This window comes from Embleya sp. L77 (assembly GCF_055557415.1).
The window spans coordinates 1,317,351-1,778,723 of sequence record NZ_CM145709.1 but is presented as its reverse complement, the minus strand read 5'-3'; the positions used below and the strand labels follow the sequence as shown (position 1 = coordinate 1,778,723).

At 71.3% G+C, this 461,373-nt stretch carries 372 protein-coding genes, 1 other RNA gene and 4 pseudogenes (2 of these 377 running past the window's edge); 219 read left to right on the top strand and 158 right to left on the bottom strand.

Annotated features, from left to right (window positions below; all coding sequences use genetic code 11):
- A protein-coding gene (locus ACZOOI_RS07175; RefSeq protein WP_465279956.1) for an acyl-CoA dehydrogenase crosses the window boundary here: on the top strand, nt 1-199 show its 3' portion. It extends 2,006 nt beyond the left edge of the window; the window shows 199 of its 2,205 coding nt (coding positions 2,007-2,205); its start codon lies beyond the left edge, outside the window; its stop codon occupies nt 197-199.
- A gap of 168 nt (nt 200-367) precedes the next feature.
- Entirely contained in the window at nt 368-1,570 is a 1,203-nt protein-coding gene (locus ACZOOI_RS07170; protein WP_465279955.1) for a lipid-transfer protein, read from the top strand.
- 390 nt (nt 1,571-1,960) lie between these two features.
- Here ACZOOI_RS07170 and ACZOOI_RS07165 read toward each other — a convergent pair whose 3' ends face one another.
- A complete protein-coding gene (locus ACZOOI_RS07165; protein ID WP_465279954.1) occupies nt 1,961-3,256 on the bottom strand; it encodes an NYN domain-containing protein in 1,296 nt (431 codons plus the stop codon).
- Nucleotides 3,257-3,437: 181 nt separating this feature from the next.
- Here ACZOOI_RS07165 and ACZOOI_RS07160 point away from each other — a divergent pair, with 181 nt between their 5' ends.
- On the top strand, nt 3,438-5,114 hold the full coding sequence (locus ACZOOI_RS07160; protein ID WP_465279953.1) for an AMP-binding protein: 1,677 nt from the start codon (nt 3,438-3,440) through the stop codon (nt 5,112-5,114).
- Nucleotides 5,115-5,151: 37 nt separating this feature from the next.
- On the opposite strand, the gene ACZOOI_RS07155 is transcribed toward ACZOOI_RS07160, so the two are convergent.
- The 4 genes from ACZOOI_RS07155 to ACZOOI_RS07140 form a co-directional block, all read right to left on the bottom strand.
- Entirely contained in the window at nt 5,152-5,805 is a 654-nt protein-coding gene (locus ACZOOI_RS07155; RefSeq protein ID WP_465279952.1) for a LysE family translocator, read from the bottom strand.
- A gap of 455 nt (nt 5,806-6,260) precedes the next feature.
- The gene (merB, locus tag ACZOOI_RS07150; RefSeq protein WP_465279951.1) at nt 6,261-6,911 is read right to left on the bottom strand and encodes an organomercurial lyase; all 651 of its coding nucleotides are present in this window, start codon (nt 6,909-6,911) and stop codon (nt 6,261-6,263) included.
- Nucleotides 6,908-7,888: an EamA family transporter RarD gene (gene rarD, locus ACZOOI_RS07145; protein ID WP_465279950.1), complete on the bottom strand. Its 981-nt coding sequence runs from the start codon at nt 7,886-7,888 to the stop codon at nt 6,908-6,910. Before rarD ends, merB begins: the two co-directional genes overlap by 4 nt.
- An 87-nt stretch (nt 7,889-7,975) precedes the next feature.
- On the bottom strand, nt 7,976-8,923 hold the full coding sequence (locus ACZOOI_RS07140) for an SDR family NAD(P)-dependent oxidoreductase (RefSeq protein ID WP_465279949.1): 948 nt from the start codon (nt 8,921-8,923) through the stop codon (nt 7,976-7,978).
- A gap of 547 nt (nt 8,924-9,470) precedes the next feature.
- Between ACZOOI_RS07140 and ACZOOI_RS07135 the strand changes: the two genes are divergently transcribed.
- The 5 genes and pseudogenes from ACZOOI_RS07135 to ACZOOI_RS07115 all read left to right on the top strand — a co-directional run bounded on the left by ACZOOI_RS07135 (nt 9,471) and on the right by ACZOOI_RS07115 (nt 13,707).
- Nucleotides 9,471-10,133: a TetR/AcrR family transcriptional regulator gene (locus ACZOOI_RS07135; RefSeq protein WP_465279948.1), complete on the top strand. Its 663-nt coding sequence runs from the start codon at nt 9,471-9,473 to the stop codon at nt 10,131-10,133.
- A gap of 114 nt (nt 10,134-10,247) precedes the next feature.
- Entirely contained in the window at nt 10,248-10,904 is a 657-nt protein-coding gene (locus ACZOOI_RS07130; RefSeq protein ID WP_465279947.1) for a Scr1 family TA system antitoxin-like transcriptional regulator, read from the top strand.
- Nucleotides 10,834-11,106 (top strand): annotated as a pseudogene (locus tag ACZOOI_RS07125) (Scr1 family TA system antitoxin-like transcriptional regulator); the annotation flags it as partial. The gene ACZOOI_RS07130 and the pseudogene ACZOOI_RS07125, both read left to right, overlap by 71 nt.
- Nucleotides 11,085-11,366: a DUF397 domain-containing protein gene (locus ACZOOI_RS07120; protein ID WP_465281136.1), complete on the top strand. Its 282-nt coding sequence runs from the start codon at nt 11,085-11,087 to the stop codon at nt 11,364-11,366. The pseudogene ACZOOI_RS07125 and the gene ACZOOI_RS07120, both read left to right, overlap by 22 nt.
- A 775-nt stretch (nt 11,367-12,141) precedes the next feature.
- A complete protein-coding gene (locus ACZOOI_RS07115) occupies nt 12,142-13,707 on the top strand; it encodes an ABC transporter substrate-binding protein (protein ID WP_465279946.1) in 1,566 nt (521 codons plus the stop codon).
- Nucleotides 13,708-13,845: 138 nt separating this feature from the next.
- On the opposite strand, the gene ACZOOI_RS07110 is transcribed toward ACZOOI_RS07115, so the two are convergent.
- Complete coding sequence (locus ACZOOI_RS07110; RefSeq protein ID WP_465279945.1) at nt 13,846-14,547, bottom strand: PaaI family thioesterase; 702 nt, start codon at nt 14,545-14,547, stop codon at nt 13,846-13,848.
- A 147-nt stretch (nt 14,548-14,694) separates the two neighbouring features.
- On the opposite strand from ACZOOI_RS07110, the gene ACZOOI_RS07105 reads away from it, so the two are divergent.
- The 4 genes from ACZOOI_RS07105 to ACZOOI_RS07090 all read left to right on the top strand — a co-directional run bounded on the left by ACZOOI_RS07105 (nt 14,695) and on the right by ACZOOI_RS07090 (nt 21,213).
- On the top strand, nt 14,695-15,555 hold the full coding sequence (locus tag ACZOOI_RS07105; RefSeq protein ID WP_465279944.1) for a MaoC/PaaZ C-terminal domain-containing protein: 861 nt from the start codon (nt 14,695-14,697) through the stop codon (nt 15,553-15,555).
- 2,169 nt (nt 15,556-17,724) lie between these two features.
- Nucleotides 17,725-18,801, top strand: coding sequence for a Zn-dependent alcohol dehydrogenase (locus tag ACZOOI_RS07100; RefSeq protein ID WP_396011392.1), 1,077 nt, complete (start codon nt 17,725-17,727; stop codon nt 18,799-18,801).
- Nucleotides 18,802-18,951: 150 nt separating this feature from the next.
- Nucleotides 18,952-19,881, top strand: coding sequence for a 3-oxoacyl-ACP reductase (locus tag ACZOOI_RS07095; protein WP_465279943.1), 930 nt, complete (start codon nt 18,952-18,954; stop codon nt 19,879-19,881).
- Nucleotides 19,882-20,064: 183 nt separating this feature from the next.
- Nucleotides 20,065-21,213, top strand: coding sequence for an Rv3169 family protein (locus ACZOOI_RS07090; protein ID WP_465279942.1), 1,149 nt, complete (start codon nt 20,065-20,067; stop codon nt 21,211-21,213).
- 111 nt (nt 21,214-21,324) lie between these two features.
- On the opposite strand, the gene ACZOOI_RS07085 is transcribed toward ACZOOI_RS07090, so the two are convergent.
- The 9 genes from ACZOOI_RS07085 to ACZOOI_RS07045 all read right to left on the bottom strand — a co-directional run bounded on the left by ACZOOI_RS07085 (nt 21,325) and on the right by ACZOOI_RS07045 (nt 38,892).
- Nucleotides 21,325-23,274 (bottom strand): ATP-binding cassette domain-containing protein, encoded by a 1,950-nt coding sequence (locus ACZOOI_RS07085; protein WP_465279941.1) that lies wholly within the window; start codon nt 23,272-23,274, stop codon nt 21,325-21,327.
- Between the two features lie 3,459 nt (nt 23,275-26,733).
- Nucleotides 26,734-28,503, bottom strand: coding sequence for an ATP-binding cassette domain-containing protein (locus ACZOOI_RS07080; RefSeq protein WP_465279940.1), 1,770 nt, complete (start codon nt 28,501-28,503; stop codon nt 26,734-26,736).
- Nucleotides 28,504-28,963: 460 nt separating this feature from the next.
- Nucleotides 28,964-29,101: a VenA family class IV lanthipeptide gene (locus tag ACZOOI_RS07075; protein ID WP_020549100.1), complete on the bottom strand. Its 138-nt coding sequence runs from the start codon at nt 29,099-29,101 to the stop codon at nt 28,964-28,966.
- A 79-nt stretch (nt 29,102-29,180) separates the two neighbouring features.
- Entirely contained in the window at nt 29,181-30,998 is a 1,818-nt protein-coding gene (locus tag ACZOOI_RS07070; RefSeq protein ID WP_465281135.1) for an alpha/beta hydrolase family protein, read from the bottom strand.
- A gap of 5 nt (nt 30,999-31,003) precedes the next feature.
- Nucleotides 31,004-34,228: a class III lanthionine synthetase LanKC N-terminal domain-containing protein gene (locus ACZOOI_RS07065; protein WP_465279939.1), complete on the bottom strand. Its 3,225-nt coding sequence runs from the start codon at nt 34,226-34,228 to the stop codon at nt 31,004-31,006.
- Between the two features lie 336 nt (nt 34,229-34,564).
- Complete coding sequence (locus ACZOOI_RS07060) at nt 34,565-35,236, bottom strand: response regulator (RefSeq protein WP_465279938.1); 672 nt, start codon at nt 35,234-35,236, stop codon at nt 34,565-34,567.
- A complete protein-coding gene (locus ACZOOI_RS07055) occupies nt 35,233-36,495 on the bottom strand; it encodes a sensor histidine kinase (RefSeq protein WP_465279937.1) in 1,263 nt (420 codons plus the stop codon). Before ACZOOI_RS07055 ends, ACZOOI_RS07060 begins: the two co-directional genes overlap by 4 nt.
- Before the next feature lie 86 nt (nt 36,496-36,581).
- Nucleotides 36,582-37,343, bottom strand: coding sequence for an SDR family NAD(P)-dependent oxidoreductase (locus tag ACZOOI_RS07050; protein WP_465281134.1), 762 nt, complete (start codon nt 37,341-37,343; stop codon nt 36,582-36,584).
- 232 nt (nt 37,344-37,575) lie between these two features.
- Nucleotides 37,576-38,892: a PASTA domain-containing protein gene (locus ACZOOI_RS07045; protein ID WP_465279936.1), complete on the bottom strand. Its 1,317-nt coding sequence runs from the start codon at nt 38,890-38,892 to the stop codon at nt 37,576-37,578.
- Nucleotides 38,893-39,059: 167 nt separating this feature from the next.
- On the opposite strand from ACZOOI_RS07045, the gene ACZOOI_RS07040 reads away from it, so the two are divergent.
- The 3 genes from ACZOOI_RS07040 (at nt 39,060) to ACZOOI_RS07030 (ending at nt 41,913) form a co-directional block, all read left to right on the top strand.
- Complete coding sequence (locus ACZOOI_RS07040) at nt 39,060-39,887, top strand: Nif3-like dinuclear metal center hexameric protein (protein WP_465279935.1); 828 nt, start codon at nt 39,060-39,062, stop codon at nt 39,885-39,887.
- Nucleotides 39,888-40,021: 134 nt separating this feature from the next.
- A complete protein-coding gene (locus tag ACZOOI_RS07035; RefSeq protein WP_465281133.1) occupies nt 40,022-40,765 on the top strand; it encodes a zinc ribbon domain-containing protein in 744 nt (247 codons plus the stop codon).
- Entirely contained in the window at nt 40,762-41,913 is a 1,152-nt protein-coding gene (locus ACZOOI_RS07030) for a bifunctional RNase H/acid phosphatase (protein WP_465279934.1), read from the top strand. Before ACZOOI_RS07035 ends, ACZOOI_RS07030 begins: the two co-directional genes overlap by 4 nt.
- 268 nt (nt 41,914-42,181) lie before the next feature.
- Here ACZOOI_RS07030 and rnpB read toward each other — a convergent pair.
- Both rnpB and ACZOOI_RS07020 read right to left on the bottom strand, forming a co-directional pair.
- Nucleotides 42,182-42,591: RNase P RNA component class A (rnpB, locus tag ACZOOI_RS07025), an RNA gene on the bottom strand.
- An 80-nt stretch (nt 42,592-42,671) separates the two neighbouring features.
- Nucleotides 42,672-43,931: pseudogene (locus tag ACZOOI_RS07020) on the bottom strand (RNB domain-containing ribonuclease); the annotation flags it as partial.
- A 285-nt stretch (nt 43,932-44,216) separates the two neighbouring features.
- Between ACZOOI_RS07020 and yaaA the strand changes: the two are divergent.
- From yaaA to ACZOOI_RS07005, 3 genes are all read left to right on the top strand, one after another.
- Complete coding sequence (gene yaaA, locus ACZOOI_RS07015; RefSeq protein WP_391581590.1) at nt 44,217-45,014, top strand: peroxide stress protein YaaA; 798 nt, start codon at nt 44,217-44,219, stop codon at nt 45,012-45,014.
- A gap of 175 nt (nt 45,015-45,189) precedes the next feature.
- Nucleotides 45,190-45,894 carry a DUF732 domain-containing protein gene (locus ACZOOI_RS07010; RefSeq protein WP_465279933.1) on the top strand — a complete coding sequence of 235 codons (705 nt, stop codon included), beginning with the start codon at nt 45,190-45,192 and terminating at the stop codon, nt 45,892-45,894.
- A gap of 285 nt (nt 45,895-46,179) precedes the next feature.
- Entirely contained in the window at nt 46,180-46,869 is a 690-nt protein-coding gene (locus tag ACZOOI_RS07005) for a bifunctional DNA primase/polymerase (protein WP_391581592.1), read from the top strand.
- A gap of 27 nt (nt 46,870-46,896) precedes the next feature.
- On the opposite strand, the gene ACZOOI_RS07000 is transcribed toward ACZOOI_RS07005, so the two are convergent.
- Nucleotides 46,897-47,856 (bottom strand): SCO2278 family lipoprotein, encoded by a 960-nt coding sequence (locus ACZOOI_RS07000; RefSeq protein WP_465279932.1) that lies wholly within the window; start codon nt 47,854-47,856, stop codon nt 46,897-46,899.
- 117 nt (nt 47,857-47,973) lie between these two features.
- Nucleotides 47,974-48,822, bottom strand: coding sequence for a type I methionyl aminopeptidase (gene map / locus ACZOOI_RS06995; RefSeq protein ID WP_465279931.1), 849 nt, complete (start codon nt 48,820-48,822; stop codon nt 47,974-47,976).
- Nucleotides 48,823-48,903: 81 nt separating this feature from the next.
- Here map and ACZOOI_RS06990 point away from each other — a divergent pair, with 81 nt between their 5' ends.
- Entirely contained in the window at nt 48,904-49,140 is a 237-nt protein-coding gene (locus ACZOOI_RS06990; RefSeq protein WP_465281132.1) for a hypothetical protein, read from the top strand.
- An 80-nt stretch (nt 49,141-49,220) separates the two neighbouring features.
- Here ACZOOI_RS06990 and ACZOOI_RS06985 read toward each other — a convergent pair whose 3' ends face one another.
- Both ACZOOI_RS06985 and ACZOOI_RS06980 read right to left on the bottom strand, forming a co-directional pair.
- Nucleotides 49,221-49,913 carry an MgtC/SapB family protein gene (locus tag ACZOOI_RS06985; RefSeq protein WP_465281131.1) on the bottom strand — a complete coding sequence of 231 codons (693 nt, stop codon included), beginning with the start codon at nt 49,911-49,913 and terminating at the stop codon, nt 49,221-49,223.
- A gap of 216 nt (nt 49,914-50,129) precedes the next feature.
- Nucleotides 50,130-50,717 carry a YegP family protein gene (locus ACZOOI_RS06980; protein WP_465279930.1) on the bottom strand — a complete coding sequence of 196 codons (588 nt, stop codon included), beginning with the start codon at nt 50,715-50,717 and terminating at the stop codon, nt 50,130-50,132.
- Nucleotides 50,718-50,832: 115 nt separating this feature from the next.
- Here ACZOOI_RS06980 and npdG point away from each other — a divergent pair, with 115 nt between their 5' ends.
- Nucleotides 50,833-51,525, top strand: coding sequence for an NADPH-dependent F420 reductase (npdG, locus tag ACZOOI_RS06975; RefSeq protein ID WP_391581597.1), 693 nt, complete (start codon nt 50,833-50,835; stop codon nt 51,523-51,525).
- Between the two features lie 116 nt (nt 51,526-51,641).
- Here the strand turns inward: npdG and ACZOOI_RS06970 are convergent, their stop codons facing one another.
- Nucleotides 51,642-52,250, bottom strand: coding sequence for an NADPH-dependent FMN reductase (locus ACZOOI_RS06970; protein ID WP_465279929.1), 609 nt, complete (start codon nt 52,248-52,250; stop codon nt 51,642-51,644).
- A 233-nt stretch (nt 52,251-52,483) separates the two neighbouring features.
- Here ACZOOI_RS06970 and ACZOOI_RS06965 point away from each other — a divergent pair, with 233 nt between their 5' ends.
- The 5 genes from ACZOOI_RS06965 (at nt 52,484) to ACZOOI_RS06945 (ending at nt 56,861) form a co-directional block, all read left to right on the top strand.
- Entirely contained in the window at nt 52,484-52,675 is a 192-nt protein-coding gene (locus tag ACZOOI_RS06965; RefSeq protein ID WP_465279928.1) for a hypothetical protein, read from the top strand.
- A 206-nt stretch (nt 52,676-52,881) separates the two neighbouring features.
- Entirely contained in the window at nt 52,882-53,916 is a 1,035-nt protein-coding gene (recA, locus tag ACZOOI_RS06960) for a recombinase RecA (protein WP_396011428.1), read from the top strand.
- A gap of 4 nt (nt 53,917-53,920) precedes the next feature.
- Nucleotides 53,921-54,856: a regulatory protein RecX gene (locus ACZOOI_RS06955; protein ID WP_465279927.1), complete on the top strand. Its 936-nt coding sequence runs from the start codon at nt 53,921-53,923 to the stop codon at nt 54,854-54,856.
- Nucleotides 54,857-54,980: 124 nt separating this feature from the next.
- Entirely contained in the window at nt 54,981-56,348 is a 1,368-nt protein-coding gene (locus ACZOOI_RS06950; protein WP_391581602.1) for an L-serine ammonia-lyase, read from the top strand.
- A 135-nt stretch (nt 56,349-56,483) separates the two neighbouring features.
- A complete protein-coding gene (locus tag ACZOOI_RS06945; RefSeq protein WP_391581603.1) occupies nt 56,484-56,861 on the top strand; it encodes an STAS domain-containing protein in 378 nt (125 codons plus the stop codon).
- Between the two features lie 269 nt (nt 56,862-57,130).
- Here ACZOOI_RS06945 and ACZOOI_RS06940 read toward each other — a convergent pair whose 3' ends face one another.
- A complete protein-coding gene (locus tag ACZOOI_RS06940; RefSeq protein ID WP_465279926.1) occupies nt 57,131-58,093 on the bottom strand; it encodes an alpha/beta hydrolase in 963 nt (320 codons plus the stop codon).
- 171 nt (nt 58,094-58,264) lie between these two features.
- Here ACZOOI_RS06940 and ACZOOI_RS06935 point away from each other — a divergent pair, with 171 nt between their 5' ends.
- Complete coding sequence (locus ACZOOI_RS06935; protein WP_465279925.1) at nt 58,265-59,479, top strand: hypothetical protein; 1,215 nt, start codon at nt 58,265-58,267, stop codon at nt 59,477-59,479.
- A gap of 72 nt (nt 59,480-59,551) precedes the next feature.
- Here the strand turns inward: ACZOOI_RS06935 and ACZOOI_RS06930 are convergent, their stop codons facing one another.
- The 5 genes from ACZOOI_RS06930 to ACZOOI_RS06910 form a co-directional block, all read right to left on the bottom strand.
- Nucleotides 59,552-61,261, bottom strand: coding sequence for an FAD-dependent monooxygenase (locus ACZOOI_RS06930; protein ID WP_465279924.1), 1,710 nt, complete (start codon nt 61,259-61,261; stop codon nt 59,552-59,554).
- 150 nt (nt 61,262-61,411) lie between these two features.
- Entirely contained in the window at nt 61,412-62,293 is an 882-nt protein-coding gene (locus ACZOOI_RS06925; protein WP_391581608.1) for an amino acid ABC transporter permease, read from the bottom strand.
- Nucleotides 62,290-62,937, bottom strand: coding sequence for an amino acid ABC transporter permease (locus tag ACZOOI_RS06920; protein ID WP_391581609.1), 648 nt, complete (start codon nt 62,935-62,937; stop codon nt 62,290-62,292). The genes ACZOOI_RS06925 and ACZOOI_RS06920 overlap by 4 nt, the downstream gene beginning before the upstream one ends.
- A gap of 168 nt (nt 62,938-63,105) precedes the next feature.
- On the bottom strand, nt 63,106-64,056 hold the full coding sequence (locus ACZOOI_RS06915) for a glutamate ABC transporter substrate-binding protein (RefSeq protein ID WP_465279923.1): 951 nt from the start codon (nt 64,054-64,056) through the stop codon (nt 63,106-63,108).
- 106 nt (nt 64,057-64,162) lie between these two features.
- A complete protein-coding gene (locus ACZOOI_RS06910) occupies nt 64,163-64,885 on the bottom strand; it encodes an amino acid ABC transporter ATP-binding protein (protein ID WP_465281130.1) in 723 nt (240 codons plus the stop codon).
- A gap of 280 nt (nt 64,886-65,165) precedes the next feature.
- Here ACZOOI_RS06910 and ACZOOI_RS06905 point away from each other — a divergent pair, with 280 nt between their 5' ends.
- Together ACZOOI_RS06905 and ACZOOI_RS06900 are read left to right on the top strand one after the other, a co-directional pair.
- Nucleotides 65,166-65,843, top strand: coding sequence for a response regulator transcription factor (locus ACZOOI_RS06905; RefSeq protein ID WP_391581611.1), 678 nt, complete (start codon nt 65,166-65,168; stop codon nt 65,841-65,843).
- A gap of 36 nt (nt 65,844-65,879) precedes the next feature.
- Entirely contained in the window at nt 65,880-67,295 is a 1,416-nt protein-coding gene (locus ACZOOI_RS06900) for a sensor histidine kinase (RefSeq protein WP_465279922.1), read from the top strand.
- 46 nt (nt 67,296-67,341) lie between these two features.
- On the opposite strand, the gene ACZOOI_RS06895 is transcribed toward ACZOOI_RS06900, so the two are convergent.
- Together ACZOOI_RS06895 and ACZOOI_RS06890 are read right to left on the bottom strand one after the other, a co-directional pair.
- Nucleotides 67,342-69,258, bottom strand: a complete 1,917-nt coding sequence (locus ACZOOI_RS06895) for a bifunctional serine/threonine-protein kinase/glutamate ABC transporter substrate-binding protein (protein ID WP_465279921.1) — start codon at nt 69,256-69,258, stop codon at nt 67,342-67,344.
- A 211-nt stretch (nt 69,259-69,469) separates the two neighbouring features.
- Nucleotides 69,470-70,471 (bottom strand): TAXI family TRAP transporter solute-binding subunit, encoded by a 1,002-nt coding sequence (locus tag ACZOOI_RS06890; RefSeq protein ID WP_465279920.1) that lies wholly within the window; start codon nt 70,469-70,471, stop codon nt 69,470-69,472.
- Nucleotides 70,472-70,539: 68 nt separating this feature from the next.
- Here ACZOOI_RS06890 and miaB point away from each other — a divergent pair, with 68 nt between their 5' ends.
- Nucleotides 70,540-72,015, top strand: a complete 1,476-nt coding sequence (gene miaB / locus ACZOOI_RS06885) for a tRNA (N6-isopentenyl adenosine(37)-C2)-methylthiotransferase MiaB (RefSeq protein ID WP_465279919.1) — start codon at nt 70,540-70,542, stop codon at nt 72,013-72,015.
- 7 nt (nt 72,016-72,022) lie between these two features.
- Here the strand turns inward: miaB and ACZOOI_RS06880 are convergent, their stop codons facing one another.
- Nucleotides 72,023-72,610, bottom strand: a complete 588-nt coding sequence (locus ACZOOI_RS06880) for a histidine phosphatase family protein (protein WP_465279918.1) — start codon at nt 72,608-72,610, stop codon at nt 72,023-72,025.
- Nucleotides 72,611-72,671: 61 nt separating this feature from the next.
- On the opposite strand from ACZOOI_RS06880, the gene ACZOOI_RS06875 reads away from it, so the two are divergent.
- A complete protein-coding gene (locus ACZOOI_RS06875) occupies nt 72,672-73,391 on the top strand; it encodes a class III extradiol ring-cleavage dioxygenase family protein (protein ID WP_465279917.1) in 720 nt (239 codons plus the stop codon).
- A 125-nt stretch (nt 73,392-73,516) separates the two neighbouring features.
- Here ACZOOI_RS06875 and ACZOOI_RS06870 read toward each other — a convergent pair whose 3' ends face one another.
- A complete protein-coding gene (locus tag ACZOOI_RS06870; protein WP_465279916.1) occupies nt 73,517-73,993 on the bottom strand; it encodes an antitoxin in 477 nt (158 codons plus the stop codon).
- 232 nt (nt 73,994-74,225) lie between these two features.
- On the opposite strand from ACZOOI_RS06870, the gene miaA reads away from it, so the two are divergent.
- The 6 genes from miaA (at nt 74,226) to hflX (ending at nt 81,470) form a co-directional block, all read left to right on the top strand.
- On the top strand, nt 74,226-75,134 hold the full coding sequence (gene miaA / locus ACZOOI_RS06865; RefSeq protein ID WP_465279915.1) for a tRNA (adenosine(37)-N6)-dimethylallyltransferase MiaA: 909 nt from the start codon (nt 74,226-74,228) through the stop codon (nt 75,132-75,134).
- Nucleotides 75,135-75,208: 74 nt separating this feature from the next.
- Nucleotides 75,209-77,020 carry a gamma-glutamyltransferase gene (gene ggt / locus ACZOOI_RS06860; RefSeq protein WP_465279914.1) on the top strand — a complete coding sequence of 604 codons (1,812 nt, stop codon included), beginning with the start codon at nt 75,209-75,211 and terminating at the stop codon, nt 77,018-77,020.
- A gap of 125 nt (nt 77,021-77,145) precedes the next feature.
- Nucleotides 77,146-78,000 (top strand): diaminopimelate epimerase, encoded by an 855-nt coding sequence (gene dapF / locus ACZOOI_RS06855; protein ID WP_465279913.1) that lies wholly within the window; start codon nt 77,146-77,148, stop codon nt 77,998-78,000.
- A gap of 115 nt (nt 78,001-78,115) precedes the next feature.
- Nucleotides 78,116-78,859: an SCO6745 family protein gene (locus ACZOOI_RS06850; RefSeq protein WP_465279912.1), complete on the top strand. Its 744-nt coding sequence runs from the start codon at nt 78,116-78,118 to the stop codon at nt 78,857-78,859.
- Nucleotides 78,860-79,083: 224 nt separating this feature from the next.
- Nucleotides 79,084-79,797 carry a DUF4097 family beta strand repeat-containing protein gene (locus tag ACZOOI_RS06845; protein ID WP_465279911.1) on the top strand — a complete coding sequence of 238 codons (714 nt, stop codon included), beginning with the start codon at nt 79,084-79,086 and terminating at the stop codon, nt 79,795-79,797.
- A 167-nt stretch (nt 79,798-79,964) separates the two neighbouring features.
- The gene (gene hflX, locus ACZOOI_RS06840) at nt 79,965-81,470 is read left to right on the top strand and encodes a GTPase HflX (RefSeq protein ID WP_465279910.1); all 1,506 of its coding nucleotides are present in this window, start codon (nt 79,965-79,967) and stop codon (nt 81,468-81,470) included.
- Nucleotides 81,471-81,554: 84 nt separating this feature from the next.
- Here hflX and ACZOOI_RS06835 read toward each other — a convergent pair whose 3' ends face one another.
- Nucleotides 81,555-82,634, bottom strand: a complete 1,080-nt coding sequence (locus tag ACZOOI_RS06835) for a trypsin-like serine peptidase (RefSeq protein ID WP_465279909.1) — start codon at nt 82,632-82,634, stop codon at nt 81,555-81,557.
- Between the two features lie 212 nt (nt 82,635-82,846).
- On the opposite strand from ACZOOI_RS06835, the gene ACZOOI_RS06830 reads away from it, so the two are divergent.
- From ACZOOI_RS06830 to ACZOOI_RS06790, 9 genes are all read left to right on the top strand, one after another.
- Nucleotides 82,847-84,382, top strand: coding sequence for a diaminobutyrate--2-oxoglutarate transaminase (locus ACZOOI_RS06830; RefSeq protein ID WP_465279908.1), 1,536 nt, complete (start codon nt 82,847-82,849; stop codon nt 84,380-84,382).
- A complete protein-coding gene (locus ACZOOI_RS06825; protein WP_465279907.1) occupies nt 84,379-85,938 on the top strand; it encodes a pyridoxal phosphate-dependent decarboxylase family protein in 1,560 nt (519 codons plus the stop codon). Before ACZOOI_RS06830 ends, ACZOOI_RS06825 begins: the two co-directional genes overlap by 4 nt.
- Nucleotides 85,939-86,088: 150 nt before the next feature.
- Nucleotides 86,089-87,858: an IucA/IucC family protein gene (locus tag ACZOOI_RS06820; RefSeq protein WP_465279906.1), complete on the top strand. Its 1,770-nt coding sequence runs from the start codon at nt 86,089-86,091 to the stop codon at nt 87,856-87,858.
- 28 nt (nt 87,859-87,886) lie between these two features.
- Nucleotides 87,887-88,567, top strand: coding sequence for a GNAT family N-acetyltransferase (locus tag ACZOOI_RS06815; protein ID WP_465279905.1), 681 nt, complete (start codon nt 87,887-87,889; stop codon nt 88,565-88,567).
- Nucleotides 88,564-90,036 (top strand): lysine N(6)-hydroxylase/L-ornithine N(5)-oxygenase family protein, encoded by a 1,473-nt coding sequence (locus tag ACZOOI_RS06810; protein WP_465279904.1) that lies wholly within the window; start codon nt 88,564-88,566, stop codon nt 90,034-90,036. Before ACZOOI_RS06815 ends, ACZOOI_RS06810 begins: the two co-directional genes overlap by 4 nt.
- Complete coding sequence (locus tag ACZOOI_RS06805) at nt 89,960-91,825, top strand: IucA/IucC family protein (RefSeq protein ID WP_465279903.1); 1,866 nt, start codon at nt 89,960-89,962, stop codon at nt 91,823-91,825. Before ACZOOI_RS06810 ends, ACZOOI_RS06805 begins: the two co-directional genes overlap by 77 nt.
- Nucleotides 91,826-91,912: 87 nt before the next feature.
- Nucleotides 91,913-92,770 (top strand): carbon-nitrogen hydrolase family protein, encoded by an 858-nt coding sequence (locus ACZOOI_RS06800; RefSeq protein ID WP_391581632.1) that lies wholly within the window; start codon nt 91,913-91,915, stop codon nt 92,768-92,770.
- A 141-nt stretch (nt 92,771-92,911) separates the two neighbouring features.
- Nucleotides 92,912-93,880 carry an SGNH/GDSL hydrolase family protein gene (locus ACZOOI_RS06795; RefSeq protein WP_465279902.1) on the top strand — a complete coding sequence of 323 codons (969 nt, stop codon included), beginning with the start codon at nt 92,912-92,914 and terminating at the stop codon, nt 93,878-93,880.
- A gap of 103 nt (nt 93,881-93,983) precedes the next feature.
- On the top strand, nt 93,984-96,035 hold the full coding sequence (locus ACZOOI_RS06790; protein WP_465279901.1) for an ATP-dependent DNA helicase: 2,052 nt from the start codon (nt 93,984-93,986) through the stop codon (nt 96,033-96,035).
- Between the two features lie 97 nt (nt 96,036-96,132).
- Here ACZOOI_RS06790 and lexA read toward each other — a convergent pair whose 3' ends face one another.
- Complete coding sequence (gene lexA, locus ACZOOI_RS06785; RefSeq protein ID WP_396008544.1) at nt 96,133-96,843, bottom strand: transcriptional repressor LexA; 711 nt, start codon at nt 96,841-96,843, stop codon at nt 96,133-96,135.
- A 628-nt stretch (nt 96,844-97,471) separates the two neighbouring features.
- Here lexA and nrdR point away from each other — a divergent pair.
- Together nrdR and ACZOOI_RS06775 are read left to right on the top strand one after the other, a co-directional pair.
- Nucleotides 97,472-97,975 (top strand): transcriptional regulator NrdR, encoded by a 504-nt coding sequence (gene nrdR / locus ACZOOI_RS06780; RefSeq protein ID WP_391581635.1) that lies wholly within the window; start codon nt 97,472-97,474, stop codon nt 97,973-97,975.
- Nucleotides 97,976-98,095: 120 nt separating this feature from the next.
- Nucleotides 98,096-100,948, top strand: a complete 2,853-nt coding sequence (locus tag ACZOOI_RS06775) for a vitamin B12-dependent ribonucleotide reductase (RefSeq protein WP_465279900.1) — start codon at nt 98,096-98,098, stop codon at nt 100,946-100,948.
- Nucleotides 100,949-101,120: 172 nt separating this feature from the next.
- On the opposite strand, the gene def is transcribed toward ACZOOI_RS06775, so the two are convergent.
- The 3 genes from def to ACZOOI_RS06760 all read right to left on the bottom strand — a co-directional run bounded on the left by def (nt 101,121) and on the right by ACZOOI_RS06760 (nt 104,175).
- Entirely contained in the window at nt 101,121-101,798 is a 678-nt protein-coding gene (gene def, locus ACZOOI_RS06770; protein ID WP_465279899.1) for a peptide deformylase, read from the bottom strand.
- Nucleotides 101,799-101,854: 56 nt separating this feature from the next.
- A complete protein-coding gene (locus tag ACZOOI_RS06765; protein WP_465279898.1) occupies nt 101,855-103,474 on the bottom strand; it encodes a hypothetical protein in 1,620 nt (539 codons plus the stop codon).
- A gap of 155 nt (nt 103,475-103,629) precedes the next feature.
- The gene (locus ACZOOI_RS06760) at nt 103,630-104,175 is read right to left on the bottom strand and encodes a hypothetical protein (protein ID WP_020554763.1); all 546 of its coding nucleotides are present in this window, start codon (nt 104,173-104,175) and stop codon (nt 103,630-103,632) included.
- A 304-nt stretch (nt 104,176-104,479) separates the two neighbouring features.
- Between ACZOOI_RS06760 and ACZOOI_RS06755 the strand changes: the two genes are divergently transcribed.
- On the top strand, nt 104,480-105,073 hold the full coding sequence (locus tag ACZOOI_RS06755; protein WP_465279897.1) for an LOG family protein: 594 nt from the start codon (nt 104,480-104,482) through the stop codon (nt 105,071-105,073).
- 144 nt (nt 105,074-105,217) lie between these two features.
- On the opposite strand, the gene ACZOOI_RS06750 is transcribed toward ACZOOI_RS06755, so the two are convergent.
- Complete coding sequence (locus ACZOOI_RS06750) at nt 105,218-106,822, bottom strand: hypothetical protein (protein ID WP_465279896.1); 1,605 nt, start codon at nt 106,820-106,822, stop codon at nt 105,218-105,220.
- An 81-nt stretch (nt 106,823-106,903) separates the two neighbouring features.
- Nucleotides 106,904-108,280 (bottom strand): MFS transporter, encoded by a 1,377-nt coding sequence (locus ACZOOI_RS06745; RefSeq protein ID WP_465279895.1) that lies wholly within the window; start codon nt 108,278-108,280, stop codon nt 106,904-106,906.
- A 118-nt stretch (nt 108,281-108,398) separates the two neighbouring features.
- Between ACZOOI_RS06745 and ACZOOI_RS06740 the strand changes: the two genes are divergently transcribed.
- The 7 genes from ACZOOI_RS06740 (at nt 108,399) to ACZOOI_RS06710 (ending at nt 116,689) form a co-directional block, all read left to right on the top strand.
- On the top strand, nt 108,399-108,923 hold the full coding sequence (locus tag ACZOOI_RS06740; protein WP_465279894.1) for a winged helix-turn-helix transcriptional regulator: 525 nt from the start codon (nt 108,399-108,401) through the stop codon (nt 108,921-108,923).
- A gap of 280 nt (nt 108,924-109,203) precedes the next feature.
- On the top strand, nt 109,204-110,709 hold the full coding sequence (locus ACZOOI_RS06735) for a M48 family metalloprotease (RefSeq protein WP_465279893.1): 1,506 nt from the start codon (nt 109,204-109,206) through the stop codon (nt 110,707-110,709).
- 279 nt (nt 110,710-110,988) lie between these two features.
- The gene (locus ACZOOI_RS06730; RefSeq protein WP_465281129.1) at nt 110,989-111,675 is read left to right on the top strand and encodes a ribonuclease HII; all 687 of its coding nucleotides are present in this window, start codon (nt 110,989-110,991) and stop codon (nt 111,673-111,675) included.
- 78 nt (nt 111,676-111,753) lie between these two features.
- Nucleotides 111,754-112,662: a DUF2510 domain-containing protein gene (locus ACZOOI_RS06725; RefSeq protein ID WP_465279892.1), complete on the top strand. Its 909-nt coding sequence runs from the start codon at nt 111,754-111,756 to the stop codon at nt 112,660-112,662.
- Nucleotides 112,663-112,825: 163 nt separating this feature from the next.
- A complete protein-coding gene (locus tag ACZOOI_RS06720) occupies nt 112,826-115,405 on the top strand; it encodes a TerD family protein (RefSeq protein WP_465279891.1) in 2,580 nt (859 codons plus the stop codon).
- 231 nt (nt 115,406-115,636) lie between these two features.
- The gene (locus ACZOOI_RS06715; protein ID WP_465279890.1) at nt 115,637-116,224 is read left to right on the top strand and encodes a hypothetical protein; all 588 of its coding nucleotides are present in this window, start codon (nt 115,637-115,639) and stop codon (nt 116,222-116,224) included.
- Between the two features lie 96 nt (nt 116,225-116,320).
- The gene (locus ACZOOI_RS06710; RefSeq protein ID WP_020554773.1) at nt 116,321-116,689 is read left to right on the top strand and encodes a hypothetical protein; all 369 of its coding nucleotides are present in this window, start codon (nt 116,321-116,323) and stop codon (nt 116,687-116,689) included.
- A 13-nt stretch (nt 116,690-116,702) separates the two neighbouring features.
- Here the strand turns inward: ACZOOI_RS06710 and ACZOOI_RS06705 are convergent, their stop codons facing one another.
- Together ACZOOI_RS06705 and ACZOOI_RS06700 are read right to left on the bottom strand one after the other, a co-directional pair.
- A complete protein-coding gene (locus tag ACZOOI_RS06705) occupies nt 116,703-117,365 on the bottom strand; it encodes a hypothetical protein (protein WP_465279889.1) in 663 nt (220 codons plus the stop codon).
- Between the two features lie 198 nt (nt 117,366-117,563).
- Complete coding sequence (locus tag ACZOOI_RS06700) at nt 117,564-119,711, bottom strand: RecQ family ATP-dependent DNA helicase (RefSeq protein WP_465279888.1); 2,148 nt, start codon at nt 119,709-119,711, stop codon at nt 117,564-117,566.
- A 191-nt stretch (nt 119,712-119,902) separates the two neighbouring features.
- Here ACZOOI_RS06700 and ACZOOI_RS06695 point away from each other — a divergent pair, with 191 nt between their 5' ends.
- The 4 genes from ACZOOI_RS06695 to ACZOOI_RS06680 all read left to right on the top strand — a co-directional run bounded on the left by ACZOOI_RS06695 (nt 119,903) and on the right by ACZOOI_RS06680 (nt 125,053).
- A complete protein-coding gene (locus tag ACZOOI_RS06695) occupies nt 119,903-120,883 on the top strand; it encodes an aldo/keto reductase (protein ID WP_465279887.1) in 981 nt (326 codons plus the stop codon).
- 162 nt (nt 120,884-121,045) lie between these two features.
- Complete coding sequence (locus ACZOOI_RS06690; RefSeq protein ID WP_465279886.1) at nt 121,046-122,149, top strand: DUF4192 domain-containing protein; 1,104 nt, start codon at nt 121,046-121,048, stop codon at nt 122,147-122,149.
- Between the two features lie 134 nt (nt 122,150-122,283).
- Complete coding sequence (locus ACZOOI_RS06685; RefSeq protein WP_465279885.1) at nt 122,284-124,227, top strand: amylo-alpha-1,6-glucosidase; 1,944 nt, start codon at nt 122,284-122,286, stop codon at nt 124,225-124,227.
- Nucleotides 124,228-124,345: 118 nt separating this feature from the next.
- The gene (locus ACZOOI_RS06680) at nt 124,346-125,053 is read left to right on the top strand and encodes an NUDIX hydrolase (protein WP_391581654.1); all 708 of its coding nucleotides are present in this window, start codon (nt 124,346-124,348) and stop codon (nt 125,051-125,053) included.
- A 152-nt stretch (nt 125,054-125,205) separates the two neighbouring features.
- Here ACZOOI_RS06680 and ACZOOI_RS06675 read toward each other — a convergent pair whose 3' ends face one another.
- Nucleotides 125,206-125,658, bottom strand: a complete 453-nt coding sequence (locus tag ACZOOI_RS06675; RefSeq protein WP_465279884.1) for a hypothetical protein — start codon at nt 125,656-125,658, stop codon at nt 125,206-125,208.
- Between the two features lie 189 nt (nt 125,659-125,847).
- Between ACZOOI_RS06675 and ACZOOI_RS06670 the strand changes: the two genes are divergently transcribed.
- The 6 genes from ACZOOI_RS06670 (at nt 125,848) to ACZOOI_RS06645 (ending at nt 133,826) form a co-directional block, all read left to right on the top strand.
- Nucleotides 125,848-127,275, top strand: a complete 1,428-nt coding sequence (locus ACZOOI_RS06670; RefSeq protein ID WP_465279883.1) for an ABC transporter ATP-binding protein — start codon at nt 125,848-125,850, stop codon at nt 127,273-127,275.
- On the top strand, nt 127,272-128,030 hold the full coding sequence (locus tag ACZOOI_RS06665) for an ABC transporter permease (RefSeq protein ID WP_465279882.1): 759 nt from the start codon (nt 127,272-127,274) through the stop codon (nt 128,028-128,030). Before ACZOOI_RS06670 ends, ACZOOI_RS06665 begins: the two co-directional genes overlap by 4 nt.
- A 163-nt stretch (nt 128,031-128,193) precedes the next feature.
- Nucleotides 128,194-129,048, top strand: a complete 855-nt coding sequence (locus tag ACZOOI_RS06660; protein ID WP_360312855.1) for a FadR/GntR family transcriptional regulator — start codon at nt 128,194-128,196, stop codon at nt 129,046-129,048.
- Nucleotides 129,049-129,262: 214 nt separating this feature from the next.
- Nucleotides 129,263-130,900, top strand: a complete 1,638-nt coding sequence (locus ACZOOI_RS06655; protein ID WP_465279881.1) for a SpoIIE family protein phosphatase — start codon at nt 129,263-129,265, stop codon at nt 130,898-130,900.
- A gap of 257 nt (nt 130,901-131,157) precedes the next feature.
- Nucleotides 131,158-132,780: an RNA polymerase sigma factor gene (locus ACZOOI_RS06650; protein WP_465279880.1), complete on the top strand. Its 1,623-nt coding sequence runs from the start codon at nt 131,158-131,160 to the stop codon at nt 132,778-132,780.
- A 272-nt stretch (nt 132,781-133,052) separates the two neighbouring features.
- On the top strand, nt 133,053-133,826 hold the full coding sequence (locus ACZOOI_RS06645) for a S1 family peptidase (RefSeq protein ID WP_465279879.1): 774 nt from the start codon (nt 133,053-133,055) through the stop codon (nt 133,824-133,826).
- Between the two features lie 132 nt (nt 133,827-133,958).
- Here the strand turns inward: ACZOOI_RS06645 and ACZOOI_RS06640 are convergent, their stop codons facing one another.
- Nucleotides 133,959-134,189 carry a DUF7455 domain-containing protein gene (locus tag ACZOOI_RS06640; protein ID WP_020555816.1) on the bottom strand — a complete coding sequence of 77 codons (231 nt, stop codon included), beginning with the start codon at nt 134,187-134,189 and terminating at the stop codon, nt 133,959-133,961.
- 385 nt (nt 134,190-134,574) lie between these two features.
- On the opposite strand from ACZOOI_RS06640, the gene ACZOOI_RS06635 reads away from it, so the two are divergent.
- The 3 genes from ACZOOI_RS06635 (at nt 134,575) to ACZOOI_RS06625 (ending at nt 139,066) form a co-directional block, all read left to right on the top strand.
- Complete coding sequence (locus tag ACZOOI_RS06635) at nt 134,575-136,695, top strand: DNA gyrase/topoisomerase IV subunit B (RefSeq protein ID WP_465279878.1); 2,121 nt, start codon at nt 134,575-134,577, stop codon at nt 136,693-136,695.
- Between the two features lie 380 nt (nt 136,696-137,075).
- Nucleotides 137,076-137,456 (top strand): DUF485 domain-containing protein, encoded by a 381-nt coding sequence (locus tag ACZOOI_RS06630; protein ID WP_465279877.1) that lies wholly within the window; start codon nt 137,076-137,078, stop codon nt 137,454-137,456.
- Nucleotides 137,453-139,066, top strand: a complete 1,614-nt coding sequence (locus ACZOOI_RS06625; protein WP_465279876.1) for a solute symporter family protein — start codon at nt 137,453-137,455, stop codon at nt 139,064-139,066. The genes ACZOOI_RS06630 and ACZOOI_RS06625 overlap by 4 nt, the downstream gene beginning before the upstream one ends.
- Here ACZOOI_RS06625 and ACZOOI_RS06620 read toward each other — a convergent pair.
- Entirely contained in the window at nt 139,060-140,052 is a 993-nt protein-coding gene (locus ACZOOI_RS06620; RefSeq protein WP_465279875.1) for a sucrase ferredoxin, read from the bottom strand. The two genes, ACZOOI_RS06625 and ACZOOI_RS06620, sit on opposite strands and share 7 nt — an antisense overlap.
- A gap of 114 nt (nt 140,053-140,166) precedes the next feature.
- Between ACZOOI_RS06620 and ACZOOI_RS06615 the strand changes: the two genes are divergently transcribed.
- Nucleotides 140,167-140,640 carry an HD domain-containing protein gene (locus tag ACZOOI_RS06615; RefSeq protein WP_465279874.1) on the top strand — a complete coding sequence of 158 codons (474 nt, stop codon included), beginning with the start codon at nt 140,167-140,169 and terminating at the stop codon, nt 140,638-140,640.
- An 88-nt stretch (nt 140,641-140,728) separates the two neighbouring features.
- Here ACZOOI_RS06615 and ACZOOI_RS06610 read toward each other — a convergent pair whose 3' ends face one another.
- Nucleotides 140,729-143,197 (bottom strand): DNA gyrase/topoisomerase IV subunit A, encoded by a 2,469-nt coding sequence (locus ACZOOI_RS06610; protein WP_465279873.1) that lies wholly within the window; start codon nt 143,195-143,197, stop codon nt 140,729-140,731.
- 251 nt (nt 143,198-143,448) lie between these two features.
- Between ACZOOI_RS06610 and ACZOOI_RS06605 the strand changes: the two genes are divergently transcribed.
- The 4 genes from ACZOOI_RS06605 to ACZOOI_RS06590 all read left to right on the top strand — a co-directional run bounded on the left by ACZOOI_RS06605 (nt 143,449) and on the right by ACZOOI_RS06590 (nt 149,070).
- Entirely contained in the window at nt 143,449-143,694 is a 246-nt protein-coding gene (locus ACZOOI_RS06605) for a DUF2630 family protein (RefSeq protein ID WP_465279872.1), read from the top strand.
- 130 nt (nt 143,695-143,824) lie between these two features.
- Nucleotides 143,825-145,159 (top strand): M16 family metallopeptidase, encoded by a 1,335-nt coding sequence (locus ACZOOI_RS06600; protein WP_465279871.1) that lies wholly within the window; start codon nt 143,825-143,827, stop codon nt 145,157-145,159.
- Nucleotides 145,156-146,520, top strand: a complete 1,365-nt coding sequence (locus ACZOOI_RS06595; protein WP_465279870.1) for a M16 family metallopeptidase — start codon at nt 145,156-145,158, stop codon at nt 146,518-146,520. The genes ACZOOI_RS06600 and ACZOOI_RS06595 overlap by 4 nt, the downstream gene beginning before the upstream one ends.
- 78 nt (nt 146,521-146,598) lie before the next feature.
- Entirely contained in the window at nt 146,599-149,070 is a 2,472-nt protein-coding gene (locus ACZOOI_RS06590) for an HAD-IC family P-type ATPase (RefSeq protein ID WP_465279869.1), read from the top strand.
- Between the two features lie 169 nt (nt 149,071-149,239).
- Here ACZOOI_RS06590 and ACZOOI_RS06585 read toward each other — a convergent pair whose 3' ends face one another.
- Nucleotides 149,240-149,650, bottom strand: coding sequence for a hypothetical protein (locus tag ACZOOI_RS06585; protein ID WP_465279868.1), 411 nt, complete (start codon nt 149,648-149,650; stop codon nt 149,240-149,242).
- Nucleotides 149,651-149,824: 174 nt separating this feature from the next.
- Between ACZOOI_RS06585 and ACZOOI_RS06580 the strand changes: the two genes are divergently transcribed.
- Nucleotides 149,825-150,505, top strand: a complete 681-nt coding sequence (locus ACZOOI_RS06580; protein WP_465279867.1) for a hypothetical protein — start codon at nt 149,825-149,827, stop codon at nt 150,503-150,505.
- Between the two features lie 81 nt (nt 150,506-150,586).
- On the opposite strand, the gene ACZOOI_RS06575 is transcribed toward ACZOOI_RS06580, so the two are convergent.
- On the bottom strand, nt 150,587-152,320 hold the full coding sequence (locus tag ACZOOI_RS06575) for an AMP-binding protein (RefSeq protein WP_465279866.1): 1,734 nt from the start codon (nt 152,318-152,320) through the stop codon (nt 150,587-150,589).
- A gap of 208 nt (nt 152,321-152,528) precedes the next feature.
- Between ACZOOI_RS06575 and ACZOOI_RS06570 the strand changes: the two genes are divergently transcribed.
- The gene (locus tag ACZOOI_RS06570; RefSeq protein WP_465279865.1) at nt 152,529-153,821 is read left to right on the top strand and encodes a four-carbon acid sugar kinase family protein; all 1,293 of its coding nucleotides are present in this window, start codon (nt 152,529-152,531) and stop codon (nt 153,819-153,821) included.
- Nucleotides 153,822-153,879: 58 nt separating this feature from the next.
- Here ACZOOI_RS06570 and ACZOOI_RS06565 read toward each other — a convergent pair whose 3' ends face one another.
- A complete protein-coding gene (locus ACZOOI_RS06565; protein WP_465279864.1) occupies nt 153,880-154,890 on the bottom strand; it encodes a pseudouridine-5'-phosphate glycosidase in 1,011 nt (336 codons plus the stop codon).
- A 30-nt stretch (nt 154,891-154,920) separates the two neighbouring features.
- Entirely contained in the window at nt 154,921-155,259 is a 339-nt protein-coding gene (locus tag ACZOOI_RS06560) for a VOC family protein (protein WP_465279863.1), read from the bottom strand.
- Between the two features lie 123 nt (nt 155,260-155,382).
- On the opposite strand from ACZOOI_RS06560, the gene ACZOOI_RS06555 reads away from it, so the two are divergent.
- The 3 genes from ACZOOI_RS06555 to ACZOOI_RS06545 all read left to right on the top strand — a co-directional run bounded on the left by ACZOOI_RS06555 (nt 155,383) and on the right by ACZOOI_RS06545 (nt 160,461).
- The gene (locus ACZOOI_RS06555; protein ID WP_465279862.1) at nt 155,383-158,115 is read left to right on the top strand and encodes a bifunctional acetate--CoA ligase family protein/GNAT family N-acetyltransferase; all 2,733 of its coding nucleotides are present in this window, start codon (nt 155,383-155,385) and stop codon (nt 158,113-158,115) included.
- Nucleotides 158,116-158,710: 595 nt separating this feature from the next.
- Complete coding sequence (locus ACZOOI_RS06550; RefSeq protein ID WP_161365428.1) at nt 158,711-159,298, top strand: DUF5998 family protein; 588 nt, start codon at nt 158,711-158,713, stop codon at nt 159,296-159,298.
- On the top strand, nt 159,295-160,461 hold the full coding sequence (locus tag ACZOOI_RS06545) for an alkaline phosphatase family protein (protein ID WP_465279861.1): 1,167 nt from the start codon (nt 159,295-159,297) through the stop codon (nt 160,459-160,461). The genes ACZOOI_RS06550 and ACZOOI_RS06545 overlap by 4 nt, the downstream gene beginning before the upstream one ends.
- Nucleotides 160,462-160,933: 472 nt before the next feature.
- Here the strand turns inward: ACZOOI_RS06545 and ACZOOI_RS06540 are convergent, their stop codons facing one another.
- Nucleotides 160,934-161,713 (bottom strand): VOC family protein, encoded by a 780-nt coding sequence (locus ACZOOI_RS06540; protein WP_465279860.1) that lies wholly within the window; start codon nt 161,711-161,713, stop codon nt 160,934-160,936.
- Between the two features lie 110 nt (nt 161,714-161,823).
- On the opposite strand from ACZOOI_RS06540, the gene ACZOOI_RS06535 reads away from it, so the two are divergent.
- On the top strand, nt 161,824-162,666 hold the full coding sequence (locus ACZOOI_RS06535) for a sulfurtransferase (RefSeq protein ID WP_465279859.1): 843 nt from the start codon (nt 161,824-161,826) through the stop codon (nt 162,664-162,666).
- 86 nt (nt 162,667-162,752) lie between these two features.
- Here the strand turns inward: ACZOOI_RS06535 and sepH are convergent, their stop codons facing one another.
- A complete protein-coding gene (gene sepH / locus ACZOOI_RS06530; protein ID WP_465279858.1) occupies nt 162,753-163,877 on the bottom strand; it encodes a septation protein SepH in 1,125 nt (374 codons plus the stop codon).
- A 421-nt stretch (nt 163,878-164,298) separates the two neighbouring features.
- Here sepH and ACZOOI_RS06525 point away from each other — a divergent pair, with 421 nt between their 5' ends.
- Nucleotides 164,299-165,267, top strand: coding sequence for a hypothetical protein (locus ACZOOI_RS06525; protein WP_465279857.1), 969 nt, complete (start codon nt 164,299-164,301; stop codon nt 165,265-165,267).
- Nucleotides 165,268-165,289: 22 nt separating this feature from the next.
- On the opposite strand, the gene ACZOOI_RS06520 is transcribed toward ACZOOI_RS06525, so the two are convergent.
- Nucleotides 165,290-166,618: a D-arabinono-1,4-lactone oxidase gene (locus ACZOOI_RS06520; RefSeq protein ID WP_465279856.1), complete on the bottom strand. Its 1,329-nt coding sequence runs from the start codon at nt 166,616-166,618 to the stop codon at nt 165,290-165,292.
- Between the two features lie 150 nt (nt 166,619-166,768).
- Here ACZOOI_RS06520 and ACZOOI_RS06515 point away from each other — a divergent pair, with 150 nt between their 5' ends.
- Together ACZOOI_RS06515 and ACZOOI_RS06510 are read left to right on the top strand one after the other, a co-directional pair.
- Nucleotides 166,769-167,902 carry a ferrochelatase gene (locus tag ACZOOI_RS06515; protein WP_465279855.1) on the top strand — a complete coding sequence of 378 codons (1,134 nt, stop codon included), beginning with the start codon at nt 166,769-166,771 and terminating at the stop codon, nt 167,900-167,902.
- A 21-nt stretch (nt 167,903-167,923) separates the two neighbouring features.
- A complete protein-coding gene (locus ACZOOI_RS06510; protein WP_465279854.1) occupies nt 167,924-168,715 on the top strand; it encodes an inositol monophosphatase family protein in 792 nt (263 codons plus the stop codon).
- A 143-nt stretch (nt 168,716-168,858) separates the two neighbouring features.
- On the opposite strand, the gene ACZOOI_RS06505 is transcribed toward ACZOOI_RS06510, so the two are convergent.
- Complete coding sequence (locus tag ACZOOI_RS06505; protein ID WP_020555845.1) at nt 168,859-169,032, bottom strand: hypothetical protein; 174 nt, start codon at nt 169,030-169,032, stop codon at nt 168,859-168,861.
- A 332-nt stretch (nt 169,033-169,364) separates the two neighbouring features.
- Between ACZOOI_RS06505 and ACZOOI_RS06500 the strand changes: the two genes are divergently transcribed.
- From ACZOOI_RS06500 to ACZOOI_RS06490, 3 genes are all read left to right on the top strand, one after another.
- Nucleotides 169,365-170,018: a response regulator transcription factor gene (locus tag ACZOOI_RS06500; protein ID WP_020555846.1), complete on the top strand. Its 654-nt coding sequence runs from the start codon at nt 169,365-169,367 to the stop codon at nt 170,016-170,018.
- 443 nt (nt 170,019-170,461) lie between these two features.
- On the top strand, nt 170,462-171,628 hold the full coding sequence (locus ACZOOI_RS06495) for a sensor histidine kinase (RefSeq protein WP_465279853.1): 1,167 nt from the start codon (nt 170,462-170,464) through the stop codon (nt 171,626-171,628).
- Between the two features lie 217 nt (nt 171,629-171,845).
- Nucleotides 171,846-172,796 (top strand): acyl-ACP desaturase, encoded by a 951-nt coding sequence (locus tag ACZOOI_RS06490; protein ID WP_465279852.1) that lies wholly within the window; start codon nt 171,846-171,848, stop codon nt 172,794-172,796.
- Between the two features lie 76 nt (nt 172,797-172,872).
- Here the strand turns inward: ACZOOI_RS06490 and ACZOOI_RS06485 are convergent, their stop codons facing one another.
- The 3 genes from ACZOOI_RS06485 to ACZOOI_RS06475 form a co-directional block, all read right to left on the bottom strand.
- Nucleotides 172,873-174,069 carry an ABC transporter permease gene (locus tag ACZOOI_RS06485; protein WP_465279851.1) on the bottom strand — a complete coding sequence of 399 codons (1,197 nt, stop codon included), beginning with the start codon at nt 174,067-174,069 and terminating at the stop codon, nt 172,873-172,875.
- On the bottom strand, nt 174,066-175,010 hold the full coding sequence (locus ACZOOI_RS06480; RefSeq protein ID WP_465279850.1) for an ABC transporter ATP-binding protein: 945 nt from the start codon (nt 175,008-175,010) through the stop codon (nt 174,066-174,068). The genes ACZOOI_RS06485 and ACZOOI_RS06480 overlap by 4 nt, the downstream gene beginning before the upstream one ends.
- Before the next feature lie 84 nt (nt 175,011-175,094).
- On the bottom strand, nt 175,095-175,613 hold the full coding sequence (locus ACZOOI_RS06475) for a gamma carbonic anhydrase family protein (protein WP_391581692.1): 519 nt from the start codon (nt 175,611-175,613) through the stop codon (nt 175,095-175,097).
- A 248-nt stretch (nt 175,614-175,861) separates the two neighbouring features.
- Between ACZOOI_RS06475 and ACZOOI_RS06470 the strand changes: the two genes are divergently transcribed.
- Entirely contained in the window at nt 175,862-176,158 is a 297-nt protein-coding gene (locus tag ACZOOI_RS06470) for a DUF4193 domain-containing protein (RefSeq protein WP_020555852.1), read from the top strand.
- Nucleotides 176,159-176,436: 278 nt separating this feature from the next.
- Here the strand turns inward: ACZOOI_RS06470 and ACZOOI_RS06465 are convergent, their stop codons facing one another.
- Both ACZOOI_RS06465 and ACZOOI_RS06460 read right to left on the bottom strand, forming a co-directional pair.
- A complete protein-coding gene (locus tag ACZOOI_RS06465; protein ID WP_465279849.1) occupies nt 176,437-176,886 on the bottom strand; it encodes a DUF3093 domain-containing protein in 450 nt (149 codons plus the stop codon).
- A 33-nt stretch (nt 176,887-176,919) separates the two neighbouring features.
- The gene (locus ACZOOI_RS06460; protein WP_465279848.1) at nt 176,920-177,813 is read right to left on the bottom strand and encodes an SDR family oxidoreductase; all 894 of its coding nucleotides are present in this window, start codon (nt 177,811-177,813) and stop codon (nt 176,920-176,922) included.
- A gap of 98 nt (nt 177,814-177,911) precedes the next feature.
- On the opposite strand from ACZOOI_RS06460, the gene ACZOOI_RS06455 reads away from it, so the two are divergent.
- From ACZOOI_RS06455 to ACZOOI_RS06400, 12 genes are all read left to right on the top strand, one after another.
- Entirely contained in the window at nt 177,912-178,493 is a 582-nt protein-coding gene (locus ACZOOI_RS06455; protein WP_465279847.1) for a PaaI family thioesterase, read from the top strand.
- Nucleotides 178,490-179,017: a dUTP diphosphatase gene (dut, locus tag ACZOOI_RS06450; protein WP_020555856.1), complete on the top strand. Its 528-nt coding sequence runs from the start codon at nt 178,490-178,492 to the stop codon at nt 179,015-179,017. The genes ACZOOI_RS06455 and dut overlap by 4 nt, the downstream gene beginning before the upstream one ends.
- 1 nt (nt 179,018) lies before the next feature.
- The gene (locus tag ACZOOI_RS06445) at nt 179,019-179,837 is read left to right on the top strand and encodes a DUF3710 domain-containing protein (RefSeq protein ID WP_391581697.1); all 819 of its coding nucleotides are present in this window, start codon (nt 179,019-179,021) and stop codon (nt 179,835-179,837) included.
- Nucleotides 179,838-180,218: 381 nt separating this feature from the next.
- Nucleotides 180,219-180,308 carry a K(+)-transporting ATPase subunit F gene (gene kdpF / locus ACZOOI_RS06440; RefSeq protein ID WP_020555859.1) on the top strand — a complete coding sequence of 30 codons (90 nt, stop codon included), beginning with the start codon at nt 180,219-180,221 and terminating at the stop codon, nt 180,306-180,308.
- Nucleotides 180,309-181,973: a potassium-transporting ATPase subunit KdpA gene (kdpA, locus tag ACZOOI_RS06435; protein ID WP_465279846.1), complete on the top strand. Its 1,665-nt coding sequence runs from the start codon at nt 180,309-180,311 to the stop codon at nt 181,971-181,973.
- A complete protein-coding gene (gene kdpB / locus ACZOOI_RS06430) occupies nt 181,970-184,084 on the top strand; it encodes a potassium-transporting ATPase subunit KdpB (RefSeq protein WP_465279845.1) in 2,115 nt (704 codons plus the stop codon). Before kdpA ends, kdpB begins: the two co-directional genes overlap by 4 nt.
- Before the next feature lie 5 nt (nt 184,085-184,089).
- A complete protein-coding gene (locus tag ACZOOI_RS06425; protein WP_465279844.1) occupies nt 184,090-184,824 on the top strand; it encodes a potassium-transporting ATPase subunit C in 735 nt (244 codons plus the stop codon).
- 78 nt (nt 184,825-184,902) lie between these two features.
- Entirely contained in the window at nt 184,903-187,467 is a 2,565-nt protein-coding gene (locus ACZOOI_RS06420) for a DUF4118 domain-containing protein (RefSeq protein ID WP_465279843.1), read from the top strand.
- Nucleotides 187,464-188,138, top strand: coding sequence for a response regulator (locus tag ACZOOI_RS06415; RefSeq protein WP_078974940.1), 675 nt, complete (start codon nt 187,464-187,466; stop codon nt 188,136-188,138). The genes ACZOOI_RS06420 and ACZOOI_RS06415 overlap by 4 nt, the downstream gene beginning before the upstream one ends.
- 90 nt (nt 188,139-188,228) lie before the next feature.
- Nucleotides 188,229-188,630, top strand: coding sequence for an OB-fold nucleic acid binding domain-containing protein (locus tag ACZOOI_RS06410; protein WP_360312941.1), 402 nt, complete (start codon nt 188,229-188,231; stop codon nt 188,628-188,630).
- A gap of 4 nt (nt 188,631-188,634) precedes the next feature.
- Entirely contained in the window at nt 188,635-189,396 is a 762-nt protein-coding gene (locus tag ACZOOI_RS06405; RefSeq protein WP_465279842.1) for a DUF3159 domain-containing protein, read from the top strand.
- A 387-nt stretch (nt 189,397-189,783) separates the two neighbouring features.
- Nucleotides 189,784-191,169 (top strand): hypothetical protein, encoded by a 1,386-nt coding sequence (locus tag ACZOOI_RS06400; protein ID WP_465279841.1) that lies wholly within the window; start codon nt 189,784-189,786, stop codon nt 191,167-191,169.
- Between the two features lie 139 nt (nt 191,170-191,308).
- Here ACZOOI_RS06400 and ACZOOI_RS06395 read toward each other — a convergent pair whose 3' ends face one another.
- Together ACZOOI_RS06395 and ACZOOI_RS06390 are read right to left on the bottom strand one after the other, a co-directional pair.
- Nucleotides 191,309-191,965 carry a potassium channel family protein gene (locus ACZOOI_RS06395; protein ID WP_078974936.1) on the bottom strand — a complete coding sequence of 219 codons (657 nt, stop codon included), beginning with the start codon at nt 191,963-191,965 and terminating at the stop codon, nt 191,309-191,311.
- Nucleotides 191,965-192,627: a potassium channel family protein gene (locus ACZOOI_RS06390; protein WP_465279840.1), complete on the bottom strand. Its 663-nt coding sequence runs from the start codon at nt 192,625-192,627 to the stop codon at nt 191,965-191,967. Before ACZOOI_RS06390 ends, ACZOOI_RS06395 begins: the two co-directional genes overlap by 1 nt.
- A gap of 149 nt (nt 192,628-192,776) precedes the next feature.
- On the opposite strand from ACZOOI_RS06390, the gene ACZOOI_RS06385 reads away from it, so the two are divergent.
- Both ACZOOI_RS06385 and ACZOOI_RS06380 read left to right on the top strand, forming a co-directional pair.
- Nucleotides 192,777-194,858 (top strand): APC family permease, encoded by a 2,082-nt coding sequence (locus ACZOOI_RS06385; protein WP_465279839.1) that lies wholly within the window; start codon nt 192,777-192,779, stop codon nt 194,856-194,858.
- Nucleotides 194,859-195,152: 294 nt separating this feature from the next.
- Nucleotides 195,153-196,496, top strand: coding sequence for a class I SAM-dependent RNA methyltransferase (locus tag ACZOOI_RS06380; protein ID WP_465279838.1), 1,344 nt, complete (start codon nt 195,153-195,155; stop codon nt 196,494-196,496).
- Nucleotides 196,497-197,186: 690 nt separating this feature from the next.
- Here ACZOOI_RS06380 and ACZOOI_RS06375 read toward each other — a convergent pair.
- Together ACZOOI_RS06375 and ACZOOI_RS06370 are read right to left on the bottom strand one after the other, a co-directional pair.
- Entirely contained in the window at nt 197,187-198,488 is a 1,302-nt protein-coding gene (locus ACZOOI_RS06375) for a hypothetical protein (protein WP_465279837.1), read from the bottom strand.
- A complete protein-coding gene (locus tag ACZOOI_RS06370; protein ID WP_465279836.1) occupies nt 198,485-198,841 on the bottom strand; it encodes a hypothetical protein in 357 nt (118 codons plus the stop codon). Before ACZOOI_RS06370 ends, ACZOOI_RS06375 begins: the two co-directional genes overlap by 4 nt.
- A gap of 413 nt (nt 198,842-199,254) precedes the next feature.
- Here ACZOOI_RS06370 and ACZOOI_RS06365 point away from each other — a divergent pair, with 413 nt between their 5' ends.
- Together ACZOOI_RS06365 and ACZOOI_RS06360 are read left to right on the top strand one after the other, a co-directional pair.
- Complete coding sequence (locus tag ACZOOI_RS06365; RefSeq protein WP_465279835.1) at nt 199,255-199,806, top strand: hypothetical protein; 552 nt, start codon at nt 199,255-199,257, stop codon at nt 199,804-199,806.
- A 66-nt stretch (nt 199,807-199,872) separates the two neighbouring features.
- Nucleotides 199,873-200,796 carry an LLM class F420-dependent oxidoreductase gene (locus ACZOOI_RS06360; protein WP_465279834.1) on the top strand — a complete coding sequence of 308 codons (924 nt, stop codon included), beginning with the start codon at nt 199,873-199,875 and terminating at the stop codon, nt 200,794-200,796.
- Between the two features lie 140 nt (nt 200,797-200,936).
- On the opposite strand, the gene ACZOOI_RS06355 is transcribed toward ACZOOI_RS06360, so the two are convergent.
- The 4 genes from ACZOOI_RS06355 to ACZOOI_RS06340 all read right to left on the bottom strand — a co-directional run bounded on the left by ACZOOI_RS06355 (nt 200,937) and on the right by ACZOOI_RS06340 (nt 204,925).
- Nucleotides 200,937-202,598 carry a hypothetical protein gene (locus tag ACZOOI_RS06355; protein WP_465279833.1) on the bottom strand — a complete coding sequence of 554 codons (1,662 nt, stop codon included), beginning with the start codon at nt 202,596-202,598 and terminating at the stop codon, nt 200,937-200,939.
- A 21-nt stretch (nt 202,599-202,619) separates the two neighbouring features.
- A complete protein-coding gene (locus tag ACZOOI_RS06350) occupies nt 202,620-203,393 on the bottom strand; it encodes a hypothetical protein (protein ID WP_465279832.1) in 774 nt (257 codons plus the stop codon).
- Nucleotides 203,394-203,613: 220 nt separating this feature from the next.
- Nucleotides 203,614-203,865 (bottom strand): hypothetical protein, encoded by a 252-nt coding sequence (locus tag ACZOOI_RS06345; protein WP_465279831.1) that lies wholly within the window; start codon nt 203,863-203,865, stop codon nt 203,614-203,616.
- 91 nt (nt 203,866-203,956) lie between these two features.
- Nucleotides 203,957-204,925, bottom strand: coding sequence for a PstS family phosphate ABC transporter substrate-binding protein (locus ACZOOI_RS06340; RefSeq protein ID WP_396008479.1), 969 nt, complete (start codon nt 204,923-204,925; stop codon nt 203,957-203,959).
- A 371-nt stretch (nt 204,926-205,296) separates the two neighbouring features.
- On the opposite strand from ACZOOI_RS06340, the gene pstC reads away from it, so the two are divergent.
- From pstC to ACZOOI_RS06265, 15 genes are all read left to right on the top strand, one after another.
- Entirely contained in the window at nt 205,297-206,313 is a 1,017-nt protein-coding gene (gene pstC / locus ACZOOI_RS06335; RefSeq protein ID WP_465279830.1) for a phosphate ABC transporter permease subunit PstC, read from the top strand.
- 58 nt (nt 206,314-206,371) lie between these two features.
- Nucleotides 206,372-207,553, top strand: coding sequence for a phosphate ABC transporter permease PstA (gene pstA, locus ACZOOI_RS06330; protein ID WP_465279829.1), 1,182 nt, complete (start codon nt 206,372-206,374; stop codon nt 207,551-207,553).
- Nucleotides 207,550-209,166, top strand: coding sequence for a phosphate ABC transporter substrate-binding protein PstS (pstS, locus tag ACZOOI_RS06325; RefSeq protein ID WP_465279828.1), 1,617 nt, complete (start codon nt 207,550-207,552; stop codon nt 209,164-209,166). Before pstA ends, pstS begins: the two co-directional genes overlap by 4 nt.
- Before the next feature lie 160 nt (nt 209,167-209,326).
- Nucleotides 209,327-211,597, top strand: coding sequence for a hypothetical protein (locus tag ACZOOI_RS06320; RefSeq protein ID WP_465279827.1), 2,271 nt, complete (start codon nt 209,327-209,329; stop codon nt 211,595-211,597).
- Nucleotides 211,594-212,556 carry a sortase gene (locus tag ACZOOI_RS06315; protein ID WP_465279826.1) on the top strand — a complete coding sequence of 321 codons (963 nt, stop codon included), beginning with the start codon at nt 211,594-211,596 and terminating at the stop codon, nt 212,554-212,556. Before ACZOOI_RS06320 ends, ACZOOI_RS06315 begins: the two co-directional genes overlap by 4 nt.
- 181 nt (nt 212,557-212,737) lie before the next feature.
- The gene (locus tag ACZOOI_RS06310; RefSeq protein ID WP_465281128.1) at nt 212,738-213,454 is read left to right on the top strand and encodes a phosphate ABC transporter ATP-binding protein; all 717 of its coding nucleotides are present in this window, start codon (nt 212,738-212,740) and stop codon (nt 213,452-213,454) included.
- Nucleotides 213,432-213,818, top strand: coding sequence for a YegP family protein (locus ACZOOI_RS06305; protein ID WP_355529452.1), 387 nt, complete (start codon nt 213,432-213,434; stop codon nt 213,816-213,818). The genes ACZOOI_RS06310 and ACZOOI_RS06305 overlap by 23 nt, the downstream gene beginning before the upstream one ends.
- A 107-nt stretch (nt 213,819-213,925) precedes the next feature.
- Entirely contained in the window at nt 213,926-214,831 is a 906-nt protein-coding gene (locus ACZOOI_RS06300) for a MerR family transcriptional regulator (RefSeq protein WP_465279825.1), read from the top strand.
- 231 nt (nt 214,832-215,062) lie between these two features.
- A complete protein-coding gene (locus ACZOOI_RS06295) occupies nt 215,063-216,952 on the top strand; it encodes a 3' terminal RNA ribose 2'-O-methyltransferase Hen1 (protein ID WP_465279824.1) in 1,890 nt (629 codons plus the stop codon).
- Nucleotides 216,949-219,549 carry a polynucleotide kinase-phosphatase gene (locus tag ACZOOI_RS06290; protein ID WP_465279823.1) on the top strand — a complete coding sequence of 867 codons (2,601 nt, stop codon included), beginning with the start codon at nt 216,949-216,951 and terminating at the stop codon, nt 219,547-219,549. The genes ACZOOI_RS06295 and ACZOOI_RS06290 overlap by 4 nt, the downstream gene beginning before the upstream one ends.
- Before the next feature lie 273 nt (nt 219,550-219,822).
- Complete coding sequence (locus ACZOOI_RS06285; RefSeq protein ID WP_465279822.1) at nt 219,823-221,253, top strand: APC family permease; 1,431 nt, start codon at nt 219,823-219,825, stop codon at nt 221,251-221,253.
- 221 nt (nt 221,254-221,474) lie between these two features.
- Nucleotides 221,475-222,701: an arginine deiminase gene (locus ACZOOI_RS06280; RefSeq protein WP_465279821.1), complete on the top strand. Its 1,227-nt coding sequence runs from the start codon at nt 221,475-221,477 to the stop codon at nt 222,699-222,701.
- 130 nt (nt 222,702-222,831) lie between these two features.
- A complete protein-coding gene (gene argF, locus ACZOOI_RS06275; protein ID WP_465279820.1) occupies nt 222,832-223,833 on the top strand; it encodes an ornithine carbamoyltransferase in 1,002 nt (333 codons plus the stop codon).
- A 154-nt stretch (nt 223,834-223,987) separates the two neighbouring features.
- Entirely contained in the window at nt 223,988-224,923 is a 936-nt protein-coding gene (arcC, locus tag ACZOOI_RS06270; protein ID WP_465279819.1) for a carbamate kinase, read from the top strand.
- A 212-nt stretch (nt 224,924-225,135) separates the two neighbouring features.
- On the top strand, nt 225,136-226,176 hold the full coding sequence (locus ACZOOI_RS06265; protein WP_465279818.1) for a hypothetical protein: 1,041 nt from the start codon (nt 225,136-225,138) through the stop codon (nt 226,174-226,176).
- A gap of 205 nt (nt 226,177-226,381) precedes the next feature.
- Here ACZOOI_RS06265 and ACZOOI_RS06260 read toward each other — a convergent pair whose 3' ends face one another.
- On the bottom strand, nt 226,382-227,674 hold the full coding sequence (locus ACZOOI_RS06260; RefSeq protein ID WP_465279817.1) for a TerD family protein: 1,293 nt from the start codon (nt 227,672-227,674) through the stop codon (nt 226,382-226,384).
- A gap of 300 nt (nt 227,675-227,974) precedes the next feature.
- On the opposite strand from ACZOOI_RS06260, the gene ACZOOI_RS06255 reads away from it, so the two are divergent.
- The 7 genes from ACZOOI_RS06255 (at nt 227,975) to ACZOOI_RS06225 (ending at nt 236,428) form a co-directional block, all read left to right on the top strand.
- Complete coding sequence (locus tag ACZOOI_RS06255) at nt 227,975-228,829, top strand: ABC transporter permease (RefSeq protein ID WP_465279816.1); 855 nt, start codon at nt 227,975-227,977, stop codon at nt 228,827-228,829.
- Nucleotides 228,822-229,631, top strand: coding sequence for an ABC transporter permease (locus ACZOOI_RS06250; protein WP_465279815.1), 810 nt, complete (start codon nt 228,822-228,824; stop codon nt 229,629-229,631). Before ACZOOI_RS06255 ends, ACZOOI_RS06250 begins: the two co-directional genes overlap by 8 nt.
- Entirely contained in the window at nt 229,628-230,623 is a 996-nt protein-coding gene (locus tag ACZOOI_RS06245; protein WP_465279814.1) for an ABC transporter ATP-binding protein, read from the top strand. Before ACZOOI_RS06250 ends, ACZOOI_RS06245 begins: the two co-directional genes overlap by 4 nt.
- Nucleotides 230,624-230,890: 267 nt before the next feature.
- Nucleotides 230,891-232,123, top strand: coding sequence for a hypothetical protein (locus ACZOOI_RS06240; RefSeq protein WP_465279813.1), 1,233 nt, complete (start codon nt 230,891-230,893; stop codon nt 232,121-232,123).
- Nucleotides 232,045-233,976 (top strand): hypothetical protein, encoded by a 1,932-nt coding sequence (locus tag ACZOOI_RS06235; protein WP_465281127.1) that lies wholly within the window; start codon nt 232,045-232,047, stop codon nt 233,974-233,976. Before ACZOOI_RS06240 ends, ACZOOI_RS06235 begins: the two co-directional genes overlap by 79 nt.
- Before the next feature lie 92 nt (nt 233,977-234,068).
- Complete coding sequence (locus ACZOOI_RS06230; protein WP_465279812.1) at nt 234,069-235,706, top strand: BCCT family transporter; 1,638 nt, start codon at nt 234,069-234,071, stop codon at nt 235,704-235,706.
- A 95-nt stretch (nt 235,707-235,801) separates the two neighbouring features.
- Complete coding sequence (locus ACZOOI_RS06225; protein WP_465279811.1) at nt 235,802-236,428, top strand: class II aldolase/adducin family protein; 627 nt, start codon at nt 235,802-235,804, stop codon at nt 236,426-236,428.
- Nucleotides 236,429-236,479: 51 nt separating this feature from the next.
- Here the strand turns inward: ACZOOI_RS06225 and ACZOOI_RS06220 are convergent, their stop codons facing one another.
- Nucleotides 236,480-236,980 (bottom strand): AMIN-like domain-containing (lipo)protein, encoded by a 501-nt coding sequence (locus ACZOOI_RS06220; RefSeq protein WP_465279810.1) that lies wholly within the window; start codon nt 236,978-236,980, stop codon nt 236,480-236,482.
- A 202-nt stretch (nt 236,981-237,182) separates the two neighbouring features.
- Between ACZOOI_RS06220 and ACZOOI_RS06215 the strand changes: the two genes are divergently transcribed.
- Nucleotides 237,183-237,560: a peptidase inhibitor family I36 protein gene (locus ACZOOI_RS06215; RefSeq protein ID WP_465279809.1), complete on the top strand. Its 378-nt coding sequence runs from the start codon at nt 237,183-237,185 to the stop codon at nt 237,558-237,560.
- A gap of 22 nt (nt 237,561-237,582) precedes the next feature.
- Here ACZOOI_RS06215 and ACZOOI_RS06210 read toward each other — a convergent pair whose 3' ends face one another.
- Together ACZOOI_RS06210 and ACZOOI_RS06205 are read right to left on the bottom strand one after the other, a co-directional pair.
- A complete protein-coding gene (locus tag ACZOOI_RS06210) occupies nt 237,583-239,460 on the bottom strand; it encodes a protein kinase domain-containing protein (protein ID WP_465279808.1) in 1,878 nt (625 codons plus the stop codon).
- Nucleotides 239,461-239,511: 51 nt separating this feature from the next.
- The gene (locus ACZOOI_RS06205) at nt 239,512-239,970 is read right to left on the bottom strand and encodes a hypothetical protein (protein ID WP_465279807.1); all 459 of its coding nucleotides are present in this window, start codon (nt 239,968-239,970) and stop codon (nt 239,512-239,514) included.
- A 150-nt stretch (nt 239,971-240,120) separates the two neighbouring features.
- Here ACZOOI_RS06205 and ACZOOI_RS06200 point away from each other — a divergent pair, with 150 nt between their 5' ends.
- Entirely contained in the window at nt 240,121-240,648 is a 528-nt protein-coding gene (locus ACZOOI_RS06200; RefSeq protein WP_465279806.1) for a hypothetical protein, read from the top strand.
- On the opposite strand, the gene ACZOOI_RS06195 is transcribed toward ACZOOI_RS06200, so the two are convergent.
- Both ACZOOI_RS06195 and ACZOOI_RS06190 read right to left on the bottom strand, forming a co-directional pair.
- The gene (locus ACZOOI_RS06195; RefSeq protein WP_465279805.1) at nt 240,610-242,172 is read right to left on the bottom strand and encodes an MDR family MFS transporter; all 1,563 of its coding nucleotides are present in this window, start codon (nt 242,170-242,172) and stop codon (nt 240,610-240,612) included. The genes ACZOOI_RS06200 and ACZOOI_RS06195 overlap by 39 nt on opposite strands.
- Before the next feature lie 83 nt (nt 242,173-242,255).
- Nucleotides 242,256-242,753: a hypothetical protein gene (locus ACZOOI_RS06190; protein WP_465279804.1), complete on the bottom strand. Its 498-nt coding sequence runs from the start codon at nt 242,751-242,753 to the stop codon at nt 242,256-242,258.
- A 242-nt stretch (nt 242,754-242,995) separates the two neighbouring features.
- On the opposite strand from ACZOOI_RS06190, the gene ACZOOI_RS06185 reads away from it, so the two are divergent.
- The 3 genes from ACZOOI_RS06185 to ACZOOI_RS06175 all read left to right on the top strand — a co-directional run bounded on the left by ACZOOI_RS06185 (nt 242,996) and on the right by ACZOOI_RS06175 (nt 247,217).
- Complete coding sequence (locus ACZOOI_RS06185) at nt 242,996-243,418, top strand: ATP-binding protein (RefSeq protein WP_355529513.1); 423 nt, start codon at nt 242,996-242,998, stop codon at nt 243,416-243,418.
- Between the two features lie 921 nt (nt 243,419-244,339).
- Nucleotides 244,340-246,253 carry an IucA/IucC family protein gene (locus tag ACZOOI_RS06180; RefSeq protein ID WP_465279803.1) on the top strand — a complete coding sequence of 638 codons (1,914 nt, stop codon included), beginning with the start codon at nt 244,340-244,342 and terminating at the stop codon, nt 246,251-246,253.
- A 34-nt stretch (nt 246,254-246,287) separates the two neighbouring features.
- Nucleotides 246,288-247,217, top strand: a complete 930-nt coding sequence (locus tag ACZOOI_RS06175) for a hypothetical protein (protein ID WP_465279802.1) — start codon at nt 246,288-246,290, stop codon at nt 247,215-247,217.
- A gap of 62 nt (nt 247,218-247,279) precedes the next feature.
- Here ACZOOI_RS06175 and ACZOOI_RS06170 read toward each other — a convergent pair whose 3' ends face one another.
- Entirely contained in the window at nt 247,280-248,491 is a 1,212-nt protein-coding gene (locus tag ACZOOI_RS06170) for a DUF4073 domain-containing protein (RefSeq protein WP_465279801.1), read from the bottom strand.
- Nucleotides 248,492-248,817: 326 nt separating this feature from the next.
- Here ACZOOI_RS06170 and ACZOOI_RS06165 point away from each other — a divergent pair, with 326 nt between their 5' ends.
- Nucleotides 248,818-249,618, top strand: coding sequence for a hypothetical protein (locus ACZOOI_RS06165; RefSeq protein ID WP_465279800.1), 801 nt, complete (start codon nt 248,818-248,820; stop codon nt 249,616-249,618).
- A gap of 38 nt (nt 249,619-249,656) precedes the next feature.
- Here ACZOOI_RS06165 and ACZOOI_RS06160 read toward each other — a convergent pair whose 3' ends face one another.
- The 5 genes from ACZOOI_RS06160 to ACZOOI_RS06140 form a co-directional block, all read right to left on the bottom strand.
- Nucleotides 249,657-250,211, bottom strand: coding sequence for a methylated-DNA--[protein]-cysteine S-methyltransferase (locus ACZOOI_RS06160; RefSeq protein WP_465279799.1), 555 nt, complete (start codon nt 250,209-250,211; stop codon nt 249,657-249,659).
- Complete coding sequence (locus tag ACZOOI_RS06155; RefSeq protein WP_465281126.1) at nt 250,208-251,668, bottom strand: AlkA N-terminal domain-containing protein; 1,461 nt, start codon at nt 251,666-251,668, stop codon at nt 250,208-250,210. Before ACZOOI_RS06155 ends, ACZOOI_RS06160 begins: the two co-directional genes overlap by 4 nt.
- An 88-nt stretch (nt 251,669-251,756) precedes the next feature.
- Nucleotides 251,757-253,127 (bottom strand): DUF2252 domain-containing protein, encoded by a 1,371-nt coding sequence (locus tag ACZOOI_RS06150; protein WP_465279798.1) that lies wholly within the window; start codon nt 253,125-253,127, stop codon nt 251,757-251,759.
- Between the two features lie 183 nt (nt 253,128-253,310).
- Nucleotides 253,311-254,378: a hypothetical protein gene (locus ACZOOI_RS06145; protein ID WP_465279797.1), complete on the bottom strand. Its 1,068-nt coding sequence runs from the start codon at nt 254,376-254,378 to the stop codon at nt 253,311-253,313.
- Between the two features lie 88 nt (nt 254,379-254,466).
- Complete coding sequence (locus tag ACZOOI_RS06140; protein WP_391581751.1) at nt 254,467-254,976, bottom strand: SigE family RNA polymerase sigma factor; 510 nt, start codon at nt 254,974-254,976, stop codon at nt 254,467-254,469.
- 237 nt (nt 254,977-255,213) lie between these two features.
- Here ACZOOI_RS06140 and cds1 point away from each other — a divergent pair, with 237 nt between their 5' ends.
- Together cds1 and ACZOOI_RS06130 are read left to right on the top strand one after the other, a co-directional pair.
- Nucleotides 255,214-256,314: an L-cysteine desulfhydrase Cds1 gene (gene cds1, locus ACZOOI_RS06135; protein ID WP_396008446.1), complete on the top strand. Its 1,101-nt coding sequence runs from the start codon at nt 255,214-255,216 to the stop codon at nt 256,312-256,314.
- Between the two features lie 19 nt (nt 256,315-256,333).
- Nucleotides 256,334-256,738: a PH domain-containing protein gene (locus ACZOOI_RS06130; protein WP_465279796.1), complete on the top strand. Its 405-nt coding sequence runs from the start codon at nt 256,334-256,336 to the stop codon at nt 256,736-256,738.
- 74 nt (nt 256,739-256,812) lie between these two features.
- On the opposite strand, the gene ACZOOI_RS06125 is transcribed toward ACZOOI_RS06130, so the two are convergent.
- Nucleotides 256,813-257,838 carry a Gfo/Idh/MocA family protein gene (locus ACZOOI_RS06125; RefSeq protein WP_465279795.1) on the bottom strand — a complete coding sequence of 342 codons (1,026 nt, stop codon included), beginning with the start codon at nt 257,836-257,838 and terminating at the stop codon, nt 256,813-256,815.
- A gap of 353 nt (nt 257,839-258,191) precedes the next feature.
- On the opposite strand from ACZOOI_RS06125, the gene acnA reads away from it, so the two are divergent.
- Nucleotides 258,192-260,909, top strand: a complete 2,718-nt coding sequence (gene acnA / locus ACZOOI_RS06120; protein WP_465279794.1) for an aconitate hydratase AcnA — start codon at nt 258,192-258,194, stop codon at nt 260,907-260,909.
- Between the two features lie 258 nt (nt 260,910-261,167).
- Here the strand turns inward: acnA and ACZOOI_RS06115 are convergent, their stop codons facing one another.
- Complete coding sequence (locus tag ACZOOI_RS06115) at nt 261,168-262,166, bottom strand: asparaginase (RefSeq protein WP_465279793.1); 999 nt, start codon at nt 262,164-262,166, stop codon at nt 261,168-261,170.
- A 166-nt stretch (nt 262,167-262,332) separates the two neighbouring features.
- Between ACZOOI_RS06115 and ACZOOI_RS06110 the strand changes: the two genes are divergently transcribed.
- The 4 genes from ACZOOI_RS06110 (at nt 262,333) to ACZOOI_RS06095 (ending at nt 268,258) form a co-directional block, all read left to right on the top strand.
- Nucleotides 262,333-262,800, top strand: a complete 468-nt coding sequence (locus ACZOOI_RS06110) for a hypothetical protein (protein ID WP_465279792.1) — start codon at nt 262,333-262,335, stop codon at nt 262,798-262,800.
- A gap of 262 nt (nt 262,801-263,062) precedes the next feature.
- Nucleotides 263,063-264,301 (top strand): ROK family transcriptional regulator, encoded by a 1,239-nt coding sequence (locus ACZOOI_RS06105; protein WP_465281125.1) that lies wholly within the window; start codon nt 263,063-263,065, stop codon nt 264,299-264,301.
- Nucleotides 264,302-264,437: 136 nt separating this feature from the next.
- Nucleotides 264,438-266,372: a 1-deoxy-D-xylulose-5-phosphate synthase gene (gene dxs, locus ACZOOI_RS06100; RefSeq protein ID WP_391581793.1), complete on the top strand. Its 1,935-nt coding sequence runs from the start codon at nt 264,438-264,440 to the stop codon at nt 266,370-266,372.
- Between the two features lie 416 nt (nt 266,373-266,788).
- Nucleotides 266,789-268,258, top strand: a complete 1,470-nt coding sequence (locus ACZOOI_RS06095) for an amino acid permease (protein WP_465279791.1) — start codon at nt 266,789-266,791, stop codon at nt 268,256-268,258.
- A gap of 109 nt (nt 268,259-268,367) precedes the next feature.
- Here ACZOOI_RS06095 and ACZOOI_RS06090 read toward each other — a convergent pair whose 3' ends face one another.
- The 3 genes from ACZOOI_RS06090 to ACZOOI_RS06080 all read right to left on the bottom strand — a co-directional run bounded on the left by ACZOOI_RS06090 (nt 268,368) and on the right by ACZOOI_RS06080 (nt 271,352).
- On the bottom strand, nt 268,368-269,162 hold the full coding sequence (locus ACZOOI_RS06090) for a hypothetical protein (protein WP_465279790.1): 795 nt from the start codon (nt 269,160-269,162) through the stop codon (nt 268,368-268,370).
- Nucleotides 269,163-269,251: 89 nt separating this feature from the next.
- Nucleotides 269,252-270,370 carry an LLM class flavin-dependent oxidoreductase gene (locus ACZOOI_RS06085; protein WP_391581761.1) on the bottom strand — a complete coding sequence of 373 codons (1,119 nt, stop codon included), beginning with the start codon at nt 270,368-270,370 and terminating at the stop codon, nt 269,252-269,254.
- A 172-nt stretch (nt 270,371-270,542) separates the two neighbouring features.
- Nucleotides 270,543-271,352, bottom strand: a complete 810-nt coding sequence (locus ACZOOI_RS06080; RefSeq protein ID WP_465279789.1) for an SDR family NAD(P)-dependent oxidoreductase — start codon at nt 271,350-271,352, stop codon at nt 270,543-270,545.
- Between the two features lie 1,380 nt (nt 271,353-272,732).
- On the opposite strand from ACZOOI_RS06080, the gene ACZOOI_RS06075 reads away from it, so the two are divergent.
- Nucleotides 272,733-275,387, top strand: a complete 2,655-nt coding sequence (locus ACZOOI_RS06075) for a hypothetical protein (protein ID WP_465279788.1) — start codon at nt 272,733-272,735, stop codon at nt 275,385-275,387.
- Between the two features lie 118 nt (nt 275,388-275,505).
- Here the strand turns inward: ACZOOI_RS06075 and ACZOOI_RS06070 are convergent, their stop codons facing one another.
- From ACZOOI_RS06070 to ACZOOI_RS06055, 4 genes are all read right to left on the bottom strand, one after another.
- Nucleotides 275,506-277,650, bottom strand: a complete 2,145-nt coding sequence (locus ACZOOI_RS06070; protein WP_465281124.1) for a UvrD-helicase domain-containing protein — start codon at nt 277,648-277,650, stop codon at nt 275,506-275,508.
- 222 nt (nt 277,651-277,872) lie between these two features.
- Nucleotides 277,873-278,649, bottom strand: a complete 777-nt coding sequence (locus tag ACZOOI_RS06065) for a hypothetical protein (protein ID WP_465279787.1) — start codon at nt 278,647-278,649, stop codon at nt 277,873-277,875.
- A complete protein-coding gene (locus tag ACZOOI_RS06060) occupies nt 278,603-278,998 on the bottom strand; it encodes a sigma factor-like helix-turn-helix DNA-binding protein (RefSeq protein WP_465279786.1) in 396 nt (131 codons plus the stop codon). The genes ACZOOI_RS06065 and ACZOOI_RS06060 overlap by 47 nt, the downstream gene beginning before the upstream one ends.
- Entirely contained in the window at nt 278,995-279,435 is a 441-nt protein-coding gene (locus tag ACZOOI_RS06055; protein ID WP_465279785.1) for a hypothetical protein, read from the bottom strand. Before ACZOOI_RS06055 ends, ACZOOI_RS06060 begins: the two co-directional genes overlap by 4 nt.
- A 105-nt stretch (nt 279,436-279,540) precedes the next feature.
- Between ACZOOI_RS06055 and ACZOOI_RS06050 the strand changes: the two genes are divergently transcribed.
- Complete coding sequence (locus ACZOOI_RS06050) at nt 279,541-281,706, top strand: GmrSD restriction endonuclease domain-containing protein (RefSeq protein WP_465279784.1); 2,166 nt, start codon at nt 279,541-279,543, stop codon at nt 281,704-281,706.
- A 67-nt stretch (nt 281,707-281,773) separates the two neighbouring features.
- Here ACZOOI_RS06050 and ACZOOI_RS06045 read toward each other — a convergent pair whose 3' ends face one another.
- From ACZOOI_RS06045 to ACZOOI_RS06030, 4 genes are all read right to left on the bottom strand, one after another.
- Nucleotides 281,774-282,826 (bottom strand): LCP family protein, encoded by a 1,053-nt coding sequence (locus tag ACZOOI_RS06045; RefSeq protein WP_465279783.1) that lies wholly within the window; start codon nt 282,824-282,826, stop codon nt 281,774-281,776.
- A 50-nt stretch (nt 282,827-282,876) separates the two neighbouring features.
- Entirely contained in the window at nt 282,877-283,410 is a 534-nt protein-coding gene (locus ACZOOI_RS06040; protein WP_465279782.1) for a GNAT family N-acetyltransferase, read from the bottom strand.
- 354 nt (nt 283,411-283,764) lie between these two features.
- Nucleotides 283,765-285,900: a 3-hydroxyacyl-CoA dehydrogenase NAD-binding domain-containing protein gene (locus tag ACZOOI_RS06035; RefSeq protein ID WP_465279781.1), complete on the bottom strand. Its 2,136-nt coding sequence runs from the start codon at nt 285,898-285,900 to the stop codon at nt 283,765-283,767.
- Nucleotides 285,897-287,141 carry a thiolase family protein gene (locus ACZOOI_RS06030; protein WP_465279780.1) on the bottom strand — a complete coding sequence of 415 codons (1,245 nt, stop codon included), beginning with the start codon at nt 287,139-287,141 and terminating at the stop codon, nt 285,897-285,899. The genes ACZOOI_RS06035 and ACZOOI_RS06030 overlap by 4 nt, the downstream gene beginning before the upstream one ends.
- A 738-nt stretch (nt 287,142-287,879) precedes the next feature.
- On the opposite strand from ACZOOI_RS06030, the gene efeO reads away from it, so the two are divergent.
- The gene (efeO, locus tag ACZOOI_RS06025) at nt 287,880-289,022 is read left to right on the top strand and encodes an iron uptake system protein EfeO (protein WP_465279779.1); all 1,143 of its coding nucleotides are present in this window, start codon (nt 287,880-287,882) and stop codon (nt 289,020-289,022) included.
- Nucleotides 289,023-289,118: 96 nt separating this feature from the next.
- Nucleotides 289,119-290,396 (top strand): iron uptake transporter deferrochelatase/peroxidase subunit, encoded by a 1,278-nt coding sequence (efeB, locus tag ACZOOI_RS06020; RefSeq protein WP_465279778.1) that lies wholly within the window; start codon nt 289,119-289,121, stop codon nt 290,394-290,396.
- Nucleotides 290,397-290,492: 96 nt separating this feature from the next.
- Here the strand turns inward: efeB and efeU are convergent, their stop codons facing one another.
- The 4 genes from efeU to ACZOOI_RS06000 all read right to left on the bottom strand — a co-directional run bounded on the left by efeU (nt 290,493) and on the right by ACZOOI_RS06000 (nt 294,727).
- Nucleotides 290,493-291,341: an iron uptake transporter permease EfeU gene (efeU, locus tag ACZOOI_RS06015; RefSeq protein ID WP_465279777.1), complete on the bottom strand. Its 849-nt coding sequence runs from the start codon at nt 291,339-291,341 to the stop codon at nt 290,493-290,495.
- A gap of 199 nt (nt 291,342-291,540) precedes the next feature.
- Nucleotides 291,541-292,818, bottom strand: coding sequence for an HRDC domain-containing protein (locus ACZOOI_RS06010; RefSeq protein ID WP_465279776.1), 1,278 nt, complete (start codon nt 292,816-292,818; stop codon nt 291,541-291,543).
- A gap of 464 nt (nt 292,819-293,282) precedes the next feature.
- Nucleotides 293,283-293,951, bottom strand: coding sequence for a response regulator transcription factor (locus ACZOOI_RS06005; RefSeq protein ID WP_078974877.1), 669 nt, complete (start codon nt 293,949-293,951; stop codon nt 293,283-293,285).
- A gap of 179 nt (nt 293,952-294,130) precedes the next feature.
- Entirely contained in the window at nt 294,131-294,727 is a 597-nt protein-coding gene (locus tag ACZOOI_RS06000; protein ID WP_465279775.1) for a DUF3000 domain-containing protein, read from the bottom strand.
- 93 nt (nt 294,728-294,820) lie between these two features.
- Between ACZOOI_RS06000 and hemE the strand changes: the two genes are divergently transcribed.
- On the top strand, nt 294,821-295,885 hold the full coding sequence (gene hemE / locus ACZOOI_RS05995) for a uroporphyrinogen decarboxylase (protein WP_465279774.1): 1,065 nt from the start codon (nt 294,821-294,823) through the stop codon (nt 295,883-295,885).
- Between the two features lie 61 nt (nt 295,886-295,946).
- On the opposite strand, the gene ACZOOI_RS05990 is transcribed toward hemE, so the two are convergent.
- The gene (locus tag ACZOOI_RS05990) at nt 295,947-296,993 is read right to left on the bottom strand and encodes a DUF4349 domain-containing protein (RefSeq protein ID WP_465279773.1); all 1,047 of its coding nucleotides are present in this window, start codon (nt 296,991-296,993) and stop codon (nt 295,947-295,949) included.
- Between the two features lie 102 nt (nt 296,994-297,095).
- Here ACZOOI_RS05990 and hemG point away from each other — a divergent pair, with 102 nt between their 5' ends.
- Entirely contained in the window at nt 297,096-298,532 is a 1,437-nt protein-coding gene (hemG, locus tag ACZOOI_RS05985) for a protoporphyrinogen oxidase (RefSeq protein ID WP_465279772.1), read from the top strand.
- Nucleotides 298,533-298,562: 30 nt separating this feature from the next.
- Nucleotides 298,563-299,360 (top strand): hydrogen peroxide-dependent heme synthase, encoded by a 798-nt coding sequence (gene hemQ, locus ACZOOI_RS05980; RefSeq protein ID WP_465279771.1) that lies wholly within the window; start codon nt 298,563-298,565, stop codon nt 299,358-299,360.
- A 543-nt stretch (nt 299,361-299,903) separates the two neighbouring features.
- Here the strand turns inward: hemQ and ACZOOI_RS05975 are convergent.
- The 6 genes and pseudogenes from ACZOOI_RS05975 to ACZOOI_RS05950 all read right to left on the bottom strand — a co-directional run bounded on the left by ACZOOI_RS05975 (nt 299,904) and on the right by ACZOOI_RS05950 (nt 305,524).
- A pseudogene (locus ACZOOI_RS05975) lies at nt 299,904-301,108 on the bottom strand (MbnB/TglH/ChrH family RiPP precursor modification enzyme).
- 94 nt (nt 301,109-301,202) lie between these two features.
- Entirely contained in the window at nt 301,203-302,084 is an 882-nt protein-coding gene (locus ACZOOI_RS05970; protein ID WP_465279770.1) for a TIGR04222 domain-containing membrane protein, read from the bottom strand.
- Between the two features lie 84 nt (nt 302,085-302,168).
- The gene (msrB, locus tag ACZOOI_RS05965) at nt 302,169-302,579 is read right to left on the bottom strand and encodes a peptide-methionine (R)-S-oxide reductase MsrB (protein ID WP_465279769.1); all 411 of its coding nucleotides are present in this window, start codon (nt 302,577-302,579) and stop codon (nt 302,169-302,171) included.
- A gap of 85 nt (nt 302,580-302,664) precedes the next feature.
- The gene (murC, locus tag ACZOOI_RS05960) at nt 302,665-304,089 is read right to left on the bottom strand and encodes a UDP-N-acetylmuramate--L-alanine ligase (RefSeq protein ID WP_391584765.1); all 1,425 of its coding nucleotides are present in this window, start codon (nt 304,087-304,089) and stop codon (nt 302,665-302,667) included.
- Nucleotides 304,090-304,149: 60 nt separating this feature from the next.
- Complete coding sequence (locus ACZOOI_RS05955) at nt 304,150-304,626, bottom strand: beta/alpha barrel domain-containing protein (protein WP_465279768.1); 477 nt, start codon at nt 304,624-304,626, stop codon at nt 304,150-304,152.
- A gap of 157 nt (nt 304,627-304,783) precedes the next feature.
- Nucleotides 304,784-305,524: a pyrimidine reductase family protein gene (locus ACZOOI_RS05950; protein WP_465279767.1), complete on the bottom strand. Its 741-nt coding sequence runs from the start codon at nt 305,522-305,524 to the stop codon at nt 304,784-304,786.
- Between the two features lie 31 nt (nt 305,525-305,555).
- Here ACZOOI_RS05950 and zapE point away from each other — a divergent pair, with 31 nt between their 5' ends.
- On the top strand, nt 305,556-306,602 hold the full coding sequence (gene zapE, locus ACZOOI_RS05945) for a cell division protein ZapE (RefSeq protein WP_465279766.1): 1,047 nt from the start codon (nt 305,556-305,558) through the stop codon (nt 306,600-306,602).
- Nucleotides 306,603-307,507: 905 nt separating this feature from the next.
- Nucleotides 307,508-308,395, top strand: coding sequence for a PPK2 family polyphosphate kinase (locus ACZOOI_RS05940; RefSeq protein ID WP_465281123.1), 888 nt, complete (start codon nt 307,508-307,510; stop codon nt 308,393-308,395).
- Nucleotides 308,396-308,498: 103 nt separating this feature from the next.
- Here the strand turns inward: ACZOOI_RS05940 and treZ are convergent, their stop codons facing one another.
- The 4 genes from treZ to ACZOOI_RS05920 all read right to left on the bottom strand — a co-directional run bounded on the left by treZ (nt 308,499) and on the right by ACZOOI_RS05920 (nt 315,311).
- A complete protein-coding gene (gene treZ / locus ACZOOI_RS05935) occupies nt 308,499-310,259 on the bottom strand; it encodes a malto-oligosyltrehalose trehalohydrolase (RefSeq protein ID WP_465279765.1) in 1,761 nt (586 codons plus the stop codon).
- Between the two features lie 77 nt (nt 310,260-310,336).
- On the bottom strand, nt 310,337-312,628 hold the full coding sequence (gene treY / locus ACZOOI_RS05930) for a malto-oligosyltrehalose synthase (RefSeq protein WP_465279764.1): 2,292 nt from the start codon (nt 312,626-312,628) through the stop codon (nt 310,337-310,339).
- Between the two features lie 203 nt (nt 312,629-312,831).
- Entirely contained in the window at nt 312,832-314,946 is a 2,115-nt protein-coding gene (gene glgX, locus ACZOOI_RS05925) for a glycogen debranching protein GlgX (RefSeq protein WP_465279763.1), read from the bottom strand.
- 161 nt (nt 314,947-315,107) lie between these two features.
- Nucleotides 315,108-315,311 carry a hypothetical protein gene (locus ACZOOI_RS05920; RefSeq protein ID WP_465279762.1) on the bottom strand — a complete coding sequence of 68 codons (204 nt, stop codon included), beginning with the start codon at nt 315,309-315,311 and terminating at the stop codon, nt 315,108-315,110.
- A 553-nt stretch (nt 315,312-315,864) separates the two neighbouring features.
- Between ACZOOI_RS05920 and ACZOOI_RS05915 the strand changes: the two genes are divergently transcribed.
- Entirely contained in the window at nt 315,865-317,055 is a 1,191-nt protein-coding gene (locus ACZOOI_RS05915; protein ID WP_465281122.1) for an SAV2148 family HEPN domain-containing protein, read from the top strand.
- A 138-nt stretch (nt 317,056-317,193) separates the two neighbouring features.
- Here the strand turns inward: ACZOOI_RS05915 and ACZOOI_RS05910 are convergent, their stop codons facing one another.
- From ACZOOI_RS05910 to ACZOOI_RS05860, 11 genes are all read right to left on the bottom strand, one after another.
- Entirely contained in the window at nt 317,194-318,081 is an 888-nt protein-coding gene (locus ACZOOI_RS05910; RefSeq protein WP_465279761.1) for a phosphotransferase enzyme family protein, read from the bottom strand.
- A gap of 24 nt (nt 318,082-318,105) precedes the next feature.
- A complete protein-coding gene (locus tag ACZOOI_RS05905; RefSeq protein WP_465279760.1) occupies nt 318,106-318,843 on the bottom strand; it encodes a sirohydrochlorin chelatase in 738 nt (245 codons plus the stop codon).
- Nucleotides 318,844-318,851: 8 nt separating this feature from the next.
- Nucleotides 318,852-319,775, bottom strand: coding sequence for an ABC transporter permease (locus ACZOOI_RS05900; protein WP_465279759.1), 924 nt, complete (start codon nt 319,773-319,775; stop codon nt 318,852-318,854).
- Nucleotides 319,762-320,559: an ABC transporter ATP-binding protein gene (locus ACZOOI_RS05895; protein WP_465279758.1), complete on the bottom strand. Its 798-nt coding sequence runs from the start codon at nt 320,557-320,559 to the stop codon at nt 319,762-319,764. The genes ACZOOI_RS05900 and ACZOOI_RS05895 overlap by 14 nt, the downstream gene beginning before the upstream one ends.
- Before the next feature lie 83 nt (nt 320,560-320,642).
- Nucleotides 320,643-321,785, bottom strand: coding sequence for an ABC transporter substrate-binding protein (locus ACZOOI_RS05890; RefSeq protein WP_465279757.1), 1,143 nt, complete (start codon nt 321,783-321,785; stop codon nt 320,643-320,645).
- Between the two features lie 129 nt (nt 321,786-321,914).
- A complete protein-coding gene (locus tag ACZOOI_RS05885) occupies nt 321,915-323,261 on the bottom strand; it encodes a sulfate adenylyltransferase subunit 1 (protein WP_465279756.1) in 1,347 nt (448 codons plus the stop codon).
- A gap of 2 nt (nt 323,262-323,263) precedes the next feature.
- Nucleotides 323,264-324,190 carry a sulfate adenylyltransferase subunit CysD gene (cysD, locus tag ACZOOI_RS05880; RefSeq protein ID WP_465279755.1) on the bottom strand — a complete coding sequence of 309 codons (927 nt, stop codon included), beginning with the start codon at nt 324,188-324,190 and terminating at the stop codon, nt 323,264-323,266.
- 55 nt (nt 324,191-324,245) lie between these two features.
- Entirely contained in the window at nt 324,246-324,944 is a 699-nt protein-coding gene (locus ACZOOI_RS05875; RefSeq protein ID WP_465279754.1) for a phosphoadenylyl-sulfate reductase, read from the bottom strand.
- Nucleotides 324,941-325,219: a hypothetical protein gene (locus tag ACZOOI_RS05870; RefSeq protein WP_465279753.1), complete on the bottom strand. Its 279-nt coding sequence runs from the start codon at nt 325,217-325,219 to the stop codon at nt 324,941-324,943. The genes ACZOOI_RS05875 and ACZOOI_RS05870 overlap by 4 nt, the downstream gene beginning before the upstream one ends.
- Nucleotides 325,216-326,913, bottom strand: coding sequence for a nitrite/sulfite reductase (locus ACZOOI_RS05865; RefSeq protein WP_391584781.1), 1,698 nt, complete (start codon nt 326,911-326,913; stop codon nt 325,216-325,218). Before ACZOOI_RS05865 ends, ACZOOI_RS05870 begins: the two co-directional genes overlap by 4 nt.
- A 133-nt stretch (nt 326,914-327,046) precedes the next feature.
- Nucleotides 327,047-327,130, bottom strand: coding sequence for a putative leader peptide (locus ACZOOI_RS05860; RefSeq protein WP_355541009.1), 84 nt, complete (start codon nt 327,128-327,130; stop codon nt 327,047-327,049).
- 225 nt (nt 327,131-327,355) lie between these two features.
- Here ACZOOI_RS05860 and ACZOOI_RS05855 point away from each other — a divergent pair, with 225 nt between their 5' ends.
- The 3 genes from ACZOOI_RS05855 to rsgA all read left to right on the top strand — a co-directional run bounded on the left by ACZOOI_RS05855 (nt 327,356) and on the right by rsgA (nt 330,712).
- Nucleotides 327,356-327,892, top strand: a complete 537-nt coding sequence (locus ACZOOI_RS05855) for a MarR family winged helix-turn-helix transcriptional regulator (RefSeq protein ID WP_465279752.1) — start codon at nt 327,356-327,358, stop codon at nt 327,890-327,892.
- Nucleotides 327,893-328,057: 165 nt separating this feature from the next.
- Nucleotides 328,058-329,371, top strand: a complete 1,314-nt coding sequence (locus ACZOOI_RS05850; protein ID WP_465281121.1) for a YihY/virulence factor BrkB family protein — start codon at nt 328,058-328,060, stop codon at nt 329,369-329,371.
- 309 nt (nt 329,372-329,680) lie between these two features.
- A complete protein-coding gene (gene rsgA / locus ACZOOI_RS05845; protein ID WP_465279751.1) occupies nt 329,681-330,712 on the top strand; it encodes a ribosome small subunit-dependent GTPase A in 1,032 nt (343 codons plus the stop codon).
- 52 nt (nt 330,713-330,764) lie between these two features.
- On the opposite strand, the gene yidD is transcribed toward rsgA, so the two are convergent.
- A complete protein-coding gene (yidD, locus tag ACZOOI_RS05840; protein WP_465279750.1) occupies nt 330,765-331,418 on the bottom strand; it encodes a membrane protein insertion efficiency factor YidD in 654 nt (217 codons plus the stop codon).
- 98 nt (nt 331,419-331,516) lie between these two features.
- Here yidD and ACZOOI_RS05835 point away from each other — a divergent pair, with 98 nt between their 5' ends.
- Entirely contained in the window at nt 331,517-332,698 is a 1,182-nt protein-coding gene (locus ACZOOI_RS05835; protein WP_465279749.1) for an acyl-CoA dehydrogenase family protein, read from the top strand.
- 162 nt (nt 332,699-332,860) lie between these two features.
- Nucleotides 332,861-333,733 (top strand): DUF1206 domain-containing protein, encoded by an 873-nt coding sequence (locus ACZOOI_RS05830; protein ID WP_465279748.1) that lies wholly within the window; start codon nt 332,861-332,863, stop codon nt 333,731-333,733.
- Nucleotides 333,734-333,745: 12 nt separating this feature from the next.
- Here the strand turns inward: ACZOOI_RS05830 and ACZOOI_RS05825 are convergent, their stop codons facing one another.
- Nucleotides 333,746-334,249, bottom strand: coding sequence for an ATP-binding protein (locus tag ACZOOI_RS05825; RefSeq protein WP_465279747.1), 504 nt, complete (start codon nt 334,247-334,249; stop codon nt 333,746-333,748).
- A 251-nt stretch (nt 334,250-334,500) separates the two neighbouring features.
- Nucleotides 334,501-334,923: an alternative ribosome rescue aminoacyl-tRNA hydrolase ArfB gene (gene arfB, locus ACZOOI_RS05820; RefSeq protein ID WP_465279746.1), complete on the bottom strand. Its 423-nt coding sequence runs from the start codon at nt 334,921-334,923 to the stop codon at nt 334,501-334,503.
- Nucleotides 334,924-335,018: 95 nt separating this feature from the next.
- Here arfB and ACZOOI_RS05815 point away from each other — a divergent pair, with 95 nt between their 5' ends.
- The 7 genes and pseudogenes from ACZOOI_RS05815 to ACZOOI_RS05785 all read left to right on the top strand — a co-directional run bounded on the left by ACZOOI_RS05815 (nt 335,019) and on the right by ACZOOI_RS05785 (nt 342,115).
- Complete coding sequence (locus ACZOOI_RS05815; RefSeq protein WP_465279745.1) at nt 335,019-337,028, top strand: S9 family peptidase; 2,010 nt, start codon at nt 335,019-335,021, stop codon at nt 337,026-337,028.
- 292 nt (nt 337,029-337,320) lie between these two features.
- Nucleotides 337,321-337,623 carry an urease subunit gamma gene (locus ACZOOI_RS05810; protein ID WP_020555392.1) on the top strand — a complete coding sequence of 101 codons (303 nt, stop codon included), beginning with the start codon at nt 337,321-337,323 and terminating at the stop codon, nt 337,621-337,623.
- Nucleotides 337,620-337,970 (top strand): urease subunit beta, encoded by a 351-nt coding sequence (locus ACZOOI_RS05805; protein WP_465279744.1) that lies wholly within the window; start codon nt 337,620-337,622, stop codon nt 337,968-337,970. Before ACZOOI_RS05810 ends, ACZOOI_RS05805 begins: the two co-directional genes overlap by 4 nt.
- Nucleotides 337,967-339,688, top strand: a complete 1,722-nt coding sequence (locus ACZOOI_RS05800; protein ID WP_465279743.1) for an urease subunit alpha — start codon at nt 337,967-337,969, stop codon at nt 339,686-339,688. Before ACZOOI_RS05805 ends, ACZOOI_RS05800 begins: the two co-directional genes overlap by 4 nt.
- 126 nt (nt 339,689-339,814) lie before the next feature.
- Nucleotides 339,815-340,504: an urease accessory protein UreF gene (locus tag ACZOOI_RS05795; RefSeq protein ID WP_465279742.1), complete on the top strand. Its 690-nt coding sequence runs from the start codon at nt 339,815-339,817 to the stop codon at nt 340,502-340,504.
- Nucleotides 340,494-341,174, top strand: a pseudogene (gene ureG / locus ACZOOI_RS05790) (urease accessory protein UreG); the annotation flags it as partial. The gene ACZOOI_RS05795 and the pseudogene ureG, both read left to right, overlap by 11 nt.
- 137 nt (nt 341,175-341,311) lie before the next feature.
- Complete coding sequence (locus tag ACZOOI_RS05785; protein ID WP_465279741.1) at nt 341,312-342,115, top strand: urease accessory protein UreD; 804 nt, start codon at nt 341,312-341,314, stop codon at nt 342,113-342,115.
- Here the strand turns inward: ACZOOI_RS05785 and ACZOOI_RS05780 are convergent.
- Complete coding sequence (locus tag ACZOOI_RS05780) at nt 342,031-343,566, bottom strand: outer membrane protein assembly factor BamB family protein (RefSeq protein ID WP_465279740.1); 1,536 nt, start codon at nt 343,564-343,566, stop codon at nt 342,031-342,033. The genes ACZOOI_RS05785 and ACZOOI_RS05780 overlap by 85 nt on opposite strands.
- A 439-nt stretch (nt 343,567-344,005) precedes the next feature.
- On the bottom strand, nt 344,006-345,172 hold the full coding sequence (locus tag ACZOOI_RS05775) for an aromatic ring-hydroxylating oxygenase subunit alpha (protein WP_465279739.1): 1,167 nt from the start codon (nt 345,170-345,172) through the stop codon (nt 344,006-344,008).
- A gap of 148 nt (nt 345,173-345,320) precedes the next feature.
- Between ACZOOI_RS05775 and ACZOOI_RS05770 the strand changes: the two genes are divergently transcribed.
- A complete protein-coding gene (locus ACZOOI_RS05770; protein ID WP_465279738.1) occupies nt 345,321-346,325 on the top strand; it encodes an alpha/beta fold hydrolase in 1,005 nt (334 codons plus the stop codon).
- A 105-nt stretch (nt 346,326-346,430) separates the two neighbouring features.
- Here ACZOOI_RS05770 and ACZOOI_RS05765 read toward each other — a convergent pair whose 3' ends face one another.
- Nucleotides 346,431-346,874 (bottom strand): ATP-binding protein, encoded by a 444-nt coding sequence (locus tag ACZOOI_RS05765; protein WP_465279737.1) that lies wholly within the window; start codon nt 346,872-346,874, stop codon nt 346,431-346,433.
- 259 nt (nt 346,875-347,133) lie between these two features.
- Between ACZOOI_RS05765 and ACZOOI_RS05760 the strand changes: the two genes are divergently transcribed.
- The 3 genes from ACZOOI_RS05760 to ACZOOI_RS05750 all read left to right on the top strand — a co-directional run bounded on the left by ACZOOI_RS05760 (nt 347,134) and on the right by ACZOOI_RS05750 (nt 351,728).
- Nucleotides 347,134-348,003 (top strand): helix-turn-helix domain-containing protein, encoded by an 870-nt coding sequence (locus ACZOOI_RS05760; protein WP_391584800.1) that lies wholly within the window; start codon nt 347,134-347,136, stop codon nt 348,001-348,003.
- Nucleotides 348,000-348,269: a DUF397 domain-containing protein gene (locus tag ACZOOI_RS05755; protein ID WP_465279736.1), complete on the top strand. Its 270-nt coding sequence runs from the start codon at nt 348,000-348,002 to the stop codon at nt 348,267-348,269. The genes ACZOOI_RS05760 and ACZOOI_RS05755 overlap by 4 nt, the downstream gene beginning before the upstream one ends.
- A 273-nt stretch (nt 348,270-348,542) precedes the next feature.
- Nucleotides 348,543-351,728, top strand: coding sequence for an AfsR/SARP family transcriptional regulator (locus tag ACZOOI_RS05750; protein ID WP_465279735.1), 3,186 nt, complete (start codon nt 348,543-348,545; stop codon nt 351,726-351,728).
- Between the two features lie 72 nt (nt 351,729-351,800).
- On the opposite strand, the gene ACZOOI_RS05745 is transcribed toward ACZOOI_RS05750, so the two are convergent.
- The gene (locus ACZOOI_RS05745) at nt 351,801-352,643 is read right to left on the bottom strand and encodes an ABC transporter permease (RefSeq protein ID WP_465279734.1); all 843 of its coding nucleotides are present in this window, start codon (nt 352,641-352,643) and stop codon (nt 351,801-351,803) included.
- Nucleotides 352,644-352,740: 97 nt separating this feature from the next.
- Nucleotides 352,741-353,730, bottom strand: coding sequence for an ATP-binding cassette domain-containing protein (locus ACZOOI_RS05740; RefSeq protein WP_465279733.1), 990 nt, complete (start codon nt 353,728-353,730; stop codon nt 352,741-352,743).
- 433 nt (nt 353,731-354,163) lie between these two features.
- Here ACZOOI_RS05740 and ACZOOI_RS05735 point away from each other — a divergent pair, with 433 nt between their 5' ends.
- From ACZOOI_RS05735 to ACZOOI_RS05705, 7 genes are all read left to right on the top strand, one after another.
- Complete coding sequence (locus ACZOOI_RS05735) at nt 354,164-355,474, top strand: hypothetical protein (protein WP_465279732.1); 1,311 nt, start codon at nt 354,164-354,166, stop codon at nt 355,472-355,474.
- On the top strand, nt 355,471-356,478 hold the full coding sequence (locus ACZOOI_RS05730) for a glutamate ABC transporter substrate-binding protein (protein ID WP_465279731.1): 1,008 nt from the start codon (nt 355,471-355,473) through the stop codon (nt 356,476-356,478). Before ACZOOI_RS05735 ends, ACZOOI_RS05730 begins: the two co-directional genes overlap by 4 nt.
- Nucleotides 356,475-357,749: a hypothetical protein gene (locus ACZOOI_RS05725; RefSeq protein WP_465279730.1), complete on the top strand. Its 1,275-nt coding sequence runs from the start codon at nt 356,475-356,477 to the stop codon at nt 357,747-357,749. The genes ACZOOI_RS05730 and ACZOOI_RS05725 overlap by 4 nt, the downstream gene beginning before the upstream one ends.
- Nucleotides 357,746-360,046: a serine/threonine-protein kinase gene (locus tag ACZOOI_RS05720; RefSeq protein WP_465279729.1), complete on the top strand. Its 2,301-nt coding sequence runs from the start codon at nt 357,746-357,748 to the stop codon at nt 360,044-360,046. The genes ACZOOI_RS05725 and ACZOOI_RS05720 overlap by 4 nt, the downstream gene beginning before the upstream one ends.
- Nucleotides 360,037-361,296 (top strand): protein phosphatase 2C domain-containing protein, encoded by a 1,260-nt coding sequence (locus ACZOOI_RS05715; RefSeq protein WP_465279728.1) that lies wholly within the window; start codon nt 360,037-360,039, stop codon nt 361,294-361,296. The genes ACZOOI_RS05720 and ACZOOI_RS05715 overlap by 10 nt, the downstream gene beginning before the upstream one ends.
- Before the next feature lie 24 nt (nt 361,297-361,320).
- Nucleotides 361,321-362,619: a VWA domain-containing protein gene (locus ACZOOI_RS05710; RefSeq protein WP_465279727.1), complete on the top strand. Its 1,299-nt coding sequence runs from the start codon at nt 361,321-361,323 to the stop codon at nt 362,617-362,619.
- A gap of 76 nt (nt 362,620-362,695) precedes the next feature.
- Complete coding sequence (locus ACZOOI_RS05705) at nt 362,696-363,412, top strand: FHA domain-containing protein (RefSeq protein ID WP_465279726.1); 717 nt, start codon at nt 362,696-362,698, stop codon at nt 363,410-363,412.
- A 94-nt stretch (nt 363,413-363,506) separates the two neighbouring features.
- Here ACZOOI_RS05705 and ACZOOI_RS05700 read toward each other — a convergent pair whose 3' ends face one another.
- The 6 genes from ACZOOI_RS05700 to ACZOOI_RS05675 form a co-directional block, all read right to left on the bottom strand.
- A complete protein-coding gene (locus ACZOOI_RS05700; RefSeq protein ID WP_465279725.1) occupies nt 363,507-364,214 on the bottom strand; it encodes an ABC transporter ATP-binding protein in 708 nt (235 codons plus the stop codon).
- Between the two features lie 3 nt (nt 364,215-364,217).
- Nucleotides 364,218-366,188, bottom strand: a complete 1,971-nt coding sequence (locus ACZOOI_RS05695; RefSeq protein WP_465279724.1) for a branched-chain amino acid ABC transporter ATP-binding protein/permease — start codon at nt 366,186-366,188, stop codon at nt 364,218-364,220.
- The gene (locus ACZOOI_RS05690) at nt 366,185-367,060 is read right to left on the bottom strand and encodes a branched-chain amino acid ABC transporter permease (protein WP_465279723.1); all 876 of its coding nucleotides are present in this window, start codon (nt 367,058-367,060) and stop codon (nt 366,185-366,187) included. Before ACZOOI_RS05690 ends, ACZOOI_RS05695 begins: the two co-directional genes overlap by 4 nt.
- A gap of 30 nt (nt 367,061-367,090) precedes the next feature.
- A complete protein-coding gene (locus ACZOOI_RS05685; RefSeq protein ID WP_465279722.1) occupies nt 367,091-368,305 on the bottom strand; it encodes an ABC transporter substrate-binding protein in 1,215 nt (404 codons plus the stop codon).
- Between the two features lie 79 nt (nt 368,306-368,384).
- Nucleotides 368,385-368,810 (bottom strand): roadblock/LC7 domain-containing protein, encoded by a 426-nt coding sequence (locus ACZOOI_RS05680; RefSeq protein WP_020555367.1) that lies wholly within the window; start codon nt 368,808-368,810, stop codon nt 368,385-368,387.
- Complete coding sequence (locus tag ACZOOI_RS05675) at nt 368,807-371,326, bottom strand: sensor histidine kinase (RefSeq protein WP_465279721.1); 2,520 nt, start codon at nt 371,324-371,326, stop codon at nt 368,807-368,809. Before ACZOOI_RS05675 ends, ACZOOI_RS05680 begins: the two co-directional genes overlap by 4 nt.
- A gap of 501 nt (nt 371,327-371,827) precedes the next feature.
- Between ACZOOI_RS05675 and ACZOOI_RS05670 the strand changes: the two genes are divergently transcribed.
- On the top strand, nt 371,828-373,474 hold the full coding sequence (locus ACZOOI_RS05670; protein WP_465279720.1) for a family 20 glycosylhydrolase: 1,647 nt from the start codon (nt 371,828-371,830) through the stop codon (nt 373,472-373,474).
- A gap of 144 nt (nt 373,475-373,618) precedes the next feature.
- On the opposite strand, the gene ACZOOI_RS05665 is transcribed toward ACZOOI_RS05670, so the two are convergent.
- Together ACZOOI_RS05665 and ACZOOI_RS05660 are read right to left on the bottom strand one after the other, a co-directional pair.
- The gene (locus ACZOOI_RS05665; protein ID WP_465279719.1) at nt 373,619-374,827 is read right to left on the bottom strand and encodes an MFS transporter; all 1,209 of its coding nucleotides are present in this window, start codon (nt 374,825-374,827) and stop codon (nt 373,619-373,621) included.
- 26 nt (nt 374,828-374,853) lie between these two features.
- Entirely contained in the window at nt 374,854-375,567 is a 714-nt protein-coding gene (locus ACZOOI_RS05660) for a DsbA family oxidoreductase (protein ID WP_465279718.1), read from the bottom strand.
- Between the two features lie 275 nt (nt 375,568-375,842).
- Here ACZOOI_RS05660 and ACZOOI_RS05655 point away from each other — a divergent pair, with 275 nt between their 5' ends.
- The 5 genes from ACZOOI_RS05655 (at nt 375,843) to ACZOOI_RS05635 (ending at nt 380,459) form a co-directional block, all read left to right on the top strand.
- A complete protein-coding gene (locus ACZOOI_RS05655; protein ID WP_465279717.1) occupies nt 375,843-376,382 on the top strand; it encodes a TIGR03086 family metal-binding protein in 540 nt (179 codons plus the stop codon).
- Nucleotides 376,383-376,521: 139 nt separating this feature from the next.
- Nucleotides 376,522-377,457, top strand: coding sequence for an MBL fold metallo-hydrolase (locus ACZOOI_RS05650; protein WP_465279716.1), 936 nt, complete (start codon nt 376,522-376,524; stop codon nt 377,455-377,457).
- Nucleotides 377,458-377,899: 442 nt separating this feature from the next.
- On the top strand, nt 377,900-378,682 hold the full coding sequence (locus tag ACZOOI_RS05645; protein ID WP_391584822.1) for a CoA transferase subunit A: 783 nt from the start codon (nt 377,900-377,902) through the stop codon (nt 378,680-378,682).
- Nucleotides 378,682-379,311 (top strand): CoA transferase subunit B, encoded by a 630-nt coding sequence (locus ACZOOI_RS05640; protein WP_465279715.1) that lies wholly within the window; start codon nt 378,682-378,684, stop codon nt 379,309-379,311. Before ACZOOI_RS05645 ends, ACZOOI_RS05640 begins: the two co-directional genes overlap by 1 nt.
- Before the next feature lie 170 nt (nt 379,312-379,481).
- Nucleotides 379,482-380,459: a fumarylacetoacetate hydrolase family protein gene (locus ACZOOI_RS05635; protein WP_465279714.1), complete on the top strand. Its 978-nt coding sequence runs from the start codon at nt 379,482-379,484 to the stop codon at nt 380,457-380,459.
- Between the two features lie 309 nt (nt 380,460-380,768).
- Here the strand turns inward: ACZOOI_RS05635 and ACZOOI_RS05630 are convergent, their stop codons facing one another.
- Nucleotides 380,769-382,001, bottom strand: a complete 1,233-nt coding sequence (locus ACZOOI_RS05630; RefSeq protein ID WP_465281120.1) for an MFS transporter — start codon at nt 381,999-382,001, stop codon at nt 380,769-380,771.
- A gap of 575 nt (nt 382,002-382,576) precedes the next feature.
- Between ACZOOI_RS05630 and ACZOOI_RS05625 the strand changes: the two genes are divergently transcribed.
- A complete protein-coding gene (locus ACZOOI_RS05625; protein ID WP_465279713.1) occupies nt 382,577-383,050 on the top strand; it encodes a winged helix-turn-helix transcriptional regulator in 474 nt (157 codons plus the stop codon).
- Between the two features lie 15 nt (nt 383,051-383,065).
- Here ACZOOI_RS05625 and ACZOOI_RS05620 read toward each other — a convergent pair whose 3' ends face one another.
- The 3 genes from ACZOOI_RS05620 to ACZOOI_RS05610 form a co-directional block, all read right to left on the bottom strand.
- Nucleotides 383,066-383,632 carry a hypothetical protein gene (locus tag ACZOOI_RS05620; protein ID WP_465279712.1) on the bottom strand — a complete coding sequence of 189 codons (567 nt, stop codon included), beginning with the start codon at nt 383,630-383,632 and terminating at the stop codon, nt 383,066-383,068.
- 70 nt (nt 383,633-383,702) lie between these two features.
- A complete protein-coding gene (locus ACZOOI_RS05615) occupies nt 383,703-384,056 on the bottom strand; it encodes an avidin-fold protein (RefSeq protein ID WP_465279711.1) in 354 nt (117 codons plus the stop codon).
- A 247-nt stretch (nt 384,057-384,303) separates the two neighbouring features.
- Nucleotides 384,304-384,897, bottom strand: coding sequence for a hypothetical protein (locus tag ACZOOI_RS05610; RefSeq protein ID WP_465279710.1), 594 nt, complete (start codon nt 384,895-384,897; stop codon nt 384,304-384,306).
- Between the two features lie 91 nt (nt 384,898-384,988).
- On the opposite strand from ACZOOI_RS05610, the gene ACZOOI_RS05605 reads away from it, so the two are divergent.
- Together ACZOOI_RS05605 and ACZOOI_RS05600 are read left to right on the top strand one after the other, a co-directional pair.
- A complete protein-coding gene (locus ACZOOI_RS05605) occupies nt 384,989-385,507 on the top strand; it encodes a GNAT family N-acetyltransferase (protein WP_465279709.1) in 519 nt (172 codons plus the stop codon).
- A gap of 477 nt (nt 385,508-385,984) precedes the next feature.
- Nucleotides 385,985-386,275: a peptidoglycan-binding domain-containing protein gene (locus tag ACZOOI_RS05600; RefSeq protein ID WP_465279708.1), complete on the top strand. Its 291-nt coding sequence runs from the start codon at nt 385,985-385,987 to the stop codon at nt 386,273-386,275.
- Between the two features lie 72 nt (nt 386,276-386,347).
- On the opposite strand, the gene ACZOOI_RS05595 is transcribed toward ACZOOI_RS05600, so the two are convergent.
- Nucleotides 386,348-386,701, bottom strand: a complete 354-nt coding sequence (locus ACZOOI_RS05595) for a LysM peptidoglycan-binding domain-containing protein (protein WP_465279707.1) — start codon at nt 386,699-386,701, stop codon at nt 386,348-386,350.
- A gap of 528 nt (nt 386,702-387,229) precedes the next feature.
- On the opposite strand from ACZOOI_RS05595, the gene ACZOOI_RS05590 reads away from it, so the two are divergent.
- The 4 genes from ACZOOI_RS05590 to ACZOOI_RS05575 all read left to right on the top strand — a co-directional run bounded on the left by ACZOOI_RS05590 (nt 387,230) and on the right by ACZOOI_RS05575 (nt 391,864).
- Entirely contained in the window at nt 387,230-388,336 is a 1,107-nt protein-coding gene (locus ACZOOI_RS05590; RefSeq protein WP_465279706.1) for an alcohol dehydrogenase catalytic domain-containing protein, read from the top strand.
- 104 nt (nt 388,337-388,440) lie between these two features.
- Complete coding sequence (locus tag ACZOOI_RS05585) at nt 388,441-389,478, top strand: cyclase family protein (protein WP_465279705.1); 1,038 nt, start codon at nt 388,441-388,443, stop codon at nt 389,476-389,478.
- A gap of 379 nt (nt 389,479-389,857) precedes the next feature.
- On the top strand, nt 389,858-390,337 hold the full coding sequence (locus ACZOOI_RS05580) for a MarR family winged helix-turn-helix transcriptional regulator (protein WP_020555350.1): 480 nt from the start codon (nt 389,858-389,860) through the stop codon (nt 390,335-390,337).
- Between the two features lie 606 nt (nt 390,338-390,943).
- Entirely contained in the window at nt 390,944-391,864 is a 921-nt protein-coding gene (locus ACZOOI_RS05575) for a class I SAM-dependent methyltransferase (RefSeq protein ID WP_465279704.1), read from the top strand.
- 150 nt (nt 391,865-392,014) lie between these two features.
- Here the strand turns inward: ACZOOI_RS05575 and ACZOOI_RS05570 are convergent, their stop codons facing one another.
- The 5 genes from ACZOOI_RS05570 to ACZOOI_RS05550 form a co-directional block, all read right to left on the bottom strand.
- Nucleotides 392,015-392,221, bottom strand: coding sequence for a hypothetical protein (locus ACZOOI_RS05570; protein WP_465279703.1), 207 nt, complete (start codon nt 392,219-392,221; stop codon nt 392,015-392,017).
- 193 nt (nt 392,222-392,414) lie between these two features.
- Complete coding sequence (locus tag ACZOOI_RS05565; protein ID WP_465279702.1) at nt 392,415-393,725, bottom strand: VanZ family protein; 1,311 nt, start codon at nt 393,723-393,725, stop codon at nt 392,415-392,417.
- Between the two features lie 82 nt (nt 393,726-393,807).
- Nucleotides 393,808-394,254, bottom strand: a complete 447-nt coding sequence (locus ACZOOI_RS05560) for a hypothetical protein (RefSeq protein ID WP_465279701.1) — start codon at nt 394,252-394,254, stop codon at nt 393,808-393,810.
- 782 nt (nt 394,255-395,036) lie between these two features.
- Complete coding sequence (locus ACZOOI_RS05555; protein ID WP_465279700.1) at nt 395,037-395,498, bottom strand: GNAT family N-acetyltransferase; 462 nt, start codon at nt 395,496-395,498, stop codon at nt 395,037-395,039.
- Between the two features lie 373 nt (nt 395,499-395,871).
- Nucleotides 395,872-396,687, bottom strand: coding sequence for a coniferyl-alcohol dehydrogenase (locus ACZOOI_RS05550; protein WP_465279699.1), 816 nt, complete (start codon nt 396,685-396,687; stop codon nt 395,872-395,874).
- Between the two features lie 229 nt (nt 396,688-396,916).
- On the opposite strand from ACZOOI_RS05550, the gene ACZOOI_RS05545 reads away from it, so the two are divergent.
- The 3 genes from ACZOOI_RS05545 to ACZOOI_RS05535 all read left to right on the top strand — a co-directional run bounded on the left by ACZOOI_RS05545 (nt 396,917) and on the right by ACZOOI_RS05535 (nt 404,213).
- Complete coding sequence (locus ACZOOI_RS05545; RefSeq protein WP_465279698.1) at nt 396,917-397,804, top strand: enoyl-CoA hydratase/isomerase family protein; 888 nt, start codon at nt 396,917-396,919, stop codon at nt 397,802-397,804.
- A complete protein-coding gene (locus tag ACZOOI_RS05540; protein ID WP_465279697.1) occupies nt 397,801-398,826 on the top strand; it encodes a TIGR03617 family F420-dependent LLM class oxidoreductase in 1,026 nt (341 codons plus the stop codon). Before ACZOOI_RS05545 ends, ACZOOI_RS05540 begins: the two co-directional genes overlap by 4 nt.
- A gap of 3,716 nt (nt 398,827-402,542) precedes the next feature.
- Nucleotides 402,543-404,213: an MFS transporter gene (locus ACZOOI_RS05535; protein WP_465279696.1), complete on the top strand. Its 1,671-nt coding sequence runs from the start codon at nt 402,543-402,545 to the stop codon at nt 404,211-404,213.
- Between the two features lie 238 nt (nt 404,214-404,451).
- Here ACZOOI_RS05535 and cysC read toward each other — a convergent pair whose 3' ends face one another.
- On the bottom strand, nt 404,452-405,042 hold the full coding sequence (gene cysC / locus ACZOOI_RS05530) for an adenylyl-sulfate kinase (RefSeq protein WP_465279695.1): 591 nt from the start codon (nt 405,040-405,042) through the stop codon (nt 404,452-404,454).
- Nucleotides 405,043-405,394: 352 nt separating this feature from the next.
- On the opposite strand from cysC, the gene ACZOOI_RS05525 reads away from it, so the two are divergent.
- Both ACZOOI_RS05525 and ACZOOI_RS05520 read left to right on the top strand, forming a co-directional pair.
- Entirely contained in the window at nt 405,395-406,738 is a 1,344-nt protein-coding gene (locus ACZOOI_RS05525) for a sulfotransferase family protein (RefSeq protein ID WP_465279694.1), read from the top strand.
- A gap of 1 nt (nt 406,739) precedes the next feature.
- Nucleotides 406,740-408,023: a DUF1214 domain-containing protein gene (locus ACZOOI_RS05520; protein ID WP_465279693.1), complete on the top strand. Its 1,284-nt coding sequence runs from the start codon at nt 406,740-406,742 to the stop codon at nt 408,021-408,023.
- A gap of 328 nt (nt 408,024-408,351) precedes the next feature.
- Here the strand turns inward: ACZOOI_RS05520 and ACZOOI_RS05515 are convergent, their stop codons facing one another.
- The 4 genes from ACZOOI_RS05515 to ACZOOI_RS05500 all read right to left on the bottom strand — a co-directional run bounded on the left by ACZOOI_RS05515 (nt 408,352) and on the right by ACZOOI_RS05500 (nt 411,926).
- The gene (locus tag ACZOOI_RS05515; RefSeq protein WP_465279692.1) at nt 408,352-409,818 is read right to left on the bottom strand and encodes an MDR family MFS transporter; all 1,467 of its coding nucleotides are present in this window, start codon (nt 409,816-409,818) and stop codon (nt 408,352-408,354) included.
- Nucleotides 409,819-410,150: 332 nt separating this feature from the next.
- A complete protein-coding gene (locus ACZOOI_RS05510) occupies nt 410,151-410,474 on the bottom strand; it encodes a DUF2470 domain-containing protein (RefSeq protein WP_465279691.1) in 324 nt (107 codons plus the stop codon).
- A gap of 34 nt (nt 410,475-410,508) precedes the next feature.
- Nucleotides 410,509-411,126 (bottom strand): neocarzinostatin apoprotein domain-containing protein, encoded by a 618-nt coding sequence (locus tag ACZOOI_RS05505; protein ID WP_465279690.1) that lies wholly within the window; start codon nt 411,124-411,126, stop codon nt 410,509-410,511.
- A gap of 80 nt (nt 411,127-411,206) precedes the next feature.
- On the bottom strand, nt 411,207-411,926 hold the full coding sequence (locus tag ACZOOI_RS05500; protein ID WP_465279689.1) for a neocarzinostatin apoprotein domain-containing protein: 720 nt from the start codon (nt 411,924-411,926) through the stop codon (nt 411,207-411,209).
- Between the two features lie 454 nt (nt 411,927-412,380).
- Between ACZOOI_RS05500 and ACZOOI_RS05495 the strand changes: the two genes are divergently transcribed.
- From ACZOOI_RS05495 to ACZOOI_RS05420, 16 genes are all read left to right on the top strand, one after another.
- A complete protein-coding gene (locus ACZOOI_RS05495; RefSeq protein WP_396006401.1) occupies nt 412,381-413,070 on the top strand; it encodes a heme oxygenase (biliverdin-producing) in 690 nt (229 codons plus the stop codon).
- A gap of 123 nt (nt 413,071-413,193) precedes the next feature.
- A complete protein-coding gene (locus tag ACZOOI_RS05490) occupies nt 413,194-414,177 on the top strand; it encodes an ABC transporter permease (RefSeq protein ID WP_465279688.1) in 984 nt (327 codons plus the stop codon).
- Nucleotides 414,174-415,091 (top strand): ABC transporter permease, encoded by a 918-nt coding sequence (locus tag ACZOOI_RS05485; RefSeq protein ID WP_465279687.1) that lies wholly within the window; start codon nt 414,174-414,176, stop codon nt 415,089-415,091. The genes ACZOOI_RS05490 and ACZOOI_RS05485 overlap by 4 nt, the downstream gene beginning before the upstream one ends.
- The gene (locus ACZOOI_RS05480) at nt 415,088-416,671 is read left to right on the top strand and encodes an ABC transporter substrate-binding protein (protein ID WP_465279686.1); all 1,584 of its coding nucleotides are present in this window, start codon (nt 415,088-415,090) and stop codon (nt 416,669-416,671) included. Before ACZOOI_RS05485 ends, ACZOOI_RS05480 begins: the two co-directional genes overlap by 4 nt.
- On the top strand, nt 416,671-417,645 hold the full coding sequence (locus ACZOOI_RS05475) for an ABC transporter ATP-binding protein (RefSeq protein WP_465279685.1): 975 nt from the start codon (nt 416,671-416,673) through the stop codon (nt 417,643-417,645). Before ACZOOI_RS05480 ends, ACZOOI_RS05475 begins: the two co-directional genes overlap by 1 nt.
- Nucleotides 417,642-418,622: an oligopeptide/dipeptide ABC transporter ATP-binding protein gene (locus ACZOOI_RS05470; RefSeq protein WP_465279684.1), complete on the top strand. Its 981-nt coding sequence runs from the start codon at nt 417,642-417,644 to the stop codon at nt 418,620-418,622. The genes ACZOOI_RS05475 and ACZOOI_RS05470 overlap by 4 nt, the downstream gene beginning before the upstream one ends.
- A 680-nt stretch (nt 418,623-419,302) precedes the next feature.
- The gene (gene hpnC, locus ACZOOI_RS05465) at nt 419,303-420,106 is read left to right on the top strand and encodes a squalene synthase HpnC (RefSeq protein ID WP_465281119.1); all 804 of its coding nucleotides are present in this window, start codon (nt 419,303-419,305) and stop codon (nt 420,104-420,106) included.
- Between the two features lie 10 nt (nt 420,107-420,116).
- On the top strand, nt 420,117-420,998 hold the full coding sequence (gene hpnD / locus ACZOOI_RS05460) for a presqualene diphosphate synthase HpnD (protein ID WP_465279683.1): 882 nt from the start codon (nt 420,117-420,119) through the stop codon (nt 420,996-420,998).
- Nucleotides 420,999-421,087: 89 nt separating this feature from the next.
- A complete protein-coding gene (gene hpnE / locus ACZOOI_RS05455; protein ID WP_465279682.1) occupies nt 421,088-422,461 on the top strand; it encodes a hydroxysqualene dehydroxylase HpnE in 1,374 nt (457 codons plus the stop codon).
- Nucleotides 422,458-423,486, top strand: a complete 1,029-nt coding sequence (locus tag ACZOOI_RS05450) for a polyprenyl synthetase family protein (protein ID WP_465279681.1) — start codon at nt 422,458-422,460, stop codon at nt 423,484-423,486. Before hpnE ends, ACZOOI_RS05450 begins: the two co-directional genes overlap by 4 nt.
- 4 nt (nt 423,487-423,490) lie before the next feature.
- Nucleotides 423,491-425,434, top strand: coding sequence for a squalene--hopene cyclase (gene shc / locus ACZOOI_RS05445; RefSeq protein WP_465279680.1), 1,944 nt, complete (start codon nt 423,491-423,493; stop codon nt 425,432-425,434).
- 12 nt (nt 425,435-425,446) lie between these two features.
- Nucleotides 425,447-426,076 carry a phosphorylase family protein gene (locus tag ACZOOI_RS05440; RefSeq protein WP_465279679.1) on the top strand — a complete coding sequence of 210 codons (630 nt, stop codon included), beginning with the start codon at nt 425,447-425,449 and terminating at the stop codon, nt 426,074-426,076.
- On the top strand, nt 426,057-427,436 hold the full coding sequence (locus ACZOOI_RS05435; protein WP_465279678.1) for an aspartate aminotransferase family protein: 1,380 nt from the start codon (nt 426,057-426,059) through the stop codon (nt 427,434-427,436). The genes ACZOOI_RS05440 and ACZOOI_RS05435 overlap by 20 nt, the downstream gene beginning before the upstream one ends.
- 130 nt (nt 427,437-427,566) lie before the next feature.
- Nucleotides 427,567-428,445 (top strand): amidohydrolase family protein, encoded by an 879-nt coding sequence (locus ACZOOI_RS05430; RefSeq protein ID WP_465279677.1) that lies wholly within the window; start codon nt 427,567-427,569, stop codon nt 428,443-428,445.
- Nucleotides 428,446-428,450: 5 nt separating this feature from the next.
- The gene (locus ACZOOI_RS05425; protein WP_465279676.1) at nt 428,451-429,644 is read left to right on the top strand and encodes an amidohydrolase family protein; all 1,194 of its coding nucleotides are present in this window, start codon (nt 428,451-428,453) and stop codon (nt 429,642-429,644) included.
- A 336-nt stretch (nt 429,645-429,980) separates the two neighbouring features.
- Nucleotides 429,981-430,466: a nitroreductase/quinone reductase family protein gene (locus ACZOOI_RS05420; RefSeq protein WP_465279675.1), complete on the top strand. Its 486-nt coding sequence runs from the start codon at nt 429,981-429,983 to the stop codon at nt 430,464-430,466.
- Nucleotides 430,467-430,567: 101 nt separating this feature from the next.
- On the opposite strand, the gene ACZOOI_RS05415 is transcribed toward ACZOOI_RS05420, so the two are convergent.
- Nucleotides 430,568-431,965 carry an acyl-CoA synthetase gene (locus ACZOOI_RS05415; protein WP_465279674.1) on the bottom strand — a complete coding sequence of 466 codons (1,398 nt, stop codon included), beginning with the start codon at nt 431,963-431,965 and terminating at the stop codon, nt 430,568-430,570.
- 325 nt (nt 431,966-432,290) lie between these two features.
- On the opposite strand from ACZOOI_RS05415, the gene ACZOOI_RS05410 reads away from it, so the two are divergent.
- Nucleotides 432,291-433,115 (top strand): hypothetical protein, encoded by an 825-nt coding sequence (locus tag ACZOOI_RS05410; protein ID WP_465279673.1) that lies wholly within the window; start codon nt 432,291-432,293, stop codon nt 433,113-433,115.
- 158 nt (nt 433,116-433,273) lie between these two features.
- Nucleotides 433,274-433,858, top strand: a complete 585-nt coding sequence (locus ACZOOI_RS05405; protein WP_465279672.1) for a TerD family protein — start codon at nt 433,274-433,276, stop codon at nt 433,856-433,858.
- Nucleotides 433,859-433,996: 138 nt separating this feature from the next.
- Here ACZOOI_RS05405 and ACZOOI_RS05400 read toward each other — a convergent pair whose 3' ends face one another.
- Both ACZOOI_RS05400 and ACZOOI_RS05395 read right to left on the bottom strand, forming a co-directional pair.
- Nucleotides 433,997-434,581: a sigma-70 family RNA polymerase sigma factor gene (locus tag ACZOOI_RS05400; protein WP_465279671.1), complete on the bottom strand. Its 585-nt coding sequence runs from the start codon at nt 434,579-434,581 to the stop codon at nt 433,997-433,999.
- A 285-nt stretch (nt 434,582-434,866) separates the two neighbouring features.
- On the bottom strand, nt 434,867-435,427 hold the full coding sequence (locus ACZOOI_RS05395) for a DUF3558 family protein (RefSeq protein WP_465279670.1): 561 nt from the start codon (nt 435,425-435,427) through the stop codon (nt 434,867-434,869).
- Nucleotides 435,428-435,976: 549 nt separating this feature from the next.
- On the opposite strand from ACZOOI_RS05395, the gene ACZOOI_RS05390 reads away from it, so the two are divergent.
- Both ACZOOI_RS05390 and ACZOOI_RS05385 read left to right on the top strand, forming a co-directional pair.
- Entirely contained in the window at nt 435,977-439,351 is a 3,375-nt protein-coding gene (locus ACZOOI_RS05390; RefSeq protein ID WP_465279669.1) for a pyruvate carboxylase, read from the top strand.
- Between the two features lie 365 nt (nt 439,352-439,716).
- The gene (locus ACZOOI_RS05385; RefSeq protein ID WP_355542514.1) at nt 439,717-440,604 is read left to right on the top strand and encodes an RNA polymerase sigma factor SigF; all 888 of its coding nucleotides are present in this window, start codon (nt 439,717-439,719) and stop codon (nt 440,602-440,604) included.
- Nucleotides 440,605-440,763: 159 nt separating this feature from the next.
- Here ACZOOI_RS05385 and ACZOOI_RS05380 read toward each other — a convergent pair whose 3' ends face one another.
- Both ACZOOI_RS05380 and ACZOOI_RS05375 read right to left on the bottom strand, forming a co-directional pair.
- Nucleotides 440,764-441,555 carry a PIG-L deacetylase family protein gene (locus ACZOOI_RS05380; protein WP_465279668.1) on the bottom strand — a complete coding sequence of 264 codons (792 nt, stop codon included), beginning with the start codon at nt 441,553-441,555 and terminating at the stop codon, nt 440,764-440,766.
- A gap of 130 nt (nt 441,556-441,685) precedes the next feature.
- Nucleotides 441,686-443,125: an MFS transporter gene (locus ACZOOI_RS05375; RefSeq protein ID WP_465281118.1), complete on the bottom strand. Its 1,440-nt coding sequence runs from the start codon at nt 443,123-443,125 to the stop codon at nt 441,686-441,688.
- Between the two features lie 231 nt (nt 443,126-443,356).
- On the opposite strand from ACZOOI_RS05375, the gene ACZOOI_RS05370 reads away from it, so the two are divergent.
- Nucleotides 443,357-443,821, top strand: a complete 465-nt coding sequence (locus ACZOOI_RS05370; protein WP_465281117.1) for a MarR family winged helix-turn-helix transcriptional regulator — start codon at nt 443,357-443,359, stop codon at nt 443,819-443,821.
- A gap of 319 nt (nt 443,822-444,140) precedes the next feature.
- On the opposite strand, the gene ACZOOI_RS05365 is transcribed toward ACZOOI_RS05370, so the two are convergent.
- Nucleotides 444,141-445,013, bottom strand: coding sequence for a hypothetical protein (locus tag ACZOOI_RS05365; protein ID WP_465279667.1), 873 nt, complete (start codon nt 445,011-445,013; stop codon nt 444,141-444,143).
- Nucleotides 445,014-445,165: 152 nt separating this feature from the next.
- On the opposite strand from ACZOOI_RS05365, the gene ACZOOI_RS05360 reads away from it, so the two are divergent.
- The 5 genes from ACZOOI_RS05360 to ACZOOI_RS05340 all read left to right on the top strand — a co-directional run bounded on the left by ACZOOI_RS05360 (nt 445,166) and on the right by ACZOOI_RS05340 (nt 449,579).
- Nucleotides 445,166-446,179 carry a WD40 repeat domain-containing protein gene (locus ACZOOI_RS05360; protein ID WP_465279666.1) on the top strand — a complete coding sequence of 338 codons (1,014 nt, stop codon included), beginning with the start codon at nt 445,166-445,168 and terminating at the stop codon, nt 446,177-446,179.
- Nucleotides 446,180-446,294: 115 nt separating this feature from the next.
- Complete coding sequence (locus ACZOOI_RS05355; RefSeq protein ID WP_465279665.1) at nt 446,295-447,161, top strand: ABC transporter ATP-binding protein; 867 nt, start codon at nt 446,295-446,297, stop codon at nt 447,159-447,161.
- 85 nt (nt 447,162-447,246) lie between these two features.
- A complete protein-coding gene (locus ACZOOI_RS05350) occupies nt 447,247-447,804 on the top strand; it encodes a DoxX family protein (RefSeq protein WP_391584879.1) in 558 nt (185 codons plus the stop codon).
- 218 nt (nt 447,805-448,022) lie between these two features.
- On the top strand, nt 448,023-448,700 hold the full coding sequence (locus tag ACZOOI_RS05345) for a uracil-DNA glycosylase (protein ID WP_465279664.1): 678 nt from the start codon (nt 448,023-448,025) through the stop codon (nt 448,698-448,700).
- Nucleotides 448,701-448,925: 225 nt separating this feature from the next.
- Nucleotides 448,926-449,579 carry a hemerythrin domain-containing protein gene (locus ACZOOI_RS05340; protein WP_465279663.1) on the top strand — a complete coding sequence of 218 codons (654 nt, stop codon included), beginning with the start codon at nt 448,926-448,928 and terminating at the stop codon, nt 449,577-449,579.
- 24 nt (nt 449,580-449,603) lie between these two features.
- Here ACZOOI_RS05340 and ACZOOI_RS05335 read toward each other — a convergent pair whose 3' ends face one another.
- From ACZOOI_RS05335 to ACZOOI_RS05325, 3 genes are all read right to left on the bottom strand, one after another.
- Nucleotides 449,604-450,497, bottom strand: a complete 894-nt coding sequence (locus tag ACZOOI_RS05335; RefSeq protein ID WP_465279662.1) for a TIR domain-containing protein — start codon at nt 450,495-450,497, stop codon at nt 449,604-449,606.
- A 70-nt stretch (nt 450,498-450,567) separates the two neighbouring features.
- Nucleotides 450,568-451,533 carry an effector-associated domain 2-containing protein gene (locus tag ACZOOI_RS05330; protein ID WP_391584883.1) on the bottom strand — a complete coding sequence of 322 codons (966 nt, stop codon included), beginning with the start codon at nt 451,531-451,533 and terminating at the stop codon, nt 450,568-450,570.
- 104 nt (nt 451,534-451,637) lie between these two features.
- Entirely contained in the window at nt 451,638-452,693 is a 1,056-nt protein-coding gene (locus ACZOOI_RS05325) for a TIR domain-containing protein (protein ID WP_465279661.1), read from the bottom strand.
- A 317-nt stretch (nt 452,694-453,010) separates the two neighbouring features.
- Here ACZOOI_RS05325 and fxsA point away from each other — a divergent pair, with 317 nt between their 5' ends.
- The 5 genes from fxsA to fxsT all read left to right on the top strand — a co-directional run bounded on the left by fxsA (nt 453,011) and on the right by fxsT (nt 460,539).
- Entirely contained in the window at nt 453,011-453,253 is a 243-nt protein-coding gene (gene fxsA / locus ACZOOI_RS05320; RefSeq protein WP_465279660.1) for an FxSxx-COOH cyclophane-containing RiPP peptide, read from the top strand.
- Nucleotides 453,254-453,267: 14 nt separating this feature from the next.
- Nucleotides 453,268-454,416 carry an FxsB family cyclophane-forming radical SAM/SPASM peptide maturase gene (locus ACZOOI_RS05315; protein ID WP_465279659.1) on the top strand — a complete coding sequence of 383 codons (1,149 nt, stop codon included), beginning with the start codon at nt 453,268-453,270 and terminating at the stop codon, nt 454,414-454,416.
- Nucleotides 454,413-455,786, top strand: a complete 1,374-nt coding sequence (locus ACZOOI_RS05310) for an HEXXH motif domain-containing protein (RefSeq protein WP_465279658.1) — start codon at nt 454,413-454,415, stop codon at nt 455,784-455,786. Before ACZOOI_RS05315 ends, ACZOOI_RS05310 begins: the two co-directional genes overlap by 4 nt.
- A 114-nt stretch (nt 455,787-455,900) precedes the next feature.
- On the top strand, nt 455,901-456,653 hold the full coding sequence (locus ACZOOI_RS05305; RefSeq protein ID WP_465279657.1) for a hypothetical protein: 753 nt from the start codon (nt 455,901-455,903) through the stop codon (nt 456,651-456,653).
- Nucleotides 456,654-456,657: 4 nt separating this feature from the next.
- On the top strand, nt 456,658-460,539 hold the full coding sequence (gene fxsT / locus ACZOOI_RS05300) for an FxSxx-COOH system tetratricopeptide repeat protein (protein ID WP_465279656.1): 3,882 nt from the start codon (nt 456,658-456,660) through the stop codon (nt 460,537-460,539).
- 61 nt (nt 460,540-460,600) lie between these two features.
- Here fxsT and ACZOOI_RS05295 read toward each other — a convergent pair whose 3' ends face one another.
- Nucleotides 460,601-461,373: the 3' portion of a cytochrome P450 gene (locus tag ACZOOI_RS05295; protein WP_465279655.1), read on the bottom strand. Its footprint extends 469 nt past the window's final position; only the last 773 of its 1,242 coding nucleotides appear in the window; the start codon falls outside the window, past its right edge; the stop codon is at nt 460,601-460,603.

The following is a 461,373-nucleotide window of genomic DNA, read 5'->3' as shown; positions in this document are numbered from 1 at the left end:
GCAGCGCGAGTCCGAACTGTCCCTCGAACTGCTCGGCCCGCTGGGCGCGGTGGACGAGGGGGCCGGGCAAAAGGCCGCGTTCGGGTTTCTGATGAGCCGCTGCCTGACCATCGCCGGCGGCACCACGCAGGTCCAGCTCAACGTGGTCGGCGAACGCATCCTCGGGCTGCCGCGGGACCCGCAGCCCACCGAGAAGTAGTCCGTTCCTTCGCTCGGTTCGTCTCCTTCGTTCACTCGGTTCGATTCGCTCGGTTCGATTCGTTCGGTGCGATTCGTTCGCTCGGTTCATTTCGTTCGGTTTCTTCGTTCGTTCGGTTCCTCGGTTCGTTCGGTTCCTTTCCTCATCTGTTCAGTGGGAGTTCGCGACATGGCACAAAAGGCGTTCATCGTCGGCGTGGGCATGACCAAGTTCGAGAAGCCGGAGAGCCGCGACTGGCAGTACTGGGACATGGTCAAGGAGGCCGGCGACAAGGCCCTGGCGGACGCCGGCGTCGGCTACGACCTGGTCGAGCAGGCGCCGGTCGGCTACTGCTTCCAGGCGTCCACCGCCGGCCAGCGCGCGGTGTACGAGCTGGGCCTGACCGGGATCCCGGTCTACAACGTCAACAACAACTGCGCGACCGGCTCGTCCGCGCTGATGATGGCCCGCCAGTTCGTCGCGGGCGGGCTGAACGACTGCGTGCTCGCGATCGGCTTCGAGAAGATGAAGCGCGGTTCGCTGGGCGGGGGCGGCGAGGGCGACTTCTCCACGTCGCCGGTCGCCGCGCACTACAAGATCATGGGCGACGCGCACGGGTTCTCGATGACCGCGCCGCCGACCGCGCAGATCTTCGGCAACGCGGCCCGCGAGCACATGGCCCGCTACGGCACCACCGCCGAGCAGATCGCGCACGTGGGCGTGAAGAACCACCGGCACTCGGTGAACAACCCGTACGCCCAGTTCCAGGTCGAGTACTCGCTCGAAGAGGTGCTCGCCGCCAAGGAGATCCACGCGCCGCTCACCCGGCTCCAGTGTTCGCCCACCTCGGACGGCGCCGCCGCGGCGCTCGTGGTCAGCGAGCGCTTCGTGCGCGAACACGGCCTCCAGGACCAGGCGATCGAGATCGTGGCGCAGTCGATGACCACCGACACCGAGGAGAGCTTCGCCTCGAAGACGTGCATCGACGTGGTCGGCAAGCCGATGTCGGCCGCGGCCGGTCGGCAGGTCTTCGAGCAGTCCGGCCTGGGCATCGAGGACGTCGACGTGATCGAGCTGCACGACTGCTTCTCGATCAACGAGATCCTCACCTACGAGGCACTGGGCATGTGCGGCGAGGGCGAGGGCGGCAAGCTGGTCGCCGAGGGCGCCACCACCTACGGCGGTCGCTGGGTGGTCAACCCCTCCGGCGGCCTGATCTCCAAGGGCCACCCGCTCGGCGCCACCGGCCTGGCCCAGGCCGCGGAGATCAGCTGGCAACTGCGTGGTCTGGCCGAGGCCCGCCAGGTCGCCGACGCCAAGGTCGGCCTGACCCACAACATCGGCCTCGGCGGCGCCGCCGTGATCGGTGTGTACCGCCGCGGCCAGTTCTAGGCCCGGTTCGACGTGCGCCGGGCGGCCCCACCCAGGGCCGCCCGGCGCACGATGAGTACGCGGGCTCATGCGGTGGGCCGGGGGTGTTTTCGAGGTGCCGGCGGCAGGCGCCTCGCATCCGGACGCGTACGAGAGGGCGCGCGGTGGCATGCGCGGGCGCGGTTCGAGATCTCGTTCGACGGGGCGGGCGAGCCGGGGGAGTTCGCGGTCCTGATCGCGAGCGATCCGAAGGGCCGCTACGCACTGCGGCTGTACGCGCGGACCGGTACGAGCGGCCGGCGTCCGATGCGATCGTGATGGAGGTGAGCTCGCCGTGCTTCACCGAGCCGCGGGCGGCGGCGCCGTCCTCGTGACGGGTACGGCGCGTGGGTCGCACCCGTCACGGTCTCGTCATGCGCCGTTGGGGCCCGGGACGACGGTGAGGTCGGAGGGGGTCCGGTTCGGGGCGGGCGTGCTGTGTAGCCATTCGGTGAGGAGGGTGCGTTCGGTGTCGTTGAGGTACAGGCGGGCGTTTGCGCACAGCGTCTCGACGTTGCGGAGGAAGGCGTCGGCGAGGTCGTCGGCGGAGGCGACCGGGTGGGCGGTGGAGGACCAGTAGCCGGAGTAGACCAGCCCGGTGGTCACGAACGCGATGGCCTTGCGGGCGATCGTCTGCATACGTTCGGCGCACCGGTCGCGGACCGCGCCCGAGGTCTGGTTGCCCTGGAAGCCGTTCTCGCTGACCTCGGCGTGCAGTTCCTCGAAGAGCACCTGGTACTCCTCGGGGGAGAGCCGAGGCGCCCCGGTGACCGTGGCCACCCGGTCGATCAGGTCGCGGACCGGTTCGCGCACGTGGTCCATCCGACCCTGGCCGTTGGGTCGGGCCGAGGGCGGCTGATGTCGGGTGCGGTCGTAGATGTAGCCCGGTGGGACCCGGCTGATCAGCAGCTTCTCGTCGGCGCCCTGCTCCAGCATCAGTTCGAGCAGGGACGAGAAGGTGGTCGCGCCGCCCCAGCGGGTGCGGGTGACCTGCTCCCGGCCGACCTGCTGGAGCACCGAGTGGGCCAGCGTCGCGAGCACGATCGGCTCGTCGGATCCGTCGAGTTGCGCGCGTACGTGCGCCATCACCTGCTCGCGCACGCCCTCGTCGGCGGGCGCGACGTCGATCTCGTCGCGCAGCGCCCGTTCGATGAACTCCTGGTCGCTGATCACCACGTCGCCGGCGGCGACGTACGCCTGGGCGGCCGGACCGCTGGCGATCACCATGGTGCGCCGGTCGTGGCTGCGCAGTCGCAGCAGCACGGGCGTGAAATCCGCGTCCGCGCTCATGATGATGACCTCGTCGAACCGGGTCGAGTGCTGGAGCGTGTCCAGTACGTCCATCACCATGTGGATGTCCGCACTGTTCTTGCCCCGGCCCGTCAGCGGCGGGCAGTCGATCACGCGAAAGGCCGACCGCGTGAAGAAGGCCCGGTAACGGTCGTGCATGACCGGGTTGAGGTAACAGTTGCGTACGAGCAGGGATCGGCGCAGGCCACGCTCGATCGCCTCGTTCTCCAACCACTCCAACCACTGGGACGGCTTCCGGGCGAAAATTTCCGCCGAAGCCCGATCCGTCTCGCGCAGCCCGCTGTAAATGTTGTCAAAGTCAAGAAAAAGCGCGCTGCGAATTCTGCCTGGTATGCCCGAATCCATACTCATGTCCATGCCTGCCTCCCCCGATGCGTACGGCTTCAATCTGTCCGACGCGTCACGTGTGGGCAAGCGAGGCCACTCACGGTCCCCTTGTGATCTTGGCCGTCTTCCGATCCGCGCGCACGCGGGTTAGGTTGCGAAGCGAAAGCTTGATCGTGCCATGTAGGTATGTCTGTCCGTCAGGAGTCGTGCCGTGTCGGGACGTTGGAGCACCACCCTGGACGTACTGCTGCGAGAGCGGGCCGCGGATCCCGCACCCGGGCTCCGCCACGAGGACCGGGCCTGGTCCTGGGCCGAGGTGGTCGCCGAGTCGGCGCGGCGGGCGGCCCTGCTGCGTGCCCTGCGGGTCGAGGGCAGGCCGTGGCACGTCGGGGTGATGCTGGAGAACGTCCCGGAGTTTCCGCTGCTCCTGGGCGCCGCGGCGCTGTCCGGTGCGGTGATCGTCGGGCTCAATCCGACCCGGGTCGGCACCGAACTGGCCCGCGACATCGATCACACGGACTGCTCGCTCGTGATCACCGACGCGGCGCACCTGGAGCAGCTGCGCACCGCGGCGCCGGACTTCCCGGCGGACCGGCTGTTGTGCGTGGACGACGCGTCCTGGGCGGCGGCACTGGAGCCGTACGCGGGAACCGAACTGCCGGCCGAGCGGCCGAGCGCCGACGACACCTTCATGCTGATCCTCACCTCCGGGACCACCGGACACCCCAAGGCGGTGATCTGCTCGCAGGGCAAGGTCGCCTCGCAGGGGGCCAGCGTGGTGGCGATGGAACGGCTGACCGGCGCGGACGTCGCCTACTGCGCGATGCCGCTCTTCCACTCCAACGCGATCATCACGTGCTGGGCGCCGGCGGTCACCGCCGGGGCCGAACTGGTGCTGCGCCCGCGGTTCTCCGCGTCCGGCTTCCTGCCCGACGTGCGGCGGTTCGGGGTCACCTACGCGAACTACGTGGGCAAGCCGCTGTCGTACATCCTGGCCACACCCGAGCGTCCCGACGACGCGGACAACCCGCTCACCCGGGTGTTCGGCAACGAGGGCGGGCCGCAGGACGTCGAGCGCTTCGCCCGGCGGTTCGGCTGCACGGTGCGGGACGGATTCGGCTCGACCGAGGGCGGCCTGTCCTTCGTGCCGGTCCCGGACATGCCGCCGGGCGCGCTGGGCCGGCCCAACGGCGATATCCGGATCCTGAACCAGGACACCCGCGAGGAGTGCCCGCCGGCGGCCTTCGACGCCGAGGGCCGGATGACCAACCTTGAGGAGGCGGTCGGCGAGCTGGTCAACATCGGCGGTGCGGGAGCCTTCGAGGGCTACTACAACAACGCGGCGGCGACCGCGCAGCGCATGCGCGAGGGCTGGTACTGGAGCGGCGACCTGGCCTACCGCACCGAGGACGGCCTGGTCTTCTTCGCCGGCCGCAGCGGCGAATGGCTGCGCGTCGCCGGGGAGAACTTCGGCGCGGCGCCGGTCACCCGGATCCTGTCCCGACACCCGGACGTCGCGGTGGCCGCGGTGTACGGCGTGGCCGACGAGGCGGCGGGCGACCAGGCGATGGCGGCCCTCGTCCTGCGCGAGGGTGCGAGCTTCGAACCGGCCGCGTTCGCCGCCTGGTTGGCCGCGCAGTCGGACCTGTCCCGGGCCTGGCACCCGCGCTACATCCGGATTGCCGCGGCGCTCCCGCAGACCAGCACGAACAAGATCCTGACCCGAGTCCTGGTCCGCCAGGCCTGGTACACCGGCACCGACGAACTGTGGTGGCGCGACAGCAAGGACGGCCCGTACCGACCGTTCACCGAGGCCGACCGCAAAACCCTGGAGAAGGCTTTCGCCGACCGCGGCCGGGCACACGTGCTGGCGCTGCTGGATCGGTGAGTCGGGGGCGCGGTCGGGGTTCGATCCGGTGGGGGCCTCAGCCGTCGGTTGCGGCGAGGCCGATGCCGAAGGCGCCGATGACGGTGCCGGTGGTGGCGTCGAGGGTGCGGCGGAAGCGGGGGCGGCGGAGCTTCGTGCGCAGGCTGTTCGCGCCGAGGATGATCGCCGTGAACCACACCATGCCCTCGATGTCGTGGACCAGCGCGAGCAGTATCCCGAAGGCGAGGTGCGGTGCACCGGAGGGCATGAACTGCGGGATCATCGCCATGTAGAAGACGCCCACCTTGGGGTTGGTCAGCGACGTGAGCACGCCGCGCCCCCACGCGGACCACAACCCCGCAGCGGCCTTCGCGCCGGCCACCGGGGCGGCCTCGACGTCGGTGTACCGGTTCACCCACGCGGTACGCAGGAGTCCGTAGGCGAGCCAGAGCAGGTAGCAGGCGCCGACGATCCGCAGGCTCGTATAGGCGACCCGGGACGTGGTCAGCACGGCCGAGACGCCGGCTGCCGCGGCGGCACCCCAGACCAGGGTCCCGGAGCCTATGCCGAAAGCGGTGGCGAACCCGTGCCGAGGCCCGCGCGCGAGCGCCGCCCGCAGCACGATCGCGGTATCCGGGCCGGGCATTATCGTCAGCAGCCCGGCGACCAGGGCGAACGAGGCGAGGTGGGTCAGCACGTCCATACGGGCCATGCTGCCGGCCCCTCGCGAAGACTCGGACGGCGGGCGTTCGGGCGCCCGCGGTGGGGAGCGCGTTTCGGCGTGCGGGCTACCGCGCGCCGGCCGCCGGCCGCGCGGTGACCTGCTGACGCGTCGTCACGACGAGGCTCAGGCCGGGGAGTTGCGCGGAATCGCGGCCGCTCGAGCCTGTCCCGCTCGACCCGAACCCGACTTGCTCGGTTTCGTCCCGCTCGGCCCCGAACCCGTGTCGCTCGGTGTCGTCCTGCTCGGCCCCGAACCCGTGTCGCTCGGTGTCGTCCTGCTCGGCCCCGAACCGTGTCGCTCGGTGTCGTCCTGCTCGGCCCCGAACCCGTGTTGCTTGGTTTCGTCCCGCTCGGCCCCGACCCGGTGCCGATCGGCTCGGGTGGGTGGGGGTGCGGTGGGGGTGTGCGGCGTCGGCGTGGTGGGGGCGTCGGCCGTGCGCGTTCTCACAGGCCCCAGAAGCGGCCTTCGAGGCCCACCGCTGCGAAGTAGCCCGCCGCCGAGGCCGGGTCGCGGCGTTCGTAGCCGCGGTTCAGGCGGCCCTCGTACCAGTGTTCGGCCAGGCGCCACAGCTTTGTGAGGTCCAGGACGCAACCGCGGGTCTGGCCCGTGCGGGCGAGCCAGCCGTCCACGCAGCCCTCGTCGCAGAACAGCCGCTGGTTGCCGCACGCGTGCACCACGTCGTCCCACAGTGTGGTGATCGGGACCAGGAAGTGCGCCACCTCGTCGCCCTTGGGCGGCTGTTCGGTGCCCACGTTCCAGGCGAGGGCCTGCTCGCAGCCCGGGCAGCGGGTCGCGACCAGGACTTCCTGGCCAACCAGGTGCGGTATCGCGAAGGAGTCCCACGCACAGCCGCCCCACCACAGCGTGCGTGGGCCCATCACCGAGAAGCCCAGCGGAACCGCGCTGAACGGGTGTGCCATCACGATCGCGCCGTCGCGCAGCACGATGTGCCGCCGCTCGTGCAGGGCCCACAATCCCGCCCGCACGGTCGCCTCCGAGACCCCCAGGGTCGCGGCCAACTCCGGGTCGGAGGGCGCCCGTCCGGTCTCGGCGAAGCCGCGGTAGACCGCCAGGCGCAACTGTTCGACGCTCACGAGGTCACTTCCCGCTCGGGCACGACCGTGTCGGGAGTCTCGCACTCCGGCTCGGTGACCGCGGTCCCGGGCACCCGCGCGGCCGGGATCGCGGCGACCCGATTGCGCCGGGACTGGCGGATCGCGTCGTAGGTGAGCACCGCGAGCGCCGCCCACACCAGGGCGAAGCCCGCCCACCGCGCGGCCGGCATCGGCTCGTGGTAGACCGCGACGCCGATCCCGAACTGGATGATCGGGGCCAGGTATTGCAGCATGCCGATCGTGCTCAGCGGCACCGTGTTCGCGGCCACCGCGAAGCACAGCATGGGGACCACCGTGATCAGGCCCGCCGTCATCAGCATCAGCGCCTGCGGCGTGCCCTCGTGCCCGAACGTGCCCTCGCCGGACCAGGCCAACCAGGTCAGGTAGCCCAGAGCGGGCAGGAACATCACGGCCGTCTCGATCGTCATCGAGTGGGTGGCGGGCAGGTTCATCCGCTTCTTGATGTAGCCGTACGTCGCGAACGACGAGGCCAGGGTCAGTGCGATCCAGGGGACTCGGCCGTAGGCGACGATCAGCACCACCACCGCCGTGACGCCCATCCCCACGGCAGTCCACTGGACCGGCCGCAACCGCTCCCCGAGCACCACGACACCGATGCCGATGAGCACCAACGGCGTGATGAAGTAGCCCAACGAGGTCTCCACGACCTGGTCGTGGTTCACGCCGTAGATGTAGGCGCCCCAGTTGATCGAGATCATCACCGCGGCCAGCGTGACCGTGGCCAACTTGGCGGGCGTGCGCACGATCTCGCGGATCCAGGACCATTGCCGGAGCGCGGCGAGCAGGACGACCATGCACAGCAGTGACCAGGTCATCCGGTGGGCGAGGATCTCGACGGCGCCGGCCGGCTTGACGTGCGGCCAGTAGAGCGGGAAGAGACCCCACATGACATAGGCCGCCGTACCCAGGAGCAAACCGCGTCGTTCTGAACCCATGCCGCCGACGGTACTGGCGAAGTGGCCTGCCGTCAGGAGCCAATTTCGGACGCGTGGATCCGTTGCGCCACGGAATGTTCCCGGTCCTCAGTCGCCCTCGCGGCTCAATGCCTCCCATCGGGTGTACTCCTCGCGGCGTGCCCGGTCGAGTTCGGCGACCATGTCGAAGGCCAGGCCGCCCAGGATGATCCGGCGGGGTGGGTCGGGCAGATCGACGACCTTGAGCAGCACGGCCGCCGCCTTGGCCGGGTCGGCGTCCTTCGACTCGCCCCACATCTCGGCCAGTTCGGCGCGCAGCGGGGCGTACACCTCGTTCTCGGTGGTCGTGGTCAGGCCGTGGGTGAACAGTGCCGTCTCGTAACCACCGGGCTGGACCAGGGTCACGTGCACCCCGAAGGCCGCCGCTTCCATCGCCAGGGCACCGGTCACGCTGTCGAGGGCGGCCTTGGTCGCGCTGTACAGACCCGTGGACGCGAAGCCGACGGCGGAGCCCATCGAACCGATCTGGAGGATGTGCCCCGAGCCCTGCTCGCGCAGGTAGGGGAGCACGGCCTGGGTCACCCACAGCGCGCCGAAGAAGTTGACGTCGAAGTGCGCTCGGGCCTGTTCCTCGGTCGCCTCCTCGATCATGCCGATCAGACTGACGCCCGCGTTGTTGACGACGATGTCGAGCCGGCCGAAGGCGGTGACGGCACGAGCCACGGAGCGGAACACCGCGTCGCGATCGGTGACGTCGAGGGGCAGGGGGACGAAGCGGCCGCCGTGCTCGGCGGCGAGGGCGGCGAGCGGCCCGACATCCCGCGCGGCGCCGACGACCCGATCACCCGCCGCGAGCGCGGCCTCGGTGAAGGCTCGCCCCAAGCCGCGCGAGGCACCGGTGATGAACCAGACGCGGGGGTCGCGGTTGGTGGGGTGGCGGGCAGTGGTCGTTTCGGTCGCGGCGTCGGCTCCAGGGGTGGCGGTCGCGGTGGTCATGGGCGTGGGCTCCTTCACGGTGTCGGCGGCAGGGGTGGCGGTGGCGGTGGCGGTGGTCATGAGCGTGGGCTCCTTTGTTTCCGCGGGGCCGGAAGGGTCGGCTGATTCGGCAGGTGCGGAGGATTCGGGGCAGGTGTCGGTGGGGCGGTTCGTGGGGTGTTCGGGAGGGGGCTTAGGGAGGGCTTGGGGCGGGGGGCTTACCTCGGCCGATAGCCGGACGAGGTCGCCGTGCGGTGATCGGTCCGCGCGGGGCGAGGGACGGCGATCCGCGCCTCGCGGCGGTGACGTGGCCGGGGTGGCTCGGGGGGCGAAGCGGCGCGCCGGATGGCAGCCGCAGCGTCGGCGGTATCGACGGTGATCCGCAGGCGGGTTTCCCTCGCGGGGCGCGAGTCGAGGACGGAGAACGCCTCGGTGGTGCGGTCGGTGATCGGTGCGGCGGCGGCCGGGGTGCGGAACATGAGCGACAACTCCTCGGAGATCGGGGGACGAGAGACGGCGAGACCTGCGAGACGAGACGGTTCGTCTCGCTTCGAGATCCAGCATGTACCTCTCCCTTGCCGATGTCAATACGAGACGGTTCGTCTCGTGGGTCGGCTAGGATGTGACCATGAGCATCGACAACACGGACGGCGGCGCCGAGTCGCGCCGCTCGGGTCCGGGCGCCGAGGCCGCCTCCGGCCGTGCCGCCACCAAACCGAATCCGTCCCGCCGCAGCGAGCAGTCCCGCCGCGCGATCCTCACCGCCGCCCGCGAATTGGTCGCCGAGTTGGGCTTCGCGAAGCTCACGATCGAGGCGATCGCGGCGCGTGCGGGTGTCGGCAAGCAGACCATCTACCGGTGGTGGGGCTCCAAGGGTGAGGTCGTCTTCGAGGCGTTCCTGGCGCTGAGCGATCCGGGGGAGGGCATCGTGCTCCCCGACACGGGCGACGTCGAGACGGATCTGAGGTTCCTGATGCGCGAGACCGTCGCCGAGTTCGCCGACCCCGCGTTCGAGGGCCCGATCCGCGCACTCAACGCCGAGATCATCAACGACCCCAAGCTCGCCAGGCTCTACCACGAGAAGATGGCCGCGCCCGTCGACGAGGCGAAGAAGGAACGCCTGCGCAGCGCCCAGCGGGCCGGACAGATCGCCGCCGACGTCGACCTCGACCTGGCTCTCGAACTGCTCTACGCCCCGCTGTACCAGCGCTGGCTGCTCCGCTCCGGCCCGCTCACGGAGGAGTACGCCGACAGCCTGGTGGCGCTGACCCTCAAGGCACTTCGCCCCTGATCCATCGGCGATGGGGGATACCGCCACGGTCCGCCACGGGCGAAGACTCGCGAATCGACCAAATGTGTCGATCGAGGTCGTTAGCGTGTGTCCGGTGACCACCTTGGGGGTGTCGTGAAGCGCTCGATCGAGCCGGGAAATCCGGCGTTCGTCTCTGCCCGGCACCAGCGTGGGTGGCGCTCCCAGCAGCGGCTTGCCGACGCGTTCGAGGAGAAGGCAGCCGAATGCGGCTTGCGCATCGGAGTCAGCGTCCGTCAGGTCCGACGCTGGGAAAGCGCGGAACCACCATGGCCGTCGAGTGACTACCAAATGGTGCTCGAGGCGCTGTTCGGACTGCCGTTGACCTTGCTCGGTTTCTCGCCACCGGTTGGCTCGCGTCGCTTCGAGGAGGAGATCGCGAGCGCCCAGGTCGTCGGCATCCTCGAAGATCTGCACGAGGGCGAGCAATCCGGATGGTGGCGTACCGACCCGGACGAAGGATCCGGCGCCCGTGTGGATCGCCTGATTCGGGTGGAGCAACGGGCGGGGGTCACACGCACCTACGCGTCCAGCCTGATTCCCGGACCTCTTCAGGTGTACGAATACGCGGTCGCGGCGATCCGCGCGTTCCTGCCGGCATTGCCCGAGGACGAGGTCATCGAGCGAGCACGTAAGCGGACCGAGCGGCTGGCCCGATTGCAGGCACGCCCCGACGGGTCACGTGCGCTGTTCGTACATCATCGACGAACCCGTCCTGCATCGACCCGTCGGCGGCGATGCGGTCCTGCGTGACCAACTCGCGCACTTGCTCATCACGGTGTCCGCGCTACCTCACGTGCAACTCCGGGTGGTGCCTCTCGCTGCCGGTGGTCATCCCGGCATGGCCGGTCCATTCACGATGTTCGACCTCGGGGACCGGCGAGTCGTCTACACCGAGGCCCTCACCGGGGCTTCGTGGACTTCGCGGCCGGCATGTCTTGCGGCGTACTCGTTCGCCTACGATCGGCTCCAGGCGGCAGCGCTTACTGCAAACGATTCGATGCAACTCGTTGCGCAGAGGCTCGCAGAACTGGAGACGGCATGGATGCTCGCGGGAGATGGACCACCAGCACCCACAGTGGAGGGGAAGACTGTGTCGAGGTCGCGTCCTTGGGCGCCGCCGTCGGAGTGAGGGACAGCAAGATCGCCGATTCCCCGGTGATAGCCGTCAGCCCGGCCTCATGGGCACGCCTCACGGAGGTGGCCGGTCGCTGATCGGCGATACGCGCAAGCGCGCTCCAGCGACCGATCACGGAGACGTCCCGCCGACCTACGGCCGCGCCTTGGACAGCCGTTCGCTCGGTGCGTCGTGGCGGATCGGCGCTTTAGGTAGGCACGGCCCGATCTCGCGCTTGCCGGACCCGTGCTTGTCCCGTATGAGGCACGCGGCTTCCGGGCGCCGGATCGTGCCACTCCACGCGTGACCCGCCCCTGTTGCCCATCCCGGCCCCGACCCCTCGGCCCCGGCCGGCTCCGGCCTCGGCCCACCCGGCGTCGGCGTCGGCTTCGGCTCGGTCCCGACCCGCCCCCATCCGACCCGTCCGACCCGACCCGGTCCGGCTCGGCTCCGCCCCGGCCTCCGTCCCGGCCTCGACCCCACCCCGGCCCGATCCGGCCCCCGCAACGCGACCCGCGTGTCCGCGCGGCGCGTTGGGCTTCGTGATCGGGCCCTGTTCGCGTGATTCGGACTTCGCGTGAATCGGCCCGGTTCTGCGTGATGTGGCTTCGGAAGTGCCCGTCGGAGTCGGTCGAAATCGCGTCATAGGCCACCGGGGTCAGGGAACCTGACGGAGAGTCACATCAGCCGGTGGATATTGGGGATTGGGGCTGCGGTACCGTCACGGACGGTGCCGAATTGTTATTTGACGGACCGTCAGATTTCTCCTTACCGTGGCCGTATATCCACGTCTGGATCAAGGAAACGACGCCACCCCGCTCCCGGGACGGCGTGCCTTGTGCTTTCCGAATGCAGGAGCGTCCCGTGCGAACCGTGAACTCCACACCCTTCAAAACCCGCCTGCTGCGCCGCTCCGGCGTACTGGCGGGCCTCGTCGGCCTGACGCTCGGCGCCACCGCGTGCGGTGGCGACGACGACTCCGGCAGCGGAGCCTCCGGCTCGATGACGGTGCTCATCACGCAGGAGGCCAAGGGCATCGACCCGATCATGACCACGGTGTCCTCCCTGACCGGCGGCAACCAGGCCGCGGCCGTGTTCGACATGCTCTTCTGGATCAACCCGAAGACCGGCAAGGCCGAACCGCAGATCGCCGAGAGCGCGACCGCCGGCGAGGGCAACTCGGTCTGGACGATCAAGCTCAGGCCCAACGTCAAGTTCTCCGACGGCACCGCGCTCGACGCCGAGGCGGTCAAGTTCAACTGGGAGCGGCACGCCGACCCGGCGAACAAGTCGGTGCAGTTCACCGCCGTCAAGGGGATGAAGTTCGACGCGGTCGACGCGCAGACCGTCAAGGTCACGCTGCCCGCGCCGAACGCCCACTTCGACTTGGTGGTCGCGCACAACCTCGCCTTCATCGGATCGCCCACCGCGATCAAGGCCGACCCCAAGCTGTTCGCGCAGAAGCCGGTCGGCGCGGGCCCGTTCAAGCTCAAGACGTGGATGCGCGACTCGCAGCTCACACTCGAGCGCAACGGCTCGTACTGGAGTCAGGGCAAGCCCGCGCTCAAGGAATTGATCTTCAAGCCGGTGATGGACCAGAAGCAGCGGCTGGCGGCGCTGTCCTCGGGTCAGGCCCAGCTGATGACGACGGCGCACTTCCCGTCGACCGAGCAGGCCAGGAAGGACGGCATGACGGTCACGCTCGATCCCAAGAGCGGCGGCTTCATGACCATGTTCGACACCTCCAAGCCGCCGTTCAACGACCCGCGCGCCCGCCGCGCGTTCGCGTTGATCATGAACCCGGACGATCGCAACCAGACGATCCAGGGCTCGCCGGGTCAGACGCTCAAGAGCTGGTTCCAGCCCGCGTCGCCGTTCGCCAACCCGGCAGCGGTGTACGCGACCAACAACCGCCCCGAGGCACAGAAGTTGCTCGACGAACTGGCCGCCGAGGGCAAGCCGCTGAGCTTCACCTACACGACCAACAGCAGTGCGAGCGCGCGGATGACGGCCGAGTACTGGCTCACCCAGATCAACGGCATGAAGAACATCACGATGAAGACCGAGTTCCTGGAGGGCGCGGCCTACATCCAGAAGGTGATGATCAACAACGACTTCCAGGCCTCGGAGTTCGTGATCACCTTCGACGAGCCGGAGCCGGTGCTGTACAACTTCACCCACTCCAAGGGCTCGGAGAACCGCACCAAGTGGAACAACCCCGCCGTGGACAAGGCGCTCGACGACGCCCGTAACACCGACGACCAGGCGGTCCGCAAGGCCGCCTACCAGAGCGTGCAGGCGGAGATCGTCAAGGACGTCCCGTTCTTCTCGTACGAGAAGTCCTTCGCGGCGGCGGTGCAGGGCAAGAACACCAAGATCGAGGGCCTGTCGCTGTTCGAGGACGGCCTGATCCTGTTCGACCGGATCGCGCTCAAGTAGTCACCACGGCACCGGCCACGGCACCCACGCCCGCATTCGCGACCGCATCCGCATTCGCGACCGCGCCGATCGGCCGAGCCGGCCCAGTGAAGTGACACCACGTCAGGGACGCACGCACCGTGCGTCCCTGACGCCGTGTCAGGCCCGCGCCACGCGGATGAACAGCGCCTCGGCGTCCGCGACCAGCACACCGTCGGCATACGACCGGGCGGTCACCCACGCCTTGCGCCCTTCGATGCGCGTGACGCCCGCCTCGTAGTCGATGCGCGTGTACAGCGGCGTGGCCCGGCGCATCCGCACGGTCAACCATCCGGTCATCCCGAGCGTTCCCGAGCCGGACTGTGCGCAGCCCATCACCTCGTCGAAGGCCGCGGCCACATATCCGCCGTGCACGCGCCCGTACGGCCCCTCGTACGCGGCGCCGAACGTGGCATGCGCCCGTACCAGCGGCCCGTCGCCGGTGATCCGCATCGGCGGCGCCAGCGGGTTCGCGGCGCCGATGAGGGGGCCGCGTTCGTGCAGCGCGAGATCGCGTGAGGTGGGTGTGCCGTCGCCCACACGGGCCAGTACGGCGATGCGATCCGCCAAATCTGATACATCGTCAGCTACGCTTTCCAGCGTGCTCGCGGCATCCTTCGGATCGACCGACTTCACCGCCTCGATCAGGCGGCGGGTCGCCTCGGCCAACCGGTGCCGCGCCGCGCGTCCGGCGCTGTCCGGCTCCGGCTGTGGCGTCCAGGTCAGCCGCAATTCGCGCAGCACGTCGGGCGATACCGGCGGATCGAGGGCCTCGATGGGCTCGAGGGCGTCCGTGGGGTCGGGGGCTGCGGCGGCGGTCATGACGGCTCCCGGGTGAGGTGGCCCTGGCTTCGGTCGGGCGAATGGCCGATCATTGCATGTAAAAAGAACGAGTTCTAGTTTTGGCGAGCGGCCGGCACGGCCGGCGCCGTCGTAGTACCGAATCGCAGTCACAGTAGAGGAGACGTCATGCCGATCGATGCCGCGAAGGCCACCGGAGCCGAGCCCCGCACGGGTGAGATCGCCTGGTCGAACAAGGACGTGATCCTCTACCACCTGGGCCTGGGCGCAGGCACCCCCGCCACCGGCGCGGACGAACTGCGCTACACGTACGAGAAGAACCTGCACGTGCTGCCGACGTTCGCGACCGTGGCCGGCACCAAGGTCGGCGGCAGCCTCTCCGCACTGCCCGGCATCGACATCAACCTGCGCGCGGTGCTGCACGGCGGCCAGGAGATCGTCGTACACAACCCGCTCCCGGCCAAGGCCAAGGGCGTCAAGGCCACCAGCCGGGTCGCGGACGTGTACGACAAGGGCAAGGCCGCCGTGATCGTGCTGGAGTCGTCGGCCGAACTCGAGGACGGGACCAAGCTGTACGACTCCCGCGCCGAGATCTTCGTGCGCGGCGAGGGCGGCTTCGGCGGCGAGCGCGGTCCGGTGACCAAGATCGACGTGCCCGAGCGGCCCGCCGACCACACCATCGACGTGCCCACCAGCGCGGACCAGGCGCTGCTGTACCGCCTGTCCGGCGACTGGAACCCGCTGCACGCCGACCCGGACTTCGCCAAGGCGGCCGGCTTCGACACCCCGATCCTGCACGGCCTGTGCTCGTACGGCCTGACCCTGAAGGCCGTCGTGGACAACGTCCTGGGCGGCGACGTCTCGCGCGTCAAGCGCTACCGCACCAAGTTCGCCGGCATTTTCTTCCCGGGCGAGACCATGCGGATCCGCGTCTGGGAAGAGGACGGCAAGCTGCTGATCAACACCTCGGCCGTGGAGCGCGACGACGCGATCGTGCTGTCCGACACGGTGGTGGAGTACACGGGCTGACAGGGGACGGGGTGTGCCGAGCCGCGGGTGCGGCGGGACGGCTCGGCCGGGTGGCGGGGGCGGTAGGGGCAGCTGGTTGAGTCGTAGTTGTAGCCGGCCGACCCCTGCCCGGGTCGCGGGCGAGGTTGGTTGGGGCGGCGGGGGCGCGAACGAGGTTGGTCGGGGTGGTGGGGTCGGTCGGCCGGGTGGCGGGTGCGGTACGGGCAGCTGGCTGAGTCGTAGTTGTAGTCGGCCCACCCGGCCTGGGTCGCGGGCGAGGTTGGTTGGGGCGGCGGGCCGCTCGGCCGGGTGGCGGGGGCGGTAGGGGCAGCTGGTTGAGTCGTAGTTGTAGCCGGCCGACCCCTGCCCGGGTCGCGGGCGAGGTTGGTTGGGGCGGCGGGGGCGCGAACGAGGTTGGTCGGGGTGGTGGGGTCGGTCGGCCGGGTGGCGGGTGCGGTACGGGCAGCTGGCTGAGTCGTAGTTGTAGTCGGCCCACCCGGCCTGGGTCGCGGGCGAGGTTGGTTGGGGCGGCGGGCCGCTCGGCCGGGTGGCGGGTGCGGTACGGGCAGCTGGCTGAGTCGTAGTTGTAGCCGGCCCACCCGGCCAGAGTCGCGGGCGAGGTTGGTTGGGGCGGCAGGGTCGTGGGTGTGGCTGGTCGGAGCGGCGGGGTCGTGAGCGAGGCTGGTCGGGGCGGCCGGAGTCGCAGGCGCGGCGTTGCTGCTTGTTGGGCGCCTTCGGCGCCGGCTCGCGAGGCACCACTTTTTGCTCCCCCGCTTCGCTCCTCCGCAAAAAGCGGCCCCTCGCTCGTGACTTCGTGTCCCTCCGCTTCGCTCCGGGCCACGAAGTCTTGGTTTTGCGGCTCCGCCGCTCTCCGCGCTTCGCGCGTCGATCACTGCGGGCGGCCCGCGTCGGGGGCGCTGACGCGCCTGGGGTGGGCGGGTGCGTAGGGGTGGGTCGGGGCTTCATGGTGCTTGGGCCTGATGTCTATGTGGCCGTCCCTCCGGTACTTCCCGCGAGTTGCTCACCCACGCGACCGAACGCCGTGACACCCCGCTGCGGGATCCACCCACCATCCACCGTCCGCATCGCCCACGCCTGCACCCGCATTCGCTGCTGTGCCGCGTCGCGCGTGCCCGCCCCTACAGCGTCTGCGCCCGCACTTGCCGGCGCGCTCCCGGCGTCCGAGTTCACACTTCCCGCGTCGCCTGCACCCGCACTTGCCTCTGCGTCCACGGCGTCTGCCCCCGCACCTGCCGCTGCGCCCTCGTGGCCCGCACCACACCTGCGCCGCCATCGCACCCGCCCGCGCGCCTGCGCCCTCGTCGCTCGCACCCGCCGCTGCGCCCGCGACGCCCGTGCCTGCACCTGCACTCCCGCCCCGCCCGCGGCGCCGCGCCTCCAGCCCCCGAGGTACCTGGCCGCCCCGGCCCGCCAAACCCCCGGCGCGTCAGCGCCCCCGAGGCCGGCCGCCCACAGTGATCGACGCGCGCAGCGCGGAGAGCGGCGGAGCCGCAAAACCAAGACTTCGTGGCCCGGAGCGAAGCGGAGGGACACGAAGTCACGAGCGAGGGGCCGCTTTTTTCTCGGAGGAGCGAAGCGGGGGAGAGAAAAAAGTGGTGCCTCGCGAGCCGGCGCCGAAGGCGCCCAACAAGAAGCAACGCCGTGCCCGCGACTCGGGCGGGCCTGCTTCGCCGTGCCCGCGACTCGGGCGGGCCTGCTTCGCCGTGCCCGCGACTCGGGCGGGCCTGCTTCGCCGTGCCCGCGACTCGGGCGGGCCTGCTTCGCCGTGCCCGCGACTCCCGCGCCCCCGCTTCGCCGCACCCCGCTTCGCCGCACCCCCGACCCCGGCCGCTCCTCCCCGCTGCCCGCCGCGCCACCGCCCGCACTCCCGACCCCCGCCTCTCGTACCCACACCCCCACCGCTCACCCCGCACCCGCCACCCCGCACCCGCACTGCCACCCCACACCCCACACCCGCACCCCCACCCCCACCCCCACCCCCACCCACCGACACACCGCACGCGCTCGTTGCCCGAGTGTGTGACGTTGCCTCGTCCCGCGTCGGATGCCTTTCGCCTTCCCTCGGGGCCGGATACCTTGACTGTGTCATTGGTCTTGAGTCAAAACGAGAACAAGTTATAGTTCTTGACCGGGCCAAGTATTGGTTCGAGGAACGACGAGGGAGCCCCCATGCGCGCAGCGGTTCTGCACGAGACCGGCCAGGACAAGCTCGACGTCCGCGATGACGTCGAGGCCGTGGGCATGGGCCCGGGACGCGTGCGGGTCAAGCTGCACGCGACCGGGGTGTGCCACTCGGACCTGTCCGCGATGACCGGCGTGCTGCCCCAGCCCGCGCCGTTCGTCCCCGGTCACGAGGGCGCCGGCGAGGTGGTCGAGGTCGGCGACGGCGTGAGCACCGTCGCGGTCGGCGACCGGGTGATCATCTGTTGGGCGCCGCCCTGTGGTGTGTGCAACTACTGCCGCGGCGGCCAGTCCAACCTGTGCCTGGCCGGGTTCATGAACGCCGGCACCCAGAACTTCACCTTCGGCGGCACCCCGTCGTACGGCTTCACCGGCACCGGCACCTTCGCCGAGGAGGTCGTGGTCGCCGCCCCGTGTGCGGTCAAGGTCGCCGACGACGTGCCGTACGAGATCGCGGCGCTGATCGGTTGCGGCGTCACCACCGGTGTCGGTGCGGTGTTCAACAGCGCGCGGATCGAGCCGGGCGCGTCCTGCGCGGTGATCGGCGCGGGCGGCGTGGGCATCGCGGTGATCCAGGGTCTGCGCGCGGCCGGTGCCGCCGAGATCGTGGCCATCGACCCGGCCGAGTCCAAGCACGTGTGGGCCAAGAAGTTCGGCGCCACCCACGCGATCACCCCGGACCAGGCCGCGGACGCAAAGCGCGACCTGACCGCCGGCCAGGGCTTCGACTACGTCTTCGAGGTGGTCGGCAAGTCGTTCACCGCCCGCAGCGCGTACGACCTCACCCGCCGCGGCGGCGACGTGATCATCGTCGGCGCGGGCGCGATGGACGACAACGTCTCGTTCAACATGTTCGAGCTGTTCTTCGACCAGAAGCGCATCATCGGCAGCATCTACGGCGGCGGCGACATCGTCTCCGAGTACGAGCGGATCACCAAGCTGTGGCGCGCCGGCCGGCTCGACCTGGAGGCGATGATCACCCATCGCCTCACCCTCGCCGACATCAACGACGCGTTCGACCTGATGAAGAGCGGCGAGTCGATCCGCACCATCGTCACCCTCTGACCGGGCAGCACCCGAAAGCCGGAAGGCAAGCGGCGCAGTAACCCGCAGTCCGCCCACCCGACGCAACGGGTGGGCGGGTGGGAACACCGACTCCCAAGCCGACCGACACGCGACCGCAGCAAGAACCACCGACCCCACGGGAGTATCCGCATGACCACGTCGCTGGATGGCAAGGTCGCCGTAGTCACCGGCGCCGGCCGTGGCCTCGGCCGCGCCGAAGCCCTCGAACTCGCGAAGCAGGGCGCGGCCGTCGTGATCAACGACTTCGCCCCCGAAGGCAGCCCCAACCCGGCCGACGACGTCGTCGCCGAGATCGTCGCCGCCGGCGGCAAGGCCGCCGCGCACCGCGGCGACGTCTCCGACTTCGACGCGGCCGGCAAGCTGATCCAGCTCGCGATCGACACCTTCGGCTCGATCGACATCGTGGTCAACAACGCGGGCATCCTGCGCGACCGGATGATCTTCTCGATGACGGAGCAGGAGTGGGACTCGGTCCTGGCGGTGCACGCCAAGGGCCACTTCAACACCACCCACCACGCCTCGAAGTACTGGCGGGAGAAGTCCAAGGCGACCGGTGGCGCGGTGTACGCGCGGGTGATCAACACCGCGTCCGAGGCGTGGCTGGCCGGCTCCGCCGGACAGCCCAACTACGCCGCGGCCAAGTCGGCGATCGTGGGCCTGACCATGTCCACCGCGAACGCCCTGGTCAAGTACGGCGTGCGGGCCAACGTGATCTGCCCGCGGGCGCGGACGAGCATGACCACGCACGTGTTCGGCGAGAGCGCGAACAACATCGCCGAGGGCGAGATGGACCCGCTGGCGCCCGAGCACGTCGCGCCGCTGGTCGCCTACCTGGCCAGCCCGGCCGCCGAGCAGATCACCGGTCAGGCGTTCGTGGTGCACGGCGGCTTCGTCGCCGTCATCGAACGCCCCACGCTCCAGGCCAAGTTCGACTCAAAGCAGGCCACCTTCACGCCGGACGAGCTGGACCAGGTGCTCTCGGCGCACTACGCCGACAAGAAGCTGGGCGCCGGCTACACCGCCGACGACCTGCTCTTCCTCAAGCGCGACCCGCGCTGATTCCCGATCCGCGGGGCCGGGGGTGGCGGATCACCTCCGGCCCCGCCTTTCGCCCGCACCGTTGACACGTGTCGTGACGCGGCCCGCGCAGGGACTTCCTGCCGATCGCCGTGATCGGGCCGCGGCCCGCCGGCCGCAGGTATGAGGGGTCGTACCCCGTACCGCACCAAGAAGGGGTTCCCCGTGCTGACCTCCGCCGACGACTTTCCGATCCACCAGACCCCCGAGCCGGTGGCCACGCCCGCCACCTCGGACCGCAACGCGTACGACCGCTACTGGTTCAACGGCTACGACCGCGATGGTGCGTTCTACTTCGCGTTCTCGCACGGCCTGTACCCGAATCGTTTCGTCGCCGACGCGCACTTCACGATCAGTGTGGACGGCGTGCAGCACAGCCTGCACGCCTCCCGCCGGGCACCGCTGGACCGCTTCGACCTCACCGTCGGGCCGGTCGGCATCGAGGTGCGCACGCCGCTGAAGGTGTTGCGGGTGTACGTCGAGCCGAACGAGCACGGGCTGGGCTGCGACCTGACCTTCACCGCGCGCGCCGCCGCGATCGAGGAGGAGCGCACCACCACCCGCAACGGGCACCACGTGATCATGGACTCGACCCGGCTGACCCAACTCGGCGTGTGGTCGGGCACGGTGACGCTGCCCGGCGGCCGGGTCCTGGAGATCGACCCGGCGACCACACTCGGCACCCGGGACCGCTCGTGGGGGGTGCGACCGGTCGGCGAGCGCGAGGGCGGCGCGCCCAAGCCGTTCAACCCGATGTTGTGGCTGTGGACGCCGATCCACTGGGCGGACGAGGTCAGCCTGTGGGCCTCGTTCGAGCGCGCGGACGGGCACATGTACCACGTGGACGGCAAGCGGGTCGCCGCGACGCCGCTGGGCGCGCTGCCCGACCCGGCGGCCGTACCGGTGCCCGAGGACGAGCCCGCGTTCGAGAAGCTGACGCCGCATCACCACGCGCTCACCTGGGTCCCCGGCACCCGTCGGATCCAGGGCGGCGAGTTCCACATGCTCGACGGCGCGGGCGAGCCGTTCGCGTACCGGATCGAGCCGATCGGCACCCGCGGGCTGCTCGCGGGGCTGGGCTACCTGCACTCCGAGTGGGGTCACGCGGTCTGGCAGGGCGAGCTCAAGGTCGGCTACGAGAGCTGGGAGTTGGACAAGGTGGACCCACTCCGGTTCGACCGCCAGCACCAGCAGCAGGTGATCCGGGTGACCGAACTGACCGGCGCCGGACGGGTCGGGGTGGGCGTGGTCGAGCAGCTGTTCTTCGGCCCGCATCGGCCCTACGGCTTCACGGAGATCCTCGACGGAGCGTGAGTCGGACCACGCGAAGGCGCGGGGGTGGGGCGATCGGATCCGGTTGGTGCGTCCCCGCAGTGGATCGGATCGGGCCCTGCGCGTCCGCGGTCGGTGCGCGTCCGCGGTCGGTCAGACCAGGTCCTCCGCGTCCGCGTCGGCCCGGGCGGGCTTGCGCTCGAACCAGCCGACCGGGTCGCTCGGGTGGCGCTCCCATGCGCCCACCAGGTCGCGGTAGAGCGGGGATTCGGCGAGCAGTTCGTGGTGCGTGCCCAGGATCGGCCGATTGCCGTCCATGAGCAGGATGCGGTCCGCGCGCCGCGCCGAGTCGATCCGGTGCGCGATGACCACCAGCGCGCCGCCGCGGGTGGCGAACGCCGCCTCGGCCAGCGCCTCGGTGGGCGGGTCCAGGTGGCAGGTGGCCTCGTCGAGGACCACGAAGCGCGCGGGGGACAGGTACGTGCGGGCCAGCGCGATCAGTTGGCGCTCGCCGGCGGACAGCGCGCCCGGATCGGCGATGCGCGCGTCGTAGCCGCCGAGCCGGGCGACCAGTTCGGCCGCGCCGACCAGGCGCACCGCGCGGTCCAACGCGGCGCGGGTGACGTCCGGGTCGAGGTAGCCGAGGTTCTCGTGCACGGAACCGGCGAAGACGTACGCCTCCTGCGGGACCACCGCGACGGTGCCGCGGGGTGGGGCGGTCCCGAGTCGGCCGGTGGGCGGAGTGTCGGCGAACGGGGTGCCGGTGAGCGAGACCGTGCCCTGGTCCGGGGGCAGCAGCCCGGCCAGGAGCGCGGCGAGGGTGGACTTGCCGATGCCGCTCGGGCCCACCACGGCCAGGTGTGATCCGGAGGTGAGGGTTATCGACAGGTCACGCACGACCGGCTCGGCGAACGGGCCGTAGCCGAAGGTGACGCGGTCCAGGACCAGACAGGGCGGCGCGCCGGAGGTGTTCGGCGTGTCGGACGCCTCCACGGCGGATGAGTAGTCGTCGGGGTCGGACGCGTCGAGTGGCTCGAGTGGGTCGAGCGGGTCGAGCGCTTCGGACGCGGTACGGGCGGCGGGCACCGGTGTGGAGCCGGCCGTGCCCGTCTGGGCCAGGCGGCCGGCGACCACGAGCAGTTCCAGGAACCAGCCGCCCACGGTCGCGGTCGCGGCGCGCACGGCGGGCTCCAGGTGCTGCGCCAGGTACAGCGCGGCACCCGCCACCTCGCCGGTGCTCAGAGTGCCTCGCCGGACCAGCCAGGGCGCCGTGATCAGCACGGCGAGCAGCGGGAGTTGGCCGCCGAGGGCGACCACCAGCAGGCGTACCGAGGAGGCGCGGGCGAGCAGCTTGGCGGCGCGTGCCTGGGCGTCCACGGCGGTGCCGAGCTCGGCGACCACGCGGTCCTGCGCGCCGCACGCGACCACGTCCCGCAGACCGGCCACGGTCCGGCCGGTGCGGGCGGCGATCTCCTCGTCGGCCAGCACCAACGCGCGCCGCCGTCGAGCCAGCGGGGGCAGCAGGCGGACGAACAACCACGCGGCGAGTCCCAACGGGATCAGCACGAGCGGCAGCAGAAGCGGTGCGAGCACGGCGAGGCCGAGCAGCGCGGCCACGATCGTCACGCCGAGTTGGCGCAGCGTGCGCAGCAGCGACGCGGTCAGATTGCGGCAACTCTCGACCTGCTCGGTCAGCCGGGCCACCGCCGCCTCCGCGTGCCGCCCCACGTCCGGGCGCCCGGAGGTCGCGTCGAGCACCGCCTCGGACACCACCCGGCGTACCAGCGTGTCCCGGATCGGCTCCACGACGGCGGCGAGGTGCGGGAACATCGCGTACGTGGCGGCGGCGCGGATCAGCATGGCCAGTGCGAGCACGCCGAGCAGTACGAATCCGACGCCGAGCCGGCCGGCCAGGAACCCGCGATCGAGCGCGGCGGCGAGCAACGCACCCGACAGCAGCGCGGGAATCCCCTCCGCGACCGACCACCCCAACACGTGCACCAACGGCTCCCGCCGCTCGCGCAACAGCCCGACCAACAGGGCCTGTCCGGCCCGCAGGCCACCGCCGTACGGCCCGGCACTGTGCCGCCGCCTCCGCGGCACCGCCGAGGGATCGTCGGCGAGGCGCCCCGGCCCCGCCCCGTCGGTGTCGTCAACGCTCGTTGCCCGTGGCCGCTCACGCCACCCCAGGGCCGCGCCGGCCCCGCGAGCGCCCTTGCCCCCGCCCACAGCCCGTCGCCGATGCCGAGTGGGCGCCCGCCCCGTCCCCCCGGCCCCACCCGTCGCCGCCGAACCGACCGCCTCCACGAACCGAACCGCCGTGGAGGGCGGGCCCGACGACCGGTCGCCGAGGGTCGATGTCGCCGGCACGCCGGACGGGGTCAGGTCGGGCACGGGTGCGCCGGAGGGCGACCGATCCAACGCCCCGTCGGCGGGAGCCGGCGTGGCCGGTACGCCGGGGAGAGTCGGGCCGGCGACGGGCGGGTCGCAGTCCGAGTGGTCCGATGGCTCGTTGGCGGGAGGCGGCGTGGCCGGTGCGCCGGGGAGAGTTGGGCCGGCGACGGGCGCGTCGCAGTCCGAGCGGTCCGATGGCCCGTTGGCGGGAGGCGGCGCCGCCGGAACTCCGAATCGGGCCGGATCAGCCACGAATGCCCCATCCGAAGGGGCAACTTCGTCACTCCCCGAGGCACAGGTGCCCGCGACCGGCACGGCCGAACTCACGCCGAGCCGCGCCGAATCGGTCACAGGCCGGGTCGGTGGGATGCCTCCACCGGCCTCCGGCGCACCGCTCGACGCATCGGCCGATGCACCGCCTGACGCATCGGCCGGCGTCGGCATCGCGACCCGAGCCGGATCACCCGTACGCTCCCGAGCCGGCAGAACACCCCCGGCTCCCCGCCCCGTTGCCCGCCGACGACCACGCCCCCGCCGACGCCTGCCCCCCGATGCGCCCTCATCGCCCAACCCGCCACGCGGCAAGCCCTCGCGCGCCGCCGCCTCACCCCACAACCGAACCACCCGCCACCACGCCCCTCGCCCGGAAGCCTCCGCCGCACCATGCGCGCTCTCGGGGGCGCCCGACGAGTTCTCATCCGCGTCCGGGTCGGCGCCGGCCTTCATCACGCGCCGCGGCCCGCCCCGGACGGGCGCCTCCGCGTCGTCGAAGTCCTCGGCGGCTACGCCGTGTCGTGCCCAGTGCCGCTGCTTGCCCTTGCCGGGGGCTTCGATGGCGTCGCCCGCGTTCTCCCGGACCGGCTGGGGTCCGCCATCGAGGTTCGGATTCGAGCCGGCCCAGACCACTCGCCGCCTACCCGGGTCGCGGGCCACGTCGTCGTCACGCTTCTTTGCATGCGCGGGCAACGACGAGTCTCCCTCCGTCGTCGGGCGTGCGCGGGGCCCGGCCGGCCCCGGCTTGCCACCCCGGCCATCGGCCCCGACTCCGGTGTCCTTGTCGTCCTGCGGGCCGCGAGCAGAGGCCCCGTCCGGCTCCGAACCCGTCCCAGGCCATGCCGCTTGCCGCCGCCCACTCTTGCCGGGCACTTCGACGGCTTCACCGGCATCCTCGGGGCTGTGCGGGGAGCCGCCATCGAGGTTCGGGTCGGTGCCGGCCCACACCAGGCGCCGCCGCCTTCCCCGGCCGGGGGCCTCCATCGTGTCGCCGACGTTCTCGATGGGTGAGGCGTCTCCGCCGGGCCGTGCCGCGCGCCGCCGCCTACCCCTGCCGGGCGGTGCGACGGTGTCGCCTGCGCTCTCTCGGACTGGCAGAGGCCCGCCATCGGGACTCGCTGTCGTGCCGACCCGCAGCACGTGCCGCGGCCCGCCTCGGCCGGGTGCTTCTACCGGGCCATGGGTGTTCTCGGGGTCGCGGGGCGCATCCTCGGTTGCTTCCGGGCGGGTTTCTGCCCACAACACGTGCCGCGGCCCGCCTCGACCGGGTGCTTCTGCCGCGCCATGGGCGTTCTCGGGGTCGCGGGGCGCATCCTCGGTCGCTTCCGGGCGGGTTCCTGCCCACAACACGCGCCGCGGCCCGCCTCGACCGGGTGCTTCTGCCGCGCCATGGGCGTTCTCGGGGTCGCGGGGCGCATCCTCGGTCGCTTCCGGGCGGGTTCCTGCCCACAACACGTGTCGCCGCCCGCCCCGGCCGGGTGCTTCTGCCGCGCCATGGGCGTTCTCGGGGTCGCGGGGCGCATCCTCGGTCGCTTCCGGGCGGGTTCCTGCCCACAACACGCGCCGACGCCTGCCCCGGCCGGGTGTCTCCGCCGCGCGACGGGCGTTCTCGGGGCCGCTCGGCGAATCCTCGTCCGTTTCCGGGACCGTACGGGCCCGCGCCACGTGCCGCCGCAGCCCCGTGTCGGGGCCCTCCGCCGTGTTGTCGGCGTCCCCGGGATCGTGCGGCGGGGTAACACCCGTCTCCGGGGCCATGTCCGCACGGGCAGGGGTATCGATGCCGGAATCGGGTGGGGAGTCGTTGCCGGCGTCCGGACCCTCGCTCGCCCGCGTCACCTGTCGTCGGCCGGAGCGTCCCCACGGGTTCCGGGGGTGCCACCGCCGTGCGTTCCGATCGGGCGTCGCGGCCGGCGCAGGGGCGTCCGCCGCCGCCTGCGCGTGTGCCGTATCCCGCTCGCGGTCCGAGCCGTGCGCACCATCGTCGTGTGCCCGGTCGTCCGCGCGGGACGCGTCCCGTCGTCCGTCGTCGGTCATCCGGCTTCCCCCTTCGATCCCGGTCGGCTCGCCGGGCGGCGTCCCGTCGGTGGCCGTGGTCGGCGACGGCGATGGTCGGCCGGCCCTCGGAAACGGTGCGTGCGTCGCGTGAACCGACACCGCCGAGCACCAAGTCCACTCGCCGCTACGCCCCTCCACCGGAGCACGCCCCGGCCGCTCGGCCGAGGCGCCTCCCGCGACCCCACTCGGCTCCACCGCGGCTTCCACCTGTGCGGCTCCGCCTACCGCCGCCGTGCCACCCGGCGCCTCGCTCGGTACCGCCCATGCACCGTCCTCGGCCGCTGTCGCCTGCATGGTCGGCTGCTCGCCCCGGGCATCCCGTGCCCCGTCGCCACCGCACACAGCGCCCGGGCCTGCCGTCGTGTGCACGGTCGGTTGCCCGGTCGTGGCATCCGGTGTCCCGTCGCCACCGCGCGCAGCGCCCGGGCCTGCTGTCGCCTGCATGGTCGGTTGCCTGGTCGTGGCATCCAGCGCCCCGTCGCCACCGCACGCAACGTCCGGGCCTGCCGTCGTGTGCATGGTCGGCTCCCCGGTCGTGGCATCCAGCGCTCCGTCGCCACCGCACACAGCGCCCGGGCCCGCCGTCGTGTGCATGGTCGGCTGCTCGCCCCAGGCATCCCCTGCCCCGCCGCCTGCGTCCGCGGCGCCCCTGCCCGCCGTCCCGCGCAGGGGCCACGCAGCGGCCCCGTCGGCCGGGCCCGCGGCACCCCCTTCCGCCGCCCCGCGCAGCGGCGACGCAGTCGCGTCGTCCCGTGCCGTGTCGCCGGCCGGGCGCTCGTCGAGCGGTTCGCTCATGCCGCCGTGCCCCCGATGCCGCCGTGCCTCATGCCCTCGTGCCTCTCATCGACCCGCCCCCGGGGCCGGGTCGGTTGTGGTGAACACCGTGCGGTAGGCCGGGGTGCTCCACAGGTCCGCGTGGGGGCCGATTGCCCTGATGCGGCCGGCGTCCAGCCAGACCACGAAGTCCGCGTCGGCCGCCGCGGCGGCGCGGTGGGCGACGACCAATCGGGTGCGGCCCGCGAGGCCGGTGCGGAACGCCTCGTGGATGCGGTGTTCGGTGACCGTGTCCAGCCCGCTGGTCGCGTCGTCCAGCACCAGCACCCGCGCGTCCTGCACCAACGCCCGGGCCAGGCCCAGCCGTTGCACCTCGCCCCCGGACAGCGCGAGGCCCTCGGTCCGGGTCGCGTAGCCGGCCGGCAACCGGCGGACGAAGTCGTCCGCGAACGCCATCTCGGCCGACCGGGTCACCGTCTGCGCACTCGCCCCGGGCCGTCCGTACGCGAGCGCCCCCGCCAGGTCCGCACCCACCAGGACCGGCCGGGGGAACGCGTAGGCGACGCCGCGGCGCAACTCGCCGCGGGCCAATCGGCTCACCGGCAGCCCGTCCAGGAGCACCTCACCCTCGTCCGGCTCGCGCAACCGCCCGGCCAGTGCGGCCAGCGTCGACTTACCCGAACCGGAGGCACCGACCAGTGCCACACACGCACCCGCCGGCACCGTCAGGTCGATCCCGTCCAAGACCACCCGGTGCGTATCCCGACCGGGCTCCGGCACCCGTACGCGCACCTGCCGGAAGGTCAACTCGCCGCGCCCCGGCGGCAGGGTGCGTGCCGTGCCGAACCCGGCGGGATCGACCGCGAGCAACTGTGCCGCCCGGGCCCGCCCGGCTCGCGCGTGGGCGACCCCGACCAGCGCTTCGACCTGCTCCAGGAAGCCCAGCCCGAGCGCCGCATACCCGGCCGCCGCGACCAGTTGACCGGGCGGGATCCGGCCCTCCGCGAGCAGCCATCCCGCGGTCGACAGGACGGTCAACTCGACCATCGGAGCGAGCAGCAACACCTGGGCCACCGCGTTGCGTTGGGCCCGCCACAGGCCGTGTCCCGCCGCCGACAACTCGGGCAGCGGGGCGAGGATCCGGGCGATCTCGCGATCGCGCGTACCGCAGGCCCGGATCGTACGGGCTCCCGCGAGCGCGTCGGTCAACCGCGCGGCCAGCCCGCTCTGCACCACCTGATAGCGAGTGAACAGGTCGGTCGCACGGGTCATGAACAGCCGCACCACCAACAGGCCCGGCAGCAGCCCGCCGAGGAAGCCGACCGCGAGCCACGGATCGATCAGCGCCAACGCGACGATCCCGCCGATCGAGGTGACCAGCGCGCCGAGGGTGCCCAGCAGGGCGGGGACCAGACCGGCCGCGTCCGGCGCCGCGCCGACCAGCCGGGAGGTGACGTCGCCGGCGGCAAAAGGATTCCGCGCCCCGGTGCCCAGATCGGTGACCCGTACCGCCAGCCGCCGGCGCAACCGTGCGGTCAACTCGGCGGCCAGCCCCGGCCCGGCCACCTCGGTCGCCAGACCGGCGAGCAGCCCCAGTACGAGCACGGCCACCAGCCGCAGGGTCGGCCCCGACGCGGAGTCGCCGCGCACCACCGCGTCCACCGAACCGGCCACGGCCGCGGGCAACGACAGCGCGGCGATCGAGCCGGCCGGGACGGCCAGGGCGAGCGTGAGGGTCGGCCCGGGCACGGTCCGCAATGCGGACCGCAAACCCGTGCCGGTGCGATCCTCCCGGGTCGGGGCGGCGGCCTGCGTGCCTATCGGAACATCGGCCACAGCGTGACTCCTCGGATGCGCGGACCGTTGAACGGGGCGGCGCCCGGACGGCGCCGTTGCGACGAAGACGGATCCCCGTTGCGACGAAGAAGGCTCACCGTCGCGACGACGAGGGATCCCGGCCGGGACGAAGCAAGGAAGGAAGAAGGAAGGAAGTACGACGAAGAAGGCAGTACGACGAAGAACGCAGCACGAATGGGGCAGTACGAAGAAGGCGGTACGGGCGGTGGCGGCGCGCCGCCTCCCGGGAACCGTCCGCGGTTGTCATGCTGAGGATCGGCCCGCGACCGGGAGCTCCTGATTCCGGCAGGAACTCCCGGTCCCGGGTTCGTGCTTACCGGGTCGACCACCCGTGCACCGCGGCGAACAACGGCCCACCGTGACGAACAGCGGCCCACCGGGGCGGACACCCGTCCGTCGCGCGCCCACCGGCCGATCGGCCGGACGCGCGGTGCCGGAACTAGCTGATCGTGAAGATCAGGCAGGTGACCAGCAGGCAGGTGAACTGGCACCCGTTGCCGCCGTGCCCGCCCAGCTCGACCGACTCGGTCTCGGGGAGCTGCTGCAGGGCCGCGAGGTCGGTCTCGATGTGCTCCATGGTGGATCTCCTTCGGGACGGTGCTGCCGTCGCGAGCGGTTGCCCGGGACGGGTGTTGCGGGGCGGTTCCCCCCTGTCGTCACACCCGGCCGGTTTGCAGGAAACCGGTCAGGCGTGCGTGGAGATCGGGTGCCCCATCCCCGGTCAGGACCTGGTGGCCCAGACCGGGAAGCTCCAGGTAGCGAAAATCGGTGCCCTCGACCCGGCCGCGCCCGAGGAGGGTGTGGCGCAGGGTCCGGGACTGGCCGACCGGGATGGTGTCGTCCCGGTCGCCGTGCACGAACAGCAGGGGTACGGCGATGCGTTCGCACACCGCGACCACGTCGCGCGGGCCCTGCTCGTCGGCGTACTCGGTGTCGCCACCGAGTCGGGTCATCAGCGCGCGGATCGGCAACGAGGCCTCGGCGATCAGTCTCGGCCCGGACAGGAACGGCGCCACCGCCAGACACCTCGACCACACGTTCGGCCCGAACGAAGCGGCCAGCAGGGCCAGGTAGGCGCCGTAGCTGACCCCGAACAGGGCCGGCGGGGCGAGCCCGAACGCGGCCCGCTCGGTGGCCATGGTGCGCCCGATCGCGGTCACGTCGGCGAGATCCGGGCCGCCCCACGCGCCGTGCAACTCGCGGGCGAAGCGCGCGCCGTAGCCCGTGCTGCCGCGTTGATTGGGCGCCACCACCGCGATGCCCGCCGCCGCGAGCTGTTGCAGGAGCGGGTCGAATTCGAACCGCCAGGCCGCCGCCGGACCCCCGTGCAGGGCGAGCAGGACATGGTGCGCACTGCGCCAGTCGGGGCCGCCGTACACGATCGACTCGATCGGGCCGGCGCCGCCGACCAGCAACTCCAGGTGGGCCGGCTGCCACACCGGGCGGGCCGCGTCGTCGAACCCGATGAACGGGCCCGGCTCGCCGTCCTGGCGCCACGACCCGGGCTGCTCCGGATCGATTCGGGCCAGGCAACTGGGCCGGTCCGGCGCGGAGTACGGGATCCGCAAGCCCTGTTCGGTCCATCGGCCGACCGCGCCCAGACAACCGTCCGGGGTGGCCACCTCCGCCAGCGCGCCGTCCTCGGGGGTCCACACCGCCAACCGGGAGATCGCCCCGCGGTCCAGCTGGAGTGCCACCCGGCGGCCGTCCGGCGCGATCGCGATCGGCCGCACCTGCGCGTCGGCCGGATGTACCAGTTCGGGAAAGCGCACCCGGCCCGGCAACTGCCCACGATCGGCGGGCAGTCGGATCCAACCGAGCCGATCGGTGCCCGGCGCGTCGCTGGCGATCACCAGCAGACCGCCGACCGGATCGGCGAGCAACAACCGGTCGTTGCTCTCCTCGGTCAACTCCAGGAAGGGCCGCACCGTGGCGGTGTCGAAGTCGAGTGCGACGGTCTTGATCCGACCGCCCCGCACCTCGTCCAGGGCGAGCCGCCGCCCGTCCGGGTCCAGCCAGACCCCGCCGCTGTACAGCGCCGACAGCTCCGCCGCGGGATCCAACCGGCCGTCCTCGCGGACCAGCCACACCGTGGTCGAGGGGTTCGTGTCCGCCCCGAGTGCGAGTGCGAGCGCGTCCGTGCCGGGATAGGGCAACAACCGCAGGCCCGGCAACCGGACCGTGGCCAAGTGCCGTTCGCTGCCCGCGTCGTCGGCCTCCAACAGGGCCAGCTCGTGCCGCCCCGGCTGGTGTCGGCAGACCAGCACCCGGCCGTCCGGCAGCGCGAGCAACTGGCTGTGCAGCCGCTCGGGCGCCCCGGTACCCACCGGCAGCGCGCCACCGGCCCGGCCCGGCCGCAACGACCAGGACTCCACCCGCCACGTGCCGTCGCCGGGAGTGGCCAGGCACGCGGCATGCCCGCCGTCGGCCGCGAACGACCAACTGATCCGCCGCAGCGGCCGAGTCGTCACCATCGTGCTCACGCGTCCTCACCGTCCAACCAGAGCCGAGCGCCGCCGTGGCCGAGCCGCAGCAGGAAGCCGAGGACACCCGCCGTGCCGGTGCCGTACGACGCCGAGACGCCGATCGCGCTCTCGTCGGCGGGCACCCGCAGGCCGTCGATCAGCGCGGTCCGGGCGCGCAGTTGCTCGGCGAGGTCCACGGCGTGCGCGCGATGGATCGAGTCGTCCAGCGCCTCGGCCAGATCGAGCAGGAACTCCCCGTTGCCCGCCAGGCCATGACACGCGGTGGTGCCCGAGTGCCAGCGGGCGCGGTGCACCGCCGCGCCCGCGCGCTCGGCCAAGGCGAGGTGCTGCGGATCGCCGTCCGCCTGCCACATCCGGATCAGGAACGTGCCGACGCCGGCCGAACCGCTGCACCAGTGGGCCAGCCGTACGCCCGCCGGATCGCCGGGGCCCTGCGGCCACCACGCCGTGTCGCCGTCGGTGCGCACGGTCCGGGTCAACGTGCGCGCCGCGGCCCGCGCGCCGTCGAGGAAACCTTCGCGACCGGTGGCCAGCGCCGCGTCCAACAGGAACGCGCCGACGCCGGCGACGCCGTGCGCGAAGCCGAGGTGCGCCGCGCCGGCCAGACGCGAATCGAAGTCCTTCGGGACCGGCCACAGGGTCAGATCGCCCGCCTGCCGGGCCGCACCGAGCAGCGCGTCGGCGCAGGCGAGCGTGCGTTGGCGAAACCGCTCGTCACCGGTGGCCCGCCACATTCGCGCCTGGAGCAGACCGGCCCCGGCAGCGCCGTGGCAGACGTCCGGATTGGGCCACACGACCGGTACCCGAAGCGCCGTCTCGATCGCCGAGGCGGCCAGATCCGCGTCCCCGAGCAGCGCCGCCGCGTCGTACAGCGCCCACGCGGTCCCGGACCGGCCGAAGTGCAGGCCGGGCAGGACCACCGCTTCGGCCGCCGCCCGATCGCGCAGCCAGACCGCGCCGTCCTCGACCGCGCGATGCAGCGCGTAGCGCAGCCGCGGTTCGAGCGTCGTGGTGTGCGCGGCCCGGGCCAGCACCCCCAGCACCCCGGCCGCGCCGTACTGCACGCTGCACGGATCCATCGCCGCCGCGCCGGCCGTCATCGGCCACAGCCGATCCACCCGCCCCGGCGTCATCGTCGCGACCAGGTGCGCGAGCCCGTCCAGGAGCAGCGCGTCGTCCTCGGGCGGCAGCGGATGCGGCGGCACCTTGTCGCCCTCGGTGTCCGGGTGCGGCCGCGGCCCGTCCGGCTCGTCCTGCCGCGCGACCACGCCGAGGCGGACATCCGCACCCGAGCCGGCACCCGAGCCCCAGTCCGCGGCTACACCGGAGCTCGAGATCGCACCCGACTCCAGGACCGCCCCCGCACCCGGCCCGAGGCCCCCCGCCGTGTCCCGACCCCCGCCCGCGACCGTGTTGCCCCTGCCACCCCCGCCACAGTCCGCATCACGCCCACCCGCGTCACCCGAGCCCGAGCCCGAGTCCGCCTTCGCAGCGCCACACTCGTCGTCGGCCGCCTCCGCGACGCACGCCCGCACCCGCTCCAGCGACCAACGCTCCGTCGGATCCTCGTGCCACAGGCCGCGGATCGCGGGCGCGAGGCGACGCGCGGTCCCTCCGTGCCGAGCAGCCAGGTCCAGCCACGCGCCCAGGCGTTCCACGGTGCCGCGGCTCGCGCCGACGTCCTCGGGCAGGGCCGGGTCGGCGCCGGTGGCCAGCAGGAAGAGCAGGCCGCCCAGGCTGTACAGGTCGGCGGCGGGGTGCACCCGGTGTCCGCCGTCCGCGCTCGGGCGCTGCTCCGGTGCGCGATATCCGGGCGTGCCCGCCGCGCCGGCCCGGGAGCCGATCTCGGCGGCCAGTTCCAGGTCCACCAGGCGCACCGAGTGGTCCGCCGCGACCAGCACGTTCGTCGGCGACAGGTCGCGAATCACCAGATGCTCGGCGTGCACGGTCTCGACCGCCCGGATCAGTTCCAGGACGACGGGTCGGGCCAGGGACCAGGGCACGTCCGGGTCCTGCGCATGCCGGCCGACCCAGGTGCGCAGCGGCTCGCCCGGCACCCGCTCCTGGGCCAGGAAGATCGTCTCGGCCTCCTCGACCAGCGCGACGTGCCGAGGGGTCAGGCCGGTGTGCGCGAGGCGCCGCATCACCACCGCCTCGTGCCGCAGGGCGGCGCACGCGTCCCGCCCGGAGCGGTCCACCTCGATGTGCGCGCGGGCCTGCTTGACCACCACGGCGGTGTCGTCGGTGGTGTCGCGGCCCAGGAACACGCCGCCCTTGGCCGAGTGCCGCAGCGCCGAGGTGACCGCGAAGCGACCCGCGATCAGCACGCCCGGTGTCGACGCCGCCGCGGGCTTGGCGGTGGGTGCCGAACGGGCCCGCTCCATCAGCGGATCGGGCGCCCACGCCGGCGGGGTGAACCAGGCCTCCCGGGCGTCGTCCACCGCCACCCCGTCGGGGTCGGTGAGCACCGCGCGGTAGCCGCCGTCGTTGCCGAGCACCGCGCGCCGGCCGAAGCCGCCGTAGCGGTAGTGCACGACGCTGCCCGGTCGGCACGGTCGGTCGGAGAGGATGCCCGGTCCGGTGAGCTCGCGCGTCACCTCGTCGAGCGCGTCCACCAACTCCATGAACTGCTCGTCGTCGTCGGGATAGACCGTGATGAACTTGCCCGCCGAGGCCCGGTCCGCCTCACGGGAGTTGAGCATCCGCAGCCGCTCCAGGTCGCCGGCGAACTTGAACGCCACACGGCGCGGCAACAACACGTCGCAGACCCGACCCAGCACGTGCGGGGCATCCCCGGTCCGCGCGCTGACGTGGATCTTCCAACCCTGCGCCCGGGCCGCGTGGCCGGGCGGTCGTACGGTGCACCAGAAGTCGTCCGAGCGCACATCCCACTCGCCCTCCGCACCGCCCGCGCCAGAGGCACCGTCCACACTCGACGTACCGGAGGCGCCGGCCACGCCGGAAGCGACGGACGCAGCGGGCATACCCGCCGCGCCGGCAACGTCGGCCCGCCGCACGACCCGCCCGTCGTGCCCCTGTTCCCGGACACCGACCGCACCGCGGTCCGACGCACCGCGGTCCGACGCACCGCGGTCCAGCGGAGCGCGGTCCACCGCAGCCCGGGCGAGTGCGGCACGGACGCGGTCGACCAGGTTCGTCCCCGGCGCGCCGTGGCCGCCGGTGCGCTCCGCACGGTGTCCACGCGTCGTCGTAGCCATCCCTGGACTTCCCCCTCGAATGTGCCCGCGCGCCCCGGTCGACGGTGCGCGTCGCGCTCGTCGACCGGTGCCCGGAAACGGGTGTCGAGCGACCCGACCCGGTCGCCGACGTGGCCGCCCCGCCTCGGATCGCTCCCCCCGGCGGGACGGCATGACCGTACGCAGCGCTTTCGGGCCACCTCAACGAGTTGCGGCAGCCTTCACCCCTTCGAGTGAAGTGACCTGTATTGAGGGTTGGTTGGTCAGTTGATCTGCATATTTCCGAACCGTCGATATCGGTGCAGGTCAACGAGCGTGCATGGGGACAACCATGCGGCTGGGGATGGGCTGATCGGGCTACTCGCCGATTCCGCGCTGCTGGGCCAGGATCGCGGCCTGGACCCGGCTGCGCAGACCCAGTTTGGTGAGGATCCGGCTCACATGGGTCTTCGCCGTCGCCTCGGCCATGTCCAGGTGCTCGGCGATGCGTTGGTTCGACATGCCCCGGCCCAGGCACGCGAGCACGTCGCCCTCGCGCGGGGTGAGCGACGCGAGCGCCTCCGCGCCCACTTCGGGACCGTCCGCGGGGGCCGACCGGGGCGGGCTCGCGAACGCGTGGATCAACCGGCGGGTGACCTCCGGCGCGACGAAGCCGTCGCCGCGCGCGACCAACCGGACGGCCTCGACCAGGCGTTCGGCGTCCACCGTCTTGAGCAGGAAGCCGGCCGCGCCCGCGCGCAGCGCGCCGAACACGTACTCGTCCAGGTCGAACGTGGTCAGTACCAGGACGTCCAGGCCCTCCGCGGTCAGCTCGCGCGTGGCGCTGATCCCGTCCAGTCGCGGCATCCGCACGTCCATCAGCACCACGTCCGGGCGCAACGACCGGGCCAGCGCCACCGCGGCCTCGCCGTCGGCGGCCTCGCCCACCACCTCGATGCCCGGGGCCGCGTCCAGGATCAGCACCAACCCCGCCCGGACCGCCGCCTGATCCTCGGCAACCAGCACCCGCAACGTGTCGACGTCGCTCACCCGGTCCCACCCTTCGGCCCCGTCGAGGCATTGTTTCCGACACCGCGCACCACATCGTCGCCACACGGGAGTTCGGCTCGTACATGCCACCGGCCCTCGCGTGGGCCCGCCTCGAACACGCCGCCCAGCAGCGATACGCGCTCCGACATGCCCACCAGCCCCGCACGCGCGCCCGGCAGCCGGGTGACGTGCTCGGGGTCGATCCCGTTGACGCCGGTGATCACCACACCATCGGTGCGATAGGCGAACACCATCCGCAACTCCTGTGGTGTGGCGTGCTTGAGCGCGTTGGTCAAGGTCTCCTGGACCACCCGGTAGGCGGCCAGGTCGACGGGTGTGGGCAACTCCCGTACCACGCCGGTGACCTCGATGTCGACGATCAGTCCGGCCCGGCGCACGTGCTCGACGAGGCGATCGGTCTCCGCCAGGCGGGGAACCGACACGGGTTCCTCGGGCGTGTTCTCCGAGCGCAGCAGGCCGATCATCCGGCGCATCTCGGTGAGCCCTTGGAGGCTGCTCTCCCGGATCACCTCCAACGTCTCGCGCAGCCGGGCCTCGTCCAGACTCTTCACCGACAGCGCGGCGGTGGACTGGACCGCCACCGCGCTCAGGTGGTTGGCGATCACGTCGTGCAATTCGCGCGCCATCCGGGCCCGTTCGGCGACCACCGCGGCCTGGTGGTCGAGTTCGGCCAACCGCGCGGTCTGGGTCGCGCGCAACCGTTCCACCTCGGCCTTCTCGCGGTGCTCGCGCACCGAGAAGCCGGTGAGTACGGGGGAGATGCCCACCAGTCCGATGTAGAAGATCGACAGGACGAACAGGCGGAACTCGCCGGTCACCGCCCAGACCGTGCTCGCGCCCAGGACCAACACCAGCACGTTGCCGTACAGCAGGCGGAACGCCAGCCGCGAAGTGCCGTACAGGCACGCCGCGTAGAGCACGTCGGACCACATGATCAGGCCACCGATGGAGGGCCCGAGCGCGATGTCCACGCTTTCGCAAACCAAGCCCAGGAACACCGCGAAGCGCGGCGACGTGCTGCGATGGCACTCGGCGAGGGTCAGCGGCAGGAGCGGCAGCAGGCGCAGCCACCGGTTCGGGTCCCACGCTCCCCAGATCAGGTAGGAGTTGGTGACGAGCAGGACGAGCGCGCCCACGAGGACCACGCCGCCGATCGCACAGTCGCGGCGGATCGGCGGCGCGAGGCCGGGAAGATGGAAGGGCAGGGGGCGCTGCCGCGCGGAGGTCGGATCGCTCACGCCCCCATCCCAACATCATTGGGGCGGGCGCGCCGACCACCGGCGCCGATCGACGTTCCGATCGTCCTGATTCACGACGATTCCCACTACTTCGGCTGAAAGCGAATCCCGCCGTCGAGCCGGATCACCTCGGCGTTGAGGTAACTGTTGGTGAGCAGTTCGTACGCGAGCGAGGCGAACTCGTCCGGCACGCCCATGCGCTTGGGGAAGAGCACCTGCTGTCCGAGGGTGTCCTTGACCGCCTGCGGCGCGGCGGCGAACAGCGCGGTGTCCATCGTGCCGGGTGCGATGGTGTTGACCCGTACGCCGATCGCCGACAGGTCGCGCGCCACGGGCAGCGTCATGCCGGCCACGCCGGCCTTGGACGCACCGTAGGCGGCCTGGCCGATCTGTCCGTCGAAGGCGGCCACCGAGGCGGTGCACACGATCGCGCCGCGCTCGCCGTCCGCCTGCGGCGGGGCCGAGGCCATCGCGGCGGCGGCCAGTCGGATCGCGTTGAAGGTGCCGATCAGGTTGAGTCGCACGATGAACTCGAAGGAGGCGAGCGGGTGCGGCGAGCCGTCCCGGGCCACCGTGCGGGCGCCCATCCCGGTGCCGGCGCAGGAGACCAGCGCGCGCAGCGGCGCGAGCGCGACGGCCGCGTCCACCGCGGCTTGGACCTGCTCCTCGTTCGTGACGTCGGTGGCGACGAAGCCGGCGCCGATCTCGGCGGCGACGGCCTTGCCGCGCTCCTCGTTCTTGTCCGCGATCACCACCGAGGTGCCGCCGGCCGCGAGCCGGCGCGCGGTGGCCTCGCCGAGCCCGGAGGCTCCGCCGGTGACGATCGCGGACGCGCCTGTGAGGTCCAGCATGAGCGTTCTCCCCTCGCCTGTTCTTGACTGAGGCAAGCTATTGCATGGGAAGGGGAGTCGACCAGGGGATCTGACGAAGCATCAGTTTGCACCCGGCGGGCCTTGTGCCGCTCACCGTCACGGAAGCGTCGGCCGCAATCTGTCCTCGCCCTGGCGTGCCCTCACGCCCCACCGGCCGCGCAGGCGTCGTGTCCGTCTCGGCCCGGCCGTCATCGTCGCCGGGCAGGCGTCAGTTGCGCCCCGCCCCGGTCGTCGGCGTCGCCACACTCACCGTCACGGTCGTCCCGACCGGCACCACGTCGCCGGAGTCGGGATCCGAGCCGGAGACCACGTCGTTCCGGGACGCCCCGGAGGGCAGCGCGATGTCCAGCCGGGCGTTCCTCAACGCGGTGCCGGCCTGGGCGACGGTCAGCCCCGACAGCGGGGGAACCGTGGTCGTCGCGGGCGCCGAGGACGACGCCGGGTCGGTGGGAGTCGTCGGGGTCGACGGCCGGGTGATCGGCGGGCTCGTCCTGACCCCCGACATCACCACGACGATCTCCGCCTTGTCCCGGTCGACCTTGCGCCCCGCCGCGGGGTCGGTGGAGGCGATGGTGCCGCCGGTGCCCCTGACGGTGCCGCGGAAGCCCCGCTCCCGCAGCAGCGCGACGCCCTGCGCCTCGGTCATTCCGACCACGTTCGGCACCGTCAACTTCCCCGGCGCGCTCGTACTCGTGCTCGGCGAGGCCGAGTCGGACGGATCCGGCGTGCTGGTCACCGGTGCCTCGGTGGTCGGCACGGCGGCCGACCGGGTTTCGGTCGCGGAGGGGGCGGCCCCGGTCGGATCGGTCTTGGCGGCCGGCTTCGTGTCGTCCGAACCCGCCATCGCCATGCCGACCAGCACCGCCACCACGATCGCGGCCACGGTCGCGAGCACGGCGGCGACGATCCTGCTCCGCCGCCCGCCGCCGCGGCGCTCGCGGTCGTCGTGGTGCGGATTCACCGGCGCACCGCCAGCCCGCCCCCCGGGGGAGTCCTCGTCGCGGTCGGTGGACACCACCCGGACCGAGAAGGGCGCGCAGGCGGCCACCCGCATGTCCCGGGCGGAGACCACCCGCACCGGGACGTCGCTCTCCTCCACCACCCGGGACGCCTCCTCGAAGGCGCTGCCCCCGCTGTCCCGGCCCACCTCGCCGAGCCCGAACAGCCCGCCCGGCGGGACCTGGTCCGCGATGTCCAAAGGCACCGTGTAGACGATCGTCCACACCCGCGTCTCGCCCGGGTACACATCCGGCGGCCCGGGGCGATCCAGGCCGATCCGCCGGCCGACGTCCCGGGGCAGTTCGCAGTCGTAGCGGTCCGGCGCACTGCCCGCGTTGCGCAGGGTCAGCGCCACCATCACCGTCTCGCCGGGAGCCGCGGTGATCCGACGAGGTTCGCACCAGGCCTGCACCGCGCACTCCGGATCGCCCATGCGCTGCCCGTGCAGGTCGGTGCCGCATTGTTCGCCCGGGCAGTACGCGTCGGTCTCCAGATACGGCGTACCGCACAGCAGACAGTGCACCATCGTCGTCGTCCCCCTCGTCGTCGTACGACAGTGCGAGCCTGCCTACCGCACAAACGCTTCGGATGGGATCGACTTCACACAATCCGAGGGCACTCCGGTGCACTGTGTCACCTCCCGTCCGGGATGCCCGAATCCGGGGCGGCGACCCGGAGAGGTAACCTCCCTTCGTGCCCAAGCTCTCCGACGTCGTCAGCGCCCTCGAACGGATCTACCACCCCGGTTGGGCCGAATCCTGGGACGTGGTCGGGCTGGTCTGCGGCGACCCGGACGCCGAGGTGCGCTCGGTGCTGTTCGCCGTGGATCCGACGCAAGCGGTCGCGGACGAGGCGCTCGCCCGCGGCGCCGACCTCCTGGTCACCCACCACCCGCTGTTCCTGCGCGGGGTGCACTCGGTCGCCGCGACCGGCTTCAAGGGGCGCGTCGTGCACAGGCTGATCACCGGCGGGTGCGCCCTGCACGTCGCGCACACCAACGCCGACTCGGCGTCCCCGGGCGTCTCGGACGCGCTCGCCGCCGCCCTCGGGCTGACCGTGACCGCGCCGCTCGACCCGGCTCCGGCCGACCCGAGCGAGTGTCGGGGAATCGGCCGGATCGGCGAGTTGGCCGTCCCCGAGACGCTCGCCGAGTTCGCCGCCCGGGCCGCCCGAGCGCTGCCCCGCACCGCGACCGGCCTGCGGGTGGCCGGCGACCCGGATCGCCCGGTGCGTACCGTGGCGGTGTGCGGCGGCGCGGGCGACAGCCTGTTCGACGCGGTCCGCCGCAGCGGCGCCGACGTCTACGTCACCGCCGACCTGCGCCACCACCCGGCCTCGGAGGCGCTGGAACACGGCGGCCCCGCGCTGCTCGATGCCCCACACTGGGCCACCGAGTGGCCGTGGCTGGCGTACGCGGCCGACGAACTCACCCGTGCGCTCGCCGCAACCGGTACTACGGTGGAAACCCACGTGTCGGAACTAGTCACGGACCCATGGACGTTCCACACTCCGCACCCCTGAGCACCGCGACGGGGGCATGAGGTCCGACCCCCGCCAGTCGCCCGCAGAACCCGAACCCACCCACCACAAACGCACCGGGTGGGCGGGTGGGAGGCAACCTCCCGCCCACCCGAGCCGCATCCAAGGAGCCCCCGCTGAACGCCGCGCCCGCCGACCAGCTCCGCCTGCTCGACCTCCAGGCCCTCGACTCGCGAATCGATCTGCTCGCCCACAAGAAGCGCACGCTGCCGGAGAACGAGGAGATCGACCGCCTCGGCTCCCGGCTCGCCCGGCTGCGCGACCTCGTGGTCGCGGGCGAGACCGAGGAGAGCGACGCGGCCCGCGAGCAGACCAAGGCCGAACAGGACGTCGACCAGGTCCGCAAGCGCGCCGAACGCGACCAGCAGCGCCTGGACTCGGGCCACGTCACCTCGCCCAAGGACCTGGAGAACCTCCAGCGCGAGGTGGCCTCGCTCGCCAAGCGCCAGGGCGACCTGGAAGAGGTCGTCCTGGAGGTGATGGAGCACCGCGAGGACATCCAGGGCCGACTGGCCAAGCTGGTCGCCGAGCGGGACGAGGCGCAGAGCGCGCGCGACGCCGCCGAGTCCCGGCGGGCCGCCGCCGAGGCGGAGATCGACACCGAGGCAGCCGCCATCACCAAGCAGCGCGCGGTGATCGCGGCGGCCATCCCGGCCGATCTGATCAAGCTGTACGAGAAGATCCGCGAGCAGTCGCACGGCGTGGCCGTGGCGCCGCTGTTCCAGCGTCGTTGCGAGGGCTGCCGGCTGGAGCTGGGGATCACCGACCTCGGTGCGATCCGCGCCGCCGCGCCGGACGCGATCGTGCGCTGCGAGAACTGCCGGCGCATCCTCGTCCGCACGGCCGAGTCGGGCCTGTGAGGCTCGTCGTCGAGGCCGACGGCGGCTCCCGGGGCAACCCGGGCCCGGCGGCCTACGGTGCGCTCGTGCGCGACGCCGAGACCGGCGAGGTGCTGCACGAGGTGGCCGAGGCGATCGGCGTGGCCACCAACAACGTGGCCGAGTACCGGGGTCTGATCGCGGGCCTGACCGCGGCGCACGCGATCGACCCGACCGCGACCGTCGAGGTGCGGGCAGACTCCAAGCTCGTGGTCGAGCAGATGTCCGGCCGCTGGAAGATCAAGCACGCCGACATGCGCGACCTGGCGACCAGGGCCCGGGGCATCCATCCGCCCGGGCAGGTCACCTACACCTGGATCCCGCGGGAGCAGAACAAGTACGCCGACCGGCTGGCCAACGAGGCGATGGACGCGGCGGCCAAGGGCCGGGCCTGGACCCCGCAGGAGTCCACCGCGTTCGCGACCCCCAAGGCCGCGGAGCCGGTGCCGGACGAGCCGGTCACCACCAAGGTCCGCCCGACCGCCCCCGGCTGGGGCCCGGATCTGGGCCGCCCGACCACGCTGGTCCTGCTGCGGCACGGCGAGACGGTACTCACCCCGCAGAAGCGCTTCTCCGGCACCGGCGCCGACCCGGACCTGTCCGAGCGCGGCCGATGGCAGGCCGCGCGCGCGGCCGAGGCGCTCGCCGAGCGCGGCACGATCGAGGCGATCGTGTCCTCGCCGCTGGGCCGCTGCCGGCAGACCGCGGAGGCGGTCGCGCAACGGCTGGGGCTCGAGGTGCGCGAGGAACCCGGCTTCCGGGAGACCGACTTCGGCGCCTGGGAGGGGCTGACCTTCGCCGAGGCGCGCGAGCAGACGCCGGACGCCCTGGACGCGTGGCTGACCTCCGCGGACGCGGCACCGCCCGGCGGCGAGAGCTTCACCGAGGTGGCCCGCCGGGTCGAGGTGGCCCGGGACAAGACCATCGCGCGACACCCCGGCAAGACCGTCCTGGTGGTCACCCACGTGACGCCGATCAAGACGCTCGTGCGGATCGCGCTCGGCGCTCCGCCGGAGTCGATGTTCCGGATGGAGCTGTCGGCGGCGGCGATCAGCGCGGTCCAGTGGTGGTCGGACGGCAACGCGTCGCTGCGCGTGTTCAACGAGACCGCGCACCTGCGCGGAACGTGACCGAAACGGCGCGTCGAACAAAGGTTTGACTCCGCCGCCGCGACGTGTCATAGTCGGCAGTGCCTTCAGCGTGCCCGCCAGTAGGATTCCGGGCGGACCACGCGGAGGACCAAACTTCCGAAAGCCCCGAGCCGACCCGGCCGGGGCTTTCGTTTTGCTTCCACCGAGCCCGGACCGAGATCCGCAGCGTCGACGCCCCCGAGATCTCCCCGACAGGCCCACTCGATCCCGGATCGAGTGGGTTTTTGCCGATCAGAGGCACAGGCGACGGACGAGTCGGCCTCTACGCCGGGTTCTGTCTCCCGGGAGCCTTGCGGCGCCCGGGGAGGCGGCCATCCATCTACGACTGCCGTTGCCGACAGCCTCCAGCGGTCTACCCGCGAACTCGGGCGGGCCGCCCTCGAACGTTCGCGCAGAGCACGTGTGACGGTGCTCCTCTTGACCTTGCTCCGGGTGGGGTTTACCTAGCCGCCCGAGTCACCTCGGGCGCTGGTGGTCTCTTACACCACCGTTTCACCCTTACCGGTCGTCCGAGGACGCCGGCGGTCTGTTTTCTGTGGCACTGTCCCGCGGGTCACCCCGGGTCGGTGTTACCGACCACCCTGCCCTGTGGAGCCCGGACGTTCCTCGGCGGAACCCTCCGAGGAGGAATCCCGACGCGGCCGCCCGGCCGACTCGTCCGCCGTACCAGCCATCCTAGCGGGGGCGAACCGCACCCTTCGCCGGGTGTCGTCGGCTTCGGTCAGCCGGACCCGGACCCGCTCGCCCAGACCCAGGCCCGTGCCGTCGAAGCGGGCCCGCACGGCCGGCTCGGCGAGTTGCACGGTCCCGCCGTCGCCGCGGTCGTTCAGGTCCACCACCACCGCGTCGAACTCGTCGCCGACGTGGTCGGCGAGCACGACCGCCTCGACCAGGGCCACCGCCTCGCGTTCGACCTCGTGCGCCCGGCGGTCGCCGGTCTCCATGGCCTTCGGCAATTCGTACAGCCGGGCCCCCACCCACTCGGGCACGTCGGTGCCCGCGACCAGGGACACGCAGATCTCGCCCGCGTACCGGTCGACCAGGCGCCGCAGCGGAGCGGTCACGTGCGCGTACTCGTCGGCGACCGCCGCATGCCCGGCCTGCTCCGGCACCCCCGCGTCGAACGCGGTGTAGCCCGCCCCGCGCAGCAACCCGGTGGCCTCCTGGAGGAACGCCGCATGCCGGGGGTTGTCCGGATCGAGCGAGCGGATCACCGCGCCGTACGTGCCGCCCTCGGGCCAGGCCACGTCCAGCGCCCGGCCGACCCGGCGGACCTGGGCCAGCGCGTCCGGCGGCGGTGGCGGCAGCGTGCGCAGGATGCCGATGCCCGCGTACGTCATCAGGTCGGCGGCGGCGATGCCGGTGAGCAGCGAGATCTGCGCGTTCCAGCCCTCGGCCGGGATCGGCGCCCGGTATTCCAGTCGCCACGAGTCGCCGTGCTCGACGATCTCCTGCTCCGGGATCGGCAGGCTCACCCCGCCGCGATCGCTTTCGAGCATCTCGCGCAGCCGGCCGATCTCGGCGAGCAGCGCCAACGGCTCCTCGGCGGTGCCCGCCTCGATCGCGTGCTGGACCTGCGGATAGTCGAATCGGACCCGGCTGCGCACCAGCGCGCGAAAGACGTCGGTGCCGATCAGGTCGCCGGACGAATCCAGGTCGAGCACCCACACCAGCGCGGGCCGGTCCTGCCCCGGGAGCAGACTGGCGGCCGCCTCGGACAACGTCGGCGGATGCAGCGGGATGCGCTCGTCCGGCAGGTAGAGGGTCTCCACCCGGCGCATGGCCTCCGCGTCCAGCGCACCGCCGGGGGTCACCCAGGCCGCCACGTCCGCGATCGCGTAGTGCACCCGGTAGCCGGTGTCGGTGCGGACCAGGTGCATCGCCTGGTCCAGGTCCAGCGACTCGGCCGGATCGATGGTCAGGAACGGCAGCTCGGTCAGATCCCGGCGGGTCAGCGTGGGCCCGCGCCGGGCGGCTGCGTCCGCCTCGGCCAGCACCTCCCGGGAGAACGGGCCCGGCAGTGCGAGGTCCGCGCGCAGGCGGGTGAAGCCGGCGCGCAGGCGGTCGCCGTCGGCGGACCTGATGTGGAGATGGCGACGAGGCACGGATCGAGCTTAGGAAAGATCCGCCGCGGTGCGAAGGACTTTCACGGCTTTTCGCCCGCGCGCCCGGAGCCGCGGCGTCGTGTTCGGCCCGGCTCGTCCCCATAAACTTGATCGGCCCCCTCGATCGTCCCCTTCGATCGGCCTCGTCCACCCCCCGCGTCGCTTGGAGTCCCGCCCGTGCTCGTGTTGTTGCCGCCCTCCGAGGGCAAGGCCGCTGCGGGGACGGGCCCCGCGCTCGACCTCGCGGGCCTTTCGATGCCGGAACTGAACTCCGTGCGGCGGCAGGTGCTCGATTCGTTGATCACCCTGTGCGAGGGCGACGAGGTCAAGGCTCTGGAAGTGCTCGGTCTCGGCCCGAAACTGCGCGGCGAGGTGCTGCGCAATCTCGACCTGCGCGAGGCGCCCGCGCTGCCGGTGGCCGCGCTGTATACCGGCGTGCTCTACGACGCCCTGGACCTGCCCTCGCTCACCGGCGCGGCGGCGGCGCGCGCGGCCGGGTCGATCCTGGTCTTCTCCGGGCTCTGGGGAGCGTTGCGGCCGACCGACCGGGTGCCGCCGTACCGTTGCTCGATGGGTGTGCGGTTGCCCGGCATCGGCGCGCTCGCCGGCCAGTGGCGCGCGGCGATGGCACCGGTGTTGCCCAGGCTCGCGGGCGAGGAAACGGTCCTGGACCTGCGATCGGCGGCGTACGGCGCGGCCTGGAAGCCGACCGGCGCGGTCGCCGAGCGAACCGCCACCGTGCGGGTGTTGCACGAGCGGATCGTGGACGGGGTGGCCAAGCGCTCGGTGGTGAGCCACTTCAACAAGGCGACCAAGGGCCGGGTGACCCGCGACCTGCTGGTCTCCGGCGCCGAACCGCGCAATCCGGCCGAACTGGCCGACGTGCTGCGCGAACTGGGCTGGACGGTGGAGACGGCCGAGCCCAAGCAGGGCGGCACACCCTGGGCGCTGGACATCGTGGTCGCCGCGATCTGAATGCGGCCGACGTCCGAGCAATTGCGATCGAACGAAGTCCCGCCTTGACAAAACAAGGGGGTTTCATGATCCTGACGCTTCCTCCGCAGGAAAAAAACAAAGCATTTCGTCCTACTTTGGATGATTCGTGCGTCGCGTCCGGCGGAGTCGACGATCCGACATCCATGGGGGATGAGTGAGTTACCCGCCGCCGCCCGGCCAGGACCCGAACCAGCCGTACGGGCAGCAGCCGTACCCCGGTCAGCAGCAGTACCCCGGCCAGGGCCAATACCCGGGGCAGTACCAGCAGCCGCAATACCCGCAGGGCCAGCCGGGCCCGTACGGGCAACCGCAGTACCCGGGCGGTTACCCGCAGGGTGCCGGCTACCCGCCGCCGCCCGGGCGCAATCGCAAGGGCCTGTGGATCGCCGTCGCGGTGGTCGCGGTGCTCGCGATCGTCGGCGTGGTCGGCGCGATCGGCATGTCCGGCGACGACGACAAGAAGGGCTCCGCCGCCTCGACTTCGTCGGCGAGCGCGTCCACCGGCGCGAAGTCCGGGTCGCCCACGCCGTCGACCACGTCGGCCAAGCGCAGCTCCACACCCGAGCCGGACCCCGACGAGGATTCGACCTCGGCGCCCGGGCCGGGCGGTGGCGGTACCGGTCTGGGTGAGGACAACTTCCTCTCCACGGTGCACATGCTCATCCCGGCGACGAAGTCGAAGCCGGACGCCGAACTGGTGTCCCAGGGCAAGCAGGCCTGCTCGGACCTCAAGTCGGGGAAGACCCTGCTGGAGGCCGCGATGAAGGTCACCATGGTGAGCGCGGTGCAGGAGAAGGGCATGGTCGTGGGCGGCGCGATCGCCGCGTTCTGCCCGGACCAGAACGGCAAGGTCAGGTAGGGCCGACCCGCGGACCGCCCGCGACGACGAGCGCCCCGTCCCCGATCATCGGGAACGGGGCGCTCGTCGTTGCGGGCGGCGCACCGAACCGAAGCGATCCGCGATGTACATTTCTCGCGGGTCCACCGTGCCGGACAGGTGTCATTGCGATCACCTGCGAACCCTGTCGGCACATCGACTCGAGCGACCCGCGATGATGGGGATTGCCCGGGCCGGTCTTCCGCGTTGTATACGCAGAGGCGCCGTGTGGGGCGCGTACGAAACGCACGCGGAAGAAGGGGTTCCATGGAGCGAATGGGCAGAATGGCCGGATGGCTGCGCCGTCGACCGCGTGAGGATCCGGACGCCGTGCGCGACCGGCGGGCCGGACTGCTCATGGACCTGGTCGAGCGCGGCTGGCCCGTCTGTCCGGCGGCACACCCGGTGGGTTTCGGCTGTTCCTGTGACCGGGTGGGTTGTCCGTCACCGGGCATGCACCCCGTCTCGTTCGCGTGGCAGACCCAGGCGTCCACCGACCCGGTTCAGGTGGCGCGCTGGCTGGAGTTGTATCCGGAGGCCAACTTCGTCACCGCGACCGGCGCCGGCCACGACGTGTTGGACGTGCCGGCGCAGGCGGGCGAGATCGCCTTGGCGGTCTTCGCCGAGCAGGGCATCGAGATCGGCCCGGTGGCCTCCTGCGGCCCCGAGCGCACATTGTTCTTCACCGCGACCCGCGGCACTCCCGCCGACGAGGACGAGTGGTGGCCCTGCGAGTTGGACTGCCACCCCGAGACGCTGGACGCCCATCCGGGCCTGCGCTGGCACTGCCGGGGCAGCTACGTGCTGGTGCCGTCCTCGCAACACCCCTCGGGGCAGCCGGTGCGCTGGATCCGGGGTCCGGAACTGCCGCTGCCCGACCCGCTGCGGGTGCTGGACGTGCTCACCGACGCGTGCGACACGGTGGGGGCGACGGCCGGCGACGGGCGCTGGATGTAGCGGAGCCGGCCCGGCCGCGTCCAAGGGTCATTCGCCGTCCGCGCCGACCAAGCCGTACATCCACCCGACGAGTTGCACCTTGCCGCCGGCCTTCGGCACCACCGCGACGTACTCGGAGAGCCGGTGCTCGGTCACCGACCTGGTCGGCTTGCCGGCCAGGAAGGTCAGCGTCGAGGGGTCCACGTCGCCGAGCCGGCGCGGCGGCTGCACGGTGAGCTTGACGCTGTGCTGGAGCGCGAAGAGCACCAGCGCGCCACCGTCCTTGGTCCGCACCGCGAGCGGCGGGAACTGGTTCGCCGCGCTGTCCACCGTCTGCCGCACGAAGCCCTCGCCGATCGGCTCGTCCCGCTGCCTGCGCAACTGCGCGGTGTAGGGGTCGGGCCCGAACAACTCCGCGCGCGTTTTGCCGTCCTTGAGGAACTCGGTGAGTATGGGCGCCAGTTCGCCGGGCGCAGCGGCCAGTCCGGGGGCGGTCGGGGCGACCGGTTCGAGGTAGCCGTCCGCGTCCTCGGCCAACTCGGGCAGCGGGCTCTGCAGGGTGGGGCCCCACGCGGCCTGCCACACCGCGTCCGGGTTCGCCTTGACGAAGACCAGCAACTGCGGCTTGGCGTTGTTGAAGTTCGGTGTGTTGTGCACGGCGAACCACTTGGGCCAGCCGATCACCTTGGGGATCAAGAACTCGGGCCGCTCGTGCGCGATCGGGGCCTTGCCCAGATTCCCGCGCGGGTCGGTGAAGCTCAGGATCTTCAGACCGGCCTGGTCCAGCGCGCCGAGCGAGCCGGTCTCGACCCGGGCGTTGAGCGGCAGATCGCGGTTGGCATAGGCCTGGTTGTTCTGCACCTCGTAGTCGTGCAGCACTTTGCCGGCCTCGCGCCGGTCCAGGGCCTCGACGGGCGTCGTGGAGCCGTGGACGGCGACACAGCCGGTCGCGGCGAGCGCCGTCACGAGCAGGGCGGCGGTCGCGGCCACCGCGCGGGATATGCGCATCGGTACTCGGCAACTCTTCCGGGGGAGCGGGCAGGAGGAGATCTCGCGAAACCTTACTGCCCGCACCCCGTGCGGCACCGCGCCCGCCCGATACGGACCGCACGACGCCGATACGGACTACACGACGGTCAGCACCTCGGCCCCGGTGTCGGTGACGACCAGGGTGTGTTCGAACTGCGCGGTGCGCCTGCGGTCCTTGGTGACCACGGTCCAGCCGTCGTCCCACATGTCGTAGTCGTAGGTGCCCAGGGTGAGCATCGGCTCGATGGTGAAGGTCATCCCGGGCTCCATCACGGTGGTCGCCCGCTCGTCGTCGTAGTGCGGGATGATCAGGCCGGAGTGGAACGAGCTGTTGATGCCGTGGCCGGTGAAGTCGCGGACCACGCCGTAGCCGAAGCGCTTCGCGTAGGACTCGATGACCCGGCCGATCACGTTGATCTGCCGACCCGGCTTGACCGCCTTGATGCCCCGGTTCAGCGCCTCGCGGGTGCGCTCGACGAGCAGCCTCGACTCCTCGTCCACGTCGCCGACCAGGTAGGTCGCGTCGGTGTCGCCGTGCACGCCGCCGATGAACACGGTCACGTCGATGTTGACGATGTCGCCGTCGTTCAGGCGCGTGGTGTCCGGGATGCCGTGGCAGATCACCTCGTTGATCGAGGTGCAGATGGTCTTCGGGAAGCCCCGGTAGCCCAGGCAGGACGGGTAGGCGTGGTGGTCGAGCACGTACTCGTGGGCGACCCGGTCCAACTCGTCGGTGGTCACTCCGGGTGCGATGTGCGCGGCGGCGGCCTCCATCGCGCCCGCCGCGATCCGACCGGCGACACGCATCCGCTCGATCGTCTCGGCGTCCTGCACCTCGGGCCCGGTGTACGGGGTCGGCGCGGGCTTCCCGACATACTCCGGCCGCGGGATGTCGGCGGGAACGGAGCGGATGGGGGTCGCCTTACCGGGTACGAGAATCGCCATAACCAGCGAGTGTAGCCGGCGCCGCGACCGGGGCGGCGATCGATACGACGGATGCGACGCGTCGTGCCGGACAGGGATCGAGTGGGTGGAGGACGGGCCGTGAAGTTCAGACTGTGGCGCAAGCCCGAGGGGCGCGCCGGCGAGTGGTACTACTGCATCAGGCACGGCACGGTCGAAGAGGGTCCGGACTGCCCGGCGCGCGACCGGCTCGGTCCGTATGCGACCCGCCGGGAGGCGGCGAACGCGCTGGAGACCGCGAAGACCCGCAACCAGGCTTGGGAGAACGACCCCAACTGGAACGACCCCGGGCGCCGCTGAGCAAACGGCGCTACCGATTCGTGGGCGGTCGCCGCGCTCGGCGAGGTGGCACGCGACGAGCGCGGCATGCGGCGGTCGGGTCACTCGGCGGGTTCGGGGACCCGGCCGCCGCCCACGGTGAGCACGCCGGGCAACTCGGACAGGCCGGAGACCAGATCGGTGGGGTCGGCCGGGCCCTCCACGAGCAGGACCACCGCCGCGGCCCGGGGCTCGCCGGGCGGGGTTTCGCCGGGGTCCTCCGCGCGCTCGTCGCGATTGTGCACGGACACGTCCACCACGGTGAACCCGGCGCCGGTACAGGCGACCAGGACCGCGGAGAGCACGCCGTGTCCGGGCAGATAGGTGATCCGGACCTCGGCCGCTCGGGCCCGGATCCCGCCGATCCTGCGGATGATCGGCGGATAGCCGTACACGACCACGAAGTGCAGCGTGGTGACGCCGATCGCGAGATAGGGCAGGCCCGCGCCGCAGGCCATGCCGATCGCACAGGTCAACCAGACGACGGCGGCGGTGGTCAGGCCGCGCACGGTGTCGCGGCGGACGAAGATCAGGCCGCCGCCGATGAAGCCGATGCCGGAGACCACCTGCGCGGCGATCCGGGACGGGTCCCAGCCGACGTGGCCGGCGGGCAGCACGTCGGCGAAGCCGTACTTGGAGATCTCCATGAACAGCGTGGTGCCGACGCCGACCAGCGCGTGCGTGCGCAGTCCCGCGCTCTTCTGCCGGACCTCGCGCTCGACGCCGATCACGCTGGAGAGCATGAAGGACAACATCAGTTCGGAGAACTGGGTCCACCCCTGACTCTGCGCGATTCCCTGCGACCAGCCCGCCAGGGTCGTGCCGGCATCCACGCGCCCACCTCCTCCGCCCCGGGACCGGGGTCCCGGGGCTGCTCGACCGACTTACCTTTCCGGCACGCTACGACTCCATTCGGAGCAGTGGTTACGCGCGCCGGTTCGGAAACCGATCGAGGGAGGGGCGGGCGAGGGTCAGGCGCGCGAGCCGGCCGGGATTCGCTTTCGCGAACCGGCCGTCCTGGATACGGCCTTTCGGGTGCGCGAGACGGTCGGCTTGGCCGCCGCCCTTCGGGTGCGCGAGACGGCCGGCCGGGATACCGCCATTCGGGTGGCCGAAGGCCTGGAGGCGACCTTTCGCGATTGCGCCTTTCGGGGCGACGCCTTTGCGGTGGTCGACTTCGCGGACGAACTCTTGCGCACCGTGCTGCTCTTGCGGGTCGCGCCGCCGCGCCGTGCGACGGTCCGGGCGGTCGGGGTCCGCCGTTGCGTGGCACCGGACTTCGGGGCCTGGGTCCGCGGCATGGCGGCGTCGACCGTGCGGTCGTCGACCGTCTCGGTGTCGCCGTTGCGCTGGATGTAGCGCAGCGCGGTAAGCGCCTCGCGCTTGGTCTCATAAGGCGACGACTTGATGATCGTCGAACCGTTGGAAGCTGCCAGGACGAAGCCGAACTTGCCGGAGCGTCCCTTGGTCACAATGAATTTGGCCGGCACTTGCGTCTCCTTGGAGAGCGAAGAGAAAGTTTTCTCCTCCACGGAAACACGGTTTGTCCCGGTTGTCATATATAAGTGCTATTTCGGAGTGAATCGACCCGCTCAGCCGAAAACCACTGTGACCTCGACTGCATCCGGGCGCCGACCCCGTGTCCTCTGCGGTTCCGGCCGGCAGGATCACGCCATGACAACCCCCTCGTCCCCCAAGCGCGACCCGCGTGACCTGCCGAACATCGACCACCTGGTCGTGGGCGTCCTCGGCGGCACCGGCGAGCAGGGCCGCGGTCTCGCGTACCGCCTGGCCGTCGCCGGCCAGAAAGTGATCATCGGCTCGCGCAGCGCCGAGCGGGCCGGCTCCGCCGCGGCGGAGCTCGGTGCCGGTGTCCGCGGCGCGGACAACGCCACCTGCGCGGCGGAGAGCGACATCGTGATCGTCGCCGTGCCCTGGGAGGGGCACCGCGACCTGCTCGTCGCCCTCAAGAGCGAGTTGGCGGGCAAGATCGTCGTCGACTGCGTGAACCCGATGGGCTTCGACAAGCAGGGCGCGTTCGTGCTCGACGTCGAGGAGGGCAGTGCCGCGCAGCAGGCCGCCGCCGTGCTCACCGACTCGGCCGTCACCGCCGCCTTCCACCACGTCTCCGCGGTGCTGCTGCTCGACCCGAACGTGGAATCCCTGGACACCGACATCATGGTGCTCGGCGACAAGCGCGATGCCACCGACGCCGTGCAGGCGCTCGCGTCGCGGATCCCCGGGATGCGCGGGGTGTACGCCGGTCGGCTGCGCAACGCGCGTCAGGTCGAGGGGCTCACCGCCAACCTGATCTCGACCAACCGCCGGTACAAGGCGCACGCCGGACTGCGCATCACCGACGTGTGAGCCCGCTCGGGTGCGGGCCACGCCGCACACGAGTACCCGGACGGCACGAGGCCCGGCGCATCCGATGATGCGCCGGGCCTCGTGCCGTCCTGCCGTGTGCGGGGATCGCCCCGGTGTCAGGCCAGCGACGCGGCCCAGGTGCCCAGCGGGCGGGCGACCAGTTCGCCGGCGTTGTTGTCGATCGCGTCCTGCAGGCCGGCCAGTACGTGGGTGACCATGCCGGCGGTGGCCGGGTCGGTGAGCACGTGCTGCACGTCGGCCTCGACGCCGAGCCGGGTGTGCACCTCGGGGACGGAGATCTCCGGGCCGGAGACGACGAAGTTGTTCAGGTCCCGGAGCAGGGTCTTGAGCTGGATCAGCGCGCGGATGCCGCCCTGGACGCCCGGCGAGGCGGAGACCGCGACGATCGACTTGCCGGCCAGCACGCCCTGGGCGTACGGGCGCGAGGCCCAGTCGAGTGCGTTCTTGAGCACGCCCGGCAGGCTGCGGTTGTACTCGGGGGTGGCGATGATCAGGCCGTCCGCCTCGGCGATCGCCTCGCGCAGGCGCACCACGGACGCCGGCGGGTTGGCCTCCAGGTCCTGGTTGAAGTGCGGGAGCTCGTCCAGACCCTTGTAGACCTCGATCTGCATGCCCTCGGGCGCGAACGGCTGGAGGGCGTTCAGGAGCGCGGTGTTGAACGACTCGGCGCGCAGCGAGCCGGAGATGGCGAGGATGCGGGACATGGGGTCCTCCGTGGATGGCAAGACGAGGCGAAGCAGGTTGTTGAACGTTTAACAATGTATCGCGCGCTTGTTGTGGATTCAACTTCCCCCTCGGGATTCGCGGACGGAATCGGCGTCCCGGACCGGCGGCGGCCGGTGCCGGGGGCCGGGTCGGCGGGGGCGACAATGGAGCCGCGCCGCGCCCGCATCGCCTGCGGCCGTCCCCCGTTCGCACTCGTCTGGAGCCCCCCGCCATGCCCCGCATCGTCGTTCTCGCCGTGATCGTGTGCGTCCTGGCGCTCGCCGCCGCCGTGGTGGCCTTCGTCGGCGGAAGCTGGCTCGGTGTCCCGTTCGTGTTGCTCGCCGCGCTGGACGGCAACCTCGCTTTCTACTACCTGCGCCGGCACCGTGTCCGCCGTTCGCGTGAGCTCGCCGCGCGCGCCTGAGTCCGCTTTCACCGCCCGCCGGGCGTCACCCGTATGGGTGGATGCCGCCGATCGGTGGCGTGTCGTCATCGAATTCGAACAAAGGTTCGGGCTACGCTTCCACCCGACGTTGTCCACAGGCGTGCGCCGGTCGTGCCTCCGTGTCGGTGCGACGGGTTAGCGTTCAAGGTGTGAAGCGAACACCACAGACCGGCAAGGCGGCAGGCATGGCAGGACAGGATCGCGAGAAGGCGTTGGAGAACGCCCTCGCCCAAATTGAACGACAGTTCGGGAAGGGTTCGGTGATGCGTCTCGGCGACGAGGCGCGTGCACCGATCGAGGTCATTCCCACCGGCGCGATCGCGCTCGACGTGGCACTGGGCATCGGTGGCCTCCCGCGCGGGCGCGTCGTGGAGGTCTACGGCCCGGAAGGCTCCGGCAAGACGAGCCTCGCGCTGCATGCGATCGCGAGTGTGCAGCGGGCCGGCGGCATCGCGGCGATCGTCGACGCCGAGCACGCGCTCGACCCCGACTACGCGAAGAAGCTCGGCGTCGACACCGACGCCCTGCTGGTCTCGCAGCCGGACACCGGCGAGCAGGCGCTGGAGATCGTCGACATGCTGACCCGCTCCGGCGCGGTCGACATCATCGTCATCGACTCGGTGGCGGCGCTCGTGCCGCGTGCGGAGATCGAGGGCGAGATGGGCGACTCGCACGTCGGCCTCCAGGCCCGACTGATGAGCCAGGCGCTCCGCAAGATCACCGGTGCGCTCAACCAGACGAACACCACCGCGCTGTTCATCAACCAGCTGCGCGAGAAGATCGGCGTGATGTTCGGCTCGCCGGAGACCACGACCGGTGGTCGGGCACTGAAGTTCTACGCCTCCGTGCGCCTGGACATCCGGCGGATCGAGACGCTCAAGGACGGCACCGAGGCGGTCGGCAACCGCACCCGGGTCAAGGTGGTCAAGAACAAGCTGGCCTCGCCGTTCAAGCAGGCCGAGTTCGACATCCTCTACGGCATCGGGATCAGCCGCGAGGGCGGCCTGATCGACATGGGCGTCGAGCACGGCTTCGTGCGCAAGTCCGGCGCCTGGTACACGTACGAGGGCGACCAGCTCGGTCAGGGCAAGGAGAACGCGCGGAAGTTCCTCAAGGACAACCCCGACCTCTCCGACGAGATCGAGAAGAAGATCAAGGAGAAGCTCGGGGTCGGCCCGCGGGTCGACGTGCCGGCGGAAGCGGAACCCGAGGAGGGCTGAGCTCGTGGGTCGCCCTGCCGGCGAGTGGTCGAACACGTGGGGGGACGGATCCGAGGCCGGACCCGTCTCCCCGCCGGTCGACCCCGCCGAACTGCGGGCCGCGCTGGAGGCGGTCGCGGCACGAACCGCGACGGGTGATCGGGCCGAGCGCGGCGGTGCCCGGCGCCGTACCGCAGGCCGATCCGGCCCGCCGCGACGCGACGCGCAGGAGCGCGAAGCGGGCGACCGGGAGGGGAGGGACGACGGCTCGGGGGCCGACGTCCACGAAGCGAGTGAGCGGGCCGCCGGTCGGCGGTCCGAAGGTGGTCGGGCCAAACGGGACCGGCGCGAGCGGGCCGGGACTCGGGGCCGGGCCCGCCGGGACACGGACGACGAGGGCATCGAGGGCGCCGACACGGCTCCCGAACCACTCGCCGATCCGGAGGCCACCGCGCGCGCGATCTGCCTGCGCCTGTTGACCGGGCGTGCGCGCACCCGGGCCCAACTGGCGGACGCGCTGCGTCGCCGGGAGGTGCCCGACGAGGTGGCGGAATACGTGCTGGGCCGATTCACCGACGTGGGACTCATCGACGACACCGCCTTCGCGGGCGCGTGGGTCGACACCAGACATACCGGCAAGGGGCTGGCCCGTCGCGCGCTGGCCCGGGAACTGCGCCAACGCGGCGTGGACGCGGTCGTGGTGGACGAGGCGGTCGCCCGACTCGACCCCGAACAGGAGCTGGAGACGGCTCGGGCCCTGGTGGCCCGCCGGTTGCCGGGCACGCGCGGCCTGGACCGGGACAAGCGCATCCGCAGGTTGGCGGGCATGCTCGCGCGCAAGGGATACGGCGAGGGACTGGCCGTTCGCGTGGTCCGGGACGCACTCGATGACGAGGCCGCGGCCGACGAGACCGGCGACGCGGACGAGACCCCGTGGCGAGCCTGGGACGGACCGGTCTGAGCCGAGCACCCGCCACCGGGCGAGGGTGGCCTAGCCTGGGAGGGTTGTCCGAGCCGTCGGGCCGCCACAAGCGCGTCCCTCGGCGCGTTCACGTCCCAGCCGTCCGCTTGAAGGGCCATCCGCCTTGGCGATCAGTGTGTTCGACATGTTCTCGATCGGGATCGGCCCGTCGAGCTCCCACACGGTGGGTCCCATGCGCGCCGCGCGGATGTTCGCGCAGCGCCTCAAGAGCGAGGGCGTCCTGGACCGGGTCGCCTCGGTCCGGGTCGAGCTGTACGGCTCCCTGGGCGCGACCGGCCACGGACACGGCACGCCGCGCGCGGTGCTGCTCGGCCTGGAGGGCTACTCGCCACGCACCGTCGACCCGGAGGAGGTCGAGCCGGAACTGGCGCGCATCCGCGAGTCGGGGATGTTGCGACTGCTCGGCGTGCAGGACATCGCCTTCGACGGCGACCGGGACCTGGTGCTGCACCGTCGCAAGTCGCTCCCGTACCACGCCAACGGGATGACCGCGTGGGCGCGCGACGAGGACGGCACCGAGCTGCTCACCAAGACCTACTACTCGGTCGGCGGCGGCTTCGTGGTGGACGAGGACGCGGTGGGGGCGGATCGGGTCAAGCCCGACGACACCGTGCTGCGCCACCCGTTCCGCACCGGCGACGAGTTGTTGCGGTTGACTCGGGAGACCGGCCTGTCGGTGTCCGCGCTGATGCTGGAGAACGAGAAGGCGTGGCGCACCGAGCCGGAGATCCGCGCCGAACTGCTGGAGATCTGGCAGGTGATGCGCGCGTGCGTGCAGCGCGGCCTGGCCACCGAGGGCATCCTGCCCGGTGGGCTCAAGGTGCGCCGCCGCGCCTCGCGGACCGCCCGTACGCTGCGCGCCGAGGGAGACCGACCCACGCACGCGATGGAGTGGGTCACCCTGTGGGCGATGGCGGTCAACGAGGAGAATGCCGCCGGCGGTCGGGTGGTCACCGCGCCCACCAACGGCGCCGCCGGGATCATCCCGGCCGTCCTGCACCACTACGTGGCCACCGTCCCGGGCGCGGACGAGGACGGCATCGTGCGCTTCCTGCTCGCCGCGGGCGCGATCGGCATGTTGTTCAAGGAGAACGCGTCGATCTCCGGTGCCGAGGTCGGCTGCCAGGGCGAGGTGGGTTCGGCCTGCGCAATGGCCGCCGGCGGTCTGGCGGAGGTGCTGGGCGGCACCCCGGAACAGGTGGAGAACGCCGCCGAGATCGGGATGGAGCACAACCTCGGGCTCACCTGCGACCCGGTCGGCGGCCTGGTGCAGATCCCGTGCATCGAGCGCAACGGCATGGCCGGCGTCAAGGCGGTCACCGCCGCCCGGATGGCCCTGCGCGGCGACGGTCGGCACCACGTCTCGCTGGACAAGGTCATCAAGACCATGAAGGAGACCGGCGCGGACATGAAGACCAAGTACAAGGAGACCGCCCGCGGCGGCCTCGCGGTCAACATCATCGAGTGCTGAGCGCCGCCCGCCGGGATGGGCGGCGGCGGTGGTCCGCACGTCCCGACATCGGTGACGCACGTGCCGGCGTCGCGTTGATGTGCCCGGCGGGACACGTGAGGTGTGCTCGCGGAATCGAAGGGTAGGCATGCGCCCGTGAACGACGAGAGCGGTCCCCTCCTGGTGCAGGTGTCGGCGGTCGGAGCCGGTCATACATTGGTGACCGTGCACGGCGAGATCGACATGGACAGCGGTCCGATCCTGGACGATGCGCTGAGCCGACAGGTCTCGGCCGGCCTGAACCGGCTGTTGCTGGATCTGTCCTCGGTCGGCTTCATCGACTCCTTCGGCCTGCGGATCCTGGTCCGGGCCGAGCGGCGGGCCCGCGAGGCCGGCGGTTCCCTGCAATTGATCGCGCCGACCCGGGCGGTCGCGCGGGTGTTGCGGCTGACCGGCTTCACCCTGATGGTGGCCGTGCACGACACCGTGCAGGAGGCGCTCGCCGCGCAGGACAGCCCGGCCGGGCTCGACTGACCGACCCTGTCCGGCGGGACAGGACCAGGGGCCCTGGGCCTGAGCAAAAACACCAAGAATCATGATCAAAATCCGGCGCAGGGCTGGCCGGATTCGATCATGCACGCCACACTTGGAATGTTCGCGCGCCGGATGTTTCTGCTGTCGCCCGAAGGCCGTGGACCTGTGGCCGTCCCGCCGAGCGCAAGCCCGACGGGACGGCCGCCGCATGTCCGGCGGCGATGCGGGCGAGGTGACGCGGGGCGGAGCGAGGCGGCCCCGCGCCCCGGTCAGACGAGCGTGCGCTTGAGGAACTGCGCCATGGTCGAGCGATACTCGCGGGCCTCGGGCAGCAGCGCGGTGAGTTCGCCCGCGCCGTGTACGAAGCCGTCCCAGCGCTTGGCCTCGACCGGGACGCCGGCCGCCTCCAACTGCTTCGCGTACGCCTCGCCCTCGTCGCGCAGCGGGTCGTACTCGCCGGTGAGCACCAGTGCGGCGGGCAGCCCGGCGAGGTCTTCGGCGTGCAGCGGCGACGCGAGCGGATCGGTGCGCTCGCTGCGCGGGCTGGTCAGGTACAGCTGGACGGCCTCCTCCAGCGCCTCGCGGGTGAGCAGGTAGCCCTCGCCGTTCTCCGACACGGACGGCCGGGAGAGGGTCAGGTCCAGGATCGGAGCGTCCAGCACCTGGGCCAGCGGGGTCGGCTGGCGGCGGTCGCGCAGCATGATCGAGCAGGCCGCGGCCAGGTTGCCGCCCGCGCCCGTGCCGCCGATGGCCACCTTGTCCGCGTTGATGCCCAGCTGGAAGGCGCGCTCCTGCACCCAGATCCACGCGGCGTAGGCGTCCTCCAGGGGCCACGGGAACTTGAGTTCGGGCGCCAGGCGATACTCGACCGAGATCACCACGGCGCCGCTCTCGGCGGCCACGTGCGCGCAGTGACCGTCGAACCGGTCCACCGCGCCGAGCCACCACGCGCCGTCGTGCAGGTACACGTAGCCTGGGCGACCGCCCTTGGGGGCGGGTCCGGCCGGCGTGTACACGCGGGCGGTGATCTTGCCCGGCTCGGGCTCCTTCACCGTGATGTTCACATCCCGCGTCGTCACATCTTCCGGCGCGGGCTCGGCGAACGCGAGGATGGACGACTCCAGGGCTTTGTTCGACGCGGCACGGCGCTCCGCCAAGGGCAGGTCGGCCAACAGGGGCGGCGCGGCGGCGACAGCGTCGAGGATCGGCTGGATCTGCGGTGCGACGGGCATGCGACTCCTCCGAACGGATTACGAAGCAGCACAGTAGAACTTCGCGCCCGGAGTTGACAGAGCGTCAGACTCCGAGTGCGTGACATAGACCACACAGAAAGCGCGCGAAGGGCGTCAACCGTGCCAGTTGCCCCCGGCGTTGAATAAACGGAACCCACTGAGGAGTACGTGTTGACCGTCATCGACGAGCCCCGGATACCGGGCGCGCCGACGTCCACCCCCGGCCGAGGTGCCCCCGACGAGCACTCGTCGGGGGCCCTGTCGTTCGTGGAGCGCGGCTTCCGGTTGTTGTGGCCGCCGCTGGCGGTGTACGCCGGTACCGCGGTGCTCCAGCTGCTGGTGCTCGCGTGGATGATCCCGCCGGGCGGCCCGAGTCTGCGCGACCGGCTGCTGCAGTGGGACGCGCACTGGTATGTGGACGTCGCCGCGCACGGCTACCCGGACAGCTTCACGTACACCCCCGAGGGCGACCTCACCGGCAATACGCTCGCGTTCTTCCCGCTGTATCCCGGCCTGGTCCGGATCGTGCACTACCTCACCGGCACCGACTACGAGACGGCCGGCCTGATCGCCGGACACCTGGCCACCGCCGCCGCACTGTGTGTGCTGTACGTGTTCATGAAGCGTCTGTACGACCGGCGTGCGGCGCTCGTGATGACCGTGCTCGTGGGCGGCGCGCAGCCGATGGGCGTGGTCTTCTCGATGGCCTACAGCGAGACGCTGTTCCTCGCGCTCGCGGTGGGCACGCTGCTCGCGGCGCACCGACGGGCCTGGCTGACCGCGGGCCTGCTCGCCTGCCTGACCAGCATCACCCGGCCGGCGGGCATCGCGGCGATCGCCGCGTTGGGGGTGGCCGCGCTGTTGGAGATGTGGCAGCACCGACGGCTCGTGTACCGCCCGATCGCGGCGTGTGTGATCGCGTGCCTGGGCATGCCGCTGTACCTGCTGTGGGTGGGCACCCGGCTCGGCGAGATCGACGCCTGGTTCACCATCCAGGACGCCGGCTGGGGCACCAGGTGGGACAACGGCGAGGCGGTCCGGCACTTCCTGACCGACACGCTGCGCAACGGCGACCAGTGGATAGCGGTCAGCACGGCGGTGTTGATCATCGCGGCCGTGATCGGTTCGCTGGTCGCGCTGAACCGACGGATCTGGCCGCCACTGGCGGTGTACGGCCTGTCGATCCTGGTGATGACGCTGTGTCAGAGCAACTACTACCACTCGAAGCTGCGGCTGATGATCCCCACGCTGCTGTTCTTCGTCCCCCTGGCGACGGTGCTGGCGCGGGCGCGCACCCGTACGGCGGTGCTCGTGCTGAGCGGGATGTGCCTGTTCGGCATGTGGTACGGCGCGTACATGCTCACCACCTGGCACTACGGGATCTGACGTCCGCCGTCCTCGATCGGCGGGCGGGCCGAAGATCGGCCCGCCCGGCGGGCGAGGACGAGGCGTTCCGGGTCAGTGCCCCGCCCCGCGGGCGCGGTCGATGGCCTCCTCGAGGATGTCCAGGTGCTCGGGGGGCAGGTGCGCCGCTATGTAGCCGTCCGGGCGGATCAGCAGGATCGTGTGCGCGCCGGCGCCGGGGTACTCGGGGGTGACCACCAACTCGGCCGGCGCGGCGAGCTTGTCCAGCCGGGCTCGCAGCCGGGGCATCAGGCCCGCCTCGCGCCAGCGGTCGCCGTGCCACACCTCTATGCCGGGGGCGATCAACAGCACGACCAACCCACGGTCCAGGCACTCGGTCAGCCACCCGTCGGCGCCGTCCGCGCGGACCACGGGGACGTCCCGGATCCACTCGCCGACCCCGGGGCCGGGGGTGAGCAGCGGCGAGCCGTGGTAGTCGGGGCCGGACGTGCTCGCGGCCGGACCGCGCGGGTCCAGCCGGCGCAGCGTGGTGCCCTTGCCGCGTGCGCCCATCAGGGTCAGCCGGCGGCCCACCTTCTGTACCGGGCTCGCCGGCGCCAGGAAGTGCAGCGCGTCCTCGCCCAGCGCCAATCGGCGCCGGGCCGCCCCCCGGCGCTCGCCGTGGTAGGTCTCCAGGAGCCGGATCGGGGCGTAGCCGCGCAGCGTGAAGGCCAGTTTCCAGGCCAGGTTTCGCACGTCCTGGAGACCGAGTTCGACCGCGTCCGCGGCGGACGGGTGGACCAGGTGCGCGGCGTCCCCGGCGAGCAGCACCCGGCCGACCCGGAAGCGGCGGGCGAGTCGCTGGTGCACCTCGTACTCGCCGCTCCACAGCAGGTCGTGCGCGGGATCCTCGGCCGAGTCCGAGTCGGGGGAGAGCGCGTCCAGGGTGCGCAGCACCGACCGCACCTTGGCGGAGACCCGCTTGGGGTCGGCCAGGTCGCCGGTCACCTGGATCACCCGGGTCTCCTCGGCGGCCTTGGCCACTCCGTGCGCCATCGGGAGCTGCCAGGTCAGTCGCCACACGTCGTCGGGCAGCGGCTGGGCGAGCACGGTGCCGCCCTTGTGGAACGGCGGGTCCACGAACAGCCACGGGGTGGCCGGCCCGCCGGTGTCGGGGGTCGGCGGCTCGTCGGCCAGCGAGGGATCCGGGGGCACCAGCGACGTCGCGGTGATCCGGCGCGGCAGCCGTACCTTGACGTCCGCGCACAACAGTCGGTCCACCCGCGGGCGGCCGGGAAAGCGCACGTTCACCGCGCGCCGGACCACCGAGCGGGACCCGTCGCAGCCGAGCAGCCACTGTGCGCGCCACTTGACCGGGCCGGCCGGGCCGCGGGCGAGCAGGGTGACCGAGGTCTCGTCCTGTTCGACTCCCTCGATCCGGTGCCGCCACGCGGTGGTCACCAGCGGACTGGCGTGCACGGCGTCCAACAGGGCGCGTTCCAGGCGCTGCTGGGAGAGTCCGTAGCGGACCGGGGCCTCGGGCTCGTCGACCGGCTGCGGTACGTCGCGGGTGCGCCGGCGGATCCGCTGCACGCCCCACGGCTCGGCGGCGCCGTCGAGGCGGGTGCCGGTCAGGTCGTAGACGAAGGCCAGCGTCGCGCCGTCCAGCGCACACGCGCGCGAGCCGGCCCGCGGCGTGCCGTTGCCCGAGTCCACCACGACCGAGCGCACCCCGCGCCCGGCCAGGGCCAGGGCGGCGGCCAAACCGGCGGGCCCGGCGCCCGCGATGATCACCGAGTCCGCGCGCGGAACATTGCCCGCCATCGTGGCCCCCCAAGTGTTGCAAGACGTGTCGTACTCGTCGCCCATCATCCGGCACCGGGACCCCGCGACGACAAAGCGACGCCCCGCGGGTGGCGTTCACCGCGGGGCGTCGGTCGTCGGGGCTGCGGGTGGGGCGGTGGTCCGGGCGAGTCAGACCCCGGCGCCGTCCAGGGCCAGGACGGCCGGTTGCGGCTCGACGGCCGGCGGCTTGCCCTTGCGCGAGGTGCGCAGCCTGCGCTCCAGCCACGTGGCGAAGGCCGACAGGATCATGCACATCGCGACGTAGATCGAGCCGACGATGATCGTCACCGGGATGAACGGCATGTGGTAGTCCTGGTAACCACCGATCAGCTTGGCCGCCGCGAGCAGCTCCGGGTAGGTGATCAGGAAGCCGAGCGAGGTGTCCTTGAGGGTCACCACGATCTGGCTGATGATCGTCGGGAGCATGGTGCGGATGCCCTGCGGGACCAGGATCATCGTCATCACCTGGGTCTTGCGCATGCCCAGCGCGTAGGCCGCCTCGCTCTGTCCCTTGGGGACGGCGAGGATGCCCGCGCGGATGTTCTCCGCCTGCACGGTGCCGTTGTAGATGGTCAGGCCGACCACCAGCGGCCACATCGGATCCCACTTCCACCAGCCCTGGCTGCCCGGGACGAGGTAGAGCATGAAGATCAGTACCAGCAGCGGCATCGCGCGGAAGAAGGTCACGAACGTGGTCGAGGCCCAGCGCACGATCTTGTGATCGGAGAGCCGGCCGGCGGCCAGGAAGGCGCCGAGCACGATCGAGAACACCGCGGCCAGCGCGAACGCCTTCAAGGTGGCCTTGAGGCCGTCGAGGATGAACTGCTGGACGCCCGTGTACTGGAACGGGTCCCACTTGGTCGACTCGAACTGGCCGGTGTCCTCGAACCGCATGATCACGAAGACGAAGAAGGCGGCCAGGGCCAGGGTGCCGAGCACGCCGATGATCAGATTGCGCCGGCGTGCCTTCGGGCCCGGGACGTCGAACAGCACGCTCGCTTCGCGGCTCATCGGACCACCGCCAGCTTCTTCTCGAGCGCGGCGAGGAGCGCGCTCATGGTCAGGGTGATGATCAGGTAGCCGATCGCGATCCACACCAGGACCCACAACGACTTGTAGCCGTTCTCGATCATCGTCGCGCTGGTGCCCATGAGCTCGGTGGTGTTGAAGGCGCTGGCGATGGCCGAGTTGCGGACCATCGCGATCAGCAGGCTGCCGATCGGCGGGACCGCCGCCCGACCGGCCTGCGGCAGCACGATCTGGCCCAGCGTCTGGGTGAAGGACATGCCCAGGCTGCGGGCGGCCTCGGCCTGGCCGATCGGGACGGTGTTGATGCCCGAGCGGATCGCCTCGCAGATGAAGGCGGCGGTGTACGTGCTCAGCGCGATGACCGCGAACTGGAAGAAGGAGAAGTTGAACCGCAGCTTGGGGAAACCGAGCGCGACGGCGAAGAAGATCAGCGTCAGGGGGGTGTTGCGGAAGAGATTGACGTACGCGGTGCCGAACCAGCGCAGGGGCGGCACCGGCGAGACCCGACACGCGGCTATCAGCGTGCCGAGCAGAAGCGACGCGATCCCACAGACGACGGTCAGCTTGAGCGTCCCGACGAAGCCGTCCTGCAAGAGATCCCAGTTGTCCTGGATCACTTCGAGCATCGTGATCGAGCCCTCCTCTCCGTGATCGTGGGTTCAGGGGTGGGTCGAGGGTCCGTTCCCCTGCTCACGTGTGGCGGGGACGGGAGGGGCCGAGCGCCGGCCGGTCCCGGGGGAGCCGGGACCGGCCGGCGCACGACGTGCGACGGGTGCGACGCGCGACGAGGCGGGTCAGTAGCGGACGAGCGCCGGGATGGCCGGGGCGGCCGAGCCGGACAGGCCGAGCGTGGCGTCGTACGCCTTCTTCCAGTCGCCGTTCTTCTCGTGCGCCTCCAGGGCGTCGCTGACCGCGTTGCGGAACACCGCGTCGTCCTTGTTCAGGCCGACGCCGTACTTCTCCTCGGTGAACGGCTCGCCGACCACCTTGAGCGCGCCCGGGTCCTTGGCCGCGTAGCCCTTGAGGATCGCGTCGTCGGTGGAGACCGCGTCGACCTGGTTGGAGAGCAGGTTCTCGACACACAGCGAGTAGGTGTCGAACACCCGGGTGGTGGTGTCGGGGAACTTGGTCTGCAGGTTCTGCAGCGGGGTGGAGCCCTTGGCGGAGCACACCGTCTTGCCCTTGATGGTGTCCTTGCCGGTGATCGCGCTCTCGTTCTTGCGCACCAGCAGCGACTGGCCGGCGATGTAGTACGGACCCGCGAAGGACACCTGCTCCTTGCGCTTGTCGGTGATGCTGTAGGTGCCGACGTAGTAGTCGATGTCACCGTTGACCAGCGCGTTCTCCCGGTTGGTCGACGCGATCGCCTTGAACTCGATCTTGTCCGGGCCGAAGCCGAGGTCGGCCGCGATCATCTTGGCGATCTCGATGTCGAAGCCGGAGTACTTGCCGGTGGCCGGGTCCTTGGAGCCGAGGAAGGGCTGGTCCTCCTTGGCGCCGACGATCAACTTGCCGCGCCTCTTGGCGTTGTCGAAGGTCTTCGAACCGGTGAGCGCCGCGTCCGCCTTGGGCGTGTAGCTGGGCAGCTCGGGCTTGGCGGCACCGGGCGCGCCGGGCGCACCCTGCGAACCACCGGTGGTGCCGCCCGGCGTCTTGGCCTCCGGCGAACCGTCCTTGCCACACGCGGTACCGAACAGGGCGAGCACGGCGATGCCGGCGACGGCCACGGATGAGCGCATCTTCATGATCAACGTCCTTGAGTGAAAGAGGAGAGCGGCCTGACTACAGACGAACCGCGTGGTGCGAAGCGTGAGTTGCGCGATCGGGCGCACTGGGGGCGCCCGATCCGGCTCAGTGGTGCAGGATCTTGGAGAGGAAGTCCCGAGCACGGTCGCTGCGCGGGTTGCTGAAGAATTCGTCGGGCGTGTTCTCCTCGACGATGCGGCCGTCGGCCATGAAGATCACCCGGTTTGCGGCGGAGCGCGCGAAGCCCATCTCGTGGGTCACCACGACCATCGTCATGCCCTCGCGGGCCAGGTCGCGCATGACCTCCAGCACCTCGTTGATCATCTCCGGGTCGAGCGCCGAGGTGGGCTCGTCGAAGAGCATCACCTTGGGTTCCATGGCCAGCGCCCGGGCGATCGCCACGCGCTGCTGCTGGCCACCGGAGAGTTGGGCCGGGTACTTGTCCGCCTGGCTGCCCACGCCGACCCGGTCCAGCAGTTCGTGCGCCCGGCGGGTGACCACTTCGGCCTTCTCGCGGCGGACCTTGAGCGGGCCCAGCGTCACGTTCTGGAGCACGGTCTTGTGCGCGAACAGGTTGAACGACTGGAACACCATGCCGACGTCCGAGCGCAGGCGGGCGAGCTCGCGGCCCTCCTGGGGGAGCAGGTTGCCGTCGATGGTGATCCGGCCGCCGTCGATCGCCTCCAGCCGGTTGATCGTGCGGCACAGCGTCGACTTTCCCGATCCGGAGGGACCGATGACGACGACGACCTCGCCCTTGTGGATCGTCAGGTCGATGTCCTGCAACACGTGCAGGGCGCCGAAGTGCTTGTTGACGTTCTCCAACACGACGAGGGGCTCGCCGGGGTGCGCGTCCTTGCCGGCGTCGCGCTTGGTGAGCACCGGCGGCTTCGGTGCGATGTCAGAGGCATCCGTCGTCACGATGGCGGGCTCCGTCCAGAGTCGTCCCGTATCTTTTTGCGCGACCGGGTGGCAGGTGGGTTCGAGAGTCTCCCGGCGAGGCCGGGTGGTGCGTGACACTAAGGCAGGCAGCACCCCCCCAGTCAGTGCACTTGAGCTTGTCTTGAGGTCAAGAGTCGGTAACGAACCGTCAGATGTGAGGAACCACGTGCGCCTCCTGCTCGTCGAGGATGATCTGCGAGTCGCCGCGCCGCTACGCGCGGTTCTGGGTCGGCACGGTTTCACCGTGCGGCACGCCACCACCGGCGAGGAAGCCCTCGCCGCGCTCGACGACGTGCCCGACGTGGTGCTCCTCGACCTGTCGCTGCCCGACCACGACGGCTTCGAGGTGTGCAGTCGGATCCGCCGGTTGTGCGACGTCCCGGTGATCATGGTCACCGCGCGCGCGGACATCCGCTCGCGCATACACGGGCTGAACCTGGGTGCCGACGACTACGTCACCAAGCCCTACGACATCGGCGAACTGCTGGCCCGCATACACGCGGTGAGCAGACGCACGCGCAGCGACGCGCCGGTCGCGGAGAGTGTGCCGGCGGCCAAGGGGCCGAGCGGCATCGAGTTGGACCCGGCCACCCGGCGGGTCACCGTCGGCGGCGCCGACGTGGTGCTCACCCGCAAGGAGTTCGACCTGCTCGCCCTGCTGGCGCAGCGCCCGGGCGTGGTCTTCCGGCGCGAACAGATCATCAGCGAGGTCTGGCACACCAGCTGGGCGGGCAACAACCGCACCCTGGAGGTGCATGTCGCGTCGTTGCGCTCCAAGCTCGGCAATCCGGCGATCGTCGAGACGGTGCGCGGCGTGGGCTACCGTGTCGTTCCCGAGGCCTGATCCCACCGGCTTCCTGACGGATCGTCACCGGCTCCTGTGCGTACCCGCCTGCTCGCCTTGCTCCTCGCCCTGATGACCGCGGTGCTGATCGCGCTCGGCATCCCGTTGGCGATCTCCCGCGCGTCCGCACATCAGCAGGAGCTGATCCGGGACCGCGTGGACGATCTCACCCGCTTCGTTTCGGACACCCAGTTGACCGTGGTCTCGGACACGCTGCGCGCGCAGACCGACGGCGGGCAACCACCCGGTCCGGACGCCGCGGATCTGGACATGCTGCGCTCCGAACTGGAGCGCTACGAGGCCGTCTACGGCATCCGGGTCGGCGCCTTCGACCGGCGCGGGCAGCCGATCGCCGTGTCGCATCCGGGATTTCGGGTCGACCCGCGCTCGCCCGCGTTCACCGAGGCGCTCGCCGGGCGGCGCAGCGACGACCCCGGACAGGTCTGGCCCTGGCAGCGCGATCGCATCGTGGTCGCGGTCCCGGTGATCCACCGCGGCGATGTGGTCGCGGTCGTGCTGACCGACTCGCCGACCGGACGGATGCGTTCGAAGATCCAACGGGTGTGGCTGATTCTGGTCGCCGGCGAGGTGGTCGCGGTGCTGGCCGCGTTGCTGCTGGCGACCCGGCTCACCGGCTGGGTGCTGCGTCCGGTCCGAGTGCTCGACTCGGTGACCCACGAGATCGCCACCGGCCGGCTCGGCGCACGCGTGGCCGGCGCCCAGGGGCCGCCGGAACTGCGGCGGCTGGCAAGGTCGTTCAACGAGATGGCGGATCACGTGGAGACCGTCGTGGACCAGCAGCGGGCGTTCGCCGCGGACGCCTCGCACCAATTGCGCAACCCGCTGTCCGCCCTGCTGCTGCGGATCGAGGAACTGGGCCTGTCGTTGCCGCCGGGCCACGGCGAGACGCTGGACGGCGTGCGCGACGAGGGTCGGCGGCTCACCCACGTCCTGGACGAACTCCTGGAACTGGCGCTGGCGGAGAATGCCCGCCCGTCCGCGCGGGCCGTGGACGTGGCGGCCCTGGTGCACGAACGGGTGGACGCCTGGCAGACGTTGGCCCGCAGCCGCGGTCGCCGGTTCGAGCAGGAGGGCCCGCTCGCGCTGACCGGCAACGTGGACCCGGTCACCCTGGGCAGCGCGCTCGACGCGATCCTGGACAACGCGCTCAAGTTCGCCCCCGAGGACACCACGATCACCGTGGGGTGCTCGGCGGTGGGCAGCCAGGTGGAGATCCGGGTCAGCGACCGCGGCCCGGGGCTCACCTTCGAGGAGATGCGCCGGGTGGGCGACCGGTTCTGGCGCAGCCCGCGGCATCAGAACGTGGACGGCTCGGGCCTGGGCCTGTCGATCGCCCGCACGCTGCTCGCCGCGAGCGGCGGCACGATCGACTTCGCCGCGCGCGAGGGCGGCGGGCTGACCGTCACGTTGACCGTGCCCAGGGCCGACTGAGCCGCGCGCGGACGCGCAAACGACACGGCGGTCGCCGACACCCGCGCTATTCGGCCACCCGGCACTGCGGCGCACGCGGCTGCGGCAGGCCCAGCGGGCGCAATCGCACGTCGTAAGCGCGCTGCCAGTCGCCGTTGGCGATGTGCCGGTTCAGCGCCCCGCACACCGCGTCCGCGAGGGCGACGTCGCCCTTGCTCAGGCCCACGCCGTACGGCTCGTCCGAGAACGGCCGGCCCAGGATCCGCAACGTGCCCGGGTACTGGGCGACGAAGCCGGACAGAATCGCGTCGTCGGTGCTGACCCCGCGCACGTTCTTGGCCAACAACTCGTCCACGCACTCCGAGTACTTGCCGCGCTCCTGGACCTTCATGGTGGGGAACTCGGTGCGGATGCGGTTCGCCGACGTGGACTCGCGCACCACGCACACCGCGCTGTCGGCAAGGTCCTCGGGACCGTTGACGTCCGTCTCGTCCGCGCGGACCAGGAAGTCCTGGCCGGCGATGAAGTACGGCCCGGCGAAGGAGACCTTCTGCGACCGGGCGGCGTTGATCGTGTAGCTGGCCACGACCAGGTCGACCTGACCGCTGGTGATCCGGTACTCGCGGTTCTGCGTCTCCACGTCCATGAACGTGATCCGGTCCTTGAACCCGAGATCGTCCGCGATCATCCGCGCGACGTCGTCGTCGAAGCCCTGATACGCCTGCTCGCCGGTGCGCACGCTCCAGCCGGGCTGGTCCGGTTTGACCCCGATGATGATCCGGCCCCGGGACACCATCTCCCGGTAAGTCGGCGAGTTCTTGCGCAGGTTGGCGAGCGGGTCGGGGGCGTGTGTGCCGCCCTCGGCCCGGTTGTTCTCCACCGCGAGCCAGGACGCGCCCACCGCGACCAACAGGAACGCCAGGGCGGCGGGCAGCGCGATCCGGGTGCGCCGCCACCACCGGGCCCGGCCCGCGGGGCGGCTCGGCGGCTCGGCGGACGGGCCCTCGCCCGCGTAGGTGGCCTCGACGTCCTCGTCCGGCTCGTCCCGCTCGCGCCGGGGCAGCGGGTCGCCGCCCCAGGTCACTGGCACCGAGTCCTGCACCACCCGGGTGAGCAGCGCGTCGGTCTCCTTGGCGTCCAGTCGGCGGAGCGGATCCTTGCGCAACAGGCCCATGATCACCGGCTCCAGCGGGCCCGCGTGCCGAGGCGGCGCGGGCGGCGCGTTCACCACCGCGTCCACGACCTCCACGGGGGAGGACCGACGAAACGGCGCGAGACCCTCGACCATCTCGTACAGCGTCGCGCCCAGCGACCACAGGTCGGAGGCCGGATCCAGCGCGCCCGGCCCGTCGGCGAGGGTGTGCTCGCTCGATCCGTTGTCGGTGAGCACGCCGGCCCGGCCGCGGGAGAACTGTTCCGCCCGCTCGGGGGCGAGATAGCCCGGGGTGCCGAGCAGTTCGCCGAACTGGGTCACCTGCGGCGCATCGGCGAAGGTGGCGATACCGAAGTCGGTGAGCACCACCCGGCCGTCGGTGCCCAGGAGCACGTTCGCCGGCTTCACGTCACGGTGCAGCACACCCTTGGCATGCGCGGCGCGCAGCGCCCGCAGCACGTCCAGGCCGATCCGGGCCGCTTCGGCGTGGTCGAGTCGACCCTCCGCGCGGATCACGTCGGCCAGCGAGCGCGAGATCACCAATTCCATGACGATCCACGGCAAACCGTCCTCTTCGAAGACGTCGTGCACCGTCACCACGTTCTCGTGGCGGATGCGGGCCGCGGCGATCGCCTCGCGCTTGCTGCGCTCCAGCCAGGACCGCTGCGAGCCCGCGTCCAGGGACTTCGGCAGCAGCAACTCCTTGACCGCGACCTCGCGGCCGAGGGCGGTGTCCACGGCCAGCCAGACCTCGCCCATGCCGCCCCGGCCGAGACTGCGGCTGAGGCGGTAACGATTGTTCAGTATTCGGCCGATCTCCCCCTCGGACACCGCGGTCGCACCCTCCTCCCGAGCAAGCGGGCCTCCCTGACCATGTGTGCGGCCTTCCCCCCGGTCGGCTCACAGCGTCGGTTCGGGGACCGCGCACGGTCTGGCCTACAAGCTCAGAGCGTAGATGTCGGTCCCGAACACGATGACACGAACCCAGCATGTGCCATCGGAGCCGCTTCGCGCGACGCCCTTGGCATCACGATCTGTCCGATCAGGGTTTCACCGATCGGTACCACCGCTGGGCGCCCGTGTGCAGCGGCAGCGGATCGGTGAAGATCGCCGTCCTGGGATCGACCAACTGGGCCGCGTGCACCTCGCGTCCGATCGCCTCCCGGTTCTCCATCACCGTCTCGGTCACCCGCCTGATCAGCTCCGGATCCTGCGAGGCGCGGGTGACGAGCAGGTTCGGCACCGCGATGGTGGGCGTCTCGGTGCCGCCGGGATAGGCGTCCGCGGGCACCACCGCCTCGCGGTACACCGGCCCGTAGCGATCGCGCAGCTTTCCTGCCAGGTCGCCGAGTTGGACCAGCCGCAGCGACCAGTGCTCGGCCAGGTCGGAGACCGCCCCGGTGGGCAGCCCGCCGGACCAGAAGAACGCGTCCACCGTGCCGTCGCGCAGCCGCTGGGTGGCCTCCCCGATGCCGATCCGGACCGGGGTGATGGCCCGCTCCATGTCGCCCATGCCCACCTCGCTCAGCAGCCGGCGGGTGATCAGCTCCACGCCCGACCCGGGCAGCCCCACCACCACCCGGCGACCGCGCAGGTCGGTGATCTTCTGCACCGGCGAACCGACCGGCACCACCAGTTGCACGTAGTCGTCGTACAACCGGGCCACCGCCCGCAGTCGGTCGCGATCGCCCGGCCCGACGTCGGCCACCGCGTCGGCGGTGGCGATGCCGAAGGTGTCGACGCCATCGATCACCCGACGCAGGTTCTCCACCGACCCGCCGCTGGAGTTCACCGTGACCTTGACGTCGAGGTCCGTGGACAACCGCGGCCGCAACAATTCGCCGTAGCGGTGGTACACCCCGGTCGGCACCCCGGTGGCCAACGAGACCGGCCCGCGCGGGGTGGTCCGGTCGTCCTGCGAGAACACCAGGTACCCGCCGACCAGGCACGACAGCACGAGCGCGACCAGCGCGGCCCGGACCGTGCGGGGTCGGCGCGCCAGGGCGTCGCGCAGGGAAACGGGGAGGAACGACAAGGAGGGCACGGCGGCGATATTGCCATGGAGGTCGGCCACACACCCGGGGAAGCAAACCCCGTACCCTGTCGGGTGTTATGACTGCGCGAAGCTATGAGGTCCGCACCTACGGGTGCCAGATGAACGTCCACGACTCCGAGCGACTGTCCGGTCTGCTGGAGGACGCGGGGTATGTCCGCGCGCCCAAGGGGGAGTCGGCCGACGTGGTCGTCTTCAACACGTGCGCCGTCCGGGAGAACGCGGACAACAAGCTGTACGGGAACCTGGGCCACCTCGCGCCCGCGAAGGCCGAACGCCCCGGCATGCAGATCGCGGTCGGCGGCTGCCTCGCGCAAAAGGACCGGGACACCATCGTGCGCAAGGCGCCGTGGGTGGACGTGGTCTTCGGCACGCACAACGTGGGCTCGCTGCCGGTGCTCCTGGAGCGGGCCCGGATCGAGCAGGAGGCCCAGGTCGAGATCCTGGAGTCGCTCGACGTCTTCCCCTCCACGCTGCCCACCCGGCGCGAGTCGGCGTATGCGGCGTGGGTGGCCATCTCGGTGGGCTGCAACAACACCTGCACGTTCTGCATCGTGCCCGCGCTGCGCGGCAAGGAGAAGGACCGCCGGCCCGGCGACGTGCTCGCCGAGATCGAGACGCTGGTCGCCGAGGGCGTGATCGAGGTCACCCTGCTCGGCCAGAACGTGAACGCGTACGGCTCGGACATGGGCGATCGCGAAGCGTTCTCCAAGCTGCTCCGCTCGTGCGGCCGGATCCAGGGCCTGGAGCGGGTGCGCTTCACCTCGCCGCACCCGCGCGACTTCACCGACGACGTGATCGCGGCGATGGCCGAGACGCCGAACGTGATGCACCAACTGCACATGCCGCTCCAGTCCGGCTCGGACACGATGCTGCGCGCGATGCGCCGCTCTTACCGGCAGGACAAGTACCTCGGGATCATCGAGCGGGTCCGGGCGGCCATGCCGGACGCGGCGATCTCCACCGACATCATCGTCGGCTTCCCCGGGGAGACCGACGAGGACTTCGAACAGACCCTGCACACGGTGCGCGAGGCCCGGTTCGCCGCCGCCTTCACGTTCCAGTACTCCAAGCGCCCGGGCACGCCGGCGGCCACGATGGAAGGCCAGGTGCCCAAGGAGGTCGTGACCGAGCGCTACCAGCGGCTGCTCGCGCTCCAGGAGGAGATCTCCTGGGCGGAGAACCGCACCCAGGTCGGCCGCACCCTGGAGGTGCTGGTGGCCGAGGGCGAAGGGCGCAAGGACCACGACACCGCGCGGTTGTCCGGGCGGGCCCCGGACAACCGCCTCGTGCACTTCGAGCGCCCCGCCGACGGCGTGCGGCCCGGCGACATGGTCTCGGTCGAGATCACCTACGCCGCGCCGCACCACCTGCTCGCGGAGAAGCCGACCCTGGCGATCCGGCGCACCCCGGCGGGCGACGCGTGGGAGCGGCGCAACGCGGCCCCCGCGGCCAAGCCCGGTGTACTGCTGGGCATGCCGCAGGTCGGCGCGCCCGCGCCGGCGGCGCCGACCGGGGTCGTCTGCTGCGACTGAGCGGCGCTCAGGTCACGTTCCACCCGAGCAGGACCGGCTGTTCGCGCTCGTAGCCGAGGGTGGACAGCCGGGCCGTCTCCAGCCGGAACAGTCGGCCGTCCTCGGGCGGCAGGCCCAACCAGCGGGCGGTCAACACCCGGAGCAGGTGGCCGTGGGCGACGAGCACCGCGTCCTCGCCGCGCTCCAGCACCGGCCGCACCCGATCCAGCACCCGGTCCACCCGGCGACCCACGTCCGCGACCGACTCGCCCGGATGCGCGGCGTCACCGGGGATCACCCCGTCCCGCCACAGGGACCAGCCCGGGGCGGTCCGGCGGATCTCGTCGGTGGTGATGCCCTCGTAGCCGCCGTAATCCCACTCGACCAGATCCGGTTCGAGCCGCCCGCCGGTGATCCCGGCCAGCTCCGCGGTGTGCCGGGCCCTGGTCAGCGGGCTGATCAGGGCGAGCCCGAACCCGTGCCCGGCCAACAGGTTCGCCATCGCCTTGGCCTGGGCCTCGCCCTCCGGCGTCAGCGGGATGTCGGTCAGCCCCGTGTGCCGCCCGGACCTGCTCCATTCGGTCTCGCCATGTCGCACCAACATCAGTTCTCGCATGTGATCCATCCCATCACGCGGGTCGGGAGGCGTCGCGGCGGCCACTTAGTACTCTCCCTGAATGCTCGTAGCCGCCGCGGTAGTCCCGTGCCCCCCGATGATCGTGCCCGAGCTGGCCCGCGGGGCCGCAGCGGAGTTGCACGCGCTGCGCGCGGCGTGCGATCAGGCGCTGGCCGCGCTGGCCGAGACGGCCCCGGACCGGTTGGTCGTCCTGGGTGCGGGCGACGCGGACGCGACCCTGGATGCCGGGGGGACCGGCTCGTTCGCGCCGTACGGGCTCGACCTGGAGGTCATCCTCGGAGCCGGTGCCGCGCAGCCGCTGTCGCCCGCGCTGACCGTCGGCGCCTGGCTGCTCGGCCGCTCGCCGTGGGCCGCCGACCGGATCGCGGCGGGAACCGCGCCGAGCCCGGTGACCGGATCGGTGATCGCCGCGGACGCCGACCCGGCGCGCTGTGCGGCCCGGGGCGCCGAACTGGTCGCGGGCCCAGATCGGGTCGCGCTCCTGGTGGTCGGGGACGGGTCGGCGTGCCGGACCGAGAAGGCCCCCGGCTACCTCGACGCACGCGCCGAACCGTACGACCGCGCACTGGGCGTGGCACTCGCGGACGCCGACGCGGACGCGCTCGCGGCGTTGGACCCGGCCCTCGCGCAGGAGTTGTGGGTGGCCGGCCGACCCGCCCTCCAGGTGCTGGCCGGCGCGGCGGGCCCGGGTCGGCACGGCCGGCTGCTGTACGCCGAGGCGCCCTACGGCGTCGGCTACTTCGTGGCGCTCTGGTCCTGACCGGCGGCGGGCCACGACGGTCGGGCCCGAACCCGACAGCCGGGGCCGGGTGAGCCCCGAACCCGAAGGCCCGGAACACGAAAGCCCTGGGCGCGAGCGCCCCCTCGCATACGCCCGCTTCGGACTCACACGGTGGGATCGGCGGGAGGCCGGGGCGGCGTCGCCTCGGGCGCGTCGCCGCCGGTCTTGCCCAGCGCTTCCTTGGCCCGGTCCGAGGCGCCGTGGATGTGGTCGGTGTGCTTGCCGCCGGTCTTGTGGTCGGCGACCTCGGCGGCCTTGTCGATGCCCTTGTCGGCCTTGTCGCCGTGCTGACCGAGCAGCCCCTCGGCCTTGGCCTTGATGTTCTCGAAGACGCCCATGTCCTGCTCCTCCTCGGATGCGCCCGTCGCGACCTGATCGGCGACCGCGTCCCCGGGAGTCCGGGGAGCGGGCGTCGTGGCCGCCGCCTCGACCGGTTCGGCCTCGGCGTCGGCCGATGTCCGCGGTGCGGGCCGGTCCTCGACCAGCGTGGCGGTGTCCGTGCCCGCCGCGTTCTGCGAGCAGCACGAGCCGCTCTCCTCCGACGTGCTCGGACGCCGCTTGAACCAGTCGAAAACACTCACAATTTCTCCTAGACCGTATGTCTGTGGTCGTTGTCGTGCATTTCGGCGGCGGGGCGGGGAAGATCCGCTGGGCCGTACGGGGTACCGCCACGCCGCCCGGAGTAAAGCCACCCGGAGTACACGGGTCGCGGGAGATCAACGAGAGCGCGCGGGGCCGGTCACGACCTCGCGCACGGCCGTACCGCAACGAGCGACGGCACGACCGGGTGCGCCGATCCGGCAGACTTGGGGGGTGAGTCCCCGTGTCATTGCCGTCGTCGGTCCCACTGCGGCCGGAAAGTCCGATCTGGGGGTCGCCTTGGCCCGTGCGCTGGACGGGGAGGTGATCAACACCGATTCCATGCAGCTCTACAAGGGCATGGACATCGGCACCGCCAAACTGACCGTCGCCGAGCGCGCCGGCGTCCCGCACCACCTGCTCGACGTGTGGGACGTGACCAGCTCCGCCAGCGTGGCCGAGTACCAGCGCGACGCGCGGGCGCTGGTGGACGACCTGCTGGCGCGCGGCCGCACGCCCGTGCTGGTCGGCGGTTCCGGACTGTACGTGCGCGCGGTGCTGGACGACCTGGAGTTCCCCGGCACCGACCCCGACATCCGGGCCCGCCTGGAAGCCGAGGCCGAGCGGGTCGGGCCCGGGCCGCTGCATCGGCGCCTGGCCGAGGCCGATCCGCCCGCCGCGGCGGCGATCCTGCCGAGCAACGCCCGGCGGATCGTGCGCGCGCTGGAGGTCATCGAACTCACCGGGCGCCCGTTCACCGCCACCCTGCCCACCCACCGCTCGCTCTACGACAGCGTGCAGATCGGGGTGGACGTGCCGCGCCCGGTGCTGGACGAGCGGATCACCGCGCGGGTGGACCGGATGTGGGCCGCGGGTCTGGTCGAGGAGGTGCGCGAGCTGGAGAAGGTCGGGCTGCGCGAGGGCCGGACCGCCTCGCGCGCGCTCGGTTACGCGCAGGTGCTGCGGCTGCTCGCGAGCGAGTGCACCGACGAAGCGGCCCGCGAGGACACCGTGCGCACCACCCGTCGGTTCGCCCGCAGGCAGGACACCTGGTTTCGGCGGGACCCGCGGATCCAGTGGTTGACGCACTCCAGGGCCGATCTGCTGGACGCCGCGCTCGAACGGGTGATCCGACCCGCGTAGGGGTGTTGCGGGTGGGGCGGGCGTGGCACGGTGGGAGGTCCGTGACACACCCAAACCTTCTTGGGGGAGGCGGCGTGATCCGCTCTGTTCGTCGCGCCCTGGCGCTGGGCGCGGCGCTGGGACTCGCATTGACCCTTCCGGGGGTGGCGTCCGCGCACCCCGGCGAATCGGCCGTCCCGCCGCCCAAGCAGCCGGTGGCCACGGGCTGGGGCGGTGCGGTCTCCAGCGTCGACCCCGACGCCACCCGGATCGGTCTGGACGTGCTGCGCAGGGGCGGCAACGCGGTGGACGCCGCGGTGGCCACGGCCGCGGCCCTGGGTGTCACCGAGCCGTACTCGTCCGGGATCGGCGGCGGTGGCTACTTCGTCTACTACGACGCGCGCAGCCGCACGGTGCGCACCCTGGACGGCCGTGAGACGGCGCCCGCGAAGATGGGCAAGGACGCGTTCCTCGACCCGGCCACCGGGCTGCCGATCCCGTTCGACCAGGGAGTCAACTCGGGGCTCTCGGTGGGCATCCCCGGCACCCCGCAGACCTGGAACACCGCGCTGCGCAAGTGGGGCACCACCAGCCTGCGCGCCGCGCTGGAGCCCGCCCGGGCGCTGGCCGAGCGCGGGTTCGTGGTCGACCAAACCTTCCACGACCAGACTGCGGCGAACGCGACCCGGTTCGACGACATCACCCCGACCGCACGGCTGTTCCTGCCCGACGGCCGGCCGCCCGTCGTGGGCAGCGTGTTCCGCAACCCGGACCTGGCCCGCACCTACGAGCAGCTGGGCCGCAACGGCGTGGACTGGTTCTACCGGGGCGGGCTCGGCCGCGAGGTGGTGCAGACCGCGCAACAGCCGCCGGTGGCACCGGGCGCGGACCGGGTCTTCCGGCCCGGCCTGATCGACACCGCCGACCTGGCCCGCTACCGGGTCCTGGACCAGCGGCCCACGCACGTCGACTTCCGCGGGCTGGACGTCTACGGCATGGCGCCGTCCTCGTCCGGCGGATCCACGGTCGGCGAGGCGCTCAACATCCTGGAGACGACCGATCCGCGTCGGCAGGACGAGGCGACCGCGACGCACTACTACCTGGAGGCGTCCCGACTCGCGTTCGCCGACCGCAACCGCTACGTCGGCGACCCCGCCGCCGTGGACGTGCCGCTCCGCGGCCTGCTCGCGGACGGCTACGCGAAGGAACGCGCGTGCCTGATCGACCCCGACCACGCCGCGGTGAGCCCGGTCCCGCCGGGTGACCCGACGCCGCCGTACGACCGCGGCTGCCGGCCCACCGGCACGCCGGAGGCGAGCGAGCCGGTCGAGGGGTTGTCCACGACCCACCTGGTCACCGCCGACCGCTGGGGCAACGTGGTGTCGTACACGCTGACCATCGAGCAGACCGGGGGCAGCGCGATCACCGTGCCCGGTCGCGGCTTCCTGCTCAACAACGAGCTGACCGACTTCAACTTCGCGCCGCTCACCCCCGGCGTGTTCGACCCGAACCTGCCCGCGCCGGGCAAGCGCCCGCGCAGCAGCATGTCGCCGACCATCGTGCTCCGCGACGGTCGTCCGTTCATCGCGGTCGGCTCGCCCGGCGGCGCGACCATCATCACCACCGTGCTCCAGGTGCTGACCGGGCGCCTGGACCGGGGGTTGTCGCTGCCGCAGGCGGTCGCCGCGCCGCGCTTGTCCCAGCGCAACGGGGCGGCCACCGAGGTCGAACCCGGGGTGCCCGAGCCGCTGCGCGCGGCCCTGGAGCAACGTGGCCACGTGCTCAAGGCGAATCCGGAGATCGGCGCCGCCGCCGCACTGGAGTTCCTCCCGGGCGGCCGGGTCCAGGCCGTGGCGGAGCCCACCCGCCGGGGCGGCGGCGCGGCGGGCGTGGTCCGACCCGACTGATCACGGGCCTCGCCCGACACGCCCGGCCCGAAGAACCTCGCCCCACGCGTCTCGACGCACCGCACGGGAGCGGCCCCGGTGGAAACCCATCGGGGCCGCTCTCGGTCACGCCCTAGGATTGTCGGGTGAGCACTCTGCACTTCTTCAAGGGCCACGGCACCGAGAACGACTTCGTCATCGTGCCGGACGCGGACGGCGGATTCGCCCCGACCGCGGAGCAGGTCGCCGCGCTGTGCGATCGGCGCGCGGGCATCGGCGGGGACGGTCTGCTGCGGGTGGTGCGCTCGGCCAAGGATCCGGCCGCCGAGCACATGGCCGGCGAGGCCGAGTGGTTCATGGACTACCGCAACTCCGACGGGTCGATCGCGGAGATGTGCGGCAACGGCGTGCGGGTGTTCGCCCGGCACCTGGTCGAGCAGGGGCTGGCCGAGGCGGGCGAGTTGCGGGTGGCCACGCGCGGCGGGGTCAAGACGGTCACCGTGCCGATCGAGGGCCCGGTCACGGTGGACATGGGTGTGCCCCGGCTGCCCGACTCCGCGGGCATCGGGGTGGACGTCGAGGGGCGGGTGCGACCCGCGACCAACGTCGACATGGGCAACCCGCACGCCGTGGTGTTCGTCGAGGATCTGGCCCAGGCGGGAGACCTGTTCACGGCGCCGGCGGTGTCTCCCGCGGGGGCGTATCCCGACGGGGTCAATGTCGAATTCGTGGTGCGCCGGGCGCCGGGGCACGTGGCGATGCGGGTGCACGAGCGCGGCTCCGGGGAGACCCGGTCGTGCGGGACCGGCGCCTGTGCGGTGATGGTCGCCACGGCGCGGGCCGACGGCGCGGAGCCGGCGGTGACCGGCGAACCGGTCGGCTACATCGTGGACGTCCCGGGCGGTCGACTGGTGATCACCGAGCGCGTGGACGGCCACATCGAGATGACCGGCCCGGCCGTGATCGTCGCCGAGGGACGGGTCGACCTCGATCGGTTGTGAGGCCCGGCCCGCCGGTGTCGCCCTGCGGGAGTCCGTCGGCCCTGTGCACGCCCGAGGCTCCGTGATAGGTCTTGCATGACCTGGTCAAGCAATGCCGTCATGGGGAGACACCAGCATGAGCAGCATGGACACGGCACGTGACACCACTCGCGCGGTGAAGAAGACGGTGCAGGCGGCGGGGGCCTTCTTCTTCGCGCCGCACACGGTCGCGCGCGGTGCGGAACTGGGCCTGGACGGGGTGACCCTGTACATCGCCGGTCGCGGCGGGGTCCTGGGGGACGTGGACGACGACACCGTGGTCCGCGCGTTCCACCACTTCACCGCCGACACCCTGCTCCCGCTGTGGGCGGCGGGCCGCAAGGTCGCACCGCCCGCGCAGGTCGGCGAGTTGTACGCGGAGTGCGCCCGGGAGTGGGGCCGGACCCACCTCGCGGACCTGCCGGAGGTGGAGCGGCTCGCCGGGATCACCACCTCGATCGTGCGCGCCAACGACCTGGCCGGCCTGGCCCCGCTGTACTCGGCCTGGCGCGGTGTACCTCTTCCGGATGACGCGCCCGCCCGGCTCGCGCAGAACCTGCAGACGCTGCGGGAGCACCGGGGCGGCCTGCACATCCTGGCGCTGGCCGCACACCGGATCAGCCCGTTGGAGGCGCAGGTGGCCGAGGGGAGCCCATACCTGGAGTTCTATGGGCACCAAAAGCCGTTTCCGCAGGTCACGGCCGATCTGGCGGAGCGGTATCGGGCCGCGGAGGAGCTGACCGACGAACTCGTGGCGGCCGGTTACGCGGTTTTGGACGAGGCCGAGGCGGCGGACTTCACCGCTCTCGCGCCGGCCCTGGGCGCCCGGTTGGCGCACTGACGCGGGCGCACGGTCCCGGTACCGGGGTCCGGGGGAACCCCTAGACGGGTCCTTCCCGGAGGTGGACCGTCTCGGGGTTCCCTCCTGCCAGGGAAGGACCCGCGTTACCCGACGCCGGACCGACGCGGGGCGGGGGTGTGCCTTCCTAGCCTGGAGGCATCAGCAAAGCGGGGGAGTGGTCGTGCGTTCGGGCGGCGGACCCCGCCCCGACCCAAGGAGAAACGATGCCTGCCCGCAACCGTCGATTGGCTCTGCTGGTCCCGCTGGTCGCCCTTCCGCTGGTGCTCACCGCGTGTGAGTTCAACGTGGACACCGACGGACACGAGTCGGAGAAGAAGACCACGTCCTACGACGTCTCGCAGAACGTGCGCTCGGTCAAGGTGGACAGCAACGCGGGCAACGTCAAGGTGACGGAGGCCGACGTCAAGACGGTCGAGGTGACCGAGAAACAGCACTACGACAAGACCGCGCCGACGACCACGCACAACGTGGACGGCAACGGGCAACTGGTCCTGGACTACGACTGCGCGAGCAACAAGGCCTGCTTCGTGGCGTACGAGGTGACCATCCCGCGCGGGGGCGCCGCGCTCGACATCCGTACCGATGCCGGCAACGTGACCCTGCGCGATGTGACCGGGACGCTCAACCTGCGCACCAGCGCGGGCAAGATCGACGGCGAGGGGGTCACCTCGGCGAAGGTGACCGCGCAGACCAGTGCCGGGTCGATAGATCTGACCTTCACCAAGCCGCCCACCGATGTGGACGCCAAGACCAACGCGGGCCGGGCGACGGTGCGGGTGCCGGGCGGGCAGCAGTACGCGGCGGACGTGTCCACCACGATCGGCGACACCGACGTCAAGGTCTCGCGCAACGACCAGTCGCAGCACCGGATCAAGGTGCACGCCGACGCGGGGCAGGCGCGGCTGCTGACCTCGTGAGGTCGACGGTTCGGCGAGGTCGCCGATCGAGGGTCGACCCGATTCGGGGAGGCCGGTGGAACGAACCGGCCGAAAACCCGGATGCCCGCGCGCGGGCGGTCGTGGGACCATCGTGACGGCCGCCCCGGGGAATGGAGCGGCCCGCCGACTACGTTGAACAGGACGATATGACTTCTCGCTCACACCGCGCCGGACACGACGACACGGACTCGACTCCCCCATTCGACGATGCCGACGGCTTCGACGACGGAGCGACCTTCGACGGATTCGGAACGGGCGATGACGTCGGGGTCGGTCCGCTCGACTACGACGGCGACCAGTTCGACCGCGAGGAGCGCAGTGCGCTCCGCCGCATCGCCGGTCTCTCCACGGAGCTGACCGACGTCACCGAGGTCGAATACCGGCAGCTTCGCCTGGAACGGGTCGTGTTGGTCGGGGTCTGGACCGACGGGACCGCAGCCGAGGCCGAATATTCGCTCAAGGAACTCGCCGCGCTCGCGGAAACCGCGGGCTCGGAGGTGCTGGACGGGCTGATCCAGCGCCGCGACAAGCCGGACCCGGCGACCTACATCGGGTCCGGCAAGGCCAAGGAACTGCGCGACGTGGTGATCGCCACGGGCGCGGACACCGTGGTCTGCGACGGTGAGCTGACCCCGGGTCAGCTCATTCAGCTCGAAGACGTGGTCAAGGTCAAGGTCGTGGACCGCACGGCGTTGATCCTGGACATCTTCGCGCAGCACGCGAAGTCCCGAGAGGGCAAGGCGCAGGTCTCGCTGGCGCAGATGCAGTACATGCTGCCGCGCCTGCGTGGCTGGGGCGCCTCGCTGTCGCGCCAGATGGGTGGCGGCGGCGGTGGCGGCATGGCCACGCGTGGCCCCGGTGAGACGAAGATCGAGACCGATCGTCGGCGCATCCGGGAGAAGATGGCCAAGATGCGCCGCGAGATCGCGGACATGAAGAAGGCCCGGGACACCAAGCGGCAGGAGCGGCGGCGCAACGCCATTCCGTCGGTGGCCATCGCGGGTTACACGAACGCGGGCAAGTCCTCGATTCTGAACCGGTTGACCGGTGCGGGCGTGCTGGTGGAGAACGCGCTGTTCGCGACGCTGGATCCGACGGTGCGCCGGGCCGAGACGCCCAGCGGTCGCGGGTACACGCTCGCCGACACGGTCGGGTTCGTGCGCCATCTGCCGCACCAGCTGGTCGAGGCGTTCCGCTCGACCCTGGAAGAGGTCGCCGACGCGGATCTGATCCTGCACGTGGTGGACGGCTCCGACCCCACGCCGGAGGCCCAACTGGCGGCCGTTCGCGAGGTGTTCACCGAGGTCGAGGCGCACAAGGTGCGCGAGATCGTGGTGGTGAACAAGGCCGACGCGGCCGATCCGGAGGTGCTGGCGCGGCTGTTGCGTCGGGAGAAGCACGCGATCGTGGTGTCCGCCCGTACCGGGCAGGGCATGGACGAGTTGCTGGCGTTGATCGACGAGGAACTGCCGCGCCCGGATGTCGAGGTCGAGGTGGTCGTGCCGTACGAGCGCGGCGATCTGGTGGCCAAGGTGCACGGCACCGGTGAGCTGTTGGCCACCGAGCACCGCGAGGCGGGCACGTGGTTGCACGCTCGGGTGGGCCGGCAACTCGCCGCCGAGTTGGAGCGGTTCGTGGTCGCCAAGCGCTGAGCGACGGTCGACCGGGCCCGGGCCGCACACGAACATCGTGTGCGGCCCGGGCCTTTGTCGTGTCCGGGGACGGCCGGGCGCCGCTCAGTTCTTGCGTTTGAGGTTGTCCAGCATGCGGCGGGCGTCCTGGTCCAGGTAGGGGCCGGCGATCCAGGTGTGTCCGGCGCCGCTGAGCGCGCTGTTGCCGATCAGCCGCAGGGTGCCGTCGGGGGCGGTGGCGTACCAGCCGCCGCCGCTGGCGCCGGCGGTCATGGTGCAGCCGATCCGCAACAGGGGCGGGCTGTTCGGGTCGACGGTCAGCCGGCGCGGGTCCTGGGTGCAGGCGAACATGGTCAGCCCGTCGAACGGGGCGTCCTGCGGGTAGCCGTACGCGCCGGCGTCGGTCAGGTCGCGCGGGGCGTCGAACCACACCGGCAGGGCGCGGCCGACGACCTCCTCCAGGCTGCGTGCGCTGCGGTCGGGGTTCTTGACCTCGACCACCGCGTAGTCGTAGGCGGTGGCGGGTGACGTGGAGTTCGTGCCGCCGGCGCGCCATTGGTCGGAGGTGGACACCGAGGTCGCCCACCACTGGCCGAAGGGTGCGACCGGACCGGGGTTGCCGAGGTTGGCCAGGGTGGCCTGGCCGCTGCTGTTGAACGCGGGCACGAATTGCAGGCTGGTGAACCAGGTGCCGCCGCGACCGGCGTGTACGCAGTGGCCGGCGGTCCAGACCAGGTTGCTGCGGCCGGGGCGCTTGGGGTCGGCGATCACGGTCCCGGAGCATACGGAGGGGCCGTCGGGGGCCTCGAAGAAGAGTTTGCCGGCGGCGACGGTGCCGGCCGCGCCGGTGTAGGGGCGGGCCACCGGGCGGGCCTGGACGGGCGGCGGCTTCGCCTCGGCGAGCACGTCCGGCAGGGGGCCGCGGGAGGGTTGCGGGCCGGTCCGGTCGGGCGCCGCGGTCGGGGCGGGTGGCCCGTCCTCGCCCTTGGGGTCGCGGGGCCGGGCCCGGCTCATGCGTTCCGGCGTCCAGTGCGCGGGGTCGCCGGGATCGGCGAGTGTCTCCGGACCCCTGCCGCCGCCGTCGTCGCCGACTCCGGTGAGGGTCAGTGCCATGACGGTGCCCGTCACCAGCAGCGACACCGCCACCGTCAGCGTGACGAACAGCGTGCGAACGCCGCGCGTCAAGCGCCTACCTCCCCGTGTGCGCCCCCGGATATGACCGCCCGACAGTATCGGAGGGCATTGCGGCCGTGATCGGGCGGCGGTTCGGTCGTTGTTTGGACAGGGGCCGTCGATCCGGCGATTGTCACTCGTTGTGGTGACCATTTTGCCCCCAGTCATCATTCCAAGGTAAGCCTTACCTAAATTTCGATCGCCCTTGTGGAGGTGCCGCAGTCATGACCGCCGCCCTGACCAGGCCGGACGACCGCTCCGGCACCGGGAACCCGACGCCGGACGCGCCGCCCGCGGCCAACGCGCCCGCGGCCGCCGCGCCGGCGCCCACCACGCCCGTCGACACCGCTCCCGCGGACACCGGGCGGATCGGCCGCCAGCGCACCGGCCCGTCGGCCGACGGGCCGGGCATCCTGCGCCGGCAGGCCGCCCGCGAGTCCTCGGCGCGCACCTACGCGCGCTCGTTGCCGATCGTGCCGGTGCGGGCCCGGGGGATGACGGTCGAGGGAGCCGACGGCCGGCGCTACCTCGACTGCCTCTCCGGCGCCGGCACGCTCGCGCTCGGCCACAACCACCCCGTGGTGCTCGCGGCGATTCGCGGCGTGTTGGACACCGGCGCGCCGCTGCACGTGCTCGACCTGGCCACGCCGGTCAAGGACCGCTTCGTCGAGGAGCTGTTCGCCACACTGCCGCCGGAGTTGGCGCGGGGCGGCCGGATCCAGTTCTGCGGGCCGGCCGGCACCGACGCGGTGGAGGCGGCGCTGAAGTTGGTGCGGACCGCGACCGGGCGGCGTGGGGTGGTCGCGTTCACCGGCGCGTACCACGGGATGACCCAGGGCGCGCTGGCGGTCAGCGGAGACACCGCGATCCGCAACGCGACCGGCGCGGGTACCGGCGACACCGTGCGGCTGCCGTTCCCGCAGCGCTATCGCTGCCCGTTCGGCACCGGCGGCGCCGAGGGCGAGCGGGTGGCCGCGCACTACGCCCGCACGCTCCTGGAGGACCCGGACGGCGGGGTGCCGGTACCCGCCGGGATGATCCTGGAGCCCGTGCAGGGCGAGGGCGGGGTGCTGCCGGCGCCGGACGGCTGGCTGCGCGAGATGCGCCGGCTGACCGCGGAGCGCGGCATCGCGCTGATCGCCGACGAGGTACAGACCGGCCTGGGTCGGACCGGCACGATGTGGGGCGTGGACCACGCCGGCGTGGTGCCGGACGTGATGGTGATCTCCAAGGCGATCGGCGGCAGCCTGCCGCTCGCGGTCGTGGTCTATCGCGCCGAACTGGACCACTGGTGGCCCGGTGCGCACGCGGGCACCTTCCGCGGCAACCAGCTGGCGATGGCGGCCGGCACCGCGACGATCGCCTTCGTGCGCGAGCACCGCCTGCACGAGCGGGCGGCCCGCCTGGGGGCCCGCCTCGCGGGCGCGCTGCGCGACCTGATGCCCGGTCAGCCGGCGATCGGCGACGTGCGCGGGCGCGGGCTGATGCTCGGCGTGGAGATCGTCGAGCCGGAAGCCGCCGCGGACGCGTGCGGGGCCCGGCCCGTGGCGCCCGCGCTGGCGCTCGCGGTGCGCCGCGAGGCGCTGGGTCGGGGGCTGATCGTCGAATTGGGCGGGCGGCACGACAGCGTGGTGCGGCTGCTGCCGCCGCTGACGATGACCGACGTGCAGGCGGACGCGGTGTTGGAGCGGCTGGCGGACGCGATCGAGGCGGCCCGGGCCGGCCGGCCGACCTCGACCGGCGGATCGGAGTCGGCGTGAGCACCGCGCGGCACGTCGGGCATCCGGTCGGGGCCGCGCTCGCGGGCGGGGTCGCGGGCACCGACGCGCTGCGCGCGCTGGTCGAGGTCGCGCTGGCCGCGCTGGCGGGAGGTGCGGATGCACGGGGTGGGCCGCTGCCGCCGGGCGGCCCGGTCGCGGTCGCGGCCGAGGTGGCCCGAGTGCTGGGTCCGGGCGCGGTGGGCCCGGTGGGCTCCGTGCCGGACCCGCGCGGATCGGCCGCGGTCGGCCCGGGTCCGCTGCCGGTGCTGGGCGTGGGCGAGTTCGCCGCGCTGGGCGAGTTGTCCGCGCTGCTGGCCTGGGGGGCGGCGGATCCGGCCGATCCGTACTGTGCGGGGCATCTGCACTGTCCGCCGCTGGCCGTCGCGGTGGCCGCGGACCTGGTCGCCGCCGCGCTCAACCCCTCGCTCGACTCGTGGGACCAGGCGCCGGCGGCGACCGCGCTGGAGGTCGAGGTGGTCGCCGCGCTCGCGGGCCTGGTCGGCTTCGCGCCGAGGGCGGCGGGCGGCACGATCACCAGCGGCGGCACCGAGTCCAACCTGATGGGCCTGCTGTTGGCGCGGGACGCGGCGGGTCCCGGGGTGGGTCGGCGGCGGATCCTGTGCTCGCAGGCCGCGCACTTCTCCATCCGCCGCTGTGCGGGCCTGCTGGGCCTGGGCGAGGACGCCGTGGTCACCGTGCCGGCGGGCGCCGACCATCGCATGGACCCGGTCGCGCTGGCCGCGGCCGGCCGCCGGGTGAGGGCCGGCAACGACCGGATCGCGGCGATCGTGGCCACCGCGGGCACCACCGACCTGGGGGCGATCGATCCGCTGCCGGCGATCGCCTCGGTGGCCCGGGAGTTGGGCACGTGGCTGCACGTGGACGCGGCCTACGGCGGCGGCGCGCTGTTCTCGGACCGGCTCGCGCCGCTGCTGGCCGGATTGCACCGGGCGCACTCGGTGGGCCTGGATCTGCACAAGCTGGGCTGGCAGCCGGTCGCCGCCGGGGTTTTCCTGGTGCGCGACGCGGCGCTGCTGGCCCCGCTCGCGCAGCGAGCCGCCTACCTGAATCCGGACGACGACGAACAGGCCGGCTACTTCAGCCTGTTGGGCAATTCGCCGCGCACCACCCGGCGGGCGGACGTGTTCAAGATCGCGGTCACCCTGCGTGCGCTGGGCCGGGCCGGACTGGGCGAGTTGGTCGAGCGCTGCCACGACCTGGCCCGGCACGCGGCGCAGTTGATCCGCGCCGATCCGCGCCTGGAGTTGGCCGCGGAGCCGGTGCTCACGTCGGTGGTGTTCCGCTATCTCCCGCAGCGCCAGGACGGGCCGGGTCCGGCGGGCGCGGCCGAGACGGACCGGGTCAACGCCGCGTTGCGCCGCCGGCTGCTGCACGAGGGGAGCGCGGTGGTCGGCCGGACCGAACTGGGCGGGGGCCCGGGCGCGGTGCGGCTCAAGCTCACCCTGCTCAACCCGAACACCACCGCGGCGGACCTGGCGGCCCTGCTGGCGGCCGTGGTCGAGGCGGGGCGCGCGGAAAGCGCGCCGCCTTGCTGACGCTCCGTCAACAAACAATCGGTTCCGCGCGCCTCGCATGTTTGTGACCCGCCTCGCCGAACAATCGACACGGGTCGAAATCTCCCCAATCGGGAGCAACCTCATCCACGGGCATCGACCACGGGTCGATCGACACCACACGGAGCAGCGATGACCATCGCGGGTCCCGACCCGTCCGCCGTGCGGACGGATCCCGAAACGGACCACCTCGACGCGCCGGAGGCCCGGCGCGCCGCCGACGGGGCGACGGTCGAGTGCCTGCTCCGCTGCTGGGTGCGCGAACGTGCGCTGCCCAGGCCGCAGTCGAGCGTGCTGAGCATCGACCTGCCCGCGATCGGGCGGACCGTCACCGTGCCGGTGCGCTACTGGTCGCCGTCCGGGTGGCACCGTTTCGGCGCTCCGCACCTGGACGGCGAGGGGCCGTTGAACGCGGTCACGCTGGCGCTGGTGCTGGGCGACGAGGCGAGTGCGAGCGGGACCTCGGCGGCCGGTGGGGCGTGCGGAGACACCGCGATCCGGGTCGCCGACTCGGTCACCCACGCCGAGCGCTACATCGCCCATCGTCGGGCGCACCCCGAGGACCCGCCCGGGACGGCGCCGTTCCTGGCCGCCGAGCAGTCGCTGGTGCTGGGCCACCCGATGCATCCCACACCCAAGAGCCGCGACCGGCTCGACCCGGCCGAGGACGCCGCGTGGTCGCCCGAGTTGCGCGGGTCCTTCGCACTGCACTGGTTCGCCGCCGACGCCGACCTGGTCGGGCAGGACAGTGCGCTGGGGCGCGAGGCCGCGGACGTGCTGGCCGAGTTCGCCGGCGACTTGCGCGCGCCCGAGGGCACCGTGCTGGTGCCCGCCCACCCGTGGCAGGCCCGGGACCTGCCCGGGCGCCCGCACCTGCGGGGCCTGTTCGACGCGGGCCGGCTGCGCGCGCTCGGCCCGGCGGGCGCCCCGTGGTACCCCACCTCCTCGGTGCGCACCGTGTATCGACCCGACGCCGAGGTGATGCTCAAGCTCTCGCTGGGCCTGCGGATCACCAACTCGCGTCGGGAGAACCTGCCCAAGGAACTGCTGCGCGGGATCGAGGTGCACCGCCTGCTGCGTTCCGGCCTGGAGCACGAACTGCGCTGCGCGCACCCCACCTTCGACATCGTCCGCGATCCGGCCTGGATCTCGGTCGCGGAGCCGGAGCCGTTCCCGCGCCAGGACCGGCCCGCCGCCGGCCTGGAACTGGTGCTGCGGGCCAATCCGTTCGGGCCCGACCAGCGGGTGTCGTGCGTGGCCGCGCTGGTGGCCGAGCGGCCCGGGATCGGCCCCTCGCGGCTGGCCGGATACGTACACGCGCTGGCCGAGCGCAACGGCCGCTCCCTGGCCTCGGTCGCCGAGGAGTGGTTCGAGCGCTACCTGGCGGTGGTGGCCGAGCCGGTGTTGTGGCTGGATCGGCACGCGGGCATCGCGCTGGAGGCGCACCAGCAGAACACGCTGGTCCTGCTGGACGCGGACGGCTGGCCCGCGGGCGGACGTTACCGGGACAACCAGGGCTACTACTTCCGTGCCTCGCGCGCCGCCGACCTGGCCCGGCGACTGCCCGCCGCGGGGGTGGCCAGCGACACCATCGTCGCGGACGAGATCGCCGACGAGCGGCTGGCCTACTACCTGGGCGTGAACAACCTGCTCGGGTTGATCGGCGCGTTCGGCGCGCAGGGCCTGGTCGAGGAGTCGGTGCTGCTGGCGCGGCTGCGCACGCTGTTCGCCGCCCACGCGCCCACCTGTGGCGCGGCGCGCTCGCTGCTCACCGATCCCAGGCCGCGCTGCAAGGCCAACCTGCTGACCCGACTGCACGGCCTCGACGAACTCGTCGGTCCCGTGGCGACCCAGTCGATCTACGTGCACATCCGCAACCCGCTCGCCGACGCCCCCGCGTGAGCCCGGTCCCAGGAGGTTCCGTCCCCGTATGAGCCCGTCATTCCTGTCGTCGCCCGCCGATGCCCGGCCGAGCGACTTCGCCGAGGCCCAGACCGTGCGCCTGAACACCGGGCCGCGGGCGGCGGGGCAGGCCGGCCCGCTCGCCGAGGCGGCACGCTGGGGAACGGTCCCGCTGCCCGCCGGCCGGTTCTCGCTGCACGAGATCCACACCAAGCGCGACCTGCCGCTGCTGCACGCGTGGATGAACGACCCGGACATCGCCCGCTGGTGGGAGCTGGCCGGGGACGAGGAGGTGGTGCGCCGACACCTGGCGGATCAGGCCGTGCGCATGCACAACCACGCCTACCTGGGCTGCCTGGACGACGAACCGGTCAGCTACTGGGAGCTCTACCGCGCAGACCTGGACGACCTGGCCCGGCACTACCCGGCCCGCCCGCACGACGTGGGGATCCATCTGCTGGTCGGCCCGGCCGCGTGGCGCGGGCGCGGGATCGGCTCGCTGCTGCTGCGCGCGGTCACCGAACTGGTGCTGCGCGCCGCCCCCGACACGATGCGGGTGGTGGCCGAGCCCGACGTGCGCAACGAGGCGTCGCTGGCGGCCTTCGCGCGGGCCGGCTTCCACCGCTTCGCCGATGTCGAACTCCCGGGCAGGCGCGCCGCGTTGATGATGCGCGGACGCACCGTGCGGGAATCGGGTGCGCGGCGGTGAGCGAGCGCCTGCCCGCCCCGCGCCGGGCGGCCGACCCCGGCGCGGTGGTGTACGACCTGGTGGGGGTGGGGATCGGGCCGTTCAACCTCGCGCTCGCCGCGCTGGCCGACCGGGTCGAACCGCTGCGCACGCTGTTCCTGGACCGGGCTCCCGCGTTCAGTTGGCATCCGGGACTGCTCCTGGACGGCACCACCCTGCAGGTGCCGTTCCTGGCCGACCTGGTCACCCTGGTCGACCCGACCAATCCGTGGTCGTTCCTGGCCTATCTGCGCGCGCACGACCGGTTGTTCCCGTTCTACTTCGCCGAGCGCCTGCATGTGCCGCGGCGCGAGTACGACCACTACTGCCGGTGGGTCGCCGAGGCGCTGCCGGCCTGCCGGTTCGGCAGCGACGTCGGGTCGGTGTCCTGGGAGGGCGACCTGTACCGGGTCGACTTCCGCGACACCGCGACCGGCGAGTGGCACCACGTGCACGCCCGGCACGTGGTGCTCGGCATCGGCACCGAGCCGGTGGTGCCGGAGCCGTTCGCGGGTCTGCTCGGCGACACCGTGCTGCACGCGGCCCGATACCTGGACCATCGCGCGGATCTCACCGATGCGCAGGACGTCACGGTGCTGGGCTCGGGGCAGTCCGGCGCGGAGGTCTTCCTGGACCTGCTGCGCCGGCGAACCGGCCCCAACCGACGGCTGACCTGGCTGACCCGCTCGCCCGCGTTCGCCCCGATGGAATACTCCAAGCTCGGTCTGGAGCACTTCACGCCCGACTACACGCGCTACTTCCACGCGCTGCCCGAACCGGTCCGCGACCGCCTGGTGCCCGAGCAGTGGCAGCTGTACAAGGCGATCAGCGCGGACACCATCGCGGCCATCCACGACGAGCTCTACGAGCGCGGCATCGCAGGCGGGCGGGTGCGGGCGACGCTGATGCCCGACGTCACCGTGACGTGCGCGCGCACCACCGGCGAGGGCGTGGAACTGGGGTGCCGGCACGGCGAACAGGACCGCGCCTTCACCGTGCGCACCGACCGGGTGGTGCTGGCGACCGGGTACGCGCAGCGGCATCCCGCGCTGCTGGATCCGGTGAAGGACCTGATCGTGCGCGACGCCGCCGGCCGTCCGCTGATCGACCTGGACCACCGAGTCGTGCTCGCCGAACCCGTCACCGGCGGGCTGTACGTGCAAAACGCCGAGTTGCACACGCACGGCGTGGGCACCCCCGACCTGGGCCTGGGTGCGCACCGGGCCGCGACCATTCTCAACTCCGTCTGCGGCGACGCGGTCTACCGGCTGCCGATCCGCACCGCGTTCACCACGTTCGGCCTGGCCGCGGGCGACACCGAGCCCGCGCACCGACCGCAGCGAGGGGACGCGACCGACCCCGCAGAGGTACCCCATGTCGCAGTCGAACCCGGCAGCGGAGCCCATCGAGGCCGAACTGCCGCACCAGGGCGCCCGACCCGCCGAGCCTGAGCCCGCCTCCCGGTTCCCCGGCGCGCGGCACGGCGTGCCCCCCACCGACCCGGAGGTCTGGCGACGGGTCAACCGGGACATGATCGCCAAGTCGCTCGCCGAGTTCGCCTACGAGGAACTGCTGGCCCCGGTCGCCGACGGCCGGACGTACACCGTGGACGTCTCGGGCGATGTGCGCTACCGCTTCCGGGCCCGGCGCGGCGCCTACGACGCGTGGCACGTGGATCCCGAGTCGGTGGTGCGCGAGTGGGAGGGCGGCGCCGACCCGGCCGAGGACATGCTCCAGTTCCTGCTGGACGCGCACACCGTGATCGGGCTGAGCGGCGACACCGCCGGCCACCTGGTGCGCGAGTTGACCGCGACGCTGGCCGCCGACGCGGCGAGTGCGGCGAGCGCGGTGAGCGCGGCCACGTTGGCCGACCTGGGCTACGCGGAGTTGGAGGGCCACCAGACCGGCCACCCGTGGATCGTGCCGAACAAGGGCCGGATCGGCTTCTCGGCGAGCGACGCGCGCCGCTACGCCCCGGAGGCGCGGCGGGCGCTGCGGCTGCCGTGGATCGCGGTGCATCGGGACCTGGCGGTCTACCGGGCGGTGCCGGGACTGAGCGAACAGCGGCTGTACGACGAGGAACTGGACCCGGCGACCCTGGAGGGCTTTCGCCGGGTCCCGGCCGCGCGCGGGCTGGATCCGGACGACTTCCTGTGGTTGCCGGTGCATCCGTGGCAGTGGGACGAGACGATCGCGACGCTGTTCGCGCCCGAGGTCGCCGCCGGTCGCATCATCGCGCTGGGCGAGGCCGAGGACCGGCACCTCGCGCAGCAGTCGGTGCGTACCTTCCTGAACCTGGACCGGCCCGCGCGGCGCACCGTCAAGCTTCCGCTGTCGGTGCTGAACACGCTGGTGTGGCGCGGCCTGCCCAGCGAGCGCACGCTGGCCGCGCCGGCGGTCACCGACTGGGTGCTGGGACTGCGCGACGCGGACCCGTTCCTGCGCGACGAGTGCCGGGTGATCATGCTGGGCGAGACCGCGTCGGTGACCGTGCGCCACCCGGTGCTGGAGGAACTGCCGGGCGTGCCCTACCAGTACCGCGAACTGCTCGGCGCGATCTGGCGCGAACCACTGGCGCCGCGACTGGATCCCGGCGAGCGCGCCCGCACGCTCGCCTGCCTGCTGCACGTGGATCCGACCGGCCGGCCGTTCGTTCTCGAACTGGTCGAACGCTCGGGGCTGGCCCCCCGGGTGTGGCTGCGTCGGCTCTTCCACGCCCTGCTCCCACCGCTGTTGCACTGCCTGTACCGGTACGGCCTGGTGTTCTCCCCGCACGGCGAGAACGCGATCGTGATCTTCGACGAGCACGACGTGCCGGTCCGGCTGGCGATCAAGGACTTCGTCGACGACGTCAACATCAGCGACCAGCCGCTGCCGGAACTCGCCGACCTGCCGGCCGAGGTCGCGTCGGTGCTGCTGCGCGAGCGGCCCGACTACCTGTGCCAGTTCATCCACGCCGCGCTGCTGGTGGGGCACCACCGCTATCTGGCCGATCTCGCGGCGGTGCACCTGGGCATCCCGCAGGCGGGCTTCTGGGCGCTGGTGCGCGAGGAAATCCTGGACCACCAGGGGGCATTCCCCGAACTCGAGGACCGGCACGAGCTGTTCGACCTGCTCACGCCGCGGATCGACCGGCTGTGCCTGAACCGCAATCGGCTGCTCCTGGACGGCTATCGGGACCGTCCCACGCGCCCGCACGTGAGCGCACACGGCAGCGTGCCCAACGCGCTGTGCCCATGACCTCGACATCGGACCACGACAGGGTCGCCGACAACCTGTCCGGTTTGCCGATGGTGTGATCCCCATCACGATGCCAGAATGCGGCGGGTGACCGACGTCGCCGAAAACGCGAGGCAACCACTGAAGGTTGCCGCCGCACAGGCCCAGGCGCGGCCGGGCGACATCCCCGCGAATGTCGCCACGGCCGCGCAACTCGTGCGCTTCGCATCCTCGGCCGGCGCCGACGTGGTGGTGTTGCCGGAACTGTTCCTGTCGGGGTATGACCTCGACCTGTTCCGGCCGGACGTGAAACCGTGCGACATCGTGCCCGGCGACACCCGGCTCGGTGAACTCCAGGCCGCCTGCTACGCCACCCGCACGGTCGCGGTGGTCGGCGCCGCGGTCCGCCGCGCCGGCGCCCGGACCATCTCGCTCGTGGTGGTCGGCCGAGACGGCGACGCGCACGTGGCCTACGACCGCCAGCACCTGTGGCACGAGGAGCGCGAGCTGTTCCGCCCGGGCGACCACGGCTGCACCATCGAGATCGCCGGATGGCGACTGGGCCTGGGCAGCGCCTACGACGTCAGCTTCCCCGAACACGTGCGCGCCGCCGTGCACGACGGCTGCGACGCCTACCTGTGCCCGGGCGTGTACACCCGCGGCGACAGCGAGCACCGCCGCGACCTGTACTTCGCCGCCCGAGCCCTGGAGAACACCTGCTACACGGTGGTCGCCAACCACATCGGCGACACCGTGCTGGGCCCGGCGTGCGGACGCAGCGGGGTGTACGGCCCGGACGGGCGGGTGGTGATCGAGGCCGACGGGGAACGCGTGGACGTGGTCGCCGCGACCTTCCAGGACATCGAGATCGACGCCGCCCGCGAGTGCCTGACCATGCTGGAGGACCTGCCGGGGTCACGGCGCGCGGGGCCGGGCGAGCGTCGCGAGACGATCAAGCTGGACTGAGACCCACCAGATCCGATCCGATCCCACCCGATCCGGGCCCGTCGGTGCTGGAATCCGCGTGCGCAAGCGCCTAGTCTCGCCGGATCACCGCAACCTACCGACGGGTAACGGTGGAAGGGCAACGACGAGAGGGGAGCGCACGTGCGCACAACTCGCAGGGCGATCGCGGGCCTGGCCGCGCTGACGGCGCTCGTCGCGCTGTCCGCGTGCTCGGACGACTCCGACTCCGACACCTCCGCCGACCGCAAGGCCGCCGCTCCGAACGCGCCCGGCGCCCCGGGCGGCGGCAAGGATGCCCCGGCGAACCCCAAGGCACTGCCCGCCGCGGCAAGCGGGGCCACCTTCGTCGCGCTCGGCGACTCGTACGCGGCGGGCGTGAAGATACCCGTGATCGTGCCCGCCGCGCCGCCCGGATGCAGCCGCTCGGAGAGCAACTACGCACACCTGGTGGCCAGGCAGCGGAACATCACCGGCTTCGTCGACGCCACCTGCGGCGGTGCCCGCACCCCGGACATGACGGCCGGCCAGCAGACCCAGGGTTCACCGCCGCCGCAGTTCGACGCGCTGCGCCCGGACACCGCGCTGGTCACCCTGGGCATCGGCGGCAACGACATCGGTTTCTCCGAGATCGTCACGACGTGCGTGATCCAGAGCCGCAGCACCACGTCCACACAGCCGTGCACCGACAAGTACACCGCCGGCGGCAACGACGAGCTGGCCAAGCGCATCGCCGAGACCGGCCCGAAGATCGCCGCCACCATCGCCGGCATCAAGCAGCGCTCGCCCAAGGCCCGGATCCTGGTCGTCGGCTACCCCACGATCCTCCCGGAGACCGGCACCTGCCCCGCCCAGGTGCCGGTCGCCGAGGGCGACCTGCCCTACCTGCGCAAGGTGGTGCCCGCGCTGAACGACATGCTCGCCAAGGAGGCGGCCGGCCAGGGCGCGGAGTACGTGGACACCTACGCCGGCTCGGCCGGCCACGATGTGTGCCGGCCGGCAGGCACCAAGTGGATCGAGGGGATCAAGCCCGAGTCGCCCGCCGCCCCGGTGCACCCCAACGCGCTCGGCCAGGAGGGCCTGGCCAAGGCGGTGCTCGCCAAGCTCGGCTGATCGGGCCCGGCTGCTCCCGCGGCACGAAGCGGCGCGGGAGAAGCCGGGCGAAGCGGGCCGCGTGGTAAGGGATGTCCGGCGGAGCATCTAGGCTTGTCGCCCGATGAGCGACTCCGACCGTCCCGAGCTGACCGAACTCCTGCACGCCGCCGTTGCCGCCGTCGGCGGAGCGGAGCGGCCCGGACAAGTGTCCATGGCCGAGGCCGTCTCCGGCGCGGTCGCCCGCGCCGAACACCTCCTGGTCCAGGCGGGTACCGGCACCGGCAAGTCCCTGGCCTACCTGGTCCCCGCGCTGGCCGCCCGGCGCAAGGTCGTGGTGGCCACCGCGACGCTGGCGCTGCAACGGCAGCTGGTCGAGCGCGACCTGCCGCGCACGGTCGAGGCACTGCGCCCGCTGCTGCGCCGCTCGCCGACGTTCGCCACGCTCAAGGGCCGGGGCAACTACCTGTGCCTGCACCGACTGCACGACGGGCCGCCGGACGAGGGCGAGGTGCTCTTCGACCCGGCGCCCACGAGCAGGCTCGGACAGGACGTGGTCCGGCTGCGGGACTGGGCCGACGAGACCGAGACCGGGGACCGCGACGACCTGAGCCCGGGCGTCAACGACCGCGCCTGGGCCCAGGTGTCGGTGTCCTCGCGCGAATGCCTGGGCGCCTCGCGCTGCCCGTACGGCGACGACTGCTTCGCCGAGGCCGCGCGGGAGCGGGCCAAACAGGCCGACATCGTGATCACCAACCACGCGCTGCTCGCCATCGACGCGTTGGAGGACGCGCCGGTGCTGCCCGAGCACGAGCTGCTGATCGTGGACGAGGCGCACGAGTTCGCGAGCCGGGCCACCGGGGTGGCCACCGCCGAGCTGAGCCTGAGTGCGGTGGACCGGGCCGCGCGCCGCGCGGGCAAGCTGGCCAACGAGAGCGCCGTGGACAACCTGGACGCCGCTTCGGAGGCGTTCAAGAAGACCATGGAGGGGCGCGAACCCGGTCGGCTGCGCGAGCTGGACCCGGATCTGGGCTGGACGGTGTCCGCGCTGCGCGACGCGAGCCGCGGCGTGATCACCTCGCTCGGCGAGGTCCGGGACAAGTCGCTGAGCAACGAGGACGCGGCCCGTCGCCAGGCGTTGGCCGGCGTCGAGCACATCCACGACACGTGCGAGCGCATCCTCAAGGGCTCGCCGCACGACGTGATCTGGCTGGAGCGCAACGAGCGCACCGGTGCGTCGTTGCGGGTGGCCCCGATCGCGGTGGCCGGGCTGTTGCGCGAGGCGCTGTTCGGGGACCGCACGGTGGTGCTCACCTCGGCCACGCTCAAGCTCGGCGGCGACTTCCGGGGCGTGGCCGGCAGCCTGGGGCTGACCGCCGAGGGGCTGCTCACCGACGAGCCCGAGCCGGTGCCCACCGAGGTGGCGGTGCAGCCGGGCGAGGGCGAGGAGTCCGACGACGACGCGGATCCGGACACCGACGCGGACCTGGCGCAGTGGCGTGCGTTGGACGTGGGCTCGCCGTTCGACTACCCGCGACAGGGCATCCTCTACGTCGCCCGGCATCTGCCGCCGCCGGGTCGGGACGGGATGAGCGCGGACACCCTGGACGAACTCGCCGAGCTGATCGAGGCGGCCGGTGGGCGGGCGCTGGGCCTGTTCTCCTCGCGGCGCGGCGCGGAGGCGGCCACCGAGGCGCTGCGCGAGCGGCTGGACCTGCCGATCCTGTGCCAGGGCGACGACTCGCTGGCGGAGCTGTTGCGCCGCTTCGCCGCCGAGCCGCGGACGTGCCTGTTCGGCACGTTGTCGCTGTGGCAGGGCGTGGACGTGCCGGGGCCGTCCTGTCAGTTGGTGATCATGGACCGGATCCCGTTCCCGCGTCCGGACGATCCGTTGATGAGCGCGCGGGCGCAGTCGGTGCAGGAGAACGGCGGCAACGGCTTCATGGCGGTGTCGGCCACGCACGCCGCGCTGTTGATGGCGCAGGGCGCCGGGCGGCTGATCCGGGCGATGGACGACCGGGGGGTGGTGGCGGTGCTCGACCCGCGACTGGCCACCGCCCGCTACGGCGGGTTCTTTCGGGCCTCGATGCCGCCGCTGTGGTACACCGAGGACCGCAATCAGGTGCGCCGTTCGCTGGCCGCGATCGACAAGGACGACCGGGGCGAGCCGGCCTGAAGCGTTACCGCGGGGGCGGGGGCGAGCCGGGTCCCTACCGCGGGCGCCGGCGTGCCGCGCACGTGAGACGGGCGGTATGTCGCCGTCCCCGCTCATCTCACACCCGTCGCATGACGGCCACCACACGGCCCAGGATGGTCGCCTCGTCCCCCGGGATGGGTTCGTAGGCGGGGTTGTGCGGCATCAGCCAGCGGTGCCCGTCCCGGTGGCGCAGGCGCTTGACGGTGGCCTCGCCGTCGATCATCGCCGCGACGATGTCGCCGTTCTCGGCCACCGGCTGCCGGCGCACCGCGACGTAGTCGCCGTCCATGATCGCGGCCTCGATCATCGAGTCGCCGCTCACCTTGAGCAGGAACACGTCACCGTCGCCGACGAGCTGGCGCGGCAGCGGGAACACGTCCTCGATGGACTGCTCGGCCAGGATCGGGCCACCGGCCGCGATCCGGCCGACCACCGGCACGTAGGACGCGGCCTGCGAGCCGCGTTCGGCGTGCGGCCCGGCCGGCGCCAGTGGTCGGCCGCCGTCGGGCGAGCGCACCTCGTAGGCGCGCGGCCGGTGCGGATCACGGCGCAAATAGCCCTTGCGTTCGAGGGCCATCAGTTGGTGCGCGACGGAGGAAGTGCTGGAGAGGCCGACGGCCTCGCCGATCTCCCGCATGCTCGGCGGATATCCGCGGGACTCCACGGAGGTGCGGATCACTTCGAGGACGCGCGTCTGGCGCGGCGTCAGGCCCCCCGTCGGGCGCCGCGTCACACCGCCCTGGACCTGCCCGTTCTCGGTGCCCGGGGCGGGCGTCGGGGGTGGCACGGTGGCGCTGTGCGGGTGTTTCGCAGGGAGAGTTTCGGTGCGGATTCCGGGGTGGATTGCTCCGGTGGCTTCTCCGGTCACGGCTGGCCCTTTCGACGGATTGCTCGCACGTGGAGAACGGTAGTCGGGTTCGAAAGGTTGCGCCAAACACACGTTCGAGTGAATTTAGGCCAATCCGGTGGCGATCATTCGGTTCCCGCTGTAGTAATCGTACATACATTCGAATTCGACGGGGAAAAGCCATCGTTTCCGCCGTCCGATATGTCGCATCCGTCACTCGTATGCCGCGACACGCGGCCGGCCGGGTTAATTTTTCGCCGCCGGCGGGCGGTGACCTGCGGGGATGACGAGAGGTCACCGAAGGCTCTCCGAGTGTCTGCGAGTCGGCTTGCAGCGCTCGGGGTCGCGGTCTACCGTAGCCACTACATCTTGTGGTCGAGGGCGTTGAAGGAACCCACAAGTTGTGGTTGCCGTATATACCATATTCCCGGAGCGCACCGGACGGGCCCCTTCGCGGCGGCCCTCGGGGCGAGGGCGCGGCAACGACCGGGCACGCTTCGCCATACCGCGCGCGGCACGCACGGGCAACACGTACGACCTGCGTCTCAACGAGGGGGAGAGGAACCGCATGCACTGCCCCTTCTGTCGGCGAGCGGACAGCCGCGTCGTGGACAGCCGGACCACCGACGACGGCGCCGCGATCAGGCGCCGACGATCGTGTCCGGACTGCGGACGGCGGTTCACCACGATCGAGACCGCCTCGCTGACGGTGATCAAGCGCAGCGGCGTCACCGAACCCTTCAGCCGGGACAAGGTCATCGCCGGCGTGCGCAAGGCCTGCCAGGGTCGCCCGGTCACCGGTGACGCGCTGGCCCTGCTCGGTCAACGTGTCGAGGAGGCGGTGCGGGCCACCGGATGCGCCGAGTTGACCACCCACGACGTGGGCCTGACGATATTGGGCCCGCTGCGGGAGCTCGACGAGGTCGCCTACCTGCGGTTCGCGTCCGTGTACCGAGCCTTCGAGTCGCTGGAGGACTTCGAGGCCGAAGTCGCCCTGCTGCGCGCCGGCCGCGCGGAGTCGGCGCAGCCCGCGGTGCCCGTGGACGCGGCGGACGGTCCCACCTCGGACTGACCGCGGATCACCAGAAATCAATTTCGGTAGCACACGAACGACGGACCACCCGACCGGTCGGCGGGACATCCCCCGGGATGCTCCGGCCTGCCCACGGCGTTGTTCAAAAGAGGAGACGGCATGACAGAGACGACGAGCGGATCGGCCCGCGGTTCCGGCCGGTCACGACCCGGCAAGGGCCTGCGGATCGAGCGCGTGTACACGACCCCCGGCGTCCACCCTTACGACGAGGTGGTCTGGGAGCGTCGTGACGTCGTCATGACCAACTGGCGCGACGGCTCGATCAACTTCGAGCAGCGTGGCGTCGAGTTCCCCGACTCCTGGTCGGTGAACGCGGTCAACATCGTCACGAGCAAGTACTTCCGCGGTGCGGTGGGCACGCCGCAGCGCGAGTGGAGCCTGAAGCAGCTGATCGACCGGGTCGTCAAGACCTACCGCACGTCCGGCGAGGAGAACGGCTACTTCGCCGGTCCCGCCGACGCGGAGATCTTCGAGCACGAGCTCGCGTACGCCCTCCTGCACCAGATCTTCAGCTTCAACTCGCCGGTCTGGTTCAACGTCGGCACCGCGCAGAAGCAGCAGGTCAGCGCGTGCTTCATCCTGTCGGTCGACGACTCGATGGACTCGATCCTGGACTGGTACAAGGAAGAGGGCCTGATCTTCAAGGGCGGCTCCGGTGCCGGCCTGAACCTGTCCCGGATCCGCTCCAGCAAGGAACTGCTCACCTCCGGCGGCAACGCCTCGGGCCCGGTCTCCTTCATGCGCGGGGCGGACGCCTCGGCCGGGACCATCAAGTCGGGCGGCGCCACCCGCCGTGCGGCCAAGATGGTGGTCCTCGACGTCGACCACCCCGACATCGAGGACTTCATCGACACCAAGGTCAAGGAGGAGGAGAAGATCCGCGCGCTGCGCGACGCGGGCTTCGACATGGACCTCGGTGGCGCCGACATCGCGTCGGTGCAGTACCAGAACGCGAACAACTCGGTCCGCGTCTCGGACGAGTTCATGAACGCGGTCGAGCAGGGCGGCGAGTTCGGCCTGCGCGCCCGACTCACCGGCGACGTGCTGGAGACGGTCGACGCCAAGGCGTTGTTCCGCAAGATGGCCGAGGCCGCGTGGGCCTGCGCCGACCCGGGCATCCAGTACGACGACGAGATCAACAAGTGGCACACGTGCCCCGAGTCGGGCCGGATCACCGCGTCCAACCCGTGCTCGGAGTACATGCACCTGGACAACTCGTCGTGCAACCTCGCGTCGCTGAACCTGATGAAGTTCCTGCGCGAGGACGACACCTTCGACGCGGTCAACTTCGCCAAGGTCGTCGAGCTGGTCATCACCGCGATGGACATCTCGATCTGCTTCGCCGACTTCCCGACCGAGAAGATCGGCGAGACCACCCGCGCGTTCCGCCAGCTGGGCATCGGCTACGCCAACCTGGGCGCGCTGCTGATGGCCACCGGTCACGCCTACGACAGCGACGGCGGCCGGGCACTGGCCGGTGCGATCTCCTCGCTGATGACCGGCACCGCGTACAAGCGCTCCGCGGAGCTTGCCGCCATCGTCGGCCCGTACGAGGGCTACGCCCGCAACGCCGAGCCGCACAAGCGCGTCATGCGCCAGCACGCCGAGGCCAACGACGCGGGCAAGCGCATGGACGACCTGGACGCCCCCGTGTGGGACCTGGCGACCAAGGCGTGGAAGGACGTCGCCAAGCTTGGTGACAAGAACGGCTTCCGCAACGCGCAGGCCTCGGTGCTGGCTCCGACCGGCACGATCGGCCTGATGATGGACTGCGACACCACCGGTGTCGAGCCCGACCTGGCGCTGGTGAAGTTCAAGAAGCTGGTCGGCGGCGGCTCGATGCAGATCGTCAACGGCACGGTCGCCCGGGCGCTGCGCCGGCTGGGTTACCAGCCCGAGCAGGTCGAGGCGATCATCGAGCACATCGCCGAGCACGGCCACGTGGTGGACGCGCCCGGCCTCAAGCTCGAGCACTACGAGGTCTTCGACTGCGCGATGGGCGAGCGCACCATCTCGCCGATGGGCCACGTGCGGATGATGGCGGCGATCCAGCCGTGGATCTCCGGCGCGATCTCCAAGACGGTCAACATGTCCGAGGACGCCACCGTCGAGGAGATCGAGGAGATCTACTTCCAGGGCTGGAAGCTCGGCATCAAGGCGCTGGCGATCTACCGCGACAACTGCAAGGTCGGCCAGCCGCTGTCGGCCGGCAAGGGCGAGAACAAGGGCAAGGCGGACGACGGCAAGTCGACCGCGGCCGCCGTGGTGGAGAAGGTCGTCGAGTACCGCCCGGTGCGCAAGCGCCTGCCCAAGGGGCGGCCCGGCATCACCACGTCCTTCTCGGTGGGTGGCGCCGAGGGCTACATGACCGCCAACTCCTACCCGGACGACGGCCTCGGCGAGGTCTTCCTGAAGATGTCCAAGCAGGGCTCGACCCTCGCGGGCATGATGGACGCCTTCTCGATCGCGGTCTCGGTCGGCCTGCAGTACGGCGTGCCGCTGGAGACCTACGTCTCCAAGTTCACCAACATGCGCTTCGAGCCGGCCGGTCTGACCGACGACCCGGACGTGCGGATGGCGCAGTCGATCGTCGACTACATCTTCCGCCGCCTGGCGCTGGACCACCTGCCGTTCGAGACCCGCTCGGCGCTGGGCATCCACTCCGCCGCGGAGCGCACCCGGCACCTGGAGACCGGCTCCTACGAGCCGGACGAGCCGGCCGCCGCCGAGGACATGCGCACGCTCGCGCAGTCCGCGCCCGTGGACGCCGCACCCAAGGCCCCGGACCTCAAGCCGGTCCCGGCCGCGGTGCATTCCTCCACCGAGCTGCTGGAGGCCCGCCAGGGCCGCAGCGCGGACGCCCCGCTGTGCTTCTCCTGCGGGATCAAGATGCGCCCGGCGGGCAGCTGCTACGTGTGCGAGGGCTGCGGCTCGACCAGCGGTTGCAGCTGACCCGAGCGTCGCTGACGTGAACGCCCGAAAGGGGCGGGGAACCGAACTCGGTTCCCCGCCCCTTTCGGTGCGGCGGGCACGCGACGCGGTGGCCCGGACCCCTACGTGCTCGGCGGTTCGGCTCCGTGCGGTGGATCGCCCCGGCGGGTCGGCGCGCGAGCCCCCCGGCGGGTCAGCCCGCGAGCTGCTTGGCCTTCGCGTCGCGCTTGGCGAAGACCTCGTCGCGCATCGACTCCATCTCCTTGAGCACGTTCTTGCGCTCGCGCTTGGAGAGGCGGTCGATGTACAGGTATCCGTTGAGGTGGTCGGTCTCGTGCTGGAGGCAGCGGGCGAAGTAGCCCTCGCCCTCGATCACCAGCGGGTTGCCGTCCTTGTCCACCCCGCGCGCGATCGCGCGGTCCGGGCGGGCCAGGTCCTCGTGCGGGCCGGGGACGGACAGGCAGCCCTCGCCCGCCTCCTCCAGGTGCCGCTCGGTCGCGGGCAGTTCGTCCAGGACCGGGTTGATCAGGTGGCCGACGTGCCGGTGGCCGTCCTCGTCCACGCAGTCGTACACGAACAGCCGAATGCCGACGTCGACCTGGTTCGCGGCCAGGCCCACGCCGTCGGCGACGTACATGGTCAGGAACATGTCGTCGATCAGCGTGTTCAGTTCCTCGGTGCCGAACTCGGTGATCTCGGCGCAGGGCCGGTGCAGGATGTCCTCGCCGACCACGGTGACGCGCAGGACCTTGCCGCGGGCGGCCTCGGGCGCCATGGCGGGGTACGAGTCCACCGGGCGGCCCATCACAAAGATCCGGCCTTCTTCGTGATCGTGGTGATCGTGGCTGGAGTGGTCGTGGTGCTCGGCCATCGGTTTGCTTTACCTTTCCACCAGGGCATGAACCCGATTCACCCTACCCGCACCCGTCAGGGCAGGACTGCCGACGCCTTGGCCGTGATGGTGACCTCGCCGGGCTCGGTGACGGTGATCTCGGTCCAGCCGTCCTCGGTCTCGCCGATGCTCGTGTTGGGCTTGTTCGCGACGAACCAGCTGGTTCGGTGGATGCGCACGGTGAACGTGCCGGCCTGCTGGGCGAGCAGCGTGAAGCCGCTGGGGGTGATGTCCACGAGCTGGCCGGGGCCGTCCAACAGCGGAACCGGGTCGGCGACCTCCCAGATCACCCAGTGCGGGTCGGACCACACCGGCACCAGCCAGTCGGCGCCGGCGCGCAGGATCTCCGCCTCGCGCTTGGCGGAGGGGTCCAGCGGCACGTCGGGCAGGGCGATGAAGCGCACGCCGGTCTCGCGCACCCAGCCGTGGTACTGCCCCTCGTCCAGCGTGGGGCCGTAGAGCACCGCGTTGTGCGCGCGGTCGAGTTGGCGCTCCCAGCCGCGGGCGAGCGGCATGTGCTCGGCCACGTAGACCGTCTCCCAGTGGCCGCGGGTGAACGGGATCTCGATCCGGCCCACCGGAAGGTTGGCCCGCTCCAGGAAGTCGAGCATGCCGGTGTAGTAGGCGGAGTTCTTGCCGGTGCTGTCCTGGTTGTTGAACGCGACCGCCTTGCCGGCCGAGGAGAACTGCCAGGCCAGCAGCGGGATGGCGAGCAGCACCACCAGCCGCCTGCGGCCCAGCGAGAGCAGCACCACGGCCATCAGCGGGCCGGCGCACAACTCGCCGAGCCGGGCCACGTTCCCGCCCACCGCGCTGGGGATCAGGAACAGCACGGTGGAGGAGAGCGCGTACAGCCACAGGAAGCGGCGCGCGCTGACCTCGGTGCGCGGGAGCAGGGCCAGGCCCACCCCCGCGAAGCCCAGGATCGCGGCGAACCGCCACAGCGGGAAGGAGAAGTCGCCCCCGCCGGGGAAGATCAGCGACATCACCAGGCCGATCACGGCCGGGGCGAGGCTGAACCGGGTCGCCCACACCCGCTCGGCGGGCACCCACGCGAGCGCGATCATCAGCAGGAACGCGGCGGCCAGCGGACTGGCCAGGCCGCAGAACCCGGCGGCGACCGCGGCCCACGCGCGATGCCCGGTGCGGGCCGCCAGGATCGCCATCAGCCCGGCGGCCACGCCGAGCACGAAGGGGGTGCGGCCGATCAGGTATTCGATGCTGACTATCACCGCGAACCAGCAGCTGCCGACCCGGCGAGCCAGGTCGCCGCGGCCCAGGCGCAGGCGGGAGAACGCCCACGCGGCGGCCACGCAGGAGATGGCGGTGAGCAGGCGGGTGCCGATCCCACCGGCCAGGACCGGGGTGATCACGCTGTAGCCGGGCAGCAGGTGGCCGCCGTACCACTGGTTGTTCCACAGCACCGCGCCGTGGTCGCGCACCAGCCAGGCACGGAAGATCTGCGCGGGCCAGTCGGCGCCGTTGATGCCCAGCACGGTCAGCAGACCGACCAGGGCCAGGGTGATCACGTAGGGATGCTCGGCGACCGCGATCAGGATCCCGCGCAGGTGCCGTCGCCAGGTGCGGCGGGTGGCGCCGCCGGCATCCGACTTGGGCTCCCCGAGGGGTATGCGGCCGTCCAGAGCATGTGTCATGACGGCCTAGTTTTTCAGATCGGGGCCGAAGTGGTGCAGGTGGGCACTGAGGTAGGACGCCGGATTGTCCGATGTATGGCGTGCCATGACGCAATGTCCACCGAGGAATCACCGGTGTGGCGGGAAAAAATCCTTCGTTCGGATGAAACGGCGGTTCAGACCACGGGGCCGGATGGGGGGCCGGGCAGGTCATCCTCAGGGGGTGGCTCGGGCGGGTTGGGCAGCCCCGCACGGGCGCGCAGGTCGCGCGGGTCGCGCGGACCCTCGATCCGGCGGATCACCGAGAGCGCGGCGGTGTGGAACGCCTCCAGGAACGCCTGCGCGGTGGACGCCGGCCACTCCGCGCGCTGGACGGCGTGCATGTTGTGATCGGTGTCGCACCAGCACGCCACCTCGACCGTGGCGGTGACGCTGACGAACGGACCGTCCAGCTGCCATACGTCCAGGCCCAGTTCCAGCCAGTCGCCGTCGGCCTCGTAGAGCAGCAGCGCGGTGCCCAGGATGTGCGGGGACGGTTCGGGCTCGGGCTCGGGACTCAGCGGGTCGGGCTCGTTCCAGAACCAGCGCGCGGGATCGTCGAGGGAGCGGCGCAGATCGAGCGCTTGAGCGGCGGCGACCAGGCGTTCGCGGCCATGGTCGTCGAGATCGGGAAACAGCCGCTCGAACGGGATGTCCGAGGCAGGGCGCTCGGTGGCGGGCACGCGGGCATTCTGCCGTGGCGGGGGGTCTTCCCGTCAACGTCGGGTTGTGTGACCGCCACCGACGATGGCCGAATTTGCCCTTCTATGCCGGGACTGTACCGCCGCTCCGGTGCGGGATAGACGATTCATCGACTCGATTCGCCATCGATGCGATACCGATTCGCCGGCCGCGCCGCGCTGCGCCGATCGCCGCACCGCTCGCGGGCCGGGGCAGCCGCCGTGCCCCGGCGGCGGGTTGGCAGACTTCGTGGCGAACCGGTTCGATACGAATCACTTCGGTGGTCGGCAGTGCAGGGAGCCTGGCATGCGGGTAGCGGTGTTCGCGGGATCGGCGTCGGGTGTCTCGCCGCGGTTTCGGGAGGCGGCGATCGAGCTGGGTCGCGCCCTCGCGGAGGCCGACGTCGGGATCGTCTACGGCGGCGGGCACGTGGGCCTGATGGGCGCGGTGGCGGACGCGTGTCTGGCGGCGGGCGGCGAGGTGATCGGGGTGATGCCGCGCTCGCTGGTGGACCGGGAGATCGCCCACCTGGGCCTGACCGAGCTGCAGGTCACCGAGACCATGCACGAGCGCAAGGCGGCGATGGCCGAGCAGGCGGACGCCTTCGTGGCGCTGCCCGGCGGCGCGGGCACCCTGGAGGAGCTGTTCGAGGTGTGGACCTGGCAGCACCTGGCGATCCACGCCAAGCCGGTGGCGGTGCTGGAGGTGGACGGCTTCTGGCGGCCGCTCCTGGACGCGCTGGACACGATGACGGCGAACGGCTTCCTCAAGCCGGAGCTGCGCTCGACCCTGCTGGTGGCCCGGGACGGCGCGGACCTGCTGGCCCGGACGAACGGGTGGCAACCGCCGCTGCCCAAGTGGGCGGGCGGCCTGGACCCGGCGGCGCCGCCGAAGCCGTGAGCGGTCCGGGCCGGCCCGCCCGCGGACCGGCCCGTCGACTCGGTGCGAGGGATCGGCCGGCCGGGCCCGGTCCGGTGGCCGGGCCCCGGGCCCGGTCCGCCGGACCCTGCCGGCGCGGCCCGGACCGAGACCTGCCGGACACGCCTAGTTGTTCTTGCCCTTGAAGAGCTTCGAGTCGCGCGCGGAGACGGTGACCGGTCCCGGCCGATCGACGGTGATCTCGCTCCACTCGTCCGCGGTCGGCTTGATCACGATCCCGGGGCGGTCCGGGGTCACCCAGAAGGTCGGGTGGATCTTGATCACGAACGTTCCGGCCGCGTGCGCGTCGAAGGAGAATCTGCTCGGCGTCAGCTCGGTCAGCTCGCCCGGCCCCATCACGATCGGCGTCGGGTTCTCCACCTCCCAGATCTGCCAGTGCCGGTCCTTGTCGGAGTAGACCGGCTTGAGCCAGGGGATGCCCTTGCGGATCAGCTCGGCCTCGGGGATCGCGGACGGGTCGATCGGGATGTCCGGCAGGGCCACGAAACGCACGCCGGTGTCGTCGATCCAGTCGCGGTACTCCTGGATCGTCAGGTCTTCCTGGTAGAGCACCGCGTTGTAGTTGCGGTCCAACTGGCGCTCCCAGCCGCGGGCCAGCGGCATCTTCTCGGCGACGAACACCGATTCCCAGTGGCCGCGCGTGAACGGGATCTCCACCCGACCCAGTGGGTGGGTGTTGTTCTTCTGCAGGAAGTCGAGCATGCCCGCGTAGTACTGCGGCTTCTCGCCCGGCGAGTCCTTGATGTCGTGGGTGATGGCCAGCGCGGCGGACTGGAACTGCCAGACCAGCAGCGGCAGGGCCAGCAGCGCCACGAGCCGACGCCGGCCGGCCGAGAGCAGCACGACCGCCATCAGCGGGCCGGCGGTGAGCTCGCCCAGGCGGGCCAGGTTGCCGCCGAGCGAGGTCGGCACGAAGAAGAAGATCACCGCGGTCGCCGCGTACAGCCACAGGAAGCGCCGGGCACTCTGCTGCTCCTTGGGCAGTATCAGCAGGCCGACCGCGGCGAAGGCCAGGATCGGCAGGAACCGCCACCACGGGAACGGGAACATGCCCTCGTTGGGAAAGGCGAGCGCGGCGACCAGGCCCAGCGCGGCGGGAGCGAAGCACAGGCGGGTCGGCCAGACGCGTTCCCTGGGCACCCAGGCGAGCGCGACCAGCATCAGGAAGGCGCCGGACAGCGGGCTGGAGAGCCCGCACAGGAGGGCGGCGAAACCGGCCCACAGCGGGTGTCGGCGACGAGCGGCCAGTATGGCGAGCATGCCCGCGGCGACACCGAGCGCGAACGGGGTGCGGCCGATCAGGTAGTCGACGCTGCACATCACCGCGAACCAACAACTGCCGACCTTGCGGGCGAAGTCGTTCCCGCCGACCCGGAGCTTGTCCCAGGCCCACGCGGAGGTCACACACGAGAGCGCGGTCAGCGTGGCGGTGCCGATCTTGGAGGCGATCACCGGCGCGAGGATGCTGTAGCCCGGGAGCAGGTGTCCGCCGTACCACTGGTTGTTCCACAGGTACGTGCCGTGGTCGCGGATCAGCCAGGTCCGGAAGTACTGCGCCGGCCAGTCGGGGCCGTTCACACCGGTGACGATGATCAGGCCGATCAGGCCGGCGGTGATCAGGTACGGCCGCTCGACTATCGCGTCCGCGAGGGCCCGAAAACGACGGCGACCCGCCGGCGCTGCGGGTCGATCCGTCGCTGGGCTTTGCACATCGCTCGTCACATGACCCGAGTTTTCCAGACGCGGGGCCCGGCGTCGCCGGTGGGCGCCGGAAATGGGGGATTTGTGGGTTTATTCGCTTTGGTGCAGACCGAGCGTGACGAGTGCGCCGAGCACGGACAGGCCGGCCGCGACCAGGATCGCCAGGTCGATGCCGCCCGCGTCGACCAGGGCGACCACGAGCGCCGCGCCGATCGAGGCGCCCATGTAGCGCGCGGTGCTGTTGGCGCCGGAGCCCATGCTCGCCCGGTCGACCGGCACGCTCTCCACCGCGAGACGGGCGAGTGCGGTGTTGACCAGGCCCACGCCGAAGCCGCCGACGAGCAGGCCGGGCACGGCGCGCACCCACGAGTCGGCGGGGGTGAGCCCGTACAGGCCCAGGAAGCCGACGGCGGCGACGAGCAGTCCCGAGGCGAAGCGGTGTCGGGCAGCGGGCAGCACGTGCACCCGGCCGACGGCGAAGGACGTGATCGCGGCCGCGGCCGACCACAGGCCGAGCAGGAGGGCGGCGCCCAGGGCGCTCACGCCCAGCGTGCCCTGGAAGACGGTGCCCAGGTAGGCGGCGATGGCGATCACCGCGACGCCCACGATCAGGGCCCCGAAGGTGGCGACGGCGAACGCGGGGCGGGCGAACATGCGCAGGTCGAGCATCGGCGCCCGGCCGCGCAGGGCGGTCGCGCCGTAGCCGGCGAGCAGGAGCACCGCGACGACCATCAGCACGTCGACCACGGGCCGGTGCCACCCCTGTCGGCCCTCGATCAGCGCGGCGGTCAGCGCGATCAGACCCGGGCCCAGGGTCAGCGTGCCCCACACGTCCGGCCGGCGCGGGTGCTCGGCGCGCGATTCGGGCATCCGGCGGGCGACGGCGGCCACCGCGAGGGCGGCCGCGGCGGCGAACCAGTACGGCGCGGAGCGGTGCACGAGCGCCAGTCCGGCACCGAGCAGGGGACCCACGACCATGCCCGCGCCGATCGAGGAGCCGTACGCGGCCATCGCCCGGCCGCGCGCGGCGCCTTGGTGGTTGTGCGCGAGCAGGCCGAGCCCGGCGGACATGATCGCCGCCCCGGCGACGCCCTGGAGCGCGCGGCCGACCACGTACAGCGGCAGTGAAGGGGCCAGGGCGGTCAGCGCCGAGGACACCGCCAGGCCCAGGGCACCCGCCGTGAAGATCCGGCGGCGGCCGAAGTCGTCGGCGAGGCTGCCGGTGATCAGCAGGGCCGCGGACAGGCCCAGGCCGATGGCGCTGAGGATCCAGGCCGGGCCTCCGGGCCCCGCATGCAACTCGCGCACGGTGTCCGGGACGATCGCGATCGGCATCGTGTAGGTGGCCAGGAGCAGCAGCGTGCCCAGGGCCACCACGGGAACGGTCGCACCCGCGGAGCCGCCGCCGCCGGCGGGGCCGGGCGCCTTCGGTGCGGTGCGCGGGGCGATGGACGTGGTGACGGACATGGCTGTGCTCCCCGGAGTGCGATTTCGACGAGTAGGTTCGGTGAATGAACCTTGGTGCTCGAAGAACGTAGCACTCGAAGGTTCGATGAATGAACCGACCCGGGGTTAAAGTGCTCGTATGGCTTTGGGCAAGGACTACGGGCAGCAGGACTGTGCGCTCGCCCGCACCCTCGAACTCGTCGGCGAGCGCTGGACGCTGCTGATCGTGCGGGACGCCTTCTACGGCGTGCGGCGCTACAGCGACTTCCTCGCCCACCTGGACATTCCGCGCGCCGTGCTGTCGGGCCGGCTGCAGACGCTGGTCGACGCGGGCGTGCTCGACAAGCGCCGCTACCAGGAGTCGCCGCCTCGGGAGGAGTACGTGCTCACCGAACGCGGCATCGACCTGTGGCCGATCATCCGCACCATGGCCCGCTGGGGCGAGAAGCACGTGCAGAACGGGGTGCCCTGCCGAATCTTCCGGCACCACGGCTGCGGCGGGACGGTGGACCCGACCGGGATCTGCGCGGTCTGCGCGGAGGTGGTCGCCCCCGGGCAGACCGAGGTGGCCCCGGGGCCCGGCGCCGACGTGCTGCGGCGCGAGGACGCGGTCACCCGCGCGATGCGCCGGCCGCATCGCCTGCTGGAGCCGCTGCTGCCCTGACCGGCGGCCCGTGCTTCGGCGAGCCGGGGCAGGCTGCCCGGGTAGGAACCCGGGCAGCCGACCCGGGAAGACGGCCGCGGCGGACGATCGGCAGGCGCCTCGGCCGACACGGCCCGCGGAAGCGACCTGCGGCGGGCACCCGCGGCAGGCACGGGCGGCCGGTGATCCCCGGGCCGGTGACGTGGCCGGTTCGGTCGGATCGTGCGGGATCCGGCGGTGGTCGAGACACAGGCCCTAGGGTCGTCCTCGAACGGGTGAGTCATCGCTTCGAGGGGGATCCATGGGCGCTGGGACGGGGCTACGCGCACTCGCCGGAGTGCTGCTCCTGGGCGTGCTGTACGTCGTGCTCGCGCTGCCGCTCCTGTTCGTGGCCTTCGTGACCGGAGCGATCGTCGACCAGGGGCGGTTCTTCACCTCGGGTGCCGCGGTGTTGTGGGGGCTGGGCGTCGTCGCGCTGGTCGCGCTGCTGCTGGAGCTGACCGGTCCGCGTCGGCTGCCGGCCGGGCTCGCGGTGGACGCCCGGGCGCAGCCGGTGTTGTGGGAACTGGTCGAGGACGTGGCCGCCGATCTGCGGGTGCCCGTGCCGGACGGCATCGTGCTGACCGGTGGGCCCGGCTGCGAGTTGCGGGTGGTGCGCCGTCCCGGGACCTGGTTGCACCGCCATCTGGTGCTCGGCGCCGTGCTGCCGCATGTGCTGACCGGCCGGCGGCTGCGGCTGGCGATCGCACACGCGCTCGGACACGGCCGCCGTCGCCGCCCGCCGCTCGCGGACCGGATCGCCTGCCACGGGGTGGACGCGGTGGACGGGCTGGCCGAGGCGCTGGCCGGGAACGGCGGTGCGGGCCGGGCCGCGGCCCGGTACGCCGTGCTCTACCGGCGGGTGACCGCCCCGGTGGTGGGCTTCGAGGAGCGTGCCGCCGACCGGGCCGCGGCCCGCGCCTACGGCACCGACGCGGTGGCGGACGCGCTGACCGAACTGGCGAAGGTCCGGGCGGACTGGGACCGGTTCCGGGACGACGTGCTGACCCCGGGGGGCGAGGCGGGCTGCGTGCCGAGCGACCCGATCGCCGGCTTCCTGGCCTTTCGGGACCTGCGGGCCGCACGGGGTGAGGACGAGGCCGGCTCCGAAGGGGTGATGGCGGACCGGGTCGAGCGTCTCCTGACTCGGCCCCTGGACGGGCGGGGCACCCCCGGCGGCGCCGACCTGGCCGGCGGCTCGCTGCTGATCGAGCCGCTCCGGCTGCTCGCGCACGTGCATCCGTACCTGCTGGTCACCGACGACGACGGGCATCTGGGCCGGCACGGGTTCGCGGCTCTGGACGGCCTGGTGACACTGCCCGAGGAGGCGTTCCTGGAGCACCTGGTCGGCTTCGTCCGGGCCCGCCGGGCCGCGGCACTGGGGATCTCCGCGCGACGGGCGGGGGTGGAATACCCGGTGACCCTGGGCGGGGTGCTGGCGCTGCTGGTCGAGGGGCGCGGAGCGGAACTGGCGGCCCGGCACGGCGCGGACACCGCGGGGGCGTTGGCCGCCCTGCTGGGGTGTGCGTGGGTGGAGTCCGGGCGTGGCCGGTCGCGGCCGACCTGGGCCGGCAGCGGCGCCGTCACCGACCACCTCGGCGTCGACCTGGACCTGCTCGGCTGGGCCGAGGCCGCGCTCGCCGGCGCGCCCGGCGCCCGGGCGCTGCGCGAGCGGTTGACCGCGGCGGGCGTCTCGACGTACTTCGAGCCCAGGCCGCCGGTGTCGATCGCCGAGGGGGAGCGGGAGACGGTGGTCGGCCACCGCTGATCGGTGACCTACGGTGGTGGTGTGAAGCAGCCGAGCACCGAACAGGCCGGTGGCCCCGGGATCGAGCCCGAGCGAGCCGCCGCGAAGCCGACCGCCGACCGCACGGTCGCGGCGAACGGGAATGTCGCCGAGAAGGTTTCCACCGAACAGGGTTCGGGCGGGAAGGTGGCGGCAAGGAAGGTCGCCGCCAAGAAGGTTGCCGCGAAGAAGGTCGCCGCCAAGAAGGTGTCCGGCAGGAAAGTCGCCGCCAAGAAGGTCGTCGCGCAGCGCAAGCCCGCCGTGCGGATCGCCCCGCCCAGCTACGACGTCGAGCGCGAACTGATCGCCCGGGGCGCACAGGTGGTCGCCGGGGTCGACGAGGTCGGCCGCGGCGCCTGGGCCGGCCCCGTGCTGGTCGCGGCCGCGATCACCGACCTGTCCGTGCCGCCCGCCGGGCTCACCGACTCCAAGCTGCTCACCGCGCGCCGCCGCGAGGAGGTCGCCGCCGCGGTCGACCCGTGGGTGCGCGCCTACGCGTTCGGGTCGGCCGATCCCGAGGAGATCGACACGCTCGGGATGACCGCCGCACTGCGTCTGGCCGCCGAACGCGCGCTGACCGCACTGCCGGTGCGCCCCGACGCGATCGTGCTGGACGGCAAGCACGACTTCCTCGGTGCCCCCTGGGCCGTGCGCTGCGTGATCAAGGGCGACCAGTCCTGCGTCAGCGTGGCGGCGGCCTCGGTGCTGGCGAAGGTGCACCGCGATGCCCTGATGGCCGACCTCGGCGCCGGGTATCCGGCGTACGGCTTCGCCGGCAACGCCGGATACCCGGCGCCGGTGCATCGGGCGGCGCTGGCCGAGCACGGCCCCACGCCGCACCATCGGATGTCCTGGGCGTACTGGGACGACCTGCCCGCGTGGCGGCACCTCAAGCGACCCCGGGTCGAACCGGTCACCGACGGGCAACTCGGCTTCGACCTGGGCTGATCGGCCTCGGTTTCCGAACGGTCACGTTTGCCCGGAGGCGCTCGTGCGCCGCCCGCGGCCGGTTGTAGCGTCACGCGGGTGACTGCCTCGATTCCTCCCGGCTGGTACGACGACCCCTCGGCCCCGGGCTCCGAGCGCTGGTGGGACGGCGCCCAGTGGACCGCCTCGACCCGCACCCGCGCACAGGGGGAGATCCCGCCACCGCCGATGGGAGCGCCGCCGGCCGCGGGGCCGGTCGGCTACCCCCAGGGCGGGTATCCCGGCGGCTATCAGCCGGTCGGCCCGCCGCCCGCCGCAGCCCGACCCGGCCGCGGCAAGGCGATCGGCCTGAGCGTGCTGGCCCTGGTCGTGGTGGGCGGCATCATCGCCGCGCTGATCGTCGTCCTGGGCAGGGACGACGGCGACGGCGGCACGACGGCGGCCACGGACGGCACGGTCACCGATCCCGCCACCGGGATCACCGTGCCCAGGTTCAAGGGCTGGGTCGTCCCGGACCCGGACGACGATCCCGCGGATCAGGCGGTGGAGCGCCCGTGTCCGAGCAGGTCCGCGACCCGGTCGAGCGGGGCCGCGGCCGAGACCGCCCTGCAGGCGGAGCGCAAGTGCTATCGCGCCGGCCTGACGCTGGACACCCGCAAGGCCGACACCCTGGAGGAGTTGGTCGCCGATCTGAAGAAGGACGTGACCGGCACCAAGGGCAGGATCAAGCTGGAGACCCTGGAACTGGACAAGTCGATCACGGTGGACGGCCATCCGGGCTACGTCCTGCGGGCCAAGGTCAAGGGCAAGCCCGAGGACCTGAACATGGACTCGGACACCGCCTGGGCGCAGGCGGTGGTGATCGCCGAGAAGAACGCGGACGGCGAATTCCCCTGCGTGCTGCTCAAGCTGGAGATCTCCCCCTCGGCGCCGGACAAGTCCACGCTCGACACCGTGCTCAAGGGCATCAAGGTGGGCACGCCGCAGCCCTCGGAGAGCACATCCTGACCCTGCGTCATATCTGACGAGACGTCACCAGCGGTACGGTACGCCCGATCGGTCGCGCCGTACCCCGCACCGGTCGCGAGCGCGTACCGTGGACGCGCGCCGCAGGTCGGGCTTGCCGGGATGCGACTGAAGGAGGCCGCACCGGGCACATCATCATTGGGGGGTGACTGTGCGCATCGGTGATCGCCTCGAATGCCCCGGCTACTCGGTGGTGGCCGTGGAGACGACGGGATTGTCCCCACATCGACATCGCATCATCGAGATCGCGGTAGCCCAATGCGATCTCGACGGACGAGTGACCGAGTTCTTCACGACCCTGCTCGACCCGCAGGGTCCCGCGGGCGACTTCCAGGCACACGGCCTGTTCGACGACGACGTGGTGAACGCCCCGACGTTCGCCGAGGTCGCGCCGTGGCTGGCACACCTGTTCCGGCAACGGGTCGTGGTCGCACACAACGCGCGCTTCGACATCGGCTTCGTCGAGCGCGAGTTCCAGCGCCGCGGTCGGCCCACCGTGCCGCCGCTGACCACGCTGTGCACGATGCGCGAGGCACCGCACCACCTGCCCGAGGCGCCGCGCTTCACCCTGCTCGCGTGTTGCGAGGCGGCCGAGGTGCCGGTGGACGGCGGGCACGGCGCGGCGGCCAAGGCGATGGGCACCGCGCGGCTCCTGGAGCACTACCTGCGGCAGGGCGCGGGCGAGGCCCGGCACTGGCAACAGGCCCGGACGGTGGCGGCCACGCTGAACTGGCCGCGCCGCAACGCCGACGTACCGCGCACGTTCACCCGCGACGACGCGCACGTGGCCCGGCGGGCACGCGAGGAGGCCGAGCAGGTGCGCCGCCGGGACGCGGTGTCGTACCTGGAGAAGGCCCGCGCGTACGGTCCGCCCACCGGCGTGGGTGAGGGCCCGGACAGCTACCTCGCGGTGCTGGACGCGGCCCTGGAGGACCGGGTGATCACCCCGCAGGAGGCCATCGACCTGGCCGAACTCGCGGTGTCCCTGGGCATTTCCGAGGCGCAGCGCAAGGACCTGGACCGGCTGTACGTGACCGCGCTGGCCGCGTCCATGGTCGCGGCCGGACCGGTCGACCGCGAGGAGCGGGCCGACCTGACCCGGGTCGCCGCGCAACTGGGCATCCCGCGCACCGCGCTGGACGAGATCGTCGGCATGGCCCGCTCCACGGTCGAGCAGGGCCACGGGGGGCCGCGCATCCTGGCCCGCGGGCGTCCGCTGGAATCGGGTCTGCACGTGCTCTTCCACGGCTATCTCGCGGTCACCCGGGGCGAGTTGGAGCGCCGGATGGCCCGCGCGGACCTGTCCGTGGCATCCGGTATCCACGATCGGGTGGACGTGCTCGTGGTGGCCGACCCGGACGAATCCGCGGACCGCACCTACTGGGCCCGCCAGCGCGGCATCCGGGTGCTGATCGAGCCGGTGTTCCTGGCGCTGCTCGCCGACCTGGAACGCGGGCGCAGCAGCGCGGCCGACGCGGCCTCCCAGGTGGCCGCCGCCTCGCTCGCGCACGCCGTGCCCGGCGCGCCGCGCACCACGAGCGGCTTCCTGCTGCCCCGGCCGGGCGCCGCGGTGCCGGCCGCCGCCGGATCCTTCGCGCCGAGCCCCTACCGGCCCTACGACACGCCCGTGGACGGTGTCTCGGAGGTGCTGCCGACCGAGGCATTCGCGTCGACCGAGGCCCCGGGATCGGCCGAAGCCTTCGCGCCCACCGAGGCGTTCGAGATCACCGAGGCGCAGACCGCGCCGGCCACGCCGGTGTCCGGGTCGGCGTCCGCGTCGGCCACCACGCCGGCGCCGGTGCCGGTCACGGGCGTCACGCTGCCGAGCATCCCGCCGCCGCCGACCGCCGCCGATCTGCCGGTGGCGTCGGGTTCCTCGGCCGCCGAGGTGCTCCAGGCCACCGTCCCGGACGTGCTCCCGCCGCCGCCCGAGGTGCCGGCGACGCACGCCACCGCGCCGACCACGCCACCGCCGGTGCCGGGCCCGGAGACGCCGCCGCAGCCGATGCCGGCGGTGCCCGCGGCCACGCCCGCCGCCGGCGGGTCCGGGGCCTCGTCGGTGGTCGTCCCGCCGCGACCGACCGATGGCCCACCGACCGCCGTGCCGCCCCGGCCGACGGACAACCCCCCGGCCGCCGTTCCGCCGCGGCCGGCGGATGCGCCGCCGCGAGAGCTCACCCGCGGGCAGGCCGTCACGATCGAGGACCTGGGCCCGTTCGCGGGCACGGTGCGGATCGAGGCGGCGTGGTGGGCGCCGGGCCAGGCGGACGGTGACACGGTGGCCCTGGTCCTGGACGACGACCGCCGAGTGGGCGACGACGGCGACCTGGTGTTCTTCAATCAGCCCGTACACGCCAGCGGCGCCGTGCGGTTGGCCGGCAAGCTGCAGACCGGGACCACCAACGAGGTGGAACCGGGCTCGGATTCGGTCGAGATCGACGTCACCACGCTGCCTCCGGGCCGCAGTCGGGTCCTGGTCGCACTCGCGCTGGACGCGGGCAGTGGCACCACCTTCGCCCAGGTACCCGTCACCGTCGGTATCGTCGACCCTGTGACCTGCCGTCGACTCGCCGAATTCCGGTTGAGCGGAGGCGATGAGACCGTCATGATCCTGGCCGAGGTCTATCGGCGCGGCGACTCCTGGCGCCTGCGATCGGTCGGTCAGGGCTATGCGGAGGGCCTGGCAGCTTTGGTGATCGAGCACGGGGTGGTGGTGGACGATTGATCCGGCCGAGCTGACGGGGCATCGTAGGATGCGCCGTCGTACGCCCGGGCCACACCCCAGGAGCACCCTGGGTGGGCACGCCCCGCGCGGCTTTGATAGGACTGCCACCATGCCGCGCGTGTTCTCCGGGGAACGGGACTCCACCGATCCCTCCCCGCGTCTCCTCACCGCCGGGCATCCCGGTACCGCCACGAACGAACCGAGCCTTCCCCAGACATGACTGTGAATCCGGTGACTGCCGAAAACACCGCGGACGCGACGTCCGCACCCGAAACCCCGTCCGTACCGCGCCCGTCCGGCGCGGTGCCCAAGCCCGGACCCCGTCCGGGCCCGAAGCCGGGCCCGCCCAAGCCCGCCGTGCCGCGTCAGGCGACCGCGGGATCCGCCCCGGCGAAGCCGGGCAAGCCCGGCAAGCCCGCTCCGGCCGCTCCGGTCGCGCCGCGGGTCACGCTGATCCCGGCGACCGAGGAGAACGTCTTCGACGCCGCCGACGACGCGGTGGACGCGCTCCTGGAGGCCGGCACCGAGCCCGGCTCGATCCTGGTGCTGACCACGGGCGGGCCGCACCCGTGGCAGCAGCACGAGGAGACGTTCGGCGCCGCGCAGTACTGGCGTCAATACGACGAGGGCAAGGACGTCTTCTACGCCTCGCTGCCCGCCTCGCGTCCGCTGCGCCGGGCCGCGGTCGTGGTCGTGGTCAACGGATTCGCCGACCAGGACAACGCCGCGCAGCTCCTGACCGCGGCACTGACCGCCGGGGCGTCGGTGACGGTCTGCGGCGACATCGAGCGGGTGCGCGCCCTCACCGGTGTCGCATAGCACGTCGTAGCACGCAGGGGGCCCGTCCGGGTCCGGTCCGACCGAACTCGGGCCCCCTGCCCCGCGAAACCCGAAGGTCGGCTACGGTTCGTTGCCATGTCGGAATCGCCGTCGATCGCGCAGCTCCTTGACCGGTTCCTCAGCGACCAGGAGGACCGGCTGAAAATCCAGCAGTATCGGGCCTGTAGCACCGTCATCGACATGTTGTCGGGCTATCTCAACCGGTATGCCTACACCACCCTGATCGGGGCCGAACGCCAGGAATGGGACCGCGCCTTCTCGGCCGGTGACGACCGGGCGTTCTGCAACGTGTTCGGGGTGCGCAAGTTGATCGCCGGGATCAAGCCGTTCCACGCGCAACATCTGCGTACGCGGTTGCAGAGCCCGGAGCTCGTCCAGGACCACGCGCTGACGGTCACGACCGATCTGGTCGACTGGCTCGCAGAGCGCGGTCTCACCGCCTGATCCGGAGCGTCCGTCAGGACGCGGAAGGTCGTACCAGGGGAGTGGGCCCCGTCTCCGGCAGGTAACGCACCTGCGGCAGTTCAGTCGCGGGGCGGGCCGGGGCGATGCCCGCTGCCCTGATCGGCCTGCTGCCGCCGGGACCGCCGCCGCGGCCCGCGGCGAGCGCCGGGGTACGCCCGGAGCGTCCGTCGGCGATCACCCGCCAGCCGTCCTGTGCGACGATCGCGAACGCCCCACAGCGCAGTCCGTGCAGCACGCACGCGTCGTGCAGCCCCCACATCCAGCGGCCGTCGTCCGCTTCCCACTCGCGGGTGCCCTTGCGGTGTATCGCCAGCACCGTGGTGTGCGTCGGGGTGGTCCGACGCAGGTCGTCCGGGACGATCAGGCGCAGGTTCGCCAGGATCAGATTGCGGCAGCGCCAGCCGTCGGTACGACCCTCGCCGAAGCCGAAGGAGGCACTGGCCACCGGGCGTTCGGACCGATCCAGGACGGCCACCACCGCCGTGCGCGCGACCGGTTGGTGCAGGTCGTACAGGCGTTTGATCAGCGTGCGGGGGTCGCGCAGCAACGGGACCCGGCGCGCCTGCCAGGATTCCGGGTCGAGCGAGCGGGAGGGCCCGCTCGTGGGCGCGTCGTGGCGAGCGGACGCTGTGGAGGCGGTTGCGGCGATGTGCACGGTCCTCCTTCCGTCCCAAACGGACAGCGGCGCACGCTCCGACTGCGGGCGGCTCGCGGCGGAGCGGCGCCGAGGGGCCCGCACGGGAATGTGAAGGGAACGCCTTGTCGATTCTTGCGTGAGGCCCGCGAACACGGCAACACGTACATGTGATCATTCGATACGTTCGCGTGACGGCGCGGGGTCGGCCCGAGCCGATCACCCCTCCATCGTGAGCACCAGGGGCAACACCTCGGGGGCGCCGGCCCGGCGCAGCAGGCGAGCCACCACGGTGAGCGTCCACCCGGTGTCGGTGCGGTCGTCGACGAGCAGGACCGGCGCGTCCAGGGCGGCCACCCGTTCGGCGAGTGCCTGGGGCAGCACGAACGCGTCGGCGATCGAACGCAGGCGCTGCGCGCTGTTGCTGCGCGGCGCCGGACCGCCCGCACCGGGTGCGTATTCGACCCGGCCGAGCCAGGGGAGTCGGCCGACGGTGGCAAGCCGTTCGCCGAGGCTGTCGATCAGTGCGCCGCGCGTGTGCGAGGCGATGGTCACCACGCCGCCGGGTCGGCGCTGCCATCCCCAGGCGGCCAGGACCTGGACGACGGCGTCGAACGCGGCGTCCGGGATCGGCCCGTCGGGAGTGCCGGGAGCCAGGATCGGTCGCAGCCGGTTGCCCCACCCGATGTCCGAGGAGCGACCCAGGGCCCGGCCGGCGGCGGCCTGTTCGCGGTCCGGGATGCGGCCCTTGAGCTCGACGCCGGCCACCGCCATGCCGGTGGGCCACATCCGGCGCGGTTCCACCTCCACGCCCGGCCGGCCCAGCGCCGCGCGCGCCGCGTCCCGGGAGGCGGGATCCACCCGCGCGTCGTGGCGCGGCCCCGCGCACGTGTCGCAGCGCCCGCACGGGGCGGCGTTCGGATCGTCCAGGCAGCGGCGCAGGAACTCCATCCGGCAGGTGCCGTCGGCCTGGTAGTCGCGCATCGACTGCTGCTCGTGCTCGCGGGCCGCGGCCACCCGCGCGTAGCGCTCGGCGTCGTACTCCCAGGGACGGCCGGTCGCGGTCCAGCCGCCGCGCACGCGCCGGACCGCGCCGTCCACGTCGAGCACCTTGAGCATCAGCTCCAGGCGGTTGCGGCGCAGGTCCACGAGGGGTTCCAGGGCCTGCGTGGACAGTGGGCGACCGGCGCCCTCCAGGGCGGCCAGCGTGCGCTCGACCTGCTCGCGGGCGGGGAAGCCCAGCGAGCCGAAGTAGCGCCAGATCGCCTCGTCCTCACGCCCGGGCAGCAGCAGTACGTCGGCCCGCTCCACCGCGCGCCCGGCCCGGCCGATCTGCTGGTAGTAGGCGATCGGCGACTGCGGGGCGCCCAGGTGCACGACGAAGCCCAGGTCGCCCTTGTCGAAGCCCATGCCCAGCGCCGACGTGGCCACGAGCGCCTTGACCCGGTTGGCCAGCAGGTCGGCCTCGGCGACCCGGCGCTCGGCATCCTCGGTGCGGCCCGAGTAGGACGCGACGGCGTGTCCGCGCGAGCGCAGGAACGCGGTGACCTCCTCGGCGGCGGCCACGGTCAGCGTGTAGATGATGCCCGAGCCCGGCAGCTCGGGCAGGTGGGTGTCGAGCCAGGCCAGCCGGTCGGCCGCGTCGGGCAGGCGCAGCACACCGAGCGACAGGCTCTCCCGGTCCAGGGTGCCGCGCAGCACCAGCGCGTCGCCGGCCGGGTCGAGCTGCTCGGCCACGTCGGCGCTCACCCGCGCGTTCGCGGTCGCGGTGGTGGCCAGGACCGGTACGCCGGTCGGCAGCTCCTCCAACAGGGTGCGCAGCCGGCGGTAGTCGGGACGGAAGTCGTGCCCCCAGTCGGACACGCAGTGCGCCTCGTCGACCACGAGCAGGCCGGTCGTGGCGGCCAGCTTGGGCAGCACATTGTCCCGGAAGTCGGGGTTGTTCAGCCGCTCGGGGCCGACCAGGAGCACGTCCACGACGCCCTCGGCCACCTCGGCCTGCACCGCGTCCCAGTCGTCGACGTTGGCCGAGTTGATGGTGCGGGCCCGGATCCCGGCGCGGGCGGCGGCGTCGACCTGGTTGCGCATCAGGGCCAGCAGCGGCGAGACGATCACGGTGGGCCCGGCGCCGCGTTCGCGCAACAGCGCGGTGGCCACGAAGTAGACCGCGGACTTGCCCCAGCCCGTGCGCTGCACCACCAGGACCCGGCGATGGTGGGCGACCAGCGCCTCGACCGCGCGCCACTGGTCCTCGCGCAGCCGCGCGTCGCCGCCCGCCAGGTCCCGCAGCACGGCGTCGGCGCGGGTGCGCAGGTGCGTCGCGGGGTCGGGGCGGGCGTCGGGGGTGGTGGATCGGTCCTCGGTCATGCCTCCCTTTGTAGTCGCCGGCGGCGACATCGCGAAAAGCGGGCCGGGGCGATTTGTGCACAAACGTGTTGTCTGCGCGGCGCGCCCCGGGCCGCCCGGGTCGATCGGGGCATGCGGGACACCCTGGCCGGCGGGCGGTCGGCGCGCGATGGTGGAAGGGACCGAAACCCCTACGGCGACGGAGGCGCGACGTGCGCTACCTCGAAGTGGACGGATTTCCCCCGGTGGGTCGGATCGGACTGGGTACGTGGCAGTTCGGTTCACGGGTGTGGGGCTACGGCGACGCGTACGCGTCGGTGACCGCCCATGCGCTGGTCGGCCGGGCGCTGGAACTGGGGGTGACCCTGTTCGACACGGCCGAGATCTATGGGCTCGGGCGCAGCGAACGCATCCTGGGCGAGGCGCTGGGAGCCGACGCCGACCGGGTCGTGGTGGCCACCAAGTTCGTGCCGGCGCTGCCGACCACCCCCGTGCTGCGCGGTCGGGCGTATCGCAGCATGGCCCGGCTGGGCCTGGACCGGATCCCGCTGTACCAGGCCCATGTCGCCAATCCGCTGGTGCCGATCGACGTGATGATGCACGCGCTCGGCGAACTCCAGGACGAGAAGATCGTCGGGGAGGTCGGGGTGAGCAACCACGACCTCGCCCGGTGGCGCCGGGCCGAGCATGCGCTGGGTCGACGAGTGCTCTCCGACCAGGTCGAGTTCAGCCTCGCGGCGCCCGGACCGCTGCGCGATCTGGTGCCGTGGGCCGAGCGCAATCGGCGCCTGGTGATCGCGCACAGCCCGCTGGCCCGAGGCCTGCTCGGCTCGCGCTATGACGAGTACAACCGGCCGGCCGGGCTCCGTGCGCACACGACGCTGTTCCGGCCGGAGAATCTGCGCCGGGCCGGCCCGCTGCTGGAGCTGTTGCGCGAGGTGGCCGTCGCACACGACGCGACGCCCGCCCAGATCGCGTTGGCGTGGACCCTGCATCGGGGGCCGGTGGTGGCCATTCCCGGGGCGTCCACGATCGAGCAACTGGAACACAACGTGGCGGCGGCGGAGATCGAGCTGGGTGAGGACGAGTACCGGGCGCTGACGGCACAGGCGGAGGTCTTCGCACCGCTTCGGGGCTTGGACGCGCTGCGCTCGCGCGCACGGGACGAGTCGCGGAACGCGCCGGTGCATTGACGCGCACGGGCCGGCCGGTGGCCCGAGGGGTGTGGCCGCCGAGGGTGGAAAATCGGGTGGGGTCGACCTGGTTCGTCAAGGTGTGTATCCACAACTCCCGATTCGTGCACCGGCCGTCGGCCCGCGCCGGGCTCGGGTCGCGGGCGGGCGCAGGCTCGCCGCATGAACGACACCGATGGTTTCGACCGCGCCCCCTTCGTGGCGATGTCCCCGCAGTCCGTGCTGCGGGTGCGCTCGCCCGCGGATCTGGTGGAGGCCGTGCCGTATCTGATCGGGGTGCGGCCCACCGACAGCGTGGTGCTGTTGGGCATCCTGCCCGGCGAGCGCAGCCGGGTCGGCCCGGTGTTGCGGCACGATCTGCCGCCGCCGGCCGATTTCGAGCCCGCCGCCCGGCACTTCGCCCGACTGCTGGTGCGCACCGGCGCGCGCGGCGTGGCCGTCGCGATGTATCCGGACGGCGCCGAGGCGACGGCGCCGGTCACAAAAGGCACGGCGCCCGAGGTCGGGTCGGCGGCCGTCGAGCGGCTGCGGCCGCTGCACGCGGCGATCGCCCACGCGTGTGGCACGCATGCGATCGAGGTGCGCGAGGCGGTGTGCGTGACCGCCGAGCGCTGGTGGTCCTACGGCTGTACGGATACCCGGTGCTGTCCGGCCGAGGGAACCTTGCTGCGCACCGAGCGCAGCTCGACGGTCGCCGCGACGGCGGTCTGGGCGGGACTGCCCGAACCGGTGTCGTTGGCCGATCTGGTGCGCCGCTTCCGGCCGCCGGAGTACGCGATGCGCGAGCTGATGCTGCGGGCGTACGAGAGCGTGCGGGCCGAACCCGAAGGGTTCGCGGCGCGGCGCACGCTGACCGCACTGGCCGGTCACCGCAAGCGGTTCCGGGCCGGCGACACCACGATCGAACCGGCCGAGGCGGCGCGGCTGGTGCTCGGATTGGGCGATTCCCGGGTGCGCGACGAGGTGATGGGCTGGCACGGCGAACAGCCGGGCGACGCCGACGACCTGGCCCTGCTCACGCTGTGGACCGCGCTGGCCCGCCGGGCCTTCGCCCCCGCCTCCGCGCCGCCGCTCACCCTGGCCGCATGGGCCGCGTGGACGATCGGCGACGGGGTGTTGGCCCGGGTCGCGGTGACCCGGGCGTTGCGGGCCGACGCCGGATACACGATGGCGCGGCTGCTGCACTCGGCGATCAACAGCCCGCTGAGCGCGGCCGAGGTGCGCCGAAGGATCTTCCGCGATGCCGTGACCAACCGGGCGCCGTGACCGTTGGGGGGCCGGGGGCCACATGTCGACCGACCGGTCGACGGCGGGGCGGACCGCGGCGGGCTTTGCCGCGGGAGAGCCCGAGCCCCGCCCGCGCGGGGCCCACGAGGAAGCGGGAGACGAGAGCGGTGAGCGTGAGCACGATCCCCCATCCCGTCGCGCACGACGCGCTCGTCTGCGTGGACGCGCCGGGCATGGCGATCAGTGGGCTCGACGGGCAACTGCGCGGGTACGGCGTGCAGGGCATCTACCACGACGGGCGGCGCATCCTCTCGCGGATCGTGCTGACCATCGACGGCACCGAGCCCGAACCGCTGTCCGGACACGTGGTCGCGGCCGACACCGTGCGCTACCTCGCGATGCGCCGATTCACCGCGGACGGCTCGCCCGACCCTGGTCTGGTGATCGAGCGCACCCGCCACGCCGCCGGCCGGGAGCGGCTCGTGCTGCGCAACACCGGGCGCCGGGCGTTGCGCTTCCCGGTCGAACTGGCCCTGGGCACCGACCTGATCCCGCTCGACGCGCTGCGGGCCGGACACCGCCCACCCGAGCTGCCGGCCCGGGTCGCCGCAGCCGGTCTGGGCTGGAGCGCACCGGACGGGACGAGCGTGCGGGCGAGCGCCGAGCCCGCGCCGGACACCGCGCTGGCCGCCACCGCCACGCTGCGCTGGGACGTCGAGCTGGAGCCGGCCCGCTCGTGGGCGGTCGAACTGCGGGTGGTCGCCGAACCGGCTCCCGGCCGACCCGGTGCACGCGCCTTCTCCGGCGGGCCGCCGTGGGCGCAGCCGCGGGTGCGCTGCGACGACGTGCGGGTCGCGGCCTGGCTCGACCAGGGGCTGCGCGACCTGCGGGCGCTGCTCGTGGTCCCCGATCCCGAGCTGCCGACCGCGCCGCTGCCTGCGGCCGGTGCGCCGTGGCAACTGGCCCCCACCGGGCGCGACGCGCTGTGGACCGCCCGGATGTTGCTGCCGCTGGGGACCCGATTCGCCGGCGGTGTGCTGCGGCTGCTGGCCGCACGTCAGGGTGTGCGCGCTCAGCCGCGCGGTGGCGAGGACCCCGGGCGGATCCCGCACACCCTGGGCCGGGCCGGCGCACCGGACCGCTACGACTGCGCGGGCTCGACCGCGCTGTTCGTCACGCTGTTCGGCGAGGCCTGGCGCTGGGGACTGCCCGCCGCCGAGGCGGGCGCGCTGTTGCCCGCGCTCGGCCGTGCGCTGGGACACCTGTCCCGCACGATGGGCGAGCGGCCGGGCGACTTCGTCCGGCTCGGCCCCCAGGGGCCCGCGCCGTGCGAGCTCCAGGCGCAGACCTACCAGGCCGCGTGGCACGGTGCGGCGCTGCTGGACGCGCACGGCCTGCCGGGCGCGGGCGCGCTGCGCGAGCGGGCCGAGCAGCTCGGCGTCGCCTTCCGTCGGGCGTTTCGCGCCGAGGACGCGGCGGGGGAGTACTACGCGGCGGCGCTCGATCCCGCGGGCCGACCGATCACCGTGGCCTCGTCCGCGATGGCGCACCTGCCCGGCAGCGGCATCCTGGACGACACCGGCAATCGGGCGGTGGCCCGCCGGTTGACCGCCCCCGACCTGGACTGCGGTTGGGGGCTGCGCGGCACTTCGGCCCGGATGCCCGGCTACCACCCGCTCGCCGTCCGAGGCGGCGTGGTGCGCGCCCACGACACGTGCGTGGCCGCCGCCGGACTCGCCCAGGCGGGCCATCTCGACGCCGCACAACAGCTGTTCGCCGGTTTGCTGCACGCCGCACCGTGGTTCCAGTACCGATTGCCGGAGATGCACGCGGGAGAACAGCGCGCGGAGGGCCACGCACCGGTGGCCCATCCCCTGGCATGCCGGCCGCTGGCGCGCGCGGCAGGGGCGATCCTGCCGGTGCTGGTGGCCTTCGCCGGGATTCGGCCCGACGTCCCGGCCGGCCGGGTCACCGTGCGCCCGGCCGGCCCGCTGGACATCGGCGAACTCGAACTGCGCGACCTGTGCGTGGCCGGCGAACCGTTCACGGTGCGGGTCAATCGGGCGGGGCAGGCGATCGTGGAGGAGGCGGCGGAAGGGATGCAACTGGCGATCTGAACCCGACCGTCCGGTGACGCGACGCCACCACCCGCATGCGCGGGGTATGCCGAGCGATCGGGAATCCGTTTTATCGTCAGCCAGACAGCTAGTGCCCTCCGGGCACTAGGATCGCCCCATGCCGCGCTCCGAGACCTCGCTCTTTCCGCCCTTCGGAGTCACCGTGGATCTCGTCGTCCTCACGGTGCGCGAGCACGCGCTGAGTGCCTTGACCATCCGCCGCGGCGAGCCGCCGTTCCAGGGCGCGTGGGCGCTGCCCGGCGGCTTCGTGCGCGAGGGCGAGGGCCTGGAGGCCGCCGCGGCACGCGAACTCGCCGAGGAGACCGGCCTGGACCGGCTGCCGGTGCACCTGGAGCAGCTCGCCACCTTCGGCGACCCCGGACGCGATCCCCGGATGCGCGTGGTCAGCGTGGCCTACCTGGTCCTGGCCCCGGATCTGCCCGCCCCGCGCCCCGGCGGCGACGCGGCCGGCGCCCGCTGGTCCTCGGTCGGCGAACTGCTCGGCGACGGCAGCCGGTTGGCCTTCGACCACGGGCGGATCCTGGAGGACGGCGTCGAGCGCGCCCGCTCCAAGATCGAATACTCCTCGCTGGCCGCCGCGTTCTGCCCGGAGGAGTTCACCGTCGGCGAGCTGCGTCGGGTCTACGAGGCGGTGTGGGGCGTGGCCCTGGACCCGCGCAACTTCCACCGCAAGGTCACCGGCACGCCCGACTTCCTGGTGCCCACCGGTGGCACCACCACCCGACAGGGCGGCCGGCCGGCCCAGCTGTTCCGGCGCGGCTCCGCGGAGAAGCTCAACCCGCCGATGTTGCGCCCCGAGGCCTGACCGACCCGGCCGCGGCCACGCTCGCCGGCGCCGCCGGGTGCCCGGAGTCCGCCGCCCGGTGCCCGGTGCCCGCACTGCCGCCGACGCCCGACGCTGCCGCTGCCCGCCGTCCTGGGATCGCCGCTCCGCGTCGGTGCCGGGCGGCCGTTCGGTCAGTCCTGGCCGCCCAGATCGAGGCCGCCCGCGTCGTAGGCGAGCTGGGCGTCCCGGCTGCGATGGCGACCCAGCAGCGTGAGCAGCTCCACCACCTGCGGGCGCAGGGTGGGCCAACCCGCGACGCCCTGCGGTTGGTGGGCGATGCCCGCCAGGAGGTCGTCCAAGAGCAGGCCGAGCCGGGCGTGTTCACCCCGCAGCCGCCACACCGCGGGTTCGAACCTGGGATCCGCGCGGCGCACCTCGTCGTAGAGACCGTCGGGCCCCTCGGTGACCGCGACATGTTCGTACAGGTCGGCCCGCAACTGCCGCAGCCCCGCGCACAGCGCGGCCACCCGGCGCGGGCCCGCCGGGTCGGCGACCAGACCGTCCCGGACGATCAACAACGCGTCGTCGAGGTCGCCCCGCCTGCGGCGGACGGCGTCCAGGACGCCCGGATCGGGAAGAGACATGCCGACCTCCAGAGGCGGTACTCGGCGGTCTCTCGATGGTCCTCCAGGACCGGGCGGCCTGTCCAGGTTCGGCGGACTTTTCCGCAGCTCGCCGATATGGAAGCAAATGCCGGGAAAATTGTGATTTCGCCGGTATGTTGCCAAAGATCCATAGATCTCCCGTATTCGGGGTGCCGAGGAGCGATGGCGATGATCCAGACACGCGCGCTGACCAAGAGATACGGCGGCATCGTGGCCGTCGACGACCTGTCCTTCGACGTGCTCCCCGGCAAGGTCACGGCACTGCTCGGGCCCAACGGCGCGGGCAAGTCGACCACCCTGCGGCTGATGCTCGACCTGGAGCGCGGCGGGGGCGAGACGCTGTACGACGGCCGACGCTACCGCCGGCTGCGCCGACCCGCCGCCCGGGTCGGCGCCTGCGTGGGCCCCGCGGGCGCGCATCCGGGACGCCGGGTGCGGGCACACCTGCGGATGCTCGCGGCGGCCGGCCGGATTCCGGCGCGCCGGGTGGACGAGGTGCTCGACCTGGTCGGGCTGACCCCGGTGGCGGGCGCCCGGGTCCGGGTGCTCTCCGCGGGCGCGCTCGGCCGACTGGGGCTGGCCGGCGCGCTGCTCGGGGATCCGGGCACGTTGGTGCTGGACGAACCGGCGGCCGGTCTGGACCCGCAAGGGGTGCGCTGGCTGCGCGACTTCCTGCGCGCCTACGCGGCCGATGGCCGGACGGTCCTGGTCGCCGGGCATGTCCTGGCCGAGACCGCGCACTGTGCGGACCGGGTCCTGGTGATCAGCCGGGGCCGCCTGGTCGCGGACGAATCGGCGGCCGACTTCCTGCGCCGCGGGGTACGGGCCGGCGTTTCGGTGCGCACCCCGCAGGTGGCCCGACTGTCCGCGCTGTTGCAGGCCGAGGGCGTGCACGCCGCCCGTTCCGGCGGCACCACGCTCACCGTGACCGGCGCCGACCGGGCCAGGGTCGGCGAGATCGCCTTCCGCGGCGGGATCCTGCTGCACGAGTTGACCGAACGCGAGCCCGGCGTCGGCGACGCGTTCACCGATGTGATCACCCGCCGGCGCGAGCGCACGCAGCTCGCCGGGGACGAGGATGCCCGGGTCGAGCGATCGACCGGGATCGACCCGGGCGGGATCGACGCGACGACCCGGCCCACCGAGGAACTCGCCGGGCCCGGATCCGAGTTCGCCCGCGCGGCGGCACCGGGCCCGGCGCTCGCGGGCGCGGCGCCGACGACCGGGCTCGGGACGGGGTTCGATCCCGGCTCCGGCCCCGACCCCGAGCCGCGCCCGGCCCGGCCGCACGCGCAGGCCCTGCCGGCAACCACGCCGGCGACCGGCCGCGACACCGCCTCGATGGCCGTACCCGAGGCCCATCGGGGCATCGAGTCGCACATCGACCCCGGCAGCACCCCCGCCGTCGACCCGAACCCCCGGACGTCGCTCGCGCCGCACACCCGCCCGATCGACGAGATCGCCACCGGCAGCGGCCCAAGCGGCGAGCCGGATCCGAACGAGGCGCCCGCCGCACTGCCGCCGAGGCGCCGATTCGCCCGCACCTGGCGTTCCACCGAGCGCGCCGAGCAGACCGACGAGGTGAGAAGCGCATGAGCGCGATCAGGTACGAACTCGTGCGGGCCCGCAGCCTGCGCACGACATGGTGGGGCCTCCTGGGCCTGCTCGCGCTCGCCGCCGGCGCGACATGGGTGGCGGCCCGCCAGGCCGGCGCCGTCCCGATCGACTCCGCCGAGGCGGCCCGCCTGGTCACCGCGGGGCCGGGCCGCACCCCCGTGTTGATCCCGGTGATCATGCTGGCGACCGCCCTCGCCTGTGCGCGCGAGCAGCGCCGGGACGCGCTGCCCACCCTGTTGCTCGCGCTGCCCCGGCGCGGGCGGGTGTACCTGGCCAAGCTGGTCGGTACCGCGCTCGCGGCCGTCGTGGTCGCCGTCCTGGCGGTGGCCGCGAGCGTCGGCACGGCCCGCGCCGTATTCGGCCCGACCTTCCCCGACACCGCGGCGATCGAGGCCCCGGCACCGCGGATCCTGGCCGGCTTCGTCGCCTACGTGCTGCTCGCCGCCGTGCTCGGCCTGGCGATCGGCACGCTGTCCCGCGGTGCCCCGTTGATCGCGATCGCCGCCGCGGCGCTGCCCGCCGGGGCCGAACGACTGATCGCGGCGGCCGTTTCGGCCGGTGTCCCGCCGGCGCACCGGGACCTCGTGCGCTACCTTCCGTTCCGCGCCGCGGACCGCATGCTCGCCGTCACCGACGGCGGCCTGTCGCCGATGGTCGGCGGCTCGGTCCTGGCCGCGACCACGCTCGTGCTCACCGTCCTCGCGCTGATCACGTTCACCCGCCGACGGGCTTAGGACCGACCCCGGGCCGGGTCCGGCGGACGTCACACTTTCGGACGATCGACCCGCAAGGTAGATCACCCTTTCGTGTGTTTTTCAGCCGAGAGCGGGTTTGCTGCTCAAGCCGGACCCGTTCGAGGCCGAGATGGAGAGCGTGAGTATCGCTGCCCATCAGACAATGACCCACGCCCCGGCGAGCGGCTCGGCCGACGCGTTCCGCGCCGGCGAGCCGGGCGCCGCCGGCACCGACCCGATGTCCCGCCGGCCGTACGTGTGGGACGGACCCGACCTCGAACCGGCCCGCGCCGTGCGCAAACCCGGCGTCGGGCGCGGCCGCGGCCTGCACGGCCAACTCGTCCAGCAGCTCGGCCAGATGATCGTCGCGGGCGAGGTGGGCGCCGAACGCCCGCTGGTGCCCGAGGAGATCGGCCAGCGCTTCGAGGTGTCCCGGACCGTGGTGCGCGAATCGCTGCGGGTCCTGGAGGCCAAGGGCCTGGTCAGCGCCCGGCCCAACGTCGGCACCCGGGTGCGCCCGGTGAGCGACTGGAACCTGCTCGACCCCGACGTGATCGAGTGGCGCGCGTGCGGCCCACAGCGCGACTCGCAGCGCCGTGAACTCTTCGAACTGCGCTGGGGCATCGAGCCGCTCGCCGCGCACATGGCCGCGTGTCGCAACCACCCGGAGATCGTCCGCCGACTCGGCGACGTGGTGGAGATCATGCAGCGGGCCGTCGCCCAGCCCGACCCGCTGACCTTCAGCCGCGCCGACGCGGAGTTCCACGGCCTGCTGCTCCAGGTCGCGGGCAACCGGATGCTCGACCACCTCGCGAGCATCCTGGCCGCCGCACTCCAGGTGTCCGGCGGGCACGTGGCCGGCTGCGAGCACCTCTCCGAGGCGTCGGTGGCGCTGCACGCGCGCCTGGTCGACGCGGTCGCCGCCGGCGACGGCGAGAGCGCCGAGGCCGCCATGCGCTCGCTGCTGGCCGTGCACCCCGAGGTGGACCGCCAGTTCCCCGCCCCGCGCGAGGGCTGATCCGCAGCGGGGACAGCGCCACGCGGGACGCACGCATCGCCCCTTCGCCGACCCGACGCACGGGTCGACGAGGGGGCGCGCGTATGTCCGAGTCCGTCCGCTTATCCGATGTACGGAGAGTTCGGGCCAATCCTCCCGGGGAGGGGGTTCGCGTGCGTACTCTCGATATCTGACTCGCCGGCCCGGAATTGCCAACAGGTGGGGTTGTGAGGCAATGAACGACGACAAGGTCGGATGCGAGCGGCCCGCAGGGATCGACGCGGCGCTGTTGGCAACCTTGACCAGCCAGGGATCGACGGCATTCGCTTTCTACGACCGGCAGTTGCATTGTCGGCGGGTCAGCGGCGCACTCGCCCGGCTGGCCGGCCGCGCGGCCGAGGACCTGCTCGGCCGACGTCCCGACGAGGTCCATCCGCCGGCCCGGGCCCGCCGGATCGAGGCGGCCCTCTCCCGCGTGCTGGCCCGCGGCGAACCGCACGTGGAGACCCACGCGGGCCACGCCCACGACGGCGGCGACCCGGCCGACCGGGTCGGCGCGGCCTGCCCCGACGGACGCGAACGGGAGTACGAGTCCCAGTGGTTGCCGGTGCGCGACCCGGTGGACGAGGCCGGCCCGGTGATCGGCGTCCTGCTGGTGGTGCGCGACGTCACCGAGCAGCGGCGCTGCGAGGACCTCCTGCGGTCCAGCCAGTGGCGTACCGCCAGACTCCAGGCGATGACCGCGCGGATCGCCGGCACGCTCAGCGTGCCCGAGGTGGAGGAGGCGGTCGGCGACCTGGGCACCGGCATCGCCGCCGTGTGCTCGGAGGCGTACCTGTTGGACGAGACCGCGCCGGTGTACCCGTGGCCGAACGTGCCCGCACAGCGCACCGTCGCCCGCCGGCGCGGCCTGCCCGCGCACTGGTCCGCGGAGTTGGTGGCCGCGGTGACCGACGGCATCGCGCAGTACACCTCGAACGACGGCCCGGGCGCATCCCGGGTGATCCTGCCGCTGGTCGGCTCCGGCGCACCGCTGGGCGTGCTGCGCTACACCTTCGACGACGGCCGTGTGTTCGACCCGGACGACCGGATCTTCCTGGAGGCGTTCGCGGGCCAGTGCGCGCTGGCCATCGAGCGCTCGCGCCTGTACGAGCGCGAGCACCGCACTGCCGTCGCACTACAGCGCAGCCTGCTGCCCGAGCGGTTGCCGGCGGTGCGCGGCGTCGAGTTCGGCTTCCGCTACCTGCCCGGCGCACCCGACTTCGAGGTCGGCGGCGACTGGTACGACGTGTTCCAACTGCCGGACGGGCGGGTGGCGATCGTGGTCGGCGACGTGATCGGCAAGGGCCTGACCGCGGCGGCCGGCATGGGCCGGGTCCGCTCGGCCCTGCGCGCGCTCGCCTTCACCGACCCCGAACCGGCCGCCGTACTCACCGGCCTGGACCGGCTGTTCACCGCGACCGAGGACGACGAGTCGCTGACCACGCTGGTGTACGCCGTGGTGGATCCCGCGACCGGCCTGCTCGACCTCGCCGACGCCGGCCACCTGCCCGTGGTGCTCGTCTCGGCCGACGGAAAGGCCAAACTCGTCGAGATCGGCGAGGAGTCGACGCCCCTGGGAGTTGCGGAACGGCGGACGCAACACACCATCCGACTCGATCCGGGGGACATCCTGATCGGCTTCTCGGACGGCCTCGTGGAGACCCGCGGGCGCGGTATCGACGAGGGCCTGGACGACCTCGTGGAAATCGCCCGCGGGACCAACGAGGGCCTGGAGGCGCTGCTCACCGACATCCTGGAAGGGCTGCTCGGGGGCCGGGATCGAGACGACGACGTGACCATCCTGGGGGTGCGGATCACCGGTGATGCGTAAGTCGGATCCCTCACACAGGGTGTGGCGCGCGCCGCAAGGGGGAATCGTGTGAGCTGCACCACCGAACGGGTGCGTAACACTTCTTCGCCTGGCCCGATGAGTACGAAGGTGGCAGCCGTTCGGGAATAGCAAAACAGGCCGCTGCGCTGATCCGAGCGCAACCGGTTTGCCGGAACCACGCTGTCCGCCCGAGTGTCGTTCGCTTGGCGGCGCCTGCCTGTGCACCAGGCCGTGACGCCGTCCAGATCGTCGAGAGGTTGTTTGTGTCGGCCAGCACATCCCGTTCGCTCCCGCCCGAGATCGCCGAATTCGTCAACGTGAAGTCGTTGATCGAGCGGGGTGAGGCCCAGGGGTACATCGCCAGCGACGAGGTGCGTCAGGCGTTCGAGGCCGACCAGATTCCGGCCACCCAGTGGAAGAACGTCCTGCGCAGCCTCAACCAGGTCCTCGACCAGGAGGGTGTGACCATCATGGTCAGTGCCGCGGACTCGGCGGCGCCCAAGCGCACCCGGAAGAGTGTGGCCGCCAAGAGCGCTGCCAAGCGGACCGCGACCAAGACCGTCGTCTCCAACCGCGCCGGCAACCCCGGGAACCCCGGCAACCCCGGCGGTGCCGGCACCGTGACGGCACCGGCCGAACCGGCGGCGCCCGACGCCGGCGCCGTGCAGGCCGGCTCCGTGGCCGAGGCCGCCCCGGCCGCGCCCGCCCCGGCCGCGGCGAGCGCCGCACCGCGCAAGAGCGCCGCGAAGAAGACCGCCGCCGCGGGCACCGCCAAGAAGGCCGCGCCGAAGAAGGTCGCCGCCAAGAAGACCGCCGGCAAGGCCGGCGAACCCGACGCGGACGCCGAGGAGTTGCCCGACGACCCCGAAGCGGTCGTCGAGGACGCGGTGCCCGACGAGCCGGAGAGCAAGGGCTTCATCCTCTCCGACGACGAGGACGACGCCCCCGCACAGCAGGTCGCCGCCGCGGGCGCCACCGCCGACCCGGTCAAGGACTACCTCAAGCAGATCGGCAAGGTTCCGCTGCTCAACGCCGAGCAGGAGGTCAACCTCGCCAAGCGGATCGAGGCCGGCCTGTTCGCCGAGGACAAGCTCGGCTCCGGCGACAAGCTGCAACCCAAGCTCCGGATGGAGCTGGAGATCATCGCCGAGGACGGCCGCCGGGCGAAGAACCACCTCCTGGAGGCCAACCTGCGCCTGGTGGTCTCGCTGGCCAAGCGCTACACCGGTCGCGGCATGCTCTTCCTGGACCTGATCCAGGAGGGCAACCTGGGCCTGATCCGGGCGGTCGAGAAGTTCGACTACACCAAGGGCTACAAGTTCTCCACGTACGCCACCTGGTGGATTCGCCAGGCGATCACCCGGGCCATGGCCGACCAGGCGCGAACCATCCGCATCCCGGTGCACATGGTCGAGGTGATCAACAAGCTGGCCCGCGTGCAGCGCCAGATGCTCCAGGACCTGGGCCGCGAGCCCACCCCGGAGGAGCTGGCCAAGGAACTCGACATGACCCCGGAGAAGGTCATCGAGGTGCAGAAGTACGGCCGCGAGCCGATCTCCCTGCACACCCCGCTCGGCGAGGACGGCGACAGCGAGTTCGGTGACCTGATCGAGGACTCCGAGGCAGTCGTGCCAGCCGACGCGGTCAGCTTCACGCTGCTCCAGGAACAGCTGCACTCGGTGCTCGACACGCTCTCCGAGCGCGAGGCGGGCGTGGTGTCGATGCGCTTCGGGCTCACCGACGGTCAGCCCAAGACGCTCGACGAGATCGGCAAGGTCTACGGCGTCACCCGCGAGCGGATCCGCCAGATCGAGTCGAAGACCATGTCCAAGCTGCGCCACCCGTCCCGCTCCCAGGTGCTGCGCGACTACCTGGACTGAGCGCCGGCGCGGACCCGGCGGGCCGCGGCCGCACCGCACGACGGACGACATCGGGCCCCGGATACACCATCCGGGGCCGTAATGTGTGCGTTTGGCGAGGAAATCACCCGTTCGCGCAGAGCGAGGGTTCCGGACGGCCACGCTGGGGCACCGGCCTCTACCTGACGGTAGCCGGCGAGAGGTTCCCCATGATGGTGCGAGCGCCCGAGCGGAACAGACGCAGCAATTTCCGGCGGTACAGACGAGGATCGACGGTCGCGCTTGCCGCGGTCGTGACGGCGGGAGTCCTGACGGGAGCCACGCCCTCGGGGCCGCCGCGCGTGGTGGTCGGCGGGACCCCCGCGGACACCGCGACCTTTCCGTGGGCGGTGGCCCTGTCCAGTCGGGCCGAGTACGGCTCCGCACGATCGGGACAGTTCTGCGGCGGCACGCTGATCGCACCCACCAAGGTGCTGACCGCCGCGCACTGCATGTACGACGCGAACGGCAGGCGGGACGACCGCCCTGACCTGAAGGTGATCCAGGGCCGGACCGACCTGCGCACCACGCAGGGCCGGGAGGTGACGGTCGGCGAGGTGTACGTGAATCCGACCTTCGATCCGGGCTCGATCTCCGGCGACTGGGCGGTGCTCACCCTGGACGAGCCGCTCGGCACCGGTGTCGCGTCGGTGGTGGAACAGGGTGCGAGCGTCTATGCGAGCGGCATCGTGTCGACCGTGATCGGGTGGGGTGACACCACGGGCAACGGCGACTACTCCTCGACACTGCGGCAGGTCACCGTGCCACTGGTGTCCGACGCGACCTGTAGGACCGCATACCCGGGCGGGCGGCTCGGGACGTACGACGCCGCCACGATGGTGTGCGCCGGTGAGCGGCAGGGCGGCAAGGACGCGTGCAGTGCGGACAGCGGCGGGCCGCTCCTGGTAGCCGGCCGGGTCGCCGGGATCGTCTCGTGGGGCGACGGATGTGCCCTGCCGGGTAAACCGGGCGTCTATACCCGGGTCGCGGCGTTCGCCCGGGACATCCGGGATGCCGCCGGATTGTGAGGGATATCACGCGCCTCTCGGGCGCCGGCCGCCCCGTGGGCGAGCACGACAGACGCCGATGGCGGCCACCTCGCGGTGGCCGCCATCGGCGCGATGTCTGCTCGTCGGGATCTCAGAGGGTCGGCTGTCTGGTCAGTTGTCGTCGTCCGGTGCGGTAACGGGGACCGCCGTGAGGCGGTCGGTCTCGTCCTGTATCTCCACGGCCACCTTCCGAAGTTCAGGCTCGAACTTGCGGGCGTGGTGCGCACAGAACAGCAGTTCGCCGCCGCTGGAAAGGACAACCCGAAGGTATGCCTGGGCGCCGCACCGATCACAACGGTCGGCGGCCGTCAACGGACTGGCGGGTGTCAGAACCGAATTCACGTCGCCTCTTCTCTACTCGACGAAGCCTTCATCGATGTCCAACATCAAATCAGCCTCGAACGTTCCCGGGGTGATCGTGTCATGTTCAACAGCTTCTCGGCACACCCCTTCTGCAACTCATTCCTTGTGCATAGGACGTGCCCTGTGCGCGGACGGTTCATGCCGGCCACCCGATCGGGTGGTCGAAGATGTGTTCGGATGCCGGCTAGGATGCGGCGGCGAGCCGTCGCCGGGCTGTCTTCCGGCCCCGGTAGCCTTGCTCTCCGGCGCGACGAGGGTGATCACCGGGCCCGATTTCGTGGGCTCGGACACCGCCGCTGCGCCGTACGGATCGACGCGTTCGCGGCGATTCGACTACGCGACTACATGCGAGGAGTTGCACCGCGTGACCGCCCAGACGACCGCGCAGTCCACCGCGCTCCTGGCGGGCGAGCCCGACCACTCGAACTACACCGCGCGGCATCTCCTCGTTCTCGAGGGTCTTGACGCGGTCCGCAAGCGGCCCGGCATGTACATCGGCTCCACCGACAGTCGGGGCCTGATGCACTGTCTGTGGGAGATCATCGACAACTCGGTGGACGAGGCCCTCGGGGGCTTCGGCGACCGGATCGAGGTGCTCCTGCACGCTGACGGCTCGGTGGAGGTTCGGGACAACGGTCGCGGTATCCCCGTCGACGTGGAGCCCAAGACCGGCCTGTCCGGTGTCGAGGTCGTCATGACCAAGCTGCACGCAGGCGGCAAGTTCGGCGGCGGATCCTATGCCGCCTCCGGCGGCCTGCACGGCGTCGGCGCCTCCGTGGTCAACGCCCTGTCCGCCCGACTCGACGTCGAGGTGGACCGCGGCGGGCACACCCACGCCATCTCGTTCCGCCGCGGCGTGCCCGGCGAGTTCGCCACGCTCGGTGCGGACGCTCCGTTCAGTGCCGGTAACGGACTGCGCAAGATCAAGAAGATCCCCAAGGCCAAGTCCGGCACCCGGGTCCGCTACTGGGCGGATCGGCAGATCTTCCTCAAGGACGCCGCGCTCGACCTGGAATCGTTGTACTCGCGGGCCCGGCAGACCGCGTTCCTGGTACCCGGACTCACGATCGTTGTTCGCGACGAGCGTAATGGTGCGAATCCGGGCGAAGTGGACGAACAGGTCTTTCACTACTCCGGCGGGATCAGCGAGTTCTGCGAGTACCTCGCCCCCGACCGCGCGCTCTGCGACGTATTGCGCTTCACCGGCTCCGGCACTTTCAAGGAAACCGTGCCCGTGCTCGACGAGCAGGGGCACATGGTGGCCACCGAGGTCCAACGCGAGCTGGGCGTGGACGTGGCGCTGCGTTGGGGCACGGGATACGACTCGACCCTGCGCTCCTTCGTCAACATCATCGCCACCCCCAAGGGCGGCACCCACGTCGCCGGCTTCGACCAGGCGCTCCGGCGCACGGTCAACGACGTGCTGCGCTCGACCAAGCTGCTGCGCGTGGCCGAGGACGACATCACCAAGGACGACGCGACCGAGGGCCTGACCGCCGTGGTCACCGTGCGGCTGGCCGAGCCGCAGTTCGAGGGGCAGACCAAGGAGGTGCTGGGCACCTCGGCCGCCGCACGGATCGTGCAGAACGTGGTGTCCAAGGAACTCAAGGCGTTCCTGACCTCCACCGGGCGCGACCACAAGGCGCAGTCGCGCGCCGTCCTGGAGAAGGTCGTCTCCGCGGCCCGCACCCGGATCGCCGCGCGTCAGCACAAGGAGGCCCAGCGGCGCAAGACGGCCCTGGAGACCTCGGCCCTGCCGGCCAAGCTGGCCGACTGCCGCAGCGACGACGTCGAACGCAGCGAGCTGTTCATCGTCGAGGGCGACTCGGCGCTGGGCACCGCCAAGCTCGCGCGCAACTCGGAGTTCCAGGCACTGCTGCCGATTCGAGGCAAGATCCTGAACGTGCAGAAGGCGTCCGTCTCGGACATGCTCAAGAACGCCGAATGCGCCGCGATCATCCAGGTGATAGGAGCGGGTTCCGGGCGTACGTTCGACATCGACCAGGCCCGCTACGGCAAGATCATCTTCATGGCGGACGCCGACGTCGACGGCTCGCACATCCGCTGCCTGCTGCTCACCCTCTTCCAGCGTTACATGCGTCCGATGGTCGAGTCCGGCCGGGTCTTCGCCGCGGTCCCGCCGCTGCACCGGATCGAGCTGTCCCGGCCCAAGAAGGGCCAGGACAAGTACGTCTACACGTACTCGGACGCCGAGCTGAAGCGCACGCTGCTGGAGTACCAGCGCAAGGGCATCGGCTGGAAGGAGCCGGTCCAGCGGTACAAGGGTCTGGGCGAGATGGACGCCGACCAGCTCGCGGAGACCACGGTCGATCCCCGGCACCGCACGCTGCGCCGGATCAACCTGGGCGACCTGGAGGCGGCCGAGCGCGTGTTCGACCTGCTGATGGGCAACGAGGTGGCGCCGCGCAAGGAGTTCATCACCAATTCCGCGTCGCTGCTCGACCGCTCGCGGATCGACGCCTGAGCACACCGACCTGTCGGTCGTTGGCCGGGCCCGAAGGGATTCGTCCCTTCGGGCCCGGCTTTTTTTGATGATCACCACATCTGGACCAAATGGTCCGTATATCTGGGATAGAAGGACGAATGTCACTCATTGGCGTGTGACCGTCACGCATCCCGTATCGGCAGGGCTCGGATCCTCGTTGGCCAAACGATTCCACGACGCATGGCGGAGCCAGGTGTGCGGCCGTGCCGGCGGTTCATCCGTACAGGTGAATCGTGCAGAACCTGACCGTGCGGCCCGCGCCCGCTGCCCATGCTGAACACCAGTCCCATCGAACGCCTGTCTCGGGGGTTCGGGCCGGACGGAACCGCGCGGTTCGGCAATCGACGAGGAGAGCTACGGTGACGACCAGTTCGTACCGACCCACACCCACCCAGGGTGTGCCGTTCGGCGACCCGGAGCCGGACACGCGCGCGGACATCTACCTACGCGTGCAGGCGAGCCCGGAGTTCCAGGAGATCCGGCGCCGCTATCGCGACTTCGTCTTCCCGATGTCGCTCGCGTTCCTCGCGTGGTACCTGCTCTACGTGTTCGCGTCCACCTTCGCGCGCGGCTTCATGGCACACCGGATCCTGGGCGCGTTCAACGTCGCGCTCGCCTTCGGCCTGCTCCAGTTCGCGAGCACGTTCGCGATCACGTGGTCGTATGCCCGCAATGCGCGCGGCAAGCGCGACCGGGCCGCGCTCAACCTGCGGTGGGAGACCCAGGAGATGTTCCGGTGAACCCTGCCAACCTCGCGGCGGCCGGCGGCCACCGCGGTCTGACCGGTCTGCTGTTCGTGGTCTTCGTGCTGATCACCCTCGGCATCACCGTGTGGGCCAGCCGCAACAACCGCACGACCAACGACTTCTACGCCGGCGGGCGGGAGTTCTCCGCGTCGCAGAACGGACTGGCCATCGCCGGCGACTACATGTCCGCGGCGTCCTTCCTGGGCATCGCCGGACTGATCGCGCTGTTCGGCTACGACGGCTTCCTGTACTCGATCGGCTTCCTGGTCGCCTGGCTGGTCGTGCTCATGCTCGTGGCCGAACTCGTGCGCAACTGCGGACGGTTCACGATGGCCGACGTGGTCGCGTTCCGGATGAGCCGCAAGCCGGTGCGGACGGCGGCGGGAGCCGCGACGATCGTGGTGTCGATCTTCTACCTGATCGCACAGATGGTCGGCGCGGGCACACTGGTCGCCCTGCTCCTCGGCGACACGGGCGGTTCGGCGCAGACCTGGACGATCGTCGGCGTGGGCGCGCTGATGGTGGTCTACGTGACCTTCGGCGGGATGAAGGGCACCACCTGGATCCAGATCGTCAAGGCGGTGCTGCTGCTGGGCGGCGCGATCCTGATGACGATCCTGGTCCTGCTGCGCTTCCACTTCGATCTCGACGAGTTGCTGGACACCGCGGCGCACACCAGCGGGCACGGACAGCAGTTCCTCGAACCGGGGCTGAAGTACGGGAAGAACCTGACCAGTCGGCTGGACTTCATCAGCCTGGCGATCGCCCTGGTGCTCGGCACCGCGGGGCTTCCGCACATCCTGGTGCGGTTCTACACCGTGCCCACCGCGCGGGCCGCGCGGCACTCGGTGATGTGGGCGATCGCCCTGATCGGCACGTTCTACCTGCTCACCATCGTGCTCGGATTCGGCGCTGCGGCGGTGCTCGGGTCGGACAAGATCCGCAAGTCGAACGCGGCCGGCAACACCGCGCTGCCGCTGCTCGCGGAGGAACTCGGCGGCGGTCCGAACACGTTCGGCGGCGTGGTGCTGCTCGCGGTGATCGCGGCGGTGGCGTTCGCGACCATTCTGGCGGTGGTGGCCGGGCTGACCCTGGCCTCCTCGGCGTCCTTCGCGCACGACCTGTACACCAACGTGATCCGCAAGGAGGCGACCGACGAGAAGAGCGAACTGCGGGCCGCCCGGCTCTCGGCGATCGTGATCGGCGGGATCGCGATCGGGCTGAGCCTGTCCGCACAGAAGCTCAACGTCGCGTTCCTGGTCGCGCTCGCCTTCGCGGTCGCCGCCTCGGCCAACCTGCCCACCCTGCTGTACACGCTGTTCTGGCGCCGGTTCAACACCAACGGCACGGTCTGGGCGATCTACGGCGGGCTCGGCTCGGCGCTGGTGCTCGTGCTGTTCTCGCCGGTGGTCTCCGGGGGCAAAACGCCGCTGGTGACCGGGATCGACTTCCACTGGTTCCCGTTGGAGAACCCGGGGATCGTGTCGATCCCGATCGGCTTCCTGTGCGGCTGGATCGGCACGCTGCGCTCGGACGAGGAGGCGGATGCCGCCAAGTACGCCGAGATGGAGGTCCGTTCGCTGACCGGGGCGGGCGCCTACTGACGGTGCGACAACAGGCGGGCGCGCATGCTCGTCGGGAGGCCCTCGTCCTTGCCGCAACTCTCCGGCCGGGCGGGGGCCTCCTTGCGGGCGTCCACCGCGACGGTCCAGGTGCGGCCGTCGCGGTGATCGACCCGCACGGTCCAGCCGCCGTCGTCCTCGGCGCGCTCGTCGTAGACCGACAGCGCGTCGGCCAGGCGCTCGCCGCAGTCCGCGCGCACCGCGAGTTCGGCGGCCTGCCCGGCCCGGGAGTAGGTGGCCCGGCCCCGGCAGCGGTCCGGCAACATCTCGCCGCGCCGGGCGGCGGCGACCACGGCGCGGGCCGAGGTGGGGTCCAGGCGCCCGTACAGGTAGCCCTGGGGCAGCACGAGGGCGGTCGGTGCGAATCGGTGCCCGCCCAGGTGGGTGACCTCCCAGGTGGCCTCGGGGAAGCTCACGGCGAGTGCGCCGGCCAGCGGTCGGCCCGCGACCGCGCAGCACCGGTCGCGCTTGCCGTTCGTGCAGACCAGCAGGAGCGGTTCGGTGGCCGCCTCGCCCACCGAGGGTTCGACCGGTCCGGCCAGCGCGGCCAGGTCGAGCGCGAGCACGTCGGCGGCGGTGCGTACGCGAAACCGGCGCAGCCACGTGCGGCCGGGCTCGGTCCAGGCCAGGAAGACGGTCCGGGGACCGTCGCCGGCGGCGCCCCCGTCGCCGGCGCGGCGTCCCGGGGCGTCAAAGGCGCGCTCGCCCTCGTTGCCCTCGGGGTCCGCCGCCCCGTCGAGTCGGCGGCCGGCCTCGTCCGGCCGGCGGATGAGCGCGGCGCGGAAACCGGCCCGGGCGGCCCGCTCGTCCAACTCTGCGCCCACCCCGTCGCCGAGCCCGCGACTGCCGGTCAGGGCCTTGGCGGCCCACGGCCCGGGGTGCTCGACGAGCAACCAGCCGCGCGTGGTCGGAGCGGTGCCGGCCATCGGCTCGGCGAGTTCGTGCGAGAGAAAGACGCAGGTTTCCACGACTGTGCACCGTATAGCTTTCCCCCGCCGTCCGGCCCGATCGGTCCCGCCCCGAGCGCCCCGACCCGGTGATCCCGGTACGGTTGTTGCACACGGTAACGATGGGAGGCGGCCATGCCCCAGGGACGGACCGACGGGAGCGCGGCGATAGCCGGCTTCACGTTGGACGACGCGGTGGCGCTCGCCAGGGCCGCGCACGACGGTCAGTTGGACAAGGGTGGCCATCCGTACATCACGCACCCGCTGCGGGTGATGCAACAGGTCGAGGGCACCTACACGCAGATGGCGGCGGTGCTGCACGACGTGATCGAAGACACACCGGTGGGTGCGGACGACCTGCGTAAGGCGGGTGTGCCGGAGCGGGTGGTGGTGGCGGTGATCGCGCTGTCCAAGCTGCCCGGCGAACCGCTGGAGGTCAGCATCGCGCGCGCGGCGGCGGACCCGATCGCGCTCGTGGTCAAGCGGGCGGACATCGCGGACAACCGCTCCGAGGCCCGGCTCGGCCAGCTCGACGCACGGACGCAGGTGCGGTTGCGGAGGAAGTACGCGCGCTCGATCGAGCTCCTGGAGGAGTTCGCGGCACGCTGACGAGTCGATCGCCGCCGGTACGCCCGGTGACGGAACGGGAGAGGCCCCCGCAGCGAGGGACGCTGCGGGGGCCTCGTCGACGGGTCGCTCAGACGGTGCCCGGCGGGCCGCCGACCGCGTCGACGTGCTTGGCCAGCGGCGTGCCGGAGCCGTCGCGGCGCGGGTCCAGGGCGGGCAGCTCGACCGGCCGGCCCTTGGCGTCCGAGGCGCGGGCCGGCGCCGGGCCCGCCCAGGCCAGGCGCAGCGTGCTCTCGCCCTTGAGGAAGCGCTGGCAGCGCACGCCGCCGGTGGCCCGGCCCTTGCGCGGGTACTCGGCGAACGGGGTGACCTTGCAGGTGCCGTGCTCCGAGCCGAACAGGGCGTCGCCGCTGTAGGCGGCGACCGTGACCACCACCGCTTCCGCGGCCGGATCCACCGCGGTGAACGAGAGCACGGACTGCCCGGCACCCAGCTTGATCCCGGCCATGCCGCCCGCCGGGCGACCCTGCGGCCGCACCATCGCGGCCTGGAAGCGCAACAGCTGGGCGTCGTCGGTGACGAAGACCAGGTCTTCCTCGCCGGTGCGCAACTCGACCGCACCGACGATGAAGTCGCCATCGCGCAGCGTGATCACCTCCAGGTCGTCCTTGTTCGCCGGATAGTCCGGCACGACCCGCTTGACCACCCCCTGCGCGGTGCCGAGCGCGAGCCCGGGGGAGTCGGCGGCCAGCGTGGTCAGGCACACCAGGCGTTCGTGCGATTCCAACGAGACGAACTCGGACAGCGGTGCGCCGCCGGCCAGGTTCGGCGCGGTCGCGGTCTCCGGCAACGAGGGCAGGTCGACCACGTTGATCCGCAGCAGCCGGCCGGTGCTGGTGACCGCGCCGACCTCGCCGCGCACGGTGGCCGCGACCGAGGACACCACCAGGTCGTGGTTGGCCCGGCCTCCCTCGGGCGGCAGCGGGCCGCCGGTCGAGGTGCGCGCGAGCAGACCGGTCGAGGACAGCAGGACCGTGCACGGCGCGTCGGTGACCTGGAGCGGGACCGCCGCGGCGGGCACGTCGGCCGACTCCAGCAGGACGGTGCGGCGCGGCGTGCCGTACTTCTTGGACACCGCGGCCAGTTCGTCCGAGACCACCTTCCGGAGCAGCTTGTCGTCCTCCAGGATCGTGGTCAGCTCGGCGATCTCGGCGCGCAGCCGCTCCTGCTCGGCCTCCAGTTCGATCCGGTCGAATCGGGTGAGCCGGCGCAGCGGGGTGTCCAGGATGTAGGACGCCTGGATGTCGGAGAGCGAGAACGTCTCCATCAGACGTTCCTTGGCCTGCGCCGAGTTGTCGCTGGAGCGGATCAGCTCGATCACGCGGTCGATGTCGATCAGCGCGACGAGCAGACCGTCGACCAGGTGCAGGCGCTCCTGGCGCTTGCGGCGGCGGAACTCGCTGCGTCGGCGGATCACCTCGAAGCGGTGGTCCACGTAGACCTGGAGCAGTTCCTTCAGGCCCAGCGTGAGCGGCTGGCCGTCGACCAGGGCGACGTTGTTGATGCCGAAGGTCTCCTCCATCGGCGTCAGCTTGTAGAGCTGTTGGAGGATCGCCTCGGGGTTGAAGCCGTTCTTGATCTCGATGACCAGGCGCAGTCCGTGCGAGCGGTCGGTGAGGTCCTTCAGGTCCGCGATGCCCTGGACCTTCTTGGACTGCACCAACTCCTTGATCTTGGCGATCACCCGCTCCGGGCCGACGTTGTAGGGCAGTTCGGTGACCACGATGCCCTTGCGGCGTGCGGTGACCGACTCGACCGTCGCGGTCGCGCGGATCTTGAAGGTGCCGCGGCCCTTCTCGTACGCGTCCCGGACGCCGCCGAGGCCGACGATCCGACCGCCGGTGGGCAGGTCGGGGCCGGGCACGTGGCGCATCAGGTCTTCGAGCGTGGCGGTGGGGTGCCGGATCAGGTGGCGCGCGGCGGCGACCACCTCGACCAGGTTGTGCGGCGGCATGTTGGTCGCCATGCCGACCGCGATCCCGGACGCGCCGTTGACGAGCAGGTTCGGGAACGCGGCGGGCAGGACGCCCGGTTCCTGTTCCTGGCCGTCGTAGTTGGGGCCGAAGTCGACGACGTCCTCGTCGATCGAGTCGACCATCAACATCGCGGCGGAGGACAGTCGGGACTCGGTGTATCGCATCGCGGCGGGCGGGTCGTCGCCGCCGAGCGAGCCGAAGTTCCCGTGGCCGTCGATCAGCGGCAGGCGCATCGAGAACGGCTGCGCCATCCGCACGAGGGTGTCGTAGATGGGGCCGTCACCGTGCGGGTGCAGCTTGCCCATCACCTCGCCCACGACCCGGGCGCACTTGACGTACCCCCGGTCGGGACGCAGGCCCATCTCGGCGGCTTGGTACAGGATGCGGCGATGCACGGGCTTGAGCCCGTCGCGGGCGTCCGGTAGTGCCCGCGAGTAGATGACCGAGTAGGCGTACTCCAGGAAGGAGCCCTGCATCTCGTCGACGACATCGATGTCGAGGATGCGTTCCTCGAAGTCGTCCGGTGGCTGCGGACCGGAAGTTTTCGTACTACGGCGGGCCATGCGCGGCGTTGCTCCTTTGCTTCTTCGGGCCGGCGCCGGGCCGTGTCTCCCGTGTCCGCCCGAGGGCGGCGCGGCCGGGGACGGCCCGCACGGCGTGCCCATTGTGACGCGCCGCTGCGACATGTGAGTGCATCGACCCGGGTGACACCGTGCTTGGGGGCCGTGCGAGGAGGGAAGGACAGCCCTTTGGCCCACGGTTGTGCCGCAGTCTCCGGCCGCCGTCCGAGCAGGAAAAAAGAAGGGTTTTCGCGATGGACGACAAGCAGATTCGCGAACGCATCACCGACATGGTCGAGCAGGAGCGTGCCCTGCGGGACCAACTTGCGCAAGGCACGATCTCCGGTGCGGAGGAGCATCGTCGGCTGTCCGAGGTGGAGGCCGAACTCGACCGGTGTTGGGACCTGCTGAGGCAGCGTCAGGCTTTGCGCGACGCGGGCGGGGACCCGTCGAGCGCGGCCGCGCGCCCGGCGCGCGAGGTCGAGGGCTACCAGCAGTAGGCGCGCTGCGGGCGCGCTTCGCCCACCGCGAACACCCTCGCGAGCGGGAGTCGATCGGGCACCGCGCGTCGTTAGGGTGAGGGTGGCCGCCGTCGCGGCGGTCACCCTCCAGGAGAGGACGGATGGGCTTATGGCAGGACCGGCGACTGCATCGTTGGGGTTCACCGCGACCACGCACACCCTCGGCAACGGGCTCCGCGTGGTGCTCTCGGAGGACCACGTCGACCCCGTGGCCGCCGTCTGCCTCTGGTACGACGTGGGCTCACGGCACGAACGGCCCGGGCGGACCGGGCTCGCGCACCTCTTCGAGCACCTGATGTTCCAGGGCTCGGCCAACGTGCACGGCAACGAGCACTTCGAGTTCGTGCAGTCCGCGGGCGGTTCGCTCAACGGCACCACGAGCTTCGAGCGCACGAACTACTTCGAGACCATGCCCGCGCACCAGCTGGAACTCGCGCTGTGGCTGGAGGCGGACCGGATGGGCGGGCTGCTCCGGGCGCTGACCGAGGAAAGCCTGGAGAACCAGCGCGACGTGGTCAAGAACGAACGCCGCCAGCGCTACGACAACGTGCCCTACGGCACCGCGTGGGAGCGCCTGGTGGCGATGGCCTACCCCGAGGGCCACCCATACCACCACATGCCGATCGGCTCGATGGCCGACCTGGACGCCACCTCGCTCGCGGACTGCCAGGCGTTCTTCCGGACCTACTACGCGCCGAACAACGCGGTGCTGGCGATCGTCGGCGACGTGGACCCCGAGCAGACCCTGGCCTGGGTGGAGAAGTACTTCGGCACGATCCCCGCGCACGACGGCAAGCCGGTGCCCGCGGACGGTGCGCTGCCGCCGGTCCTGGGCGCCGAGCTGCGCGAGGTCGTGCGCGAGAACGTGCCCTCGCCCGCGCTGATGGCCGCCTACCGGATGCCGGCCGACGGCACCCGGGAGGCGGACGCCGCGGAGATCGCGCTGACCGTCCTGGGCGAGGGGGAGAGTTCGCGGCTGAACACCCGCCTGGTGCGGCACGACGAACTCGCGCTCTACGCGGGGGTCGGCCTGATGCGCCAGGCCGGAACCGCGTCGGTGGGCATGCTGGACGTGAAGGCGTCCGGTTCGGGTGCGGTGGAGGCGATCGACGCGGCGTTGACCGAGGAGTTCGCCCGGTTCGCCGTCGAGGGGCCGACCCCGGCCGAACTCGAGCGTGCGCAGGCTCAGTTGGAGCGCGCCTACCTGGACACGATGGCAACGGTGGGCAGCCGGGCCGACGAACTGTGCCGCTACGCGACGCTGTTCGGGGACGCGAACCTGGCGTTCACCGCGCTGGAGCGGCTGCTGGACATCACCGCCGAGGAGGTGCGGGCGGTCGCCGCCGAACGCCTGGTGCCGGAAAACCGCGCGGTGCTGGTGTACGAACCGACGGACGAGCCGACCGACGACGACGCGGACGAGGACGAGGAGCAGGTCGCGTGACCCAGACCGGCGAGATGGTGTTCCACCCGCGCCCCGGCGCGGGCCCGGCCCGTGAGTGGACCTTCCCCGCGCCCGAGCGCTTCGTGCTCGGCAACGGCCTCGCGGTGCTGCGCGTGGACCGGCCCGGCCAGAAGGTGGTGGCCGTCGAGTTGGTGCTCGACTCGCCGCTGGCCGCCGAGCCGGCCGAGTGCGAGGGCGTGGCCACGATCATGGCGCGCGCGTTCACCGAGGGCACCGACAGGATGGGCGCCGAGGAGTTCGCCGCCGAACTGGAGCGCTGCGGCGCGACGATCGACACCGACGCCGATCACCCGGGCGTACGGGTCGCGCTCGACGTGCCGGCCTCGCGTCTGGAACGGGCCCTGGGGCTGCTCGCGGACGCGGTGCGGGCACCGGCCTTCCCCGCGGCCGAGGTGGACCGGCTGGTGCGCCAGCGGCAGGACGAGATCGTGCACGAGTTGGCCAGCCCGCCGCGGCGCGCCGCGCTCGCGCTCAGCGGCACCCTGTTCGACGCCTCGATGCGGCTGTCCCGACCGCGGGCCGGCTCCGCGGAGAGCGTCGCGCGGGTGGACCGCGCGGCCGTGTGGGACTTCTTCACCGCCCACGTGCGCCCGCAGACCGCCACCCTGGTCGTGGTGGGCGACTTCGCCGGCGTGGATGTCACCGACGTGCTGGAGCGCACGATCGGCACCTGGACCGCGGCGCCCGCCGAGCCATCGCAGCCCGCGCCCGTGCTCGCCGACGACCACGCCCGCGTCCTGATCGTGCACCGACCGGGCAGCGTGCAGACGCAGCTGCTGATCGGGCGGATCGGACCGGGCCGCGAGGACGCCTCGTGGCCGGCCCTGACGATCGGCACGTACTGCCTGGGCGGCACGCTCACCTCGCGGCTGGACCGGGTGCTGCGCGAGGAGAAGGGCTACACCTACGGCGTGCGCGCGGCGAACCAATCGCTGCAGCAGGGCTCGCTGTTGGCGATCCAGGGTTCGGTGGAGACCGACGTCACCGGGCCGGCCGTCGCGGACCTGGTCACCGTGCTGCGCACGCTGGCCGCCGAGGGCCTGGTGGACGGCGAGCGGGACGCGGCGGTGCAGAGCATCGTGGGCGTCGCACCGCTCAAGTACGTGACGCCGCGCGCGGTGTGCGACTCGCTGGCCGACATGGCCGCCGAGCGGCAGCCGGACGGCTACCTGCCGCAGCTCTACCTGCGGCTGGCCGAGGTCGCGACCAAGGACGCCGCCGAGGCGGTGTCCGCCGGGTTCGATCCCGAGCACCTCGTGGTGGTCCTGGTGGGCGACGCGGACAAGATCCGCGAACCGCTCGAAGCACTCGAACTCGGACCGGTCACGGTCGTCGAATAGTCGGGATCCGGCGGTGGGCGGACGACAACGGTCGGCCCACCGCCAACCACGATCTCTTGGGGCACTTACGGTAGACCCATGACTCAGCCGTTGCCGGGCGCCGGGCCCGGAGAGACGACAGCCATCCCGCCGGTCGACAGACCCGACGGGACGGCAAACGAACCCGACGTGACCCTTGGCATCGGACTGACCGCCGCGGATGTCGCGGAACGGGTCGCCAGAGGGGACGTCAACGACGTTCCCGTGCGGTCGAGCCGCTCGACGGCCGAGATCGTCAAGGCGAACGTCTTCACCCGGTTCAACGCCGTGATCGGTGTGCTCTGGCTGATCATCCTGTCCGTCGGGTCGGTCAAGGACGGCCTGTTCGGCTTCGTGATCATCGCCAACACCGGGATCGGCATCATCCAGGAGATGCGCGCCAAGCGCACCCTGGACCGGCTTGCGGTGATCGGCGAGTCCAGGCCGGTGGTGCGCCGGGACGGGAAGCCGGTGGCGCTGTCCCCCTCGGACCTCGTGCTCGACGACGTGATCGAGTTGGGCGCGGGCGACAAGGCCGCCGTGGACGGCGTGGTCGTCGAGGCGGACAACCTGGAGATCGACGAGTCGCTGCTGACCGGCGAGGCCGACCCGGTGATCAAGCGCCCGGGCGACCCGGTGATGTCCGGCAGCTTCGTGGTGGCCGGCAACGGCGCCTTCACCGCGACCCGGGTGGGCCGCGAGGCGTACGCCGCGCAGCTGATGGAGGAGGCCAGCAAGTTCACCCTGGTGGCCTCCGAACTGCGCAACGGCATCAGCACGATCCTCAAGTACGTCACCTGGATCCTGTTCCCGGCCTCGATCGCGCTGATCATCAGCCAGTACCGGCTGGAGGACACCACCTGGCGCGAGGCGGTCACCCGGATGATCGCGGGCATCGTGCCGATGGTCCCCGAGGGTCTGGTGCTGCTCACCTCGCTGGCCTTCGCGGTCGGTGTGGTGCGGCTGGGCCGCAAGCACTGCCTGGTCCAGGAACTGCCCGCGATCGAGGGCCTGGCCCGGGTCGACGTGGTCTGCCTGGACAAGACCGGCACGCTCACCGAGGGCGGCATGAACGTCGCCGAGGTGCGCGAACTGGCCGAGGACCTGCCGGTGCGCGCCGCGCTCGGTGCGCTCGGCACCACCGAGCCCCGGCCGAACGCGAGCCTGGCCGCGATCATCGACGAGTGCCCGGCACAGACCGGCTGGACGTCGGTGGAGAGCGTGCCGTTCTCCTCCGCCCGCAAGTACAGCGGCGCGACGTTCGAGGTGTCCGGTGCCCGCGCCACGTGGCTGATCGGCGCCCCCGAGGTGCTGGTGGGCACGCAGGAGCACGGTGAACTGCTCGCCGACGCCGAGCGACTGGGCGCGCAGGGCCTGCGGGTGCTGCTGCTGGTCCGCACCGACGCCTCGCTCGCCGACACCGTCGATGCGCTCGTCGGCGGCCCGGAGGGCGCCGAAGTGACGCCCGCCGCGCTGGTGGTGCTGGAGCAGCGGCTGCGGCACGACGCGGGCGCGACGCTGGACTACTTCGCCGACCAGGGCGTGGCGGCCAAGGTGATCTCCGGCGACAACGCGATCTCGGTCGGCGCGGTGGCCGCCAAGCTCGGCATCAAGGGCGCCGAACACCCGGTGGACGCCCGCACGCTGCCCACCGATCAAAACGAACTCGCGGACGTGTTGGAGGCCAACACGGTCTTCGGCCGGGTCACCCCGCAGCAGAAGCGGGACATGGTCGCCGCCCTCCAGTCGCGCGGGCACAACGTGGCGATGACCGGCGACGGCGTCAACGACGTGCTCGCGCTCAAGGACGCCGACATCGGCGTGTCGATGGGTTCGGGCAGCGAGGCCACCAAGGGCGTCGCGCAGATCGTGCTCCTGGACAACAGCTTCGCCACGCTGCCGTCGGTGGTCGGCGAGGGCCGCCGGGTGATCGGCAACATCGAGCGGGTCTCCAACCTGTTCCTGACCAAGACCGCCTACTCGGTGCTCCTGGCCATCCTGGTCGTGATCGCCAACGTGCCCTACCCGTTCCTGCCCCGGCACCTGACGCTGCTGGCCTGGTTCACCATCGGCACGCCGGCGTTCTTCCTGGCGCTGGCCCCGAACAAGGAGCGGGCGCGCCCCGGCTTCGTCAAGCGGGTGCTGCGCTACTCGGGCCCCTCCGGCGTGATCGCCGGTACGGCGACCTTCACCGCGTATCTGCTGGCCCGCGCGGACTACGGCGCGACGGACGCCACGCGTACGGCCGAGACGTCGATCGCGACGCTCACGCTGTTCCTGGTCGGCCTGTGGGTGCTGGCGATCATCGCCCGCCCGTACACGTGGTGGCGGATAGGCCTGGTGCTGGTGATGGGGGCCGGGTTCGCCACGGTGCTCTCGGTGCCGTGGCTACAGGACTTCTTCGAACTCAAGCTGGTCGGCACGAAGATGCCGTGGACCGCGGTCGGCATTGCGGTCGTCGCGGGGATCCTGCTGGAGGTCGTCGCCTATTGGAACAAGCGGCGACTGGCGAGCGAGGTCGCGGCGGCCTAGCTCGTGGGCCGGATGGCCCCGATGGGTGTCGGGGCATGGTGCTCGCGGCGGTGGCGGGGGGCCGGGTCGGCGGTTGTTGCGCTCACCCGGCCCACCCGTTGCGATGCGGTGCGGAGATCGGCGTCACGTCACGGCGGGGCGCCCCGCTCCGGCCCGGCAGTCTGCGCCGCTAGCTGCCGGCTCGGCGCCGCTCCGCCAGGGCCAGGCCCACGCCGATCAGTGCCGAGCCGCCGGCCAGGCCTGCGATGAAGGCCCGTCGGCCGCGGGGCAGTTGCTCGCGATGCCGGTACGTGATGAGGGTGTCGCCGAGGTCGGCCGCCGAGGCCGCCAGCGCCCAGGTGCGGATCGGCTCGCCGCGGGCGGCCGCGAACATCGTGCCGGCGCCGAGCGCGAGGTCGCGCCCGCCGAGCGCGCGGGCGAACACGAGGGTCCCGGTGCGGTTCGCGTCGTCGCCGATCCACGGTCGGGAGACCCGCGGCGGGTCGAGCAGCGCGACCACGCCCAGCACGGCCCGGGCGCCGGCCCAGCCGAAGATCGCCGTGCGGATGAGGCCCTCGGGATCACGTAGCGTGCTCGTCACATCCGTCACGGTACCGTCCCCGCGGCACTTCAGCGGCCGGCAATTTCGTGCATTAGCCTCGCTCTGCCGCACACACGCACCGGCGACATCGCGGGATCGGCGCCATCGTGACGACCCGTCACGCATCCAGGGGGGTGGCGGCGTCCGGTCGCGCCACGGGGATGGAGAACCACGTTGTACCTGCGCAAGCCTGCCCTTCCGGGACTGTTGATCGCCGCTTCCGTCATCGCGCTCTCCAGCGGATGCGGCCTGGTCGACAAGGTCAAGGGCGACGACGACAAGAAGAAGGACCCGGCCACGACCGCGCCCCAGGCGGGTGGATCGACCGGCGGGGCGACCGGCGCGCCGGCCACGCAGCCCGGCGGGGGCAAGGGCACCGCGCCCGCCACGGCGCCGGCCACGGACAAGCCCGGCGGTACCGGCAACCTCGACCCCAAGGCCTTCTGCAACCTGCTCACGCCCGCCGAACTCAAGGGCGTGCTGGGCAGCGAGGTCACCCGCACCAAGAACGACGACACGCTGCGCACCTGCCGCTACTACGGACCGGGCGACTCGCCGGTGGTGACCCTTCAGTACTTCACCCGCAGCAGCAGGGCCGGCGACACGCCGGAGAGCGTCGTGGCCAAGAACGAAATGTCGAAGTACGGCAAGCCGATCACCGACCTCGGTGCGTTCCCCACGCTGTACGTGCCGGGCACCGGCAGCTATCCGGCGCCCAGTGTCCCCGAGATCTACTTCGCCAAGACGCACGGCGACCTGATCGTCGACATGCACGTGAGCCTGGCACCCGCCGCGAAGGACCTGCCGCGCGGGCAGCACATCGCGATCGCCAAGCTGATCGCCGACAAGATCTGACCCGCCGCCCGGGGCCGAGCCGGTGTCGGCTCGGCCCCGGCCCGGCCTCGACTCCTCGGCCCTCGGCCACCGGGCCCGCGATCAGTTGCCCTTGAGTTCCGGGAAGTCCTCCTCGAACCACTCCAGGGCGCCCCGACCGGCCAGGTCGCCGTCATGCAATTCGCGCTCACGACCCCGCAGTTCGACCCTGCGGATCTTGCCCGAGATGGTCTTGGGCAACTCCGCGAACTCGATCCGGCGGACCCGCTTGTACGGTGAGAGCACGGCGCGGGCGTGCCGCAGGATGGACAGCGCGATCTCCCGGGTCGGCTCGTGCCCGGGCGCGAGCACCACGTACGCCTTCGGCACGGCCAGTCGCACCGGGTCCGGCGAGGGCACCACCGCGGCCTCGGCCACCGCGTCGTGCTCGATCAGCACGCTCTCCAGCTCGAACGGCGAGATGCGGTAGTCGGACGCCTTGAACACGTCGTCGGAGCGGCCCACATAGGTGATGTAGCCGTCCGCGTCCCGGGTGCCGACGTCGCCCGTGTGGTAGAAGCCGTCGCGCATCGACTCGACCGTGCGCTCCGGGTCGTCGAGGTATCCGGTCATCAGGCCCAGCGGGCGGGCGGCGAGGTCGAGGCAGATCTCGCCCTCGGCGTCGGTGCCGGTGACCACCTCGCCGGAGATCGGGTCCACCAGGGCCACGGTGTAGCCGGGCAGCGGCCGGCCCATCGAGCCCGGCCGGACCTCCTGCCCGGGTGCGTTGCCGATCTGCGCGGTGGTCTCGGTCTGCCCGAAGCCGTCCCGGATGGTCAATCCCCAGGCGGCCCGCACCTGTTCGATGACCTCCGGGTTGAGCGGCTCGCCCGCGCCGATCACCTCGCGCAGCGCGGTCCGCCACGCGCCCAGGTCCTCCTGGACCAGCATCCGCCACACGGTGGGCGGCGCGCAGAATGAGGTCGCCCCGCAGCGCACCATCGTGTCCAACAACGGACGTGCGGCGAACCGCTCCTGACGCACGATCAAGATCGTGGCCCCGGCGTTCCAGGGAGCGAAGAAGTTGCTCCAGGCGTGCTTGGCCCAGCCGGGCGAGGAGATGTTCAGGTGCACGTCGCCCGGACGCAGGCCCAGCCAGTACATCGTGGACAGGTGCCCGATCGGATAGCTCGCCTGGGTGTGGCCCACCAGCTTGGGCTGCGCGGTGGTGCCGGAGGTGAAGTACAGCAGCAGCGGGTCGGTCGCGGCGGTCGGGCCGTCCGGTACGAACGCCGCGTGCGCGTCGTCGGGACCGTCGTGCGCGTCGGCGAACGAGAGCCAGCCCGGCGTCGGTTCGCCCACCACGATCCGGGTCCACGCGCCCGGCACCTCGGCGAAGCCCGGGGTCACCGCCGACTCGGCGATCACGTGCGCGACGTCGCCCCGGGTGACCCGGTCGGTCAGGTCGGCCGGCGCGAGCATCGTGGTGGCCGGGATGATCACCGCGCCGAGCTTCATCGCGGCCAGCATCGCCTCCCACAACTCGACCCGATTGCCGAGCACGAGCAGGACCCGGTCGCCGCGGCGCACGCCCTGCGCGCGCAACCACCCGGCGACCCGGTCGGAGCGCCGGGCCAGTTCGTCGAAGGAGAGTTTGGTGTCGGTGCCGTCCTCGGCCACGATCCACAGCGCGGTCGTGTCGTTGCCGCGGGCGATCACATCGAACCAGTCGAGCGCCCAGTTGAATTCGGTGGGTTCGGGGCGCGGGAAGTCCCGGCACGCGGTGGGCTGGTCCTCGCGGTGTTCGAGCAGGAAGTCGCGCGCAGCGCGAAAAGCCTCGGTCGCACCCGTCGTCATCGCCGAATTCCTCCGTCTGTCGTGCGGATCGCCGTACCGCGGCATCGCGTCGTCGGTACAGGAACGCACCCTCGCATCACCCGTTCGAGCGGTCAACGACCGTGCGCGGGCTCCTCGCATTGACCGTCCCCGCGCCGGGCGGCAAGACTCCCGGGGCCACCACAAAAACCACCCAAAGTTGATCTTGATCCGACATTCGGGACCGTAATTGACAGACAGTACGGGGCGATCCGACCCGCGGGTGCTCGTCCTTGCCGACGACCTCACCGGCGCCAACGCCACCGCGGTGCGCTTCGCCCGGCGCGGGATGCGCACGCTGGTCACCGGTGGGCCGCCGCGGGCCTGCGTCAGTGCGCCGGACGTACTCGTGCTGGATCTGGCCACCCGACACCTGCCCGCCGAGCAGGCCGCCCGCCGAGTGGTCGCGGGCGCCTCGGTGTTCCCGGACGCGCCGCTGGTGACCAAGCGGGTGGACAGCACCCTGCGCGGCAACCCGGGCGCGGAGACCGCCGCGCTGCTGCACGTGCTGGACGCCCGCCCGGGGCCGCCGGTGCGCGCACTCGTGGTGCCGGCCCATCCCGAGGCGGGCGGCACCACCGAGGGTGGCATCCAGCACGTGCACGGCGTGCCGATCGCGGCCGGCGAGGTCGGCCGCGACCCGCTGTGCCCGGTGACGTCCTCGTGCGTGATCGAGGCCTTCGACGTGATCGAGCGGCCGATCGTGCACGTCCCCCTGGACGTGGTGCGCGGTGATGCCTCCGGCCTGGCGCGGGCGCTGTGCGACCCGGGTGCCCGGGTGCTGGTCTGCGACGCGGTCACCGAGGCGGACGTGGAGACGCTCGCGCTGGCCGCCGCGGCCGCCGCGCTGGGCGGCGAACTGCGCTGGCTGCCGGTGGATCCCGGGCCGTTCGGCGCGGCGCTGGTCGGCGCGTTGGGCGCGGTGCCCACCGGTTTGCCCGTGCTCGGCGTCGCGGGCAGTCTCAGCGGGCTCAGCCGTGATCAGATCGCCGAGACCCAGCGCCGACTGGGTGCGCGCTGGCTGGACGTGGGCGATGCGCCCGATCCGGCTCGGGTCGCCGCCGACCTGGTGGCGCTGGCCCGCACCGGCGCGGCCCTGACCGGAATCCGCACCCGGATCCCGGATCGGATCGACCCGGTGCGCGCCGCGCGGCTGCCGGTGCTGCTCGGCGAGGTGGTCAAACGCGCGCTGGCGGCCGCGCCGTTCGCGGGGGTGTACGCGACGGGCGGGGACATCGCGGGCGCGGTGTGCACCGCGCTCGGTGCGGACGGGCTCGCGGTGGAGACCGAGGTGCAGCCGCTGGTGGTGGCCGGCCGGCTGGTCGGCGGGCCGCACGACGGGTTGCCGTTCGCGGCGAAGGGCGGGCTGGTCGGGGACGCGCACGCGGCGGTGGCGTGCGTGTTGCACCTGCGGATGAGTGCCACCGTCCCGACGACTGCGCCGGCCGCGGTCGCGACCCGGGAGATCGTGCGGGGTCGGTGATTGACGAGGGTGCGAACACGCTGTGCGCAGTGGAGTGACCGGCTCGGTTCGTCGGCGCTCAGGTGATGGTCAGGGCCTGGGCGATGCGGGCGGCCAGGGCGGCGTTGTCGAGGATGAGGGCGATGTTGGCGCTCAGGCTGCCGCCGGCGGTTTCGCGGTGGAAGAAGTCGAGGAGGAACGGGGTGACCGCCTTGCCGCCGATGCCCTCGTCGGTCAGCGCGGCCAGTGCCTCGTTCAGCACCCGGTCGTGCAACTGCGGGTCCAACTGGTCGGCCCGCGGCACCGGGTTGGCCACCACGAGGGCGTTGCGTCCCAGCCCGAGCGCCTCGTGCGCCCGCACGACGTCGGCCACCTCGTCCGCGGTGTCCACCCGCCACTCCAGCCGATGGCCGGAGTCGACCAGGTAGAACCCCGGGAACGTGTGGGTGCCGAAACCCACCACCGGCACGTTGAGCGATTCCAGGCGTTCCAGCGTCGCGCCGACGTCCAGGATCGACTTGACCCCCGAGCACACCACGACGAGCCCGCACCGGGTCAGCGCGACCAGGTCGGCCGATTCGTCCCAGCTCTCCCGCGCCTGCCGATGCACCCCGCCCAGACCGCCGGTGGCGAACACCCGGATGCCCGCCTGGTGGGCCAGGTGCGCGGTCGCCCCCACGGTGGTCGCGGCGTACCCGCCCCGCGCGGTGACCAGGGCCAGATCCCGCATGCCGGCCTTGAGCACGTCCGGACACGTGGCCACGAATTCGAGCGTCTCGGCGTCCAGCCCGATCGACGGACGGCCGTGCACGACCGCGATCGTCGCCGGGACCGCGCCGGCGGCCCGAACCCGGCCCTCGATCTCGCGCGCGATCCGCAGGTTGTCCGGGCGCGGCAACCCGTGGGCGATGATCGTGCTCTCCAGGGCGACCACCGGTCGGCCCGCGGCGAGCGCGTCCGCGACCTCCGGCAGGATCCGCAAGCCGTTCACCGGTAGGACGCTACCGGGCGCGGGCGGCAGTGGCACGGCATATGCACCGGGACGCGGCGGTTCGGCCTCGCCTCGGCGCTCGGATACTCCGATGATCATGGCAATCCGCCGTCCCGTCGCGACCCGCGGTCAGCGCCGCGGCTGGTACAGCACGGCGGCCCAGCCGTCCGGCCCGGTCACCCGGACCCGCACCTCGTGCGGCCCCTCGACCGGCTCGCCCACACCGAACCCGCCCTCGCGCAGCGGCACCAGGGCCGCGTCGAGGTCGGCGACCTTGACCATCACCGAGGCCGCCTCGCCCTCGCGGTCGGTGCCGGCCAGCGCCAGCCGGCCGCCGTTCACGTCGAACTGGGCCCAGCGCTCACCGTCGACGAAGGTCGGTTCCGCGCCGAGTACCGCGGTCATGAAGCGCACCGCCGCAGCCATGTCGGCGACGGGGAAAGCGGCGGACAGGCCCTGAGCGGACATGGGTTACCTCCTGCGACGAGACCGGGCACGGTATCTGATGGTCTATCAGGTGCGGCGGACACCAACCGAATCGGGGCGGCCGGAAAGCACCGGTGACGCGCCTCAGGGGTTAGCCTCGCAAACGTGGAGCCCACCGACACGGCAGACGTGCCACCCAAGCCCCCCGAACACTGGGAGGCCGACGTCGTGCTGCGCGACGGCGCCACCGCCCACGTCCGCCCCGTCGGCCCGGACGACGCCGGCCGCCTCGTCGAGTTCTACGCGCGCGTCTCGGCCGAGTCGAAGTATCTGCGCTTCTTCACGCCCTACCCCCGACTCTCCGACCGCGACGTGCGCCACTTCACCACGCACGACTGGGTGGACCGGGTCGGCCTGGGCCTGTTCGTCGGCGACGAGATGGTCGCGATCGTGCGCTACGACCGGATCGGCCCGGACGGGCGCGCGGTGCGCACCGGCCCGCAGGGCCGCTCCTCCACCGCCGAGGTGGCCTTCCTGGTCCAGGACGACCAACAGGGCCGCGGCGTCGCGTCGGTCCTGCTCGAACACATCGCCGCGGTCGCCCGCGAGCGCGGCATCCGCCGCTTCGTGGCCGACGTACTGCCCTCGAATCGCCGGATGGTCACGGTGTTCACCGAGGCCGGCTACACCCAGCAGTCCGCATTCGAGGACGGCGTGGTCCGGCTCACCCTGGAACTCGCGCCCACCGAGACCTCGCTCGGCGTCATGCTCGGGCGCGAACACCGGGCCGAGTCGCGCTCGATCGCCCGGCTGCTCACCCCGCGCTCGGTCGCGGTGATCGGCGCGAGCCGGCACGAGGGCACGGTCGGCAACACGCTCCTGGCCAACCTGCGTGCGGGCGAGTTCACCGGCGACCTGTACGCGGTCAACCCGAGGGCCGGCAGCGAGCCGATCGACGGTGTGCCGACCTATGCCTCGGTGCTGGACATCCCCGGGGGAGTGGACCTGGCGCTGGTGGCGGTCCCCGCGGACGCGGTGCGCCAGGTGGTCGAACAGTGCGGGCGCAAGGGCGTACACGGCCTGGTCGTGGTGTCCTCCGGCTTCGCCGAGACCGGACCCGAGGGCCGGGAACGGCAGCGGCGCCTGGTCCGCGCCGCGCGCCGGCGGGGCATGCGGGTGATCGGACCGAACTGCCTGGGTGTGCTCAACACCGACCCGGACCTGCTGGTCAACGCCAGCCTGTCGCCCCGGATGCCGCGCCGCGGCCGGGTGGGCATGTTCGCCCAGTCGGGCGCGCTGGGCATCGCCATCCTGGAGTCCACCGTGAGCCGGGGGATCGGGCTCTCCACGTTCGTGTCCGCGGGCAACCGCGCCGACGTCTCCGGCAACGACCTGCTGCAGTACTGGGAGGACGACCCGGCCACCGACGTGGTGTTGCTGCACCTGGAGTCGATCGGCAACCCGCGCAAGTTCACCCGGCTCGCCCGCCGGGTCTCCCGGGCCAAGCCGGTGGTCGCGGTCAAGTCCGGGCGACACACCCAGGGCGTACCGCTCGGGCACGTCACCCGCACGCTGACCCTGCCCGACTCGGCGGTCGACGCACTGTTCCGGCAGGCGGGCGTGATCCGGGTGCCCACCGTCGCCGAACTGTTCGACGTGGGCCAACTGCTCGCCTACCAACCGCTGCCCGCCGGCGACCGGATCGCGATCATCGGCAACTCCGACTCGCTGGGCCTGCTCACCCAGGACGCGTGCGCCAGTGCGGGCCTGAAGCCGCGGCGCCCGGTCGACCTGACCACGTCCGCGACCGCCGACGACTTCCGCGACGCGCTCGCCGAGGCACTGGCCTGCACCGAGACGGACGCGGTGATCACCGTGTTCATCCCACCGCTGACCACGTCGGGCGACGAGGTGGCGAGCGCGATCGCGGAGATGGCCGGGCACGCGGCACGGATCGGCAAGCCGCTGCTGACCACCTACCTCGCGCACGAGGGGCTGCCCACCCAACTGCGCCGACTGGACGCGGACGGCGTGCCGGCGCTCGGCTCGGTGCCCTCCTACCCGGCCCCGGAGAACGCGGTCCGCGCGCTCGCCGAGGTGGTGCGCTACGCCGCGTGGCGCCGGCGGCCCACCGGCTCGGTGCCCGAACATCCCGAGGTGCGCACCGATCAGGCCCGCGCGCTGGTCCGGGCCCGGCTCGGCGCGGCGGACGCGGTGGGCCTGTCCCCGGCGGACGCCGCCGAGCTGCTGGACTGCTACGGCGTCAGGCTGCTGCCCGCGGTGCGGGTGGACAGCGAGGACGCGGCGGTCCGCGCGGCGACCGAACTGGGCTACCCGGTCGCGCTCAAGACGATCGCCGAACATCTGCGCCACCGGGTGGACGTGGACGGAGTACGGCTGGACATCGGCGCGGAGGCCGGACTGCGCCGGGTGTTCCGGGAGATGACCACCCGGCTGGGCGGCCCGGACCAGGCCCGACTGGTGGTGCAGCCGATGGCGCCGCACGGGATCGCGACCGTGCTCGGGCTGACCTACGACGAATCCTTCGGCGCGGTGCTCTCGTTCGGGCTGGCCGGCCCCGCCACCGAACTCCTGGGCGACGTGGCCCACCGGTTGGTGCCGGCCACCGATCAGGACGTGGCGGACCTGGTCCGCGAGGTCCGGGCGGCGCCGATGTTGTTCGGCTACCGCGGCGCACGGCCCGTGGACGTGCCCGCACTGGAGGACATCCTGCTGCGGCTGTCCCGGCTGGCCGACGACCTGCCGCAGGTGACGTCCATCGCGCTGAATCCGGTGGTGGTGGCGGCCGAGGGCGCGCACGTACTGGGCGCGCAGATCCGCCTGTCCCGCCCGCCGGCCCGCACCGACCTGGGCCCCAGGTCACTGTCCCGACCGTAGCCGGCGATCGCGCCGGACCGCCCGGGTGCGGGCGGATCCGCTTCGGTGCGCGCCGACGCGTGCCCGTACACACATGCGGAACCGCCGCCGTACTCACATGCCACCCCGAGCTGTGGCACCTACGTACGGCGGCGGCTCCAGGCCGGATCCGCTCCGCGGCATGCCCCTCCGCGCCTACCCTCCACATGGCTGCGCATTTCATGCCGTTCGACGCTTTCCGGACCGAGCCGCCCCGCGCCGGTCGTTTCCCCGAGTGTCCCCGGCGGTGAGGCGGTGTCACTCGTTCCCCCGCCCGGGGGGCACGAGTGTCGCGAGAGATCCACCGGTGCCACCGTGTCGACGGCGCGTCCCTGTTGCCCCGGTCGGGCCTCTCGAGGGATCAGTCAACCCCGCCGAGCCGTTCACCGGGAGGGCGCACGGAAGGCGCACGGTGGCGATCCGTAGAGGACGCACCAACAGTGCGCATCCACCTCACCCGTTCGGTCCTGTCATTACGTCGACAAACCGTCACTGTTTGGCAACGGCAGATGCGCAACCCGACCTTCGCAGGGGGTGGATGGCGCACGTGTGCCCTCGGAGGTGCCAGGATGGGGGTATGGCTAAGACCACCACCTCGACCCAGGGGCTGCGCACGGCCATCGAGCGCAGCGGTTACTACCCGAGCCTCGTTGCCGACGCGGTCGAGTCCACGATCGGCACCGAGCCGGTCGACGCTTTCCTGGTGCACCAGGAGACCACGTTCGATTCCAATGAGGTCCGCCGCCACATCACCGTTCTGGTGCTCACACCAGGCCGTTTCCTGGTCAGCCACACCGATGAACACGCACCGGACGACACCTCGCCCACTCCGTATGCGACGACGTCCACCGAGACGGTGCGGATCGACCGCCTGGAGTCGGTCGTGGTCAGTCGCGTCGTGGGCAACCCCGCCGAGTACGTCCCGGGAGCCCCGCCGCGCGAAGCCGTGCTCACCATCGGCTGGGGTGCGGTCGGTCGGATCGACCTCGAACCGGCCGGTTGCGCCGACCCGAACTGTGAGGTCGACCACGGCTACACCGGTTCGTTGACCGCCGACGACCTCTCGCTGCGGGTCAGCGAAGCCGCCGACGGCCCCGAAGCGGTCGAGCGCACCCTGACCTTCGCCCGTGCGCTGTCCGAGGCAGTGGCCGGCATCAACCAGTGAGTGCTTCCGTCTGGTTCGACGAACAACCCCCGGTCCCGCTGCCTCGCTACGGGACCGGGGCGCTGTCCGACCTGTTGCCCTCGATAGCCGCCTCCCTCGGCATGCCGGGGGAGGCGAACACACTCGGCCTCGCGCCCGCGCGCGCCGCGTGCGTGTTCCTGATCGACGGCCTGGGCTGGGACCTGCTGCGGGCACACCCGGTCGAGGCGCCGTATCTGCACTCGCTCCTGGGCACCTCGTTCGCGGGCAGCGGCAGGCCGCTGACGGCCGGCTTCCCGGCGACCACCGCGACCAGCCTCGCGTCGTTCGGTACCGGGCTCACCCCCGGCGTGCACGGACTGGTCGGCTACTCCGTGGCGGTGCCGGGCGAGAACCGCCTGATGAACCAGCTGCGCTGGGCCGACGACATCCGCCCGCGGGACTGGCAGCCGTACCCGAGCCTGCTGGAGCGGGCCGCCGCCGCCGGGATCACCGTCGCGCAGGTCAACGACGTCATCTTCGAGCACACCCCACTGACCAAGGCGGTGCTCCGCGGCGGTCGCTACGTGGGCGCCGAGTTCGGCGAGCCCAGGGTCAAGGGCGTGCACCGGCAACTCGCCCGACCGGGCCCCGTGCTCGTGTACACCTACGCCAGCGAACTCGACCGCTGCGGCCACGGCATGGGCGTCGACTCGCCCGAGTGGCGCGCCGAACTGCGGCGGATCGACGGCGTCGTGCGGGCGATGGCCGAGGGCCTGCCCGCGGATTCGGTCCTGTACGTCACCGCCGACCACGGCATGGTCGACGTGGCTCCCGAGCAGCGCATCGACGTGGACCGCGACCCCGGTCTGTCCGCCGGCGTCGCTCTCCTCGGCGGCGAGTCCCGGGCGCGGCACGTGTATACCCGTCCGGGCGCGACCAAGGACGTGCACGCGATCTGGGACGACATGCTCGGTGACCAGATGTGGGTGCTCACCCGCGACGAGGCGATCGAGGCGGGCTGGTTCGGGCCGGTCGTCGAGGACCGGGTGCGAGCGCGCATCGGCGACATCGTCGCGGCGGCCTTCGGCGACATCGCGGTGGTGGCCTCCCGTCGCGAACCGGGCGAATCGCGACTCACCGGCGTGCACGGGTCGATGACCTCGGCGGAACAGCTGATTCCGCTTCTCGAGGTTCGCGGCTAGGGCGTGCGCCGAGGACCGGTGAGCACCTTCGGTCGTGGCGGGCGGTTTCGTTCGTGCCGAAGGGACGGCGCCGGGTGGTCCCGTTCACGCCGAAGGGACGGTCTCCGCACGGAGACCGTCCCTTCGGCACGAACCGAGGCCGGTTCAGGCCTGGTTGCGCTTCTTGGACGCCACGAGTGTGGCAACGCCCGCGGCGGCGGCGAGCAACAGGACGATCTTGAACAGTTTGCCCATGGAAAAGGACCCCCTCGATGGTCGAACGAAGATGCGTCTCCCGACCGGGAAGGTCGCGGGCGACGCGCCCCGTGTGTACGTAGGCGCACGGGAACCCGCCGATCCCGGACCCCGTTTCCGGACGGGAGCCCGTCAAGCTCGACTCTACGTCACCCGTTTGGCTCAAGGGTGGAGTGGTTTCCGGTCGGAGTGGCGGGCCTCGCGAGGGGGTACCGGCCGCGGATTCGCACCAGGCGGGCTATTGCGGACCATTCGGATTCGACGCCACCGCGATCACGTTGAACACCGCGCCCTGCGCATCCTGCACCGCGGCCACCCGGCCGTACGGCGACTCCTCCGGGCCGCGCAGCACCTTGCCGCCCAGGGCGTCCACCCGGTCCACGGTCTCGTCCGCGTCGCGCACCGCGAAGTACGTCGCCCAGTGCGGCGGCGGGCCGTTCCGCACGCCCGCCACGCCGCCGCGCAGCTCGCCGCCGACATGGAACGTCGCGTAGTCGAAGTCGGCGTCGGACATGTCCTCGTAGGTGAAGTCGAACACCGCCGTGTAGAACTCCTTGGCCCGCGCGCTCTCCGGCGTGTACAGCTCGTTCCACACCACCGCGCCGGGCTCGTTGACCACACCCGCGCCCTTGTGGTCGCCCGCCTGCCACACGCCGAACACGCCGCCGGTCGAGTCGGCGGCCACCGCCATCCGGCCGAACGTCCGCACGTCCGTCGGCGGCACGAGCACCGTGCCGCCGGCCGTGCGGACCCGGTCGATCACCGCATCCGCGTCGTCGGCCGCAAGGTAGGTGGTCCACGCGACGGGCCCCTCCTGTCCGGGCATGCGCCCCATCAGGCCGGCGACCGGGCGACCGCCGAGCGTGCAGGTCGTGTAATGGCCCACGTCGGCCGGCCCGATCTCCCCCTCCCAGCCGAACAGGCCACGATAGAAGGCCAGTCCGGCCTCGACGTCGGGCACGCCCAGGTCCACCCAGCACGGCACGCCGGTGGGATACCGCGAGGTCCACTCGCTCATCACTGCCTCCTCGGGCATATGCCGACAATTCGGGACGATCCGAAACCGATGCTGCCACCAGGGTCGGACATGTGCTCGTCGGTGACCGCCGCACGAGGCAGGATGCGGGTATGAGTTCCCTGATCAAGGCGGCCGACCTGGCCGCCGCCCTGGACAGTTCGTCGCCGCCGCTGGTGCTCGACGTCACCTGGCAGCTCGGCGGTCCGCCCGGAATCGACTCCTACCGGATCGCCCACGTACCCGGCGCCCGCTTCGTCGACCTCGCCACGGAGTTGTCCGGACCGCATACCCCCACCGGCGCCGGGGGCCGGCATCCGATGCCGGAGCCGGCCGCGTTCGGCACGGCGATGCGCCGCCTGGGGGTCTCCCCGGAGACCGACGTGGTCGTCTACGACGCAGGCCAGAGCGTCGCCGCGGCGCGTGCGTGGTGGCTGCTGCGCTACTTCGGCCACGACCGGGTGCGGGTGCTCGACGGCGGCTTCGGGGCCTGGACGGCCGCGAACCTGCCGGTCACCGACGTGGTGCCGGGGCCCGCCGAGCCCGGCACGTTCGTTCCGCGTCCGGGCGGGATGTCGCGGCTGGACGCGGACGAGACCGCGGCGCTGGTGGCCGCCGGCGGCGTGCTGCTGGACGCGCGCGCCGGTGAGCGCTTCCGCGGCGAGACCGAGCCGATCGACGCCAAGGCCGGCCACATCCCCGGCGCGATCAGCGCGCCCGCGACCGAGTACACGTACGCCGACGGCCGGTTCCGCGAACCCGCCGAGCTCAAGGAGTACTTCGCCGCCAAGGGCGCGGTGCACGGTGCGCGGGTCGCCGCGTACTGCGGCTCCGGCGCGACCGCCGCGCACGAGGTGCTCGCGCTGTCACTGGCCGGCGTCCCCGCCGCGCTGTACGCCGGATCCTGGAGCGACTGGATCACGGATCCGGACCGCCCGGTGGCCACCGGCGAGTAGCGGGTCCGCGCCCGTTCGTTGCCGGCAACGAAAGAGCCGAGGGTCCCGTCGGGGCCCTCGGCTCTTCGCGTATCCGTATGCGTCGATCACTCGCGGCGTTTGCGCCTGCTGCCGAACACGATCTCGTCCCAACTGGGCACGGTCGCCCGGCGGCCCGGACGCACGCCGTCCGCCTCGGCCTGCCGGTCGGTGCTGCCGACCAGGCGCTCGCGGTGCGGGCCGACCACGCCGCGCGGTACCAGGACGTTCTCGTACGCGCTGCCCGCGCCCGCCGCCGCAGCGGGGGCCTGGGTCTCCTCTTCCTCGATCGGTTCGGCGCGCTCCGGGCGCTCCGGCCGCTCCACGCGTTCGATCCGCTCGCCACGTTCGACGCGTTCGATCCGCTCCGGGCGTTCGGCGCGCTCGGACCGCTCGATGCTGCCCACCCGCGGGCGCTCGGCCAGTGCGGTCACGTCGATGCGCATCGGACCGGGGGAGACCGACTGGGCCTGCGGTTCGCCGCGCAGCCCCGGGACCGCGTCCAGCAGGCTGGTGATTGCGTCGTCGTCGCTCTCGCGCGGGATGGTGGCCAGGCGCGGCCGAAACGGGAACGGGGTCTCGGACGCCGCCGGGTGTTCGCCGATCAGCGAACGGGCCTCGTCGTCGTTCGTGGTGACCAGCCGCCGGGGCGGATCGAAGCTCCAACTCGCGGAGCGCATCTCGCCGTCGGCGCGGTAGAGCAGCAGGATCTCCCAGCTGCCGTCGTCGCGTCGCCAGGAATCCCACTGCACGGACTCGGAGTCCGCGCCGCGCAGGTGCAGGCGTTCGGTGACGATCTCGCCGAGCAGCGGGCCGGTGGTCTCGCCCTGGCGACGGATGGGCGTCTTGCGGGCGCGCTCGGCCATGAAGGCGCGTTCGGCGAGCACCGGACCCTCGAAACGCCGCACACGGTCGACCGGGATGCCGGCGAGTTGTGCGACCTCCTCCGCGGTGGCACCGGCCCTTATCCGGGCCTGGATGTCACGCGGACGCAGTTGGCTTTCGACTTCGATCTCGATCTGGCCGAGCCTGGCGCGGTCGCCCCTGACGGCGGCACGGAGCCGTTCGTCGATGGGCAACATGTACTCAGTGCCGTCGGCAGCCTTCAGCACCAACCGTGTGCCGTCGTTGCTGACGGCCACGACACGCAGTTCGGGCATGGGGACCTCCCGGGTGGTGCCTGCCGACGTCACCTGCGTCGTTGCTCCCGCTACGAGTGTGACCTGCCCAGCCTCGGCATGGCCACAACCTGACCGAGTTGTCCGGCGTGTCGGATTTATTACCTGACTGGCCGAATTGCCTTGGTTACACCATTTCGGGTAGATACCGGGGCGGCGCCCCACCCTGACCTCTGCGGTCGGTCGCCTCCCCTTTCGCGCACAGGTCTTTCCGGAACCTCGCGTGAACAGTACTCCATTCGGGGGCTCTACCGGGACACACCGCGCCGCATCGGCGCGTCCCGTTCGGACGAGTCGTTTTCGGCCGTCCGGGGTGATGTCGATCACAAGATTGGGCCGATCGGAACGATGTGGATGGGCTGTTCGGTCGTAAGCAGGGTGAAGTCCTGTTTTTCATGATTAACCACCGTCCGAGTGCGGACGGGCAAGGAAAGTGATGCCGGAAAGGACCGAGAATGAACGTCGCCGGATCGATGTCAACGCGGTGCAGGTCGTGGGCAGTGCCCTGGCGGCCATCTCCTCGGCGTTCCTGCTCTCCACGCTCGGCGTCGCCGGGACCGTGATCGGCGCCGCGCTCGCGAGTGTGGTCGCCACGGTCGGGAGCGCGGTCTACGTGCACCTGTTCCGGCGCACCGGCGAGCAACTGCGCGACGTGCGGGCGACGCTGAGCCCGCCGCACGAGGGCGGGCCCAGCCCGGACCCCGCCGCGGTGCCGAATCGGCCCACCGGCGTGGCCGAACGGCGGCAGGCGTTCGACGAGACGGTGCTGCTGCCGGTCGGCGACTACGAGCGCCTCGATCCGGAAGCGGGTGCGCCGAGCGGAGCGTCCCGGGCCGGCGCCGCCCGGATCCAGGCCCCGCCCGGCGACGTCGGCGACCGACGGGTGTGGCTCGGCCGATCGCTGGTGGGAGCCGTGCTCGTGTTCGTCGTGGCGATGGGCGTCGTGACGCTCGCCGAGACCGCGATCGGGCGCTCGTTCGCGAGCCTGTTCGGCCACGGCGACGGCGGCGGCTCGACCATCTCGCGGATCGTCGACGACCGGCCCGCCCGGCACGACCCGCCCAAGCCGCCGACCGGGTCGACCCCGAACCCGACCGGCACCGGTACATCGACGCCCACCCGCGGCCCGGAGACCGGGAACAAGGGCACGTCGGGCGAGCACGGCGGCGACGGCGCGACCTCGGCGCCCTCGACCACCCCGACCACCCGCCCGAGCAACACCCCCACACCCGACCCGACCGGCTCCCGGCCGCCGGCCACGGCCCCGCCCGCGACCACGCCGCCCGGCGGCGCGGCGAACGGCGGAGCGGGCAACGGCGGAGCGGCGGCGGGCAACGACGCCGGCGGCACCGGTCAGGGCGCGGCGAAGTCCGATCCGAAGTCGAACGCGGGCTCCGGGTCGTAACCCGGTCGGCGGCGGCTGCGGCTCAGTCGCCCAGCACCCGACGCAGGTAGTCGTTGCCGAAGCGGCGCTCCGGATCCACCCGGTTCCGGAGCGCCGTGAAGTCGGCGAACCTCGGGTAGAGCTTGGCGAAGTAGTCCGCGTCGCGGGTGTGCATCTTGCCCCAGTGCGGGCGCCCGCCGTGCCCGACCATGATCTTCTCGACCTCGGTGAAGTACCGCTCGTGCGGCGTGCCCTTGTACATGTGCACGGCGATGTAGGCGGTGTCGCGGCCGTACGCCGTGGACATCCACAGATCGTCCGCCGGAGCCACCCGCACCTCGACCGGGAAGCTGATCGGCAGACCGGCGGCCTCGACGAACGCGCGCACCTCGGCCAGCGCCGACGTCGCCGCCTCGCGCGGCAGGGCGTACTCCATCTCGATGAAGCGCACCCGGCGCGGACTGGTGAACACCTTGTGCGAGGTGTCCGAGTAGGTCCGCGCCGACAACGCGCGGCTGGACAGCCGCGCGATCGAGGGCACCGTCCTGGGCACGCGCCTGCCCACCCGGCAGGCGAGCGAGAACACGCCGTTGGACAACAACTCGTCGTCCAGCAGGAAACGTGCCTTCGAAAGCGGCTTCGCCGGTCCCTCGATCCGGTTGTTGCGCTTCACGTTGCAGTTGTCCGTGTGCGGAAACCAATAGAACTCGAAATGCTCGTTGTCGGCGCACATCGCGTCGAAGTCCGCCAGCACCGCGTCGAACTTCATCGGCTCCTCGCGCGCCTCCAACAGGAAGCTCGGCTCCACCGCGAACGTCAGCGCGGTCACGATGCCCAGCGCGCCCAGGCCCACCCGGGCGCCCGCGAACAGTTCCGCATTCTCGGTCGGCGAGCACGTGGTGATCTCGCCGTCCGCCAGCACGATCTCCATGCCCCGGATCTGCGCGGCCAGCGAGCCGGACGCCCGCCCGGTGCCGTGCGTGCCGGTCGAGGTGGCGCCCGCCAAACTCTGCACCGCGATGTCGCCCATGTTGGCGAGCGCCAGGCCGTAGCCGGTGAGCAGTGTGTTGAAGTCGCTCAGCCGCATCCCGGACCCGACCGTGACGGTGCCCGCCGCACGGTCGAGCGCGTGCACCTCGGTCAGCCCCTCCGGCCGGATCTGCACCCCGTCGGTGACCGCGACCGACGTGAAGGAGTGCCCCGCGCCGACGGCCTTGACCGCGAGACCCTGCCCCGCGGCCCGGCGCACGGCGGCCGAGATCTCCTCGGCGGACCTGGGGGTCAGCACCGAGTGCGGCCGGGCGGACTGGTTCCCGGCCCAGTTCCGCCAGGCGGGGGGCGTCTTGGAGACGGCGGGGGTGGTGCTGCTCAACGGGTTCCTCCTGGGGTCGCCGTGGGATCAGCCGGACATTACTCGCCGGTCATCGGACCGGGAAGGGGTCGCGCGCGGTTGCGCCGCAACTCACGCCGTGCGGGCGGGGGTGGCGGGCACCGCGGGGTCGGCGATGCGAGGATCACAGGCATGCACGCGACCCGGCCCCTCGACCCCACTCCGTTCGACGCCCTCCTGGTGCTCTCCTTCGGCGGCCCGGACGCCCCCGACGAGGTGCTCCCGTTCCTGGAGAACGTGACCGCGGGACGCGGGGTGCCCCGCGAACGCCTCCGAGAGGCCGCCGGCCACTACGCGCACTTCGGCGGCGCCAGCCCGATCAACGCGCACAACCGCGCCCTGATCGCCGCGGTCGAGGCCGACTTCGCCGCGCACGACGTGCGGCTGCCGGTCTATTGGGGCAACCGCAACTGGCGCCCGTATCTGGCGGACACCGTGCGGCGGATGGCCGACGACGGGATCCGCCGCGCCGCGGTCCTGGTGACCAGCGCCTACGCGTCCTACTCGGGGTGCGCGCAGTATCACGAGAACCTGCTCGAAGCCCGAGCCGAAGTCGGTGAGCACGCCCCCCGGTTCGACAAGCTGCGGCACTTCTACAACCACCCCGGCTTCGTCGAGCCGCTGGTGGACCACGTGGTGGCCGCGCTGGCCGAACTGCCCGAGCCGGTACGGGACGGCGCCCGACTGGTGATGGTCACCCACTCGATCCCCACGGTCACCGCACGCACCGCGGGCCCGGCCGGCGGCGGCTACGTCGCACAACACCGGGAGACCGCCCGCCTGGTCGCCGAGGGCGTCGCGCGGGTGCTCGGGCGCGAGCACGACTGGGACCTGGTGTACTCCAGCCGCAGCGGCCCGCCGCAGGTGCCGTGGCTGGAGCCGGACGTCAACGACCACCTCGTGGAACTGGGCGGCGACGACGAGGTGCCGGCGGTGGTGCTGGTGCCGATCGGGTTCCTGTCCGACCACATGGAGGTGGTCTACGACCTGGACGTGGAGGCCGCCGCGACCGCCGCGCGGATCGGGCTGCCGGTGAGCCGGGCCGCGACCACCGGCGCCGACCCCAGGTTCGCCGGCGCGGTGCGCGAACTGGTGCTGGAACGCGCCGCCGCGGTGCGCGGCGAGACGCCCGCGCGCTGTGCGCTCGGTGCGCTCGGCGCCGCGCACGACGTGTGCCCGGTCGGTTGTTGCCCCGACCCGCGGGCGCTGCGCGCGGACCCGGAGGCGGCCGCCCGGGCGCCCCGCGGGGCGGCCCTGCTGGGGTAGTTGCGCCGGCAGGATGGACCCATGACGATCGACACCGCGGAACTCCTGGCCATCGCTCGCGATGCGGCCCGGCACACCGGCGGCTTCCTGTTGCACGAGCGTCCCGCCGACCTCGGCGTCGCGGCGACCAAGAGCAGCCCCACCGACGTGGTCACCGAGATGGACACGGCCGCGGAGAAGCTGATCATCGAACGCATCCGCGCCCACCGACCGGACGACGGCTTCCTCGGCGAGGAGGGCGACGCGAGCGCGGGCAGCAGCGGCGTGCGCTGGGTGATCGACCCGATCGACGGCACCGTGAACTACCTGTACGACCTGCCCGGCTGGTGCGTGTCGATCGCCGCCGAGACGGTGGAGGGCACCCTGCTGGGGGTGGTCGAGGTGCCGGTGGTCGGCGAGACCTTCCACGCCGTGCGCGGCGGAGGCGCCTACCGCAACGGCAAGCCGATCCACTGCCGCCCCGCGACCCCCTCGGCCCGGGCGCTGGTGGCGACCGGATTCGGGTACACCGTCGAGCGGCGCACCCGGCAGGCCGCGGTGATCGGCGCGCTGCTGCCGCGCGTGCGGGATGTGCGCCGGGGCGGTTCGGCCGCGATCGACCTGTGCTCGGTGGCCGCAGGCCGGGTGGACGCCTACTACGAGCGCGGCCTGAACCCCTGGGACGTCGCGGCGGGCGCGCTGATCGCCCGCGAGGCCGGCGCCGAGGTGATCGAGGACCTGTGGCCCGAGCCCGACGGGTCGAGCCTGTGCCTGGCCGCGCCCGCCGGGCTGCGCGCCGAGTTCGAGGCCGCCCTGGCCGCTCTGCACGCGTAGGCCGGAGCACGCGCGAGGCCCGGATCCTTCGATCCGGGCCTCGTGACCCTCGCCCCGACAGCCGAACCCCCGGCGTCCGCTCGGGGACCTCGCCGGGGGGAAAGTAACCGGTGCGCCTGTGGTTCGGGTGGTGTCGCGGTGGGTCAGGCGCTTTCGGGAAGCACCCGCACGCCGTGCTCCGATGCCATCCGCAGAAGGTCGTCCAACTCGGACTGTTCGACCTCGACGAGGAAATCGTCGCCGGTGTCGCACGCCTGCTTCAGTGCCTGTTCGGTCTCACGTATGCGTCGCAGTACGCCGGCCGTGAATTCGTCCATAAGGCCGCCCCAATGTCACTCGTCGTCGCCGGTTTCGGTTGTCCTACCCCCCGTACATCGCCGGGGAAACCACCGATCCCGGCCTTTGGCGACGCCCGCTCCAGGGGTCTGACCAGGGGACTTGTCCTGCCCAACGGCGCAGTGTCGGACTTTCCGGGGCGTACCGGAATCCTTCCCTCCCTCGGGGGGTGCCGTAACGTCCGAGACCCGACCGGCTCGGCGGCCCCGTCCCGCCCGCCCGGGCCGCCGGTCGGCTTACCGGGGCTTTACCGGGGTGCGGGGGAAGATGGACAACGGATGCATCCCCTTTCATCGAGCAGGAGGCACAGCCGGTGCGGGTTCTCGTAGTCGAGGACGAGCAGCTCCTGGCGGACGCGGTAGCGACCGGGTTGCGCCGGGAAGCGATGGCCGTCGACGTCGTATACGACGGGGAGGCGGCGCTGGAGCGGATCGCCGTCAACGACTACGACGTGGTGGTGCTCGACCGGGATCTGCCGATCGTGCACGGCGACGACGTGTGCCGGGCGGTGGTGGAGACCGGTATTCCGATGCGGGTGCTGATGCTCACCGCGGCCGGCGACGTCAGCGATCGGGTCGAGGGTCTGGAGCTGGGGGCGGACGACTATCTGCCCAAGCCGTTCGCCTTCAGCGAGCTGATCGCCCGGGTGCGCGCGCTCGGCCGGCGGGCCGTCTCCCCGCTGCCGCCGGTGCTGGAGCGGGCCGGCATCCGGCTCGACCCGAACCGGCGCGAGGTGTTGCGCGAGGGCGTCCCGGTGCACCTTTCGCCCAAGGAGTTCGCGGTGCTGGACGTGCTGATGCGCGCCGACGGGGCCGTGGTCTCGGCCGAGCAACTGCTCGAGAAGGCCTGGGACGAGAACACCGATCCGTTCACCAACGTCGTCCGCGTCACCGTCATGACGCTGCGCCGCAAGCTCGGCGAGCCGCCCGTCATCCTGACGGTGCCCGGCGCCGGATACCGCATTTGAGGACCGCCATGAACGACAGCTCTCGGGCCGTCCCGGCGGAAGCCGGAAGTACCGCAGCCGGCTCCGCGAAGCCGGCCGCGGGCGCCTCGACCGCGCCCGCGAAGCCGGGTCCGGCACCTGCGAAGCCGGCCCCGGCGCCGGCCAGGCCGGGTCCGGCACCCGCGACGCCCGCCCCGGCACCCGCGACGCCCGCCCCGGTGCCGGGGAAGCCTGCCGCGGCACCCGCGAAGCCGGGTCCGGCGCCCAAGCCCGGTCCACCGCCGCGCCCGGGCCGCCCGCCCCAGCCGCCGCGTCCCAGTGGGCCGCCGGGCGCACCGCCCAGGCCCAATCGCGAGCCCGCCCGCGACCTCGGTCGCGACCCGCAGCGCCCGACCGCAGGCGGCCGACGGCTGATCCTGGGCCGGGACGCCGACGACGCGGCGGAGATGTCCCGGCTGTCGCGGATGGCCCCCTCGCAGCTGCCCGCGCTGCTGCGCTCCACCATCAAGATGCGACTGACCGCGCTGTACGGCGGGATGTTCCTGATCGCCGGGGTGCTGCTGCTCGGCACCGTCTATCTGCTCGTGCGGCAGAGCCTGACCGAGGGCCGGCTGAATCTCAGCCTGGCGCCGAACACGTTGATGACCATCAACGGCGTGCCGATGACGCCCGAGCAGTTCGAGCAGTGGCAGACCATCCAGCAGATCCACCAGCGCGACGCCGCGCTGAACTCGCTGCTCCAGCAGTCGCTGCTGGCGCTGCTGCTGCTGTCGGTGATCGCCTTCGGGTTCGGGTACGTGATGGCGGGCCGGGTGTTGCGCCCGCTGGAGCGGATCACCTCGATCGCCCGCGAGGTGGCCGGATCCAACCTGCACCGGCGGATCGACCTGGACGGGCCGGACGACGAGTTCAAGGAGCTCGCGGACACCTTCGACGACATGCTCGACCGGCTGGATCGTTCGCTGGAGTCGCAACGCAAGTTCGTCGCCAACGCGTCGCACGAGTTGCGCACGCCGCTGGCGATCAACCGCACCCTGCTGGAGGTCGCGCTCGGCGATCCGGAGGCGTCCGTCGAGCTCAAGCAGCTCGGCAAGACCCTGCTGGCCACCAACGAGCGCAGCGAGGGCCTGATCGAGGGCCTGCTGTTGCTGGCCCGCAGCGACAACGAGCTGACCGAGCGCAAGCCGGTGGATCTGGCCGAGGTGGCCCGCCGTGCGGTGGACCAGACCGGCGCGGAGGCGGCCGAGCGCAAGGTGACCCTGCACGACGAGCTCGGTCCCGCCGTGCTCCAGGGCAACGGCGTGTTGTTGGAGCGGGTCGCGATGAACCTGATCCAGAACGCGGTGCGCTACAACCGGCCCGACGGCACGGTCGACATCTCCACCGAGTCCACCGCGGGCGTCGCGGTGCTCACCGTGGTCAACACCGGTCCTGTGGTGCCCGGCTACGAGGTGGACAACATGTTCGAGCCGTTCCGGCGGCTGCGCACGGAGCGGATCGCCAGCGACAAGGGCGTGGGGCTCGGGTTGTCCATCGTGCGCTCGATCGTGCGTGCGCACGGCGGCTGGATCGAGGTCGAGCCGCACGAAGAGGGTGGCCTGATGATGCGGATCGGCTTCCCGGCGGGCTGATCGACGACGGCGGCCGGCCCGGTGCGGACGGCCGCCGCGGCCCGATTTCGTCGTACGAACGTACGAGAGTCGTGGATCACATTTCCGTCTTGGGGTGGAACCAACCTACGCTGTCGTAAGTTACGGAATCGTAGGGACGCGTCGTGCGGGCGATGCACAGCGTTGTCCTCCGTGTCTGCCGCTGTACGACGTTGTCTGCCTATGCCCTGGAGAGCCGATGAACCTTCTCGCCCCCGCCCCGACCGGTGAGCACCTGCTTCGCGAGTTGGAGCAGGTCGTCGCCGTCGAGCTGGACCGCCACCTCGCGGTGGCCAAGGAGTGGTTCCCGCACGAGTACGTGCCGTGGAGCGCCGGTCGCGACTTCGACGGCGTGCTCGGCGGCGAGGCGTGGAGCCCGGAGGAGTCCGGGCTCACCGACGTCGGCCGGATAGCGCTGACGCTGAACCTGCTGACCGAGGACAACCTGCCCAGCTACCACTACGAGATCGCGGCGATGTTCGGTCGCGACGGCGCGTGGGGCACCTGGGTGCACCGCTGGACCGCGGAGGAGGGCCGGCACGGCATCGCGATCCGCGACTACCTGATGGCCACCCGCGCGGTGGACCCGGTCGCGCTGGAGCGCTCGCGGATGGAACACATGGAGGCCGGCTATCAGGGCGACCACATGGACAACCCGCTGCACGTGATCGCCTACGTGACCTTCCAGGAGCTGGCCACCCGGGTCTCGCACCGCAACTCGGGCCGCACGTGTGGCGACCCGATCGCCGAGCAGCTGCTCGCGAAGGTGGCCACGGACGAGAACCTGCACATGGTCTTCTACCGCAACCTGCTCAAGGCGGCCTTCGAGATCGCCCCGGACCAGGCGATGCGCGCGGTCACCGAGATGGTCACCGACTTCCGGATGCCCGGGCACGGGATCAGCGGTTTCGAGCGCGCGGCGGCCAAGCTCGCGGTGGGCGGCGTGTACAACCTGCCGATCCACCAGAACGACGTGATCCTGCCGGTGCTGCGCAACCTCAAGATCATGGAGCGCACGGACCTGGGCCCGGAGGGCGAGAAGGCCCGTGAGGAGCTCGCGCTGTTCCTCGGCGGCCTGGACTCCCAGGTGGTGCGCTTCGAGGAGCGCCGGCTCGCCCTGGAGGCCCGCAAGGCGGCCAACCGCCGCTGAGCGGGACCCCCGCCCGGAACACGCCCAGGCCCGCCGCCCCCTCGGGGACGGCGGGCCTGGGCATGTGCGCGCCGGGTCAGCGCTTGCGGGCGGACCCGCCGAGCGACTCCCGGAAGCCGACCTTGCCGCCCATCCGCAACACCGCGCCCTCGTACATCCGGGCCGCGAACCGGACCAGGCCCACCAGCGCGAGCAGCGCGATCGCGAGGGCGGCCAGGTTCTCCGCCACGGAGACCTCGTCGGCCGCGGTCAGGACCGGTTGCAGCATCGCCGAGAACGGCGGCACGTACGCCAGCACCTGGGCGAGCGTGCCGCCCTTCTGGCCGAGGAAGACGGCGGCCAGGAACGAGGCGATCAGCAGCGAGGTCATCGGCGTGATGACGTTCTGCAGGTCCTCCTGGCGCGAGACCCGGGCCGCGGCGGCGGCGAACATGCACGCGTAGATCGCGTAGCCCACCACGAACCACAGCAGCACCAGCGCCACCGGATAGACCATGTCGCCGGTCAGCTCGATCGTGCCCAGCGCGGACGCCGCGACCAGCCCGACCACCGCGGTGACCAGCATCTGGAGCAGGCCCAGCAGGCCGATCCCGAGGATCTTGCCGGTCAGCAGCGCGCGGGCGGGCACGGTCGCGAGCAGGATCTCCACGATCCGACTGGACTTCTCCTCGACCACACCGCTCGCCACCCACATGCAGAACAGCATGAGCATGCCGTAGAGCACGAGGGTGCCGACGAAGGCGATGCCCTTGCGCGCGTCGCGCTGGTCGGCGTCCGGATCCAGGGTGGTCCTGGGCATCGGCGCGATCGCCGAGGCCTGGTTCACCGCGCCCGGGTCGATGCCCGCCGCATTCAGGCGCAGGTCCCGCTCCACGGTGGCCCACGAACTCTGCAGGACGGCCGCCAGCGGGTCGGCCAGCTTGCTGTCCACCAGGATCCGGCCGTCGTCCACGACCGCGTCCAGCTTCCCGTCCGCGAGCGCCTTCTCGGCCGCCGCGCGGTCGGCGACGGAGCCGACCCGCACGTCCACGTCCAGCAGCGTCGCCTGTCGCTGCGCGGTCTGCGCCAGTTGCGTCTGCTGCGGGCCGAGGAAGGCCACGTCGTACTTGTCCGAGCCGCCGCCGAGTGCGGCCGGGATGGCCACCGACGCGAGCAGGATCGCCAACATCACCCCGACCGAGATCTGAAAGCCCCGGTCCCGGATGCGCTCGGTGAACTCGCGGCGCGCGACCAGGCGCACGGCGGACCAAAACGTGCTGCCGCCGGTGCTCACGCGCCGACCTCCGTCCCGTTGACGACCTCGCGGAAGAGTTCGGCGAGGGAGGGGGTCGCGGGCGCGAAGGCCAGCACCCGGCCCGCCGCCCGGGCCGCGTCGAGCAGCACCTGCTCGCTCGTCCCGGCAAGCAGTTCGACCAGCACCGTGTCCTCCTGCGCGGAGAGCACCTTCAGCCCGGTGACCTCCTGCGCCCAGTCCGTCGGCGCCTGGGCCAGCCGCACCCGGTAGCGCACCGCGCGGTCGTCCCCGCGCAGCTCGGCGACGGTGCCGACGGCGTGCATGCGTCCGTTGTTGATGATCCCCACCGCGTCGCACAGCGACTCGACCAGTTCCAGCTGATGGCTGGAGAAGACCACCGAGGCACCCGCGGCGGTGCGCTCGCGCAGCACGCCGGCCATCACGTCCACGCCGACCGGGTCGAGGCCGGAGAACGGCTCGTCCAGGACCAGCAGGTCCGGCTCGTGCACGAGCGCGGCGGCCAGCTGGACCCGCTGCTGGTTGCCCAACGAGAGGGTCTCCAGCCGGTCCGCGGGCCCGCCCGCGACCTGGAGCCGGTCCAACCAGCGCTCGGCCGACTCGTGCGCCCGGACGCGGGTCATCCCGTGCAGCTCGGCCAGGTAGACCAGCTGATCCCGGATGCGCATCTTCGGATACAGGCCACGCTCCTCGGGCATGTAGCCCCAGCGTCGCCGCACGTCGCGGTCCACCGGCACCCCGCGCCAGCGGATCTCGCCCGCGTCCGGCGCCAACACACCCAGCGCGATGCGCATGGTCGTCGTCTTGCCGGCACCGTTGGTGCCGACGAAACCAAACATTTGGCCCGGTTGTACGGTCAGTGAGAGGTCGTCGAGGACGACCTTTTCACCGAACCGTTTGTCCAGGCCGGCCAACTCGAGCACAACACTCCCCGTGTGATTCCCAGCCCCCGTGTCGCACATATATACGGGGCCGAACGGGGCCTTCAAACCGAAGCGGACGTGTGCGATCCGACACACCCCGCCGACCCCGTGAGCACGCGCCGATCAGTCGATCCGCCGCAGATCCCGACGGAAACGGCGACCGTTCTCGACGTAACTGCGCACCGCCTCCGCGAACGCGCCCGGCGGAACGGCGTTCTCGCGAATCTTCGCCGGCACCCCCAGCGCCATCGCGTAGGACGGCACCTCGATCCGATTTCCGACCACCGCACCCGCTCCCACCAGGGCACCTGTGCGCACCACGGCCTGATGCATGACCACCGCGCCGTTGCCGACCAGGCAACGATCCTCGATCACGCAGCCCTCCAAATGCACAATGTGACCGATCACGCACTCGTCGCCCACTACCGTCGGCCACGGCGCCGTCGTGTGCAGTACGCACCCGTCCTGGACCGACGTGCGCTCGCCGATCACGATCCGGCCGTGATCGGCGCGCAGTACGGCCCCCGGCCACACCGTAGAATCCGCGCCGATCTCCACGCTGCCGATCACGACCGCATCCGGGTGCACATAAGCATCGGGGTGCACCTTGGGTATTTGATCACCCAGCGCGTAGACCGTCACGATTCCTCCTGGTTGTGCAGGGCGGTACGGGGTTACAGTGGCCCCCCATCCAACCAAGTCACCTCTTTGGGGGTTCGGTTGGGTGTCGATTGCGTAACGAGCCTTGATGTAAGGCAAAATCTGCGCTTCGGGTCGGGCACAACTCCGGCCCCTCGCGCGTTACGTGCGCTGAAGGCATCGTCCACGAAGGTCCTCGGGCGATGTCGCACGATTGAGCACCGCAGATCCACCCGGAGGGGGAGAGGTACATGGCAACCGACTACGACACCCCGCGTAAGACCGATGACGACATCAACGAAGACAGCATCGAGGAGCTGAAGGCTCGGCGCGTGGACAAGTCGGCCGGTTCGGTCGACGTCGACGAGTTCGAGCAGGCCGAGTCTCTCGAGCTTCCCGGTGCGGACCTCTCCAATGAGGAGCTGTCCGTCCGGGTCGTCCCGAAGCAGGCCGACGAATTCACGTGCTCCAGCTGCTTCCTGGTGCACCACCGCAGCCAGCTGGCCAAGGAGAAGGACGGCCAGGCGATCTGCAGCGACTGCGCCTGATCGTGTGCGGTCGAGGACGACCGGCGATGAACGGCAACCCTGCACACGCCATACGGGTATCGGCAGGAGTTGGACCGTCGACGTTCGCCGAGCGTCCTTGAACGCGGGAACACGATACGAGGGCGTGGGTGTGACGAAGCCGCACGCATGACGTACGAAGTCGAACGTCCGCCGACGCACCGGCGGGCGTTCTTGACTGTCCGGTGGCCGATTCGGCGCCGGACGATCGGCTCACCCCCGGCTCGCCCGAGCCGGGATCGAGCCCGTCCGCACCGCGGTCAGGCGCGGGCGCGCAGCGCGGCCACGACGTCGACCAGACGTTGCGGGTTGCGCGAGGACAGATAGAGATAGGGCGTGGGGTCGGCCGGATCGGTGACCTCGATCCGCGCGGCCCCCGGGATGTACGCGCGCAGCAGCATGAACGCGCGCGGATCCGCGTTCTCCATCCGCAGCGAGCGGGCCTGCTCCGGGTCGAGCGCGACGCCCGCACCGAGCGCGGTCAGCGGAATCGTGGCCCGACCCGCCGACAGCTCGGTCTCGGTCACGGTGATCCGTGCCGCGCCGTAGGCGGCGGTGCCCCACGCCGTCAGGGCGCCCAGGGCCAGCGCGAGCACGAAGGTCGCCGCGATCCCGAAGGCCAGGCCCACCAACCCGCCCGAGACGGCCATCAGGACGGTCAGGGCCCACCACGAGGCCGGCACGCCGAGTCGTTCGCTGTACACCTGCATGGGCACCAGCCTGTCATGCGCGGCCGACGCGGGTCAGCGGGGGCCGTGTCGCCGGGTCAATCGGGCCAGCGTGCGGGTGACCCGCTCCGGAGGCGTACGCAGCCCGGTCGCGACCCCTTTGGCGTAATCCGCGAGAGCGGTGGGCGCCACCAGGTCGAGCAGCGCACCGGCCCGGGCGTCGTTGCCCACCAGATAGCGCGGTCGCGGTCGCGGCACGCTCAGCGCGACACGCACCGCGTGTGCGACCGGCGCCGGTCCGGGCAGCGCCTTGGCCCGGCGCACCAGGTCGTCGGCGAGGTCGTAGGAGTCGTTGTAGGCCGACGTCTTGCGCGGTGGCAGCCGGGACATGCCGCGCTCCCAGATGTCGGTACCGAAGCTGCCGGGCTCGATCAGCACGACCTTGACGCCGAACCCGGCGGTCTCGATCCGCAGCGCGTCGGTGATCGCGGCCAGCCCGTGCTTGCTCGCGCAGTACCAGCCCAGGAACGGGTTCGAGATCCGGCCGGAGACGGACGAGATGTTGACGATCCGCCCGTCCCGGCACCGGCGCATCTGCGGCAGCACCAGGCGGGCGATGCGCGCGGGCGCGATCAGGTTGGTCTCCAACTGGGCGCGGATCTGCTCGTCGTCCACATCCTCGATCGCGCCCGGCTGCGCGATCCCGGCGTTGTTGACCACGGCCCACGGGCCGCCGGCGGTCATCTGGGCGATCTCGGTGAAGGCCCGCACCGTCGACGTGGCGTCGGCGACGTCGAGCAGGACCGTGCGCACGCCCACCTCGGCGCGCTCGGCGGCCTCGCGCAGGCGCTCTGCCCGCTCCCGGGTCCTGGCCGTGCCGATCACGTCGAAGCCGGATCCCGCCAGCTCCAGGGCGACGGCAAGGCCGATCCCACCGGTCGCCCCGGTGACGACCACGCTCTTGGTCATGCGCTTCCTTCCGTCCCGCGCCCCTTTCGGGCCGCGGCGCCGGCGGCTCCCAAGCCGCTGCGCGGGTGTCGGTCGGAACGACGGTAGTGTCCTTCGGCGTGAGTCGACCAACATCCCTGACCCCGCCTCCGGAAGCGGTGGTGCCCCAGCCCCACCCGGACGCACCTTCCCCCGGTACCGAGCTGGGCGAGCACTACAGCGACTGCTTCGGCTGCGGCGAGGCCGCCCCCGGCGGGCTGCGCATTCGCGCGCGCGCCGGCGAGGGCGTGTCCGTGGACGCCGAGTTCACCGTCACCACGCTGCACCAAGGAGCCCCGGGCCTGGCCCACGGCGGGCTGCTGACCTGCGCGTTCGACGAGGCGCTCGGCGCGATCGGGTACATGCTGCACACCACGGCGGTGACCGGGCACCTGGAGACGGACTTCCGCCGCCCGGTCCCGGTGGGATCCACGCTGTACATCCACGCGTGGTGCGAGGCGGTGGCCGGCCGCAAGATCTACTCGCGCGCGGTGGGCCGGCTCGACGCGCCGGACGGTCCGATCGCGGTCGAGGCGGCGGCGCTGTTCGTGAGCGTGGGAATCGAGCACTTCGTCGACAATGGACGTGCGGAAGACGTACAACGCGTCATGGACAATCCCGACCTGATGAAGGCGGCCCGAGCGTTCGAGGTGAACCCGTGAGCACGAGTGTGGACATCCTGGTGCGCCGGCTGGACCCGGGACTTCCGCTGCCCGCATACGAGCACCCGGGCGACGCCGGCGCGGACCTGGTGACCGCGCAGGACGCCGAGATCGCCCCGGGTGAGCGCATGGTGCTGCCCACGGGCATCGCGATCGCGCTCCCGGACGGCTATGCCGCGTTCGTGCATCCGCGCTCCGGACTCGCCGCGCGGTGCGGAGTATCCCTGGTGAACGCCCCAGGCACCGTCGATGCGGGATACCGTGGCGAAATCAAGGTTGTCGTGGTCAACCACGACCTGCGTACGCCGGTCGTTTTTCGTCGCGGCGACCGAATCGCCCAACTCGTGATCCAACGGGTCGAGCGAGCGGGGTTCCACGAGGTCGCCGAGTTGCCCGGTTCCGGGCGCGGCGAAGGCGGCTTCGGATCCACCGGCGGGCACGCCGCGATCGGCGTTTCGAGCGCCGTGGCGGCGGGCAGCGCGGGCATCGTGCAAGACTCGGCTTCCGACAGGGAAGGACTGTGACGTGTTCGGTCGTCGCCGACGCAGCGAAAAGGATGATCTGCCCGTCGAGGAGCACGAAGACCTCGACGGCATCATCGAGGACGAGGGCGATGCCGACGAGGCGTCGAGCGACGGGGCCGCGACGGGCTCCGACGACTCGGACCTCGACGAGCTGAGCCGACCGATCCCGCCCGCGCCCCGGCCGGACGGTCCGTGGGACTTCGACGAGCTCGAGGACCCGCACGAGGACCGCATCGACCTCGGCGGGATGCTCATCCCGAGCGACCCCCGGATGGAGTTGCGGGTCGAGGTCTCCAACGACCTGATCATCGCCGCCACCGTGGTGCTCGAGGACAGCGGTCTGCAACTGCAGGCGTTCGCCGCCCCGCGCAACGAGAGCATCTGGCACGAGGTGCGCGCCGAGATCGCCTCCGGGATCACCCAGCAGGGTGGCATCGTGGACGAGCAGGACGCCGGCCTCGGCTGGGAACTGCGGGCCCAGGTTCCGGTGCAGCTTCCGGACGGCACGCAGGGCCACCAGCTGGTGCGCTTCGTCGGGTGCGACGGGCCGCGCTGGTTCCTGCGCGGAGTGATCTCCGGTCGAGCCGCGGTGGACCCCACCGTGGGCGCCGATCTGGAGACCATGTTCCGCGACACGGTGGTGGTGCGCGGCAACGAGCCGATGGCGCCGCGCGACCCGATCCTGCTGCGCCTGCCGGAGAACGCCCAGGTCGACCCGAACAGCGGGCTCGCGGTGCCGCCGCAGGGCGCCGAGGAGGACCGCTTCGCGGGCGATCTGGACCCGTTCCAGCGTGGCCCGGAGATCACCGAGGTCCGGTAGCAGCGAAGGACCACAAGACACCGAAGCCCGGTTCCGCCGAAAGGCGGGACCGGGCTTCGTGCGTTTCGGGCCGGTTTTCGCGGGGCTGTGGAGTCGGGTGGCGCGTGCCCCGGTGGTGTTCGGTTCGGGTTGTTTCGAATTTTGATGTCAAGGGCGCATCAAGAAGGCATATGGGTGCGTTAGGGCGCCGCCAACGCTTTGGGTTTTGCCCTGTTTATGGGGATTTTTGACGGCTTGGAAGTGCTATCAATGTCCTCGCTACGGGCGATCAAGCGCCTGTCCGTCCCAAGGAGCATCCGCGATGGCTGATCTGGCCTTCGTATTCCTGACGATCGCGTTCTTCGCGCTGGTCGTCTTGATCGCCAAGGGGGTGGCGAAGCTGTGAACGCGGACAGCATCGTCGGCCTGAGCGTTGCCATCGCCCTGCTCGGCTACCTGGTCCTGGCCCTGATCTTCCCCGAGAGGTTCTAGGTGAGCGTCACGCTCGCGGGGATGCTCCAGCTGTCCCTGCTGATAGCCGTCCTGGCCGCGGTCCATCGCCCGTTCGGCGACTACATGGCCCGGGTGTACTCCAGCGACAAGCACATGCGCGGTGAGCGCGTCCTGTACAAGCTGATCGGCGCCGATCCGAACGCCGAGCAGCGCTGGAGCGTCTACCTGCGCAGCGTGCTCGGCTTCTCGATGTTCTCGCTGCTGGGCCTGTACGCCCTACAGCGGTTCCAGGACCACCTCCCGTTCGACCTCGGGATGAAGCCGATCACGCCCGACCAGGCGTTCAACACCGCCGCGTCGTTCACCGCGAACACGAACTGGCAGTCGTACTCCGGTGAGACCGCGATGGGCCACACGGTTCAGATGGTCGGTCTGACCGTGCAGAACTTCGTGTCGGCCGCGGTGGGCATGGCGGTGGCGATCGCCCTGGTGCGCGGGTTCGTTCGGGTCCGCTCGGGCGAGATCGGCAACTTCTGGGTCGACCTGATCCGCGGTTCGATCCGGATCCTGCTGCCGATCGCGATCATCGGCACGATCGTGCTGGTCGCGTCGGGCACGATCCAGAACCTGGCCGACCCGCAGACCGTGCGGACGCTCTCGGGTGGGTCGCAGACCATTCCCGGTGGTCCGGTGGCCTCGCAGGAGGTGATCAAGGAACTCGGCACCAACGGCGGCGGCTTCTTCAACGCCAACTCGGCCCACCCGTTCGAGAACCCCAACGGGTTCAGCAACGTCTTCGAGATCTTCCTGATCCTGGTCATCCCGTTCTCGATGCCCCGCGCCTTCGGTCGCCTCGTCGGCAACCTCAAGCAGGGCTACGCGATCCTCGCCGCGATGTTCGTGATCTGGTTCGTCGCCGTCCTGCTGATGTGGTGGACCGAAGCGCACGGCAACGGCGCGGCCCCGGAACTCGCCGGCGGCGCGATGGAGGGCAAGGAGCAGCGGTTCGGCATCCCCGGCTCGTCCGTCTTCGCGGTGTCCACCACGATGACCTCCACCGGCGCGGTCAACTCGTTCCACTCGTCCTATACCGGACTGGGCGGCGGGATCACCCTGCTGGGCATGATGCTCGGCGAGATCACGCCGGGCGGCGTCGGCTCGGGCCTGTACGGGATCCTGATCATGGCGATCCTGGCGGTCTTCGTGGCCGGTCTGATGGTCGGCCGCACGCCCGAGTACCTGGGCAAGAAGATCGGCGCCGGCGAGATGAAGCTGGTCGCGATGTACATCCTGGTGATACCCGCCACCATCCTGACCTTCACCGGCATCGCCATCGCGCTGCCCGGTGAACAGGCCGCGATCCTCAACTCCGATTCGCCGCACGGCATCTCCGAGGTGCTGTACGCGTTCACCTCGGGCGCCAACAACAACGGCAGCGCGTTCGCCGGGCTCGGTGCGAACACCGAGTTCTACAACACGATGATCGGGTTGGCCATGCTGATCGGCCGGTTCGTGCCGATCTGCCTCGTGCTCGCCCTCGCCGGTCGACTCGCCGAGCAGAAGAGCATCCCGGACACGGCGGGCACCCTGCAGACGCATCGGCCGCTGTTCGTGGGCCAACTCGTCGGCGTGATCCTGATCATCACCGGCCTGACCTTCTTCCCCGCCCTGGCTCTCGGGCCGCTTGCCGAGGGATTGGCATGACAGACACCGCAATACGCCCCACCGAAGAACACGTCGACTCACCCACCGGCCCCGGCCGGGTCTCGGCCGGCCTGTTCGAACCCCGTCAACTGCTCAAGTCGCTGCCCGGAGCCCTGCTCAAGCTCGACCCCCGGGTCATGGTCCGCACGCCGGTCATGTTCGTGGTCGAGATCGGCTCGGTCATCACGACCGTCATGGCGATCAAGGACCCGAGCGTCTTCGCCTGGGTGGTCACCGTCTGGCTCTGGCTGACCGTGGTGTTCGCCAACCTGGCCGAGGCGGTCGCCGAAGGGCGCGGCAAGGCGCAGGCGGACACGTTGCGCAAGGCCAAGACCGACACGGTCGCCCGGCGCATGGTCGGCGGCAGGGAAGAGCGGGTCGCGGCCACCGAGTTGGCCATCGGCGACCTCGTGGTGTGCGAAGCCGGCGACGTCATCCCCGGTGACGGCGACGTCGTGGACGGCGTGGCCAGCGTGGACGAGTCGGCGATCACCGGCGAATCCGCGCCGGTGATCCGCGAGTCGGGCGGCGACCGGTCGGCGGTGACCGGCGGTACGAAGGTGTTGTCGGACCGGATCGTCGTCAAGATCACCACCGAGCCCGGCAAGACCTTCATCGACCGGATGATCGCCCTCGTCGAGGGCGCCGCCCGGCAGAAGACGCCGAACGAGATCGCGCTCAACATCCTGCTCGCGTCGCTGACCATCGTCTTCCTGTTCGCGGTCGTGACCCTGCAGCCGATCGCGATGTACGCACACGCCGAGCAGTCGATGATCATCCTGGTCGCGCTGCTGGTCTGCCTGATCCCCACCACGATCGGCGCGCTGTTGTCGGCGATCGGCATCGCGGGCATGGACCGACTGGTGCAGCGCAACGTGCTGGCCATGTCGGGGCGTGCGGTGGAGGCGGCGGGCGACGTGTCCACGCTGCTGCTGGACAAGACCGGCACGATCACCCTGGGCAACCGGCAGGCGTCCGAGTTCGTCCCGGTGGACGGCGTCACCGAAGCCGAGCTGGCCGACGCCGCGCAGTTGTCCTCGCTCGCGGACGAGACTCCCGAGGGCCGCTCGATCGTGGTGCTCGCCAAGGAGCGGTACGGGCTGCGCGAGCGGCATCAGGGCGAGCTCGCACACGCCGAGTGGATCGCGTTCACCGCGCAGACCCGGATGTCGGGCGTGGACCTGAGCGACGACAAGGGCGTGCGGATGGTGCGCAAGGGCGCCGCCTCCGCGATCAACGCGTGGGTGTCCGAGCGCGGCGGCGCGGTCCCGGCCCGGTCCGGCGAACTGGTCGACGGCATCTCCGCCGCCGGTGGCACGCCGTTGCTGGTCGCGGTCGAGGACGTGGGCGGCGCCCGGATCCTGGGCGTGATCCACCTCAAGGACGTGGTCAAGGAGGGCATGCGGGAGCGCTTCGACGAACTGCGCCGGATGGGCATCCGCACGGTGATGATCACCGGTGACAACCCGCTGACCGCCAAGGCGATCGCGGACGAGGCCGGCGTCGACGACTTCCTGGCCGAGGCCACCCCCGAGGACAAGCTCGCGCTGATCAAGCGCGAGCAGGCGGGCGGCAAGCTGGTCGCGATGACCGGCGACGGCACCAACGACGCGCCCGCACTGGCCCAGGCCGACGTGGGCGTGGCGATGAACACCGGCACCTCGGCGGCCAAAGAGGCCGGGAACATGGTCGACCTCGACTCCAACCCGACCAAGCTGATCGAGATCGTCGAGATCGGCAAGCAGTTGCTGATCACCCGCGGCGCACTCACCACGTTCTCGATCGCCAACGACGTCGCCAAGTACTTCGCGATCATCCCGGCGATGTTCGCGAGCATCAAGGGCGCCGAGGCGCTCGCCCCGCTGGACAAGCTCAACGTCATGCAGTTGGCCGCCCCCGAGTCGGCGATCATCTCGGCGGTCGTCTTCAATGCCCTGATCATCGTCGCGCTGATCCCGCTGGCCCTGCGCGGTGTGCGCTACCGGCCGATGTCGGCCGACAAGCTGCTCGGCCGCAACCTGCGGATCTACGGTCTCGGCGGCCTGGTCGCCCCGTTCGTCGGGATCAAGCTCATCGACCTGCTCGTCTCGCTCATCCCCGGAATCGGCTGATTCAGATGGCAACCAACTTCAGTACCCGCATCCGTGTCCTGGGCGCATCCCTTCGAGCCTTCCTCGTGCTCACCGTGCTCCTGGGCGTGCTCTACCCGCTGTCCATGACCGGCGTCGCGCAGGCACTGTTCAAGGACAACGCCGACGGCTCGATGGTCAGCGTCAACGGCAAGGACGTCGGCTCCAGCCTGATCGGCCAGTCCTTCGACCTGGTCGACGCCCAGGGCAACCCGCGCACGTTCGACGCGGACGGCCGCGAGGTGATCGCCACGGCGGACGGCGCGGGCTACACCTACCTCCAGGGCGGCGGCGCGCTGACCGCCGAGCAGGCCCAAGGGGTCGGCCCGCTGCCGGACCCCAAGTGGTTCCAGCCGCGTCCGTCGGCCGCGAAGTACGACGGCCTCGCCTCGGGGGCGTCCAACTACGGCCCCGAGAACGCGACCTTCGTCAAGCTCATCGCCGCCCGCAAGGCGCAGGTCGCCACGTTCAACGGCGTGAGCGAGGACCGGGTCCCGGTGGACGCGGTCACCGCGAGCGGATCCGGCCTGGACCCGCACATCTCCAAGGCGTACGCACTGCTCCAGGTGGAGCGGGTGGCCAAGGAGCGCGGCGGCCTGAACGTGGCCGAGGTGCGCGCGCTGGTGGACAAGCACGTGGACGGCGCGGACATCGGGTTCATCGGCCAGGAGCGCGTGAACGTGCTGAACCTCAACATCGCGCTCGCCAGGCTCGCCGGCTGATCCCGGCGGTCGTGGTGGGCACTGGGGCGGGGAGTGCCGGTGTCGGTACTCCCCGGCCCGAGGCAGAGAATGGGTGACATGGCACGCGGCAGGCTCCGGATCTATCTCGGTGCGGCGCCCGGCGTCGGCAAGACCTACGCGATGTTGGGCGAGGGACAACGTCGGCGCAGGCGCGGCAGCGACGTCGTGGTCGGTTTCGTGGAATGCCACGGCCGACCCACCACCGAGGAAGCACTCGAAGGTCTGGAGGTCGTCCCCCGGCGGGACATGATCCACCGAGGCGGCTCGTTCACCGAGATGGACGTGGACGCCGTCATCGCGCGGCGACCCAAGATCGCCCTCGTGGACGAACTCGCGCACACCAACGTGCCCGGTTCGCGCAACGAGAAGCGCTGGCAGGACATCGAGGAACTCCTCGACGCCGGGATCGACGTGATCTCGACGGTGAACGTGCAACACCTCGAATCACTCAACGACGTGGTCGAGTCGATCACCGGCGTTCCGCAGCGCGAGACGGTGCCCGACGAGGTGGCCCGCCGGGCCGACCAGATCGAGTTGGTCGACATGGCGCCGGAGGCGCTGCGCCGGCGGATGGCGCACGGCAACGTGTACGCGCCGGAGAAGGTCGACGCGGCACTGTCGAACTACTTTCGGGTCGGCAACCTGACCGCGCTGCGCGAGCTCGCGCTGCTGTGGACCGCGGACCGGGTGGACGAATACCTCCAGCAGTACCGCAGCGAACACCGGATCGACGCCACCTGGCCGGCCCGGGAGCGCATCGTGGTCGGGCTCACCGGCGGCCCGGAAGGGGAAACGCTGCTGCGTCGGGCCGCTCGGATCGCCACCCGCGGCTCCGGCGGTGAACTGCTCGCGGTGTACGTCTCGCGCAGCGATGGTCTCACCGGCGCCTCCCCGGAGGCGCTGGCCAGGCAGCGCGCGCTGGTCGAGTCGCTCGGCGGCACCTTCCACTCGGTGGTCGGCGAGAACGTGCCCACCGCGCTGCTGTCCTTCGCGCGCGGGGTGAACGCGACGCAGATAGTGCTCGGCAGCAGCCGGCGCAAGCCCTGGCAGTACCTGTTCGGCCCGGGCGTGGGCGCCACCGTGGCCGCGCAGTCCGGCGACATAGACACGCACATCGTCACCCACGAGCACGCGGGCGTGGGACGGGTGCTGCGCCCGATGCGCTCCCCGCTGGGGCGCGGCCGGCGGATCGCCTCGTGGGCGGTGGCGGTGATCGGTCCGGCCGCGCTCACCTACACGCTGGACGCGACCCGCGACAGTCACGGCCTGTCCACCGAGATGTTGCTGTTCCTGACGGTCACCGTCATGGTCGCGCTGATCGGCGGACTGTGGGCGTCGATGCTCACCGCCGTGGTGTCCTCGATCCTGCTCAACTACTACTTCACGCCGCCTCTGCACAACCTGACCATCGACGACCCGGAGAACATGCTCGCGCTGGGCATCTTCGTGCTGGTCGCGCTGTCGGTGGCCTCGGTGGTGGACCTGGCGGCCAGACGTACCCATCAGGCCGCGCGAAGTCAGGCCGAGGCGCAGACGCTGAGCTTCCTGGCGGGCAGTGTGCTGCGCGGCGAGCAGGCGCTGCCGGCGCTGCTCGACCGGGTACGCGAGACGTTCGCGATGGAGTCGGTGGCGCTGCTCCAGCGCGAGGAGCACCACAGCCCGTGGATGTGCGTGGGCAGTGTGGGGCCGCATCCGGCGGTCAGGCCCGAGGACGCGGACGTGGAGGTGCCGGTTTCCGACTCGCTGGCGCTGGCCCTGTCGGGGCGGGTGCTGCCCGCCGAGGACCGCCGGGTGCTCGGTGCGTTCGCCGCGCAGGCCGCGGTGGTGCTGGAGCGCCGGCAGTTGCTGGCCGAGGCGGCCCAGGCGCGCCGGCTCAAGGAGGGCAACCGGATCCGGACCGCGCTGCTGGCCGCGGTCTCGCACGACCTGCGCACGCCGCTGGCCACGATCAAGGCCAGCGTGTCCAGCCTGCGGGCGGAGGACGTGAGTTGGTCGGAGGAGGACGAGGCCGAGTTGTTGGCGGCGATCGAGTTCGGCGCGGACCGGCTGGACACGCTGATCGGGAACCTGCTGGACATGAGCCGGTTGCAGACCGGGACGGTGACCCCGCTGATGGGCGACATCGGCCTGGACGAGGTGGTGCCGGGCGCGTTGGCCGGGGTCGCCGAGGACCGGGTGGCGCTGGACATCCCCGAGACGCTGCCCGCGGTGTGCGCGGACGCGGGTCTGCTGGAGCGGGTGCTCGCCAACGTGATCGAGAACGCGGTCAAACACAACCCGCCGGGCCGCCGGGTGCACGTGTCGGCGGGCGCGCTGAGGGATCGGGTCGAGCTGCGGGTGGCCGACCGCGGACCCGGCGTGCCGGACGAGTCCAAGGAGCGGATCTTCGAGCCGTTCCAGCGCTTGGGCGACGCCCCGAAGGGCAATGGGGTGGGACTCGGGCTGGCGGTCGCGCGCGGCTTCGCCGAAGCCATGGACGGCTCGCTGACCGCCGAGGACACCCCCGGCGGAGGACTGACGATGGTGCTGGCGTTGCGGACGGCCGGGCTCGCGGGCGCGGGCGAAGCCGAGGGGCGAACCCCCGCGGGCGAGGAGCGGACCACTTGGGAGGAACAGCGATGACACGGGTCCTGGTCGTCGACGACGAGCCACAGATCGTGCGGGCCCTGGCCATCAACCTCAAGGCCCGAGGTTATGACGTGGACACCGCGGGGGACGGCACCGCCGCGCTGACCGCGGCCGCCGATCGGCATCCGGATGTGGTGCTGCTCGACCTGGGCCTGCCGGACATCGACGGGGTCGAGGTGATCAAGGGACTGCGCGGCTGGACCAGGATCCCGATCATCGTGTTGTCCGCGCGGCACGCGTCGGCGGAGAAGGTCGCGGCGCTGGACGCGGGCGCGGACGACTACGTGACCAAGCCGTTCGGGATGGACGAGTTGCTCGCGCGGCTGCGGGCGGCGGTGCGGCGTGCGGTGCCCGAGGAGGAGGCGCCGGTCGTGGTCACCGACTCGTTCACGGTGGATCTTGCGGCCAAACGGGTCTCCCGGGACGGCGCCGACGTGCGGCTCACCCCGACCGAGTGGCACCTGTTGGAGGTGCTGGTGCGGCACGCCGGTCGGTTGGTCAGCCAGCGCGCGCTGTTGCAGGAGGTGTGGGGGCCGCAGTACGGGACGGAGACGAACTACCTGCGGGTCTACATGGCCCAGTTGCGTCGCAAGCTGGAGCACGACCCCTCGCACCCTCGGCATCTGTTGACCGAGCCGGGGATGGGTTATCGCTTCGAGGGATAGTGCGCGGCCCCGCCCGGTCCGGCGACGGCCCGCCCGACCGGGCGCTTTCGGGCAGCGGAGGGCCGTCGGATAGGCGGTACCCTTGCCGGCATGAGTGGTAGCGCAGCCGGGGTGGAGCGTCGGTCCGGGCGATTGCGGCGGATGCTGGATCGGTGGACGTCCACGCATGAGGAATTGCACGCCGAGGAGCTGCTGCACGACACCCAGCGGCTCGGCTGCACCAAGATCGTGGACGTGGTCGAGCGCGACCTGATCACGGTCGGGGGCACGCTGCGGACGGTGACCTTCCGGCCGCGAGCGGGGGTCCCCGCGCTCGAGGCCGAGCTGTACGACGGCTCGGCCGCACTGTCGGTGGTCTGGCTCGGTCGACGGCGGATAGCCGGGATCGAGCCGGGGCGGCAATTGGTCGCCCACGGGCGGGTGAGCACCACTGCGGGCCGCCCCGTCCTGTTCAACCCCAGGTACGAGCTGCGCCCCGTCGGCCGAGAGTGAACGAGTGACCGCCCACATGGAAAAACCCGCGTCCGATGCGGCCGGCGCGCAGCCGGCCCCCACCGACAGCGCGGCCTCGATGATCGCCGCCTTCGGCGGTGTGCGCGGCATGATCGACATGACCGTGCCGGGGCTGGTCTTCGTGATCGCCTTCACGATCAGCCACTCCACCTGGACCTCGGCGATGACCGCCGGCGGTGTCGCGCTGGCGTTCGCCATCGTGCGGATCGCGCGCCGGGAGACCCTGCAACACGCGCTCGGCGGCTTCCTGGGCGTCGCGCTGGCCGGCTGGATCGCGGTCAAGTCCGGCAAGGCCGAGAACTTCTACGCGTTCGGGATGTTCCTCTCCGGCGGGTACGCGCTCGCCTACCTGATCTCGATCCTGGTGCGCTGGCCGATCATCGGTGTCGTGCTCGGCCCGGCGCTGGGCGAGAACTTCACGTGGCGACGGAACCCCGGCCGGTACGCGGCGTACCGCAAGGCCACCTGGGTCTGGTTCGTCATGTTCGTGCTGCGGATCGTGATCCAGATCCCGATCTACTGGACCGGCAACGTCACCGCCCTGGGCATCGCGAAGGTCGCCCTGGGTGTGCCGCCGTTCCTGGTGGTCTGCTACATCACCTGGCTGATCATGTCCAAGGCGCCGCCGCCGGTGAAGCCGGCCGACGAGGACGACGAGGATGCCGCGGCCGGCTCGGCGGTGGGCGAGGGTGCGCCGGTGGTCGAGCAGCGGGACGAGCGACGGGAAGGCCGCGTCGCGGATTGAGTGCGGCGAGCCGGCCGTGTCGATGCGGCAAGGACGGCTCGGCTAGGCGCGGCCCGACGGCTCCGGCGGGGTCGGGCCGGCAGTGCCGGCGATCGGTGCGGGCGGGCCGGGCGGTGGGTGCCCCGGCTCGCCCCGGCGTGATCCGCCGGGCCGCGGGGTTGGCGTCGTCGTGCGATGGCGGACGATTTTTGCTCTACCGCCCCCGGCTGTTGCGGGGTTTCGAAATGATCAGCCAAGTGACCACCCAAGTGATCATCCGGGTGACTCGCGACAGTCGATTCCGGAGATTTTGGACCATGTACGGTCCAATCGGCCATTTCCGCATGATCCCGTAACCGTGCGATTAGCGTCCCGTTAGACCTCCAGTGGACGAAGGAGGCGGGGACGGTGGCCGGAAACGGTGACCTCATCGCATTGGTAGCGGAAGCCGGTCTCTCCCGGCGTGAACTGGCCCGTTGGGTCAACGCGGTCGCCGAGCGACGCGGGCTGCACCTCGGGTGCAGTCACACCTCGGTGGCCCGTTGGCTGGACGGTGCACAGCCGCGCTGGCCGATTCCGGAGCTGTTGGCCGAGGCTCTCGGCCGACGCCTGGGAAGCGAACTCACGGTCGCGGACCTGGGGCTGCACGACCGGCGGCCACCGAACCCCGACCCCTTCGACGGGCTGAAAGTCGCCCGGACCGCGGCCGAAGTCAGACACGCCGTGGCCGAATTGTCGGAGAGAGACATGAACCGCCGTACCTTCCTGGCCAACACGGCCTTCGGCGTGGGGGCGTTCGCCGCCCCCGCGCTGTTCTGGTCGACCGCGTCCCGGGCCGAAAGTGAGCCCGAGAAGCTCGCCTCGCGCGGCCCCACCACCGTGCGCGACGCGGACGTCCTACGCATCCACCAGACCGTCCTGGCCTTTCGCCGGCTCGACCGGGCACAGGGCGGCGGGGATCTGCGGGACACCGTCGTCAACCACCTCAACGGCGTCGCCCGTACCAAGCTGGCCGGCTCCTACGGGGAGGAGGTGGGTCGCCGGCTGTTCCGCGCGGTCGCCGAACTCACCGAACTGGCGGGCTGGTTGTCCTTCGATTCCGGCCGGCACGCGCTTGCCCAGCGCTACCACATCCAGGCGCTGCGGCTGGCGCAGGCGGCCGACGACCCGGCGTACGGGGCGTACGTGATGGCCAACATGGCCTGCCAGTCGGTGTACCTGGGGCACGGCTGGGAGGCGGTGCAACTGGCCCGGGCCGCCGAACAGGGCGCCGGCGCGAAGCTGGGGCCGCGGGCGCGGGCGATCGTGGCCGCGATGGAGGCGCGCGGCCATGCGGCGCTGGGCGATCGGCGCGGGTGCGAACGGGCGATGGGAATCGCCGAACGGCACCTGGAGGCGGCCGGACCGATCGAGGACGAGCCGTCCTGGTGCAACTACTTCGACGAATCCGAGCTGCAACACGAGTTCGCGCACAGCCATCGCGACCTCGGGCTGCCGGACAAGATCCACGACTTCGCGGGCGAGTCGATCAAACTGCGCCGAGCCGGCGCGTCCCGCCGGTGTGCGCAGGACACCACCTTCATGGCCGCGGCCCACCTGGCCCAGGGCGACTTGGACGCGGCCTGCGGCAAGGCCACCGAGGCGCTGCGGATCGCGGGCAACCTCTCCTCCGCCCAGTGCAACGACTTCCTCGCGGACTTCCGCAGGCGGCTGCGCCCGTACGACAAGGAGCCGATCGCGCGCGCGTTCAACGAGGAGGCGGACCAGGTCATGGGTGACCTGGCCGCCGCCTGAGCGTGCGCTCCACCGTGCCGCCGGTCGACCCGACGCCGGCTCTCGGCTCCGTCGTCGTCTCGTGCGGACCCGTCGCTTCTTCCGGTCCCGTCGCTTCTTCCGGTCCCGTCGTCGGTCGGGCCTTCGGCCTCGTCGTCGGTCAGGCCGACAGCAGCTCTTCCAGTTCCTCTTCGCGATGCGGCGCCGCGACGAACAGCAGTTCGTCGCCGGCCTCGAGCGAGTCGTCCTTGCCGGGAACCAGCACCCGGCCCTCGCGGATGATCGTCACGAGCGCCGTGTCCTCGGGCCACGCCACGTCCCCGACGCGCGTGCCGACGAGGGCGGCGTCGCCCGGGAGGGTCAGCTCGACCAGGTTGGCGTCGCCCTGGCTGAACCGCATCAGGCGGACCAGGTCGCCGACGCTGACCGCCTCCTCCACCAGTGCCGACATCAGCCGCGGCGTGGACACCGCGACGTCCACGCCCCACGCCTCGTTGAACAGCCACTCGTTCTTCGGGTTGTTCACCCGGGCGACCACACGCGGCACCCCGTACTCGGTCTTGGCCAGCAGCGAGACGACCAGGTTGACCTTGTCGTCACCGGTGGCCGCGATCACCACGTTGCAGCGCTGCAGCGCGGCCTCGTCGAGCGAGGAGATCTCACACGCGTCGGCGAGCAGCCACTCGGCCTGCGGCACGCTGTCCACCTTGATGGCGTCCGGTGCCTTGTCGACGAGCAGGACCTCGTGGCCGTTCTCCAACAACTCGGCCGCGATGGAGCGACCCACCGCACCCGCGCCCGCGATTGCGACCCGCATCAGCTCTCCTCCGGCGCTTTTTCGAAGGCCGCCTCGACGGCGGCCACATCCGCCTGGTGCATGACCACATGCACGAGGTCGCCCTCCTGGATCACGGTCTCGGAGGTGGGCAGGATGCCTTCGCCCAAACGGGTGAGGAAGGCGACGCGTGCGCCGGATGCCTGTTCGAGCCGGGTGACCCGGTGGCCCACCCATGCCGAGTTCACGTGCACCTCGGCCAGCTGCACGCTCCCGGACGGGTCGCGCCACAGCGGCTCCGCGCCGCTGGGCAGCAGCCGGCGCAACATCTGGTCCGCGGTCCAGCGCACGGTGGCCACCGTCGGGATGCCCAGGCGTTCGTAGACCTCGGCCCGCCGCGGGTCGTAGATCCGCGCGGCGACGTTCTCCACGCCGAAGGTCTCACGGGCCACCCGCGCCGCGATGATGTTGGAGTTGTCGCCGCTGCTGACCGCCGCGAATGCGCCGGCCTCTTCTATGCCGGCCTCGCGCAGGGTGTCCTGGTCGAAGCCGATGCCCTTGATCCGGCGGCCGGAGAAGTGCGACCCCAACCGGCGGAACGCGGACGGATCGCGGTCGATGACCGCCACCGAATGCCCCAGTTCCTCGAGCGTCTGGGCCAGCGTGGAACCCACGCGCCCGCAGCCCATGATGACGATGTGCACGGCCGTCCTTCCGGATTTGGTCCGTTGTGCCCGGTCTGATGCTCGTTTGTGGTGTTACCAGGGTGGCAGACCTCGCCGAGACGTTACACGTGAGCGCCATACGGCATGCCCCCGACCCGGGGAAAGTCGTTGGGCTTACGATCACCTGCGTGTCAAGACTGACCGATCTGTCCAAACGCATCCTTGTCGGCCGAGCCCTACGCAGCGACAAGCTGTCCGAGACGCTCCTGCCGAAGCGCATCGCGCTGCCCATTTTCGCCTCCGACGCACTGTCCTCCGTCGCATACGCGCCGGACGAGATCCTGCTCACCCTTTCCATGGCGGGAATGGCGACCTACCACTTCTCGTGGAAGGTCGGTCTGGCTGTCGTCGTGGTCATGCTGACCGTCGTAGCCTCCTACCGCCAGAACGTGCACGCCTACCCCAGCGGCGGCGGTGACTACGAGGTCGCGAGCGTCAACCTCGGGCCCAACGCCGGTTTGACGGTCGGTAGCGCGCTGCTGGTCGACTACGTGCTGACCGTGGCGGTGTCGGTCTCCTCGGGGGTGGCCAACATGGCCTCCGCGGTGCCCGCGCTGCAATCGCACAAGGTGCTGTTGGCAGTCGGCCTGGTGCTGTTGTTGATGGCGATGAACCTGCGCGGTGTCCGCGAGTCGGGCAAGCTCTTCGCCGTTCCCACCTACGCGTTCATGGCGGCCATCCTGGGGATGACGCTGTTCGGTCTGATCCGCGGCGCCACCGGCGCGAACATGGAGGCCGAGAGCGCCGGATTCCACATCGAGGCCGAGGACAGCTTCAGCGGTTTCGCGCTCGTGTTCCTGCTGCTGCGCACCTTCTCCTCCGGTTGTGCGGCGCTCACCGGTGTCGAGGCGATCAGCAACGGCGTCCCGGCGTTTCGCAAGCCCAAGAGCAAGAACGCCGCCTCCACGCTGCTGCTGATGGGCACCATCTCGGTGACCATGCTGATGGGCATGTTGGCGCTGGCGAACATGACGAAGGTGCGGTTCGCGGAGAACCCGGCCAGTCAGATCCAGGGAGCGCCCGCCGACTACGAACAAAAGACCGTGGTGGCGCAGGTCGCCGACGCGGTCTTCGGCGGCACGTTCGCGTCGCCGCTGTTCTACCTCGTGCTCGCGGTCACCGGCCTGATCCTGATCCTGGCCGCCAACACCGCGTTCAACGGCTTCCCGGTGCTCGGCTCGATCCTGGCCCAGGACCGCTACCTGCCCCGGCAACTGCACACGCGCGGCGACCGGCTCGCGTTCAGCAACGGCATCATCATGCTGGCCGCGTTCGCGATCGTGCTGATCATCGCGTTCGACGCCGAACCCACCAAGCTGATCCAGCTCTACGTCGTCGGCGTCTTCGTGTCCTTCACGATGAGCCAGGCGGGCATGATCCGGCACTGGACCCGGCACCTGAAGACCGAGACCGACCCGGCCGCCCGCGGCCGGATGATGCGCAGCCGGGTGATCAACGCGTTCGGCCTGTTCATGACCGGCACGGTGCTCGTGATCGTGCTGGTGACCAAGTTCGCCCAGGGCGCCTGGATCGCGATAGCCGCGATGGCCGTGCTGTTCCTGCTGATGAAGCAGATCCGCCGGCACTACGACCGGGTCGCCGCCGAGCTGGCCGCGGTCGAGATCGACGACACCAAGCTGCCCTCGCGCGTGCACGCGATCGTGCTGGTGTCCAAGCTGCACAAGCCGTCCCTGCGGGCACTGGCGTACGCGCGGTACTCGCGGCCCAACGTGGTCGAGGCGGTCACCGTCAACGTCGACCCGGCCGAGACCGAGGCGCTGCGCCGGGAGTGGGACGAGCGCGGGATAGAGGTGCCGCTCAAGGTCCTCGACTCGCCGTATCGCGAGATCACCCGACCGGTGATCGAGTACGTGAAGTCGGTGCGCCGGTCCAGCCCGCGCGACGTGGTGAACGTGTATATCCCCGAGTACGTGGTCGGGCGCTGGTACGAGCAGATCCTGCACAACCAGAGTGCGCTGCGGCTCAAGGGTCGGTTGTTGTTCACGCCGGGTGTCATGGTCACCTCGGTGCCGTGGCAGCTGGAGTCGTCCGAGCGGCTCAAGGAGCCCAAGGCGTGGGTCGCGCCCGGGTCGGTGCGCCGCGGGCCGGCGCGGACGCCGCGGGGCGGGGACGGCAAGCGGGGGGCGGGGGAGCGGCCGGAGACTCGGTCGGAGAGCCGGTCGGAGAATCGATCGGGTGGGGAGTCGTGAGCGTGCGGGTGCGGTGAGCGGCTGGTGCCATCCGGTGGGCGGGCGGTATCGGTTGGGGCGGCGCTGATCGGCGCTGATCGGCGTTGCGCGGCGTTGCGCGGCGGCGGGTGTGTGGACGGCGTGTCACGACGGTGGGCGCGGCTTCTTCGGGTAGGGACTACCCTGGATGCGCGCCCACCTCCGTGAGGCGCTTTCTTTGTGTCGCCGTGTCGTCCCCGGGCGTCGCCGTCGGGCGCCGCCGGCCGAGGGACCACCGAAACCTGTTGATGTTGTACGAGCTGTACGAGGAGTGCCGTGCCTGTCGGATCGACCACCCCCGAATCGGACCAGTCCCTGCGGGGTGAGCGGTACGAGGTCGAGATCGGCCCGGTCGCTCACGGCGGGCACTGCGTGGCCCGCCACGAGGGCCGCGTCATCTTCGTCCGACACGGGCTCCCGGGCGAGCGGGCCGTCGTGCAGATCACCGACGGTGGGCCCACCTCGCGCTTCCTGCGCGGCGACGTGGTCGAGGTGCTGGCCGCTTCCCCGGACCGGATCACCCCCGCGTGCCCGGTGGCCGGCCCCGGCATGTGCGGTGGCTGCGACTGGCAGCACGCCACGCCCGCGGCGCAGCGCCGGCTCAAGGCGGACGTGGTGGCCGAGCAGTTGTTGCGGCTCGGCAAGGTAGACGTGCACGTCGAGGTCGAGGCCGTGGACAGCCCGCCCGGGATGGCCGAGGGCCTCGGCTGGCGCACCCGCGTGCAGTTCACCGTGGACCCGGCCACCGGCCGCGCGGGGCTGCGCAAGCACCGCTCGCACGACGTGCAGCCGATCGACTCCTGCCCGATCGCGGCGCCCGGCGTCGAGGAACTGGGCATCGAGGCGCACGAGTGGCCCGGCGTGGCCTCGGTCGAGGCGGTCTCCGCGACCGGCTCGCTGGACCGCGCGGTCACCGTGGTGCCCGCCGAGGGCGCGGACGGTCGGATGCCGATCGTCGAGCTGAACCGCGCGGTGTCGGTGTTCCGGGCCGACGACAAGGGCCGGGTCCGCAAGGTGCACGGCCGACCGGCGGTGCGCGAGGTGGCCGCGGGACGCACCTGGAAGGTCTCGGCGGGCGGCTTCTGGCAGGTGCACCCGGCCGCGGCCGACGTGCTCGTGCAAGCCGTCGTGGACGGGCTGGAGCCGCGACCGGGCGACCTGGCGCTCGACCTGTACTGCGGAGTCGGGCTGTTCGCGGGCGCGATCTCCGAGCGGCTGGCGGACAGCGACACGATCATCGGGATCGAGAGCTCCAAGCAGGCGGTCGAGGACGCGATCCACAACCTTCGGGACGTGCCGGGTGCGCGCTTCGAGACCGGCACGGTGGAGAAGGTGTTGAGCAGGGCCGGGTTCCTGCGCCGCGCCGACATCGTGGTGCTCGACCCGCCGCGCGCGGGTGCGGGCAAGGCGGTGGTCGAGCGGATCGCGCGACTGACCCCGCGTCGGGTCGCGTACGTGGCGTGCGACCCGGCGGCGCTGGCGCGGGACGTGGCGTACTTCGCGGGCTTCGGGTTCAAGCTGCGGTCGGTGCGGTCGTTCGACCTGTTCCCGAACACGCATCACGTGGAGTCGGTGGCGATCCTGGAGCCGGCGCCTCGGGCGGCGCGACCTCGGCGTTAGCGGTAGCGGTTGCGGTGTCGGCGGTCGCGGTGTCGGGGGCGGGTAGTGCGTTGGGTATGTCGCGCGCGTTGAGCCTGTTGATCCCGTCGAGCCGGTGGAGCCGGTGGAGCCGGTCGAGCCGGTTGAGTCTTTGGAGACTGTCGTGTGTGGTGCGTTGCGTGCGTTGCGCTTGAGGGTTCGCGCGGTGCGTGTGCGCCCTGGTACGTGTGGCGCGTAGTTCGCGCTTGAAGCGGCCGCCCCGATCAAGGTCGGGGCGGCCGTTGCGCGTTGAGAGTGGTTGTGCCCAACATGGCCGGTTCGCCGACCGATCCGGTGTTGGCCGAGCTCGGCACCAGGCATACGGTCGCGATCAGGCGACCGTCTTCGGACGCCTCGATCGGCCGATTGATCGATGGTCTCGGTGGCCCCGGTGGTCTCGGTGGTCTCGGTTTGAACGAAAACGCCGGTATCACTTGAACGAAAACGCCGGTATCACCGGCCCGCCGGTGGACCCATGCGCGTACTGGGTGCGCAACACCTGTGCGCCGGACGGGACTTGGAGCCGCGGCGCGATGTCGGGCGGTGCTTCGGGCCGGGGCCGACTGTCCGGGCCGGGTGCCCGCGTGCCCGTGTGCCCCTGCGGCTCCATGGTGGCGGCCCCGGGGCACGCGCTCGGGGTGTGGGTGTCGAGGAGCGCGGGCGCGGTACCGGTCACGTCGGGTGCGGGGGTGTTTGTGGTTCGGTCCACCAGTCTTCGGCCGGGTGGGTGGCGTAGCGGCTGCCGGGGCGGGGGCGGGGGCGGATCGATGTGGATGGGGTGGTGGGGACACCGCCGGTGGTGGGTGTCGTGGCTGCGGTGGGGGTGGTCACCCACGTGGGTGACATGGGGGTGAGGGGGGTGGCGTCCCGGGCGGTGCCGCCGAGGAGGTCGGGGACGGGCCCGGCGGCGTGCGTGGTGTGCGCGGCGTCGTGGGTGGCCGCCGGGTGATCGCCGATACCGCTGTCGCCGCGTAGGCCGGGGGCGACCCGGATGCCGGTCACCGGGGCGATCGGGGCCGAGGGCGGTGGAGCAGGGCGGCGTGCGCGAGGGCCGATCCCGGCCGGCTGCACCCGGCGCGGTTCCCGGGGCAGCGGGGTGCCCACGACTGCGGGTGCCGGCGGCGCGGACGAGGGCGCGCAAGCGACCGCAGGTGGCGGGAGCAGAGCCGCTGCCGCTGGGGCGGCCGGGGGATCGGGTGGGAGCGGGGCCGGCGGGGTGGCGGCCACGCAGGTGGCCACCGGAGCGGATGGGGGCGGTGGCGCGGGCGCCTCGGGTACGGCGAGCACGTTGGACGCCGGGGATACGTCAGGTACGGCGGGTGCCGGAGGTGCCGGGAGCGCCGGGGTTCCGGGTGGTTCGCAGGACTCCGGCGAGGTGGCGGCCGATGGGGGCGAGGGTCGGTTCGGCGTGTCCGTCGCCGTCGGGACGACTTCGGGGGAGGCGGGATCGACGGGATCGACGGGGCCGGCAGGACCGGCGGGCTCGGTCGTCGAGGCGGTGGCCGCGGTGCACGGGCGGGTCGGGTTCGGGATGCCGGCGGTCGTGGCCGGTTGCGTCGCTCCCGACGCGGCGTCGGCGCGCGGTGGCAGGGGCCGGCCGGACAGCCGCTCGCCGAGGTCGCGATATACGCCCTCCAGGCGCGCGGCGGCGGCCTGGGCGGCCGTGGGGTCGGTGGCGTGCTCCTGGGCCAGGCGCAGGGCGCGGGCCGCCTCGTCGAGGTGCTCGTGCAGCGCGGCGCCCTGGGTGGCGAGCCGATCGGCGGCGTCGGCCAGCGCCTGACAGCGTGCGGTGAAGCGCTCGGCGCCGCCACCGGTCCAGATCTGCGCGCCGCGCCGGCCGGTCTCGGCGAGCGCGTCGCGCAACTCGCCCAGCCGGGCGGCGGCCAGCCGCCAACCGTCGGCCGCCGCGCCGACCTCGCCGGGCCGGGCCGCGTGGATCGCCGCGTACGCATCCACGGCGTCGGGGGCGCTCATCGCGGGGCCGCCGTACGCAGCAGGGTGCCGACCTCGGTCTCGGTGGCGGTGAACCGGTCGGCGGTGCGGCCGAGTTCGGTCCGGGTGGTGGCCAGCTCGGCGCGAATCTGCGCCAGTAGCTCGACCATCCGGGCCGCCGCGCGGCGGTGCCGGTCGGTCAACTCGGCGGCGCCGGGGAGCGCGCCCAGGGCGTCGGTGCCCAGCGCGGTGTCGGCCGCGACCCGGGCGGGCTCGGCGAAGCACCCGCGCGCGAGGTAGTCGGTGCCGATGTTGTGCAAGCGCCGGACGAGTCCGTGCAGTTCGCCGGTATCGACCGCGTAGCCCGTCGTGCCCTCGCCGTCGGTGCGGGACATGCCACCACCCCCTGATATGTGCTTGAGCCGTGTGCTCGTGCTGCCTGCTGCCTGCTCGTGCGTGTGTGTCTGTGTCTGTGTTCCGGTGTTCCGGTGTGTGCCTGTGTGCCTGGTTGCCGGTTGCCCTCGGGTGCCGGGCCGGCGGGAAAGTGACGCTCGTTCGGGAGCCGATCGAGGCGCCTTCTCGGGAAACGATCAGGTTGGCACACGGTCACTCTGGGTGCCGGCTCCCTGTGGACAACCCGGAGCCACATCACCCCGAAGAGTGAAACCCCGCCAAAATCCGCTTGGTTGTCCACAGATTGTTCGATGGCGGGCGATTCATCCGCCGCTCGGGCGCAACCTGGACACGTCGTGAACACACCGGACGGCACTCCGGGCGATCCGGACAAGCACCACACGAGGGAGCGACCATGCACACCATCGAGACCTTCGCCGAACTGGACGACGAGCTGGCCACCGTCGATTCCACGCCACGTGCGCTGGCCGCCGTCGCACTCGCGCTGCACACCGTGCAGGAGGTGGTGCACGCGTGGAGCGGCGAGCCGGACCGGGGCGGCTGCCTGTGTCGGGTCGCCGACGAACTCGGGGACGCCCGGGAGATCATCGGCCGGATCGTGGGCCCCGACGCCGACACGGTCGTTCCGCTGCCGGGCGGGGATCCGGCGGGCGTGCCGATCGCGGGCGCCGCCCGGGTGCTCGGGAGAGTGGCCAAGGTGCTCACCCTGCTGGCCCGGCAGGGGGTGGCGGACAACCCCTGCGGGGACTGGGCCCGGTTGGCGCCCGCCCACCGCCGGGCCTGCGCGGCCGCGTGGGCGATCGTCTTCCGCAACCTGGTTCGGCTGCGTGCGGCCGAGGAGACCGCGACCTGGTCGGGTCGACCGCATCGGCACGCCCCCGCGATCCCGCAGCGCAGGCGACGCGGCACGGCACACGTGCTGCCGTTTCCGGCGCGGCTCGCGTGATCGACTCCCGCGTAGCGCAGGCGATCGGGTCCGGCGTGGTGCGCGTCCTCAAGAGAGGATGGGCACATGGATCTTCGTATTTTCACCGAACCCCAGCAGGGCGCGACCTACGACACGCTCCTGAGCGTGGCCAGGGCCACCGAAGACCTCGGCTTCGGGGCCTTCTTCCGCTCGGACCACTATCTGCACATGAGCGGCGAGGGCCTACCCGGTCCCACCGACGCGTGGATCACCCTGGCCGGCTTGGCCCGGGAGACCAAGCGCATCCGGCTGGGCACGTTGATGACGGCGGCGACGTTCCGCCTGCCCGGCGTGCTCGCGATCCAGGTCGCGCAGGTCGACGCGATGTCCGGCGGTCGGGTCGAACTGGGCCTCGGCGCCGGCTGGTTCGAGCAGGAGCACACCGCATACGGGATCCCGTTCCCGCGCGAGAAGTTCGACCGGCTGGAGGAGCAGTTGCACATCCTGACCGGGCTTTGGGACACCCCGGTCGGCGACACCTTCGACTACGCCGGCCGCTACTACTCGCTGGCCGACTCGCCCGCACTGCCCAAGCCCGCCCAGCACCCGCACCCGCCGATCCTGATCGGCGGCTTCGGCGCCAAGCGCACGCCGGCGCTGGCCGCGCGCTTCGCGAACGAGTTCAACGTCCCGTTCGGATCGGTCCAGACGAGCGCGCAGCAGTTCGGCCGGGTGCGCCACGCGCTCGTCGAGCACGGCCGCAGGGCCGAGGACATGGTCTTCTCGAACGCGCTTGTGGCCTGCGTGGGCAAGGACGACGCCGAGGTGGCCCGGCGCGCCGCGGTGATCGGCCGCGAAACCGCCGAACTCAAGGAGAACGGCCTGGCCGGCTCGCCCGCCGAAGTGGTCGACAAGATCGGCCGGTTCGCCGAGATCGGTTCGACCCGGATCTACTTCCAGATCCTCGATCTGCACGACCTGGACCACCTGGAACTGATCGCCTCGGAGGTGATGTCCCAACTCGGCTGAGCCCACGGGCCGACCGGCCCGGAGCCGTGCGGGCAGGGGGAAAGGGCCCTGTCGCAGCCCGTGCGCTGCGACAGAGCCCTCCTCTCACCCCACCGCCCAGGTGGCCACTGCGGGCGGTCGCTCGGTGTGTTCCCCCGTCGTCAGACGGTCGCGGGCGTGTCCCCGTCGTCCTTGCCGAAGGTGCCGCTGCCGGCAAGCAGCGCGCTGCGGGTGCCACGTGCGCGGTACCACATGACGCCGCCGACGATCAGGAGCGTGCCACCGGCGGTGCCCAGCAGCCGCGGGTCCAGCAGGGCCCCGGTGTGCGCGAGAGCACCGCCGCCACCGCCGTTGCCGCTTCCGGCGGAGGTACCGGAACCGCTGCCGGCCGTGGTGCCCGTGGTCGTACCGGTGGTGGTTCCGGCGGTGGTGCCGGTCGTGCTTCCGGCAGTGTCACCGGCTGTGGTCCCGGCGGTGGTGCCGGTCGTCGTTCCGGACGTCGTTCCGGTGGTGGTGCCCGTCGTCGTACCGGTCGTGGTGCCCGTGGTGGTGCCGGCCGTCGAGCCGTTGGTGGCCCCGGCGTGCGCGAGCTCGATTTTGAAGGGAAGTTCGACCTTGGGCCCGGTCTCGGTCGTGGTGACCGTCAGGACGTAGGCGCCGTCGGTCCAGGGGGCCGCGTCCCGAGGGAAGATGGCGAGGGCGGCCGAGAACAGCCCATGGGCATCCGTCGTGTCCGACCGCAACTCGACCGGGGCGAAGGACGTGTCGTTCTTCCGGGTGATCACGGCCTTGAACGGCGTGTTCGGGGGGAAGTTCGTCAGCGACAGGCTGTAGTTCACCGTGACGCCGGCCGCATCCGGGATGCGAATCCCCTCGTCGAAGACCACGCTCGGGGAAACCGTGGCGACGACGCTCCACGTGTTGCCCGTCATCCGCACGTTCGCGTGCGCGAGGTCGTCCACCAAAACGGCAGAGTTGTCGTCGAGGCACTGCACGCGGACGCGGTGGTCGCCCGGGAGTGCGTTGACGATGAGCTGGGCCGGCGGGGAGAGCACCGGCTTTCGGTCCTCGGGCAGCGTGATGGGGCTGAACGAGCCCAGCCGGACGTTGCCCCCACCGGGCAGGGTCCGCCAGAAGAGGGCCTTGGTCGCCCCGGCCGGGCATGCCTTCGCCGAGGTGATGGTCACCTTCTGCGAGAGGTCGCCCGTGCTGGGACTGATCGTGAGGACGTCGCTGTCGGTCGGCGGGGTCGTGGTCGGTGGGGTGGTGGTCGAAGGCGTGGTGGTGGGCGGCGCGGCCGCGCTCCACGTCTTGCCATCCGCTCCGTCGGCGGTCGTGATGTCGACCGAAGCCGGTTCGCTCAGCAACGTGCCGATGTCGTCGACGCACTGTGCGGTCAACTTGAAGGTGCCGGTGAGGTCGGTTCCCGCCAGGAACAACCGGATCGGCAAGGGGCGGTCGGGAATCCGGTCGGCGGGCAGCGGATCACCGGTCTCACCGCCGATCAGACGGGGTGTGGCCAGAGTGCCTCCGGAGACCGTCCACCGGAAGTTGGTGGCCGGTGCCGCACAGGGCACGTTCGCCTTCATCGTGACCTTGGTATCGATCTTTCCGGTGCCCGGAGCGACGATGATCGTCGGTGTCGGGGAGCCGGGGTCGGCCGCCGCCGCGAGCGTCGGCATCGCCGACATTACGAGCAGCCCGGCTCCGCACGATGCCAGCACGCGCGCGAGTCTTAGGCTCATCTGGTCAACTCCGTTGAGAAGAAAGGAAAACGGGGACGGATCGCGAGTGGGCCACCGGGACGAATCCCGGCGGCCCAAGGCGTTGTCACCGACGCCGCGTCACCACCACAGGCGGGACGAGTCGAGGGTGATCGCGACCGAGGTGGTCGCCTTCGAGTCCGTGCCGGAGAGCACGAGCGTGTGGGAACCGTCGGCCACGGTCGCCGGGAGCGTCAGCAGCGCGCCGCCCCAGGTGCCGTCGGGCGCGATCTGCGGCTGCAGCGAGACCGGGACGGAGGTGCCGTCGGCGGCGCGCACGGCACCGTCCACGTGCTCGCCGGGAGCGAAGCCGCGGAACAGGACCAGACCGAAGCGCAGCGCGCCGAGCTTGGTCGGCAGCGCACGGGCCTCGGGCGAAAGCGAGCTCCACACACCGCCGTTGACCCTCAGGTCGACCGACGCGGGCTCGGTGATGGTCAGCACGCCATCGGCGCCGGTCGTGTAGCACTGGGCGACGAGCTTGTGCGCGACGCCTTCCTGCGTGGCGGAACCGAGCGGGAACAGCGCGCGCAGGCCGACGACCGCGGTGTCCGCGACCTTGTCGGCCGGCAGCGGGGTGCCCAGGAACGAGCCACCGAAGACGCGTTCGTTGGCGTTGGGCGAACGCACGACGAAGCGGAACGCGGTCGCGTCGGGGCCACACGGAACGCTCGCGCGGACGGTCGCCTTGCCGGTCGCGTCGGCCGGGCCGTACAGCGGGCTCACCTTGATGGTGCCCTGCTCGGCGGTCGCGGACGACGAGGGAGCGGCATCCGTGGCGATGGCCGGCACGGAGGCGATCGCGAGCGCGGCCGGAACCGCGACCGTGAGCGCAAGCAGACGACGGAGCTTCATGAAATGCCCTTCCGAGGTCAGTGGGTTCGAGCAAAACAGCACGCGGCGGCCTGTGGGGCATCCGCCGGGGAAACGTCAGGGGCTCGCGATGGCGGACGGATGAGCGATCCGCCACCGGAGGGTGAACACGAGGCGCGGGACTTCGGGAGTGACGTCGAGAGACCGATCACGACCTCGGCTCCGCGTCGTACGGTCGCGGATCCGGCTCGTGAAGCATCGATCAGGGAGCGAAGTCGAACATGCTTGCGATCGGTCGCCGCTTCGCAGCCGCGGCCCAGGCGATGAAGTTGGCAACGGTGGCGTGATGGTTGCCGTCGCCGCAGTCGTGAACGCAATACACGGTGTGGCCCACATGAGCCGTTGATCGGCGCAGTCGGATCAAGACCGCCTGTGTTGCGAGGCCACGCAGCGCCCCGAGGCCGTGTGCAACATGACCGGCCGGCTTGCCGGTGTCGATCCCACCGGCGGCCACGCCGGAATCATGCGGGGACAGGCCGTCCCGGGTCCCCCGACCCGGGACGGCCCGTCACCGATCACGTGTTTTTGAGCAGGTCGGGCGTGGGTCAGACGACGAAGCCGAAGGTGGTCCAGATCGCCTGCTGCGCCGGGGCCTTGGCCCAGTTGATGAACGCGATGGTGTCCGTGTCGCTCTCGGTGTCCGCCGGGTCGTAGACGAAGTACACGTTGCGGTTGCCGACGAAGCCGCTCGCGTTCGGCGCCTTGCCGTCGATGCTGCGCGGGGTGAAGCCATTGGTGTGGTTGGTCACGCCCGACGCGGGGTTGGTCTGCTCGCCGTACGCGGCCTGCGAGAAGGGGATGATCGCGTCGGTCGAGGTGATCTGCGGCGCGTCGCCGCGGTTCTCCTGCGCGGTCTGGATCACGGTCGCGGCGCAGGCGCCGTTGGCGGCCGAGGTCGGGTCGAAGCCACCGAGCACCTTGTCGATGAACTCCTGGCGGGTGCCGGAACCGGCCTGCGGGATGTGCTTTTGGATCGCACCCGACAGGCTCGGGTTGATCTGGCTCCAGTTGGTGATCGAGCAGTCGTAGATGCCGTGCAGCTGCGCCGAGGTCAGGCCGGCGGGCGCGCCGACCTTCTTGGTGGCCCAGGTGACGGCGTCGCCGGCGACCCGGGTGAAGGTCAGCGTGGTCTCGGGGGTGCCGGCCTTCGGGCCACGCGAGGAGCGAACGAAGCTCAGGCAGTTGGCACTGGTGCCGGCGCGCTCGGCCAGCAGCGCGTTGATGCCGGCGCCCGAGCCGTTCGGCCACGGGTTCTTGCCGGCACCGTACTGGGTGTCACAGGCGGCCTTGCCGGTCGCCTGGCCACCGGCGGGGACGCCGGCGTTGACGGTTATCCAGTTGTTGCCACCCGGGTCGACGTTGGCGGCATAGTCCGAGGTGAGCGCCGCGGTGACGTTCTGCAGCGTGTCCGAACCGGCGTTGACGTACGTGGCCGCGTTCGCCGAGGCGTTGGCGCCGACGACGAGCGCCATGGCGGCGGTCGCGGTGCCCAGTACGGTGGCGGTCTTGCGCATGCTGAAGACGCTGGACATTCGAAGTCTCAACTCTCTCTTGGCATCTGCTGGCCATCGACCGCAGTGGCCGACGCCGACAACGCTGCCGGCGGCTTGATCGTCGTGGGATGTCCGGCAGGGAAACGGGATCGGGCTGCGCGAGGCGTCGACGCGAACGGACCGCGCCTGTAACGGAAACCGGACACACCGGAACCTCTGCGGCACGGATACGACGCCTGCCGTACACCCTCGGCACCGGTTGTTTCCGTAGCGGACAGTTGCCGAGGGGCTGCGCTCTGGTTGTCTCCAGGCGAGGGGCATCCGGCTTGATCGCCGGGCGACATGACGAACCGTCAGGTCGGTTCGCCACCCGCTTCCAGGAGCCGAAAGCCATGGCACACCCGCCCGTGTTCGCACCCGAGTCGCCGGAACTCATCGATGCGCCCCGGCGGATCGCGGTACGTCGGACCAGGGCCGATCACGCGTTCCGCTGGACCACGCGCGGCGTGGCGATCCTGGTCCTGGGGTTGCTCGCCGCGATCGGTGGCTACCTGCTCTACCAGGGCAGCAGCGCGCTCGACCGGGCCGGCTGGGGATTCCTCACCGAGGACGTGTGGGAACCCAAGAGCGGCACCTTCGGCGTGCGCGGCCTGCTCACCGGCACGGTCCTCGTGGCCATCGTCGCGCTCGTCGTCGCGGTGCCCATCGCACTCACCGCCGCCCTGTACATCACCGAGTTCGCCCCCCGGCGTCTACGCGGGGTGCTCACCTCGATCGTCGACCTGATGGCCGCGGTGCCGAGCATCATCTACGGCATCTTCGGCTTCTTCGTGCTGCAACCCCAACTGATCCCGGTCAGCCGGTGGTTGGCCACCAACCTGGACTTCCTGCCGATCTTCGAGATCCGCACGATCGACGTGAAGGCCCGCTTCGTGGACAGCCAGTTCAGCTCCTCGCTGTTCATCTCCGGCGTCGTGGTGTCCACCATGGTCATCCCGATCTGCTGCTCGGTCAGCCGCGAGGTCTTCGGCCAGGCGCCGCCCGGCGAGAAGGAGGGCGCGCTCGCGCTCGGCGCCACCCGCTGGGGGGTGATCCGCGCGGTGGTCCTGCCGTTCGGACGCGGCGGCATGATCGGCGGCGTCATGCTCGGCCTGGGCCGAGCCCTGGGCGAGACCATCGCCGTCGCGATGATCATCTCGTTCAACACCGACTTCTCCTTCCGCATCCTCGACGGCCAGGGCTCGACGATCTCCTCGTTGATCGTCCTGAAGTACGGCGAGGCCGACACCGAGTCGATCTCCGCGCTGATGGCCGCCGGCCTCGCGCTCTTCGTCCTCACCCTCGCCGTCAACACCGTCGCCGGCGTCCTTGTCGCCCGCTCGCGCAGCGGCAAGTCCACCGAGATCTGAGCAACGACGCACAGCGGCCCCGGCTCCACCAGACCCACCACCGAGGGGATCCACGACGATGACCGTCACCGAGCCGATCGTTCGGCCCGGGCCCGACGCGCCGCCGCCCGCGCCCGCGCCGCGACCACCGGAGGAAGCCCGCGTGGCACTGCGCCGCGTGGCCCCCGACGACATCGGCGTCGCACTCGGCGCCGCGGTCGCCGGCGCGAGCTTCGCGTGGGTGCTGTACGGGCGGATCCTGCCGGTCGCCGGCTGGCAGGGCTACCTGATCACCGCCTACGCGAGCTTCCTGCTGCTGTACGCGATCGCCACCCGCATGCGCCTGGACCGAGTGGCCGCCAGTGACCGGGTGGCCGGCGCGGTCATCTCCACCGGCGCGGCCCTGATGGTCGGCACGGTGGTCACCGTCATCGGGTACGTCTTCGTCAAGGGCTTCGGCCGGATCCTGCACACCGACTTCTTCACCGCCACCCAGCGGCACTTCAGTGCGCTCAGCGCCGACGGGGTCGCGGTCGGCGCCGCGCACGCCGTCGTAGGCACGTTCGAACAAATGGGCATCGCGATCGTGCTGAGCGTTCCGCTCGGGGTGATCGCCGCCATCTACATGAACGAGGTCGGCGGCCGGTTCGCCGTGGTGGTGCGGGTGGTCGTGGAGGCGATGACCGCGATCCCCTCGGTGGTCGCGGGCCTGTTCGTCTACGCCTTCTTCGTCATCTCGCTCGGCCAGGGCTTCTGCGGCCTCGCCGCCGGCCTGGCGCTGTCGGTGGAGATGATGCCGGTGGTCACGCGCGCCACCGAGGTGGTGTTGCGCCTGGTACCCAACGGGCTGCGCGAGGCGTCGTTGGCATTGGGCGCGGGGGAGTTCCGCACCCTGTGGAACGTCGTACTGCCCACCGCCCGCAGCGGCCTGGTCACCGCCGTCATCCTCGGCTGTGCCCGCGTGGTCGGCGAGACCGCGCCCGTACTGCTGGTCGCGGGCGGCGGCGCGGGGATGAACTGGAACCCCTTCAGTGGTGTGCAGACCTCGCTGCCGTACTTCATCTGGGTGAACTACAAGTCGCCCAGCGACGAGCTCAACTCCCTCGCCTGGGGAGCCGGCGTGACCTTGCTGCTCATCGTCCTCGTGTTGTTCTCGCTCGCGCGCCTGATCGGCGGTCGCGCCCCCGGCGAGTCCGGTCGTCGCAAGCGGCGGCGCGCCACCGCCGTCGCCAAGTCCCTCACCCCGGAGCCCACTTCATGACCAGGATCACGCGCCTGCCCGGGCGCCTGCTACGGCTGGCGATCGTGTCCGCGCTTGCCGTCCCCCTGCTCGCCCTGCCGACCGGCACCGCCTCGGCCGCCACCGGTATCCACGGCAGCGGTTCCACCTGGAGCTCGCCCGCGACCATGCAGTGGGCGGCCGACGTCGCCGCCCGCGGCCTCGCGGTCGACTACACGCCCAACGGGTCCACCGCCGGTCGCACCGACTTCATGAACCACCTGGTGGACTTCGCGGTCTCCGAGATCCCGTTCCAGGGCAACTACGTCGACCGCACCGGCGCGGCCACCAACGAACTCGCGGCCCTGGCCAACTCGAACACCAAGTTCAAGTACCTGCCGATCGTCGCCGGCGGCACCTCGTTCATGTACAACCTGAAGATCCGCGGTCAGCAGGTCCGCAATCTCCAGCTGTCCCCGCGCACCATCGCCGGAATCTTCACCAATCGCATCAGGGTGTGGAACGACCAGGCGATCAAGGCCGACAACCCGGCGCTGTCGTTGCCGGCGACCCCGATCACCCCGGTCGTGCGCTCCGACGGCTCCGGCACCAGTGCGCAGTTCACCGCGTTCTTGACCAACCAGGTCAACGACGTCTGGCGACCGTTCTTCCCCGGCGGAATGACCTCGGAGTTCCCGGTCAAGGGCGCGACCAAGGCACAGGCCGGCTCCGAAGGCGTGGCCAACTACGTGGCGGCGGGATACGGCGAAGGCGCGATCACCTACGTCGAGACCGCCTACGCCATCCAGCGTCAGTTCCCGGTGGCCTCGATCAAGAACGCCGCCGGCGTCTACACCCAACCCACCTCGGACGCGGTGTCGATCGCGCTCACCAAGGCCCGGTTGAACCCGGACAGTACGCAGATCCTGGACGACGTCTACACCAACCCGGATCGGCGTGCCTACCCGATCTCCAGCTACAGCTACATGATCGTGCCGGCCGCCAAGCAGTTCTCCTTCGACGAGTCCAAGGGCGAAACGCTCGGCAGGTTCATCAAGTACTTCCTGTGCGCCGGGCAGGGGCAGGCACCGCGACTGGGCTACTCACCGCTGCCGCCCAAACTGGTGAGCTTCGGCTACGACGCCATCAAGTCGATCCCCGGCGCACCGGACCCGGGCGCACTGCCGGCGAACCTGAACAAGCCGACCAAGGCGGATTACGACGCCTGCCCGAACCCGACCTTCGACCCCGCCTGGGTGCCGCCGGACCAGAAGAACCAGCAGCAGCAACAGCAACAGCAGAACGGTCCCGGCGGGGGGAACAACCAGAACAACGGTAACGGGAACGGAAGCGGGGACGGGAACACCCCCAAGCCCGGCGACACGCCCGGCGCGGCCACCCCCGGCGGTCAAGGCCAGGACGGTGCGGGCGGTGCCACCCCCGACCAGGGCACCGGCGAAGTCTTGGCCGGCGGCGACAAGTCCGGCTCCGCCGGGCCGGTCAGCGCAGGATCGGTGGACGCCGGTGACTCGCCGCCGCTGCCACCGGTGTGGTTCTACGCCCTCACGCTGGTCTGCCTGGCGGCGGCGGTGTTCGGTGCGCCGTTCCTGTACAGCCGCCTCGGCCGAGGGAGTGGTGGGCCCGATGTCGGTTGAGTCGGGTGGCCGGGAGATGTCCGGTCCGTGCGCCACAGACGAACTTTCGAACACCGTGCCGGTTTCGGCTCCCCCGGTACCGCCGCGCCGCGCGAGGATCGGCGCGGGTCGTCCTCGTCGGGAGACGGTCCCGAATGCGAGTGAGAGAAGTGGAGTTGCCGTGAGCGGCATCGAACGATCCACCACTTCGCAAGGCCGGGCGCTGACCGTTGCCGGTGTCCTCGCGTTGTGCGTCGCGCTGTTCTCGGGATGGCTGAGCGTGGTTGCCACCGGTTCGGCCGCCGCGGCCGAACCGGGCCGCCCGACCGTGACCGTGTCGCAGAGTACGAACCTGGTGAACCAGCGAATCCTGGTCAAGTGGACCGGATTCACCCTGGCCGCCGATACCAACGCCGTGGTCGTGATGCAGTGCAAGGGCACCGCGCCCAAGGCCCGGGACTGCTGGGCTCCGCGCTGGACGCGAAACGGTGAGGAGATCGGTCAGCCCGACGGGTCCTCGCCGGGAGCGGCCACCAAGCAGACCGGACTGCCCACCGCCGCGGACGGGTCCGGGCAGGTGTGGCTCCAGGTGCGGCCGGCCCTGCGGTTGACCGAACTGGGCTGCACCGACCGGCAGCTGTGCTCGGTCGTGGCGTTCGTGATGCCCGCCGACGGAAGCACCGTCTCCTCGTTCCGGCCGAAGGCGAACATTCTCCTGGGCGAAGGCTTCGGGCCCTTGGACACCGACATGGAGCTGGCGTTTGCCGCCGGCCAGGCCGCGGTCACGCCACTGTCGTTCGTACCCGCCCCCGACGTCTGCCCCGGCATGGAGCACCCGGACCTCTCGGTCAACGGTGCCGGCGAGTTCACCCAGGCGGGCGCCTCGTGGGTGTTCGGGCTGTGCACCGCCCGGACGAACACCGTGAACATGACGGTGAGCGCCGGCTCCGGACCCAGCGGTCGTGAGGTCTTCCTCAGCGACGGAGTCGACATCGGCGTCACCCAGCAGCCCATCGGCGGCGCGCTGGATCAGGCCAGACCGGTGGCGCTGGGGGGCGTCCGAGACAAGGCCAAGACCGTGTACGCGCCCTTGACCAACGGTGCGTTGGCCTTCTCGTTCAACATCGACGACACCCGAACCCGCCTACCGATCACGTCGATGAAACTCACCCCTCGACTGATCGCGAAGCTGATCACCGGCGCCTACCAGGCCGCGCCGCATGGGCCGAACGCGATCGTGTATCTGGCCAACGACCCCGAATTCAAGGCCATCAACGAGGCCCGCAACTGGCCCCTGGACCTGCGCACGCCGATCCTGCGCGGCGTCCAGGACGACACGATCTGGGCGCTGACGTCGTGGCTCGCGTCCGATCCGGAGACCGTCACCTGGCTCTCCGGCACACCCGACGCCAACGGCGTCGTGTGCCCGCCGGACTGGCGGATCGGCGCGGCGAACTACCCGATGGCGGTGTACACCAACCGGCTGGAGATGCTCACCAACACGAACGTGCCGCAGACCGTGTACGAGGACATCGTCAACCGGCTCGGCAACTCGATCCCGACCAACCGCACCATGACCGAGACCGGGCCCAAGGACATCGGCCAGGACAAGTACGGCTACCACAACGTCATGGCGATCACCTCGGTCGAGGCGGCCGCCCGGATGGGCACCCCGGTGGCCAAGCTTCGCAACGCGGCGGGCAACTTCGTCGACCCGACCGACCCCGCGACCGTCCGCGCCGGCCTCGCCGCCGCCAAGCCCGGGCCGGACGGGGTCACGCTCACCAACGACTACCGCAGCACCGTGGCCAACGCCTATCCGCTCACCATCACCAACGTGGCGATGGTCTCCACGGACAAGCTCACCGCCGCCAAGGCCGGCAAGATCGACGCCTTCCTCGCCTACGCGGCGACCGCCGGTCAGGTGCAGACCGGCAGCTTCCAGCCCGGCGCACTCCCGCCCGGCTACGTCCCGCTCGGCGACGCGCAGAAGCAGCAGATCACCGACGCCCGCAAGAAGATCGCCGACGCGCCCAAGTGGACCGGCGAGACGCCGCCGCCCACCACCGCACCGGTCGACCAGGGCAACAACGCCGCCGGTTCGGCGGGGACGAGCACCGGGAACAACGGCGGCCCGAACACCCCGGGCCCGGCCGACCCCACCGGCACCCCGACCGCGGCGCCCTCGGCCTCGCCCTCCACCACTCCCGTCGGCGCAGCCGCCCCGCCCGCCGACAAGGGCCCGTTCCCCCCGGTCGCCAACCTGATCAAGGACGCGCTCGACGGCGACCCGTCCGCGGTCGTACTGCTGGTCCTGATGTGCGTCAGCGGCGCCGCGCTGATCGCCTGCCCGGTACTGCTCTCGCTCGGACACAAGCGCCGCACCGGCGGGTGGCCACCACCAGTGGCCGCCGTCCTGCGCCTGATCGGTCGCCAGGGGGCCGCCGCATGAGCGCCGACACCGTCGCCAAGGTGCCCGCGACCGCGCCGGCGCCCGCACCCGCGACCGAACAGGCGCCCGCGAGCGCGCCCGCAGGCACCGGCGGGCAACCGCCGGCGCCCGCGGGCAAACCCCGCACGGAGCGCGCGGACCCGTACACGATCGCCGGCGCCTCGGTCGCCCTGCTCGCCCTGCTCATCGCGGGCTTCGTCGGCTACCTGTACGTCGTCTCCAACATCCAACAGGCCCGCGACCAGAGCATCCTGGCCGACCGGCTCTCCGACGAGCTCTACCGCGACGTCGGCCCGCTCGGCGGCACCATCGACAAGGGCAGCCCGGTCGCGATGCTGCGCATCCCCGCGATCGGCGTGCGCCAGGTCGTGGTCGAGGGCACCACCGCGGACTCGCTCGCCAAGGGACCCGGACACCTGCGCACCAGCGGCCTGCCCGGCCAGGGCGGGCACAGCGTGATCATGGGCCGCTCGCACACCTTCGGCGGCCCGTTCCGGGACCTCGCCGAGCTGCGCGTCGGCCAACGCATCGAAGCCACCACCCAACAGGGCGAGTTCACCTACAAGGTGATCGAGCGCCGGCACGTCGCCAACGGCAAGGACGACGTGCTCGCGCCCGGCCGGGAGAACCGGCTCGTACTGATCACCGCCGACTCGTGGATCCGCCCCGGTGGGCGCACCGTCGTCATCGCCGAACTGCAGGGCGCCCCCAAGGCCCAGGAGGGTCGCCGTCCGCAAGGTCTACGCGCGGACGAGAAGGGCACCGGCGGCTACGCGGACGCCGGCGTGCGGCTGCTGCTGTGGGCACAGGCGTTCACGCTCGTGCTCGTCGTCCTGGTCTGGGCGCTGCGCCGCAATCCCGATCGCCGAGTCACGCTCCTGCTCGGCACCCCGGTCGTGCTCGCCGTCGTGTGGGCACTGTACGAATCCGCCGCTCGCGTACTCCCGGCGACGCTCTGACGCCGGTTCTCCTCCCGTCCCACTCCACACCCCGGAGGCTCCGCACGTGACCAGCCCGGACAGCGGTGCGACGACTCTCGCTCCCGCAGCCCAGACCCAGCCCTTACCGGCTCAATCCGCCGGCGGGCGTGGCTCGACGCTCACCGCGGAGGCCGTCAGCGCCTGGTTCGGCACCCACAAAGTGCTCGAACGCGTCGACCTCGTGATGGCGGCCAACTCGGTCACGGCCCTGATCGGGCCGTCCGGCTGCGGCAAGTCCACCTTCCTGCGCATCCTCAACCGGATGCACGAACTCGTGCCCAGCGCGCAACTCGCCGGCCGGGTCCTGCTCGACGGCGAGGACATCTACGACTCCACCCGCCGCCCGATCGAGACCCGGCGACGGGTGGGGATGGTCTTCCAAAAGCCCAACCCGTTCCCGGCGATGTCCATCTACGACAACGTGGTCGCCGGCCTGAAGCTGACCGGCGTGCGCAACGCCGACAAGGACGCCGTCGTGGAGTCCTCGCTGGTGCGGGCCGGCCTGTGGATGGAGGTGAGAAACAGGCTCAGGCAACCCGGCGGCGCGCTCTCCGGAGGCCAGCAGCAACGTCTGTGCATCGCCCGCTCACTGGCGGTCGACCCGGACGTGCTGCTCATGGACGAGCCGTGCTCGGCGCTCGACCCCACCTCCACGCGGCGGATCGAGGACACCATCGGCGAACTGCGCAACGACATCACCATCGTCATCGTCACCCACAACATGCAGCAGGCCCAACGCGTATCCGACCACTGTGCGTTCTTCCTCGCGGCGGAGAACACCCCCGGCCACATCGTCGAGGCCGGACCCACCACCGCGATCTTCGGCACACCCCGCGACCCTCGGACGGCCGACTATGTCGCCGGTCGCTTCGGATGAGTCGCGGGCCCCGGACGGCACGCCGGAACGGCACGCGCGCTACGACGTCCACCTGGACGCCGAGCAGCACGTGCGGTGGCGGCTCATCGCCCCGAACGGACGCGTGCTCGCGCGGTCCGCTCGGGGCCATGTCACGGCGGGGGCCTGCCGCATCGAGCTGGACCGGCTACGTCGCCGGGTGGTCGACCTCGTGCCCGTGATCGGACGAGCCACGGGCGCACCGGGCTGGTTCTGGAGCGTGGCTCTCGAACCCAGCGCCCCCGTCGCGTTGTCGGCCCGCACCTACGAGCGCCTGGAGAGCTGCCAGGTGTCCTACGAGAGATTCGTCCGCCTGCTGACCGTCACCGAGCCCGACGACTGGTGACCCGGGCCGCGCGCCCGCCGCGATCGCGACGATCGTGGCGGCGCGCCCCCCGCAGTGGACTCTCCCGTCACGGGAGAGGGCACCGTTGTCGGTCGGAGGTGATGAGGATGTTCCTCGGCATCGGAGACTTCGCGCGCGCCACCGGCCTGACCGTCAAGGCGCTGCGCTGGTACGACGAACAGGGCGTGCTGGTGCCCGCGGACGTGGATCCGCACACGCGCTACCGCCGCTACACGGTCGGCCAACTCGAACAGGCGGGCCTGGTCCGCGCGCTGCGCACCGCCGGCGTACCGCTCGCGGCCATCCGCACCGCGCTGCGTGAAGGCGGCTCCCCGCACGAGGCGCTGCGCGCGCGGCGGGAGGCGGTCGTGACCGAACGGGCGCGCGAGGATCGAGCCCTCGCGGCGGCGGAGCGGGTGCTCGCGGGCGCAGGTCTCGACTACGACGTGCACCTGCGCACGAGCCCGTCTCGGGCCTGGGTCGGCGTGGTCGAGTACGTCGTGCTGCCTGCGGACGCGGACCCGGTGATCGCGGACCCGGGCGGTACCCCCGTGGACGCGGACGTCGCGATCGAGGCCGCCCTCCTCGACCTGTACGCGAGCCTGCACGCGGATGGCATCGCACCCACCGGAGCGTTCTGGCTGGACCTGGGGCGACCCGCGGACGACGCCGGCGCCGAGGTCGGGCTGTGCGTGCCGCTCGCCGCGCCGGTACCCGAGGGCTGGTCCGTTCCCGGCCGACGGACGATCGCCGGCACGCGTCCGGCCGGCCGCGAACTGACCACCGAGCACGTGGTCACCGACGACGACCCCGACGACGGCACGGCCGTGCATCCGGCGTTCGCCGCGCTCGTGCGGGCCGCCGCCGAGCGGGACTTGTCGATCGACCTGGGCACCCTGCGGCAGCACTGTCCGCGAGAGGTCGCGGGCAGTCCCGGGAGCGGGAAGGGGGTCCCGGGGAGCGGGACGGGAACCCGCACGGTGGTGGAACTGTCCGTCGACGTCGACGAGTGAGGGCGCCGTCGAAGGGTGCGCCGGCCGGCGTGCCGGAGGGCTTGCCGGTGGGTGCACCGGCGAGCGCGCCGTCGGAGGACGTGCCGGCGGGTGCGCCAAGGGAGCGTCGGAGGGCTTGCCGAAGGAGGGATCGACGGGCGCACCGGAGGAGGCGTCGGAGGACGTGCCGGCGGGCGCACGTCGGTGAAAAGCGATCGTCGGCGACCGGGTGCCTGGCACATAATCGGCCTGGTGTTCCTGACCATCGCAACCACTCATCGGCCCGCCACCGACCTCGGCTTCCTGCTGCACAAGCATCCCGGGAAGGCGCAACGGTTCTCCACGACCTACGGCGAGGCACACGTCTTCTACCCCGAGGCGGACGACGCGCGCTGCACCGCGGCACTCCTGCTCGACGTCGACCCGATCGCGCTCACGCGCGGGGTCAAGCGGGGCAAGGGAGCCAAGGGCTCGCCCGACCTGGCGCTCGCGCAGTACGTCAACGACCGGCCCTACGCCGCGTCGTCGCTGCTCGCGGTTGCGCTCGGCACGGTCTTTCGCACCGCGATGCAGGGCCGCTGCGACGCGCGCCCCGAACTTCCCGCGATGCCGATGCCCTTGGAGATCGAGGTGCCCGCGCTGCCCGCGCGCGGTGGCGAGGAGATGGTCCGGCGGCTGTTCGAGCCGCTGGGATGGCAGGTGGGGATCGAGCCGATTCCGCTGGACCCGCGCTTCCCGGCGTGGGGTGAATCGCGCTACGTACGGCTCGCGTTGACCGGCACGATGCCGCTCGCGGACGCGCTGCGGCAGCTGTACGTGCTGCTCCCGGTCCTGGACAACGCGAAGCACTACTGGGTCGCGCCCGACGAGGTGGACAAGCTGCTCCGCGCCGGCGAGGGCTGGCTGTCCGCGCACCCGGATCGCGACCTGATCGCGAGCCGCTACCTCTCGCGTCGCCCCACCCTCACCCGCAGCGCGATGGAGCGCCTCGCCGAGATCGACGAGACCGCACCGGAGCACCTCGACAACGCGATACCGGACGACGTCGGCGAGGAGGCGGAGACGGACGAGGACGCGGGTGCGGTCGCGCTCGCGGGCGCAGGCGCAGGCGCAGGCGTGACGCCGGTGGGTGCGGACGCAGGTGCGGATGTGACGTCTGCGGGCGCGGGTGCGGGTGCGAGTGGGGCTGCGCCTGCGGGTGTGGCGCCGGCGCGTGCGGAGGGAGCGGTGGCGACCGAAGGTGTGGCGTCTGCGTCTGCGACCGACGGGATTGCGGGTGCGCCTGCGACCGGGGGACCTGCGCCCGTGCCTGCGGCTGCGGCTGCGAGCGCGGCCGACGGTGCTGTGCCTGTGACCGCGGTCCTTGCGACAGCGCCGGCGACCCCCGACGGGGCGATCGCGGGTGCGGGTGCGGACGAGCGGCCGCCGACGCTCGCCAGGCAACGGCGGGACGCGATCCTGGCGGCCCTGCGGGCGGCCGGGGCCGAGCGCGTGCTCGACCTGGGCTGTGGCGACGGCAAGTTGATCCGGGCGCTGCTCCGGGAACCGCGTTTTCGCGAGATCGTCGGCGTCGACGTGTCCACCCGCGCGCTCACCATCGCCGAGCGCAAGCTCAAGCTCGCGCGGATGTCGGAGCGGCAGCGCGATCGGGTGCGGCTGATCCAGGGGGCACTGACCTACACCGACAAGCGGCTCGTCGGCTACGACGCGGCCGTGCTGTGCGAGGTGATCGAGCACCTGGACGAACCACGCCTGCCCGCCCTCGAATACGCCGTCCTCGGCTCGGCCCGGCCGGCGACCGTCGTGGTCACCACCCCCAACGTCGAGTACAACATCCGCTACGCCCCCGAGGAAGTGGGCGGCGAAGGCCTCGCGGCCGGCGCCATGCGGCACGGTGACCACCGCTTCGAGTGGGACCGCGCCACGTTCCGCGCGTGGGCCGAACAGGCGGCGGCCACGTACGGCTACGCGACCCGATTCGAACCGGTCGGCGAGGTCGATCCCGAGGTCGGCCCCTCGACCCAGATGGTCGTGCTCACCCGTACCGAGACCGACGTCGCCGGCATCCCGCCCACCCGCGACCCATCCGCACCCGCAACCCTCCCCACCGCCGACGACGAAGGCACCGGAGCAACGGCATGACCCACGACGCGAGCACCCGCCGTGCATTGACCATGCCCGACCTGTGCCTGGTGGTCCTGATCGGCACCACCGGAGCGGGCAAGTCGACCTTCGCCCGCACCCACTTCAAGCCCACCCAGGTGCTGTCCTCCGACTACTTCCGCGGACTGGTCGCCGACGACGAGAACGACCAGTCCGCCTCCGGCGACGCGTTCGAACTGCTCCACCACGTCGCCCGGATGCGCCTGGCGTCCGGCCGGCTGACCGTGGTGGACGCGACCAACGTGCAGCGCGAGGCCCGCGCGCAACTGGTCAAGGTCGCCCGCGACCACGACGTGTTCCCGGTCGCGATCGTGCTGGACATCCCCGAGGCCGAGTGCCAGGCGCGCAACTCCGCGCGCCCGGACCGGATGCACCTGCCCCCGCAGGTGATCCAGCGTCAGCACCGGGATCTGCGCCGATCGTTGCGCGGTCTGCAACGCGAGGGCTTTCGCAAGGTTTACGTACTCTCCGGCGTGGACGAGGTGGCACGCGCCGAGATCGTGCACGAGCGCCGATACAACGACCTGCGGCACCTGACCGGCCCGTTCGACGTGATCGGCGACATCCACGGCTGCCGCGCCGAGTTGGAATCGCTGCTGGTCGAACTCGGCTACGAAATCACCCGCGACGAGGCGGGGCGGCCGGTCGACGCCGCACACCCCGAGGGCCGGACCGCCGTGTTCGTCGGCGACCTGGTCGACCGCGGACCGGACACCCCGGGCGTGCTGCGCCTGGTGATGGGCATGGTCGGTGCGGGGCACGCGCTGTGCGTACCGGGCAACCACGAGAACAAGCTGGTGCGCGCGCTCAAGGGCCGACAGGTCAAGACCACCCACGGACTCGCCGAGTCGCTCGAACAACTGGCCGCGGAAAGCGAGGAGTTTCGCAGGGAGGTGGTCGACTTCTGCGAGTCCCTGGTCAGCCACTACCTGCTCGACGAGGGCAGGCTCGTGGTGTGCCACGCGGGGCTGCCGGAGAAGTACCACGGTCGGATGTCCGGGCGAGTGCGCAGTTTCGCGCTGTATGGCGACACCACCGGCGAGACCGACGAGTACGGCCTGCCGGTGCGCTACCCGTGGGCCGACGAGTACCGGGGCAAGGCGACCGTGGTCTACGGCCACACGCCCACGCCGCGCGCCGTGTGGGTGAACAACACGATCTGCCTGGACACCGGCGCGGTGTTCGGCGGCGACCTGACCGCGCTGCGCTGGCCGGAGCGCGAACTGGTCGCGGTGCAGGCAGAACAGGTCTGGTACGAGCCGATGCGACCGATGGCCTCACAGGCCCCGGGTGGTCGCGACGGGCGCACCCTCGACCTGGGCGACGTGCTCGACCTGAGCCCCGGCGGGGTTGGTCGCCGGCATGTCGAGACGGCCGGCGCGGGCATGGTGACGGTACGTCAGGAGAACGCGGCGGCAGCGCTGGAGGTGATGAGCCGGTTCGCCATCGACCCGCGCTGGCTGGTCTACCTGCCGCCGACGATGGCGCCGTGCGCGACCGGCACGCTGCCGGGGCTGCTCGAACATCCGGCGGAGGCGTTCGCGCAGTTCCGGGCGGACGGGGTCACCAAGGTGATCTGCGAGGAGAAGCACATGGGCTCGCGGGCGGTCGCCCTGGTGTGCCGCAACGAGGCCGCCGCGCGCGAGGCGTTCGGCGTGGACGAGGGGATGGGCGCAGGCGCGGTGTGGACTCGCACCGGGCGCGCCTTCTTCCCCGATCGGGCCACCACCGACGGCTTCCTGGACCGGCTGCGCGGGGCGATCGACGCCGCGGGACTGTGGGCGGAGCTGGACACCGACTGGTTGCTGTTCGACGCCGAGTTGATGCCGTGGTCGGCCAAGGCGCAGGAGCTGCTGCGGCAGCAGTACGCCTCGGTGGGTGCGGCTGCGACCTCCGCGCTGCCGGTCGCCGGCGCCGCGCTGGCGCGTGCACTCGAACGCGGGATCGACGTCGGTGAGTTGGCCGCCCGCATCAGGGGCCGCGAGGCCAACGCACACGCCTTCGTCGACGCGTACGGCCGGTACTGCTGGGAGACGGACGGTCTGGAGGGACTGCGCTTCGCACCGTTCCAGGTGCTCGCCGGGCGCGGCGGCTCCTACCTGGGCCGGGACCACGCGTGGCATCTCGCGCTCGCCGACCGACTGGTGGCGGCCGACCCGTCGGGGCTGCTCGCGCCGACCGGCCGGCTGATCGTGGACGTCACCGACGACGAGCAGGTCACGGCCGGCGTCGAGTGGTGGACCGAGCTGACCGCCGCCGGCGGTGAGGGCATGGTGGTCAAGCCGCTCGCGGGCGAGGCCGCACGGGCGACGAACCGTCGGGTGCAGCCGGGGGTCAAGTGCCGGGGCCCGGAATACCTGCGGATCATCTACGGCGCCGACTACACCGAACCGGTGAACCTGGAGCGGTTGCGCCATCGTGGTCTGGGCCACAAGCGCTCGATGGCGCTGCGTGAGCATGCGCTGGGCGCCGAGGCGCTGGACAGGCTGGCGGCCGGCGAGGCGCTGTGGCGCGTGCACGAGGCGGTTTTTGCCGTCCTGGCACTGGAATCGGAGCCGGTGGACCCCAGGCTCTGAGACCGCGTCACCTGTTCGCAGCAAGGGCGGTATCCGTGCCGGCGCGGATACCGCCCTCGCGCGGGTGATTGCCGGAAACTTTCGGGTATGTCGCTTCAGTGCCGTGTGCCGATCGAAGCGGGTCGAAGGTCCTGTGCCGATCGGTCCGAGCGTCGTCGCAGGTCGTGACCTGTGTCGGAGGTTCGCGCCCGGTCCCGGGTGCAGGATCCCCATGTGGTGGAAAACGGAGCCGATCCGCGGTGCCGGGCCCCCTCGACACACGGAGGAACAGCGATGAGCCACGCGGTGGATCCCCAGGCCCCGACGGCGTCGCTTCCGGCGGAACCCGCGACGGACGACGTCTCGCGAGGCACCCTCGGCCTCCCGCAGGCGACCGCGCTCGTGGTCGGCGGCGTCGTGGGCACCGGGATCTTCCTGCTGCCGGCCACCCTCGCCAAGTACGGCACGATCAGCATCCTCGCCTTCGGCCTGGTCACCGTCGGCGCCCTGACGATCGCGGCGATCTTCGGCAGGTTGGGCGCACGCATCCCGGCAGCCGGTGGCCCCTACGCCTACGCCCGCCAGGCCTTCGGCGAATTCCCCGGCTTCCTGAACGCGTGGTCGTTCTGGATCACCGCCTGGGCCGGCAACGCCGGGATCGCGGTGGCCTGGGTCGGCTACGTGAACTACTTCCTGCACTGGGACTCCGAGCCGGGGAAGATCGCGATCGCCCTGGTCGGCCTGTGGATCCCGGCCCTGATCAACCTGTCCGGGGTCAAGAACATGGGCCTGTTCCAGGTCGTGACCACCGTGCTCAAGTTCGTTCCGCTGATGTTCGTGGCCGTCGTCGGCCTGTTCTTCGTCAAGAGCGGCAACTTCGGCGAGTTCAACGCGAGCGGCAAGAGCTTCCTCGGCGCCCTGCAGGTGTCCGCGGCACTGGTGGTGTTCGCCTACTCGGGTATCGAGGCCGCATCGGTGGCCGCCGAGAAGGTCAAGGACCCCGAACGCAACATCGGCAGGGCCTCGATCTACGGCACGCTCGCATGCGCGGCGGTGTACATGCTCAGCACGATCGCGGTGATGGGCAATGTCCCGCACGCCGAGCTCGTCGACTCCTCCGCCCCGTTCTCCGACGCGCTGAACAACATGTTCGGCGGCAGCCTCTGGGGCGGCATCATGGCCGCGATGGCAATCGTCTCGGGCATCGGCGCGCTCAACGGCTGGACCATGTTGTGCGCGGAGATGCCCTACGCGGCGGCCAAGGACGGCATGTTCCCGCGACCGTTCGCCTCGGTCAATCGGGCGGGCGCGCCCGCCTTCGGCATTCTGGTCGCCACGGCCTTGACCTCGGTCGTGGTCGCGGTGAACTACCTGTGGTCCGAGGACGCGTTCGAGACGATCCTGCTGTTGGCCACCGTCACCACCGTGATCCCGTACCTGTTCTCCGCGTCGGCGCAGTTGTTCTGGCTGGTCACCCGCGAGCGCCCGGTCAGCCGCGCGGCACTCGCCAAGGACCTCACCATCGCCGGCGTGGGCTTCCTGTTCACCCTGTGGATGGTCTACGGCGCGGGCTCGGACGCGGTGCTCAAGAGCCTGATCATGCTGCTGCTCGGCATCCCGGTCTACATCTGGGTCAAGGCCTCGCGCGGCGAATACGGCCCCGGCGGCACGGAGGCGACCTACGTCGAGGCCGAGGAGGACGTCGCCGTGGACATGCGTGAGTAGCCCGGCGTGCGCTCGCGGCGCGCCTCGTACTCCGCGGCACCGGAAACACCATCCGCAGACGGAAGCAGAAAAACGGAAACGGCGGCAGAAGTAGAAGCGGAACCGAGCGGGAGCCGAGAAGCACCACCGCATCGGATCCGACGGTGCCACCACCGAAACCAGACCCGGTCCCGATGGCCGGAAAGCACATCGCAGTTCGCAACGGTCAGGAGGACCATTCCATGGGGTTCCACGTCGAGTCGGAGACCGGTCGCCTCAAGCAGGTGATCCTGCACCGCCCGGATCTGGAGATGAAGCGGCTGACCCCGACGAACAAGGACGAGCTCCTGTTCGACGACGTGTTGTGGGTCAAGCGGGCCCGCGAGGAGCACGACGGCTTCGCGGACGCGTTGCGTGATCGCGGCATTCGCGTGCACCTGTTCACCGACCTGCTGCGCGAGACGCTCTCCGGCGAGCCGGCCGCCAAGAAGATGGTCCTGGACCGGGTCTTCGACGAGCGCGAGTTCGGCCTGCTGGCGGTGGACGAACTGCGCGGCCTGTTCGAGGGCTTCGACGCCAATGAGCTGGTCCGCTACCTGGTCGGCGGCATCACCAAGCGCGAAGTGCTCGAGTACATGCAGGAGCCGCACAGCGTCGCGTTCCACACCATGGACGTGGACGACTTCGTGCTCAAGCCGCTGCCCAACCACATCTTCACCCGGGACACCTCGTGCTGGGTCTACGACGGCGTCGCGGTGAACGCGATGATGATGCCCGCCCGCCGGCGCGAGACCGTGCACTTCGAGGCGATCTACAACTACCACCCGAACTTCGCCAAGGGCGACTTCAACGTGTGGAACCCGGGCCAGAGCAGCTTCCCGGCGACGATGGAGGGGGGCGACGTCCTGGTCATCGGCAACGGCGCCGTCCTGGTCGGGATGAGCGAGCGGACCACCCCGCAGGGTGTCGAGGCGCTGGCCCGCGCGCTGTTCAAGCACGGTTCCGCGACGAAGGTGGTCGCGCTGAACATGCCGAAGAAGCGCGCCTTCATGCACCTCGACACGGTGATGACGATGCTCGACGGCGAGACGTTCACCAAGTACGCGGGCATGGGCATGCTGCCCTCGTACACGATCGAGCCGGGAGAGCACGAGAAGGAACTCAAGGTCACCGACCACCCGGCCCACGACATGCACAAGGCGATCGCGGGCGCGCTGGATCTGTCCGACATCCGCGTCCTGACCGCGACCCAGGACGTGCGCTCGGCCGAGCGCGAGCAGTGGGACGACGGCTGCAACGTGCTGACGGTGGAGCCCGGCGTGGTCTTCGCCTACGAGCGCAATGTGACCACCAACACCTACCTGCGCAAGAACGGCATCGAGGTGGTCACCATCCGCGGCAGCGAACTCGGCCGCGGCCGTGGCGGGCCGCGCTGCATGAGCTGTCCGGTGGAGCGCGAGGCCGTCTAACCTGGCGGTTTGCCGATCCGGGTGACCCGTCGTCCGAGTCTGCGACCGATGCGTTGTGCGATTCGTCGTGCGACGTCTCGCCCGAATGTTTCGTCGACTTTCGATCCCGTCCGAAGAGAAGCCTGGAGCCATGGCCTTCAATCTGCGTCACCGCAACTTCCTCAAGGAATTGGACTTCACCCCCAAGGAGTTCAACCACCTGCTCGACCTCGCCGCGGATCTGAAGGCCGCCAAGTACGCGGGCATCGAGCAAAAGCGCCTCGTCGGCAAGAACATCGCGCTGATCTTCGAGAAGACCTCCACCCGCACCCGGTGCGCGTTCGAGGTCGCCGCGTACGACCAGGGCGCGGGCGTGACCTACCTCGACCCGGGCGGCTCCCAGATCGGGCACAAGGAGTCGATGAAGGACACCGCGCGCGTGCTCGGACGGATGTACGACGGTATCGAGTACCGCGGCAGCAAGCAGGAGTACGTCGAGGAACTCGGCAAGTACGCGGGTGTGCCGGTGTGGAACGGGCTGACCGACGAGTGGCACCCCACCCAGATGCTCGCGGACATGCTCACCATGCGTGAACACTCCGACAAGCCGCTGCACCAGGTCTCGTTCGCCTACCTGGGTGACGCCCGCAACAACATGGGCAACTCGCTGCTGATCACCGCCGCGATGCTGGGCATGGACGTGCGCATGGTCGCGCCCGAGGAGCTGTGGAACGACCCGGAGATCGTCGACAAGGCCAAGGAGATCGCGGTCGCGACCGGCGCCCGGATCACCCACACCGTCGACGTCGCGCAGGGCGTCAAGGGCGTGGACTTCCTCTACACCGACGTGTGGGTGTCCATGGGCGAGCCCAAGGAGGTCTGGGACACCCGGATCGCGCAACTCAAGGCGTACCAGGTCAACATGGACGTGGTGAAGGCGACCGGCAACCCCAAGGTCAAGTTCATGCACTGTCTCCCGGCGTTCCACGACCGCAACACCGAGGTGGGGCAGGACATCTTCGAGAAGACCGGCATGGAGGCGCTCGAAGTCACCGACGAGGTCTTCGAATCGCACTTCTCGATCGTCTTCGACGAGGCCGAGAACCGCCTGCACACGATCAAGGCGGTCATGGTCGCCACGCTCGGCGACTAGAGCACGGTACGAGGATCGGCGCGGCCCGGGCACCGGACCACCGGTACCCGGGCCGCTCGTGGTTGCGGAACACCCCATTCATCGTGATCTGCCGCGACGTTGCGATCGGCCGCCGGCCGTTCGCGATCGCCGCCCCGGACCGAAGGGATCCACCATGCGCGTCGTCGTCGCCCTCGGCGGAAATGCGATGCTTCAGCGCGGGGACAAGCCCGACGCCGACATCCAACTGCACAACATCCAAAAAGCGGTCACATCATTGGCCCCGCTGGCCCGCGAACACGAACTCGTGGTCACCCACGGCAACGGCCCCCAGGTCGGCGTGCTCGCCCTCCAGTCCGCCGCCGACCAGTCGCTCAGCCAGCCCTACCCGTTCGACGTGCTGGGCGCGATGACGCAGGGCATGATCGGCTACTGGCTGCTCCAGTCGTTGCAAAACGCGCTGCCGGGCCGACAGGTGTGCTCGCTGATCAACCAGACCCTGGTCTCCACCGCCGACCCCGCGTTCCAGAACCCGACCAAGTTCGTCGGCCCGGTCTACGAGGAGGACGAGGCCAAGCGGCTGGCCGAGGAGCGCGGTTGGATCGTCAAGGCGGACGGCAAGTGGTGGCGCCGGGTGGTGCCCTCGCCCAAACCCGCCCGCGTGGTGGAGACCCGACTGATTCGGCAACTGCTCGCCTCCGGGGCCGTCGCGGTGTGCGCAGGCGGCGGAGGCGTACCGGTGGTCCGCAACGAACTCGGCCAACTCACCGGCGTCGAGGCCGTGGTGGACAAGGACCTGACCGCGGCGCTGCTGGCCGAGGCCCTGGACGCGGACGTGTTGTTGCTGCTCACGGACGTCCCCCGCGTGGTGCGCGGATTCGGACAACCCGACGCGCAGGAGATCACCAACGCCACCCCCATGCAACTGCGCGCCGGTGACTTCCCGGCCGGTTCGATGGGCCCCAAGGTCGACGCGATCTGCCGCTTCGTCGAGATGACCGGCGACATGGCCGCGATCGGCGCGCTCGACCAGGCCACCGAGATCCTGCGGGGCAACGCCGGCACGATCGTCACACCGAGCGGCAAGTATCCGGAGACCAGCCTGTTGTAGGGGACGACCGGGCGACACACGGGCCGCGAGTGCGGCCGGCGGGTGCGGGTCCTCGGGTGCGGGTGGCGGTCGCGGGCGGCGGTCGACGGGTGCGCAGGCGATGCGGATCGTGCCGGACGCACCTGCGGGCCCACATTCGTCGACGATCTTTTCGAGCGCGGATCGGCAAAGGGTCTGGTCCGATCGGCCCGTGTCCTGTGACCATGTCGAGCATGGCCGTCTCCGTGATGCCTGCCGCCGACACACTCGCCCGAACGCTGCTCGCCGCCCGCGGCGCCGAGTGGGGGGACTGGTCCGTCGAAGCCCTGCAGGAGAGCGCCGGGCGGCTCGGCTGGGAGACTCGCCGGGACGAGGACGGGTATGTGGCCATCGAGACCGGCATACCCGGACTGCTGTGCCGGGGGGATCCCGGCGAGCGCGCCGACGGCGCCCCCTGTATCCGCTTCACCGCTCCGCTGCCGGTCCGGGCGGATCCGCCGCCGATGCCCGGGTTCCAGGGCCCGTCCGTGCCCGGCCAGTACCCCTACGGCGGCGGCGCCTGGGGCACCGTGCCCTACGTCCGTGACCGCGGGCGGGAGTTGGACGCCGCGCACACCAGGCTCGGCGCGGCACTGACCGCGGCCCTGGGCCCGGCGCCCTGGCGGGGCGGGCCCGCCGCGTGGTTGCGCTGGCGATCGCGCCGCACCACCCTGCGGCTCTCCCGGGACGACGCGAACGAGGCGCTCGTCATGGAGTTGTTCCCCACGCGCGCCGGCGAGGCGTTCGAACGGCGCGGCTTCGAACGGGCCGGTTCACTGGCCGAACTGCCCTACATCTGGTGTGTCAGCCGCCCCGACATGAGCCTGACCGAACTGTTCCTGCCGTTCGGGCCGGACCCGCGCGACTGGGCGGACTTCCGCGATGCGCTGCCGCGCGTACTGTCCTCGCTGGTGGTGGACATGCCGCTGGTCGGCTGGGTGGAACCGGTCCTGCTGGTGCTGGGCGACGTCGCCGAACCCGCGCACACGGCCGAGATCCGGGTCGGGCAGGACCGTCTCGAACTGGGCAACGTGCCCGGCAACGGGCGCCAGGTGTGGCTGCGCCCCGGCGCCGAACACGCCGTCGCGGCGGCCGAGTCGATCCTGGAGGCGTTCGCGTACTGGGGCATCGACGGCGTACGCCGGCTGCGCACCCGAGCATGGACGTCCGGCGGCTACGTCGACCTGCCCGGCATCGGAGTACGCCCCGAGGGGACACACCCGGATGACGCGTGACGACGAGCGACGCGCGGACCGCGAGGGGGACGCCCGTGCCCGCGCCGGCGACCGTCGGCGCCTGCGCCCGCGCCTGCGCCCGCGACCGCGACCCGGTACGTGCCCGCGACCACCTCCGGCGCACGGTCGCGACCGTGAGTGCGACCGCGCCTGCGCCTGCGACCGCACTCGTACCCCCGTCATGGCCCTGTGCAGGGCGCGTTCGTCAGTCCTTGGTGCCCGCTCGCCACTGCAGGCCCCAGCCGTACGCCTGGTCGACCTTCTGCTGGTTCCCCTTGATGTAACGCACCTCGCGCTGGATGGTCAGATCCCCGCCCTGGTTCTGGACGAGCGCGATCGCGCACGAGCGTGCCGCGCCGCCGGTCTCGTCGAGCCGGATCTCCAATTCGGGGCCGGTCGCCGGAGTCAGCGTCACCACCGCCTGCGCGTCGTCGAACGTCACACCCTTGTAGATGAACGCGAAGATCAGCAGGCGCTTGAAGCTGCTCTTGTGGTCGAGGTTGATGAACAGGTTCTCGCCGGCGGTGTTCGCGCCGGTGCGGTCGTCGCCGTCCAGGAACACGTACGGCGGCTTGTCCGGCGAACCGAACATGTTGCCGAGCGCCTGCACGATGCCCTTGGTTCCGTCGTTCAGCTCCCACAGGCAGCACAGGTCGAGGTCGGTCGGCCCCATCAACCGCTTGAGCATGCCGCGCCCGGGGGCGGCCTGCACCCAGTTGAGGTTCACCCGCATGCGGCTGCCGGTGATGCCCTCCTTGCTGAGCGACACCATCGGTGAAGCCTTGGTCAGCGTCACCTTGCTCAACCGCACGGGCGGCCTGCCCGGTGCGCTCGCCGGCGGCGGGGTGACCGGCGGACGCGCCGGCTCGGGCTTGCGGACGTTCAGCCGAGGCGCCGGCGGCGGTGTCGAAACCGGAGGCGGGGGCGGCGCGGGCGCCTGCACCCGAGGAGGCGCGGGTGGCGGAGGCGGGGCCGTCACCGTGATGCCGAAGTCGGTGGCGAGCCCCTCCAGGCCGGTCGAGTAGCCCTGTCCGATGGCCCGGAACTTCCAGGCCCCACCACGGCGATACAACTCGCCCGCGAGCATCGCGGTCTCCACCGTCGCATCCGCGATGTCGAACCGGACCAGGTCCACCTCGGCCCCGGGATCGCTCACCAACAGGTGCAGGTCACGGATACCCGCGAAGGTGCCGCTGTGCGCCGAGGCCGCGAGCACCACCCGATCCACGCTTGCCGGAATCGACCCCAGATCGATCTCCAGCGCGTCCCGCGACCACGTCCCCTCGTCCTTGCCGACGTGGCGAACCGCGCCGGAGGGATGGGTCGGCTGGTTGTAGAACACGAAGTCGGCGTCGCCAGAGACGCGACCCGACGCACCCAACAACAGCGCCGACGCGTCCAGGCCGGGCGTACTCGGCCCCGGTCGCCAGACGAAGACCGCGCGTACCTTCGCTGCGGCCACCGGCGTGTTCTGTCCCTTGCCCAACTGCTGCACCATGCGCACGATCGTCACACGAGTGGGCTGATCGGTTCATCCTTTGCGGCGAAAAAATCGGGTGCCCACTCGTACGGGTCAGTAAAACCGGGGTGAAACGTACCCGCTCGTCCGCTACTCTTGCTCGCCTTGCCCGGGGTGTTGCGGGCCGGGGCCGGCGTTCGACACGCATCAGGCTCGGCGCAACGAAACCAAGAGTGAGCATCCCCACACCTCCGACCGAGGTCACTTCGGTATGCCCGGAGTCGCGTGTCCCGTCGGCCCCGCCGACGCCGCACGCTGCCCGGGGAAAGGGATTTCACCATGACGTTCGCTTTCGCGTGCCCACTGCGGGTCGACCACCCGCCGGACCGGAGAGCCCGGCTGTACCGCTTCGGCGCGCTCTTCGGCGCGGGCTTCCGCCGCTGGTCCACCTACCGGCAGGCCGCCCTCGCCGGCCTGTTCACCAACATCGTCTTCGGTGTGATGATCTACTCCCTGATGCGCGCCCTCGCCGAGGACGGACGCCGGCCCGGCGGCTACGACGCCGCCCAACTCGCCACCTACGTCTGGGTCGGTCAGGGCGTTCTCAGCGTCGTAAACGCCTGGTCCTGGAACGAACTCGCCGACCGCGTGCGCAGCGGCGACGTGACCTCCGACCTGCTGCGCCCGATCGACCCGTTCGAGGCATTTCTGGCCGCCGACCTCGGCCGGGCCGCCTACGCGGTGCTCGCCCGAATGCTGGTACCCGTGCTCGCCGGCGCGCTGATGTTCACCATGTACATCCCACAACGCCCCTACACGATCCCGCTGTTCGTGCTCTCGCTGATCATGGGCACGATTCTCAGCTTCACCCTGCGCTATCTCGTCAACCTCGGCGCGTTCTGGCTCCTCGACGATCGCGGCCTGGGTGCCATGTGGATGCTGGCCTCCGGCGTACTGGCCGGATCCTTCTTTCCGCTGCGCTTCCTGCCCGACTGGGCCCAGGCGGTGCTGTGGTTCGGCACTCCCTTCCCCGGCCTGTTCCAGATCCCGCTCGACGTCGTGGTCGAACGCCCGGGACCCGCACAGCAGATCGGCAGTGTCGTACTGCAACTGGTCTGGGTCGCGATCCTGGTGCCCCTCGTCCTGCGCGTGCAGCGGGCCGCGACCGACAAGCTGGTGATCCAGGGTGGCTGAGCCGAGTGTGCTCCAGGCGTACGTGCGCCTGGTGCAGGCCCAGATCCGCAGCCAGACCCAGTACCGCACGTCGTTCTGCGTCGACGTCGCGTCCTCCGCGCTGAGCACACTCGTCGAGGCCGCGGTCGTCCTGGTGGTGTTCCGGGTCTCGCCGACCGTGGGCGGGTTCGGACTGCGCGAGGTGCTCGTGATGTCCGCGCTCGCGGTGTTCGCCTTCGACCTCGCGGACCTGATCGTCGGCAATGTCGAACGACTGTCGCTGTACGTGCGCAAGGGCACGCTCGACGCGGTCCTGGTCCGCCCCTTGCGCGTGTTGCCGCAACTGCTCGCCACCGACTTCGCGTTGCGCCGAATCGGCCGGGTCGCGCAGTCGTGGGTGCTGCTCGTGGTCGTCCTCGTGTACGCCGATCTGCACTGGACGCCGGCCCGCGTCCTGATGCTCGTACTGACCCCGGTCGCAGGCTGCGCGCTGTTCGCCGCGGTGTTCGTATTGGGCGCCTGCGTCGCGTTCTGGTTCGTCGAATCCGGCGAGATCGCCAACGCGTTCACCTACGGCGGCAGGGAGTTCGCCCGCTACCCGGCGACGATCTACCCGGGGCTGCTGCGCCGGGTGTTCGGCTATGGGGTCGGCCTCGCGCTGGTCGGGTACCACCCCGCGCTGTTCCTGACGGGGCACGCGGATCCACTCGGCGGGCCGGACTGGCTCGCCTGGCTTTCCCCGGCCGTCGCCGCATGCGCGTGGCTGATCGCGCTGCTGATGTGGCGGACGGGGATTCGGCACTACAGGAGTACGGGATCGTGACCGCGACCGAGACCATGACCGCGATCGGGACCGACACCGAGACGATGATCGAAGTGCGCGATCTGCGCAAGGAGTTCACCGTCCGGCGCAAGGTCGGCCGAATCCGCCGGGAATCCCGGACGGTGGCCGCTGTGGACGGCGTCGCGTTGAGCATCGCGCGAGGCGAGACGGTCGGCTACATCGGACCCAACGGGGCAGGCAAATCGACCACGCTCAAGATGATGACCGGCATCCTGACGCCCACCTCCGGACACGTGCGGGTCTGCGGCCTGGAACCGGTGCCCCGTCGACGCCGGCTGGCCCGTCGGATCGGGGTGGTCTTCGGCCAGCGCTCGCAGCTGTGGTGGGATCTGCCCCTGCGGGAATCGTTCCGGTTGCTGGGATTCGTTTATGCCGTGCCGCACGCCGAGCATCAGGCCCGGCTCCGGCAGTGCCGGGCGATGCTCGAACTGGACGAGTTCATGGACACGCCCGTGCGCCAACTCTCGCTCGGGCAGCGCATGCGCGGCGAGATCACGGCCGCGCTCCTGCACGGGCCGGACGTGTTGTTCCTGGACGAGCCGACAATCGGACTCGACGTGGTGAGCAAGCAGTCGCTGCGCGCCTTCCTGGCCGAGATCGGCACGCGCGGGGACGTGACGACCGTGCTGACGACACACGACCTCGCCGACATCGAGCACCTGTGCCGGCGGCTGATCGTGATCGACCGCGGCCAGGTCGTGCACGACGGGACGCTGGAGGCCCTGCACGCACGCTACGGCTCGCGCCGGCGAGTGGTCGTCGACCTGGACGAGGCGCGTGCGCTGGACGTGCACACGCCCGGGATCACGATCGAGGCGATCGAGGCCGACGGCAGACGGATCACCTTCGCCTTGGACGGCGTGCCGGCGGGGGAGCTGATCGCCAGGATCGCGCGCGACGGGGGACTGCGGGACGTGTCCGTGCGGGAGCCCACGATCGAGGAGGTGGTTGCGCGGCTGTATCGGGGATGAGGGGCGGCATTTCGTTGATGCCGCCGTGGCCAGGGCCGGGTGGCGGCCTGGGGACCGAGCCGTTGGTGGTCAACCGTGACCGGTGACCGGTGACCGGTCGTGGTTGGTGAATTGTGGATTGCGGGCTTCGGTCGTGATCCGATCGGGCTCCCGCGCCGAGCCGTGGGCGACTCTCGGGCCGGGCGTCGCGCTGGCACCCGGTTTGAGGGATTGCCCCCTGCGGGAGGGTGGCGTCTCGGGAGAGAGTCTTCCCGAGGGGGACGGGACATGACGCGCAGTCGGGATGAGGTCGTCGGTGCCGCGTTGTCGCGGTGGGCGGCCGGACGTTTTCCATTGCCGGCCGATCCGGGACATCGCTGGTACTTCGCTCGCGAGGGCGTCGTCGCGGCCTTGGCCGGGGCCGCGACGACGCTGCGGGCGGCGGAACCCGATGCGGCGGTGGCCGGGTGGGTGGGCGACGCCGACCCGGACCAGATACGGGTACTCGCCGCTGCGTCTGCCCGTCCTCCCGCCCTGGTCGTGGTGGGGGCGGCCGGCACCGGCAAGACCAGGACCGCCGCGATGGTGGTCCGGCGCGAGCAGGACGCAGGCGGGCGCGTGTTGGTCGTGACACGGCAGCGGTACGGGGCGCGGCGGTTGTGGGAGGAACTCGCGCGGGCCGGGGTGACGAGTGGCCTTGCGGGCGCGGGCGCGGGTGCGGGTGTGGGCGGTGGCGATGCGGCCCGTGCGGGTGTGGGTGCGCGGGCGGGGGCCGGGCTCGGCGCCGCGTCGGATGGTGACGCGGACGGGTCGTTGTTGGACCGGCATCTGCGTTCGATGGTCGAGCCGTACGGGGCCTGGGGATCGACACTGGGCGGGATTCAGGATCACCTCATCGGACGGCCGCCCTGGACCGGGCCGGTGCTCGATCGGGAGGTCGCGTCCGCGCTCGACCCGGACGAGGCCCGTCGGCTCGGTCGCGAACTCGAACGGTTCGCACACGCGGGTGGGCTGCGCGATGCGGCCTGGCACGGTGTTCGGATCGACACGCCCGAGCAGGCCCGGACCGCCGTCGGCGAGATCGCCGAACTGCGCGCCCGCTTCCGGGAGATCCGAGCCGGCGCCTCCGGGGCGCGGTTGCACGCCGATCGGCCCGAACCGCGCGACCTCGCCGAGTGGACCGCGTGCCTGGTGCTCGCCAAGCGGCTGCGCGAGTTCTCGATCGCCGTCGACCCGGAAATCCTCGCGGGGCCGTACTCGATGCGACAACTGCTCGCGGCCACGCACTGGTACGGCCGACCCGCGGCGCGCCGCTATCTGCGCGACCGCACCCGCTTCCCGACCGGGCCGCCATGCGGCTCACCCTGGCCGAGGCGCGGACCCTGCACCGGCTCTTCCGAGCCCAGTCCGGTGGGGTGCCGGAACCGGCGTTCCTGCGGAGGATGGTCCTGGCGTGGGCCGATTCGGAACGCGAAGGGCAGGCACTGGCGGGCTACGCGACGTCGTTGTTCCCGATCCTGAACCTGCCGGTGGACACCTCGCTGTCCGAGGTCGGCGCGCGGCTCGACCGACTGGCCGAATCGATCTCGGCGGACGGGGCGTCCTGGGAGCGGCTCGCGGATCGCTGTCGGTCGTACCGCGATCTCGCGACCGCCGGCCTCGGGCCCCTGATGGCGGATCTGACGGCGCGCGGCGTGTCGCCGGGGCGGATCGCGGACGAGTACGAGCGATTCCTGTACACGTCGCTGGCCCACGCCTGCACCGGCGGCGCGCCCGGCGGGGTGGTGGGCCTGCAGGCGCACGTGCATCGGTATCGCACGCGGGCGACTGCGGCCGCTGCCGCCGGGCCGGGGCCGAGGACGCGGAGGCGCCCGTCGGATGTGTCGGCGGACGCAAACGTGAGGGTGATGTCGCCTCGCGATGTTCGGCGATTGCCGGACACGGCGTACTTCGACCTGGTGGTGATCGACGACGCCGGGCTCGTGAGCGAACGCGACGTGATTCCGGCTTTGTTGCGGGCGGGTCGCGTCGTGTTGTTCGGGGACCCGACGGGGCCGGGACTCGGCGATCCCGACGGGCCGGGCGAGCCTGGTGATCCCGGCTCCGAAGGCGACCTGCGCTCTGCCCTCGCGTCGGTGAGCCGGTTCGTCGAGCCGGTTCGGATCGCATACACACACCGCCCTCTCGACGAACGGCTTACAGTGCCGGGCGTGCTGCCGGCGGCACGGCTTCCGGGCGTGCGGGGCGAGGAGGCGGCGGTACGGCACATCGTGACCGGCGCACACGACCTTGCGGAAGTGGTCGCCACGGCCCGGTCGTACCGGGCGCGGTATCCCGAGGAAACCCTTGCGATCGTCACCCTGGGCGGGTCGCAGGCGCGGCGCATTCGGTCCGCACTGGCGACGGGGCGCGCCGACGAGGAGTTCGCGGTGGAGCGGGCGGCGGTCCTGCACGGGGGCGAATGGGACACGGTGCTCCTCAGCGTCGGGGCGAAGCGAGACGCCGAAGGACGCCTGATCCATCGATTCGGTGCGGCCACCATGCCCGGCGGGGACGCACTCGTGGCCTCGGCGGTCTCACGGGCACGCCGGCGACTGGTCGTGATGACCACGTTCGAGGAGGCCGAACTCGATTCGGCACGGCTGCGGGCGCCGGGGGCTCGGCTGTTGCGAACGGTGCTGCGGCACGCGGCAACCGGCGGGCGCGGAGCGGTGGTGGGTGAGGTCGCGGCTGCGGGCGCAGGCGCGCGCGGCAGCAGGGTCGGTGCGGGCGCGGGCGCGACCGGAGCCCCGGACGCGTTCCACGCCGATGTGCTCGATCGGTTGCGGGCGGCCGGTCTCGAACCGATATATGAGTTCGGGGGGCGTGCGGGTGTCGTGATCGCGCTGCCGGGACCTCCGGCGGATCCGGGTACGGCTGCGGGTGCAGGCCAACGCGCGGGCGCACGCACCCTCGACGGCTTGCGGGCCCGAGCCACCGCATGTCGATACCCGGTCGACGCCACAGGCGCGGATTCGGACGAGACAGCGGTCGCACTCGCAGGTCACCCGGGTACACGCGCGGTCGCGGGCCCAGGCGCCTGCCACGGCGACAGCGAGGTCGCAAACGCGCCCGCAAGCGCACCAGCAGGTGCGGGTCCGCCGAGGCGGATGGTGGTTGCGATCGAGACCGATCGCAGCGCGGCCTACCGTGCGGAGCCGTCCGTGCGCGAGCGCGAATGGTTGCGGCCGGCCCGTCTGGAGGAGCGGGGGTGGGTCGTGTATCGCCTGTGGAGTGGGGACTGGATCCGGGACCCCGACCGGCAGATCCGGCAGATCGTGGCGCTGTACCGGTCCGCGGCACACGCCACCGGGGTGGCTGCGACAAAGGAGTGATGCGGGGGCGGAGCCCGGCGCGCCCCGCATTTCCCGATCCGCGAGGCCGCACCATGTCGTGTGGCATGTGACCGGACGAAGAGGACGATTCAGTGAGCGGATCGAGCCGGGACGCCGCTGCCGCGCCTCGGGTGGACCCGGTCGTCGCCGGCATCGGCTTCGCCGCCGTACTCGCCGTCGTCCTGTGGGGCGTCTTCGCCAAGGGTTCGCTCGAGACCGCGGCGTCGACCGGACTCGATTGGACGATCCGCAACTTCGGCTGGCTGTTCGTCGTCGCCGCCGACGCCTTCGTCGTGCTCGCAGTGTTCATCGCCGCGTCCAAGTACGGCCGGATCAGGTTGGGCAAGGACGACGACGAACCGGAGTTCGGCACCGGTGCCTGGGTCGCGATGATGTTCAGCGCCGGCATGGGCATCGGCTTGATGTTCTACGCGGTCGCCGAACCCATCCAGCACTTCGCCACTCCGCCGCCGGCCTCGGGCGCGGTCCCGCAGACCCCACGTGCGGCCGGCGCCGCGCTCGAATGGACGCTGTTCCACTGGACGCTGCACCCGTGGGCGATCTACGCGATCGCCGGCCTCGCCCTCGCCTACGCGACGTTTCGGCGCGGTCGCGGAAACCGGGTCAGCGCCGCGTTCGTACCGCTTCTGGGCCGGCACGCGGACGGCGCGCCCGGGCGAGCGATCGACCTGCTCGCCATCTTCGCGACCGTGTTCGGCTCGGCCACAAGCCTGGGGCTCGGCGCTCTCCAGGTTGCCAAGGGCCTGGACCTGACCACCGACATCAAGGACACCTCGACGCTGCACGTGGTGATCATCATCGCGCTCACAGCCGCCTTCGTGGTGTCCGCCTTCAGTGGGATCCATCGCGGCGTCAAGTGGCTCAGTACCGCGAACGTGCTGCTCGCGCTGGTACTCATGCTGTTCGTGTTCGTGGTCGGGCCGACGGTGTACGTGCTCGGTGTGCTGCCCGCGTCCGTCGGCAGCTATCTCAACGACCTGCTGACCCTCGCGACCCGTACCGGCACCTTCGGCGGCGACGCGTGGATGGGCACGTGGACGATCTTCTACTGGGCATGGTGGCTGTCCTGGGCCCCGTTCGTGGGCACGTTCATCGCACGCATCTCGCGGGGCCGCACGGTTCGTCAATTCGTGATCGGCGTGCTGCTGGTACCGAGCGCGGCGAGCACGGTCTGGTTCGCGGTGATGGGCGGAACCGCGCTGCGCCTGCAACAGACCGGCGCGGCCGACCTGGTCGCCAAGGTCGCCGAGGGGCCGGAGTCCGGCCTGTTCGCGATGCTCGACGCGCTGCCCCTGTACGCCGTCACCGCGATGGTGGCGATGGTGCTGGTCGCGCTGTACTTCGTCACCGGAGCCGACTCCGCCTCGCTCGTGCTCGGTTCGCTGACCAGTCGGGGATCACTCAAGCCGGCGCGTTGGCTGGTGGTCGGGTGGGGTGCGCTGATCGGCGCGGTCGCGGCCGTACTCCTGGTCGCCGGCGGCCTCGAATCGCTGCAACAGGCGACCATCCTGGTGGCGTTGCCGTTCGTGCTGGTGATGCTCGCACTGTGCGTGGCCTTGCTGAAGGACCTGAACAGCGACCCGATGGTCGCGGCGGGACCGAGGCGCATGCGGGCGCGCGGATTGTCGGAGGCGGTGCGTACGGCCGTGGGGGACGAGCGCGAGGACGTCGAGGCGGAGGCCTTCCACCGACACCACGGTGGGATCTGAGCACGCCGATCTGATTGGATCCGTTCGGGCGATGTCGGCCCGATCGGTCGTGATGGTGTCGGCGAATCCGGGCGCATCCCGGTCGGGAGGCCTCGGTGCTGTTGGAGGACGAGCGTCGCGAACTGTGCGATTTCGGACGCCGGATCGTCGAGTGCGGCCTGGTGGTCGGTGCCTCGGGCAACCTGAGCGTGCGCCGCGGCCCGCTGATCGCGATCACCCCCTCCGGCGCCCCGCTGGAGCGCATCACGCCGGCGGAGTGCGCGGTCGTGGACCTGTCGGGGGCGGTCGTGGAGGGCACGCGGGCGCCGTCCTCCGAGACGCCGATGCACCTCGCGCTGTACGAGAGCGACCCGCGCGCCGGGGCCGTGGTGCACACCCACGCGGTGTTCGGCGCGGTGGTGGCGACGACCCTGCCGGTGTTGCCGGCGATCCACTACAACGTGCTGCTGCTCGGCGGCCACGATGTGCGGGTCGCCCCGTACGCGACCTATGGCACCCCGGAGCTGGCGGACTCGGTGCGAGCGGCGCTCGCGGGTGGCCGAAGCGGGGCGCTGCTGGCCAACCACGGGGGCGTGACCCTGGGACGGGATCTGATCGAGGCGTACGACCGCACCAGGATCCTGGAGTGGCTGTGTGAGGTCTACGTGCGCTCACTCACCGTGGGTACGCCCAACGTGCTGACCGCCGCCGAATTGGCGGCGGTCGAACAACGGATGGCGTAGACCGGCGATCCGTACGGGCCGGGCCGCGGCGTACCCCGGCCCGGCCGTCGGTCAGCGCTTGACGTCGATCACGATCCGGCTCGGATTGGTCAGAACCGACGTGACCACCTGCTGGACGTTGCTCTTGTAGCCGATGCCGACCTTGAGCTTGCCCTCGAAGTCGCACGTGACCGCGTACCCGGTGAGCGAGGGCATGTTGGTCACCACGGTGCGCGGGCCGGTGTAGGTCGCATTGCCGTTGTCGTCGTGAGCGGCGCTCGCGATGTCCAACTCGACGTACTCGGCGCTGTTCGGGAAGCTGACCGGCTTCCCGCTGGCGCACTGTTCCAGGCCACTGGTGCCGGTGACGCCGTAGGCGGGCACGCCGGCGGAGAAGTCGAGGACCACACGGTCGAAAGTCGCGTGTTGCCCGGTGCGGATGTTGGTCAGGTACGTGGTGCCGGCGGCCTGGGCGGTGCCCGACAACACGGTGGTGGCGGCGATGCCGACGACGGCGGCGACGCCGAGTGCGGAGCGGACGAGATGGCGACGGGGGACGGATACAACAGCCATGACAGCCTCCGAATGAGCCGATATATACAGCGACGAAACGTTTCGCACTCTGGTTCCGAGATGGGCGATGTCGATCTTCAATGCACTCTTTCGAGGTAAATCCACGCCCGTTCGCCCGCACTTCGCCCCTTCATGAGCAACCCTGGACACACGTCGGAACCGGGGCACGGATTCGACGAACGGGGAAGTTCTCATGAATCGCATGCGACGTCGCCTTGTCTGCGCGCTGGCCCTGACCACGAGCCTGTTGACCGCCGTGGGGGCGCCGAGCGCCTCCGCCGGATCGGCTGCGGCAGCCTCGTGCGCCCCCGGGCAGGTGTGCTTCTGGACCGAGCCGGGCTTTGCGGGTGCGCCGGCGGCGACCTTCGAACTGAGCGGCGCCAACGTCGAGCAGTGCGTGTCATTGCCCGCCGGGGTCGACGCACTGTCCTTCGCGAACCGCATGGATCGCTACGTGACGATGTATCAGAGCAGGGAGTGCGCCACGGAAGGGGACTTCAGCACATATCCGGGCGAGGGAGTCTTCGTGCCCGACGTTCCCTTCACGGTGCGGGCCTTCCAGATCTGGGAGAAGCCGTGACGGTGGTGACGGCAGACGATCGTCATCTCTGGGCTCCCGAATAGCCCGAGAAATCGAAGGACGCGACGATCCGGTCGACCGTCGCGTCCAGACTCGGCGGCATCGCGAAGGTCTCGATGGAGACCTTCGTGACCGGCAACCACCACACCCGAGGGTGGTACGTCGAGCCGTTGTCGCAACCGGCCGACCAGCGCCGGTAGTCGGCGGTCTTGGGCCCGACCGGGCGGAACCCGCGTTCGACGATCGTCGAGGACGTGGTCATCGCGGTGCCGCGGGGTATTGCCCCGCGGCACCAGGCGTCGCCCTGCCAGACCCAGCCGGATCCGGATTCGAGGTCCAGCGTCCGTCCCCACTCGTCACCGGGCGGATCGGGCAGGCGGATCTCCACACCGTCCACCGCGCAGCCGTCACCGGGGCGGCCCAGGAGCGTGGCGGGCGGCAGCACACACATCACGTGGGGGCCATCCGCGCCCTGCTCGACCGTCCAGCCCGCGGGCACGACGAACGTGATGCCCTGGAGGCTGCGCCGGGTCTCACCGGCCGCACTCGGAGGTACCGCCGGAGGCCGCGCCCCGGGGATGGTGGGCGAGGCCGAGGCAGGAGGTGTGGCGCCTGCCGGTGAGGTGCCTGCGGGTGAGGCGGCAGTCGAGACGGTGGTGCCGCCCGCGGCGGTCTTCGTGGTCGGCAAACCCGTCTTGCGGGCAGCGGCCGGTGCGTCGTCGTGGACCAGATTCGGCACGGCCACCGCAGTACCGACGGCCAGCAGGCAGGCCGCCACTGCCGCGACGATCGGCCCGGCACGACCGCGACTGCGGGGCTCGGGCGGGGGCGGTAGGGCGGGAGGGAGGTGGTGCGCCGAGGGATGGGCCGCAGGTGCTAACGGCGGCGGAGGCGTCGCGTGGAACGTGTGCACGGATTGCGCACGTGTGGACGACAGCGGCGGGGGATCGGCGAGCGGTCCCGGCGACGGTGGGGAGGCGGACGGGCGGGCCGACGCGGGCGTCCCCTCGGTTGGGCCACCGATGGGGGCCTGATGCGCCGGGAGCATCGTGGTGACGGCTTCCGGGAGCCAGGCATCGGGGGCCGCGTGCGCGTCGACGCCGAGTTCCTGGAGATAGGTCAACACCTGCGCGGCGGGCGGGCGGTCCGCAGGGTCCTTGGCCAGACAGGACTGGATCAGGCCGCGCAACTCGCTGGGGACGCCGTCCAGATCCGGCTCGCCGTGGACCACGCGATACACGACCGCCTCCACCCGGCCGCCGCCGAACGGCGGGCGACCCGTCGACGCGTGGACCAGCACGCCGCCGAGGGCGAACACGTCGCCGGCCGGTCCCACTTCCCCGTCGAGGGCCTGCTCGGGGGCGAGGTAGCCGGGAGAGCCGATGGTGCTGCCGGTGCGGGTAAGCGCGGTTTGCTCACCCATCCGCGAGATGCCGAAGTCGATCACGCGCGGACCGTCCTGGGCCAGCAGCACGTTGGAGGGCTTCAGATCGCGGTGCACGACCCCGGCGGTGTGAAGCGCGGCCAGAGCCTCGGCGAGGCCACCGGCCAGCACGCGCACGGCCTCGGCGGGCAGCGGACCCTGCTCGGCGACCGCGGCGTGCAGCGACGGCCCGGGTATGTAGGCGGTGGACAGCCACGGCTCGTCCGCGTCCGCATCGGCGTCCAGGACCGGCGCGGTGAAGAAGCCCTGCACCCGCCTGGCGACGTCGATCTCGCGCCGGAACCTGGCCCGGAAGTCGGGGTCCTGGGCCAGTTCGGCATGAATGACCTTGACCGCGACCGGCCGCCCGCCGGGCGAACGGCCGAGGTAGACGCGCCCCATGCCGCCGGCGCCGAGCCGACCATGGATCGAGTACGGCCCGATCCGAGTCGGGTCCCCTGCCTGAAGCTCGCGCATCGATTCCCCCTGAGTCGATGAGTGCCCACGCCCCCGGGCGCCGGACCGCCGTCAGTGCGGCACGCGCGTCACGAGGTCGAGCAGATCCTGCCGGCGCAGACCGGCGTTCGGGTCCCAAGCCCGCAAAAACGCCGCCGCGTGGACGCGATGGTCCCGAGCGCGGTCGAGCGCCGGTGCCTGCACCGGCTCGCCTTCGCCCGCGGGTGCGCACGCGGGGTCGGATTCGCATCCGCGCGCCGGTCCGGTCTCGGCGTGCTCCCACGCGACCTGGAACAAAGCAGCGACCGTGTCGGGTTCGAGGCGGCGGTCGTCCCGCAGCGATGCCCCCATGTACCGAAAGGCCGCGAGGAACGCGGCGGCCGTCGGCTCGCGGTCCGCCGACAGGGCCTGGATCCGCTCTGCCGCGGCGCCCGGTGTCGGACAGGTCGGGGTAGGCGGCCCCGCCACCCGGTACAGCTGCTTGTGCGGCATTCCGGCCTCGATTACCAAGCGGCCGGCGATCGCAGCCATACGATCGGCACAGCCCCGGATCCGGAAACGAGCGCTGGTGTCGTCCCGGCGCCACAGCTCCCACTCGTTCATGCGAGACAGTGTCCCTCGTTCGAGTGATCGCCGGGCGGGGCAACGTAACACTCCGCTCCAATACATCGCATGACGACGATGGCATCGACCGCCGCCGAACAGACCCGAATCTCCGCGCGATCGACGACGCGCCCCGAATTGGAGGTCGCGGTGGACGCGGCCCTGGAACGGCTGATGCTCGCCGGATCCGTGCGGTCGGCGTTCGGGCCGCCGCGCCGGACCGCGATCGAGGCTCGCGCGACCACCGAGCCCGAGGCGTGGGTGCGCTGGTGGCGCCGCTTCGAACCGGCCAGGGAACGGCGCGATCTGTCGGCCATACGCGGCATGATCCTGGGCCTGATGGCCGGCTACGGCCTCGCCCGGTTGATCGCAGGCATTCCCGAACGCAGCCTCACCCGGCGCGTTTGCGACGTCGTGGTCGTCCTGAATCGACTCAACGGCCAGGGCGAGCACGACCTGGTCCTCGACCTGGCAGGGCTCGCGTTGCGCCGACTGGAAACCGACGAAGCGCTCGCCGGCAATCCCAACCACTGGGCCTGGGATGCGGCGGAAGACCTGCGCGACCTGTCAGCCGGCCTCGGACAGCTTGTGTTCGGTGGCCGCTGACCCGGCCGTGAGGTGCTTCGGCCCCCGACGCAACGGGATCTCCCGCAACATCAACGCCAGCACGAAGCCGAGAACCGCGATCGGGACGGCCGCCAGGAACACCGCGTCGAGAGCGTCGGCGAATCCGACCAACGTCGCCTCCCGTTGCGCCGGCGGCAATGCGTCGATCGCCTTCCGGGTGACCCCCATGCCGGTCTCGCCTGCACCGCTGCCCCCGACTCCGTCCGCCAGCCCGTGTGCGAACACCGCACCGAGCACGGCCGCGCCCAGGGCCGAACCGATCGAGCGGGCGAACGAATTCAGGCCGGTGGCCACGCCGATGTCCGACTGCTCGACCGAATTCTGCACCGCGAGTGTGGTCACCGGTCCGATCGTGCCGAGCCCGAAGCCCAGCACCATCAGCCCGATCAGCAGATGCCAGTACGGGCTGTCCGTGCCCAGCAGGGACAACACCACGAGTCCGGCCGCGGCGAGCAGCGTGCCGATCACGGGAAAGCGCTTGTACTTGCCGATCCGCGAGATCAACCGACCCGACAGCGTCGAGCACACCATCATCGAGAGCATCATCGGCGCAAGCAGCAACCCCGATTCGGTCGGACCGTGACCGCGCACGATCTGTTGGTAGATCGGCAGGAACGTGCTCATCCCGAGAGTCAGACAGCCGGTGACCATCGTCAGCGGACACGCCACCCGCACGATCGTGTTGCGCGAGAGCAGCCGCAAGGGAATCAACGGGTCGGCTGCACGCCGTTCGACCCATACGAAACCGGCGAGCATGCCGACCGCCGTCACCGCCAGCACCAGGCTCGGTGCGGAGATCCAGGCGAACTGTGTCCCGCCCCAACTCGTGAACAGGATCAGGGCACTGGTCCCGCAGGTAAGCAGAGCGAGACCGGAGCCGTCGAACGGCCGCTTGACGTAGGCCTTGCGCGGCAGTCTGAGCACCACGGACGTGACCATCAGCGCCACCGCACCCAGGGGGATGTTCACGTAGAACACCCATCGCCACGACAGCGCCTCCGTGAAGAAGCCGCCGATCAGCGGCCCGCACACGGTCGAGAACGCGACCGTGGACGCGATGAAGCCCTGGTAGCGACCACGTTCCGCGGGCGGCACCAGGTCGCCGATGATCGCCTGCGCGTTGCTCATGAGCCCGCCTGCGCCGAGCCCCTGGACCGCCCGGAAGGCAATCAGCGCGCCCATCGACTGCGCGGTGCCGCACAACATCGAGCCTGCGAGGAACACCACGATGGCGAACTGGAACAGCCGCTTGCGGCCGTGCACGTCACCGAGCTTTCCGTACAGCGGGATCGAGACGGCCGTGGCGAGGGTGTACGCGGTGGTCACCCACGCCAGGTGTTCGAGCCCGCCGAGGTCGGCAACGATCGTCGGCATCGCCGTCGAGACGATGGTCGCGTCGAGCGATGCCAGCATGACGCCGAGCATCAACCCGCAGAAGACCAGCAAGATCTGGCGGTGCGTCAGAGTATGTGGGGCGGCGGACCCCGCCCCCGAATCCTTCACATCGCTAAAAGCTAGGCTTGGTAATGAACCATGTCAATGATCATCAACCGGCCGGTCCTGCGATGCTCATCGGCGCGGCCCGCCTACGCGGCACCGCTGCGCAGCTGCGCCACCACGCCGTCCACGCCCTCGCTGCGCAGCCGCTCGACCACGCGCACGCCATCGAGGCGGGTCTTCATGTCCTGCGGGGTCAGCCCCCGCTCCAGGCACAGGGCCGCCAGCTTGTACTCGGTGGGCAGGATGCCGGCGGTCAGCCAGGCCAACACCTGAGCTGCCGTCATGTCCAACTGGGTCCAACTCGTCGCCATCGCGTGCCGCTGCTCGGGCGTGGTCCGGGGGTCGATCTGCTTGATGACGCGACCGATGTCGAGAACGCGCGTAGCGTCTCGATTGGGTGCCGCCGTGGGGGCCGGCGCCGGGATGACCGCACGCGGCACCGACTGCGCCTGACGGCGCTGCTGCTGCGGGGGCTGGTGTTGTCGATTGGACCGGGACGGCGTCTCCGAGCTGCGCCGACGAGGCCGCCGACCGTCGAGAAGGTTGGCCAGCATGGCCTGTTCGACGGCATCGAGATCTTCCACCACAGGTAGTCACCCTTCTGGAATCCGCGCCGTGCACAATCCGGTCATTCGCAGAGGAATGCCGCTGTTCGGCGCTCACAATCACACGCCGGGAGGGACGTGGACTGCGATGGTCTTGCCCATGTCGACCTTCACTCACACACGCGACCGATCATCGAATCGTAGCGATATGACGAATCGTCAACCGTGCGCCCGCAAGCGCGCCGGTCAGTACGCTGAGGCGCGGTGCCGAAAGGGGTGACATGGGAACGGGATACGAGCGATCCTGCTGGTTCACCCTGCCCGCCCAACCGGCCTCGGTCGCCCAGGCCCGACGGGCTCTCGCAGACCATCTGACCTACTGGGGACTGCCCTACGGGCACGACCTGGGCTACGCCCTCAAGCTGGTCGCCTCCGAATTGATCACCAACTCCGTCGAACACGCGGCCGTACTCTCGCCGGAGGTCTCGGTGACCTGTACGGTGCACGACGGCTGGCTGTGGTTGGGAGTACGCGACCGCCACCCCTACCGTCCGGTCGCCCTGTTGGAAACGGTCGACGACACCTCCGGCCGAGGCCTGCTGATCGTGCGCAACATCGTCACCGAACTCGGCGGCCAGATCCACATCGAGGCGCACCCGGACGGCAAGACCCTGTGGGTGATCCTGCCGTGGCCGGTCGCCTGAACTCCGCCCTGCCCATGGCTTCCCGATATCTCCCCGCTTCGCGCTCCGTCGCCTTCCCGATTGAAGGACCGGCGAATCTCGGGGTGCGCTGTCGGTCCGTCATCGATCTCGGTTCACCGATGAGCCGCCCCGGCAAGGTCCGAGAGCCCCGGATGCGCGGTCGCCCACGCCGCCGCGCGACATCGACAACCGCGGCCTGTACGAGAGTGGAACGCACGTGCGAGCGATCCCGTCGGTCGACGTTCAGGCGGCGCAAGAACCTCGCTTCGTCGGCCGAGCAACCCGTGGTCGAGCGCGTGACCGGAGGCGAGACGTCGCACGGTTCAAGCCTCGACACCTACGACATCGGGGCGTTCGTATCGTAACCGCAGGCGGACGGACCGTGCCGACGATCAGCGGAACGGGGGGATTACGGCGCCCATATTCGGCACCAGTACCCCGATCCATCGGAAATGGCGCAAACTCCTTGTGGGTGCGGGATGTACACCCTGCCCAGGCTCGATTGCCCGCATCGACGATCACCACCGGCCGACGGACCCGTCACGGTCTGCTCGTCACGACCGCGCGTCCTCATCCGGGGAACGCGAAACCGCACCGGAACCGCCGTGTCCGGTCCCTGACATCGCTCTTATGGAGGCGTTCGTACCGTGGTGACGGCCGCCCACGGCGGCTCGGCAACGACATCGCGGCAACGGGGCGATTTTGCAGATGCGTTGGTGACCGCCAACATCTCGGATCATGACAAGGGGTTGCCATCACGCAAAGCCCGCACACGGGAGCCCGATGCGGGACATGATTCTGATAACCGGCGGATTGCCGTACGGTGAACGTCCCTCGGAGCGGCGGTGAATGGGCCGCGTCCACGATTCGAACCGTAGCCCGACCCACGGCCGTGCAGACCAGGGGAGGTACGTACCGCACATGTCGACATCCGCGGAGGCGCTTCCGGAGCCGGCGCGACCGGGCAGCCCTCGAAAGCCCACTCCGGGCCCGGCCGGGGACGAACCCTCGCCCCCGCGAGCCCATCCGACCCATCTCGAACCCGAACACCCGCGCCCCGGCGCGGTACTCGGCGCCGCGCGACACATCGGCCCCGGCGAGTCCGTACCGAGCGACCCACTGCTCGACCCCGTGCCCGCGCGTGCCGCCGACCACGCGGCCATCGAGAACCTGCTGCGTTGCCGCATCCGCGAAAGCGGCACGGTGGTACCGGCGGACGGTCCTTTACGGCTTCCGCTGCCGGCGACCGCCAGCACCGTCGTCGCGCCGATCCTGTACCGCTCGGAGACGGGCATGCACCGCTTCGGGCCGGTCCGACTGAGCAGCGGCGTCGCACTCGACGCAACCACGCTGGCCGTGCTGCTTGCGATCGAGGCGGCGCACGGGCGGGTCGGCTCGATCACCGCGATCGCCGACATGACCGACCGGGTGATCGACTCGACCCGGAGGATCGCACACCACGTCGCCGAGCGCCGCAAGTCGCCCGAGGACAGTCCCGGAACCACGCCGTTCCTGTGCACCGAACAGTCGATCGTGCTCGGCCACCCGATGCACCCCTCGCCGGCGTCCCGCCAAGGCATGTACGGACCCTCGTCGCCGCGCTACTCGCCGGAACTGCGCGGTTCGTTCCCACTGCACTGGTTCGCCGTCGACCCCTCTGTCGCGATTCACGACGGCGACCTGGGTCGTCCCGTACCGGTCGTGCTCGCCGGGCTTGCCGAAGGTGACGTGAGCCTGCCACCGGGCATGGTCGCGCTGCCGGCGCACCCGTGGCAGGCCCGCGACGTGCTGGGCAGGCCCGGTGTCGCCGCCCTCCTGGAGCGGGGCCTGCTTCGCGACCTCGGCCCGGGTGGGCCCGCGTGGTCCGCGACCTCCTCGCTGCGCACCGTGTACCGCACCGGGGCGCCCGTCATGCTCAAGACCTCGCTGGGCGTGGAGATCACCAACTCCCGCCGGGAGAACCACCGCAGCGAACTGCGCCGGGGTCTGGCCGTGCACCGCATGCTCGACGCCGGCCTCAAGCGCGTCATGCACTCCGCCCACCCCGGCTTCGACGTGCTGCGCGATCTCGGTTGGATCGCCGTCGACATCCCTGGTGGTCGTGGCGAGTCGGGGCTCGAACTCGTGGTGCGGGACAACCCGTTCGGCCCGCGAGACCGTGTGCACTGCATCGCCGGGCTGGCCGCGCCGCGCCCGGACCTGCCGCGGGGCAGGTCGATGCTCGCCGAGGTGTTGTACACGCTCGCGGCGCGCACCGCGACGCCGCTGCGGGAGACCGCCGAATCGTGGTTCCGTCGCTACCTCGACGTACTGGTCGCACCGATTCTGTGGCTGCACGGCGAATATGGTCTGGGGCTCGAGGCGCACCAACAGAACACCCTGGTCGTGCTGGACACGGACGGCCGTCCGATCGGCGGGCGCTACCGCGGCAATCAGGGCTACTACTTCTCGGCCGAACGGGGTGCGCGGCTGGCCCGTTGGCTCCCCGGCGCGGGTCGGGACCTGGGCACGTGGTGCCCGGACCACGTGATCGACGAACGGCTCGGCTACTACCTCGCGATCAACAACGTCTTGGGTCTTGTCGGCGCGATGGGCGCGCAAGGGCTGGCCGACGAAAAGGCGATGATCGCGATCTTCCGCGACCGGCTCGTCCGCACGCGCGCGGATCACCCTGCCGGGCGCCCGCTCATGGACCGCCTCCTCGACGGTGCCACACTGCGGTGCAAGGCCAATCTGCTCACCCGCGTCGCGGGTCTCGACGAACTCGAAGTCCCGTTGGAGACCCAGTCCGTCTACGTCGACATCCCCAACCCGATTGCGGACGTGCGCGGCTGAGCGGTTCTCGTACCACCACAGAGGAGACGGCACGGTGCGCGCGAACGTCACGGTCCTGGCGCTGCACCGGTACGAAGGCGAACCCCTGGAGTACGAGGACGCGGTCTGGATCGGTGACGGGGCCGGACGCGGGTTCCTGCCGCCTGCCGGACCCGCGTGCAGGCGCGCCCGAGTGGACCGGCCGGGCGCGCTTCGGGTCGCTCTCGCGGACGGCGCCGCGGAAAGCCTGCTTGCGCGGCGCTGGGCCGAACTCCTGGTGCGGGCCTGCGGCGCGGCGCCCACTCCCCTCCTGTGCGGGGGGACGGGCTTCGCCGACGTGTTGGGGCGCGCCGCGGACCGGTGGCCCGAGCTGACCAAGCGGTACCTGGTCGAGCGGGATCGACGCGGGATGCCCGTACAGCCGTACGAACTGCGCAAGTTGGCGCGCGGAGCGCATGCCTCGGCGGTACTCGCCGCGCACCTCGCGCCGCATCCGTGGCTGTCCGGACGGGGCCAATGGGCGGCCGCGGTGCTCGGTGACGCTTATCTCTTCCAGGTCCGCGGCGACCGGCTCTGGCGGGTGTTTCCCACCTCCCGACGGCCCGATGTCGCGACCAGCAACGGCGCGGACCCCGCGGCGGTGGCACGGCGGGTGCGCTGCGCGCGCGGTACCTGGACCGATCGCGACCTGCTGTACGTCGCCAACGACACGGCCGGCGCGTGGTTCCTGCGCACCGCGCTGGCAGGCGGGCGCCCCTGGGAGGAACTCCGCGAGCCCGCGGCGGGCAGTCCGCGCGAACTCGCCCGGTGGGCGGCCGCGCGACGGCGGGCGGGCATCCTCGACAAGGGAGACCTCACGCTCGTGCGCATCGATCCGATGATCGGTCCGGCGCGAACGCCTGGGGACGGGGGTGGGGACCAGACCCCCGCGCGAAGCCACCCGCGCGCGTTCCCCTCTCCGACGGCGAGCACCGAGCGGCCGTGAGGGCGCGGCCGGGTCACCGAAGGGGTGGGACCGGCCGCCGACGGTCCCACCCCTTCAGGCGATCAGCAGGCGCCCTGGTCCTCCCACACGCCCCACTGGCCGGTCGTGGCCGGTGCCTCGCCGCGCGTCCACCACTTGGCACGCCACGTATGGTTGTTCCACACGACGGTGTCGCCGTTCGTGTACGTCATCGACTCGGTCCACGGTTTGGCCGCAGCGCACTTGGTGTGCAGCGGGACGTTCATCTCCTTCACCCACTGGTTGCGCCGGAAGTCGCGGGCCTTGATCGTCACCCGGTCGTTGGCGACCTCGACCTGGAGCCCGCTGTTCTCCAACCCGCTCAGCGCGCTCTCGCCGCCCGAGCCGTTGTCGGTCCACTGGGTCTGAACGGCGCCCGTGTTGACGACGGTGAAGCCTTCGAGGTTGCCGGTTCCCGGGACGACCTTGCGCACGGCCCAGTCGGACAGGTTCAGGTCCCAGTGCGTGTGCGAGGTGAACAGTACGGCGTCCTTGTGGGCGCCCAGGATGTTCATGATCCGGTCGGCCTGGAGGTAGTCCGACTTGTAGAGCTTGTTGCGCGTGCCCGAGACCGTGTCCGGCAGGACGTGGTGCGAGAACACGAACGTCGGCTTGCCCCGCGCCTCCCAGTAGTTCATCCGCTGCTCGAGCCAGGTCAGCTGCTCGTCGCTGAACCACACCTCGTCCCATTTGGTAGGGTCGGTGTACTTCATGTACTTCTCGGTGCCGAGGAACAGCATCGGGACACCGTCGACGACGCGCTCGTAGTAGACCTTGTCGAGACCGGTGAAGTCGTAGAAGTTCTGGAAGAGCGACTGCTCGGTGGTGCCGTTCGGCCAGGTCTCCTGACACAGCTTGTCCGGATTGCAGTACTTGGGCACGTAGAACTCGTGGTTGCCGATCGTGAAGAACGTGTTCGTCGGGTGCGGACGCGTGTTCAGGACCTGCTTCACCTGGTCGTACTCGGACTTGTAGCCGCGCGGGGTGATGTCGCCGTTGACGACGAGCGCGCCGCTGTTCGGGTTGATCGCCTTCATCTGGTCGAGCGCGCGGCCGAAGTCCGCGAGGTCTCCCTGCACGTCACTGATGACGTTGAAGGACACCTTGGTGGGCGCGGAGGCGGGGGCGGCGTTCACCGGGGCGGAGGCGTGGGACGCAGCGGGGCGGCTCTCGGCGTAGGCGGCGCCTGCGCCTGCCGTCAGGGCGAGCGCGGCGCACACGGCTGCGACGCGCCGGTGTTTGCGGAAGTCGGGCATGGCGATCCTCGGGAGGGAGGGGGTCTGGGGACCCACCCATCACACCGGTTGGTCCCGACCGCCCGGCAGCTCGCAATGATCATGAGGGTGTCGAACGGCTGAAGATTGTCCACGAATCCGGCAAAGCGAGCCTCAAGTCGTCCACAAGGGTCGAGTTGTCCACAGATGGCATCCACCCCCACCCCGCGTCAGGCCGTACAGACCAGGATCCGGGGATGGAAGAGGCCGTACGAGTCTTGCGGGGGTTGGCATGGCAGCACGACGGAGTGGTAACACGGGAACAGGCGCTGTCCGCCGGAGTATCCGGGCGGATGTGGCGCAGGCTCGTGAACGATGGGAAGGTGCGCGAACTCGCGCGCGGCGTGGGGCTCGTCGATGCCGATCGATGTGCGCTCACCTCGCGCGGACTGTTGCGCGCCGGGCTCGCGGCCTATGGCGAGCGAGCCGTGGCCGTATTGCACAGTGCGGCCCACGTGCACGGGATGCGTGGCGTGCCACGCGCGGAATCTGTGCACATCGCGACGCCCGCTACCGCGTCACGTCGTGGTGGGCCCGGCATCGTGGCCCATCGGCGACGGTTGCGAGCGGACGAGATCGTGATGGTGGACGGCTTCCCGGTGACGACGCCGGTGCGGACGCTCGCCGATCTGCTGCCCAGGCTCCCGTCCGAGGACGGATTGGCGGTCCTCGATTCGGCGCTGCATCTGGGCCTGGTCGAGCCGGCGCAGTTGGAGGCGGTCGAGCGGGCGGCGGCAGGCCGGCCCGGGGCGGGACAGGTGCGGCCGCTGCTGGAGATCGCGGACGCTCGGGCCGAAAGCCCGTTGGAGTCGCGAGTGCGACTCGACTGCGTGCGGGGCGGAGTCGCACCGGACGAGTTGCAGCACGAGGTCGCGCTGCCCGGCGGCGGCCGGGCCCGCGTGGATCTCGCGTGGCTGACCGGGCTGCGGCCGATCTTCGCGGAGGCAGACGGAGCGGACGTGCATTCGCGGCCCGACGCGCTGTTCCGCGACCGGTCCCGGGCCAACGAGCTGGCCCTGGTGGGCGCGCTCGTCCTGCGCTTCACGTGGCACGACACGCTCCGGCGGGGGCGGGTCGCGGGGCTCGTGCGGCGGGCGTTCCAGTCGTGAGCCCCGCGACCGTGTCGGTGCACTCGGAAGCGGTCCGACTACCCGATGACGCGGATCTTCTCCAGCGCCAACAAGCGCTGCTTGCGCGGCAATCCGCCTGCGTAGCCGGTCAACGTGCCGTCGGCGCCGATCACCCGGTGACACGGGATGATGATGCTGATCGGGTTGCGACCGTTGGCGAGTCCGACCGCTCGGGACGCCGTCGGCTGCCCGAGGAACCTGGTGGCCAAAGCCCCGTAGGACATCGTGTGTCCGAACGGAATGGTGGTCAGGGCGGACCAGACCTTGAGCTGGAAGGCCGTGCCGGCCGGCGCCAACGGCAGGTCGAACTCGCGCAGTTCGCCGGCGAAGTAAGCGCTCAACTGCGCCTTCGCCTGAGTGAACGCACCGGGGTCGTGTACCCAATCCACGCCCGGCGTGGCCGCCATGTAGAGGGCGGTGAGCGACTGCCCGTCACCGATCATGAGCAATTCGCCGACCGTGGAATCCAGCGTCGCGTATCGGCGGGGGCCGTCGAGGGGAGCGTTGAACACGGTCGGGGGCACGTTCGGGTCGGGCGTTTCGACGGCCTCGAACAGGGCGTCCTGGTTCATGCGACTTCCTTCTCCGAGACGGTGGATGCTGCGGACAGACTCGCCCACAGGTGGTGCAACGCGTACGAGCGCCACGGGGACCACGACTGCGCGGCCGAGACCGGAAGCCCCCAGCGCGCGAGCGCGTGCTTGACGCCCAGATCGGTCGGCAGGAACACGTCCGGGTCACCGAGTGCCCGCAGTCGAATGTACGACGCCGTCCAGGGTCCGATACCCGGCAGGGCCACAAGGCCCGCCTCCGCCGCCCGACGGTCCACACCCGGGTCGAGGCGGACCGCTCCGGACGCGAGCGCCTCGGTGAGGGCGAAGATCGCCTTCTTGCGTGCCGTGGGCATCGGCAGGTCCGCCGGATCCGCGTCCGCCAACGCGGCCGCGGTCGGGAACGCGTGAGTGAGCCCGCCCTGTGGTGCGGCCAGCGGCTTGCCGTACAGGCGGGTCAGCCGACCCGCGACGGTGCGGGCGCCCGCGACCGACACCTGCTGGCCGAGCACGGCTCGCACGGCGAGTTCGTCGGGGTCCACATGGCCCGGTGAACGCAGGCCGGGCGTGGCGCGCACCAGCGCGCCCAGCCCACCGTCGTCGAGTTCGGCGCTGCCGAGCGCCTCGTCCACGGCGAGCGGATCCGCGTCCAAGTCGAGCAACCGGCGGCAGCGCTGGACGGCGGCGCCCAGGTCGCGCAGGTCGGCGAGGACGAGGCGGCACCACACCCAGGAGGGCCCGGGGGAGAGTTCGACCACGCCCGTGCCGTGCGGGAGCGACAGCACCCGGCGGTAGACGCCGTCCACGTACTCCTCCACGCCCGGCACTGCCCGCAGCCCCAGGAAGTCCAGCGCGTGACCGAGCGCGATCGGCTCCCGGTAGGGCAGCCGCAGCCGGATTTCGCCCGGTTCGACGCTCCGGACGCCCGCCCGCCCGCGCACCTCGGTGGGGGTGCGGCCGAACACCTCACGGACGGTGTCGTTGAACTGCCGCACGCTTGCGAATCCGGCTGCGAACGCGACCTGCGCGATCTGCAGATCGGAAGTCTCCAGCAAAACCCTGGCCGTCTGCGCCCGTCGGGCGCGGGCGAGCGCGAGAGGGCCCGCGCCGACCTCGGCCATCAACAGGCGGTTCAACTGGCGATCGCTGTATCCGAGCCGACCCGCGAGGCCGCCGACGCCTTCGCGATCCACGACCCCGTCCGCGATCAGGCGCATGGCTCGCCCGACCACGTCGGCGCGCACGTCCCACTCCGGCGAGCCCGGCGAGGTGTCCGGGCGGCAGCGCTTGCAAGCCCGGAACCCCGCCGCCTGCGCGGCTGCCGCAGACGGGTAGAACCGCGCGTTCTCCCGCTTCGGCTTGACCGCCGGGCAACTCGGCCGGCAGTAGATGTCGGTGCTCGTGACCGCCATGTAGAACCAGCCGTCGAACCGACTGTCCCGGCTGCTGCACGCTCGGTAGCACTGCTCGTCGTCCATCACGTCGACAAGTGTCACCCGTACCCGCAGGAGTGGCCGGCGGGAATCGGACAGCACCGTGGCGCCGCCTCGGAGTCGCGAGTCGTGCCTACAACCCCCGAATCAGTCCGTTGCGGAAGAGGTCGACGAAGATGGCATGGTCGGCGCGGGCACGGGCTCCGTATGCGTGCGCGAAGTCCACGAGTGAGGTCTTGAAGCCCTCCTCGTCCCGCTCGATGGCCTCCAGGATCGCGTCCTCGGTCGAGAAGGGGACCAGTGTGTGACCGCTTTCCTCGTCCGCGACCGCGTGCATCGTCGCGGTGGCGCGGCCCAGATATTCCACCACCTCGGCGATCGTGTCCACCTCGTTCAGGTCCGACCAGTCCAGGTCGTTCGCGTACGGCGACACCTCGGCGACCAGCTGCCCGACCCCGTCGATGTCGGTGTAACCGAGCCACGGGTCCGCGTGCGCCTGCAAGGCCCGCTGCGAGATGACCGTGCGGTGACCTTCGTGTTCGAAGTAGGAGCGCACCTGCGGATCGGTGACGTGGTGGCTCACCGACGGTGTCTGACCCTGCTTCATGTACAGGATCACGTCGTTCTCCAGCGCCTCCGTGTTGCCCTCGATCAGCAGGTTGTACGAGGGCAGCCCGGCGCTGCCGATGCCGACCCCGCGCCGACCCACGACGTCCTTGATGTCGTAGGTGTCCGGCCGCTGCCGAGTCGCGGGAGGCAGGGTGTCCAGGTATCGCCGGAAGGCCTCCAGCACGGTCGCCTTGACGTCGTCCGACAACTCGAAGGCGCCGCCGGACAGGGCGAAGCGCCGTTCGTGGTCGGCCACGACCGTTTGCGAGCGGAGCAATCCGATGCGGGTTTGCAACCGGGCCTGCCGCAGCACCTCGAGCAGCGGTCCCTGGGTCGTCGCCAGTGTCAGCGCGGCGTCCTGCGGTGTGGTCTTGTCGGTCAGCAGCCGAAGTTGGTCCAGGTAGGCCGCGCCGTAGCCGGTGACGAGGGTTGCGATCGTGTCGTCGCTGAGGGCCTTGCCGTACCCGATCAGTGCCAGGCTTGCCGCGAAGCGCTTGACGTCCCACGTCCAGGGGCCGACGTACGCCTCGTCGAAGTCGTTGACGTTGAACACGAGCTTGCCGTCGGCGTTCATATACGTGCCGAAGTTCTCCGCGTGCAGATCGCCGTGGATCCACACCCGGGAGGTGCGCTCGTCCAGGAAGGGATCTTCGCGGCCGTCGAGGTCGGCGTAGAACAGGCAGGCCGTGCCCCGGTAGAACGCGAAGGCCGAGGACGCCATCTTGCGGAACTTCACCCGGAACGCGGCTGCGTCACCATCGATCAATGCTCCGAAGGCCCGTTCGAAGACCTCCAGGATGTGCCGGGCGCGATCCTCGGGGTCCGCCGGGCCGTACTGCGCGTAGCCGCCCTCGAACCCCACGCCGCCCAGACCGATCCCTATGCCCTCGGCCATTGCGACCGCCTCCCTCGAAGTCTCCGCGGGGCCGGCAGGGCCCCGCGTCAGGATCCCAGACGGGAGGGCCGGCGCGGCATCGAGCCCCCGGAGCGTGAGGGGGGAGTCAGAGGCGCCCGGGGGCTCGACACCCGGCGCCTGCCCGGCCGACGCCCGCTCATGCCCGGCAGTCGTTGTAGATGCTCAGAACCCCGTCCCGCCGCCGGGAACCGACGCGGTGGGGACGTCCGATCGGGCGATCGAGCCGATCCCGGTTGACGGTTGTGCACCCCCCGGAGTCCGTGGCGACGACACGGCTGTCGACGACGGCGGGAGTTCGTACCCCTCTCGGCGAAACGAGGACTGGTAGGTGAAGGTCGGTGGGGTGGTTATCGTCGCCTTGTTGGCGTCCGCGCTCACCCACGCGCGCCAAACCTGGGCGAGGGCGATGGCGCGCAGGCGGTCCATCGACAGGAGCGGCGTATCGCGGGCGATGTCCCCCTTCTCCTCGCGGGAGGCGACCTCGTTGAGCGTGATCACGACACCGTCGCGACGGACGACTCTAACGGACCAGTCCTTGGGCCCCCTTCCCGAAGGACCTGCCTTGCCGTCGGCGCGGTTCTCCGGCGTGTCCGGCGTCGCGGGGTAGACCCAATCCTGGCGCTCCACCACCCGACTGCCGTCCGAGGTCCGGTAGTCCAGGCACTTGGCCGCAGTGCTGCCCTCCGGGTGCGGACACCCCGTGTCGTCGGCCTGCTCCGCGCTTTGCTCCACCGACAGCGAGAGCAGGCTGGGCCCGGCGGCGTCCTCCAGGACCAACGACACCGAGGCACCGACGCTGTGCACGCCCGCGGTCGTCGTGTGGGTGTTGTCCGACCCGGTGATCCCGCTGGGTGGAAGGCCCTGCGGCAACAGTGGCAGAAGCGAATGCAGCAGCAGCGGCGGCAGCACGGGCGTCATCCCGGGCGGGGCGGACAGCGTCGGCCGAGACTTGGGCACCACCGGGGTGGTGGGCGGCGCGGACACCTCTGCCGTCGAGCTCGCCGGCCCCGCCACCCGGCCGGGGGCGCCGTCGGTTCGGTCCGGGACGACGAGCAGGGCTGTTCCCGCCACTGCGAGCACCGCCGCGGTCGACACGCCCATCTGCACGCGCCGTACCCGCTTCATCCGTCTGCCTCGGGCGATACCACCCGAGACCAATCCCGCCGGGGGGACCAGCCCCGACGCCGACGTCCGCATCGCGGCCGCCAGTTCCTTTTCGTCAGACCCCATAGACGTACTGTCTCCTCGCCATCCGTGTGAACACAGGTCGCACTGCTCACCAGCCGTACGGCCGTGCCGGCGGTGTCTCAGTGACGCCTCATGCGGCGGAGAGCCAGCCGGATTCGCTTCCGAGCACGCTCCGCAACTTCTCCAGGGCTCGCATCGATCTGCTCCGCACGGCCCCCTCGGACACGCCCATCTGTCGCGCCGTCTGCTCCACGCTCAGGTCCTCCCAGTAGCGCAGGACCAACACCGCCCGGTCCTTGGGCGGCAGTTCGGCCAGACTCTTCAGGAGCGTCAACCGCAACGCCTGGTCCTCCTCGGGACCGGAGCCCTCCGGCAGGTCGGCGTAGGGCTGCTCGGTGCTGCTCAACCTGCGTCGGTGGGACAGATAGGTGCGTGTCAGCACGGTGCGCGCGTACGCCTCCGGGCTGTCGGCCCGACTCACCCGCTTCCAGGCCCGGTACAACTTGCCCAGCGTCGTCTGCACGAGGTCCTCGGCGAGATGCCAATCGCCACACAGGAGCCACGCCGTCCGGAACAGCCGACCGCTGCACGCGTTGGCGAACTCCAGGAAATCGGCCGGCTCAGCGTCGAAGCCCGCCATAGACCCTCCTCGTCCCTACGCGCCCTCGCGCGTACCCACCCCATAGACGCGGCGGACCCCCCGACACGTCACAACTTCCGGCCGAGAATACGTATCCGCAGCTCATAGGCCATTCGAGGGGTTGACCAAGGGATCCGCGCGTCGGCCCGTAGCCTGGGCCGGGGTCGATCACCATCGATCCCGCACCCCCGCGATCCGGAACCCGGCACGGGACACGAACAAGCCAGGGGAGTCGACGTGACGTCGGTGGACAACGATGTGGACCGTTTCAGCGCGAAGACCCGCGACTGGGTGGACGAGGCCATCCGCAAGGTGAGTGCCGACGCCAACCGTTCCGCCGACACCCACCTGCTCGCCTACCCGCTGCCCGCGGAGTGGGGTATCGACCTCTACCTCAAGGACGAGTCCACCCATCCCACCGGCTCGCTCAAACACCGCCTGGCACGTTCGCTCTTCCTGTACGCCCTGTGCAACGGGTGGATCGAGGAGGGCACCACCGTGATCGAGGCGTCCTCGGGTTCGACGGCCGTCTCGGAGGCGTACTTCGCCAACCAGATCGGCCTGCCGTTCGTCGCGGTCATGCCCGCCACCACCAGCCCTGAGAAGATCGAGCTGATCGAGTTCCACGGCGGTCGATGTCACCTGGTCCAGGACGCCGCCACGGTGTACGAGGTCTCGCGCGCGCTCGCGACGGAGACGGGCGGGCACTTCATGGACCAGTTCACCTATGCCGAGCGCGCCACCGACTGGCGGGGCAACAACAACATCGCCGAGTCGGTGTTCGAGCAGATGTCGCAGGAGCGGCATCCGATCCCCGAGTGGATCGTGGTCGGCGCCGGTACCGGTGGCACGAGCGCGACCATGGGCCGCTACGTCCGCTACCGCCGACACCATTCCAAGATCTGCGTCGTGGACCCGGAGAACTCGGCCTTCTTCGAAGGATGGCGCACTCACGACCCGGCGTATGCCGAGGCGTGCTCGTCGCGGATCGAGGGCATCGGTCGACCCCGGGTCGAGGCCAGTTTCATGCCAAATATCGTCGACCGGATGATCAAGGTCCCCGACGCCGCGTCGGTGGCGGCGATGCGCGACCTGCACCGGCGTACAGGGCACAAGGCCGGCGGCTCGACCGGCACCAACCTGTGGGGCGCCCTGCGCTTGGTGGCCGAGATGCGCGCCGCGGGCCGGACCGGCTCGGTGGTGACGCTGCTGTGCGACGGCGGGGAGCGCTACGCGCATTCGTACTACTCCGACGAGTGGCTCGCGGGGCAGAACCTGGACCTGGGCGCGTACGAAGACACGTTGCGACACTTCCACGCGACGAGCGAATGGCACTGATCGAGCAGCCTTAGGCTGGGTGCCGCAGGTCAACGAGGAGGAGCACAGGATGAGTGGGGCGGGAAACGTCGTCTTCGACAAGCGCGAGCAACTGGAGAAGATCCAGAGCGGGCTGCTGCCGGGCGAGCAGATCATCGCGGTCTACGACGCGAAGGGCGTCGGCACCGGCTTCATCGGTCTGACCGACCGGCGCGCGATCATCCAGGACAACAGTTTCGTCGGTAAGAAGATCGCGATCACCTCCTTGCCCTATTCGAAGATCAGCAGCGTGAGCATGGTCTCCAACAAGAGCTTCACCGGCTCCTACCTGAGCTCCAGCGAAATAGCGATCCACGTCGGCACGCAGACCTACAGCGTGGAATTTCGCAGTGACGACAAGGGCCGCCACGTCCATGACGTGATTCTGCACTACATCATGCGCTGAGCAGGTGGGTCGCAGACCGCGCAAGGCTCGCCGGCAACTCGGGTGTTTCGAGCGTGGCTTCGGCCCTTCCGTGCTCAGCGAGTGGCCGGGGTTTGTCCGCGCAGCGGCAGTCCCGCCGCGCGGTAGATCGCGTCCATCACGCGCAGCGTCGGCACCGCGTCGACCGCGGGCGTCAGCGTCGGCACGCCGAGGCGGATCGCGTCGGCGAACGCCTGCAGCTGCAGGCGGTACGTCGGCGTTCTCGCCGCCTCGCCCAGGTGTTCGCGCCGCTTGAGCTTGCCCGTGTGCACGGTGAATCGATGGGGCAGGTGCGGCATCAGATAGTTCATCACCCGCATTTCGCCACGGGTGCCCACGACGTGGGCGTGCATGTCCAGCACGCGTCGGGACAACATCGACGCGTGTACGGTGCCCGTCGCGCCGCCCGGCAGTCGCAGGCGGGCCGACATCGCGCGGTCCACCCGCCGGTCCTTGCGGATCGTCAGGGCGTGCGCGTCCAAGACCTCGATCGGGTCGGCCTTGTCGTCGCCCGCGAGCAGCCGCATCAGGTGTACGGCGTAGCAGCCGCCGTCCATCAGCGCCCCGCCCGCGAGGTCGTAGCGGTAGCGGATGTCGCCGAGCAGTGGCAACGGGAAGCACATCGACGTGGTGATGCGGCGGATATCGCCCAACTCGCCGTCGTCCAGGATCTCGCGCATGCGGCTCGCGAGCGGGTGATATCGGTAGTGGAATGCCTCCATCGCGATCAGGCCCGCCCGTGCCGCGGCGTCCGCGATCTGCTGCGCCTGTGCCTCGTTGGCCGCCATCGGTTTCTCGCACAACACGTGCTTGCCGGCTTCCAGCGCCCGGATCGTCCAGTGCGCGTGCAGCCCGTTGGGCAGCGGGATGTACACCGCGTCCAGCTCCGGGTCCTCGATCAGGGCGGCGTAGTCCGCGTGCACGCGCGGGATGCCCTGGCGCCGGGCGAAGGCGTCCGCCCGCACCGCGTCGCGGGCGGCGATCGCGGCGACCTGCACCTCGGGAATCAGTCGCGCGGGCTTGACCAGCGCGGCCGGTGCGATGCGAGCCGCGCCCAATACGCCGATCCGGATCCGCTTCATGGCGTCATCCCCCTCGTCGCCATCCCACCCGACGCGCTCGTGTGCCGAACGCCTGCCCCGGACCACTCTCCGGACCCACTCGGTGGGTCGTACCGGACTCGCTTTCCCGCATGTTAGGGGCGCACGCGCGCGTGTGGGGGAGATCGCCCCGAGGAATCAGCGACCGACGGGTCGGCCCGTGTGTGGCGGGTACCCGCACGGACGAGGCGGGGCCTAGACTAGACTTGTCTTGACATCAAGATATCTGCGGGGCGCAGACCCCGGCATCCCTGGTTAGGGTCACCTTGCTTGGCGAACGTCGAGTGGGTGTCGGCAGGATGCGGGAGAAACGCACAAGATCAAGGGAGACCGTCGTGTCCGCGAACAGCTTCGACGCTCGCTCCACCCTGAACGTGGGTGACGAGTCGTACGAAATCTTCCGGCTGGACAAGGTGGAGGGCAGCAAGCGCCTTCCCTACAGCCTGAAGGTCCTGCTGGAGAACCTGCTCCGCACGGAGGACGGCGCGAACATCACCGCCGATCACATCCGTGCCCTGGGCGGCTGGGACGCGAAGGCCGAGCCGAGCGAAGAGATCCAGTTCACGCCGGCGCGCGTGATCATGCAGGACTTCACCGGCGTGCCGTGTGTCGTGGACCTCGCCACGATGCGCGAGGCCGTGAAGGCCCTCGGCGGCGACGCCTCCCGGATCAACCCGCTCGCGCCCGCCGAGATGGTCATCGACCACTCGGTCATCGCCGACGTGTTCAACCGTCCGGACGCGTTCGAGATCAACACCGACATCGAATACGGCCGCAACAAGGAGCGCTACCAGTTCCTTCGCTGGGGCCAGACCGCGTTCGACGAGTTCAAGGTCGTACCGCCCGGCACCGGCATCGTGCACCAGGTCAACATCGAGCACCTGGCTCGCACCGTCATGGTGCGCAACGGGCAGGCATACCCCGACACCTGTGTCGGCACCGACTCGCACACCACGATGGTCAACGGCCTGGGTGTGCTCGGCTGGGGCGTCGGCGGCATCGAGGCCGAGGCCGCGATGCTCGGCCAGCCGGTCAGCATGCTGATCCCGCGTGTGGTCGGCTTCAAGCTCTCCGGCAAGGCGCAGCCGGGCGTCACCGCCACCGACGTCGTGCTGACCATCACCGACATGCTGCGCAAGCACGGTGTGGTGGGCAAGTTCGTCGAGTTCTACGGCGAGGGCGTCGGCGCGGTGCCGCTGGCCAACCGCGCCACCATCGGCAACATGTCGCCGGAGTTCGGCTCGACCTGCGCGATCTTCCCGATCGACGCCGAGACGATCACCTACCTGCGACTGACCGGCCGCGACGACAAGCAGCTCGCGCTGGTGGAGGCGTACGCCAAAGCCCAGGGCCTGTGGCACGACCCGAGCCACGAGCCGGAGTACTCGGAGTACATCGAACTCGACCTTTCCACCGTGGTGCCCTCGATCTCCGGTCCCAAGCGCCCGCAGGACCGGGTCGTGCTGGCCGAGGCCAAGTCCCGCTTCCGCAGCGCGCTGGCGGACTACGTCACCAACGGCGACGAGTCCGGCAAGGAGTCCTTCCCGGCTTCGGACGCACCGACCGGCTCGAACGGTCGCGTGCACAACCCGACCAAGGTGGTCGGCGACGACGGCGTGGAGTACGAGATCGACCACGGCGCGGTCGTGATCGCCTCGATCACCTCGTGCACCAACACCTCGAACCCCTCGGTTATGCTCGGCGCCGCGCTGCTCGCGAAGAAGGCCGTCGAGAAGGGCCTCACCCGCAAGCCGTGGGTCAAGACCACGCTCGCGCCCGGGTCCAAGGTCGTCATGGACTACTACGAGAAGGCCGGTCTGATCCCGTACCTGGACAAGGTCGGTTTCGCCTTGGTCGGCTACGGCTGCGTGACCTGCATCGGCAACTCCGGCCCGCTGCCGGAGGAGGTCTCCAAGGCGGTCAACGACGCCGACCTCGCGGTCGTCTCGGTGCTCTCGGGCAACCGCAACTTCGAGGGCCGGATCAACCCCGACGTCAAGATGAACTACCTGGCCTCGCCGCCGCTGGTGATCGCGTACGCGCTCGCGGGATCGATGGACATCGACATCACCACCGAGCCGCTGGGTCTGGACCCCGAGGGCAAGCCGGTCTACCTCGCCGACATCTGGCCGAGCGACGAGGAGATCGCCGAGGTGGTGGCCTCCTCGATCGACCAGGACATGTTCATCGACCGCTACGCCGACGTCTTCGCGGGCGACTCGCGCTGGCAGTCGCTGGAGATCCCGACGGGCGCAACGTTCGAGTGGGACCCGCAGTCGACCTACGTGCGCAAGCCTCCGTACTTCGAGGGCATGCAGATGCAGCCGGCCCCGGTCGTGGACATCTCGGGCGCCCGCGTGCTCGCCAAGCTCGGCGACTCGGTCACCACCGACCACATCTCGCCGGCGGGCTCGATCAAGGGCGACAGCCCGGCGGGTAAGTACCTGGCCGAGAACGGTGTCGAGCGCAAGGACTTCAACTCGTACGGCTCGCGCCGGGGCAACCACGAGGTGATGATCCGCGGCACGTTCGCGAACATCCGCCTGCGCAACCAGATCGCGCCGGGTACCGAGGGCGGCTTCACGCGTGACTTCACGCAGGCCGACGCCCCGGTGTCGACGATCTACGACGCGTCGGTGAACTACCAGGCCGCCGGTATCCCGCTGGTGGTGCTGGCGGGCAAGGAGTACGGCTCGGGCTCGTCGCGCGACTGGGCGGCCAAGGGCACCTCGCTGCTGGGTGTGCGTGCGGTGATCGCCGAGTCCTACGAGCGCATCCACCGCTCGAACCTGATCGGCATGGGCGTCATCCCGCTGCAGTTCCCGGCCGGCCACAGCGCCACCACGCTGGGCCTCACCGGCGAGGAGACCTTCGCGTTCGAGGGCATCACCGCGCTGAACGAGGGTCGCACCCCCAAGACTGTCAAGGTCACCACGGACACCGGCGTCGAGTTCGACGCGGTCGTGCGCATCGACACCCCCGGCGAGGCGGACTACTACCGCAACGGCGGCATCATGCAGTACGTGCTGCGTTCGCTGGTGAACAAGGGCTGACCGCCGCACCGCGACGGTAGCGCGTCGTACGGCATCGACACACCGGGTCGGGCTCCTTCGGGGTCCGGCCCGGTGCCGTTCGGTGCACCGTCACGGGTTCGATCGGCGACCCGGGCGGCCGTGGGCAGGGTGCGTGCGCCTGCGAGCGGGACCGTCTTCGCCTGCGGGCGCACCGGAGATGCCGGCATTGGTGCGGCCGGTTGGTTTCCCAACCGGCCGCAGCGTCAGTTTGGCGCTCGGCCCATGCGGGCGACAGGGCTAGGGCGCCGGTTCACCCAAAAGGGGGAATGCGCGGATCGCGCCGACCACCTCGCCGGCGCCGTACACGGGCGCCTGGGCGAACGGGGCGAGGCTCTGTTCGTCCGCGCCCATGCGCCACAGCAGCGCCGCCATGGCGACGATGTGGGCCCGCGTCGCCCCGTCCGCGATCTTGACCGCGGCGCCCCGCCCGTCCGGCAGGCCCACCGCGTACACCGCCTCGGCGCCGTCCTTGGCGAGCAGTCCCGGGATCGCCCGCATCAGCCCCGTCACGTCGCGACCGGTGCCCGCGACCCACTCCGGGTGGGCCCGCATCGCATCCGCGATCCGCCGCTCGGGGGTGCCCTCGGCGGCGCTCGCGAAGCGGCCGTACGACCGGGCCAGGCCCGCGAGCGAGATGGCGAACAGCGGCGCCCCGCACCCGTCCACGCCGACCGCCGCGACCGGTTCGCCGGCGACGTCCTCGACCGCTCGGCGGACGGCCTGCTGCAACGGGTGCCCCAGCTCCAGGTAGTCCTCGGTCGACCAGCCGTTGTGCACGCAGGTGAGCAGCATCGCGGCGTGCTTGCCCGAGCAGTTCATCGCGATCCGCTCGGGCCCCTTGCCGGCCGCCAGCCACGCATCGCGCTGCGCGGTGCCCAGCGGCAGGTCCGGTACGCAGCGCAGCGCGCTCTCCGGCAACCTCGCGCGGGACAGGATTTGCCGGGTCCCCTCCAGGTGGAATGTCTCGCCGGAGTGGCTGGCGCAGGCGAGTGCGAGCAGTTCGCCGTTCAGGTCCAGCCCGCTGCGCACCATCGCCAGGCCCTGGAACGGCTTGTTGGCCGAGCGCGGGAACATCGGCGCGTCCACGGCCCCGTGTCCTTCGACCACCGAGCCGTCGGTGCCGGTGAGCACGGCCGTGCCGTGGTGGATCGATTCCAGGAAGCCGTTCCGCCACACGCCGACCAGCGGTATGTGAGCGAACGCGGCCTCGTCACCGGCGCGGTCGGCCTGGATCACGGGTCCTCCTGAGGTCGTACGAGAGTCGAACGAGGTCGGGCGCAGGGGTGGAGCAAGGGTGGGGCGGGCGCAGGCGTGACGACGCGAGAGTCGAACGCGGGTGCGGATGCCCCCCTCCATGATCCACGTGTGCATTCTCGGTCTGCCACCGCGCATAATCGAACATATGTACGGCAATGGCGATCGCGACACCCCGGCCTGGGAGCAGCCGGGTCGCTTCGCCCATGCCAAAACCGGGGACGGGGCCGAATCCAAGCCCCGAGGCAGGGACGGGATCGCGCCGACGGGATGGCCGAGAGGCGTTCGGCCGCCCGGTGTGGCGGGTTGGGAGGACACGGCCGTCGCCTGGCTGTTCGACCTGTGCCCGCCGGGTTATCGAAGCCACGACGTCCTGCGCAAACACCCGTTGATCCTGGCCCGGATGGCCCGCCAGCACGTGGCCGCCGCGCTCGCCGCGGCCCGACACGGCTACGGCACGGCGCGCGTCGAGCTTGCCGAGCGGGTGCCTGTGCAGGCTGTGGAGGCGGCGCTGCGCATGTACGAGTACGAGGGCTCGCGCGCGGCGGCCACCGAGCGTGCGGTTCGGCTGGTCGAGGAGGCTCTCGCGGGCGAGCGCTGGGAGCCCCGACTGTGACGTGCGCGACGTTGTGGGCAGCTCCGACCCCTGCTCGGTTCCTGCCCCGACGGCGACGGTGACGCGGCGGCCGGGGCGAAAGGGGTGTTTGTAACGTTCCATGCGCGCACCGGCGATGCGGGAGTGAATAGAGGCCCGATCGTGACGCCTGCGTTCAGGTTTGACTCTTCTGCCCGAACGGAGGGGGCAATAGAGTTCAGGACTTGCACACAAGAAGTACGTCAGTTGCACCGGGGCGAGGGGATCGCAGATGTCCGACGGCATGACGGGGTCCCGCTTTCCGCAGGCCCAGTCGCCGGGGTCGCATTCGTCCGGGTCCCAGTCCTCGCTGCACCGGGCCAACCTCGATCGGGTCCTGCACGCGGTTCGCATGGCGGGTGCGCTCACCCAGGCGGAGATCGCCAGGAGCACCGGGCTGTCCGCCGCGACGGTGTCGAACATCGTACGGGAGTTGAAGGTCCTCGACATGGTCGAGGTGACCCCCACCTCCTCCGGCGGCAGGCGGGCCCGCAACGTCTCGCTCAGCCGCGCCTCGGGTGTGGTCGTCGGCATCGACTTCGGCCATCGCCACCTGCGCGTGGCCATCGGTGACTTCGCCCACCGGGTGCTCGCCGAGGAGCACGTCCCGATCGACGTCGACTCCTGCGCCGACGAGGGCTTCGCGCTCGCGGATCGACTGCTGGGCGTGCTGCTGGAGCGCGCCGGCGCGGTCCGCGGCGAGGTCACCGGGGTCGGGCTCGGGGTGCCCGGCCCGATCGACATCGACACCGGCGCGCTCGGCTCGACCACGATCCTGCCGGGCTGGGTGGGCTGTCACCCGCGCGAGGCGATGCAGGCCCGGCTGGGCCTGCCGGTCCTGGTGGACAACGACGCCAACCTCGGCGCGCTGGGCGAACTCGTCTGGGGCGCGGGCGTGGGTTGCACCGAGATGGCCTACCTCAAGGTGTCCGGCGGCGTCGGCGCGGGCCTGGTGATCGGCGGCCGGTTGTACCGGGGTCCGGGCGGCACCGCAGGCGAGATCGGTCACATAACGCTGGACGAGTCCGGGCCGGTGTGCAGGTGCGGCAACCGGGGCTGCCTGGAGACCTTCACCAACGCCTCCTACCTGCTCGACCTGCTGCGCGGCAGCCACGGCACCGACCTGACCATCCAGCGGATGATCGAACTCGCCAAGGCCGGCGACGCGGGCTGCCGGCGGGTGGTCGCGGACGCCGGCAGGCACGTGGGCGTGGGCGTGGCGAGCCTGACGAACCTGCTCAATCCGCAACGGATCATCCTCGGCGGCGATCTCGCGGGCGCCGGCGACCTGTTGATCGCGCCGATCGTCGAGTCGGTCGGGCGGTACGCCATTCCCAGCGCGTCACGCCGGTTGACCGTGGTCACCGGGTCGCTCGGCGAGCGTGCCGAGGTGCTCGGTGCGATGGCGATGGTGATGAGCGAGATGACCCCCTTCGCCGTCGAACGCACGCCCCAGGTGCTGGTCGCGGGCGCCTCGACGTGAGTCGGCGCGCGCGGATGGCGCATCGGTGTACCCCGATGCGAACCATCCGCCCGCATCGCCGCGTCTAGACTCGATGGACGCCTCTCCTGCACGCAGACCCGTGGGGGCGGTGACGGATCTGACGAAGGAGGAACGGGTGGCCCTGCTGGACAGCATTCGAGGACCCCGTGATCTCAAGGCCCTCTCGCCCGAGCAGCTCGCGCAGCTCGCGGACGAGATCCGCACCTTCCTGGTGGAGTCCGTCTCCAAGACCGGTGGTCACCTGGGTCCCAACCTCGGTGTGGTCGAGCTGACCATCGCGATGCACCGCGTGTTCGAGTCGCCGCGCGACAAGATCCTCTTCGACACCGGGCACCAGAGCTACGTGCACAAGATCGTGACCGGTCGCAAGGACGGCTTCGGGCAGCTGCGACAGGCCGACGGTCTGTCCGGCTATCCCAGCCGCGCCGAGTCCGAGCACGACGTGATCGAGAATTCGCACGCGTCCACGGTGTTGTCCTGGGCGGACGGCCTGGCCAAGGCGTACCAGGTGCGCGGTCAAACCGATCGGCACGTGGTCGCGGTGATCGGCGACGGCGCGCTGACCGGCGGTATGGCCTGGGAGGCACTGAACAACATCGCGGCGGCCAAGGACCGCCCGGTGATCATCGTGGTCAACGACAACGAGCGCTCGTACGGCCCGACCCAGGGCGGCCTCGCCGACCACCTCGCCACGCTGCGCACCACGCGCGGCTACGAGCGTTTCCTGGAGTGGGGCAAGGGCGTGCTGGGCCGCACCCCGGTGGTCGGCGGTCCGGTCTACGACATGCTGCACGGCGCCAAGAAGGGCCTCAAGGACGCGGTCGCACCGCAGGGTCTGTTCGAGGACCTGGGCCTGAAGTACGTGGGTCCGATCGACGGGCACGACGTCGAGGCGGTGGAGAACGCGCTGCGCCGGGCCCGCGGCTTCGGCGGCCCGGTGATCGTGCACGCGATCACCCAGAAGGGCAGGGGCTACGCGCACGCGGTCAACGACGCGGCGGACCAGTTCCACGCGGTGGGCGTGATCAACCCCGAGACCGGTCTGCCGGTGAAGAAGTCGGGCGCGTCGTGGACGTCGGTGTTCGCCGACGAGATGGTCGCCATCGCGGACGAGCGGGAGGACGTCGTCGGCATCACCGCGGCGATGCTGATCCCGGTCGGACTGCACAAGTTCGCCGCCAAGCACCCGGACCGGGTGTTCGACGTCGGGATCGCCGAGCAGCACGCGGTGACCTCGGCGGCGGGCCTGGCCACCGGCGGGCTGCATCCGGTGGTCGCGGTGTACGCGACCTTCCTCAATCGCGCGTTCGACCAGGTGTTGATGGACGTCGCGTTGCACAAGTGCGGCGTGACCTTCGTCCTCGACCGGGCCGGTGTGACCGGGCCGGACGGGGCCAGCCACAACGGCATGTGGGACATGTCGATCCTCCAGGTCGTGCCGGGTCTGCGGCTCGCCGCGCCGCGCGATGCCACGCAGGTGCGCGCGCAGTTGCGCGAGGCGATGGAGGTCGACGACGCGCCGACCGTCGTGCGCTTCGGCAAGGGCGCCGTGGGCGCCGACATCGAGGCGATCGGCCGAATCGACGGGATGGACGTGCTGCGCCGCACCGGTCCCGAGCGCAACGGCGGCGGTGAGCGCGGCGACGTGCTGATCGTGACCGTGGGGCAGATGGCCGAGATCGGGGTCGAGGTCGCCGATCGGCTCGCCGACCAGGGCATCGCGGCGACCGTGGTCGACCCGCGCTGGATCAAGCCGGTTCCGGCCGGGATCGCGCCGTTGGCGGCTCGGCACCGGCTCGTGGTCACGATCGAGGACAACGGCCGGGCCGGTGGCGTCGGATCGGCGATCGCGCAGTCGTTGCGGGACGCGCGGGTGGACGTACCGCTGCGCGACTTCGGCATTCCGCAGGAGTTCCTCGACCACGCGGAGCGTTCGGACATCCTGGTTCGGATCGGCTTGAACGCCCAGGACATCTCACGCCAGGTGGTCGAGGAGATCGCGTCCAAGACCGTGGACGCCGACGCCGAGCAGCACGAGACGACGGCCTGATCCAGGGCCGCCGCGCACATTGCGACGATCCCGGGGTCGGGAGCGAGAAGCCACGGGCTCTTGCTCCAGGACCCCGGGGTCGTTTTGCTTTTCGCGGCTTCGCGGCTTCGCGGCTTCGCGGCTTCGCGGCTTCGCGGCTTCGCGGCTTCGCGGCTTCGCGGCTTCGCGGCTTCGCGGCTTCGCGGCTTCGCGGCTTCGCGGCTTCGCGGCTTCGCGGCTTCGCGGCTTCGCGGCTTCGCGGCTTCGCGGCTTCGCGGCTGTTTCGGGGTTCTAGGGCTTCGGCTTTGCGGGTGCCCGGCGTCGATTTCGCGGGGGCGGGCGCGAAGATCACCCTGACGCGCCGAGGATCGGTCACCCGAAAACAGGAGTGAAAGCCTCGATCATGGCAACGGTCTCCGCCACCAGGAGGTGTTGCCATGGCCAACGCGTTGTTTCGCACCAAGAACATCGAGCAGTCCATCCAGGACACCGATGTCTCCGAAGGGCACGGCTTACGCCGGGAGTTGTCCGCACTCGACCTGATGGTTTTCGGTGTCGGTGTGGTGGTGGGCACGGGCATCTTCGTGCTGACCGGTACGGCGGCGAAGGACTACGCGGGCCCCGCCGTCGCGTTGTCGTTCGTGCTGGCGGGGTTCGTCTGCGGGCTCGCCGCGCTGTGCTACGCCGAGTTCGCGTCCACGGTTCCGGTGGCGGGTTCCGCGTACACGTTCTCGTACACCACGCTCGGCGAACTGCCCGCGTGGATCATCGGCTGGGACCTGATTCTGGAACTCGCGCTCGGCGTCGGGGTGGTCTCGATCGGGTGGTCGGGATATCTGACCTCGCTGCTCTCGCAGGCCAACATCGACCTGCCGAAGGCGATCACGGCTGCACCGGGCGACGGTGGGAAGGTCAACCTGCCGGCGCTGCTGCTCGTGCTCGGGGTCGCGGCGATCCTGGTGTTCGGGATCAAGCTCTCGGCACGGTTCAACCTCGTCATGGTCACCGTCAAGATCGCGATCGTGCTGTTGGTGATCTTTGCCGGCCTGTTCTTCGTCAAGACGGGCAACTACAACCCCTTCGTGCCCGATTCGCAGCCGCCTGCATCCGGGAACGGCGGGCTCAAGGCACCGCTCGTGCAGACCCTGTTCGGGTTCGAGCCGCAGATCTACGGTGTGATGGGGATCTTCTCCGGTGCGGCGCTCGTGTTCTTCGCCTACATCGGATTCGATGTGGTCGCCACCGCCGCCGAGGAGACCCGCAAGCCGCAGCGCGACATGCCGATCGGGATCCTCGGCTCGCTGGTGATCTGCACGATCCTGTACGTCTCGGTGGCCCTGGTCGTGGTCGGTATGCAGCGCTACGACATGCTCTCGTCCTCCGCGCCGTTGGCCGAGGCGTTCCGGTCGGTCGGCAAGGGCTGGATCGCGACCATCATCAGCGTCGGCGCGGTGGCCGGCCTGACCACCGTGTGCATGATCTTGATGATGGGGCAGAGCCGGGTCTTCTTCGCGATGAGCCGGGACGGGCTGCTGCCGCCGTTGTTTGCGAAGGTGCATCCCAAGTACGGCACGCCGCACGTGAGCACGATACTGATCGCGGTGGTGGTCGCGGCGATCGCCGGGTTCACCCCGATCCACGAGATCGACGTCATGGTCAACATCGGCACGCTGTTCGCGTTCTTGGTGGTTGCCGCGAGCGTGCTGATCCTGCGCCGGACCCGACCGGAGTTGCCGCGCGCGTTCCGGGTGCCGTTCGTGCCGTGGTTGCCGATCCTGTCCATACTGGCCACGCTGTGGCTGATGATCAATCTCAGCAGTGAGACGTGGCTGCGGTTCCTGGTGTGGATGGTGGCCGGCTTCGCCGTCTACTTCTTCTACGGGCGGCAGCACAGCCGACTGCGGTGAAGGCGGCGGTTGTTCGATGAGGGTTGTTCGGTGACGGTGGTCAGGTGGCGTGCGCGGGTCCGGGTCGAATCGACCCGGACCCGCGCACGTATCGCGTGACGGCCGGGGATCAGCCCCAGAGCTCGTCCGTGTACTTGTCGGTGCCGACCACGGTGGGAATCCACGGGGCGCAGAAGCTGACCCGGCCGATGCCGGAGGCGTCGATCCGCTCGGCCCACTCCTTGAACGCGTCCCAGCTCTCGCGCGGGTCGCCCTCGAGGAAGTACAGCTGCATGCTGCGGGTTGCCGCGTTCGGGTCGCGCGGGACGAACGCGGGAGCGTCGTCCTTGAGCGGGACCGCGGTCCACGCGGCCACCGACGCGATCGGCGAGCCCTTGAGGAAGTCCGGCAACTGCGCGGAGAACCACGCCTCCAGGTCCTCCTGCGTGGTGCCCTCGGCGCGCTGCACGGTGAGCGAGACCAGGCCCTGGTAGTTGCGGTCGAGGGCGAGTTCCAGCGGGACCGGGTCCTCGTCGCGGTACCAGCGGCTGTCGTGCAGGTACATGCCGGTGTGCGCGTGGATCCGGTGCTGGAAGCCGCGGTCGTTGCCGTAGAGCCAGTTGACCTGGTCGACCGCCCACGCGTTCCACTCGTCGAACTGGCCGTCGTTGATCCAGTAGATCGCGACGTAGGAGCCCGCCTCGATGTCCGGGACCACGTCGGTGTCGGCCGGGAAGCGCAGCGCCTTGAGGTCGGCGGTGGCCACCCAGCGGCTGCCCGCGAGCATGCCGGGGCCGATCATGCAGCCGGCGTAGTAGTGGTCGCGCTCGTACCAGCGGTTGTAGCTCACCTCGTGGCCGCGCTCGGGGTCCACGGCGGTGAACAGCATGCTGCCCACCCGGATCGGGTATTCGTTGAAGCTCATGTCTGCCTTTCGGGTCGTGCGGTGACACGTGTCGGCGGGGCGGACCCGGCCGGGGACGCCGGCCGGGTGGGGTGGTCGGGTGGGGGCGGTCAGGCCTGTCGGCGGAATCGTGTGGTGCGGTGCTCCGGCTCGGTGTCGAGCTTGGGGATGATGTGCTTGCCGAACAGTTCGATGGTCTTGAGCGTGTTCTCGCGGTTGTCGCAGCCCAGGCCGAGGACGAGCTGGTCCACGCCGACCGCCTCGTAGGCCTTGACCGCGTCCAGCACACCGTCGGGCGCGCCGCAGATCAGGGCGCCGGCGTCGGCGGCGAACTCGACCAGTTCGGGGGTCAGGTCGGGCATCAGCTCGGGCCAGTACGGGATGCCCTCGGGGTGCGGGAACGTGTCGTGGTAGCGGAAGACGTTGCTGGTGAGGTACATCGGCCGGGCCGCGACCGCGTTGGCGACCGCCTGTTCCCTGGTCTCGGCGACGAAGCCGGTGCTCACCGCGAGCACGTTGTCGTTGACGAAGTCGGCGATCGGTTCGGCGTTGCCGATCTCGCGCTTGTATCCGGCCACCAGTTTCTCGGCGCTCGCCGGGTCGCCGATGGAGAAGCCGAGTACGCCCAGGCCCATCCGGGCGGCCATCGCGTACGAGGGCGGGCTGCCGGCGGCGTACCACATGGCGGGGTGCGATTTGCCGTACGGCTTGGGCAGGATCTTGCGCGGCGGGAGCTGCCAGTAGGTGCCGTTGTAACCCTCGTAGGTGTCCTGGAGGAACATCTTCGGGAACTCGCGGATCACGTCCTCCCAGATCGCCTTCGTCTCGGACATGTCCTCGATGCCGGGCAGGAAACCGAGAATCTCGTGGCTGCCGGCGCCCCGGCCGGTGCCGAACTCGAAGCGGCCCTTGGTGAGGTGGTCGAGCATCGCGACCCGTTCGGCGACCTTGGCCGGGTGGTTGACCTGGGGGAGCGGGTTGAAGATGCCGGAGCCGATGTGGATGCGCTCGGTGGCGTGGGCGAGGTAGCCGCACATGACGTCGTTGGCGGACAGGTGCGAGTACTCGTCGAGGAAGTGGTGTTCGCTCAGCCAGACGTACTTGAAGCCGGCCCGGTCGGCGGCGATGGCGAAGTCCATGTCGTTCATCAGGGCTTCGTGTTCGGCGTTGGGGTTTCCCTCGCGCCGGAACGACGGGTTGTAGCCCTGAAGAAAGATGCCGAATTCCATTGCACTCCCAGTTCCGCGGTCTGGTCGGGGCGGGGTGGTCGGTCGGTCAGCCGGTCGGTCAGTAGGTCGGATGGTGGTTCGGGTGCGTTCGGGTCGCCCGTTCGGGTGGCCCGTTCGGAAGCTTCCGGGGCGCCGGTGGGGCCCCGGCGGGTGCGGGCGCCGGCGCTTTGGGTCAGGGGGTGAAGGTGCCGTCCGGGCGGCGGACCCAGCCGGAGGCGGCCATCGTGCCGCCGTCGACGTGCAGGGTGGTGCCGGTGACGAAGCGGGCCAGGTCGCCGGCGAGGAAGACGATCGGGGCGGCGCAGTCATCCGGTGTGCCCAGGCCGAGGGGGACCTTGGCGGCGTAGTCGTAGGCGCCCTCGTCGGTCTCGAACGTCTCCGCGAGGCCGGCGTCGCCGGGGGTGGGGATCGCGTCGGGGGCCACGCAGTTGACCCGGATGCGGCGATCCGAGAGTTCGAGGGCGAGCGACTTGGTGAGCTGTTCGACCGCGGCCTTCATCGCGGCGTACACCGCGAAGCCTGGCGCGGCGCGGAACGCCTCGATGCTGGTCACGTTGACGATCGAGCCGCCCTCGCGCATGAGCGGGGCGCCGTGTCGGATCACGTGTGTTACGGAGGTGAAGTTCTCGTCGACCAGTGCGGTCTGGCCCTTGGGGCGGACCTCCATGAACGGCGACCAGAAGCCGCCGCCGGCGTTGTTGACGAGGATGTCGAGTCCGCCGAGCGTGCTGTGTACCTCGCGGAGGAAACGCTCGACGCCGTCGCCGTCGCGGACGTCGAGTTCGACCGCGAGCGCACGGCGGCCGGTCGCCTCGATCGCCTTTGCGGTCTCCTGAAGGCCGATCGGCTCGCGGTCGCAGATGGCGACGTCCGCGCCGAACCGGGCCAGTGCGACGGCCGTCGCCGCGCCGATTCCCCGGGCGGCGCCGGTGACCACGGCGATGCGATCGGTGAGCAGGGCGGCGGAAGGGTCGAGCAGCACGGGGGCACCTCACTGTGGATCGCGTACGTTGTCGCCTCGGCGCGGGGCCGCCGTCGCGGGCCGTGCTCTGCGCTGGGGTCACCATGCCACCTGACGACCCGTCACCTGAAGGGAGACGGCTGTCTTTTTCCGACTCGGTGCGCCGGCGTTCACGCAGGTCCGCAGGTGAACTGACGCTCAGTCAGTAGGAGTGGCGGACATCACCGTTCGGTGCGGCCGCGCCTGACGGCGATGGGGGTGATGGTGCGGCGTGCGTGGGGCTGCCTCTCTTGGCGAGAGGGTGAGTGGGGGAGACGGCGTGTGGCTCTTGCGGGCGCGGGTGCGGGGGTGCACGGGTTGCGCGTGGGTGGGGGCGAGTGCGGGTGCGGGCGCGAGGCGGGTGCAGGTGCCGGCTGGGGATGGTGGGTGCCGGCGAGCGCCTGGCGTGCGGGTGCGCTTGCGGGTGGAGGCGGCCGCGGGTGTGATCCCGGTTGCGAGTGCAGGCGCGGATGGCAGTAGTCGTCGCGAGGCCGCAGGTGTGGGGGTGGCCGGCCGGCCTTGCAGGTACCGATGGCGGGCAGTTGCCTGTGATCGCGGGTGCGGGCGGGTGCCGCGCCGGCGGCTGTGGGTGCGGGCGTCGATGTCGACGCTTGTGGGTGTGGGTGTCGAGGCCGAGAGTCGTAGGTCGCCCAGGTGAGTGCGGGTGCGGGTGTGGGCGCATGTGCCTGTGGTGGCGAGGGCGTGCGCTTGTTCGGCGGTTGTGGTGGAGGCCTCGGGCTTTGGTGGGTGGGAGGAGGGCTGCGGGCGGAGTTACCTGCGGGTGTGAGTGCAGTCGTCGGCGGGTGCGGGCGCAGGCACCGATGGCTGCGGGCGCATGTGCTTGTTCGGCGGTTGTGGTGGAGCTGTAGGGCTTTGATGGGTGGGAGCGGGGCCGCGGGCGGAGTTGCCTGCGGGTGCGGGTGCAGTCGTTGGAGGGTGCGGGCGTCGACGCCGGCGAGCGTGAGCCCGAGCATGGTCGCGGGTGCCGGGGATGCGCCTGCGGGTGCGTGCCGAGGGCGTCGGGGGTTGCGGGTGCAGGTGTCGACGTTGGCGAATTTGCTCGTGGTCGTGCTCATGGTTGCGGGCACAGGCACAGGCACAGGCACAGGCACAGGCGCAGGTCGAGGTGGTTGCGGGCGCAGGTGTCGATGTCGGCGGATTTGGTCGCAGGCGAGGCGCCCGCGCACGCGCAGGCATCTGTGGGCGTGTGCGGTGGTGTGAGGCGCCGGCGCGCGTGGGCCGCGACAGGTGGATGTGTGCCCGGGGGCTTTTCGGCCGTGCGCCGAGTGGCCTCGTTGTCGGTTCGCATGGATTGTCCGAAATCCATGCGCAGTGGATGCGGTGCTCACTACGCTCTGCGACGTGGCGCTATCTCCCGATTCCTGCGGCATCGTGGCCGACTTCGGCACGTGGCTCGCGCGAGCCGGCCGGCCGGCTCCGGACGCCGAGCGGATGATCGATGTCCTGGGCACGTTGCTCGATTTGCGTGTTGCCTGCCTGCGGCTCGACGACCACACGCGCTGGCGTGCCGGCGATCTGAATTCGTTGCTGGAGACGTTGGTGCCCGCGCACGTCGCGCTGCCCCGTGAGGACACGGTGGGTCTGGTGGTGCCCGCGCTGCGGTTGTTCCTGGAGTTCCTGCGTGAGCGTGGGCCCCTGCATCCGGACAGCGATCGCCTCGACCCGCTGCTTGCGGTGCTGGATCGACACGAGGGTGAGCTGCCGGCCCGGATGGCGGATTCGAGCTGCTGGGGGTCGGCGAAGAAGTTGTTCGTGGCGGGCTATGCGACCGGCCCCGGGCGGGGCAGGGCGCTGCCGGCGGTTCGGTTGCCGGACGAGCGCGAGTTGGCTCGGGCTGCGTCGGCGGCGCCGTCGTTCGCCGCTGCGCTCACCCTCGCCCGCTGGGTCGGGCGCGGCCGGCCGGTGACCGCGACCGGTGTCCTGCGCCGTGCCCCGGCGGCCGAGGCCGCGTCGTTGCTGGGCATCGAGGCGCCGGTCGCGGGCGTCCGGAGTGCGCGCGACGTCGAGCCGCTGCACCATGTGTGGTCGATCGCGTGTGCGGCGGGCCTGGTCGAGGTCGGCCGCACCGTTGCGACCGCAGGTGCGCTTGCCCGGGCGCTGGCGGTCGGCCGACCGTGCGACGTGCTGCGCGTGTGGTCGAGTCTGTGGGAGGGCGTCGCGGTCGGCGAGGCTACCGGACGCCCGGCGGTGCGTCGCGCCGGGTATGTGCTGCGCGGCGGCGACGTGATTCGCGAGCTGTTGCGCGAGTTGTACGACCACGCGGGTCGCTGGGTGCCGATGGGCGGACTGTTCGAGCTGCTCTCGTACACGCCCGACGGCCGGCCGAGGTCGCCCTCGGTCGCCGATCCGGCGTTGTTCACCGGGTTGACCCTGGCCCACCAGATGGACGACCTGCGTGCGTTCGGCGTCCTGGAGATACGTGAACTGGTGGGCGGCGGTGCGCCGTTCATGGCGGTGCGGCTGACCCCGTTGGGGCTGTACGGGCTGCGTACCCGCTTCCTCGAACTCGGCGTTCCCGCTCCGCTCACTGGCCCGGGTGGCGGCCCGAGCGAGCCCGCGTTGCCGCCGCTGTACGTGCCGCCCACCTCCGAGTGCGCGCTGGCCGCCCGGATGTCGCCGCTGCTGGCGCAGGCGGCTGCGCTCGCGGAGTACGTGGAGGAGCACGGGCCGCTGCCAATCACCCGGGAGGAGGTACTGGCGGACGACGTCGCGCGCCGGGCCATGGTCGACCTCGGCATCCCCGAGCAGCCCCGCCGCCCCGCCGCCGATCCGCCCCGCACCGCTCGGGGCGAGCACGCCCTGCACCGGCGCTGGACACTCGCGCTGGGCACCGGTCTGCTGGTCCTGCTCGACGGCGCGGTGCACGTCGCGGACGGCCTGCGGGTGTGGCGCGAGGGTGGTGACCGCGAGCTGATCGCGCTCGCCGCGCGCGCGATGGTCGTGGTGGCCGAGGACAACGCGACCTTCGGCGAGGCACACGAGCAGCGGTGGGACGTCCCCGAGGGGCTCGCGGCGTCGCTGTTCACCGGCCTGGTCCAACTCGGCGGCCCGCTTCCGGTGTCGCTGTTCGTGGGCCTGGCGGTGCGCCGCGACCTCGATCACGTGGTGAGCACGCTGCCCACCGAGCCGCCGGCCGAGGACGAGGCGTTCGCACTCGGCCGGATCCTGGACGCGCCCGACCTGGTTCGGGAAATGGGCCGACTGTGCGACCCCACCACGCCGAGCCTGCCGTTCCCGCCGTCTTCCCCGTCCTTCCCGGCGGAGACACCGACCGAAGCGCTGACCCGGGTACGCGCCGGGGTGGTCCTGCTCGCCGATCGGCTGGCGGCCCTCGGCATCGTCCGGCGCACCGCCGAGGGCATCACGCTGACCGGTCTGGGCGGCACCCTCGTACACCGGATGTTCCGCGAGCAGGGGCTGCCGGTCGCCACCGTCGACGACTACACCGCGGCGCCGGGCGCCCGTCTCCTCGGCGCGATGGGGGCGTGGCCGCGACCGATCGCGACCCGTACGTTCGCGAGCTGGATCGCCTGTCGCCCGGTCGATGCCGCGCTGTCCGAACTGTGTGCGGTCGCGGGCGCGGCCGGACCCACCGAGCGGCTCATGCTCTTCGCCCACGTGGGTGACGCGGGCCTCCCCGAGGCCGCCGTCGAACACGCCCTCGACGAGGCCGCCGCCGACCCCACCCTTGCCCCGCACGTGTGGAACTGGCGCCTCACCCACGACCACGACGTGCCCCCCGCGACCCTGCGCACGCTGGCCTGGCTCACCGCCGACAACGCCGCCGCGGCGCTGCTCGGCCGGCACGAGGCGGCCGTACTGGGCCTGCTCACCGAGGTGACCGGCAGTCAGGGTCCGGGCGCCGACGTGGTCTTCGGCGAACTCGCGACGATGGGCCACCCCTGCGCCGAGGACGTGCTGCGCTTCGCCGAGACCACGCACCCCGACCCCAAGGTGGCCCGCGCCGCCCGCCGGGCCCTACATCGGCTGTGCTGACGGACCCCGAGCCGCTCCGCGGATCACCCGTGCCAACGCGCCCCGGAGGTACACCGCACACCGCCCGCGCGGGCGCGCCCGCGCCACACCGCACATCACCCATGCCGACCCGCACCGCCTACACCCCCGCCGCCTGACTCAAGAAGACGCTCGGTGCACCCGTCCACGACACGTGCAGCGCCTCCCGAGCCCGCGTGCAGGCCACGAACAACAGACACCGCTCCGCCAAAAGGTCGGCCTCGTGCTGGAGCCGATCCACCTCGCGCCCGGTCACATGGCCCATATAGGGCACCGTCGAATCACTCACGTCCGCCACCGCCATGCAGCGGAACTCGAGTCCCTTCATCGCGTGCATCGTGCCGATCCGAACTCCCGCCGCGGCGGCCCCGGGACGGTCCTTGAGCAGCACGGCCGGTACGCCCTCGCGCGACAGCGCCTCCGCCGCCTTGCGGCCATAGCCGACGAAGCGCGCCGCGATCCCGATGTCCTCCGGCCGCACACCCGCGTCCAGCCAGCCCCGGACCCGCGCGACGAGTGCGGCCAACTCGGCCTCCGTCCCGGTGAGCGCCACCAGATCCGGCTTCGCGCCGTGCAGTGAACTGCGGCAATCCTGCACCGAGTCCGCATGCTCCCCGTCCAGGCCCTCGACCGGCCGACCGGACAGGATCGACGTGCACCATCCGAGAATCTCCGCCGTCGTCCGGTAGTTCACGCGCAGCCGGCTCGATCGGCCGACCACCCGGATCCCCAGCTTGCCCAGCGACACCCTGCTGTCGTAGATCCGCTGGTTCGGATCGCCCGCGATGAACATGTCGTCCGGACCCGTCGCGACCATCGCCCGCAACGCCCGCCACTGTGCCGGGTGCAGATCCTGGGCCTCGTCGACGACCACGTGACGATACGGCCGCTCCGCCCGCTCCGCCAGCAACAGTGCGGTCTCGTCGCACACCTGGAGCCAGGTCCGGCGACCCTCCGCGCGCAGCCCGGTCACGAACTCCTCGACCGCACGCCACACCTTGGCCCGCTGCAAGGGCCCCAGCGGGGTGCCCCGGCCGGTCCGTGACGCCTTGAGGTACGACTCCAGGCTGCCGATGTCGTGGGCGACGATCACGTTCCGGTACTCCTGGACCAGGAACGGCACCGTCCACGGCAGCTGCAGCGCCTCGATGATCGTCGCCCAGCGTTCCTTCTCGTCGTGCGCGATCGCCAGTGCCGCGCCGCCGAGTTCCTGCCGAAGCAGTCGATTGGCCGCCGCGTCCACCGTGGTCACATCGACCCGCTCGAGCAGTTCGGGCGCCAACAACATCGCCAGGTTCTCCCGCAGGCTCCGGGCCAGCGTCGTCGTGTACGTCGTCAGCAGGATGCGCTCGCCGGGCGCCAGGCGCCCGGCGAGGTGCTTCACGCGGTGCAGGGCCACCACCGTCTTGCCCGTCCCGGGACCGCCGTTGACCTGGGCGGGCCCGGCGTACGACTCGCGATACGCCGTCCGGTACTGGGACGGATGCAGGAAGACCCGCCAGGCGTCGAACGGCCGGGAGAGGATGTCGAGCAGTTCGTCGGGGCCCTCCACGAGAGCCACCCGTCCCTGGGCGTGCCCCATCGCCGTGACCAGGTCCTCGGGGTCGGGCAGCGCGTCCGCCGGGGCCGGGGCCGGGCGGCGCGCACTCACCACGTCCCGCCACACCTCCTCCGGCGAGTACCCCTCGGCGAGATAGAACAGCACCTCGTACTGGTCCTGTGGAAGCAGCGACTCCAGCGCCTCCAACTGCCCGCGCTCGGTGAGCAGTCGCGCGATGCGCAACACGTTGGCGTCCAGCCCCAACCGGGTCAGGTCGGCATCCGAGACACCGGCCAGGAGTCGGTCGACCGATCCCGCCGCGAGGTGCTCCAGCGCGGGGGTGGCCTGCTGCTGCGCCACCACGTCCTGGATCTCCAGCGCGTGCGTCGCCCGGTTGACGCCGGCCTGCTGCTGTACCGCCCAGGCGATCGCGTCGTCGTGCGGCAGCACCCGCAACAACAGGAACGTCTCGCCGCTGTCCGGCGCGAGCACCACGCCGCGCCGGAATCCGCCGACCCGAATCGTCCGGATCCGCGCGTCCCTGGCCCGGTCGAGCTTTTCCAGGTGCAACCCCTTGTCGGCCAGGAGTTCGACCAGGGTCAGGCTCTGGAACTTGGCGATGGCCTCGCGCACTCCCCGCTGTGCGCTCTTCTCCAGGCGGGCGTATTCGGCCAGGAAGTCCTTCCCGAGCGCGAGTTGCGGCACATGTCCTCCCGAGCCGATCACCAGGCTTCGTGTCCGTGTCATCTCGTACCGTAACGGAGTGCGGTTCATCGCCCACAGCGGAAGCGACATGTGCTCGGGCCGGATCGATCACCCGCCGAACTGCTCGCCGCCACCGCCGCCTCCGCCGCCATCGCCACGCCTCTGCCGCCGCCGACGAAATCGCGGCCGTGTTCGTGGCCCCGGCCGCTCCCGCAGCGCCGATCAGGCCGGCGTCAACAGGTCGATGAGGTCCTTGTCCCGGCGCTCGCTCAGTCGGGCCAGGACCGCGGCGAGTGGCGTCGTGGCGGGCAGGCCGATGCGGCTTGCGATGATCGGCAGCGCCTGCGCGTCCGGCACCCGCGTGGTCCAGCCGACCAGGCGTACCGCCCGTTGCAGCGGCGGCAGGTCGTCCTCGATGGGGCGGATGTGCCGGGTCAGCAGGCGATCCCCGCTCGGGATGACGAACAGATGCTCGCCCTCGGCCGCGTTCAGTTCGAGCAGCAGCGGGCGCATCGAGCCGAAGCACGGTTGATTGCGCCACACGATGGTGACCTCGCCCGCGTCGTGGGTGAGAGTGAGGCGGGCACCGGGGACGAGACCGAGGTGCGCGGCGAAACCGGTCGGGACCGGGAAGCCGGATCCGCGCAGGTGGTCGCCATTGAGGTCGATACGGTGCCACCATCGTTGCTTTCGGTCGCGGAAACAGCGCTGGGTGGCCGACACGTCCCGGCGCGGTTTGTACACGGGGGCGGGGGTGGACGCATCCGTGCGCGCGAGTCGTATCCAGCCCGGTTGGTATCGGTCCAAGGACGGCCCGGTCGCGTAGGTACGGACGGAGTTCTCACTGACGTCGAAACGACTCGTCAGGGATTCGACGACTGCGTCGATGCGCGCGGCACCGCCGCGTCCGCGGAGCTCCCGTTCGATCATCTCGCGAATACCGAGGTACTCCTCACGGTCCCAGCGACGCAGACCGTAGTGCAGACGGTCGGTACGCACGAACCGCTCGTCGGCCTGGAGTTGGTTGCACACACTGCGCCACGTAGGAGGCCAGTTGCGGGTTGCCGCCGCCGAAGGCCCAGTCCTCGAGACGGGCGCGGCACTTGTTCTGGATCTGCCGGACCCCCTCTCGGGTGATGCCGACGTCCTGCGCGATCGACTCCAGCGTGGCCGGCGGATGGGCGAACAATCGGTCGACGGCGACCAGGGTTTCGCGCTGCGTCCAGGTGTCGGTGAACGCGGTGACGGACGCGACGACGTCGAACCGGCTTTCGGTGAAGGCTGGTTCGCGGGTGGGAGGCCGGGCCGGTTCGGGCGACGGTTCGTCTTCCGGAGCGCTGTGGTTCACCGGCACCGCAGTCCACGCCGCCGGCATCGCACGATCGTGACCTCGCGCAGCGCGCCCGCGATGATCCCGACGACGTCGGTTCGGTGCAGCCGAGGCCGAGCGAGTAGCTCGCCGGCCGACAGCGCGACCAGCCCACGCCAGTCGAGCCTTTCCCGGCGTAAGGCGATCACCGCGGCACGGGGCCATCGGGCCGTGTGCCGCACGGAGTTCGCATCCGCCAGAAGCGGAGCGAGCCGAGTGAGCGTGTCCCCGGAACCGTATTCGACGACAAGTTCGGCCACCCGGATCCAGAACCCGGGCTCGTCCACGACATGCGCGAAGTCGGCCGGCGGCAGCGTTCGCCACCAATCCCGGGGCAGGCCGGCCACGTTCAGGCGCGCGCCGACCTCCTCCTCGGGGAACGTCGAGAGCCCGGACAACAGATCGACCAATGTCATGAATCATCTTCCTGACCGAACGGTACCGAACGGTTGACCGCGGGTCGGCGGTTTCGCGTAGTCTCGCGCACCACAAGGGGTGGGTCGCAACAGGGGGAGCCCGGCGTGGGATTGGCGAACGAGAACATCATCACGCAGGTCGAGGACCTGCTTGCCGGGCGCATCGTCATCCCGTCGATCCAGCGGGACTATGTGTGGAAGACCCCCGACATCCGGGATCTGCTCGACTCCCTGTACCGGGGATACCCCATCGGGTCCGTGCTGCTGTGGAAGACCAGGATCACGGTCCCGTTCCGGACCGCCGCCGTCAGCCAGGAGACGCAGGGCGTACAGCAGCCCGTCTATCTCCTCGACGGCCAGCAGCGGCTTATTTCACTCGCATGGGTGTATCGACCCGAGTCCCGCGCCGACGCGAAGAAGCTCGATCTGCGCTTCGACCTGGCCAACGAGCAGTTCGTCAGCCCGGTGGGCACCCAGCAGCGCAATGATCCGCTCCTGGTGCCGGTGGTCGAGGTGCTGGCCACCACGCCGGACTTCTACCGGCTCCTCACCACGGCCGGCGTCGACCCGGCGACACCGGTCTTCCAGACCTACTACAAGCGGCTTCAGCAGTTGCATGACGTCCACAAGCGCGAGATCGCGGTGATCACCTACGCCTCGGACGACTACGAGGAGGTCGCCGACGTCTTCGCGCGGGTCAACAAGGGTGGTCGCAAGCTGACCAAGGGCGATCTGGTGTACAGCGCGATCGCGGCCCGCTGGGAGGACGGGCTCGCCACGATCGAGGCCTTCCACGCGGAGCTTGCGCGCGACGGGTTCGCCCTCGACCGGGACCCGGTGCTGCGCGTCCTCGGTCACTTCGCGGGAGTGGGCCTGCGCAGCATCAAACTGCTCGACGCCGCCGTCACGGAGCCGGTCCTGAAGGCGGCCTGGGCCAAGACGGCCGAGGCGGTTCGGATGACGGTCCGATTCCTGCGCGAGGAATGCTCGGTGCCGCGTTCGGCGGTGCTCAAGACGCAGGCCGTCCTGGTCGCGCCCTCCATCCTGCTCCATCGCCGGGGCGGCAGGCTCGGTCCGGACGAGACGGTGCGGCTGCGCCGGTGGATCTACACGATCCTGACGTTCATGCGGTACACCGGGACCACCGAGACCGCGTTGGAAAGCGATGTCCGCTGGATGGACGCCGACGAAGGTCGGGTGCGGTTCGGCGAGTTGATGCACCGCGCGTTCGGCAGTCGGCCGCTGGACGCGCCGGTGCAGGCGTCGGACCTGGAGCACAAATCCCATCTGCACGCCTTCTTCAACGTCCTGTACATCGCCGCGCTGCGGCGGGAGGCGCGCGACTGGGTCGACGGCGAGCAACTCGACGACCTGCGCGAGGATTCGTCGGCGCGCATCGAGTACCACCACGTGTTCCCCGACGCGGCGATCGGCGGCGCGCACCCGAAGGAACTGCGATACAGCCTGGCCAACTACGCCTTCGTCTCGGCTCGGACGAAGCGCTACATCGGATCGCGAACGCCCGCGGAATACCTGCCCGCGCTCGAAGCGGAACACCTCGCTCGGCACTGGATGCCGATGGATCCGGCGTTGTGGACCGTGGATCGGTTCCCGGAGTTTCTCGCCGAGCGGCGACGGCTGATGGCGGCCACGCTCAATGCCATGCTGGGCCTGCCGGGCGCCGAGGAGGCCGTGGGACGGGACGCCGAGGCGGCGCCGGCCGTGTTCCCCGCCTCGGCGAACGACGCGCCTGCGGCGGACGCGGAACCCTTCGGCTGCGAACCCCCGCCGCAAAGCCGCCCTCCGGCGGGGAAGACGACGGTTGGCGAGCCGGAGGACCTCGACACCAGCGAACGGTTTCGCCGGCAGTTGGCGGCCTGTTCCACCCCGGCGGAAGTGGCCATCGTCGAGGAACTGCTGGAATTCTGGGAGATCAGCCGAGGGCGCGTGGAGTTCGGCGACGGCAGCACCCCCACCGCGAGACTGGTGCGGGATGCGGCGGACGGCACGAGCGTGTGTCCGATGCTGGTGTTTCCTTCGGCCGCGGGCAGCGGTATCGAGGTGCAGTTTCAGGAGCTGACGCGACACCCGCGGTTCGCGCCGGAAGCGATGCGGGAGGAACTGCGGACCCGGCTGAACGCGATCACCGGCTTGGACATCCAGCGGCACAACGCGCACCGCCGCCCGCACTTCCCGTTGACGCTGCTCGCGGACGAGCACGATCGCGCGGTGCTGTACCAGGTGTTCGCGTGGCTCAAGGACGTCATCTGAGGCTTGACCTCCTTCGAGGCTCGACGCCATCCGAGTCTTGCGGAGTCCCCGGTTCGGGGGAGTCCGGTCAGGGCCGCCACAGTTCGCCGGGGGCCGGCTCCGGCCAGGGGATGTCGGCGCGGACCGCGGCGAAGAGTTCCTTGCAGCGCTTGTCGTCGAGCAGGACCACGCTCTGGCCGCCGCCGCGTTCGCCGAAGCCGGCGACGGGGGCGGTGCGAAACGCCAGGTCGGCTTCGCTGATGCCCTTGAGGTCGGTGGCCAGGTCCAAAAGCGCCTTGAAGTTGAGGTTGTCGTCGACGGTCAGCGACTTGGTCAGCGACTGCAACAGGTTCTCGGTGCGCAGCGGGCTGCCGAGTACCCCCTCCGCGGTGACCTTCTCCGCGATCGCCCCCAGCAGTTGTTGCTGGTGCGCCACCCGATCGAGGTCGCCCCGGTCGAGCCCGTACCGCTGCCGCACGAACTTGAGCGCCTCGTTGCCGTCCAGCTCGGCGCGGCCCTTGTCGGCGTCCACCGTCACCCCGCCGAGTGCGTCGACCATGCCCTTGAAGCCGCCGAAGTCCACCGCCGCGTAGTGGTCGATCCGTACGCCGGTCAGGTTTTCGATCGTGGCCACGAGCAGCGCGGGTCCGCCCCACGAGAAGGCCGCGTTCAGCTTGGCCTCGCCGTGTCCCGGGATCGGCACCCACGAGTCGCGCGGCAACGAGATCGCCGAGATCGAGGCCCGGCCGGCGGGCAGGTGCAGGATCATCATGGTGTCACTGCGCCGGCCCTCCAGCGCCTCGGGGTCGGCGCCGGCCGCCGCCGCGTCCATGCCGACGAGCAGGATGTTCAGCGCCCGGCCGGCGGCGGGGTCGGTCGGCGGGCGCGGTCCCGCGGCGGGGATGCTCGATCGGTCGAAGACCCCGTCGATGCGCTTGATGTTGGCGTTGAGCGAGTACACGACCCAGACCGCGCATCCGCCGACCACGCACAGCGACAGGGTGAGCAGCGCGACCAGTCCCACGACCGCCTTGCGGCGCCGTGACCAAGGCTTGCGCTCGGGTGTCGATGTCGGTTCGACGTCCTCGTCCGTCCCGCTGACCTCGGCCGACTCGTCCGTCGCACCCAGCGCATCCGTCATGCGCAGAAGCTAGCTGACCTACCGTCAGCAGGGGCAGGGGAAGCCGAAAATCAGTGCGAAGACGAGATCGACTTCGCTGCCTGTCCGAGATCCGGGGCCGGCCGCCGCATGCACACGCGAGGCCACCGATCCAGTCCGATGGCCGCCTCGTGCGCCCGGATCGCCGCGAGCCCAGGCGTCACCTCCGCCGCGTCGAGCGTTTGGAAACCGATCCGCGCGTAGTACGGAGCGTTCCACGGCACGTCCCGAAAGGTGGTCAACGTCGAGGCGAGACCGGTCTGCGCCTGCACCCGATCGATCATCGCCCGCCCGAGCCCGCGCCGCGCCCCGTCGGGGTGCACCGACACCTGCTCGATGTGCGCGGCCCCGTCCACGAGATCCCAGATCAGATAGGCAACCGCCGGCTCCCCGACCACCAGGCACCGCCCGCCGGCCCGATACGCGGCCAACTCCTCGACGGAAAGCGGCTCGTCCGCCGCGATTTCCGGCATGCCCACATCCACGAAGCACATCCCGGCGGCGACCTCGATCTCCCGCATTCGCTCCAGGTCACGCACCGAGGCAGCACGGATCACATCACTCATGATCACCATTGTGGCCGCCGCCGGGAAGCGCGGGACGGGGCATGTGGCGGCGGTACACCGTCCCGCCCGTATCGGAGGAACGCGCCGAGGTCCGATGCCGACCGATTGCTTGACTGTGCCCGAACGCTCGCTCAACGTGACTCGCCCGACGCCAAGGCCGCCTTCGAGGCGTGGGCCGTTCACTCGGTCGTGCCGCCGGCGGACAAGCGCATGTCCGCCATACCTACCCGTTCAGGCGCATCCAGAATTGTGGTACTTCCAAAAGGCCGACTCGGAGGTCGCGTTCCGATCCCCGGGTGAAGCGAATGCCGAAGGGCGGCCCGATGGAGCGGGGCCGCCCTTCGTACGTTGCGACTATTGCGGGACCGAGGCCGTGCCCGGGGGGAGGAAGCGCTTGCCGAGGGTTTTCTCGGTGACGCCCGCGCGGTCCAGGTACGGGGTGATGCCGCCCAGGTGGAAGGGCCAGCCGGCGCCGGTGATCATGCACAGGTCGATGTCCTGCGGGGCGGCGACGACGCCCTCTTCGAGCATGCGGTTGATCTCGTCGGCCAGGGCGGCCAACGCGCGGTCGCGGACCTGCTCTTCCGTGGAGGGGGAGTCGCCCACCTCCAGGAGGGCGGCGACCTCGGGGTCGACCTCCTGGGCGCCCGAGGCCCAGGTCAGGAAGGAGCGCTTCCCGGCCTTGACCACCCGCTCCAGGTTGGGCGAGACGCCGAAGCGGTCCGGGAAGGCCGTGTGCAGGGTTTCGCCGACGTGTGCGGCGATCGCCGGGCCGACGAGTTCGAGCAGGACCATCGGGGACATCGGCAGGCCGAGCGGGGCCAGCGCGTTGTCGGCGATCTCGATCGGGGTGCCCTCGTCGACCGCGGCCAGCACCTCGCCCAGGAAGCGGGTGAGGACGCGGTTGACCACGAACGCCGGGGCGTCCTTGACCAGGACCGAGGTCTTCTTGAGCTGCTTGGAGACGGCGAAGGCGGTGGCGAGCGCACCGTCGTCGGTCTGCTCGGCGCGGACGATCTCCAACAGCGGCAGGACCGCGACCGGGTTGAAGAAGTGGAAGCCCACGACCCGCTCGGGGTGCGCCAGCTTCGAGGCCATCTCGGTGATCGACAACGACGAGGTGTTGGTGGCCAGGATGCACGTCGGCGAGACCACGGCCTCGACCTCGGCGAACACCTGCTGCTTGACCGACATCTCCTCGAACACGGCCTCGATGACGAAGTCGGCGTCCGCGAACGCGTCCTTGGTCAGCGAGCCGGTCACCAGCGCCTTGAGCCGGTTCGCGGCGTCCGCCGAGATCCGCTTCTTGAGCAGGAGCTTGTCGACCTCGGCGTGCACGTAGCCGACGCCCTTGTCCACCCGCTCCTGGTCGATGTCGGTCAGCACGACCGGCACCCGCAGGCGACGGGCGAACAGCAGCGCGAGTTGCGAGGCCATCAGCCCGGCGCCGACCACGCCGACCTTGGTGACCGGGCGCGCGAGCTTGCGGTCGGGGGCGCCGGCCGGGCGCTTGGCGCGCTTTTGGATCAGGTTGAACGAGTACAGCCCCGCGCGCAGTTCGTCGCCCATGATCAGATCGGCGAGCGCGTCGTCCTCGGCGTCGAAGCCGGCCTGGAGCGAGGCGACGTCACCGAACCGGGCGGAGCGTGCCGCGTCGATGATCTCCAGCGCGCGGTACGGCGCGGGGGAGGCCCCGTGCACCTTCGAGTCGGCGATCGCGCGACCTCGCTCGATCGCCGCGTCCCAGCCGGCGCCGCGGTCGATCTCCGCTCGCTCGACCACGATCTCGCCGGAGACGACCTTGCTCGCCCACACCAGCGACTGGGCCAGGAAGTCGGCCGACTCCACCAGCGCGTCCGCGATCCCGAGCTTGAACGCCTTGGGACCGTTGAGCTGCCGGTTCTGGTTCAGCGCGTTCTCGATGATCACGGTGACCGCGTTGTCCGGGCCGATCAGGTTCGGCAGCAGCACGCAGCCGCCCCAGCCGGGGACCAGACCCAGGAAGCACTCGGGCAGCGAGAAGGCCGGCACCGCGGTGGAGATGGTGCGGTACGTGCAGGCCAGGCCGATTTCGACGCCGCCGCCCATCGCCGCGCCGTTGTAGAACGCGAACGTGGGCACGGACAGCGTGGTCAGCCGCTTGAACGTGTCGTGGCCGGCCTTGCCGATGGCGTGCGCGTGCTCGCGCAGGCCGACCTTCTCCACGCCCTTGAGGTCGGCGCCGACCGCGAAGATGAACGGCTTGCCGGTCACGCCGGCCGCGACGATGTCGCCCGCCGCGGCCAGGGCCTCGACCTTGTCGATGGCGCCGTTGAGCTCGCCCAGTCCGGCCGGCCCGAACGTGTTCGGCTTGGTGTGGTCGAAGCCGTTGTCGATCGTGATCAGCGCGAACCTGCCCGCGCCGCCCGGGAGATCGAGTACGCGTACGGGGAAGTGCGAGACCAGCTCGTCCGGGAAGACCTCGGCGGCCAGTCGGGTCAGGTCGCTCACTTGTCGTTCCCCTCGGAGTTCACGGCGTCCGCGGAGTTCGCGGTGTTCGCGGTCCAGTTCGGGTTCTCCCAGATCACGGTCCCGCCCATGCCGAGCCCGATGCACATCGAGGTCAGGCCGTAGCGGACCTCGGGGTGCTCCTCGAACTGCCGCGCGAGCTGCGTCATCAGGCGCACGCCGGACGAGGCGAGCGGGTGACCGAAGGCGATCGCGCCGCCGTACTTGTTCACGCGCGGGTCGTCGTCGGCGATCTTGTAGTGGTCCAGGAAGGACAACACCTGGACCGCGAACGCCTCGTTCAGCTCGAACAGGCCGATGTCCTCGATGGTGAGGCCGGCGCGCTCCAGGGCCTTCTCGGTGGCCGGGACCGGGCCGATGCCCATCACCTCGGGCTCCACGCCCGCGAAGGCGAACTGCACGAGCCGCATCTTGATCGGCAGACCCAGCTCGCGCGCGGCGTCCTCGGAGGCGAGCAGACACGCGGTCGCGCCGTCGTTGAGGCCGGCCGCGTTGCCCGCGGTGACCCGGCCGTGCGGACGGAAGGGGGTCTTCAGCGCGCCGAGGCCCTCGAGCGTGGTGCCCGGGCGCATCGGCTCGTCGACGGTGGACAGGCCCCAGCCCTGCTCGACCGAGCGAACCGCGACCGGCACCAGGTCGGGCTGGATCAGGTTGTCGGCGTACGCCTTGGCCGCCTTCTCCTGGCTGCCGACGGCGAACCGGTCGGCGCGCTCCTTGGTCAGCTGCGGGAAGCGGTCGTGGATGTTCTCCGCGGTGTTGCCCATGACCAGTGCGGACGGGTCCACGAGCTGCTCGGAGATGATCCGCGGGTTCGGGTCGGCACCCTCGCCCATGGGGTGGCGGCCCATGTGCTCGACACCGCCGGCGACCACGACGTCGTAGGCGCCGAACGCGATGCCGCCGGCGGCCGTGGTGACCGCGGTCATCGCGCCCGCGCACATGCGGTCGATCGAGTAGCCGGGCACCTCGCGCGGCAGACCCGCGAGCAGCGCCGCGGTGCGGCCGATGGTCAGGCCCTGGTCGCCGATCTGCGTGGTGGCCGCGATGGCGACCTCGTCCACGCGGGCCGGCGGCAGCGACGGGTTGCGGCGCATCAGCTCACGGATACACGCGATGACGAGGTCGTCGGCTCGCGTCTCGTGGTAGATGCCCTTGGGGCCGGCCTTGCCGAAGGGGGTACGGACGCCGTCTACGAAGACGACGTCCCGGACGTTACGAGGCACGAGCGCACACTCCTCCTGCGATGGGTACGAGCCCCATGCTACTCATGAGTAACCAATGGTCCTAGCCCTCGGCCCCACTCCGCCCGCCCCGATCCACCGGGACGGTGCCGGCGGTGGTCGGGATCGCCCCCGTGACCGGCGCTTTTCGCGGCGATCGAGCCGAAGGCCGTGGGTCGGGTTCGCGACCGAAGGGCAGGCGAGGCGCGTGAACGGGTGCGCTGCGGCACGCGTCCGGGCGCGCCGGCGGTGCGTTCGGATGGTTCGGGGGCGCGTCCGGACGTGCCGACCGCCCGGGCGGGTCGGCGAGTTCGGCGGCGAAGCCGGATTCGGCGCCACCGGACTGCCCGCGGCGGGCGCACGATCGCTCGGGTCGGCGACGGAGCCGCGGGCGGGTTGCCGCGGTCGGCTGCTCCGAGGTGATCACGACGACTCCGGATTGCGCTGATTGGCACGACCCTACGCATTTATCGGGCTTGCCATGCTTTGCCGCGCCGGCGGGGCCGAGCCGGACGTGATGCGATCCACGCGCGGCGGGGCGGGCCTTTACTTCGGCTTGACTGTATGGGGACATTCGGCTGACAAAATAAGCCAAGCCTAGGCTTGGTTAGCCTTGCCTAATAATTGCCTTTTGTCCCGCTTCTGTATCCCTGCGTGTCCCTGCCGGTTCCTGCCGGTTCCTGTCGTTCGTCTGCCGGGCCTCGACCCGTCTTCGCTTGTTCTCGTCCCCGGGAGAGTTCCATGTCTGTTGTCCGTCGCCGTCCTGCCGCCCGCGCGAGCGTGCTGGGCACCGGATTGCTGCTCGCGTTGCCGCTGGCACTCACCGCGTGCAGCAGCAGCGACGAATCCTCCGGCGACGCCGTCAAGGTCACCGCCAAGGACAAGTCCTGCGACGTCGCCAAGAAGGACTGGCCGGCGGGCAAGAACAGCATCAAGGTGACCAACAAGGGCAACCAGGTCACCGAGCTGTACGTGTACGCCCAGGGCGACCGGATCGTCACCGAGCGGGAGAACATCGGCCCCGGCACCTCGGCGACGCTGAACTTCGAGATCAAGGCCGGCAAGTACGAGGTCGCCTGCAAGCCCGGCATGAAGGGCGACGGCATCCGGCAGACGATCACCGTCGCCGGCACCCCCGCCGAGAAGCCGGTCGACCCCCGACTCGCCCAGGCGGTCGCGCACTACCGCGCCTTCACCACCACGACGGTCGACCAGATGTTGCCGATCGCCACCGACTTCGTGAACGCGGTCAAGGCCGGCGACGTGGCCAAGGCCAAGGACCTCTACCCCAAGTCGCGCCTGGGCTGGGAGACCATCGAGCCGGTCGCGGAGAGCTTCGGCGACCTCGACCCGCAGATGGACGCCCGCGAGGCGGACCTGGAGCCGGGCCAGGAGTGGTCCGGCTGGCACCGGATCGAGAAGGTGCTGTGGACGACCGGGCAGATCACCGACGCGGAGAAGGGCTACGCCGACCGCCTGCTGGCCGACCTCAAGACGCTCCAGTCGAAGGTGGGCACCGCCGAGATCACCCCGACCTCGATCGCCAACGGCGCCAAGGAACTCCTCGACGAGGTGGCCACCGGCAAGGTCACCGGTGAGGAAGAGGCGTTCAGCCACACCGACCTGTGGGACTTCGTGGGCAACGTGGACGGCGCGAAGAAGGCGTTCGACCTGCTGAAGCCGTACGTGGCGGAGAAGGACGCGGCGCTGGCCGGCACCCTCGACGGCGAGTTCGCCAAGATCCAGGCCCTGCTGAACAAGTACAAGCAGGGCGAGGGCTACGTCTCCTACGACACTGTCGACGACGCCAAGCGCAAGGAACTCTCGGACGCGGTCAACGCGCTCGGCGAGCCGCTGTCCAAGCTGGCCGGCGTCGTCGCCTAGGCATGCCGCACACCGCTACGGGCCGCGAACCGGCCGCCACCCGGGGCCGGGCGCAGCACGTCGCCGGCCGCACCGAACGTCCCTAGGGAGGGCCTCATGACCGAGATCGAACACGGCACCGAAACGGTCGAGCCGTCGGGCGACGGTGTCAGTCGGCGGGCCCTGCTGGGCTGGACCGGCGGCGCGCTCGTGGTCGGCGCCGCCGCGGCCGGCGGGGTGGCCACCGCGGTCACCGGGACCGACGACAAGCCGTCCGCGCCGGTCCCGGGCGCGGTCGACTTCCACGGCGTCAACCAGGCCGGCATCGCCACCCCGGTGCAGGACCGGCTGCACTTCTGCGTCTTCGACGTGATCACCGACGACCGCGCCAAGCTGGTCCGCATGCTTCAGCAGTGGACCGCCGCGGCGGCCGCGATGACCGCCGGCAAGGCGATCGGGACCGGCGCGGACAGCGGCGTTCCGGAATCGCCGCCCGACGACACCGGCGAGGCGGTCGGCCTGCCGCCGAACAACCTCACGCTCACCGTCGGGTTCGGCCCCTCGCTGTTCACCAAGGACGGCAGGGACCGGTTCCAGATCGCCGCGAAGAAGCCCGAGGCGCTCGCCGAACTGCCCCTGTTCCCGGGCGACAAGCTCGACCCGCAGCGCTCGGGCGGCGACATCGCGGTCCAGGCCTGCTCGGACGACCCGCAGGTCGCGGTGCACGCGATTCGCAACCTGGCCAGGATCGGCTTCGGCGTGGTGTCGGTGCGCTGGTCCCAACTGGGCTTCGGCAAGACCTCCTCGACCACGCCCGAGGCGATGACTCCGCGCAACCTGTTCGGGTTCAAGGACGGCACGCGCAACATCGCCGGCACCGAGACCGACCGACTGCGCGAGCACGTGTGGGTGCCGGCCGGTGAGGGCCCGCAGTGGATGGCGGGCGGGTCGTACCTGGTCGCCCGCCGGATCAGGATGCACATCGAGACCTGGGACCGGACCTCGCTGCAGGAGCAGCAGGACGTGATCGGCCGGTCCAAGGGCGTCGGCGCGCCGCACGGCGCCACCGGCGAGCACGACGTGGTCCCGCTCAAGGCGCTGCCGGAGAACTCGCACGTGCGGTTGTCCCACCCCGACTCCAACCACGGTGCGACCATCCTGCGCCGCGGCTACTCGTTCGTGGACGGCTCGGACGGGCTCGGCCGACTGGAGGCGGGCCTGTTCTTCCTGGCCTACCAGCGCGACCCGCGCAAGGGTTTCATCCCGATTCAGCAGCAGCTGGCCGCCAACGACGCGATGAACGAGTACATCCAGCACGTGGGTTCGGCGCTGTTCGCCTGCCCCGGCGGGGTGCGCGGCGCGGACGACTACTGGGGCAAGGCGCTGTTCGCCTGAGCGCTCGCCGAGTGGCGACCGGCGCCGCACACGTGGATACCCGAAGGGCCCGATCCGAGGTACGGATCGGGCCCTTCGCGCATGCGTGCCGGGTGCTCAGGCGGCGGCCGTGGTCTCCCGGGACGCCGGCGCCGGGGTGTTGGTGCGGCCCTTGGGGAGGAGGAAGAACAGGGCCATGACGGGGAGGAGGTAGAGCAGCCAGACGGTGGTCTGGAGGACGGTGGGGTCGGGTTGGAAGTTGAGGATGCCCTTGAGCAGGGTGCCGTACCAGCTGTCCGGGGGGATGGTGTCGGTGATGTCGAAGGCGCGGTTGTTCAGGCCGGGGAGGAAGTCGGCCTCCTGGAGGTCGTGGATGCCGTAGGCGAGGACGCCGGCGGCGACGACGACCAGGCCGGCGCCGGTCCACAGGAAGAATTTGGCCAGGTCGATCCGGATCGCGCCGGCGTAGAAGAGGTATCCGAGGACGACGGCGGTGGCCAGGCCGAGGGCGACGCCGATCATCGGTTCGGTGTTCTCGCCGGTGGAGCGGGCGGTGCCCCAGACGATGACGGCGGTCTCCAGGCCCTCGCGGCCCACGGACAGGAACGCGGTCAGCACCAGCGCGCCGGTGCCCATCGCCAACGCGTGGTCGAGCCGGCCCTGCAACTGCGCCTTCAGCGCGTGCGAGGTGCGTCGCATCCAGAAGATCATCCAGGTCACCAGCAGCACCGCGACGATGGACAGCGAGCCGCCGAACAGTTCCTGTTGTTCGAAGGTCATCTCGGCGGAGGTCAGTTCGAGGGTCGCCTCCAGCGCGACGCTCAGCGCCACCGCGGCGGCGACCCCGGCCCACACCGCCGGCAACGCGTCCCGGCGCTCGCTCTTGACGAGGTAGGCGATCAGGATGCTGACCACCAGAGCCGCTTCCAGGCCCTCGCGCAGGCCAATCAGATAGTTGGCGAACACAGGCCACCCCACCGACTCGAACAAACATTGAAGAATGAGAATTAGGCGAGGCTAACCAAACCATCCGGCGGGATCCGGCGTCAATGTGGACAAAGCAAAGCTCGGGTAAGGCCGCGGGCCGGCGCAGCCGCGCCGGGATCGGCGGAGCGCGGATTGGACCCGGTGCACCGGGCGGGAGGGGCCCGGTGCCCGGTGCGGTTCAGGCGCTCGTGCCGTTGGCGGCGTGCGCGGCCAGCCGCAGGAACGCGCCGGAGAGCGCGTGCGCGGTCAGGTCGATCTGCCACGGACGTGCGCCGAAGGCGCGCAGCACGTCGCCGACCGCGTCGGCGGTGGGCACCGAGGGCGGAGCCCAGGCGAGCCGGCGCACGTAGTCCGGCGCGAGCAGGTTCTCGGTGGGCAGCGTGTGTTCGTCCGCGATGGCCGCGACGGCGGTCTTGGCCGCGGTCAGGCGCTCCGCGGCGGCCGGGTCCTTGTCCGTCCACGCGCGCGCCGGCGGCGGGCCCTCGTGCGGCAACGTGGACATCGGCAGTTCCACCTCGGGCAGTGCCCGGGCCTGCTCGATCGCGGCCAGCCACACGCCGGCCTGGCGTCGGCTGTCCCGGCCGGTGAAGCCGGGCAGCGCGAGCAGGGCGGCCACCGACGCGGGCCCGGCGATCGCGGCCTCGACGATCGCGGTGTCCGGGATGACCCGCCCCGGCGAGACGTCCTTCTGGCGCGCGATGGCGTCGCGGGCCAGCCACAACGAGCGCACGATCGCCAACTGCCGACGGCGCCGCACCCGGTGCAGACCGGAGGTGCGTCGCCACGGGTCGACCCGCGGGGCGGGCGGCGGCGCGGCGGCGATCGCGGCGAACTCCTGCAGGGCCCAGTCGAGCTTGCCCTGCTCGGTCAGGATGGCCTCCAGCTCGTCGCGCAGCTCGATCAGCACCTCCACGTCCAGCGCGGCGTAGCGCAGCCACGGTTCGGGCAGGGGGCGGGTGGACCAGTCCACCGCCGAGTGCCCCTTCTCCAGCGAGAAGCCGAGCACGGTCTCGACCATCGCACCCAGCCCCACCCGGGGGAAGGCGGCGAGCCGGCCGGCCAGTTCGGTGTCGAAGATGCGCCGCGGCACCATGCCGACCTCGGCCAGGCACGGCAGGTCCTGGGAGGCGGCGTGCAGGACCCATTCGGCGTCGACGATCGCCGCGCCGAGTTCGGACAGGTCCGGACACGCCGCGGGGTCGACCAGGGCGCTGCCCGCGCCGGCCCGACGCAGCTGGATCAGATAGGCGCGTTGTCCGTAGCGATAGCCGGACGCCCGCTCGGCGTCGACGGCGACCGGTCCCGCTCCGGCGGCGAAGGCGGCGATGGTCTCGGCGAGCGTTCGCGAATCCGCCACGACCGGCGGTACGCCCTCGCGAGGTGCCAGGAGAGGGACCGGCGCCGGGGGGACCGGCGCCGGAAGTTCGGATGAGGTTTCGAAGGAGGCGTCGGTCACCCCACCAAAATAACCCGCCCGTCCACCCGATCGGGCAGGTCCCCGCCAAGGTGGGCGCGCCACGGGCGGTGTACGGCGGTCGGAAACCGTACAAAATCAGCCGGCGCGAAATATCCGGGACGTGCCGGGGCGCCGGATTCGGCCGGAAGGGGAGGGGCGCCGAGGGGCGCGAAGCGTGCGGGACGGCCGACCCGATGTCGAGTGGCGGACGCCGAACGGTCCGATGTCGGGCGACCCGATGCGCGGTGGACCGACGCCGAGCGTTCCCGTGCCCAGGCGCCCGAGGCCGAGCGGAGCGACATGGCCGACCCGACATCGGCTACCCCGGTCCCGTGCCGACTCGCTCCGCTGCGGACCCGCCCCGCGCCGAACCGGGTCCCGACATGCCGAATCCCGGCGGGTGGGTCCACCCGCCGGGATTCGGCTCTACCTGATGAGGTGTCCTGATGCCCAGCCGACCTGCGTCAGCTGATGATGCCCGCCCGCAATGCGAGGGCCACCATGCCGGCACGGTCGCCCGTGCCCATCTTGCGGGCGATGCGGGCGAGATGGCTCTTGACCGTCAGCGCCGACAGGCCCATCGCCTGGCCGATCGCCTTGTTGGACCGGCCCTCCGCGACGAGGCGCAGGACCTCGATCTCGCGCGCCGAAAGCTCCCGGACGCCGGAGCCGGGCTCCGTCCCGCGCTGTTCCGACGGACGCATGCGGTTTGCCTGGGGCATCCCGTGGTGCATTCCCGCTTGCCGTGCGTGTCCAGGGTTCAGTCCCGCTCGCGCGCCGGTCACGACATAGCCTCGAACGCCCGCGGCAAGCGCGGAACGAACGGCACCGATGTCGTCGGCTGCGGAGAGTGCCAAGCCGTTCGGCCAACCGGACGCGCGCATCTCGGTGAGAAGCGTGAGTCCGGAGCCGTCCGGCAGGTGCACGTCGGCGACACAGAGGTCGCGCGGCGTGCCGGCACGGGATCGAGCCTCGGCGATGGTCGACGCCCCGACGACGTCGCGCACACCGAGGGCCCACAGGTGGCGGATGACCGCGTCGCGAACCCGGGGGTCCGCGACGACAACCATTGCCGTGGGCTTGGAAGGACGGTAGGCAAGCAGGTTTGCAGGGTGATCGAGAAGTACCGACACCGGGCCTCCTGCGCAGTGATCGCGATTCCCGAAGAAGCGGCCCGACCAGCTACTCCTTCGGGGTGGTCACCCTGTCCTTCGGCACATATGGCGCCGGCCTTTAGAGGAAGATCCAAATCCGTTATGCGAGTTTGACCCGGGTGTGTGACCGCGACGTCTCGTAGCGCCGACCCGGCGTGTCAGGAGCCGGGTCGCGAGGGCCGACGCGGTATGGCGACGACCCCTTCGCCGGAAACCACCGGCGGCAAACCCGCACATGTGCACATGAGTTCGGTCCACGCCAGCAGATGCGGGAGCAACTGGTCGTCGGCCGGCGTCCACGATGCCCGGACCTCGATCTCGGTCCGGGCGATCTGCCCGGAGAGTCCGCCGAAGCCCTGCGAGGTACTGCGACTGACGGTGCCGCTGGGCGCCCGATAGGCGGCGCCGACCGCGTGCAGCGACTCGGTCAGCCAGGTCCAGCCGACCTCGGGCAGCAGCGGGTCCATCGCCAGTTCGGGTTCGAGTTCGGCGCGCGTCATGGTCACCACGCGAAACGTCCCCTCCCAGGCCTCGTGGCCCGCCGGGTCGTGCAGCAGCACGATCCGGCCGCTCGCCAGTTCGTCCTCGTCCTCGCCCAGGGCCACCTCGGCCGCGAACGCCGCCGAGAAGGGGGCCAGGCCGCGCGGTCGGGACATCTCCTCCAGCACGATCTCCGGGCGCAGGGTCGCGGCCCGCCATCCGGCCAGCGCCTGCCGGAACTCCTCGGGCTCCTCGGTCTCGCCGACTGCTGCCATGCCTGGCAGCCTAGGCCGCGCCGGGGTCGCCAGGCCTGGGCGACGCGCCGGACGGGGGTGCTCGGTCTGGGCCGTCCGGGTGCGTCTGGGACCATGGCGGATGTGACCGAAACGAGCCTGCCGCACGCCACCGTCCGAGACTCGGCCTTCCTGCGGGCCTGCCGACGTGAACCCGTACCGCACACCCCGGTGTGGTTCATGCGCCAGGCGGGTCGTTCGCTGCCCGAATACCGCAAGCTGCGCGAGGGCACCGCGATGCTCGAATCGTGCATGCAGCCGGATCTGGTCACCGAGATCACCCTCCAGCCCGTGCGCCGGCACGGCGTGGATGCGGCGATCTTCTTCAGCGACATCGTCGTCCCGCTCAAGGCGATCGGCATCGACCTGGACATCAAGCCCGGCGTCGGCCCGGTGGTGGCGAACCCGATCCGCTCGCGCGCCGATCTCGCACAGTTGCGCGATCTGACGCCGGAGGACGTCCCCTACATCACCGAGGCGGTCGGCCTCCTCGTCCGCGAACTCGGCGGCACGCCGCTGATCGGCTTCGCGGGGGCGCCGTTCACCCTGGCGAGCTACCTGGTCGAGGGCGGCCCGTCGAAGAACCACGAGCGCACCAAGGCGCTGATGTACGGCGACCCGCAGCTGTGGGCGGACCTGGTGGACCGGCTCGCGCAGATCACCTCGGCGTTCCTGAAGGTGCAGATCGAGGCGGGCGCGTCGGCGGTCCAGCTGTTCGACTCGTGGGCCGGCGCGCTCTCCGCCGCCGACTACCGGGCGTCGGTGCTGCCGGCCAGTACGAAGGTGTTGGCCTCGGTCGAGCACTACGGCGTGCCGCGGATCCACTTCGGCGTGGGCACCGGGGAACTGCTGCACATGTTCGGCGAGGCCGGCGCGGACGTGGTCGGCGTCGACTGGCGGATTCCGCTGGACGTGGCGGCGACCCGGGTGGGGCCGGGCAAGGCGCTCCAGGGCAACCTGGACTCGGCCGTGGTGTTCGCGCCGTGGGAGGCGGTCCGGGCCAAGACCGACGAGGTGCTGGCCGCCGGTCGCGCCGCCGAGGGGCACATCTTCAACCTCGGGCACGGCGTACTGCCCAACACCGACCCCGAGGTGCTCACCCGCATCGTGGCGCACGTGCACGAGGTCAGCGCGCGATAGAGCCCCCCCGCGTCGGGCGCCGGCCGGGCCGCGGGTGGCCTCGGCCGGCGCTTGCGGCCGGTTACGGCCGCGGGCTCGGCGGCTCTGGCGAGGTGGTGCCGGTCGGCGGCGAGGTTTCGGTGGCGCCGGTCGGCGGGTGCGGTGCGGTCGGGCCGAGTCGGGTCGGTACCGGCGGTCGGGTGCGGCGCGTCGGGCGCGAGCGGCGCAATCGGCGCAGTCGGCGGCCCGTGAAGCGGTCGACCAGCCAGACCAGGATCAGGATCAGCGCGAACGGGAAGATTGCCGCCAGCACGATCGCGATCACCCGGCCGGTGCCGGCGAGGCCGTGCCAGCCCGCCGACCACGCGTCGCCGATCGCGCCGGCGAAACCGTCGTCGTCCTTGTGCCGGTCCGCCGTCCGTTCGGGGTCGGTGGTGATCGTGATCGTGATCGTCGACAGGTCGGTCTGTGCGGTGAGCGCCTGTTGCCGCTTCAGCAGCGACTCCAGGTCCGCCTCGCGGCGGGTCAGCTCGCTCTCCAGGGTGACGATGTCGGCGATGGTCGCGGCCTTGTCCATCAGCTGCCGGGTGCGCTCCACACTGCGGCGCTGTGACGCGATCCGGCTGTCCACGTCCACGACCTCGTCGGTGACGTCCTTGGCGGTGCGCTGCCGGTTGAGCACCCGGCCGATCCGGCTCAGCTCGTCCAACGCCCGGTCGAACTCGGTCGGCGGGACCTTGAGGGTGAGCGTGGTGGTCGCGGCGCCCGTCCGGTTCGCCTCCTGCTCGCTCGAGCGGGTGGTGCGTTCGTCGGTGACCAGGCCGCCGCGTGCCCGGGCCACGCCCTGGGCGTCGCCGGTGGCGCGGTCGAGGTCGGGCACCCGTACACGCAGTTCGCCGGTCAGCACCACTTTGCGCTGCCCGGCGGCCGGGTCGACGGCCGCGCTCGGGCCGGTCTTGGTGCCGGGTGTCGCAGGGGCCGCGGGTGCCGCTGCCGCCGGTTTCGCTCCGGATCCGGAGCGATCCTTGTCGCCCGAGCCGTCGCCGCTGCACCCGCCCACCGCGAGCACCGCGGCCACGGCGGTCGCGAGTGCCAGGCTCGTACGTCGTCTCGCCTGTCGTGCGCCCATCTCGTTCCCCCCTCGAAGTCGACGATGGGACGGCGCCGGCGCATGGCCGGTTCCGATCCGCGGGTGGTGCTCGTGAGAAGGTGCGGTGTGGACAGTTCGCCGGTGGAAGATGGTCGTCATGTCGTCGTCGTAGGCGGCGGAATCGCCGGTCTCACGGCCGCCTGGATCCTGCTCCGGGACGGCGATCCGCGGCTGACCGTCACGGTGCTCGAAGGCTCCGCCCGGATCGGCGGCAAACTGCACGCCGGCACGATCGCGGGCGTCGCGGTGGACGAGGGCGCCGAGTCGATGCTCGCCCGGCGCAGCGAGTCGATCGACCTCGCGCGCGAGGTCGGCCTGGCCGCGGACCTCCAGCCGCCGACCACCGCGAGCGCGTCGTTGTGGACCCGCGGTGCGCTGCGGCCGATGCCGCGCGGCCACGTCATGGGCGTGCCCGGCGACCTGGAACCGCTCGCGGCGAGCGGGGTGTTGTCGGCGGCGGGCCTGGCCCGGATCCCGCTGGACCACGCGCTCGCGCCGCACCCCTACGCCGACGACGTGTCGGTGGGCCGCTATGTCGCCGAGCGGGTCGGCCACGAGGTGGTCGACCGGCTGGTCGAGCCACTGCTGGGCGGGGTGTACGCGGGCAACGCCTACGACATCTCGCTCGCCGCGGCGGTCCCGCAGCTGCTGCCGATCGCACGCGCCGGCGGGTCGCTGGTTGCGGGCGTGCGCGAGCTGCTGGAGGGGGCCGCCGAGCGACCGAGCGGGCCGGTGTTCATGGGCATCCGCGGCGGAGTCGGGCGGCTGCCGCTCGCCGTCGCGGGCGCGGTGGTGGCGACCGGACGCGGCGAGATCAGGACCCGGAGCACGGTGCGCGAGCTGGAGCGCACGCCCACCGGTTGGCGGCTGGTCACCGGACCGACGAACGCGCCGTCCCCGATCGAGGCGGACGCGGTGGTGCTTGCGGTACCGGCGGCGCCCGCGGCTCGGCTGCTGCGCCCGCACTCCACGGTCGCCGCGGTCGAACTGTCCTCGATCGAGTACGCGGGAATGGCCCTGGTCACCCTCGCGTTCCGCCGCGCCGACCTGGCACGGGTGCCCGCCGGCAGCGGGTTCCTGGTGCCGCCGATCGACGGCCGGCGGATCAAGGCGAGCACGTTCGCGTCCAACAAGTGGGGCTGGCTCGCCGACGCCGACCCGGACACGTTCGTGCTGCGCACCTCGCTCGGGCGCGCCGGCGAGGAGGCGGTGTTGCAGCGCGAGGACGCGGACCTGGTCGCCGACTCGCTCGCCGACCTGAGGGACGCGATCGGGTTGAGCGCCGAGCCGATCGACACGAGGGTCACCCGCTGGGGTGGCGGGCTGCCGCAGTACGCGGTCGGCCATCCGGGCCGGATCGCCTGTGTGCGCGACGCGATCGAGCGGCTGCCCCGGCTGGCGGTGTGCGGTGCGGTCTACGAGGGGGTCGGCATCCCGGCGTGTGTGGCGAGCGCGACGAGCGCGGCGGCGGACGTGTTGGCGCAGCTCGCGCAGCCGCTTGCCCGCCCCGTGCGCTGACGGCCGGCACCGGAGAGGGAGAATCGACCCATGACGCAAAGCACCGCGGAGAACACCCCGGATCCGGTCGACGCCGCAGCAGCCGTGATCGACAACGCTCTCGACGAGGACGTCCCGGGGACCGAAGGCCGACCCACGCCGGCGCGCCCCAAGGCCCGCGACCTCAACCAGGTGATCAGGTACACGATGTGGTCGGTCTTCCGGCTCCGTGCACCGCTGCCCGGTGATCGGGCCGACCTGGCGGGCGAGGTCGAGCAGTTGTTCGAACAACTGCTGGACGAGGACGTCGTGGTGCGCGGCACCTACGACGTCTCGGGGCTGCGTGCCGACGCGGACATCATGATCTGGTGGCACGCCGAGGACTCGGACGCGCTCCAGGAGGCGTACAACCGCTTCCGCCGCACCGGCCTGGGCCGACTGCTGAAGCCGGTGTGGTCGAACATGGCGCTGCATCGCCCGGCGGAGTTCAACAAGAGCCACATCCCGGCCTTCCTGGCCGAGGAGACCCCGCGCGACTACGTCGCGGTCTACCCCTTCGTGCGCTCGTACGAGTGGTACCTGCTCGACGACGCCGAGCGTCGGCGGCTGCTCGCCGAGCACGGCAGGATGGCGCGCGGCTTCCCGGACGTGCGGGCGAACACGGTGCCCTCGTTCGCGCTCGGCGACTACGAGTGGATCCTCGCCTTCGAGGCCGACGAACTGCACCGCATCGTCGATTTGATGCGGCACCTGCGCGGCTCGGAGACCCGCCGGCACGTGCGCGAGGAAGTGCCGTTCTACACCGGTCGCCGGCGCCCGGTCGGCGAGCTGCTGGCCGGCCTGGCCTGAGTCCCCTCGCGAGGCGGTCGGACCACGATCGGGCCGACCGCCTCGGGACGCCGGGACCCGGGCCCGTACCTTCTAGGACGAGCTGCTCGAACAGGACGAGCCGCTGGAACACGAGGAGCCGCTCGAACAGGACGAGCCGCTCGAACATGAGGAGCCGCTCGAACAGGACGAGCCCCCGCCCCCGCCGCACGAGGAGTTGCCACCGCACGAGGCGTGCTGTCCGTGCGAGTGGTGCCCCTGCCAGTCGGGGCCGGGCGAGTGGTGCCCGTGCGAGTGGTGCGGGTTGTACCCGTCGAACGGGGGCGTGCCCGGCAGCCACTGGCCGGGAGGCGGGCCGGAGCCCGGGGTGGGGCCGAACGACGGGCTGCCGGGCGGCCACCCGCCTGGCGCGTACGGCCGGCCGAACGTGCGCCGCATCCGCCGTCGGGCCGCCCATCGGACGCTCAGGCTCCCCACCAGCGCGCCCGCTCCCGCGATGACCAACGGAACCACCATGAACCAGGTCATGCCGCCCACCCTCTGTGTGTGATTCCCTGCCCGTACCTACCGGTCGCGCATCCACGGGCGACGCCCGAGCCGCGCCCGCAACAGCCCCCACCAAGACGGCTCGCGCGGCATGAAGACCTCGGCCAACTCGGCCGGCAGCGCGTCGCGCTCCCACAGATGGGCCGCGAAGGCGTGCACGTCCGCGCGGGTGCCACCGTCCGCCGGCTTCGGGTGCACCAGGGCCCACGTCATGAACTCGCCCGGCCAGCGCGGCCCCAGGGCCGTCGCCAGCTCGGGCACCGCGCGCAGCGCCGAGTCGCGCCGCTTGGCGGCCAGCGCCCGAGCCTGGACGCGCACTCGCTCCGGATCGAAACCGGGCGGCGTCGGCCCGCCCGCCACCAGCGCCGCGAGCAACTCGCCCTGCTGCCGCGCCAGCCGCTCGCGCGCACTCACGAGCGCACCGCCGTGCGGGTGACCACCGCGCGGATCGCGGCCAGTTCGGCGGCCATCTCGCCGGCGGACGGGAAGTCGGTGTCGCGCTCCAGCAGCACCCGCGGCGGGCGGCGCAGCGCGCACAACATCGCCAGCACCTCCAGGATCGGCGCGGTCACCGGGTGCGCGTGCGTGTCGTGCCACAGGCCGTCGCGCTCGACGCCGCCGGCGACGTGCACGTACTCGACCGCCTCCAGGGGCAGTTCGGCCAGTGCGACGGCCGGGTCCAGGCCGTGGTTGACCCGCTCGGTGTGCAGATTGGCCACGTCGATCAGCAGCCGGACGCCGGTGCGCTCCACCAACTCGGTCAAGAACCGCGCCTCGCTCATCTCGTTGCCGGGCCAGGACAACAGCGTCGCCGGGTTCTCCAGGGCGAGCGGGACCGGCAGCGACTCCTGCGCGATCCGTACGTTCTCCACGACCACTTCGAGCGCGTCCCGGGTCATCGGCGCGGGCAGCAGGTGGCCGGCCTCCATGCCGCCCGCCCGGACGAACGCGAGGTGCTCGCTGACCAGCGGCGACCCCAGTGCGTCGGCCACTTCCGCCAGCCGGGCCAAGCGCGCCGGGTCGGGCCGGTCCGCGCCCGCGAGCCCGAGGCCCACGCCGTGCGGGATCACTTGCACGCCCCGCGCGCGCAGCACGCGCAACGACTCCGGCAGGTGCTCGACGCACACGTTCTCGGCGATCACCTCGACGAAGTCGACGCCGGCCAGGCGCTCGATCGTCAGGTCGATCTCCGGCCGCCATCCGATTCCCACCGCTGTCCGCATGTGCCAAGCATGGCGGCCCCGACCCACACCGAAACAGGCGGAGTTCCCTCGGTTCGTCCGCCGCGCACCAGGATGTGCCGGACCGGCCCGAGCCCTACCCGCCGCAGCCGTCCGCCGTGCCGCCGCAGGAGCCCGCTCGGGCACCCTGGGGCGACGCGCAGGACGTGCTGCCGCACCACGGGGACTGCGGGTCGCGGTCGCCCGGGGCGGGGGCGTTGCGGCGGAAGATCTCCTTGACCACCGGGTCGGGGAAGCGGTCCAGGCCCCACAGCGCGACCGCGCCCACCCCGTCGGCGCCCAGCGCGGCCACCGCCGCCTCGTCGCGGCGCATCCGGATCAGCCGGCGCATCATCGGCGCGGTCGGCACCACCCGCTCGCCGAACACGCCGAGCAGCAGCAGGCCCGCGACACACGCCTGGATGCCGATCACCGCGAGCAGCAGACCCACCCACGGCAGCGCGCTCGCCGCCCTGTCGTCGGCGGTCACGAAGCCCGCCACGGCGGTGGCCACGCCCAGCGGGATGGTCGCGAACAGCGCCCAGCGCGGCACCCGGCGCGGTCCCGCGTCCGGACGGGCGAGCAGACCGGCCGCGAGCAGCGCCGTGCCGATCTGCTGGATCTCCGGCGACGCGGCCACCCGGGTGCGCAGGTCGCGCAGCGGCAGCCCGCCGTACTCCTCGTCGAGCACCCGCAGCGGCACGTCCGCCGCCGCGCCCGGCTCGGGTGTGCGGGCGCCGACCACCTGGCCGTCCCGGCTCACGTGCAGGCAACCGGTGCCGATCAGGCGCAGGATGCACACGTCCGCCGCGCGCGCCGCGCCGCCGGACACGAACGCGTACTCGGCCGGGCCCAGTTCGGCCGGGTCCAGCCGGTCCGCCCGGCTGCCGCCACGCCGGGCGGACCCGATGGCGACGCCGAGCACGAGCGCCGTCCAGACCGAGTACGCGAGGGGTGGCAGCCACGGATTCATGGACATCAGGCATAGCGGACGAACACCGCCCCCGTGACCCGATGTGACGTTTGCCGCACCACCGGAGAGCAGGTTTGACGGGTGCTGCGGTCAGCCCTGCGGGTCGGGTTCCAGGGTCAGCGAGATGGAGTTGATGCAGTAGCGCTGGTCGGTCGGCGTCCCGTAGCCCTCGCCCTCGAAGACGTGACCCAGGTGCGAACCGCAGGTCTTGCAGCGCACCTCGACCCGGGTCATCCCCATCGACGAGTCCTCGATGTACTCGACCCGGTCCTCGGCCAGCGGTGCGTAGAAGGACGGCCAGCCGCAGTGGCTGTCGAACTTGGTGTCGGAGCGGAAGAGCTCGGCGCTGCACGCCCGACAGCGGTAGACGCCGGTCGTCTTGGTCTCGGTGTACTCGCCCGTCCAGGCGCGCTCGGTGCCGGCCCGGCGCAGCACCCGGAACTCCTCGGGGGACAACTCGGCCCGCCACTGGTCGTCGGTCTTCTCGATTTCGTAGGCCATGTTCACATCCAACACGCAACGGTGCCGCGACGTTCCCTTGGGGACGTCGCGGCACCGCGGGGTGGTCGGCCGGGCCGACCGGCGCTCAGCGCGGGGCGTTGGCGCGGTCGCGGATCGCGTCCAGGATCTCCGGGCCGAGCAGGGTGACGTCGCCCGCGCCCATGGTCAGGACCAGGTCGCCGGGCCGGGCCAGTGCGGCCACCGAACCGGCGACGTCGGACCAGCTGTGCTCGGTGCGCACCAGGCCGCCGTTGTCCAGTGCGGCGTGCGCGATGATGTTGCTGGTCACGCCCGGCTGCGGGTCCTCGCGAGCGGCGTAGATGTCCATCACGACCGCGATGTCGGCGGCGGCCAGCGCGCGGCCCATCTCCACCCCCAACTGCTGGGTGCGGCTGAACAGGTGCGGCTGGTACACCGCGATCACCCGGCCCGCGCCCACCGCACCGCGAGCGGTGGCCAGGTCGGCGGTGATCTCGGTGGGGTGGTGCGCGTACGAGTCGATCACCCGGATGCCGCTCTCCTCGCCCTTGAGCTGGAACCGGCGGCGGACCCCCTGGTACTTGCCCAGGCCCTCGGCCATCCGCTGCGCCTCGACGCCCAGCGCGAGGCCGACCGCGAGCGCCATCACCGCGTTGGAGGCGTTGTGCCGACCGGGCACCGCGACGGTGAACACCAGATCGCCGCCGGTGGCCTTGCCACGCACCGTGACCCGGCTGCCCAGGCCGAGCGACTCGATCTCGACCAGGCGCAGGTCCGCGTCCTCGTGCTCGCCGACGGTGACCACGCGCAGCTCCGGCAGCGAATCCGCGAGCCGCTCGCGCAGGGTGCCCGCCCCGGAGTCGTCGGCGGACAACACCAGGGTGCCGCCCGGGGTGATCCGGGCCGCGAAGATCTCGAACGCTTCCAACACGTCGTCGAGCGAGCCGTAGTTGGCGTGGTGGTCCAACTCGACGTTGAGGACGACGGCGACCTCGGGCGCGTACTTGTGGAAGCTGCGGTCGCTCTCGTCCGCCTCGGCCACGAAGATGTCGCCCGAGCCGTGGTGCGCGTTGCTGCCCGCCTCGTTGAGGTCGGCGCCGATCGCAAACGACGGGTCCAGGCCCAGCGAGGTCAGGCCGACCGCGAGCATGCTGGTCGTGGTGGTCTTGCCGTGGGTGCCGGCGACGGCCACCGAGCGGCGCCCGTCCATCAGCCGGGCCAGCGCGTCCGCGCGGTGCACGATCGGGATGCCGCGCTCGCGGGCGCGCACCAGCTCGGGGTTGTCGGTGCGGATCGCGGACGACACGACCACGCAGGACACGTCCTCGGCCACATTGGCCGCGTCGTGGCCCACGTGCACCGTGCAGCCGAGCTGGCGCAGCGCGAGCACCTGCGTGGAGTCCTTGGCGTCGCTGCCGGAGACCCGGGCCCCGCGAATCGCGAGGATCTTGGCGAGCCCGGACATGCCGGCGCCACCGATGCCGACGAAGAACGGGCTGCCGAGGTCGACGGGCTCGGCGGGGGGTGCCATGACGCGGGCTCCTTCGAATCGTGGGACCCGGGCGGTTCGGCGCGGGCTCCCGCGATTGTGTCAGCTCACGTCGTGTGCGAAGAGCTTGAGCACCGGGACACCCACGTTCTGTCGGGCCCGCGAGGCCCAGTCGCGGTGGAAGACCTCTTCGATGAAGTGCGGGTCGGTGAGCACGATCACCTCGTCCGCGTCGTGCCGCTCGACGATCTGCTTGAGCGTGTCCAGCGGGTCGCGGCCGGGGGTGGTCTCGCCGACGGCGTTCGCGCCGCTCGCGCGCAGCGCCGCGACGCTCGCGTCCAGCGTGCGTCGGGCGGCGGTCGCACCGTCGTCCGGACCGGGCTTGTCCTCGATGTCCTCGGCGGCCTCGTCCAGACGCACCAGGGCCACGTCGTCCAGCGCCTGGAGCAGCTTGCGATGGTCGGCCTTGCCCGGCAGGACCACCACGAAGGACGTCTCGACGCCTTCGTGCAGGCTCGTGACGAACTTGACGTCCGCCTCGTTCAGGACCTTTTCGATGAGCAGCACGATCGTGTACACGCAACACTCCCTTGATCCACCTGGTCCGACCGCCGAGCCGGGGCGTCTGTGCCCCGTCTGCCCGGGAGATCACCCTCCCACTCTCGGGCGCGGCACCGGGATCGGCCGGACCTCGCGAGCCCTCCGGGCGGGGCTCACGAGCGCACCCGGCCGGTGTCTACGAGCGCACGTAGCGGGTGAACAGCGAGCCGTCCTCCTCCAGCAGCGACACCGGGCGCATCGGCACCGCGTCCGAGAGGGTGGGGCCGGCCAGGATCCGGTCGGCGGGGCCGGCGGTCAGCAGCGGGCTCAGCGTCAGGCACAGCTCGTCCAGGCGGCCGCACGCGGCGATCTGGGCCAGCACGTGCGGGCCGCCCTCGGTCAGCTGCCGGGTCAGCCCGCGGGCCGCGAGGGCGTCCAGGGCGCTCGCGAAGTCGACCCGGTCCCGCCCGGCGACGATCACGTCGCCGTACTCGCGGGCCGCCGCCAGACCCTGTGGGGCGGCATCCTCGCAGGTGATCACGATGGTCGGGGTGATCGCCTCGGTGAACAGCGGCGTGGTGAAGTCCAGGGCCAGGCTGCGCGAGACGATCGCGATCACCGGCGCCGGCGGCTGCCCGGCGGCGGCGCGGGCGGCGGCGTAGGCCGCCTTGGGCTTCGGCGGCCGGTAGCCCTCCTGGCGGACCGTGGCCGCGCCCACCAGCACGACGTCGGCCAGCCCGCGCAGCACCCCGAAGATGCGTTTGTCGGCCGGTGAGGACAGTCCCGCGGACAGGCCGTCGGGCGCCTGCGCGGCGCCGTCCAGGCTCGCCACCATGTTCGCCCGCAGCCAGGTGCGGTCGGGCGGATAGGCGTATGCCTCGACGAGGTCGACGTCGGGCTCGGCAGGGGTGCTGGGCACAGGAAGGAGACGGCGCATGCGACCGAGTTTTGCACGCGTCGTAGGCTTGATGATCGTGTCCGTAGCCCACGTCGTGTCACTCACCCGGCGTCAGCCCAGCGTCCCCGCCGATCGTCTCGTCGCCGAGATGGTTCCGCCGCCGCGCTTCGGCGACGTGCGCTTTGATACCTACATCCCCGATCCGAACCAACCCGGGCAGGCCGCGGCCGTGCGGCGCCTGGAGCGGTTCGCCGCCGAGCTGAACGGGGACGGCGGGAACGGGAAGCGGCGCTGGTTTCGCCGCGAGAGCGCGCCCGGCCCCAGCGGGATCTACCTCGACGGCGGCTACGGCGTCGGCAAGACCCACCTGCTCGCGTCGCTGTGGCACGCCGCACCCGGCCCCAAGTCGTTGTGCACGTTCGTCGAGCTGACCAACCTGGTCGGCGCCCTGGGCTTTCGGCAGACCGTCGAGGCGCTGTCCGGACACCGGCTCCTGTGCATCGACGAATTCGAGCTGGACGACCCGGGCGACACCGTCCTGGTGTCCACGCTGCTCGGCAAGCTCGCCGACGCGGGCGTCAAGCTGGCCGCGACCTCGAACACGCTGCCCGACAAGCTCGGCGAGGGCCGGTTCGCCGCGCAGGACTTCATGCGCGAGATACAGGGGCTGTCCGCACGCTTCGAGGCGCTGCGCATCGACGGCGAGGACTACCGGCACCGGGGCCTGCCCGCGGCCCCCACGCCGATCGCCGACGACGTGGTCGGCAAGGCCGCCGCGGCCGCGCCCGAGGGCGCCGCGCTGGACGACTTCGCCGAGCTGCTCGGGCACCTGGCGAGTGTGCATCCCAGCCGGTACGGGGCCATGCTCGACGGTGTCACCGGGATCTTCTGGCACGGGGTGCGACCGGTCCAGGACCAGGCGACCGCGCTGCGCCTGGTGGTGCTCGCGGACCGGATGTACGACCGCGAGCTGCCGATCGTGGCCTCGGGTGTGCCCTTCGACGAGTTGTTCACCGAGGAGATGCTGGCCGGCGGCTACCGCAAGAAGTACCTGCGGGCGGTCTCGCGGCTGGTGGCGATGGCCCGCGACGGCGCGGAGCACGTACCCACCCGCTGACCGGGGCGGCCCGGGGCGGGCCTGCCGTCCCGCGTCGCGGTGCTCGGGCGAGGGATCGAAGACCCGCCCCGGGCGTGGTACGGCCGGCATCGGCCGTGTGCCGTGCGGACGTTGTTCGTGGGCGACCGGTGTTCGGGTGCGGCATCATCGGACCCGGGTCCCGACGATGCGGAGGCAGCGGTATGGCGAAGAAGGCCGAACGCAGGAGTGCAGGCAGGACCGACCGGGACTCGAAGGGGCAAGCCCTGGCGGGCCTGGGCGAGGCATCGGCCGAGACGGCCGGCGCGAAGGCCGCCGCCAAGGCTGGGAAGGCCGAGAAATCCGCGAAGGCTGCCAAGGCCGAGAAGGTTTCCAAGGCCGAGAAGGCTGCCGCGAAGGTCAAGAAGATCAAGAAGGCCGAGAAGGCCGAGAAGGCCGAGAAGGCCACCAAGGCAGAGAAGGCAGAGAAGGCCGAGAAAGCCGTCAAGAAGGCCGAGAAATCCGCGAAGGCTGCCACGGGCGCCGAGAAGGCCGAGAAGGCGCTGAAGGCGGAGCGGGAGCTGCGCGCGGAGCAGGTCAAGGCGGCCGGGAAGGCGGACAAGAAGGCCGCCAAGGCGCTGAAGGCCGCATCCGAGCGGGCCGAGGCGGAGCGGGCCGCGGCGCAGGCGCTGGGCCTGGAGACGGTCGAAGGCGAAGCGCTCGGTCTCGAAACCGTCGAGGTCGAGGCTGTCCGGGTCGAGGCTGTCGGGGTCGAGGTCGAAGCCGTCGACGTCGCCGTCCTCGAACTCGACATGGTCGCCGAAGACGGCACCGACCCGTCGGCCGCAAGCGAGCCGGCCACCGTGAGCGATCCGGAGCCGGAGCCGGAATCCGAGGTGGCGCCCGCGCCGGAGCCCGAGGTCGGGTCCGGGCCGCCCCGGCTTCGAGTGGTCGCCGAACCGCGCGCCGATGCGCCCGACCACTCCGGGCCCGCCGAGTCCTCCGTTCGGGCCGCGCTGCGGTTGGCTGGCGGCCCCGTCGACCTGACCGCGATCGACCCGCGGGCCACACCCGGCTTCCGCGGCGACAAGGCGGACGCGCTCGCCGACATCGAGGCGATGGGGCCGCGGTTGGCCGAACTCCAGGAGAGGCTGTACGCGCAGGCCGTGGCCGGCGGTGCGCGCCGCCGGGTGCTCCTGGTGGTCCAGGGCATGGACACCTCCGGCAAGGGCGGCACCGTCAAGCACGTGATCGGCCAGTTCAACCCGTCCGGCTGCCACATCCACGCGTTCAAGGCGCCGACCGAGGAAGAGCTCGGGCACCCCTTCCTGTGGCGGATCCGCAATCAGGTACCGGGCCCCGGTCTGATCGGCGTGTTCGATCGCTCGCACTACGAGGACGTGCTGATCGCGCGGGTGCGCAATCTGGTCCCGCGCCAGGTGTGGTCGCGCCGCTACGCCGGGATCAACCGCTTCGAGCAGGGCCTGGCCAAGGACGAGGTGAGCGTGGTCAAGGTCTTCCTGCACATCTCCCCGGAGGAGCAGAAGGAGCGGCTGCTCGCGCGGCTGGACAACCCGGACAAGCACTGGAAGTTCAACCCGGCGGACATCGACGAGCGCTCGGTGTGGCCGGACTACCGGGCGGCCTACGAGGCCGCATTGGAGAAGTGCGACACCGACGCGGCGCCCTGGCACGTGGTGCCGGCGGATCGCAAGTGGTATCGCAACTGGGCGATCAGCCGGCTGTTGCTCGAATACCTCACCGAGTTGGACCCCCGATACCCGGCGGGGACGTTCGACGTCGAGGCGGAGCGCAAGCGGCTGCTGGAGTCGTGAGCACGCGGGCACGGCCCTTGGGCCGTGCCCGTCCTCGAACGCCGGACGGGTCGGATCGACTCGTCCGGCGCCCGATGCCGCAGTCGTGGTCCGGGCGGCGGGCTCAGCGCGATCCCACCCGGACCACCGCGACCGAGGTCGCGGGCAGTCGCAGGGTGGTGCCGACCAGGCCGCGGCGGATCTCCGCGCGGTCGTCCCAGGCCGCGACGATCTCGGCCGCGCCGGTGCCCATCGGCAGCGTGGCGGGCTGCTCGGCCAGGTTGACCGCGGTACGGAAGGCGCCGCGGTGCACCATCAGCCAGCCGGCGGTCTCCTCGAAGCTGACCTGAACCCGGGTCAGGTCCGGGTCGGTCAGATGTTCCCATTCGCGACGCAGCGCGATCAGCCGCTTGTACCAGGCCAGCAGCGCCGCGTGCGGCGAGCCCTTGAGTTCGTCCCAGTCCAGACACGAGTCGCGCACCGTCTGCGGCGACTGCGGATCCGGGATCTGCGCGACGTCCCACCCGTGCGAGGCGAACTCGGCGCGGCGCCCGTTGCGTACCGCCTCGGCCAGTTCGGGGTCGGTGTGGTCGGTGAAGTACTGCCACGGCGTGGACGCGCCCCATTCCTCGCCCATGAACAACATCGGGGTGAACGGCGAGGTGAGCACCAGGGCCGCGCCCGCGGCCAGCAGTGCCGGTGGCAGGGCGGCCGAGATGCGGTCGCCGGTGGCCCGGTTGCCGACCTGGTCGTGGGTTTGCAGGTAGCCCAGGAAGCGGTACGCGGGCATGCGTGAGACGGGCACCGGGCGTCCGTGGGTGCGCTCGCGGAACGAGGACCACGTGCCGTCGTGCAGCCAGACCCGGGTGAGCGTCTTGGCGAGGGTGCCCATCGACCCGAAGTCGCCGTAGTAGCCCTGTCGTTCCCCGGTGAGCAGCGAGTGCAGCGCGTGGTGGAAGTCGTCGCTCCACTGGGCCTGGACGCCCATTCCGCCGCTTTCGCGCGGGGTGACCACGCGGGGGTCGTTCAGGTCCGACTCGGCGATCAGGAACAGTGGCCGGCCGCTGGATGCGGCGAGCTTGTCCACCGCCTCGGACAACTCTTCGAGAAAGGGCACCGCGCGGTTGTCGGCGAGCGCGTGCACCGCGTCCAGCCGCAGCCCGTCCACGTGGTAGTCGCGCAGCCACATCAGCGCGCTGCCGACCAGGTAGGCACGGACCTCGTCGGAGCCGGGCCCGTCCAGGTTGACCGCCGAACCCCACGGCGTCTTGTAGCGGTCGGTGAAGTAGGGCCCGAACCGCGGGAGATGGTTGCCGGAGGGGCCCAGGTGGTTGTGCACCACGTCCAGGATCACGCCCAGACCGCGCCCGTGGCACGCGTCCACGAAGCGCTTGAAGCCCTCCGGGCCGCCGTACGGCTCGTGCACCGCCCACGGGCACACGCCGTCGTAGCCCCACCCGTGCCTGCCCGGGAAGGCGGACACCGGCATCACCTCGACGTGCGTGATGCCCAGGTCGACCAGGTGGTCCAAGCGCTCGATCGCCGCCGCGAAGGTGCCCTCGACGGTGAAGGTGCCGATGTGCAACTCGTAGACCACCGCGCCGGGCAGCGGCCGGCCGGTCCAGGCCCGGTCGGCCCACGCGTACGCGGTGTGGTCCACCACCCGGCTCGGGCCGTCCGGGCCCTGCGGCTGCCACGGCGAGCGCGGGTCGGGCAGCGGTGTGCTGCCGTCGATCACGAACGCGTAGTCGCTCCCGTGCACCGCGGCCGGCACGTCCGCCTGCCACCACCCTGGTCGGTTCGCGTCCCGCATCGGCTTGCGTCGGCCGTCGACGATGACGTCCAGCGACGACGCTTTCGGAGCCCAGACCTCGAACCTGACCACGATGGTTGTGTCCTTTCCGGGAACGTGCGGGAGCGGGTGCGAACGACGTGGGAACGGGGAAGCGCGCGGCGGCCGGGTCAGCCGCGGGTGAGCAGGGCCACCGGCAGGTCCTCCAGGATGTGCCGCAGCCGGGCCTGCCCGGAGTACGGGTTGCCGGTCAGCGCGTCGATCCAGCGGCCCGGTGGCAGCGGCAGCAGTGCGCCGCCCCAGCCGCCCTTGGCCGCGAGGCCGGCCGGCAGCAGGGTGGCCACGGTGATCGCCTCGCCGCCGCGCACGAACGCGATCGCGTGTTGCGCCTCCTTGCCGCGGGCGAGCAGCGGTGTGTAGGTGCCGGTGAACCAGTCGGGATGCTCGCGGCGCAGGCGCAGTGCGGCGCCGGTGACCCGGAATTTGAGCGCGTCCAGCGGGCCGTGCTCGCGGCCGAAGTCGACCGGGGCCCGGTTGTCCGGGTCGACCAGCGTGTACAGCGCCAGCTCGCCGCCCTGGTAGACGTCCGGGACGCCCGGCATGGTGAGCTGGACCAGCTTGGCGCCGAGCGAGACGGCTCGGGCCGGACGATCCAGGTCGGTGACGAACTGCGCGATGTCGGCCGTGAGCTCCTCGTCCGCCAGAACGGCGCGCACGAACGCCTCGCTCGCCGCCTCGTAGTCGGGGTTCGGGTCGGTCCAGGTGGTGGCCCGGGCCGCCTCGCGCATCGCCTTGCGCAGGTAGTCGACGGCCCGGTCGGCGGACAGCGGCCAGGCACCGACCAGGGTCTGCCACAGCAGGTAGGTGTCGTAGCCGTCCGGCCCGAAGCGGAACTCGGAGCGGTGCGGGCGGGACCAGTCGTTCCAGGTGTGCACCCGCTCGGCCCAGTCCTCGGGGACCTCGGCGAGCACCGCGAGCCGGGCCCGCACGTCCTCGCTGCGCTTGGTGTCGTGGGTGCTCAGCGTGGTCATGGTGGTCGGCGACATGCGTGCGCACGCGTCGTGGAAGCCGGCGATGTCCAGGCCGATCGAGTCCGGCTCGCCGCCGACCTCGTTCAGCGAACTCAAGCAGTACCAGCGGTAGAACGCGCGGTCCTCGACGCCCTTGGCCGCGAGTGCCGCCGCCACCTGGCCGAAGCGGGTGCCGAACTCGCCGTCGGCGAGCGCGAGTTCGGCGATCTCGCGGGCCGCTTCGGAGACCTGGCCGGGCACCCCGGTCAGCGCCTGTGCCATGGCCGCGATCGAGCCGGGGCCGCCGCCGGGGTAGGGCCGGTAGGTGGGGAAGGCGGCCAGCAGCGGCGGCAGTGCGCGGCCGATGTCGCCGGCCCCCGCGATCGGTTCCAGCCGGTCCAGGGTGCGCCGCAGCCGGGCGAATTCGGTGGCCAGGCCGCCCGCGAGCACCTCGGCCTTGGCCTCCTGGGCGAGGTAGTCGAAGCCCTCCCGGACGCCGGTCTGCTCGCGGTGCAGCGCCCGCAGCGGCTCGGCGCCCTCGGCGTCGACGAACAGGTTGTCCACCCGGCGCAGTGCGTCGTATCCGGTGGTGCCGTCGCAGGCCCAGTCGGCGGGGAGGCGTTCGTCGGCGGCGAGGATCTTCTCCACCACGATCCACGCGTGCGGCGCGGCGGCGCGCAGTCGGGCCAGGTAGGCGCGCGGGTCGGCGAGCCCGTCCGGGTGGTCGATCCGCAGTCCCTGCACCAGGCCCTCGGCGACCAGTCGCAAAATGGTCGCGTGGGTGGCCGCGAAGACCTCCTCGTCTTCCTGGCGCAGCGCGATCAGGCCGGTGATGGTGAAGAACCGGCGATAGTTCAGCTCGGTGTCCGCACGCCGCCAGTGCGCGAGTTCGTAGTGTTGGGCGGCGAGCAGTTCGTCGAGCGCGAGCTTGTCGGTGCCGGCCCGGAGCGGGAACTCGTGCTCGTGGTAGCGCAGCACGTCGCCGTCCACGATCAGCTCGTCGGCGACCTCCTCGACCGGCCCGCCGAGCACGGGCAGCAGCACCCGGCCGTCGTGTCGGGACCAGTCGATGTCGAACCAGCGGGCGTAGGGCGAGTCCGGCCCCTCCCGCAGGGTCTGCCACAGCGGCCGGTTGAGCGACTCGGGCGCGGGCACGGCCATGTGGTTGGGCACGATGTCCAGCACGATGCCCAGCCCGTGTGCGGCGGCGGAGCCGGCCAGCGCGCGCAGCCCGTCCTCGCCGCCCAGGTCGGCGGACACGCGCGAGTGATCGACCACGTCGTAGCCGTGGGTGGACCCGGGAACGGCCTGTAGCACGGGCGACAGGTGCAGGTGGCTGACCCCGAGCGAGGCGATGTAGGGCACGGCGGCGGCAGCGTCGGCGAACCCGAAGGCGGGCTGCAACTGGAGCCGATAGGTCCCGGTGGGGAGGTGAACAGGCGACGAGGTCATGCGGACAAGCTTCCCCGGACGACCGCGCACTACCACCCGCCGGGGTGGTGAAACCTGATCGGACGCGCCTCGCCACGACCGGCCGATTCCCCCGTTCCGGGCAATTGGTACGCGGCCGTGGCCACGGTTCCGTACGGGAGTGCGGCTCCCAAACCCAAGCCGTTCACCGACCCGGACGCCTCCCTGCTCGTCTGATGCGCCCGTCAGGGGCGTTGCAGGACCACCAGTGAGCGGGATTCGACCGTTTGGCAGCCGCCGCCGTCGACGGTCGTGCGGGTCTTGGGGTCGTGCATCGTGGTCTTGTCGTCGGCGGTGTCGACCACGACCGTCCAGGTCGTGCCCAAGCCCTCGGGGATGGTGAACTCCTCGGTTTCGTGCGAGGCGTTGAACAACAGCAGGAACGAGTCGTCGGTGATCTTCTGGCCGCGCGGGTCGGGCTCGGAGATCGCGTTGCCGTTGAGGAAGACCGCGACCGACTTGGCCGCTGCCGCCCACCAGTCGCCGTCGGACATCTCCTCGCCGGTGGGGGTGAACCAGGCGATGTCGGTCAGCTCGTCGTGGGTGCCCTGGACGGATCTGCCGTGGAAGAAGCGCCGGCGCCGGAACACCGGGTGCTCGGCCCGCAGCCGGGTCATCATCCGCATGAACTCCAGCTGGTCCGGCACCTCGCCCTGCGGCCACCGCACCCAGGCGAGTTCGTTGTCCTGGCAGTAGACGTTGTTGTTGCCCCGCTGGGTGCGGCCGAACTCGTCGCCGTGCGCGATCATCGGCACGCCCTGGGACAGCAGCACGGTGGCGATGAAGTTGCGCTGCTGGCGGGCCCGCAGCGCGAGCACGTCCGGGTCGTCCGTCTCGCCCTCGACGCCGTGGTTCCAGGACCGGTTGTGGCTCTCGCCGTCCCGGTTGTCCTCGTGGTTGGCCGCGTTGTGCTTGTCGTTGTAGGAGACCAGGTCGTGCAGGGTGAAGCCGTCGTGGCAGGTGACGAAGTTGATCGAGGCGATCGGCCGCCGGCCGTCGTCCTGGTACAGGTCCGAGGAGCCGGTCAGCCGCGAGCCGAACTCGGCCAGGGTGCGCTCCTCACCGCGCCAGAAGTCGCGCACGGTGTCGCGGTACTTGCCGTTCCACTCGGTCCACAACGGCGGGAAGTTGCCCACCTGGTAGCCGCCCTCGCCGACGTCCCACGGCTCGGCGATCAGCTTGACCTGGGACACGATCGGGTCCTGCTGGACCAGGTCGAAGAACGAGGACAGCCGGTCCACCTCGTGGAACTGCCGGGCCAGGGTGGCCGCCAGATCGAAGCGGAAGCCGTCCACGTGCATGTCGGTGACCCAGTAGCGCAGCGAGTCCATGATCAGCTGGAGCACGTGCGGACTGCGCATCAGCAGGCTGTTGCCGGTGCCGGTGGTGTCCAGGTAGTAGCGCTTGTCGTCGGCGAGCCGGTAGTAGGACGCGTTGTCCAGGCCGCGGAAGGACAGCGTGGGCCCGAGGTGGTTGCCCTCGGCGGTGTGGTTGTAGACCACGTCGAGGATGACCTCGATGCCCGCCGCGTGCAGCGCCTTGACCATCGAGCGGAACTCCTGGACCTGCTGGCCGCGTTCGCCCGTGGACGAATAGGCCGCGTGCGGCGCGAAGAAGCCGATCGTGTTGTAGCCCCAGTAGTTGCGCATGCCCAGGTCGGAGAGCCGGTGGTCGTGGATGAACTGGTGCACCGGCATCAGCTCGATCGCGGTCACGCCCAGGCTCACCAGGTGTTCGATCACCGCCGGGTGCGCCATTCCCGCGTAGGTGCCGCGGATCTCCTCCGGCAGCCCCGGGTGGGTGCGGGTCAGCCCGCGCACGTGCGCCTCGTAGATCACCGTGTCGTGGTACTCCGTGCGCGGCGGCCGGTCGTCGCCCCAGTCGAAGTAGGGGTTGATCACCACCGAGGCCATCGTGTGCGGCCCGGAGTCGGTGGTGCTCATCAGGTCCGGGTGCTCGAACGAGTAGCCGTACATCGACTCGTGCCAGTGCACCTCGCCGCACATCGCCTTCGCGTACGGGTCGAGCAGCAGCTTGTGCGGATTGCACCGGGCGCCGGAGGCCGGGTCGAACGGCCCCTGGACGCGGTAGCCGTACCGCCGGCCGGGCTGGATGCCCGGCAGGTAGGCATGCCGGACGAACGCGTCGGCTTCGCGCAGCTCGATGCGCTCCTCGGCGCCGCTCTCGTCGAGCAGGCACAGCCAGATGCGTTCGGCGGCCTCCGAGAAGACCGCGAAGTTGGTGCCGGCGCCGTCGTACGTGGCGCCGAGCGGATACGGATGACCGGGCCAGACCTGCATGAGCAACCTGCTTTGTCGCGGATCGTGCTTCGGCAGCTTGCAGTCTCCCGTACCGAACCGGATTCATGTGCGAGATCCGCTCCGGCGTCCCCCGGTCGGGTGGATTTCCGGCCCGACTGTGGGGTGCGTACTGCCGATCCGATCGGTTTCGATCACATCGGTCAGATCCAGTCGAGCAGTTCCGCCGCGAGTCGTTCCTCCCGGCACGGCCACGCGCCGCCGCACGAGCACGCCGCATTGCCGGTGCCCCCGGGCTCGGTGCGCCGGTGGTGCGCGAAGATGTCCGCGACCACGTCGCGGTACTTGGCGAAATCGTCCTCGGTGCCGGTGCGTCCCGCCGGGATCCTGCCGTTCATGGCCAACATGACGACCTCCTGGGTGCCCACGGTTCCTGCCGCATGAGACGGACCGTCGATCCGTCCCGGTTGCGCTCCGGAACAGGTGGAGGGAAGACCCTCTACCGTCCGGCAATTGTTCCGAGACGTCATCGTGCCGCTGGGCAGAAGTTGCCAGAGCGCGCCGAGTCCCCCCAATTGCCTTGCGCCATCCGGGTAATGCACGTGCGCTCATCACTCGAACGAGGTATCCGTGCCGCCCCGCGCGGCCTTCCCGAGGCCGTCGGGTTTCGCTATACGCTCGTTCGGTTCCGGCTCGACGACGAACGGATGGGACGCGATGGCCGATCGGGAGTCCAGCTCGCCACCCTCGACGCCCGAGGAACCCGCGGAGGGGACGAGTACGACCGGCCTCGGCGGTGGGACCGGCCCGACACCGGGCGACGGCGGGGACACCTTCCCGGATCCGTACGCCGGCTACCCGGACGCCGAGTCCGCGGGTGGGTCGGCCGGGCTCACCGACACCGGCTCGTTCGCGTTCGACCCGGGCATGCTGCCCGGGCCCCGGCACGCGGCGACCGGTATGGGGGCGGGAGCGGGGATGGGGGCGGGGACGGCGGTCCTGGACGGTTCGAGCCCGCCCGACCCGATGCCCGGGATAGACCCCGCGACGCTCACCTGGACCGAGGACGACTGGGCAGGCGCGCTGCTGCGGGCCCGCCGGGCCGGCCGGGCGTACGTGTACCTGAACCTGATCGAACAGCGGCTGCGGGCGGTGATCGCCGCGGTGCTGGTCCCGGTCTACGGGCCCGGCGAGCACCCGCACGACGACGGCGCCTGGGTGCTCGCGGCGGCGGGCAACGTGCAGAACGAATGGGTCGAGCGTGCCGAGGCGGTGCGCGAGATGAGCCGCCGGCGCGGATACATCGTGGACCCGGCCGACGACGAACTGATCGCGTTCTTGACCCTGCCGCAGTTGCGCGAGCTGATGGTGCGCAACTGGTGGTGCTTCGAACCGTTCCTGCCGGACCGGCGCAAGCTGGAACGGGCCCTGGAAGAGGTCGAGATCGGCCGGCACATCGTGGCCCGCAACCGGGTGCTCTCGCCCGACGTGCTGGCCCAGGTCGAACGGGCGTGCCTGCGGGTGCTGGCGATGCTGGACGGCCCGCTCGCCGACCAGGGCGATCGACGGCTGGCCCTGGACGCGGTCGAGGAACTGTTCGCGGGGCGCTACGCGGACGTGGTGGGGGTCTTCCAGGACCGCTCGGCGCTGCAACGGCGCCTGCCGTTCGCCGACCTGGTGGACGGCGCGCGCGGGATCGACGCGATGGGCGTCTCGCTCAACCTGCTGTGCCAGAACTACTCGGGGCGCGATCTGACCCGGCTGGCGGCGAGCGGCTGCGAGATGCGCCTGCTCTTCCTGAACCCGGCCGGGGACGCGATGAAGCAGCGGGAGAAGGACGAGGGGATCAAGAAGGGGCTGCTGTCCCGGATGACCACCCTCAACATCCTGCACCTGCGCCGGATCCGCTCGAAGCTGCGCGAGCCGCGCCGGATCGAGATCCGGTTGTACGACGAGGCACCGCGGTTCGTCGCGTATTTCGTGGACGGGGACGTGGGACTCGTCCAGCCCTACCTTCGCCGCGCGCGGGGGGTGGAGTCGCCTGCCTTCGTGCTTCGCGCCGACGCGACGGGGACCACCGGGCGTGGGCTCTATCCGTTGTTCCAGGAGGAGTTCGAGCAGCAATGGGTGGACAGCAAGCGCACGTCCTGAGCGGGGGCTGCGGTTGAGTCCTGGTCGACTCGGGTTCGAGTGTGCCCACCCGCGCCGCCTGTTGCGTACGGAGGGTGGTCGCGGTTCCACGGCGCTCGGGGTGGCCTGCCGGGGCCGGTGGTGGGGCGGTTCGGTGGGTCAGAAGGCGTGCCAGCGGGCGTTCTCGTCGTCGGTGCGCAGGGTGCGGACCCGGTGGCGGAACTCCTCCTCCGCCGCCGGGTTGCCGGGTACGTGCTGGGCCACCCACGCGGTGGCGGCCAGTTCGCGGGTGTCGCGGAGCACCCGGTAGCCGGGCCAGTCGGTGACGTCGAAGCCGTACTTCTTCGCGAACCGCCGTTCCGCGCCGTCGGGCAGGCCGTAGCGCGCGGCCGCCATCGGGGTCAGCACCAGGTCGTATTCGCGCAGGTCGTGGGCGACCGTCTCCCAGTCCAACAGCAGCGCCCGGCCGCCGTGTACACGGACGTTGCGCAGCAGCGCGTCGCCGTGGATCAGGCCCTGCGGCAGGGCCGGCGTGAGCTCGTGACGGGCCGCCTCCAACGCGTCGCGGCGGTCCAGCAGATAGCGGCGGTCCTCCAACCCCACGGCGGCGTCGGCGGAATCCAGCCAGGTTTCCACCAGCGCGAGCGGCGCCCGGGCGGGCAGGGCGAACGGGGGCGTGGGCAGCGCGTGCAGCTTCTTGAGCAACCGGGCCAGGTCGGCGATGTCCGGCTCGCGTTCGGCCGGCGACAACAACTCCCAGAAGGTGGTCGGACGGCCGTCGATCACCACCGGCTGCGGATCGATCCCGGCCGCGGGTCGTACCGCCGGGAAGTCCTGTTCGGCGAGCCAGCACGCGACCGCGATCTCACGGCGCGCCCGCTCGGCCATGTGTGCCCCGCGTGCCACCCGCACCGCCAGACCCGGACCCGGGAGGGCGAACACCGCGTTCTCGCCGAAGGCGAGCAACACCGCGTCCGCGGAGGGCACTCCGACCTTCGCACACGCGCGTACGAGCACCGAACGTTCGCCGGCCACCGAGTCGATCACGCCGGTGATGGTACCGGTCCCGGGTCAGGCGGAGAGCCAGGATCGGGACGGCAACGCCGCGTCGTAGCGGTCGAGCACCAGCCGGGCGATCTCCTCGGTGTCCGCGACCGGCTCGGTGACCGGCTCGGCTCCGGCGGCCAGGGCCTGTTCGAGGATCCGGTCCGGCAGGATGCCCGGGGCCAGCATGCAGGACGCGACGGCGATGCGTTCGGCGCCCAGCGTGCGCAGGTCCTCGATCGCGGCGCCGATCGTGGAGCCCTGGTGGACGGAGGCGAACGCGGGGACCACGGCGCACCAACCGGTACGCCGCCACTCCCGCGCGACGATGGTGGTCACCGCGTTCGCCTCCGGATCTGTGGAACCGGCGGTGGCCAGGACGACGCCGTAACGGCCGTCTCCGGGCCGCACGCCGGCCTCGCGCATGCGCCGGTCCAAGGCCGCCAGCAGCAGCGGGGAAGGAGCCAGCGTGGCCGCCTGACGCACGGTCAGTCGGCGATGGCGCAGCACGTTCGGCACGTCCTGCTTGGCGTGGAACGCCGGGGTGAACAGCAGCGGTACCGCGACCACGGTCTCGGCGCCGGCGTCGGCCAGCGCGTCCAGCCGGTCGGGTACGCGCGGGCCGCAGTGGTCCAGGTAGCCGATGTCCACCCGCAGCCCCGGCCGCAGCGCGCGCACGCGTGCGGCCAGGGCGGCCATCGCCGCGGCGTGCCGAGGATCGCGGCTGCCGTGGGCGACGGCCAGGAGCGGGGGAACGGGAGCCATGGCGTGTGCTACTTGCTTGTGGCCAGGCCGCGCTGGCGCAGCACGAGGCGTTCGACGGGGGTGAAGACCAGCATCTCGATGCCGATACCCACGATCAGGATCATGAAGACCGCGGTCAACATCATCGGCATGTCGCCCAGATCGCGTCCCTGGTCCATCAACTGGCCCAGTCCCGAGCCCAGTTCCGGACCGGCGGCGATCAGTTCGGCGGCCATCAGCGAGCGCCAGGAGAACGCCCAGCCCTGCTTGAGGCCGGCCACGTAGCCGGGCAGCGACGCGGGCAGCATGACGTGCCACACGCTGTTGAGGCCGCGGGCGCCGAGCACCCGGCCGGCCCGCAGGTACAGCGGCGGGATCTGGTCGATCCCGGCCACCAGGCCGTTCGCGATCGAGGGCACCGCGCCGAGCAGCACGACCGCGTAGATCGCGCTGTTGTTCAGGCCGAACCAGATCACCGCCGGCGGTACCCACGCCACCGAGGGCAGCGACTGCAGGCCGGAGAGGATCGGGCCGATCGCGGCCCGGATCCAGCTCACCCGGGCCACGATCAGGCCCAGCGGCGTGCCGATCGCGACCGCGATCAAAAAGCCCAGGATGCCGCGGGAGAGGCTGGTCCACAGGATGTCGAAGACGGTGCCCTTGCGCCACTGCACCAGGAACGCGTCCCACACGTCCTGCGGGCTGGGCAGCGCGTAGCGGGGCTTGATCTCCATCCAGTAGGCGATCTGCCACGCGGCCAGCACCAGCAGGATCGCGATGACCGGCGGGAGCACCTTCTCCAGCAGCACGCGGGAGAACGGCTTGCGCTCCTTCTCGTAGCTCTCCAGCGCGTCCAGGCCGGCCTCGAGCCCGGCCAGGTCCTCCTCCGCGTGCTTGCCCGCGGTGTCGGTCCCGATCTCGGGGTCGGTCTCGGTCAGATCAGGCGCGGCCATGGCGGCGGATCTCCCCTCGCAGCTGGTCGGTGATCTCGACGGACAACTCGGACACGCCGGTGGACTCGATCCGGCGCGGCTGCGGGATGTCGATGTTCCACTCCCGGGCGATCCGGCCCGGGCGCGAGGACATCAGCACCACCCGCTGGGCGAGCCGGACCGCCTCGCGCACGTTGTGCGTCACGAACACCACGGAGCGACCGGTCTCCGCCCAGATCCGGGTCAGTTCGTCGTGCAGCACGTCGCGGGTGATCGCGTCCAGCGCGGCGAACGGCTCGTCCATCAGCAGCAGGTCGCCGGCCTGGGCGAGCGCGCGGGCCAGTGCCACCCGCTGGCGCATGCCGCCGGACAGTTCGTGTACGCGCTTCTTGTGCGCACCGCCGAGCCGGACCAGCTCCAGCAGCTCGTCCGCCTCGGCCCGGCGCCGATCGCGCGGCACACCGCGCAGTTTCAGGGCCAGTTCGATGTTCTTGCCCGCGGTCAGCCAGGGGAACAGCGCGTGGTCCTGGAACATCAGCGCGGGGCGGTCGCCGGAGACCTCGATGGTGCCCGACGTGGGCCGGTCAAGGTCGGCGATCAGGTTGAGCAGGGTGGACTTCCCGCAGCCCGACGCGCCCAGGAGGCAGACGAACTCGCCCGGGGCGACGGTCAGGTCGATGCCGTCCAAAACGGGCGTGCCGCCGCCTCGGCCGAAGACCTTGGTGACCTGGTCAAGGCGGACCGCGAAGCCGGTCTCGACGGGGGTCGTGGCCGTGGGCGTGGCCTCGCTGATGGTCTGGGTCATGTCCGGATCACCTCTCTCGGTGGGCGCGTCGGGCGGGAAGTGCTCATCCGGGCGCGGTCACCCGGTTCGAAGCGGCGCGAACGCTACTTCTTCGGGCCCAGACCCCCGTCGCTCACCGCGGGCTTCCCGGCGGCGGCGAGGACCTTGTTCAGGATGGTCAGGTCGTAGATGCCGTGGATGTCGAGCTTCTTGGTCACGCCCACCGCGACGCCGTCGTCGGAGAGCTTTTGCAGCGAGGCGGCGAGCGGGTCGTTGGTGATGGCGATGTTGGGCCAGGCCGCGTCGAGCACGTTCTGTGCGAGCGGCTTGCCGGCGAATTCGGTGATCTTGCTGTTGACCGCCGCCTTGGCCTTGTCCTGATTGTTCGCGGCCCAGTCGTTCGCGGCGACCTGACCCTTGAGCAGCGCCTCGACGGTGTCCGGGTGGTCCTTGAGGAACTTGGTGGTCACGATCAGGTCGGTGGTGACGAACTTGCCTTCCGGCCACAGCGTGCGCTCGTCCACGAGCACCTTGGCGCCCGCCTCCAGGACGAGCCGGGTGGCCCACGGCTCGGGCAGCCAGGCGCCGTCCAGGTCGCCCTTCTGGAACGCGGCCAGGGTCTGCGCGTTGTCCGTCGGCACGACGCTCACGTCGCCCTTGCCGGAGGTGTCCACGCTGTAGCCGGCCTTGGTCAGCCAGGCCCGCAGTGCCACGTCCTGGGTGCCGCCGAGCTGCGGCGAGGCGATCTTCTTGCCCTTGAGGTCGGCCGGCAGGTTGATGCCCGGCTTGACCACCAGGGACGCGCCGCCGGAGGTGGCGCCCGCCACGATCCGGAGCAACTCGCCGTTGGTGCTGGTGAAGCCGGAGATGGACGGGTTCGGGCCGATGTAGGTCGCGTCGATCGAGCCGCCCTTGAGCGCCTCGATCGCGGCCGGTCCGGCGTTGAACACCTGCGGCTTGATCTCGGTGCTCCCCAGCTCCTTCGCGAAGAAGCCCTCGTTCAGACCGATCAGCGGCGTCGCGTGGGTGACGTTGGCGAAGAAGCCGAGGCGGATCTGCGAGGCCGAGGTGCCCGCCTTGGCGCCGCCGGCCGTCGCCGGACCCGCGCCCGCGGCCGGCGTCTTGTTCTTGTCGTCCTTCTTGTCCGAGCCGTAGCCGCACGCGGACATCGCGAGCAGCGGCAGGAGGAGGGCGGCAGCAAAGCCGGTACGTAGCGATCTGCGTCGGTTTGTCCTGAAAACGGACATGCGGGGACCTTCCCTCGGGCCCGCGCGTTGTGCGCGGGCCGGGACGACGTGTGTGGTGGACGGCGGCGGACGATGTCACGGGTATGGCCGACGGAGCGTCAAAAGCGGGTGGTCAGACCCGCGATCGCGTCAGCTGTGACATCGACCCGGCGCGGAGAACGCGGCGCCGGCCATGCCGGCGGTGAGCGTCGAACCGTCGGCCTCGTCGATCAACAGGAAGGAACCGGTCCGCCGACCGATGGCGTAGTCGTCGAGCGCGAGCGGCTGGGCGGTGCGCAGCACGACCCGGGCGATGTCGTTGGCGTGCAGCTCGGTCAGGTGTTGCTCGTGGCCCAGCACGCCGTCGATCGGAGCGTTCAGGTCCAGGCGGTAGGCGATGTCCTTGACGATGGCCTTGACCGTGCGGGTGGTGTGCTTGAGCAGGACCCGGTCGCCGGTGCGCAGCGGGCGGTCGGCCACGTGGCACACGGTGGCCTCGACGTCCTGGGTGGGGTGCGGCGCCGAGTCGACCGGAGCGATCAGGTCGCCGCGCGAGATGTCCACGTCGTCGGCCAGCCGCAGGGTGACCGACTCGCCCTGCCGGGCCTGGCGCACCGCGACGCCGAGCCGGTCGATGCCCGCGACCGAGGTGCGCTGCCCGGACGGCAGCACCACGATCTCGTCGCCCTCGCGGAACACCCCGGAGGCGACCTGGCCGGCGTAGCCCCGGTAGTCGCGGTACTCGTCGTCCGACTGCGGACGCAGCACGTACTGCACCGGGAAGCGCGCGGGCTCCAGCGTCGGGTCGGTCTCCACCGGGACCGTCTCCAAGTACTCCAGCAGCGTCGGCCCGGAGAACCAGTCCATGTGCGAGCTGGGGTCCACCACGTTGTCGCCGCGCAGCGCGGAGACCGGGATCGAGCGCACGTCCGGCACACCCAACGCCTCGGCGTACTCGGCGAACGTGTTGGCGACCTCGGCGAAGCGTTCCTCGCTGTAGTCGACCAGGTCCATCTTGTTCACCGCGAGCACCACGTGCGGCACCCGCAGCAGCGCCGCGACGGCGGCGTGCCGGCGGGTCTGCTCGACCACGCCGTTGCGCGCGTCCACCAGCACCACGGCCAGCTCCGCGGTGGAGGCCCCGGTGACCATGTTGCGGGTGTACTGCACGTGGCCCGGGGTGTCGGCGAGGATGAACCGGCGCCTGGCGGTGGCGAAGTAGCGGTACGCGACGTCGATGGTGATGCCCTGCTCGCGCTCGGCCCGCAGCCCGTCGGTGAGCAGCGCGAGGTCGGCCTCCTCCTGGCCGCGCTCGTTGCTGACCCGGGTGACCGCCTCCAGCTGGTCGGTCAGCACCGACTTGGAGTCGTGCAGGAGCCGGCCCACCAGGGTGGACTTGCCGTCGTCGACGGAACCGGCGGTGGCCAGCCGGAGCAGACCCACGCGCTCGTCCGCGGACGACAGGGCGTCCGGGGAAATCTCGGAAGTCCCACTCATGGCTAGAAGTACCCCTCGCGCTTGCGGTCCTCCATCGCGGCTTCGGACATCTTGTCGTCCGCGCGCGTGGCACCTCGTTCGGTCAGCCTGCTCACTGCGATCTCGGCGATCACGTCCGCCACCGTCGTGGCGGGGGAGTCGACGGCGCCGGTGCAACTCATGTCGCCGACCGTGCGGTAGCGCACCACGCGGCGCACGACCTCCTCGTCGCCCTTCGGTCCGCCCCACTCGCCGGGCGAGAGCCACATCCCGTTGCGCTCGAAGACGTCCCGCTCGTGCGAGAAGTAGATCCGCGGCAGCGCGATCGCCTCCCGCTCGATGTACTGCCACACGTCCAGCTCGGTCCAGTTCGAGATCGGGAACACCCGCACGTGCTCGCCGACGCGGTGCCGGCCGTTGTACAGCTGCCACAGCTCGGGCCGCTGCCGGCGCGGGTCCCAGGCGCCGAACTCGTCGCGCAGCGAGAACACCCGCTCCTTCGCGCGGGCCTTCTCCTCGTCGCGCCGGCCGCCGCCGAACACCGCGTCGAAGCGGTTCGACTCGATCGCTTCGAGCAGCGGGACGGTCTGCAACGGGTTGCGGGTGCCGTCCGGGCGCTCGCGCAGCCGGCCGTTGTCGATGAAGTCCTGCACGCTGGCCACGTGCAGCCGCAGGTTGTGCTCGGCCACCACCCGGTCGCGGTACTCGATGACCTCCGGGAAGTTGTGCCCGGTATCGACGTGCAGCAGGGCGAACGGCACCGGCGCGGGCCAGAACGCCTTGCGCGCCAGATGCAGCATCACGATCGAGTCCTTGCCGCCGGAGAACAGGATCACCGGCTTCTCGAACTCGCCCGCCACCTCGCGGAAGATGTGCACGGACTCGGCTTCCAACGCGTCCAGGTGGGTCAGGGCTCCGGGTGCGGTGCCCTTGTCGATCGTCGTGGTCACGCCAACCCCTCCTTCGTCTTCGTCGAGCACGGTGCCGTGATGCGTATCGGGCCGGTCATGTGTGGATCCCGCACTCGGTCTTGCCGTTGCCGGCCCACCGGCCGGCGCGGGCGTCCTCGCCGGGGGCCACCCGGCGGGTGCAGGGCGCACAGCCGATCGAGGCGTAGCCGTCCATCAGCAGCGGGTTGGTCAGCACCCCGTGCTCGGCCACGTAGGCGTCCACGTCGTCCTGCGTCCAGCGGGCGATCGGGGCGACCTTGACCTTCCGCCGGCGCGCGTCCCAGGACACGACCGGGGTGTTCGCCCGACTCGGCGAGTCGTCCCGGCGCAGCCCGGTGGCCCACGCCCGGTAGTTCGTCAGCGACCGCTCCAGCGGCGCCACCTTGCGCATCGCGCAACACGCGTCGGGGTCGCGATCGTGCAGCGCCGCGCCGTACTTCGCGTCCTGCTCGACGACGGTCAGCTCCGGGTGCACCGTGATCACGTTGACGTCGTAGACCGCCGCGACCGCGTCACGGGTGCCGATGGTCTCGGGGAAGTGGTAGCCGGTGTCCAGGAAGACCACGTCCACACCGGGCGCCACCCGCGAGGCGAGGTGCGCGACCACGGCGTCCTCCATCGAGGACGTCACACACCACGCCGGGCCGAACCGCTCGTGCGTCCAGGCCAGGATCTCCGACGCGGTCGCGTCCTCGAGTTCGAGGCCGGCGCGGTTCGCGAGTGCCTCGAGGTCGGTGGTCTCGGTGACGGTCATCGGCCCTCCTCCTGGGTGATCGACTGGTCGTGCTCCGGTTCGGTTCGGGTCGTGCCGTGGCCCTGCGGGCCGTGCTTCTCGGTGCCGTGCTTCTCCGGGCTGTGCTTCTCCGGGAAGACCAGCCCCAGGAACTTCAGCGAGAACGCCCGCCGGCAGGCCGAGCACAGCCAGGTGCCGTGTCCCTCCTCGTGCGGACGAAGGTCCTCGTCGCCGCAGAAGGGGCAGTAGAACGGAACGGCCCGCTGACCCGGCTCGGCGCCGCCGGCGGCGCTCACGACAGGTCCGCGTCGGCCGCGCGCACGGCCCACTGGGCGAAGCGCTCGCCCTCGGTGCGCTGCTCCTCGAAGCGGCGCAGCACGCGCTCGATGTAGTCGGCCAGGCCCGCCGAGGTCACCTTGAGGCCGCGGATCTTGCGCCCGAAGCCGGGGTCCAGGCCCAGCCCGCCGCCCAGGTGCACCTGGTAGCCCTCGACCTGCTCGCCGTCGTCGTCCAGCACCAGCTGACCCTTGAGGCCGATGTCGGCGACCTGGATCCGGGCGCACGCGTTCGGGCAACCGTTGATGTTGATCGTGATCGGCTGGTCGAACTGCGGCAGCCGCTGCTCGAGTTCGTCGATCAGCCGGATCCCGCGGCCCTTGGTCTCCACGATCGCCAGCTTGCAGAACTCGATGCCGGTGCAGGCCATCGTGCCGCGCCGGAACGGGCTCGGGTCCACCCGCAGACCGAGGGCCTCCAGGCCCTCCTTGAGCGAGGCGACCTTGTCCTCGGCGACGTCCAGGATGAGCATCTTCTGCTCGACCGTGGTGCGCACCCGGTCCGAGCCGTGCCGCTCGGCGAGGTCGGCGATCTTGCCGAGCGTGGCGCCGTCGACCCGACCCACACGCGGCGCGAAGCCGACGTAGAAGCCGCCGCCCTTTTGCGGACGCACGCCCACGTGGTCGCGCCACACCTGCGCGGGCGCCTCGGGGGCGGGCCCGTCGACCAGCTTGCGTTGCAGGTACTCGTTCTCCAGCACCTCGCGGAAGCGCTCCGGCCCCCAGTCGGCGACCAGGAACTTCAAGCGCGCACGGTTGCGCAACCGGCGGTAGCCGTAGTCGCGGAAGATCGAGATGACCCCTTCCCAGACCTGCGGCACCTCCTCCAGCGGCACCCAGGTGCCCAGGCGGACCGCGAGCTTGGGGTTGGTGGACAACCCGCCGCCGACCCACACGTCGAAGCCGGGACCGAACTCGGGGTGCACGACACCGACGAAGGAGACGTCGTTGATCTCGTGCGCGACGTCCAGCAGCGGCGATCCGGAGATCGCGGTCTTGAACTTGCGCGGCAGGTTCGAGTATTCGGGCTTGCCGATGTAGAGCCGGTTGATCTCGTCGATCGCCCAGGTGCCGTCGATGATCTCTTCCTCGGCGACGCCGGCCACCGGCGAGCCGAGCACCACGCGCGGGGTGTCCCCGCAGGCCTCGGTCGTGGACAGGCCGACGCCCTCCAGGATCCGCCAGATCTCCGGCACGTCCTCGATCCGGATCCAGTGGAACTGCACGTTCTGCCGGTCGGTGACGTCCGCGGTGCCGCGGGCGAAGCGCTCGGAGACCTCGGCGATGGCCCGCAACTGGGCCAGGTTCAGCCGGCCGCCGTCCACCCGCACGCGCAGCATGAAGTATTCGTCGTCGAGCTCGTGCGGCTCCAGCACACCGGTCTTGCCGCCGTCGATCCCGGGCTTGCGCTGGGTGTACAGGCCCCACCAGCGCATCCGGCCGCGCAGGTCGTTGGGGTCGATCGAGGAGAAGCCGCGATGGGCGTAGACGTTCTCGATGCGCGCGCGCACATTGAGACCGTCGTCGTCCTTCTTGAACTGCTCGTTCCCGTTGAGCGGCTCGTGATGGCCGAGGGCCCACTGACCCTCGCCGCGATGGCGAGCGGTCTTGCGGGCGCGGGGACCGCTGCCGGCGGTGTCGGTAGTGGCGGCCATGGGGAGCGTCCTCCGGGCGGATCGGTGGGGGACGCACGGGGGAGCATCCGGCCGCACCCTCGCCGGACCGGCCGTGAGAGTCGTGGTGCCGGTGCGACCGCGCGCCCGGCAGACAGGTGCAACGGGCGGGTCGTCAGACCGGCGAACAGACGGCGCTGGACATGCGTCCGAGGTCGACGTGGAGTCGACCTACGAGAGCAATACCGGCGCGTGACATGTCGCAAAGATTGACATGGTGCCGGAAAGCAGTCCATCACTGTCCGGGATACGAACGCCCATCCCACATGTCGAACACGCATGCCCATATTGTGAGATGAGCCGATCTTCCACACCGACCGCGGCATGGATCGTCGCCGCGGTTGGTTACGGTACGGGGGGCCGGATTCCGTTACCCCGGACGGTACGCGGCCCACGCACCACAGTGGACGAGGAGCTGATGGGTATGCCAGGCGAGGTTCTGGGCGCGCCCCGGCGCAGAACGCGCTCCGTATGCACGGTCGAATCCGCCGCCGGACCCACCTCCGAGCGGCCGGAGCCGCGCCGTGAGGAAGCGGTCGAGACGCTGCGCTACGCCCTCAACGGCTTCCTCTCCGCAATCCGCGCCGATCGCGCCGGGCAGGCCGGTCCGGTCGACGCCGGAGCCGACGGTACCCGGTACCGGCTGCTCGCGGCGCTCGCCGACGAACTCGACCTGGACAACGAGCGGCTGGCCCGAGTGCTCGGCCTGTCCGGATCGGCCGTGCGCGACCTGCTGGACGTGCACGGGCGCGAGGGGCTGGTCGAGGCGGCGCGCGCCGGGCGCGGACGAGGCGGCTCGGTGGTGCGCCTGACCCCGGCCGGACGGCGTGAGCTGTACCGGCTCGACGCGCTGTTCCGGGAGACGTGGGAGAGCGCTTTCGCCGACCTGCCGGCCGAGGAACTGCGGACCGCTGCCCGGGTGCTCAGCAGGCTCTCCGGGGTGCTGGTGCCCAGCCGCTGACCGGCGCGGACGGCCGGGAGAGGCGACCGGGGGAGATCCCGGCCCGAAGGTGGTATTCACCCGGACGGCGACTTGGCGAATGTCGAGCCCCCGGCCGGATACCTTAAAGGGGTGGCAGCGGACTACCGACAACGACCTCGCCTGCGAGGGGCCGGGCGCATCCGGTTGCGGAGCGCACTGTGGCGGATACTCCGCGAGACGGTGATCTCCTGCTTCAACCACCGGGTGACCGGCCTGGCCGCCGAGGCCGGGTTCTTCATGCTGCTCTCGCTGCCCCCGTTGCTGCTCGGGCTCGCCGGCACCGTCGGCTACCTGCACGGCATGCTCGGCGGCAGCACCGTCAACGACCTCAAGGCGGACATCGTCAAGGCCGCCGGGTCGGTGCTCTCCAGCAAGAGCACCGAGCAGGTGGTCGTGCCCCTGGTCAACGACGTGTTCGACTCCGGACGCGCGGACATCATCTCCGCCGGCTTCCTGATCGCGCTGTGGTCCGGCTCGCGCGCGCTCAACGTCTACGTCGACACCATCACGATCATGTACGGGCTCTCCGGCAAGCGCGGCATCGTGCGCACCCGGCTGCTGTCCTTCACCCTCTATGTGGTCGGCCTGCTGCTCGGGATGTTCCTGATCCCGCTCCTGGTGGCCGGCCCCGAGTTGGTGGTCAAGGCGTTCCCGCACTTCGAGGGGACCGTGCACATCCTGTACTGGCCGGTCCTGGTGGTGCTGTCGGTGTGCTTCCTGACCTCGCTCTACCACGTGTCGGTGCCGGTGCGGACGCCGTGGCGCGAGGACATACCGGGCGCGCTGGTGGCCCTGCTCCTGTGCATCGTCGGCAGCTTCCTGCTGCGCGTCTACCTCGCCACCACCATCGACGGCCCCACCGTCTACGGCTCGCTGGCGGCTCCGGTCGCGGTCATGGTCTGGATGTACTTCGCGGCCATGGCCGTGCTGATCGGCGCGGCCGTCAACGCCGCCATCGACCAGGTCTGGCCCAGCCAGGAGACCGCCCAGGCGCGTGCCGAGCGGGACAAGGAGAAGGCCGCCGAGGAGATCGCCGCGGCCATGGAACACCTGCGCTCGGGCCGCCACCGCGGCAACCCCGGCGACTGGACGCCGCTTTCGGACGACCACGACGAGATGGAGGACACCGTCATCCACGGCGAACTCCCCGACATCGCCGAGCCGCCGTCCGAGTTCCCCGAGCGCTGGGCGATCCACGCGCGCGATGCCAAGCGCAACGACCCGGGCACCATCAACGGCCGGGCCAACGGCGCCCGCCGGGCCGCCGACCTGCCCCGGATGCCGTCCCGGCCGCCGCGCCCGCCGGGTCCGCCGCCCACCAACGGTCAGCCGCCGAGCCTGCACATGCCGGCCGGACAGGAGTTGCCCGGCCTGCCGTTGGACGACACCGCGTGGCCGCCGCGGCCGAGTCGGCCGGCGGTCGGCGAGCAGGAACACGCTCGACGCGACCGGCCGTGATGGCCTAGGCTGCACGCGTGGCCCTTGGGCCCGCACAGTGCCCGAGAGCGCGGCCCGAGGCCGCACGGAACAGGTGGGAGGTGGAATGTCGTGAACACGACCTCGATGACGGTCGCCCGGACGGGCTGGACCTCATTCCACTTCTCCGCCTCTCGGATTCGCACCGCGTAGCCGCGCCACGTCGTTCGTCGTGACGGCGCGCAGGTCGGCGGATCCGCCCCTCGAAGGGCCACCGGCTTGTCTTCCCGGCAGCATCACGCTTCCCGCAACACCTCTTCTTCCGACACCGCTTTCGTACCGACCTCCGACGTGCTCGCCGCATACGGCTGGGACGCGGACCGGGACACCGAATTCGCCCCCTACCGCACGCACGGCCTCGTGCCCGGACGGATCGCCCGGGTGGACCGTTCGTTGTGCGAGGTGGTCACCGCCGACGGCACCGTACGGGCCGCGCACGGCGACGGGCAACTGCCGTGCACCGGCGACTGGGCCGCACTGGAGTTTCCCGACGACGGCCGCGAGGCCTTCGTCGCGGCCCTGTTGGACCGCCGGACCGCGCTGGTGCGCTCGCAGGCCTCCGGGCGCTCGGCGGGCCAGGTCCTCGCGGTCAACGTCGACCTGATCGGCGCCGTCGTCCCGTTGGACGCAGCGCCCGACCTCGGCCGCCTGGAGCGGCTGCTCACGCTCGCCTGGGAGAGCGGCGGCACGCCGCTGGTCGTGCTCACCAAGGCCGACCTCGCGGCGGACGCCGACGACCTGCGCGCGGACGTCGAAGCCGTGGCCATGGGCGTGGACGTCGTGGTCGCCAGTGCACTCACCGGCGAGGGTCTGGACGTGCTCCAGGCGTACACCGCCGGCCGGACCGTCGCCCTGATCGGCACCTCCGGCGCGGGCAAGTCCACGCTCACCAACGCGCTCGCGGGCGCCGAGGTGACCTCGGTCCGGGAGGTGCGCGGGGACGGCAAGGGCCGACACACCACCACGTGGCGCGAGTTGGTGCCGTTGCCGAACGGCGGCGTGCTCGTGGACACCCCCGGCATGCGCGGGGTCGGCATGTACGACGTCGGCGAGGGCCTGGACCGCACCTTCGCGGACATCGACGCCCTGATCCCGGACTGCCGCTTCGCCGACTGCACGCACGAGAGCGAGCCCGGCTGCGCGGTGCTCGCCGCGATCGAGGCGGGCGAGCTTCCGCAACGTCGCCTGGACAGCTATCGCAAACTGCTGCGCGAGGCGCGCTGGATCGCCTCGCGTGAGGACCACCGCATCCGGGCCGAACGGGCCCGGGAGTGGAAGCTGATCCACAAGGAGATGCGCCGCTCGCCGTCGCCGAAGAAGTGAGGACCGGTCGGGGGTGGGCTCGGCCCACCCCCGACCGCACCTTCCGCGCCGGTCAGCGCTGCTCGGGCCGCCGTGCGGGCGGCACCGGGTCGAAGCCGCCGTTGCCGGGCCGGCAGCGGATCAGTCGACGAGCGGTCAGATAGGTACCCCGGACCGCGCCGTGTCGGTGCAGGGCCTTCTTGCCGTAGGTCGAACAGGACGGCGTGAAGTTGCAGCACGGTGGCCTCAGCGGGCTGATCTCGGTGCGGTAGCGCTCGACGGCGGCGCCGAGCCGGCGGGCGGGCGGCCCGCCGCGCGGGCGGAGCAGGCCGGTCAGCGCGATCCACATCAGGCGCAGCGAGAACATGCCGATCAGGCACGCGTCGCAGCCGCAGTCGCCACCCCCTCCGCTGCCGTGACCGCCGCCGCCACCACCACCGCTGTCGCGGTCGCCGCGGTCCTTGTTGCCGCCGCGGCCACAGCAGCCCCCGCCGCCACCCCCGCCGCCGTCGCCCCCACGACCGCCGCCCGATCCGCCGCCCGAACCGCCGCCCGACGCCGGGCCGCCGAGTTCGCCGATGCCCTCCACCAGATCCTCGCGGCGCTCGCTGCGCCGTCGACGCGCCTCTTCCTCCTCCAGCCGGCGACGCCGTTCCTCGGGCGTCTCACCGGGCCGACCCGCGCCTTCCCCGAACAGGGGATGCGGTTCGGGTGGTGGTTGGGTCATGGTGGTGCTCCCCGCGTTCCGGATCTATGTTCGGGGCAATCTACCGGGACCCGTCCGGCGTCGTTCGGGTCTGCCGACTCGCATCAGGAGGCACCCGCATGGCCAAGGCTCCCGCGTTCGACCCGATGGACCCGCTCGGCATCGACGATCTGCTCGACCCGGAGGACAAGGCGATCCGGGACACCGTGCGCCGGTTCTGCGCCGACCGGGTCGCGCCGTACGTGGCCGAGTGGTTCGAGCGCGGGGCCCTGCCGGACGTGCGTGAACTGGCCCGCGGGCTGGGCGGGATCGGCGTGCTCGGGATGACCCTGGACGGTTACGGCTGCGCCGGGACCAGTGCCGTGCAGTACGGCCTGGCCTGCCTGGAACTGGAGGCGTGCGACTCGGGGTTGCGCTCGCTGGTGTCGGTACAGGGCTCGTTGGCGATGTTTGCGATCCACCGGTTCGGCAGCGAGGAGCAGCGCAGCACCTGGCTGCCTCGGCTGGCCGCCGGCGAGGCGCTGGGCTGCTACGGCCTGACCGAGCCCGACCACGGCTCGGACCCGGCGTCGATGCGTACGCACGCCAAGCGCGACGGTGACGACTGGGTGCTCAGCGGTCGCAAGATGTGGATCACCAACGGTTCGGTGGCCGACGTCGCGGTGATCTGGGCGCAGACCGAGGAGGGCGTGCGCGGCTTCGTGGTACCCACCGACACCGCCGGGTTCGCCGCCCGCGACATCAAGCACAAGATGTCCCTGCGCGCGTCGATCACCAGCGAGCTGACGCTGGACGAGGTGCGGCTGCCGGCCGATGCGGTGTTGCCCGACGTGGTGGGCATGCGCGGTCCGCTGACGTGTCTGGGCGAGGCCCGGTACGGCATCGTGTGGGGCTCGGTCGGCGCCGCTCGCTCGTGCTTCGAGTCCGCGCTGGACTACGCCCGCACGCGTGAGCAGTTCGGCCGGCCGATCGGCGGATTCCAGCTGACCCAGGCCAAGCTGGCGGACATGGCGGTGGAGATCGGCAAGGCGCACCTGCTCGCGCTGCACCTGGGTCGGCGCAAGGACGCGGGTGCGGTGCGGCCGGAGCAGATCAGCTTCGGCAAGCTCAACAACGTCCGCGAGGCGATCGCGATCGCCCGCGAGGCGCGCACGATCCTGGGCGCCAACGGGATCTCGCTGGAATACCCGGTGATCCGGCACATGAACAACCTGGAGTCGGTGCTCACCTACGAGGGCACCTCCGAGATGCACACCCTGGTCATCGGCAAGGCGCTCACCGGCCTGGACGCCTTCCACTGAGCTTTCCCGCCGCTCTTGCCGCTCCCGCCGTACCGTCGTTTCCCGGTGTCGTCGCGGCTTTGCCTGCCGTTTGCCCGCGTCCGGTCCGGGCAGACGTCAGCCCAGCCGGATGCCATACGGCACGGCCGCGAAAGGCGCTCCGGGAAGCATTGGGGATACGACATGTCAGGGTCAGCTTCCATGGCCGGATCGGGTCGGGCGGCCAAGTCCGCGGGGCGGCAGGCCGCGGACAGCAAGGTGATGGTCGGCCTTGCCCGTGCGGGCCTCGCCGCACGCGGGCTGCTGTACATCCTCGTCGGTGCCATCGCGGTGCAGATCGCCTTCGGCGACAAGAACCAGGAGGCCGACCGCGGCGGTGCCGTCGAGGAGATCGGCAACAAGCCGTTCGGCGAGGCGATGTTGTGGGTGCTGGTCGTCGCACTGATCGGGATGTGTCTGTGGCGGCTGGTCGAGGCCGCGTTCGGGCAGGCCGCGCCGGACGGCGACAAGGCGGGCAAACGCCTGATGTCGCTGGGCCGGGCGATCTTCTACGGCTTCGTGGTCGCCTCGCTGATCCGTACGCTCACCGCGAGCGACGGCGGCGGCGGGAAGGGCCAGGACCAGGGCGGCGGCAGCAACAAGACCTCGAAGGACCTCACCGCCAAGGCTTTGGACTGGCCCGGCGGCCGGTACCTGGTCGGCCTGGCCGGACTGGTGCTGCTCGGCTTCGGGATCGGGATGGCCGTGCGATACGCGCTGCGCAAGTTCCGGGAGAAGCTGAACACGGGGGAGATGAGCCCGCTCCAGCGCCGGGTGGTGGACCTGCTCGGGATGATCGGCGGCATCAGCCGAGGCGTGGTGTTCGCCGCAGCCGGGGTGTTCGTGCTGGTGGCGGCGGTGAAGTTCGACCCGAAGCGGGCCAAGGGCGTCGACGAGACGCTGCGCTCGTTCGCCGAGACGCCGATGGGGCCCGCACTGCTCGTGGTGATCGCGCTGGGCCTGGTGGTGTTCGGGCTGTATTCGTTCTGTGAGGCGCGTTGGCGGCGGGTGCGCTGAGGCCGGGAGGGGCTATCCGCGGGCGTCCCCGCGCAGGGTGACCCGGATACTCTTGCCCGTGCCGCAGGGCAGCACGTCGATGCGGCCGCCGAGTTCGGCCACCGTCAGCTTGACGATCATCAGCCCCCGGCCGTCCTCGGCCTCGGGGCCGGTCTCCAGGAGCGCGTGCGGGCGGAACGGATGGTCGTCGGCGACCTCCAGGCGGATCTCCGAGCCGCTGTGCGAGGCGGTGATCCGGATCCGCTCGGTGCGGATCGCGGCGTGTCGGACCGCGTTGGAGGTCAACTCGGTGGCGACCAGGAGCAGGGTCTCCTCGATCTCCTCGGCCACCCCCCAGGCGCGTAACAGGTCGCGCAGGCGGTGTCGGACCTCGGGTACGCCCGCGACCGTGGGCGCGATGGTCCAGCGGACGAACACGGGGCCGGGCCGATGGTCGGGCTCGGTGTCGTGCCGGGGGTCCGTCGAGGTACGCCGGTCGTGTCGAGCGCGGGCACGGGCCCGCTCGACGGCGGTCACGGATGACTCGACGAGTGGTACGCGGCCGGGACGGTCATCGGCTGGGGCGGGTGTGCTGCACGTGCGGGGGAGGGCATCCCGGTGTCCTTCGCTTCGTTCACTGCGTTTCGCGGGTGGTCTTGCCGGCGTTGGCAGTGTGCGATGGCGAATCGTGCTTGTGGCGTGGTTTTCCGGGTGTGATCCGTAATGCTTCGGTAAGCGACACTTCATCTCGACTTTGCGTCCGGTTCGGACCCTGTTCGGACTCGGGATCAGTCCCCGGTCGAGCGTCGCAGTCGTTTGATCTCACTGCGATGGTGCTTGTTGCGCAGCCTGCGCTCGCGCATACCGCGCGAGGGCTTGGTCGGCCGCCGTGCCGGCGGGGGCGGGGCGGTGGCCTCGACCAGGATGTCGACCAGTCGGCGCACCGCGCTCTGCCGGTTCATCAGCTGGGAGCGCTGTTCGGACGAGGCGACGGTGAGCACGCCGTCCACCAGACGCCCTTCCAGTCGGCGCAGGGCGCGCTCCTTGAGCACGTCGGGCAGCATCGTGCTGGCGCCCAGGTCGAAGGACACCTCGGCGCGGCTGTCCGTGGTGTTCACCGACTGCCCGCCCGGTCCGGAGGAGCGCGAGAACCGCCACGACAGCTCGGCGGCGGGTATCACCACGCCGCGAATGTCGAGATCTGTCGTCATACGCACATGATCCCGCGTCCAACCCGCTCGGGTCGACCCGGTTTTCGAGGGCTCTGCCGGATGCTTTCCCGGCTCCGGATGGAGAGGATCGGGGCATGAGTGCCGACATGAACGCCGACGCGACGAAGACATACGGTTCCTGGCCCTCGCCGATCACGGCCGAGCGCTTGGTGGAAGGGGCCGCGAACCCCGGCGACATCCGAGCCGACGGCCGGGACGTGTGGTGGTCGGAGGGCCGGCCGTCCGAGGGCGGGCGCATCCAACTGGTGCGACTACGGCCGGGCGGATCTCCCGAGGACGTGCTCCCGGAGGGCTTCTCGGCCCGCACCCGTGTGCACGAGTACGGCGGCGCCGCCTGGACGGTTCGCGCGGGAGTGCTGGTCTTCGCGAACTGGACGGACCAGCGCCTGTACCGGCTCGCGCCGGGAGACGCGGCGCCGGTGCCGATCACCGCGGAGCCGGAGACCGAGGCGGGCCTGCGCTACGCCGACTGCACGATCGTGCCGGCCGGGCAGTGGGGGCCGGGGGAGTGGCTGATCGCGGTGCGCGAGAGCCACGAGCCGGCCGCGGTCAAGGCGCACGGCGAGGCGGTCAACGAGATCGTCGCGCTGCCGCTGGACGGCCTCGGCGGCGAGCGGGTCCTGGTCACCGGCCCGGACTTCGTGTCCTCGCCGCGCCCGGCCGCGGACGGCTCGGCGCTGGCCTGGACCCAGTGGTCGCATCCGGACATGCCGTGGGACGCCGCCGAATTGATGGTGGCGGCGATCGAGGCGGGGCCGCGGCCGACCGGCGCGCAGGTGGTCGCGGGCGGTGGGCGCGAGTCGGTGGTCCAGCCGGAGTGGGGACCCGACGGCGCGCTGTGGTTCGCGTCGGACCGTACCGGCTGGTGGAACCTGTACCGGGTCGGTGCGGGAGGTCAGGTCGAGGCGGTGGCGCCGGTCGAGGCGGAGATCGGGGGCCCGCAGTGGGTCTTCGGCGAGCGCTTCTACGCCTTCCTCGACGACGGCCGGATCGCCTGCTCGGTCAACTCCGGCGGCTTCGCCCACCTGGGCATCGTCGATCCGACCCGCCCCGAGGAGTCGCCCACCCGGGTGGAGACCGGGCTGACCTGGTTGTCCGACCTGGCCGCGGTGCCCGGCGGCGTGCTGCTCGTCGGCGGCGGTCCGGACGACGAGGACGCGCCGCGTCGGGTCCGGCTCGCGCCCGGCACGGCGACCGCGTTGCAAATCGAACGACTGCGTCCGGCCCGGGACTTCGGCTTCGGCGCGGAGTGGTTCAGCGCACCGCGGCCGATCGAGTTCGAGTCCGCGGCCGGTCGCACCGCGCACGCGCTGCTGTACCTGCCGAAGAACCCGGACGTACGGGCGCCCGAGGGCGCACTGCCGCCGCTGATCGTGTCCATCCACGGCGGCCCGACCGCGCAGGCACCGGCGGTGCTCAACCTGCGGATCCAGTACTGGACCAGCCGGGGCTTCGCGGTGGCGGACGTGAACTACGGCGGCAGCACCGGCTACGGCCGCGAATACCGCAACCTGCTGTACGACTCGTGGGGCATCGTCGACGTCGAGGACTGCACGGCGGTGGCCCGGCACCTGGCCGACACCGGCGTCGTGGACGGCGCCAAGCTGGCCATCCGCGGCGGCTCGGCGGGCGGCTACACCACGCTGGCCGCACTGGTGGCGGGTGACGACTTCACCGCCGGCGCGAGCCACTTCGGCGTCGCCGATATCGCCGCGCTGGCCCGGCACACGCACAAGTTCGAATCGCGCTACCTGGATCGCCTGGTCGGTCCCTATCCCGAGGCCGAGGCGGTGTACCGGGCGCGCTCGCCGATCAACCACACCGAGCACCTGTCCAGTCCGCTCGCGGTCTTCCAGGGGCTGGAGGACCAGGTGGTCCCGCCGGCCCAGGCCGAGCTGATCGTGGCCGCCCTGAAGGAGAAGCAACTCCCCTACGTCTACCTGGCGTTCGAGGGCGAACAGCACGGCTTCCGGCGATCGGAGAACATCATCCGCGCCCTGGAAGCCGAACTGTGGTTCTACGGCAAGGTCTTCGGCTTCACCCCGGCGGACGAGATCGAGGCGCCGCCGGGCGGCGGTTTCTGAGCCGACCGCGGCGCGGATCCGCGCACAGCCCCGCCCGGCCGAGGGATCCCGGCCGGGCGGGGCTGCTTCGTCGTGCTCGCGCCGGGTCGCGACCCGGGCTGCGACGCGAGCGCGTCGATGCGGTGGCGGCGCCGATCGCACGGTGTTTGTCGGCCTATCCGTCGATCCCATCGGGCGCCGATGCGTGAGGGTTTGGATACACCGCGTTAACATGCGCCGTTTCGGTGGGAAACACGAAGCGGTCAGGCTTCGAGGGCAACGAGTCGGTACGACCTCGGAGGAGGGGCACGACGTGCTGCTGACCCCGCATGAGCAGGAGCGGTTGATGGTGTCCTATGCGGCCGACCTGGCGCAGCGGCGTAGAGCCAGAGGGCTTCGGCTCAATTACCCCGAGGCGACCGCGGTGTTGGCTTCGTTTCTGCTCGAAGGGGCTCGGGACGGGCGGTCTGTGGCGGACCTTCAGGAGGCGGGGCGGCATGTGTTGGGGCGCGATGACGTGATGGAGGGTGTCCCGGAGATGGTGGGTGAGGTGCAGGTCGAGGCCACCTTTCCGGACGGGACCAAGCTGGTGACCGTGCATCGGCCGATCCCGTGAAGCCGCGCAGGTCGCTCGTGGCCGTCGTGCCCGGGGAGATCCTGTTGGGCGAGGAGGAGATCCCGCTCCATCCCGGGCGGGTGGTGTTGACGCTGGTGGTGGTGAACACCGGGGATCGGCCCGTTCAAGTGGGGTCGCATTTGCATTTCCCGGCGGCCAACGACGCGTTGGAGTTCGATCGGGCGGCGGCCTGGGGGCATCGGCTGCACGTGCCTGCGGGGACGGCGGTGCGGTTCGAGCCGGGGGTGGGCCGCGAGGTGGAGTTGGTGCCGCTGGCCGGTGCGCGGGTGGTGCCGGGGCTCCGGGTCGGGCGCGGGGGCGATCTGGACCGGGAGGACACGCGATGACCACCATCGATCGGCATCGGTACGCGTTGCTCTACGGGCCGACCACCGGGGATCGGATTCGGCTCGCCGACACCGAACTCCTGGTGGAGGTGACCGAGGATCTGACCCGCCCGCACGGGGCGGCCGGGGACGAGGCGATCTTCGGTGGGGGCAAGGTGATTCGGGAGTCGATGGGGCAGTCGCCGCGCACCCGCGCCGAGGGCGCCCCCGACACGGTGATCACCGGGGCCGTGATCCTGGACCACTGGGGGATCGTCAAGGCCGACATCGGCATCCGCGACGGGCGGATCCGTGGGATCGGCAAGGCCGGTAATCCGGACATCATGGACGGCGTGCATCCGGACCTGGTGATCGGGCCGTCGACCGAGATCATCGCGGGCAACGGGCGCATCCTGACCGCCGGCGCCGTCGATTGTCACGTGCACCTGATCTCGCCGACCCAGTTTCCCGAGGCCCTGTCCGCCGGGGTGACCACGATGGTCGCCGGCGGTACCGGGCCCGCCGAGGGCAGCAAGGCGACCACCGTCACGCCCGGTGCGTGGCACCTGGCCCGGATGCTGGAGTCGCTGGACGAGGTGCCGATCAACTTCGTGCTCCTGGGCAAGGGCAACACCGTGTCCGAGGAGGCCATGTGGGAGCAGATCCGGGCCGGCGCCGGCGGGCTCAAGCTGCACGAGGACTGGGGCTCGACCCCGGCCGTGATCGACGCCGCGCTGCGGGTGGCGGACGCGGCCGGCATCCAGGTCGCGCTGCACAGTGACACGCTCAACGAGACCGGATTCGTCGAGGGCACGTTGGCCGCGATCGGCGGGCGGAGCATCCACGCCTATCACACCGAGGGGGCCGGCGGCGGACACGCGCCGGACATCATCACCGTGGCCGGCCTGCCCAACATCCTGCCCTCGTCCACCAATCCGACCCGGCCGCACACCGTCAACACGGTCGAGGAACACCTCGACATGCTGATGGTCTGCCACCACCTGAATCCGGCCGTTGCCGAGGACCTCGCCTTCGCCGAATCGCGGATCCGGCCCTCGACCATCGCCGCCGAGGACGTGCTGCACGACCTCGGCGCCATCTCGATGATCGGCTCGGACAGCCAGGCGATGGGCCGGGTCGGCGAGACCGTGCTGCGCACGTGGCAGACCGCGCACGTGAACAAGGTCAGGCGCGGTGCGCTGCCCGGCGACGGGGCCGCGGACAACCTGCGGGCCCGACGGTATGTGGCCAAGTACACGATCTGCCCGGCGGTCGCCCACGGCCTCGACGAGGAGGTCGGCTCGGTCACCGTCGGCAAGCTCGCCGACCTGGTGCTGTGGGACCCGAAGTTCTTCGGTGTCCGGCCGCATCTGGTGGTCAAGGGCGGGGCGATCGCGTGGGCCGCGATGGGCGACGCGAACGCCTCCGTTCCGACGCCGCAACCGGTGCTGCCCAGACCGATGTTCGGCGCGGCGGCGCGGACCGCCGCGGCCACATCGGTGCACTTCGTGGCTCCGGCGGCGCTGGAGGACGGGCTCGCGGGACGGCTGAACATCGACCGCCGACTCGTGCCGACCGGTGACGTGCGGGGAAGGGGCAAGTCGGCCATGCCACTCAATGACGCCATGCCGCACATCGAGGTCGATCCCGAGACTTTCTCGGTGCGCATCGACGGCGAGAAGGTGGTCGCGGCGCCGGCCGGAACCCTGCCGATGGCGCAACGTTATTTCCTGTTCTGATTGCGCATGAATGCTTCTTGACGGAGGGTCAATGCAAGCTGACTCACCGTCAGGATGTAGAACTGTGACTGCGGTGACCGGCCAGGACCGACATCGACACGTTACGACCAGTAAGAGGTGGTACTCATGGGTGCTGGACTTCTCCTCCTCGCGGACTCCCGGCTGCCGGCCGGAGGCTACGCGCACTCGGGCGGCCTGGAAAACGCCGTCCTGCGGGGCGAGGTGCACGACCTCGACACACTCACCGAATTCCTGCTCGGCAAGCTCTATGGCACCGGCGCGGTGCAGGCGGCCTTCGCCGCCGTCGCCGCGCTGACCGCGGGCCCGTACACGATGCCCGAGGTCGCCCCCTGGGCCGAACTCGACGCCGAACTCGACGCGCGGACCGCCTCCGCGCCCGCCCGGGCCGCCTCGCGCGCACAGGGTAGGTCGCTGCGCCGGGTGGCCAAGGCGGCCTGGCCCACCGAACCCTGGGCCACGCTGGGCGTCTCGCCGCACCACGCGATCGTGCTCGGCGCCGCGGCCACCCGGGCCCGGCTCGACGAGCGCGAGGCGGCCGTGCTCGCCGCCACCAACGTGGTCAACGGGCCCGCCTCGGCGGCGGTCAAACTGCTGTCCTTCGACCCGATCTCGGTCACCGTGGTGCTCGCCGAAATGGCCGGGCACTGCGATCAGGTCGCCGCGGAGGCCGCCGACGCGGCGCGCACCGTCTTCGCCGACGGCGACTGGGAGCGGTTGCCGTGCTGGTCCTCGGTCGGGCTCGACGTCTGCGCCGAACTGCACGTCCACGAGGAGGTCGTCCACTTTGCATCTTGACCACACCCCCGGCAACGGCGGTACCCGCACGCACACTTCGCCGGCGCCCGCCGTGCCCGGCTCGCGAGCGCTGCGCATCGGCATCGGCGGGCCGGTGGGATCCGGCAAGACGGCGCTGGTCGCCGCGCTGTGCCGGGTCCTTGCCGACCGCTTCTCGCTCGCGGTGGTCACCAACGACATCTACACCACCGAGGACGCCGACTTCCTGCGCGCCGCCGGGGTGTTGGCGGCCGACCGGATCGCCGCCGTGCAGACCGGTTGTTGCCCGCACACCGCCGTGCGCGACGACATCAGCGGCAACCTGGACGCGGTCGAGGACCTGGAGGCGGCACACCCGGACCTGGACCTGGTGATCATCGAATCCGGCGGCGACAACCTCACCATGACCTTCAGCCGGGGACTGGCCGACGTGCAGATGTTCGTCATCGACGTCTCCGGCGGCGACAAGGTCCCGCGCAAGGGCGGCCCCGGGGTGACCCGTTCCGACCTGCTGGTGATCAACAAGACCGACATCGCCCCGCAGATCGGCGCCGACCTGGCGGTGATGGACCGCGACGCGGCCCGGATGCGGCCGGGCACCCCCGTGGCGTTCCTGTCGCTGCGCGAGAGCCCGGGCGCGGATGTGGTCGCCGCGTGGGTGCTCGCCCAGATCACCGCGTGGCAGGCCGGTACGGCGGTTCCGGTCGCGGGCTCGGCGCCGGTCACGGCCCCGGCCCCGGCCCCGGGCTCGGTCGCGCGCTCGGCCCCGGCGACGGGTTCGGTCCCGGCCTCGGCCCCGCTCTCGCCGACCGCGGGATCGGCCGCAGGGTGAGGGCAACCGCCGTGGTTCGCGCGGAACTTCGGCACGGCCGTACGGTGTTGGCCGAGCTGCGCGGACAGGTGCCGCTGCTGCCGCGCGAGGTGTCCGTCCCGGGAGACACCGCCGAAGTGGTGTTCGTCGGCGGCGCGGCGGGACCGATCGGCGGCGACGATCTGATGCTGCGCGTGGAGGTGGGGGCCGGCGCGCGACTGCGGGTGCGCACCGCCGCCGCGGCGGTGATCCTGATCGGCGACGGCACCCCGGCCCGGCAGCGGGTGGACCTGGTGATCGGCCCCGGCGGCCTGCTGGAGTGGCTGCCGGAGCCGGTCGTGGTGGCCGCGCGGGCCACCTTCGATACCCACGTACGGGCCGAACCGGCCTCGGACGCGCGCCTGTTCGTCCAGGAGACGCTGGTCCTGGGGCGCGCCGGCGAGCCCTGCGGCGACGTGCGCTCGCGCTGGGACGTGATCGTGGGCGGGCGCCCGGTGCTGCGCCAGCAGAGTGCCTACGGGCCCGCCGCGCACCCGGGCTGGCGTGGTCCGGCGGGCACCGCGGGCGGGACGGTGGTGGCCTCCCGGCTGACCCTGCCCGCCCCGCCCGACCGGCTGCCGAGCGCCCCCGGGCGCGCGGTGTGCGATCCGGCCGGCGGCGGCCGACTCGTGACCGTGACGGCGCGCGACGCGATGGCCGCACGGCGCGCCCTGGTGGCGGCGCCGATCCCGGCGGATCAGGTTTCCAGGGCGACCAGTTCGGAGCCGGCCGTGCCCAGCAGCAGCACCTCGTCGGTGCCCGCGGGAGCCGCGGTCAGGTAGGTCGGCAGCGCATGCGTCCAGTACCGCCGGCCCGACTCCGCGTCGAAGGCGTGCAGTTCGTCGGTACCGCCGGCATAGGCGGTGCCGTTCACCAGGGCCACCGGGCTGGGCACACTGGCGCCGGTGCTCTGTCGCCAGCGCTCCGCGCCGCTGTGTGCGTCCAGCGCGTACAGCGTGCCGACGTCGGTGGTGTAGACGACGTCCTCCGCCACCACCGGGGCGGTCAGGTCCGGGGTGCCGCGGAAGCGCCACACTATGTCGCCGGTCGCGCTGTTCAGCGCGACCAGGGTGAACCCGGTCACCACGTACACCAGATCACGGATCACGTGCGGTGGGCGGGTGATCGGCGAGGCGAGGTGGATCCTCCAGCGGGGCTCCTTGCGTTCGGGCGCGATCGCACTCACCGTGCCGTCGGTGTAGGTCAGGTACACCGCGTCGCCGGCGCTGTGTGCGAAGACCGCCGGCATCACCCCGCCGCGCGCCTGCGGCTCGGACCACTCCCACCGGTGCGCGCCCTGCGTCATGTCGAAGCCGAGTACCCGGTCGTCCCGGGTGCCGACCACCAGGGAAGAGCCGAGCACGACCGGTGCGCCGAGGATCTGATCGCCGGCGTTCTGCTGCCACCTGCGTTCGCCGCTGCCCGGGTCGAGCGCGCAGAGCTGCCCGGCCACACAGCCCAGGTACACGGCGGTCCCGGAGACCACCGGCTCGGACCACACCATCGATTCGGTGCGTGCGGTCCACAGCGCGACGCCGGTCTCGGTGCCCAGCGCCATGACCACGTTCTCCGTGGTCGTGCAGTACGCGACGTTGTCGAAGACCTGAAGCGTGGTCACCCGACCCTCCACCGCACGCCGCCACCGCGTCTTGGGCCGGGGCCGGCCCTGGTCGGCGAACCGGGCGAAGGCGATGCCGGCCGAGGTCACCGTCGCCGCGGTGACCGCGAACCCGCCCGCGATCAGCAACCGGCGCCGGGTCAGCCCGCGACCGGTCGGCGGATCCTCGGCGCGGACCGCCTGCGGCATGTCGGCGGCCTCCTCGACGGGTGCGGCCGGCGGCACCAGGACCATCGCCCGCGGGGTCAACACCCGATCGACGTCCACCGCGGTCGGGCGCTGCCCCGGGTCGGGGTCGAGGCAGCGCCGGAGCAGCGGGCTCAACTCGGCGGAGGGCGTGCCGCCGCCGGCGAGGGTGATCAGCGTGCCGAACGCGTACACGTCCTCCGAGGGGTCGCCGCCGCCGTCCGCGTCGGTGCGGCCGGCGAAACCGGTCACCCGCGGCCCGTACGGGGTGATCAGCACCTGGTCCGGGCCCAGCCGACCGTGCACGAGTCCGATCGCGTGCACTCGGGCGAGGGCGTCGGCTATTCCCGCCGCGACCTCGCGCAGCGGCCCCTCCGCAAGCGGGCCGTCGTGGTCGAGCACCTCACCGAGCGTCCGCACTCCGGGCATCGCCCACGCCCTTCCGGGACCTGTCGACGTGCTTGCTGGAGAGCAGAGTAGGACCTGGGCGGCGGCACGGATAGAGCGCGGAAATACGATCCGGAAACGGTTCCTCCGGGTGATGCGGGAGGGATGTCCGAGGCGCCCGGGACGGCCGCTGCGGTGCCCGGGATCCGGCTTTCGGCCCGACCCGGGTCCACACCGGGCGGAACGGACCCGGGTCCACGCGGGTTCGCGACCGGCTCGGTCACCGGGCCGGACCGGCCCCGACGGGGCAGACGTGACGGGGTCCGGGCAGGGAACGCGACCGGATCCGGGCAAAGAAAAGGAGGCGCCCGGCCAAAGGCGCCTCCTTCGCGAACCGCACAGCGTTTCGCGAGCAGGACGATCATAACCCGGCCGCGGACCGGACCCGGCCGCCCGCCGCCCGCGGCTGCCGGCGGGGCGCTCAATACCCCGCCGAGGCGAGTGCGTCGTCCCACACCCGGTGCCAGTGCGCGACCGCCGACTCGCCCATGCCCGCGACCATGCTCGGCAGACCCGCGTCGAAGCCGCGCTGACACGACTCGGCGCCGGGGAAGTCCTCGGTCACCAGCACCCGCTTGTTGGTCTCGTGGTTGGCCCGGGCCATGGCGATGCTGCTCTCGTCCAGTGGCTCCCAGGTGCCCTCGGTCATGTGCACGATCGAGCGGTTCGGCCGGTCGCCCGGGTAGATCCGCAACATCGTGGTGCTCAGTGGGCTCTCGATCAGCACGGTGGACGGCAGCACGGTCTGCACGTTGACCATCGGCAGCCGCGCGGGCCAGGACTCCTCGGGCACCTCGGCGAGTTGCTCGAAACCCACGATCGGGACGGCGAACCGGGTGTGCGGGCCCCAGGTGTCGACGATGCCGTGGTTGAGCACGATGCCGTTGATCGTCGCGGTGTGCAGGAACGGCACGTGGTACGCCTCGACGTTGATGTCGACCGAGAGTTTCCAGTTGCAGGCCAGGTCGAACCGTTCGCTGACCACCGCGCGCGTGCGCTGGTACGGGAAACCCGCGTAGGCGTCCTCCAGTTCGTCCAGCGCGCCGGCGACCTCGACGTCCGGGCGCAACCCGACCACGACCAGGCCGGCGGACAGCGCGACCGGCAGCGCACGCAGGCCGAACCTCGCCGGGTCGATGCCCGGGAACTGCGGACGCGAGGGCAGCCCGGTCAGTTCGCCGTCGTTGCCGAAGGTCCAGCCGTGATAGCCGCAGCGAAAACGTTGCGCGCTGCCACAGCCCGTGCCGGACAGGCCCTCGGTCTCCGGGGCGTCCCGGCTGACCTGCATGCCCCGGTGCGTGCACGCGTCCAGGAACGCGTGCAGTTCGCCGTCCCGGTCCCGGGTCACCAGGACCGGTACGCCGTCCACGTCGCGCGCGATGAAGTCGCCCGGCTCGGCCACCTCGCCGGCCCACCCGATCACCTGCGGGGTGCGGCGGAACAGCACCTCGCGCTCGCGGGCGTGCCGTTCCGGATCGGTGAAGCACGAGCCGTCCAGGACGGCGGGCGCCGCGCCCAGGTCGAGCGTGCGGTTGGTGATGTGCTCGATGATGCGTCGCCCGGTGGCGACCACGTCCTGGTGCTTCAAGGGGTGACTCCGATGTCTGGGAGATGTCCGGAATGGGGAGATTCAGTACTCCGACCATGTCTCTGTTACACCGTTACATTGTTGGCCGGGGCCGATACCCCGTCAATGACCCGCGGGGCGATGTGGTCTCATCAGTGGGCAATCGCACGTGGAGGTCAGCACCATGCCCGGCCGGGTCGAGAACGTTGGCTATGACATCGCGGGCATGACCCTGTCGGGTCTGCTCGCCCGCCCCGAACCCGGCGTACCCGCGCGCGGACTGCTGCTCGCGATCCACGGCGGCGGCTCGCGCGCCGCCTACTGGCACCGCGACGGCGCGGCCGAGGGCTCGCTGCTCCTGCTGGGCGCGGCGCTCGGTTGGACGGTCCTGGCGATCGACCGACCCGGTTACGGCGCATCCGTGGGCCTGGCCCGGGAGCGACAGGGGCTGGACGCGCAGGTGGACGTGCTGTTCGCGCTGCTCGACGAACTCGGCGAGGCCGCGGTCGCCGCCGAGCCGGACGGGTCGGGTCCGGTGCCGGTATTCCTCGCGGCGCACTCGATGGGCGCGCTCGTGGCGTTGCGGATGGCGGCCGACAAGCGCGGCCGGGACCTGCTCGGGGTCGCGGTCGGCGGTGCGCCGCTGCGGTATACCCCCGAGCGGCTGGCCGAGTTCGCCACCGTCCCCACCGAGGGTGCGTTCGTGCCGTCGGCGGGCGGCGGCGCGCCGGACACCTTCTTCGGACCGGCCGGCTCCTACGATCCGGCCCTGCTCACCCGGGCCGGGCGGGTGGCGGCCCCGGTGCCGATGGCCGAGTTCGTCGACGTGCGGCAGAGCCCGTACACCCTGCCCGGGGTGCTGGCGCGGGTGGTGTCGCCGGTGCACTGGACCGTGGCCGAGTTCGAGAGATCCCAACCGGCCGGTCCCGAAGTGCCGGCCGAGGCACGCGAGTTGCTCGTCGGCGCGCGGTGGGTGGAGACCCATGTCCAACGCGGTGTCGGGCACAACATCAGCCTGCACCACGCCGCACGCGCCTATCACCTGCGCGTGCTGGCCTTCGCCGAGGAATGCCTGCTCGCCGAAGCCGCGAACGCCGGCGCGCACAAAGGCGACCCGGACGGAAGCGGCCCGGCCTCCGCCGGATCGGTGGCGGCCGGGCCGTCCGCCGGCTGACGGCCCGCCAGCCGCGGGTGCCACGGAGGTCGGGCACCCGATGTCGCCGTGCGCGGGGTCCGGTCACACGGCGTGGTTCGCACCAAGGCGGTCACGCGAAGGCGATCACACCGCGTCGCTCACCCGGAGTCGTTCGCAGCGGGTCGGGCACACGGTGTCCGGCAGGGTGAACCAGACCACCTTGCCCGGCGGGAGAGGGTCGGCACCCCATGCGTGCGCCAGGCCCTCGATCATCCGCAGGCCCCGCCCCGACTCCTCGTCCCACTCGCCGACCCGGGCGACCGGCATGCGCGGTGACGAGTCGCGCACCTCCACCCGCAGCAGGTCGCCGTCGTGCAGCAGGGTCAGCGCGTGCCAGGCCCCGGGCCCGACGTGGACGAGCACGTTGGTCAGCAGTTCGGTCAGCAGTACCTCCGCGACGTCGACCAACTCGGCCAGGCCCCAGTCGTGCAGGACCTTTTTGGTGGCCCGGCGGACTCGGCCGACCCCCAGGGTCGAGGCGGCGAGCTGAACGCAATAGTGACGGACGTCCTCCGCCATCACCGGCATGTCGGCCTCCGGACGTGCGGCAGGGGGTCGCACGATCCGGGGCATGCACCCAGAGCGACCCGTTGACAACAGTAAGTCATGGCCGGCATGGAGCGTGCCCGGTCGTGAATGAGTGTGCAACTCCCACTCTTGGACCGACGGGAAGTTTCCGGTAGTAACCACACTTCCACCCGCAGTAGGGCACACTGTCCCCCGATCGGACGCGCCGACGTTCCGGTTCGGTGCGTGAACAGCGTGTAAGTGGAGGTGCGGCGTGGCCATGGCGCCCAATCCGACCGTTCGACAGCGCAGGCTCGGGACCGAGCTGCGCCGGTTGCGCGAAGCGCGCGGCCTGAGCCTCGAAGATGTCGCCGTGCGCCTGGAGTGCTCGGATTCCAAGGTCAGTCGGATCGAATTGGGCCGCAGCGGGGTACGACCGGTGGACCTGCGGATTCTGCTGGATCTGTACCGGGTCGAGGACGAGCAGGAGCGGGATTCGCTGCTCACCCTGGCGCGCGAGGCCAAGAAGCGCGGCTGGTGGCACAGCTATTCGTCGATCCTGCCCAGCTCCTACGCCGAACTGCTCAGCCTGGAGGCCGAGGCCTCGGGTATGCGCGGATTCGAACTCTCGCTCATTCCCGGCCTGTTGCAGACGCCGGACTACGTCCGGGCGGTGATCGCCGCGGTCCGCGAGGACATGTCCGCCGAGCAGGTGGACATGCTGGTCCGGGTCCGGCAGGAGCGGCAGGCGGTGTTGGATCGGGTCGGGCCGCACGGCGAGGCCACGTTCCGGCTCACCGTGGTGATCTCGGAGTCCGTGCTGCGCACCGTGGTGGGCGGCCGGGAGACGATGCGGGCCCAGTTGGAGCACCTGATGGCCGCCGCCGCCCGGCCACACGTGCGGCTGCAGATCCTCCCGTTCTCGGCGGGCGCACACCCCGCGATCGAGGGTTCATTCGCGATCATCGGATTCCCCGCGCTTTCCGATCTGGATGTGGTCGTCCTCGACACGCATACGAGTAGCCTCTATCTGGAGGAGCCCGAACACGTCAGTGTCTATGAGCGTTTGTTTGAGGACATCCGCGCTTCGGCGCTGTCGTACGGTGAATCCTTGTCCATGATCGAGCTCGCAGCAAAGGAATTGTCTTGAGCAACACAAACCCGGGTGCGCATTTCCGGTTCGATTCCCCGAGTATCCCCGCAGATTCCCAAGAAGACCTCAAAGCAGCAGGTCACAGCGCTTTCGCCGGCCACGCTTGGCGGCGGAGCACTTACAGTGGCGCCACCAGCAATTGCGTCGAGACGGCCCCCGTCGCGCGTGCGGTCCTGGTGCGCGACTCGAAAGTTGCCGCCGGTCCGGTGCTCCAGATGGAAGCCGGTGCGTGGCAGACCTTTATCGGTGGGATCGGCGCCTGAGTCGTCTCCGTTCCGATACCGAACGGTTGATTGTTCGCGCTCCTCACTCCCAAGAGTGGGAATTAATCCCACGAAAGAGTGAATTCTCCAGATGATCGTCCCGGGTTCCCGTGCCCCGGGACGCTCCCAAAGCGCAACTCTCCGTCGCCGACCCCCCACTTCACTCCGTGCGCTGCTGCGGCTCGCTCCGGCAGCGCATCGGGGTGGAAGAGTGGTGGGGTGCAGATCTCGGTGCTTGGCCCACTCCAGGCGTGGGACGACGATGGTCGATCCGTGACGATCGGCGGCGCGCGACTGCGTGCGCTGCTGATCCGGCTTGCGCTGGACCCCGGCAGGCCGGTCTCCGCGGATCGGCTGATCGCGGCCGTGTGGGGCGACGAGCCGCCCGCCGGGGCGGGCAACGCGTTGCAGTCGTTGATCTCCCGGCTGCGCCGGCAGTTGCCCGTCGAACTCGACTCGGGACCGGCCGGCTACCTGCTCCGCATCCGGCCCGAGGAGGTGGACGCGCACGTGTTCGGCACGCTCGCCGTCCGCGGTCGCCGGCAGTTGGGCGAGCGCGACCCGGCGGGCGCCGCCGAGACCCTGGACCGCGCGCTCGCGCTGTGGCGAGGCCCGGCGCTGGCCGACGCCGCCGACGCCTCGTTCGCGATCGGTCCCGCCGCCCGGCTGGCCGAGCAGCGGCTCGGCGCGATCGAGGACCGGGCCCAGGCCCAGCTGACGCTCGGCCGCAGCCGGGGCCTGGCCGCCGAGCTGGAACAGCTGACCCGGGAGCACCCGCTGCGCGAGCGGCTGTACGCACTGCTGATCCGCACGCTGCACGAAGAGGGCCGCCGGGCCGATGCGCTGACGCTGTATCAGGACCTGCGCGAGCGGCTTGCGGACGAACTGGGCATCGACCCCTCGCCGGACCTGGAGGCCGCCTACCTCGCGGTGCTGCGCGGCGGCGACCCGCGCCCGGCGACCCCGGCCGCGCCATCCGCCGACCGGGTCTCGGCCGCCACCCGCCCGGCGCCGGGCAACCTGCCCGCGCGGCTGACCACCTTCGTCGGGCGCGAGGACGAGGTGGTCCGGGTCGACCGACTGCTCGACGAGTCGCGCCTGGTCACCGTGGTGGGTCCGGGCGGGGCGGGCAAGACCCGGCTGAGCACCGAGACCGGCGCCCGGATCGCGGCTCGTGGCGAAGGCGTGGACGGCGGCATCTGGTTCGTCGAACTCGCGCCCGTACTCGACCCGTTGGATCTCCCGCAGGCGGTGCTGACCGCGCTCGGGCGGCGTGAGGTGGGACTGCTGGACACGCACGTGCCCGGCTCCGGTCGGGACGTCGTGGACCGGATCGTCGAACTGCTCGCCGGTCGACCCAGCGTGTTGATCCTGGACAACTGCGAGCACCTGATCGCCGCCGCGGCGTCCCTCGCCGGCCGGTTGCTCGCCCGCACGCCCGCCCTGCGCATCCTGGCCACCAGCCGCGAACCGCTGGGCATCGACGGCGAGATGTTGTGCCCGCTGGGCCCGCTCGCGCTGCCGCCGGTGGACGTCGACGCGGCCGAGGGCATGGCCTACGCGTCGGTGCGGCTGTTCGCCGATCGAGCCCGCGCGGTCCGCCCGGGCCTGGTGATCGACGCCGACACGATCGGCGCGGTCGCCGAGATCTGCCGGCGTCTGGACGGACAACCGCTCGCCATCGAACTCGCCGCCGCCCGCACCCGCTCGCTCACCCCCACCCAGATCGCCTGCCGGCTGGACGACCGGTTCCGGCTGCTGACCGGCGGGAGCCGGACCGCGCTGCCGCGGCACCAGACACTGCGAGCGGTCGTGGAGTGGAGCTGGGACCTGCTGGAAAAGCGTGAGCGGGTCGCGCTGCGCAGGCTGTCGGTGTTCGCCGGCGGCACCACGCTGGAGGCCGCCGAGGCGGTGCTGCCCGGGGCGGACTTCGCCGCGGCCGACGTGCTGGACCTGCTGGCCGGACTGGTGGACAAGTCGCTGGTGGACGTGATCGGCACCACCGAGACCCGCTACCGGTTGCTGGAGACGATCCAGGCGTATGCGAGCGAGCGGCTGGCCGACGCGGGCGAGACGCAGGCGACCGCCGACCGGCACGCGCGGTGGTTCACCCGCTATGCGGAGGAGGCGGACGCCCGGCTGCGCGGGCCCGGACAGATCGAGGCGATCAACCGGCTCGCCGCCGAGCACGACAACCTGGCGGTGGTGCTGCGCTACGCGGTGGACCACGCGGACGCGGAACTGGCGGTCCGGCTGATCGACGCGCTGTCCTGGTTCTGGGCGATGCGCGGCAACCACGGCGAGGCACAGGCGTGGGGCCACGAGGGGCTCGCGATTCCCGGCCCCGTGCCGCTGGACAAGCTCGCCGGCGCGCTCGCCTTCCACGCGCTGCACTCCTTCTCGGCCGGCGAACGATGGGACGCCGTCCGCGCCTACGCCCGGGCCCGGCTGATCATCCGGCGACTGGGCGCGAATGTGAAACCGGTGCTGCCGGTGTTCATCGAGATGCTGGCCGCAGTGGTGCGTCAGGACAACGCGGCACTGAGCGAGTCGCTGATCGAGGCCGACGCCCTCGGCGACGAGTGGACCCAGGCGATGGCCCGGCTGATGCGCGGGCATTTCGCGGTCAATCTCGGTCACCCGGAGGAAGCGGTCACCTTCCTGACCGACGCCCGGGACCGCTTCAACGCCATGGGTGACCGCTGGGGACGCGCCTCCGCGATCTCGGGACTGGCCGAACTGTTGATGTTCATGTCCGACTTCGACGGCGCGTTGGCCGCCGTGGACGAGGCGCTGGAACTGTTGCGCGAGCTTCAGGCGGAGGATGAGATCCCGCAACTCATGCTCCGTCGGGGCATGATCCACGCCCGGGCCGGTGACATCGACCGCGCGCGGCAGGTGATGGTCGATCTCAACCAGCGCGTCGAGACGCACGTGACTCCGTTGTCGCACCTGTTCGGCGAACTCGGGCTGGGCGAACTGGCGCGCTTCGTAGGCGATTTCGACGAGGCCGAACGCCGCTACGAGAGCGCTTTCGCGGCATTGCCGAACGCGCGGCTGCTGCCCCCGCAGCTGATCGGAAGTCTGCACATCGGCCGCGCGCACGTCGCGTGCGGGCGCGGTGACCTCGATACCGCCCGGCTGCACCTCGAGACGGCGGTCCCGTACGCGATGGAGGGCCAGGACATGCCGGTGCTCGGCTTGTGTGTCGAGGGCTTCGCCGCACTGGCCCTGGCCGTCGGCGAGTTCGAACGCGCGGCGACATTGCTGGGCGCGGCGCAGGTGGTGCGCGGCCACCCCGATCTGGGCGACATCGACGCCGACCGGGTCCGTCGCGAACTCGAAACGCGGATGGGAGCCGAGGAGTTCGCCCGGGTCAGGGCGATCGGCTCGGCGTTGGGCCTGGCCGAGGCGATCGAGCTGATCAAGCCGGAACCGCCCGCGGCCCCGACACCGTGAGGTGCCGGGGCGGTCCGGGCGACTTACGAGCGGGCGACCCGAAGCCCGCTCGACGCGGGTGGGCATCGGGCGTCAGACCCGGCGGTTGTACTGCCGCAGGGTCAGCGGGATGAAGACCAGCATCAGACCGAACGCCCAGATCACCGCCACGGTCGCGTGATGGGCCACCGGCCCGCCGGTGAGCAGCCCGCGCGCGGCGTTGGTCACCTCGGTGATCGGGTTGACCTTGACCCACGCCTGCAGCCAGCCCGGCATCGTCGAGGTCTTGGCGAACAGGTTCGAGCCGAAGGTCAGCGGAAACATCATCAGGAACGACACGCCCTGCACGCTGCGCGGCTGCTTCATGGTCACTCCGAGCAGCGCCACGACCCAGCAGAAGGCGAACGCGAACAGCAGTACCAGACCGACCGCGGCGGCCACCGCGAACACGTTGGTCTGGAACCGGAAGCCGATGATCGAGCCGAACACGAACACCGACCCGACGGCCACCAGGAAGCGCAGCACGTCACCGAGCACGGTGCCGGCAAGCGGTGCGATCCGCGATATCGGCAGGCTGCGAAAACGGTCGAACACACCCGTGGACATGTCGGTGCACAGGCCGACGCCGGTGCCCACCGAGGCGAACACCACGGTCTGCACCAGCACGCCCGGCAGCACGAACTGCAGATAGTCGTGCGTGCTGCCCTCGATCGCACCGCCGAAGAGGTACACGAACATCACGAGGAACAGGATCGGCTGAAGCGTCAGGTCGATCAGTTGTTCGCCCTGCTTCTTCAACTTCACCAGGCTGCGCCAGGTGAGGGTGAGCGTGTGCCGCACCAACGCGCTCGCGTCGTTGCGGTGTGGCACGCGGGCGGCTTGGTGGGGCTTGTGCGCAGGCGTGCCCTCGGTGGGACGGACGGTGGTGGTGGTCATCGGGAGGCTCCTAGGACGAGGGCCAGGTGGGAGATGGTCAGCAGGAGGACGGCGAGCAGCGGCAGCACCCGGGTGCCGTACAGATCCTGGAGGTCGTTCATGCCGCCTTCTTCCGGTCGGCCGACCCTTCGTCGCGCTCGGTCGAATCCTGGCTGCGGTGCCCGGTGACGGTCATGAACACCTCGTCCAGGCTGGGCAGGCGCAGCGCGAATTCGGTGGCCCTGATACCCGCCTCGTCGAGTCGGCGGACCACGACCGGCAACAGGTCCTCGTCCGAGACCGCCACGGTGACCTGACCGCGCTCGCTCTCCACGATCGGCTCCCGACCGGTGAGTTCGCGCAGCAACGCGACCACGTCGGGCATTCGGGCCGGGTCGGCCGGGCGGACCTCCAGGCTCTGACCGCCGACCTGGGCCTTGAGCTGGTCCGAGGTGCCTTGTGCGATCACCCGGCCGTGGTCGATCACCACGATGTCGCTCGCCAGCTGATCGGCCTCGTCCAGATACTGCGTGGTCAGCAGCACGGTCACGCCCTCGTCGCGGACCAGCTCGCGCACCATCTGCCACACGTCGCCCCGACTGCGCGGGTCGAGTCCGGTGGTCGGCTCGTCCAGGTAGAGGAACGCGGGACGCCCGACGAGCGAGGCGGCCAGGTCGAGTCGACGACGCATACCGCCCGAATAGGTGTCCGGTGTCCGGCCGCCGGCCTCGGTCAGCTCGAAGCGGGCGAGCAACTCGCGGGCCCGCGCCTTCGCTTCGCCGCGGGACAGGTTCAACAGCCGGCCGAGCAGGAGCAGATTCTCGAAACCGGTCATCTCCTCGTCCACCGACGCGTACTGCCCGGTCAACCCGATCAGCCCGCGCACCTCGTGCGCCTGCCGGACCGTGTCGAACCCGCCCACCCGGGCGACGCCCGCGTCCGGCGTGATCAACGTGGCCAGCGCGCGGACCATGGTGGTCTTGCCCGCACCGTTGGGGCCCAGCAGACCCAGCACGGTACCGGTCTCGGCCTGGAGATCGACCCCGGCCAACGCGGTGGTCGTGCCGTACCGCTTGACCAGGCCCTCGGTCTCGATCGCGTAAGTCATCGGGTTGCTCCCCGTCGGGTGTTCGTCGTCGGTGTGCGACGTCGGTTCGTCGTCCGTTGCCCATCAGCTTCGATCCACCCGCTGATATCCCGCGCACACCGGGCCGGCATCGCCGGCACCGAACTGACACGGTGCCGCGACCGTCCCGGGCCCGGGCAGCGGTAATGTCCTGGCCCGAGGGTCCTTGCGGGGAGAACGAGGGAAGACCATCGGGAGCCGCCACACGCTCGCGATAACTTCGGAGTAGGGCCGTTCGCCGGGCACATCGACGGTCGGTGGACGTGGGTCGGGGGACCGACAAGGGGCACACGCGACAGGTGGGGGAGGCAGAGCGTTGGCGGCAGCCGTTCCGATTTCGCAGGCACCGGGCCCGGGAGTGCCCGCACGGGGCACAGGCCGTTCGAACGGGCTGATTCGATCCCGGAACATATCCGTGCGCCGACTCGTGCGAGTCGGCGGCACGACCCCGGGCCTGATGCTCACCACCGGCGTGGTGCTGGTGCTGATCAGCTTGCTGGCGGGCCTGTTCGCGGTGCTGGCGGTGGGGCAGCGTGCGGACGCGGCCAAGGCGGTGGCCACCGGCAGCGAACCGCTCGGCGTCAAGACCCAGGAGATCTACGGGGCCCTCGCCGACGCCGACGCGACCGCCGCGGCCGGGCTGCTCGAAGGCGGCGTCGAGTCGACGGACGTGCGACGGCGCTACCAGCAGGCGATCGACACCGCCTCGAGCACGTTGATCCAGGCGACCGCCGCGGGCGCCTCCGGCAAGGTGGCCGAACAACTCACCGTGATCGGTGTGCAATTGCCCGAGTACGCCCGACTGGTCGAGCGCGCCCGCGCCGAGACCCGGCAGGGCAACACGGTCGGCGCCGCCTACCTGCGCTCCGCCTCCAAGAACGTGATGCGCGCCAAGATCCTGCCCGCCGCCACCAAGCTGCACGAGATGGCCGAGAAGCGCCTGGCCGACGACCACCGCGACGCCGCCTCGACCCCGTGGGTGCCGCTGGTCCTGCTCCTGGTCAGCCTGGTGTCCTTCGGCGCCGCCCTGTGGTTCTTCGCGCGGCGCACGCACCGCCGGATCAACATCGGCCTGGCGATCGCCGGTTTGGCCACGCTGGTGTCCATCGGGTGGTTGTGGGTGGGCACCGACTCCTCGCGCAGCGACCTCGACCGCAGCCGCAGCGACGGATGGGGGCCGGTCGAGACGCTCGCCCAGGCCCGCTTCCTGGCCCTGCAGGCCCACGGCGACGAGAGCCTGACCCTGGTCATGCGCGGCAGCGACAACGGTCAGTACGAGGACGACTTCAAGGACGTGTTCGGTCGGCTGGCCGGCGTCCCGGCCGACAACGGTCGACCCTCGGTGGTCGGCATGTTGGCCCTGGCCGAGCGGGCCGCAGCTTCGGACCCGGTCACACGCGAGCGGGTCAAGGCCGCGCAGGCCGCCGCCGCCGACTGGAGGAAGGCTCACGCGGACGTCGCCACCCTCTACAAGAATGGCGAGTTCGAGCAGGCCGTCGCCCGGGTGACCAAGGCCGACGGCGCCTCGGGGGTGGCCTTCACCCGGATCGACGAGGCGTTGCGCGCCGCGGTCGCCAAGGACCAGAAGGACTTCGAGCACTCGGTGGCCTCGGGCCGCAACGCGCTGCGCAACCTCGACGTCGGCCTGGGCGTCCTGGCGCTGCTCGCCGCCGCCGCGACCGTGGACGGCGTCCGTCGTGAGGTCGGGAGGTACAACCGGCCATGACCATCCGCATCGCGCTGCCCGCAGCGGTATGCGCCCTCGCACTGACCGTCGCCGGCTGCGGTGCCGGAGTGGGTGAGCAAGGCACTCGGCAACCGGTCCGACTCGCGGCCGCGCCGCAGGCGCCCCGGGCGGCCCCCGGTCCCGATCAGTCCTGCCCGAACGTCACCGCGAGCCTGCGTCCGAACGGCGCCCTGCCGGCGCCGACCGCGTTGCCCGCCGGCAGCACCATGGACACGCTCCGCAGGCGCGGCTTCCTGATCGCCGGCATCGACCAGAGCAGCTTCCCGTTCGGCTTCGTGGATCCGCGGACCAACGCGCTCCGCGGCTTCGACATCGACCTGCTGCGCGAGGTGGCCAAGGCGATCTTCGGCGACGCCGGCCCCAACCGGATCCAGTTCCGGGTCGTGCGCAACGAGGACCGCACGATCGCGATCGCGCGCGGCGACGTGGACATCATCGCCGAGACCATGACGATCAACTGTCAGCGCCGGCAGAGCGTGGAGTTCTCCTCGGTCTACTTCACAGCCGGCCAGCGGTTGTTGGTGCAACGGGACGGCGTCGCCGACCGCGCCGACTACGCCGGCGGCCTGGCGGCGCTGCCGCGCGACATGCGGGTGTGCTCGGTGCCCGGTTCCACCTCGATCGGCCTGCTGCGCGCCGAGGCGCCGCAGACGAAGGTGGTCGAGGGCGACACGTGGGCGGGCTGCCTGGTGCTGCTCCAACAGGGCCAGGCGGACGCGATCACCACCGACGACACGATCCTGGCCGGCCTGCAGGCGCAGGATCGCATCTTCACCGTCGTGGTCGGGCCCAACCTCACGTTGGAGCCGTACGGCATGGCGATCGCCAAGGACCGCGCCGACTTCGTCCGGTTCGTCAACGCGGTGCTGGAGCGGCTGCGCCAGAACGGCCGATGGAAGCAGCTGTACCGGGACTACCTGGGCGAGACCCTGTCGTCCGAGGTGCCCGAGCCTCCTCCCGCCGAATACCGGGACAGCGCGTGAACCGAGCCCCCCGCGTGCTCGGCCGCGACGAGGTCGACGAACTGACGGCTCGTCACGAGGCCGAGTACGACGGGATCACGGCCGGCCTGATGGAGTTGGAGAACCACCCGGGCCGACAACTCCTGGAAGGCGCCACGCTGACCGGACGCACCGCCGAGCAGTGGGAGGGCGGCCGTCGGGCGATCTCACTGCTGTGGGGACACCGCGAGGCGTACAGCGCCGTCCTGGACCGGGTGCGTGGGCTGCGCGGGCGCCGGAACAAGCCGCAGCGGGCCGAATTGGAGGAGCTCTCCTTCCTGCTGCTGGGACAGTCCGCCGAACTGGCCGCGCGGGACGTGCCGATCGGCCGACGAGGGCTGACCGATCCGGCGATGCACGTGCGCCGGATGAGCCTGGCCGAGCTGATCGTGGACATGGCACCGGCGTGGAGCGAGGTGACCGCGATCGTCGAGGCCGCCGACGCGGTGTGGACGCGCCTGGTGCCCACGCTGGACCGGGTGGACGCGGGCATCGATGCCGCCGAGGCCCGGATCGCCGAACTCGGCGGCCCGGACGCGGTGCCCGAGCAGACCGCCGCGCTGGACCGGATCCGCCGCCAGCTGGAAACGGCCCGTACCCTGGTGGCGGGCGACCCGCTGGCGCTGACCGCCGGGGACGAGCGTCGGATCGGCACCGTGGACGTGCCTGCCGTCGAGGCGGAGCTGAGCCGGGTCACCGACGCGGTGCGGCACCTGCTCATCGTCCGCGGCCGCTTCGACGAGCGCATCCGCCGACTCGCGGCAGTGCTGGACGAGTTGAGCTACCAGGAGGGCGACACCATCCGACGGCGCGCACACGTCCTGGGTCGGATCAGCGACAAGCGGGTGCCCGAGGTACCGCTCCGGGCGGCCATGCTGAAGGAACGGTTGGGCGCGGTCACCGTGCTCGGCGGCGAGGGCGACTGGGTACGCGTCTCGCGCGAGCTGAGCACCCTGGAGAACGACGCCGAGGGCGCCCGGGACCGACTGGCGGCCACGCGCGGGCACATCGAGGCGCCGCTGGCCCGGCGCGACGAACTGCGTGGCCTGGTGCAGTCCTACCGGGCGATGGCCGCACGCGGCGGACACGGCGAGGAAGCCGTGTTGGAGTCGCTGTACAGCCACGCCAAGGAGTTGTTGTGGCGAGCACCGTGTGAACTCGAGGTGGCGGTACGGGTGGTGACCCGCTATCAGGAGGCGGTGATCGCCGCACACCGCAAGGATCGTGCGGACGACAAGGGGGAACAGAGATGACCAAGTGCAATCGTCCGCCTTGCCCGGGCGAGATCGACGACGGGTACTGCACCGAATGCGGCCAGGAGCCGCTCGGCGCCGGCGCCCCGGTGCCGGCCCCGGTGCCGGTGCCGGCCGCATCCGAGCCGCACCGGAGCGGCCGATCCGGTGTGTCCGGTACGGCGGGCACCGCGGGCTCCTCGTCCGCACGCAGCGCCTCCGGGCGCAGCTCGCGCCGCTCCGGCAGCACCGGCACCAGCCGGCGACTCGGCGGCGGTCTGGTCGAGATGCCGAACGTGCCGCGCCGCAACCCGGAGACCGCGCTCGCCCGCAACCCGGTGATCCCCGAGGAGAAGCGCTTCTGCCGCAAGTGCGACCAGCCGGTCGGACGCGGTCGCGGCGGCCGGCCCGGTGTCGCGAACGGATTCTGCCCGCGCGACCGGACGCCGTTCTCGTTCGCGCCCAAGCTCCAGCGCGACGACATGGTCGGCCAGTACCGGATCATCGGCTGCCTCGCCCGCGGCGGCTTCGGCTGGGTCTACCTCGCACAGGACACCGCCGCGCACAACATGTGGGTCGTGCTCAAGGGCCTGCTCGGCAGCGACGACGCCGACTCGCGCGCCGCGGCCCTGGCCGAGCAGCGCATCCTCACCCAGATCCAGCACGCCAACATCGTGCACATCCAGACCGTCGTGCAGCACCCGGACCCGCTCACCGGTCAGGACGAGACCTACCTGGTGATGGAGTACGTCGGCGGCCTGTCGCTGATGGACCGGCTCAAGTCGATGCGCGAAACCGACCCCAAGGCCGTACTGCCCGTCGAGCAGGTGCTGGCCTACGCCATCGACATCCTGCCCGCGTTCGGCTACCTGCACCAACAGAACCTGGTCTACTGCGACTTCAAACCGGACAACGTGATCCAGACCGAGGACCAGCTCAAGCTGATCGACCTCGGCGCGGTGACCGACCTGGCCCGGCCGGGCAAGTTCACCTACGGCACGGTCGGCTACCAGGCACCCGAGATCGAGACCGTACGGGCCGAACCCTCGGTGGAATCCGACCTGTTCACGATCGGCCGCACGATGGCGGTGCTCAGCTTCTACTTCGCCGGTTACACCCGCAAGTACAAGGCATCCCTGCCGCCACCGTCCGAGGTGCCGCTGTTCACCGAATTCGAGTCGTACCACCGGCTGTTGCTGCGTGCCACACACCCCGACCCGAGTCTGCGCTTCGCCTCCGCGGCGGACATGGCCGAACAGTGCGTCGCGGTGCTGCGCGAGGTGGTGGCGATCCGCACCGGCGAACCGCGACCGGGCGTGTCCGGCCTGTTCGGCCCGGAGACCCGGGTCGTGCACGCCGAGGTGGCCGCCCGCAACACCGAACCCGGCCTGCTGGCACCCGCGCCCGATCCGGCGGTGATCGCCGGCGCGCTGCCGGTACCCCGGGTGGACGCCGCCGACCCGGCCGCCAACCTGCTGGCCACCGTCGCCACCACCGACCCCGACGAACTGCTCTCCGCGCTCACCGCCGCGGGCATTTCCTCGCCGGAGGGCACGCTGCGGCTGGTCCGGATGTGCATCGAACAGGGCGACGTGGTGCGCGCCCGCGCGTTCCTCGCCGACCTGGATTCCGACGACTGGCGGCTGCCCTGGTTCGAGGGCCTGGCCGCACTCTCGGAGCACGACCTCGACCGCGCCCACGAGTGCTTCGACGGGGTGCGCGGCGCGCTGCCCGGCGAGCCCGCGCCGCGGATCGCGCTCGGCGCGTGCCGCGAGTTGATGGGCCGGCACAACGAGGCCGCGGCCGAGTATCGCGGTGTCTGGGCCACCGACCGCGCCTACGTCGCGGCGGCCTTCGGACTGGCCCGGTGCCAACTGGCCACCGGTGACCGGGCGGGCGCGGTGCGCACCCTGGAGACCGTGCCGGACACCTCGGCCAACCACGTCGCGGCGCAGACCGCGGCGCTGCGCACCCGGATCAGCGGGCGAGGCGCGGGCGAGGCGTTGGGCCCCGACCTGACCGCGGCCTCCGATCGGCTCGGCGCGCTGCGCCTGGAGGGCGAGGCGCGCGATCGGCTCGCCGTCGAACTCCTGGAGACGGCGCTGGAGTGGGTCAAGGCGGGCTCGCCGGGTGGGAGTTCGGGTACCGGGGACCTGGGTGGAACCGCCAAGGTGCTCGGCAGCGAGTTGAAGGAAAAGCCTCTGCGGTTCGCCCTGGAAAAGTGTTACCGCGATCTGGCCCGGCATGTGACGACGCATGCGGAGCGCATCGCGCTCGTCGACCGGGCGAACGAGGTGCGACCGTGGACGTGGGTGTGATCAGAGTGGCTGGATATGGACGACTGGACGCGACCGGGCCCGGAGGCGCCCCGGACGGGAGCGAGGTCGCCCCGCCCGAGCCGCCGACGGCCGCGGGTGCGGCGTGTCCGTCGTGTGGACTCGCCGGTGACGCGGACGACCGGTACTGCGAGTCCTGTGGTTACGACCTGGACATCCCGGTGCCTCCGGTGGCCGAACGCCCGCCGCCGCGGCGGGTCGTGGCGCCCAGCGGGCACGGTCCGGTGTGTTCCGCGTGCGGCACGGCCACGATCGGCTCGGACGGGTGGTGCGACGCGTGCGGGCGGCCGTTCAACCCGCGCGATCACGTCGAGAGCGACCTGGGCCTGGTGGCCATGGTCAGCAACCGTGGCCTGCGGCACCGCCGCAACGAGGACTCCGCCGCGCTGCGGGTGTTGCGGATGCCGGACGGCAGCGACCATGTGGTCGCGGTGGTGTGCGACGGGGTGTCCTCCTCGCCGCGACCCGACGAGGCGTCCGCGACCGCGGCCGAGACCGCGTGCGCGACGATGGCCGCCACCTTGATCGAGGGGTGCGCACCGGCCAAGGCGACCAGTGCGGGGGTGGCCGCCGCCGCGAGCGCGGTGGCCCGGATGCCCGGCGCCGAGGACGGGGGCAACGCGCCCGCGTGCACCCTGGTCTCGGCGATCATGACGCCCGGTGAGATCACCGTGGGCTGGGTCGGCGACAGCCGCGCCTACTGGCTGGCCGATCCGGCCGGCGGGGCGGACGACCCCGCGGACGGCGACGACACGCTGCCCGGTGCGAGCACGCTGCCTCGTGGGGCGGTCGGCGAGCCGTACGAGCCCGGCACGGACGCGGACGCGGTCCGGCGCACCCCCTCCGCCCTGCTGACCGAGGACGACTCCTGGGCGACCCGGATGATCGCGCTCGGCGCGATGACCGAGGCCGAGGCGTACGCGGACCGGCGCGCGCACGCGATCGTGTCCTGGCTGGGCGCCGACGCGGGCGAGGTGCGGCCCAGGGTGACCAGCCTGCGGCCGACCGGGCCCGGGGCCCTGCTGCTGTGCAGCGACGGACTGTGGAACTACCTCTCGGTCGCGCCGACGCTGGCGGCGATGGTGCTGCCGGGCGCGCTCGAGCAGCCGTTGGCCGCCGCGCGTCTGCTCACCGGCTTCGCGCTCGATCACGGTGGTGCGGACAACATCACCGTCGCGCTGATCCCGTTCAACCCGCCCGGGGATCCGGTGCGCGGACCCGACCACGACTGACCCGGAAACGAAGGAGTCGGATTCATGTCAGGCGCCCCCGAATTCACCATCGAGGTCAACCAGAACCCCTACCTCCCGATGGGAGGTCACGAGGTGCACGCCGTCGCGCACATCCGGGCCTCCGGTGCGCCGACCGGTGTGCGCAGCAGCACCCGCGGCGCCGAGGTGATCATGGTCGACAGCTCGGGTTCGATGGACTTCCCGTCCACCAAGCTCAAGGCCGCCAAGCAGGCCACCAAGGCCGCGATCGACACGCTGCGCGACGGCACGCTGTTCGCGGTGGTCTCCGGCACCGGCATGGCGTCGATGGTGTACCCGTACGAGGAGGGTCTGGTCGCCGCCGACGAGCGCACCCGCAAGGAGGCCAAGCGCGAGGTGGACAAGCTCCGCGCGCGCGGCGGCACCGCGATGGGGCAGTGGCTGCTGATGGCCCGCCGCCTCCTGGAGCCGCACTCGGATGCGATCCGGCACGCGATCCTGCTCACCGACGGCAAGAACGAGAGCGAGCGCGAGCAGGACCTGGCCGAGGCGATCGCCTACTGCGAGGGCGTGTTCGTCTGCGACTGTCGGGGCATCGGCCTGGACTGGCGGGTGGACGAGGTGCGCAAGATCTCCACCGCGCTGCTGGGCGACATCGGCTTGGTGAGCGAACCGGCGGACCTGGTCGCCGACTTCACCAAGATGATGGAGAACGCGATGGGCAAGGCGGTGGCCGACGTGGCGCTGCGGGTGCGCACGATCAGCAACGCCCGGGTGAAGTACGTCAAGCAGACCTACCCGGTGATCGACGACCTGACCGCGCGGCGGACCGAGGTCGGACCCAACGTCGGCGACTACCCGACCGGTTCGTGGGGCGGCGAGAGCAAGCACTACCACGTGTGCCTGGAGGTCGAGCCGGACGAGGTCAACCCGGGCGGCAAGCGCCGGCCGTGCCAGATCTCGGTGGTGCTCCCGGACGGCGCCGGCGGCCTGGAGTTGGCCAAGGCCGGCGTGTTCGCGCAGTGGACCGACGACGAGGAACTCTCCACCCGGATCAATCCGGAGGTGGCCCAGGTCACCGGCCGGGCGAAGCTGGCCGAGGCCGTCCAGGAGGGCCTGGACTTCCGCCGGCGCGGGGACGAGCTCGCCGCGACCGCACGGCTGGTCCAGGCCCTGCAGCTGGCCAACGAGGCGGGCGACGAGCACACCGCGCGCCTGCTCGGCCGGGTGGTGGAGATCGAGGCCGACGGGACCAGCAGGCTGCGCAACAACGAGGAGGACCTGATGGTCATCGACATCGAGTCGCACAAGACGGCCCGGGTGGGGCCGCCGCGCGAGGGCTGATCCTGTCCGGTGCCGCACGTGGCATCGGTTCGGCACACGCCCGGAGTTGGGTACGGAAGAGGAAGGAGGTCCGCTCATGCACATCTGTCCGGTCGGTCATCCGTCCACCGCCGCGGACTACTGCGACGAGTGCGGGCGCACGATACCCGCCGAGGGGGACTTGCCCCACGACTCCGACGGGCCCGGCCTCCACAGGCCGCCGGACGAAGTTGTGCTGACATGTCGGTTCTGCGCGACCGAGTACACCCCGGACGACCAGTTCTGCGAGGGCTGCGGGCACGAGAATCCGCAGGCGGGGGAGCCGGTGCTCCCGGTAAAGCGGCGGGATCCGGTGGAGCCGCAGCCCCCGGTGAAGCCGCAGCCCCCACGGGAGCCGGAGAAGTCGTTGCCCGGCACGGTGTGGTCGGCGCGGGTGGTGCCCGACCACGACTACTTCCTGCGGGTGCTCGAATGGGACGGCCCGGACGCGCACAGCATGCGCTTCCCGCACGAGCAGGAGCCGCGGACGCTGCAGTTGACCGGCGAGTCGATGCGGATCGGCCGGGGCAACGCGGGCGCGAGTTCGGCCCCGCCGGAGATCCCGCTCGATGATCCGGGCGTCTCCCGTCGGCATGCGATGTTGCTGCGCTGCGGGGACGGCACGTGGGAGGTGATGGACCTGGGCTCGGCCAACGGGACCACCATCAACGCGGGCTACGACCGGGTCCGCCGCGACCCGGTGCACCTCAAGGACGGCGACCGGGTGCACGTGGGTGCCTGGACGACGCTGGAGATCCGACGCGTGGACCCGTGACCCCATCCGGCCTCGACGGGCGCCGATCGGCCGACGGCCGACCGGCGCCGGGGCGCGGACGGGAGCCGCGCCCCGGCGGTCGGCCGGGCACGGCTCAGCCGACGGTGGCCACGCCCGGGGCCAGGGCGGCCAGGATCGGGGCCGGGTCGGCGGCGGCCTCGGCCGCGGTCAGCCGTGCGGTGACGCGGCCGGTGGACAGCACCGTCAGATGGTCCGCGATGCCCTGTACGAAGCCCAGTTGGGGGGCGGCGATCAGGATGGTCAGGCCCTCGTCGGCGAGGGTGGTGATCAGCCCGCGGATCTGCTCGGCGATCACCGGGGACAACCCCTCGGTCGGCTCGTCCAGCAGGATCAACCGCGGACCGCCGAGCAGGGCCCGGGCGATGGCGAGCATCTGCTGTTCGCCGCCGGAGAGTTGGGACCCCCGGTTGCCGGCCCGCTCGCCCAGTCGGGGCAGCAGTTCCAACACCCGCCCGGGAGTCCACGCGGCGTGTTTGCGATGGGCCAGTTTCAGGTGCTCGGCCACGGTCAGGCTCGCGAATACCCGACGGCCCTGCGGCACCAGGCCGATGCCCGCGACCGAGACCCGGTGCGCGGGGCGCCCGGTGAGGTCGGTGCCGGCCAGCTCGACCCGTCCGCCCGAGGGCTTGAGCAGCCCCGCGACGGTATGGATGAGGGTGGACTTGCCCGCCCCGTTGGCGCCCAGGAGCGCGTGCACCGTGCCCTCGGGAATGCTCAGGTCGACGCCGTGCAGCACCGAGCCGCCCTGGTAACCCGCCGTCAGTTCGCCGATCTCCAGCACGATTCAGCCCACTTCCTGGTGCTCGGGCTCGGACGCGCCCAGATACGTGTCGCGCACCGCCTGGTCCGCCGCGATCTCGTCCGGCGTGCCGGTGGCCAGCAGTTGTCCGGACGCCAGCACCGTGACGGTGTCGGTGACCTCGCGCACCAGCGCGAAGTTGTGCTCGACCAGCACCATGGTCACCTCGGCCGGCAGCGCCTTGAGGACGGAGGCCAGGCGCTCGATGTCGGTGTCGGTCAGACCGGCGGCCGGCTCGTCCAGCAGCAGCAGCTTCGGATGCCCGGCGAGCGCCATTGCGATGTCGAGCAACCGCCGTGACCCGTGCGAGAGTTCGCCGGCGATCTCGTCGGCGCGGTCGGTCAGACCGACCGTCTCCAGATGGGTCGCGGCCTCGCCGGCCAGGGCCCGGTAGCGGCCCGGTCGCCAGGCCGTGCCGGTGACCTCGGCATGCCGCCAGGCGGCCAGGGTCACGTTGTCCAGGACGGAGAGCGAGGGCACCACGGCCGGTTGTTGGAACGCGCGCGCGATGCCGATCCGGGAGCGGCGGGCCGGGGCCAGTCCGGTGATGTCGCGACCGGCGAACACGATGCTGCCGGACGTCACCGGGATCGCGCCCGCGATCATGCCGAGCACGGTCGACTTGCCCGCGCCGTTGGGGCCCAGCAGCGCGTGTCGGGCGCCGCGGCGCACGGTCAGGTCCAGCCCGTCCACGGCCGCCAACGCGCCGTATCGGCGGGTCAGACCGGTGACGGTGAGCAGCGCATCCGGGTCGGGCACGGCAGCCGGTTCGGGCACGGCATCCGGATCGGCTGCGGCCTTCTCCGTCTCGTCCGCCTTCTCCGCCTTCTCCGCCTTCTCCGTCTCGTCCGGCTTCTCCGCCTTCTCCGGCTTCTCCGGCTTCTCCGGCTTCTCCGTCTCGTCCGGCTTCTCCGGCTTCTCCGGCTTCGCCGTCTCGTCCGCCGGTCGGATGGCCCGACCCAGGGCCCGCCACGCCGCCCGTGGACCGCCCGCCGTGAGGCCGACCAGGCCGCCCGGCAGCGTGTACACCGCGATCAGGAAGAGCACGCCGAGCAGCAGCGGGCCGTGCCCGGGCCAGGGACCGGAGAGCCAGTCCCGGGTGAACACGATCAGCCCCGCGCCGATCATCGCGCCGACCAGCGACGCGCCACCGCCGATGACCACCGCGAGCAGCACCAGCGAGGAGGTGTCGAAGCCGATGTGCGAGGGCGAGATGTAGCGCTGCACCGAGATCAGCAGCGCGCCCGCGACGCCGGCGAGGGCGCCGACGCCGACGTAGGTGATCGAGAGGTAACGGGTCACCGGGTGACCGGTCGCGCGCATCCGGGTCTCGTTCTCGCGCGCACCGTCCAGCAGCAGCGCGGCCGGCGAGCGCAGCACCAGCGCGGTGAGCCCGATCACCACGAGCGTGGTGATCAGCACGTACCAGTAGGTGTCCACGTCGTCGACGAGGTCGCCCATGCCCCAGAACGGCTGGATCGCCGGCACCCCCGACTTGCCGTCGGTGCCGCCGGTGACCGACTTCCACTTCTCCGCCGCGGTGCGCACCAACTCGCCGACGGCCAGGGTGATCATCAGCACCGTCACGCCGCGCGTGCGCACCACGATCGGCGCGGTGAGCGCGTTGAACAGGGCGCCCGCGGCGGCCGCGACCAGGGTGTGCACGACGCCGATCCGCATGCCGTGTTCGGCCAGGATCGCCGCCGTGTAGCCGCCCACCGCGTACGGCGCGACCTGGCCGAGCGAGGGCAGCCCGGCGCCGCCGCCGAGCACTGCGACGCTGGCCGCGAGCACGCCCAGGGACAACGCCTGGGACAGCAGGATGAGGGTGAACAGGCCGACCAGGTACGGCGCCGCGAACAGCCACACGATCGCGGCGACGGCCAGGACTCGGCCCACCACGCGCGCACGCGGCGAGTGCAGCGCGGTACGTGCGCGCAGGGCGAGGGTGGTCATACTCGGCTCCCCGTCGGGCCGAAGCGCGCGGTGCGCGCGATCAGCATCACGGCCATCGTGGCGAACAGCAGATACGGCGCGAGGTCGGGCAGCAGCGTCACGCCGAGCGTCTGTACCTCGCCGACCAGGATCGCGGCGAGCAGTGCGCCGCCGACCGAGCCCAACCCGCCGATCACCACGACCAGCAGGGACTGCAACAACACGGTGTTGGCCACCGATGTGGACGGGCCGATGATCGGCGCGCCCAGGCCGCCCGCGAGGCCGGCCAGGGCGCCTGCGGCGACCAGCACGCCGGTGCGTACCCGGGCGGGCGAGATGCCGCCGGCCGCGAGCATCTCGGGGTCGTCCACCGACGCGCGCACGGCCGCGCCGATCCGGGTGCGGGCCAGTACGTACCAGCCGCCGAGCCCGAGCGCGATCGCGACCACGATGAACGCGAGCCGGTAGCCCGGGTAGTTGTGGCCCAGGATCGACACCGGCTTCTCCAGTGCGCCGGGCACCGAGACCTGGGGGTCGTCCTTGCCGAACGTGGTGGTCAGCAGATCGCTGCCGACCAGGGCGACGCCGAAGGTCAGCATTGCCTGCGCCATATGCCCTCGGTCGGCGATCGGCGCGGTCAGCGCCGCCAGCACCCCGCCGCCGGCCGCGCCCGCCCCGATGCCCGCGAGCACCGCCAGCGCCAGGCCCACCCAGGACCCGTCGGCCACCGCGGTCGCGGTGTAGGCGGCGAACGCGTAGAGCGTGCCGTGCGCGAGGTTGAGGACTCCGCCCGAGCCGAAGGCCAGAGTCAGGCCCGCGGCCACGACGAACAGCAGCAGCCCGTAGGCCACACCGTCCAGGGCCGGGATGAAATTGTCGTCGAACCAGCCCACGGCACGCTCCCTTTCGCTCCGAAGCCGCCGCTAGCCGAGCGTGCCGAGTTCGCGGACCATGACGTTGCTCAGCGCGGTGCCGTCCTGCCTGACCTCACGCAGGTACCACTTCTGCACCGGCGCGTGCGTGCTCGGGTTGAACTCCCAGGAGCCGCGCGGGCTGTCGACCTTGCCGGTCTTGGCGATCGCGGCGTTGACCGCCTCCGGGGTGACCTTGTCACCCGCGGCGGCGATCGCCTTGTCCAGCACGGCGGCCGCGTCGTACATGGTCGCCGACATCATCGTCGGCAGCGCGTTGTACTTGCCCTGGTAGGCCGCGACGAACGAGCGGTTGGCCGGGATGTCCAGGGTGGGCGTGTAGTTGAGCGAGGTGAACACGCCCTTGGCCGCGTCGCCCTCGGCTCCGAGCACCGCACCCTCGGTCAGGAAGCCCGCGGCGTACAGCGGGATGTCCTTGACGTCGGACTGCTTGTACTGCTTGACGAAGTTCACCGCGGCGGTGCCCGCGTAGAACGTGTAGACCGCCTTGGCGCCCGAGTTCTTGATCTCGGTGAAGTACGGCTGGAAGTTGGTGGTGGCCGGGAACGGCGTCCACTTGGTCTTGCCGTCCGGGTTCGCCAGCTTGCCGCCGAGCTTGTCGAACGTCTCGGTGAAGCCGCGGAGCTGGTCGAAACCACCCTGGTACTCCGGGCCGATCGCGTAGACCGTGCCGGGCACGTTCTCCTTGATGTACGGCGCCGCCGCCACACCCGGCTCCTCGGAGAGGTAGCTGGTGTGCCAGACGTAGTCCGGCTTGTCGATCTTGCCGGGGCGCCCGACGGCGCCGATCATCGGCACCTTGTTGTCGTTCACGATCTGCACGTTGGCGGCCACCGTGGCCGCGTTGGTCAGCCCGACCACGGCGGTGACCTTGTCCTGCTTGATCAGCTTGGTGACCGAGGGCACCGAGGTCTGCGGACCGTCGCCCTCGTCCGTGATCACGAGCTCGACCTTGTGCCCGCCCAGCTTGCCACCGTGCTGGTCCAGGTAGGTCTGGAAGCCGTTCTGCAGGTCCGGACCGAGCGCGGCGTAGACACCGGTCAGCGGGATCGTCAGGCCGATCTTGACCGTGCCGGAGGACGATCCGCCCTTCTTGTCGTCCGCCGCGCTGCCGCTGCACGCGGCGGTGAACGCGAGCGCACCGGCGAGCAGGCCGGCGGAAGTGACGCGGAACGAGCGTCGGGATATGTGACTTGCCGGGGTCATGACGTGCTCCAGGGTTGTGACGGGTACAGCGTCGAGCGGTCGAGTGGGCCGCGTCGGGAGGGACGCGTGGGTGTGTCGGTCAGCCCAACGCGCCGCGCTGCACGTGCAGGAAGCGCTCGCGGGCGGCAGGGGTCAGGGCCGGGCCGACCTGGTTGATCAGCTCGGCCATCTCGAACGAGACCTGGCCGATGTCGCACTCGCGCGAGGCCAGTACCAACAGCGAGGCGCCGTCGCTGACCTGCATGGAGAACATGAACGCGCCGTTCATTTCGGTCAGGTTGCTCGCCACCGGGTCGGTGCCGAACAGGCGCGCGGCGCCCGCCAGCAGGCTGACCAGGCCGGAGGCGACCGCGCCGAGCTGGTCGGCGCGGTCCTGCGGCAGCGTGCTGGTGTTGGCCACCACGAGACCGTCCGCGGAGACCGCGACGGCATGCAGTACCTCGGGCACCCGGGTGGCGAAATCGTTGAGCAGCCAGCTGAGATCGGCTGCGGTGGGGTGGGTCACGATCTCTCCTTGTGATCCGGTTCGCCGCCGCCGGGGCGGGGCGAGGGGGCGCGACGGGCCCGACTGTGCCCGATGCCCTGCGCGAAGGCGGACATCGCCGCGGACACCTGGCGGGCGTCGCGACGGTCCGGCGTGGTGTTCGCCCGGGCGGGCGTCCCGGCCGAGCCGACCAGCGGCGCGGCGGGAGCGGGAGGGCTGCCCGGGTGCACACTGGGCGTGTCCCGGCGAACCCGCAGTGGCAGGCCCGTGTTCGTGGTGCGGTTGGGCAGTGCCGAGTCCGGCGCCGGAGCCGCGGGTGCCTGCGGCTGCTCCGGGCGCTCGGCGCGTTCGGCCGAGCCCATCGGGGCGAGTGCGGGCGGCGTCGGGGCCTCGGGCGCGGGCGGCCGCGTACCGGTGAAGCGCAGTCCCGAGGGCGCGGGCTCGCGCGGTCCCGGGGCAGCCGCGTCGCTGACCGGTTGGGGTCGGGTCGGCGTGAACACGTTCGCGACCGGCTCGAACGGGCCCGGGTCCGGGTGGCCGCCGGCCCGTACTCCCACGTCCGGCACCCGACCGGAGGCGGGCAGGGGAGTGACCTCGGGCTTGGGCACACCGCGGTGTCGGCCCGGGCGATCGCGGAAGACCACGATGTCCTCGGGCAGGCCCACCTCGGCGACCGTGCCGCCCTGCGCCCCCTGGCTCAGGGTGATCGTGATGCCGTAGCGCGTGGCCAGGTGGCCGGCCACGGTCAGACCCATCGCGCGCACCGCGTGCACGTCCAACTGGGCGGGTGAGGCGAGGCGTTCGTTGAACGCGGCCAGCCGTTCCGGGGTGATGCCCACGCCGGAGTCGGTGATGGTGAGCACCGCGCCGTCGCCGCGCCGGTTCGCCTGGAGTACCACCCAGGTCTCCGGACGGCTGAACTTGGTCGCGTTGTCCAGCAGTTCGGCGAGCAGGTGCGCGACGTCGTCGCGGGCCCGCCCGGCGATCAGGATGCGCGGGTCCACCGCGCCGGGGTCCACCCGGGTGAACCGTTCGATGCGGCCGATCGCCGCGCGTGCGACGTCCAGGAGCAGCGCGTCCTCGCGCACGCGGGCGGTGCCCTCGCCGCCGAGCACCAGCAGGCTGGTGTTGTTGCGGCCCATGCGCTGGACCAGGTGGTCGAGCGAGTACAGCCGCTTGAGCCGGTCCGGGTCGTGCTCGTGCGCCTCGGCCTCGTCGAGGACCTTGACCAGGCCGTCGGTGAGCCGCTGGTTGCGGCGCGCGAGGGCGACCAGCACGGTGGCGATACCGGCGCGCAGGACCGCCTGTTCGGCGGCGATCCGCACGGCGGCGGTGAAGACGGTGTTGAACGCCGAGCCCACCTCGGCGATCTCGTCCTTGCCGCGTACCTCGATCGGGGTGCCCGCGCGTTCGGCGATCTCGTCGGCGGTCGCGCCGTCGAGCGAGCGGCCCTGCTGGAGCTTGGCCACCGCGTCCGGCAGGCCGGTGTAGGCCACCTCGTGTGCGGTGTCGCGAAGACGCAGCAGTTCGCGGGTCATCGGTCGACCCAGGCGCAGCACCAGGAGTACCGCGGCGGCCAGCGCGAGCAGCACCGCGGCGGCCTGCCCGATCGCCCACCAGCGGCGGTCGTCGCGTTCGTCGCTGACCGAGGACAGCACCGATGCGTCCACGCGTCGTTCGACGTCGCTGATCCGGGCGATCCGGTCCGCGGTCGCCTTGGTCCACACGTCCTGACTGATCAGGATGGGCGTGTCCACCTTGGCCCGGGAGACGGCGTCTTCCAGTTGGTGCACGGCCAGGATCTCCGGGCCGGTCTGGGCGAGTTCCAGCCAGCCCAGCCACTCCTCGTCGGCGAGCGACTCGAAGGACGTCTCGCTCTCGTCGTAGCCGGTCCGGGTGGCCAGGATGTCCTGCTGTTGGGACGGCGAGATCCGGCTGGACGCCAAGGCGCGCAGGACCGCCGTCTGTTGTTGTCCGAGCCACTCCGTGGCGTGCGAGAGCGCGGCGGCGGCACGCAGGCGGTCCGAGTTGTCCGCGCCCGCGCCACCGGCCTGGGCCACGCTGTCGCGGTAGTCGAGCGCGTCCGCGATCAGGATGCGGTAGCGGAAGACGACGGCGGTCAGCGAGGTGCCCTTGGGCGCCTGGACCTGCACGCGCAGCGCGGTCAGGTCGGTCAGACCCGCGTCCAGCCTGCGCAGTCGTTCCTTGGTGTTGCCGGGGATCGAGCCCAGGTCCTTGCGCAGCTTGCGGTAGCGCGTGGCGCTCTCGTCCGTCGCTGCGGTGCGCTGGTGGTACGTGACCAGCGCGCCGTTGCCGGCCTCCGGCCACAGCACCGCGGCAGCGGCGGCGCGTTCGCTCTGCAGGCGGTGCGCGAGTTCACCGGCCTCGGCGGAGACCTTGGTCAGCGAGCGCAGGCGGTTCGCGTCGAGGGCCTCGCCGGTCGTGGTGGACACGGCGAGTCCCGCGGAGCCCACCATCACGGTGAGCGGCACGGCGACGAGCAGGACGAGTTTCCGTGTGATGTTCAGGTCGTCCACCACCAGGTCGTTGCCGCCGGGGTGGAGCGAGGCAGGGATACGGAGTCGAGTATTCCGCTTGTCAAGTACGTCATTTTCCCGATGATTCGCACTTTCCGGTCTTGCGCTTTCGGTGACGCGGATCGCGTCCTATTCCGTGCACGACGGGCAGAGCCTAGCGGCATTCGCACGTGTGCTCGCAGTGGCCGGTGGGTAAAGGGACGAGAGCCCGGCATACGCCCCCGAATGTTGACATGCGTAAGTTAACGCTGCGAAGGAATATCGATGACCGGGCATGATCCTACACGCCGTGATATCACGGCATTTGACCCCGACGTCGTCTGTCCGGCCTCTATATCCGTATTTCGCCACCCACCGCTCGATGCCCGTTTGCCAACCATTCGTTGGGATATACCGGACCGTTGCCTTCCGTTTATCGGTGTGTCGACCAACCGGACCGTCGCCGAGGGCTGCCTAGACTGGGTCGAGACCGATCCCGACGGATCGATTTGGGAGAGTCACATGATGCGGCGACGCGCCCTGGCTTTTTTCCTCACCGTGCCGATCGCCGCGGCGGGGGCGGCCGTATGGATCACCGACGCAACCTCCTCCTCCGGCGGCACGCCGAAGGCCGACCCGAGCGGAGCGGGCGGCCCGGCCCCGCCGACCACCGCCGCGGCCGAGACCCCGCAGTCGCCGAGCGGACCGCTGCACGCCGACGCGCGCGGGCTCGTGCCGATCCCGGTCGAGGCGCTCGGCGGCCCGGGCCGACCCTGGACACCCGCCCGGGACACCCGGGTGCGGGCCGCGACCGAGGCCGCGCGGGCGGTCGCCGAAGTCGTCGCCGCCGAACTGCGGGCCGCCACCGGCCTGCCGCTGCCCGTGGTGGTCGAAGCACGATCGCGCACCGGCACCGACATCTCCCTGGTCCCCGACCCCGACCCGGCCGGCCGACCCGACGGCGACGAGGCGTACGAACTGGTCGTCACCGAGCACGGCGCCGCGATCCGCGCGGGCGCGCCGGTCGGCCTCTACCGTGGCGCCCAGACGCTGCGCCAACTGGTGCCGGCAAAGCCGCCGTTCGAGTTGCGCCCGGCCGTGGTCCGGGACGCACCCCGGTATCCGTACCGGGGCATCATGATCGACCTGGCCCGGCACTTCTATCCGCCCGCCGAGATGCGCCGACTGATCGACCACCTCGCCGCCTACAAGTTCAACCACCTGCATCTGCACCTGACCGACGACCAGGGGTGGCGGATCGCCATCGAGGGACGCCCCAGGCTCACCGGGATCGGCGCGTCCACCCAGGTGGGCGGCGGCCCGGGCGGGTTCTGGACGGCGGACGACTACCGCGCGGTGACCGACTACGCGGGCGAGCGCTTCATCACCGTGGTGCCCGAGATCGACATGCCGGGGCACACCAACGCGGCGATCGTCGCCTACCCGGAACTGGCCCACGACGGCAAACCGCACGTTCCCTATACCGGCACCCAGGTCGGCTTCTCCTCGCTGCGCGTCGACGGCGAGGCCACCTATACGTTCCTGGACGAAGTGCTCGGCCGGCTCGCGGAACTCACCCCCGGGCCCTACCTGCACATCGGCGGCGACGAGACGCACACCCTCGAGCCCGCGCAGTATCGGGCCTTCATGGCCCGGGCCCAGCCGCTGGTGGCCAAGCACGGCAAACAGACCATGGCCTGGCACCAACTCGCCTCCGGCGACCCGGCGCCGGGGGCGATCCTGGAGTACTGGGGCGCGTCCAAGCAGGACGCCGCCGAGGTCGTGGCCGCCGCGCGGGCCGGGCACAAGGTGGTGATGGCGCCGGCCGACCACGCCTACCTGGACATGAAATACAGCGGCGGCGAGCGGCTGGGGGTGACCTGGGCCGGCACCGTCGACGTGCGCAAGTCCTACGACTGGGAACCCTCGACGCACCTGCCCGGCATGCCCGCGGACGCCGTGCTCGGTGTCGAGGGCGCGCTGTGGGGCGAGACGATCAGGAGCGTCGCGGACGCCGAGTATCTGCTCTTCCCGCGGATCGCCTCGGTCGCCGAGGCCGCCTGGTCCCGTCCGGAACGGCGCGACTGGGCGGACTTCCGCACCCGCGCCGCGGCACACGAGGCGCGCTGGGACGCAAAGGGCATCAAGTACGCGCACAAGCTGAATTGACGCCCGGGCCCGCGCCCCGGCGACCCGGCGCGGGCCGGCCGCGGGCGCGGGTGGGTCAGGACGGGGAGATCCGGCGAGGCGAAGCTCGTGCGCCGGGTGTCCTCGGGTGCCGGGACGGCCGAGCGCGCCCGAGGACGGAGCGGCTCAGCGGCGGACCGCGCCCGCGGTCAGGGCGATGATCGCGACCAGTACCGCCGGGATCGCCAACGCCGTGGTCAAGCTGGTGTGGTGGGCGATGAAGCCGATCACCGGCGGGCCGGCGAGCAGCCCGATGTAGGCGATCCCGGTCACCCGCGAGATGGCCCACGCGGCGGGCACCCCCGGGGTGTTGCCGGCCGCGCTGAACGTCACCGGGGCGACCGGGGCCACCCCGACGCCGAACAGCGTGAACCCGAGCACCGAAACCGCCGGCCACGGCGTGGCCAGCGCGAGTGTCATGCCCAGTGCGGCGATCAGCGCGCCGATCCGCAACACCCGTACCGGGCCGAACCGTTCCACCACCCGGTCGCCCGCGAACCGGCCCGCCGCCATCGCCACCGACATGCCCGCGAAGCCCAACCCGGCGACGCCCGCCGAACCGTCCAGCGTCTCGCGCAGATGCACCCCGCTCCAATCGGCCACCGCGCCCTCGCCGACGAACGAGCACAGCCCGATCAGGGCGAGCAGGACCACCGCGCGATAGCCGGCGAGCAGCCGGGCCACACCGCCGATGGTCGGCTCGGCGCTCTCGGGCACCACAGCCCTCACGGCCTTTGCATCCGGCTCCGCCGGCGAGTGCACGTGCGGATCGTCAGCGACGCCCAGCAGCGCACGCGAACTCGCCCACGCCCCGACCGCGAGCACGAGCGCCATCACCGACAGGTGCACCCTGGGCGTGATGCCCAGGGCCGCCGCGCCGGAGCCGACCAGCGCGCCGAACAGCCCGCCGAGGCTGTAACCGCCGTGCAGGCCGTTCATGATCGGCCGACGCAACTGCTGCTCGATCGCGACACCCTGCGCGTTCGCCGCGACATCGGTGAACCCCATCAGCCCGCCCAGGACCAGCAGGCCGACCGCCAGGGAGGGCAGGTTCCAGGCGAACGCGGGCAGGAACAGCGCCAGACACCCGCCGATCACCGAAACCCGGGCGACCCGCTTGCTGCCCCAGCGTCCGGCGGCGCTGCCCGCGAGCTGCACCGCCACCAGCGCGCCCACCGGCGAACCGAGCAGGGCCAACCCCAACTGGGCGTCGTCGAGCCCCAGATCCTCCTTGAACTGCGGGATCCGGGCCAGGAAGTCCGCCACCGCGGCGCTGAACGCGAAGAACACCCACAGCGCGGCCCACCGGGCCCGTTGCAGGCGCTCGACGGACAACCGCCCGGTCGTTCCCCCCGGGGCGCTCACACCGCGCAGGAACCGTCGGCGCACGCGTCGCCGTCGGCCGCCGGCGCGGTTGCCGCCGACCCGCCGCTCTGCTCGCGTACCTGCTCTCGTACCTGCTCCAGGACCTGGAGGAACGTGGACGCCTCCTGGGCACCCTGCACCGCCCACTTGCCCTCGAACACGAACGTCGGCACGGCGGTGACGCCCATCTCCTGCGCCTCGGCGATCTCGCGCCGGACCTCGTCGGTGCCCTCGTCCGAGGCGAGGAAGGCGACCACCCGGTCCCGGTCCAGACCGGCCTCGACCGCGAACTCGGTCAACCGGGCGTGGTCGGCGACGTTCTCGCCCTCGGCGAAGTACGCCGCGAGCAGCCGATCCTTGAGCGCGGCCTGGGCCGCCGCGCCGAACTCGGTCAGCGCGAGCCACAACACCCGGTGAGCGGTCAGCGTGTTCACCGACAGGGCCCGGGTGAAGTCGAAGCCGATGCCCTCGGCGGTGCCCACTTCGGCGAGCCGCGCGTTCATCCCGTCCAGGTTGGCCGCGCCGAACTTCTCGGCCAGTCGCTCGCGCAGCGGCGACGGCTCCGCGGGGGTGCTCGGGTCAAGCTGGTAGGGACGATACGTGACTCGCACGTCCTCGGCGCCCGGGAACGCCGCGAGCGCCCGCTCGAAGCGCCGCTTCCCGACGTAGCACCACGGACACGCGATATCGCTGTAGATCTCGACCTTCACTTGCTCTCCGGCTTCCTTGCTCGGTGGTCGCGGGCGCTCGGCGCACGGCGGCGGGCGGCGCCTCGGGACCCGGGCACCTCGGGTGCTGTACAGACGGACGTACCGACGGTCACGGCGGCGGACGCACCGAAAAGGAAACATACGTGCAGCCGCCAAACATTCCCCAACCGGCCGTATCCGCCGCCCGGGCCCGGGCGTAGCCTGACCGCTGCCCGTCGTGCGTCACCCCGAAAGCACGCCGTGTCAGCGCGGCGTCATCCCTCGAAGGAGCCCTCGTGGATCAGATAACCCAGTACAAGCGCGCCGTCGACGCGTTCCGCCCGCTGCTCGCCGAGGTCGACGACGCCAAGCTCGGACTCGCGTGTCCGTGTGACGAATGGGACGTACGGGGTCTGCTCGCCCACGCCACCGGTGCTCAGCGCGGCCTCGCGGCGGCCCTGGCCGGGCCGAGCGAGCCGGTCTCCGAGGACCCCCGGGAGGACTTCGAGGCGGTGGTCGAGACGATGCTGGCGACCTTCACGCCGGAGCGGATCGCCGCGTCGATCAAGACCCCGTTCGGCGAGCGGAACGGCGGCTTCCTGCTCGGCCTGGCCACCGGCGACATTTTTGTCCACGCCTGGGACCTGGCCCGCGCACTGGGCAAGCCGACCGACCTCGACCCCGAACTCGCCGAGACGCTCCTGGAGCGCATGCGCACCACCCTCCCGGACGCCGCGCGCGGCGAGGGTCGCGCGTTCGGTCCGGTGCAGCCGGTGGACGCCGACGCGCCGGCCGCGGACCGGCTCGCCGCATTCACCGGTCGCGTCGTGAACTGAGCTCGATCGAGCCGCCGGGCCCCGGACATCCCGGGACAAGCCCTACCGGACGCGGCAACTGACGGCTCGTCAGGCTGCGCATCGGGTGGTCGGCGGTGTATGCACGTCAACGCACACCCCCAGTCGATCGGGAGTATCGATGAGCACGTCGCAGCACGATCACGGCCGGATGGATCCGCCTCGCGTCCAGGAGGTGGCCGACGGAGCGTTCGCGTACATCCAGCCGGACGGCACCTGGTGGATCAACAACACCGGCTTCCTGGTCGGTCCGGAGGGCGTCGTCGCGATCGACGGTTGCGCCACCGAGGCCCGGACCCGGATGCTCCAGGAGACCATCGCCAAGCACACCGACGCCCCGGTGCGCACCCTGATCAACACGCACCACCACGGCGACCACACGAACGGGAACTACCTGTTCGAGTCGGCCACCATCGTGGCGCACGAGAACACCCGGGCCGAGATCCTCAACCTCGGCATCATGGAGGTCGAGGCGATCTGGCCGGGTGTCGGCTGGGGCGGTGTGCGCGCGGTGCCGCCGTTCCTGACCTTCACCGACAGCGTCACCGTGTACGCGGGCGAACTGCGGGCGCAGGTACGGCACTTCGGTCCGGCGCACACCTCGAACGACTCGGTGGTGTGGCTGGAGGAGCAGGGCGTCCTGTACACGGGCGACCTGATCTTCAACGGCGGCACGCCGTTCCTGCTGATGGGCTCGCCCGCCGGCTACCTCGAAGTGCTGGAGCGGATCAAGGCGTTGGGCCCGACGACGCTGGTCCCCGGGCACGGTGAGGTGTGCGGTCCCGAGCAGATCGACTACGCGATCGGGTACACGAACTTCCTTCTGGACACCGCCCGCAAGGGTCTGGAAGCCGGCCTGGACCCGCTGAGCGTGGCGCGCGAGACGGACCTGGGCGAGTACGCGGCGCTGTCCGACTCCGAGCGGATCGTCGGCAACCTGCACCGCGCCTATGCCGAGTTGAACGGGGCGGAGCGGGCTGCGTCGATCGACATCTACGGTGCGCTCGGTGACATGGTCACGTTCAACGATGGCAAGCCGCTTTCCTGCTACGCGTGACGGGGTGGCCCGGCCTGCGGCTTGGGTGGCCCGTGGGTTGGGGCCTCCGACGCCGGCCGGGCCCTTGGCCTCAAGCGCCGGCCGGGCTGGTTCGCCTCAAGCGCCGGCGGGGCTGGGTGGCCTCATGCGCCGGCCGGGCTGAGGTTGTGTTCGGTCGGCGTTGCGCTTTGGTGGGCTGGGTTCGCCTCAAGCGCCGGCGGGGCTGGGTGGCCTCAAGCGCCGGCCGGGCTACTTGGCCTCCAACGCCGGCCGGGCTGATTTGCCTCATGCGCCGGCTGGGGTGCGTTGGCCTCATGCGGCGGCCGGGATGGATTTGGGTGGCTGGGGCTTCGGTGTCGGATATGTGGCCGGGTGGCTTCCGGTGGGTGGAAGGAGGGGGTGGGGGGCGGATCGGCCGGCGCATAGCGTCGGTGGGTCGGGCTGGTGGGTGATCGGAGTCGGTATGGACAAGGTGGTCGGTACGGCCGAGGCGGCGGTGGCCGATATCGGGGACGGGGCCTCGATCGCGGTCGGTGGGTTCGGGCTGTGCGGGATTCCCTCGGTGCTGATCGGTGCCCTGTACGCGCAGGGCGCCGGCGATCTGCGGGTCGTCTCCAACAACTGCGGCGTGGACCGATGGGGGCTCGGCATCCTGTTGCACGCCGGCCGCATCTCGCGCGCGACCGGCAGCTATGTCGGCGAGAACAAGGAGTTCGCCCGGCAGTACCTCTCCGGCGAGATCGAGCTCGAACTCACCCCGCAGGGCACCCTCGCCGAACGGCTGCGCGCGGGCGGCTGCGGCATCCCGGCGTTCTTCACGCCGGCCGGCGTCGGCACCCAGGTCGCCGAGGGCGGTCTGCCCTGGCGCTATGACGCGGCCGGCAACGTGGTGGTGGCCTCGCCGCGCAAGGAAGTGCGTCTCTTCGACGGCGTCGAGTACGTGTTGGAGGAGTCGATCACCACCGACTACGCGCTGGTTCGCGCGGTCCGCGGGGACCGGCACGGCAACCTGGTGTTCGACAAGTCGGCGCGCAACTTCAACCCGCTCGCCGCGATGGCCGGCCGGATCACCGTTGCCGAGGTCGAGGAACTGGTCGAACCGGGCGAACTCGACCCGGACGCGGTGCACCTGCCCGGAGTGTTCGTCCAGCGGGTGGTGGTGCTGAGCGCGGCGCAGGCCGCCGAGAAGCAGATCGAGAAGACCACGATCACCGCGCCGGCGGCGCGGGGGACGGTGCGCGACTGATGGCCTGGACCAGGGACGAGATGGCCGCGCGGGCGGCGACCGAGCTGACCGACGGCTCGTACGTCAATCTCGGGATCGGGCTGCCCACACTGGTGCCCAACCACATCCCGCCCGGCGTGCACGTGGTGCTGCACTCGGAGAACGGGCTGCTGGGGGTGGGACCGTATCCCACCGAGGACGAGGTCGACGCGGATCTGATCAACGCCGGCAAGGAGACCGTCACGGTCCTGCCGGGCGCCTCCTTCTTCGACTCGGCGCTGTCCTTCGGGATGATCCGAGGCGGCCACATCGACGCCGCGATCCTGGGCGCGATGCAGGTCAGCGCGGTCGGCGACCTGGCGAACTGGACCATTCCCGGCAAGATGATCAAGGGCATGGGCGGCGCGATGGACCTCGTGCACGGCGCCCGTCGGGTGATCGTGCTGATGGAGCACGTGTCCCGCAAGGGCGACCACAAGATCGTCGAGACCTGCACGTTGCCGCTCACCGGCAAGCGCTGCGTCCAGCGGATCATCACCGATCTCGCGGTGCTCGACGTGACCGAGCGCGGCCTGCTCCTGGTCGAGACAGCCCCCGACGTCACCGAGGACGAGGTCCGCGCGAAGACCGGCGCCGAACTCCGGACCTGAGCCGACGCGTCGGGAGCCGCCGGTCGCGTGTCGAGCGCCCTCGGCCGTTCGGCGGACGGCGGGCCGCGACCCGGCCGGCGCCGATGTGATCATTTAGCGACGGTGATCATGTGGCGACACCGACACACCGTCGCCGGTCCTCGGCACGTACGGAACAAGGAGCAACAATCGTGAAGTTCGCGACCTTCGACCTGAATGGCTCGATCCTCTCCGGGGTGGTGTCGAGCGCCGGCGACACCGTGCACCCGCTGCCGGCCGGCGAAACGTTGCTCGGCTTGATCGAGCGCGGCGCCCAGGAGCTGCGCGCGGTGGGCGAGCAGGCCCTGTCGAAGCCCTCGGTCGCCCTCGCCGACGTGCGGTTGTTGCCGCCACTACAGCCGCCCACCGTGCGTGACTTCGTGGCGTTCGAGGAGCACGTCGAGGGCGTTGCGATCACCGTGCAGGGGCCGGACGCGACGGTGGTGCCCGAGTGGTACGAACTGCCCACCTTCTACTTCACCAACCCCTACGCGATCATCGGCCCCGAGGACGTGGTGCCGATGCCGCCGGGGTCGAGCGTGCTCGACTTCGAGTTGGAGGTCGGCATCGTGATCGGCCGCGCGGGCAAGGACCTGACGGTCGAGCAGGCGGCGGAACACATCGTCGGCTACACCATCTTCAACGACTGGTCGGCGCGCGACCTCCAGGCCCGCGAGATGCGGGTCGGTCTGGGGCCGTGCAAGGGCAAGGACACCGCGACCACGCTCGGCCCGTGGCTGGTGACCGCCGACGAGTTCGAGGCGTACCGGGACTCCGACGGCTTCCTGGACATCGCGCTGCGCGCATCGGTCAACGGTGTCGAGATCGGTCGCGACTCGCTGGTCAACATGGGCTGGCCGCCCGCCGAACTGGTCGCCTACGCCTCCCGCGGCACCTGGATCCGCCCCGGCGACGTACTGGGCACCGGCACCTGCGGCAACGGTGGCTGCCTCGGCGAACTGTGGGGCCTGGGCCGGGAGTTGCCGCCGCTGAAGCCGGGCGACACGGTTGCCCTCACGGTCGAGGGGATCGGGACGCTGAGCAACACGGTGGTCGAGGGCGCCGCCCCGCAGCCGATCCCGGCCGCGCGCAAGCGCCCGCGCACCCGCAGGGACGCCTTCGACGCGTGAGGCGGAGGTCGGGCGGCGAGGCGACCGGGTGACCGAGCTCGCCGGCGCGGCGCCCGACGGGCAGCCGAGCCGTTCCCCTTTCGAGGGTGGTGCGCGCACCACCCTCGAAACGCCCACGTCCGGGATGCCGGCGGACCGCCCGGGATCCTACGTTTGTGCGGGTCCCCGGCTCGTCCGAGAGCGGTCGACGCCCACGACGAAGGAGTGCGGCCATGATCGATCGACCAGCGCTGCCTCGTCCGGTGCAGCGCCCGGTGTGGTCCTGGATCGTCCTGCTGCTCGTCGTCGGCGTGATCGTGAACGTGCTGCTCACGGTGTGACGGCCGGCCCGGGTGACGCGCCCTCCTCCCGAGGCTTCCGGAGCGAATCCACCGCCCACACCATCAGCGCCAGGGCCCCGAAGGCCGCGCCCAGCAGGCACACCGCCGGCCAGCCGGCCGCCGCGTACAGGGTGGTGGAGGAGATCGCTCCGCCGGCGCTGCCGATCGAGTAGAAGATCATGTAGCCGCCGATCAGCCGGCTTCCGGCGTCCGGGCGCAGCGGGTGGATCAGCGTCTGGTTGGTCACGTGTACCGCCTGGACGGCCAAGTCGAGCACGATCGTGCCCACCACCAGCGCCCACAACGACTGGCGGGTGAAGGCCAGCGGCAGCCAGGACAGCGTCAGCAGAACCAGGGCGACCCCGGTGACCCGGTTCGCGTGGCCCCGGTCGCTCAGTCGGCCGGCCGGGATCGCCCCCAGCGCGCCGGCGGCGCCGGCCAGGCCGAAGGCGCCGATCGCGGTGTGCGACAGGGACAGCGGCGGCTCGCTCAGCGGGAGGGCGATGCTGCTCCAGAGGGTGCTGAAGGCGGCGAAGATCAGCAGCGCGAACAGGGCCCGGATCCGGAAGAGGCGCTCCTGCGCGAACAGGGTCAGCGTCGAGAAGAGCAGCTCTCGATAGCTCGGCCGGTCGCCGCCGGACGCCACGGCCCGGTCGTCGTGTCCGCGGGGCAGCACCCGGTACAACGTCGCGGCCAGGACCAGGGACAACGCGGCGGAGCCGAGGTACACCGCACGCCAGCCCGCCAGGTCGGCCACCGTGCCGGAGACCGTGCGGGCGAGCAGGATGCCGATCACGACGCCGCTGGTGACCACGCCGACGACGCGACCGCGTTCGGCCGGGGCGGCGAGCGAGGCGGCGTGGGCGACGACCGTCTGGGTGACCACGGCGAGCAGGCCGACGCCGATCATCGCGACCAGCAGCAGCGCGGCGTGACCGGCCAGGCCGACGGCGGCCGACGCGACGGCGAGCAGGGCGAATTGGCCCACGATCAGCCGGCGACGGTCGATCAGGTCGCCGAGCGGGACGAGCAGGAACAGCCCGAGCCCATAGCCGACCTGAGTGAGCGTGACCACCACGCCGACGGTGCCCGGCGCGAGACCGAGGTCGCGCCCCATGGTCACCAGAAGCGGCTGGGCGAGGTAGACGCCGGCCACGGCAACACCGGCCGCAACCGCAAACAGAAGCGTCTGCCCCTTGGTAAGCCCCCGCGGCCGGCCGATCCGTGCCTTGCCGGGCCGTCGTACCGCCTCGGCGCCCGCACCGTCCGCCCGCGCCCTGCCGTCCCGCCGTGCCCCGTCCGCCTGTGCGTCACCGGCCCGCCCTGCCGTGTCGGCCCGCGTTCCTTCCGCCCCGGCTTCGCCCGTCCGGGCCTCGCCGATCCGGGCTGCCTGATCGCCTCCGGCCCCGTCCGCCCGCGCCCTGCCGCCCCACACCCCACCCGTCCGGGCCTGGCCAACCCGCACTGCCGCGTCGGCCCTCACTCCGTCCGCCCCCGACCGGCCGGTTCGTGTCTCGTCGGCCTGCCTCGCCTCATCGCCTCCCGCCCCGCCGGCCCTCACCCCCTCCGCCCGCGCCTTGCCGGCTCCCACCCCATCCGCCCCCGACCGGCCCGTCGCCGCCCCGTTCCGCCTCGGAGGGCCCTGCTCGGTCGCTGCCATACAACGCTCCTCATGCCTCGTCGCCTTCCGCGCCTGGTTGCAAGTTGCTACCGAGTGCACGCTAGACGAGCTTGGTAGCATGTTGCAACCAGGGTGGGCGTGGGTGGCCGCCCGAGACGAGGAAGAAGGGGTCGGTCATGGTGCAGCGCACACGGTTCGACGAGAGCACCTGTCCGGTGGCGCGCTCGGTGGATGCGATCGGCGACTGGTGGTCGTTGCTGATCGTGCGCGACGCGTTCGACGGGAGCCGACGATTCGGCGAGTTCCAACGCAGCCTGGGCGTGGCCAAGAACATCCTCAGCGCACGACTGCGCACGCTGGTGGCCGGCGGGATCCTGGAGGTGGTCCCGGCGTCGGACGGAAGCGCCTACAACGAGTACGTGCCGACCGCCAAGGGCCGCGACCTGTTCCCCGTGATCGTCGCGCTGCGCCAGTGGGGCGAGGCGCACTGGTTCGAGCCGGCCGAGCCGCAGTCCAGGCTGCTGGATCGACGCCACGGCCGCCCGCTGCGAACCCTGGAGGTACGCGCCGCGGACGGCCGCCGGATTCGACCGGAGGACACGCAGGTGGAAAAGGTGCCGGAGCAGACCGAGGCGGACCGGGCCGGGTGAGCCCCGCCCGCCCGATCACCGCTCGGAGACCGACACCAGCCCCAGGCACGTGAGCAGATCGAAGAACAGGTGCTGTACGAACGGGTCCCGTTCAAGGCTGAGCAATTCCAGGATCGGCTCGGCGCGGACCCGGTATCCGGCCGCCGCCGCCCACCGCACCGCCGCCTCGGCGACGCGCGGCCGATCCTCCTCCAGCCACGCCGCGGCCTCGTCCCGGAAGCGGGCGAAGTCGCCCTGCTGCCCGGTCCTGTTCCACCGGTCGTCGGCCAACTGCGTGGCGGCGCTGCCCGGATCGAGCCAGCCCTCCCAGAAGTCCGTCCCGCTCAGCCCCTGGACGTGCGCGACATCGCTCTCGACCACCCCGCAGACCAGCACGGGCGAGCCGGTACGGGCGGCCAGATCGGTCAGCCAGGGCCCCTGGAAGGCGTACGGGTCCTCGAAGTGGCGCACGTGCACAGCGCGCCAGCCGTCCGCGTAGGACCACTCGCCGTAGACCGGATGTCCGTTTCCACCGACGTAGGGTGCCAGGTCCGGCAACGGCGTCCGTGCGCGTAATACGACGATGTCCCCGTTGAATCCCATGGCCCACCCCTTCGGTTGCGATGTCCGTTGGGGTTCAACGTAGATACCGCGTCCGACAACCGACCGGGTGTCAGGTCCGCATGCCGAGGACCTGCTCCACGGCGCTGGTACCGCTGCCCTCCCGAGACTCCCACTCCCACGTCTCCTCCAGCCGGATCCGACCGTCCGGCAACACCACGACGGCACTGACACAGTGCCCGGACGCGGTGGCGCCGGACCGGTTGAGCTGCGTGTAGCGGAAGTCCAGAGTGTCCCCGTCCCGGGTGCCGATCAGGTGGCCGCGCACGATGTCGCCGCCGCTGTACTCGGCCCAGACCACTCCGTCGGCCTCGTGGTACGTGAAGAACGTGGACGCGTCCACCTCACCGTGCTCGGGACGATCGAGCGGGGCGAAACCGAGTCCGTCCAGGGAAGGTGCGGGCATGGTGTTCCTCCTGGGTCGCTTCGGGCGATGGAACGGGAGCGCCCTCGGCGCACCCGCGCGCCCAAGTCTGCTCCAGAGCCCCCGAGTTCCGACGCGCGGATCCTCGGGCACACGGACGCACCGGCACGGACGCGCGGAACGCGCCGCCGCCTGGACGCGAGTTGCGTAGGCGCCGGCCGCCCCGATCGGCGCCGCAGGGCGCGACTGCCGGTCGCGCGCCGAGGCCGGCCCACGCGGCCGGGCCGGCCTACGCGTCGGGCAGGCCCTGCCAGCGCCATTTGCCGACCCGGCGCGGGTGGCCCGGGAGTTCGGTACGGCCGGTACACCACAGCAGGGTGGGCCACGGGGCGAAGCCGGTGGGGGCGTCCGGGAACATCCGGGCCAGCACCCGGCCGCAGATCCGCGAGTCGGGCTCGTAGGCCAGATCGAGGCCGGCCGCCAGATCGTGCATGTGGGCCATCACCTCGACCATGCCCATGCCCGCGAAGCCGTCCGGATCGGAGATGCCGTACGGGTGGTATGCCCGGGTCGAATCCGGCCGGGTGGCCACCATGGTCGCCAGCAGAGTGCCGCCGGCGCGGACGGCGTGCAACATCGTGCTCGGCGTCGCGTCGTCGTCGGCCTGGATGTCCACCGGGACGTAGTCGTCCATCCGGCCGGACGCGACCTGGCCGGCATACGCGTACAGGTCGCCGACCACGTGTACGAGCGTGTACCAACAGTCCCACTCCAGTCCGCCTGCCCGGCGGGACCAGTCCCGTTCGCCCTCGGTGGCCTCGGCCAATACCGCGACGGCGCGTACGACCGTCGATTCCACGTCCTGTGCTGCCTGTGTTCCCATCCGGGGATATATACCGGGGTGGGTGCGAGGGCGCATGTGCATTTGCGTCAGGATGGGGGTTCTGCCGGCCACCGCGTCCCCGGAGAGCGCCATGACCACCGCCGCCGCCCCCACCGCCTTGACCATCGTGCCGATGCGCGCCGAGCACGCCGACCGGGTGCTCGCGATCTATCAACTCGGCATCGACACCGGGGACGCCACGTTCCAGGAGCGCGCGCCGGAGTGGGCGGAATTCGACGCGGGCAAACTGCCGGACCACCGTTTCGTCGCGCTCGACCGGAGCACCGAGACGGTACTCGGCTGGGTGGCCGCGAGCGAGACGTCCAAGCGCGCGGTCTACCGCGGCGTGGTGGAGACCTCGATCTACGTCCACCCCGACGCGGCGGGCCGGGGAGTGGGCCGTGCCCTGCTCGCCGCCCAGATCGACTCCACCGAGGCGGCCGGCGTATGGACCATCCAGGCCGGCATCTTCCCGGAGAACACCGGCAGCCTGGCCCTGCACACGGCCCTGGGGTTTCGCACCATCGGCACACGCGAAAGAGTCGGCCGCCACCACGGCCGGTGGCGCGACGTAACCCTCCTGGAACGCCGCAGCCCGATGATCGACTGATCCGGGGACCGACTGATCCGGCGATCGACTGATCCGACGGCGCGACGGCGGATCGTCCTCGACTCGGTCGCGGCATCGGGCGCCGAGCGCGGCACCGGACCTTGCGGGGCCGTCGGACCTCTCCGCGACGCTTCGCCGTATCGATCCGGGTGACACGGTCCTCGGTTCGTCCCACGATCGGCGCAGCCCGCGGCATGCGGGTGCATGCGTCGCCGGTGGGTGCCGGCCCCGAGATTCCCGCCGAATCGCCCGATCACCTCCCTCGCGGTTACTCCTTCGAGGGGGCCGATGACATGCGGTTCGTAGTGCCTTGTGTTCCGCTGGGACGGGCGCGAGCGATCACGGCCGAACCGAGCGCGTCGAACCCGACGCGCGATGCCCGTGGTCGCGCCGAGCGAGCCGAAATCGCGCGGCGGCCGAGCGACGGAAGCGCGCCCCGAAGGCTGAAACCGCGCCCCGAAGACGGAAACCACGCCAGTGAAAAAGCCGACCATGCCCGGCGAGATCAATCAGCCCTGCAATTACAGCGTCCAGAGGCCCACGATCAAGCGTGGTTCTACGGGAGACGCGGTCAAGCAGGAGCAGTGCTACCTCAACCACTCGTTGACCGGGGACAAACTCGCGGAGGACGGAGTGTTCGGGCCGGTGACCGAGGCCGCGACGCGCCGGTTCCAGTCGTGCGCCGATATCACTGTCGACGGCATCTGCGGCCCGCAGACCTGGTCGTTCCTGACTTTCTGGGCCAACTCGTCGGACGTCGTCTGCTGAACCCCCGCACGCGGGTCGAACGGATCGGGGGTGAACGGCGGTTGGGATCCCAACCGCCGTTCACCCGTGTTCTCAGGCCTGTGCCGGTGCCGACTTGGCGACGATCAGCCGCTGTCCGACGTCGATCCGGTCCGGGTTCGGGATGCCGTTCAACTGGACGAGGCGCTCGATCGTCGTCCCGTACTTGCGGGCGATGGCCGTGAGCGTGTCGCCGGACTTCACCGTGTAGAAGGTGTCGTGGGGTGTGGGGGACTCGTTGACGATGAGCCTTTGACCGACGTCGATCCGGTCCGGGTTCGGGATGCCGTTCAACTGGACGAGGCGCTCGATCGTCGTCCCGAACATGCCCGCGATGGCCGTGAGCGTGTTACCGGACTGGACCGTGTAATGGGTGACATGCACCGTTTTTGTCGACATGTCGGCCAAGGTATCCCGGCTGTCCTCTCGTTGCGCGGAGGCGCGTCCGTCCGTGTCGTTCTCATTGCGCCGTGTCGGTGACGGGTCGGGGGAGCACGCCGGCATGTGGACGCTGTGAATCATCGGCTCCGTCCGGGACCGGGCAACCGGGCACTGCGACATCCGGCGCCCCGCCACCTGGACGCTCCGCCGCCCGGCCACTCGGCCGCCCGGACGTCGCGAGACCCCGTCCCCGGCGCCCCGACATCCGAGAGACTCCGATACTCGGACGGGTTGCCGGCGCGGTTCTCCCGGGGCGCGATCGTGCAGGATCGTGCAGGCGGTTTCGGCCGTGCGGCCGTGTCGCCCGGCGTGGTTCCGCAGCCGACGGTCCGTCAGATCCTGGGTCCGGTATGCCTTGACCTCTTCGGCGCGCGGTGAATAATCGACATCGTTGTAGTGATCAAGGATGTGGAAGTTCGGCTTGGGGTGGGCCGGTCCGATGCGCGGCGAACACACCTCGCGGCGGGCCGTCCGCCCGGAACGAGGAGACGGTACATGCGCGCGATCCTGCACACCGCCACGGGCGCCGAGATCCGGGACGATGTCACCGTCCGTGACCCGGAGGCCGGTGAAGTCCTGGTGCGGATCGTCGCGACCGGGGTCTGTCACAGCGATGTCAGCGTGCTGGAGGGCGTCATCGAGTGGCCGACGCCGTCCGTGCTCGGGCACGAGGGCGCCGGCATCGTGGAGAAGGTCGGCGCGGGAGTCGGTTCGGTGGCGCCCGGCGACCACGTGGTGATCACCACGATCGCCGCGTGCGGGATGTGTCGGCACTGCCAGACCGGACACCCCAACCGCTGTCGGCAGACGCTGGGCAACCGGGGCACGCCGTTCGCGATCGGCGACGAGCCGGTGTGGAACTTCGCCGGCGCGTCCACCTTCGCCGAGCTGACCCTGGTCAAGGAAATCCAGTGCGTGACCATCCCCAAGGACGTGCCGCTGACCTCCGCGTGCCTGGTCCCGTGCGGCGTGGTCACCGGCGCGGGTGCGGTGCTCAACCGGGCGAACGTACTGCCCGGCCAGACCGCGGCCGTGATCGGCCTCGGCGGGGTCGGCCTGTCCGCCGTCCAGGCGCTCCGGCTCAAGGGCGCAGGCCGCGTGGTGGGCGTCGACACCGTGCCCGGCAAGTTCGAGTTGGCCGGCAAGTTCGGCGCGACCGACTTCGTCAAGTCCGGGAAGGGCGTGGACGTCGCGGACGAGATCCGCACCCTCTTCCCGTTCAGCGACGAGGTCAAGGTCGGCGTGTTCGGCGCGGGCGGCGTGGACTGGATCTTCGAGTGCACCGGCATCCCGGCCGTGTTGGAGAACGCCATGGAGGCGCTGGACTGGGGCGGCACGCTGATCGCCGTCGGCCAGCCCGCGCAGACCGCGACCGCCAACATCCGGATCGCCAACCTGCTCCAGTGCGACCGAGGCATCCTGGGCACACGCGCCGGCGGCGTGCGTCCGCACGAGGACATCCGGGCGATCGTCGAGCTGTACCGACAGGGCAAGTTCGACCTGGACGCGCTGGTTTCCAAGGTCTACCCGGTCGACGGCTTCCACGACGTGCTCGACGACATGCACAACGGACGGATCGCGCGCGGCGTCATCGCGTTCTGAGGCCCGCCCGGACCGGACCGCCCGGCCGGATCGCCGATCCGCCCGGCCCGCCCGCCGGACGCGGATCGCCGATCCGCCCGGCCGCCCGAGAGGACCGCCCGAGCATGACGGACGACACCCGATCCGACACGGACGCAACCGCGCCCGGGTCCGAATCATCGCTTGGAACCGGATCCGAAACCCCGCCCGGGGTCGGGCCCTCGCTCGGGTCCGAACCCGCGCCCGGAGACGACCCTCCGCCCGCCGCCGGCAACTGGGGGCGCTGGGGTGCCGAGGACGAACGCGGGGCGCTCAATCTGATCGAGCCCGCCGGCGTCCGGGCCGCCGCCTACGAGATCCGGACCGGGCGGTCGTACTCGCTCGCCCTGCCCATCGTGCGCGGCAACCAGCCCGCCTTCGACTTCCGAGGCACACCGCAGCGGCTGACGCTGGTGAGCCAGACCGACGCGATGTACGAGGGGTTCGAGGGCGGCGACGACGTCGGCTCGAACGAGGACGTGCTGATCATCCCGTCGCACAACCTCACGCACATGGACGCGCTGTGCCACGTGCAGGCCAAGGGGCGTTTCTACAACGGCTTCCCGGCCGACAGCTTCCGCTCGCACACCGGCGCCGGCCGTTGCGGGATCGACAAGCTCGGCGCGTTCGCGACCCGGGCGGTGCTGCTCGACCTGCCGCGGCACTTCGACACGCCGTACCTGGAGGGCGGATACAAGATCACCGGCGCCGATCTGGCCGGGTGCGCCGAGCGGCAGGGGGTCGAGGTCCGCTCCGGCGATGCGCTGCTGGTGCGCACCGGTTACCTGGACGAGTACCGGGCCACGGTCGCCTCGGGCCGCGAACCCTCGTTCGCCCAACCCGGTCTCTCGCTCGACGCGGTGGAGTACGTTCGGGCCTGCGACATCAGCGTCGTAGGCGCGGACAACAGCGCGATCGAGTGCATTCCGTTCGATGATCGGTTTCTGTCGGTACACATCGCGTTGCTCGTCGAATCCGGTGTTCCGCTCCTCGAACACCTGTGGTTGACCGACCTTGCCGAGGCCATGGCGGAAGCGGGCGCCTATTCGTGTCTGTTGTGTGTCGCCCCGCTTCCGGTCACGGGCGCAACGGGTAGCCCCATCAATCCGGTTGCCATTGTCTGATCGTCTGACGACTGACATAGTCCATGGGCAGGTCGTCTCGGTCTCGTTTCCTCCGTCGGGACCGAGGCGACCGCTTAGGCCGGACGCATAACCGGGCCACTCGGCCGGGCCGCATAGCGGCCGTAACCGGGCCGCTCGCCCGCTCGCCGCGGATATCAATCAAGTCTGATCACACCCGATCGCGAGGGTGTCGCGTGTACCGCTGTGTACCGCAGACCTCGCCGTGCGCTGATCTCGCCGGATCCGAAGCCCCGTTCGTCGCCCATCCACCAATGCGACCTTTGGTCGCGAGGTGCGCCGGGTTCGGAATCCGATCCGAGTTATGCACGTTATCGCACGGTATTAAATTGACGCAGTCAAGGACTGCTATCATGGTCGGGTGAACTCCACCGAAAACGTCGAAGCGATCCAGCGGGCGCTGGAGGCCCTGCTTCGGCGCCACGCCAGCCGCCGAGTGTACGCGGGCCAGGCCGCCGCGGCGGGCGCGACCATCTCGCAGCCCGCCTATGTGCTGCTGCGCCGCATCGAGAAGCAAGGCCCGCTCCCGATGGGGGAGTTGGCGCGCATGACGAACATGGACCCGGGCGCCACCGCACGCCAGGTGGGCCAACTGGAGCGGGAGGGCTACGTACGGCGCTCGCCCAGCCCGGACGACGGGCGGGTCAGCCTCGTCTCGCTCACGCCGCGCGGCGACTCGGTCCGACGCCGGCTCAACGACGTCATGGATCGACGGATGAGCGAGATGCTCGACCGCTGGAGCGACACGGACCGCGAGACGTTCGCCACGCTGTTGCAACGCTTCGTCGAGGAGATGGCCCAGGGCGAGATCCCCGCGGCCGTCGAAGACCCCGCCGTGTGAGTACGGCCGGGGTCGCCTGACTATTCGTCATATTCCAAATTGCCAGGGCTTCTTGTCGGAGACACTCGACACGAAGCCCTGGCTATTTGCCGGTCGGCGCAAATTACCGCATGGAACGCCTGCACGGTCACCGATTTGTCGGCGTCCCGTCGGCCTCCTATCCGCGTATCGCGTATCCGACCTCTGCCACGTCGAGCCGGGGAAGTCGAGGATCGGACCGCCTGTTCGACGTTGTTTCCGCAGCTCGACTTCACATTGGCAACCCCGACGCGGCCGACTCTGCGGTGGACTGAGGCCGGCCCGGTCGGTCGGTCCTACGTTGTTGTACGGGTTGACCAAGGCCAGTCGTAAGGTCTGGAGACCCAGAGACACCGGGTATGGCTTTCAGTCGGTTGCACTCGATGGTTCCCGCCACCTGGCCGCCCGGTGTCTCACGACGACTCGGCCGCTGATCGGGAGCTGCGGGCACCCTGCGGTGCATCGCTGAGTAGGACCACGCCGGCGAGGCCGTTCGGGGGGACGACACCGACCGACGGCTGAGATCAACAGGTGCTCCGGCTGAACGGGCAGGTACGGCGCGATGAACTCCCGCTCCACATAGGTCGGTTGCTCTCGCCTTACGACAAGACGATCTACCGGACCGGGACCGCGCCTTATCGGCGCTTGCTCGAATCGGCCTGCCACACTGCGGACATGAACGGAAACTCTCCCGACGACGGGCTCGGCAACCGGGCCCTTTGGGATGCCCGTGCCCGGATGCATGGCACGACTCCCAACGACATGCTCTACGACGTCGATTCGTTTCTGGCGGGCCGGCAGACGCTCTATGGGATCGAGCTGGAACTGGCCGGTGATGTGACCGGACAGGACGTGCTGCATCTGCAATGCCACTTCGGCATGGACACACTCAATTGGGCTCGTCTGGGTGCCAGGGTCACCGGTGTCGATTTCTCGTCGACGGCGATCGTCCGGGCACGCGAGCTGGCCGAGCTCGCCGGGCTGACCGCCGATTTCGTCGAGGCGGACACGCAGAACCTACCGTCCGACCTGGCGGGCAGGTTCGATCTGGTGATCGCCACCTACGGAGTGCTGTGCTGGATCGGGGACCTTGGCGCGTGGATGCGTGGTGCGGCGACGGCACTGCGGCCGGGTGGAAGGCTGGTGCTGGTCGACCTGCATCCCGCCTACCAGACCCTGGCCACCTACGAGCCGCTCGTGGCCGACTGGCCCTACGGCGGAGGAGAGCCCCAGCGTGAGGTCGTATCGGACACATATGCGGACCCGGACCTGCCGATGACCGCACAGGAGGTGGTCCAGTACCCGCACTCGGTGGGCGAGATCGTGACAGCGGCCGCTGGATCGGGATTGATCGTCGACCGGCTCGTCGAGCACACCGAGGCCGAAATCCCCGGACGTCGCATCCTGCCTCAAGGACCCGACGGCACTTGTCGGTTCCCGTTCGGTGACACCTACCTCCCGATCCTCTACTCGCTCCGAGCGAGATCATCCCGAGCGGCCACTGCGTAGCCTTCCGCGACGTGGTGCCCCGCCCGCGCCGGCTGGAGGTCGAGCACACGGGCTCGGTGACGCCGATCGGTTGGTTGACATGCACAAGCGCGGACTGGAGCAGGTGCAGGGCGAGCATCGAGGTCTCGGCGTGTTACTTGTCCGGGCCGGTCAGGGCGCCGTCCTGCCGTAGTGGAGCACGGTGTTGGCGCTGTTCCAGTTCTTCACGACTTGGAGCCCGCCGTGGATCTCGCGACGCAGGCCGGGGGGACCGGGGGGTACATCTTGATCGCCCGCTCCCACCGACTCCACCGCGGGCCGAGGGAACTCCTCGATGAACTCCGGGAATCGGGCTTCGATCTCGAAGAACTTCAACATCAGGCACAAGCCGAGCCTCGTCGGCCCGGTCAAACCCGTATCCGGTATCGGCTATCCCCTCTCCGATGCCCAGGTTCACGATCGCAGCGCTGATACAGCCCTACGTGCCGCCGTCGACGGCATCCACATCCGCGAAGCACAGACCGTATTCATCGCCGATTGGGGCGGCGCGACTCGCTGTCGATGTATAGGACTACTGGAGGACTTCGCCGGTTTCGGCATCGAGCATGCCGATCGCGATCGGATTGGGGTGGGTGGCGTCGGTGAGCGGGAAGCGCCAAGCGGGCCGCCATTGGCCGCGGTGTTCGACGGCGAGTAGGACGCCGGCCTGTGGGGTCAGGTCGGGGTGGGCTCGCTGCATCGCCTGGCGGGCGGCCGATTCGTCACGGATGCGGGCCGGGGGCAGCACGGGGTCGGGGATGTTGCGGGCGCTGATCGTGGCTACGTCGCCTCGTGCATCCAAGACAATGTCCAGGCGTTTGGGCATCAGGACGCCGTCGACGACGGAGGTCCACCCGACGTGCTGGTCGCCCCACTCCCCGCTCGGGTCCATCCGATGGTGTGCGCCGCCGGCCCAGGGGAAGTGTTCGCGCATGAAGGCGATTGCGTTAGCCTCGATCCTCGGGGCGGGCAGGCGTTCCGCGGCGGGGACCTGGGTGACGGGCCGGTTGTCCGACAGTTGACTCAACTCGCCGCTAGGCCACTGGATTTCCAGAGACTTGCCCGGTGTCGAGACGGCCAGGATCGGCGGCATGCCGTTCGCGCTCTTGATGTATTGGATTCGCTGGATGTCGGTGTCGGCTCCGAGGAAGGAACGGGTGACGCGCTCGGCGACGGCCCGCTGCTTGCCGTCGGCCTCGAACGCGCCGTCCACCCCATATGGGAGACGCTCGATCCACCCGGCCCACACGATTGCCAGGACGACGAAGCCGGCGATCGTGCCGTACAGGGGAGCGGGCGGGGCCAGGGCGCGTGCGAACCCCGTTTCCGTCCCCGCACCGTGCCGTGCCTGCGGGGGTTCGTCCTTCGGCCGGAATCGGTTGATCCCGAACGCCAGGACGGCGCCGACCATCGCTCCCGCGGAGTTGGCGACGACGTCGTCCGAGTCGCAGGCCCGACCCAAGCCCACCAGGGCCTGCGCGACTTCGGTGGCCGTCGACAGCAGTATCGGCGTGGCCACAGCCAGGAAGGTGTTCCGGAACAGCAGGCCGGCGAACAGGGCGACGGGTACGAACATCACCAGGTTCATCAACCACTGCTGCGTGCCGACCGCGAGGAACATGTCGCTGTTGACGACGCAGCCCCGGCTGCCCCCCGATATCGCGCCTTCGGGATGCAGCGTGGCCGCCAGTTCGACGGCAAGGCTGCCGGCGAACAGGGCGCCGAGGGTCCCGGCGCGCCCGCAGCGTCGGGCGACGACCGCGCCTGCGGGTACCAGAACGGCGATCGCCAGGATCAGAGCCGTCCACAGGGACGTGTTGTCACGAAATATCGCCGTGAGCAAAGGAATCTCGCAAGTGCAGGGGCCGACAGGTCGAGACGAGCGTGCGTGGCCGGGAGTCCGTCCCGGCCACGCGTGGATCAGATCAGCACAGGCTCATCGGCGGGATGCGGTAGGTGCCGTTGCCCTCGGCCTCCATGAAGCCCACCACGGTGTCGCACCCGTAGCGCCAGTAGTCCCATGTATAGCTGGTGGATCCCTTGCCCTGCCATTCCCAGTTGCCCCAGTGGTTCCCGCCGCCGTGGGCGTGCCCGAAACGGCGATTCACGGCCGAGCCCCCGGTCTTGTTGTAGCCGACCTGGACCTGGGCGCCCCATTCGCCGGCCTCGAAGTTGACGAACGTCGAGCACAATTTGCCGTTGGTGAGCGATGTGCACCAGGGATAGGACTTGACACCGACATCACCCGAGGAGGACGACTCGGCGGTCGGCTTCTGCGACGTACCGCCCTCTGCGGCCATGGCCGGAGAGGCGACGGAGAGTGAACCGGCGGCTATGAGGCCGGCGATAGCGAGCTTGGCAATTCTGGACATGCGGGGATCCTCGACTGTCGAAGCATGAAGCCGACCGGTTGGTTGCCTTTGGAATCTACAACTCCTTGCATCCGCCCGACAGCAAGGAGTCAAATGATGTCATGTAACGCTTGTTACCCGTGACACGTGTCAATGCGCTACGGACTCACTCCGCTGAGTCATGACATGCGGAAGAAAGCCCAGATCGTTCCGACACTCGAGCTCGGGAGTTTCGGTCAGCGTTGCCGCCGAGGCCGCTGCCAGGGCGGCTTGCGTCCACCGGCCTGGGATGACCGGGCCATGCCCCGGACGAACATGCCCTGCCGGTCGGGACGTTCCACGCGACCGGCGCCGTCTCGGCAGACACGTGGCCTGCTTCGGGCCGCACATTCAGCGGCTCCACCAAGATCCACTGCAAAGGGCCTACCGGCCGGACGGGCGCGGCACTTGGTGAACCTCATTCTCCCATCTGAGCCAGAGGACGGTATGGCCCGGGGGCTGAATGGTCACACAGCGACCGAGCGGGAACTCGTCGATGCGTGGCACCTCCCCATCCCGAAGAACCGTGCCCGAAGCTCGATGCCGCGTTCGGCACAAGCGGTCTCAGCGTGGGCCACCTCGTTGTCCCGGGAGTCTCGTGGGCTGCCCTCACGGCGGCCCTGGCCGTCTGACGAACGCCGATGCCCCGTCGCCCAATTCGGTGGGTGGCGGGGCATCTCGTGTACCGCGCGTACGCCCGGTGCCGCTTTCTTCACCGGCCCGGTTGATGAGTTGCAAACGCATCCGTGTAGGCGACGCTTCGGTCACTGCGCCGGCATCTGCGGTCGGTGGAGGTAGAACAGCTCGGGGTCGCCCTCGTCGAGGCCGTGGAGAAGGCCGACCGGACTCCATCCGGCCTTTTGGAGCAGTCGCTGCATCGGCTGGTTGGAGACGTTGGTCGACGTGAAGAGCTTGGGAGTCGTACACGAGGCGGCCGCGGCGTCCAGCAGCCGACGACCGACTCCTTTGCCGCGGGCCGATGGGGCCACCATCAGCATCGTGACGAAGCCCTGTTCGAAGAAGGTGTGCTCGACCACGCAATAACCGAGCAGGCCGGACGCGTCCTCCGCTACGACCGCCAGGCCCTCCCGGCACCACTTTCGGATGCTCGCCTGTCGCCCGATGTCGCCTTCGATCGCAACCGTGTCGATCCCGATCAGCGCATCCGACTCCGACTCGCTCGCGCGGCGCACACCGAACCCGCCGAGATCCACTGCATCGTCCATGAGCCCATGCTGTCAGCTCCGCACCGGAAGCTCGTCCTGCACCTGCTCCCGGCCCTTTCTCGCAGACCAGGGGACGTCGGGGATCTCGCCGGTTCGCAGCGCAAGGACTCGGACAGCCGTACGGCCCGCGCAGCGGACAGCCCTTACGGTGCCGATCGCGTCGAAACCGCGTTGGCCCCGTCGCCCCGCGGGGGTGCGGGGGCCGCCACGCGCAGGACCGGGTGTGGCCAACCTCGTTGCCCCGCGGCCTCCTGGACGGCTCTCGCGGTGGCACCGACTCTTGACCAGTGGCACCGACTCTTGACGAACGCCGGTGCCCCGCCGCCTGGTTCGGTGTTCGGCGGGGCACCGCGCGTCGGGTGTCGCCTGCCGGTTATGCGAGGCCGGAGAAGTCGAGGTTGCCGACGGTGAGGCCGGCGTTGAAGCCGCCGTCCAGGTTGATGTTGACGCCGTTGACGAAGCCGGAGGCGTCCGAGCCCAGGAACGCGAGTGCGAGGGCGACATCGCGGCCGGTGGCGAGTCGGCCGTTGCCCTGGGAGATGTTCCAGTCGATCACCTTGTCGGAGATCGTCTTGCGGAAGTCCGGCAGCAGCGGGGTGTCGATCGGCGACGGGCACACGCTGTTGATTCGCAGGCCCTTCGCGGAGGCCGTGCGGGCGTAGTGCATCGTGTAAACCTGGACGAGTTCCTTGCTGTAGCTGTAGGCGTCACTGCCGAGTTCGTTGCTTGCGAGCCATTCCTGCGCGGCGTCCCAGTCCTCGATCGCGATCAGTTGCTTGATCGCCTCCAGGTGGGCCGGCCACGAAATGCCCGCGATCGAGGCGGTGTTCACGATTGCCGCGCCCTCGGGCAGGGCGTCCTTGGCCACGAGTGACTCGGTCAACCGGCGCAGCGAAAGGTAGTTGATCGCGAACACGGCGGGTGCGGGCAGGGTGCCGGCCACGCCCGCGTTGTTGAACAGGGCGTGCACCGGGCCCTCGATCGCGGCGACGGCGGCGTCCACGGACGCGGGGTCGGACAGGTCGGTCCGGATGAACGTCTGCGCCGAACCGGTCGGCTCGTTGACGTCGAGCACGGTGATGTGCTCGGCACCCTGCTCGGCCAACACCTCGACCAGGGCCGCCCCCACACCCGAGAAGCCCCCCGTGACGACAACGCGCTTACCCTCGAACCCGAACGGGTTGGTCATGGTGGAGTCCCCTCGTGACAGTGTTTGACCAGACCCTAGGGATCGCTCCTTGATCTGGTCAACAATCTGCTGCGTCGCCGGGTCGCTGCGTCGTTGCGTCGCCACCTCGGCGGCCGTGCCGCCACCGCCGTGTGGGATCCGGGTGGGTGGTCGAAGACACCGTCGGGCCCGGTCGTCCGCCCGGGAAGTTTCACTTGACCATGTCAAGGAATCGGCCTACCGTCCCAGAGTGATCCGATTCGCCATCCGTGACGGCGTCGCCGTCGTCACGCTCGATCGACCCGACCTGCTCAATGTGTTCTCCGGAGGGATGGGCATCGCGTTGGGGGACGCCTACGCGCGCTGCGATGCGGACGATGCCGTGCGGGCGGTGGTGCTGACCGGTGCGGGGCGGGCGTTTTGCGCGGGCGCCGACATGTCGCCGGCGGCGGACACCTTTGCGGGGCCGGGGGCGAAGCCGGGAGCGGGGGCGGGTCCGGAGTCCAGGACCGGGCCGCGCCCGGGACCCGGTGCGCGGGCCTTCAGCGCATCGCCGGTGCAGCCGCCTGCCTGGGCGGTGCGCAAGCCGGTGATCGCGGCGATCAACGGGCACGCGATCGGCATCGGGTTCACCCTGGCGATGCAGTGCGACATCCGGATCGTGGCCGAGGACGCCAAGTTGGCGATTCCGCAGGTTCGGCGCGGGATGGTGCCCGATGCCCAGTCGCACTGGACGGTGCCGACCGCCACGTCGCGGGCGGTGGCCGCCGACATCCTGCTGACCGGGCGTACGTTCCGCGGGAGCGAGGCGCTCGCGCTGGGGCTCGCGTCGCGTGCGCTGCCCGCGGCCGAGGTGCTGCCGGCTGCGATGGAGATCGCCCAGGACATCGCCACCAACGTGCACCCGGTGTCGGCCGCGCTGACCAAGCGCCTGTTGTGGGCGGACGCCGGCCCGGAAGAGGTGGAACGGCTGGAAACCGCGTACCACCGCATCCTGATGGGCACCGACGACGCGCGCGAGGGCCCGCGCGCCTGGTCGGAACGGCGCGCGCCGCGCTGGAGCGGCACGGTCACCGGCGCGTGGGACCGTGTACGCGAAGCGGAATCCGCGGAATCCTCTGTACAGGAGAACAAGTGACGCCCCCTCAGCTCGATGTCATGGCAGCCGGCCTCACCCTGCGCGGCATGCAACGCGCCGCAGCCGCCACCGAGCGGGCCGGCTTCGACGGGCTATGGCTCACCGAAGGTGGCCGCACCGCGTACACCGCCGCGACCGCCGCGGCGCTGGCGACCGAGAGCCTCACCGTCGGCACCGGCATCGCGGTCGCGTTCGCGCGCAGCCCGATGGTCACCGCGTCGGCGGCCTGGGAACTGTCCGAGGCCACCGGCGGCCGATTCGTCCTGGGCCTCGGTACCCAGGTGCGACCGCACATCGAGCGGCGCTACTCGGCCGAGTTCGACCGACCGGGGCCGCGGTTGCGCGAGTACGTCGGCGCGCTGCGGGCGATCTGGGCGGCCTTCCGAGGCGAGGAACGACTGCGCTTCAAGGGCGACTTCTATCAATTCACGCTGATGACACCGGAGTGGACGCCGGGCGGCTCGATCGCCGACCCGCCGATCTACCTGGCCGGGGTCAACCCGTGGATGTTGCGGATGATCGGTGAGGTGGCCGACGGCCTGCACATCCACCCGCTGCACAGCGTGCGCTACATCCGGGAGGTGGTCCGTCCCCAACTCGCCGCCGGCGGCGCGGCCGACGACTTCGCGCTGGTCTGCCCGGTGATGACCGCGACCGGCGACACCGAAGAGGAGATCGAGGCCGAACGCGCCAAACTCCGCATGCGGCTGGCCTTCTACGGCTCGACGCCCGGCTACGCCAAGGTCTTCGAGACGCACGGCTGGGACGACCTCCAGCCCCGCCTGCACCGCCTCTTCGGCGCCAAGGACCGCGCCGGCATGGCCGCCGCGATCGACGACGAGGTGCTGGACACCCTGACGGTAAGCGCCCCATGGGACGGCCTGGCGGAGGCCCTGATGAGCCGATACCGCGGAGTCGCCACGCGCGTCGTCGCCTACTCGGCGGTGAGCACATGGCGCGAGGACACCGAGTCGGTCGAACGCTGGACGGAGGTCGCCTCGGCTTTCCACGATTTGGGGTGAGGGTTGGGGGAGGGCGCGGGGTGCGGACTGCGGGGTGCTGGGCGGGGGCCGGGGGCGAGTTGGGGACTTCGGCTGGGGGAGGAGTCGGGAACTCTGCGGCTGCGCCTGGAGGTTGGCGGGGCTGTGGGATCGGGGCCGGGCTTGGGCTGGGATCGGGGTTTCCGCTTGGGCCGGGATCGAAGCTGGGTCCGGGGTTTCGGCTTGGGCCGGGATCGGGGCTGGGTCCGGGGCCGGCCCTCGGGTCGCAGGCTGCCGGGGTACGAGGTGCGGGATGCCGCCCCGGGTGGGTGGGTTGTTAGCGGTGCGTGGTGCGCGTTGCGTCTTGGTCGGGTCGGGCGCGGGTGGCTTTGTGCTCACCGGTCGGCGTGGTCCGGCGGAGATCGGCCCGGTCCCACGGTCACCGGCGATCAGGAGCCCTGGGCTCCCCGGCGAGACGCGGGTGTCACCTGCGGAGAAAAGCGCTGGCAACGGCGGAGCGGGAGGGCGGCCCGGCAAGGTTCGCCGGGGGACCTTCCCGAGTGGGCCGGGTGTTCTCGGCCGGCGGTCGCGCTTGGGTGGGCAGCGGGTGGCTTTGTGCTAACCGGTCGGCGTGGTCTGGTGGAGATCGGCCCGGTCCCGGGGTCACCGGCGGTCAGGAGCCTTGGGTTTCCCGGCGAGATGTGGGTGTCGCCTGCGGAGAAAAGCGCTGGCAACGGCGGAGCGGGAGGACGACCCGGCAAGGTTCGCCGGGGAACCTTCCCGAGTGGGCCGCGCGTTCGCGGCCGGCGGTCGGGTCTTGGTAGGCAGCGGGTGGCTTTGTGCTCACCGGTCGGCGTGGTCTGGTGGAGATCGGCCCGGTCCCGGGGTCACCGGCGGTCAGGAGCCTTGGTTTCCCGGCGAGATGTGGGTGTTGCCTGCGGAGAAAAGCGCTGGCAACGGCGCGGAAGGGTGGGCGGCCCAGTCAGGTCCGCCGGGGGGCCTTCCCGGGTGGGCCGGGTGTTCTCGGCCGGCGGTCGCGCTTCGGTGGGCAGCGGGTGGCTTTGTGCTCACCGGTCGGCGTGGCCTGGTGGAGATCGGCCCGGTCCCACGGTCACCGGCGGTCAGGAGCCCTGGGCTCCCCGGCGAGACACGGGCGTTGCTCGTCGGAAAGGCGCTGGCAACGGCGAACGGGTGGGCACTGCCGTCAGGTCCGCCGGGGAACCTTCCCGAGTGGGCCGGGTGTTTTCGGCGTGCGGTGGATGTTCAATGGCCGGGGCCAAGTGGGGCCGCGAGTGGGCGGTTTCGGTTGCCGAAGTGCACAACCCGGCCCGCGACAGGCACACACGCGGCCCGGCTCTTGTAAAACCGCAGGTCGGCGGGAATCCTATGCGCCGAAAGCCGTTCCGCGATCCGGATCGAGACCCCCAACCCCACGCCGGCCCCTCTGCCCGGCCCGCCGGGAGACCTCCCCGAGCGGGTCGTGCCGTTTCGGCGGGCGTTTCGGGTCGGGTCGGCCGAGAGGAAACCCCCCGGCGGGTCTCGCGGGGCTCGATCCGGATCCCGAGACGCATTCGAGCCCAAGACTGTCCGCTGACCTGCGGTTTAGCGGGAACGACCGGCGAAACCGCGTGCCGAGGGCGGGGTTTCGCACTCCGGCGACCGAAACCGCCCACTCTCCACCCCACTTCCCCCCCCGCTCGCCACCGAACGCCCGCCGCCCGCCGGAAACACCCGGCCCACTCGGGAAGGTTCCCCGGCGAGCCTTGCCGGGCCGTCCTCCCGCTCCGCCGTTGCCAGCGCTTTTCTCCGCAGGCGACACCCACATCTCGCCGGGAAACCCAAGGCTCCTGACCGCCGGTGACCCCGGGACCGGGCCGATCTCCACCAGACCACGCCGACCGGTTAGCACAAAGCCACCCGCGCCCGACCCGACCAAGTCGCGACCGCTGGCCGAGAGCGCCCGGCCCACTCGGGAAGGCTCACCGGCGGACCTGACGAAAGCACCCACCCGCTCCGCCGTTGCCAGCGCCTTTTCCGCAGGCGACACCCGCGTCTCGCCGGGGAGCCCAGGGCTCCTGACCGCCGGTGACCGTGGGACCGGGCCGATCTCCACCAGGCCACGCCGACCGGTGAGCACAAAGCCACCCGCTGCCCACCAAGACCCGACCGCCGGCCGAGAACACCCGGCCCACCCGGGAAGGCCCCCCGGCGGACCTGACTGGGCCGCCCACCCTTCCGCGCCGTTGCCAGCGCCTTTCTCCGCAGGCGACGGCCGTGTCTCGCCGGGGGACCCAGGGCTCCTGACCGCCGGTGACCGTGGGACCGGGCCGATCTCCGCCGGTCCACGCCGACCGGTTAGCACAAAGCCACCCGCTGCCTACCAAGACCCGACCGCCGGCCGCGAACGCCCGGCCCACTCGGGAAGGCTCCCCGGCGAACCTGACCGGGGCGCCCACCCCTCCGCGCCGTTGCCAGCGCTTTTCTCCGCAGGCGACACCCACATCTCGCCGGGAAACCCAAGGCTCCTGACCGCCGGTGACCCCGGGACCGGGCCGATCTCCACCAGACCACGCCGACCGGTTAGCACAAAGCCACCCGCGCCCGACCCGACCAAGTCGCGACCGCTGGCCGAGAGCGCCCGGCCCACTCGGGAAGGCTCACCGGCGGACCTGACGAAAGCACCCACCCGCTCCGCCGTTGCCAGCGCCTTTCTCCGCAGGCGACGGCCGTGTCTCGCCGGGGGACCCAGGGCTCCTGACCGCCGGTGACCGTGGGACCGGGCTGATCTCCGCCGGTCCACGCCGACCGGTTAGCACAAAGCCACCCGCTGCCTACCAAGACCCGACCGCCGGCCGAGAACGCGCGACCCACTCGGGAAGGCCCCCCGGCGAACCTTGCCGGGCCGCCCTCCCGCTCCGCCGTTGCCAGCGCCTTTCCGGCAAGCAACGCCCGCGTCTCGCCGGGGGACCCAGGGCTCCTGACCGCCGGTGACCGTGGGACCGGGCCGATCTCCGCCGGACCACGCCGACCGGTTAGCACAAAGCCACCCGCGCCCGACCCGGCCAAGACGCAACGTGCACCGTCGGGCATGGGCTCCGCCGGCAGCCGACCCACCCGGGAAGACGCGTCGCCCCCCAGGCAACCCCGCGAGGCCACGGCCCGGGTCCGGCCCCGGGCCGCCCCGCCACCCTCCGACCGAAGCCGCCCGCGTTCGCCCGTCCCGCCCCCCAACGCGCAGAAGCCACCCATCCTCGCCCGTCCCGCGCCGCCAACGCGCAGCCGAGAAGCCACCCGCACCGCCGCCCCCACCAAAACGCAGCAGCGAAGTTCCCGACCCCCGCCCGACCCCGACCCCGACCCCCGACCCAACCCCACCTCCAAGCCAACCCAACCCAACCCACCCCAACCCAACCCACCCCAACCCAACCCAACCCACCCCAACCCAACCCCCAGCGCACCCCACCCCACCCCAACCGCGACAGTTAGCTGACGGGTCGTCAGGGAATTTTCTTCGCATAACGGGATCAAATGGCCCACGGCTCGGTTGTTGCTCTTCCCCGCACCTCCCCGGCGTGCTAAACACTGTCAACCAGTTCGGCTGGAGTGCACCGATCCGGTTGGCAGCGTCCACGAGATGCGTGCCCGCCCCATCGAGGCCGAGCGGCGCTTTGCCCCCAAAGATTCCGTACAAAACCGGACGTGTCGCAGTGGTGACACGTGTCCGGCGCGCGCCCCTGCACAGAACGGAAAGTACCGGTATGTCTGCGACCGTTGAAGTATCCGCGAAGCCGCCGGAGCCCGAATCCGACCCGTCCTCGGTCGACACCGGTCGACTGGAGGGCGTGTCCAAGGGCCGAGTCCTGGCCGTCCTGGCCGTCGTGGTCATGTTCTCCGAGGTCGTGCCGCTCCAGTACGCGATGATCTCCTCGGCCGTGCCGGAAATCGCCCCGTCGTTCCGGTCCGTCGGCGAGAGCATCACGTGGATGGTGGTGATCCTGGGCCTGGTCGGCGGCGCGGTCAGCCCGCTGATCGGCAAGCTCTCGGATGTCTACGGCAAGAAGCGGCTGCTGCTCGCGACCAGCGTCTCGTTCCTGCTCGGCTCGCTGATCTGCGCGCTCACCAGCTCGTGGCCGCTGTTCCTGCTCGGCCGCGCGCTCCAGGCGGTCGCGTTCGGCATGACCGCCGTCGTGTACGGGCTCATCCGCGACCTGATGCCGCGCAAGTTCATCCCGGTCGCGATTGGCGTCTCGGCCACCGGCCTCGGGCTCTCCGCCGCGCTGGCGCCGGTCGTCGGCGGCGTGCTCACCGAGCACTACTCCTGGCGCTCGCTGTTCTGGTTCCTGGTCGTCTACATGCTCGTGCTGATCCCGCTGCTGGTGGTCGTGGTGCCGGAGTCCAAGCTGCGCGTCCCGCAGAAGGTGGACTACGTCGGCGGCGTCATCCTCGGTGTCGGGCTCGCGCTGATCCTGCTCTACATCAGCCAGGGTCAGGCTTGGGGCTGGGGCAAGCCGTCCGCGTTCGGGTACGCGGTCCTCGGCATCGTGGTGATCGGCCTGTGGGTGTTGTGGGAGAAGCGGGTGGAGAACCCGATCATCGACCTCAAGCTGCTGACCGCCCCGCGGGTGGCGCTCGTGCTCGGGATCGCGTTCCTGGCGAACATGATCATCGGCATTCAGAACTACCTCACCAGTTACATGGGCCTGACCCCGGACAACATCAAGCAGAGCACTCTGGACAAGTACGGCGACGGCGCCGTCCAGGGCGCCAAGGCGATGGGCGCACCCGAGGCGATGTGGGCGGGAATCGCCGACCAGGTCAAGGCGGCCGTCTCGTTCAACGACTCGCTCGACTACGCACTCGGCTTCACCCTGCTCGGACTCGCCCTGCACGTACTGATCTGGCAGTCCATGTCCAGCATGATCGCCGGCCCGCTGGCCGGGCTGTGGGGGCAGCGTCGGGGGCTGCGGATGCCGATGATCGTCGGTGTCGCCACGCTGACCGTCGCGGGCTTCATGTACCTGTTCCTGCACGACTCGTGGCAGCTCATGCTGATCTGCGGCGTGGTCTACGGCATCGGCTTCGGGATGTACTACGCCGCCGCGCCGAACCTGATCATCGAGGCCGTACCGCAGGAGCAGCAGGGCATCTCGTCCAGCATGCTGGTGGTCGCCCAGTCGTTCGGCGCCTCGGTCGGCGTCGCGCTGCTGGCACCGATCTTCACCAACAACCGCCTACGGATCACCGGTCCCTCGCCGACCGGCCAGGGCATGGCCACCGTCGACGCATGCGACCCGCGTGGCTGTACCTACACCACGGACGCCTTCACCACCGGCTTCTGGATCCTGATCGTGTGCGGCGTGCTGGCGCTCGGGATCGCGCTGCTGATGAAGCACGGCCGCAAGCCCGCCACGGGTGGCCTGCTGCACTGAGCGGCCGGCCGCAACCAAGCGGGTCGGCAACCATCGAAGCGGTCGGCCGTTCGTATCGGCCGCTCGGCGCGAGCGACCCGACACAGCGTCAGGGCCCGGATATCCGAGGGGGATACCCGGGCCCTGACGGCACGTCACCTACCGCGCGGACCGCCGACCGACTACCGCCGACCACCTACTGCCGACCGCCGATCTCGGCCGCCAACCCGCCAACCCGCCGACCCCCGCCCCCACCGCCCTACCCCCCGACCACCGTCTCCAGCAGCGCGAGCAGCCGCTCCGCCTGCTGCTCCGGGTCGCCGTCCGCCGGGGTGAGCCGCAACTCCGGCTTCTCCGGGGCTTCGTACGGGGCCGAGATGCCGGTGAAGTCGCCGATCTCGCCGCGCCGGGCCTTGGCGTACAGGCCCTTCGGGTCGCGACGTTCGCACTCCTCGATCGGGGTGTCCACGAACACCTCCAGGAACGGCAGACCGTCCCGGGCGTGCAGGGCGCGGACCCGGTCGCGGTCGGCGCGGTACGGGCTGATCACCGGGACGATCGCGATCACGCCCGCGTCGGCGAACAGCCGGGCCACCTCGCCGACCCGGCGAATGTTCTCGGTGCGATCCTCGGCGCCGAAACCCAGGTCGCCGTTCAGACCGAGCCGGACGTTGTCGCCGTCCAGCCGGTACGCGGTGATCCCGCGCTCGACCAGGAGCCGCTCGGCGATCACCGCGACCGTCGACTTGCCCGAGCCCGACAGACCGGTGAACCAGATCGTCGCTCCGGGCGCCGGACGCTGCTCGCGCGTCACTCCGCCCTCGTGCCAGACCACGTTGCGCTCGCTCACGACTCTCCATCCACATTGCTATCGAGGATTCGTACGGTACGGGGCGCCACGCCGCGCCCCGGATCCGGCCCGCCGCGCGACAACCGGCAGGCGAGCCGCCTCCTCGACCCGACGCCCCGACCCGCCTCCCCGACCCGACACCCGACCCACCGCCCAAGTCGCTGCCCGGCCCACCGCCCTGCCCACTCCTCGCCCGTGCGACGCCCGACGACCTGACCACCCGACGACCCGACGACCCCCGGACAAGTATCTGACGGCCCTTCAGATTTACCTTCACAAAGAGCTAATCTGCGGCGAGGCCACGCCGCCTGGCGTTCGGCCGCGAATCCGAACGTGAGGGAGAGGCCCAGTCATGCCCTGGACACCACCGCAGCGCGCCGCCTGGACCGAGACCCTTGCCGCCGGCGACATCCCGCCGCTCACCGACGACCTCGACCGGCCGTTCGACGCCGACGCACTGCTCGGTGAGGCGCGGGCCAGGACCGGACTGAGCGACCCGGGCCAGGACGACCCGGGCCAGGACGACCCGGGCCAGGACGACCCGGGCCAGGACGACCCGGGCGAGGACGGCCCGGGCCAGGACGGCCTGGGCGAGCAAGACCCGGGCTTCCGCGAGGGCCTGGACCGGCTGCTGTACGCGCTGGAGCACGAGGCCGACCTCGATCGGGTCGGCCGCTGGTGGGCGCACACCTGGGTGGCCCGGCTGCTGGAGGTGCGGCTCCAGATCGCCCGCTACGTACGGGACGACCCCGGCGTGCTCGACGAGCAGATCCACCGGCCGATCTTCGTCACCGGCGGCCCGCGGACCGGTACCTCGATCCTGCACGCGCTGCTGGCTCGGGATCCGGCGAACCGGGTCCCCACCACCTGGGAGTTCCTGCGGCCCGTGCCGCCGCCCGAGCCCGCGACCCGGGACGCCGACCCGCGGATCGGGCTCGCCGAGCGCGAGATCCGGTTCATCACCGCCGCGGTGCCGGCCATGGACGCGATCCACGAGAAGAGCGGCACGTTGCCCAAGGAGTGCATCAGCGCGCACGCGCTCGCGTTCCGATCCGAGGACTTCACCGGGCAGTTCGCGATTCCGTCCTACGCCGCGTGGCTGGCCGAATGCGACATGCGGCCCGCGTACGCCTACCACCGGCTCGTCCTGCAGATCCTCCAGCGCCGTACCCCGGGGCGGAACCGGTGGGTGCTCAAGTCGCCCGCGCACCTGCTCACCCTGGACGCGCTGGTCGACGTCTACCCGGACGCGCGTCTGGCGGTGACCCACCGCGACCCGCTCACCGTGCTCGCGTCGCTGAGCAGCCTGATCGCCACGATCCACCACGCGTACGGCAACGCGTCCGACATTCGCGACGTCGCCCGTACCCAGAGCGATCTGTGGTGCACCGCCTACGACCGGCTCACCGCGTTTCGCGACGCGGGCCGGATCGCCGAGTCGGACTGGCACGATTCGGCCTACGCCGACTTCATGCGCGATCCGATCGCGGTGGTGCGCGAGTTGTACGCCACGTTCGGTCTCGACCTCACCGCCGAGGCGGAGGACGCGATGCGCGCGCACCTGGCCGATCGTCCGCAGGGCAGGCACGGGCGGCACAACTATTCGTTCGACGACCTCGGATTGGACCGGGAGGACGTACGATCTCGGCTGACGGAGTATCAGAAGCGGTTCCTGGTCCCGACGGAAGAGATCTGACGTGCACCCGAGCCTGCGGCACACGAACGACCCGCACCGCAACGACCCCCACCGCACGCACCCGCAGGGCGACGACCCGCGCGACGACGCGCAGCGCAACGACGCATCCGCGCACGAGGTCGTCAACGGCACCGCGTGGCGCGCCTATTGCGAGCGCATGGCCGCGCTGGGCGATCGCATCCTGGAGGCCGACTTCCCCGGTGCGACCGACACCGATCGGGCCGAGGGGATCCGGCACCTGGCCAATCAGGTCGCCTGCTGGCTGACCTACCAACTCGCCGCGACCGATCCGCAGAACCCGGCGTTCTTCACCCACAACGACCTCGCGTACCGCTGGGGCGGGCCGAACGTGGACCAGAACGCGCGCCGTGCGCCGATCTCCGGGGACGGTGTGTACCGGCTCACCGTGACGATGAACGCGTGCGAGAAGTTCGTCCTCCAGGTCAAGCCGGGGGACATGCACTCCGGGCGGACCGACATCGTTGCGGAGACCTCCTCGACCGCGCTGGGTGTCGGGCCCGGCGACACCGTCGAGATCATCCTCAGTGCCGCCGAGCAACCCGGGAACTGGGTCCGCCTGACACCGGACGCCCGGGTCCTGCACGTACGCGACTACTACTTCGACTGGAAGCCGGAACAACCGGCCATGCTGGCCCTGGAACGCCTGGACACCCAGGGCCAACCGGCCGCACGGGTCACCCCGGAGCGGGTCGCGGGGATGCTCGACAGCGCCGCGACGTCGGTGGAGAACTCGATCGAGGTCTGGAACGACTGGGTGCGCACCACCGGCGACCGGCAGCCGGTGAACACGTTCAGCACACCGTCCACGGTGGCCGGCGGGGTCAAGGAGGTCGTGTACGGCTTCGCCCGGGTGCGGCTGACGGATGATCAGGTGCTGATCGTGGAGACCGATCCGCGCGTCTCGGCGCAGTGGGACCTCCAGCTGTACAGCCCCGGCTGGTTCGAGTCGCTCGACTTCGCCAACCGGCAGACCTCGCTCAACCACGTGCAGGCGGAGGCCGATCCGGACGGTCTGATCCGGGTCGTAATCGGCGCCCTGGACCCCGGTGTGCCGAACTGGCTGGACACCGAAGGCCGTACGGAGGTCTTCGCCACACACCGCTGGCTCGACCCCCACGAACAGCCCACCGTCCGCACCCGTGTGGTCCCGCGCGACGAGGTGCGCAACCACCTCGTCCCCGACACCCGCGCCGTCGACGCACCCGAGCGCCGCGAATCGATGCGCCGGCGTTCCGCCCACGTGTCCTGGCGCTTCCGGGCGTGACGGGGCCACCGTCGATACGGCCCTGCCACGTCCGGCAGGGCCGTATACCCGGTCCCACGCGCATCCGCCCACTCGTGGGACGAAACAGCCCTGCGGCGCGCCCCTACGACCTGACTTCCGGACCCGGTGACACCGGGGCGACACCTCTACCGCACGAGCAAGCAGCCGGCATCCGTCACCGCCGGATCGGCGACGGCGGGCTGCGGGAGTACGGGGCCGCCCGAAGGCTCCGTAACCGAGGCACTTCGGACGAGGCCACGGCGCATGTGACCGCGTCGCCGGCAGTGGCCCGGCACGGGCACGGGATGCCCCGCGCCGCCCGGTCGTCTCAGACCGACGCGCCTTCGGTGGCCGGGGACTTGGCCGGGACGACCTCGGTCTTCTTGCGGAGCGTCGAGGCCGCGTCCGTGTCGCGGATGGTCAGGGCGGCGATCGCGCCGAGGACCGCCAGGCCGGCGGCGACCAGGAAGGCCACGTGGTACGCGTGCAGGTTCGGGCTCGGGACGCCGCCGGAGTGGGTCGTCATCGTGCCGATTCCGGCGAGCACGCTCGCCAGGAGCGCGACGCCCAGGGCCGAGCCGAGTTGGCGTTGCACGTTGAAGATGGTCGAGGCGCGGCCGTTGTCGGCCGGCGCGGTCCGCGCGAACGCGGCCGCCTGCATCGGGATCATCACGTGCGCCATCGAGGCGCCGGTGCAGAACATCAGCACCACGATCAGCGCGGGCGCGGTGTCGCCGTCGACCAGGGCCAGCAGCGCCGCGCACGCGCCGATGCCGAGCAGGCCGCCCGCCATCAGCCGGCGCGGTCCGACCACCGGGTACAGGCGCGAGACCCACTGGGTGGCGATCACCACGCCGAACGCCTCCGGGAAGGTGAGCAGACCGGTCTCCAGGGCCGACTTGCCGAACGCCTGCTGCTGCATGAGCGGGAAGACGTACAGCACGCCCAGGAACGCGGCGGAGTTGACCATCGACACCACGTTGGTGCTGACGAACAACCGGTCGCGGAGCAGCCGCAGGTGCAGCATCGGCTCCTTGACCCGCAGCTCGACGAAGATCATCGCGATGCACAGGATCAGGCCGGCGATCCCGGTGGACAGGATGATCGGCGAGCCCCAGCCCTTGGTCGCGCCCTCGCTCAGTGCGTACATCAGCAGCGCGAAGCCGGCCCCGGACAGGACGAACCCGGGCAGGTCGAAGCGACCGGCCTTGGGGTTCTTGTACTCCTCCAGGAAGACCAGGCCGAACACGAACGCGGCCACACCCACCGGCAGGTTGATGTAGAAGACCCAGTGCCAGGACGCCTTGTCCACGAGCAGGCCGCCGAGCACCGGGCCCAGCGCGGGGGCCAGTGCGGTGGGGACCATCAGGATGCGGGACGCGCGCACCCGCTCCTCGGGCGGGAAGACCCGGAACATCATCGCCATGCCGACCGGCGTGAGCATGCCGCCGCCCGCGCCCTGGAGGATCCGGAAGAGCACCAGTTGATCGATGCTCTGCGCCAGTCCGCACAGTGCGGACGCGCCGGTGAACAGGGCCAGTGCGATCAGGAAGATCCGCTTGGTGCCGAAGCGGTCGCCGAGCCAGCCGGACGCGGGGATGAACACCGCGAGGCTGACCAGATAGCCGACCGCGACCGTGGCCAGGCTCGCCTGGGACGCGCCCAGGTCCTTGCCGATCGCGGGGAGCGCGACGTTGATGATGGTGACGTCGAGGATGTTGACGAACATCGCGGCGACGAAGACGGCGCCGACCACGACCTTCTGACTGAGGCGGGACGCGGATATGGGCGGCATACGGCAGACGGCCTTCGTGTTGTCGGGGGAGCGGGGCGGAGCCTGGGACCGAACCGAGTCCGGGATCGGGCGGAGTCCGGCACACCGGGTGGAGCCTGATACTGAGCGAAGCTCACTATATCTTTTTGTACATGTGCAGCCGACAGGTTATTTTTCCCGGCGCCCGCATGGCCGCACACATCGGATGCACAACGCCGACGGCCCGGAAGGAAGTCCTCCCGGGCCGTCGGCGTGATGCTCGTTACAAGTGGATGCTCTGGGCCCGTCGAACGGTCGGCCCCGTCAGGTGGTCGGCTCGGCCCGCCCGTCGGTTCCCCGCCCGTCGCTCCGGCTCAGTGCTCGCCCTCGCCGCGGGCCGGCAGGCCCAGTGCCTTGCATGCCTCGTTGTACTGCGTGACGACCTCGATCCGTACGTCCCGACGTTCGGTGATCGAGCGGCTCCACGGCACCCGCACCGGGATCGGTTCCCCGGCCACGATCGCCGAGTAGTACGCCGCGTCGCCGTCCAGGCCGGTCATGGTGGCCGAGGTGGCGTCCGGCTGGCCGCCCAGACCACGCGAGATCAGCAGGCAGTCCTCGGGGTGGTCGTCGTTCATGTGCTTGCAGACGGCGGTGATCGCGTCCGCTCCGAACGGGTTGACGGTCGCCTCGCTCATGCGGGTCGCCTCCGGCGGTAGGGGGTGGAGGTGGTCAGGCGCGCGCGGAGTCGCGGCGCCGCCGGGACGCGGCGACCGCGCCCACGCCGACCACCAGCATGCCCGCACCCACGTAGGCGAGCTGCGTGCTCGACGAGCCGGTCTTGGGCAGCTTCGGCTCGCCGGCCTCGGTGGTGGCACCGGTCTGCGGGGTGGTGGCGGCCGGCGCGGTGGCGCCGAAGCTCACCGGGACCCACACGTCCTGGTCGCGGTTGGCGAGGTCGGTGTGGTCGTTGAAGGTCGCCACGAAGCACGCGGTGGTGGCGCAGTCGACCTTCTTCTTGTCCTTGCCCTCGAAGCTCTGCGCGGGCTTGATCTTGACCGAGAAGGTGCCGTCCGGGCCGACCTGCGGGACGTAGCCGGCGTTGCCGTACTGGGTCGGCACGCCGCCGGCCGGCTTGGCCACGGTCTGCGCGATGTACACGCCCTTGCCCGGCTTGAAGTTCTTGCCGGTGACGGTGATCTCCTCGCCGCCGGCGGCGAGACCGCTCGCCTTGGACAGGCTGATCGTCGGTGCGTCGGCCGCCGAGGCGGGAGCGCTCGCGAAGGCGGTGAGGCCGAGACCGGCGATCGCGGTGGCGGCGACGGCGGCGGCGGTACGGGATGTGCGCATGTGCGGACTCCGAGGACTGGGGACGAGCCTGCCGACTCGGTGGCTCGTCGGATGGGGGAGTGAGGGACGAAGGGCCGCGGTCAGGCGGTCGGCCGACGGCGCTTGATCAGCACGCCGACGACCACCAGGACCACCACCACGACGGCGGCGATCACTCCGAGGATCAGGCCGCCGTTGCCGTCGTCGTCGTCCTTGTCTTCGGTCGCGACGATCGTGCCGTCGGTCTTCGGGGCCGTCGCGGTCGGCGCGGCCGCACCCGGCGCCGCCGACGTCTTCGGCGCGCCCGCACCCGGCGCCCCGGCCTGCGGCGCGGCGGTGGCCGGCGGCGGGCTCGCGGGCAGACCCGGGTCCTCGCCCTGGAAGCCGATCGGCAGGTAGACCTCCTGCGTACGGTCCTTGCCGTTGGCCGAGTTCGAGGTGGCGATCGCGCAGCGGGTCTTGAGGCAGTCGACCGCGCCGAACTTGGCCATGACCTTGACGTCGGTGCTGAACGAGCCGGTCGCGTCCGCCTCGGTGGGGCCGGAGAACGAGCCCATGTCACACGCGCGGCCCGCGCCCTGGGCGGGGTCGCACGGCAGGATGAACAGCCGCACGCCCGGCGTGAAGCCCTTGCCGACCAGCTTGACCACGTCGCCCGCCGGGTCGAGCCCGGTGGTCTTCGCCGCGGTCAGGGTGGCTTTGCCCGCCGCCGGGGTACCGGCCGCGTGTGCGGGACTCGCCGGGCCGCCGAGCGACCAGGCGAGAAGGAGCGTCGCGACGGCGGCGACGGCGCCGAGGCGTCCGGTGCGGGCTGGGCTCACGTTGTTTCCTCTGGGCCGACCGTACGATCGCGTACGGAATGATTGGAGGTGAGGCTATCCTAAGACCGGGCCGATCCGACGGGACTGCCGGGGTGGCCCCGCAGACGGCCGCGATCGAGCGCTCGGCCGGCTCCGTGAGGCCGACTCCGCGAGGCCGGCTCGTGCCGCCCCTCGGGCGAGCCCTCGCACCGGTCGGCCGCGCCGAGTCCGGCGGATGGAGACCCTGCCGACAACGTGCCGACAAGTTGTCGGTAACTTATTGACGGCACCGCATCGCGCCACACAGACTGCGAGGGCCGGCGGAAACGGGCGGCGACCCGAATCGCTGCCGGCGCTGCGCCCTGGGCGAAGTGTCGAATCCGCACGGGCGAAGCCGCCTGACTCACCACAGTTCGCACCGTCCGCACCATCTTGTGCGTGTTCGGTAGATCTTGTCGCACCTAGGGGAAACCTCATGACCACGACCGAGACCGCCGAAACCGCCGGTGCAACCCCGACCTTCGCCGAGTCGCTGCGCAAGCGCTCGTGGGCCTTCCACCAGGAGGCCGAGGGTTCGGGCTTCCTCGAAGCGCTGATGAAGGGCGAACTGACCCGGGACGCGTACACCGCGATGGTGGCCCAGCACTACTGGGCCTACGTCGTGCTCGACGACGCCGCGGACACCATGCGCAACGACCCGATCGGCGCCCCGTTCGCCGATGCGCGCCTGGACCGCCGGGCGGTGCTCGAAGCCGACATGCTCTTCCTGGCCGGCGAGAACTGGAAGCAGGAATGGCCCGCGAACGAGGCCACCCGGCGCTACGCGGACCGGATGCGGGAGAAGTGCTACGACTGGGCCGGCGGTTTCGTGGCCCACCACTACACCCGCTACCTCGGCGACATGTCCGGCGGCCAGTTCATCGCCAAGCAGATGCGCAAGCACTACGACCTGCCGGGCACCCGAGGCAGCGACTTCTACGTGTTCGACGGGCTCGGCGACCTGACCGTGTGGAAGGACGCCTACCGCGCGGCGATGAACAACGCGCCGTGGGACGCGGAGGAGCAGGAACTGGTGATCCAGGAGGTGCTGTTCGCGTACGACATCAACAGTGCCGTGCTGCGCGAGCTGGGCAAGGACCTGGAGCGGTTCCGCAAGACCGCCTGATCGATCGCGGCAACACCCGATCGACCGCGGAACCGTGCGTTCCGCCACCACCGCACGCCCCGGGGGCCCACCGTCCGATGCGCCGTCCGACAATGGATGGCGCATCGGATCGGCGGGAGAGTGATGACGAACTACCTGGTGCGGCGCGTGCTGGGCGTCGTCGTGGTGATGTTTGCCGTCGTGACCGGCCTGTTCCTGCTGCTGCACGCATCGCCGGTGAGCCCGGTCAACCAGCTCGCGCCGCAGGTCGCGGCCGATCCGGTGGCCCGCGCTGCGGTCGAGCACCGGATGGGTCTGGACCGGCCGCTGGTGACCCAATACCTCGACTACGTCGGCGACGCGCTGCGCGGCGACTTCGGCACCTCGCTCTACGACGGCTCCTCGGTCGCCGACCAGATCGGCCGCGCGCTGCCGATCTCGCTCGAACTCGGGCTGCTCGCAGCCGTGTTCGCAGTGATCCCGGCCACTTTGCTCGGGGCGTGGTCGGTGCTGCGCCGCGGCGGCGTGGTCGACCACGGTACGCGGGTGCTGAGCGTGCTGGCGATGTCCCTGCCGGGCTACTGGCTGGCCGTGCTCGCGCTCGTGCTGGTCGGCGACAGCCATCCGGACCTGCTGCCGAACGCGGGTGGCTTCGTCACCTTCACCGAGGACCCGGCGACCAACCTCAAGGTGCTCGTGTTGCCCGCGATCGTGCTCGCACTGGCCACGTTCGCGATGCTCACCCGCTCGCTGCGCGGCGGGCTCGCCGACGCGATGGCCTCCGACCATGCCTTGTTCGCGCGGGCGATGGGCGGTTCGCGGCTGCTCACGCTGCGCCGGGTGGCGCTGCGCGGGGCGCTCGTGCCGACGCTGACCGTGGCCGGCGTCCTGATCGGCGGGTTGCTGTCGGGCACCGTGTTGATCGAGAACGTGTTCCAGATCCCGGGGATCGGCCAACTGATGGTCACCGCATTCCAGCGGCAGGACTATCCGCTCGCGCTCGGCGCCTGCGTGGCCACCTCGGCGATCTTCCTGCTGTTGAATCTGGTGGTCGACCTGCTCTACCCGCTCGTGGATCCGCGCACCGCGGCCGGCGTCACCCGGGACAAGCTCGGACGGGCCGGGTGAGGCCCCGCCCGCGCCTGGGCGCGGCCGGTTGGATCGGCCTGGCCTGCGTCGTGCTCTACCTCCTGGTCGCCACCGTCGGCCGGCTGCACAGCGATCCCGTCGCGCTGGTCACCCCGGGCCCCGAGGCCCCCTCGCTCGCGCACCCCTTCGGCACCGACCACCTGGGCCGCGACCTGCTGGCTCGAACCGCCGAGGGCGCCTGGACCTCGCTGTGGATCTGCCTGACCTCGATCGGCTTCGCAGTGGCGGTCGGCATGCCGCTGGGCGTTCTCGCCGGATACCGGCACGGCGGTCGCCTCGACGGTGTGCTGATGCGCTCGGTGGAGACCCTCCAGGCGCTGCCGCAGTTCGTCTTCGTGATGTTCCTGATCGGCCTGATGGGCACCGCGGACATGCACTTCGGTCCGGTCACCGTCGGCAACGGGCCGCGGGTCGCATTCGCCATCGGGCTGGGCTTCGTGCCCTACTTCGCCCGGGTCGCCCGCGGCGCCACGGTGGTGGAGATGCGCGAGGACTACGTCACCAACCTGCGCGGCCTGGGTGTGCCCACCCGGGAGATCCTCTTTCGCGAGGTGCTGGTCAACGTCTGGCCGCCGGTGCTCGGCCAGGCCCTCCTGGCGATGGCCATCGCGGTCTTCGCCGAGGGCGGCCTGAGCTTCCTCGGCCTGGGCGTGGCGCCGCCGCAGGCCACGCTGGGCAACCTGATCGCCGACGCCGGCGGACAGATCATCGGCGGCGACTGGTGGTACGCGACGCTGCCCGGCACGGTCCTGGTGCTCGGCATCCTGGGCTTCAACCTGCTCGGCGAGACGGCCGGCGGCGGCCGACCGCGCGTCGTCGGCACCGGTCCGGTCCGCCGGCGCGCGCCCGAGCAGACCCCCAAGCAGTCCCCGACCCAGAAGGAGACCCAGTGACCCCGGTGCGCACAGTCGGCCTGAACCGCCGAGGCTTCCTCGGCCTCGCGGCGCTCGCGGCCGCCGGCGGCACGGGCGTGCTCACCGCGTGTTCGAGCTCTTCCGGGAGCAAGCGGGTGGCCGATCGACACCGGGACGGCATCCTGCGGATCGGCGTGGCGTCCGCGCCCAGCAGCCTGAACCCGCTCGACTCCGGCTCGGAGATCACCCGATGGATCGCCGAGCCGATCATGGAGAGCCTGTACGGCTACGACGCGAAGCTCGCCTCGGTGCCGCTGCTCGCCGACGGCGAACCGCAGATCGGCGACGACGGCCTGACCTGGACGATCCGCCTGCGCCAGGGCGTGCTGTGGCACGACGGCAGCGCGTTCACCGCGGACGACGTGGTGGCCACGCTGGCGCACATGCTCGACCTCGCGGCCGGCAGCGAGTGGATCACCTACATGCTCGGCTACCTCTCCCGCTTCGAGAAGGTCGACGAGCACACCGTGCGGATCGTGCTGAGCAAGCCGTACGGTCTGCTGCGCTCGCACCTGACCAACCTGCCGATCACGCACCGCGACTTCGTGGCCCGCAAGGACACGATGATGGGCACCGGGCCGTACCGGTTGGACAAGTTCGTGGCCGGCCAGAGCTTCACCCTCTCCCGCTTCGACCGCTACCACGGCGGCCAGTACCCCGGCGGCGCCAAGCCCGCGTTCGCCGGCATGGAGTACACCGTCTTCGCGGACGCGAACACGCGGGTGCTGAGCCTGCGGCAGGGCAAGGTCGATCTGATCACCGCGCCGTCCTTCGCCACGTTCGACACGATCCGCCGGGACAAGTCGCTCGCGCTCGTACTCGCCGAGGCGCCGCTGGACGTGCTCAGCTACGTGATGATGAAGAAGGAGCCGTTCTCCGACCCCGACTTCCGCAAGGCGGTCGCGCTGTCGATGGACCGCCAGGGTGTGCTGCAACGGGTGTACGGCGGCGAGGGCACCATCGGCCAGGGCCCGATCGGGCCCGCCGAACTCGGTTGGGACGCAACGCTGAAGCCGTTCCCGCCCGCACCCGACGTGGCCCAGGCCCGCGCGTTGTTGGCCCGGGCGAAGACGACCAAGCGCTCGTTCACCGTGACCATCGGCACCAACCAGGGCATCCGCGACATCGCCCAGGTGCTGGTGGCGGGCTGGAAGCAGGTCGGCCTCGACGTCACCATCGAGCAACTCGCGGGCGGGCCGTGGTCCAACAAGTGGCTGTCGCGCGACTACGACATGCTGATGAACACGTTCTCGTCCGGCTTCACCTCGGGCCCGGCGAACTACCTGACGCTCGCTCCGGCCGGCTCCGCCAATGTGCTCTCCTGCGGCTACGCCAACCCCGAGGTGGACCGGCTGATCGACACCGTCTGGCAGACCTCGGACCCCGCCGAACGGGAGGCCGCGCTCGGCCGGGTGAATCGGCTGCTCGCCGAGGACGCGGTGATCACCCCGCCGGTGTACCCGAAGCTCGCCCTGGCCCAGCGCGCCGAACTGTCCCCGCTCGACCCGACGATGTTGCGGATCAGCCGGCTCGACCCGCAGCACCTGCGGTTCGTGTGATGGCGCAGGCGCATGCGACCGAGGCGCCACTGCTGCGGGTGCGCGACCTCGACGTCGGCTATCGCGGGCCGTTCGGGCCGGTGCCCGCGGTGCGCGGGGTTTCCTTCGACGTGGCACCCGGCGAGATCCTGGGCCTGGTCGGCGAATCCGGCAGCGGCAAGAGCAGCGTGTGCACCGCACTGATGGGTCTGCTGCCGGACGGCGCGACGCGCGCGGGCGGCATCGAGTTCCAGGGCGAGGACCTGGCCGCGATGCGCGAACGGGACCTGCGTCGGGTGCGCGGGCGCAGGCTGGCGCTGGTGCCGCAACAGCCGATGACCTCGCTGGCGCCGACCACGCCCGTGCTTCGTCAACTGCGCTGGTACCTGGGCGATCGCCTCGACGACGTCGAGGTGCGCGAGACGCTGACCGGAATCGGCCTGGGCCCGGTCCTGGACCGGCCGCGCGACCTGCCCGGCAACTTCTCCGGCGGTCAGCTCCAGCGGGTGGTGATCGCGATCGCCGCGCTCGCCCACGAGCCCGCGCTGCTGCTCGCCGACGAGCCGACCACGACCCTGGACGCGAGCGTGCAGGCGCAGGTGTTGCGCCTGTTGTTGACCCTGCGGGACAAGCTCGGGCTCGCCATGGTCTACGTCTCGCACGACCTCGCGGTGGTGTCCACGATCTGCGACCGGGTCGGGGTGATGTACGGCGGACGGCTGGTGGAGACCGCGCCGGTGCGCGAGCTCTTCGCCGCGCCGCGGCATCCGTACACCCGGGCACTGATCGCCGCGATGCCGGCGACGACGCCGGCGGACCGGCCGCTGCGGGCGGTCGAGGGCAGTGCGGAGGGTGCGAACCTGCTGTCCGGTTGCCCGTTCGCGCCGCGCTGCCCGCACGTCCTGGACGTGTGCCGGGAACGAATGCCCGCCGCGGCACGGCACGGTGCGAGCGACGTGCGCTGCCACTGGGTGGAACGGGAGGCCGGCCGGTGAGCGAGTTGTTGACGGTGGACGCACTGACCCGCCGGTTCACCCTGCCCGGCTCGTTCGGCCTGCGCCGGACCGAGCCGCGGGTCGTGCCCGCCGCCGAGGACGTCTCGTTCACGGTCGCGGCCGGCGAGGTGCTCGCGGTCGTCGGCGAGTCGGGCTCCGGCAAGACCACGATCGCGCGGGTGCTCGCGGGTCTGGACACCGCGACGTCGGGCACCGTCGCGGTGGCCGGCCGGGTGTTGTCCGACGACCGTACCCCCGCCGATCAGCGGCTGATCCAGCTCGTCACGCAGAATCCGCGTGCCGCCTTCAACCGGCGTCGCACGTTGCGGCACGCGCTGCACCAGCCGCTGCGCGTGCACGGACTGGGCGCGGATCGGGCGGAGCGGGACGAACTGGTGCTCGCGATGGTCGAGCGGGTCGGGTTGAGCGCGGATCACCTGGACCGGCTGCCCGCCGAGGTCAGCGGTGGCGAACTGGCCCGATCGGTGCTCGCGCGCGCCCTGTTGGTGCGTCCGCGGGTGCTGGTCCTGGACGAGCCGACCGCGAGCCTGGACGCGAGCGTCAAGGCGACGGTGGTCAACCTGCTGTTGCGGCTGCGCACCGAGCTGGACCTGGCGATCGTGGTGATCACCCACGAGATCGACATCGCCCGGCGGCTCGCCGATCGTGCGGCGGTGATGTACCTGGGCCGGATCGTCGAGCTGGGCCCGGCCGAGCGGGTGTTGTCCCACCCGCGGCACCCCTATCCGCGGATGTTGCTCGCGAGCGTGCCGGTGCCCGACCCGCAGCGGACCGGCCGGGCGAGCGCGGCGGCACTCGGCGCGGGCATCGTCGGCGAGGTGCCCTCGGCCGCGGCGCCGCCGCCCGGTTGCGCGTACCACCCGCGCTGCACGTTCGCGACCGACGTGTGCGCCGAGCACCGCCCGCCGATCGCGTCGCTCGGCGAGGTCGACGTGGCCTGCCAGCACCCCCGGTGAACCTCGCGCACACCCGGTCGTCGTGCCGACGTGCGGCTGCGCGCGGCCGGTGCGGGCGGGGGTCGAAGGTGCGGATCGTGGACCGTCGGGGGACCGGGGTCGACCCGGTCTGCGCATTCGGGTATCGATTCGGTGTACGGCGGCGTGTCGGCGCGCACCGCTATCCTCCGGGTATTCCGCAAATCCGGAAAGTTGATCAACATTTCGCCGGCCACTCGCTTTATCGACCCCACTTGGTCCATTGCGCACGGATAATCGCCGTACTCATCATGCGGAAGGCGGAACTCCGCACTACTCCGCAAGGAGGGGATCGGGAGACGAAACCTCCTCAGGTGCCCGGAAACCACCCGGGCATGCCGGACGTCCTGAGTGGTACGGGGATCGGCAACGGCGTGCGAGAGGTTCGCGGTGATAACAAAAGTGTTTCGCGAAGGAAAAGTCCGGGTGAGCTATGACACGCGTGTTCTCGGTGCTTGATCGATCCGACTTCGATCGGGCAAGCTGAACCGTCAGACCGACCGGGACGGCACGAATTCCTGGCCAACTGTAATGTTGGGAATGTTTTCGGGGGCCCAGGGAGAGTTATGGGGAGTGATTCCCGCGGTCTCGAGCGCGCGCCCGGCGCGAGCGGCGACGACACGGCGGGCATCGACGCCGCGGTCATCGACCCGGACGTGGTCATGCGTCAGGCCGGCCACGAGAACTTTCCCGTGGCGATGGGGATCCTGCGCCCCGACCACCGGCGCCACCTGCTCGCCGTCTACGGCTTCGCCCGCCTGGTGGACGACATCGGCGACGAGGCCGAGGGGGACCGGGTCGCCCAGCTCGACGCCTTCGAAGGCGACCTGCGTCGCGTGTTCACCGGCACCCCCGAGCTGGAGGTGCTGCGCCGGTTGCAACCGAGCGTGCGCGAACTCGACCTGCCGATCGAACCGTTCCTGGGCCTGATCGAGGCCAACCGACAGGACCAGGTGGTGCGCCGCTACGCGACGTACGCGGACCTCGCCGCCTACTGCGCGCTGTCCGCGAACCCGGTCGGCCGGCTGGTGCTGCACGTGTTCGGGCGCGCCGACGAGGAACGCGTCGCCCGCTCCGACGAGATCTGCACCGCACTCCAGATCGTCGAGCACCTCCAGGACGTGGCCGAGGACCTCGAACGCGACCGGATCTACCTCCCCAAGGAGGACCTGGACCGGTTCGGCGTCACCGAGGCGGACCTGGCCGCGCCCGCCGCCGCACCCGCGGTGCGGCGACTGATCGCCTACGAGACACACCGCGCGACGCAGTTGCTGCGCCTCGGCGCACCGCTCGCGCGGACACTGCGAGGGCGCGAGCGCCTCGCGATCGCCGGGTTCGTGGCCGGTGGACGAGCGGCCGTGGCCGCGATCAAGGACGCCGGTTTCGACGTCCTGGCCCATCGGGCGAAGCCCGGCAAGGCCACCCTGCTGCGCGAGCTGTCCGGCGTACTGGTACGAAAGAGGTAAAAGGGGAACCATGGACGTCGACGCTTCGTATGCGTATTGCGAGCGCCTGACCCGCAATCAGGCACGCAACTTCTACTACGGCATCAGGCTGCTGCCCGAGCCCAAGCGCCTCGCGCTCAGCGCCGTGTACGCCTTCGCGCGAGAGATCGACGACATCGGCGACGGCGACCTGCCGGCCGATCGCAAGATCGCCGAGCTGGCCCGGATGCGCAAGCAGCTCAAGGACCTGAGCGCGGATCGCGATCCCGTCGCGGTCGCGCTCGCCGATGCCGCGACCCGGTTCCCGATCCCGCTGGCCGCGCTCGACGAGCTGATCGACGGCGTCGAGATGGACGTGCGCGAGACCGAGTACGAGACCTTCGACGAACTGCGGGTCTACTGCCGCTGCGTCGCGGGCACCGTCGGCCGGCTCTCGCTGGGCATCTTCGGCTCGCGCGACGCGCTGCACGCGCCCGACCTGGCGGACACTCTCGGCATCGCGTTGCAGATCACCAACATCCTCCGCGACATCAAGGAGGACAAGGACAACGGCCGGGTCTACCTGCCGCGTGAGGACCTGGCCAAGTTCGGCCTGGAGGACGCGTGGCACAAGGACGGGCGATTCACCCAGAGCGCCGCGTTCGAGGACCTGGTCCGGTTCGAGGGCGCGCGCGCCGAGCAACTCTTCGAGCGAGGAGTGACCCTGCTCCCGCTGCTCGACCGGCGCAGCGCGGCCAGCACCGGCGCGATGGCCGGCATCTACCGCCGACTGCTGACCAGGATCGTGGAGGAGCCCGGCCAGGTGCTGATAGGTCGGCTCTCCCTCCCGAACTGGGAGAAGGCCGAGATCGCCACGCGTGCACTCGCCGGCCTGCCGGTCGGTGCGCACTCGCTGCTCGCGCGCAGGCGGTGAACGTCGTTCGATGACCGGCCCGAGGCCGGAGCGGCAGGCCGGCCGCAGGGGTCGGTACAGGGATTGATCACGTGGGTACGGAGCAAGGCATGAGCGCACGCATGGTGGTGATCGGGGGCGGCCTGGCGGGCATCACCGCCGCGCTGGCCGCCGCCGACACCGGCGTCGAGGTCACCCTCCTGGAGGGCCGGCCCAGGCTGGGTGGTGCGACGTTCTCGCTGCGCCGCGACGACATGTGGCTCGACAACGGGCAACACGTCTTCCTGCGCTGCTGCACCGAGTACATCTCCTTTCTGGAGCGGATCGGCAGCGCCGACAAGGTCTACCTCCAACCCCGGATGGACGTCCCGGTGCGCACCCCCTGGGGCACCCGCACCCGACTGCGCCGATCCGCCCTGCCCGCCCCGCTGCACCTGTCCTCCGCGCTGGCCCGGTATCCGCTGTTGACCATGGCCGGCCGGGCCCGGGTCGGCCTGGCCGCGCTCGCGCTGCGCCGGCTGGACCCGGCCGACCCGGCCCTGGACGAACTCACCTTCGCCGCCTGGCTGGACCGCTTCGGCGTCACCGCCCGCGAGCGCGAGGCGATGTGGGACCTGATCGGGATCGCCACGCTCAACCTGCCCGCGACCGAAGCCTCGCTCGGGATGGCGGTCAAGGTCTTCCGCACCGGCGTGCTCGACCGCAACGACGGCGCCGACATCGGCTGGAGCCTGGTTCCGCTCCAGGAACTGCACGGCGACGCCGCGACCCGCGCGCTGGAGCGGGCGGGTGTGCGGGTGCACCTGCGCACCCGGGTGGACACGCTCGACCTCGGCGCGGGCGTCTTCTCGATACTCGCCGGGGGCGAGCGGATCGAGGCCGATGCGGTGGTGCTGGCCGTGCCGCACTACGACGCGGCCAGGTTGTTGCCCGCGGGCGCCCTGCTCCTGGGCGACATGCCCGCCGATCCGACCCTGCTGACCGGGCTCGGCACCTCGCCGATCGTGAACCTGCACGTGGTCTACGACCGCCCGGTGCTGGACGTCCCGCTCGCCGCGGGCATCGGCGGCCCGGTCCAGTGGATGTTCGACCGCAGCGCCGGTCACGGTCTGGCCGCCGGCCGCTACGTGGCCGTGTCGTTGTCCGCGGCGGGTCGGGAAATCGACCTGACGAGTGCGCAGCTGCGGGATAGGTTCGTCCCGGAGCTGGCCCGCGTACTGCCCTCGGCCCGGGATGCCCGGGTCGAGCGGTTCGTGGTGACCAAGGAACGCGCCGCGACCTTCCGTCCCGCCCCCGGTTCGGGCCGGCTTCGTCCCGGCCCCCGGACCGCGCTCCCCGGTCTCGCCCTGGCCGGGGCGTGGACCGCCACCGGATGGCCCGCGACGATGGAGGGTGCCGTTCGCAGCGGTCTCTCCGCCGCCCGTGAGGCCCTCCCGCATCTCGGCCGCACCCGTGCCATTCCGGAGAGGACGACGCCGCTATGACGCTCGCCGACGCATCGATCGCCCCCGCCGTGCTCGATCGCGCGCGCGAGGCGAGCCGCCCCGCGCTGCGGGTCGCGACGGCCCGACTCGAACCGCCGCTGGCCCGCGTGGCCGCGTACCACATGGGGTGGGCCGACGAGGCCGGTCGCGAGCTGCCCGGCAACGGCGGCAAGGCACTGCGCCCCGCGCTCGCGCTGCTGTCCGCCGAGGCGGTCGGCGCGCCCACGCACGTGGGCGTGCCCGGCGCCGTCGCGGTCGAACTCGTGCACAACTTCTCGCTGATCCACGACGACCTCATGGACGGCGACGAGGAACGCCGGCATCGGCCCACCGCGTGGAAGGTCTTCGGTCCGGGACTTGCCGTCCTGGCCGGCGACGGTCTGCTCGTGCTGGCCGAACAGGTCCTGATGGACGCCGACGACGCGGACGGCGATCGCGCCGCCCGCCTGCTCACCGAGGCCACCGCCCGGTTGATCGACGGACAGTCCCAGGACCTGTCCTTCGAGGCCCGACTCGACGTCACCGTCGACGAGTGCCTGACCATGGCGGGCAACAAGACCGGGGCCCTGCTGGCCTGCGCGTCGGCGATCGGGGCGGCCCTCGCGGGCGCCGACGAGCGCACCGTGCAGGCGCTGTACGGCTTCGGGCATCACCTCGGCGTCGCCTTCCAGGCGGTGGACGACCTGCTGGGCATCTGGGGGCGACCCGAGGTGACCGGCAAACCCGCCTGGAACGACCTGCGCCGGCGCAAGAAGTCCGTCCCGGTCGTCGCCGCCCTCTCCAGCGACACGACCGCCGGACGCGAGCTGGCGCGCATCTACACGGACGAAGGACCGCGCAACGAGGAGGGACTCGCCCTGGCCGCCCGCCTGGTCGAGGAGGCGGGCGGACGTGCCCGTACCGAGACCGAGGCGGCACGGCGCTTGGAGCAGGCCATGGCCTGCCTGGATTCCCTGGACGTCCCGCAAGGTACCCATACGGACCTGACCTCACTTGCGGCCTTCACCACCACTCGGGAGTTGTGAAGAGATGACAGTGACCGTCCAGCCGGGAATCGGCGACGTCGACGACGACAGGGTCAAGGGCGCGCTCGACAAGGCCGTCGCCCACCTGATGGAGCTTCAGGACGATGCGGGCTGGTGGAAGGGGGAGCTGGAGACCAACGTCACGATGGACGCGGAGGATCTGCTCTTCCGCGAGTTCCTGGGCATCCGCACCCAGGAGCAGACCCTGGCGAGCGCCCGCTGGATCCGCGCGAACCAGCGCTCGGACGGCACCTGGGCGACCTTCTTCGGCGGTCCCGCCGACCTGTCGGTGACCGTCGAGGCCTATGTCGCGCTCAAGCTGGCCGGTGACGACGTGGACGCCAAGCACATGGCCGCCGCGGCGGCCTTCATCCGCGAGGGCGGCGGCATCGCCAACACCCGGGTGTTCACCCGGTTCTGGCTGGCCTTCTTCGGCTGGTGGTCCTGGGACGACCTGCCGGTGCTCCCGCCGGAGATCATCCACCTGCCCAAGTGGTTCCCGCTCAACGTCTACGACTTCGCCTGCTGGGCCCGCCAGACCATCGTGCCGCTGACCATCGTCAGCTCGATGCGCCCGGTGCGGCCCGCGCCGTTCGACCTGGCCGAACTGCGTCCGACCGGCGTGGTCAGGGGCCGGCCGACGGCCGACGACCCGTGGTCCAAGGTGTTCCGCGCGCTCGACGCGGTGCTGCACCAGTACCACAAGGCGCCGTTCAAGCCGTTTCGGCAGGCCGCCCGGCGCAAGGCCGCGCAGTGGATCGTGCAGCGTCAGGAGGCGGACGGCGGCTGGGGCGGGATCCAACCGCCGTGGGTCTACTCGCTGATCGCGCTGCGGCTGATGGGTTATCCGCTCAACCACCCGGTGATGGCCCAGGGCATCAAGGGCCTGGACGGGTTCACCATCGTGGACACCGACGAGGACGGTGAGCTGCGCCGCCGGTTCGAGGCGTGCCAGTCGCCGGTGTGGGACACCGGGTTGACGCTGGTCGCCTTGCGGGACGCGGGAGTTCCGGCGTCCGACCCGCGCGTGGTCAAGGCCGCCGGGTGGCTGATGGACGAGGAGATCCGCGAGGTCGGCGACTGGGCGGTGCGCCGGCCGGACCTGGAACCGGGCGGCTGGGCCTTCGAGTTCGCCAACGACTACTACCCGGACACCGACGACACCGCCGAGGTCGTGATGGCCCTGCGCTACACCGACCACCCGGACGGCGCACGCAAGGACGCGGTGTTGGACCGGGCCGAGCGGTGGACGGCCGGAATGCGCAGCAAGGACGGCGGTTGGGGGGCGTTCGACGCGGACAACGTCAGCATCCTGCCGCTCAAGCTGCCGTTCTGCGACTTCGGCGCGGTCACCGACCCGCCCTCGGCCGACGTCACCGCACACATCGTGGAGATGCTCGCCGACGGCGGCGCCCGCTACAGCTCGTATGTCGTGGACGGCGTCAAGTGGCTGATGGATCATCAGGAGAGCGACGGCTCCTGGTTCGGCCGCTGGGGCGCGAACTACATCTACGGCACCGGTGCGGTGGTGCCGGCGCTGGTCACCGCCGGTGTCGATCCGCGGCATGCCGCGATCCGGCGCGCGGTGCGCTGGCTGGAGACCCGGCAGAACCCGGACGGCGGCTGGGGCGAGGATCTGCGCAGCTACGACCAGCCCCGGACCTGGTCCGGGCGCGGCGAATCCACCGCGTCGCAGACCGCGTGGGCGCTGCTGGCCCTGCACGCGGCCGGCGAGTTCGGCGCGGTCGCGCAGCGCGGGATCGACTGGCTGACCGACCATCAGAACGCGCAGGGCGGGTGGGACGAGCCGCAGTTCACCGGCACCGGCTTCCCCGGCGACTTCTACATCAAGTACCACATGTATCGGCTCGTCTTCCCCGTGATGGCGCTGGGTCGGTATGCCAAGACGACGGTTGCCGGGACGACGGCCGCCAGGACGACAGGCTGAACGATGCCCCTGATGGTGGTCACCCCGCTGCGGATCGAGATGCGCGCGGTCGAGGCGGGGCTGATGGGCGCGTTCGACGTGCGCGTGGTGCGCGCGGGGATGGGACCGGACAAGGCTCGCGCTCGGGCGCGGGCCTTGTCCGCGCTCCCGGAAGAGGAGTACGGCGCGCTCGTGGTCGCGGGTTTCGCCGCGGGTGTGGGCGCGGGGGTCGGGGTGGGCGATGTGGTGGTCGCCTCCGAGGTGCGCGGTGGAGACGGCACGGTGGTCGAACTGCCCACCTCCGAGCTGCTGTTGGAGTGGATGCACCGGGTCTCGCCCAAGCTGAGGCTGCATCACGGTCCGATCGAGACCGTGGACAAGCTCGTCAAGGGCCGGGGCCGGCAGGCGCTGCGCGAGCGCGGTGTGCTGGCGGCCGACATGGAGTCGGCGCACCTGCTCGCGGCGGCGGGTGGTCGCCCGGCCGGGGTGGTCCGGGTGATCACCGACACCCCGGAACGGGAACTGCTGCGGCCCCGCCTGCTGGTGGACGGCTTCAAGGCGTTCCGCACATTGCGCCACGCGACCCCGGCCCTGCTTGACTGGGCCAACGACGAGCGAACCAAGTCAGGAGGTAGGGCGGGCGATGACGTTCGACCTGGGTGAGACGTACGAGGCGTACGCGGACCGCGGCTTCGAGCTGCACGCGAAGCACCTCAACCCGCAACTTCCGCGCGTGCTGCGGACCATCGGCATGGACCGCAACTACGTCCGGGCCGAGGGGCCGTACCTGTACGACGACAAGGGCGACCGGTACCTGGACTTCCTGTCCGGATTCGGCACCTACGGTGTGGGCCGGCACCATCCGGTGGTGCGCAAGGCGATGCAGGACGTGATCGCGCTCGATCTGCCGGACATCGTGCACTTCCACACGCCACCGTTGGCCGCCGCGCTGGCGGACCGGCTGCTCGCCAGGGCGCCCGGGATGGACCGGGTGTACTTCTGCAACAGCGGCACCGAGGCGGTCGAGGCCGCGCTGAAGTTCGCCCGCTTCGCCACCGGGCGGCGCCGGATCGTCTACATCGACCACGCCTTCCACGGGCTGACCACCGGTGCGCTCTCGGTCAACGGCGCGGCCGAGTTCCGCAAGGGTTTCGAGCCGCTGCTGCCGGACGTGGGCATCGCGCTGGGCGATCTGGACGCGCTGGCCCGGGAGTTGAGGCGCGGTGACGTCGCGGCGCTGATCATCGAGCCGATCCTGGGCAAGGGCGTGCTCGCGCCGCCGCCGGGCTGGCTGGCCGCCGCGCAGAAGTTGCTGCGCGAGCACGGCGCGTTGTTGATCGCCGACGAGGTGCAGACCGGGATGGGCCGCACCGGGAAGTTCTTCGCGTACCAGTGGGAGGACGGCGTCGAGCCGGACATCGTCACGGTCGCCAAGGCGCTGTCCGGCGGATACGTGCCGATCGGCGCGACGCTGACCCGGGACTGGGTGTTCAAGAAGGTCTATTCGACGATGGACCGCGTGCTCGTGCACGACTGCACGTTCGGCGGCAACAACCAGGCGATGGCGGCGGGTCTGGCCACCCTGGCGGTGCTCGACGACGAGGACCTGATCGGCAACAGCGCGCGGATGGGTGACGCGTTCGTGGCCGGGTTGACCCCGCTGATCGACAAGTACGAGCTGTTCGCCGAGGTGCGCGGGCGGGGCCTGATGATCGGCCTGGAGTTCGGCAAGCCGCGCTCGCTCAAGCTGCGCGCCGGGTGGACGGCGTTGCAGGCGGCCCGACACGGGCTGTTCGCGCAGATGGTCGTGGTGCCGATGTTCCAGCGGCATCGGGTGCTGACCCAGGTCGCGGGCGACCACATGGACGTGATCAAGCTGCTGCCGCCGTATGTGGTCGGGCCGCAGGACGTGGAGCACTTCGTCGCGGGCTTCGTGGACGTGATGCAGGACGCGCACAAGGGCACCGGGCTGATGTGGGACTTCGGGCGGACGCTGATCAAGCAGGCGATGACCAACCGCTGACGCGCCGATCCGCTGCGCGGGCCGCCGTCGGGCGGCCTCGGTGTCGACGCGCCGCCTCGGCTATGGCTCGTTCCCCCTGCGGCTGTTAAGTTGATGGAGTCAATCAACTTGATGGTGCAGGGGGTTTGCCATGTCCGCTGTCGGGTCCACGGCCGGGCCGGGGGCGATCGATGTGATGATCGGCTTCCCGAGCGCACAGGCCAAGAGCCACTACGACTTCCTGAAGCCGCAACTGCGCGACGCGGAGAGCGGCGAGATGGAATTCCCCGCCGAGTACATGTTCAAGGGTGTGCCGAATCGGTTGGACGAGGGTGTCGATCCGGTCGAGGTGACCCTGGGGCAGATGGACGCGTGCGGCGTCGAGATCGGCCTGGTCGGCCTGAGCGAGACCGCGCTGCGGGCGATCGCCGAGCATCCGAAGCGCTTTCGGCCGACGCTGGAGGTGGACCCGAACGACATCACCAGGACGGTCCGGCGCATCCGGCAGGCGTACGAGGAGCACCACATCGTCGCGGTGACCACCTTCCCGGCCGGCTGCAACCCGCAGGTGCCGGTGGACGATCGGCGCTACTACCCGATCTACCAGACCTGCATCGACCTGGACCTGCCGATCGTCTCCAACGCCGGCATCGCCGGACCGCGCGTGCCGTCCGCGTGTCAGGACGTCATGCACTTCGACCAAGTCTGTTATGACTTCCCGGAGTTGCGGATCGTGATGCGGCACGGCGCGGAGCCGTGGGAGGACCTCGCGGTCAAACTGATGCTCAAGTGGCCCGGGCTGTACTACATGACCTCGGCGTTCGCGCCGAAGTACTACCCGAAGGCGATCGTCGACTACGCGAACACCCGTGGTGCGGACAAGGTGATGTACGCGGGCTACTACCCGATGGGCCTGTCCCTGGAGCGGATCTTCCGCGAGCTGCCGGACGTGCCGTTCAAGCCCGAGGTGCGGGCGAAGTTCCTGCGCGAGAACGCGATGCGGGTGTTCAAGCTGGGCGGAGAGGGGTGAAGGCCGTGTCGGATCGCCACACGATCATCTCGGCGGACGGGCACGCCGGTGCCGGGATGGACACCTATCGCGAGTTCCTGGACCCGTCCTGGCGCGCGGAGTTCGACGACTGGCGCGAGCGCTACCGCAATCCGTTCCGGGACCTCCAGGGGGACGGGCGCACCCGCAACTGGGACGACGACCGGCGGGTCGCCGAGTTGGCCGCGGACGGGATCGTCGCGGAGGTGGTGTTCCCCAACACGGTGCCGCCGTTCTTCCCGACCGGGCAACTGCTCGCCCGGCCGCCGTCGGCGCACTCCTATGCCCGTCGGCTGGCCGGGATCCGGGCACACAACCGCTGGCTGGCCCAGTGGTGCGGCGGGCCGAACGCGGTGCGGCGGGCCGGGCTGGCCCAGGTGTTCCTGAACAACATCGAGGACGCGGTCGCGGAGGCGGTGTGGGCCAAGGAGCACGGCCTCGCGGGAATCCTGATCCCCACCACGCCGCCGGACGTGAGCGGCATCCTGCCGCTGTACGCGCCGGAGTGGGACCGACTCTGGGAGGTGTGCCAGGACCTGGAGTTGGCGGTGGTCAACCACGGCGGATCGGGCAGCCCGGACTATGGTGCCTACCCCGCGTCGACCTTCCTGTGGATCGCCGAGGCGACGCTGTTCTCCCGCCGACCGCTGACACACATGTTGTTGTCCGGGGCGTTCGCGCGTTTCCCCCGGCTCAAGTTCGCGATCACCGAGCAGGGCGCGGCCTGGATTCCGCCGGTGCTCCGGCAGTTGGACGGTTACCACGCGCAAATGGCGACCGGCCGGATCGGTGAACTCAAGTACACCGAGGCCGATCGGTTGCCGGAGCCGCCGAGCGCGTACTTCGCCCGGAACTGCTGGGTGGGCGCGAGCTTCCCCTCGCCCACCGAAGCCGCCGCGCGACACGAGCTGGGGGTGGACCGGTACATGTGGGGCGCGGACTACCCGCACGACGAGGGGACCTACCCCTACACGCGCGAGGCGCTGCGCCGCTCGTTCCACGACGCCTCGCCGACCGAACTGCGGGCGATCCTGGCCGGGAACGCGGCGACGCTGTACGGCTTCGACCTGGCCGCACTGGACGCCCTCGCCGCCGAGGTCGGACCGACGCACGCGGAAATCGCCGAGCCACTGGTGGCCGTGCCGACGGACAGCAACAGCCCGGCGTTCACTCGGCCCTGAGGGACGCCGTTCGTCGGACTCGGCCACCACCTCACCGGCCCAGGACGTGGCCGCCGCTGGCGTTCACGAACTCGCCGGTCATGGCCCGCCTCGGGGGAGGCCACGAAGGCGGCGGCGATGTCCTCGGGGCCGACCCGGGCCCCGAGGTCGTGGTTCCGCGCGTGTACGGCGGCCTTCGCGGCGCCGTGGGCGTTGTCGCGCGCAGGCCGCCTCTCCGTGGGTCGCCGCGCCGTGACGCGGCCCACGTCCGGATCGGCGGACGGCCATTGATGGTTGAAGGGGGCCGGACTAGAGTCGCGCAACCGACCTGCCGCACGTGCTCCCTGGAGATCGAACATGGTGGAACAGAAGAACGACGAGTTCATCGAGCCCTCGCCCGAGGAGATCGTTCTCTTCACCAAAGAGCACGTTTCGCAGATGGAGCAGTCGGACGGCGACGACGTCTGGCTCCTGGCGGGCATGAACCACGTGCTGCTCCACACCGTCGGCCGCAAGAGCGGCAAGCTGCACAAGGTCGCGCTTCCGTTCTGGGCGGACGAGAACGGCCACCGCGTCGTGGTCGGCTCCTTCGCGGGCGCGGCGAAGCACCCGTCCTGGTTCGTGAACCTGTCCGACCGCAGGGCCAACCCGCAGCTGCTGGTGCGGGTCCAGCACGCCACGTACTGGAGCACCGCCGAGATCCTCGACGGCGACGAGTACACCAAGACCTGGGCCGCGCTCACCGCCGACCGCGAGTACTACAACAACTACCAGACCCGCACCGACCGCCGGATCCCCCTGGTCCGCCTCCCGGAAACCAGCCTGATCGCGCGCCGCGACTGACCGTCCCGAACACCGGCGGCCGATGGACCGGCCCGAACCCCGGCCGCCGCGGCCCGCGTTCGCGTCGGTCGACCGGCGCACCGCCTACGTCGTGCGTCGACTCAGTCCGTCAGTAGCTTCTTCTGCACCTTGCCCATCGCGTTGCGGGGCAGGTCGGCGACGAAGAGCACGCGCCTGGGTCGTTTGTGCGCGGACAGGCCGGTCGCGACGTGGTCGATGAGTTGACGCTCCGTCACGTCGCCGGCCGGCACCACGAAGGCGACGATCTCCTGGCCCAGGTCGGGGTGCGCCACGCCGATCACCGCCGCCTCGCGCACCGCCGGGTGTGCCAGCAGGGCGCTCTCGACCTCGCCCGCGCCGACCCGGTAGCCGCCGGTCTTGATCAGATCGGTGCTCGCCCGGCCGACGATCCGGTGCCGGCCGTCGGCGTCGATCACCGCGACGTCGCCGGTGCGGAACCAGCCGTCCGGGGTCAGCGTCTCGGCGGTGGCGTCGGGACGGTTCAGGTAGCCCTGGAACAGGGTCGGCGAATCGATCTGCAACTCGCCCACGCTCTCGCCGTCGTGCGCACACGCCGACCCGTCCTCGCCGACCAGCCGGGTGCGCACGCCCGCGATCGGCAGCCCGACGAAGCCGGGTCGGCGCTCGCCGTCCGCGCGGGTGCTGACCGTGATCAGCGTCTCGGTCATGCCGTACCGCTCGATCGGCCGGTGTCCGGTGAGTTCGGCCAAGCGCTCGAACACCGGGACGGGCAGCGGCGCGCTCCCGGACACCAGCAACCGCGCGCCGGACAGCGCCCGCGCCGACTCCGGATCCCGGGCGATCCGCGACCACACCGTGGGCACGCCGAAGTACAGGCTGCCGCCGGCCTGCGCGTACGCCGCCGGCTTGGGCCGGCCGGTGTGCACCACGCGCGAGCCGACCCGCAGCGCGCCGAGAACGCCCAGCACGAGGCCGTGCACGTGGAACAGCGGCAGGCCGTGCGCCAGGACGTCGTCCGGCGTCCACGCCCACGCCTCGGCGACGCCGTCCAGTCCCGCCGCGATCGCCGCGTGCGGCATCAGCACGCCCTTCGGCGCACCCGTGGTGCCGCTCGTGTACAGGATCAGCGCGGTCGTGTCCGGGGCCGGCTCCGGGTGGGTCCTCGTCGAGCGCGCGGTGAGGTCGATCGGCATGGTGGGCAGCCCGGCGTCCGTCCACGGCCCCGGCGCGAGCAGCAGCGCGGCACCCGAGTCGGACAGGATGTGCGCACGCTCCAGCGGACCCGAATCCGGTGGGACCGGGACCACCGGGACACCCGCCACCAGGCCGGCCAGCGTGGCCACCACGGTGCTCAGGCTCGCGTCCGCCCGCAGCGCGACGGCGGGCGCACCCGCGATGCGATCCGCCAACGCGGTCGCCGCCCCGAACAACGCCTCGCGCGACATCGCCTCCCCGGCCACCGTGACCGCATCGGGCCGATCCGACACCGGACCGTCAAGCGAGACGAGAGCAGACACGAACCGACCTCCAGCCACGACAACCGACCCACCGATGCTATTGCGCCCCACACCCCACCCGGGCACCGTGCTGCATCTTCGCCTCCCGGCCGCGTCACCCGGGCCGGTGATGACAGCCAGCGAGTTTCGAAGTGGGCGACCGAGCCGCGCCGCCCGCGCCGGACGGCCAATGGGAAGTGCGCTTCGCCGACGCAGCCTCGGCCAAGGGTGGGACGACCGGCCCCTGAGACGATGGCGTCGGGTGGGGAACCAGGCGGTGGGGTGGGCCGTCACAGGGGCAGGACAGTCCGGCGAGCGAGGAGTGGTTGTGCGTCGAAATCCCGGGATGGGGAGCAGGGTCGCGGCCGTGGTGGCGGTGTGCGTTTCGCTCGGTGTGCTGACCGCGTGTGGCGACGAGCAGAGTCCGCTGTCCACCATCGAGAAGTCGTCGCCCACCGCGTCGGCGACCTCGAGTTCGGGGTCCGGGCTGGACGAGAACGTCCGCAACGAGGATCTCGACGTCGGCGAGCTGGTGCGCCGGGCCAAGCAGTCCGCCGCCCGGATCAAGACCGTGCACGTGGTGGCGGACATCGTGTCCGCCGGCAAGGCGGTCAAGCTCGACCTGCGGGTGGACCGGGGCAGCGAGGACTTCCAGGGCACCATCGAGCAGAACGGCGTCAAGCTGGAGGTGCGCCGGGTGCAGTCCGCGATGTACGTCCGGGGCGACGAGCAGGCGTACCGCTCGCTGGTCGGCACGGTGGACGGCGACATGGCCGCCAAGCTGCTCGCCGGGAAGTGGCTCAAGGGCGACGCGAACAGCGAGAAGTTGCGCGGCGTACGCAACATCACCACCGTCGCCGACCCGGGCGCGGCGCTGAAGAACTTCCCCGAGGACGGCGTCAAGCTGCCCACCGAGACGATCAACGGCCGCAAGATGATCCCGCTCACCGGCCCGCCCGGGGACGACGGAGGCAAGATCTACATCGAGGCCCAGGGCGGCAAGCCCTACCCGGTCCTGATCGTGTCCAAGTCCACCGCCAACAGTGGCTCGGTCAGCTACGGCGACTTCGACGTCCCGGTGAAGGTGAACGCGCCACCGGCCGCCGAGGTGATCGACATCCCCGATCGCTCGACGGCATCGAGCACGCCCCGCCCGGGCAGCACCGCATGACCCCCACGGTCACCAGGTGAAGTGGGTGATGTGCGTCGTGTGACGACGAAGTGGTCGATCTCCCGCGGTGATCCGCTCGCCCTAGGATGCTCTCCATCCACGCGCCGCGTCCGTCGACGGGGCGCGCAATCGGGGAACCACCGCGGAGGGGAGTTGCGATGACGGTCGTTCTCGCACAGGGGGAGCGCGTCACCATCGGCAAGGGCACGGCCGGTTCGGCCGCCCGGGTACGGATGGGACTGGGCTGGGACCCGATCAAGCACGAGGGGCTGCGGCCGGGTCTGCAGGCGCTCACCGGCGTCGACCTGGACGCGTCGTGTCTGCTGTTCGACGCCGATCACCGCCTCGTGGACACCGTGTGGCCCAGGCAGTTGGTGTCCAAGGACGGCGCGGTCACGCACACCGGGGACAACACCACCGGTGCCGGCGAGGGTGACGACGAGTCGATCATCGTGGACCTCGCCGCGCTGCCGCTGCGCATCACGGCCCTGGTCTTCACGGTCAGCGCGTTCACCAGCGACGACTTCTCCCGGGTCGCCAACGCGTTCTGCCGGCTGGTGGACGAGAGCGACGGAAGCGAAATCGTGCGCTACGAACTCTCCACCGCCGACTCGCAGGACAACGCGCAGATCATGGTCAAGCTGGCCCGCGGCGCCGACGGCTGGGTGCTCACCGCGATCGGCCAACCGGCCAAGGGCAACACGGTCAACGACCTGCTGCCCGCGGTCCAGAAGTACCTGTAGCAGGTAGCTAGTAGTCAGGTACCGGCGGCGGGCACCCCCAGCCGGCCCGGCCACTACGCCGCCGCGCCCCGGCCGACACCCACACGGCGCCGGGCGCGGCGGCGGACCGGGCGCCGTTCTCGGACCCGCCGGACCGGCCTAAGCCGCGGCGACGAACCCGCGCTCGTGCGCGTAGTCCGCCAGTGCCTCGCGCAGCCGCCGCCGGCCCCGATGCAGCCGCGACATCACCGTGCCGAGCGGCACGTCCATGAACGCGGCGATGTCCTTGTACGGATAGCCCTCCACGTCCGCCAGGTACACCGCGATCCGGAACTCCTCGGGCAGCGCGCGCAACGCGGCCACCACCTGCGAGTCCGGCAGGTGATCCAGCGCCTCGGTCTCCGCCGACCGCAGCCCGGTCGACTCGTGCGACCCGGCCCGGTACAGCTGCCAGTCCTCGATCTCCTGCACCCCCGAGGCCACCGGCTGCCGCTGTTTCCTGCGGTAGGAGGTGATGAAGGTGTTGGTGAGGATCCGGTACAGCCAGGCCTTCAGATTCGTTCCGTCCCGGAACTGGTGGAAGGACGCGTACGCCTTCGTGAACGTCTCCTGGACCAGATCCTCCGCGTCCGAGGCGTTGCGGGTCATCCGCAGCGCGGCGGGGTAGAGCGGGTCCAGGAACGGCACGGCGTCGCGCTCGAAACGGTCTTGCCGCAGCCCCGGGGTGGTCAGGAGATCACTCAAGTCGTCGCTCCCGTTGCGCAAGGTACGGACCCGCCGGCGCCTGTCCGTCCCCACCGCGCCGGGGGTGTGTAACTCCCCCCCTGCCCATCATGTGCCCGCCGACGCGGGAAACAGCCGGGCCATTGGTCCTTCGTTGTCGGGAATGCCGATTGCGTGCCCACTTCGCACCGCCGGCCGCCCGATTCGGGCGACGGCGGTGACCGTGCGTCAAGTCCCGTTCACCCTACGGGGATCGCCGGTGTTCCCGGAGCCGGCCCGGCGTCCTATCCTCGGGCCATGTCCGGGTCACAGCTTCGCCACCGCCAGCCGGGCCAATGCGACGAGCTGGTCCTTGCTCGGCGGCGGATCGCCGCCGCCCGCGTTGAGCGAGAACACCGCCGTCTCCTCGCCTCGACGGGCCGCCACCACCAGGACACCCCCGATCGTGTCGGGCTGGACGTACACCGCGGCGTCGCCCACGCCCGGGACCTTCTCGGTACGGGTGTCGCCCAGGGTGCCCAGATAGGCCTCCAGTGCCTTGTCCACGCCGCCCGACGTCTTCGACCGGGTCGCGATCGTGCTGATCACCGGGGCTCCGTCGGCCGCCGCGTAATCACAGCCCAGCGGATTCTGCGCGGCCCGCAGCCCGGGCATCGCCAGCGCCTGCGAAACCTGGTCGGCGGTGAGCACCGCGCACGCGTCGACCGCGCGCAGATCGCCGCCCGCCCCGCCTCCGGCGCCGCTCGCGGTCGCGCTCGGGCCCTTGCCGCCGTCCGCCTTCGTACTCCCGCCGTCTCCGTCGTCGCATCCGGCCAGCGGCAGCACGACGGCCGCGACCGCGACCACCACGCCCATCCGAACCCTCACGGTCGCCCCCATTTCCCGGTTCCGCTCCGAGGCGTTCCCCGGCTCCCGGCATGATCCGACATTTCCCGGCCCGCGGTAGCGGCCCTGCCCAGATCGTCGCGGCTCGCGATCCGCTCGACAATGCCGCCGCGTCTCGCGATGCGGGCTGCGATCAAGCTCACACCACCCCCGGTGAACCCGGAATTCGCAGGTGAGACCCCCATTCGCAGTCGCCCCGATGTGCCCGGCATGTGGACCGGGCCTGCGGGGCACCTGCACACGTGTCCTAAAGTCACGCAGGTTCGACCCCGATGCCGCCGCCCCACCACAGGCACGGCACCCTGTCGTCCCCCAGTGCTGTGGTCGGGGAGGTTCACCGGCTCTCGGCGCCCGGCACGGCCCCTCGCCGCACCGCCGAAACGTCCAAGTACTCCAGTACGAGAACGTTCCGGCGGCACACCGAGGAACCGCACCGGACACCGAGAACCGGCAAACCTCCCCGAACACAACACTGGCACCCGTCCGATTTCCCCCGCACCCGGACACCCCGGGCAAGGAGGTACGTAGCTCGTGATCCGTAAGCTGTTGGTGGCCAACCGAGGCGAAATCGCCGTGCGCGCCCTGCGCGCCGCCACCGAGCTCGACATCACCACGGTCGCCGTCTACGCGTACGAGGACCGGCACTCCCTGCATCGCCAAAAAGCGGACGAGAGCTACGAGATCGGCGAGCGGGGCCATCCGCTGCGCGCTTACCTCGACGTGGACACGATCGTCGGCGCGGCGATCGCGTGTGGTGCCGACGCGATCTACCCCGGCTACGGCTTCCTGTCCGAGAACCCGCTGCTCGCCGAGGCGTGCGAGGCGAACGGGATCACCTTCGTCGGCCCCTCGGCCGACGTGCTCTCGCTCGCGGGCAACAAGGTGCGTGCGCTGGAGGCCGCGAAGGGCGCCGGGTTGCCCACTCTGCAGACCGCGCCGCCGCAGGACGACGTGGACGCACTGGTGGCCGCCGCGGACGCGATCGGCTTCCCGATCTTCGTCAAGGCCGCCGCCGGCGGCGGCGGTCGTGGGTTGCGCAAGGTGGACCGGCGCGAGGACCTGCGCTCCTCGATCGAGACCGCTATGCGCGAGGCGCAGACCGCCTTCGGCGACCCGACGGTCTTCCTGGAGGAGGCGGTGATCCGCCCGCGCCACATCGAGGTGCAGATCCTCGCCGGCGCCGACGGCGGCGTGGTGCACCTGTACGAGCGGGACTGCTCGATGCAGCGGCGGCACCAGAAGGTCGTCGAGATCGCCCCCGCGCCCAACCTGGACCCCGAGCTGCGGGACCGGATCTGCGCCGACGCGGTGCGCTTCGCCGAGGCGGTGGGCTACCGCAACGCGGGCACCGTGGAGTTCCTGCTCGACGAGCGTGGCAGGTACGTGTTCATCGAGATGAACCCGCGCATCCAGGTCGAGCACACGGTCACCGAGGAGATCACCGGCGTCGACCTGGTCCAGGCCCAACTGCGGGTCGCCGCCGGCGCGAACCTGGCCGACCTGGGCCTGGTGCAGAGCGAGATCCGGATCCAGGGCGCGGCCCTGCAGTGCCGGATCACCACCGAGGACCCCGCGGCCGACTTCCGCCCGGACACCGGCACGGTGTCCGCCTACCGCTCGCCGGGCGGCGCGGGCGTGCGCCTGGACGGCGGCACCTACACCGGCGCGGAGGTGCTGCCCTACTTCGACTCGATGCTGGTCAAGCTGACCTGCCGGGGCCGGACCTTCGCCGACGCGGTCAGCCGGGCCCGGCGCGCGGTGGCCGAGTTCCGCATCCGCGGCGTCGCGACCAACATCCCCTTCCTCCAGGCCGTGCTCGACGACCCGGCCTTCCGCGAGGGCCGGATCACCACGTCGTTCATCGACGAGCACCCCGAACTGGTGCGCTCGCGCCCCGGCGCCGACCGCGGCACGCGCCTGCTCGCCTACCTGGCCGACGTCACGGTCAACCGTCCGTACGGCCCGACCCCGAGCATCGCCGTCCCGCGCACCAAGCTGCCCGAACTGCCCACCGGCGACCTGCCCGCGGGCAGCCGGGACCGGCTGCTCGAACTGGGCGCGACCGGCTTCGCCCGGGCGCTGCGCGAGCAGAGCGCGCTGGCGATCACCGACACCACGTTCCGCGACGCGCACCAGTCGCTGCTCGCGACCCGGGTACGCACGTACGACCTCGCCGCCGCGGCGCCCTACGTGGCCCGGATGACGCCCGAACTGCTCAGCGTCGAGGCGTGGGGCGGCGCGACCTACGACGTCGCGCTGCGCTTCCTCAAGGAGGACCCGTGGCACCGCCTGGCGGCGCTGCGCGAGGGCATGCCCAACGTCAACATCCAGATGTTGCTGCGCGGTCGCAACACGGTCGGGTACACGCCGTACCCGGACAAGGTGTGCGTGAAGTTCGTCGAGGAGGCCGCCCGCACCGGCATCGACGTGTTCCGGATCTTCGACGCGCTCAACGACATCGAGGCGATGCGTCCGGCGATCGAGGCCACCCTGGGCACGCACGCGATCGCCGAGGGCACGCTGTGCTACACCGGCGATCTGTCCAACCCGGCCGAGAAGTTGTACACGCTGGACTACTACCTGCGGCTCGCCGAGCAGCTGGTCGAGGCCGGCGTGCACGTGTTGTGCGTCAAGGACATGGCCGGGCTGCTCCGGGCGCCCGCCGCCCGCACGCTGGTCGGCGCGCTGCGCGAGCGCTTCGACCTCCCGGTGCACCTGCACACCCACGACACCGCGGGTGGCCAGCTGGCCACCTACCTCGCCGCCGTCGAGGCGGGCGTGGACGCGATCGACGGCGCCTCGGCCGCGCTGGCGGGCACCACGAGCCAGCCGCCGCTGTCCGCGATCGTGGCCGCGACCGACTACACCGAGCGTGCCACCGGCCTGTCCCTGGACGCGCTGTGCGCCCTGGAGCCCTACTGGGCGGCGGTGCGCGAGGCGTACGCGCCGTTCGAGTCCGGCCTGCCCGCGCCCACCGGCCGGGTCTACCGGCACGAGATCCCCGGCGGCCAGCTGTCCAACCTGCGCCAGCAGGCGATCGCGCTGGGCCTGGGCCACAAGTTCGAGGACATCGAGGACGCCTACGCGGCCTCGAACCGCATCCTGGGCAACATCGTCAAGGTCACCCCGTCCAGCAAGGTGGTCGGCGACCTGGCCCTGCACCTGAGCGCGGTGGGCGCCGACCCGGCCAAGTTCGAGGCCGACCCGGGCGCGTTCGACGTGCCGGACTCGGTGATCGGCTTCCTCCAGGGCGAGCTGGGCACCCCGCCCGGCGGCTGGCCCGAGCCGTTCCGCACCCGGGCGCTCGCGGGTCGCACCGCGAGCTCGACCCGCACCGTGGAACTGACCGCGGAGCAGGATGCCGCGCTGGACGGCGACGAACTGCGCGAAACGCTCAATCGGCTGCTGTTCCCCGGTCCGGCCAAGGACTACGACGAGGCCGAGCGGCTGTACGGCGACGTCTCCGTGGTGCCGACCGTGCCGTTCCTGTACGGCCTGGTCCAGGGCGAGGAACTGGCCATCAAATTGTCCACGGGGGTGTCGCTCTACCTCGCGGTCGAGGCGGTCGGCGACGCGGACGAGCGCGGCTTCCGCACCGTGTACTGCCGGATGAACGGCCAGCCGCGGGTGCTCTCGGTGCGCGACCGCTCGGTCAAGCCGGCCCGTCCGGAGAGCGAGCGGGCCAACCCGGACAACCCGAAGCACGTGGCCGCGCCGTTCAGCGGGGTGGTCACCCTCCAGGTGGCCGTGGGCGACGAGGTCGAGGCCGGCGGCACGGTGGCGACCATCGAGGCGATGAAGATGGAGGCGTCGATCACGGCGCAGAGCGCGGGCACCGTGGCCCGGCTGGCGATCGGCCCGGTGTCCTCGGTCGAGGCCGGCGACCTGCTGCTCGAACTGGGCTGACCGGGCCGATCCGGGGCGCCCGGGATCGAAGTCGATCGAATCCGGCGCCAACTCGATCGTTTTCTCGATCGGCCTGCACCGCACGAACCACCACCCGAGCATTCGGGTGGTGGTTCGTGGCACTTTCCGGACACGTTTGGCAGACGTTTGATTACCCGATGCCTGCTTTCGTTGCGCCGTATGGGCTGCTTTCGTTCGTTTTTTCCGTTTCGTCGGTCCGTCGTTTCCCGAGGTGGGACCGCATGTCGCGATCCTGACGTCAGGACGTACCCCCGGAGGGCTCTTGATCTTCCTGTGCTCCAGGTCACAGACTCGATGTCGCTCGGGGTTATCGGTGTCCATCCATCCGGATTGGGAGACCCTGCATGGCCGTGCGCCTGAGCACCCTCGACACGACCGCGGAACCCCGCGCCGCCGCACCCCCGCCGCCGCCGACCGTCGATCTCGACGACCTGCTGGCGCACCCGCATCTGGTCACCCGGCTGCCCACGCCGATGGCCCGGGCGGCGGGCGATCTGATGCTCGCCCGGCTCGCCACGCTGGAACCGGGCACCGTGGACCACTCGTACCTGCGCGGGCTGCTGGTCGAGTTGAACCTGCCGATGGTCCGGCACGCCGCCGGGCGCTACCGGCGCCGCGGTGAACCGGTCGAGGACATCGTCCAGGTCGGCACGATCGGCCTGATCAAGGCGATCGACCGCTACGAGGCCGATCGCGGCAGCAGCTTCATGGCGTACGCCATGCCGACCATCATCGGCGAGATCAAGCGCTTCTTCCGGGACACCTCGTGGTCCGTGCGGGTGCCCCGCCGGCTGCGCGAACTGCGCACCGAACTGCTGCGCGCCACCGACGAACTCACCGCGCTGCACGGACGCACGCCCACGCCGCGCGAGTTGGCCGAGCGGCTGTGCATCACCGAGGAGGAGGTGCTCGAAGGTCTGGACGCCTGCACGGTGTACACCGCGACCTCGCTGGACGAGACCGCCTACGGCGACGCGGACGGCCAGGAGACGGTCGGTGACCGGCTCGGCTCCGAGGACCACGCGCTCGACCTGGTCGAGTACCGCGAGGCGCTGCGCCCGCTGCTGGCCGAACTGCCGCAGCGCGAGCGCGCCATCCTGGTCATGCGGTTCTACGGAAATCTGACCCAGGCGCAGATCGGTGAGCGGATCGGCATCTCGCAGATGCACGTGTCCCGCCTTCTCGCCCGCACTCTGGCGTCGCTGCGCGAGCGGCTGATGATCCCGGGCTGACCACCCGCGCACGCCGTCGATGCGACCGCGCGCGTTCCCCATCTCCCGAGCAGCGCGACGGTCGCCGAGCATCGATCGCCGGCCGGTCGAAGCCGCCGGGCTCACGCCCGCATCGGGAAGGGGAACGCGCATCCGCGTTCGGCGCGAGGCCCCGTCGGGTCAGCGGAACAGCACCTCGAAGGGGCGCCGGAAGTACGCGAGCTTTTCCGGCGGGAGCGGCACCCGGTCGTCCCGGCCCGGCACCAGCGGCGCGATCTGGGAGGCCAGGCACGACAGCGCCCGCTCCTTGCGGGCCTGTTGCACCTCGGTCAGGTCGACCCGCAGCGCCCGGCTCCACGGCACCCGACTGTCGTCCGGCCGGGCCCACTGCCACATGCGCAACGGGAACTCCAGCAGGCCCACACCGGTCTCCCGGCACGCCACGTCGGCCGCGCGGCCGGTGCTCTCGTGATCGGCGAAGCCGTCCTCCCGCCAATTGCTCACACACAGCGTGAAGCCCGAGACGAGCGGGATCAGCCGGTCCACCACGTCCCGTTCGTGGGTGCTCACCGTGCGGTCCGGGATGCGCAGCCGGATCACCTCGACCGGGGCCACTCCACCGGGATTGCCGACGATCGTGGCGAACGCCCGGTCGGACTCGCGGACCCGCCGTGCGGCCAGCACCGAACCCGGTAACCGGCTGCCCGGGTGCGACGCGTCGCCGTCGGTGACGCTGACCACCCGCACCTGCGAGCCGGCGGCGACCGCGCGGGAGATGAGTCCGCCCACGCCCAGCAGCGCGTCCTCCGGGTGTGCCGCGACCACCACCAGACCGCCGGCCAGCCCCGGCCAGTCCTCCGGCAGCGCGACCGGCAACGCCTGGCGCTGCCACTCGGCCTCGGTGGTCCAGCTCGGCTCGGGGGCCGGGTCGGGTGCGGATGAACGCGATCCACGGAAGGTGGGAAGGCTCATGGTGTCTCCCTGTCGAAGGGTGGGCTAGGGGTGGCGATCTCCCAATCGTGGTCGGCGCCGGGGTAAGACTTACGAGCATCGGCTACCCGGGTGGGTTTTGGCCATGTGCGACACGGGAATTGATGCGCCGTCAGGTGGCCGTTCGGACCGCCGGGGAGTCCTTCTTACGATTCTGCGGCGGGATCTGCGCGGCTTCGACCGGTTTGCGTCCGGGGATGAACAGCGCGACCAGCAGACCCAGGACGGCCGCTCCGCAGCCCAACCACAGCGCGGTCACGAAGGCGTCGTGGGAGGGAAACTCCCGGCCGCCCGCGTGCATCGTCATGTTCGCGAGCACGACGCCGATCACCGCGCTGGAGGTCGAGGTGCCGATCGAGCGCATCAGCGTGTTCAGACCGGTCGCCGAACCGGTCTCGCCGATCGGCACGGCCTGCATGATCAGCGACGGCATCGCGGCGTACGCCAACGCGACGCCGACCGCCGAGAGAACCGCCATCGCGACGATCTTCCAGACCGCGTCGAGCATGAACACCGAGAGCGCGTAGCCGATCGCGATCACCAGGGTGCCCACCAGCAGCGAGACCTTCGGGCCGCGGGCCGCGGACAGGCGTGCGGACAGCGGCGAGACCAGCATCATCACGATGCCGGACGGCGCCATGCACAGGCCCGCGACGACCATGCTCCTGCCCAGCCCGTAGCCGGTGTTCTCCGGGTTCATCAGCACCTGTGGGAACACCAGCGACTGGGCGAACATCGCGAAGCCGACCACCACCGAGGCGAGGTTGGTGAACAACACCTGCGGCTTCACCGAGATGCGCAGGTCCACGAGTGGTTGTGCGGTGCGCAGTTCGAGCCACCCCCAGCCGGCCAGGACGACCGCCGCGACGGCGAGCAGGACCAGGGTGACCGTGCTGCCCCAGCCCCAGTCCGCGCCCTTGGTGATCACGAGCAGGAGGGCGACCAACCCGACGGACAGCCCGCCCGCACCGGCGAAGTCGAAGCGGCCGGGCAGGCGGACCGGCGACTCGGGCACCAGGAGCAGGACGAGCACGACGTCGAGCGCGCCGATCGCGCCCGCGGCCCAGAACATCATGTGCCAGTCGGCGTTCTGCGCGATCAGCGCGGCCACCGGCAGCCCGATCGCGCCGCCGATGCCCAGCGTCGCGCTCATCAGCGCGATCGAGGAACCCAGCTTCGCGGGCGGGAGTTCGTCCCGCATGATGCTGATGCCCAGCGGGATCACGCCGAACGACGCGCCTTGGAGGAAACGGCCGAGCACCATCGGGAGCAGCGTCTCGGAGAGCGCGCACAACACCGAGCCCGCGACCATCAGGCCGAGGCTGACGAGCAGGATCCGGCGTTTGCCGAACATGTCGCCGAGCCGGCCCATCACGGGAGTGCAGACCGCGCCGGAGAGCAGGGTGGCGGTGACCACCCAGGAGGCGTTGGCGGGCGAGGTGTCGAGCAGTTCGGGCAGGTTGGGCAGCAGCGGGACGACCAGGGTCTGCATGAGCGCCACGACCACGCCGCAGAACGCCAGTACCGCCACCACCGAACCGGCCCGGTCCACCGGCTCGGGCGGGTGAGCGGGAGCGTCCGCCGGGCTCGGCTCGGGTATGGCGCTCGGACCGGTCACGGACTGCCTCCAGAGGATCGCCGGGTGTTTGCTGCGGTCAACCAATGTGCACGATACACATGGTGTGTATCGTGCACATTGCCTGGGCATGGCGCCAGGTTTCCGGGCAGGCGCATTGGTGTGAAGGCGGGAGCGGACGTGTTGGAAGGCATCGAGCGAGAGTTGATGTTGATCGCTCGGCACCACGTCATGGGCAAGCGGCACGGTGACGGCATGGAGCGGTCGGCCTACCTGCTGCTGACCCGGCTCGAGGTCGAGGGGCCGATGTCGATCGGGCAACTCGCGGAAGCGTTTCGGCTCGACACCTCGACCGTGAACCGCCAAGTGGCCGCGCTGCTGCGGGCCGGCGACGCGGAACGGATCGCGGACCCGGACGGCGGCCTCGCCCGCAAGCTGCGGATCACCGCGGGCGGCGCGGAACGGCTCGCGGGGGAGCGCGCGACCCACTGCCACGGCCTGGAACGCGTCCTGGCGTCCTGGGACGAGGGCGAACGACGCGAACTGTTCGAAGTATTGACGCGGTTCAACCGATCGGTCGAGGGCGTCGAGGGCCGCGAATGGCCCCGGAACGAACTGGGCGTCGAGCACACGGGCGGCGTTGTGCACTCGGGCGGCGTTGCGCGCGGGTGAATGTGGGCCGGCGGGAGCGCTCGGGCGGCGTTGCGCGGGTGGGCGTGGGCTGGGTGGCGTTGCGTGTGGGTGGCGCGGGCCGAGTGGTGCGTACGAGCGGCGTGGTGGGCGGGTCGGCGCGGTTGGCTTACCTGGGGCGTTGCGTGGGGGTGACCAGGGCTGTCGGCGGGCGTTGGTGCCGGGTGCCGGGTGCCGGGTGCCGGGTGCCGGGGCGGTGGGTGCCGGGTGCAGGGGCGGTGGGTGCCGGGTGCAGGGGCGGTGGGTGGGGCAGCGTGTTGCCGGGCCGGGCGGGTTGTCGGGGCGGTGAGGTGACGAAGAGTCAGGCGCCGTTGGTCGGGCCGGGTTCCGGCTCGGGATCGGCTGTCGGATCGGGTTCGGCCTTCGTTGCGGAAGCGGGCGCCGACGCCGGAGTGGCGGCGGGGGTGGTCTCGGGCTCGGCCGCCTGCTGCGCCCCGGACTTCGGTTCGGCTCCGGACTCGGCTCCCGGTTCGGGAGCGGACTTCGGCTCGGGGTCGGCGTCAGCCTGCGGCTTGGGGGCGGAGGCGGGCACCGGCTCCGATACGGGCTCGGTCACGGGCGCGGGGTGGGGCTGCGGCTTCCGGGCGGCCTTCGAGCGGGGCTCGGGCGCGGGATCGACTTCCGGCTTCGGTTCCGACTCCGGCTCCGGCTCCGGCTTCGAAGTGGCCGCCCGCAGTGCGTGGTTCGCTGCGGCTGCACCGGCTGCACCGGCTGCACCGGCTGCACCGGCCGCACCGGCCGCACCGGCTGCACCGGTGGGTTCGGGCGGCGTGGCCGCCGTGTTCGCGACGGTCGTCGGCTCGGCGGCCGGCTCGGTCGGCTTCGATGCGGCCGGCTCCGTTCCGGTGCGGCCTGACGCGGTCGGTGTCGCGGCGGGGGTGTCCGCGGAGCGGCCTGCCGTCGGTGTGTTCGCCGATTTCGGTGCCGGCGCGGGCAGTTGGGCCGAGTTGCCGCCCGGAACGGGCGTCGGCGCCGCGGCCGGTGTCCCGGTGACGTCGGCGACGTCCTCGTCGTACTCCCCGTCCGGGTCGTCCGCGAACCGCCGCCGGCCCGCGAGTGCGAGCAGGGCGCCGGCGGCGACCAGGATCAGGCCCGCGACGAGGATCGTGGGTTCGTTCCCGCTCGCGCCTGCGATGTCCGCCACGGTCGGCGCCGTACCTTCGAGCGTGCTCAACGGTGTGATCCGATCCATCGGCGAACAAGTGCGATCGTCTTACTAGCAGACTCGTCGAACCCAGGGAAACCGGCCTCGACCTGAGAGTTTTCCTGGTCGAAACACGAAGGCGCAAGGATCGCCCCGCGAACAAGGGGGCCGCGATGACTGTCATGGCGACACGTACGGGGCTGGGCTGGGAGCACGTGATCGACGATGTACCGTCCGCCGTCGCCTGGTCGGGCGGATCGTGCGTGGTCGCGGGGGCCGCCGGCGGGGTTCGGCTGCTGGACGCGGCGACCGGGCGACTGCAGGCCCGGATCGTGTTGCCGGGCGGGGTGGACCGGGTCGGCTTCTCGCCCGACGGCACGGTGGTCGCCCTCGCGGGCCCCACCGGGTACGCGCTGTGGCGGATCACCGACGGCGCACTGCTGATGCGAACGCCGGGTCTGCCCGCGCGATTCGCGTGGTCCGCGGACAGCCGGTGCGCGGTGTTCTTCGGCGGCGCCGTGCGGGTCTACGCCGGCAACACCGGCACCGAGTCGTGGCGGGCCGTGGACGGACCGGTCCGCGTGGACGACGTGGTCTGGGTCGACTCGGTCGGCGGGCTCGCCGTCGCGCTCGGCGGCGAGGTGCACATGTACGGGCCGCGTGGGCGGACGAACGTGTGGACCTACCCGATCCCGGTGCGGGTGCTCGCCGGCGCGCCGGACGGCGCGTGGCTGTGCGCGGCGGGCGACATGCCGAGTGTGCACGTACGCGGCGTCGGCGGTACGCACGAGGACCTCGGCGCGGCCGGGACCGAGCCGGTGACCGGGCTCGCGCTCGACGCGGGCGGACGCCGGCTGGCGGCGGAGGACCGGGCCGGACTGACCGTGTGGGACCTCGCCGCGCGTGGCGGCCGGGTTCGCCCGCGCCCGCGCCGACTGCCCGCCCAACCGCAGGCGTGCGCGCCGAGTTGGCGGCCGGGCGGCGGCGGATTGATGGCCACGTCGGGCGGTGACGGCATGCTCGTGGTGTGGGACGTGCGCGCCGGCTCGGCCCGCCGGGCGCCGACCCCGTTGGCCCGACGGCACGTCGCGGCGCCGGTGACCGCGCTCGCCTGGCACGGGCGGGACGCCCTGCTGTTCGCGGACCGCACCGGGCGGGTCGGGACGCAGTGGTTCCGCGAGATCGGCACCCGCTGACCGGGCCGACGCCCTGCGGTCGACGCCCTCCGATCGAGGCCGGCGGTGCCGGTGACCCGATCGCTTAGGTTAGCCTCGCCTTACATATGCTGTGTACGGCCGGGAGGGTCCGCCCATGGAACTGCTCGTGGAAGATCTGCACGCCGGATATCCGGGGCATCGTGCCGTGTCGGGCGTGGACCTGTCCGTGGCCGCCGGCAGCGTGGTCGCGATCGTCGGCCCCAACGGTTGCGGCAAGTCCACGCTGCTCCGCTCGATCGCGCGCCTGCACAAACCGGATTCGGGTCGGGTCAGCGTCGGCGGCGACGACATCTGGCGACTGAAGCCCCGTCAGGCCGCGCATCGGGTGGGGCTGTTGCCGCAGAACCCGACCGCACCGGAGGCGGTCACCGTGGCCGGACTGGTCCGCTACGGCCGGCATCCGCACCAGGGGTTGTTCCGCCAGTGGTCGCGCGCGGACGAGCGGGTCTGCCGGGACGCGTTGACCGCGACCGGCGTGCTGGACCTGGCCGATCGACGGCTGGACCGGCTCTCCGGCGGGCAGCGGCAGCGCTGCTGGGTCGCGATGGTGATCGCGCAGGAGGCGCCGGTGATGTTGCTCGACGAGCCGACCTCGGCGCTGGACCTCGGCCACGCGGTCGAGGTGCTGGGCCTGGTCCGGCAGGTCGCCGCGGGCGGGCGCACCGTGGTGATGGTGCTGCACGACCTGGCGTCGGCGGCACGGTACGCGGATGTGCTGGTCGCGATGCGGGCGGGCGAGGTGATCGCGTCCGGGCCGCCGAAGGAGGTCGTGGACGCGGCCCTGGTGCGGGCGCTGTACGACGTGGATGCGGACATCCTCAGGGCGCCGGGGGACGACACCCCCGTCGTGGTGCCCAGAATGGTCGAGGCGGGCACCGCGGCGGAGGCCGGGGCCGGTGCCGCTGTGCGGGTGAGCGCCGACCGCGTCGACCACGCCGGGATCGGTGCGTCCGGAGCGTGAGGGCATCGTCGGCCGGCCGCCCGGTCCCCGCCGGCGTCGCTTGTTCGGGTAGGTTGCCCACAGAAATGTGACGATGCGTCAGTTGATGAGGTGGGCAATGTTCGGCAAGAAGAAGGCCGCGGTGGCGGCCGAAGGCCGCGATGTGGCGGCGCTCGTGCTGCGCGCGACGCTCGGTCCGATGCTCTTCGCGCACGGTTACAACAAGGTCGCCGGCCCCGGCGGCCTCGCCGGCACCACCGGCTGGTTCGAGTCGCTCGGCCTCAAGCCCGCCGAGGTGCATGCGCGCCTGGCGGCCGGCACCGAGATGGCGGCCGGTGTCGGCATCGCACTCGGCGTGGCCAACCCGCTGCCCGCGGCGGCGACGGTGGGCCTGATGAGCGTCGCGGCGGCGACCGACCACAAGGGCAAGGGCTTCTTCGTCTTCAAGGGCGGCTGGGAGTACACCGCCGTGGTCGGCGGTGCCGCGGTCGCGCTCGCCGCACTCGGCAACGGCAGGTATTCGGTGGACGCGCTGATCGGGCGCAAGAAGTCGGGCCTGCGCCCGGCGCTGTTCGCGGCCGGCGTGGGCGTCGCGAACGCCGCGCTGCTGATGAAGCTCTGCTACAAGCCCGACCCGAAGCCGGACGAGACGCTCGAGGCGTAGCCCCGGCGGGACGTTCGAGGCATAGCCGGCCGAGACCCTCGCGGCAAGCCTGCCGAGGTCCTCGGGGCGCAAGCCGGACGAGACGGTCGAGCCGGAATACTTCGGCCGCCTCGGTCCGCACCGATGCATGCGGTGCGGACCGAGGTGTCCGGGCGAGCCACTACGTTGGATCCCACGTTGATCCATGGGCGTTGCGCCCTCGTGTGGAGGTTCTTGCTGTGCAGACGTTGCCCGAGTCCTGGCAGCCCGTGCTCGCGGAGGAGTTGGCGAAGCCGTACTACGCCGAGCTGACCGCGTACGTGGACGCGGAACGCAAGGAACACCAGATCTTCCCGCCGGACGACGAGGTGTTCGCGGCCCTGGAGGCGACGCCGTACGACGACGTGCGGGTGTTCGTCGTCGGGCAGGACCCGTACCACGACGACAACCAGGCGCACGGCATGTGCTTCTCGGTGCGGCCCGGAGTCAAGATCCCGCCGTCGCTGCGCAACATCTACAAGGAGATGCACGCGGACATCGGTCTGCCCATCCCCGACAACGGCTACCTGATGCCGTGGGCGCGGCAGGGCGTGCTGCTGATGAACACGGTGCTCACGGTGCGTGCGCACGAGGCCGCGTCGCACAAGGGCCGCGGCTGGGAGAAGTTCACCGACGCGGTGATCAAGGCGGTGAGCGACCGGGACAAGCCGGTGGTGTTCGTGTTGTGGGGCGGCCACGCGAAGAAGAAGGCGGCGCTGATCGACACCGCCAAGCACACCATCGTGCAGGGCGCACACCCCTCGCCGCTGTCCGCGAAGCTCTTCCACGGCAGCAAGCCGTTCTCGCAGATAGATGCCGCGCTGGCGGCCATGGGGCACGAGCCGATCGACTGGACGATCCCCAACCTCAAGGACTAGCTCCTCGAGGGCCGGCGCCCCGGGGACCGGCACCGAACCCCCTCCGGGGCGGGCGCAAGAAAAACGACAACCGGCGTTCCGGTTCGGTATCGGCTCGGCCGGTATCGGACCGGAAATGGGCGCCGATCGGGAATGGCCGAAAATCTCCTTGCATTGGTACGGAGCACCTACGGCAAGCCCTTACGGTGTGAGGCTCCCTCTTTCCATGCCTCCGAGGCGGCCCCCGTGTCGACGATCACCGTTTCACCCGTATCCCCCACTCCCACCCCCACTCTCGATCTCACTCCCGGCTATGTCGCGCACCGAGGTCTGCGCGAGGAACTGGCCCGACTGACCGAGGTGACCCGACACCTCGACCCGGTCGACATCCTGCGCGTGCGCGCGGTCGAGGAGCATCTCGCGCTGGTGTTGCGCTTCTTGCGCGCGCATCACCGCGAGGAACACACCGTGCTGTATCCGTGGGTGCGCGCCGGTTCGCCGGGTGCCGCCCGCACTGTGACCGCGTTCCAGGTGGACCACTCGGCCCTGGAGGACGCGATGCGTCGCGCGGCCGACACGAGCGTGCCGCTGCGTGATCGCTCCCCCGCGATCGGGCGGCTGTACGACCAGGTGGCCCGGCACAGTCTGGCCGAGGAGCACCAGTTGTTCCCGCTGATGCGCCGGCACGTGCGCGGCACGCCCGACGGGCGGATGCCGACCCGCACCGTGCGGGTCTGGGGCCGTGACCTGCCCGCGCTCGTCGCCTTCCACCTGCACCACGCCACCGACGCCGAACGACGGCGGGTGTTGCGCTGGATCCCGCCCGGCACGGCCCTGCTGTGGCGGGCCGGGTGGCGGCGGGCCTACGAGCGGCGTCGGCGGGCCGCATACGGGAGTTGACCCGGGCTCGGCGCGCGGCCCGGCTCAGGACGTGTGGTCGACCGCGTCGCTCGGGCTGGTCAGCGCGGCCAGCAGCGCACGGACGTGCTCGATCTCCGGCCCGGTGGGTTGCACGTCGCCCAGCGCACGCACCAGCGCGTCCAGGGCGCGCGCCGGCTCCGGCTCGGCGAGTGTGGACAGGTCGTGGATCAGCCGCAGCAGCATGATCCGCGGCGCGGCGATCTGCTCGCGGGGCAGCGGTCGTTCGAAGTAGTCCTCGGCCAGATCCAGCCACAGGTTCCACAGCTCGGTCCGGGCGATCCGGGGCACCGCCAGGATCGCGTCGGTCAACTCGCGGGTCTGCCCGGCGGTGATGGTGCGGCGCAGCACCGGTGCGGCCGGCAGCGCGGGCGTGGGCCGGGGCGCGGGGGTGGGCGTGGGCGGCGGCGAGCTGCCGGCCCCGTCCGTGCGCGGGCCCGGGAACGCCGGTGGATCGGCGGGCCGGGACGGTCCGTGGATCGCCGCCATCAGTTCGGCGTGCGCGTCCTCCTCGGACTTGCCGTACAGCGTCTTGCGCAGCAACGGCCGCAACACGGACGGGATCTCCTCGCGATCCAGCTCGTGCACCACGAGCGGGATCAGTCGGCGACCGCTGCCGCGCAGCGCGTCCGACATCGCGGTCCACTCGACCGTGGTCCAGCGCTCCGGTACGAAGTACGCGGGCGAGAACAGCGCGATCATGTGCCCCGCGCCGTCCAGTGCGCGGCTGACCTTGGTGGTCAGGTTCTCGCCCGTCGCCCAGTCCCACGCGTCGAGTTCGACCTCCAGGCCGGCCAGGAGGAGTTGGCCGGCGACCCACTCCGCCCAGGCGGTGTCCGAACCGGCGTGGCTGATGAAGTAGCGCACCGCGTTGCCCCCGTGCTCCCCGTCGTTCGCCATGCGTACCAGCATCGCGCACCGGCCGGCCGGATCCGGCTCCTTCGCCCGATACGGAAGCGGAGCCACCCGTTCAGCCGGGCAGATTGTCGATCGCCCGGCAGACCTCCTCGACGCCCTGGGTGTTGGGCAGCACGTCGTGCAGCGCGCGGCACAGACACTGCAGCGAGTGGATCGGTTCCGGGCCGTTGACCAGGGTCCGGATCATGTGCAGCAGCATCGACCGCGCGTCGGTCATGTGCCGGTGCAACAACTGGTGTTCGAGGTAGTCCTCGGACAGATCCAGCCAGATCGACCAGGTGTCCGGCGCCCGCAGCCCGCGCACGGCCAGGAACAGGTCGGCGAGATAGACGACCTGGTTCTGCGGGATGGTCCGGGACAGCTTGGCCATGTTCCCGAAGCGCAGCAGTTCGAGCGTCACGTCCGGGGTCACCAGGCCGGACGCGAAGAGTTCGGCGATCCGGGCGATCGCCGCGGGCCGGTCGCCGACGAACGCGGCGATCGCCTCGGCCGTGACCATCTCCAGCTCGAATTCGCGATGCGCGTCGAAGAGCATCAGCACCGACGAACCGCGGTCCAGCGGCGGCAGATCGACCGTGCTGCCCAGGTGGCGGGCGAGCGGATCGGTGCTGGTGATCAGCACGTGGCCGGGGCCGGCCGGAATCATCTCGCCGATCAGACCCGGTCGGTCGACCTCGTCGAAGACCAGCAACCAGCCCTCGCGCGACTGTAGTTCGTGCTTCGGGCCGACCTGTTGGTCGACCCGGTGGCCGAGGTCGGTCAGCTGTTCGAGGATGCGGTGCAGGAAGGCCACGCCGCTCTCGGTGGGGCGGGCGGCGCAGTCGAACCACCACACCACGTCGTACAGGTGCCGGTGCCGGTAGGCGTACTCCCGGGCCAGGTGGGTGGTGCCCAGGCCGGGCAGGTCGTCCTGCGGGCGCAGCACGACGCGGTGTTCGGCCTGGAGCAGCGTGCGCAGGTCGGCGAGCGTGCCGTCGCGCCCGTAGAAGCGCCCCCTGGTGCCCGGGACATGCCACACCGGCGGATTGTCCGTGGGCGAGCGCGGCGGGGGCGGAGGCGGGATCCTGGGCGGTTCGGCGGGTCTCGGTGGGCGCGGCGGCGGGGGTATCGGGTCCGACACGGTCAGGCGAACCCCGGATTCCGCGCGGGCAGCGGCGCGAACCGGTGCACCGCTTCGACGAGCAGATCGCGCTGACCGACCGCGTCCGCCTCGGTGAGGTCGACCGGTCGCACGCCGCGGAACATCGACGGCACCTGGGTGCGACCGACCACTATCGGCAACAACCGGCCCCCGGAGTCCGCATCGCCCAGGGCCTCCTCCCATTCGTCCATGGCCAGCCGTCTGGCCTCGAAGTAGTGCTCGGAGAACAGCGCGATCACGTGTTCGCCCAACCCGCGCGCCTGGGCCATCGCCTTGCCGAAGCTCACGCCCGCGCTCCAGTCCCAGCGACTCAGCGAGACCCGGTAGTCCTCGAAGGTGAGCACCTCGCTGACCCAGTCGGCCCAGGCGAGGTCGTTGCCCACGTAGCTGATCACCAGGTCGGTGCGGGCCGGTGGGACCGGTTCCAGGATGGGCAACCGGCGCGGTGGCTCGGGCAGCGTGCGGGAGCCGGCCTCGTGGCTGCCGAACAGCGGCTCGATCTCGGCCGCCTCGCCGGGGGTCAGCGGCGCGAGCCGATGGCGCAGCGCCGCGGCCACCCGGTCGGCGACCGCGCGCACCGCCCGCACGTACCCCAGGTCGCGGATGCCGCCCAGCCGCAGCATGTCGAACACGCTCGGGCCCCCGCTCGGCCCGGCGATCCCGGCGGGCCACTCGATCGCGCCGAGGGCGGCCGGGAGCGGTTGCTCCATCGTGGTCCAGGGCACCGCGATCAGATTCGGCGGCGAGATGCCCACGATCGACTCGTGTCGACGCAACCGGTCGGTGAACACCGCCCAGTCGCGCCCGCAGTCCAGGTCCTCGAAGTAGTCGTCCGAGCACAGCGCGACCATCGCGCGCGCCTGTGCGGGCGGATCGCCGTCCGGCACCTGGACCGGCCCGAAGGTGGGCTGCAACCGGATCGCCGCGCGCACCCCGTCGCCCCCGCGCCGCAGTTCCGCCTCGATGTCGTCGTGAAAGCGGGCCGCCCACTTGGGGTCGCGGTCGGCGACGTGACTTGTGAAGAAGTCGTAGTCCACCAAGCGACCCCCGGGATCGAGCACCGTACACGGACGGCCGAGCGTCCCACGCGCCGCCGGCGGGTCCGGCAACTGCCGCTCCCGTGCCGACCGTTCGTGTGTACGACTCTGCCCACACAGAGCATCGCGCAGGCCGACCCGGCCCGGCTAGTATAGGAAGGCTTGTGTAATCGTGGCGATACGTTCCGCACTCGAATGTACGGGTTTCACTCGGACGGCACGCGCGAGCGGCACACGCCGGTCGTCCGACGCGGACTCGAACATCCGGGCGACGCGGGAGAACGGGGGACCTGCGGATGCAAGGGGAGCGCGGTGACGTGGAGTCGGTTCTGCCGGACCTCGACGGGCTCTGTCTCGACGACCTGGACGACCTGCCGGCGTCCGTGCTCGGTTCCGCGCTGCGCCGGTTGATCCGCGAGTCCGAGGAGCCCTCGGAGGCGGTGGTGGCCAGCTTCGACAGTGCCGTCGAGCCCGCCTTCGCCGAGATCTGGGTGCCGGCCGACTCCGAAGACGGTGCCGACGAACCCCGGTCGGACGGGAGTTCCGGCATCCGGAACTGACCGTGGGAGGGCCGATGAACGAGGCGCTACCGTTTCGGCAATTCATCGTCAAGATCGCCGCACGCTGCAACCTGGCGTGCGATTACTGCTATGTGTACGAACTCCGGGACCAGGGCTGGCGGAACCGGTCCCGCCTGATCGCCGAGGAGACGGTGGTCGCGGTGGGGCGATGGTTGCGCGCGCACGCCGAGCGGGCCGGCCTGCGGAGACTGGACATCGTGCTGCACGGCGGCGAGCCGCTGCTGGTGGGGCCCGATTGCCTCGACGCCATCGCGCGCGAACTGCGGGCCGCGCTGGCGGGCGTGGCCGAACCGCGCTTCACCCTGCAGACCAACGGGGTGCTCCTGGACGAGCGTTGCGCCGAGGTGCTGCTCGCGCACCGGATCCGGGTCGGCGTCTCGCTCGACGGCGACGAACTCGCCCACGACCGGCACCGGCGCGGGCCGGACGGGCGGGGCAGCCACGCCGGGACGGTGCGCGGCATCGAACTGCTGCGCCGGCCCCGCTACCGGCCGCTGTACGGCGGGCTGCTCGCCACGATCGATCTGGCCAACGATCCGGTGGCCACCTACGAGGAACTGCTCGCGCAGGCACCGCCGATGATCGACCTGCTGCTGCCGCACGCCACGTGGGAGTATCCGCCGCCCGGCGCCCGCCCCGACGAAACAGCCCATGCCGACTGGCTGATCGCCGTCTTCGACCGCTGGTACGGCGCGCCCGTGCGGGAGACCCGGGTGCGCATCCTGGAGGACCTGGTCGACCTGACGCTGGGCCGGTCCGTGCACAGCGAAACGCTCGGGCTGAGCCCCGCGGGCTCGGTGGTGATCGAGACGGACGGCACCTTCGAGCGGCAGGACGCGCTCAAGGCCGCCTACGACGGGGCGGGGGCCACCGGGCTCGACGTCTTCCGGCACGACCCGGCGACCGTGCTCGCCGCGACCGCCGGCCCCGGCGGCGGGACCGCCGAGCCGAGCCCGACCTGCCGGCGCTGTCCGGTACTGCGCACCTGCGGGGGCGGCCTGCGGGCGCATCGCTACCACCCGGCCAACGGGTTCGACAATCCTTCGGTGTACTGCGCCGACCTGCGGGCACTGATCGAACACGTGGGGCATCGGGTACGTGCGGACGTGCGGGCGCTGGTGGGCCAGGGGCGGCGGCGATGATCCGCACACACCGCCTCGACGCCGCGGTGTTCGCCGAACTCGCGGCGGGCTACGGCGGATCCGAGGCCGTGGCCGCACTCGTCCGGGCCCAGGAGAGCCGCCGACTGCTCCAGGTGTACGCGGTGGTCGCCACCGCCCGAGAGCGCCTGCCGAGCGCCCGCACGGCGCACCTGGTCGACGCGTTGGACCTGCTCGCCCGGATCCAGCGCACCGCGCCGCAGGCGGCCCGGACGGTGCTGATGCATCCGTACACCGGCGCCTGGGCGATGCGTTGCCTGCTGTGGCTGCGTCGACCCGAGGCGCTCTCGCCCGCGCCCGACGCGGATCGCCTGCTCGACCACCTCGGCTCGATCGCCACCGCCGCCGCGCTGCGCGCCGGTCCCGAGCACGATCCGGGCCAGGAGATCCGGGTTCGCGCCGTGGAGGGATGGGTGTACCTGCCCACGCTCGGCCGGGTGCGTGCGGCCGAGGGCCCGGGTCGGCCCGCGCGGATCGGGCGGCAGTGGCGCCCGGACGATCGGATCGCGCGACACGAGGCCAATCGGGTATGTTCCGCGACGGCCGCAGGGCTGTCCGCCACCGTGGCCATCGAAGACGTGGACCCCTATCGCGACGTACATCGCTGGGAGCCGACGCCCCGCTTGTCCGCGCACCAAGTATCGTTGCTGCAAAGGAACTTCGGGAAGGCGTGGGGCCGGCTGGCGGTTGCCCACCGGGCCTACGCGACCGGCCTGGGCCAGGCGTTGTCCACGCTGGTTCCGGTGGTGGCGGAACCGGGGGCCAGCCTGAGTTCGTCGTCTCGATACGCGTTCGGAAGCATCGCGTTGACGCCGGCGATGGGGCCGATCACGCTGGCCGTGACGCTGATCCACGAGTTCCAGCACAACAAGCTCGGCGCGCTACAGGACATCACGAATCTCTCGGAACGCTCGACGCTCCGGTATCGGGCGCCCTGGCGGTTGGACCCCCGACCGGTGGGTGCGCTCCTGCAGGGCGCTTACGCGCACCTGGGGATCGCGGACTTCTGGCGGATTCGGCGGCACAGCGCCGCGGGGGAGGAGCAGGATCGGGCGCAGGCCGAGTTCGCCGTGCACCGTGCGCACGTCGCGGAGGCGATCGGGACGCTGCGCGCGTGCGGCGAACTGACGTCGGACGGTGCGCGGGTCGTGGCGGGCATGGCGCAGACCGTCGAGCCGTGGTGGCGGGAGGACGTGCCCGCCGACGCGGCGCGCCGCGCGGCCGAACGGGTGCGATCGGGCCGGCGCACCTGGGCGGAGCGAAACGGTGCCGGAGCCGGTTCCGGCCGGGGTGGACCGGTGGTGGGCATGGGCAAAACGATACGAAACGAGAGAGAACATGAGATTACCTGATGTCACGAGGAGTAACTTCGCGTGATGGACTCGGGTAGCCTGGGAACAACGAGTGACGGACGGGGAGGGCAATCCCACGCGCGTCGAAACGAAGCACCGACAGCAGGGGCCGAGATGACACCAGTCTTCTTCACGAGTCGGTCGTGCGGCGACGAGCGTGTCTACGTCGAGCGCTTCCACGCCGACCTCGAACAAGCCGTCTCCGCCCGCGTGCCGGGCCGGGACGGCGCACGGGGCCTGCTGTCGCCGTGCGCGGAGCGCGATCCGGGCGACCCACCCGAAACGCTCGCCGCCTGCTCGGTTCCCGCCGCGGTGGTGCTGGCCTCGCCCGACTACCTCGCCGATCCCGACGCCATGCGCGAATGGGCGGTGATGGCCGAACGGGTACGTGGACACCGCGTCCGCACCGGCGAACGACTCGACGCGATGGTCACCGTGCGCTGGCGCGCCGCCGACGCCCGCCCCGGCGAGCAGCCCACCCCGGACGTGGGCGCCGACGGCGACTACGGTCCGATCTACGCCCGCCAGGGCCTGTTCGACCTGATGCGCCTGGAGGGCCACTCCGCCGACTACCGGCGGCTGATCGCCGACTTGGCGCGCGTGGTGGTCGAGGCCAACCGCGTTCCGCTGCGCCCGCTGCCGCCCGCCGAGGCGCGCGAACTCCTCGGTGCGCGCGCCGTTGCCGGCCCCACCCCCGCCCGACTGCCGTACGCGGGCTCCGCGCCGGTCGCGACCGCTGCCCGGGTCCTGCCCCTGCATGCGCGCACCGGGCCGGACCTGCCCACCCGACCCCGCTGGATCACGGCCCGACACAATCCCCGCCGCCCGTTGCTGTGGGGACCCGGTGGCGATGTTGAGGAGCACTGAAACGATGAGCGACAACCCGCCGGGAACCGTCGTCACGTTCTACTCGTACAAGGGTGGCACCGGGCGCACGATGGCCCTGGCCAACGTCGCCTGGATCCTGGCCTCCCGAGGCAAGCGCGTGCTCGTCGTGGACTGGGACCTCGAATCACCGGGCCTGCACCGCTACTTCCACCCGTACCTGATCGACAAGCGGCTGGAGGACACGCGCGGAGTGCTCGACATGATCCGCGCGTTCGCCAAGGTGGTCGGCTCCCCGACCAGCACGGACGCGATGATCGAGTCGAGCCGCGTCGCGGAGAGCCGGGTGGACGGCTGCGCGGTCAAGGTCGACCGGGACTTCGCCGACGGCGGCCTGATCCGCTTCCTCGGCCCGGGCCGGCAGAACCACGAGTACGCGGCCACGCTGGCCGGCTTCAACTGGGCCGACTTCTGCGAGAGCCCGCACGGCATCGGCTTCCTGGACGCGCTGCGCGAGGACATGCGCGCGTCCTACGACTACGCGCTGATCGACAGCCGCACCGGGCTCAACGACATCGCCGGCATCTGCACCACCCTGTTGCCGGACATCGTGGTGGACGGCTTCACGCTCAACGAACAGGCCATCGACGGCGGCGTCAACGTGGCCCGCTCGATCGCCCGCCAGGCCGATCGGCCGCTGCGCATCCTGCCCGTGCCGATGCGCGTGGAGGACGACGAGAAGGACAAGCTCGAAGCCGGCCGCGACCACGCCCGCGAGCGCTTCGCCGAGTTCCTCGCGGATCGCTCCGAGGCCGAGCGGACCCGGTACTGGGGCGAGGTCGAGATCCCGTACAAGGCGTTCTACGCCTACGAGGAGACGCTCGCCACGCTCGGCGACCGGCCGCTCCAGGAGGGCAGCCTGCTCAGCGCGTACGAGCGGCTGACCGGCGTGCTCACCGACGGCGCGATCAGCCGGCTCGACCCGATCGACGAGGTGGACCGCCGGCGTGAACTGCGCCGCTTCGAACGCATCCGCTACACCGCCCCGGTCACCGTGCGCATCCTCTACAGCGCGCGCGACCGGATGTGGGTGGACTGGGTGCGCGCCCAACTGACCGCCTCGGGCGCCCAGGTGGTCGGCACCGGCGGCTGCGACACCCCGGTCGAGGACCTGCAGAACGTCGACAGCGTCGTGGTCGTCTCCTCCTCGCACTCGCTGCCCAGCCGATCCTGGACCGCGATGCGCACGGCGCTGCGCCGACTCGCCGCGGTCGACCAGGCGAGCGTGGTGACCCTGCGGGTGGACGATCTGATCGACAGCGACCCGGGTGTGGGCGAAACGGTCACCTTGACCGCGCTGTCCGAGGAACAGTGCCGCACCGTGCTCCTGACCGCATTCGGTCGCACGCCCACCGATCCCGCGCCCGCGGACGGCCCCAGGTTCCCCGGGACCAAGCCCAGGGTCGCCCAACTGCTGCCGCGCCACCCGGCGTTCACCGGCCGCGACGACATCCTGGAGCGGCTGCGCGACCAACTCGCCAAGGGCGCCACCGCCGTACTGCCGCAGGCGTTGCACGGACTCGGCGGCGTCGGCAAGACCCAGGTCGCGCTCGAATACGCGCACCGCTTCGCCGCCGACTACGACGTCATCTGGTGGGTGTCGGCGGAGCAGGCACAGGGCGTCGCCGCGCAGCTCGCCCGGCTCGGCGATCGGCTCGACCTCCCCGCCGGGGAGAACGTCACGGACGCGGCGGCCACCGTGTTGCAGACCCTGCAACAGGGCGAGCCCTACGACCGGTGGTTGGTGATCTACGACAACGCGGACGAACCGGCGTCGTTGACCCACCTGATGCCCCAGGGCAGCGTCAACGGCCACGTCCTGGTCACCTCGCGCAACGACCTCTGGGCACGCAGCGCCCGCCCGCTGGAGGTCCCGGTGTTCCGCCGGGACGAGAGCGTCGCGCTGCTCCAGCGCCGGGTGCCGTCACTGACCGAGGCGGACGCCCAGAAGGTGGCCACCGCGCTGGGCGACCTGCCGTTGGCGGTCGAACAGGCCGGTGCCTGGCTCGCCGAGTCCGCGATGCAGGTCGAGGAATACCTGGAACGGGTCAACACGCGCGTCAGCGCGATCCTGGACGAGGGCCAGCCGCCGGACTACCCGACCACCGCGGCCGCGACCTGGACCGTCTCGCTCGACGAGCTCAAAGAGCGGCAGCCGGCCGCGGTGCGGCTGCTGGAACTGTGTGCGTACCTGTCGCCGGACTCGATCTCGATGCGGCTGCTGCGCTCGCGCGAGGTGCTCCAGGAACTGGTGCGGGTGGACAGCTCGCTCGGCGACACGCTCCTGCTGTCCCGGATCTTTCAGCAGCTCGGCCGGTACGCGCTGGCCCGGGTGGACCGCGGCGAGGACACCATCCAGGTGCACCGACTCGTCCAGGCCGTGTTGCGCGACCAGATGCCGCCCGAGGAGAACGCCGCCCGGCGCGCCCGGGTGCTGGAGATCCTGGCCGCCAACGCGCCCGGCGACGTGGACGACCCGGCCAACCAGGAGACGTACGAGGAGCTCTACAAGCACCTGGTGCCCTCGCGCGCGCTGGAGAGCGACTCGGAGTCGGTGCGCCGCTGGATCGTCGAACAGGTGCGCTTCGCCTGGCGCTTCAACGACTGGGAGTTCGGCCAGTACATCGCCGAGATCGCACTGGAACGCTGGCGCGCCCGGTTCCACCGGCACGACGCGCTGACCCTGCGGATGTGCACCCAGTTGGCGAACGTCTACCGCTCCCAGGGCAGGTACCGCAAGGCCTACGACCTGGACCGGGCGACGTTGGAGGCGCAGCGCGAATCGCTGGGCCCGGATCACCCGCACACCCTGATCACCGGCCGCGGTTACGGCGGCGACCTGCGCTCGCTCGGCCGCTTCCACACCGCGCTCGAATCCGACCGGGACAACTACACGCGCTTCAGCGAGGTCTTCGGCGAGGACGCGAACGACACCCTGCTCGCGGCGAACAACCTCGGTGTCTCACTGCGCCTGATGGGTTTGCTGGAGGAGGCGCGCGAGGTGCATCAGGAGGCATTCGACCGACGCCGGCGGATCCAGGGCGACGACCACTCCAGGACCTGCTTCCTGGCCAACGAGGTCGGCCACGACCTGCGCGAGCTGGGTGACTACGCGGGCTCGCGCGCGGTGCTCCAGCAGACCCTGGCGCGCGAGGAGGCAATGGGCCGCACCCGGGACGCGCTGCGCACCGCCAAGAACCTCGCGGTGACGATCCGGCAGAGCGGGGACGCCCGCTACGCCCGCTCGCTGGACAGCGACACGCTGGAGAAGTACCGGGCCTACCTCGGTCCCACCCATCCGGTGCTGCTCTCCTGCACGGTCAACCTCGCCGCCGACAACCACGCGATGGGCAACGACGAGGCGGCGCTCGAACTCGCCCAGGAGGCCTACCAGGGCTACCGCGAGCAGTTCGGCGCGCAGCACCCGTTCACCCTCGGGTGCGCCAGCAACCTGTCGATCTACCTGCGGGCGGTCGGCCGGGACGAGGAGGCGATGGCCCTGGGGCTGCGCAGCCTGGAGGGGCTGCGCGAACTGCTCGGCGAGGACCACCCGTACACCCTGGCCGCGGCGCTCAACCACGCGAACAACCTCTACCAGGCGGGCCAGGCCAACGAGTGCGCCGAGCTGGACCGGGCGACCTACGACCGGTACGAGGCGCAGCTGGGCGCGGACCACCCGCACACCCTGGTCGCGGCCTGCAACCGGGTGCAGAGCCTGGGCGAGATCGGTCGCCGGGACGAGTCCCGCGAATGGTTCACCCGCACCGAGCGGGCGTGTCGGCGCAAGCTGGGCGACGAGCACCCGATCACCCAGGGGCTGCGCTCGCGCCGCCGGCTGGAGACCGACATCGAGGTGCCCGCCGCCTGACGGCCGTTGTCTCGATGTGCCGCGGCCGACCCGACGATCCGTCGGGTCGGCCGCGGCCGGTTCAGGCCCGGTGCATCCGCACCGGCATGTCCTTGATGCCGTTCAGGAAGTTGGACCGCATCCGCCGTGCCGGTCCGAGCAGTTCCACCCGCTCGACCCGCTCCGCCAGCGTGCGGAACATGATCTCCAGTTCGAGCTTGGCCAGGTGCCGGCCGAGGCAGAAGTGCGGGCCGCCGCCGCCGAAGCCGAGCATCGGGTTCGGATCGCGTCCGATGTCGAGGCGGTAGGGGTCCACGAACACGTCCTCGTCGTGGTTGGCGGACGCGTAGTAGACGACCACCTTGTCGCCGGCGGCGATCGGCTGCCCGCTCAACTCGGTGTCGCGGACCGCGGTGCGCTTGAACGCGTTGACCGGGCTGACCCAGCGCACGATCTCGTCGGCCGCGGTGCCGGCCAGCCCGCCGGGGTCGGCGCGCAACCGCTCCCACTGTTCGGGGTGCTCGATCAGCGCGAGCATGCCGCCGGAGATCGCGTTGCGGGTGGTCTCGTTGCCGGCCACCGCCAGCAGCATGAAGAACAGGTCGAATTCGAGCGCGGTCAGCTCCTGACCGTCGCGGTCGGGGCAGACCAGCTTGGACACGATGTCGTCCACGGGACACTCGCGCCGGGCCGCGCCCAGCGCGTCCGCGTAGCCGAACATCTCCATCTGCACCTGCTCGGCCTCGCCCGCGTCCTGGCGCAGGTCCGGATCCGCCTCGCCGACCAGCTTGTTCGACCAGTCGAACAGCCGGTGCCGGTCGACCTGGGGTACGCCCATCAGGTCGGCGATCACCA

Excerpts from the sequence above, each read along its gene's own strand:
- ACZOOI_RS07170 (WP_465279955.1), top strand. The coding sequence starts at position 368 with ATGGCACAAAAGGCGTTCATCGTCGGCGTGGGCATGACCAAGTTCGAG.
- ACZOOI_RS07165 (WP_465279954.1), bottom strand. The coding sequence starts at position 3,256 with ATGGACATGAGTATGGATTCGGGCATACCAGGCAGAATTCGCAGCGCG.
- ACZOOI_RS07155 (WP_465279952.1), bottom strand. The coding sequence starts at position 5,805 with ATGGCCCGTATGGACGTGCTGACCCACCTCGCCTCGTTCGCCCTGGTC.
- rarD (WP_465279950.1), bottom strand. The coding sequence starts at position 7,888 with ATGGGTTCAGAACGACGCGGTTTGCTCCTGGGTACGGCGGCCTATGTC.
- ACZOOI_RS07140 (WP_465279949.1), bottom strand. The coding sequence starts at position 8,923 with ATGACCACCGCCACCGCCACCGCCACCCCTGCCGCCGACACCGTGAAG.
- ACZOOI_RS07135 (WP_465279948.1), top strand. The coding sequence starts at position 9,471 with ATGAGCATCGACAACACGGACGGCGGCGCCGAGTCGCGCCGCTCGGGT.
- ACZOOI_RS07120 (WP_465281136.1), top strand. The coding sequence starts at position 11,085 with ATGTCTTGCGGCGTACTCGTTCGCCTACGATCGGCTCCAGGCGGCAGC.
- ACZOOI_RS07110 (WP_465279945.1), bottom strand. The coding sequence starts at position 14,547 with ATGACCGCCGCCGCAGCCCCCGACCCCACGGACGCCCTCGAGCCCATC.
- ACZOOI_RS07105 (WP_465279944.1), top strand. The coding sequence starts at position 14,695 with ATGCCGATCGATGCCGCGAAGGCCACCGGAGCCGAGCCCCGCACGGGT.
- ACZOOI_RS07100 (WP_396011392.1), top strand. The coding sequence starts at position 17,725 with ATGCGCGCAGCGGTTCTGCACGAGACCGGCCAGGACAAGCTCGACGTC.
- ACZOOI_RS07095 (WP_465279943.1), top strand. The coding sequence starts at position 18,952 with ATGACCACGTCGCTGGATGGCAAGGTCGCCGTAGTCACCGGCGCCGGC.
- ACZOOI_RS07075 (WP_020549100.1), bottom strand. The coding sequence starts at position 29,101 with ATGGAGCACATCGAGACCGACCTCGCGGCCCTGCAGCAGCTCCCCGAG.
- ACZOOI_RS07070 (WP_465281135.1), bottom strand. The coding sequence starts at position 30,998 with ATGGTGACGACTCGGCCGCTGCGGCGGATCAGTTGGTCGTTCGCGGCC.
- ACZOOI_RS07065 (WP_465279939.1), bottom strand. The coding sequence starts at position 34,228 with ATGGCTACGACGACGCGTGGACACCGTGCGGAGCGCACCGGCGGCCAC.
- ACZOOI_RS07045 (WP_465279936.1), bottom strand. The coding sequence starts at position 38,892 with ATGGTGCACTGTCTGCTGTGCGGTACGCCGTATCTGGAGACCGACGCG.
- ACZOOI_RS07005 (WP_391581592.1), top strand. The coding sequence starts at position 46,180 with ATGGAGCGAATGGGCAGAATGGCCGGATGGCTGCGCCGTCGACCGCGT.
- ACZOOI_RS07000 (WP_465279932.1), bottom strand. The coding sequence starts at position 47,856 with ATGCGCATATCCCGCGCGGTGGCCGCGACCGCCGCCCTGCTCGTGACG.
- map (WP_465279931.1), bottom strand. The coding sequence starts at position 48,822 with ATGGCGATTCTCGTACCCGGTAAGGCGACCCCCATCCGCTCCGTTCCC.
- ACZOOI_RS06985 (WP_465281131.1), bottom strand. The coding sequence starts at position 49,913 with ATGTTGTCCTTCATGCTCTCCAGCGTGATCGGCGTCGAGCGCGAGGTC.
- ACZOOI_RS06980 (WP_465279930.1), bottom strand. The coding sequence starts at position 50,717 with ATGACAACCGGGACAAACCGTGTTTCCGTGGAGGAGAAAACTTTCTCT.
- npdG (WP_391581597.1), top strand. The coding sequence starts at position 50,833 with ATGACAACCCCCTCGTCCCCCAAGCGCGACCCGCGTGACCTGCCGAAC.
- ACZOOI_RS06970 (WP_465279929.1), bottom strand. The coding sequence starts at position 52,250 with ATGTCCCGCATCCTCGCCATCTCCGGCTCGCTGCGCGCCGAGTCGTTC.
- ACZOOI_RS06965 (WP_465279928.1), top strand. The coding sequence starts at position 52,484 with ATGCCCCGCATCGTCGTTCTCGCCGTGATCGTGTGCGTCCTGGCGCTC.
- recA (WP_396011428.1), top strand. The coding sequence starts at position 52,882 with ATGGCAGGACAGGATCGCGAGAAGGCGTTGGAGAACGCCCTCGCCCAA.
- ACZOOI_RS06940 (WP_465279926.1), bottom strand. The coding sequence starts at position 58,093 with ATGCCCGTCGCACCGCAGATCCAGCCGATCCTCGACGCTGTCGCCGCC.
- ACZOOI_RS06930 (WP_465279924.1), bottom strand. The coding sequence starts at position 61,261 with ATGGCGGGCAATGTTCCGCGCGCGGACTCGGTGATCATCGCGGGCGCC.
- ACZOOI_RS06925 (WP_391581608.1), bottom strand. The coding sequence starts at position 62,293 with ATGAGCCGCGAAGCGAGCGTGCTGTTCGACGTCCCGGGCCCGAAGGCA.
- ACZOOI_RS06920 (WP_391581609.1), bottom strand. The coding sequence starts at position 62,937 with ATGCTCGAAGTGATCCAGGACAACTGGGATCTCTTGCAGGACGGCTTC.
- ACZOOI_RS06915 (WP_465279923.1), bottom strand. The coding sequence starts at position 64,056 with ATGAAGATGCGCTCATCCGTGGCCGTCGCCGGCATCGCCGTGCTCGCC.
- miaB (WP_465279919.1), top strand. The coding sequence starts at position 70,540 with ATGACTGCGCGAAGCTATGAGGTCCGCACCTACGGGTGCCAGATGAAC.
- ACZOOI_RS06880 (WP_465279918.1), bottom strand. The coding sequence starts at position 72,610 with ATGCGAGAACTGATGTTGGTGCGACATGGCGAGACCGAATGGAGCAGG.
- ACZOOI_RS06875 (WP_465279917.1), top strand. The coding sequence starts at position 72,672 with ATGCTCGTAGCCGCCGCGGTAGTCCCGTGCCCCCCGATGATCGTGCCC.
- ACZOOI_RS06850 (WP_465279912.1), top strand. The coding sequence starts at position 78,116 with ATGAGCAGCATGGACACGGCACGTGACACCACTCGCGCGGTGAAGAAG.
- ACZOOI_RS06845 (WP_465279911.1), top strand. The coding sequence starts at position 79,084 with ATGCCTGCCCGCAACCGTCGATTGGCTCTGCTGGTCCCGCTGGTCGCC.
- hflX (WP_465279910.1), top strand. The coding sequence starts at position 79,965 with ATGACTTCTCGCTCACACCGCGCCGGACACGACGACACGGACTCGACT.
- ACZOOI_RS06830 (WP_465279908.1), top strand. The coding sequence starts at position 82,847 with ATGACCGCCGCCCTGACCAGGCCGGACGACCGCTCCGGCACCGGGAAC.
- ACZOOI_RS06820 (WP_465279906.1), top strand. The coding sequence starts at position 86,089 with ATGACCATCGCGGGTCCCGACCCGTCCGCCGTGCGGACGGATCCCGAA.
- ACZOOI_RS06815 (WP_465279905.1), top strand. The coding sequence starts at position 87,887 with ATGAGCCCGTCATTCCTGTCGTCGCCCGCCGATGCCCGGCCGAGCGAC.
- ACZOOI_RS06805 (WP_465279903.1), top strand. The coding sequence starts at position 89,960 with ATGTCGCAGTCGAACCCGGCAGCGGAGCCCATCGAGGCCGAACTGCCG.
- ACZOOI_RS06790 (WP_465279901.1), top strand. The coding sequence starts at position 93,984 with ATGAGCGACTCCGACCGTCCCGAGCTGACCGAACTCCTGCACGCCGCC.
- nrdR (WP_391581635.1), top strand. The coding sequence starts at position 97,472 with ATGCACTGCCCCTTCTGTCGGCGAGCGGACAGCCGCGTCGTGGACAGC.
- ACZOOI_RS06775 (WP_465279900.1), top strand. The coding sequence starts at position 98,096 with ATGACAGAGACGACGAGCGGATCGGCCCGCGGTTCCGGCCGGTCACGA.
- def (WP_465279899.1), bottom strand. The coding sequence starts at position 101,798 with ATGGCCGAGCACCACGACCACTCCAGCCACGATCACCACGATCACGAA.
- ACZOOI_RS06765 (WP_465279898.1), bottom strand. The coding sequence starts at position 103,474 with ATGACACATGCTCTGGACGGCCGCATACCCCTCGGGGAGCCCAAGTCG.
- ACZOOI_RS06755 (WP_465279897.1), top strand. The coding sequence starts at position 104,480 with ATGCGGGTAGCGGTGTTCGCGGGATCGGCGTCGGGTGTCTCGCCGCGG.
- ACZOOI_RS06745 (WP_465279895.1), bottom strand. The coding sequence starts at position 108,280 with ATGTCCGTCACCACGTCCATCGCCCCGCGCACCGCACCGAAGGCGCCC.
- ACZOOI_RS06740 (WP_465279894.1), top strand. The coding sequence starts at position 108,399 with ATGGCTTTGGGCAAGGACTACGGGCAGCAGGACTGTGCGCTCGCCCGC.
- ACZOOI_RS06735 (WP_465279893.1), top strand. The coding sequence starts at position 109,204 with ATGGGCGCTGGGACGGGGCTACGCGCACTCGCCGGAGTGCTGCTCCTG.
- ACZOOI_RS06710 (WP_020554773.1), top strand. The coding sequence starts at position 116,321 with ATGTCGGAATCGCCGTCGATCGCGCAGCTCCTTGACCGGTTCCTCAGC.
- ACZOOI_RS06700 (WP_465279888.1), bottom strand. The coding sequence starts at position 119,711 with ATGACCGAGGACCGATCCACCACCCCCGACGCCCGCCCCGACCCCGCG.
- ACZOOI_RS06690 (WP_465279886.1), top strand. The coding sequence starts at position 121,046 with ATGAACGACACCGATGGTTTCGACCGCGCCCCCTTCGTGGCGATGTCC.
- ACZOOI_RS06680 (WP_391581654.1), top strand. The coding sequence starts at position 124,346 with ATGCCGCGCTCCGAGACCTCGCTCTTTCCGCCCTTCGGAGTCACCGTG.
- ACZOOI_RS06675 (WP_465279884.1), bottom strand. The coding sequence starts at position 125,658 with ATGTCTCTTCCCGATCCGGGCGTCCTGGACGCCGTCCGCCGCAGGCGG.
- ACZOOI_RS06670 (WP_465279883.1), top strand. The coding sequence starts at position 125,848 with ATGATCCAGACACGCGCGCTGACCAAGAGATACGGCGGCATCGTGGCC.
- ACZOOI_RS06665 (WP_465279882.1), top strand. The coding sequence starts at position 127,272 with ATGAGCGCGATCAGGTACGAACTCGTGCGGGCCCGCAGCCTGCGCACG.
- ACZOOI_RS06660 (WP_360312855.1), top strand. The coding sequence starts at position 128,194 with ATGACCCACGCCCCGGCGAGCGGCTCGGCCGACGCGTTCCGCGCCGGC.
- ACZOOI_RS06655 (WP_465279881.1), top strand. The coding sequence starts at position 129,263 with ATGAACGACGACAAGGTCGGATGCGAGCGGCCCGCAGGGATCGACGCG.
- ACZOOI_RS06615 (WP_465279874.1), top strand. The coding sequence starts at position 140,167 with ATGCCCCAGGGACGGACCGACGGGAGCGCGGCGATAGCCGGCTTCACG.
- ACZOOI_RS06610 (WP_465279873.1), bottom strand. The coding sequence starts at position 143,197 with ATGGCCCGCCGTAGTACGAAAACTTCCGGTCCGCAGCCACCGGACGAC.
- ACZOOI_RS06605 (WP_465279872.1), top strand. The coding sequence starts at position 143,449 with ATGGACGACAAGCAGATTCGCGAACGCATCACCGACATGGTCGAGCAG.
- ACZOOI_RS06600 (WP_465279871.1), top strand. The coding sequence starts at position 143,825 with ATGGCAGGACCGGCGACTGCATCGTTGGGGTTCACCGCGACCACGCAC.
- ACZOOI_RS06590 (WP_465279869.1), top strand. The coding sequence starts at position 146,599 with ATGACTCAGCCGTTGCCGGGCGCCGGGCCCGGAGAGACGACAGCCATC.
- ACZOOI_RS06575 (WP_465279866.1), bottom strand. The coding sequence starts at position 152,320 with ATGACGACGGGTGCGACCGAGGCTTTTCGCGCTGCGCGCGACTTCCTG.
- ACZOOI_RS06565 (WP_465279864.1), bottom strand. The coding sequence starts at position 154,890 with ATGATCATCGGAGTATCCGAGCGCCGAGGCGAGGCCGAACCGCCGCGT.
- ACZOOI_RS06560 (WP_465279863.1), bottom strand. The coding sequence starts at position 155,259 with ATGTCCGCTCAGGGCCTGTCCGCCGCTTTCCCCGTCGCCGACATGGCT.
- ACZOOI_RS06550 (WP_161365428.1), top strand. The coding sequence starts at position 158,711 with ATGGCTAAGACCACCACCTCGACCCAGGGGCTGCGCACGGCCATCGAG.
- ACZOOI_RS06540 (WP_465279860.1), bottom strand. The coding sequence starts at position 161,713 with ATGAGCGAGTGGACCTCGCGGTATCCCACCGGCGTGCCGTGCTGGGTG.
- ACZOOI_RS06535 (WP_465279859.1), top strand. The coding sequence starts at position 161,824 with ATGAGTTCCCTGATCAAGGCGGCCGACCTGGCCGCCGCCCTGGACAGT.
- ACZOOI_RS06525 (WP_465279857.1), top strand. The coding sequence starts at position 164,299 with ATGCCGGAAAGGACCGAGAATGAACGTCGCCGGATCGATGTCAACGCG.
- ACZOOI_RS06515 (WP_465279855.1), top strand. The coding sequence starts at position 166,769 with ATGCACGCGACCCGGCCCCTCGACCCCACTCCGTTCGACGCCCTCCTG.
- ACZOOI_RS06510 (WP_465279854.1), top strand. The coding sequence starts at position 167,924 with ATGACGATCGACACCGCGGAACTCCTGGCCATCGCTCGCGATGCGGCC.
- ACZOOI_RS06505 (WP_020555845.1), bottom strand. The coding sequence starts at position 169,032 with ATGGACGAATTCACGGCCGGCGTACTGCGACGCATACGTGAGACCGAA.
- ACZOOI_RS06495 (WP_465279853.1), top strand. The coding sequence starts at position 170,462 with ATGGCCCCCTCGCAGCTGCCCGCGCTGCTGCGCTCCACCATCAAGATG.
- ACZOOI_RS06490 (WP_465279852.1), top strand. The coding sequence starts at position 171,846 with ATGAACCTTCTCGCCCCCGCCCCGACCGGTGAGCACCTGCTTCGCGAG.
- ACZOOI_RS06480 (WP_465279850.1), bottom strand. The coding sequence starts at position 175,010 with ATGTGCGACACGGGGGCTGGGAATCACACGGGGAGTGTTGTGCTCGAG.
- ACZOOI_RS06470 (WP_020555852.1), top strand. The coding sequence starts at position 175,862 with ATGGCAACCGACTACGACACCCCGCGTAAGACCGATGACGACATCAAC.
- ACZOOI_RS06465 (WP_465279849.1), bottom strand. The coding sequence starts at position 176,886 with ATGCAGGTGTACAGCGAACGACTCGGCGTGCCGGCCTCGTGGTGGGCC.
- ACZOOI_RS06460 (WP_465279848.1), bottom strand. The coding sequence starts at position 177,813 with ATGACCAAGAGCGTGGTCGTCACCGGGGCGACCGGTGGGATCGGCCTT.
- kdpB (WP_465279845.1), top strand. The coding sequence starts at position 181,970 with ATGACAGACACCGCAATACGCCCCACCGAAGAACACGTCGACTCACCC.
- ACZOOI_RS06425 (WP_465279844.1), top strand. The coding sequence starts at position 184,090 with ATGGCAACCAACTTCAGTACCCGCATCCGTGTCCTGGGCGCATCCCTT.
- ACZOOI_RS06420 (WP_465279843.1), top strand. The coding sequence starts at position 184,903 with ATGGCACGCGGCAGGCTCCGGATCTATCTCGGTGCGGCGCCCGGCGTC.
- ACZOOI_RS06415 (WP_078974940.1), top strand. The coding sequence starts at position 187,464 with ATGACACGGGTCCTGGTCGTCGACGACGAGCCACAGATCGTGCGGGCC.
- ACZOOI_RS06410 (WP_360312941.1), top strand. The coding sequence starts at position 188,229 with ATGAGTGGTAGCGCAGCCGGGGTGGAGCGTCGGTCCGGGCGATTGCGG.
- ACZOOI_RS06395 (WP_078974936.1), bottom strand. The coding sequence starts at position 191,965 with ATGCGGGTCGCAATCGCGGGCGCGGGTGCGGTGGGTCGCTCCATCGCG.
- ACZOOI_RS06375 (WP_465279837.1), bottom strand. The coding sequence starts at position 198,488 with ATGAGCGCCCCCGACGCCGTGGATGCGTACGCGGCGATCCACGCGGCC.
- ACZOOI_RS06370 (WP_465279836.1), bottom strand. The coding sequence starts at position 198,841 with ATGTCCCGCACCGACGGCGAGGGCACGACGGGCTACGCGGTCGATACC.
- ACZOOI_RS06365 (WP_465279835.1), top strand. The coding sequence starts at position 199,255 with ATGCACACCATCGAGACCTTCGCCGAACTGGACGACGAGCTGGCCACC.
- ACZOOI_RS06360 (WP_465279834.1), top strand. The coding sequence starts at position 199,873 with ATGGATCTTCGTATTTTCACCGAACCCCAGCAGGGCGCGACCTACGAC.
- ACZOOI_RS06350 (WP_465279832.1), bottom strand. The coding sequence starts at position 203,393 with ATGAAGCTCCGTCGTCTGCTTGCGCTCACGGTCGCGGTTCCGGCCGCG.
- ACZOOI_RS06340 (WP_396008479.1), bottom strand. The coding sequence starts at position 204,925 with ATGCGCAAGACCGCCACCGTACTGGGCACCGCGACCGCCGCCATGGCG.
- pstC (WP_465279830.1), top strand. The coding sequence starts at position 205,297 with ATGGCACACCCGCCCGTGTTCGCACCCGAGTCGCCGGAACTCATCGAT.
- pstA (WP_465279829.1), top strand. The coding sequence starts at position 206,372 with ATGACCGTCACCGAGCCGATCGTTCGGCCCGGGCCCGACGCGCCGCCG.
- pstS (WP_465279828.1), top strand. The coding sequence starts at position 207,550 with ATGACCAGGATCACGCGCCTGCCCGGGCGCCTGCTACGGCTGGCGATC.
- ACZOOI_RS06315 (WP_465279826.1), top strand. The coding sequence starts at position 211,594 with ATGAGCGCCGACACCGTCGCCAAGGTGCCCGCGACCGCGCCGGCGCCC.
- ACZOOI_RS06305 (WP_355529452.1), top strand. The coding sequence starts at position 213,432 with ATGTCGCCGGTCGCTTCGGATGAGTCGCGGGCCCCGGACGGCACGCCG.
- ACZOOI_RS06300 (WP_465279825.1), top strand. The coding sequence starts at position 213,926 with ATGTTCCTCGGCATCGGAGACTTCGCGCGCGCCACCGGCCTGACCGTC.
- ACZOOI_RS06290 (WP_465279823.1), top strand. The coding sequence starts at position 216,949 with ATGACCCACGACGCGAGCACCCGCCGTGCATTGACCATGCCCGACCTG.
- ACZOOI_RS06285 (WP_465279822.1), top strand. The coding sequence starts at position 219,823 with ATGAGCCACGCGGTGGATCCCCAGGCCCCGACGGCGTCGCTTCCGGCG.
- ACZOOI_RS06280 (WP_465279821.1), top strand. The coding sequence starts at position 221,475 with ATGGGGTTCCACGTCGAGTCGGAGACCGGTCGCCTCAAGCAGGTGATC.
- argF (WP_465279820.1), top strand. The coding sequence starts at position 222,832 with ATGGCCTTCAATCTGCGTCACCGCAACTTCCTCAAGGAATTGGACTTC.
- arcC (WP_465279819.1), top strand. The coding sequence starts at position 223,988 with ATGCGCGTCGTCGTCGCCCTCGGCGGAAATGCGATGCTTCAGCGCGGG.
- ACZOOI_RS06265 (WP_465279818.1), top strand. The coding sequence starts at position 225,136 with ATGGCCGTCTCCGTGATGCCTGCCGCCGACACACTCGCCCGAACGCTG.
- ACZOOI_RS06260 (WP_465279817.1), bottom strand. The coding sequence starts at position 227,674 with ATGGTGCAGCAGTTGGGCAAGGGACAGAACACGCCGGTGGCCGCAGCG.
- ACZOOI_RS06255 (WP_465279816.1), top strand. The coding sequence starts at position 227,975 with ATGACGTTCGCTTTCGCGTGCCCACTGCGGGTCGACCACCCGCCGGAC.
- ACZOOI_RS06240 (WP_465279813.1), top strand. The coding sequence starts at position 230,891 with ATGACGCGCAGTCGGGATGAGGTCGTCGGTGCCGCGTTGTCGCGGTGG.
- ACZOOI_RS06235 (WP_465281127.1), top strand. The coding sequence starts at position 232,045 with ATGGTCCTGGCGTGGGCCGATTCGGAACGCGAAGGGCAGGCACTGGCG.
- ACZOOI_RS06220 (WP_465279810.1), bottom strand. The coding sequence starts at position 236,980 with ATGGCTGTTGTATCCGTCCCCCGTCGCCATCTCGTCCGCTCCGCACTC.
- ACZOOI_RS06215 (WP_465279809.1), top strand. The coding sequence starts at position 237,183 with ATGCGACGTCGCCTTGTCTGCGCGCTGGCCCTGACCACGAGCCTGTTG.
- ACZOOI_RS06210 (WP_465279808.1), bottom strand. The coding sequence starts at position 239,460 with ATGCGCGAGCTTCAGGCAGGGGACCCGACTCGGATCGGGCCGTACTCG.
- ACZOOI_RS06205 (WP_465279807.1), bottom strand. The coding sequence starts at position 239,970 with ATGGCTGCGATCGCCGGCCGCTTGGTAATCGAGGCCGGAATGCCGCAC.
- ACZOOI_RS06200 (WP_465279806.1), top strand. The coding sequence starts at position 240,121 with ATGGCATCGACCGCCGCCGAACAGACCCGAATCTCCGCGCGATCGACG.
- ACZOOI_RS06185 (WP_355529513.1), top strand. The coding sequence starts at position 242,996 with ATGGGAACGGGATACGAGCGATCCTGCTGGTTCACCCTGCCCGCCCAA.
- ACZOOI_RS06180 (WP_465279803.1), top strand. The coding sequence starts at position 244,340 with ATGTCGACATCCGCGGAGGCGCTTCCGGAGCCGGCGCGACCGGGCAGC.
- ACZOOI_RS06170 (WP_465279801.1), bottom strand. The coding sequence starts at position 248,491 with ATGCCCGACTTCCGCAAACACCGGCGCGTCGCAGCCGTGTGCGCCGCG.
- ACZOOI_RS06160 (WP_465279799.1), bottom strand. The coding sequence starts at position 250,211 with ATGAACCAGGACGCCCTGTTCGAGGCCGTCGAAACGCCCGACCCGAAC.
- ACZOOI_RS06155 (WP_465281126.1), bottom strand. The coding sequence starts at position 251,668 with ATGGACGACGAGCAGTGCTACCGAGCGTGCAGCAGCCGGGACAGTCGG.
- ACZOOI_RS06150 (WP_465279798.1), bottom strand. The coding sequence starts at position 253,127 with ATGGCCGAGGGCATAGGGATCGGTCTGGGCGGCGTGGGGTTCGAGGGC.
- ACZOOI_RS06145 (WP_465279797.1), bottom strand. The coding sequence starts at position 254,378 with ATGGGGTCTGACGAAAAGGAACTGGCGGCCGCGATGCGGACGTCGGCG.
- ACZOOI_RS06140 (WP_391581751.1), bottom strand. The coding sequence starts at position 254,976 with ATGGCGGGCTTCGACGCTGAGCCGGCCGATTTCCTGGAGTTCGCCAAC.
- ACZOOI_RS06125 (WP_465279795.1), bottom strand. The coding sequence starts at position 257,838 with ATGAAGCGGATCCGGATCGGCGTATTGGGCGCGGCTCGCATCGCACCG.
- ACZOOI_RS06110 (WP_465279792.1), top strand. The coding sequence starts at position 262,333 with ATGTACGGCAATGGCGATCGCGACACCCCGGCCTGGGAGCAGCCGGGT.
- ACZOOI_RS06105 (WP_465281125.1), top strand. The coding sequence starts at position 263,063 with ATGACGGGGTCCCGCTTTCCGCAGGCCCAGTCGCCGGGGTCGCATTCG.
- ACZOOI_RS06095 (WP_465279791.1), top strand. The coding sequence starts at position 266,789 with ATGGCCAACGCGTTGTTTCGCACCAAGAACATCGAGCAGTCCATCCAG.
- ACZOOI_RS06090 (WP_465279790.1), bottom strand. The coding sequence starts at position 269,162 with ATGAGCTTCAACGAATACCCGATCCGGGTGGGCAGCATGCTGTTCACC.
- ACZOOI_RS06085 (WP_391581761.1), bottom strand. The coding sequence starts at position 270,370 with ATGGAATTCGGCATCTTTCTTCAGGGCTACAACCCGTCGTTCCGGCGC.
- ACZOOI_RS06055 (WP_465279785.1), bottom strand. The coding sequence starts at position 279,435 with ATGACATTGGTCGATCTGTTGTCCGGGCTCTCGACGTTCCCCGAGGAG.
- ACZOOI_RS06045 (WP_465279783.1), bottom strand. The coding sequence starts at position 282,826 with ATGACGGATGCGCTGGGTGCGACGGACGAGTCGGCCGAGGTCAGCGGG.
- ACZOOI_RS06040 (WP_465279782.1), bottom strand. The coding sequence starts at position 283,410 with ATGAGTGATGTGATCCGTGCTGCCTCGGTGCGTGACCTGGAGCGAATG.
- efeO (WP_465279779.1), top strand. The coding sequence starts at position 287,880 with ATGTCTGTTGTCCGTCGCCGTCCTGCCGCCCGCGCGAGCGTGCTGGGC.
- efeB (WP_465279778.1), top strand. The coding sequence starts at position 289,119 with ATGACCGAGATCGAACACGGCACCGAAACGGTCGAGCCGTCGGGCGAC.
- ACZOOI_RS06000 (WP_465279775.1), bottom strand. The coding sequence starts at position 294,727 with ATGGCAGCAGTCGGCGAGACCGAGGAGCCCGAGGAGTTCCGGCAGGCG.
- hemE (WP_465279774.1), top strand. The coding sequence starts at position 294,821 with ATGGCGGATGTGACCGAAACGAGCCTGCCGCACGCCACCGTCCGAGAC.
- ACZOOI_RS05990 (WP_465279773.1), bottom strand. The coding sequence starts at position 296,993 with ATGGGCGCACGACAGGCGAGACGACGTACGAGCCTGGCACTCGCGACC.
- hemQ (WP_465279771.1), top strand. The coding sequence starts at position 298,563 with ATGACGCAAAGCACCGCGGAGAACACCCCGGATCCGGTCGACGCCGCA.
- ACZOOI_RS05970 (WP_465279770.1), bottom strand. The coding sequence starts at position 302,084 with ATGTCCATGAATCCGTGGCTGCCACCCCTCGCGTACTCGGTCTGGACG.
- msrB (WP_465279769.1), bottom strand. The coding sequence starts at position 302,579 with ATGGCCTACGAAATCGAGAAGACCGACGACCAGTGGCGGGCCGAGTTG.
- murC (WP_391584765.1), bottom strand. The coding sequence starts at position 304,089 with ATGGCACCCCCCGCCGAGCCCGTCGACCTCGGCAGCCCGTTCTTCGTC.
- ACZOOI_RS05950 (WP_465279767.1), bottom strand. The coding sequence starts at position 305,524 with ATGCGCCGTCTCCTTCCTGTGCCCAGCACCCCTGCCGAGCCCGACGTC.
- zapE (WP_465279766.1), top strand. The coding sequence starts at position 305,556 with ATGATCGTGTCCGTAGCCCACGTCGTGTCACTCACCCGGCGTCAGCCC.
- treY (WP_465279764.1), bottom strand. The coding sequence starts at position 312,628 with ATGACCTCGTCGCCTGTTCACCTCCCCACCGGGACCTATCGGCTCCAG.
- glgX (WP_465279763.1), bottom strand. The coding sequence starts at position 314,946 with ATGCAGGTCTGGCCCGGTCATCCGTATCCGCTCGGCGCCACGTACGAC.
- ACZOOI_RS05920 (WP_465279762.1), bottom strand. The coding sequence starts at position 315,311 with ATGTTGGCCATGAACGGCAGGATCCCGGCGGGACGCACCGGCACCGAG.
- ACZOOI_RS05915 (WP_465281122.1), top strand. The coding sequence starts at position 315,865 with ATGGGGGCGGGAGCGGGGATGGGGGCGGGGACGGCGGTCCTGGACGGT.
- ACZOOI_RS05905 (WP_465279760.1), bottom strand. The coding sequence starts at position 318,843 with ATGGCTCCCGTTCCCCCGCTCCTGGCCGTCGCCCACGGCAGCCGCGAT.
- ACZOOI_RS05900 (WP_465279759.1), bottom strand. The coding sequence starts at position 319,775 with ATGGCCGCGCCTGATCTGACCGAGACCGACCCCGAGATCGGGACCGAC.
- ACZOOI_RS05895 (WP_465279758.1), bottom strand. The coding sequence starts at position 320,559 with ATGACCCAGACCATCAGCGAGGCCACGCCCACGGCCACGACCCCCGTC.
- ACZOOI_RS05890 (WP_465279757.1), bottom strand. The coding sequence starts at position 321,785 with ATGTCCGTTTTCAGGACAAACCGACGCAGATCGCTACGTACCGGCTTT.
- ACZOOI_RS05885 (WP_465279756.1), bottom strand. The coding sequence starts at position 323,261 with ATGAGTGGGACTTCCGAGATTTCCCCGGACGCCCTGTCGTCCGCGGAC.
- ACZOOI_RS05875 (WP_465279754.1), bottom strand. The coding sequence starts at position 324,944 with ATGACCGTCACCGAGACCACCGACCTCGAGGCACTCGCGAACCGCGCC.
- ACZOOI_RS05865 (WP_391584781.1), bottom strand. The coding sequence starts at position 326,913 with ATGGCCGCCACTACCGACACCGCCGGCAGCGGTCCCCGCGCCCGCAAG.
- ACZOOI_RS05860 (WP_355541009.1), bottom strand. The coding sequence starts at position 327,130 with ATGTCACGCGCCGGTATTGCTCTCGTAGGTCGACTCCACGTCGACCTC.
- ACZOOI_RS05855 (WP_465279752.1), top strand. The coding sequence starts at position 327,356 with ATGCCAGGCGAGGTTCTGGGCGCGCCCCGGCGCAGAACGCGCTCCGTA.
- yidD (WP_465279750.1), bottom strand. The coding sequence starts at position 331,418 with ATGACCCAACCACCACCCGAACCGCATCCCCTGTTCGGGGAAGGCGCG.
- ACZOOI_RS05835 (WP_465279749.1), top strand. The coding sequence starts at position 331,517 with ATGGCCAAGGCTCCCGCGTTCGACCCGATGGACCCGCTCGGCATCGAC.
- ACZOOI_RS05830 (WP_465279748.1), top strand. The coding sequence starts at position 332,861 with ATGTCAGGGTCAGCTTCCATGGCCGGATCGGGTCGGGCGGCCAAGTCC.
- arfB (WP_465279746.1), bottom strand. The coding sequence starts at position 334,923 with ATGACGACAGATCTCGACATTCGCGGCGTGGTGATACCCGCCGCCGAG.
- ACZOOI_RS05815 (WP_465279745.1), top strand. The coding sequence starts at position 335,019 with ATGAGTGCCGACATGAACGCCGACGCGACGAAGACATACGGTTCCTGG.
- ACZOOI_RS05800 (WP_465279743.1), top strand. The coding sequence starts at position 337,967 with ATGACCACCATCGATCGGCATCGGTACGCGTTGCTCTACGGGCCGACC.
- ACZOOI_RS05795 (WP_465279742.1), top strand. The coding sequence starts at position 339,815 with ATGGGTGCTGGACTTCTCCTCCTCGCGGACTCCCGGCTGCCGGCCGGA.
- ACZOOI_RS05780 (WP_465279740.1), bottom strand. The coding sequence starts at position 343,566 with ATGCCCGGAGTGCGGACGCTCGGTGAGGTGCTCGACCACGACGGCCCG.
- ACZOOI_RS05765 (WP_465279737.1), bottom strand. The coding sequence starts at position 346,874 with ATGCCGGTGATGGCGGAGGACGTCCGTCACTATTGCGTTCAGCTCGCC.
- ACZOOI_RS05760 (WP_391584800.1), top strand. The coding sequence starts at position 347,134 with ATGGCGCCCAATCCGACCGTTCGACAGCGCAGGCTCGGGACCGAGCTG.
- ACZOOI_RS05745 (WP_465279734.1), bottom strand. The coding sequence starts at position 352,643 with ATGACCACCACCACCGTCCGTCCCACCGAGGGCACGCCTGCGCACAAG.
- ACZOOI_RS05740 (WP_465279733.1), bottom strand. The coding sequence starts at position 353,730 with ATGACTTACGCGATCGAGACCGAGGGCCTGGTCAAGCGGTACGGCACG.
- ACZOOI_RS05730 (WP_465279731.1), top strand. The coding sequence starts at position 355,471 with ATGACCATCCGCATCGCGCTGCCCGCAGCGGTATGCGCCCTCGCACTG.
- ACZOOI_RS05720 (WP_465279729.1), top strand. The coding sequence starts at position 357,746 with ATGACCAAGTGCAATCGTCCGCCTTGCCCGGGCGAGATCGACGACGGG.
- ACZOOI_RS05710 (WP_465279727.1), top strand. The coding sequence starts at position 361,321 with ATGTCAGGCGCCCCCGAATTCACCATCGAGGTCAACCAGAACCCCTAC.
- ACZOOI_RS05705 (WP_465279726.1), top strand. The coding sequence starts at position 362,696 with ATGCACATCTGTCCGGTCGGTCATCCGTCCACCGCCGCGGACTACTGC.
- ACZOOI_RS05695 (WP_465279724.1), bottom strand. The coding sequence starts at position 366,188 with ATGACCACCCTCGCCCTGCGCGCACGTACCGCGCTGCACTCGCCGCGT.
- ACZOOI_RS05685 (WP_465279722.1), bottom strand. The coding sequence starts at position 368,305 with ATGACCCCGGCAAGTCACATATCCCGACGCTCGTTCCGCGTCACTTCC.
- ACZOOI_RS05670 (WP_465279720.1), top strand. The coding sequence starts at position 371,828 with ATGATGCGGCGACGCGCCCTGGCTTTTTTCCTCACCGTGCCGATCGCC.
- ACZOOI_RS05650 (WP_465279716.1), top strand. The coding sequence starts at position 376,522 with ATGAGCACGTCGCAGCACGATCACGGCCGGATGGATCCGCCTCGCGTC.
- ACZOOI_RS05645 (WP_391584822.1), top strand. The coding sequence starts at position 377,900 with ATGGACAAGGTGGTCGGTACGGCCGAGGCGGCGGTGGCCGATATCGGG.
- ACZOOI_RS05640 (WP_465279715.1), top strand. The coding sequence starts at position 378,682 with ATGGCCTGGACCAGGGACGAGATGGCCGCGCGGGCGGCGACCGAGCTG.
- ACZOOI_RS05625 (WP_465279713.1), top strand. The coding sequence starts at position 382,577 with ATGGTGCAGCGCACACGGTTCGACGAGAGCACCTGTCCGGTGGCGCGC.
- ACZOOI_RS05620 (WP_465279712.1), bottom strand. The coding sequence starts at position 383,632 with ATGGGATTCAACGGGGACATCGTCGTATTACGCGCACGGACGCCGTTG.
- ACZOOI_RS05615 (WP_465279711.1), bottom strand. The coding sequence starts at position 384,056 with ATGCCCGCACCTTCCCTGGACGGACTCGGTTTCGCCCCGCTCGATCGT.
- ACZOOI_RS05610 (WP_465279710.1), bottom strand. The coding sequence starts at position 384,897 with ATGGGAACACAGGCAGCACAGGACGTGGAATCGACGGTCGTACGCGCC.
- ACZOOI_RS05605 (WP_465279709.1), top strand. The coding sequence starts at position 384,989 with ATGACCACCGCCGCCGCCCCCACCGCCTTGACCATCGTGCCGATGCGC.
- ACZOOI_RS05590 (WP_465279706.1), top strand. The coding sequence starts at position 387,230 with ATGCGCGCGATCCTGCACACCGCCACGGGCGCCGAGATCCGGGACGAT.
- ACZOOI_RS05585 (WP_465279705.1), top strand. The coding sequence starts at position 388,441 with ATGACGGACGACACCCGATCCGACACGGACGCAACCGCGCCCGGGTCC.
- ACZOOI_RS05570 (WP_465279703.1), bottom strand. The coding sequence starts at position 392,221 with ATGTTGAAGTTCTTCGAGATCGAAGCCCGATTCCCGGAGTTCATCGAG.
- ACZOOI_RS05560 (WP_465279701.1), bottom strand. The coding sequence starts at position 394,254 with ATGTCCAGAATTGCCAAGCTCGCTATCGCCGGCCTCATAGCCGCCGGT.
- ACZOOI_RS05555 (WP_465279700.1), bottom strand. The coding sequence starts at position 395,498 with ATGGACGATGCAGTGGATCTCGGCGGGTTCGGTGTGCGCCGCGCGAGC.
- ACZOOI_RS05550 (WP_465279699.1), bottom strand. The coding sequence starts at position 396,687 with ATGACCAACCCGTTCGGGTTCGAGGGTAAGCGCGTTGTCGTCACGGGG.
- ACZOOI_RS05535 (WP_465279696.1), top strand. The coding sequence starts at position 402,543 with ATGTCTGCGACCGTTGAAGTATCCGCGAAGCCGCCGGAGCCCGAATCC.
- ACZOOI_RS05525 (WP_465279694.1), top strand. The coding sequence starts at position 405,395 with ATGCCCTGGACACCACCGCAGCGCGCCGCCTGGACCGAGACCCTTGCC.
- ACZOOI_RS05515 (WP_465279692.1), bottom strand. The coding sequence starts at position 409,818 with ATGCCGCCCATATCCGCGTCCCGCCTCAGTCAGAAGGTCGTGGTCGGC.
- ACZOOI_RS05510 (WP_465279691.1), bottom strand. The coding sequence starts at position 410,474 with ATGAGCGAGGCGACCGTCAACCCGTTCGGAGCGGACGCGATCACCGCC.
- ACZOOI_RS05505 (WP_465279690.1), bottom strand. The coding sequence starts at position 411,126 with ATGCGCACATCCCGTACCGCCGCCGCCGTCGCCGCCACCGCGATCGCC.
- ACZOOI_RS05495 (WP_396006401.1), top strand. The coding sequence starts at position 412,381 with ATGACCACGACCGAGACCGCCGAAACCGCCGGTGCAACCCCGACCTTC.
- ACZOOI_RS05490 (WP_465279688.1), top strand. The coding sequence starts at position 413,194 with ATGACGAACTACCTGGTGCGGCGCGTGCTGGGCGTCGTCGTGGTGATG.
- ACZOOI_RS05475 (WP_465279685.1), top strand. The coding sequence starts at position 416,671 with ATGGCGCAGGCGCATGCGACCGAGGCGCCACTGCTGCGGGTGCGCGAC.
- hpnC (WP_465281119.1), top strand. The coding sequence starts at position 419,303 with ATGCGTCAGGCCGGCCACGAGAACTTTCCCGTGGCGATGGGGATCCTG.
- hpnD (WP_465279683.1), top strand. The coding sequence starts at position 420,117 with ATGGACGTCGACGCTTCGTATGCGTATTGCGAGCGCCTGACCCGCAAT.
- hpnE (WP_465279682.1), top strand. The coding sequence starts at position 421,088 with ATGAGCGCACGCATGGTGGTGATCGGGGGCGGCCTGGCGGGCATCACC.
- ACZOOI_RS05450 (WP_465279681.1), top strand. The coding sequence starts at position 422,458 with ATGACGCTCGCCGACGCATCGATCGCCCCCGCCGTGCTCGATCGCGCG.
- shc (WP_465279680.1), top strand. The coding sequence starts at position 423,491 with ATGACAGTGACCGTCCAGCCGGGAATCGGCGACGTCGACGACGACAGG.
- ACZOOI_RS05440 (WP_465279679.1), top strand. The coding sequence starts at position 425,447 with ATGGTGGTCACCCCGCTGCGGATCGAGATGCGCGCGGTCGAGGCGGGG.
- ACZOOI_RS05435 (WP_465279678.1), top strand. The coding sequence starts at position 426,057 with ATGACGTTCGACCTGGGTGAGACGTACGAGGCGTACGCGGACCGCGGC.
- ACZOOI_RS05430 (WP_465279677.1), top strand. The coding sequence starts at position 427,567 with ATGTCCGCTGTCGGGTCCACGGCCGGGCCGGGGGCGATCGATGTGATG.
- ACZOOI_RS05420 (WP_465279675.1), top strand. The coding sequence starts at position 429,981 with ATGGTGGAACAGAAGAACGACGAGTTCATCGAGCCCTCGCCCGAGGAG.
- ACZOOI_RS05410 (WP_465279673.1), top strand. The coding sequence starts at position 432,291 with ATGGGGAGCAGGGTCGCGGCCGTGGTGGCGGTGTGCGTTTCGCTCGGT.
- ACZOOI_RS05405 (WP_465279672.1), top strand. The coding sequence starts at position 433,274 with ATGACGGTCGTTCTCGCACAGGGGGAGCGCGTCACCATCGGCAAGGGC.
- ACZOOI_RS05385 (WP_355542514.1), top strand. The coding sequence starts at position 439,717 with ATGGCCGTGCGCCTGAGCACCCTCGACACGACCGCGGAACCCCGCGCC.
- ACZOOI_RS05380 (WP_465279668.1), bottom strand. The coding sequence starts at position 441,555 with ATGAGCCTTCCCACCTTCCGTGGATCGCGTTCATCCGCACCCGACCCG.
- ACZOOI_RS05370 (WP_465281117.1), top strand. The coding sequence starts at position 443,357 with ATGTTGATCGCTCGGCACCACGTCATGGGCAAGCGGCACGGTGACGGC.
- ACZOOI_RS05360 (WP_465279666.1), top strand. The coding sequence starts at position 445,166 with ATGGCGACACGTACGGGGCTGGGCTGGGAGCACGTGATCGACGATGTA.
- ACZOOI_RS05355 (WP_465279665.1), top strand. The coding sequence starts at position 446,295 with ATGGAACTGCTCGTGGAAGATCTGCACGCCGGATATCCGGGGCATCGT.
- ACZOOI_RS05350 (WP_391584879.1), top strand. The coding sequence starts at position 447,247 with ATGAGGTGGGCAATGTTCGGCAAGAAGAAGGCCGCGGTGGCGGCCGAA.
- ACZOOI_RS05335 (WP_465279662.1), bottom strand. The coding sequence starts at position 450,497 with ATGGCGAACGACGGGGAGCACGGGGGCAACGCGGTGCGCTACTTCATC.
- ACZOOI_RS05315 (WP_465279659.1), top strand. The coding sequence starts at position 453,268 with ATGAACGAGGCGCTACCGTTTCGGCAATTCATCGTCAAGATCGCCGCA.
- ACZOOI_RS05310 (WP_465279658.1), top strand. The coding sequence starts at position 454,413 with ATGATCCGCACACACCGCCTCGACGCCGCGGTGTTCGCCGAACTCGCG.
- ACZOOI_RS05305 (WP_465279657.1), top strand. The coding sequence starts at position 455,901 with ATGACACCAGTCTTCTTCACGAGTCGGTCGTGCGGCGACGAGCGTGTC.
- fxsT (WP_465279656.1), top strand. The coding sequence starts at position 456,658 with ATGAGCGACAACCCGCCGGGAACCGTCGTCACGTTCTACTCGTACAAG.